Annotated in this window: 414 protein-coding genes, 6 tRNA genes, 2 pseudogenes and 1 riboswitch (2 of these 423 only partly in view); of the genes and pseudogenes, 267 read left to right on the top strand and 155 right to left on the bottom strand. The window is 69.6% G+C overall.

What is annotated here, in order from left to right:
• From BR31_RS0101130 to BR31_RS0101150, 5 genes are all read left to right on the top strand, one after another.
• Positions 1-1,070 carry the 3' portion of a M50 family metallopeptidase gene (locus BR31_RS0101130; protein ID WP_027499322.1) on the top strand. The gene continues 160 nt to the left of window position 1, outside the view, so only the last 1,070 of its 1,230 coding nucleotides appear in the window; its start codon lies off the left edge, out of view; it ends in the stop codon at positions 1,068-1,070.
• A 43-nt stretch (positions 1,071-1,113) separates the two neighbouring features.
• Complete coding sequence (gene ispG / locus BR31_RS0101135; RefSeq protein WP_027499323.1) at positions 1,114-2,274, top strand: flavodoxin-dependent (E)-4-hydroxy-3-methylbut-2-enyl-diphosphate synthase; 1,161 nt, start codon at positions 1,114-1,116, stop codon at positions 2,272-2,274.
• A 66-nt stretch (positions 2,275-2,340) separates the two neighbouring features.
• Positions 2,341-3,177, top strand: coding sequence for a GNAT family N-acetyltransferase (locus BR31_RS0101140; RefSeq protein ID WP_027499324.1), 837 nt, complete (start codon positions 2,341-2,343; stop codon positions 3,175-3,177).
• A gap of 106 nt (positions 3,178-3,283) precedes the next feature.
• Entirely contained in the window at positions 3,284-5,086 is a 1,803-nt protein-coding gene (locus BR31_RS0101145; protein WP_027499325.1) for a penicillin-binding transpeptidase domain-containing protein, read from the top strand.
• A gap of 150 nt (positions 5,087-5,236) precedes the next feature.
• A complete protein-coding gene (locus BR31_RS0101150; RefSeq protein ID WP_027499326.1) occupies positions 5,237-5,947 on the top strand; it encodes a hypothetical protein in 711 nt (236 codons plus the stop codon).
• Here BR31_RS0101150 and BR31_RS0101155 read toward each other — a convergent pair.
• The 3 genes from BR31_RS0101155 to BR31_RS0101165 form a co-directional block, all read right to left on the bottom strand.
• Positions 5,925-6,695, bottom strand: coding sequence for a nuclear transport factor 2 family protein (locus BR31_RS0101155; RefSeq protein WP_027499327.1), 771 nt, complete (start codon positions 6,693-6,695; stop codon positions 5,925-5,927). The two genes, BR31_RS0101150 and BR31_RS0101155, sit on opposite strands and share 23 nt — an antisense overlap.
• A gap of 85 nt (positions 6,696-6,780) precedes the next feature.
• A complete protein-coding gene (locus BR31_RS0101160) occupies positions 6,781-8,202 on the bottom strand; it encodes an APC family permease (protein ID WP_027499328.1) in 1,422 nt (473 codons plus the stop codon).
• A gap of 42 nt (positions 8,203-8,244) precedes the next feature.
• On the bottom strand, positions 8,245-9,111 hold the full coding sequence (locus BR31_RS0101165; protein WP_027499329.1) for a helix-turn-helix transcriptional regulator: 867 nt from the start codon (positions 9,109-9,111) through the stop codon (positions 8,245-8,247).
• A gap of 101 nt (positions 9,112-9,212) precedes the next feature.
• On the opposite strand from BR31_RS0101165, the gene BR31_RS0101170 reads away from it, so the two are divergent.
• On the top strand, positions 9,213-10,841 hold the full coding sequence (locus tag BR31_RS0101170) for an AMP-binding protein (RefSeq protein ID WP_027499330.1): 1,629 nt from the start codon (positions 9,213-9,215) through the stop codon (positions 10,839-10,841).
• A 62-nt stretch (positions 10,842-10,903) separates the two neighbouring features.
• On the opposite strand, the gene BR31_RS0101175 is transcribed toward BR31_RS0101170, so the two are convergent.
• From BR31_RS0101175 to BR31_RS0101200, 6 genes are read right to left on the bottom strand one after another with little or no spacing between them, the layout of a single operon-like run.
• Positions 10,904-11,689: an ABC transporter permease subunit gene (locus BR31_RS0101175; protein ID WP_027499331.1), complete on the bottom strand. Its 786-nt coding sequence runs from the start codon at positions 11,687-11,689 to the stop codon at positions 10,904-10,906.
• Complete coding sequence (locus BR31_RS0101180) at positions 11,664-12,569, bottom strand: 2-aminoethylphosphonate ABC transporter permease subunit (protein WP_027499332.1); 906 nt, start codon at positions 12,567-12,569, stop codon at positions 11,664-11,666. Before BR31_RS0101180 ends, BR31_RS0101175 begins: the two co-directional genes overlap by 26 nt.
• The gene (locus tag BR31_RS0101185; RefSeq protein ID WP_081830259.1) at positions 12,566-13,771 is read right to left on the bottom strand and encodes an ABC transporter ATP-binding protein; all 1,206 of its coding nucleotides are present in this window, start codon (positions 13,769-13,771) and stop codon (positions 12,566-12,568) included. The genes BR31_RS0101180 and BR31_RS0101185 overlap by 4 nt, the downstream gene beginning before the upstream one ends.
• A 1-nt stretch (position 13,772) precedes the next feature.
• Positions 13,773-14,825: a 2-aminoethylphosphonate ABC transporter substrate-binding protein gene (locus BR31_RS0101190; protein ID WP_027499334.1), complete on the bottom strand. Its 1,053-nt coding sequence runs from the start codon at positions 14,823-14,825 to the stop codon at positions 13,773-13,775.
• Positions 14,826-14,864: 39 nt separating this feature from the next.
• A complete protein-coding gene (locus BR31_RS0101195) occupies positions 14,865-15,548 on the bottom strand; it encodes a phosphonatase-like hydrolase (RefSeq protein WP_027499335.1) in 684 nt (227 codons plus the stop codon).
• Between the two features lie 33 nt (positions 15,549-15,581).
• The gene (locus tag BR31_RS0101200) at positions 15,582-16,709 is read right to left on the bottom strand and encodes a TIGR03364 family FAD-dependent oxidoreductase (RefSeq protein WP_027499336.1); all 1,128 of its coding nucleotides are present in this window, start codon (positions 16,707-16,709) and stop codon (positions 15,582-15,584) included.
• A gap of 98 nt (positions 16,710-16,807) precedes the next feature.
• On the opposite strand from BR31_RS0101200, the gene BR31_RS0101205 reads away from it, so the two are divergent.
• From BR31_RS0101205 to BR31_RS0101215, 3 genes are all read left to right on the top strand, one after another.
• The gene (locus tag BR31_RS0101205; RefSeq protein ID WP_027499337.1) at positions 16,808-17,230 is read left to right on the top strand and encodes an HD domain-containing protein; all 423 of its coding nucleotides are present in this window, start codon (positions 16,808-16,810) and stop codon (positions 17,228-17,230) included.
• On the top strand, positions 17,227-17,955 hold the full coding sequence (locus tag BR31_RS0101210) for a GntR family transcriptional regulator (RefSeq protein ID WP_051636858.1): 729 nt from the start codon (positions 17,227-17,229) through the stop codon (positions 17,953-17,955). The genes BR31_RS0101205 and BR31_RS0101210 overlap by 4 nt, the downstream gene beginning before the upstream one ends.
• Positions 17,956-18,093: 138 nt before the next feature.
• The gene (locus tag BR31_RS0101215) at positions 18,094-21,297 is read left to right on the top strand and encodes an arabinosyltransferase domain-containing protein (protein WP_231496357.1); all 3,204 of its coding nucleotides are present in this window, start codon (positions 18,094-18,096) and stop codon (positions 21,295-21,297) included.
• Positions 21,298-21,314: 17 nt separating this feature from the next.
• On the opposite strand, the gene BR31_RS27110 is transcribed toward BR31_RS0101215, so the two are convergent.
• From BR31_RS27110 to BR31_RS0101230, 3 genes are all read right to left on the bottom strand, one after another.
• Positions 21,315-22,433 (bottom strand): carboxylate-amine ligase, encoded by a 1,119-nt coding sequence (locus tag BR31_RS27110; RefSeq protein ID WP_037175182.1) that lies wholly within the window; start codon positions 22,431-22,433, stop codon positions 21,315-21,317.
• 107 nt (positions 22,434-22,540) lie between these two features.
• A complete protein-coding gene (locus BR31_RS0101225) occupies positions 22,541-23,017 on the bottom strand; it encodes a DUF6328 family protein (protein WP_027499340.1) in 477 nt (158 codons plus the stop codon).
• A 12-nt stretch (positions 23,018-23,029) separates the two neighbouring features.
• Entirely contained in the window at positions 23,030-23,230 is a 201-nt protein-coding gene (locus BR31_RS0101230) for a hypothetical protein (RefSeq protein WP_027499341.1), read from the bottom strand.
• A gap of 191 nt (positions 23,231-23,421) precedes the next feature.
• Between BR31_RS0101230 and BR31_RS0101235 the strand changes: the two genes are divergently transcribed.
• From BR31_RS0101235 to BR31_RS0101245, 3 genes are all read left to right on the top strand, one after another.
• The gene (locus BR31_RS0101235; protein ID WP_027499342.1) at positions 23,422-23,610 is read left to right on the top strand and encodes a ChaB family protein; all 189 of its coding nucleotides are present in this window, start codon (positions 23,422-23,424) and stop codon (positions 23,608-23,610) included.
• An 88-nt stretch (positions 23,611-23,698) separates the two neighbouring features.
• Positions 23,699-24,556 (top strand): type I methionyl aminopeptidase, encoded by an 858-nt coding sequence (gene map / locus BR31_RS0101240; RefSeq protein WP_027499343.1) that lies wholly within the window; start codon positions 23,699-23,701, stop codon positions 24,554-24,556.
• On the top strand, positions 24,553-26,088 hold the full coding sequence (locus BR31_RS0101245; protein ID WP_027499344.1) for a cobyric acid synthase: 1,536 nt from the start codon (positions 24,553-24,555) through the stop codon (positions 26,086-26,088). Before map ends, BR31_RS0101245 begins: the two co-directional genes overlap by 4 nt.
• Positions 26,089-26,104: 16 nt before the next feature.
• On the opposite strand, the gene BR31_RS0101250 is transcribed toward BR31_RS0101245, so the two are convergent.
• The 3 genes from BR31_RS0101250 to BR31_RS0101260 are packed head-to-tail and all read right to left on the bottom strand — an operon-like array spanning position 26,105 to position 28,112.
• Complete coding sequence (locus BR31_RS0101250) at positions 26,105-26,851, bottom strand: ABC transporter permease (RefSeq protein ID WP_027499345.1); 747 nt, start codon at positions 26,849-26,851, stop codon at positions 26,105-26,107.
• Positions 26,848-27,753, bottom strand: coding sequence for an ABC transporter ATP-binding protein (locus BR31_RS0101255; RefSeq protein WP_027499346.1), 906 nt, complete (start codon positions 27,751-27,753; stop codon positions 26,848-26,850). The genes BR31_RS0101250 and BR31_RS0101255 overlap by 4 nt, the downstream gene beginning before the upstream one ends.
• The gene (locus tag BR31_RS0101260) at positions 27,750-28,112 is read right to left on the bottom strand and encodes a GntR family transcriptional regulator (protein ID WP_027499347.1); all 363 of its coding nucleotides are present in this window, start codon (positions 28,110-28,112) and stop codon (positions 27,750-27,752) included. Before BR31_RS0101260 ends, BR31_RS0101255 begins: the two co-directional genes overlap by 4 nt.
• A 117-nt stretch (positions 28,113-28,229) precedes the next feature.
• Between BR31_RS0101260 and BR31_RS0101265 the strand changes: the two genes are divergently transcribed.
• Positions 28,230-28,796, top strand: a complete 567-nt coding sequence (locus BR31_RS0101265) for a hypothetical protein (RefSeq protein WP_027499348.1) — start codon at positions 28,230-28,232, stop codon at positions 28,794-28,796.
• A 68-nt stretch (positions 28,797-28,864) separates the two neighbouring features.
• Here the strand turns inward: BR31_RS0101265 and mtr are convergent, their stop codons facing one another.
• Together mtr and BR31_RS0101275 are read right to left on the bottom strand one after the other, a co-directional pair.
• A complete protein-coding gene (gene mtr / locus BR31_RS0101270) occupies positions 28,865-30,238 on the bottom strand; it encodes a mycothione reductase (protein WP_027499349.1) in 1,374 nt (457 codons plus the stop codon).
• A complete protein-coding gene (locus BR31_RS0101275; protein ID WP_027499350.1) occupies positions 30,235-31,233 on the bottom strand; it encodes an alpha/beta hydrolase in 999 nt (332 codons plus the stop codon). Before BR31_RS0101275 ends, mtr begins: the two co-directional genes overlap by 4 nt.
• 118 nt (positions 31,234-31,351) lie before the next feature.
• Between BR31_RS0101275 and mqo the strand changes: the two genes are divergently transcribed.
• From mqo to BR31_RS0101315, 8 genes are all read left to right on the top strand, one after another.
• Positions 31,352-32,896: a malate dehydrogenase (quinone) gene (gene mqo, locus BR31_RS0101280; protein WP_051636859.1), complete on the top strand. Its 1,545-nt coding sequence runs from the start codon at positions 31,352-31,354 to the stop codon at positions 32,894-32,896.
• Between the two features lie 12 nt (positions 32,897-32,908).
• Positions 32,909-33,379 carry a GNAT family N-acetyltransferase gene (locus BR31_RS0101285; RefSeq protein WP_027499352.1) on the top strand — a complete coding sequence of 157 codons (471 nt, stop codon included), beginning with the start codon at positions 32,909-32,911 and terminating at the stop codon, positions 33,377-33,379.
• Position 33,380: 1 nt separating this feature from the next.
• Positions 33,381-33,535: riboswitch (adenosylcobalamin (AdoCbl) riboswitch) on the top strand.
• 11 nt (positions 33,536-33,546) lie between these two features.
• The gene (locus BR31_RS0101290) at positions 33,547-35,484 is read left to right on the top strand and encodes a magnesium chelatase subunit D family protein (protein ID WP_027499353.1); all 1,938 of its coding nucleotides are present in this window, start codon (positions 33,547-33,549) and stop codon (positions 35,482-35,484) included.
• 23 nt (positions 35,485-35,507) lie between these two features.
• Positions 35,508-36,128, top strand: a complete 621-nt coding sequence (gene cobO, locus BR31_RS0101295) for a cob(I)yrinic acid a,c-diamide adenosyltransferase (RefSeq protein ID WP_027499354.1) — start codon at positions 35,508-35,510, stop codon at positions 36,126-36,128.
• Positions 36,122-37,513, top strand: a complete 1,392-nt coding sequence (locus tag BR31_RS0101300) for a cobyrinic acid a,c-diamide synthase CobB (RefSeq protein WP_027499355.1) — start codon at positions 36,122-36,124, stop codon at positions 37,511-37,513. Before cobO ends, BR31_RS0101300 begins: the two co-directional genes overlap by 7 nt.
• On the top strand, positions 37,506-37,871 hold the full coding sequence (locus BR31_RS0101305) for a cobalamin biosynthesis protein (RefSeq protein ID WP_027499356.1): 366 nt from the start codon (positions 37,506-37,508) through the stop codon (positions 37,869-37,871). Before BR31_RS0101300 ends, BR31_RS0101305 begins: the two co-directional genes overlap by 8 nt.
• A gap of 36 nt (positions 37,872-37,907) precedes the next feature.
• On the top strand, positions 37,908-39,134 hold the full coding sequence (gene cobA, locus BR31_RS0101310) for a uroporphyrinogen-III C-methyltransferase (RefSeq protein ID WP_027499357.1): 1,227 nt from the start codon (positions 37,908-37,910) through the stop codon (positions 39,132-39,134).
• Between the two features lie 86 nt (positions 39,135-39,220).
• Entirely contained in the window at positions 39,221-40,624 is a 1,404-nt protein-coding gene (locus BR31_RS0101315) for an MFS transporter (RefSeq protein ID WP_081830291.1), read from the top strand.
• Positions 40,625-40,684: 60 nt separating this feature from the next.
• Here the strand turns inward: BR31_RS0101315 and BR31_RS0101320 are convergent, their stop codons facing one another.
• Positions 40,685-41,821 carry an epoxide hydrolase family protein gene (locus BR31_RS0101320; protein ID WP_027499359.1) on the bottom strand — a complete coding sequence of 379 codons (1,137 nt, stop codon included), beginning with the start codon at positions 41,819-41,821 and terminating at the stop codon, positions 40,685-40,687.
• 84 nt (positions 41,822-41,905) lie between these two features.
• Between BR31_RS0101320 and BR31_RS0101325 the strand changes: the two genes are divergently transcribed.
• From BR31_RS0101325 to BR31_RS27120, 3 genes are read left to right on the top strand one after another with little or no spacing between them, the layout of a single operon-like run.
• Positions 41,906-42,571 carry a TetR/AcrR family transcriptional regulator gene (locus BR31_RS0101325; RefSeq protein WP_027499360.1) on the top strand — a complete coding sequence of 222 codons (666 nt, stop codon included), beginning with the start codon at positions 41,906-41,908 and terminating at the stop codon, positions 42,569-42,571.
• Between the two features lie 52 nt (positions 42,572-42,623).
• Positions 42,624-43,955: an alpha/beta fold hydrolase gene (locus BR31_RS30410; protein ID WP_156042325.1), complete on the top strand. Its 1,332-nt coding sequence runs from the start codon at positions 42,624-42,626 to the stop codon at positions 43,953-43,955.
• A 32-nt stretch (positions 43,956-43,987) separates the two neighbouring features.
• Complete coding sequence (locus BR31_RS27120; protein WP_051636861.1) at positions 43,988-45,169, top strand: sensor histidine kinase; 1,182 nt, start codon at positions 43,988-43,990, stop codon at positions 45,167-45,169.
• On the opposite strand, the gene BR31_RS0101340 is transcribed toward BR31_RS27120, so the two are convergent.
• Positions 45,145-45,804, bottom strand: a complete 660-nt coding sequence (locus tag BR31_RS0101340; RefSeq protein WP_027499362.1) for a response regulator — start codon at positions 45,802-45,804, stop codon at positions 45,145-45,147. The genes BR31_RS27120 and BR31_RS0101340 overlap by 25 nt on opposite strands.
• A gap of 136 nt (positions 45,805-45,940) precedes the next feature.
• On the opposite strand from BR31_RS0101340, the gene BR31_RS27125 reads away from it, so the two are divergent.
• Complete coding sequence (locus BR31_RS27125) at positions 45,941-46,669, top strand: class I SAM-dependent methyltransferase (RefSeq protein WP_051636862.1); 729 nt, start codon at positions 45,941-45,943, stop codon at positions 46,667-46,669.
• A gap of 386 nt (positions 46,670-47,055) precedes the next feature.
• On the opposite strand, the gene yaaA is transcribed toward BR31_RS27125, so the two are convergent.
• Positions 47,056-47,796, bottom strand: a complete 741-nt coding sequence (gene yaaA, locus BR31_RS0101355; RefSeq protein ID WP_027499364.1) for a peroxide stress protein YaaA — start codon at positions 47,794-47,796, stop codon at positions 47,056-47,058.
• A gap of 59 nt (positions 47,797-47,855) precedes the next feature.
• Between yaaA and BR31_RS0101360 the strand changes: the two genes are divergently transcribed.
• Entirely contained in the window at positions 47,856-49,601 is a 1,746-nt protein-coding gene (locus tag BR31_RS0101360; protein ID WP_027499365.1) for a proline--tRNA ligase, read from the top strand.
• 30 nt (positions 49,602-49,631) lie between these two features.
• Here BR31_RS0101360 and BR31_RS0101365 read toward each other — a convergent pair whose 3' ends face one another.
• Genes BR31_RS0101365 through BR31_RS0101395 form a run of 7 tightly spaced genes read right to left on the bottom strand, consistent with a single transcriptional unit; the run spans position 49,632 to position 57,126 of the window.
• Positions 49,632-50,228, bottom strand: a complete 597-nt coding sequence (locus tag BR31_RS0101365) for a hypothetical protein (protein ID WP_156042327.1) — start codon at positions 50,226-50,228, stop codon at positions 49,632-49,634.
• 33 nt (positions 50,229-50,261) lie between these two features.
• On the bottom strand, positions 50,262-51,086 hold the full coding sequence (locus BR31_RS0101370; protein WP_027499367.1) for an SDR family NAD(P)-dependent oxidoreductase: 825 nt from the start codon (positions 51,084-51,086) through the stop codon (positions 50,262-50,264).
• Complete coding sequence (locus BR31_RS0101375) at positions 51,083-52,690, bottom strand: AMP-binding protein (RefSeq protein WP_231496331.1); 1,608 nt, start codon at positions 52,688-52,690, stop codon at positions 51,083-51,085. The genes BR31_RS0101370 and BR31_RS0101375 overlap by 4 nt, the downstream gene beginning before the upstream one ends.
• An 8-nt stretch (positions 52,691-52,698) precedes the next feature.
• Positions 52,699-54,225, bottom strand: a complete 1,527-nt coding sequence (locus tag BR31_RS27130; RefSeq protein WP_051636863.1) for a succinic semialdehyde dehydrogenase — start codon at positions 54,223-54,225, stop codon at positions 52,699-52,701.
• Between the two features lie 4 nt (positions 54,226-54,229).
• Complete coding sequence (locus BR31_RS0101385; RefSeq protein WP_027499369.1) at positions 54,230-54,820, bottom strand: TetR/AcrR family transcriptional regulator; 591 nt, start codon at positions 54,818-54,820, stop codon at positions 54,230-54,232.
• Positions 54,821-54,841: 21 nt separating this feature from the next.
• A complete protein-coding gene (locus BR31_RS0101390) occupies positions 54,842-56,185 on the bottom strand; it encodes a cytochrome P450 (protein ID WP_027499370.1) in 1,344 nt (447 codons plus the stop codon).
• Between the two features lie 8 nt (positions 56,186-56,193).
• Positions 56,194-57,126 (bottom strand): oxygenase MpaB family protein, encoded by a 933-nt coding sequence (locus BR31_RS0101395; RefSeq protein WP_027499371.1) that lies wholly within the window; start codon positions 57,124-57,126, stop codon positions 56,194-56,196.
• 153 nt (positions 57,127-57,279) lie between these two features.
• Here BR31_RS0101395 and BR31_RS0101400 point away from each other — a divergent pair, with 153 nt between their 5' ends.
• From BR31_RS0101400 to BR31_RS0101410, 3 genes are all read left to right on the top strand, one after another.
• Entirely contained in the window at positions 57,280-59,013 is a 1,734-nt protein-coding gene (locus tag BR31_RS0101400) for an acyl-CoA dehydrogenase family protein (protein WP_027499372.1), read from the top strand.
• A 22-nt stretch (positions 59,014-59,035) separates the two neighbouring features.
• Positions 59,036-59,512: a hypothetical protein gene (locus BR31_RS0101405; protein WP_156042328.1), complete on the top strand. Its 477-nt coding sequence runs from the start codon at positions 59,036-59,038 to the stop codon at positions 59,510-59,512.
• Between the two features lie 337 nt (positions 59,513-59,849).
• Positions 59,850-60,710: an LLM class F420-dependent oxidoreductase gene (locus tag BR31_RS0101410; protein ID WP_027499374.1), complete on the top strand. Its 861-nt coding sequence runs from the start codon at positions 59,850-59,852 to the stop codon at positions 60,708-60,710.
• A 16-nt stretch (positions 60,711-60,726) separates the two neighbouring features.
• On the opposite strand, the gene BR31_RS0101415 is transcribed toward BR31_RS0101410, so the two are convergent.
• The 6 genes from BR31_RS0101415 to BR31_RS0101440 all read right to left on the bottom strand — a co-directional run bounded on the left by BR31_RS0101415 (position 60,727) and on the right by BR31_RS0101440 (position 66,869).
• Positions 60,727-61,671 carry a hypothetical protein gene (locus BR31_RS0101415; protein ID WP_027499375.1) on the bottom strand — a complete coding sequence of 315 codons (945 nt, stop codon included), beginning with the start codon at positions 61,669-61,671 and terminating at the stop codon, positions 60,727-60,729.
• 77 nt (positions 61,672-61,748) lie between these two features.
• Entirely contained in the window at positions 61,749-63,218 is a 1,470-nt protein-coding gene (locus BR31_RS0101420) for an FAD-dependent oxidoreductase (protein WP_027499376.1), read from the bottom strand.
• 57 nt (positions 63,219-63,275) lie between these two features.
• A complete protein-coding gene (locus BR31_RS0101425; protein WP_027499377.1) occupies positions 63,276-63,713 on the bottom strand; it encodes a carboxymuconolactone decarboxylase family protein in 438 nt (145 codons plus the stop codon).
• A complete protein-coding gene (locus BR31_RS0101430) occupies positions 63,710-64,609 on the bottom strand; it encodes an NAD(P)-dependent oxidoreductase (protein ID WP_027499378.1) in 900 nt (299 codons plus the stop codon). The genes BR31_RS0101425 and BR31_RS0101430 overlap by 4 nt, the downstream gene beginning before the upstream one ends.
• Positions 64,606-65,355 carry an SDR family oxidoreductase gene (locus BR31_RS0101435; RefSeq protein WP_027499379.1) on the bottom strand — a complete coding sequence of 250 codons (750 nt, stop codon included), beginning with the start codon at positions 65,353-65,355 and terminating at the stop codon, positions 64,606-64,608. Before BR31_RS0101435 ends, BR31_RS0101430 begins: the two co-directional genes overlap by 4 nt.
• A gap of 41 nt (positions 65,356-65,396) precedes the next feature.
• The gene (locus BR31_RS0101440; protein WP_027499380.1) at positions 65,397-66,869 is read right to left on the bottom strand and encodes an aldehyde dehydrogenase; all 1,473 of its coding nucleotides are present in this window, start codon (positions 66,867-66,869) and stop codon (positions 65,397-65,399) included.
• Positions 66,870-66,984: 115 nt separating this feature from the next.
• Between BR31_RS0101440 and BR31_RS0101445 the strand changes: the two genes are divergently transcribed.
• The 23 genes from BR31_RS0101445 (at position 66,985) to BR31_RS32085 (ending at position 88,297) form a co-directional block, all read left to right on the top strand.
• A complete protein-coding gene (locus BR31_RS0101445) occupies positions 66,985-67,842 on the top strand; it encodes a mycofactocin-coupled SDR family oxidoreductase (RefSeq protein WP_027499381.1) in 858 nt (285 codons plus the stop codon).
• A 76-nt stretch (positions 67,843-67,918) separates the two neighbouring features.
• Positions 67,919-68,506, top strand: a complete 588-nt coding sequence (locus tag BR31_RS0101450; protein ID WP_027499382.1) for a TetR/AcrR family transcriptional regulator — start codon at positions 67,919-67,921, stop codon at positions 68,504-68,506.
• The gene (locus BR31_RS0101455; RefSeq protein ID WP_027499383.1) at positions 68,503-69,708 is read left to right on the top strand and encodes a cytochrome P450; all 1,206 of its coding nucleotides are present in this window, start codon (positions 68,503-68,505) and stop codon (positions 69,706-69,708) included. The genes BR31_RS0101450 and BR31_RS0101455 overlap by 4 nt, the downstream gene beginning before the upstream one ends.
• Complete coding sequence (locus BR31_RS0101460) at positions 69,708-70,523, top strand: SDR family oxidoreductase (RefSeq protein ID WP_027499384.1); 816 nt, start codon at positions 69,708-69,710, stop codon at positions 70,521-70,523. Before BR31_RS0101455 ends, BR31_RS0101460 begins: the two co-directional genes overlap by 1 nt.
• Positions 70,523-71,878 (top strand): cytochrome P450, encoded by a 1,356-nt coding sequence (locus BR31_RS0101465; protein WP_027499385.1) that lies wholly within the window; start codon positions 70,523-70,525, stop codon positions 71,876-71,878. Before BR31_RS0101460 ends, BR31_RS0101465 begins: the two co-directional genes overlap by 1 nt.
• The gene (locus BR31_RS0101470) at positions 71,875-72,081 is read left to right on the top strand and encodes a ferredoxin (RefSeq protein WP_027499386.1); all 207 of its coding nucleotides are present in this window, start codon (positions 71,875-71,877) and stop codon (positions 72,079-72,081) included. Before BR31_RS0101465 ends, BR31_RS0101470 begins: the two co-directional genes overlap by 4 nt.
• Entirely contained in the window at positions 72,081-72,632 is a 552-nt protein-coding gene (locus BR31_RS0101475; RefSeq protein WP_027499387.1) for a Cif family virulence factor, read from the top strand. The genes BR31_RS0101470 and BR31_RS0101475 overlap by 1 nt, the downstream gene beginning before the upstream one ends.
• Entirely contained in the window at positions 72,626-73,885 is a 1,260-nt protein-coding gene (locus BR31_RS0101480; protein ID WP_027499388.1) for a hypothetical protein, read from the top strand. Before BR31_RS0101475 ends, BR31_RS0101480 begins: the two co-directional genes overlap by 7 nt.
• Before the next feature lie 24 nt (positions 73,886-73,909).
• Entirely contained in the window at positions 73,910-75,538 is a 1,629-nt protein-coding gene (locus tag BR31_RS0101485; RefSeq protein ID WP_027499389.1) for an acyl-CoA synthetase, read from the top strand.
• Positions 75,539-75,559: 21 nt separating this feature from the next.
• Entirely contained in the window at positions 75,560-76,831 is a 1,272-nt protein-coding gene (locus tag BR31_RS0101490; RefSeq protein WP_027499390.1) for a cytochrome P450, read from the top strand.
• Between the two features lie 57 nt (positions 76,832-76,888).
• Positions 76,889-77,629, top strand: coding sequence for an MlaE family ABC transporter permease (locus tag BR31_RS0101495; protein ID WP_037175188.1), 741 nt, complete (start codon positions 76,889-76,891; stop codon positions 77,627-77,629).
• Positions 77,630-77,633: 4 nt separating this feature from the next.
• Positions 77,634-78,485, top strand: coding sequence for an MlaE family ABC transporter permease (locus tag BR31_RS0101500; RefSeq protein ID WP_027499392.1), 852 nt, complete (start codon positions 77,634-77,636; stop codon positions 78,483-78,485).
• A gap of 8 nt (positions 78,486-78,493) precedes the next feature.
• Positions 78,494-79,663, top strand: coding sequence for an MCE family protein (locus BR31_RS0101505; protein ID WP_027499393.1), 1,170 nt, complete (start codon positions 78,494-78,496; stop codon positions 79,661-79,663).
• Complete coding sequence (locus BR31_RS0101510; RefSeq protein ID WP_081830263.1) at positions 79,660-80,697, top strand: MCE family protein; 1,038 nt, start codon at positions 79,660-79,662, stop codon at positions 80,695-80,697. The genes BR31_RS0101505 and BR31_RS0101510 overlap by 4 nt, the downstream gene beginning before the upstream one ends.
• Complete coding sequence (locus tag BR31_RS0101515) at positions 80,694-81,716, top strand: MCE family protein (RefSeq protein ID WP_037175348.1); 1,023 nt, start codon at positions 80,694-80,696, stop codon at positions 81,714-81,716. The genes BR31_RS0101510 and BR31_RS0101515 overlap by 4 nt, the downstream gene beginning before the upstream one ends.
• Positions 81,716-82,975, top strand: coding sequence for an MCE family protein (locus tag BR31_RS0101520; RefSeq protein WP_037175191.1), 1,260 nt, complete (start codon positions 81,716-81,718; stop codon positions 82,973-82,975). Before BR31_RS0101515 ends, BR31_RS0101520 begins: the two co-directional genes overlap by 1 nt.
• Positions 82,972-84,078 (top strand): MCE family protein, encoded by a 1,107-nt coding sequence (locus tag BR31_RS0101525; RefSeq protein ID WP_027499397.1) that lies wholly within the window; start codon positions 82,972-82,974, stop codon positions 84,076-84,078. Before BR31_RS0101520 ends, BR31_RS0101525 begins: the two co-directional genes overlap by 4 nt.
• The gene (locus BR31_RS0101530) at positions 84,075-85,385 is read left to right on the top strand and encodes an MCE family protein (RefSeq protein ID WP_027499398.1); all 1,311 of its coding nucleotides are present in this window, start codon (positions 84,075-84,077) and stop codon (positions 85,383-85,385) included. Before BR31_RS0101525 ends, BR31_RS0101530 begins: the two co-directional genes overlap by 4 nt.
• A complete protein-coding gene (locus BR31_RS0101535) occupies positions 85,352-85,930 on the top strand; it encodes a hypothetical protein (RefSeq protein WP_156042329.1) in 579 nt (192 codons plus the stop codon). The genes BR31_RS0101530 and BR31_RS0101535 overlap by 34 nt, the downstream gene beginning before the upstream one ends.
• A complete protein-coding gene (locus BR31_RS0101540; RefSeq protein ID WP_231496332.1) occupies positions 85,927-86,415 on the top strand; it encodes a hypothetical protein in 489 nt (162 codons plus the stop codon). The genes BR31_RS0101535 and BR31_RS0101540 overlap by 4 nt, the downstream gene beginning before the upstream one ends.
• Positions 86,416-86,462: 47 nt before the next feature.
• Positions 86,463-87,320: a hypothetical protein gene (locus BR31_RS0101545; RefSeq protein ID WP_027499401.1), complete on the top strand. Its 858-nt coding sequence runs from the start codon at positions 86,463-86,465 to the stop codon at positions 87,318-87,320.
• 145 nt (positions 87,321-87,465) lie between these two features.
• Positions 87,466-87,927, top strand: a complete 462-nt coding sequence (locus tag BR31_RS32080) for an alkylmercury lyase (RefSeq protein WP_231496333.1) — start codon at positions 87,466-87,468, stop codon at positions 87,925-87,927.
• Positions 87,928-87,961: 34 nt separating this feature from the next.
• Positions 87,962-88,297, top strand: coding sequence for an alkylmercury lyase family protein (locus BR31_RS32085; protein ID WP_027499402.1), 336 nt, complete (start codon positions 87,962-87,964; stop codon positions 88,295-88,297).
• Positions 88,298-88,308: 11 nt separating this feature from the next.
• Here BR31_RS32085 and BR31_RS0101560 read toward each other — a convergent pair whose 3' ends face one another.
• From BR31_RS0101560 to BR31_RS0101570, 3 genes are all read right to left on the bottom strand, one after another.
• Positions 88,309-89,172, bottom strand: coding sequence for an RNA polymerase sigma-70 factor (locus BR31_RS0101560; RefSeq protein WP_027499403.1), 864 nt, complete (start codon positions 89,170-89,172; stop codon positions 88,309-88,311).
• Entirely contained in the window at positions 89,169-89,741 is a 573-nt protein-coding gene (locus tag BR31_RS0101565; protein ID WP_027499404.1) for a carboxymuconolactone decarboxylase family protein, read from the bottom strand. Before BR31_RS0101565 ends, BR31_RS0101560 begins: the two co-directional genes overlap by 4 nt.
• Positions 89,742-89,829: 88 nt before the next feature.
• On the bottom strand, positions 89,830-90,765 hold the full coding sequence (locus BR31_RS0101570; RefSeq protein ID WP_027499405.1) for an aldo/keto reductase: 936 nt from the start codon (positions 90,763-90,765) through the stop codon (positions 89,830-89,832).
• Positions 90,766-90,841: 76 nt separating this feature from the next.
• Here BR31_RS0101570 and BR31_RS0101575 point away from each other — a divergent pair, with 76 nt between their 5' ends.
• The 3 genes from BR31_RS0101575 (at position 90,842) to BR31_RS0101585 (ending at position 95,008) form a co-directional block, all read left to right on the top strand.
• Positions 90,842-91,441, top strand: a complete 600-nt coding sequence (locus tag BR31_RS0101575; protein ID WP_231496334.1) for a TetR family transcriptional regulator — start codon at positions 90,842-90,844, stop codon at positions 91,439-91,441.
• A 271-nt stretch (positions 91,442-91,712) separates the two neighbouring features.
• Entirely contained in the window at positions 91,713-93,806 is a 2,094-nt protein-coding gene (locus BR31_RS30415; RefSeq protein ID WP_051636865.1) for an HNH endonuclease, read from the top strand.
• Positions 93,807-94,039: 233 nt separating this feature from the next.
• Entirely contained in the window at positions 94,040-95,008 is a 969-nt protein-coding gene (locus BR31_RS0101585; protein WP_027499407.1) for an alpha/beta fold hydrolase, read from the top strand.
• Here the strand turns inward: BR31_RS0101585 and BR31_RS0101590 are convergent, their stop codons facing one another.
• Positions 95,009-95,653 (bottom strand): FHA domain-containing protein, encoded by a 645-nt coding sequence (locus BR31_RS0101590; RefSeq protein WP_051636866.1) that lies wholly within the window; start codon positions 95,651-95,653, stop codon positions 95,009-95,011.
• A gap of 190 nt (positions 95,654-95,843) precedes the next feature.
• Between BR31_RS0101590 and BR31_RS31350 the strand changes: the two genes are divergently transcribed.
• From BR31_RS31350 to BR31_RS27150, 5 genes are all read left to right on the top strand, one after another.
• Positions 95,844-96,005, top strand: coding sequence for a hypothetical protein (locus tag BR31_RS31350; protein ID WP_156042330.1), 162 nt, complete (start codon positions 95,844-95,846; stop codon positions 96,003-96,005).
• Between the two features lie 214 nt (positions 96,006-96,219).
• The gene (locus BR31_RS31780) at positions 96,220-96,360 is read left to right on the top strand and encodes a hypothetical protein (protein ID WP_027499409.1); all 141 of its coding nucleotides are present in this window, start codon (positions 96,220-96,222) and stop codon (positions 96,358-96,360) included.
• A 26-nt stretch (positions 96,361-96,386) separates the two neighbouring features.
• A complete protein-coding gene (locus BR31_RS0101600; RefSeq protein WP_051636867.1) occupies positions 96,387-96,815 on the top strand; it encodes a hypothetical protein in 429 nt (142 codons plus the stop codon).
• Between the two features lie 12 nt (positions 96,816-96,827).
• Positions 96,828-123,602, top strand: coding sequence for a non-ribosomal peptide synthase/polyketide synthase (locus BR31_RS27145; RefSeq protein ID WP_051636868.1), 26,775 nt, complete (start codon positions 96,828-96,830; stop codon positions 123,600-123,602).
• A 147-nt stretch (positions 123,603-123,749) separates the two neighbouring features.
• Positions 123,750-123,944, top strand: a complete 195-nt coding sequence (locus tag BR31_RS27150; protein WP_037175197.1) for a hypothetical protein — start codon at positions 123,750-123,752, stop codon at positions 123,942-123,944.
• A gap of 89 nt (positions 123,945-124,033) precedes the next feature.
• Here the strand turns inward: BR31_RS27150 and BR31_RS0101615 are convergent, their stop codons facing one another.
• The 4 genes from BR31_RS0101615 to BR31_RS0101630 form a co-directional block, all read right to left on the bottom strand.
• On the bottom strand, positions 124,034-125,344 hold the full coding sequence (locus tag BR31_RS0101615; RefSeq protein WP_156042331.1) for a condensation domain-containing protein: 1,311 nt from the start codon (positions 125,342-125,344) through the stop codon (positions 124,034-124,036).
• A gap of 149 nt (positions 125,345-125,493) precedes the next feature.
• Positions 125,494-126,342 (bottom strand): SDR family NAD(P)-dependent oxidoreductase, encoded by an 849-nt coding sequence (locus BR31_RS0101620; protein ID WP_442970169.1) that lies wholly within the window; start codon positions 126,340-126,342, stop codon positions 125,494-125,496.
• Positions 126,339-126,839 carry a nuclear transport factor 2 family protein gene (locus tag BR31_RS0101625; protein ID WP_027499413.1) on the bottom strand — a complete coding sequence of 167 codons (501 nt, stop codon included), beginning with the start codon at positions 126,837-126,839 and terminating at the stop codon, positions 126,339-126,341. The genes BR31_RS0101620 and BR31_RS0101625 overlap by 4 nt, the downstream gene beginning before the upstream one ends.
• A 98-nt stretch (positions 126,840-126,937) precedes the next feature.
• The gene (locus BR31_RS0101630; protein ID WP_051636869.1) at positions 126,938-127,618 is read right to left on the bottom strand and encodes a TetR/AcrR family transcriptional regulator; all 681 of its coding nucleotides are present in this window, start codon (positions 127,616-127,618) and stop codon (positions 126,938-126,940) included.
• A gap of 88 nt (positions 127,619-127,706) precedes the next feature.
• Here BR31_RS0101630 and BR31_RS0101635 point away from each other — a divergent pair, with 88 nt between their 5' ends.
• Positions 127,707-129,140: a DHA2 family efflux MFS transporter permease subunit gene (locus tag BR31_RS0101635; RefSeq protein ID WP_027499415.1), complete on the top strand. Its 1,434-nt coding sequence runs from the start codon at positions 127,707-127,709 to the stop codon at positions 129,138-129,140.
• Here BR31_RS0101635 and BR31_RS0101640 read toward each other — a convergent pair.
• Positions 129,137-129,601: a ferritin-like domain-containing protein gene (locus BR31_RS0101640; protein WP_027499416.1), complete on the bottom strand. Its 465-nt coding sequence runs from the start codon at positions 129,599-129,601 to the stop codon at positions 129,137-129,139. The two genes, BR31_RS0101635 and BR31_RS0101640, sit on opposite strands and share 4 nt — an antisense overlap.
• Positions 129,598-130,113, bottom strand: a complete 516-nt coding sequence (locus tag BR31_RS0101645; protein WP_027499417.1) for a hypothetical protein — start codon at positions 130,111-130,113, stop codon at positions 129,598-129,600. Before BR31_RS0101645 ends, BR31_RS0101640 begins: the two co-directional genes overlap by 4 nt.
• A 163-nt stretch (positions 130,114-130,276) precedes the next feature.
• Between BR31_RS0101645 and rimP the strand changes: the two genes are divergently transcribed.
• From rimP to truB, 11 genes are all read left to right on the top strand, one after another.
• Positions 130,277-130,846, top strand: coding sequence for a ribosome maturation factor RimP (rimP, locus tag BR31_RS0101650; RefSeq protein ID WP_027499418.1), 570 nt, complete (start codon positions 130,277-130,279; stop codon positions 130,844-130,846).
• A gap of 4 nt (positions 130,847-130,850) precedes the next feature.
• A complete protein-coding gene (gene nusA, locus BR31_RS0101655) occupies positions 130,851-131,882 on the top strand; it encodes a transcription termination factor NusA (RefSeq protein WP_027499419.1) in 1,032 nt (343 codons plus the stop codon).
• A 44-nt stretch (positions 131,883-131,926) separates the two neighbouring features.
• Positions 131,927-132,301 (top strand): YlxR family protein, encoded by a 375-nt coding sequence (locus tag BR31_RS30875; protein WP_081830265.1) that lies wholly within the window; start codon positions 131,927-131,929, stop codon positions 132,299-132,301.
• A 69-nt stretch (positions 132,302-132,370) separates the two neighbouring features.
• Entirely contained in the window at positions 132,371-135,229 is a 2,859-nt protein-coding gene (gene infB / locus BR31_RS30880) for a translation initiation factor IF-2 (protein ID WP_081830266.1), read from the top strand.
• Between the two features lie 78 nt (positions 135,230-135,307).
• The gene (locus BR31_RS0101670; protein WP_027499422.1) at positions 135,308-135,598 is read left to right on the top strand and encodes a DUF503 domain-containing protein; all 291 of its coding nucleotides are present in this window, start codon (positions 135,308-135,310) and stop codon (positions 135,596-135,598) included.
• Positions 135,599-135,714: 116 nt separating this feature from the next.
• Positions 135,715-136,188, top strand: coding sequence for a 30S ribosome-binding factor RbfA (rbfA, locus tag BR31_RS0101675; protein WP_027499423.1), 474 nt, complete (start codon positions 135,715-135,717; stop codon positions 136,186-136,188).
• An 8-nt stretch (positions 136,189-136,196) separates the two neighbouring features.
• Complete coding sequence (locus BR31_RS0101680) at positions 136,197-137,177, top strand: DHH family phosphoesterase (RefSeq protein WP_027499424.1); 981 nt, start codon at positions 136,197-136,199, stop codon at positions 137,175-137,177.
• A 15-nt stretch (positions 137,178-137,192) separates the two neighbouring features.
• The gene (locus BR31_RS0101685; protein ID WP_037175199.1) at positions 137,193-138,551 is read left to right on the top strand and encodes an MATE family efflux transporter; all 1,359 of its coding nucleotides are present in this window, start codon (positions 137,193-137,195) and stop codon (positions 138,549-138,551) included.
• 5 nt (positions 138,552-138,556) lie between these two features.
• A complete protein-coding gene (locus tag BR31_RS0101690) occupies positions 138,557-139,483 on the top strand; it encodes a metallophosphoesterase family protein (RefSeq protein ID WP_027499426.1) in 927 nt (308 codons plus the stop codon).
• Entirely contained in the window at positions 139,480-140,148 is a 669-nt protein-coding gene (npt, locus tag BR31_RS0101695; protein ID WP_027499427.1) for a 4'-phosphopantetheinyl transferase Npt, read from the top strand. The genes BR31_RS0101690 and npt overlap by 4 nt, the downstream gene beginning before the upstream one ends.
• 11 nt (positions 140,149-140,159) lie before the next feature.
• Entirely contained in the window at positions 140,160-141,080 is a 921-nt protein-coding gene (truB, locus tag BR31_RS0101700) for a tRNA pseudouridine(55) synthase TruB (protein WP_027499428.1), read from the top strand.
• On the opposite strand, the gene BR31_RS27155 is transcribed toward truB, so the two are convergent.
• From BR31_RS27155 to BR31_RS0101720, 4 genes are all read right to left on the bottom strand, one after another.
• Entirely contained in the window at positions 141,034-141,948 is a 915-nt protein-coding gene (locus BR31_RS27155) for a cytochrome c biogenesis CcdA family protein (protein WP_081830267.1), read from the bottom strand. The two genes, truB and BR31_RS27155, sit on opposite strands and share 47 nt — an antisense overlap.
• Entirely contained in the window at positions 141,948-142,694 is a 747-nt protein-coding gene (locus BR31_RS27160) for a DsbA family protein (protein ID WP_051636870.1), read from the bottom strand. Before BR31_RS27160 ends, BR31_RS27155 begins: the two co-directional genes overlap by 1 nt.
• Positions 142,695-142,813: 119 nt before the next feature.
• A complete protein-coding gene (locus BR31_RS0101715; RefSeq protein WP_156042332.1) occupies positions 142,814-143,161 on the bottom strand; it encodes a hypothetical protein in 348 nt (115 codons plus the stop codon).
• 80 nt (positions 143,162-143,241) lie between these two features.
• A complete protein-coding gene (locus tag BR31_RS0101720; RefSeq protein WP_051636871.1) occupies positions 143,242-143,967 on the bottom strand; it encodes a metal-dependent transcriptional regulator in 726 nt (241 codons plus the stop codon).
• A 177-nt stretch (positions 143,968-144,144) separates the two neighbouring features.
• Between BR31_RS0101720 and BR31_RS0101725 the strand changes: the two genes are divergently transcribed.
• From BR31_RS0101725 to BR31_RS0101780, 12 genes are all read left to right on the top strand, one after another.
• Positions 144,145-144,873 carry a TetR/AcrR family transcriptional regulator gene (locus tag BR31_RS0101725; RefSeq protein WP_231496336.1) on the top strand — a complete coding sequence of 243 codons (729 nt, stop codon included), beginning with the start codon at positions 144,145-144,147 and terminating at the stop codon, positions 144,871-144,873.
• A gap of 43 nt (positions 144,874-144,916) precedes the next feature.
• Positions 144,917-145,897, top strand: coding sequence for a bifunctional riboflavin kinase/FAD synthetase (locus BR31_RS0101730; RefSeq protein WP_027499432.1), 981 nt, complete (start codon positions 144,917-144,919; stop codon positions 145,895-145,897).
• Positions 145,898-146,031: 134 nt separating this feature from the next.
• Positions 146,032-146,301 carry a 30S ribosomal protein S15 gene (rpsO, locus tag BR31_RS0101735; RefSeq protein ID WP_027499433.1) on the top strand — a complete coding sequence of 90 codons (270 nt, stop codon included), beginning with the start codon at positions 146,032-146,034 and terminating at the stop codon, positions 146,299-146,301.
• A 379-nt stretch (positions 146,302-146,680) separates the two neighbouring features.
• A complete protein-coding gene (locus BR31_RS0101740; protein ID WP_027499434.1) occupies positions 146,681-148,963 on the top strand; it encodes a polyribonucleotide nucleotidyltransferase in 2,283 nt (760 codons plus the stop codon).
• Between the two features lie 160 nt (positions 148,964-149,123).
• Positions 149,124-150,323, top strand: a complete 1,200-nt coding sequence (locus BR31_RS0101745) for an MFS transporter (RefSeq protein ID WP_269321271.1) — start codon at positions 149,124-149,126, stop codon at positions 150,321-150,323.
• 28 nt (positions 150,324-150,351) lie between these two features.
• Positions 150,352-154,044, top strand: a complete 3,693-nt coding sequence (locus tag BR31_RS0101750; RefSeq protein WP_027499436.1) for a nitrate reductase subunit alpha — start codon at positions 150,352-150,354, stop codon at positions 154,042-154,044.
• Positions 154,045-154,069: 25 nt separating this feature from the next.
• Positions 154,070-155,758, top strand: a complete 1,689-nt coding sequence (gene narH, locus BR31_RS0101755) for a nitrate reductase subunit beta (protein ID WP_027499437.1) — start codon at positions 154,070-154,072, stop codon at positions 155,756-155,758.
• Positions 155,755-156,435, top strand: coding sequence for a nitrate reductase molybdenum cofactor assembly chaperone (gene narJ, locus BR31_RS0101760; RefSeq protein ID WP_027499438.1), 681 nt, complete (start codon positions 155,755-155,757; stop codon positions 156,433-156,435). Before narH ends, narJ begins: the two co-directional genes overlap by 4 nt.
• Positions 156,436-156,437: 2 nt before the next feature.
• Positions 156,438-157,169: a respiratory nitrate reductase subunit gamma gene (narI, locus tag BR31_RS0101765; protein WP_027499439.1), complete on the top strand. Its 732-nt coding sequence runs from the start codon at positions 156,438-156,440 to the stop codon at positions 157,167-157,169.
• 67 nt (positions 157,170-157,236) lie between these two features.
• Positions 157,237-158,568 (top strand): M16 family metallopeptidase, encoded by a 1,332-nt coding sequence (locus tag BR31_RS0101770; RefSeq protein WP_027499440.1) that lies wholly within the window; start codon positions 157,237-157,239, stop codon positions 158,566-158,568.
• A 3-nt stretch (positions 158,569-158,571) separates the two neighbouring features.
• Positions 158,572-158,949, top strand: coding sequence for a VanZ family protein (locus BR31_RS27165; RefSeq protein WP_051636873.1), 378 nt, complete (start codon positions 158,572-158,574; stop codon positions 158,947-158,949).
• A 4-nt stretch (positions 158,950-158,953) separates the two neighbouring features.
• Complete coding sequence (locus BR31_RS0101780; protein WP_027499441.1) at positions 158,954-160,060, top strand: alcohol dehydrogenase catalytic domain-containing protein; 1,107 nt, start codon at positions 158,954-158,956, stop codon at positions 160,058-160,060.
• Positions 160,061-160,067: 7 nt separating this feature from the next.
• Here the strand turns inward: BR31_RS0101780 and BR31_RS0101785 are convergent, their stop codons facing one another.
• On the bottom strand, positions 160,068-160,679 hold the full coding sequence (locus tag BR31_RS0101785; RefSeq protein WP_027499442.1) for a hypothetical protein: 612 nt from the start codon (positions 160,677-160,679) through the stop codon (positions 160,068-160,070).
• A gap of 183 nt (positions 160,680-160,862) precedes the next feature.
• On the opposite strand from BR31_RS0101785, the gene BR31_RS27170 reads away from it, so the two are divergent.
• The 5 genes from BR31_RS27170 to BR31_RS31785 all read left to right on the top strand — a co-directional run bounded on the left by BR31_RS27170 (position 160,863) and on the right by BR31_RS31785 (position 163,592).
• Positions 160,863-161,534, top strand: coding sequence for a hypothetical protein (locus BR31_RS27170; protein WP_081830268.1), 672 nt, complete (start codon positions 160,863-160,865; stop codon positions 161,532-161,534).
• A 55-nt stretch (positions 161,535-161,589) separates the two neighbouring features.
• Positions 161,590-162,345 (top strand): 4-hydroxy-tetrahydrodipicolinate reductase, encoded by a 756-nt coding sequence (dapB, locus tag BR31_RS0101795; protein ID WP_027499443.1) that lies wholly within the window; start codon positions 161,590-161,592, stop codon positions 162,343-162,345.
• On the top strand, positions 162,342-162,812 hold the full coding sequence (locus BR31_RS0101800; RefSeq protein ID WP_027499444.1) for a hypothetical protein: 471 nt from the start codon (positions 162,342-162,344) through the stop codon (positions 162,810-162,812). The genes dapB and BR31_RS0101800 overlap by 4 nt, the downstream gene beginning before the upstream one ends.
• 121 nt (positions 162,813-162,933) lie before the next feature.
• On the top strand, positions 162,934-163,389 hold the full coding sequence (locus BR31_RS0101805; RefSeq protein WP_027499445.1) for a flavodoxin family protein: 456 nt from the start codon (positions 162,934-162,936) through the stop codon (positions 163,387-163,389).
• An 83-nt stretch (positions 163,390-163,472) separates the two neighbouring features.
• On the top strand, positions 163,473-163,592 hold the full coding sequence (locus tag BR31_RS31785; RefSeq protein WP_197023514.1) for an integrase core domain-containing protein: 120 nt from the start codon (positions 163,473-163,475) through the stop codon (positions 163,590-163,592).
• On the opposite strand, the gene BR31_RS0101810 is transcribed toward BR31_RS31785, so the two are convergent.
• Entirely contained in the window at positions 163,589-164,245 is a 657-nt protein-coding gene (locus BR31_RS0101810; RefSeq protein WP_027499446.1) for a response regulator, read from the bottom strand. The two genes, BR31_RS31785 and BR31_RS0101810, sit on opposite strands and share 4 nt — an antisense overlap.
• On the bottom strand, positions 164,242-165,381 hold the full coding sequence (locus BR31_RS0101815; RefSeq protein WP_027499447.1) for a sensor histidine kinase: 1,140 nt from the start codon (positions 165,379-165,381) through the stop codon (positions 164,242-164,244). The genes BR31_RS0101810 and BR31_RS0101815 overlap by 4 nt, the downstream gene beginning before the upstream one ends.
• A 159-nt stretch (positions 165,382-165,540) precedes the next feature.
• Between BR31_RS0101815 and BR31_RS0101820 the strand changes: the two genes are divergently transcribed.
• Both BR31_RS0101820 and BR31_RS0101825 read left to right on the top strand, forming a co-directional pair.
• Complete coding sequence (locus BR31_RS0101820) at positions 165,541-166,032, top strand: DUF6326 family protein (protein WP_231496337.1); 492 nt, start codon at positions 165,541-165,543, stop codon at positions 166,030-166,032.
• 206 nt (positions 166,033-166,238) lie between these two features.
• Complete coding sequence (locus BR31_RS0101825) at positions 166,239-167,450, top strand: winged helix-turn-helix domain-containing protein (protein WP_027499449.1); 1,212 nt, start codon at positions 166,239-166,241, stop codon at positions 167,448-167,450.
• 26 nt (positions 167,451-167,476) lie between these two features.
• On the opposite strand, the gene BR31_RS0101830 is transcribed toward BR31_RS0101825, so the two are convergent.
• Both BR31_RS0101830 and BR31_RS0101835 read right to left on the bottom strand, forming a co-directional pair.
• The gene (locus BR31_RS0101830; RefSeq protein WP_027499450.1) at positions 167,477-167,911 is read right to left on the bottom strand and encodes an SRPBCC family protein; all 435 of its coding nucleotides are present in this window, start codon (positions 167,909-167,911) and stop codon (positions 167,477-167,479) included.
• Between the two features lie 89 nt (positions 167,912-168,000).
• Positions 168,001-168,477 (bottom strand): toxin-antitoxin system HicB family antitoxin, encoded by a 477-nt coding sequence (locus BR31_RS0101835; protein ID WP_027499451.1) that lies wholly within the window; start codon positions 168,475-168,477, stop codon positions 168,001-168,003.
• 135 nt (positions 168,478-168,612) lie between these two features.
• Here BR31_RS0101835 and thyX point away from each other — a divergent pair, with 135 nt between their 5' ends.
• From thyX to BR31_RS0101850, 3 genes are all read left to right on the top strand, one after another.
• Positions 168,613-169,365, top strand: a complete 753-nt coding sequence (gene thyX, locus BR31_RS0101840) for an FAD-dependent thymidylate synthase (RefSeq protein WP_027499452.1) — start codon at positions 168,613-168,615, stop codon at positions 169,363-169,365.
• A 67-nt stretch (positions 169,366-169,432) separates the two neighbouring features.
• The gene (dapA, locus tag BR31_RS0101845) at positions 169,433-170,338 is read left to right on the top strand and encodes a 4-hydroxy-tetrahydrodipicolinate synthase (protein WP_027499453.1); all 906 of its coding nucleotides are present in this window, start codon (positions 169,433-169,435) and stop codon (positions 170,336-170,338) included.
• Positions 170,335-172,338, top strand: coding sequence for a ribonuclease J (locus BR31_RS0101850; protein ID WP_027499454.1), 2,004 nt, complete (start codon positions 170,335-170,337; stop codon positions 172,336-172,338). The genes dapA and BR31_RS0101850 overlap by 4 nt, the downstream gene beginning before the upstream one ends.
• Before the next feature lie 70 nt (positions 172,339-172,408).
• Here the strand turns inward: BR31_RS0101850 and BR31_RS0101855 are convergent, their stop codons facing one another.
• A complete protein-coding gene (locus tag BR31_RS0101855) occupies positions 172,409-173,173 on the bottom strand; it encodes a sulfite exporter TauE/SafE family protein (RefSeq protein ID WP_081830294.1) in 765 nt (254 codons plus the stop codon).
• An 80-nt stretch (positions 173,174-173,253) separates the two neighbouring features.
• Here BR31_RS0101855 and BR31_RS0101860 point away from each other — a divergent pair, with 80 nt between their 5' ends.
• The gene (locus BR31_RS0101860) at positions 173,254-173,877 is read left to right on the top strand and encodes a TIGR03085 family metal-binding protein (protein WP_027499456.1); all 624 of its coding nucleotides are present in this window, start codon (positions 173,254-173,256) and stop codon (positions 173,875-173,877) included.
• Here the strand turns inward: BR31_RS0101860 and BR31_RS0101865 are convergent.
• Positions 173,874-175,112 (bottom strand): MFS transporter, encoded by a 1,239-nt coding sequence (locus tag BR31_RS0101865; RefSeq protein WP_027499457.1) that lies wholly within the window; start codon positions 175,110-175,112, stop codon positions 173,874-173,876. The genes BR31_RS0101860 and BR31_RS0101865 overlap by 4 nt on opposite strands.
• Positions 175,113-175,235: 123 nt before the next feature.
• Between BR31_RS0101865 and BR31_RS0101870 the strand changes: the two genes are divergently transcribed.
• The 3 genes from BR31_RS0101870 to BR31_RS0101880 all read left to right on the top strand — a co-directional run bounded on the left by BR31_RS0101870 (position 175,236) and on the right by BR31_RS0101880 (position 180,073).
• Entirely contained in the window at positions 175,236-176,168 is a 933-nt protein-coding gene (locus BR31_RS0101870) for a LysR family transcriptional regulator (RefSeq protein WP_027499458.1), read from the top strand.
• A 61-nt stretch (positions 176,169-176,229) separates the two neighbouring features.
• The gene (locus BR31_RS0101875) at positions 176,230-178,887 is read left to right on the top strand and encodes a DNA translocase FtsK (RefSeq protein ID WP_027499459.1); all 2,658 of its coding nucleotides are present in this window, start codon (positions 176,230-176,232) and stop codon (positions 178,885-178,887) included.
• A gap of 202 nt (positions 178,888-179,089) precedes the next feature.
• Positions 179,090-180,073: a TerC family protein gene (locus BR31_RS0101880; protein WP_027499460.1), complete on the top strand. Its 984-nt coding sequence runs from the start codon at positions 179,090-179,092 to the stop codon at positions 180,071-180,073.
• A gap of 75 nt (positions 180,074-180,148) precedes the next feature.
• On the opposite strand, the gene BR31_RS0101885 is transcribed toward BR31_RS0101880, so the two are convergent.
• On the bottom strand, positions 180,149-180,436 hold the full coding sequence (locus BR31_RS0101885; RefSeq protein WP_027499461.1) for a YciI family protein: 288 nt from the start codon (positions 180,434-180,436) through the stop codon (positions 180,149-180,151).
• 32 nt (positions 180,437-180,468) lie between these two features.
• Entirely contained in the window at positions 180,469-180,993 is a 525-nt protein-coding gene (locus tag BR31_RS0101890; protein ID WP_051636875.1) for an amino-acid N-acetyltransferase, read from the bottom strand.
• Between the two features lie 147 nt (positions 180,994-181,140).
• Between BR31_RS0101890 and pgsA (BR31_RS0101895) the strand changes: the two genes are divergently transcribed.
• The 5 genes from pgsA (BR31_RS0101895) to pspM all read left to right on the top strand — a co-directional run bounded on the left by pgsA (BR31_RS0101895) (position 181,141) and on the right by pspM (position 184,642).
• Complete coding sequence (gene pgsA / locus BR31_RS0101895; protein ID WP_081830295.1) at positions 181,141-181,782, top strand: CDP-diacylglycerol--glycerol-3-phosphate 3-phosphatidyltransferase; 642 nt, start codon at positions 181,141-181,143, stop codon at positions 181,780-181,782.
• A complete protein-coding gene (locus BR31_RS0101900; protein WP_027499464.1) occupies positions 181,779-182,279 on the top strand; it encodes a CinA family protein in 501 nt (166 codons plus the stop codon). The genes pgsA (BR31_RS0101895) and BR31_RS0101900 overlap by 4 nt, the downstream gene beginning before the upstream one ends.
• A 91-nt stretch (positions 182,280-182,370) precedes the next feature.
• On the top strand, positions 182,371-182,748 hold the full coding sequence (locus BR31_RS0101905) for a helix-turn-helix domain-containing protein (RefSeq protein ID WP_027499465.1): 378 nt from the start codon (positions 182,371-182,373) through the stop codon (positions 182,746-182,748).
• A 188-nt stretch (positions 182,749-182,936) separates the two neighbouring features.
• Positions 182,937-183,770: a PspA/IM30 family protein gene (locus BR31_RS0101910; RefSeq protein ID WP_027499466.1), complete on the top strand. Its 834-nt coding sequence runs from the start codon at positions 182,937-182,939 to the stop codon at positions 183,768-183,770.
• A gap of 23 nt (positions 183,771-183,793) precedes the next feature.
• Positions 183,794-184,642 (top strand): phage shock envelope stress response protein PspM, encoded by an 849-nt coding sequence (pspM, locus tag BR31_RS0101915; RefSeq protein WP_231496339.1) that lies wholly within the window; start codon positions 183,794-183,796, stop codon positions 184,640-184,642.
• Here the strand turns inward: pspM and BR31_RS0101920 are convergent.
• The 3 genes from BR31_RS0101920 to BR31_RS27175 are packed head-to-tail and all read right to left on the bottom strand — an operon-like array spanning position 184,639 to position 186,535.
• Positions 184,639-185,244, bottom strand: coding sequence for an energy-coupling factor transporter transmembrane component T family protein (locus BR31_RS0101920; RefSeq protein ID WP_027499468.1), 606 nt, complete (start codon positions 185,242-185,244; stop codon positions 184,639-184,641). The two genes, pspM and BR31_RS0101920, sit on opposite strands and share 4 nt — an antisense overlap.
• Positions 185,241-185,921 carry an energy-coupling factor ABC transporter ATP-binding protein gene (locus BR31_RS0101925; protein ID WP_027499469.1) on the bottom strand — a complete coding sequence of 227 codons (681 nt, stop codon included), beginning with the start codon at positions 185,919-185,921 and terminating at the stop codon, positions 185,241-185,243. Before BR31_RS0101925 ends, BR31_RS0101920 begins: the two co-directional genes overlap by 4 nt.
• A gap of 8 nt (positions 185,922-185,929) precedes the next feature.
• Positions 185,930-186,535 carry a biotin transporter BioY gene (locus BR31_RS27175; RefSeq protein WP_051636876.1) on the bottom strand — a complete coding sequence of 202 codons (606 nt, stop codon included), beginning with the start codon at positions 186,533-186,535 and terminating at the stop codon, positions 185,930-185,932.
• 226 nt (positions 186,536-186,761) lie between these two features.
• Here BR31_RS27175 and BR31_RS31790 point away from each other — a divergent pair, with 226 nt between their 5' ends.
• Together BR31_RS31790 and BR31_RS0101940 are read left to right on the top strand one after the other, a co-directional pair.
• On the top strand, positions 186,762-186,935 hold the full coding sequence (locus tag BR31_RS31790; protein ID WP_027499470.1) for a hypothetical protein: 174 nt from the start codon (positions 186,762-186,764) through the stop codon (positions 186,933-186,935).
• Between the two features lie 45 nt (positions 186,936-186,980).
• Positions 186,981-187,688: a PIG-L deacetylase family protein gene (locus BR31_RS0101940; RefSeq protein ID WP_027499471.1), complete on the top strand. Its 708-nt coding sequence runs from the start codon at positions 186,981-186,983 to the stop codon at positions 187,686-187,688.
• A gap of 64 nt (positions 187,689-187,752) precedes the next feature.
• On the opposite strand, the gene BR31_RS0101945 is transcribed toward BR31_RS0101940, so the two are convergent.
• Together BR31_RS0101945 and BR31_RS0101950 are read right to left on the bottom strand one after the other, a co-directional pair.
• A complete protein-coding gene (locus BR31_RS0101945; protein WP_027499472.1) occupies positions 187,753-188,637 on the bottom strand; it encodes a diacylglycerol kinase in 885 nt (294 codons plus the stop codon).
• Positions 188,634-190,214: an FAD-binding oxidoreductase gene (locus tag BR31_RS0101950; RefSeq protein ID WP_027499473.1), complete on the bottom strand. Its 1,581-nt coding sequence runs from the start codon at positions 190,212-190,214 to the stop codon at positions 188,634-188,636. Before BR31_RS0101950 ends, BR31_RS0101945 begins: the two co-directional genes overlap by 4 nt.
• A gap of 86 nt (positions 190,215-190,300) precedes the next feature.
• Here BR31_RS0101950 and BR31_RS0101955 point away from each other — a divergent pair, with 86 nt between their 5' ends.
• The 3 genes from BR31_RS0101955 (at position 190,301) to BR31_RS0101965 (ending at position 193,088) form a co-directional block, all read left to right on the top strand.
• Complete coding sequence (locus BR31_RS0101955; protein WP_027499474.1) at positions 190,301-190,912, top strand: TetR/AcrR family transcriptional regulator; 612 nt, start codon at positions 190,301-190,303, stop codon at positions 190,910-190,912.
• A gap of 8 nt (positions 190,913-190,920) precedes the next feature.
• Positions 190,921-192,426, top strand: a complete 1,506-nt coding sequence (locus tag BR31_RS0101960; protein ID WP_027499475.1) for a glycerol-3-phosphate dehydrogenase/oxidase — start codon at positions 190,921-190,923, stop codon at positions 192,424-192,426.
• A gap of 107 nt (positions 192,427-192,533) precedes the next feature.
• Positions 192,534-193,088 (top strand): DinB family protein, encoded by a 555-nt coding sequence (locus BR31_RS0101965; RefSeq protein WP_027499476.1) that lies wholly within the window; start codon positions 192,534-192,536, stop codon positions 193,086-193,088.
• Here the strand turns inward: BR31_RS0101965 and BR31_RS0101970 are convergent.
• Entirely contained in the window at positions 193,085-193,705 is a 621-nt protein-coding gene (locus BR31_RS0101970) for a pyridoxamine 5'-phosphate oxidase family protein (protein WP_027499477.1), read from the bottom strand. The two genes, BR31_RS0101965 and BR31_RS0101970, sit on opposite strands and share 4 nt — an antisense overlap.
• Before the next feature lie 185 nt (positions 193,706-193,890).
• Between BR31_RS0101970 and BR31_RS0101975 the strand changes: the two genes are divergently transcribed.
• From BR31_RS0101975 to recX, 6 genes are all read left to right on the top strand, one after another.
• Positions 193,891-194,874 carry an LLM class F420-dependent oxidoreductase gene (locus tag BR31_RS0101975; RefSeq protein WP_027499478.1) on the top strand — a complete coding sequence of 328 codons (984 nt, stop codon included), beginning with the start codon at positions 193,891-193,893 and terminating at the stop codon, positions 194,872-194,874.
• Positions 194,875-194,889: 15 nt separating this feature from the next.
• Positions 194,890-195,288 (top strand): low affinity iron permease family protein, encoded by a 399-nt coding sequence (locus BR31_RS0101980; protein WP_027499479.1) that lies wholly within the window; start codon positions 194,890-194,892, stop codon positions 195,286-195,288.
• Between the two features lie 37 nt (positions 195,289-195,325).
• The gene (locus tag BR31_RS0101985) at positions 195,326-196,474 is read left to right on the top strand and encodes a glycosyltransferase (RefSeq protein ID WP_027499480.1); all 1,149 of its coding nucleotides are present in this window, start codon (positions 195,326-195,328) and stop codon (positions 196,472-196,474) included.
• A gap of 22 nt (positions 196,475-196,496) precedes the next feature.
• Complete coding sequence (locus tag BR31_RS0101990) at positions 196,497-196,691, top strand: DUF3046 domain-containing protein (protein ID WP_027499481.1); 195 nt, start codon at positions 196,497-196,499, stop codon at positions 196,689-196,691.
• Between the two features lie 234 nt (positions 196,692-196,925).
• The gene (gene recA / locus BR31_RS0101995) at positions 196,926-197,969 is read left to right on the top strand and encodes a recombinase RecA (protein ID WP_027499482.1); all 1,044 of its coding nucleotides are present in this window, start codon (positions 196,926-196,928) and stop codon (positions 197,967-197,969) included.
• A 7-nt stretch (positions 197,970-197,976) separates the two neighbouring features.
• Positions 197,977-198,537 (top strand): recombination regulator RecX, encoded by a 561-nt coding sequence (gene recX, locus BR31_RS27180; RefSeq protein ID WP_051636878.1) that lies wholly within the window; start codon positions 197,977-197,979, stop codon positions 198,535-198,537.
• Here the strand turns inward: recX and BR31_RS0102005 are convergent.
• Positions 198,534-198,974, bottom strand: a complete 441-nt coding sequence (locus tag BR31_RS0102005) for a hypothetical protein (RefSeq protein WP_027499483.1) — start codon at positions 198,972-198,974, stop codon at positions 198,534-198,536. The two genes, recX and BR31_RS0102005, sit on opposite strands and share 4 nt — an antisense overlap.
• A gap of 942 nt (positions 198,975-199,916) precedes the next feature.
• Here BR31_RS0102005 and BR31_RS0102015 point away from each other — a divergent pair.
• Entirely contained in the window at positions 199,917-200,807 is an 891-nt protein-coding gene (locus BR31_RS0102015) for an alpha/beta fold hydrolase (RefSeq protein ID WP_027499485.1), read from the top strand.
• Positions 200,808-200,815: 8 nt separating this feature from the next.
• Here BR31_RS0102015 and BR31_RS0102020 read toward each other — a convergent pair whose 3' ends face one another.
• The 4 genes from BR31_RS0102020 to BR31_RS0102035 form a co-directional block, all read right to left on the bottom strand.
• Entirely contained in the window at positions 200,816-201,706 is an 891-nt protein-coding gene (locus tag BR31_RS0102020) for an amino acid ABC transporter permease (RefSeq protein WP_027499486.1), read from the bottom strand.
• Positions 201,703-202,383 carry an amino acid ABC transporter permease gene (locus BR31_RS0102025; protein ID WP_027499487.1) on the bottom strand — a complete coding sequence of 227 codons (681 nt, stop codon included), beginning with the start codon at positions 202,381-202,383 and terminating at the stop codon, positions 201,703-201,705. The genes BR31_RS0102020 and BR31_RS0102025 overlap by 4 nt, the downstream gene beginning before the upstream one ends.
• Positions 202,384-202,465: 82 nt before the next feature.
• Entirely contained in the window at positions 202,466-203,299 is an 834-nt protein-coding gene (locus BR31_RS0102030) for a glutamate ABC transporter substrate-binding protein (RefSeq protein WP_027499488.1), read from the bottom strand.
• Between the two features lie 74 nt (positions 203,300-203,373).
• A complete protein-coding gene (locus tag BR31_RS0102035) occupies positions 203,374-204,102 on the bottom strand; it encodes an amino acid ABC transporter ATP-binding protein (RefSeq protein WP_156042346.1) in 729 nt (242 codons plus the stop codon).
• 166 nt (positions 204,103-204,268) lie between these two features.
• Here BR31_RS0102035 and BR31_RS0102040 point away from each other — a divergent pair, with 166 nt between their 5' ends.
• From BR31_RS0102040 to BR31_RS27185, 4 genes are read left to right on the top strand one after another with little or no spacing between them, the layout of a single operon-like run.
• Entirely contained in the window at positions 204,269-204,700 is a 432-nt protein-coding gene (locus BR31_RS0102040) for a group III truncated hemoglobin (RefSeq protein WP_027499490.1), read from the top strand.
• A 57-nt stretch (positions 204,701-204,757) separates the two neighbouring features.
• Entirely contained in the window at positions 204,758-206,314 is a 1,557-nt protein-coding gene (gene miaB / locus BR31_RS0102045) for a tRNA (N6-isopentenyl adenosine(37)-C2)-methylthiotransferase MiaB (protein ID WP_081830270.1), read from the top strand.
• Positions 206,311-206,886 (top strand): Rv2732c family membrane protein, encoded by a 576-nt coding sequence (locus tag BR31_RS0102050; protein ID WP_231496340.1) that lies wholly within the window; start codon positions 206,311-206,313, stop codon positions 206,884-206,886. The genes miaB and BR31_RS0102050 overlap by 4 nt, the downstream gene beginning before the upstream one ends.
• Before the next feature lie 54 nt (positions 206,887-206,940).
• Positions 206,941-207,924 (top strand): tellurite resistance/C4-dicarboxylate transporter family protein, encoded by a 984-nt coding sequence (locus tag BR31_RS27185; RefSeq protein WP_051636879.1) that lies wholly within the window; start codon positions 206,941-206,943, stop codon positions 207,922-207,924.
• On the opposite strand, the gene BR31_RS0102060 is transcribed toward BR31_RS27185, so the two are convergent.
• Positions 207,921-209,276: a DUF349 domain-containing protein gene (locus tag BR31_RS0102060; RefSeq protein ID WP_027499493.1), complete on the bottom strand. Its 1,356-nt coding sequence runs from the start codon at positions 209,274-209,276 to the stop codon at positions 207,921-207,923. The genes BR31_RS27185 and BR31_RS0102060 overlap by 4 nt on opposite strands.
• Before the next feature lie 161 nt (positions 209,277-209,437).
• Between BR31_RS0102060 and BR31_RS0102065 the strand changes: the two genes are divergently transcribed.
• The 10 genes from BR31_RS0102065 to BR31_RS0102110 all read left to right on the top strand — a co-directional run bounded on the left by BR31_RS0102065 (position 209,438) and on the right by BR31_RS0102110 (position 220,127).
• The gene (locus tag BR31_RS0102065; RefSeq protein WP_027499494.1) at positions 209,438-210,151 is read left to right on the top strand and encodes a class III extradiol ring-cleavage dioxygenase family protein; all 714 of its coding nucleotides are present in this window, start codon (positions 209,438-209,440) and stop codon (positions 210,149-210,151) included.
• 2 nt (positions 210,152-210,153) lie between these two features.
• On the top strand, positions 210,154-211,065 hold the full coding sequence (gene miaA / locus BR31_RS27190) for a tRNA (adenosine(37)-N6)-dimethylallyltransferase MiaA (protein ID WP_037175383.1): 912 nt from the start codon (positions 210,154-210,156) through the stop codon (positions 211,063-211,065).
• Positions 211,062-211,907, top strand: coding sequence for a TrmH family RNA methyltransferase (locus tag BR31_RS0102075; protein WP_051636880.1), 846 nt, complete (start codon positions 211,062-211,064; stop codon positions 211,905-211,907). The genes miaA and BR31_RS0102075 overlap by 4 nt, the downstream gene beginning before the upstream one ends.
• A 134-nt stretch (positions 211,908-212,041) precedes the next feature.
• Entirely contained in the window at positions 212,042-212,911 is an 870-nt protein-coding gene (gene dapF / locus BR31_RS0102080) for a diaminopimelate epimerase (protein WP_027499496.1), read from the top strand.
• A 45-nt stretch (positions 212,912-212,956) separates the two neighbouring features.
• The gene (hflX, locus tag BR31_RS0102085; protein WP_027499497.1) at positions 212,957-214,456 is read left to right on the top strand and encodes a GTPase HflX; all 1,500 of its coding nucleotides are present in this window, start codon (positions 212,957-212,959) and stop codon (positions 214,454-214,456) included.
• Between the two features lie 86 nt (positions 214,457-214,542).
• Positions 214,543-215,490 carry a hypothetical protein gene (locus BR31_RS27195; RefSeq protein ID WP_037175384.1) on the top strand — a complete coding sequence of 316 codons (948 nt, stop codon included), beginning with the start codon at positions 214,543-214,545 and terminating at the stop codon, positions 215,488-215,490.
• Positions 215,483-216,538, top strand: coding sequence for a hypothetical protein (locus tag BR31_RS0102095; protein WP_027499498.1), 1,056 nt, complete (start codon positions 215,483-215,485; stop codon positions 216,536-216,538). The genes BR31_RS27195 and BR31_RS0102095 overlap by 8 nt, the downstream gene beginning before the upstream one ends.
• A 118-nt stretch (positions 216,539-216,656) precedes the next feature.
• Positions 216,657-217,715, top strand: coding sequence for a beta-ketoacyl-ACP synthase 3 (locus tag BR31_RS0102100; RefSeq protein WP_027499499.1), 1,059 nt, complete (start codon positions 216,657-216,659; stop codon positions 217,713-217,715).
• Between the two features lie 13 nt (positions 217,716-217,728).
• Positions 217,729-219,057: an alpha/beta hydrolase gene (locus BR31_RS0102105; RefSeq protein WP_027499500.1), complete on the top strand. Its 1,329-nt coding sequence runs from the start codon at positions 217,729-217,731 to the stop codon at positions 219,055-219,057.
• Positions 219,058-219,116: 59 nt separating this feature from the next.
• On the top strand, positions 219,117-220,127 hold the full coding sequence (locus BR31_RS0102110; protein WP_027499501.1) for a PHP domain-containing protein: 1,011 nt from the start codon (positions 219,117-219,119) through the stop codon (positions 220,125-220,127).
• 315 nt (positions 220,128-220,442) lie between these two features.
• Here the strand turns inward: BR31_RS0102110 and BR31_RS27205 are convergent.
• Positions 220,443-221,042, bottom strand: a pseudogene (locus BR31_RS27205) (pyridoxamine 5'-phosphate oxidase family protein); the annotation flags it as partial.
• A 188-nt stretch (positions 221,043-221,230) separates the two neighbouring features.
• Between BR31_RS27205 and BR31_RS0102125 the strand changes: the two are divergent.
• Both BR31_RS0102125 and BR31_RS0102130 read left to right on the top strand, forming a co-directional pair.
• Positions 221,231-222,469, top strand: coding sequence for a uracil-xanthine permease family protein (locus tag BR31_RS0102125; RefSeq protein WP_037175212.1), 1,239 nt, complete (start codon positions 221,231-221,233; stop codon positions 222,467-222,469).
• A 121-nt stretch (positions 222,470-222,590) separates the two neighbouring features.
• Positions 222,591-223,736, top strand: coding sequence for an acyl-CoA dehydrogenase family protein (locus tag BR31_RS0102130; RefSeq protein ID WP_027499503.1), 1,146 nt, complete (start codon positions 222,591-222,593; stop codon positions 223,734-223,736).
• Positions 223,737-223,814: 78 nt separating this feature from the next.
• On the opposite strand, the gene lexA is transcribed toward BR31_RS0102130, so the two are convergent.
• Positions 223,815-224,546 (bottom strand): transcriptional repressor LexA, encoded by a 732-nt coding sequence (gene lexA, locus BR31_RS0102135; protein WP_027499504.1) that lies wholly within the window; start codon positions 224,544-224,546, stop codon positions 223,815-223,817.
• A gap of 187 nt (positions 224,547-224,733) precedes the next feature.
• Between lexA and BR31_RS27210 the strand changes: the two genes are divergently transcribed.
• Together BR31_RS27210 and nrdR are read left to right on the top strand one after the other, a co-directional pair.
• Positions 224,734-225,183, top strand: a complete 450-nt coding sequence (locus BR31_RS27210; protein WP_156042333.1) for a LysM peptidoglycan-binding domain-containing protein — start codon at positions 224,734-224,736, stop codon at positions 225,181-225,183.
• Between the two features lie 108 nt (positions 225,184-225,291).
• Positions 225,292-225,756 carry a transcriptional regulator NrdR gene (gene nrdR / locus BR31_RS0102145; RefSeq protein ID WP_027499505.1) on the top strand — a complete coding sequence of 155 codons (465 nt, stop codon included), beginning with the start codon at positions 225,292-225,294 and terminating at the stop codon, positions 225,754-225,756.
• A 2-nt stretch (positions 225,757-225,758) separates the two neighbouring features.
• Here nrdR and hrpA read toward each other — a convergent pair whose 3' ends face one another.
• The gene (gene hrpA / locus BR31_RS0102150) at positions 225,759-229,667 is read right to left on the bottom strand and encodes an ATP-dependent RNA helicase HrpA (RefSeq protein ID WP_027499506.1); all 3,909 of its coding nucleotides are present in this window, start codon (positions 229,665-229,667) and stop codon (positions 225,759-225,761) included.
• A gap of 73 nt (positions 229,668-229,740) precedes the next feature.
• Between hrpA and BR31_RS27215 the strand changes: the two genes are divergently transcribed.
• Together BR31_RS27215 and BR31_RS0102160 are read left to right on the top strand one after the other, a co-directional pair.
• Positions 229,741-230,442, top strand: a complete 702-nt coding sequence (locus tag BR31_RS27215; RefSeq protein WP_051636883.1) for a Pr6Pr family membrane protein — start codon at positions 229,741-229,743, stop codon at positions 230,440-230,442.
• A 35-nt stretch (positions 230,443-230,477) separates the two neighbouring features.
• Positions 230,478-231,671 carry an aminotransferase family protein gene (locus tag BR31_RS0102160; RefSeq protein WP_081830296.1) on the top strand — a complete coding sequence of 398 codons (1,194 nt, stop codon included), beginning with the start codon at positions 230,478-230,480 and terminating at the stop codon, positions 231,669-231,671.
• 18 nt (positions 231,672-231,689) lie between these two features.
• Here the strand turns inward: BR31_RS0102160 and BR31_RS0102165 are convergent, their stop codons facing one another.
• The 3 genes from BR31_RS0102165 to BR31_RS0102175 form a co-directional block, all read right to left on the bottom strand.
• The gene (locus BR31_RS0102165) at positions 231,690-232,667 is read right to left on the bottom strand and encodes an Acg family FMN-binding oxidoreductase (RefSeq protein ID WP_027499508.1); all 978 of its coding nucleotides are present in this window, start codon (positions 232,665-232,667) and stop codon (positions 231,690-231,692) included.
• Between the two features lie 138 nt (positions 232,668-232,805).
• On the bottom strand, positions 232,806-233,768 hold the full coding sequence (locus tag BR31_RS0102170; protein ID WP_051636884.1) for a TauD/TfdA family dioxygenase: 963 nt from the start codon (positions 233,766-233,768) through the stop codon (positions 232,806-232,808).
• Position 233,769: 1 nt separating this feature from the next.
• On the bottom strand, positions 233,770-234,036 hold the full coding sequence (locus BR31_RS0102175) for a hypothetical protein (RefSeq protein WP_027499510.1): 267 nt from the start codon (positions 234,034-234,036) through the stop codon (positions 233,770-233,772).
• Between the two features lie 17 nt (positions 234,037-234,053).
• Between BR31_RS0102175 and BR31_RS0102180 the strand changes: the two genes are divergently transcribed.
• Positions 234,054-234,752, top strand: coding sequence for a hypothetical protein (locus BR31_RS0102180; protein ID WP_027499511.1), 699 nt, complete (start codon positions 234,054-234,056; stop codon positions 234,750-234,752).
• A 22-nt stretch (positions 234,753-234,774) separates the two neighbouring features.
• Here the strand turns inward: BR31_RS0102180 and BR31_RS0102185 are convergent, their stop codons facing one another.
• Positions 234,775-235,356 carry a dihydrofolate reductase family protein gene (locus BR31_RS0102185; protein WP_027499512.1) on the bottom strand — a complete coding sequence of 194 codons (582 nt, stop codon included), beginning with the start codon at positions 235,354-235,356 and terminating at the stop codon, positions 234,775-234,777.
• A 69-nt stretch (positions 235,357-235,425) separates the two neighbouring features.
• Between BR31_RS0102185 and BR31_RS0102190 the strand changes: the two genes are divergently transcribed.
• On the top strand, positions 235,426-235,998 hold the full coding sequence (locus tag BR31_RS0102190) for a TetR/AcrR family transcriptional regulator (RefSeq protein WP_027499513.1): 573 nt from the start codon (positions 235,426-235,428) through the stop codon (positions 235,996-235,998).
• A gap of 9 nt (positions 235,999-236,007) precedes the next feature.
• Here BR31_RS0102190 and BR31_RS0102195 read toward each other — a convergent pair whose 3' ends face one another.
• Positions 236,008-236,682: a PhzF family phenazine biosynthesis protein gene (locus tag BR31_RS0102195; protein ID WP_027499514.1), complete on the bottom strand. Its 675-nt coding sequence runs from the start codon at positions 236,680-236,682 to the stop codon at positions 236,008-236,010.
• 124 nt (positions 236,683-236,806) lie between these two features.
• On the opposite strand from BR31_RS0102195, the gene BR31_RS0102200 reads away from it, so the two are divergent.
• A complete protein-coding gene (locus BR31_RS0102200; protein WP_027499515.1) occupies positions 236,807-237,748 on the top strand; it encodes a LysR substrate-binding domain-containing protein in 942 nt (313 codons plus the stop codon).
• Here the strand turns inward: BR31_RS0102200 and BR31_RS27220 are convergent.
• The 3 genes from BR31_RS27220 to BR31_RS30895 form a co-directional block, all read right to left on the bottom strand.
• Entirely contained in the window at positions 237,723-238,961 is a 1,239-nt protein-coding gene (locus tag BR31_RS27220) for a fatty acid desaturase family protein (protein ID WP_051636885.1), read from the bottom strand. The two genes, BR31_RS0102200 and BR31_RS27220, sit on opposite strands and share 26 nt — an antisense overlap.
• 65 nt (positions 238,962-239,026) lie before the next feature.
• Positions 239,027-239,182 carry a DUF6131 family protein gene (locus BR31_RS31355; RefSeq protein ID WP_156042334.1) on the bottom strand — a complete coding sequence of 52 codons (156 nt, stop codon included), beginning with the start codon at positions 239,180-239,182 and terminating at the stop codon, positions 239,027-239,029.
• 119 nt (positions 239,183-239,301) lie between these two features.
• Positions 239,302-239,475 carry a CsbD family protein gene (locus BR31_RS30895; RefSeq protein WP_027499516.1) on the bottom strand — a complete coding sequence of 58 codons (174 nt, stop codon included), beginning with the start codon at positions 239,473-239,475 and terminating at the stop codon, positions 239,302-239,304.
• Positions 239,476-239,829: 354 nt separating this feature from the next.
• Here BR31_RS30895 and BR31_RS0102220 point away from each other — a divergent pair, with 354 nt between their 5' ends.
• From BR31_RS0102220 to BR31_RS0102230, 3 genes are all read left to right on the top strand, one after another.
• Positions 239,830-240,114 (top strand): DUF1490 family protein, encoded by a 285-nt coding sequence (locus BR31_RS0102220; RefSeq protein ID WP_027499517.1) that lies wholly within the window; start codon positions 239,830-239,832, stop codon positions 240,112-240,114.
• Between the two features lie 6 nt (positions 240,115-240,120).
• Positions 240,121-242,304 carry a heavy metal translocating P-type ATPase gene (locus BR31_RS0102225; RefSeq protein WP_051636886.1) on the top strand — a complete coding sequence of 728 codons (2,184 nt, stop codon included), beginning with the start codon at positions 240,121-240,123 and terminating at the stop codon, positions 242,302-242,304.
• Between the two features lie 111 nt (positions 242,305-242,415).
• On the top strand, positions 242,416-243,594 hold the full coding sequence (locus BR31_RS0102230) for an acetyl-CoA C-acyltransferase (protein WP_027499519.1): 1,179 nt from the start codon (positions 242,416-242,418) through the stop codon (positions 243,592-243,594).
• A 62-nt stretch (positions 243,595-243,656) separates the two neighbouring features.
• On the opposite strand, the gene BR31_RS0102235 is transcribed toward BR31_RS0102230, so the two are convergent.
• Entirely contained in the window at positions 243,657-244,394 is a 738-nt protein-coding gene (locus tag BR31_RS0102235; protein ID WP_027499520.1) for a LysR substrate-binding domain-containing protein, read from the bottom strand.
• A 54-nt stretch (positions 244,395-244,448) separates the two neighbouring features.
• Here BR31_RS0102235 and BR31_RS0102240 point away from each other — a divergent pair, with 54 nt between their 5' ends.
• On the top strand, positions 244,449-244,886 hold the full coding sequence (locus BR31_RS0102240; RefSeq protein ID WP_027499521.1) for a DUF5997 family protein: 438 nt from the start codon (positions 244,449-244,451) through the stop codon (positions 244,884-244,886).
• Here BR31_RS0102240 and BR31_RS0102245 read toward each other — a convergent pair.
• The 4 genes from BR31_RS0102245 to BR31_RS0102260 all read right to left on the bottom strand — a co-directional run bounded on the left by BR31_RS0102245 (position 244,883) and on the right by BR31_RS0102260 (position 250,935).
• Positions 244,883-246,322: an amidohydrolase gene (locus tag BR31_RS0102245; protein WP_027499522.1), complete on the bottom strand. Its 1,440-nt coding sequence runs from the start codon at positions 246,320-246,322 to the stop codon at positions 244,883-244,885. The genes BR31_RS0102240 and BR31_RS0102245 overlap by 4 nt on opposite strands.
• Positions 246,319-248,823 (bottom strand): DEAD/DEAH box helicase, encoded by a 2,505-nt coding sequence (locus BR31_RS0102250; RefSeq protein ID WP_027499523.1) that lies wholly within the window; start codon positions 248,821-248,823, stop codon positions 246,319-246,321. The genes BR31_RS0102245 and BR31_RS0102250 overlap by 4 nt, the downstream gene beginning before the upstream one ends.
• Positions 248,824-248,849: 26 nt before the next feature.
• Positions 248,850-249,887 (bottom strand): alpha/beta fold hydrolase, encoded by a 1,038-nt coding sequence (locus tag BR31_RS0102255; RefSeq protein WP_027499524.1) that lies wholly within the window; start codon positions 249,885-249,887, stop codon positions 248,850-248,852.
• Positions 249,888-249,984: 97 nt separating this feature from the next.
• A complete protein-coding gene (locus BR31_RS0102260) occupies positions 249,985-250,935 on the bottom strand; it encodes a proteasome assembly chaperone family protein (RefSeq protein WP_027499525.1) in 951 nt (316 codons plus the stop codon).
• 264 nt (positions 250,936-251,199) lie between these two features.
• On the opposite strand from BR31_RS0102260, the gene BR31_RS0102265 reads away from it, so the two are divergent.
• Positions 251,200-251,898 carry a DUF5642 family protein gene (locus BR31_RS0102265; RefSeq protein ID WP_037175395.1) on the top strand — a complete coding sequence of 233 codons (699 nt, stop codon included), beginning with the start codon at positions 251,200-251,202 and terminating at the stop codon, positions 251,896-251,898.
• Positions 251,899-251,997: 99 nt separating this feature from the next.
• Complete coding sequence (locus tag BR31_RS0102270) at positions 251,998-253,077, top strand: DUF4192 domain-containing protein (RefSeq protein WP_027499527.1); 1,080 nt, start codon at positions 251,998-252,000, stop codon at positions 253,075-253,077.
• A gap of 13 nt (positions 253,078-253,090) precedes the next feature.
• Here BR31_RS0102270 and BR31_RS0102275 read toward each other — a convergent pair whose 3' ends face one another.
• The 3 genes from BR31_RS0102275 to BR31_RS0102285 all read right to left on the bottom strand — a co-directional run bounded on the left by BR31_RS0102275 (position 253,091) and on the right by BR31_RS0102285 (position 255,860).
• Positions 253,091-254,101: a phosphatidylinositol-specific phospholipase C gene (locus BR31_RS0102275; protein WP_027499528.1), complete on the bottom strand. Its 1,011-nt coding sequence runs from the start codon at positions 254,099-254,101 to the stop codon at positions 253,091-253,093.
• 69 nt (positions 254,102-254,170) lie between these two features.
• On the bottom strand, positions 254,171-255,169 hold the full coding sequence (gene galE / locus BR31_RS0102280; protein ID WP_027499529.1) for a UDP-glucose 4-epimerase GalE: 999 nt from the start codon (positions 255,167-255,169) through the stop codon (positions 254,171-254,173).
• 4 nt (positions 255,170-255,173) lie between these two features.
• Complete coding sequence (locus BR31_RS0102285; protein WP_027499530.1) at positions 255,174-255,860, bottom strand: iron-dependent transcriptional repressor DtxR; 687 nt, start codon at positions 255,858-255,860, stop codon at positions 255,174-255,176.
• A gap of 125 nt (positions 255,861-255,985) precedes the next feature.
• Here BR31_RS0102285 and BR31_RS0102290 point away from each other — a divergent pair, with 125 nt between their 5' ends.
• Entirely contained in the window at positions 255,986-257,272 is a 1,287-nt protein-coding gene (locus BR31_RS0102290; protein WP_027499531.1) for an acetoin utilization protein AcuC, read from the top strand.
• Positions 257,265-259,946, top strand: coding sequence for a bifunctional acetate--CoA ligase family protein/GNAT family N-acetyltransferase (locus BR31_RS0102295; RefSeq protein ID WP_027499532.1), 2,682 nt, complete (start codon positions 257,265-257,267; stop codon positions 259,944-259,946). Before BR31_RS0102290 ends, BR31_RS0102295 begins: the two co-directional genes overlap by 8 nt.
• A gap of 137 nt (positions 259,947-260,083) precedes the next feature.
• On the opposite strand, the gene BR31_RS0102300 is transcribed toward BR31_RS0102295, so the two are convergent.
• The 3 genes from BR31_RS0102300 to BR31_RS0102310 form a co-directional block, all read right to left on the bottom strand.
• Positions 260,084-261,055, bottom strand: a complete 972-nt coding sequence (locus BR31_RS0102300; RefSeq protein ID WP_027499533.1) for a sigma-70 family RNA polymerase sigma factor — start codon at positions 261,053-261,055, stop codon at positions 260,084-260,086.
• 157 nt (positions 261,056-261,212) lie between these two features.
• On the bottom strand, positions 261,213-262,700 hold the full coding sequence (locus BR31_RS0102305; RefSeq protein ID WP_027499534.1) for a DUF7782 domain-containing protein: 1,488 nt from the start codon (positions 262,698-262,700) through the stop codon (positions 261,213-261,215).
• Between the two features lie 51 nt (positions 262,701-262,751).
• The gene (locus BR31_RS0102310; RefSeq protein WP_027499535.1) at positions 262,752-263,114 is read right to left on the bottom strand and encodes a DUF3099 domain-containing protein; all 363 of its coding nucleotides are present in this window, start codon (positions 263,112-263,114) and stop codon (positions 262,752-262,754) included.
• 80 nt (positions 263,115-263,194) lie between these two features.
• On the opposite strand from BR31_RS0102310, the gene BR31_RS0102315 reads away from it, so the two are divergent.
• Complete coding sequence (locus tag BR31_RS0102315) at positions 263,195-263,431, top strand: DUF3039 domain-containing protein (protein WP_027499536.1); 237 nt, start codon at positions 263,195-263,197, stop codon at positions 263,429-263,431.
• Here BR31_RS0102315 and BR31_RS27225 read toward each other — a convergent pair.
• Positions 263,404-264,582: a YihY/virulence factor BrkB family protein gene (locus BR31_RS27225; protein ID WP_081830271.1), complete on the bottom strand. Its 1,179-nt coding sequence runs from the start codon at positions 264,580-264,582 to the stop codon at positions 263,404-263,406. The genes BR31_RS0102315 and BR31_RS27225 overlap by 28 nt on opposite strands.
• 224 nt (positions 264,583-264,806) lie before the next feature.
• On the opposite strand from BR31_RS27225, the gene BR31_RS0102325 reads away from it, so the two are divergent.
• A complete protein-coding gene (locus BR31_RS0102325; protein WP_027499537.1) occupies positions 264,807-266,534 on the top strand; it encodes a DEAD/DEAH box helicase in 1,728 nt (575 codons plus the stop codon).
• Positions 266,535-266,631: 97 nt separating this feature from the next.
• Here BR31_RS0102325 and BR31_RS0102330 read toward each other — a convergent pair whose 3' ends face one another.
• On the bottom strand, positions 266,632-266,835 hold the full coding sequence (locus BR31_RS0102330) for a DUF7455 domain-containing protein (protein WP_027499538.1): 204 nt from the start codon (positions 266,833-266,835) through the stop codon (positions 266,632-266,634).
• Positions 266,836-267,040: 205 nt separating this feature from the next.
• Here BR31_RS0102330 and BR31_RS0102335 point away from each other — a divergent pair, with 205 nt between their 5' ends.
• On the top strand, positions 267,041-267,400 hold the full coding sequence (locus BR31_RS0102335) for a DUF952 domain-containing protein (protein WP_027499539.1): 360 nt from the start codon (positions 267,041-267,043) through the stop codon (positions 267,398-267,400).
• Here the strand turns inward: BR31_RS0102335 and BR31_RS0102340 are convergent.
• Together BR31_RS0102340 and BR31_RS0102345 are read right to left on the bottom strand one after the other, a co-directional pair.
• Positions 267,397-268,038, bottom strand: a complete 642-nt coding sequence (locus BR31_RS0102340; protein ID WP_027499540.1) for a response regulator — start codon at positions 268,036-268,038, stop codon at positions 267,397-267,399. The genes BR31_RS0102335 and BR31_RS0102340 overlap by 4 nt on opposite strands.
• Positions 268,035-269,222 carry a sensor histidine kinase gene (locus BR31_RS0102345; protein ID WP_027499541.1) on the bottom strand — a complete coding sequence of 396 codons (1,188 nt, stop codon included), beginning with the start codon at positions 269,220-269,222 and terminating at the stop codon, positions 268,035-268,037. Before BR31_RS0102345 ends, BR31_RS0102340 begins: the two co-directional genes overlap by 4 nt.
• Before the next feature lie 110 nt (positions 269,223-269,332).
• On the opposite strand from BR31_RS0102345, the gene BR31_RS0102355 reads away from it, so the two are divergent.
• Genes BR31_RS0102355 through BR31_RS0102365 form a run of 3 tightly spaced genes read left to right on the top strand, consistent with a single transcriptional unit; the run spans position 269,333 to position 271,830 of the window.
• Entirely contained in the window at positions 269,333-270,031 is a 699-nt protein-coding gene (locus BR31_RS0102355) for a GAP family protein (protein WP_027499542.1), read from the top strand.
• A gap of 59 nt (positions 270,032-270,090) precedes the next feature.
• Complete coding sequence (locus tag BR31_RS0102360) at positions 270,091-270,573, top strand: cation:proton antiporter regulatory subunit (protein WP_027499543.1); 483 nt, start codon at positions 270,091-270,093, stop codon at positions 270,571-270,573.
• Positions 270,574-270,627: 54 nt separating this feature from the next.
• A complete protein-coding gene (locus BR31_RS0102365) occupies positions 270,628-271,830 on the top strand; it encodes a cation:proton antiporter (RefSeq protein WP_027499544.1) in 1,203 nt (400 codons plus the stop codon).
• 15 nt (positions 271,831-271,845) lie between these two features.
• On the opposite strand, the gene BR31_RS0102370 is transcribed toward BR31_RS0102365, so the two are convergent.
• From BR31_RS0102370 to ppgK, 4 genes are all read right to left on the bottom strand, one after another.
• Positions 271,846-272,193: a hypothetical protein gene (locus BR31_RS0102370; RefSeq protein WP_027499545.1), complete on the bottom strand. Its 348-nt coding sequence runs from the start codon at positions 272,191-272,193 to the stop codon at positions 271,846-271,848.
• Between the two features lie 162 nt (positions 272,194-272,355).
• Positions 272,356-274,335: an alkaline phosphatase D family protein gene (locus tag BR31_RS27230; protein WP_051636887.1), complete on the bottom strand. Its 1,980-nt coding sequence runs from the start codon at positions 274,333-274,335 to the stop codon at positions 272,356-272,358.
• Positions 274,336-274,489: 154 nt separating this feature from the next.
• Entirely contained in the window at positions 274,490-275,860 is a 1,371-nt protein-coding gene (locus tag BR31_RS0102380; protein ID WP_027499546.1) for an RNA polymerase sigma factor, read from the bottom strand.
• A 120-nt stretch (positions 275,861-275,980) separates the two neighbouring features.
• Positions 275,981-276,778 (bottom strand): polyphosphate--glucose phosphotransferase, encoded by a 798-nt coding sequence (gene ppgK / locus BR31_RS0102385; protein ID WP_051636888.1) that lies wholly within the window; start codon positions 276,776-276,778, stop codon positions 275,981-275,983.
• A gap of 92 nt (positions 276,779-276,870) precedes the next feature.
• On the opposite strand from ppgK, the gene BR31_RS0102390 reads away from it, so the two are divergent.
• A complete protein-coding gene (locus tag BR31_RS0102390) occupies positions 276,871-277,761 on the top strand; it encodes an inositol monophosphatase family protein (RefSeq protein WP_081830297.1) in 891 nt (296 codons plus the stop codon).
• 4 nt (positions 277,762-277,765) lie between these two features.
• On the opposite strand, the gene cei is transcribed toward BR31_RS0102390, so the two are convergent.
• Complete coding sequence (gene cei, locus BR31_RS0102395; protein WP_027499549.1) at positions 277,766-278,455, bottom strand: envelope integrity protein Cei; 690 nt, start codon at positions 278,453-278,455, stop codon at positions 277,766-277,768.
• Between the two features lie 418 nt (positions 278,456-278,873).
• Between cei and BR31_RS0102400 the strand changes: the two genes are divergently transcribed.
• Positions 278,874-279,176 (top strand): DUF4193 domain-containing protein, encoded by a 303-nt coding sequence (locus BR31_RS0102400; RefSeq protein ID WP_027499550.1) that lies wholly within the window; start codon positions 278,874-278,876, stop codon positions 279,174-279,176.
• 108 nt (positions 279,177-279,284) lie between these two features.
• Here BR31_RS0102400 and BR31_RS0102405 read toward each other — a convergent pair whose 3' ends face one another.
• Positions 279,285-279,794, bottom strand: coding sequence for a DUF3093 domain-containing protein (locus BR31_RS0102405; RefSeq protein ID WP_027499551.1), 510 nt, complete (start codon positions 279,792-279,794; stop codon positions 279,285-279,287).
• A 24-nt stretch (positions 279,795-279,818) separates the two neighbouring features.
• Between BR31_RS0102405 and dut the strand changes: the two genes are divergently transcribed.
• Together dut and BR31_RS0102415 are read left to right on the top strand one after the other, a co-directional pair.
• Positions 279,819-280,310, top strand: a complete 492-nt coding sequence (dut, locus tag BR31_RS0102410; RefSeq protein WP_027499552.1) for a dUTP diphosphatase — start codon at positions 279,819-279,821, stop codon at positions 280,308-280,310.
• Complete coding sequence (locus BR31_RS0102415) at positions 280,310-281,152, top strand: DUF3710 domain-containing protein (protein ID WP_027499553.1); 843 nt, start codon at positions 280,310-280,312, stop codon at positions 281,150-281,152. Before dut ends, BR31_RS0102415 begins: the two co-directional genes overlap by 1 nt.
• Positions 281,153-281,168: 16 nt before the next feature.
• On the opposite strand, the gene BR31_RS0102420 is transcribed toward BR31_RS0102415, so the two are convergent.
• Entirely contained in the window at positions 281,169-281,870 is a 702-nt protein-coding gene (locus BR31_RS0102420; RefSeq protein ID WP_027499554.1) for an alpha/beta fold hydrolase, read from the bottom strand.
• Positions 281,871-282,063: 193 nt separating this feature from the next.
• On the opposite strand from BR31_RS0102420, the gene BR31_RS0102425 reads away from it, so the two are divergent.
• Positions 282,064-282,441 carry an OB-fold nucleic acid binding domain-containing protein gene (locus BR31_RS0102425; protein ID WP_027499555.1) on the top strand — a complete coding sequence of 126 codons (378 nt, stop codon included), beginning with the start codon at positions 282,064-282,066 and terminating at the stop codon, positions 282,439-282,441.
• A gap of 31 nt (positions 282,442-282,472) precedes the next feature.
• Positions 282,473-283,177 carry a DUF3159 domain-containing protein gene (locus BR31_RS27235; protein WP_051636889.1) on the top strand — a complete coding sequence of 235 codons (705 nt, stop codon included), beginning with the start codon at positions 282,473-282,475 and terminating at the stop codon, positions 283,175-283,177.
• Positions 283,178-283,366: 189 nt separating this feature from the next.
• Here BR31_RS27235 and BR31_RS0102435 read toward each other — a convergent pair whose 3' ends face one another.
• Together BR31_RS0102435 and BR31_RS0102440 are read right to left on the bottom strand one after the other, a co-directional pair.
• Entirely contained in the window at positions 283,367-284,029 is a 663-nt protein-coding gene (locus BR31_RS0102435; protein WP_027499556.1) for a potassium channel family protein, read from the bottom strand.
• Between the two features lie 70 nt (positions 284,030-284,099).
• A complete protein-coding gene (locus BR31_RS0102440) occupies positions 284,100-284,765 on the bottom strand; it encodes a potassium channel family protein (RefSeq protein WP_027499557.1) in 666 nt (221 codons plus the stop codon).
• A gap of 171 nt (positions 284,766-284,936) precedes the next feature.
• Between BR31_RS0102440 and BR31_RS0102445 the strand changes: the two genes are divergently transcribed.
• From BR31_RS0102445 to BR31_RS0102465, 4 genes are all read left to right on the top strand, one after another.
• Complete coding sequence (locus BR31_RS0102445; protein ID WP_027499558.1) at positions 284,937-286,940, top strand: APC family permease; 2,004 nt, start codon at positions 284,937-284,939, stop codon at positions 286,938-286,940.
• Complete coding sequence (locus BR31_RS0102450; protein WP_027499559.1) at positions 286,937-288,205, top strand: class I SAM-dependent RNA methyltransferase; 1,269 nt, start codon at positions 286,937-286,939, stop codon at positions 288,203-288,205. Before BR31_RS0102445 ends, BR31_RS0102450 begins: the two co-directional genes overlap by 4 nt.
• Before the next feature lie 310 nt (positions 288,206-288,515).
• Positions 288,516-289,007: a MarR family winged helix-turn-helix transcriptional regulator gene (locus BR31_RS27240; RefSeq protein WP_081830273.1), complete on the top strand. Its 492-nt coding sequence runs from the start codon at positions 288,516-288,518 to the stop codon at positions 289,005-289,007.
• Positions 289,008-289,060: 53 nt separating this feature from the next.
• Positions 289,061-290,593, top strand: coding sequence for an MDR family MFS transporter (locus tag BR31_RS0102465; RefSeq protein ID WP_037175412.1), 1,533 nt, complete (start codon positions 289,061-289,063; stop codon positions 290,591-290,593).
• A 92-nt stretch (positions 290,594-290,685) separates the two neighbouring features.
• Here BR31_RS0102465 and BR31_RS0102470 read toward each other — a convergent pair whose 3' ends face one another.
• The 5 genes from BR31_RS0102470 to glsA form a co-directional block, all read right to left on the bottom strand.
• Complete coding sequence (locus tag BR31_RS0102470) at positions 290,686-290,901, bottom strand: hypothetical protein (RefSeq protein WP_027499561.1); 216 nt, start codon at positions 290,899-290,901, stop codon at positions 290,686-290,688.
• Between the two features lie 91 nt (positions 290,902-290,992).
• Positions 290,993-291,631 (bottom strand): SIMPL domain-containing protein, encoded by a 639-nt coding sequence (locus BR31_RS0102475; protein WP_231496341.1) that lies wholly within the window; start codon positions 291,629-291,631, stop codon positions 290,993-290,995.
• Positions 291,628-292,467, bottom strand: a complete 840-nt coding sequence (locus BR31_RS0102480; protein WP_027499563.1) for an ABC transporter permease — start codon at positions 292,465-292,467, stop codon at positions 291,628-291,630. Before BR31_RS0102480 ends, BR31_RS0102475 begins: the two co-directional genes overlap by 4 nt.
• Positions 292,464-293,453 (bottom strand): daunorubicin resistance protein DrrA family ABC transporter ATP-binding protein, encoded by a 990-nt coding sequence (locus tag BR31_RS0102485; protein WP_027499564.1) that lies wholly within the window; start codon positions 293,451-293,453, stop codon positions 292,464-292,466. The genes BR31_RS0102480 and BR31_RS0102485 overlap by 4 nt, the downstream gene beginning before the upstream one ends.
• Positions 293,454-293,552: 99 nt before the next feature.
• Entirely contained in the window at positions 293,553-295,376 is a 1,824-nt protein-coding gene (gene glsA / locus BR31_RS0102490; protein WP_027499565.1) for a glutaminase A, read from the bottom strand.
• 197 nt (positions 295,377-295,573) lie between these two features.
• Here glsA and dxs point away from each other — a divergent pair, with 197 nt between their 5' ends.
• A complete protein-coding gene (gene dxs / locus BR31_RS0102495) occupies positions 295,574-297,505 on the top strand; it encodes a 1-deoxy-D-xylulose-5-phosphate synthase (RefSeq protein WP_081830298.1) in 1,932 nt (643 codons plus the stop codon).
• A 19-nt stretch (positions 297,506-297,524) separates the two neighbouring features.
• Here the strand turns inward: dxs and BR31_RS0102500 are convergent, their stop codons facing one another.
• The 7 genes from BR31_RS0102500 to BR31_RS0102530 all read right to left on the bottom strand — a co-directional run bounded on the left by BR31_RS0102500 (position 297,525) and on the right by BR31_RS0102530 (position 307,587).
• The gene (locus BR31_RS0102500) at positions 297,525-298,970 is read right to left on the bottom strand and encodes a sugar porter family MFS transporter (protein WP_027499567.1); all 1,446 of its coding nucleotides are present in this window, start codon (positions 298,968-298,970) and stop codon (positions 297,525-297,527) included.
• Positions 298,971-299,100: 130 nt separating this feature from the next.
• Positions 299,101-300,105 (bottom strand): iron-siderophore ABC transporter substrate-binding protein, encoded by a 1,005-nt coding sequence (locus BR31_RS0102505; RefSeq protein WP_027499568.1) that lies wholly within the window; start codon positions 300,103-300,105, stop codon positions 299,101-299,103.
• Between the two features lie 97 nt (positions 300,106-300,202).
• Positions 300,203-301,213 carry an alpha/beta hydrolase gene (locus BR31_RS0102510; protein ID WP_081830274.1) on the bottom strand — a complete coding sequence of 337 codons (1,011 nt, stop codon included), beginning with the start codon at positions 301,211-301,213 and terminating at the stop codon, positions 300,203-300,205.
• A gap of 239 nt (positions 301,214-301,452) precedes the next feature.
• Positions 301,453-303,558 (bottom strand): 3-hydroxyacyl-CoA dehydrogenase NAD-binding domain-containing protein, encoded by a 2,106-nt coding sequence (locus tag BR31_RS0102515; RefSeq protein WP_027499570.1) that lies wholly within the window; start codon positions 303,556-303,558, stop codon positions 301,453-301,455.
• A 2-nt stretch (positions 303,559-303,560) separates the two neighbouring features.
• Positions 303,561-304,766 carry a thiolase family protein gene (locus BR31_RS0102520; RefSeq protein WP_027499571.1) on the bottom strand — a complete coding sequence of 402 codons (1,206 nt, stop codon included), beginning with the start codon at positions 304,764-304,766 and terminating at the stop codon, positions 303,561-303,563.
• Positions 304,767-304,836: 70 nt separating this feature from the next.
• The gene (locus BR31_RS0102525; RefSeq protein WP_027499572.1) at positions 304,837-306,108 is read right to left on the bottom strand and encodes a ribonuclease D; all 1,272 of its coding nucleotides are present in this window, start codon (positions 306,106-306,108) and stop codon (positions 304,837-304,839) included.
• 54 nt (positions 306,109-306,162) lie between these two features.
• Positions 306,163-307,587, bottom strand: a complete 1,425-nt coding sequence (locus BR31_RS0102530) for a WS/DGAT/MGAT family O-acyltransferase (RefSeq protein WP_027499573.1) — start codon at positions 307,585-307,587, stop codon at positions 306,163-306,165.
• An 80-nt stretch (positions 307,588-307,667) separates the two neighbouring features.
• Between BR31_RS0102530 and BR31_RS27245 the strand changes: the two genes are divergently transcribed.
• The gene (locus BR31_RS27245) at positions 307,668-308,933 is read left to right on the top strand and encodes an alpha/beta hydrolase (protein WP_051636890.1); all 1,266 of its coding nucleotides are present in this window, start codon (positions 307,668-307,670) and stop codon (positions 308,931-308,933) included.
• Here the strand turns inward: BR31_RS27245 and BR31_RS0102540 are convergent.
• Positions 308,902-309,495, bottom strand: coding sequence for a DUF3000 domain-containing protein (locus BR31_RS0102540; protein ID WP_027499574.1), 594 nt, complete (start codon positions 309,493-309,495; stop codon positions 308,902-308,904). The genes BR31_RS27245 and BR31_RS0102540 overlap by 32 nt on opposite strands.
• A 116-nt stretch (positions 309,496-309,611) precedes the next feature.
• Here BR31_RS0102540 and BR31_RS0102545 point away from each other — a divergent pair, with 116 nt between their 5' ends.
• The 4 genes from BR31_RS0102545 (at position 309,612) to hemQ (ending at position 313,557) form a co-directional block, all read left to right on the top strand.
• Positions 309,612-310,304 carry a hypothetical protein gene (locus tag BR31_RS0102545; protein ID WP_027499575.1) on the top strand — a complete coding sequence of 231 codons (693 nt, stop codon included), beginning with the start codon at positions 309,612-309,614 and terminating at the stop codon, positions 310,302-310,304.
• Between the two features lie 94 nt (positions 310,305-310,398).
• Positions 310,399-311,496 (top strand): uroporphyrinogen decarboxylase, encoded by a 1,098-nt coding sequence (hemE, locus tag BR31_RS0102550; protein ID WP_037175236.1) that lies wholly within the window; start codon positions 310,399-310,401, stop codon positions 311,494-311,496.
• Positions 311,493-312,857: a protoporphyrinogen oxidase gene (locus tag BR31_RS0102555; protein ID WP_027499577.1), complete on the top strand. Its 1,365-nt coding sequence runs from the start codon at positions 311,493-311,495 to the stop codon at positions 312,855-312,857. Before hemE ends, BR31_RS0102555 begins: the two co-directional genes overlap by 4 nt.
• A gap of 4 nt (positions 312,858-312,861) precedes the next feature.
• On the top strand, positions 312,862-313,557 hold the full coding sequence (gene hemQ / locus BR31_RS0102560; RefSeq protein WP_027499578.1) for a hydrogen peroxide-dependent heme synthase: 696 nt from the start codon (positions 312,862-312,864) through the stop codon (positions 313,555-313,557).
• Between the two features lie 7 nt (positions 313,558-313,564).
• Here hemQ and BR31_RS0102565 read toward each other — a convergent pair whose 3' ends face one another.
• On the bottom strand, positions 313,565-316,000 hold the full coding sequence (locus BR31_RS0102565; protein WP_156042336.1) for a hypothetical protein: 2,436 nt from the start codon (positions 315,998-316,000) through the stop codon (positions 313,565-313,567).
• A 130-nt stretch (positions 316,001-316,130) separates the two neighbouring features.
• Here BR31_RS0102565 and BR31_RS0102570 point away from each other — a divergent pair, with 130 nt between their 5' ends.
• Entirely contained in the window at positions 316,131-318,437 is a 2,307-nt protein-coding gene (locus BR31_RS0102570) for a molybdopterin-dependent oxidoreductase (RefSeq protein ID WP_027499580.1), read from the top strand.
• Between the two features lie 4 nt (positions 318,438-318,441).
• On the opposite strand, the gene BR31_RS0102575 is transcribed toward BR31_RS0102570, so the two are convergent.
• Positions 318,442-318,978 (bottom strand): DUF1707 SHOCT-like domain-containing protein, encoded by a 537-nt coding sequence (locus tag BR31_RS0102575; RefSeq protein WP_051636932.1) that lies wholly within the window; start codon positions 318,976-318,978, stop codon positions 318,442-318,444.
• Between the two features lie 203 nt (positions 318,979-319,181).
• Between BR31_RS0102575 and BR31_RS0102585 the strand changes: the two genes are divergently transcribed.
• Positions 319,182-320,432 (top strand): serine hydrolase domain-containing protein, encoded by a 1,251-nt coding sequence (locus BR31_RS0102585; protein WP_081830275.1) that lies wholly within the window; start codon positions 319,182-319,184, stop codon positions 320,430-320,432.
• A 2-nt stretch (positions 320,433-320,434) separates the two neighbouring features.
• Here the strand turns inward: BR31_RS0102585 and BR31_RS27250 are convergent, their stop codons facing one another.
• Entirely contained in the window at positions 320,435-321,175 is a 741-nt protein-coding gene (locus tag BR31_RS27250; protein ID WP_331281114.1) for a sigma factor-like helix-turn-helix DNA-binding protein, read from the bottom strand.
• 9 nt (positions 321,176-321,184) lie between these two features.
• Positions 321,185-321,388 carry a sigma factor gene (locus BR31_RS32530; protein WP_331281115.1) on the bottom strand — a complete coding sequence of 68 codons (204 nt, stop codon included), beginning with the start codon at positions 321,386-321,388 and terminating at the stop codon, positions 321,185-321,187.
• Between the two features lie 125 nt (positions 321,389-321,513).
• On the opposite strand from BR31_RS32530, the gene BR31_RS0102595 reads away from it, so the two are divergent.
• Positions 321,514-321,933 carry a hypothetical protein gene (locus BR31_RS0102595; RefSeq protein WP_027499583.1) on the top strand — a complete coding sequence of 140 codons (420 nt, stop codon included), beginning with the start codon at positions 321,514-321,516 and terminating at the stop codon, positions 321,931-321,933.
• Here BR31_RS0102595 and msrB read toward each other — a convergent pair.
• From msrB to BR31_RS0102615, 4 genes are read right to left on the bottom strand one after another with little or no spacing between them, the layout of a single operon-like run.
• Positions 321,882-322,301: a peptide-methionine (R)-S-oxide reductase MsrB gene (gene msrB, locus BR31_RS0102600; RefSeq protein WP_037175237.1), complete on the bottom strand. Its 420-nt coding sequence runs from the start codon at positions 322,299-322,301 to the stop codon at positions 321,882-321,884. The genes BR31_RS0102595 and msrB overlap by 52 nt on opposite strands.
• A gap of 36 nt (positions 322,302-322,337) precedes the next feature.
• Positions 322,338-323,600 (bottom strand): glycosyltransferase family 87 protein, encoded by a 1,263-nt coding sequence (locus BR31_RS0102605; protein WP_231496342.1) that lies wholly within the window; start codon positions 323,598-323,600, stop codon positions 322,338-322,340.
• A gap of 59 nt (positions 323,601-323,659) precedes the next feature.
• Positions 323,660-325,231, bottom strand: coding sequence for an alpha/beta hydrolase (locus BR31_RS0102610; protein WP_231496343.1), 1,572 nt, complete (start codon positions 325,229-325,231; stop codon positions 323,660-323,662).
• A 22-nt stretch (positions 325,232-325,253) separates the two neighbouring features.
• Positions 325,254-326,009, bottom strand: coding sequence for a pyrimidine reductase family protein (locus BR31_RS0102615; protein WP_027499587.1), 756 nt, complete (start codon positions 326,007-326,009; stop codon positions 325,254-325,256).
• 34 nt (positions 326,010-326,043) lie between these two features.
• On the opposite strand from BR31_RS0102615, the gene zapE reads away from it, so the two are divergent.
• Positions 326,044-327,057, top strand: a complete 1,014-nt coding sequence (gene zapE, locus BR31_RS0102620) for a cell division protein ZapE (protein WP_027499588.1) — start codon at positions 326,044-326,046, stop codon at positions 327,055-327,057.
• Here the strand turns inward: zapE and BR31_RS0102625 are convergent.
• Positions 327,054-327,590, bottom strand: a complete 537-nt coding sequence (locus BR31_RS0102625; RefSeq protein ID WP_037175238.1) for a GNAT family N-acetyltransferase — start codon at positions 327,588-327,590, stop codon at positions 327,054-327,056. The genes zapE and BR31_RS0102625 overlap by 4 nt on opposite strands.
• A gap of 4 nt (positions 327,591-327,594) precedes the next feature.
• Entirely contained in the window at positions 327,595-328,797 is a 1,203-nt protein-coding gene (locus BR31_RS0102630) for an MFS transporter (protein WP_027499590.1), read from the bottom strand.
• A 97-nt stretch (positions 328,798-328,894) separates the two neighbouring features.
• Between BR31_RS0102630 and BR31_RS0102635 the strand changes: the two genes are divergently transcribed.
• Both BR31_RS0102635 and BR31_RS0102640 read left to right on the top strand, forming a co-directional pair.
• Positions 328,895-330,283 (top strand): GH1 family beta-glucosidase, encoded by a 1,389-nt coding sequence (locus BR31_RS0102635; RefSeq protein WP_027499591.1) that lies wholly within the window; start codon positions 328,895-328,897, stop codon positions 330,281-330,283.
• Complete coding sequence (locus tag BR31_RS0102640) at positions 330,283-331,206, top strand: alpha/beta hydrolase fold domain-containing protein (RefSeq protein ID WP_027499592.1); 924 nt, start codon at positions 330,283-330,285, stop codon at positions 331,204-331,206. Before BR31_RS0102635 ends, BR31_RS0102640 begins: the two co-directional genes overlap by 1 nt.
• On the opposite strand, the gene BR31_RS0102645 is transcribed toward BR31_RS0102640, so the two are convergent.
• From BR31_RS0102645 to BR31_RS0102675, 7 genes are all read right to left on the bottom strand, one after another.
• Positions 331,190-331,570 (bottom strand): DUF2784 domain-containing protein, encoded by a 381-nt coding sequence (locus BR31_RS0102645; protein WP_027499593.1) that lies wholly within the window; start codon positions 331,568-331,570, stop codon positions 331,190-331,192. The genes BR31_RS0102640 and BR31_RS0102645 overlap by 17 nt on opposite strands.
• 47 nt (positions 331,571-331,617) lie before the next feature.
• Positions 331,618-332,700 (bottom strand): metallophosphoesterase, encoded by a 1,083-nt coding sequence (locus tag BR31_RS0102650; protein WP_027499594.1) that lies wholly within the window; start codon positions 332,698-332,700, stop codon positions 331,618-331,620.
• Between the two features lie 171 nt (positions 332,701-332,871).
• Positions 332,872-332,946: transfer RNA gene (locus BR31_RS0102655), tRNA-Val, on the bottom strand.
• 30 nt (positions 332,947-332,976) lie between these two features.
• Positions 332,977-333,048: transfer RNA gene (locus BR31_RS0102660), tRNA-Gly, on the bottom strand.
• A gap of 78 nt (positions 333,049-333,126) precedes the next feature.
• Positions 333,127-333,198 (bottom strand) — tRNA-Val (locus tag BR31_RS0102665).
• A 1-nt stretch (position 333,199) separates the two neighbouring features.
• A tRNA-Cys gene (locus BR31_RS0102670) sits at positions 333,200-333,270 on the bottom strand.
• A 24-nt stretch (positions 333,271-333,294) separates the two neighbouring features.
• Positions 333,295-333,366, bottom strand: a tRNA-Gly gene (locus tag BR31_RS0102675).
• A 331-nt stretch (positions 333,367-333,697) separates the two neighbouring features.
• Here BR31_RS0102675 and BR31_RS0102680 point away from each other — a divergent pair.
• The 13 genes from BR31_RS0102680 (at position 333,698) to BR31_RS0102740 (ending at position 354,708) form a co-directional block, all read left to right on the top strand.
• Positions 333,698-333,769, top strand: a tRNA-Val gene (locus BR31_RS0102680).
• Positions 333,770-333,928: 159 nt separating this feature from the next.
• A complete protein-coding gene (locus tag BR31_RS0102685; protein ID WP_027499595.1) occupies positions 333,929-344,533 on the top strand; it encodes a type I polyketide synthase in 10,605 nt (3,534 codons plus the stop codon).
• Between the two features lie 29 nt (positions 344,534-344,562).
• Complete coding sequence (locus BR31_RS0102690) at positions 344,563-345,063, top strand: DNA-deoxyinosine glycosylase (RefSeq protein ID WP_027499596.1); 501 nt, start codon at positions 344,563-344,565, stop codon at positions 345,061-345,063.
• A 70-nt stretch (positions 345,064-345,133) separates the two neighbouring features.
• Positions 345,134-345,511, top strand: a complete 378-nt coding sequence (locus BR31_RS0102695) for a TIGR02611 family protein (RefSeq protein ID WP_051636934.1) — start codon at positions 345,134-345,136, stop codon at positions 345,509-345,511.
• A gap of 2 nt (positions 345,512-345,513) precedes the next feature.
• Positions 345,514-346,302, top strand: a complete 789-nt coding sequence (locus BR31_RS27255; RefSeq protein ID WP_156042337.1) for a (2Fe-2S)-binding protein — start codon at positions 345,514-345,516, stop codon at positions 346,300-346,302.
• 89 nt (positions 346,303-346,391) lie between these two features.
• Complete coding sequence (thrS, locus tag BR31_RS0102705; protein ID WP_027499598.1) at positions 346,392-348,443, top strand: threonine--tRNA ligase; 2,052 nt, start codon at positions 346,392-346,394, stop codon at positions 348,441-348,443.
• Positions 348,440-348,979, top strand: a complete 540-nt coding sequence (locus BR31_RS0102710; protein WP_027499599.1) for an ATP adenylyltransferase — start codon at positions 348,440-348,442, stop codon at positions 348,977-348,979. The genes thrS and BR31_RS0102710 overlap by 4 nt, the downstream gene beginning before the upstream one ends.
• Before the next feature lie 85 nt (positions 348,980-349,064).
• Positions 349,065-349,745, top strand: a complete 681-nt coding sequence (pgsA, locus tag BR31_RS0102715; protein WP_027499600.1) for a phosphatidylinositol phosphate synthase — start codon at positions 349,065-349,067, stop codon at positions 349,743-349,745.
• Complete coding sequence (locus tag BR31_RS0102720) at positions 349,742-350,647, top strand: phosphatidylinositol mannoside acyltransferase (RefSeq protein WP_027499601.1); 906 nt, start codon at positions 349,742-349,744, stop codon at positions 350,645-350,647. The genes pgsA (BR31_RS0102715) and BR31_RS0102720 overlap by 4 nt, the downstream gene beginning before the upstream one ends.
• Entirely contained in the window at positions 350,644-351,774 is a 1,131-nt protein-coding gene (locus tag BR31_RS0102725; protein ID WP_027499602.1) for a glycosyltransferase family 4 protein, read from the top strand. The genes BR31_RS0102720 and BR31_RS0102725 overlap by 4 nt, the downstream gene beginning before the upstream one ends.
• A complete protein-coding gene (locus BR31_RS0102730; protein WP_027499603.1) occupies positions 351,771-352,808 on the top strand; it encodes an NUDIX hydrolase in 1,038 nt (345 codons plus the stop codon). Before BR31_RS0102725 ends, BR31_RS0102730 begins: the two co-directional genes overlap by 4 nt.
• A gap of 78 nt (positions 352,809-352,886) precedes the next feature.
• Positions 352,887-353,789, top strand: a complete 903-nt coding sequence (gene pdxS / locus BR31_RS0102735) for a pyridoxal 5'-phosphate synthase lyase subunit PdxS (RefSeq protein WP_027499604.1) — start codon at positions 352,887-352,889, stop codon at positions 353,787-353,789.
• A gap of 100 nt (positions 353,790-353,889) precedes the next feature.
• The gene (locus tag BR31_RS0102740; protein WP_027499605.1) at positions 353,890-354,708 is read left to right on the top strand and encodes an acyl-CoA thioesterase; all 819 of its coding nucleotides are present in this window, start codon (positions 353,890-353,892) and stop codon (positions 354,706-354,708) included.
• Here the strand turns inward: BR31_RS0102740 and BR31_RS27260 are convergent.
• Positions 354,595-356,400: an APC family permease gene (locus BR31_RS27260; protein WP_081830299.1), complete on the bottom strand. Its 1,806-nt coding sequence runs from the start codon at positions 356,398-356,400 to the stop codon at positions 354,595-354,597. The genes BR31_RS0102740 and BR31_RS27260 overlap by 114 nt on opposite strands.
• A 208-nt stretch (positions 356,401-356,608) precedes the next feature.
• Positions 356,609-357,736 carry a sodium:proton exchanger gene (locus BR31_RS0102750; protein ID WP_081830300.1) on the bottom strand — a complete coding sequence of 376 codons (1,128 nt, stop codon included), beginning with the start codon at positions 357,734-357,736 and terminating at the stop codon, positions 356,609-356,611.
• A gap of 544 nt (positions 357,737-358,280) precedes the next feature.
• Here BR31_RS0102750 and BR31_RS0102755 point away from each other — a divergent pair.
• The 17 genes from BR31_RS0102755 to BR31_RS0102835 all read left to right on the top strand — a co-directional run bounded on the left by BR31_RS0102755 (position 358,281) and on the right by BR31_RS0102835 (position 376,078).
• Positions 358,281-358,688, top strand: a complete 408-nt coding sequence (locus BR31_RS0102755) for a YciI family protein (protein ID WP_027499607.1) — start codon at positions 358,281-358,283, stop codon at positions 358,686-358,688.
• 8 nt (positions 358,689-358,696) lie between these two features.
• Positions 358,697-359,839 carry an RNA polymerase sigma factor gene (locus BR31_RS0102760; RefSeq protein WP_027499608.1) on the top strand — a complete coding sequence of 381 codons (1,143 nt, stop codon included), beginning with the start codon at positions 358,697-358,699 and terminating at the stop codon, positions 359,837-359,839.
• A gap of 62 nt (positions 359,840-359,901) precedes the next feature.
• Positions 359,902-361,143, top strand: coding sequence for a hypothetical protein (locus tag BR31_RS0102765; RefSeq protein ID WP_027499609.1), 1,242 nt, complete (start codon positions 359,902-359,904; stop codon positions 361,141-361,143).
• 108 nt (positions 361,144-361,251) lie between these two features.
• Positions 361,252-363,333, top strand: coding sequence for an HNH endonuclease signature motif containing protein (locus tag BR31_RS30420; RefSeq protein ID WP_051636894.1), 2,082 nt, complete (start codon positions 361,252-361,254; stop codon positions 363,331-363,333).
• Positions 363,334-363,352: 19 nt separating this feature from the next.
• Positions 363,353-363,805, top strand: a complete 453-nt coding sequence (locus BR31_RS0102775; protein WP_051636895.1) for a YbaY family lipoprotein — start codon at positions 363,353-363,355, stop codon at positions 363,803-363,805.
• Positions 363,806-363,813: 8 nt separating this feature from the next.
• Positions 363,814-364,452, top strand: a complete 639-nt coding sequence (pdxT, locus tag BR31_RS0102780) for a pyridoxal 5'-phosphate synthase glutaminase subunit PdxT (protein ID WP_442970175.1) — start codon at positions 363,814-363,816, stop codon at positions 364,450-364,452.
• An 80-nt stretch (positions 364,453-364,532) separates the two neighbouring features.
• A complete protein-coding gene (locus BR31_RS0102785; protein WP_027499612.1) occupies positions 364,533-365,285 on the top strand; it encodes a YebC/PmpR family DNA-binding transcriptional regulator in 753 nt (250 codons plus the stop codon).
• Positions 365,286-365,311: 26 nt separating this feature from the next.
• Entirely contained in the window at positions 365,312-365,698 is a 387-nt protein-coding gene (locus tag BR31_RS27270; protein WP_197023520.1) for a hypothetical protein, read from the top strand.
• Positions 365,699-365,791: 93 nt separating this feature from the next.
• Positions 365,792-366,376, top strand: coding sequence for a crossover junction endodeoxyribonuclease RuvC (gene ruvC / locus BR31_RS0102795; protein WP_027499613.1), 585 nt, complete (start codon positions 365,792-365,794; stop codon positions 366,374-366,376).
• On the top strand, positions 366,373-366,981 hold the full coding sequence (ruvA, locus tag BR31_RS0102800; RefSeq protein ID WP_027499614.1) for a Holliday junction branch migration protein RuvA: 609 nt from the start codon (positions 366,373-366,375) through the stop codon (positions 366,979-366,981). The genes ruvC and ruvA overlap by 4 nt, the downstream gene beginning before the upstream one ends.
• Positions 366,982-366,989: 8 nt before the next feature.
• Positions 366,990-368,063 (top strand): Holliday junction branch migration DNA helicase RuvB, encoded by a 1,074-nt coding sequence (gene ruvB, locus BR31_RS0102805; protein ID WP_037175246.1) that lies wholly within the window; start codon positions 366,990-366,992, stop codon positions 368,061-368,063.
• A 73-nt stretch (positions 368,064-368,136) separates the two neighbouring features.
• The gene (gene yajC / locus BR31_RS0102810; RefSeq protein WP_027499616.1) at positions 368,137-368,505 is read left to right on the top strand and encodes a preprotein translocase subunit YajC; all 369 of its coding nucleotides are present in this window, start codon (positions 368,137-368,139) and stop codon (positions 368,503-368,505) included.
• Between the two features lie 105 nt (positions 368,506-368,610).
• Entirely contained in the window at positions 368,611-370,275 is a 1,665-nt protein-coding gene (gene secD / locus BR31_RS0102815) for a protein translocase subunit SecD (protein ID WP_027499617.1), read from the top strand.
• Between the two features lie 2 nt (positions 370,276-370,277).
• The gene (gene secF, locus BR31_RS0102820) at positions 370,278-371,453 is read left to right on the top strand and encodes a protein translocase subunit SecF (protein WP_231496344.1); all 1,176 of its coding nucleotides are present in this window, start codon (positions 370,278-370,280) and stop codon (positions 371,451-371,453) included.
• Position 371,454: 1 nt separating this feature from the next.
• Positions 371,455-373,170: an ABC transporter substrate-binding protein gene (locus BR31_RS0102825; RefSeq protein WP_051636896.1), complete on the top strand. Its 1,716-nt coding sequence runs from the start codon at positions 371,455-371,457 to the stop codon at positions 373,168-373,170.
• Positions 373,167-373,700: an adenine phosphoribosyltransferase gene (locus tag BR31_RS0102830; RefSeq protein ID WP_231496345.1), complete on the top strand. Its 534-nt coding sequence runs from the start codon at positions 373,167-373,169 to the stop codon at positions 373,698-373,700. The genes BR31_RS0102825 and BR31_RS0102830 overlap by 4 nt, the downstream gene beginning before the upstream one ends.
• A 47-nt stretch (positions 373,701-373,747) precedes the next feature.
• Complete coding sequence (locus tag BR31_RS0102835) at positions 373,748-376,078, top strand: RelA/SpoT family protein (RefSeq protein WP_027499621.1); 2,331 nt, start codon at positions 373,748-373,750, stop codon at positions 376,076-376,078.
• 68 nt (positions 376,079-376,146) lie between these two features.
• Here BR31_RS0102835 and BR31_RS0102840 read toward each other — a convergent pair whose 3' ends face one another.
• Entirely contained in the window at positions 376,147-376,947 is an 801-nt protein-coding gene (locus tag BR31_RS0102840; RefSeq protein ID WP_037175249.1) for a peptidylprolyl isomerase, read from the bottom strand.
• Positions 376,944-377,816 carry a peptidylprolyl isomerase gene (locus BR31_RS0102845; protein WP_027499623.1) on the bottom strand — a complete coding sequence of 291 codons (873 nt, stop codon included), beginning with the start codon at positions 377,814-377,816 and terminating at the stop codon, positions 376,944-376,946. The genes BR31_RS0102840 and BR31_RS0102845 overlap by 4 nt, the downstream gene beginning before the upstream one ends.
• 188 nt (positions 377,817-378,004) lie before the next feature.
• Between BR31_RS0102845 and BR31_RS0102850 the strand changes: the two genes are divergently transcribed.
• Genes BR31_RS0102850 through BR31_RS0102865 form a run of 4 tightly spaced genes read left to right on the top strand, consistent with a single transcriptional unit; the run spans position 378,005 to position 381,209 of the window.
• Positions 378,005-378,685: an MBL fold metallo-hydrolase gene (locus tag BR31_RS0102850; protein WP_027499624.1), complete on the top strand. Its 681-nt coding sequence runs from the start codon at positions 378,005-378,007 to the stop codon at positions 378,683-378,685.
• Between the two features lie 14 nt (positions 378,686-378,699).
• Positions 378,700-379,980, top strand: coding sequence for a histidine--tRNA ligase (gene hisS / locus BR31_RS0102855; protein ID WP_027499625.1), 1,281 nt, complete (start codon positions 378,700-378,702; stop codon positions 379,978-379,980).
• A 13-nt stretch (positions 379,981-379,993) separates the two neighbouring features.
• Complete coding sequence (locus BR31_RS0102860; RefSeq protein ID WP_197023522.1) at positions 379,994-380,602, top strand: hypothetical protein; 609 nt, start codon at positions 379,994-379,996, stop codon at positions 380,600-380,602.
• 7 nt (positions 380,603-380,609) lie between these two features.
• Positions 380,610-381,209 carry a CHAP domain-containing protein gene (locus BR31_RS0102865; protein ID WP_027499627.1) on the top strand — a complete coding sequence of 200 codons (600 nt, stop codon included), beginning with the start codon at positions 380,610-380,612 and terminating at the stop codon, positions 381,207-381,209.
• A gap of 146 nt (positions 381,210-381,355) precedes the next feature.
• On the opposite strand, the gene BR31_RS0102870 is transcribed toward BR31_RS0102865, so the two are convergent.
• From BR31_RS0102870 to BR31_RS0102880, 3 genes are read right to left on the bottom strand one after another with little or no spacing between them, the layout of a single operon-like run.
• Positions 381,356-382,048 (bottom strand): TetR/AcrR family transcriptional regulator, encoded by a 693-nt coding sequence (locus BR31_RS0102870; RefSeq protein ID WP_027499628.1) that lies wholly within the window; start codon positions 382,046-382,048, stop codon positions 381,356-381,358.
• On the bottom strand, positions 382,045-382,899 hold the full coding sequence (locus BR31_RS0102875) for a Fic/DOC family protein (protein WP_051636897.1): 855 nt from the start codon (positions 382,897-382,899) through the stop codon (positions 382,045-382,047). Before BR31_RS0102875 ends, BR31_RS0102870 begins: the two co-directional genes overlap by 4 nt.
• Positions 382,896-384,356: a putative nucleotidyltransferase substrate binding domain-containing protein gene (locus BR31_RS0102880; RefSeq protein WP_231496346.1), complete on the bottom strand. Its 1,461-nt coding sequence runs from the start codon at positions 384,354-384,356 to the stop codon at positions 382,896-382,898. Before BR31_RS0102880 ends, BR31_RS0102875 begins: the two co-directional genes overlap by 4 nt.
• Positions 384,357-384,553: 197 nt before the next feature.
• On the opposite strand from BR31_RS0102880, the gene BR31_RS0102885 reads away from it, so the two are divergent.
• The 7 genes from BR31_RS0102885 (at position 384,554) to BR31_RS0102915 (ending at position 391,936) form a co-directional block, all read left to right on the top strand.
• Entirely contained in the window at positions 384,554-386,071 is a 1,518-nt protein-coding gene (locus BR31_RS0102885) for an amino acid permease (RefSeq protein ID WP_027499631.1), read from the top strand.
• Positions 386,068-386,913: an urea amidolyase associated protein UAAP1 gene (locus tag BR31_RS0102890; RefSeq protein WP_231496360.1), complete on the top strand. Its 846-nt coding sequence runs from the start codon at positions 386,068-386,070 to the stop codon at positions 386,911-386,913. Before BR31_RS0102885 ends, BR31_RS0102890 begins: the two co-directional genes overlap by 4 nt.
• The gene (locus BR31_RS0102895) at positions 386,910-387,566 is read left to right on the top strand and encodes an urea amidolyase associated protein UAAP2 (protein WP_027499633.1); all 657 of its coding nucleotides are present in this window, start codon (positions 386,910-386,912) and stop codon (positions 387,564-387,566) included. Before BR31_RS0102890 ends, BR31_RS0102895 begins: the two co-directional genes overlap by 4 nt.
• Before the next feature lie 26 nt (positions 387,567-387,592).
• Positions 387,593-389,569, top strand: a complete 1,977-nt coding sequence (locus BR31_RS32090; protein WP_051636936.1) for a 5-oxoprolinase/urea amidolyase family protein — start codon at positions 387,593-387,595, stop codon at positions 389,567-389,569.
• Between the two features lie 5 nt (positions 389,570-389,574).
• Positions 389,575-391,242 carry an allophanate hydrolase gene (gene atzF / locus BR31_RS0102905; protein WP_231496361.1) on the top strand — a complete coding sequence of 556 codons (1,668 nt, stop codon included), beginning with the start codon at positions 389,575-389,577 and terminating at the stop codon, positions 391,240-391,242.
• 77 nt (positions 391,243-391,319) lie between these two features.
• Positions 391,320-391,586: a DUF1876 domain-containing protein gene (locus tag BR31_RS0102910; protein WP_027499636.1), complete on the top strand. Its 267-nt coding sequence runs from the start codon at positions 391,320-391,322 to the stop codon at positions 391,584-391,586.
• 2 nt (positions 391,587-391,588) lie between these two features.
• On the top strand, positions 391,589-391,936 hold the full coding sequence (locus BR31_RS0102915; RefSeq protein ID WP_027499637.1) for a YidH family protein: 348 nt from the start codon (positions 391,589-391,591) through the stop codon (positions 391,934-391,936).
• Here the strand turns inward: BR31_RS0102915 and BR31_RS0102920 are convergent.
• The 6 genes from BR31_RS0102920 to BR31_RS0102945 all read right to left on the bottom strand — a co-directional run bounded on the left by BR31_RS0102920 (position 391,931) and on the right by BR31_RS0102945 (position 398,763).
• Entirely contained in the window at positions 391,931-392,812 is an 882-nt protein-coding gene (locus BR31_RS0102920; RefSeq protein WP_051636937.1) for a formylglycine-generating enzyme family protein, read from the bottom strand. The two genes, BR31_RS0102915 and BR31_RS0102920, sit on opposite strands and share 6 nt — an antisense overlap.
• 76 nt (positions 392,813-392,888) lie before the next feature.
• On the bottom strand, positions 392,889-393,830 hold the full coding sequence (locus BR31_RS0102925) for an HAD family hydrolase (protein ID WP_027499639.1): 942 nt from the start codon (positions 393,828-393,830) through the stop codon (positions 392,889-392,891).
• Between the two features lie 6 nt (positions 393,831-393,836).
• Positions 393,837-395,375 carry an arylsulfatase gene (locus BR31_RS0102930; RefSeq protein ID WP_027499640.1) on the bottom strand — a complete coding sequence of 513 codons (1,539 nt, stop codon included), beginning with the start codon at positions 395,373-395,375 and terminating at the stop codon, positions 393,837-393,839.
• 84 nt (positions 395,376-395,459) lie between these two features.
• A complete protein-coding gene (locus tag BR31_RS0102935) occupies positions 395,460-396,143 on the bottom strand; it encodes a hypothetical protein (protein WP_027499641.1) in 684 nt (227 codons plus the stop codon).
• A 52-nt stretch (positions 396,144-396,195) separates the two neighbouring features.
• Positions 396,196-397,836 (bottom strand): FAD-dependent monooxygenase, encoded by a 1,641-nt coding sequence (locus BR31_RS0102940; RefSeq protein WP_051636898.1) that lies wholly within the window; start codon positions 397,834-397,836, stop codon positions 396,196-396,198.
• 12 nt (positions 397,837-397,848) lie between these two features.
• Positions 397,849-398,763: a DUF5995 family protein gene (locus tag BR31_RS0102945; RefSeq protein ID WP_051636899.1), complete on the bottom strand. Its 915-nt coding sequence runs from the start codon at positions 398,761-398,763 to the stop codon at positions 397,849-397,851.
• A gap of 87 nt (positions 398,764-398,850) precedes the next feature.
• On the opposite strand from BR31_RS0102945, the gene BR31_RS0102950 reads away from it, so the two are divergent.
• The 3 genes from BR31_RS0102950 (at position 398,851) to BR31_RS0102960 (ending at position 402,089) form a co-directional block, all read left to right on the top strand.
• Complete coding sequence (locus BR31_RS0102950; protein WP_027499644.1) at positions 398,851-399,879, top strand: Rv2578c family radical SAM protein; 1,029 nt, start codon at positions 398,851-398,853, stop codon at positions 399,877-399,879.
• A gap of 106 nt (positions 399,880-399,985) precedes the next feature.
• Complete coding sequence (locus tag BR31_RS27275) at positions 399,986-400,876, top strand: hypothetical protein (protein ID WP_156042339.1); 891 nt, start codon at positions 399,986-399,988, stop codon at positions 400,874-400,876.
• Between the two features lie 142 nt (positions 400,877-401,018).
• Positions 401,019-402,089: an AI-2E family transporter gene (locus BR31_RS0102960; RefSeq protein ID WP_051636938.1), complete on the top strand. Its 1,071-nt coding sequence runs from the start codon at positions 401,019-401,021 to the stop codon at positions 402,087-402,089.
• 24 nt (positions 402,090-402,113) lie between these two features.
• Here the strand turns inward: BR31_RS0102960 and ypfJ are convergent, their stop codons facing one another.
• Positions 402,114-403,055, bottom strand: coding sequence for a KPN_02809 family neutral zinc metallopeptidase (gene ypfJ, locus BR31_RS0102965; protein WP_027499646.1), 942 nt, complete (start codon positions 403,053-403,055; stop codon positions 402,114-402,116).
• A gap of 152 nt (positions 403,056-403,207) precedes the next feature.
• Between ypfJ and aspS the strand changes: the two genes are divergently transcribed.
• Both aspS and BR31_RS0102975 read left to right on the top strand, forming a co-directional pair.
• On the top strand, positions 403,208-405,013 hold the full coding sequence (aspS, locus tag BR31_RS0102970) for an aspartate--tRNA ligase (RefSeq protein ID WP_027499647.1): 1,806 nt from the start codon (positions 403,208-403,210) through the stop codon (positions 405,011-405,013).
• A 214-nt stretch (positions 405,014-405,227) separates the two neighbouring features.
• Positions 405,228-406,415, top strand: coding sequence for a phosphotransferase family protein (locus tag BR31_RS0102975; protein ID WP_027499648.1), 1,188 nt, complete (start codon positions 405,228-405,230; stop codon positions 406,413-406,415).
• A 52-nt stretch (positions 406,416-406,467) separates the two neighbouring features.
• Here BR31_RS0102975 and BR31_RS0102980 read toward each other — a convergent pair whose 3' ends face one another.
• Positions 406,468-408,210: an alkaline phosphatase D family protein gene (locus tag BR31_RS0102980; protein WP_051636901.1), complete on the bottom strand. Its 1,743-nt coding sequence runs from the start codon at positions 408,208-408,210 to the stop codon at positions 406,468-406,470.
• A gap of 89 nt (positions 408,211-408,299) precedes the next feature.
• Positions 408,300-410,009: an alkaline phosphatase D family protein gene (locus BR31_RS0102985; protein ID WP_231496347.1), complete on the bottom strand. Its 1,710-nt coding sequence runs from the start codon at positions 410,007-410,009 to the stop codon at positions 408,300-408,302.
• A 138-nt stretch (positions 410,010-410,147) separates the two neighbouring features.
• On the opposite strand from BR31_RS0102985, the gene BR31_RS0102990 reads away from it, so the two are divergent.
• The 10 genes and pseudogenes from BR31_RS0102990 to aroQ all read left to right on the top strand — a co-directional run bounded on the left by BR31_RS0102990 (position 410,148) and on the right by aroQ (position 420,882).
• Entirely contained in the window at positions 410,148-411,548 is a 1,401-nt protein-coding gene (locus BR31_RS0102990; RefSeq protein WP_027499651.1) for a replication-associated recombination protein A, read from the top strand.
• Between the two features lie 88 nt (positions 411,549-411,636).
• A complete protein-coding gene (gene alaS / locus BR31_RS0102995; RefSeq protein WP_027499652.1) occupies positions 411,637-414,303 on the top strand; it encodes an alanine--tRNA ligase in 2,667 nt (888 codons plus the stop codon).
• On the top strand, positions 414,300-414,809 hold the full coding sequence (ruvX, locus tag BR31_RS0103000) for a Holliday junction resolvase RuvX (protein WP_027499653.1): 510 nt from the start codon (positions 414,300-414,302) through the stop codon (positions 414,807-414,809). Before alaS ends, ruvX begins: the two co-directional genes overlap by 4 nt.
• Before the next feature lie 23 nt (positions 414,810-414,832).
• Positions 414,833-416,041 (top strand): annotated as a pseudogene (locus BR31_RS0103005) (endolytic transglycosylase MltG); the annotation flags it as partial.
• Positions 416,031-416,855: a shikimate dehydrogenase gene (locus tag BR31_RS0103010; RefSeq protein WP_027499655.1), complete on the top strand. Its 825-nt coding sequence runs from the start codon at positions 416,031-416,033 to the stop codon at positions 416,853-416,855. The pseudogene BR31_RS0103005 and the gene BR31_RS0103010, both read left to right, overlap by 11 nt.
• 100 nt (positions 416,856-416,955) lie before the next feature.
• The gene (locus tag BR31_RS0103015) at positions 416,956-417,537 is read left to right on the top strand and encodes a prepilin peptidase (protein WP_081830282.1); all 582 of its coding nucleotides are present in this window, start codon (positions 416,956-416,958) and stop codon (positions 417,535-417,537) included.
• 46 nt (positions 417,538-417,583) lie between these two features.
• Complete coding sequence (gene aroC / locus BR31_RS0103020; protein ID WP_197023541.1) at positions 417,584-418,783, top strand: chorismate synthase; 1,200 nt, start codon at positions 417,584-417,586, stop codon at positions 418,781-418,783.
• The gene (locus tag BR31_RS0103025; protein WP_027499658.1) at positions 418,780-419,283 is read left to right on the top strand and encodes a shikimate kinase; all 504 of its coding nucleotides are present in this window, start codon (positions 418,780-418,782) and stop codon (positions 419,281-419,283) included. Before aroC ends, BR31_RS0103025 begins: the two co-directional genes overlap by 4 nt.
• 64 nt (positions 419,284-419,347) lie before the next feature.
• The gene (gene aroB / locus BR31_RS0103030; protein ID WP_027499659.1) at positions 419,348-420,460 is read left to right on the top strand and encodes a 3-dehydroquinate synthase; all 1,113 of its coding nucleotides are present in this window, start codon (positions 419,348-419,350) and stop codon (positions 420,458-420,460) included.
• The gene (aroQ, locus tag BR31_RS0103035; protein WP_027499660.1) at positions 420,457-420,882 is read left to right on the top strand and encodes a type II 3-dehydroquinate dehydratase; all 426 of its coding nucleotides are present in this window, start codon (positions 420,457-420,459) and stop codon (positions 420,880-420,882) included. Before aroB ends, aroQ begins: the two co-directional genes overlap by 4 nt.
• A gap of 63 nt (positions 420,883-420,945) precedes the next feature.
• Here aroQ and BR31_RS31795 read toward each other — a convergent pair whose 3' ends face one another.
• Entirely contained in the window at positions 420,946-421,668 is a 723-nt protein-coding gene (locus BR31_RS31795; RefSeq protein WP_197023524.1) for a B-4DMT family transporter, read from the bottom strand.
• Positions 421,669-421,768: 100 nt separating this feature from the next.
• On the opposite strand from BR31_RS31795, the gene BR31_RS0103045 reads away from it, so the two are divergent.
• The 21 genes from BR31_RS0103045 (at position 421,769) to BR31_RS0103145 (ending at position 442,815) form a co-directional block, all read left to right on the top strand.
• Positions 421,769-422,875, top strand: coding sequence for a M24 family metallopeptidase (locus BR31_RS0103045; RefSeq protein WP_027499661.1), 1,107 nt, complete (start codon positions 421,769-421,771; stop codon positions 422,873-422,875).
• Positions 422,876-422,891: 16 nt separating this feature from the next.
• Complete coding sequence (gene efp, locus BR31_RS0103050; RefSeq protein ID WP_027499662.1) at positions 422,892-423,455, top strand: elongation factor P; 564 nt, start codon at positions 422,892-422,894, stop codon at positions 423,453-423,455.
• A gap of 1 nt (position 423,456) precedes the next feature.
• Positions 423,457-423,960 (top strand): transcription antitermination factor NusB, encoded by a 504-nt coding sequence (nusB, locus tag BR31_RS0103055; protein ID WP_027499663.1) that lies wholly within the window; start codon positions 423,457-423,459, stop codon positions 423,958-423,960.
• Between the two features lie 207 nt (positions 423,961-424,167).
• Complete coding sequence (pyrR, locus tag BR31_RS27285) at positions 424,168-424,818, top strand: bifunctional pyr operon transcriptional regulator/uracil phosphoribosyltransferase PyrR (protein ID WP_051636903.1); 651 nt, start codon at positions 424,168-424,170, stop codon at positions 424,816-424,818.
• Complete coding sequence (locus BR31_RS0103065; RefSeq protein WP_027499664.1) at positions 424,815-425,759, top strand: aspartate carbamoyltransferase catalytic subunit; 945 nt, start codon at positions 424,815-424,817, stop codon at positions 425,757-425,759. The genes pyrR and BR31_RS0103065 overlap by 4 nt, the downstream gene beginning before the upstream one ends.
• Positions 425,756-427,051 (top strand): dihydroorotase, encoded by a 1,296-nt coding sequence (locus tag BR31_RS0103070; RefSeq protein ID WP_027499665.1) that lies wholly within the window; start codon positions 425,756-425,758, stop codon positions 427,049-427,051. The genes BR31_RS0103065 and BR31_RS0103070 overlap by 4 nt, the downstream gene beginning before the upstream one ends.
• Entirely contained in the window at positions 427,048-427,539 is a 492-nt protein-coding gene (locus BR31_RS0103075; RefSeq protein WP_027499666.1) for a PH-like domain-containing protein, read from the top strand. The genes BR31_RS0103070 and BR31_RS0103075 overlap by 4 nt, the downstream gene beginning before the upstream one ends.
• On the top strand, positions 427,536-428,717 hold the full coding sequence (gene carA / locus BR31_RS0103080; RefSeq protein WP_231496348.1) for a glutamine-hydrolyzing carbamoyl-phosphate synthase small subunit: 1,182 nt from the start codon (positions 427,536-427,538) through the stop codon (positions 428,715-428,717). Before BR31_RS0103075 ends, carA begins: the two co-directional genes overlap by 4 nt.
• Complete coding sequence (carB, locus tag BR31_RS0103085; RefSeq protein ID WP_027499668.1) at positions 428,717-432,067, top strand: carbamoyl-phosphate synthase large subunit; 3,351 nt, start codon at positions 428,717-428,719, stop codon at positions 432,065-432,067. The genes carA and carB overlap by 1 nt, the downstream gene beginning before the upstream one ends.
• On the top strand, positions 432,064-432,936 hold the full coding sequence (pyrF, locus tag BR31_RS0103090; protein WP_027499669.1) for an orotidine-5'-phosphate decarboxylase: 873 nt from the start codon (positions 432,064-432,066) through the stop codon (positions 432,934-432,936). The genes carB and pyrF overlap by 4 nt, the downstream gene beginning before the upstream one ends.
• Before the next feature lie 126 nt (positions 432,937-433,062).
• The gene (gene mihF / locus BR31_RS0103095) at positions 433,063-433,386 is read left to right on the top strand and encodes an integration host factor, actinobacterial type (RefSeq protein WP_027499670.1); all 324 of its coding nucleotides are present in this window, start codon (positions 433,063-433,065) and stop codon (positions 433,384-433,386) included.
• 91 nt (positions 433,387-433,477) lie between these two features.
• Positions 433,478-434,029, top strand: coding sequence for a guanylate kinase (gmk, locus tag BR31_RS0103100; protein ID WP_051636939.1), 552 nt, complete (start codon positions 433,478-433,480; stop codon positions 434,027-434,029).
• Between the two features lie 129 nt (positions 434,030-434,158).
• On the top strand, positions 434,159-434,461 hold the full coding sequence (gene rpoZ, locus BR31_RS0103105; RefSeq protein WP_027499672.1) for a DNA-directed RNA polymerase subunit omega: 303 nt from the start codon (positions 434,159-434,161) through the stop codon (positions 434,459-434,461).
• Positions 434,462-434,471: 10 nt separating this feature from the next.
• Complete coding sequence (coaBC, locus tag BR31_RS27290) at positions 434,472-435,767, top strand: bifunctional phosphopantothenoylcysteine decarboxylase/phosphopantothenate--cysteine ligase CoaBC (RefSeq protein ID WP_051636905.1); 1,296 nt, start codon at positions 434,472-434,474, stop codon at positions 435,765-435,767.
• A 152-nt stretch (positions 435,768-435,919) separates the two neighbouring features.
• Complete coding sequence (gene metK, locus BR31_RS0103115; protein ID WP_027499673.1) at positions 435,920-437,134, top strand: methionine adenosyltransferase; 1,215 nt, start codon at positions 435,920-435,922, stop codon at positions 437,132-437,134.
• 71 nt (positions 437,135-437,205) lie between these two features.
• The gene (locus tag BR31_RS0103120) at positions 437,206-439,227 is read left to right on the top strand and encodes a primosomal protein N' (RefSeq protein WP_197023526.1); all 2,022 of its coding nucleotides are present in this window, start codon (positions 437,206-437,208) and stop codon (positions 439,225-439,227) included.
• Between the two features lie 100 nt (positions 439,228-439,327).
• On the top strand, positions 439,328-439,726 hold the full coding sequence (locus tag BR31_RS0103125; protein WP_027499675.1) for a VOC family protein: 399 nt from the start codon (positions 439,328-439,330) through the stop codon (positions 439,724-439,726).
• A 118-nt stretch (positions 439,727-439,844) separates the two neighbouring features.
• Entirely contained in the window at positions 439,845-440,075 is a 231-nt protein-coding gene (locus BR31_RS31800; protein WP_197023528.1) for a DUF2188 domain-containing protein, read from the top strand.
• A gap of 46 nt (positions 440,076-440,121) precedes the next feature.
• The gene (locus BR31_RS0103135) at positions 440,122-440,919 is read left to right on the top strand and encodes a class I SAM-dependent methyltransferase (RefSeq protein ID WP_027499677.1); all 798 of its coding nucleotides are present in this window, start codon (positions 440,122-440,124) and stop codon (positions 440,917-440,919) included.
• A gap of 100 nt (positions 440,920-441,019) precedes the next feature.
• Positions 441,020-441,688 carry a PadR family transcriptional regulator gene (locus tag BR31_RS27295; protein ID WP_051636906.1) on the top strand — a complete coding sequence of 223 codons (669 nt, stop codon included), beginning with the start codon at positions 441,020-441,022 and terminating at the stop codon, positions 441,686-441,688.
• An 86-nt stretch (positions 441,689-441,774) separates the two neighbouring features.
• Positions 441,775-442,815 carry an esterase/lipase family protein gene (locus BR31_RS0103145; RefSeq protein WP_442970178.1) on the top strand — a complete coding sequence of 347 codons (1,041 nt, stop codon included), beginning with the start codon at positions 441,775-441,777 and terminating at the stop codon, positions 442,813-442,815.
• A gap of 24 nt (positions 442,816-442,839) precedes the next feature.
• On the opposite strand, the gene BR31_RS0103150 is transcribed toward BR31_RS0103145, so the two are convergent.
• Both BR31_RS0103150 and BR31_RS0103155 read right to left on the bottom strand, forming a co-directional pair.
• On the bottom strand, positions 442,840-444,030 hold the full coding sequence (locus tag BR31_RS0103150; RefSeq protein ID WP_027499679.1) for a dipeptidase: 1,191 nt from the start codon (positions 444,028-444,030) through the stop codon (positions 442,840-442,842).
• Positions 444,031-444,129: 99 nt separating this feature from the next.
• Positions 444,130-444,336, bottom strand: coding sequence for a hypothetical protein (locus BR31_RS0103155; RefSeq protein ID WP_027499680.1), 207 nt, complete (start codon positions 444,334-444,336; stop codon positions 444,130-444,132).
• 223 nt (positions 444,337-444,559) lie between these two features.
• On the opposite strand from BR31_RS0103155, the gene def reads away from it, so the two are divergent.
• From def to BR31_RS0103170, 3 genes are read left to right on the top strand one after another with little or no spacing between them, the layout of a single operon-like run.
• Positions 444,560-445,102: a peptide deformylase gene (def, locus tag BR31_RS0103160; protein WP_027499681.1), complete on the top strand. Its 543-nt coding sequence runs from the start codon at positions 444,560-444,562 to the stop codon at positions 445,100-445,102.
• A 1-nt stretch (position 445,103) separates the two neighbouring features.
• A complete protein-coding gene (gene fmt, locus BR31_RS0103165; protein ID WP_027499682.1) occupies positions 445,104-446,027 on the top strand; it encodes a methionyl-tRNA formyltransferase in 924 nt (307 codons plus the stop codon).
• Positions 446,024-447,490: an RsmB/NOP family class I SAM-dependent RNA methyltransferase gene (locus BR31_RS0103170; RefSeq protein WP_027499683.1), complete on the top strand. Its 1,467-nt coding sequence runs from the start codon at positions 446,024-446,026 to the stop codon at positions 447,488-447,490. The genes fmt and BR31_RS0103170 overlap by 4 nt, the downstream gene beginning before the upstream one ends.
• 9 nt (positions 447,491-447,499) lie before the next feature.
• Here the strand turns inward: BR31_RS0103170 and BR31_RS0103175 are convergent, their stop codons facing one another.
• Positions 447,500-447,856: an Rv2640c family ArsR-like transcriptional regulator gene (locus tag BR31_RS0103175; RefSeq protein WP_027499684.1), complete on the bottom strand. Its 357-nt coding sequence runs from the start codon at positions 447,854-447,856 to the stop codon at positions 447,500-447,502.
• Positions 447,857-447,950: 94 nt separating this feature from the next.
• On the opposite strand from BR31_RS0103175, the gene BR31_RS0103180 reads away from it, so the two are divergent.
• Positions 447,951-448,436 carry an ArsI/CadI family heavy metal resistance metalloenzyme gene (locus tag BR31_RS0103180; RefSeq protein WP_027499685.1) on the top strand — a complete coding sequence of 162 codons (486 nt, stop codon included), beginning with the start codon at positions 447,951-447,953 and terminating at the stop codon, positions 448,434-448,436.
• Positions 448,437-448,451: 15 nt separating this feature from the next.
• Here the strand turns inward: BR31_RS0103180 and BR31_RS27300 are convergent, their stop codons facing one another.
• Complete coding sequence (locus BR31_RS27300; RefSeq protein WP_037175263.1) at positions 448,452-449,102, bottom strand: YrhK family protein; 651 nt, start codon at positions 449,100-449,102, stop codon at positions 448,452-448,454.
• A gap of 63 nt (positions 449,103-449,165) precedes the next feature.
• Between BR31_RS27300 and BR31_RS0103195 the strand changes: the two genes are divergently transcribed.
• From BR31_RS0103195 to BR31_RS0103230, 8 genes are all read left to right on the top strand, one after another.
• Positions 449,166-449,522, top strand: a complete 357-nt coding sequence (locus BR31_RS0103195) for an MmcQ/YjbR family DNA-binding protein (protein WP_027499687.1) — start codon at positions 449,166-449,168, stop codon at positions 449,520-449,522.
• A gap of 11 nt (positions 449,523-449,533) precedes the next feature.
• A complete protein-coding gene (rpe, locus tag BR31_RS0103200; RefSeq protein WP_027499688.1) occupies positions 449,534-450,217 on the top strand; it encodes a ribulose-phosphate 3-epimerase in 684 nt (227 codons plus the stop codon).
• 1 nt (position 450,218) lies between these two features.
• The gene (gene ribD, locus BR31_RS27305) at positions 450,219-451,304 is read left to right on the top strand and encodes a bifunctional diaminohydroxyphosphoribosylaminopyrimidine deaminase/5-amino-6-(5-phosphoribosylamino)uracil reductase RibD (RefSeq protein ID WP_051636907.1); all 1,086 of its coding nucleotides are present in this window, start codon (positions 450,219-450,221) and stop codon (positions 451,302-451,304) included.
• 13 nt (positions 451,305-451,317) lie between these two features.
• Positions 451,318-451,929, top strand: a complete 612-nt coding sequence (locus BR31_RS0103210) for a riboflavin synthase (protein WP_027499689.1) — start codon at positions 451,318-451,320, stop codon at positions 451,927-451,929.
• Positions 451,930-452,022: 93 nt separating this feature from the next.
• Entirely contained in the window at positions 452,023-453,276 is a 1,254-nt protein-coding gene (locus tag BR31_RS0103215; protein WP_027499690.1) for a bifunctional 3,4-dihydroxy-2-butanone-4-phosphate synthase/GTP cyclohydrolase II, read from the top strand.
• Positions 453,273-453,770 (top strand): 6,7-dimethyl-8-ribityllumazine synthase, encoded by a 498-nt coding sequence (ribH, locus tag BR31_RS0103220; RefSeq protein ID WP_027499691.1) that lies wholly within the window; start codon positions 453,273-453,275, stop codon positions 453,768-453,770. Before BR31_RS0103215 ends, ribH begins: the two co-directional genes overlap by 4 nt.
• The gene (locus BR31_RS0103225) at positions 453,767-454,216 is read left to right on the top strand and encodes a PH domain-containing protein (RefSeq protein ID WP_027499692.1); all 450 of its coding nucleotides are present in this window, start codon (positions 453,767-453,769) and stop codon (positions 454,214-454,216) included. Before ribH ends, BR31_RS0103225 begins: the two co-directional genes overlap by 4 nt.
• 198 nt (positions 454,217-454,414) lie before the next feature.
• Complete coding sequence (locus BR31_RS0103230) at positions 454,415-454,675, top strand: hypothetical protein (protein ID WP_027499693.1); 261 nt, start codon at positions 454,415-454,417, stop codon at positions 454,673-454,675.
• A 4-nt stretch (positions 454,676-454,679) separates the two neighbouring features.
• Here BR31_RS0103230 and ggt read toward each other — a convergent pair whose 3' ends face one another.
• Positions 454,680-456,623, bottom strand: a complete 1,944-nt coding sequence (gene ggt / locus BR31_RS0103235; RefSeq protein WP_037175478.1) for a gamma-glutamyltransferase — start codon at positions 456,621-456,623, stop codon at positions 454,680-454,682.
• Positions 456,624-456,737: 114 nt separating this feature from the next.
• Between ggt and uvrC the strand changes: the two genes are divergently transcribed.
• The 4 genes in view from uvrC to whiA are tightly spaced (at most 29 nt apart) and all read left to right on the top strand, a layout consistent with a single transcriptional unit that may run on beyond the window.
• Positions 456,738-458,888: an excinuclease ABC subunit UvrC gene (uvrC, locus tag BR31_RS0103240; protein WP_027499695.1), complete on the top strand. Its 2,151-nt coding sequence runs from the start codon at positions 456,738-456,740 to the stop codon at positions 458,886-458,888.
• A gap of 29 nt (positions 458,889-458,917) precedes the next feature.
• The gene (gene rapZ, locus BR31_RS0103245; protein ID WP_051636941.1) at positions 458,918-459,784 is read left to right on the top strand and encodes an RNase adapter RapZ; all 867 of its coding nucleotides are present in this window, start codon (positions 458,918-458,920) and stop codon (positions 459,782-459,784) included.
• Positions 459,781-460,797, top strand: a complete 1,017-nt coding sequence (locus BR31_RS27310) for a gluconeogenesis factor YvcK family protein (protein ID WP_037175266.1) — start codon at positions 459,781-459,783, stop codon at positions 460,795-460,797. The genes rapZ and BR31_RS27310 overlap by 4 nt, the downstream gene beginning before the upstream one ends.
• Positions 460,788-461,373, top strand: partial view of a DNA-binding protein WhiA gene (gene whiA / locus BR31_RS0103255; protein ID WP_027499697.1) — the 5' portion only. The gene runs 398 nt beyond the window's last position; the window shows 586 of its 984 coding nt (coding positions 1-586); its start codon is at positions 460,788-460,790; its stop codon lies off the right edge, out of view. Before BR31_RS27310 ends, whiA begins: the two co-directional genes overlap by 10 nt.

Consider the following 461,373-nt stretch of genomic DNA (forward strand, 5'->3'; position numbering starts at 1 on the left):
AGACCGAGTACGGACTCAAGGCGATCCCCGCTGGCGGCTTCTGCGACATCGCAGGCATGACCCAGCACGACGAGCTCGCGCCCGACGAGGTCGACCGCGCGATGTACAAGCAGAAGACGTGGAAGCGCCTGGTCGTCATGTCCGGCGGCATCGCGATGAACTTCATCCTCGGCTTCGTGCTGGTCTACATCCAGGCCGTCGGCTGGGGCCTGCCGAACACCGAGACCAGGGCCGTCGTGGAGGGTGTCACCTGCGTGGCGCCGACGCAGGCCGGCAAGGACGGCGACTACAAGCTGGCGGACTGCACCGGCGAGGGGCCCGCGCAGCAGGCGGGCATCCTGCCGGGCGACGTGGTCGTCGCGGTCAACGGGACGCCGACCTCCACCTTCGGTGACGTCGTCAAGGCGACGCAGCCACTGTCGGGCACCGCGGAGTTCACCGTCGACAGGGACGGCGAGACCCAGGTGATCGACGTGCAGGTGCAGCAGGCGCAGCGCTGGGTCAACAATCCGGACTCCACCAACAGCGACCCGCTGCCGCCCGTCTCCAGGGACGTCGGCGCGATCGGCATCAAGGCGCCGCCGACCTTCCTCGAGTACTCGGCCCTGTCCGCGATCCCGGGCAGCGTGGTCTACACCGGCGACGTCTTCGTCCGCAGCGTCGACGCCCTGGTCCAGATGCCGTCGAAGGTCGCCGACCTGTGGACCGCCGTCACCGGCGGTGAACGCGACGTCGAGACCCCGATCAGCGTGGTCGGCGCCTCGGTCATCGGCGGTCAGATGGCCGAACGCGGCTACGTCGACCTGTTCATCGGCCTGCTCGCGACGCTGAACTTCTTCCTCGGCATCTTCAACCTGCTGCCGCTGCTCCCGCTCGACGGCGGGCACATGGCGGTGACCATCTACGAGAAGATCCGCGACTCGATCCGCGCGCGCCGCGGACTGCCAGCGGGTGGACCGGTCAACTACATGAAGCTGATGCCGATCACCTACGTGGTCATCGCGTTGGGTGGCGCGTACATGCTGCTCACGCTGACCGCGGACATCGTGAACCCGATCAAGATCTTCTAGTGCTCGCTAAACTTGTCCTGACGCTACGAAAGAAGGCATCCACGTGACCAGCCCCGTCGGATTGGGCATGCCAGAAGGCCCGGCCGCCGTCCTCGCGCCGCGCCGCAAGACCCGACAGCTCCAGGTCGGATCCGTCGGGGTCGGCAGCGACTTCCCGGTGTCGGTGCAGTCGATGTGCACCACCAAGACGCACGACGTCAACGCCACCCTCCAGCAGATCGCCGAGCTGACCGCGTCCGGCTGCGACATCGTGCGCGTGGCCTGCCCCCGGCAGGAGGACGCCGACGCGCTGGCGACGATCGCGAAGAAGAGCCAGATCCCGGTCATCGCGGACATCCACTTCCAGCCGCGGTACATCTTCGCCGCCATCGACGCCGGCTGCGCGGCGGTGCGGGTGAATCCAGGCAACATCAAGGAGTTCGACGGCCGGGTCGCCGAGGTGGCCAAGGCCGCGGGCGACGCGGGCATCCCGATCCGGATCGGCGTCAACGCCGGTTCGCTCGATCCGCGCCTGATGCAGAAGTACGGCAAGGCCACCCCGGAGGCGCTCGTCGAGTCGGCGCTGTGGGAGGCGGGCCTGTTCGAGGAGCACGGCTTCGGCGACATCAAGATCTCGGTGAAGCACAACGACCCGGTGATCATGGTCGAGGCGTACCGCCAGCTGGCCGCGCAGTGCGACTACCCGCTGCACCTCGGCGTGACCGAGGCGGGCCCGGCGTTCCAGGGCACCATCAAGTCCGCGGTCGCCTTCGGTGCGCTGCTCTCGGAGGGCATCGGCGACACCATCCGGGTCTCGCTGTCCGCGCCGCCCGCCGAGGAGATCAAGGTCGGCACGCAGATCCTGCAGTCGCTGAACCTGCGTCCGCGCAAGCTGGAGATCGTGTCCTGCCCGTCCTGTGGGCGCGCCCAGGTGGACGTGTACACCCTCGCCGAGCAGGTGACCGCCGGTCTCGAGGGCATGGAGATCCCGCTGCGCGTGGCCGTGATGGGGTGCGTCGTCAACGGTCCCGGCGAGGCCCGCGAGGCCGACCTCGGGGTCGCGTCCGGCAACGGCAAGGGTCAGATCTTCGTCAAGGGCAAGGTCATCAAGACGGTGCCGGAGGCGATGATCGTGGAGACACTGATCGAGGAGGCGATGCGGATCGCGGAGGAGTTCGGCGAGGATCAATCCGCATCGGGATCCCCGGTCGTTACCGTCAGCTGACGCTCGCACGTATCGTGGGATCACCAGACAATTCGAATCCCGACGACCCGACCCGGGGGTGACTCGGTGCTCAAACTGCTCGGCGCCAGGCAGCTCGGTGCGCGCGACAGGGTGCACGTGTTGCGTGTGCTGGACGCCGATCCGATCGCCTCGTGCATGGTCGCGGCTCGGATCCAGGACCTCGGGATCGATCCGCGGGCGATCAACGGCGAGCTCTGGAGCCGGGGCGGGCCGGCCGAGTCGCTGTGCTTCTCGGGCGCGAACATGGTTCCCCTGCGCGGTGACCTCGACGACCTGCGGGCCTTCGCGGACCGGGCGTGCCGGGGACCGAGGATGTGCTCGTCGGTGGTCGGCCGCAGCGAGCTGGCACTGCCGCTGTGGGAGATGCTCGAGACCGACTGGGGTCCGGCGCGCGAGGTGCGCGCCGAGCAACCCCTGCTCGCCCTCTCGGCGCCGCCCGTCGTCGCGCCGGATCCGTACGTGCGTCCGGTGCGGATGGATCAGCTCGAGCCGTACCTCACGGCCGCGATCGCGATGTTCATCGAGGAGGTCGGGGTCGACCCGCGCTCGAACGACGGTGGCCGCGGCTACCGTCGCCGGGTCGCGGGCCTGATCGCCGCTGGCCGGGCCTGGGCCAGGTTCGACGGCGAGGAGGTGACCTTCAAGGCGGAGGTCGGCTCGATGTCCGCGCAGGTCGGCCAGATCCAGGGTGTGTGGGTGCATCCTCGGTACCGGGGCCACGGTCTCGGCGCGGCAGGCACCGCCGCGGTGGCGGCGGCGGTCGTGGCGTCCGGCCGCACCGCGAGCCTCTACGTGAACAGCTTCAACCACCAGGCGCGGCGGACCTACCAGCGCATCGGGTTCACCCAGGTCGGCATGTTCTCCACGGTCCTGCTGGACTAGCGGCTCCGCCGCCCGTGCGCCATTCGTACCCCGATCGGGGTGAAAAGCGCTCACGGTGCGGGTGCCTTCCCGGGCTGGGTGGTGAGCCGACCTACGATGGCAGGCGATGATCTCCACCGCCGCACCCCGCATCCTCTCCTCGCTCGTCGTCACGGGCGCCCTCGTGCTCGGCGCGGTCGCGTGCACCCCGAAACCGGCCGGCCCCGAACCGGCAGCCCAGGAGTTCCTCGACGCCGTGGCCGACCGGGAGTCCGAGCGGGCCGCCGCGCTGTCCGACCGGCCCGCGGACGCCCAGCCCGCGATCGATGCCGCCTGGGAGGGCCTGCAGGCCGAATCCCTCACCGCGACGACGGGATCGGTCCGGGTGGACGGCGACACCGCGACCGTCGGCTACACCTACGAATGGCATCTGCCGAAGGACCGGGTGTGGACCTACAGCGGCGATCTGCAGATGGGGCGGAAGAACGGGGAGTGGGCGGTCCGGTGGAGCGCCACCGACCTGCACCCGAAGCTCGGCGACACCCAGACGATGACGCTGCGGGCCACCCCGGCGCCGCGGGCCCGGGTGAACGAGCGGGCCGGCTCGGACGTGCTCGTGCCGGGGACCATCGAGCGGATCAAGTTCAACGCCAAGGACTCCGGCAACCCCACCGCCGTCGCGACCGCGCTGGCCACCGCGCTGGAGCCCTTCGACCCGACCCTCACCCCGCAGTCGATCGTGGAGTCGGCGACCTCGGTCAGCGGCGCCTACCTGGTGGCGAGCCTGCGGCAGGAGGACTACGAGACGGTCGCCGCCGCGCTGAGCGGCCTGTCCGGGGTGACGGTCTCGGAGGAGGCGGACCTGGTCTCCACCGACCGCGGCTTCGCCCCCGACCTGATCGGCCAGGTCAAGAAGCGGGTCATCGACGAGGTGGACGGCAAGGCCGGCTGGAGCGTGGTCACCGTCAACAAGAACGGTGTGGACATCGATGTGCTCACCGAGACCAAACCCCAACCGGCACCGTCCTTCTCCGTGAGCCTGGACCGGCCCATCCAGGTGGCCGCGCAGAACGCGGTCAACGCGCGGGCCGAGCAGGCGATGATGGTGGTGCTGCAGCCGTCGACCGGCGCGATCCTCGCGGTCGCGCAGAACAAGGCCGCCGACAAGGACGGCCCGGTCGCGACGACGGGCCTGTACCCGCCCGGCTCCACCTTCAAGATCATCACCGCGGGCGCGGCCATCGACAACGGCCTCGCCGAGCCTGGTACCCCCGTCGGCTGCCCGGGTCGGATCGTGATCGGGGAACGGTCGGTGCCCAACTACAACGAGTTCGCGCTGGGCACGGTGCCGATGAGCACCGCGTTCGCGCGCTCGTGCAACACCACCTTCGCCAAGCTGGCCAGCGAGATGGCGCCCGACGCCCTGACGGTGGCGGCCGCGCGCTACGGCATCGGGCCCGACTACGACGTGCCCGGCCTGCCGACAGATTCCGGATCCGTCCCGCCCGCATCGGAACTGGTGCAGCGCACCGAGGACGGCTTCGGGCAGGGCAAGGTGGTGGTGAGCACCTTCGGCATGGCGCTGGCGGCCGCGACGATCGCGAACGGGTCGACGCCGGTGCCGACGCTGATCTCGGGAGAGGAAACCAAGATCGCGGGCGCCCACCCGCCCATCAGCAAGGAGATGGTCGACGGCCTGCGCGGGATGATGCGCGACGTGGTCACCAGCGGTACCGCCACCCGGATCGCCGACCAGGGCGAGATCTACGGCAAGACCGGTGAGGCCGAGGTCGACGGCGGCTCGCACGCCTGGTTCGTCGGGTACCGCGGCGACATCGCGTTCGCGACGCTCGTGGTCAGGGGCGGCAGCTCCGACAACGCCGTCGCCGTGACTCGGGACATGTTCACGGCGCTGCCGGAAGGGTACTGACGGCTCGGCCGTCGGTGGGTACTGACGGCTCGGCCGTCGGTGGGTACTGACGGCTCGGCCGTCGGTGGGTACTGACGGCTCGGCCGTCGGTGGGTACCGAGCGCCGGAAAATCGATGGCCCCGTCGCTGGGGAGGCGCCAGACTCGGGGTGTGAACACCGATCTGGCCCCCACCGTCGAGCGATTCCGCGCACTCGCGCGATCGTCCCCATGGCGTTGGTCGACGCTCGAGTTCGACCTGGACCGTGACGATCTCGAGCACGCCTGGATCCGGCGGCCGGACCACCTGCGGGTCGAGGACGGCGACGGTCGGGTTCACGTCACGACGGGCCGCGACCGCCCGGTGGCGGTCGCGTACAGCGTTAGCGGCGGCGTGCCGCTCGCTCGGGTCTGGCCGGCCGACGTCGAGCCGGGTTACGACGCGGACGGGCTCGTGGCGGCGCGCCCGGACGACTTTGCGATCGACTATGACCCGCCCTTCCACGACGACTACTTCTGGGTGGCGCTACTCGACCCCGCCGAACTCACCGAGGGTGTCGACGTGCTGGCCGTGGAGGCGGTGTCGCACCACGGCCGGCCGGCGTGGCAGGCGCACGTGCGCCCGACGCCGCAGTACGACCCGCGCTGCACGTGCTGCGCACTGCTCTCCGGCAACGGCGAGCTCGATCCCGACCCGTGGGTGCCGACCGCGGACTCGGTGGTGCGGCTCGACCTGCAGACCGGCGTGTGCGTGTCGGTGCGGCACCTCGGGTCCGGGTGGTGTGGGCAGGAGGCCGAGATGCGCATCCGCGCCGTGGACGAGCCGATGGCGGACGAGTTGTTCCGTCGGCCCCGTTGGTTCAGCGGTAGACGTCGGCGCTGACCACCTGCATCGTCCGGCGGTCGAGGTAGGCGAACAGCACGGCGTGCGCGCCGTCAACGGTCCCGGTCGCGGTGACCGCGTCGCCCGCGGCGATCACCTTGGTCAGGTCGGTGATCACGTTGCCGCCGAGCATCTTCAGCGCATCGGCATCGCCGCGCTGCGCCGAATCGAGCAGTCGCCGGACCGCGTCCTTGCCCTTCTTGCCCACGCTCAGCGCGGCCTTGCCGAAGGCGAGCGTGCCGCCGAGACCCTGCAGACGCAGCATCCGTGCGCTCATCGAGGCGGCGACCGTCAACCGCTCGGGGCTGACGCCTGCCACCTGTGCGAACATCGGCGTCACCTCCCAGTGCGCGGCGATCCGGCGGATCCGCGGTTCGCCGTCGTCGAGGGTGGCCTCGTAGAGCAGGTGCATCGGCGCCCTGGCCACGACCCCGGCCGAGAGCCGGGTCTCGATGGTGACGTCGCGGACCACGTGCAGGCCGTCGACGATGTCCTCGTTCTCGATGTCGAAGCTGATGTCGTTGGGCGCGATGAAGGTGTCCCAGAACCGGCCGAGCGCGTCGCCGCCGCGTCGGCCCGACTTCCGGTCGTAGAGGCCGCCGAGCACGGGGCGACCGCCGACCGGGTCCTCGATGATGTGCTCGCGCGCGAACAGGCCGAGCCACGCGGCCCTGTCGTGCACGGCGACGGCCGTCGGGGAGGAGCGCGCAAGGGCCAGCAGGTCGTCGGTGGACGGATTCGCGGACATGGCACCCCTGGGATCGGCGTCGGACGGTCGATCGGAGTATGCCAGGAAAGGTAGAACTTGTTCTAGATTCTTTCGCCGTGACCGCTCAGTTCATCGGACCGGGCGGCACGCCCTCCTCGCCGAGGAACTCAGGGTGCAGCTCGGCCTTCACGCCCAGCTTCTTGTTGGCCAGGTTGTTGACGAACCACAGCACCACACCGATAGCGAGCAGCACGCCCGCGATCTTGTACTGCGCGGGATCGCGGTCGGTGAGCGGTGTCGCCAGGAAGGCGCAGCTGATCGCGCCGATGATCGGCAGCACGGTCGGCGCGCGGAAGTGCTTGTGGTCCACCGTGTCCTTGCGCAGCACCAGGACGGCGACGTTGACGACGGTGAACACGCACAGCAGCAGCAGCGCGGTGGTGCCGCCGAGTTGGGGCACCTCGCCGACGATCGTGATCAGTCCCAGCGCCAGTAGCGTGGTGAACCCGATCGCGATGTACGGGGTCCGCCTGGTGCGGTGCACCCTGCCGAGCTGCGGCGGCAGCACGTGCTGACGGCTCATGCCGTACAGCAGCCGGCTGGCCATCAGCATGTTGATCAGCGCCGAGTTGGCGACCGCGAACATGGTGATGAAGGCGAAGATCCCGATCGGGAAGCCCGGTGCGCCCGCCTGGACGACCTTGAGCAGCGGGGTGTCTCCCTCGCCGAGCTCGTCCGCCGGCACGAGGGCGATCGCCGTGACCGACACCAGCATGTAGATGACGCCGGTAGAGACGAGGCCGATGAGCAGGACCTTCGGGAAGATCCGGCTCGGCTCCTTGCACTCCTCGGCCATGTTCACCGAGTCCTCGAAGCCGACCATCGCGTAGAAGGCGAGGGTGGTGGCCGCGATGACGCCACCGAGCGCGGACCGGTCGCCGGTGTCGAAGGTCGCCGCCCGCGAGAAATCGCCCTCGCCGATGCCGAGCGCCCACATGCCGATGAAGACGATGATCAGCAGGCCGGACAGCTCGATGCAGGTCAGCAGCACGTTCAGCTTGACCGACTCGCCGACGCCCCGGAAGTTGACCGCCGCCACCGCGATCATGAAGACGATGCCGATCAGCGTGATCCCGACCCCTGTCCGCACGTCCAGGTCGAAGGCCTCGGCGAAGTTGGCGGCGAACGCGCGCGAGGCGGTCGCGGCGGAGGTGATCCCCGAGCACATGACCGCGAACGTCACCATGAAGGTGAAGAACTGGATGCCGAAGGCCTTGTGGGTGTACAGCGCGGCACCGGCGGCCTGGGGGTACTTGGTGACCAGTTCGAGGTAGCTGAACGCGGTGATCAGCGCGACAACGAAGGCGACGAGGAAGGGCAGCCACACCACGCCGCCGACGTCGTTGGCGACCTGCCCGGTCAGGGCGTAGATCCCGGTGCCGAGGATGTCGCCGACGATGAACAGCAGCAGCAGCCACGGGCCCATCACCCGCTTGAGGGTCGGTTCGTCCTGCGATTCGCTCACGGCGGCTGGTGGTTTCGTCATTGCGCATCCCCTCGGTGCGGGCGGCCGGACCGGCCGCGGTGCTTACGGAAGCAGACCCAACCTCCTGGCAGCGACCACCGCTTCGTGCCGTGAGTGGGCGTCGAGCTTGCCCATCGCGGCACGCAGATAGCTCTTCACCGTCTCCGGCTGGAGCGAGAGCCGGTGGGCCACTTCGTTGTTTGTGCAGCCGAGGGCGATGTGGGCGAGCACATCCAGCTCGCGGGGAGACAGCGTGACCGAGGTGTCGCCGCCCTCCACCTCGTCGTTGACCAGCGCCGCCAGCTTCTCGGACACCGCGCGCAGCCGTCCACGGAGCGGGCCGTCGGGCACCGACTGGGCGAGCCCGCGCAGCTCGGCGTGGGCATCCCGGATGCCCTCGGCCACTGCCGCGCTCGCGTTGCCCTTGTTGCTGTCGAGCACCCCGAGCATCTGCAGGCGGCGGTCCACCTCGTCGCGGATGGCGATCTCGGTGCCGAGTCGGCGTCCGGCCTGCACCAGGATCTCGGCGGTGCGGTCGCCGATCGGCATGGATTCCCGGACCGCGGCGTAGAGGACCGCCCTCGAGGCGCCGTCGACCAGGACGGGGACCGCGAGCACCGAGCGGATGCCCTCGCCGAGGACGGGCCGGTCGTAGTGGTGGGTGATCGACATCGCGCTGCCGTAGTCGGGCACCGAGGCCGGCTGACGCTGCAGCACCACCCGTCCGCCCAGGCCCGAGCTCGGGGGGATGACCAGCCCCTTGAGCCCGTTGGTCCTGGTCCCGAAGAACTCGGTCAGGTGCAGCGTGCCCGCGGAGACCTCGCCGCCGAACAGCACGGGCACGTTCGCCCGTCCCGCGACCGCGCGCAGTTCAGCGCGCAGGGCGTCGCCGTCGCGGGGCCGCAGCAGGGGTGGGGTGCGGGAGAGCATGGACTACCCCTTTCCGGGGGTGGTGCGTGTTGTTTGTGAGCTAGATCATAGGGCCATGGAGAAGTCCGGTGTCTGCCGGACCGCTGTTGAAGGAGCAAACCATGGGCACCGATGCCACCTCGCGGGTGCGCGAGCTGCTGGAGCAGTACGACACGCCGCAGGCCTGCGCCGCGGACCTGCTGTGTGACCGGCACCCCGACACCGACGTCGCGTTCACGGTGATCGAGGGCGATCTGACCTCGCGTGACCTCAGCTACGGCGAGCTGCGGGCGGAATCGACCAAGTTCGCGGCCGCGCTGGCGGAGCTCGGTGTCGAGCCCGGCGATTGCGTGGCGACGCTGATGGGCAAGTCCGCGGAGCTGGTCATCGCGCTGCTCGGCATCTGGCGTCGCGGCGCGGTGCACGTGCCGCTGTTCACCGCGTTCGCGTCCCCTGCTATCGCGTTCCGGCTCGACTCCAGCGGCGCCAAGTTCGTGGTGTCCGATCAGAACCAGCTCGCCAAGCTCGCGCCGGGCGAGGACATCCCGGCCGACGCGCCCTGGCGGGTCATCGTCGCGGCGGGCGAGCCCGAGTCCGAGGACCAGCTGCGGTTCGCCGATCTGCTCGGGGCGCACACCGCCGACGACGCGGCGGGCGCCGCGGTCGCGGTCGGCGGCAACGGCCCGCTCGTGCAGCTGTTCACCAGCGGCACCACCGGGACCCCGAAGGGCGTGCCGGTGCCGGTGCGTGCGCTGGCCTCGTTCCACGCCTACCAGGAGTTCGGCCTCGACGTCCGCCCCGACGACGTGTTCTGGAACGCCGCGGACCCCGGCTGGGCCTACGGGCTGTACTACGCGCTGCTGGGTCCGCTGGCGGCCGGCACCCGCAGCCTGCTGCTGCACTCGGGCTTCTCCGCGCCGCTCACCTGGCAGATCATCGAGAAGTTCGGCGTCACCAACTTCGCCGCCGCGCCGACCGTCTACCGCAGCCTGCGCGCCGACACCAGTCCGGTACCCGAGGGGCTGTCGCTGCGCCGCGCGTCCTCGGCGGGCGAGCCGCTCACCCCCGACGTGGTGGCCTGGTCGCAGAGCGCACTCGGTGTCGAGGTGCGCGATCACTACGGGCAGACCGAGCACGGCATGTTCATCGTCAACGCGTGGGCGGACGGCCTGCGTGAGGACGTGCGGCCCGGCTCGATGGGCCGGCCGCTGCCGGGCTGGAGCTGCGCCGTGCTGCTCGACGACGCGGACGAGGTCGCGCCCGCGGGCACCCCCGGCCGCGTCGCCATCGACACGCAGGCCAGCCCGCTGATGTGGTTCACCGGCTACGTCGACGCCCCGGAGAAGACCGCGCAGCGGTTCAGCGCGGACGGCCGCTGGTACATCACCGGCGACGCGGGCAAGACCGACGAGGACGGCCACTTCTTCTTCTCCTCGCGCGACGACGACGTGATCATCATGGCCGGCTACCGCATCGGGCCCTTCGATGTGGAGAGCGTCCTGGTCATGCACGAGCAGGTGATCGAGGCGGCCGTCGTCGGCATGCCCGACGAACTGCGCGGCGAGGTGCTCGAGGCCTTCGTGGTGCTCCGGGAGGGCACCGAGGGCACCGGCGAGCTCGAGGCCGAGCTGCAGACCCTGGTCAAGAAGAAGTTCGCCGCGCACGCCTACCCGCGGACCGTGCACTTCGTGCCGTCGCTGCCGAAGACCCCCAGCGGCAAGGTGCAGCGCTACCTCCTCCGCCAGGGATAGGCGGCTCCGCCGCCCGTGAGTCCTTCTGGCCCCCTTACGGACCAGAAGGACTCACGGGCGCGTCAGCGCCTGCGGATGCGTCCGACCGCAAGCAGGGCGACCAGGGTGACGGCCAGCAGCAGGGTGGTGTCGGCGGCGGCGAGGAACACCTGGCCGCGGTCGGTGAGCCCGAAGATGGTCACCGGCAGCGTCTTCCAGGTCGCCGGGTACACCATGATGGTCGCGCCGAGCTCGCCCATCGACAGCGCGATCGCCAGGCCCGCGGCCGCACCGAGCGCGGGCAGCAGCAGCGGCAGGGTGATCCGCAGCAGCACCCGCGTCGGTCCGGCGCCGAGCGACTCGGCGGCCTGCCGGTAGGCCGGGTCGAGCCGGTCCAGCGCCGCGGACACCGCGCTGAAGGCGAACGCCAGCACCAGCACGGTGTGCGCGAGGATCACGATCCACTTGGTGCCCCCGAGCAGCAGCGGCTCGGCGTTGAACGCGATCAGCAGACCCAGCCCGATCGCCACCGACGGCACCGCGATCGGCAGGTGGAACACCGCGTCGGTGGTCTTGCGCAGCCAGCCGGGCGCCTCGCGGGCCGCCAGTGCCGCCCACGTTCCGACGAACAACGCCAGCGCGCCCGCGATGAACGCGGTCTGCAGGCTGACGGTGAGGCTGGCCAGGTTCTCGTCGGAGAGCGCGGCGGCGAGGTTCTTCGGGCCGAGGTTCGACGGCAGCGGCCCGGTCCAGGCCCCGGCGAGCGCCGCGGCGACGACGGTGGCGATGGGGGCCACGAACACCACGACCACCACGACGCCGAAGAGGGCGAGGGCCAACGCCCTAGCGCGCGTGGTCCACAGCAGCACGGCGGCCTCCAAGCAGTCGGTTGAACAGGAATCGGTAGCCGCAGTACAGCGACAGCGACAGCACCACCTGGACGCTCGCGATCACCGCGGCGCCCGGCAGGTCGAAGGTCACGATGCCGTGGGTGTAGATCAGCACCGGCAGCGTCACGACGTCCTTGGCCCCGGTGAACAGCACGATGCCGAACTCGTTGAGCGTCAACAGCAGGACCAGCGAGCCGCCCGCCATCAGCGCGGGCCAGGCCTCCGGCATCACAACGGTCCGCAGCACCCGCAGCGGGGAGGCGCCGAGGCTTGCCGCGACATCGAGCTGTTCGCGGGGCATCTGAGTGAACGCGGCCAGCAGCGGCCGCACCACGAACGGGGTGAAGAAGGTGATCTCGGCGGCGATCACGCCGAGCGGGGTGTTCACGAAGTTCAGCGGTCCGGCGTCGGCGCCGGTGAGCCGGGCGAGGAGAGCATTGACCGCGCCAGCGGTTCCGTACAGAAACGTGAACGCCAGCGTGATGAGGAACGAGGGCAGCGACAGGATGGTGTCGATCAGCCGGCCGACCACCCTCGACCCGGGGAAGGGCACGAAGGCGAGCACCAGCGCGAGGAAGGTGCCCAGCACCAGGCAGCCCAGCGTGGAGGCGACCGCGATTTCGATCGTGCGCCACAACGCGTTCCGGAACTGCGCGGACGCGAGCACCTCCGTCCAGGTGGACAGCCCCCTGCCCTCGTCGGTGACCGTGGACTCGGCCAGTACGCGGGCCATCGGGTAGACCGCGAAGCCCAGCACCAGCAGCAGCGGCGGCAGCGCAAAGGCCACCGACCGCCACCGGCTCGGCTCGGGCCGGACCGGCGGGGGATCGACGCGAACCGGATCGAGGACCGCGGTCATGACGCCTGCCCCGGTGCGGGGACGAGCACCGCACCCTGGTCCGGGATACGAACGCCGACAGCGGTTCCCGCCGGTCGTTCGTCGTGCCCGGTCACGTCCACCTCGAGCAGGGCGTCGGGCAGGGCGGCGAGCACGACGGTGTGCCTGGTTGTCGAGCCGCGCCAGACGCTGGCGGTGACCCGTCCCGGGAGCGCGCCGCGCTCGGTGGGCGAGGTGAGGGTGATCGCGTGCGGGCGCACGCAGAGCAGGGCCCCGGCGTCGGACTCCCACTCGGTCGGGCTGATGGCAGGCCGCGGGGCGTGCGCGGTGACCGGTGTGCCGCCGACCGACACCAGGGCCGAGGTGCCGATCACCCGGGTCACGGTGCAGGGCAGCAGGTTCGCGCCGCCGAGGAAGGCCGCGGTGAAACTGCTCGGCGGCCGCTTCCACAGGTTCTCCGCGGTGTCGATGTCGACGAGCCGGGCGTCGCGCATCACGGCGATCCGGTCGGCGAGCGCCAGGGCCTCGCTCTGGTCGTGCGTCACGTAGAGCATCGCGGTGTCCGGCAGGGCCGCCCGGAGCTGTTGCAGCTCGGCCAGCATGCTCTGCCGGAGTTGGGCGTCGAGCGCGGCCAGCGGCTCGTCGAGCAGCAGTACCTTCGGACGGATGGCAAGGGCACGCGCGATGGCGACCCGCTGCTGCTGCCCGCCGGACAGCTCGCGGGGCAGTCGTTTGCCGTAGGCGGACATCCCCACCATCTCCAGTGCCTCGGCGACCCGCGTGCCGATTTCCGCGCGGGGCACGCGATGCGAGCGCAGGCCGAACGCGACGTTCTCCGAGACCCTCATGTGTGGGAACAGCGCGTACGACTGCACGACCACGCCGATGCCACGCTTGGCGGGCGGCAGATCTGTGACGTCCCTGCCCGCCAGCCGGACCGAGCCCGAGACCGGCCGGGTGAAGCCGGCCAGCGCCTTGAGGGCGGTGGACTTGCCGGACCCGCTGGGCCCCAGGAGAGCGACGGTCTCTCCCGGGGACACCCGCAGGTTGAAATCGATCAACGCCCGGGTGGCGTTCCTGCCCCGCCCGTAGGCCACGTTGACGCGGTCGAAGGTGATGGCGGGAGCGGAGTAGTCGGTGGCCCCGAGGATGCCGGATTCGGCCGTTCTCGTCGGAGCCGATCCGATTCTCGGCCAGGCCTGCCCGGTGTTGATCTTCCTCATGTCAGTTCCCGGTGGCCTTCTGGTAGGCGGCGACGTCGGCGTCGAGCTCGGTGATGACGGTGTTCCAGTTCGGGGTCCAGACGGTGACGCCGTTCAGCAGGCCCGCCGGGGTGGACTTGTCGTTGACATCGACGGTCGCGCCCTCGCGCACGTCCTTGCGGACCGAGACACCGAGCGCGTCGGATCCGACCGTCTTCTGCGCCTGCTCCGAGAGCAGGTACTCCATCAGCTTCTTGGCCTGCTCGGACTGCGGTGCGCCCTTGGCCAGTCCCATCACGTAGGGCAGCGCAACCGTGGTGCGGGCCCCACCCGCCTCGGCAGGGAAGAAGATGTTGAACTTCGAGCCGTCGTCCGCGATGGACGCGAGGTTCATCTGCACGTCGCCGTTCGCGACGAGCAGCTCACCGTTGCTGACCTTCGGCTGCAGCTTGCCGGTGGAGGAGGACGGCCCGACGTTGTTGGCCTGCAACTTGTTCAGGTACTCCAGCGCGCCCTCCTTGCCCTTGAGGTGCTGGAGCAGCAGGAGCACCGCGGTGCCGTCGCCCGCCTGGCCGGGGGTCGAGTACTGCAGCTTGCCCTTGAACTGCTCGCCGAGGAGGTCGTCCCAGGTCGCAGGGGCCGGGTTCGCGCCGGGGTTGGCGATGAAGTCGAGGTAGTTGTTGACGACGGGGACGTACTTGCCCGCCGGGTCCTTCTCCTCGGCCGGGACCGCGGAGGTGTCGATCCCGCTGGGCTGGAGCAGGCCCTGCGCGTCGGCCTTCTGGATGAACGGCGGCAGCGTGACGACGATGTCGGCCTGCGGGTTGGACTGTTCCTTCTCGACGCGCGAGACCACCTCGCCGGAGCCCGCCTCGACCAGGTTGACGGCGACGCCGGTCTCCTTGGTGAACTCGTCGAACCTGGCTTTGTACCAGTTGCTCAGGCCGTCGGCGCTGTAGACGGTGACGGTCTCGGTGTCGGAGCTCGCGGCGGTGCCGGTGCCACCGCAGGCGGTGGTCAGCGTAAGAAGGGTCGCGGCGAGGGCGGCTGCGGCCAGGCTGGGGCGGATGCGCATGACGAATTCCTAACTGTGGGTGTGGGTGTGGGGGAACGGCTAGGGCTTTAGCAGGAGCTGGGCGAACTCGCGCACCGATGGCACGACGTGGGTGGCGCCCGCCGCGCGGAGCTGGGCCTCGCCGTGGGCGCCGGTGAGGGTGCCCGCGACGATCGACGCGCCCGAGCGCAGCCCGCTGGTGACGTCGTTGGAGGTGTCGCCCAGCACGGCAACGCTTTTCACGTCATCGACCTGCAGGCGCAGCAGTGCGGTGAGGATCAGGTCCGGATAGGGCCGACCGCGCCCGGCCTCGGCGGGGGACAGGGTGAGGTCGGCGATGGTCTGCCAGCCGAGGGCGGCGAGCAGCTTGTCCTGGGTGCCGCGACTGAACCCGGTGGTCAGTGCGACCTTGATCCCGGCCTCGCGCAGCGCGGTGATCGACTCCGCCGCACCGGGAATCGGCTCGGCGTTGCCCTCCTCGATCAGCCGGTCGTAGGCGGCCTCGAAGGCGGCGTTGGCGGCCTGGGCACGATCCTCGTCGCGCAGCAGTGCGCGGAAGACGACGATCTTGGACTGGCCCATGGTGTCGAGCACGTACCGGCGCGCGTTGTCCGCCTCGGCGCCCTCGGGGGGCAGGCCTGCGGCGTCGGCCGCCGCGGCGAAGGCCCGCAACACCAGCCCGTCGTCGGAGACGGTGGTGCCTGCCATGTCGAGCACGGCGAGGGCGATGGGGGTGGCGGTCACGATTTCTCCTGGGGCGATGGATGTGTCGGTGATTCAGAGGCCGAGCTGGTCGGCGGTCTGTTCGGCGAGGGCGGGGCCGAGGGTCATGCCGCGGCCGCCTGGGCCTGCGACCACCCAGACGTTGTCCGCAGGGCTGCCGCGGTGCACGAGCTCGCCGGGGTCCAGACACTGGCTGTAGACGCCTGCCCAGCGCTTGACGATCGGGGGGAGTCTGCGGCCGAGCAGTTCCTCGACCACTCCGGTCAGGTGTGCGTACGGCGCCTCGTCGACGTCGAAGTCGAACGGCTCGTCGTACTCGTGGGTGTCGCCGATGGTCAGCCCGCCGTGCAGGCGCTGCACGCAGAGCAACTGCATGCGGTGCGCCTCCGCGGTCGGGGCCTGCGGCTGGACGGTCCTGAGGTTCTCGAGGGCGGCGCCTGCGAAGCCCGGGTAGTAGCGCAGGCTGTCGCCGTCGGCGATGGCCGTGGTCAGCTCCTCGCCGAGCGGGGCCGTCTGCATCATCTGCAGCCGGACCCGCCGCAGGGGCAGCTCACCGGCCAGGTCCCTGGCCAGGCCGCCGAGGGTCGCGCCGGGGCAGACGATGGCCAGGTCGGCGTCGAACACGCGGCCGTGGTCGTCGCGGATGTGCACGCCCGCCCCGTCGGAGGTCACCTCGCGGGCCTCGGTGCCTGCGTGGAAGGTGTAGCGGCCGCTCGCCTCGAGGTGGCGGCGGATCGCGGGCAGGGCAACGCGGGATTCGACGGCGCCGTCGCGGTCGCAGTGCAGGCCGGCGAGGAATTTGCCGCGCAGGGCCGGGTTGACGGCGAGCACCCGCTCCGGTTCGAGCAGGGCGAAGCCTCGGGCCTCGGCGTCCGGGCGGGCCATCGCCTCCTCGGCAACCGTGACCTCCTCGGGGGTGCGCAGCAGCGTCATCGAGCCGGCTGCGCGGAAGCCGATCGCCGGGACACGGACGGCGAGGTCCTCCCACAGTTCACGCGAGCGCAGGGCCGCGTCGAGCTCGTGTTCGGCGCGGCCGGAGACCCACACCAGGCCGAAGTTGCGCACGGTCGCCCCGCGGGCCTCGGTCTCGCGCTCGAGTTGGATGACGTCGTGTGCGCGGCGGATCGCCTCGTCGGCGTGGGTCGTGCCGATGATGCCTCCGCCCACGATCAGAATTCGCATGACGAGGAGCATGCAGTTTGGTCTAGACCAACCGGTGATGGCCAGGGGAACGCCGGGTGAACAATTGGTATAGACCAATTTGAGGTACGCTGACCTGCATGAACGACGAGGGGATCGGATCGGGCGAGGCCGTACTGGAGGAAACGACCATCGTGCTGCGCTCGCTGCGCGGACTGCCCGACGACGCGGCGCACGACGTCGCGGCGAGGCGGTCGCTCACCCCGCGATTCGGCGAGCGGGTCGGATGGCTGGCGGGCGCACACGTCGCCGCGAAGCGGTACCTGGTCGCCACGGAGCCCGGGTATGCCGCGACCCTTTCGGCGGAGTCGGTCCACACACTGCACGCGCAGGGTGGGCCGGGCGTCGACCCTGTGCTCAGCGCCGATCCACGGTGGCCCGATCCGGTGCGGCTGCGACGTTACGATGACGGCGCGAAAGTCGCAGGCGCGCAAGCTCCGTCGATCGACGAGGTGCTCGCGGTGGCCAGACGGGTACGCGCCGGGATGGGGACGTCACGATGACCGAGATCAACGCCCGCATCGATGCGGGGGAGTCCGCGCCCAAGTACTACCGGGTGCGCACCGAACTCGCGGCCATCATCGACGATCTCGACGAGGGCGATCCCGTGCCCGCGGAGCGCGACCTCGCGGTGCGCTTCGAGGTGTCGAGGGAGACGGTGCGCCAGGCGGTGCACGAACTACTGGTGGAGGGCAGGATCGCGCGTCGCGGCAGGGGCACCGTGGTGGCGAGCCCGAAACTCACCCAGCCGCTCTCGCTCCGTTCGTACACGGAGGGCGCGGTCAGCCAGGGCCGGGTGCCCGGCCGGGAGTTGGTCACCTTCGAGGACGTGCCCGCCGACGCCGAGGTAGCCGCGGACCTCGGACTGTCCGTTGGATCCGCCGTGATCCACCTCGAACGAGTGCTGCTGGCGGACGGCCAGAAGATCGGGCTCGAGAGTACGTACCTGCCCGCCCGCCGGTTCGCCTCGATGGCCCGGTCGTTCGATCCGGGCACCTCGTTGTACGCCGCCATCCGCGCCACCGGCGTGACCTTCGACTCGGCCACCGAGCGGATCGAGACTGTATTGGCGTCGCCGCGCGAGGCCGCCCTGCTCGACTCGACGACCGCGATGCCGATGCTGTTGCTGAACCGGATTTCCCTGGATACGGACGCCGTACCGATCGAGCGGGTCCGCTCGATCTACCGCGGAGATCGGGTCGCATTCCTCGCCACGCTGCGGGAGTGAGCGCGGGAGTCGTTCGTTTCGTCGACGAGTTGATTCCGGTTAGCATCCGAACCCGTGGTTGACAGCATCGTGGCGACGAGACCCGCATCGGCAAACGGTCCAGAGCACGATCCCCACCGGGCACACGCGAAGTCAGCGCTGCGTGGCGTCCGCTGGACCGCGATCATCACGGGCCTGATCGGCATGCTCCTCACCCTGTCGGTGCCGCTGCTGCCCGTCGAGACGGACGAGACGGTGCTGTCGTGGCCGCAGCAGGACCTGGCACGCAGCGTGTCGGCGCCGCTCGTCTCGTACTCGCCGCTGAGCCTCGACGTCGAGATCCCCTGTGCGGCGATCGGCCCGTTGTCCGAACGGGGCGGCACCCTTGTCGCCACGGCCCCGAACGGCGCCCCCGACGCCGAGCGCCACGGCTTCGTGGCCAAGGTCACGCCCGCGGGCGCGGATGATCCCGGTCGCGTCGAGGTGGTCCTCCGCAACACGGTGCTGCTGTCCTCGCCACTCGACCGCTTCGCGGGTGGCGACTGCGCGATCGCCGTGTCCTCCGACGCGACGCGGACCACCGCCGAGATCACCGGGTCCGGGATCGCGCCGACCGTGCGCGAGGGTGACCTCCGTCCCCAGATGGTCGGGGTGTTCACCGATCTGGACGGTGCGGCGCCTGCCGGCCTGCAGGTCACCGCGGAACTCGACTCGCGCTTCACCTCGACGCCCTCGACGCTCAAGCTGCTCGCCATGGTGGTCGGCGTGCTGGCGGTGATCGCCTCCCTCGTCGCCCTGCACCGCCTCGACCGCGTCGACGGCAGGCGCTCGCGCCGGTTCCTGCCCGCGCGCTGGTGGAGGTTCGGCGTGGCGGACGCCGTGATCATCGGCACCCTGGTGCTCTGGCACTTCATCGGCGCCACCACCTCGGACGACGGCTACCAGTTCACCATGGCCCGCGCCGCCGAGCAGGCCGGCTACATGGCGAACTACTTCCGGTACTACGGGGTGCCCGAAACGCCCTTCGGCACGCCCTACTACCAGCTGTTCGGGCTGCTGGCCCACATCACGCCCGCGAGCCCGTTCGTCCGGCTGCCCGCGCTGATTGCGGGCATCGTGACCTGGCTGGTGCTCAGCCGTGAGGTGGTGCCCCGCCTCGGCGCGGCGGCGCGTGCCAACCGGTTGGCCCTGTGGACGGGCGGGCTGGTCTTTCTCGCCGTCTGGCTCCCGTACAACAACGGGCTGCGCCCCGAACCGGTCGTCGCGGCAGGCGTGCTGCTGACCTGGTGCTCGGTCGAGCGCGCCATCGCCACTCGGCGGCTGCTCCCCGCCGCGGTCGCGATCCTGGTCGCCGCCATGACCCTCTCGGTCGGACCGTCCGGGATCATCTGCTTCGCCGCATTGATCGCGGGCCTGCGCCCCATCGCCCAGATCGTCGTCGCCCGTGCGAAGACGGTCGGCTATCTCGCGTTGTTGCTGCCCCTCGTCGCGTCGGGCACCGCGATCCTGGCGGTGATCTTCGCGGGCCAGACACTGGCGGCGGTCTTCGAGATGCAGCGCGTGCACGAGGTCGCGGGGCCGAACATGAAGTGGTTCGACGAGTACCTGCGTTACCAGTGGTTGCTGAACATCTCGCCGGACGGATCGCTGGCCCGGCGGTTCGGCATCTTCATCATGATCCTCGGGGTGGCAGTGAGCATCCTGGCGATGCTCCGCAAGGGCGGCCGCATCCCCGGGATCGCCGCCGGACCGGCGCGCCGGATCCTCGGGATCACCCTCGGCGCCATGGTGTTGATGATGTTCACGCCGACGAAGTGGACGCATCACCTCGGGATCTACGCGGGACTGGCCGGGGCGGTGGCCGTGCTGACCACGGTCGCCGTGAGCGTCCACGTACTGCGGTCGCCCCGCAACCGCGCGTTGTTCGCCGCGGCGGTCCTGTTCGTGCTCACCATGTCGTTCACCGGCAGCAACGGCTGGTGGTACGTCTCGAGCTACAGCGTGCCGTGGTGGGACAAGCCGGTCTCGATCGGCGGACTCGGCGCAGGCACCGTCCTGCTCGGCGCCACGATGGCGATGCTGCTCGTCGCGGTCTGGTATCACGTGCGAGAGCCGCACTCCGGCAACGGTTCGCGGCAGGGCGGTCGACTCTGGGCCATCCCGCCGCTCACCGTCGCCGCCGCCGCGATGGTGCTCTTCGAGGTCCTCTCGCTCGCCAAGGGCGCCGTCGCGCAGTACCCGGCGTACTCCGTCGGCCGTGCGAACTTCGACGCCCTCGGCGGCCAGGTCTGTGGTCTCGCCAACGACGTGCTGGTCGAGACCGACCCGAATGCCTCGATGCTGCAACCGCTCTCGGGTAGCCCGGCGACCGCGCTGGCCGGGCCGGGCACTGTCGGCTTCGAGCCGAACGGTGTCGCCGCCGACCTGAGTGCCGACAAGGAATCGTCGGCCTCGGTCACGGCGAACTCGGTCGACTCGAACACCGACCAGGCGAAGACGGGCAACGCGGCGGGAACGGCGGGCGGGGCCGGGCGGGTCGGCATCAACGGCAGCGCCGTGGCCCTCCCGTACGGCCTCGACCCGGCGACCACCCCGGTGCTCGGCAGCCACCAGGCCGGCGACACCCCCGCCCTGACGACCGGCTGGTACCGGCTCCCGCCCGCGGATTCCGACGGTTCGAGGGGCGACCTCATCTCCATCGCCGCGGCAGGCCGGATCCGATCCGTCGATGCCGATGGAATCGTCACGGAGGGGCAGAACCTCGTGGTCGAGTACGGAACCGGGCAGGGTGACGGCACGGCGGTCGCCCTCGGCGCGGTGGCCCCGCTCGACCCGGGCCCCGCGCCGTCCTGGCGGAACCTCCGGGTCCCGCTCGACGCGCTGCCTGCCGAGGCCGACGTGGTCCGGATCGTCGCGTCCGACAACGACCGGGATCCGGAGCAGTGGCTCGCGGTGACCCCGCCGCGGGTGCCCCTGACCCAGACGCTCAACTCGGTGGTGGGGTCGCAGACGCCCGTCCTGGTCGACTGGTCCGTCGGACTGGCGTTCCCGTGTCAGCGTCCGTTCGACCATCACGACGGTGTGGCCGAGATCCCCGAGTACCGCATCCTCCCGGACCGGATCGGCGCCATGACGACGAACCTGTGGCAGGACCACTTCGGCGGCGGGCCGCTCGGCTGGACGCAGATGCTGCTGACGGCCAGGACCATCCCGTCCTACCTGGATCAGGACTGGGGCCGGGACTGGGGTGAGATCGAGCAGTTCACGCCGCTGGACCCGACGGCCGATCCCGCCACGCTCGACGTCACGACCACGCCGCGGTCCGGGCTGTGGACCCCGGGGCCGATCAACACCACCTTCTGACGCCGGCCCCGCCCGGGCTACGCAGGTAGGGGCTGGCAGTCCTCGAGGGTGCGTTCGGCCGCCGACCGCACGACCGCGCCGACGCTGCGGCTGTTCGCCAACGCGTTGCGCTGCCAGATCGCGCCGTTGCCCTGTGCGAGCTCGCGCCGCAGCGCCGCCTCGACTCGACCGAACTCCCTGAGTTCGTCGAGCGCGTCGCGTACATGGTCGAGCAGGAGCTCGACGCGGCGCGCACACGGGACGGGCCGTGCCGTTAGCGGGTCGAGCCCCAGGCCCGACAGGCCGTCGCGGGCGGCCATCCAGTTGGCGATCCGGAGCGTCGCGAGCTCGACGTCGGGCGGGTCCTGGCCCCGCTCGACGGCCGAGTTCGCCGTCATGACCAGAGCGCGCACCAACGTCGCGATCAACACGGTCTGGTCGACCGTCGGCATCACATCGCTGACCCGGACCTCGACGGTCGGCAGGTGGGAGGAGGGGCGGATGTCCCAATAGACCATGCGCTCGTCCAGGAGGCAGTCGCAGTCGACCAGCATCGCGACGAGGTCGTCGTAGGCATCGGCCGAGTCGAAGTACGGCGGCGGTCCGGAGATCGGCCACCGCGACCACAGGATCGTCCGCCAGCTCGCGAAGCCGCTGTCGATGCCCCGGTGCAGTGGCGAGTTGGCGCTCAGCGCCAGCAGCGTCGGGAGCCAGGGCCGAACGTGGTTGCAGACCTGCACCCGGGTCTCCCGGTCGGGGACGGCGACGTGCACGTGGCAGCCGCAGATGCCCTGTTCGAGGGCGAGCGTGCCGAACCGCCTCGCCATGGCGCGGTAGCGCTCGGTGTCGCTCACCGGCATCCGGGCGGGACCAGCGGGCAGCGTTCCGGTTGCGAGCAGCCTGCTGCCGTTGCGGGCCGCCGCGGTGGCCGCGAGCGTGCGGGACTCGAGCAGGTGGTTGCGCAGCCCGCGGCTGTCCCAGCACACCGGGGAATTGGTCTCGATCTGGCATTGCGAGAGCTCGAGTTGGAGCGACACCCCGAGCTCGGTGGCGGTGGAGATGACTGCGGCGTTCCGCATCTGTGGGAGTCCCGTGTCCGGGTCGACCAACAGGAATTCCTCTTCCACGCCAACGGATGGGCACGCTGGGTGGTTCATACGGGGGGTCGCCCTACCTGGGGCATCATTACCAACTCGGATCTGTGGAATCGGGAAGGTCCTGACTTCAGCTCAATTCAAGCACTCGCCGAACACCGCCGAAAGGGTCAGGCGCGTCGGTAGGTGAGCGGGAGGATGAACCAGAAGTACGCGAACGCCACGGCGGTGCAGCCGCCGGCGACCGCCCCGACGGCCGAGTTGATGACGGTTCCGGCGATCAGCATCACCACGCCGGTGAGGGCGAAGCCCAGCAGCACCAGACCGCTGAGTTCGAGGCGGTGCGCCGTCGAGACGATGGTGCTCAGCTTCCGCCTGCGGAACAGGATCCGGTGGAACCCCACCGGGGCGATCAGCAGCACGGTGGCACCGATCGAGAAGAACACGGTCGCGAGGTAGACGCCCCGTTCGTACGTCGACAGCTCCGCGAACCGATCCTGGAACGGCAGGATGAGCAGGAAGCCGGTCAGCAGCTGGACACCGGTCTGCGTCACCCGCAGTTCCTGCAGGATGCTCGCCCAGTTGCGGTCCAGGCGCTCCGCCTCGGTCTCGTGCCTGCCGTCGGCGGCGTCGTCGTCCATGGCCATCGGGTCGGCCGCCTAGGACGCGCGCGAGGACCGCGCGGCCGAATCCGCGCAGCGGCAGCCGAGCGGGACGTCGGCGCAGTCCAGGGCCAACGGATGCCGCATCACGGCCAGGTCGGCGCACCGCTCCTCGGTGCACTCGGCCGGGTCGGTGCGGTGCACGATCAGGGTTCCGTGGCAGTGGTCGAGCGAGTCGGCACACGCGGCGCAGGCCATGGGTGGTACCTCCGGGTCGGGGCGATCGGAATCCTGCCTCTGTTGGTACCACCTGTCGCCGACAGCGCGGGGATTCCCCTGGCGTGTCAGTCGACCGGAGAAATCGGGCCCGCCGCTTTCGCGGAGACGCCGATGGGGCGGACAATCGAGGGGCAAGAAATGAGGCCTCGACCACCGAAGGAGGGGCAGCGGTGAACCGGACCGAGCTCCCACAGACAGTGCGGCGATCGTCCAAGGAGGCGCAGGCGGCCTTCGCGGCGGCACGCGACACGGCGATCAAACGGTACGGGGAGGGCGAAGACGCCCTGCGTGCGGCGTACGGCGAGCTCAAACACCATTTCGAGTTGGAGGTCGATCACTGGGTGCCCAAACAGGGTTGACCTCGGCGCGACCCGGTCCGCGTCGCGGTGAGACCGCGACGCGGTGCGTCTGACCCTGTGCCGACGCGGTGCGTCTACCCTTGTCCGTATGCCAGTTCGCACCCAGCTCAGCCCCGGAACCGTCTCTGCGACGCTCGCCGTCCCCGCCAACATCGAGCGGCCGGAGTACGCGTGGAAGCCGACCGTCAACGAGGGCAACGAGCCGTGGGTGCAGACGCAGGAGACCATCGAGGCCATGCGGGTGGCGAGCAAGATCGCCGCGCAGGCCCTGCAGGAGGCGGGCAAGGCGGTCGCGCCAGGCGTGACGACCGACGAGCTCGACCGCATCGCGCACGAGTACATGATCGACCACGGTGCCTATCCGTCGACGCTGGGCTACAAGGACTTTCCCAAGTCCTGCTGCACCTCGCTGAACGAGGTCATCTGCCACGGCATCCCCGACTCGACGGTCATCCAGGACGGCGACATCGTCAACATCGACGTCACCGCCTACATCGGCGGGGTGCACGGCGACACCAACGCCACCTTCCTGGCCGGTGACGTCTCCGAGGAGAACCGCCTGCTCGTCGAGCGCACCCGCGAGGCGACGATGCGCGCCATCAAGGCGGTCAAGCCCGGCCGCGAGCTCAACGTCATCGGCCGGGTCATCGAGGCCTACGCCAACCGCTTCGGCTACGGCGTGGTGCGCGACTTCACCGGCCACGGCATCGGCGAGACCTTCCACAACGGGTTGGTCATCCTGCACTACGACCAGCCGAACGTGGACACGATCATCGAACCGGGCATGGTGTTCACCATCGAGCCGATGATCAACCTCGGCACCGTCGACTATGACATCTGGGATGACGGCTGGACCGTCGTGACCAAGGACCGCAAGTGGACGGCCCAGTTCGAGCACACCATCGTCGTCACCGACACGGGCGCGGAAATCCTCACGCTGCCGTGAAGGGTGCGCTGCTCGTCGCCGGAACGACCTCCGACGCGGGCAAGAGCGTGCTGGTGGCCGGGCTGTGCCGGATGCTGGCCCGGCGCGGGGTGTCGGTTGCGCCGTTCAAGGCGCAGAACATGTCCAACAACTCGGTGGTCACCCTCGACGGCGGCGAGATCGGGCGGGCGCAGGCGCTGCAGGCGCGGGCCTGCGGGCTCGAGCCGAGCGTGCGCTTCAACCCGGTGCTCCTCAAGCCGGGCAGCGACCGCACCTCCCAGCTGGTTGTCCGCGGCCGGGCGGTGACGAACGTGGGGGCCCGCGACTACATCGAGCACCGGGAGTGGCTCAGGGGCGTCGTCGCCGACGAGTTGTCCTCGCTGCGAGCGGAATTCGACGTGGTGATCTGCGAGGGCGCGGGCTCGCCCGCCGAGATCAACCTGCGCGCGACAGACCTGGCGAACATGGGGCTGGCACGGGCGGCGTCGCTTCCGGTGATCGTGGTCGGGGACATCGACCGCGGGGGCGTGCTGGCACACCTGTTCGGCACCCTCGCCGTCCTCTCACCCGAGGACCAGGCGCTGATCGCCGGGTTCGTGGTCAACAAGTTCCGCGGCGACGTGGGGCTGCTGGAGCCGGGCCTCGTCCAGCTGCGGGAGATGACCGGACGGCCAACCCTCGGGGTGGTGCCGTTCGCCGACGGACTGTGGATCGACGCCGAGGACTCGCTGGCCACGGTCGTGGACGCCCCGGTAGGCAGGCCTGCCGCGCCCGCGGGTCAGGGATGGCTGCGGGTGGCCGCGGTGCGACTGCCGCGGGTGTCCAACGCGACCGACGTAGAGGCGCTGGCCTGCGAACCGGGTGTCTCGGTGCACTGGGTCGGCGAGCCGTCGCGGCTGCAGGATGCCGACCTGGTGGTGATCCCCGGCAGCAAGTCCACCGTCTCGGACCTGGCCTGGCTGCGGTCGAGCGGGATCGCGGACGCGCTGCACGCGCGCGCCGAGGCCGGGCTGCCGATCCTCGGCATCTGCGGTGGGTACCAGATGCTCGGCCGCACCATCGTCGACGACGTCGAATCGGGTGCGGGGACGGTGCCCGGGTTGGGGCTGCTGGACATGGAGATCGAGTTCGCGCCCGAGAAGGTGCTGCGGCAGGTCACCGGGACCGCCGACTCGGTTGCGGTGTCCGGCTACGAGATCCACCACGGCCGCGTCGTCCGCAACGCGGACCCGCCGCTGCTGCGCGGCGTGGACGGCGATCCTGAGGGCAGCGTCCGGGGGCAGGTGTTCGGCACCCACTGGCACGGTCTGCTCGAGTCGGACGAGTTCCGCCGCGGGTTCCTGACCCGGGTCGCGGCCGTCACCGGGCGGCCGTTCACGGTCGCGCCCGACACCTCGGTGGCGGCGGAGCGGACCGCGCAGCTGGACCTGCTGGCCGACCTGGTGGAGCGGCACCTCGACGTGGACGCGATCGGGGAGCTCATCGACGACGGTGCGCCGCGGGATCTTCCGGTGATCACCCACGGCCGCGCGGCGGTCGACCCGGCCCGCTGACCGCCTGCCCGGTCCGTCACGGGGTCGCCCGGCGCAGCGCCAGCCAGGCGACGGCCGTCGCGAGCGCGGTCGCGGTCAGGGGCAGCGCCACCAGGGGGAGTACCCGCGGTGAGTCGACGAACCAGTCGCCCACCGCGGGCCACCACCCCGCCCAGGTGACCAGGATCGCGGCGAGACCACCGAGGCCGAAGACACCGACGCCTGCGGCCAGCAGCCCGGAGGCCCGCCAGCGCTGATAGATCGCGCCCGCGGCCATGGCGATCGCCGTCGTCAGCAGCAGGGTCGAGAAAATGGTCAGGAACTGCAGGAGTGGGTTGTCGGTGAGGTACCGGGCCAGCCCGAACATCCGCATCCACACGCCCCAGCCGTCGGTGGCGGCCTCCACGACCGAGAGCAGGTAGAGCGTCGCGGCGAACACGGTGGACTGGGCGAGTGCCAACGACCCTGTGGCGGTGAAGAACTCGCGGCGGGTCACGCTCATGCCGAGCGTGAAGGGGAACGTCTGGGCCATCGCCTGCAGGTAGAACGCCAGCACGAACCCGTAGACGGAGAACACGCTGCCGGTGAAACCCTCGTTCTGATCGTTCTGGACCAGGAAGTAGATCGTGTAGCTGATCAGGAAGGAGGTGGCGAGGATGCCGACCGGCCAGGCGATCAGCAGCGGCCATGCCACGGTGTGCACCCGGAGCACGGCGCCGATTCGGGAGCCGGACTCCGTCCCGGTCCTCGGCGATGTCGTCAGGTCGACGGTCTGCGTGGTCATGCGGTGATCTCCCTGGCTCCTGTGGTGGTCGCGATGACGAGTTCCTGCATCGATACCGGTTCGAGCTCGACGCCCGCCGCGCGCAGCCCGGTGCGTTCCGGCTCGGTCGCCGTGCGCTGGACCGTGGCGCGGACCTGCGAACCGAGCGATTCGCGATGCAGCACCCTTGCCCCTGCCGCGAAGGCGTCGACGGCCTCGGCCGGCCCGGTGGCGACCACGGCCCTGCTGCGCAGCTCGTCGGCATCGTCGTCGACGATGATCCGTCCGCGGTCGACGACGATGACGTGCTCGAGCAGGTTGCTGACCTCGTCGATGAGGTGTGTGGACAGCACGATCGTGCGCGGGTGCTCGGCGTAGTCGGCGAGAAGTCGGTCGTAGAACAGATGTCGTGCCACGGCGTCGAGGCCGAGGTACGGCTCGTCGAACAGGGTCAGCGGGGCCCGCGCGGCGAGCCCGATGATCACGCCGAGCGTGGACTTCATGCCCCTGGACAGCTTCTTGACCTTGCGGCAGAGCGGGAGTTGGAAGTCGTCGAGCAGCCGGTCGGCGAAGTCGCGGTCCCAGCCGGGCATCAGGTGCCCGGCGGCGGTGAGCACGTGCTTGACCCGGAGGTCGTCCACGTACGTCTGGCTTTCCTTGATGAAGCAGATGTTCCTCAGGACGCGGGCGTTCTCGAAGGGTGTTTCCCCGAGAACCGTGACGTCGCCGGATGTCTGGGTGTCCTGCCCGGTCAGGATCTGCATCAGGGTGGTCTTGCCCGCGCCGTTTCGGCCGAGCAGGCCGTAGATCTTGTCGGGTTCGATGGTGAGGGAGATGTCGTCGAGCGCGGTGACGTCGCCGAAGCGTTTGCTCATGCCGTGAACCGACACGATCGGTTCCGGATCGAGGGCGGTCACGGTCATCTGCTTTCCTCCCGGTTGTCGAGCATGGACTTGAGTTCGGTGATCGACATGCCGAGCTTGTCGGCCTCCGCGATGAGCGGGTCGATGTACTGGCGCACGAAGTGCTCGCGGCGCCGGAATCGGAGCGCGTCCCGCGCGCCGACCGTGACGAACATCCCGATCCCTCGCTTCTTGTAGAGAATCCCCTCGGCCACGAGCTGTCCGAGCCCCTTCGCCGCGGTGGCGGGGTTGATCCGGTGGAATGCGGCGAGCTCGTTGGTGGAGGGAACCTGGCCGTCCTCCGGCAGGGATCCGTCGATGATGGAGTTCTCCACGAGCTCGGCGATCTGCTGGAACAGCGGCCTACCGTCGTCGTTCACCGGAACCGCCGCCCGTGAGGCTCACTGGTTCATTACTCATGTAATGAACCATAGAGCCGAGGGGGCGCGGTGTGCAACTGATGGTCGGAGGAGCCGCATGGCGTACCGTCCGTAGCCATGGAATTGACGCAAGTTCCCGTCGGGGAGGGCACCTACACCGTTCGCGTCGACGGCCCCGAGAGCAGGCACACCGTGCTGCTGCTCCCGGGTGCGGGGGAGTCCGCATCCGTGTTCGACGCGGTGTGCGAGAGACTGCACAACTCCGACCTGCGCACGGTCGTGCCCGAGACGATCGAAGGGCTCGACGAGACCGGTGCGATCGCGTTGCTCGACGAGCTGAAGCTGCCGTGGGTGAACCTCGCGGGCAACCGCGAGGGTGCCGCGCTGGCCTGGCTGCTCGCCGCCAAGACCTTCGGCCGGTTCGCCAGTCTGGTCGTGGCGGACTGCCCGCACCCCGCGGTGCCGGATCTCGACGGCGTCGTACGTGAGTCCGGTTGTGCACCAGTGGAAATGCCGACGACGCTGCTCATCCGGAACTCGCTGGGCCGGCCGATGGCCGACACCAGCGGTCGGCACGTCTACTCCGATTTCCGGGTCGTCCAGCTCGACGGTGTCGACTCGGTGCCGGAGGGCGCGGCCGCCGAGATGGCCACCGAGATCGTGCTCCGCACCAGCAGCTGGTAGGCGCTCCGCGCCCGTGAGTCCTTTTGGTCCCCAGGCGGGCCAGAAGGACTCACGGGCGGCGCAGCCGCCTACTCCAGTCCGAGCAGGGCGTTCTCGACGACCTCGGGCAGGCCAGGGTGAATCCAGTACTGGCCCCTTGCCATCTCCTGCGCGCTCAGCCCGAAGCTCATCGCCTGGATCAGCGGCTGGATCACCGTCGGTGCCTGCGCGCCGATGACGTGGGCGCCCAGCAGCCGGCCCGTGCCGCGCTCGGCGATCACCTTGCACAGGCCCTCGGTGTCCTCCATCGCCCAGCCGTAGGCGACGTCCGAGTAGGTCTGCACCTTCACCGTGATGTCGAGGCCCTGATCGCGGGCCTGCTCCTCGGTGAGCCCGACCTCCGCGATCTGCGGGTCGGTGAACACCGCCGCGGGCACGAACCGGTGATCGGTGCGGACCAGGTCGGCGCCCTCCGCCCACGCGTTGCGCAGCAGGTTCTCCTGCACGACCCGGGCCTCGTGGTTCGCCACGTGCTTGAGCTGATAGGGCGAGGACACGTCGCCGAGCGCGAACACGCCCTCCGCGGTGGTGCGCTGGAACCGGTCCACCAGCACCCGTCCCTCGTCGTCGACGTCGACCCCCGCTGTCTCGGCGCCGAGCCGGTCGCCGTTCGGCGCCCGCCCCACCGCGACCAGCAGGGTGTCGCCGGTGACGACGCTGCCATCCGCGAGTTCCACCTCGACGTGGCCGTCGTCGCCCCGCACGGACGTCACCGGATTGCCCAGTCGCACATCCCATTTCTCGCGGGCGAGGGCGGTGAAGTGTGCCGAGATGTCGCCGTCGAGGTGTCGCAGCAGGCGGTTGCCGCGACCGATGATGGTGACCTTGCTCCCGAACGCGGAGAAGACGTGCGCGAACTCGGAGGCGATGAACCCGCTGCCGATGATCACCAGGTGCTCGGGAAGCTCCGGCAGCCGCATGATGTCGTCGTTGGTGTAGTAGCGGACGCCGCTGCGGGTCACCTCCTCCGGGATGATCGGCCGCGATCCGGCCGCGATCACCACCTGGTCCGCGGTGATCACCTCGCCGGTCCCGGTCTCCAGGCGCCGCGGTCCGATGAACCTGGCGTGGCCGGAAAACAGTGTGGTGCCAGGACTCTCGTCGCGCCGATAGCGCTCGCCGCCCGCCGAGATGGGGTCGATCCGGTCGAACACCCGGCTCACGATGTCGGGCCAGCGCACCTTGTCGATGCGCGAGTCGATGCCGTACCTGCTCGAGTGCTCGATGGTGCGGGCGACCTCGGCGGCGTAGACGAACATCTTGGTCGGGATGCAGCCGACGTTCAGGCAGGTGCCGCCGAAGACGCCGTCCTCGAGCAGCGCGACCCGCATGTCGGCATACCGGTCGTCGAGAATGGTGTTGCCGGAACCGGATCCGATGATCGCGAGGTCGAAATGGCTCATGCGCCGTGTCCGTGCAGCCAGGTCAGCCACAGGTCCACCTCGTCGAAGGCCTGCTTGCGCGGGATCTCGGTGGACAGGAAGACGTCGTGCCGGGCGCCCTCGATCGGCACGATCGTGGTGCGGTCGCCGAGGCAGCCTGCCCAGCGGGCGATCTGCTTCACGTCGAGCACCAGGTCGGCCTCGTCGGACTTGGCGGTGTACCGGGAGGAGTAGTGCGTCTTCTGGGACCGCAGGATCAGCGAGGGGACGCCGACGTCGAGCCCGCGGTGCAGTTTCGCGTGTCCCTGCCGGATGGCTCGCAGCCAGCCGAAGGTCACCGGGAACCCGGTCAGCGGCTTCCATTCGAGGTCGTAGTCCCACTCGCCGCTCGCGCCGACGTGCAGGCTGCGCCCGTAGACGTCGATCGGCGGCTGCTTGACCGCGAGCCGGTCCTTGACCCGCCCGACTGCCTTGACGGCCACGGTGCCGACGGTGCGGAGGTAAGACGGGCCCTGCAGGTCGAACCACGGGCTGTTGAGGATCAGTCCGGCGATGCCCGCGCCCGCGCTGCCGCCCGGCAGCTTGTTCAGCCGGTCGAGCCACAGCGGCAGGATCAGCCCGCCGGTGGAGTGCGCCACCAGCAGGACGGTGCCCCCGCCGATCTGTTCGCGCACCAACGCGAGCGCGCGGCCCAGTTCCTCGTCGTAGAGCGCGAGGTCGGTGACGAAATGCGGGGTCTGGCCCTTCTTCAGCGAGCGGCCGCATTTGCGCAGGTCGAGGGCGAAGAACGAGTAGCCCTGGTCGTGGAAGTGCTCGGCCATGTGGTGCTGGAAGAAGTAGTCGGTGAAGCCGTGCACATAGAGCACGGCCCGCGCGGGCGTGCGGTCGATCCCGCCCTCGGGCTGATACCGGACAAGTGTGGCGTCGATCTCACCTTCACCGTCGGGATCGATTCCGAGTGGGATGGTCAACTGCTGATATCCGTCGCCGAGGACGTCGGGAGCCCAAGTAGTCACAGATCACAATGTAATGCGCAGGAATGCCCCCCGCAGTGGCGCACAATTGGGTGAGGTGAACGTCGCGTATACGCGCGGGTAACCTATCCGCTGCAGTCGGCGCGACTGCCCACTGCCAATGGACAAGGAAGTCGATTTTCCAGTGTCAGACAACAACGCGGTAGAGACCAAGACCGATGTAGTGCTCGTGGGTGCGGGCATCATGAGTGCGACCCTCGGAGCCATCCTGCGGCAGCTGCAGCCGGACTGGTCGATCAGCGTGTTCGAGCGGCTCGACGCCGCCGCCGCGGAGAGCAGCGACCCGTGGAACAACGCGGGTACCGGACACTCTGCTCTGTGTGAGCTCAACTACACCCCCGAGAACAAGGACGGCTCCGTCGACATCGCCAAGGCGATCACGGTCAACGAGCAGTTCCAGGTCTCCCGGCAGTTCTGGGCGCACGCGCTCGAACAGGGCATCCTCACCGCCCCCAAGGAGTTCATCAACCCCATCCCGCACGTGAGCTTCGTGCACGGGGCGGACAACGTGAAGTACCTGAAGGCGCGCTACGACGCCCTTGCCGGACACACGTTGTTCAACGGCATGGAGTACACCGACAGCGCGGACGAGTTCGCCCGCCGCCTGCCGCTGATGGCCAAGGGTCGCGACTTCTCCGACCCCATCGCCCTCAACTGGACCGAGGGCGGCACCGACGTCGACTTCGGCGCGCTGACCAAGCAGCTGCTCAACCACGTCGCCTCCTCCGGCGGCACCGTGCACTTCGGTCACGAGGTCACGGGCATCAAGAAGCAGTCCGACGGCAGCTGGACGCTCAAGGTGCACAACCGTCGCACCGGCGGCCGCAAGACCGTCAAGGCCAAGTTCGTCTTCGTCGGAGCCGGTGGCGGTGCCCTGCACCTGCTGCAGCAGTCCGGCATCAAGGAGGCCAAGGGCTTCGGAGGCTTTCCCGTCAGCGGCGCCTTCCTGCGCTGCACCAACCCGGAGCTGATCGATCAGCACCGCGCGAAGGTGTACGGCAAGGCCGCCGTCGGTGCCCCGCCGATGTCGGTGCCGCACCTCGACACCCGCGTCATCGGCGGCAAGCCGGGCCTGCTGTTCGGCCCGTACGCCGGTTGGTCGCCGAAGTTCCTCAAGGAGGGTCGGGTCACCGACCTGCCCGGGTCGGTCAAGCCGAACAACCTGCTGTCGATGCTCGGGGTCGGCGTTTCCGAGCTCGGCCTGGTCAAGTACCTGGTCAGCGAGCTCGCGAAGAACGCGGAGGGTCGCATCGAGACCATGCGCGAGTTCGTCCCCGAGGCGCTCGGCGCCGACTGGGAGCTGATCACGGCGGGCCAGCGCGTTCAGGTGATCCGCCGCGACAAGCGCAAGGGCGGCGTGCTCGAGTTCGGCACCGCGGTCATCAGCGCCGCGGACGGCTCGATCGCCGGTCTGCTCGGCGCCTCGCCCGGCGCCTCGACCGCGGTCCCGGCGATGCTCGACGTGCTCAAGCGTTGCTTCGCGGACCGGTTCGCCTCGTGGGAGCCGCAGCTCAAGCAGATGGTGCCCTCGCTCGGCGTGAAGCTCTCCGACGACAAGTCGCTGTTCACCGAGGTCTGGGACTGGTCCAGCCGCGTGCTCGAGCTCGACACCGAGGTTCAGGAGACCGCCTCCGCCGCGGTGTGATAGTCACACCGTATGACGGCAACAGCGGCTCTGCACCGCGCCTGGGCGCTCGATCTGGACCTCCGCACGCTCTATGACCTGCTGAGACTGCGGGTCGACGTGTTCGTCGTGGAGCAGGCCTGCCCGTACCCGGAACTCGACGGGCGGGACCTGCTCCCCGGCACCAGGCACCTGTGGATCGAGCAGGACGGTCAGGTCGTGTGCACGCTCCGCCTGATGGAGGAGCACGACGGCAGCACCTCGTACCGCATCGGACGGCTCTGCACCCGTGCGGACGCGCGGGGGCACGGACACACCACCAGGCTGCTGCGCACGGCGCTCGCGGAGGTCGGGTCGGCGCCGTGCAGGCTCAGCGCACAGAGCCACCTGGTGGACATGTACGCCAAGCACGGGTTCACGCCCGACGGCGAAGAGTTCATCGAGGACGGGATCCCGCACGTGCCGATGCGGCGCGGTGGCGGCGAGCCATGGCGCGAGGTCTAGAGTCAGCATCCGTAGTTCCCTGCCGCGGGGAAGTCCTGTGTGAACCAGGCACGGTCCCGCCACTGTGATGGATCCGGCCACGACCGGATCCGGAGTCAGATCGCCGCGGCAGCGGGTCAAGGTCCGAACCCTCGGCGTGGACACCGGGGAGTGAAGGGAAATTCGCTGTGGCACAAGCTGGTACCGGGTCCGAACCGGGCTTTCCGTTCAGTGCGATCGTCGGTCAGGACACGCTCCGGCTCGCCCTGACCCTCTGCGCCGTTCACCCCGGCATCGGGGGCGTGCTGGTGCGCGGCGAGAAAGGTACCGCGAAGTCGACGGTGGTGCGCGCCCTCGCCGCGCTGCTGCCACCCGTCGACGACGGCAACGGCGGCAGGCCCGCCCGGCTGGTGGAGCTGCCGGTCGGCGCCACCGAGGACCGGGTGGTCGGCTCGCTGGACCTGGAGAAGGTGCTGCGGGACGGGGAGCGGGCCTTCCAGCCCGGACTGCTGGCCGCGGCCCACGACGGCGTGCTCTACGTCGACGAGGTCAACCTGCTGCACGATCACCTCGTGGACGTGCTGCTGGACGCCGCCGCGATGGGGCGCGTGCACATCGAGCGCGATGGGGTCTCCCACTCCCATCCCGCGCGGTTCGTCCTGGTGGGGACCATGAACCCGGAAGAGGGCGAACTCCGCCCGCAGCTGCTCGACCGCTTCGGCCTCGCCGTCGACGTGGCGGCCTCGCGCGAGGTGGACGTCCGCATGCAGGTGGTGCGCAGGCGCCTCGACTTCGAGGCCGACCCCGCCGGATTCGCGGCCAGGTACGCCGACGAGGACTCGGCGCTGGCCCGCCGCATCGCCGCGGCGAGGGCCGCCTTGCCCGCCATCGAGCTCAGCGACACCGAACTGCGCCGCATCGCCGCGTTGTGCGCGTCGTTCGATGTCGACGGCATGCGCGCGGACCTGGTGCTGGCCCGCACCGCCACCGCGCACGCCGCCTGGCGCGGCGCGGACGCCGTCGCCGAGGAGGACGTGCGGGTCGCCGCGGAGCTGACGCTGCCGCATCGCCGCCGCCGCGACCCGTTCGACGAGCCGGGCCTCGACCCGCAGCAGCTCGAGGACGCGATGCGGGACGCCGCCGAGCAGGCGAACCAGCCGGAGCCCGAACCCGAGCCCGATCCCGACGGACCCGGCGGCGGCGCGCCCGAGCCCGAGTCCGACGGGGCGTCCCCCGACGGTGCCCAGCAATCCGCGGAGCCGAGCGAGAGTGAACAGCCCGGCCCTGTCCGTGCCCCCGAACGCGCGGCCGCGGCGCCCTCGGCGCAGTTCAAGACCCGGCTGCTGACGATCCCCGGTGTCGGCGAGGGCGCGCCGGGCAGGCGTTCGCGTTCGCGCTCCGCGCAGGGCCGGACCGTGCGGCCGACCACCGAAGCGGGCCGGGGGCTGCACCTGGTCGGCACCCTGTTCGCGGCCGCCGAGCACCAGGTCGCCCGTGGACGGCGGGACGGCCGGATGGTGTTGGCGCCCAGCGACATCCGAGGGGCGCACCGCGAGGGTCGCGAGGGCAACCTGGTGGTCTTCGTGGTCGACGCGTCCGGTTCGATGGCCGCGAGGGACCGGCTCTCCGCGGTCACCGGCGCCGTCGTCTCGCTGCTGCGCGATGCCTACCAGCGCCGCGACAAGGTCGCGGTGATCACCGTGCGGGGCGCCGCCGCCGAGCTGGTGCTGCCGCCCACCTCGTCCGTCGACGTCGCGGTCCGGCGACTGCGCTCATTGCGCACCGGCGGCAAAACCCCACTGGCGCAAGGATTCCTGAAGGCCCGCGAGGTGGTGCTGCGGGAGAAGGTGCGCGACCCCCAGCGTCGGGCGATGGTGGTCGCGTTGACCGACGGCCGCGCGACCGGCGGAGCCGACCCGGTCCATCGCGCCCGGGTGGCCGCGACCCTGCTCGCGGGCGAGTCGGTGGCCTCGGTTGTGGTGGATTGCGAGTCCGGCATGGTGCGCCTCGGCCTGGCCCGTGACCTGGCGACCGCGCTGCGGGGTGCCTACATCCGGCTCGGCGAGCTCTCGGCGGAGCAGGTGGCCGGCGTCGTCCGCGCCGGCACCGCGAAGCTCGCGGCCTAGAACGGAAAGAGGAGTATCAGACGATGCCCAAGGGTGTACCGCTTCCCGAGAACGTCCCCGACGACGGCCTGACCACCCGGCAGCGCCGCAACGCGCCCGTGCTGGCCGTGCACACGGGCCCGGGCAAGGGGAAGTCGACCGCCGCGTTCGGGATGGCGTTGCGAGCCTGGAACCAGGGCTTCGACATCGGGGTGTTCCAGTTCGTCAAGAGCGCGAAGTGGAAGGTCGGCGAGGAGTCGGCGTTCCGGGCGCTCGGCGAGCTGCACGAGTCCACCGGCGTCGGCGGACCGGTGCAGTGGCACAAGATGGGCGAGGGCTGGTCCTGGACCCGCAAGAAGGGCGAGGACGAGGACCACGCCCGCGTCGCGCTGGACGGCTGGCGTGAGGTGGCCCGCCGGATCGCGAACGAGGAGCACAAGTTCTACGTCCTGGACGAGTTCACCTACCCGCTCAAATGGGGCTGGGTTGACGTCGACGAGGTGGTCGAGGTGCTGAGTTCGCGGCCCGGGAACCAGCACGTGGTGATCACCGGCAGGGATGCGCCGCAGGCCCTGATCGACGCGGCCGACCTCGTCACCGAGATGACCAAGATCAAGCACCCGATGGACGCCGGACGCAAGGGCCAGCGGGGCATCGAGTGGTGAACGCCGTTCCGGCGGTGGTCATCGCCGCACCCGCCTCAGGCAGCGGAAAGACCACCGTCGCAACGGGTCTGATCGGTGCCCTGCGCGCGGCGGGAGATCGGGTGGCGCCGTTCAAGGTGGGGCCCGACTACATCGACCCGGGCTATCACGGCCTCGCCGCCGGGCGGGTCGGACGCAACCTGGACCCGGTGCTGGTTGGTGCCGACCGGATCGGCCCGCTGTACCGGCACGGCAGCGCGGGCTGCGACATCGCCGTCGTCGAGGGCGTGATGGGCCTGTTCGACGGCAAGATCGCGGACCCGGCGCCCGAGGGCGCCGCGGAGGGTTCGACCGCTCAGGTCGCCGGGTTGCTCGGCGCCCCGGTGGTTCTCGTCGTCGACGCCCGCGGCCACAGCCAGTCGCTGGCCGCGGTGCTGCACGGGTTCGCGACCTTCGACAGCGGCGTCCGGATCGGCGGGGTGATCCTCAACCGGGTCGGCAGCGAGCGGCACGAGCAGGTGTTGCGCCAGGCCTGTGACCGGGTTGGGGTGCCGGTGCTCGGGGTGGTGCCCCGGCTCGCGGAGCTGGCGGTGCCCTCGCGGCACCTCGGCCTGATCACCGCGGTCGAGCACGGCCGCGCCGCCACCGACGCGGTCGACGCGATGACCGAGCTGATCGCCCGGCACGTCGACCTCTCCGCGGTGCGGGCGCTGGCCCGCTCCAGCGTCGCGGCACCGGCATGGGATGCCGTGGACGAGGCCGGTACGGACGAACCGGGACCCGCGCCGGTGGTGGCGCTGGCGGGCGGCTCGGCGTTCACGTTCGGATATGCCGAGCACCGAGAGCTGCTCGAGGCGGCGGGCGCCCGGGTGTGCACCTTCGATCCCGCCGTCGATCAGCTTCCCGACGGCGCGGCCGCTCTGGTGCTGCCCGGTGGGTTCCCGGAGGAGCACGCGCCCGAGTTGGCGGCGAACATCCCGCTGCTCACCACCGTCCGCGAGCTGGCTCGCCGGGGGATGCCGATCCATGCCGAGTGCGCGGGCCTGCTGTACCTGGCGCGTCGCCTCGACGGGCACCCAATGGCGGGGGTGATCGGCGTGGATGCGGAGTTCGGCAAGACGCTGACGTTGGGCTACCGGGAGGCCGTCGCGTTGGGGGAGTCGGTGCTGTTCGAGCCGGGGACGCGGGTGGTCGGTCACGAGTTCCACCGGACCCGGCTGGAGTCGGCGTCGGTGGACGGTTGGGCCCCGGCCTGGGGCTGGCGGGCGGCGGGGACGTCGGCGCGGGAGGGTTTCGCGGGCGGCGGCGTGCACGCCTCCTACCTGCACACCCACCCCGCGGGGAACCCGGAAGCCGTACGCCGGTTCGTCACCGCGGCAAGAGCTTTCGAGGCAGCCAATGGGTGATCTGGTGGTGGGCATCGGTGCCCGCGACGGGGTGGACCCCGACACCGTGCTGGCCGCGATCAGCGCCGTCGTCGACGACCCGACCGAGCTGCACGCGCTGGCCACCCTCGAGCGCAAGGCCACCGAGTCCTCGATCGCCACGGCGGCGGCCGAGCTGGGTGTGCCCGTGCTCGGGTTCACGGCCGACGAACTCTCGGCGGTGGACGTGCCGACACCGTCCGGACGGGTCGCGGCCGAGGTGGGGACGCCGAGCGTCGCCGAGGCCGCGGCGGTCCTCGGTGCGGGCGGCGGCGACCTGCTGGTGCGCAAACGCGCCCGCAATGGCGTCACCGTGGCGGTCGCCCGTAATGTTTGGTAGCCCGAAGACCCCGACATCCCAGTCAAGGAGCGCGAAGTGCCAGCAGCGGCCGGAGACGAGCCCAACTACCTCGTAGGGCTCAACCTGACCGATCGACGGGTGGTCGTCGTCGGCGGCGGCACCGTCGCGCAGCGGCGCCTCGGCCTGCTCGTCGCCTGTGGGGCGCGGGTGCACGTGGTCAGCCGCGCCGTCACCCCCGCCGTCGAGGCGATGGCGACCGGTGGCCAGATCACCATCGACCTGCGCGCGTACGTCGACGGCGACCTCGACGGCGCCTGGTACGCGATCGCCTGCACCGACGAGCCGGACACCAACGCCGCCGTCGTCGCCGAGGCGGAGCGGAGCCGCATCTTCTGCGTCCGCGCCGACAGCGCCCGCAACGGCACCGCCGTCACCCCGGCGAGCGCCTCCTTCGACGGACTCGAGCTCGGCGTGCTGGCGGGCGGCGACCACCGCCGCTCGGCCGCGGTGCGCACCGCGCTCGTCGAGGCCCTGCAGTCCGGTGGCGTGGTGGACGTCGCCGAGCCGCACGCGCCCGGCGTCGCGCTGGTCGGCGGCGGACCCGGCGACCCGGACCTGATCACCGTCCGCGGCCGCAGGTTGCTGGCCCGCGCCGACGTCGTGGTCGCGGACCGGCTGGCCCCGCCGGAGCTGCTGGCCGAACTCGGCCCGCAGGTCGAGGTCATCGACGCCGCGAAGATCCCGTACGGCCGCGCCATGGCGCAGGAGGCGATCAACGCCGCGCTGATCGACGGCTACAAGGCGGGCAAGTTCGTGGTCCGGCTCAAGGGCGGCGACCCGTACGTGTTCGGCAGGGGCTTCGAGGAGCTGCAGGCCTGCGCGGCGGCCGGGGTGCCGGTCACCGTGGTACCTGGCATCACCAGCGCGATCGCCGTGCCGTCCGCGGCCGGGATCCCGGTGACCCACCGCGGCGTCACCCACGAGTTCGTCGTCGTCAGCGGGCACATCGCCCCCGACCACCCCGATTCGCTGGTGGACTGGTCGGCCCTGGCGAAACTGCGCGGCACCCTGGTGCTGCTGATGGCGGTGGAGCGGATCGAGAAGTTCGCCGCCGTGCTCACCGAGGGTGGCAGGCCCGCCGAGACACCGGTGACCGTGATCCAGGAGGGCACGACGCGCGCTCAGCGGGTGTTGCGTGCCGATCTGGCGACCGTCGCGGCCCGGGTCCGCGAGGAGAACATCCGCCCGCCCGCGATCGTCGTGATCGGGCCGGTCGCGGGCCTGACCGCCGACGCGCAGTAACCTGGGCGACCGTGCCTGACTCCACTGTCGTGAAGTACCCCGTGACCACGCGAGCCTTCGGTCTCGCCATCATCGTCCTCGGCGGTATGCAGCTGATGATGGTGCTCGACGGGACCGTCGCGTCGCTGGCACTGGCCCGGATCCAGCAGGACCTCGACCTCAGCGACGCGGGCCGGAACTGGGTGATCACGTCCTACGCGCTGACCTACGGCGGCCTGATGCTCCTCGGCGGACGGCTCGGCGACGCGTTCGGACGCAAACGGGTCTTCATCGGCGGCGTGGTGCTGTTCACGGTGGCCTCGCTCGTCTGCGGGCTGGCCACCGGCGAGATCTCGCTGATCGCGGCGCGTGCGCTGCAGGGCGTCGGTGCGGCGATCGCGTCGCCGACGGCGCTGGCCCTGGTGGCGACGACGTTCGCGCCCGGCCCGGTCCGCAATCAGGCGATCGCGATCTTCGCGGCGATGACCGGCGTCGGCTCCGTGACCGGACTGATCGTCGGCGGCGCGCTGACCGAGGTGTCCTGGCGCTGGATCTTCCTGATCAACGTGCCGATCGGCCTGTTGATCATCGCGCTCGCCTTCCGTTCGCTGGTGGAGACCGGCGCCGAGCGGCTCAAGCTGGACGTGCCCGGCGCGGTGCTCGCGACCCTGGGCTGCACCGGCGTGGTCTTCGGGTTCACCGAGGGCGCGGAGATGGGCTGGACGAGCGCGCCGGTGGTCGCGGCGCTGGTCGTGGGGCTTGGCATGCTGGCGGCGTTCCTGATGGTCGAGCGCAAGGCGGAGAATCCGCTGCTGCCGTTCTCGCTGTTCCGGAACCGGAACCGGGTGGCCACCTTCATCGCGATCGCACTGGTCGGTGCGGTGATGTTCAGCCTGGCGCCGTTCGTGGCGCTGTTCGTGCAGGACATCCTCGGGTACAGCCCGCTCGCCGCGGGCATGGCGTTCGTGCCGTTCGCCTTCGGCCTCGGCGCCGCCGCATTCGTGGCGTCCAAGCTCGCCGTCCGCGTCCAGCCCCGGTGGCTGATCGTCGCGGGCACGGTCCTGACCACACTCGGCTTGCTGTACGGCTCCACGTTGGACACCTCCGCGACCTACATGGGCAACCTGTTCATGCTGGTGGTCGGCGTCGGGTTCGGTGTCGGCCTCGCGGTGGTGCCGCTGCCGCTGTGTGCGATCGCGGGGGTCGGGCAGCACGAGATCGGCCCGCTGTCCGCGATCGCCCAGGTGGCTCAGGTGCTCTTCGGCCCGATCGGGCTGGCGATCGTCGGCGCGATGGCCACGTCCAAGACGCTCTCGCTCGGCGGCACCTCCGGCGTGGCGTCGACGATGAACGCGAATCAGCTGTTCGCGCTCAGCGAGGGCTACACGACCGCCCTCCTCGGCTGCGCGATCTTCGCCGCCCTCGCCGCCGTCGTGGCCCTGTTCATCCGGTTCACCCCGCAGCAGGTCGCCCAGGCGCAGGCTGCGGAGAAGGCGGCCCAGGAGTCGTAGGCGACGCGCCTCGGAGGTGTTCCCGTGGGGACACCTCCGAGTGCGTGACCGGACGTTCGGTCAGGCCAGCTGGGCGAAGAACTGGCGGATGTCGCCGACCAGGATCTCGGGTGCCTCGTGCGCGGCGTAGTGCCCGGCGGCATCGTTCGCGCCGCCGCTCGGCCCGGCGGTGTCGTAGGAATTCCAGCTGATGATGTTGCTGTGGTCGCGCTCGGCGAACCGGCGGATCGACTGGAAGTCACCGGCGAACATCGCCAGACCCGTTGGTGTGGTGGTCGGCGTGGTCGGGTGCTCGGTGGCGTGGGCATCCTCGTAGTAGAACCTGGTCGAGGAGCCGGCGGTCCCGGTCAGCCAGTAGATCGCGACGTTCGCGAGGACGAAGTCCGCATCGAGGCCCTCGCCGAAAAGCTGTGCGTTCCATGCGAGTAGCCCGACGGGGGAGTCGGCGAGGGCGAACGCGAGGGTCTGCGGCTGCTGGCTGTGCAGCGTGTTGAACGCCATCTTGTTCGTGTGGAACCACTGCAGGTGCTCGAGGGCGGCCTGGTCGGCCTCGGAGAGTCCCTCGAATTCGGACGGATCGCCGGAGGGGAACGAGAACAGCTGGGTGACGTGCACGCCGACAACGCTCGACGGGTCTCGGCGGCCGATCTCGGGCGCGATCATCGACCCGCCGTCGTTGCCGACCGCGCCGTAGGACTGGTAGCCCAACCGGTGCATCAGCTCGATCCAAGCCTGCGCGGTGCGGTACCGGTTCCAGCCGGTGCTGCGGGTGGGCCCGGAGAAGCCGAAGCCCGGGATCGACGGGATCACCAGGTGGAACGCGGGTGCGTCGGGGGACTCCGGTTCGGTGAGCGGGGCGATGACATCGAGGTACTCGACGATCGACCCGGGCCATCCGTGCGTCAGCACCAGCGCGGTGGCATCCGGCCGTGACGACCGGATGTGCAGGAAGTGGATGTCCTCACCGTCGATCTCGGTGACGAACTGCGGGTACGAGTTGATCCTCGCCTCGAGGGCCCGCCAGTCGAATCCGTCGAGCCATCGGGCGGCGAGCGCGCGGACCCGGTCGTTCGGCACGCCGTACGAGTCGGCGACGCCCGGCAGTTCGTTCGGCCACAAGGTGCGGCGCAGCCGGTCGTGCAGGTCGTCGAGCTGGGCCTGCGGGACGTCGACGGTGAAGGGGCGGATGTCGTTCACGGCTGCTCCTAATTAGAACGGAATATTCGGTTCCGTTAGAACGTAACAGATCGGATCATTCCGTTCCAGTGTTATCGTCGGTTCATGCCGAAATCGACTGAAAGCGCAGTTCGCGAGGGCAGGCCCGGTCTGCCGGGACGCAAACAGGAGGCGGCCCGCAACGACGGAGTCATCCTCGAGGCGGCGCGGGAGGTGTTCCTGTCTGATCCGAAGGCGCCCATCACCGCGGTGGCGCAGCGGGCCGGTGTCGGGATCGGCGCGCTCTACCGCCGGTATCCGGGTAAGGAGGACCTCCTGCGCACGCTGTGTCACGACGGCCTGCGTCGCTACATCGCCGAGGCGGAGAAGGCGCTCGAGGATGCCGACGCGTGGCACGGACTGACCGGATTTCTGGAGAGGGTGGTCGACGCCGATGTGCACTCGCTGACGGTGCACCTGGCGGGGGCGTTCACCCCGACCGAGGAGATGGGCCACGACGCCATGCGTTCCCACGAGCTGACCGCCGCCCTTGTCGAACGGGCGCACGCGACGGGGAGATTGCGTGCCGACATCGTCACCCTGGATCTGGGGCTGCTCCTCGAGGGTTGTGCCGCCATCCGGATTCCGGACCAGGACCGGACCCGGCAATTGCGCCGCCGTCACCTCGCCCTGCTCGTCGACGGTCTCGCCGCGAGCGGGGATCTGCCTGGCCCGCCACCACAGGCGGGGGAGTTCGGGTCGCGGTGGAACCGGGAGGCCGGCGGCGTGTAACAACCGTCCAGTACGGCGCGACTAACAGGCCATGAAGGGGACAGGACCTGCGATGACGGTCGAGCCACGAGAATCGGCACCGCCGACGAAGGTCCGCAGTCGGTGGCGTATCGCCCTTGGAGTGGTGATCATCGCCGTCGGAGTCGTGGTGGCCGTCGTCGGCGGAGTGCTGGCGGTGGGCCTGGTGGCGCTCGTGGTTGACACGCCCGCGCTGTTCCTCGGCGCGGGGCTGGTGGTCGCCGTTGCCCTCTGCTTCCTGATGAGCTGGTGGGGATTTCGGTTGACGGGGGCGCGCCGCACGAAGGTGGGCGCGGCCGTACTGAGCGCGGTGGTCGGCGTCGCGATCGCCACGGTGGCAGCGTCGACGATTCTCAGTCCGTTCCCCGCGCAGCCGGAAGCCGACGCGCCCTCGGCCGTCCGGTACTGGGACCTGCCGACGGGGTCGCGAATCGCCTACGTCCACGCCCCGGCCGCCGAACTCCCGACCCCGAAACCGCCGGTGATCTTCGTGCACGGCGGACCGGGAACCCCGGGTGAGGGTATACCGGTCGGCGGCGCCGAGCTCGCCGCCGAGGGATTCGACGTCTATGCATACGACCAGGTGGGGGCGGGCCGCTCGACCCGACTCGACGATGTCACCGAGTACACCGTGCAGCGCCAGGTGGCCGACCTCGAAGCGATCAGGCAAGAACTCGGTGCCGAGCAGCTCATCCTCGTCGGACGTTCCTGGGGCGGATCGCTGACGGCGCAGTACATCTCAGCGCACCCCGATCGTGTCGCGAAGGCCGTCTTCGTCGCGCCGGGGGCGATCTGGCCGACCGCATTTCCCGATGGTGTGGGGGAGCCCTGGCACGAGATGGATCCCGCCCAGCAGGCCCGGTACGACGAACTGATGGGCAACCCGCGCATTCTCACCCAGTCATTGCTGATGGGCGTGAATCCCAATGCGGCGCATGCGTTCGTCCCCGACGCGGAAGCCGACTCGTGGATGCACGAGGTCGCCCTCACCGGACGCGACGGGGCCTCGTGCTCGCGCGAGGTCACCACGCCACCCCACAGCAACCCGCAGGGTTTCTACGTCAACCAGATGACGACCGCCGATTTCGATTCCATCCCGGATCCCAGGCCCGCCCTGACGCAGGCGCAGGTTCCCGTCCTGGTCATGGCGGCCCAATGCGACTTCCTGCGCTGGCCGGTCTCGCGCGAGTACCGCGACACCTTCCCGAACTCCACGCTGGTGGACGTCCAGGGTGCAGGCCACGGCGTCTCGACGGACCAGCCCGAGGTCTATACGGGTCTCCTCGAGACCTTCCTGAGCGATCAGCCCCTTCCGCTCCCGGCCTACACCTCCATGGATCCGCCGCCCGGACGCTGGACCAGCTGATTTCGGGACCGGATACGCGACATACTCGGCGGGTGATCGTCCTCGAGGAGTATCGCCGCAAGCTCGGGCCGCGCCTTCCGCGGATTCGTGACATCGCGCTGGCGGCCGCGACGGTCGTGGTCCTGGTCGGGCGGTTCGTGCAGTCGGACGACCACTCGGCACAGGCGATCTGGTTGCTGGCCATATCGGTCACCGGCGCCACGACGCTGTGGTGGCGCCGCCGGTATCCGATCGCGATCACGTGCGTCGGCATCCTCGTCTGTGCGCTGTCCGGGTCGAATCTCATGATGCTCATCGCCATCTGCACCCTCGCGGTTCGCCGCCGTGATCGATGGCTGTGGATCCTGGCCGTTGTCGGCGCGCTGACCGACGCCACCTCGGTGGTTCTCCGGCGCGCTGGGGAGGACTATCCGACCGCGCTCGGCTCGACGTTGTTCGCAGTCGCGGCCTTCGCCGTTCTCGGCGCCTACATCGGCCTGCGCCGCGCCTACCTGGACGGACTTCACGATCGCGTGCGTCAGGCGGAAGCCGAACGCGAGGCACGAGCGGCCCAGGCACGGCTGGCCGAACGCAGCCGCATCGCCCGCGAGATGCACGACGTGGTGGCGCACAAGGTCACGCTGATCGCGCTGCACGCCGGCGCCCTGCAGCTGGCCCGCGAGCCGGACGCCGACCGCGTGCACCGCAGCGCGGTCTTGATCGCCGACACCGCCCGAGGTGCACTCCAGGATCTGCGCGGCGTGCTCGGCGTGCTCCGGGACACGTCCGACGACCCCGAGCCGGAACCGCCGCAGCCGCTGCTGCGGGACATCCCTGCGCTCATCGCCGCCTCTCGCGCCGCGGGGATCCCGATCGTGGAGGACATCCGCGCGGACCTGGACCATCCGGCGCCGTCCGTGCTGGCGCACGCGGCCTATCGCGTGACCCAGGAGGCGCTGACGAACATCCACAAGCACGCGGCAGGCGCCGCCACCAGGATCACGATCCACGGAGCCCCCTGTCACCGTCTCACCGTCGAGATCGTCAACGCCGCCCCGCCGCAGTCATCGGCGACCCGGTCAATGGGCGGGTCAGGAACGGGGCTCGAGGGACTGAGCGAGCGCGTCGAGGTCGCGGAGGGCACCTTTGAGCACGGACCGACTTCCGACGGCGGATTCCGGGTGTTCGCCAGCTCGCCCTGGCCAGGCGGTCAGCCGGACTCGCCGAGCAGCTGAGCGTCCCGCGCCACCAGCGCCGCCTGCACCCGGTTCGAGACCTCCAACGCCGCGAGAATCCGACTGACGTGCGCCTTGACGGTGCTCTCGCGCATCGACAGCGTGTCCGCGATGTCGGCGTTGGAATCCCCACGTGCGACCCGGCCGAGCACCTGCGTCTCGCGCGGGGTGAGCCGCGCGATGCGCTCGGCCGCGGCCTGCGCGGACTCCGCTGTCTGCTGGTGGAACCGGTCGATGAGGGCCCGCGCCGCGCCGGGATGCAACATCGAACCGCCCGCGGCAACGACGTGGACGGCTCGGAGGATTTCCGCGGGAGGTGTCTCCTTGAGCAGGAATCCGTCGGCGCCTGCCGCGAGGGCCGAGTACACGTGCTGGTCCAGATCGAACGTGGTGAGCACCAGGATTCGCGGGCGGGACGGCAGTGCCGCGATCCGGCGGGTCGCCTCGATGCCGTCCATCGTCGGCATCCGGATGTCCATCAGTACGACGTCGACGTCACGGGACCGAACGACTCGCACCGCCTCGGCGCCGTCCGACGCGTGCGCGACGACGGACAGCTGGTCGTCGGTGGCGATCATGTCGGCCAATCCCTGGCGCACGAACGGATCGTCGTCGACGACGAGGATGGAGATCACGATGCGAATGTACCTGCGGAATCGGCTCGGGGATCGGATGTTTCGACCGATGGCCGGGCCCCACCGACTTTCGTCGGGGGTGGCGGTGCCCGGATTGCCGATGCGGCACACCGGGCGGCGCCCGCACTGTGGGTACATGACGAACCTTGCCGCCAGAGTCTCGCCGACACGATGGGGCGGTCACGCACTGTTTGCCGCAGAGGCAGGCCGGGACCTGCGCACGACGGGCGCGATCGCGCCGAGCAGTCCACGGCTGGCACGCGCGCTGACCGCGTCGATCGCGCGGTCCACCGATGCCGCGCTGTCGATCCTCGAGGTCGGTGCGGGGACCGGGGCCCTGAGCCGGGAGATCGCGGCACGCATCGGCCCGGACGACACCCTGACCTGCATCGAGCGGAACCCGCGCCTCGCCGAGTACCTCCGAGGGGCGATCGGCGTCGATCCCGCGCTCCGCGCCCGTGCGGGGCGGATCGTGATCCACCAGGCCGATATCGTCGACCTCCCGGCCACCGACCGGTACGACGCCATCGTGGTCGGAGTCCCGTTCGCGAACTTCACCGAGAACGAGACGCGGGCGATCTGCGACGCCCTCGACGGGGTACTCGAGCCCGGAGGCCGCATCACCTACTTCTCGTACCTCGGAGGTGCGGCGGTCGACCGGTTCGCCGGGGACCGGCACCGGCGACACCGCCTCGGCAGCGCGCGGGCGCTCGCCGAGTTCCGCGCGCGCTTCCGCCAGGATCGCGTGACGGTCTGGACCAACCTCCCGCCCGCATACGCCTGGACGCTGACGAAACCGGTAGCGGCCCAACCCGATCCACGTGTCGACGGCGAGAACCCCTGCGCCGAACCGATCACCGCCTGAGGGATGTCGGAGTGTGGCCTGTGGTAGCCCTCACCGATCGGCCCGAGGCCCCGGCGGTCTGGTGGTTTCTCGCGGCGATGGTGGTGACGGTGATCGGGACGTGGGGATTCAGCTCGGTGGTCTGGCGTCGGCTCTCTACACGGACATCGCACTCGAGCACGGCGCCGGGACCGCGGTGGGTGGCCGGCTTCGTCGTGTGGGCCGGGGGAGTGTGGTTGCTCTTCCACCAGGCGGCGAGCATGGGGTCCGGCAGCGCGGTCATCGTCGCAGTCGCAGCGGGCCTGTGGAGCTGCGCATACATCAGGCCTCGCTGTGAGGCGGCTACGCCGCGGTGAGCGATTTGTACCCCCATCGGGGTGAAACTCGCGCACGGGCGGCGGAGCCGCTCACGTCAGGATGATCAGCTCCCGCTCGGAGGCGATCTCGACCCGCAGCCCGGCCTTGGCCGCGACCCTGGCGACGCCCTTCACGTCGGACGGCTCCGCCCGCGAGACGACCAGCGCACGGGCGAGCAGGCCCTTGTGATGCTTGTTGAAGTGGCTGACCACCGAGCGACTGCCGTCCGGCTTCTCGGTGAGCACGGTGGCGATCACCGCAGCGGGCACCGGGCCCAGCTGCTGGTAGGTGCCCGAGCGCAGGTCCACCACCAGGCCGTCGGCCTCCGCCTCGAGCGCCGAGGTCAGCTCCGGCTTCCACACCGACTGCAGGGTGCCCATCCCGGGCAGCTTCGAGCCGCCGGACAGCCGGTAGGCCGGGATCGGGTCGCCCGCGCGGACCACCCCGAACAGCGCGGAGCCGACCGCGAGGCGGGTCAACGCCTTCGCCTTCTGCGCCCGGGTGAACGACTTCGCGTCGAGGGCGTCGAACAGCACCCCCGTGTAGCGCTCCAACGCCGGACGCGTCGCCGAGGTCCACAGCGCCGCGTTGCGGGCGATCTCGTCGGACTGCCCGGCGCTCAGCCCCAGCGCGAGGCTCGACGCCTCGACGTCGGCGGCCAGCTCGACGAGCGCGTTCACCAGCACCTCGCGGGTCGCGGTGAGCTTGGGCAGCGACAGCTCGCCCAGGTCGAGGGGGGCGCCCTTGCCGCCGTCGGACTTGGTCTCGGAGGGGGGAAGCAGCACCAGCACGAGCGGTAACGGTACCGGGCGGGGGGTCACGCACCGTGGGCCGACTATCCTGATACCCCGTGATCACCCGCCTGTCTCAGCTGTTCCTCCGCACGCTCCGCGACGACCCGGCCGACGCCGAGGTCGCCAGCCACAAGCTGCTCGTCCGCGCCGGCTACGTGCGGCGCATCGCGCCGGGCGTGTACTCCTGGCTGCCGCTGGGCCTCCGGGTTCTGCGCGAGGTCGAGCGGGTCGTCCGCGAGGAGATGGATGCCATTGGCGCGCAGGAGATCCTGCTGCCCGCGCTGCTCCCGCGCGAGCCCTACGAGACGTCGAACCGCTGGACCGAGTACGGCGCGGGCCTGTTCCGCCTCAAGGACCGCAAGGGCAACGACTACATGCTCGGCCCCACCCACGAGGAGCTGTTCGCGCTCACCGTGAAGGGCGAGTACAACTCGTACAAGGACTTCCCGGTCACCCTGTACCAGGTGCAGACCAAGTACCGCGACGAGGAGCGTCCGCGTGCGGGCATCCTGCGCGGCCGCGAGTTCGTGATGAAGGACTCCTACTCCTTCGACCTCACCGACGAGGGCCTGTCGGCGTCCTACCAGGCGCACCGCGACGCCTACGAGCGCATCCTGCAGCGGCTCGGCGTCAAGTACGTGATCGTCTCCGCGACCTCGGGTGCGATGGGTGGCAGCGCCTCGGAGGAGTTCCTGGCGGAGAGCCCGATCGGTGAGGACACCTACGTCCGGTGCGTCGAGTCCGGCTACGCCGCGAACGTCGAGGCCGTCAAGACCCTCGCGCCCGCCGCGATCCCGTTCGACGGGCAGCCCGAGGCGAAGGTGTACGACACCCCGGACACCCCGACCATCGAGTCGCTGGTCGACTGGGCCAACGGCGCGGACCTCGGCAAGACGGTCACCGCTGCGGACACGCTGAAGAACATCATGGTCAAGACCCGCGTGCCCGGCGGCGAATGGGAGCTGCTCGGCATCGGCATCCCCGGTGACCGCGAGGTCGACGAGAAGCGCCTCGAGGCGGCGCTCACGCCCGCCGAGTACGTGCTGATCACCGAGACCGACTTCAAGAACAACCCGTTCCTGGTCAAGGGCTACATCGGGCCGAAGGCACTGCAGGCCAACGGCATCCGCTACCTCGTCGATCCCCGAGTCGTCGACGGCACCAGCTGGATCACCGGCGCCGACGAGGAGGGCAAGCACGTCGTCGGCCTCGTCGCCGGCCGCGACTTCACCCCGGACGGCACCATCGAGGCCGCCGAGGTGCGCGATGGCGACCCCTCGCCCGACGGTGCCGGGCCGCTGGTCGCCGCCCGCGGCATCGAGGTGGGCCACGTCTTCCAGCTCGGCCGCAAGTACACCGACGCGTTCGGTGTCGACGTGCTGGGCGAGAACGGCAAGCCGGTCCGTCCGACGATGGGCTCGTACGGCATCGGCGTCTCGCGGCTGGTCGCGGTGATGGCCGAGCAGCAGCACGACGACAAGGGCCTGCGCTGGCCTGCCGAGGTGTCGCCCGCGAACGTGCACCTGGTGATCGCGAACAAGGACGATGCTGCACGCGAGGGCGCCGAGGCGCTCGCCGCGGAGCTGGACCGGGCCGGACTGTCGGTGATCCTGGACGACCGCAAGGCCTCGCCCGGCGTGAAGTTCAAGGACTCCGAGCTGCTCGGCGTGCCGCTGGTGGTCGTCGTCGGCCGCGGGTTCGCCGAGGGCAACGTGGAGCTGCGGGACCGCTTCACCGGCGAGTCCAGGGAGGTCCCTGCCGGGACCGCGCTCGCCGAGGTGCTCGCCGCCGTCCGCGGCTGACACACAAGACAGCAGTACCGGACCGGGCCGTCAGCCGACGGCCTGGTCCAGTGCGTCGAGGCGGGCGTCCTCCGCTGCCAGCCGGCGCCGTTGCACGTTGACGTGGGCGACCCCGGCCGCCGCGGTCGCCGCGACGACCGCGGACAGCACCCAGCCGGAGCCGGGAACGTGCTGTGAGAGGACCGCGGTGAGCGCGACGAAGCCGCGGAAACCCCCGATACAGAAGTACGCGAGTGCCCCCGCGGCCACCCAACGCGCCTGCAGCACGGCGACGTTGACCAGTGGCCTGCGCGGTTCGAGGCCCAGCTGGGAGCGCCGCGTGCGCTCGCGCACCTCGGCCCTGTCCTGCGCGGTGGCTCGCGCGGCGAGGGGGAGGACGAGCACGGCCGCGGATGCGAGGACCAGTGCGGTCTCGCCCGCCGGACCCCGCCACACCGCCACGGCGGCCAGCGTCAACAGTCCGGCCGCCAGCGCGTGCGTCCGGACCCGGGCCCACAGGTCGGCGCGCAGCGCGGGATCGCGGCGCAGCCGCCGGTAGCCGAGGTAGCCGCCCGCGGCAACGGCCAGCAGTGCGACGGCGGTGAACATCCGGAAGCGGTCCCTCGGCTCGAGTGGTGGTTCTGACACCGGATGCTCTCACACGCGTCGCCGCGCCAGGATCTACGTGGACCCGCCGCGGATCCGTGCGTCGTACGCGGCGCGACCGGAATCGATGTCAAGGAACACCCGGTCGAGCCCGGTCGCCCGCCGCAGCAGGCGCGCTAGCGGCCGCGGGAACAGCGGCCACAGCAGCGAACCGGACAGCCGGCGCGGGACGACCGCCCGGCGCCGACCGGACCGCAACGTCGCGACGACGGCGTCGGCGACCGTCTCCGGCGGGATCGGGGTGAGCAGTCGGCCGGGGTGGGTGCCGTCCAGCAGCGCGGTGTTCGTGAACGACGGCAGCACCGTCGACACGCGCACCCCGGCCGCGGACAGCTCGGCATCGGCGGCGTCGCCGAAGCAGAGCACCGCGGCCTTGGTCGCGTTGTACACGGCCATGCCGGGGGCCGGGATGGCGCCGGCGATCGAGGCGATGTTGACGATCCGTCCGCCGCCTGCCGAGGTCATCGCTCGTCCTGCGGCGCGGGTGCCGTGCAGGACGCCGCGCAGGTTGACGTCCACCGCCGCGTCGACGATGGCGTCGTCCTGCTCGAGCAGCGCGCCGAGCGGCATGATGCCCGCGTTGTTCACCCATCCCCATGGCCTGCCCAGTGCCGATTCGACCCGGGCGAGAAACGACGACACCGATTTCGGATCGGTGACGTCCAGAACGGAGCCCAGTACGCCGAGCTGCGTGGCCGTGCGGGCCACCTCGGTCTCGTCGATGTCGCCGATCGCGACCAGGGCCCCCGCGTCGCGCAGCGCGGTCGCGGTGGCGCGGCCGATGCCTCGTGCCCCGCCGGTGACGACCACCACCCGGCCCGTCAGATCCATGTGCCTCATCGGTGTTCCTCCTGCAGTTCGTCGAGTGTGCGGCGGGTGAGCTTGCCCGTCGAGCCCCGCGAGAGGTCGTCGACGAACACGATCTCGCGCGGCATCCGCGATCGGGGCAGTTCCGCGGCGAGGTACCGGCGGACCGCCTGCTCGTCGAGCGCGTCCCGACCGGCGGGGGCGTCGGCACGGACGAGATAGGCGCGCAGTCGATGTCCGAAGTCGGCATCGGGCACCGGCGTGACGGCGGCGTCCGCCACCTCCGGATGCGCGAGCAGCGTCAACTCGAGCTCCTCCGGGAAGACGTTCTCGCCGCCGGAGACGATCATGGCGTCGGAGCGGCCCGCCACGAACAGGCGACCGGCGGCGTCCAGGTGGCCGCGGTCACCGGTGTCGAGGAACCCGTCGGAATCGCTTCCCGTGGTGCCGTCGGTGTACGCGTCGATCTGGCCGGGCGTGCGGACGAGGATGCGGCCTTCGGCGCCGGCCGGTGCGCCCGCGCCGCCGTCGTCGGCGATGCGGACGACGGTGCCGCGCGCCGGGATTCCCGCGCAGTGAGGGGCCACGGCCAGGTCCTCTGGCGTCGCGATGCTGATGTACGAGGCCTCGGTGGAGCCGTAGAGGTTGTGCAGCACCGGGCCGAGCGACTCGGTGACCTGGGCGACCAGGGCGCCGTCGAGCCGCGCGCCGCCGCTCGCGACGATCCGCAGCGCGGACAGGTCGGCCGAGGCAATCGCGTCACCGAGCGCGACCAGCCGCCGCAGCATGGTCGGCACCGCGACCAGGGTGGAGCAGCGCTGCCGCTGCAGGTCCGCCAGCACCCGCCCGGCGTCGAACCGGCGGTGCAGCACCAGCGTTGACCCCAGGGTGAGGGTGAGCGTCGCGACGATCAGGCCCCAGCCGTGAAAAACCGGCGCGGACAGCAGCACCCGCTCGCCGCCACGAAGCGGGATCTTGCTGAGCAGGCCTGCGGGGACCAGCAGGGACGGGGCCTGCGACCTCGGGGCGCCCTTGGGCAGCCCGCTGGTCCCGCTGGTGAGCACCACCAGCGCCGGGGGCCGAGGCGGCCGGGCAGGCAGCGCGGCGGACTCGCCGGTCAGCAGGGCGGCCAGCGAGCTCTCCGCCTGGGCGTCCTCGGTCCAGGCGCACCACCGCGGGCCGTCGAAACCCGATGCCGCGGTGGTGAACTCCTCGTCGTAGACCAGCGCGTCCAGTCGCTCGCGGGCGGCCACCTGGGCCACCTGGCGCGGGCCGAAATCCGAGTTGAGCAGCACCACTCGGGCGCCGGCCGCCGACGCCGCGCAGAGCGCGACGACGGCATCGGCGTGATTGCGGCACAGGATGCCGATCCCCGGTTGGGGCGCGGGCAGTCGCGACCGCAGCGCGTGTGCCAGTCGGTGGGTGCGCCGCGCGAACTCGGCGAACGTGAGCTGAACCCGGTCGTCCACGAGGGCGACTCGGTCCGGGTGGGCCGCCGCCCCGAAGGCGGGAAGACCGCCGAACGGCCCGAGCCGGACGACCGCGCGGGAGCCGGCGGCCAGGGCCCGTGGGTCACGCGGCACCGCGCCCGCTCGCCAGAGCGTGCCCGCGGCGAGCGCCTCGTCGAGGAATCGCATCGTTCTCCTCATGATCGGTGTCGAATCGCCAGCAGCGCACGGGTTCCCGCGTTCATCGCGCGGAGCAAGGGCCCGCGGAATCGATCGGGATAGGCGGTGCCGATGCGCTGGGTGGTGACCGTCTGCGGCTCGGTGTAGCGGACGATGCCCTCGCGGCCGTGCCTGCGCCCGGTGCCGCTGGTGCGCATCCCGCCCATCGGCGCGCCGAGCGAGGCGATCGCGGACAGGTAGCCGTCGTTGACATTCACCGCGCCCGCGACCACCTGGGCCGCGATCCGGCGCCCCCGCCGCAGGTCCCGGGTCCAGACGCTGGCGCTGAGGCCGTAGTCGCCCTCGTTCGCGAGGCGGATCGCCTCCGCCTCCGAGGTCACCGGGTAGAGGGAGACCACCGGCCCGAAGGTCTCCTCGGCGTACACCGTCATCTCGGCGGTGACGCCGGTCAGCACGGTGGGCTCGTGGAAGAACGGGCCGAGGTCGGGCCGGGCCCGGCCGCCGGTCGCGACGGTCGCGCCCTTGGCGAGGGCGTCGGCCACGTGGCTCCGCGTGACGTCCAGCTGCCTGCGCGAGGTGAGCGAGCCCATGTCCACGTCGTAGCCGTATCCGGCGCCGAGTCGCAGCCGCGCGGTGCGGCGGACGAGCTCGTCGCGGAACCTCTCGAACACCTTCTCGTGGACGTAGATTCGCTCGATACCGATGCACATCTGCCCGGCGTTGGAGAAGGCGGCCTGCACGGCGCCGCGGGCGGCGGCCCGCAGGTCGGCGTCCGCGCAGACGATCATCGGGTTCTTGCCCCCGAGCTCGAGCGAGGCCCCGATCAGGCGGTCGGCGCAGCGACGCGCGATATCGCGCCCCGTCGATGTCGAGCCGGTGAAGCTCATGTGGTCCACCGCGTCGATCAGGGCGGGCCCGAGCCGGCTCCCCGGTCCGGCGACCACCTGCCACACGGCCTCGGGCACCCCCGCCCGCACCGCCAGGTGCCGCGCGTGCAGCAGGGTGAGCGGGGCCTGGGAATCGGCCTTGCTGAGGACCGAGTTCCCGGCGAGCAGTGCCGGGACCACGTCGCCGACGGCCAGGAACAGGGGGTAGTTCCACGGGGCGATCACCCCGACGAGTCCCTTCGGGCGGTACCCGACGCGGGCCGAGACGAGGCCGGGCACCGCGCCGAGTGCGCGCCGTTCGCCCAGGTATGCGCCGCCGCGGGCCGCGTAGTGCCGGGCCACGGAGACGACGCCCTGCACTTCGATGGCGGCGTGCACGCGGGCTTTGCCGGTCTCCCACTGCATGAGGTCGCAGAGCCGGTCGTGCTCGTCGACCAGTAGCCGCGCGAACCGCGCCAGCACCCGCCGGCGATCGCGCACGGGCCGGGCAGCCCACTCGGGCTGCGCGGCGCGGCAGGCGAGCGCAGCGGCGGCCACCGCCTCGGTGCCGGTCTGTGGCACGTCGGGGAGCGGTTCGCCGGTGAAAGGGGCCGTGGCCGAGGCGAACTCGGTGGACGGCGGCAACTGGCGCAGCAGCGCCTCGATCGACGCCGTCACGGTGTCACCACACCAGTCGGGCGAGGTACCTCTCGGCGTAGCGGCGCACCGCGACGGGGTCGGTGGTGTCGAGGCGACCGTGCGGGTGCAGGATCAGTGACATCGAGATGCGGATGAGGATCTCCGAGACAGCGAGCAGGTCGTCCTCGGGCATGGTCGCCCCGCTGTGTCGCAGCGCGGCTGCCACCCGGGCGGCCGCAACCGCGATCGGCGCTCCCTCGGTCCGCGTGGTCACCTCGACCAGCATCTCCGGTTCGCTCTCGAGGATCCGGCCGAGTAGTGGAATCTCCCGCGTGAGCGCAATGCCCCGCGCAAAGCACTCGATGAGCGCCTGCGGCGGTTCCAGGTCCCTGGCCAGGGCGTCGAGTTGATCGAAGAACAGTCCCGCCTCGCGCAGCACCAGCACCTCGACCAGCGCATCCTTGTTCGGGAACTTCCGGTAGAGGGTGCTGCGGCTGATCCCGGCACGCTTGGCCACATCGTCCATGTTGGTTCGACGGATCCCGTAGCGCTCGAACTCGTCCCTGGCGGCGTCGAGCATCGCCTGCTCCGCCGGGGGAGCGGGCGGCGCGACGGGGGCGGGGCGCGTGGTCATCGCGTGCCAGCATATCCGCGGTCACCGCGCCCGCAGCGTGACGGGCAGGTGGTCCTTCGGGACCGGCAGCGTGGAATTGTCGAGTTTCCAGGTGTAGTCCGCCGGTACCGACCACTCGTACTCGAGGAGCAGGTTGTGCATGATCGTCTTGATCTCCATCTGGGCGAAGTAGAGGCCGATGCACTTGTGCACGCCACCACCGAAGGGCATCCACGCGTAGCGATGTGACTTGTCCTCGGCGCGCTCGGGGGAGAAGCGGTCCGGGTCGAAGCGCTCGGGATGCGTCCACAGGTCAGGGTTGTGGTGGTTGACCATGCCCACCGCGCTGACATAGGTGCCCTTCGGGACGAAATGCCCGTTGATCTCGGTGTCCTCCAACGCCCGTCGAGCCAGCCCCGGCACCGGGGAGTTCAGTCGGAGCGCCTCCTTCATGACGGCGTCGAGCACCGTGAACTCGCCGAGGTTGTCGTAGGTGATCTCGCGGGGCAGCGACAGCGACTGGGCACGCGCCCGGTCCTGCCATTCGGGATGCTTGGCCAGGTAGTAGGCCATGGTGGTGAGGGTGATCGTCGAGGTGTCGTGCGCGGCCATCAGCACGAAGATCATGTGGTTGACGACGTCCTCGTCGGTGAAGGTGTGTCCCTCCTCGGACCGCGCGTGGCAGAGCACCGAGAACAGGTCGGCGGTCTCGGATGCGCGTTTGGCGGGCAGGTGCCGATGGAAGAACTCCTCGAGCACGCGTCGTCCGGCCAGCCCCCTTGACCACTTGGTCCCCGGAATGTCCTTGCGGATGATGGACATTCCCGCGTTCACGCAGTCGATGAAGGCCTTGTTGATCCGATCGGCCTCCGCGCGCGGCAGGTCCATCCCGAGGAAGATCTCCAGGGCCAGGTCAAGGGTGAGCGACTTGAGCTCGTCCAGGACGAGCACATTGTCGCCGGTGGGAAGTCGCTCGACCCCCTTGCGCAGCATCGGCTGCATCTCGTTCAGGTAGCCGCGCAGGCGCTTGTTGTTGAAGGCCTGCTGCAGGATCAGCCGATGGTGGCGGTGCTCCTCGAAATCCATCAGCAGGATGCCGCGGCGGAAGAACGGACCGATGAGGAAGCCCCACGCGGGTTCGGCGGCCAGCGCCTTCTGCTTGTTCATGGCCACCGACTCGGTGCCGTCGGCGGTGAGCGGGATGGCGAATTCGAGGCCGAACGCCTTGATGTAGGTGATGTCCCCGAAGGCCGCGCGGCGTTGGGCCACCAGCTCGATCGGGTTGCGGAAGAAGCGGAGGAGCTCGATCACGCCGGGGTCGCCGGTGCCGTAGATCGGTCGGAGGCCGCTGCCGGCCGGGGGTGCTGCCAATGCCTTGGTGCGCATGCGAACTCCTAGCGGGCGAGGCCGGTGGTGGGGGCATTCATCAGGGGGCGGGGGTCGACGCCGACCCTGCGCCAGGCCTCGTGGGCCCACGGCACGTACAGCGCGCGCAGCGGCAGCCGGTTGACGACCGGATTGATCCGGCGAGAGAAGGCCGCGAAGCGCTGGAATCGCTTCTCCTTCTTGGCATCCCAGTCGAGGTTGCACACCTCGCGCATCTGCGGGGGCAACGTTCCTACGACGACGGTCCGGAGGAAGGCGTTCAGCGGTGCCGACAGCATTCGCCACACCGGGGCCGGGATCCGCCGGGGGCCGGGTATGCCCTTCCTGATGTACCCGGTGGCGTACCCGATGGTGCGGGTCGGGACGAACCGGTCGAGCATCTGCTCCCAGTACTCGAGGAACTCCTCGTAGGTCTGCGGCTGACTGCGATCGCTGACCCCGTAGAGGCGATACCAGGTCTTGCCCTCCTCGAAGATCTGGACCTTCTCCTCGTAAGACAGGCGCCGGATGAAGGTGTCGGTGACGTACAGGACCTGGTCGACGAACGTGGCGTGTGCCCAGTAGAAGAGTTCCGGGTTGAGCGCGTGGTAGCGCGACCCGTCGGCCACGGTGCCCTTGATCGGCTTGTGGAAGTCGCGGACGGTGCGACCCCAGTGGTGCGGATCCTCGCTGTAGACGGTCTTCATGATCGGGGGCCCGCTGCGCCGGGCCCGGCCGAGGGTGTCCGAGAAGATCACCGAGTGGTCCTCGACCGCCTTGCCGAGTTGTTCGATGCAGTTCTCGGTCCCGGCGAGTCGCTGGAAGCCCAGCAGTCCGCGCACATCGCCGTAGTACTTCCAGATCAGGGAATCGGGGCCCAGTCGCGGTGAGATCGCGGTGATCTCGTCGTCGACCGGCATGGGGACGGCCTCGCGGATGGCGGAATCGAAGTCGAGCGGCATCGTGGGTTCCTGTCGGATTGGACGATGAAACAAAGTTGTCGCGCTGTGTCAGAACGTAGCATCGGAGTGACCCGCGCCACAAGGAAGGGGATTTGCTACTCGCTGGTAGGTTCATGTCAGATGCGAGCTGATCTGCGAGAGAGGGGCACGCCCATGTCCGCGAACGGACACCTTTTCAACCCGACCACCTGCGACTTCGCCGAGTTCGACGAGGAAACCCGCCGGTTGCTGCGCGCGACCGTCGCCTGGTTCGAGAACCGCGGCAAGAAGCAGCTGCTCCAGGACGACCTCGACGCGACCTGGGTGTCGGACTTCCTGGAGTTCGTGAAGAGTGAGAAGCTCTTCGCCACCTTCCAGACGCCCGCCGAGTTCGGCGGCGGCGACCCGAACCGTCGCTGGGACGCGGCCCGCAACGCCGTCCTCAGCGAGATCTTCGGGTTCTACGGCCTGGCGTACTGGTACGCCTGGCAGGTCACCATCCTCGGTCTCGGGCCGATCTGGATGAGCGAGAACACCGCCGCCAAGCAGCGGGCCGCCCGCGAACTGGCGGACGGCGGCGTGATGGCCTTCGGTCTCTCGGAGCGCGAGCACGGCGCCGACGTGTACTCCACCGACATGCTGCTCGCTCCGCAGTCGGGCGATGACGGCGTCGCCTTCCGGGCCACGGGCGAGAAGTACTACATCGGCAACGGCAACGTCGCGGGCATGGTGTCGGTGTTCGGTCGCCGGACCGACGTCGAGGGCTCCGACGGGTACGTCTTCTTCGTCGCGGACAGCCAGCACCCGAACTACAAGCTCATCGACAACGTCATCCACGGCCAGATGTACGTGAGCACCTTCCGGCTCGAGGACTACCCGGTGCGCGAGGAGGACATCCTGCACACCGGCGTCCAGGCGTTCGAGGCGGCGCTCAACACCGTCAACGTCGGCAAGTTCAACCTGTGCACCGGCTCGATCGGCATCACCGAGCACGCCTTCTACGAGGCGATCACCCACGCGCAGAACCGGATCCTGTACGGCAACCCGGTCACCGACTTCACCCACGTGCGGGCGGCGTTCGTCGACGCCTACTCCCGGATGGTCGCGATGAAGCAGTTCAGCGCCAGGGCCGTCGACTACTTCCGCAGTGCGAGCCTCGAGGATCGCCGCTACCTGCTGTTCAACCCGATGACGAAGGCGAAGGTCACCTCCGAGGGCGAGCGCGTGATCGCGCTGCTGCACGACGTGGTCGCGGCCAAGGGATACGAGAAGAACACCTACTTCCGTGAGGCCGTCGAGGTCATCGGCTGCCTGCCCAAGCTGGAGGGCACGGTCCACGTCAACGTCGGGCTGATCCTCAAGTTCATGCCGAACTACATGTTCAACCCGGCGAGCTTCCCCGAGATCGGAACCCGCCTCGACGCGGCCGACGACGAGTTCTTCTGGAACCAGGGCCCCACCCGCGGCGCGGCCAAGGTGCAGTTCCACGATTGGACGAAGGTCTACGAGCGGTTCGCGGACATCCCGAACGTGGTGCGGTTCTACGAGCAGGCACTGGAGCTCAAGAAGCTGCTCACCACCGCGGCTCCCGATGCCGCGCAGCAGAAGGACCTGGACTTCCTGCTCAACGTCGGGCACCTGTTCTCGCTGGTCGTGTACGGGCAGCTGATCCTCGAGCAGGCCGAGATCACCGGGCTCGACCGGGATCTGGTCGACCAGATCTTCGACTTCCAGATCCGCGACTTCTCCGGGTATGCCATTGCCCTGCACGGGAAGCCGTCGTCGACGCTCGCTCAGCAGGAGTGGGCGCTCGGTGCGGTCCGCAAGCCGGTGGTGGACGAGGACCGGTTCGGCCGGGTGTGGGAACAGGTGCGGGCCTACGATGGTGCCTACGAGATGACGCCGTAGCGTCGGCTGGGGGGCAGGGACGATGAAAATTACTCGGGCAGTTGTGGTGTCGGTTGCGGTGGCGGCGTCGCTGACAGGGGGGACCGCAGCGGCGTCGACCGGATCGTCGTCGGACCCGGTGGGGATCTCACCGACCTACACCCTCGGTGGCGGGGCCCTCGGGTGCGTCGGGACCGTGGACGCGCACTACGACCCGAATGCCCTCTTCTACGGGCAGAACCCGACGATCTGGGTGCGGCCGGAGTTCACCTTCGTGCCGGACCCCTTCCAGGGGGTGTACTGCGGCGTCGAAGCCACCCTGCGTTGGAAGAACCTGGACACCGGAGCGAGCGGAGTCTTCCCGGGGCCGCCGGTGCCGCTCGGCGACGACACACCGCTGTCGCCGACGGACGGCCCGTGGGTGCCGATGACCGCGGACACCGGGGTCGGGCGGATCGAAGTCCAGATCGACACGAACTTCCCGCACGTCCAGGGGCGCGGCACGATCGTCGTCCAGTAGGCGCTGTCTGTCCCGGCGGGCGGTGGGTGGATCTCTTGCCCAGTCGATGCCGTGGATCAAGGTTGAGGGCGTGACGCCCGGTGGTGATGCCGCCGGCCGTCACGCCCTTTTCTGTGCGACGCGAGACGCCGGCACGGGTGCCATTCGGCATGGTGAACGTGTGTCATGATCCCGACGGTTGGCGGGAGAACATGGCAGGTCCCGGCCTGGCGTCGGGCCATGAACCAGTTCTAGATTCGGATGGTACCGATCGGTCTGGACACCTTGCCAAACAACTGTCCGGCAAATAGTGTCGATCTGATTCGAGTGCTCGCTCACGGTGGCAAGGGAGACCCTGGTGAAGTTTGGCATCACGCTGTTCACGAGTGATCGTGGGATCACACCGGCTTCGGCCGCCGCGGCCTCGGAACGCTGCGGCTTCGATTCCTTCTACGTCCCGGAGCACACGCACATCCCGGCCCGGCGGGACGCCGCGCACCCGCAGACCGGTGACGAGACACTGCCCGACGACCGCTACATGCGCACGCTCGACCCATGGGTGGCGCTGGCCACCGCGGCCTCGGTGACCGAACGCATCGCGCTCGGTACCGCGGTCGCGCTCCCGGTCGAACACGATCCGATCACCCTGGCGAAGACCATCGCCTCGCTCGACCACCTGTCCGGGGGGCGGGTGGTGCTCGGGGTCGGGTACGGCTGGAACCTCGACGAGCTCACCGACCATGGTGTGCCGCCGGGACGGCGCCGGACCATGCTGCGCGAGTACCTCGAGGCCATGCAGGCGCTGTGGTCGCAGCAGGAGGCCGAGTACGACGGCGAGTTCGTCAAGTTCGGCCCGAGCTGGGCGTGGCCGAAAACTATTCAGCAGCCCCGTGTTCCGGTGATCGTGGGTGCGGCGGGCAACGAGAAGAACTTCAAGTGGATCGCCCGGTCCGCAGACGGCTGGATGACCACCCCGATCGAGCAGGACATCGACGACAACGTGCTGTTGCTGCGCCGCATCTGGCAGGAGGCCGGCCGCGAGGGCGCGCCCCAGATCGTGGTGCTGGCGGGCAAGCCCGACCAGGAGAAGCTCGCCCGCTGGGAGGCCCTCGGCGTGACGGAGGTCGTGTTCGGGGTGCCCGACAAGTCGGAGGCCGAGGTCGAGGCCTACCTGGAACGGCTCGCGGGCAAGCTGAACCGGGAGCCGGTCGCGCGCTGACCAGGGGCGGGCGGATTCAGCCCAGCGCCGCAACCCGCCCCTGTTTGCGGGCCTTCGCCAGCCCGCGCCGCGCCAGGAAACCGTTGGCCAGCAACAGGATCGTCTTGTTCGCGGGCGCACGGAACCCGGTCTCGGTGTGCGGTGCATACCGCGCCTCGTCGCCGGTGACCTCGAGCCAACCGGTGTTCTGGCGGGACTCGAGGCCGACGAGCTGGGCGCGGTAGGAGTGCGCGAGCAGGCCGGCGCGGCGGCCGCCCGGCGGCACCCACGTGGGCACCCGCAGGCGGACGCCCTCGGCGTCGGCGTCGATCACCCCGACCGGGGCGATCACCGGATATCGGTCCGCGTCGCGGTAGGCGAGCAGCAGGTGCGGGAGCGTCGAGGCGCGCTCGCCTGTCCTCGCCGGGTTCACCCGTGGGCCGGTGCCCTTCTTCGGTGGCGACTGCGGCGCGGCGGCGGCCTCGGGTCGCGGCGCGCCGAACACCTCGGCCCCGCCGTCCGCGTTCGGCGCGGGCCAGGCCACGACCCGGGTCACGGTCACCGTCACCAGCACCCGGTCCTCGTAGTACGCGTGCAGCCACCGGCCCCAGAACCGTCCCCTTTTGGGCGCGCCCATGAACGGCTCCGAGTGCGTGCCGATCTCATCGAGCGTCGCGCGGTCGGGATGTGGGTCGAATCGGGCCTCGCCCTGCACCAGGACGTACCCAGCGGCGCGGTCGCCGACACCGTGTTCGCGGGCGTGGTACGCCAGCGCGACCCTGGGATCGACCTTGATGCGCTCGAGTTTGCGGCCGAAGCCGAGTGAGGTGGTGAAGCCGACCGTGCCGAGCTCGCGGTCGCGCAGCCCGATCGGCGCCACCGTCGTCACGACCGCCCCGCCCGCAGGGGTGAGGCAGGCGAGCCCGCAGGTGAGGTCGCCGCCGAGGATGGCGTCGACCTCGTCCGACCAGGTGACCGGCATGGCTTCAGGCTAGCGCTTGTGCGCGGTTGACGAGTGCAGGAACTCGTCAACCGCGCACAGGCGGCGCAGCCGGCTGCCTATCCCTTGGCGGCGCTGATGCCTGCGCGCCTGCCGTAGAAGCTGCCGTCGCCCAGCGAGGTCCCGCTCGCGTAGCCGCCCGCACAGACGCCGGAGGTGCAGCGGCCCGCCGCGAACAGGCCGGGGATCGGCTCGCCGCTCACGTGCAGCACCTCCGAGTTGATCGTGGTGCGCAGTCCGCCGAGGGTGAACCCGGCGGTGAAGTTGCGCAGGTCGAGGGCGGCGATGGGGGAGCCGATCGGCTTGCACCATTCGGGCTTCTTGCCCAGCACCGGGTCCTCGCCGTTCTCGGCGTGCCGGTTGTACACCTCGACGGTCGAAACCAGCGCGCCGGCGGGCAGGCCCATCTCGGACTCGAGCTCCTCGACCGTCTCCGCCACCCACTTCGGCTGGAACCGGAAGAACGGTGTCGAGCTGTCGGCGGCGATGCCCTCCTCGTAGGCGGCCTCGTCGATGATCAGGTAGGCCTGGTTCTCGTTGCGCAGCAACGTCTCCTGGCCGATCCGGCCCGGGTAGGTGTCCTCGTTGACATAGCGCTGGCCGCGGCCGTTGACGAGGATGCCCCTGACCATCAGCTGCGGATCGCCGAAGAACGCGACCTCGGTGGCGTCCATGTGTGCCAGGTCCGCGCCCAGGGCCTGCGCCATCCGGATCGCCCTGCCGTCGTGCTCCTCGATCGAGGCGCCCGGCTTGCCGATCAGCCGCGGCGCGTAGTTCTGCACCATCTCCTTGTTGTAGGCGAAGCTGCCGGTGGCCAGCACCACGCCGGTGCGGGCGCGGATCGCGATCTCCTTGCCGTACTGCTTGGCGAAGATCCCGACGACCCGGCCATCGGCATCGACGATCAGGCGCTGCACCCGCATGTCGTATTCGGCACGGACGCCGAGCTTCTCGGCGGTCTCCACCAGCGGCTTCATCAGCATGTAGCCGCCGCCCTTCTCGCCCGTCCGCTTGTCCGCCATCTGCGGGACGTGTCCGCGCGGAGCCGGGGTGGCGACGGCGTTGAACGGCGCCGCGTTCTCGCCGCCGGAGTACATCAGTCCGTCGTCGAACGGGGTCTCCCAACCGGGCTGGCCGTAGAAGGACTCCTTGAACGGCACCCCGTTGTCCACGAGCCAGTTGTAGTGCTCGACGCTGCCCTCGCAGTAGTCGGTGATCTTCTCCTCGTCGGCACCAGGGCCGAGGGCGGCCATCATGAAGGCCTTCATGTTCTCCGGCGAGTCCTCGAAGCCGAGCGCCCGCTGGAGCGGCGTGCCGCCGCCGAGGTAGATGAACCCGCCGGCCAGCGCCGCGGCGCCGCCCCAGCCGCTGGTCCGTTCGAGCACCAGGACGTCCGCGCCTGCCCGCGCGGCCTCGATCGCGGCGCTGACGCCCGCGATGCCGTAGCCGGCGACGACCACATCGGCTTCGTACTGCCACGTCTCAATGGTGTCGGCGGGCTGTGGACGGATGGGAGTGGCCTCGGCCATGAATCGGGTCCTTCTCTCGAGAGTTGTTGCCTTGAGTGCAGTATTTCCGGTCCGGCCTCAGCCGGTGGCGGTTTCCGAGGAGTTCGTCTCGGCGGCCTTCGCCGCGGCGCGGGCGGCCTTGCGCCGGTCCGCCTTGACGGCGATCAGGGCGTTGTTGAGTCCGGTGCCCAACGGCCACCCGACATAGTGGCAGAGGAAGATCGCCGCCTCCTCGACCTGCTCCTCGGTCAGTTCCTCGTTGTGCAGCGCCGCGTTGATCTGGATCTTCGCCACGTCGCCCTGGCCCTGCGCGGTGATCGCGCCGAGCAGCAGCAGCCGACGGTCGCGCAGGCTGAGTCCTGGCCTGGTCCAGATGTCGGCGAACAGATGGTCGGCGGTGACCGCGAAGAAGTCGCCGGGGATGTCGGCGGGCATCTCCCAGCCGTACACCTGGTTCATCATCGCGACCCCGCGAGCCCGCGCCTCGCTCGGACCTGTGCCGTTCTCGTCGGTCATGCGTGCTCCTTGGTTGCAGATTCGGACAATGCGCCGGTCCCGACCCCGAGTCCGGGGCCGAGATCGGAGAGGGCGCGCCTGGCGAGCGGAAGGTCGACGTCGAGCCGCTCACCGAGGTCGAGCGCGAGGGACAGGTCCTTCTCGCCGAGGTTGCGGACGTGCCCGAGGATCGGGTGCCAGAAGTCGTCCTCGGCGACCGGGGCGGTGGTCTCGCGCAACATGATCGCGCCCGCGCCCCCGGTGATGGCGTCGGTGTGCCGGACGATCTTGCCGAGTTCCCGGATGTCCAGTCCCGCGGCCTCGGCGAGGCGTTGTGCCTCGCTCGCGGCGGTGAACGAGACGAAGTGGAGCAGGTTGCGCGCCAGCTTCATCCGGGTGCCCGCGCCGACCGGCCCGGCGTGGACGACCAGCTCGGCCCAGCACCCGAACGGCCCGCGGACCGCGGCGAACGCCTCCTCGGATCCGCCGACCATGACCGCGAGCCGTCCCTGCTTGGCCCCGGGCGCGCCGCCGCTGACCGGCGCATCGACCAGGTCGACTCCCCGTTCACGGCAACGCTGGGCGAGGTCGGTTGCGGTCAGGTCGCTGATCGTCGAGTGAACCGCGATCACCGTGCCGGGCGCGGCGGCGGAGAGGATCCCGTCGGGACCGTTGACCACCTCCCGTACCTGCGCGTCGTCGAGGACGGTCACCGAGATCACCTGGGCCTGCGCGGCGACCGCCGCGGGCGTGTCCGCCGCGGCGGCACCCGCATCGGTGAACGGTGTCAGCGTCTCGGGCCGCGCGTCGCACACCACCAGGCCGCCGGGCCAGTCGAGCAACCGGGTGGCCATCGGCGCGCCCATGTTGCCGAGGCCGATGTATCCGACCGTGATGTCGGTGTCGTTCGCGGTCACGACCGGTACACCTGTCCGCCGTCGACGTTGAATATCTGCCCGGTGACCCAGCCGGCATCGTCGGAGAGCAGGAACAGGCACATGCCGACCAGGTCCTCGGTGGTTCCCATGCGCTGCAGGGGAATCCGCCTGACGATGTCCTTGACGATGTTGCCGGGCGTGACGGTGCGGGTGGCCTCGGTGTCGATCGGGCCCGGCGCGATCGCGTTGATGCGAATGTTCGACCAGCCGAGCTCGGTGGCGAGCTGCTGGGTGAGGCTGTTGATGCCTGCCTTCGCCAGTCCGTAGTAGTTCGAGTACAGCCAGGCGGCGGTGGAGGACTGGTTGACGATCGAGCCGCCATTGGCTCGCATGTGCGGGACGACCGCCCGGCACACCTGCAGGGCGCCGTCCATGTTCACGCTCATGAACCGCCGGTAGTAGTCCCAGTCCACCGTGAGCAGCGAGTCGATCTTCATACCGCCGTAGATCGCGGCATTGTTGACCAGGTGCTCGATGCTGCCGTACCGCTCGATCGCGAAGTCGGCGAGGGCGACGGCCGAATCCGCCTCGGCCACATCGACTTCCTTGAACGCCGCGGAGCCCCCGTCCGCGGTGATCTGTTTGGCCACGGTCTCGCCGAGCTCGCGGTTGAGGTCGGCGACCACCACGTTGGCGCCCTCCGCCGCGAGTGCCCGTGCGTATCCCTCGCCGATGCCCTGCGCCGCGCCGGTGACGATGGCGGTGCGTCCGTCGAAACGTCCCATGTGTCTGTTCTCCTCGCTAGGTGTACTCGGCCGGCTGTGGATCAGGTCGTCGCGGGGGAGGCGACGAGTTTGGTCTCCAGGTACTCCTCGAAGCCGGCCACGCCCATCTCGCGGCCGATCCCGGACTGCTTGTAGCCGCCGAACGGGGCGTCCGCGGAATACCAGACCCCGCCGTTGACGCTGAGCGTTCCGGTGCGCACGCCCGCGACCACGCGGTTCACCCGCTCGGGGTCGGTGCCCCACACCGAGCCGGACAGACCGTACGGCGAGTCGTTGGCGATCCGGACGGCGTCCTCGTCGCCGTCGTGCGGGAGGATGACCAGGACCGGACCGAAGATCTCCTCCTGGGCGACCCGTGCGGAGTTGTCCACCCCGGCGATCAGGGTCGGCTCGACGAAGAACCCGCGGTCCCGGTCGGCCGGTCGGCCACCGCCGGTGACGATGGTGCCGCCCTCCTCGACGGCGAGCTTCAGGTAGCCCTCGACGCGGTCCCGCTGGCGAGCGGAAATGAGTGGGCCGCACACTGTTCCAGGGTTCGTGGGATCACCGGGTCGGATGCTCGACATCGTCTTGGTGGTCGCTGCCACGGCCTCGTCGTAATGCGCCCGCGGGACCAGCAAGCGGGTGGTCAGCGCGCACCCTTGGCCCGCATGCACGCACACGGAGAAGGCCGCGTAGGAACTGGCGGCCTTGACGTCGGCGTCGTCGAGGACGATGAATGCGGACTTGCCGCCGAGTTCGAGGAACACCTTCTTCAGCGAGTCCGCCGCTGCGCGCATCACGGCCTTCCCAGTCGCGGTGGATCCGGTGAACGAGACCAGGTCGACGCGCGGGTCCTCGGCGAGCTGGGCGCCGATCCGATGGTCGGTGGAGGTCACGATGTTGACCACGCCCGCGGGGATCTCGGTCTCCTCGGCGATCACCCTGCCGACCAGCGCCGCGCACCACGGGGTGTCGGGCGCGGGCTTGAGCACCACGGTGTTGCCCGCGGCCAGGGCAGGCCCGAGCTTGGCGAAGTTGATCTGGTGCGGGAAGTTCCATGGGGTGATCGCGCCGACGACACCGACGGCCTCCTTGAACACCCGGCGAGCGGTGGGGATCCCCATCGGCGCCGCGGTCCCGAGATCCTGTTCCCACGAATAGTTCTCGGCCAGGTCGGCCCAGTAGCGCAGGTCTTCGATGGGGCCCTCGAGCTGCGGTCCGCTGGTCAGCATCGCGGGCGCACCGACCTCGGCGATGGTCACCTCGCGCAACTCCTCGATGTGCGACTGCAGGGCGTCGCACAGCTGGCGCAGGCAGCGGGCGCGGAACGCGTGATCGCGGGACCAGGTGCCCTCGTCGAACGCCGCGCGAGCGGCCGCGATGGCGGCGTCCATGTCGGCGGCGGTGGCCTCGGCCGCCGATCCGAGCACCTCCTCGGTGGCGGGGTTGAGCACCTCGAAGGCGCCGCCGGAGCCGGGGACGAGCTTTCCGTCGATCAGCAGGGCCGAACTGTCGGTCGGACGAAGCGTCATGCTCAATTCCTCCACATCTGGACAGGTGTCTGGACTATAGTTCGCACAGAGATACCTCGCAACGCTTTCAGGTAGAAGCACGTCGAACGTTCCATCGATTGCAGGGAGTGATCCGATGAATCGAGTCGCAGGCAAGGTCGCGTTCGTGACCGGCGCAGCACGGGGGCAGGGCCGCAGTCACGCGGTCCATCTCGCCGAGGAGGGCGCGGACATCATCGCGTTCGACCTGTGTGCGGACATCGCCAGCAACGAGTACCCGCTCGCCACCGAGGCCGACCTGGAGGAGACGGCACGGCTGGTCGAGAAAGCCGGCCGCAGGGCCGTCACGGCCCGCGTCGACGTCCGCGACCGGGCGGCCGTCGAGTCCGCGCTCGCGGAGGCGGTGGGTGAGCTCCGGGGCCTCGATGTCGTGGTGGCCAACGCGGGAATCTGTCCCCTCGGCAAGCATGTTCCCAACGCGGGCTTCGTCGACGCCTTCGACGTGAACTTCATCGGCGTGGTGAACACCGTGCACGCGGCGATGGAGTACCTGGGCGAGGGCGGCTCGATCATCGCGATCGGTTCGGTCGCAGGCCTGGTGCCGCAGACCGGGTTCAACGGCCAGCAGGCGCTGCAGGGCCCCGGCGGCGACGGGTACGGGCTGGCCAAGAAGCTGATCCAGGCCTACACGAACTCGCTGGCGCTGACCCTTGGGCCGAGTTCGATCAGGGTCAACGCGATCCATCCGACGAACGTGAACACCGACATGCTGCAGAGTCCGCCGATGTACAAGACGTTCCGGCCCGACCTCGAGAATCCGACCGCCGAGGACGCGGCGCTGACCTTTCCGTTCATGCAGGCCATGCCGATCCCGTGGGTCGAGCCCGAGGACATCTCGCACGCGGTGGTGTACCTGGCCTCGGACGAATCGCGATACGTGACCGGCCAGCAACTGCGGGTCGACGGCGGTGCCGGAATGAAGATCGGGCTCTAGTCGATCGGCTGCCGGCCGGCCGCGAACGGCCGAATCGAACGCGAAAACGGGTATCGCCGGACGGGAGACCGTAGTAATGTCCAGACACGTGTCCAGTCGCAGTTTCGAGTCGACCCGCAGACGGTTGACCGAGAAGCAGGCCGACACCGTCGAGCGACTGACCGGTGCCGCGGTCGAGGTGTTGCGCGAGCAGGAGTTCGGCGGCCTGACCGTGCGCGCGGTGGCCGCGCGGGCCGGTGTCGGCCCGGCGACCGCGTACACCTACTTCTCCTCGAAGGAGCACCTCGTCGCCGAGGTCTTCTGGCGACGGCTCGAGGCCTCCGAGATCCCGGACGACACCGGGCTTGGTCGCACGGAACGGGTGCTGTCGGTGTTGCGCGGGATCGCCCTGCTGCTGGCCGACGAGCCGGAGGTGTCCGCCGCGGTGACCGGCGCCCTGCTCGGCGCCGATCCGGACGTCGAGCACCTACGCGGCCGGATCGGGTTCGAGATCCACAATCGGCTCGGGCAGGCACTCGGCCCGGGATACGACCCCGAACTGCTCGAAACCCTCGAACTCCTCTACGCGGGAGCCCTCCTGCGCGCGGGCATGGGATACGGGTCCTACCCGGAACTCGCGCAACGACTCGAGGCCTCCGCCAAACTGATCCTGGAGCCACGATGACCGAAGCCCTGATCACCCCTGTGGTCTTCAATCCGTACGACTACGACTTCCACGACGATCCGTACCCCACGTACAAGCGGCTGCGGGAGGAGTCGCCGATCTATCACAATCCGGACATCGGGTTCTGGGCGCTCTCGCGGCACGGCGACGTCGCGGATGCCTTCAAGGACAGTCGCAGGCTCTCGAGCGCCAACGGCGTCTCGCTCGACCCGGCTGCCTACGGACCGCACGCGCATCTGGTGATGTCCTTCCTCGCGATGGACGATCCGCGGCACATGCGGTTGCGGCAGTTGGTCTCTCGTGGGTTCACGCCCCGCCGGGTGGCCGAGCTCGAGGGTCGCATCCTGGAGCTGACAGATCAGCACCTGGAGCCGGCGCTGGCGGCGGGCGAGTTCGATTGGATCGCCGAGGTCGCGGGCAAGCTGCCGATGGATGTGATCTCCGAGCTGATGGGGGTGCCGGAGCCGGACCGCGCGGAGCTGCGACGGATGGCGGACCTGGTGGTGCACAGGGAGGACGGCGTCCAGGACGTCCCGCAGGCCGCGGTGGAGTCCTCGATCAGCCTGATGGGCTACTACCGGGACATGATCGCCGAGCGCAGGCGGTCGGCGACCGAGGACCTGACCTCCGCGCTCCTCGAGGCCGAGATCGACGGGGACCGGCTCACCGACGCGGAGATCCTCGGGTTCATGTTCCTGATGGTGGTGGCGGGCAACGAGACCACCACGAAGCTGCTGGGGAACGCGCTGTACTGGGGTTCGCGCCATCCCGGACAGGTCGCGCCGGTGCTCGCCGACCCGGACCGGGCGCCGGACTGGGTGGAGGAGACGCTGCGCTACGACACGTCGAGCCAGATCGTCGCGCGCACCACCGCGGTGGACCTCGAGTACTACGGCCAGACCGTGCCTGCGGGGGAGAAGATGCTGCTGCTGATCGGCTCCGCCAACCGGGACTCCGAGGTGTTCGAGGAGGCCGACGAGTTCCAGATCGGCAGGAACTCGACCAACAAGCTGACGAGTTTCGGTGGCGGCGTGCACTTTTGTCTCGGTGCTCACCTGGCAAGGCTCGAGGCGAACATCGCGCTCGCCGAATTCGCCAGGAAGGTGTCCGGCTTCGAGGTCGACGAGTCCGGGATCGAGCGCGTCCATTCGACGAACGTCAGGGGCTTCGCGGCCCTGCCGCTGAAGGTGCAGGTGCGCTGATGCCACGATTCGAACCGAACCCGGAGCGTAGGCCGGCGGTGATCTCCGGGGCGTCCTCGGGGATCGGCACCGCCACCGCCTATGCCCTCGCCGAACTCGGCCACCCGGTCGCGCTGGGCGCCAGGCGCGTCGCGGAGTGCGAGGCGATCGCGGAGAAGATCCGGGCTGGCGGGGGCGAGGCGTACGCGCACTTCCTCGACGTCACCGACGGCGCCTCGGTCGACGAGTTCGTCTCGGCCGCGGAGGATGCCTTGGGGCCGACGGAGATCGTGCTCTCCGGCGCGGGCGACCTCGAGTTCGGTGCCGCCGACCAGATGGAACCCGAGCGATTCCTCAAGCAGGTCGAGGTGCACCTGGTCGGTGCGCAACGGCTGGCGCACCGAATCCTGCCCGGCATGCGCGAGCGGCGCCGCGGCGACTTCGTGCTGATCGGATCCGACTGCGCCGACCGTCCACGACCACTGATGGGCGCCTACGACGCGGCCAAGGCCGGGCTCGAGGCGATGGGACGGCAGATGCGAATGGAGCTCGAGGGCACCGGTATCCGCGCCTCCATCGTCAGGCCGGGGCCGACCCTCACCGGGATGGGGATGGATTCCACCCCGGAGGTCATCGGCCCGCTCGCCGAATCATGGAAGACCTGGGGCTTCGCCAGGCACGGCTACTTCCTGCGCGCGTCCGACATCGCCAACGCCGTCGTCGCGGTGGTGTCGGCTCCGCGTGGCGCTCACCTGGTGCTGATCGAGGTCCAACCGGAGGCCCCGCTGAGTGCCCGCACGCCCGAGAACCACACCGACCCGAAGGAGGCGAAGTGATGAGTCCGCAAGACCCCCAGCGCGTATCCGGCGGCGAGCACGAGCACGGTCACCTCGAGGAACTGCGCACCGATCCGATCGCGTTGATGCGCCGTGTGCGCGAGGAATGCGGCGATGTCGGGACCTTTCGGCTCGCCGACCGCGAGGTGGTGCTGCTCTCCGGGGCCGAGGCCAACGAGTTCTTCTTCCGCTCGTCGGATGAGGACCTCGACCAGCAGGCCGCGTACCCGTTCATGAAGCCGATATTCGGGGCGGGCGTGGTGTTCGACGCCAGCCCGGAGCGGCGCAAGGAGATGCTGCACAACCAGGCACTGCGTGGTGAGCAGATGAAGGGCCACGCCGCGACGATCGGTGCCGAGGTGGAGGCGATGGTCGCAGGCTGGGACGACGAGGGGGAGATCGACCTCCTCGACTTCTTCGCCGAGTTGACCATCTACACCTCCTCGGCGTGCCTCATCGGCAAGAAGTTCCGCGATCAGCTCGACGATCGGTTCGCCAAGCTCTACCACGAGCTCGAACAGGGCACGGACGCACTCGCCTTCGTCGATCCGTACGCACCCATCGAGAGTTTCCGGCGCCGCGACGAGGCGCGCCTCGCGCTGGTCGCGCTGGTGCAGGAGATCATGACCGGACGGATCGCGAACCCGCCGCAGGGCAAGGACGACCGGGACATGCTCGACGTACTGGTCTCGATCAAGGACGAGTCGGGGGCGGAGCGGTTCAGCGCCGACGAGATCACCGGCATCTTCATCTCGATGATGTTCGCGGGTCACCACACCACCTCCGGCACCGCGGCATGGAGCCTCATCGAACTGCTCCGGCACCCGGACGCGATGAAACAGGTGGTCGGCGAGCTCGACGAGCTGTACTCGGACGGCGCGGACATCAGCTTCCATGCGCTGCGTCAGATCCCGGTGTTGGAGGCGGTGGTCAAGGAGACGTTGCGATTGCACCCGCCGCTGATCATCCTGCTACGGCTGGCGCGCGACGACTTCGAGGTCGGTGGCTACCGGATCGAGAAGGGCAACCTGGTCGCGGCGACCCCGGCGATCTCCAATCGGATCCCGGAGGACTTTCCGCGCCCGGACGACTTCGACCCGGGTCGCTATATCGATCCGAACCAGGAGGACATCGTCAACCGGTGGACCTGGATCCCGTTCGGTGCGGGAAGGCACCGCTGTGTCGGGGCCGCGTTCGCCCAGATGCAGCTCAAGGCGATCTTCTCGATCCTGTTGCGGGACTTCGAGTTCGAGATGGCGCAGCCGTCGGAATCGTATCGGAACGACCACAGCAAGATGGTGGTTCAGCTCGAGCAACCGTGCCGGGTCCGCTATCGCAGGCGGCGAGTCCGATGAGGATCGAGGTCGACGCGGACCTGTGCCAGGGGCATGCGGCCTGCGAGATGGAGGCCCCCGAGGTCTTCTCCGTGCCCAAGCACGGAACCGTACAGATCCTCGACACCGACCCGCCCCGGTCCCTACGCCCGAGTGTGGAGAACGCGGTGAAGTTCTGCCCGACCCGTGCGTTGAGAATTTCCGAATCCGAAGGAGACCAGTGATGTCCCAGTTCGATCGCGCGGAGCTCGACGAGATGGTGCAGCGATGGGTCGAGGAGAACAAGCGTTGCGAGGCCGCAGGCGACTGGAAGCCGTTGGCGCAGATGTACACCGAGGACGCGACCTACGGCTGGAACTATGGCCCGCAGCAGGATTTCATGGCCGTCGGCCGCGACGAGATCCGTGACATCGCGCTCGGTCAGGAGATGTTCGGCCTCGAGGGCTGGCAATACCCCTACCAGGAGTTCGTCGTCGACGAGCGCAGCGGCAACGTGATCGGCCTGTGGAAGCAGGTCGCCGACGCCACCCGCGCCGACGGCAGCCACTACTCGGTCCACGGCATCGGAGGCAGCTGGTTCCGATACGGCGGGGACTTCCAGTGGTCCTGGCAGCGTGACTTCTTCGACTTCGGCAACGTCTCGGCGCTGTTCATGGAGATGATCACGGACGGCGCGCTCTCGGACGGCATGAACGCGCGCATCCAGCGGTCGGTCTCCGGGGAGAAGCTCCGCGGCTGGTACCCGGCCGGCGGCGCCCCGGTTCCACTGTGGTGAGCGCGGTGACCGTCGGCGATTCGTTCGCGGCGCGCTCGCGGGCCGATCTCGCGGCACTGGTGCCCGAGCTCCTGCTCTGCGGCCAGCTGATCGATCGTTCGGGGATGGCGCACCTGATCGTGGAGTTCGGGCGCGAGGGCATGGCGGCCGTCGCGATCGAGGAGTGGCAGGCGTCGAGTCCCTGGTACACGCGCAGGATGCAGAGGGCGCTCGGGTATGAGGGCGACGACGTGGTCACGATCTTCAAGGGACTGCAGCTCGACATCGGGGCACCGCCCCAGTTCATGGACTTTCGGTACCGGGTAGACGATCCAGCGCACGGCGAGTTCTGGCTCGACCACTGCGGTGCCCTGATGGACGTCGAGCCGCTCGGTAACGAGTACGTGACGACGATGTGCCACGACATCGAGGACCCGACCTTCGACGCGACCGCGCTGGCCACCAACCCGCACGCCCAGGTGCGACCCATCCATCGCCCGCCGCGCCGGCCGGCGGACCGGAAGCCGCACTGCGCGTGGACGGTGGTCATCGACCCCTCGCACGTGCCGCCCCAGATGGCCGCGCACACCGAGGAGATCGGCCGCACCGCGGCCAACGCGGTGGAGCTGAGCCCCATCGACCGCACGGGCGAGGGCGCGCACGACTACTCGGGTCCGCTGCTCTCCGACATCCGGTTCGCGGACTTCTCGCACTCGGCCCTGGTGCGGATCGCGGAGGAGGTCTGCCTGCAGCACCACCTGCTCGCGCTCGGCTTCCTCCTCGCGGTCCGCAAGCGGGCGGCGGAGGACAAGGCGCTCGAGATCACCCGCAAGCAACTCACCGGGATCGCCGGGGTGGCCGCGCAGCGGATCCGCGAGGCGCTCGGGCTGCCCCGTGACCTGGCAGGCCTGGCCGCGGTGCTGTCGGTGCACCCGCTGCTGAACCCGAAGCAGTACGTGGACAGCGACATCCGGCTCGGGGACGGCAGGCTGGAGCTGCTGCTCGGTCGCGGCGGAGCGGCGGACGCCGACGGCGGTTGGCCCGCGCTGGTCGACGGCGACCACCTCGAGCCCCTGCAGGCGCTGGTGCGCGGCGTCGATCCCCGGTTCACCGTCCGGCTGCTCTCGGAGGATGTCGACTCCCTCCTCGTCGAGGTGGTCACCGAGGACGAGCCCGCGCCCGAGTGCGTCGAGGTCGCCATCACCCGGATCAGTACCGGAGCCGGGTTTGCGTTCACAGATCGTGGAATCCCCTTGCCGCTCACGGTGATCTGAGCGCCCAACGCCGGAAGGACTCGCATGGCATACACGTTCGCGGACCTGTTCGAGCACGCCGTCGACGCCATGGGCGACCGTGTCGCCCTGATCGCGGGAGAGGGGCAGGTGACCTACCGGGAACTGGACGAGCACGCGAACCGGCTCGCCCACCATCTCGAGTCCGTCGGGCTCGGTGCGGGAGTACATGTCGGTATCCAGATGCACAACTCGATCGAGACCATGGCGGCGGTGCTGGCCGCCTTCAAGATCCGGGCGGTGCCGCTGACCGTCAACTATCGCTACACGGCCGACGAATTGGCGTACCTGTACGACGACGCCGATCTGGATGCGGTGGTCTATCACCGCGGGTTCGGCGAGCGGGTCGCGGAGGTCGCGCCCGCCATGCCCCGGATCCGGCACCTCATCGAGGTGTCGGACGAGCTGGCGCCTGCCGCCCTCGACGCCCCGGTGCTCGTTCCCGGCGCGGTCCGGTACGGGGACGCGCTGGCCGCCGCGTCGCCCGCGCGCGGTTTCGGCGAACGCAGCGGCGACGACGTCTACATCCTGTACACCGGCGGCACCACCGGTAGGCCGAAGGGTGTGGTGTGGCGGCAGGAGGACATGTGGCGGGTCCTCGGCGGCGGCCTCGACTTCTTCACCGGGGAACCGGTTGCCGACGAGTACCAGCAGTCCCGTGCCGGTGCGGCGGGCGAGCAGATCCGGATGCTTATCCTGCCGCCGCTGATCCACGCCTCAGCGCTGATGCCGACGTTCACCGCGCTGCTGGCGGGCAACGCGGTGATCTACGACGCGAAGTTCGACGCCGAACGCACCTGGGACCTGGTCGCCCGGCACCGGCCGACGGCGATGGTCATCACCGGCGACGCGATGGGGCGGCCGCTGGTCGAGGCGTACCGGAACAGCAAGGCGGACACGTCGAGCCTGGCCGTGGTGGCCTCGGGCGCGGCGCTGTTCTCCGCGTCGGTCAAGGATGCATTCTTCGAGGCCATCCCGAACCTGATGATCTCGGACTCGGTTGGCTCGTCCGAAACCGGTTTCGGTGGTATCGGATTCGCCACGAAGGGTTTCGAGCAGCACGGCGGGCCGAAGGTGGGCTCGCACCGGCACACCGTGGTGGTCGACGACGAGAACCGGGTGCTCGCACCGGGATCCGGCGGGGAGGGTTGGCTGGCGAAGCTCGGCTACGTCCCGCTCGGCTACTACAACGACCCGGTCAAGTCGGCCGAGATCTTCCGCGAGATCGAGGGGGCGCGTTCCGTGGTGACCGGCGACCGGGCCCGGATCGAGGACGACGGGTCGATCACGCTGCTCGGTCGCGGGAACATGGTGATCAACACCGGTGGCGAGAAGGTGTTCGCGGAGGAGGTCGAGGCGATCGTCAAGGCCCATCCGGACGTGTACGACGCGATCGTGATCGGGGTGCCCGACGAGCGCTGGGGAAACCGGGTGGCCACGGTGCTGTGCCCCCGCGCAGGCGAACCCGACTTCGAGAGCCTCGAGAAGCACGCCCGCAGCCACCTCGCCGGATACAAGATCCCGCGATCGTTCTGGATCGCCGCGGAGGTCGCGCGGACGCCGAGCGGCAAGCCGGACTACCGCTGGGCCAAGGACCACGCGGCCGGCCGCGCGCCCGATCACCGAATCGACTGACCCCGCCCCGAAAGGCCTGCCATGACCGATCTGCACGCCAAGGCGCTCGACCTGCCGAAGGGTTTCGACGTCACCGACCCCAAGCTGTACGGCGAACGCGTGCCGCTCGCCGAGTTCGCCCAACTGCGCCGCTGCGCCCCTGTGTGGTGGAACGAGCAGGAACCCGGCACCGGCGGCTTCCACGACGGCGGTTGCTGGGTGGTCTCGCGGCACGCCGACGTCCGCGACATCTCGCGCCGCCCCGAGCACTTCTCGAACCACGTGAACGGGTCGATCCCGCGGCACCAGGACGACATCTCCGCCGAGGAACTGGAGGTGACCAAGCACGTCCTTATCAACAAGGACGCGCCCGAGCACACCCAGCTGCGCAAACTGGTCTCGCGGCTGTTCACCCCGCGCGCGGTCGAGTCGATGCGAGCCGCGCTCGACGAGCGTGCGGACCTCATCGCCCGCACCGCGGCGGCGAACCCGAAAGGGGATTTCGTCTCCGAGGTCGCCAGCGAACTTCCGATGCAGGCGATCTCGGAACTGCTCGGGGTGCCGCAGGATGCCAGGAAGCAGCTCTTCGAGTGGTCCAACCAGATGACCGGATACGACGACGAGACGCTAGAGGGCGCGTCGCGGATGGCGTCCGCGCAGATCCTCGGGTACGCCTACCATCTCGCGGAGGCGCGCCGCACGGAGCCGCTCGAGGACATCATCTCCACGCTGGTGCACGCCGATGTCGACGGGGAGGCACTGACCCCCGAGCAGTTCGGCTTCTTCGTGATCATGCTCGCGGTTGCGGGCAACGAAACGACCCGAAACGCGACGACGCTCGGCATGATGGCGTTCATGGAGCACCCCGAGCAGTGGGAGCTGTACAAGCGTGAGCGTCCCCGCACCGCGGCGGACGAGATCATCCGCTGGGCGTCGCCGCTGACCTCGCTTCAGCGAACGGCACTGGTGGACACGGAAATCGGTGGAACCGCCATCAAGGCGGGACAGCGAGTGGTACTGCTGTACGGGTCCGCGAATTTCGACGAGGACGTATTCGACAACCCACGCACCTTCGACATCACCAGGGATCCGAACCCGCACCTCGCCTTCGGCGGGACCGGGCCGCACTACTGCATCGGGGCCAATCTGGCCCGCATGGAACTGGATTTGATCTTCAACAAGATCGCAGACCACATGCCCGACATCTCGAAGCTCGGCGACCCCCGCCGTCTGCAGTCCGGATGGATCAACGGGGTCACCAGCTTCGAGGTCGACTACAGCACCCGCGCGTCTGGGTGTCCCGTAGCGCACTAGCAGGGCGTGCACACGACGAGGGGAGGGCTCGTGGCGAGTACGACGCTGAAGGGGCCGATGCGCGAGCTCGGCCACTTCTACCGGATGGGGGCCGACGTCGCGGTCGGGTTGGTACGCACCCGATTCCAGCTCCAGGAGTTCCTGGAGCAGAGCTGGATGATCGCGCGCGTGTCGATCGTGCCGACGGTGCTGGTCGCGGTGCCGTTCACCGTGCTGGTCAGCTTCACACTCAACATCCTGCTCCGTGAGATCGGCGCGGCCGACCTCAGCGGGGCGGGGGCCGCCCTCGGGGCGGTGACCCAGGTGGGCCCGGTGGTGACCGTGCTGATCGTCGCGGGTGCCGGGGCCACCGCGATCTGCGCCGACCTCGGCTCGCGCACCATCCGCGAGGAGATCGATGCGATGGAGGTGCTCGGCATCGATCCGGTCACCCGGCTGGTGATCCCGCGGGTGGTGGCGTCGACGGTGGTCGCGTTGCTGCTCAACGGGCTGGTGTGCGTGATCGGCATCGCAGGCGGGTTCGTGTTCTCGGTGTTCCTGCAGGGGGTCAACCCCGGCGCGTTCGCGGACGGCATCACGCTGCTGACCGGCCTGCCGGAGGTGGCGATCTCGATGGTGAAGGCGGCGCTGTTCGGCCTGCTCGCCGGCCTGGTCGCCTGTTACCGCGGACTGACGGTGCGCGGTGGGCCCAAGGGCGTGGGTGAGGCGGTCAACGAGACCGTGGTCTACGCCTTCATGGCGCTGTTCGTGGTCAACACCATCGTGACCGCGGTCGGCATCCGGCTGACGGCGGGCTGACGCGATGGCACTGGCGACGACCGGCAAGTTCGGCCGTACCCGCAACCGGGCCGCTGGCCTGTCCCGAGCCGTTGACGACATCGGCCGCCAGGCGGTGTTCTTCGTCCGCGCGCTCGCGCACGTGCCGTGGGCGTTGCGCAAGCATCCCAAGGAGGTGCTCCGGCTGATCGCGGAGATCAGTATGGGCACAGGGGCATTGGCCCTGATCGGCGGGACCGTGGCGGTGGTCGGGTTCCTCACCCTTGCGTCCGGCGGCACGATCGCGATCCAGGGCTTCAGCTCGCTGGGCAACATCGGGGTCGAGGCACTGACCGGCTTCTTCTCCGCCTTCATCAACGTGCGGATCGCGGCGCCGGTGATCGCGGGCATCGGCCTCTCGGCCACCATCGGCGCCGGTTCGACCGCTCAGCTCGGTGCGATGCGGATCAGCGAGGAGATCGACGCGCTCGAATCGATGGCGATCAGTTCCGTTCCGTACGTGGTCAGTACCAGGGTGGTCGCGGGCATGATCTCGATCCTGCCGCTCTACTCCCTGGCATTGGTCGCGTCGTTCCTGGCGGGCCGGTTCACCACCGTGGTGCTGTTCGGCCAGTCGTCCGGGCTCTACGACCACTACTTCTCGACCTTCCTGGACCCGATCGATGTGATGTGGTCGTTCGTGCAGGTCCTCGCGATGGCGATGCTGGTCATGCTGATCCACACCTACTACGGCTACTACGCGACGGGTGGACCCTCCGGGGTCGGCACCGCGGTCGGTCGTGCGGTCCGGCTGTCACTGATCTGTGTGGTCGCGGTGACCCTGCTCGTCTCGCTCGCCATCTACGGCGGCTCCGGCAACTTCAACCTGTCCGGTTAGGGAGGCAGATGCGCACGAACGGGTACAAGCTCGCCGCACTCGCGCTGGTCGCCGCGATCGGGGGAGTCGTGGCACTGGCCGTGGCGATGTTCGGTCAGTCCTTCTCCGACCGGGTTCCGGTGACCGTGGTCGCCCAGCGCGCGGGCCTGGTGATGGATCCGGGCGCCAGGGTGAAGATGGCGGGGGTCACCATCGGCGCCGTCGAGTCGATCACGCAGTCCGGCGAGTCCACCGCGCTGCTGTCGCTGCTGATCGATCCGGATGCACTCGACGCGATCCCGGCGAACGTCGACGTGCAGGTCACCTCCAACACCGCGTTCGGGGCCAAGTACGTGAGCATGTCCGCCCCCGAGCATCCCAGCTCGGAACGGCTCGCCGCGGGTTCGACCAACGATGCCTCGCACGTGACGGTGGAGATGAACACGGTCTTCGAGAACCTGACCGACGTCTTGCGCACGGTGCAGCCCGAGAAGTTGGACGCCACGCTGGCCGCCCTCTCGAGCGCGCTGCAGGGTCGTGGCGACCGGCTCGGTGTCGCTCTCGGGCAGGCGGATTCGTCGCTGGTGGAGTTCGCGACGGCCCGCGGCGCGCTGGATCAGGTGCTGACCGAGCTGCCTCCGGTCACCGACACCTACGCCACGATTGCCCCGGATCTGATGCGTTCGCTCGGTGCGCTGACCACCACCGGGAACACCGTGGTGGACCGGCAGGCGGACCTGGACCTGTTGCTGCTCGAGGTGACCGGCCTCGCGAACACCGGCGGCGAGGTGTTGGCGCAGAACCGGGACGCAGCCGTCGATGTGGTCTCGCTGCTGCGCCCGACCGCGGTGCTCCTCGAGGAGTACTCGCCGGTGATCCCCTGCATGTTCACCGGATTGCAGGAGAGCAAGAAGATCGGTGACGGCGCGTACAACGGCCAGCCGGGGATCAAGATGTCGATCGGCCTGATCGCGGGGACCGAGCCCTACCACTATCCCGATGACCTGCCCAAGGTCGCTGCCACCGGCGGTCCGCACTGCATGGGATTGCCACTGCGTGACCCGAACGTCAACGCCCCGTTCCTGGTCACCGATATCGGGGTGAATCCCTTCGATCCGCAGCGTCAGCCGAATGGGGGCAGGCCGAGCGGAACGACCGCGAACCTGATGAGCTACCTGTTCGGGGCGGAGGTCCGATGAAGGTGCTGGGACACAGGGTGCGTGGGTACACCGTCAAGTTCGGGATCTTCGTGCTGGTGATGCTGCTGGTGAACGCGGGACTGATCCTCGTGTTCGGGCAGCTGCGCGGCGGCGGCGCGAGCGCGTACGCCGCCGAGTTCACCAGCGTGTCCGGGCTCAAGTCCGGCGACAAGGTGCGGATCGCGGGGGTGCCGGTTGGCGCGGTCAGCTCGGTCGAGCTCGGCGAGAACCGCCGGGCACAGGTGGAGTTCACGGTCGACGCCGGGAACACGGTCACCGTCGCGACCAGGGCCGCGGTGCGATACCAGGACCTGGTCGGCAACCGGTACCTCGAGCTGCTCGACAGCCCGGGCACCGCAGAGCCGCTGGTCGAGGGTGCGACCATCCCGGTCGAACGCACCGCGCCCGCATTGGATCTCGACGCCCTGCTCGGCGGTTTCAAACCGCTCTTCCAGGCCCTGGACCCGGAGCAGGTGAATGCGCTGTCGATGTCGCTGCTGGAGGTGTTCCAGGGGCAGTCCGGGACCGTCACGTCGGTGCTCGCGCACACGGGCACGTTCACCAACACCCTTGCTGACCGCGACGAGCTGATCGGTCGGGTGATCGACAACCTCGACGGGGTGCTGAACGAACTGCGCACTCGCGGTGGGCAGTTCAGCGGAACCCTGGACCACCTGCAGCAGCTGGTCAGCGGTCTGGACACGGACCGTCAGCTGATCGGCGATGCGGTCACGAGCGTGAACACCGCCACCGGCACCTTCGCCGACTTGCTCACCGACACTCGGCCGAACATCGCGGGCACCCTGACCGAGCTGAACACGAGCCTGGATCCGCTGATCGAGCAGCAGGGCGAGCTCAACCGGATCGTGGAATCGATGCCTGCGAACTACCGGCAGCTCATCCGGGTCGGCGCGTACGGCTCGTTCTTCAACTTCTACCTGTGCGGGATCGCGATGAAGGTCGACGGTGCCGACGGCAGGCCGATCACGGTCGACCTGGTCGACCAGAAGACCGGAAGGTGCGCGCCGCGATGAGGAACATGGTGGAGAGCCACGCGGTGCGGGCCGGGGTGATCGGCCTCGCTGTCACCGCGGCGGTGGTACTGACCGCGCTGCAGTATCAGGACCTTCAGTTCCTGAAGTCCGGGGTGGGGTACAGCGCGGTGTTCGACGACGCCAGTGGGCTGGCCGTCGGAGACGAGGTCAACGCCGCGGGGGTGAAGATCGGCACCGTCGAGGAGATCGGTGTCGAGGGCGGGCGCGCCATGGTGAGCTTCACCCTCGACGGATCGATCGGGATGGGGGAGAGCACAGCCGCCGCCATCACCACCATGTCACTGCTCGGCAAGCGGGCGGTCACCCTCGACCTGACGGATGACGGCCGGATGCCGGTCGGCGGACAGATCCCGCTCGACCGCACCCGATCGGCGTACTCGTTGCCGGATGTCCTCGGCGACCTGACGACCACCGTGGAGGACATCGACCTGGACCAGTTGTCGGCCTCGCTGGACGAGGTGGGGAAGGTCATGGCGGACAGCGCCCCGAATCTGCGGCCGGCCCTCGACGGCGTCAGCCGGATCTCCACCAGCCTCAGCAGCCGTGACGAGACCCTGCGAGCGCTGCTCGCCGATGCGAACAACGTGGCAGGCCTGCTCGCCGAGCGTGGCCCGCAGGTCAATTCACTGCTCGTGGACGGCAATGCGCTGCTCGGTGAGCTCGTCCGGCGCCAGGGCGCCCTGTCCGAGGTGATCACGAACGTCTCCGCGGTCTCGACCCAGCTGAGTGGGCTGGTGCACGACAACGAGGCACAGCTGAGCCCCGTCCTCGACGAGCTCAACACCGTGGTGGGGATCCTGCAGAAGAACCGGGACAACCTGGCGCAGGGCATAGACGGGTTGGGGATCTATGTCGGCACCCTCGGCGACACCGTGGCCAGCGGGCCGTTCTACTACGCGTACATCCAGAACCTGATGCCCGCCCAGTACACCCAGCCGCTGATCAATGCGATGTTCGGGCTGCCGCCCGCTCCGCTGCCGATTCCGGAGGTCCGCTGATGATCACCTGGCGCAGGATGGCCGTCGGAGGGGTGGGGCTCGTGCTGGCGGCCGCGGTCGCGGTGTCCGGTTACCTTGCGGTGGAACACTTCCGGTACTACCGGGTGACTGCCTACTTCACCTCCGTCACCGGCCTGTACGTCGGCGACGACGTGCGCGTGGTCGGGGTCGACGTCGGCAAGGTGACCGGCATCGACCCGGAGGGCGACCGGATGCGTGTGCGCCTCGAACTGGATCGCTCGGTGCCCGTGGCGGCGGACGCGAAGGCGGTGATCGTGGCGCAATCCCTCGTCTCCGCGCGGTTCGTCCAGCTGACCCCGGCGGTGACGGAGGACTCGACACCGGCGCTGACCGACGGTGCCGAGATCGGACTCGATCGCACCGCCGTGCCCGTCGAATGGGATCGGGTCAAGCAGGAACTGGGCCGGGCGGCGGAGGCGTTGGGGCCGAACGGGGATGATCGCGGTCCCGCGGCGAACCTGCTCGAGGGCGCGGGAACGGCGTTGCAGGGCAACGGCGCCGCGTTGGGGGAGTCCGTGGTGGAGCTGTCGCGGGCGATGAGCACCCTCTCCGGGAGCGGCGGTGACCTGTTCGGCACGATCCGCGGTCTGCAGGCTTTCACCACCGCCTTGGCCGCCAGCAACGAGCAGATCGTGGAGTTCCAGGGCCGCCTCGCCACGGTGACGGGGGTACTGGCCGAGAGTCGAACGCAGTTGGCGCCCGCGCTGGCACAGTTGGACACCGCGATCGCCGATGTGCAGCGTTTCGTCGCGCAGAACCGGGCCGGGCTCACCGAACAGGTTCGCACCCTCGCGGACGTGTCGCAGGTGCTGGTCGACAAACGGGACGGACTCGAAAAGGTGCTACACCTGGGGCCGACCGCATTGTCGAACTACTACAACGTCTATCGGCCTGCGCAGGGCGCGATGGTCGGGGTGCCCGCGTTCCAGAACATCGGCAACCCGATCGACCTGATCTGCGGTGGCATCGCCGGGCTGGCGAACGAGACCTCCGCGAAGGGTGCGGAACTGTGCGCGCAGTACCTCGGTCCGCTGTTGAACACCGTCCGGGCGAACTATCCGGACCTGAGCATCAACCCGACGCGTGCGCTCGGTGCCACCCCGGACCAGTTGGTGTACAGCGAGCCGCAGTTGAAGCCGGCGGCGGCCGCGACGTCGATGCCGGCGCTGACCATGCCGACGGTTCCGGTGCCGCCGAATCTGGCCGATCTGATGACACCGGGGAGGTCGATCCGATGACGATGCGTGCGTGGGGAATCGGAGGCGCGATGGTGGCGGCCGCGACCCTGCTCTCAGGCTGTCAGTGGAGCGGGTTGAACTCACTGGCCCTGCCAGGTGCGGCCGGTCGGGACGAGGGGAGCTACACCGTGATGATCGAGATGCCCGATGTCACCACGATCAGCCCGAACTCGCCCGTGCTCGTCGACGACGTCACGGTCGGCAGTATCAGCTCCATCGAGACGGAGAACTGGCATGCGAGAGTGACCGTGTCGCTGGAGGATTCGGTGCAGCTACCGGCGAACGCGACCGCGAAGATCGGCCAGACCAGCCTGCTCGGCTCCAAGCACATCGCGCTGGCGGCGCCGACCGATGTCCCAGCGGAGGGCAGGCTCGAAGAGGGGTCCGTGATCCCGCTGGCCTCGGCGGGTGTGTACCCGACCACCGAGGAGGCGCTCACCGCACTGTCCGTCGTCCTCAACGGAGGTGGGCTCGCCCAGGTGCAGACGATCACCACCGAACTGAACAAGGCGCTCGACGGCAGGCAGGACGCGGTGCGGGACCTGTTGCCGCAGCTGGACTCGCTCACCGAGATCCTGGACCGGCAGCGGGAGGCGATGGTGACCACCATGGCGAACCTGGACCAGTTCGCGGGCGAGATCAGCTCACAGCGAGACGTTCTCGGTCAGGCCCTCGAGACCCTCGACCCGGCGATGGCGGTGCTGGCGGCGCAGCGCGCCGACCTGACGGCCGCCCTCGACGCGGTCGGGAGATTCGGCAACGTGGGGACGGACCTGGTGAACCGGAGTCGCGAGGATCTCAAGGCCGACCTCGCGGCGCTGGAGCCGACCCTGGCCAAGGTCGTCGAGGCGGGGCCGGACCTGATCAACAACCTGGGCAACCTCAGCACCTTCCCGTTCCCGCAGACGGCGATCGACCAGGGCATGCGCGGCGACTACACGAACCTGTGGGCGCTGATGGACCTGACCTCGGATCGATTGCGGACCGGGCTCGGCTTCGGCACGCCGTTCGGTCCGCCGCCGTCCGTGTCCGGCGGCATGCCGACCAACCCGATGACCGCGCCGCTCACGGCCGCGGCAGGCCAGCAGGGGAGCGGTCGATGATCCTGACCCGAATGGTCCGCACGCAGTTGACGATCTTCGCGGTCATCGCGGTGATCGGCATGACCGCGGCCGCGGTCTCCTACCTGAGGGTTCCGACGGCGCTCGGCATCGGCCGGTACACGGTGACAGTGGAACTGCCGAATGCCGGTGGCCTGTATCGCAACGCGAACGTGACCTACCGGGGTGACACCGTCGGCCGGGTGCGGGAGGTGCGACTCGACCCGGACAGCGTGCGCGCCGAGCTGACGTTGGAGAGCGCGGTGCCGGTGCCGAGCAGCGACCTCGAGGTCGCGGTGCGCAGCGTGTCGGCGATCGGCGAGCAGTACCTGGACCTGCAGCCGACCGGGACCGAGGGGCCCTTCCTCGCCGACGGCGACGTCATCGCCGCCACACAGGTGACCGTGCCACAGGAGATCGGCCCGGTCCTCGACCAGGCGAAGGCGATGCTGGAATCGGTTCCGCGGGACAAATTGCGCTCGGTGATCGACGAATCCGCGGCCGCCTTCGCAGGCCGGGCACCGGATCTCGCGCGGCTGTTGGACTCGACCACCTCGTTCGTCGATCAGGCGTCGCAGGCGACCACTCCCGCGACCACGCTGGTGCAGCAGCTCGCCCCGCTGCTCGAGACCCAGGTGGTGACCGGCGATCAGATCCGGCAGTGGGCCACGAATGTGGCGCACCTGAGCGGCCAGCTGGCCACCGCCGACGGGTCGGTGCGTGGCGTCCTCGACAAGGGCCCCGGGTTCGCCGACGAGGCCGACGCGCTGTTCCAGGACCTGCGTCCGACCCTGCCGCTGCTGCTGGCGAATCTGACCAGCACCGAGCAGGTCGCGGTCACGTACAACGCGTCCCTCGAGCAGGTCCTGGTGATCCTGCCCCCGCTCGTGGCGGCCCAGGAGACGGTGGTGCAGCGCGGCCAGGCCGACGGCGCCGCCAACGTCAACTTCCACCTGGAGGCACAGGATCCGGCGGCCTGCTCGACCGGGTACCTGCCCGCCTCGGAGCGTCGCGATCCCAACCAGACGAGCGTTCCCGAGACACCCCCGGACCTGTACTGCAAGGTGCCGCAGGACTCGATCTTCGCGGTGCGCGGATCCAGGAACATCCCGTGCACCGAGGTGCCGGGCAAGCGGGCGCCGAATCCCCAGATCTGCCGCAGCCCCGAGCCGTTCGTCCCGAGCGGGACCAACGCGCCGGACGAGTACACGGGCCCAGCGGGCACCCGCCACAGCGATCTCGCCCCCGCCTCGGCGCCGGCGGATGGGGTACAGGGATGGCAGCAGCTGCTGACGGGGCCGCGGCCATGACCGAGGTCGACACGGCGGTCCCGGACTCGTCCGTGGCGGACGACGGCACCCGATCGTCGTGGGGACGAAACCGAATCCTGTTGTCCGCGTTGGCCGGCGCGGCGGCGATTGCCGTGGTGGCCTGCGCCGTCGTGGCGACCATCACCTACCTCGGCGATCGCTCGCGCGAGTCGCACCGACAGGCACTGGTGGAGGCCGCCTGCGACGGGGTGCTGGCTCTGATCGACCTGCACACCGGCACCGCGGATGACGACATGGCGCAGCTGCGTGAGCGGAGCACCGGTGCGTTCGCGCAGGAGCTCGGCGACGGCTCCGCCGGCCTCGCGGCGTCGATCAGGGACTCGGCGGTGAACTCGGACGGGCGGATCGACTCGGCCGCGCTGGCGAGCGAGTCGGGGGAATCGGGCGTGGTGATCGTGGCGGCATCGGCACAGGTCGGCAACTCCGGCAGCCCGACCGCGACGCCGCGCAGCTACCGGCTGCGGGTGACGATCGACGAGGTCGAGGGCAGACTGCTGATGTCGGGCGTGGAGTTAGTGCCGTGAGCGGGCGGACGCGTCGGGTCGCGGCCACCGCGGCGGTCCTGGTGCTTCTCGTGACGCTGCTCGTGACGTCGGCGCTGGTGTGGGCCAACCGGACCACGGCGAACCGGGAGTCGGCCCGCGGGGAGGCGCTGGCCGCGGCACCGGAGCGGATCGAGGCGCTGCTGAGCTATGACGCCGGAACGGTGGATGCCGACCTCGACGACGCGGTGCGCGGCGCCACCGGGACATTCGCGGAGGGGTTCCGCGACTTCGCGGCGAACACCGTCGCCCCGAAATCGAAGAGCGAGGGCATCAGTACACGGGCGCGGGTCGCGGAGACCGGCTACGTCAGCGGGACCGCGGATCAGGCGCGACTGCTCGCCTTCGTCGACCAGATCACCACCAGCACGCGCTCACCCGCGCCGACCTCGACGTCGAGTCGGGTGATCGTGACGATGGAGCGCGTCGGCGACGAGTGGCTGATCGCCGAGATGACCCCCATCTGATCGGTGGGTCGACCGCGGAGCGGCGGCAACGGTGACAGGATCGGGAGGTGGATCTTGACGACGTCGCCGACGAGCTCTACGCCCTCGACCCCGCCGAGTTCGTCGCGCACCGGACGGCGCGCGCCGCCGAGGCCCGCGAGGGCGGGGACCGGGCACTCGCGACCGCGATCACGGCGCTGAGGAGGCCGACGACGGTCGGATGGTTGGTGAATCTCCTCGCCCGCCAGTCGCCGGACGAGGTAGCGGCGCTGCTCCGATTGGGTGAGGAGCTGCGCGACGCCCAGCGTCAGTTGTCCGGCGAGGACCTGCGGCAGCTGTCCTCGCAGCGTCAGCAGGTCGTCCACGCCCTCGCCCGGCGGGCCGGACGCCTTGCGGCGCAGCGCGGGCGGAAGGTCGGCGAGGGCTCGCTACGTGAGGTCGGGCAGACCCTGCATGCGGCGCTCGCGGATCCCGAGGTCGCGGACCGGGTCCGCGCGGGCCGCGTGGTTGCCGCGGCCAGCTACAGCGGATTCGGGCCGGCCGGGCTGAGCGTCGTCGCCGACCAGCCTGCGGCGACGGCGGCAGCGGAGCCGCCGGCGGAGACAGCCGCGTCGGCCGAGGTGGCGGCCGACGTGCTGGCCGGCGCCCGAACCGAGCTCGCCGAGGCGACCGCGGAACTGGAGCAGGCGACCGGGACCGCCGAGCGTGTGCGGGCGGACCTCGAACAGGCATCGGAGGGGACGGCCGCGATCGAGGCCCGGATCGCAGCGCTCCGCGGCGAACTCGAACGCGCCGAACAGGAACGGCAGTTCGCGCGGAGCGCGGAGTCGGCGGCGGCAGAGGCCGCGAAGCAGAGCGAGAGCGACCTCCTCGGTGCCCGTCGGCGGGTCGAGGAAGCCGAGCGGCGACTCCGCGAGCTCGGGTGAAAGGGATCCTCCGTGTTCGCGAAAACCGAGGGCAAGGCGACCCTTGACTCGATAGTCGGGTACAGGGTTGACCACCTGCGAGCTGCCGCGTACCGACCGGTGCTGCCCCCCTGATCCAGACATTGCACGACAAAGGAGAGTCTCGATGAAGCTCGAGATCCTGCAGGTCCCCGATTGCCCCAACGTGGAGTTGCTCGAGCGTCGGATCGCGGAGGCCGTGGCAGGCGAACGGGTCGATGTCACGATCACCCACCGTGTGCTCGATGACCAGGTTGGGGCCGCTGAGGCAGGCATGACGGGGTCGCCGACCCTGCTCCTCGACGGCCTGGACCCGTTCGCCGAGCCCGGATTGGTGCCGAGTGTGTCGTGCCGTCTCTACCGGGCGGATGGCGGCGGCATCGATGGTGCGCCGTCAGTCGCTGCGCTTCGCGCCGCGATTCACCTGGCCCCGGGAGAGAACGAGATCGAGGTGCCCGCGGGCCCCGCGGACTGCTGTGCCCCCGCGACGGGAGTCGATTCCCCAGTCGCGGCGCTGGGTGCGTGGCGTTGCGCCGCCCAGCCCGCCGGCCCCGCCCAAGTGGCCATCCACCACACCGACCGCCCGTAGCGTTCAGATCGCCGATGGTGCACGGGTTCACGCGATGTGCGCCGTCGACGCGCTCGGCATGTCCGCGATGCTCGGTGGTGTCGAGGTCGTGATCGACTCCGCCGATGCGTCCACGGGCGAGCACATCACCGTGACAGTCCGCGGCGAGGATGCCGCCGCGGATCCCGTCACCACCGTCGTGTTCATCGGGGCGCAGTCGGCGCAGGGACCGTCGGCAGATACCTGCTGCAACCACCTCAACTTCTTCACCGATCGCCGCGCCGCGGAGGCATGGGCCACGGCGCACCCGCACGTCGACGGGATCGTGGTCGATCTTGCCGAGGCGGCCCGGTGCGGAGCCATGATCTTCGGCCCCCTCCTCGACTCCTGACCGGGGGGAGGTCAGCGTCGCAGCTCTGCCTCCTCGTCCAGCCGTTCCAGCTTGTGCGGGTTGCGGATCGCGTACACGCGGGTGATCAGGCCGTCCTCGACCACCACGCTCACCGCGGTGGCCTCGCCACCGACGTCGATCCGAATGCCCGGCATGCCGTTGAAGGACGTCGGCGTGGTCATGAAGTCCGGGAACTTTGCCGCGCGGGCCAGGAACGCCACCACCTTTTTGGCTCCGATGATCGGCTTCCGAGCGGCCGCGGCCAAACCGCCGCCGTCGGCGATCACCACCACGTCCGGGGCGATCACCTCCATCAGTCCCTGCACATCGCCGGTGGAGAGGGCGGCCATGAGTTTCTCGACGGCCGCCTGCTGTTGAGCTCGGTCCACCTGCATCCGTGGCCGCCGCGCTGCGACGTGCTCGCGGGCACGGTGCGCGATCTGCCGGACCGCGGCAGGCGTCTTGTTCACCACCTCGGCGATCTCCTGGTACGGCGTCTCGAACACCTCGTGCAGCACGAACACCGCCCGCTCGACCGGACCGAGGGTCTCCAGCACGGTGAGCATCGCGATCGAGACGTTCTCGGCGAGCTCGACGTCCTCGGCCACATCGGGACTGGTGAGCAGCGGCTCGGGCAGCCATTCCCCGATGTACTCCTCACGGCGACGCGACACCGACCGGAGCCGGTTCAGTGCCTGCCGGGTGACAATCCGGACCAGATAGGCACGTGGGTCGTGCACCTCGGCCTTGTCGACCTCGGCCCACCGCAGCCAGGTCTCCTGGACCACGTCCTCGGCATCGGCGGCGGAGCCGAGCATCTCGTAGGCGACCGTGAAGAGCAGGCTGCGGTGGGTGACGAACGGGTCGTCGGTCATGTCGTCGAGCGTACGGCGAGCGGCTTCAGGCCACAGGCCGCCGCGAAGCCCTGAGATTCGATGCCGAACGCGGTGTTGGTGCGGGTCATGAGGTTTGCCACTGCGATGAACGCGGTCAGTTCCACCAGCGCGGGCGCACCGAGCTGCTCGATCAGTCGCGCGGACATTTCGTCGGTCACCGTCGGCGGGGTCTGGGTCATCGCCTCGGCGTACTCCATGACGTCGCGCTCGAGCGGCGTGAACACATCGGACTCGCGCCAGCGCGGCACCTCGCGGGCCTTGGCCAGATCGAGACCCTCGTTGCGGGCCTGGAAATAGCCGAAGTCCAGGCAGAAGCTGCAGCCGACAAGGCTGGCCACCGCCATGTGGGCGAACGACTTCAGGTTCTCGTCGCACTGGTCCCACTTCTGCACCTTGCGGCCGACGGTGAAGCTGAAGTTCAGCACCTTCCGGTTGTGCCACGCCACCTCGACCGGCTCGGCCACGTCGCCGAGCATCTTGCGGGACATCCGCTTGACGATCGCGCCGTAGATGCCGGTGAGCTCGGCCTTCGGGATCCTGGTAGCCATCATTCCTCCTCCTGGTATTTGCTCTCGGCATGAAGACACCGGCCAGGAATCGAATGTGACATCCGGGCTGAGCCGCCCAGTGTGGTTCCTACATTCGGCCGCCGACGCCTCCTGCGGGGGCGATCTGCTCGATGGTGGCGAGATCGTCGGGAGTCAGGTCCAGTTCGGCCGCGGTGACGTTCTGGTCGACGCGCTCCGGGTTGCGGGATCCCGGGATCGGGACGATGTAGTCCTTACGGGTCAGCAGCCACGCCAGCGACAGCTGCGCGAGCGTGGCGTCCTTGCTTCCGGCGAGTGCGGTCAACTCGTCGACGATCGCGATGTTGGCGTGAAAGTTCTCCGGCGCCCACCAGGGGATGTGTCGGCGAAAGTCGTTGGCGTCGTAGCGCTCGCAGGAGGCTACCGCGCCGCTGAGAAAGCCCCGAGCCAGCGGTGAGTAGGCGACGAATCCGATACCGAGCTCCTCGAGGACGGGGAACAGGGTTTCGACGTCACGCGTGAAGATCGAGTACTCGCTCTGCAGCACCGAGATCGGGTGTACCGCGTGCGCGGCGCGGATGGTGGCCCCGTCCGCCTCCGACAGCCCCAGATATTTGACCTTCCCTGCCGCGACGAACTCCTTCATGGTGCCGACCACGTCTTCGATCGGGACGTTCGGGTCGGGACGATGCTGGTAGAGCACGTCGATCGTGTCGACGCGGAGATTGCGCAGGCTGGCCTCGACCACCTCGCGGATGTGCTCGGGGCGCGAGTCGGATCCGAAGGAGCGAGTGAGGCCGAATTTCGTGGCGATGACGACGTCGTCGCGGATCGGAGCCAGCGCCTGACCGAGCAACTTCTCGCCTTCGCCCCAGCCGTACATCTCGGCGGTGTCGAACATCGTCACGCCGAGCTCATGGGCCTTTCGGATCGCGGCGATCGACTCGGCGTCGTCGGTGGGGCCATAACCGGTGGCGGTACCCATTGCCCCGTAGCCGAGAGCGGCAGCGGCCAGGCCCTGCCCGCCGAGAGCGCGAGTGTCCATGATGAGTCCTTCGTAATGTGTCAGAATGCGTCAATTGTGTCAGTCTATGACACTTTCGGCACTGTACGCTTCCATCGTGGGAAGCTCATCGAATCCGGGCCTGCGCGACATCACGCGCGAGGCCGTGCGTACACGGATCGCCGAGGTCGCGATCGACCTGTTCGCCCAGCAGGGTTTCGACGCGGTCACCGTCGAGCAGATCGCCGCCGAGGTGGGCATTTCGGCCCGTAGCTTCCACCGTTATTTCCCGGCCAAGGAAGACGCCGTCATCGGCGATCTCGTTCCATGGGGTGAGTTCGTCCGCGACGCCTTCGTCGCGCGGCCGGCCGATGAACCGGTCTGGGACTCTCTGCGTGCGTCATTCGAGGCCCTACTGGCTCAACCGAATAGGGACGAACGACGAAGCAAAAGGACCATGCGTGTCCTGACGAGCGCAGCGTCCCTACGCGCTCGCAACCTCGAAAAGCATCTGCTGTGGGCGAGTCTGCTCACCCCGCTCGTACAGAAGCGACTCGCCGGAGATCTCGCGGTGCTGCGAGCGCAGACCCTGGTGCAGGCGTCGCTGGTCTGCTTCGACGTTGCCTTGACCACCTGGGCCGAGCCTGACGAGACCACGGACGCGGTGGAACTCCTCCGTCAGTCTTTCGCCACGCTCGCGCCCGGGAATCCGGCATAGGTCCGACTGCAGCGGTCTACGTCCCGTGAAGCTGGGCTGTCGAGGGGGCCGCCGACGATCAGGCGGGTGCGGGCACAATTGCAGGTGGTTGCTCGATGAGGTCGTCCCCGATTGTGCGCGATAGCCATTCGGCGACTTGTTGTTTGGGGCAGCGCAGGGCCGCGGGTCCCGTTTCTTGTCGGTGGCCGCGGGTAGACTCGTACACATGTTCGATACCGGGGGGTTTCGGAGTGGCGCCGCATGTGAGAGTGCCTGCGACGACGATCCCGTCGTGGAATTCGAGGACGGTACGGCGGCGTTGGCTGCGTTGCGGGAGTACGGGCGGGCGGAGAACATCGCGGCGGCGCGCAAGGTGTTGACGTCGGCGGCGTTTGCGCGGCGGCAGTTCGCGTCTGAGGTGGATTTGTTCGGGGAGGAGTTCGCCTACAGGGCGGGGCGGTCGGCGGAGATGGAGACCGCGCTGGCGTTGGGGGTGAGCGCGGTTACGGCGGAACGGTATGTGGCGGTGGGCAATGCGTTGGATCTGCGGATGCCGCTGATCCGTGCGGTGTTCGTGTCGGGTCGGGTGGATTTTCCGCGGGTGTTCGCGATCGTTGACGCTGTCGCGGAGATCTCCGATGCGACCCTGGCCCTGATGGAGCCGCATCTCGCGGATGCTGCTTTGTATTTGACGCCGCGGAAGTTGGTGGCGGAGGTGATGCGTGAGTTGATCCGCATCAGCCCGGCGGAGGCGGAAGAACTCCGCAAGCGACGCGAACGCCATAGTCGGCGGGTGTCAGTGACCGCGGACCTCCACGGCATGGCCCAGGTGTACGCCGCCCTCACGGCGGAGGAGGGCCGCACCCTCGATTCCCTGATCCAGGAGATGGCGGGCACTGTCTGCCGGGAGGACCCGCGCACCGTCGACAATCTGCGGACCGATGCGTTCATGGCGTTGGTGCACGGCGAAAGCCATCTGCACTGCCAGTGCGGACGTGAGGCTTGCCCCACCGCGCATCTGCCCCGACCGGAGCGGCCGAAGCCCGAGGTGCACATCCATATCGACCTCGACACGCTGTTGCGACTGGCCGACAACCCCAGCCATCTCGAGGGCCACGGGCCCATCGATCCGGAGCTCGCGCGGTTACTCGCCACGGATGCGACGTGGCAGGCGGTGATCGCCGATGCCCGGCGTATCGACGCGGAACGAAGCACCGCTGCTCACGATGAAGGCAATACCAATACCAATACCAATACCGATATCGGCGGCGACGGCGATTCTGACGGCGATGCCGCTGCTGATGGCGACTCCGAGATCGCTGGCGACGGCGGTGACAACGGGTCCGATAGGTACTTCGGCACTGGCCCCGGCAACGGCGTCGACCCCGAGGGGCTCATCGAGACGGGCCGCGGCTGCGAGGGCGGAGGGGTCGTGGGGGAGGGCTCCGAGCCGCCACGCAACCTGCAGGGTGCCCAGTACGGGCGTGGTCACCCCGCATTTGCGGACCCGCCGGATCATGCGAACTGCGATCAGTCAGGAGAACCGAAGAGCGACAATGGTTTAGGGGATAGCTCTGTCCCGGCCCCGACGGCTGGAGTGCCCGCCCGTTATCGACTGCGGCGGAGGCAGGCAGGACAACTGCTCCCATGGCGGAACTCGTCGGAATCGGCTTCACGCCCGTCGGATGTCGGTGCCCGTGAACCCCGGATCGTCGACATCCTCGACGCGATCGCCGCCAACCCCGCCCTACTCGACGGTCAGTACCCGGACGGGCACGGCGGGTATGACCATCCGCCCCGCGGAGCCCTGACCTACCGACCCAGCAACGCCGTCCGCGCCGCCGTCTTCGACAAGTACGACACCTGCGCCTTCCCCGGCTGCACCGTCAAAGCCCGCGACTGCCAGTTCGACCACATCGTCGAATTCGACCCCGACAACCCCCACACAGGAGGCTGGAGCGTGGAAAGCAACGGCGAACCCGCGTGCACCCGCCACCACCAGGCCAAGACCGACCGACTCTTCCGCGTCGTCCGCCTCGACGGCGACGTCATCGTCTGGATCGGCGCACACGGCACCATCGGCGTCACCCTGCCGCTCCCGGCCGAACGGCGCCCGAGCGCCCGCGCCGAGAAACCCGCGGCCCGACCAACCCCGCAACCACGGAGCCCGGCACCGCCACCGACCGAACCACCCGACCTCGGAATCTACGAACCGACCTGGTGGGAAACCCACATGCAACCCGACGACCTACCCCCGACGCTCGCCGACCTCGCCACCATCACCGACCCCGGCCACCTCGCCCTGTGCGCACAGCTGCGCACCCACCACGCCGAACACCAGGCGATCCTGAAGGAACGATTCCGCCACCAACCCCCACCGTTCTGAGGGGTGAGGTTGTTCCGCCCCTGTGGGATGGTTCAGCGCCCCCCGCGCGGGCCATCCTTGACTGGTTCCAGTGAGGAAAAATCCCGGCGGTGCCACCCCAGGTGTAAGAAACTGCACCCTCAGGTCGATATAGCGAGTACTTGGGTAGCTGGCTCGATATCACCGCAAATAGCAGATTGGTATGTACCCGCAGAAGAGAGCGGACCAGGTCGAATCCAGGTACGGAGGACGCAATGTTGAGCACGCCGAGCGCACGAGATCATGCAGGTCGTCGCATCACGGTGCTCGCTGACGACGGTGTCCCCCTGGCCGTCCAGGAGTTCGGCCGGGTAGACGCCCCGATCACCGCCGTCTTCGTGCACGGTCACTGCCTGCGCACGGAATCGTGGTCCTTCATCCGCGAATACCTGTCCTACTCCTGGGGTGCCGACGTCCGCATGGTCTTCTACGACCACCGAGGGCACGGCGACTCCGGTCACGGCCCCGTCGACACCTACACGATCGACCAGCTCGGACACGACCTGGATGCCGTCATCCGCACGGTGGTACCGGAGGGTCCGGTGGTGCTGATCGGTCACTCGATGGGCGGGATGACGGCCCTGGCCTACGCGCGGCAGTACCCGGACTCGATCGGCTCGAGGATCGTCGGGATGGCGTTCATCGCGTCGGCTGCCAATGGGCTCACCGAGGCCGGTCTCGGCCGGCTCCTGCACTCCCCGATGGTGTCCGCCTTCCGAAAGGCGGTCCGCCGGGCCCCGCGGGTGATGCAGGGCTCCAAGCAGCTCAGCCGAATGCTCTGCGCAGGCCTCGTCCGGGTGATCGGGTGCGGCAGCCGCCGGGTGGATTCGCGGGTCGTCGCGCTCGCGGCCGCGATGGTCAACGACACCTCGGTGGTGACGATGTCCAGCTTCCTGGAATCACTGATCGGATTCGACGAGTCGGAGTCGCTGTCCTCTCTGGTCGGGATCCCCTCGTTGGTCCTGTGCGGCGACGCCGACGTGATGACCCCGTTCGAGCACTCCGCAGCCATCGCGTCCCGGCTGCCTGCCTCCGAGCTCGTTCGCATCAGCGGGGCCGGCCACTCGGTGATCCTGGAGCGGGCGGCCGAGGTCGCGCACGCGGTGGCGGCGCTCGTCGCCCGCGCAGGTCACGGCGGGTCGGCTGGCTCCGCGGACAAGGGGATCCTCGCCAACGCCGGCTGATCACAGGTCGCGTTCGTTGATGATGCCGCTCTGCATGGCCAGCTCGGCCAGCCGTACCCGCTTCTGGTTCTGAGGGAGGTCCTCGACATCGAACTTGGCGAACAATGCACGCAGGTGTGTCTTGATCGCATCGACACTGAGGAACAGCTCCGCGGCGATCTGCTGGTTCGACGCCGGGTTGGCGAACGTCGCACCGTGCTTGTACGGCCTGCACAGCCCGGTCAGCACCGCGCGTTGGGTCTCCGTCAATGACCGCACGTTCGGCATGTTCGCGGCGACCATGGTCGCGTCATCGCTCGCTCCGCCGAACTCGTTGTAGGTCAGCAGAGTTCCGCCGATTCTGATGCTGTCGCCCTGGCGTAGTCGTCGACGTCCGGTGATCCGCTCACCGTTGACGAAGGTGCCGTTGCGGGACATCCCGTCGTCGACGACGGTCCAGTGGCTGCCAACCCGCTCGACGACCGCGTGCAGCCGCGACACCTCCTCGTCGGAGGTCAACGGCAGCCCGGAGTCGGGTGAGCGCCCGACGGTCAGGCGTGGGTTATCGGGGGAGAGGTCCAGCTTGTGCTGGTGACCTTCCCTGTCCGAGTAGATCAGGCGAGACTCAGTTGCTCGGTCCACGACAACCCCAGGGCACGTTTCCATGGTGCCCTTCGGAGGTGCGCGCAGCAAGATCGAATTCTCGATAGGTGTATCAAGAAACAATCTTGATCGCCTTGACGTCCACCGCGGCCGAGTCGAATACTTTTTCGTGAGGATCGAATCGGGAACTCGCCGCTGACCACTGGTCGGAGCTTCGGCGTATCCTGATAGACCTGCGTCAGAGGTGGTTGTGATGAACGCGTACGTGCAGGGCCGGCAGACCCGCCGGCGCGGCGCCCGCCTATTCGAGCGGCGGGCAGCACGCGCGCATCAGACGCAGGCAACGGGTGGTTTCTCCGGCTCGCGGGTGTTCGCCGCGGCACGCTCACACTCAGGATTTCTGGTGATGACCTGATGACGCCCTGACCAAGATAGAGGCATCAACTCTCTTGTGGCACAGCCGTTTCAGTCGTTCGGTTCCACCGCACGGGTTTCGGGAAGGGTGGGAGTCCCCACCCCTTGGGTTGGTTTCGGCACCAGCGTCGATGAATCAGGGTTGTAGGTGTTCACAGACAGGGAGTTCGGCACATCGGCGGACTTCCGACACCAGACGACAATCAGGAGGAATCATGCTCGGACTTGTTATCGGACTCGGCGGCGCTGCGCTCAGTATCGGGCTCGGACTCGGGCTCGGAGCGATCGGGCTCGGGCTCGGGCTCTTGCTCAGTGACGCGACGGTCAAGCACGACGTCACCGAACTCACGGACTGAACCGAGGCGATTCGGTGACCGAAGCCATGAAAGCGAGCACCGAGCGCGCGCAGGACGCCCCTGGCCAGTGGGTGGACACCGGCCAGGGGCGAGCGCGTGCGCGCCTGTCTGCCCGAACCCGTCACCCGCTGGCCTGGCTGAACTCGGCCCTGAGCCGCCGGCGCGGGGTCGACACCGAGCGGCCGGTGCCCACCGGCGCCGACGAGGTGCTGCAACGCCTCGCCGAGATGCCTCTCAGCGTGTGGACCTACGGGTTCGATCACCCGTCGGTCCGCCACATGGGTCCGATGGCACAGGACTTCGCCGCAGCATTCGGGCTGGGCGCCACGGACCGGCGGATCGCCGTCGCCGACGCGAACGGGGTGTGCATGGCCGCCATCCAGGCCCTCTACCGGCGCGTCGTCGAACTCGAGGCCGAGGTGGCTCAGCTGCGCTCGGCCCGTGAGGAACTCTGAAAGGGGCCCGCGGTGGCTACCAACATCCCGGACGGAGCGTTTCCCCTCTCTGCGGCGCAGCGCGCGATGTGGTTCGCCCAGCAACTCACCCCGACGGTTCCGATCACGGTTGCCCAGTACATCGAGCTGCACGGGGACATCGATTTCGAGGTGCTGCACCAGGCGGCAAAGACTGCGGCACACGAGTTCCAATCGCCCTACCTCCGGGTGATCGAGGTCGACGGTGAACCGTTCCAGCTCGTCGACGAATCCATCGGTCTACCGCTCGGCTTCGTGGACTTCCGGGACGAGGAGGATCCGGCCGCGGCGGCCGAGGAGTGGATGCATCGGGACTACGCGACCCCTGTGGACCTCGCGACCGATCGCCTCTTCGACATCACGGTCCTTCAGATCGGTGACCGGGACTACCTCTGGTACAGCCGGATTCACCACGTCGCGCTCGACGGCTACGGCGGGGCGACCGTGATGAACCGGATCGCCTCGCTGTACACCGCCGCGGTGGAGGGCCGGGAGGCCGGCCCGGCCAAGTGCTCTCCGTTGACGGATCTGTACGAGCTCGACGTGAAGTACCGGGGATCGAGCAGGTTCGAGTCGGACCGCAAGTACTGGGCCGATCGGATCCGCGGCATCGAGGAGGGCTCGAGCCTGGTCGCGGACGTGGCGCCAGCCGTCGCACGCAGCAGGCTCGCGAGCGCGCCCCTGTCCGACGACGCCGTCCGGCTGCTCGAGGACTCCGACCTCCGGCGTGGCGCCACGGCGGCGGCCGTGGTGATCGCGGGATTCGCCTGCTATCTGTCCCAGATGACCGGCTCCGAGGAGGTCCTGGTCAACATCCCGGTCTCGGCACGGACGACCTCGGTCCTGCACCGATCCGGCGGGATGCTGGTCAATGTCGCGCCGCTGCGGCTCAGCGTGCGACCGGGCGACACGGTCGCCGAGTTGGTCCAGCGGGTCAATCTCGAGTTGATGGGCGCGCTGCGGCATCAGCGTTGCAGCCTCGAGGACATCCGCAGGGACGCCGGGCGCAGCGGCGACAGATCGCTGCACGCCCCGATGGTCAACGTGATGCTGTTCAGTCAACAGGTCACGCTCGGCTCGGTCGTCGGCGAGAACCGGATCATGACCTCGGGTCCGGTCGACGACCTGCTGGTCAACATCTACCAGAGCGGCAACCCACCGAGCACCGTCATCGACTTCCGGGGCAACCCGAACCTGTACGACGACGACGATCTGCGATCGCGGCACCACGCCTTCGTCGAGATGCTGGAGGGGTTCGTCGCGGCCGATCCCGACACCAGGCTGATGGAGATCCAGGCGCGGAGCTTCCGGATGGGTGGACGAAAGCACAAGGCGTCCTCGCTGCTGGCGCACTGGTCACGAGTCCTCTCAGGGATGCCAGAGGTGCTGTCGCTGCCTGCGGATCGACCGCGCCCGATCGTGCTGTCCGATCGGCGCCATTGCGTGGAGTTCGACATCGGCCCCGACATCCAGGAGCGATTGATCTCGCTGTCCAGGGACCGGAGCTCGAGCGTGTTCGCCGCGGTGCACGGGGCGCTGGGGGTGCTGTTGAGCAGGCTCGGCGACACCGACGATGTGGCGATCGGCACCCCGGTCGCGGTTCACGCCGCGGCAGTGGACGGCACCGTCGAGTCCTTCGACAACACGGTGGTCCTGCGGACCCGGGTCGATGGCGGCGACTCGTTCGGCAAACTCCTGCACGAGGCGTCCCTCGGCGAGCTCAGCGCCTTCAACCATGCCGAGCAGTCGTTCGAGCGCCTCGTCGAGACGGTCTGTCCGGTCCGCTCGACGGCCTATGCGCCCCTGGTCCAGGTGCTGCTCGAGGTGCGCAACTCGCGGCGGCCACACCTCGAACTGCCTGGTCTCACAGTCGAATCGGTCGAGGCCGACGGTATCGCCCCCGAGGTGGACCTGTGCCTGACCATCGCCGAGCGGCACGACGCGGACGGCGCCCTTGCCGGCATGTCGGCGGCTTTCACCTATGCCACCGACCTGTTCGATCCGGACACCGTCGAGGGTTTCGCGACCCGGTTCGTCCGGATACTCGATGCCGCGACCGCGGATCCGTCGATCGCGGTGGGGGACATCGAACTCCTCGACGCCGACGAACGCGACGCCCTGGCGCCGGTGCTCGGGGGCCCGGAGGTGCCGCCGCGCACGTTGCCGGAGCTGTTCGCCGACGCCGCGCACATCGACCCCGACTCCGCCGCACTCGTGTTCCAGGACGTGAGCCTCACGTACCGCGAACTCGACCAGCGCTCGAACCGGCTGGCACGGTTGCTGATCGATCGGGGCGTGGGCCCGGAATCCATAGTGGCGCTGGGGATGGCCCGGTCCGTCGAGTCCGTGCTGTCGGTGTGGGCGGTGGCCAAGGCCGGCGCCGCGTTCGTCCCCGTCGACCCGAACTATCCGGCCGAGCGCATCGAGCACATGCTCACCGATTCCGGCGCCGCCCTCGGTCTGACCGTCGGCGAGCGCGCGAGCCGACTTCCCGGCGCGGTGCCGTGGCTGGTCCTCGACGCACCCGACCTGGCGGCGGACCTCGAGCGCTATTCTCCGGCGCAGGTCACGGACGAGGATCGTCGCGCTCCGCTGCTGCTGACGCATCCGGCCTACCTGATCTACACCTCCGGCTCGACCGGCGTACCCAAGGGCGTGGTGCTCACCCATCGCGGCCTGGCCAGCCTCGCGGCCGAGGAGCGCGACCGTTTCGCCGTCACCCCGGCGTCGCGGACCCTGCACTTCTCGTCGCCGAGTTTCGACGCGTCGGTCCTCGAACTGCTGATGGCGTTCGGTACGGGTGCCACGATGGTGGTCGCCCCGCCGACCGTCTACGGCGGCGCGGAACTCGCCGAACTGCTCGGCCGACGTCGGGTCACCCATGCCTTCGTCACCCCGGCCGCGCTGGCCTCCGTCGACCCCGCAGGCCTCGACGACATCGAGTGCCTCGTCACCGGCGGCGACACCTGCCCGCCGGAACTCGTGCAGCAGTGGGCGCCCGGCCATCGGATGTTCAATGCGTACGGGCCGACCGAGACGACGATCGTCTCGTCCATCAGCCCCCGGATGACCCCCGGTGAACAGGTCACCATCGGCAGACCACCACTCGGGTGCGGTGAGATGGTCCTCGACGGCCGGTTGCACCCGGTACCCGCGGGGGTGCCCGGTGAGCTCTACGTCACCGGCCCCGGCCTCGCCCGCGGCTATCACCGGCGGCCTGTCCCCACCGCGGACCGCTTCGTGGCCAGCCCGTTCGGTGAGCCCGGCACCCGGATGTACCGAACCGGAGACCTCGCGCGGTGGACGACGACCGAGGACGGGCACGGCTACACCCTCGAGTACCTCGGACGCAGCGACTTCCAGGTGAAGATCAGGGGTTTCCGGATCGAGCTCGGCGAGATCGACGCGGCCCTGACCACACACCCCGACGTCAGCTTCGCAGCCACCGTCGGTCACCCCGGCCCGTTCGGGGACACGGTGCTGGTGTCGTATGTGCACCCGACGAGCGACGCCGCGATCGCCGCCGCCGAGCTGACCGCGCACCTGGCCGCCCGCCTGCCGGGGCACATGGTGCCGTCGAGCATCGTCCTGCTCGACGAGATCCCGCTGACTCCAGCGGGGAAGTTCGACAGGAAGGCGCTGCCCGCACCGGACTTCGTCACCTCGACCGCCGAGTTCCTGGCCCCGGAAACCCACAGCGAGGAGGCGGTCGCCGGGGTCTTCGCGACGGTTCTCAGCGTCGAGCGGATCAGTACAAGGGACAGCTTCTTCGACCTCGGAGGCAACTCGCTGATCGCGACCCGGGTGGTCGCGCGCATCAATGCCGTCCTCGACAGCGACATCGGGGTGCTGGATCTGTTCGAGGCGCCGACGGTCCAGCAGCTCGCCGCGCGCATCGACCGGATGGGCCGCCGGGACCCGGACCGGCCCGTGTTGGCGGCGGGGGAGCGGCCCGACCGAGTTCCGGTCTCCCTTGCGCAGCAACGGATGTGGTTCATCAACCGGTTCGACCCGTCCTCGCCTGCGTACAACATCCCGATCGCCGTGCGCCTCGCGGGCGAACTGGACCCCGACGCGTTGGCCAGGGCACTGGCCGATGTCGTCGAACGGCACGAGTCGCTGCGGACCGTGTTCCCGGATTCTCCCGACGGTCCGTTCCAGTCGATCCGGCCCGCCTCCGAGGTGGTGCCGGACCTGGCGCCGGTGCCGGTGTCCGAGAGCGGCCTGCGCGAGATGGTCACCCGGCTGGCGTCGACCGGCTTCGATGTCACCACCGAGTTCCCGGTGCGGACCGAGCTGCTCCGCCTCGGACCGACCGAGCACGTGCTGGTCCTGGTCGTCCACCACATCGCCGCCGACGGCTACTCCATGGCACCGCTCGCGCGCGACGTGATGACCGCGTACAACGCCCGCAGGCTGGGCGGTGCCCCTGACTGGGCTCCGCTCGAGGTGCAGTACGCGGACTACTCGCTGTGGCAGCGGGAACTGCTCGGTGACGAGCACGACCCCGACAGCCTGATCTCCGGCCAGCTCGACTACTGGACGGCCGCGCTGGCGGGCGCCCCCGACGTGCTCGAGTTGCCAACGGACCGCCCCCGCCCGCCGGAGCAGTCCTTCCGGGGCGCGGTCGAGGAGTTCACGATCTCCGCCGAGCTGCACAACAAGCTGATCTCGCGTGCGGGGCAGTTGGATTCGAGCCTGTTCATGGTTCTGCACGCCGCGCTGGCGGTGCTGCTGGCTCGGCTGAGCGGGTCGTCCGACATCTCCGTCGGAACCCCGATCGCGGGTAGGGGCGAGGCCGCGCTCGACGACCTGGTCGGCATGTTCGTCAACACGCTCGTGCTTCGCACCCCCGTCGATCCAGGAGTGACGTTCTCGGAGTTGGTCAAGCAGACGCGCACGGTGGACCTCAACGCGTTCGGCCACACCGACGTCCCGTTCGAGCGGGTCGTGGAGGTGCTCAACCCGACACGGTCCACCGCCTACTCCCCGCTGTTCCAGGTGCTGCTGGTGCTCCAGAACACCGGCCACACGCGACTCGAACTACCCGACCTGATCGTGGACGTGGAGGCGCTGGACAACGGAACCGCCAAGTTCGACCTGCAGCTCACCCTGACGGAGACCTACGACGACCAGGGCGCGCCGGGCCGGATCGCGGCGGCGTTCTCCTATGCCACCGACCTTTTCGACGCGCCGAGCGTCCGCCGGTTCGCGCAGCGATTCGTCCGGTTACTCGAATCGGTCACCGGGGATGTCGCGGTGACGATCGGCGACGTCGACCTGCTCGACGGGAGCGAGCGTTCGCAGGTGCTGACCGACTGGAACGCCACCGAACGGGAGCTGCCCGCGACCACCCTCGGCGACCGCTTCGATGAGCAGGTCGCGCGCACCCCCGACGCGGTCGCCGTCGTGTTCGGCCAGGACCAGTTGACCTACGCCGAGCTCGACGCGGCGGCCAATCGACTGGCCCGCCACCTGATCTCACTCGGGGTCGGACCGGAGACGACCGTCGGCCTGGCCACGCGACGTTCCATGGAGCTCGTGGTCGGCATGTACGCGGTGGTCAAGGCGGGCGGCGCCTACGTGCCGATCGATCCGGATCACCCCGCGGACCGGACAGCATATGTGCTCGGCAGTGCCAGGCCGGTGTGCGTACTCACCACTCACACCGACCGCGCCGCGCTTCCTGACTCGGTGGAGGCGTTGGAGATCGACCGGCTCGACCTCAGCGCGCAGGACCCGTCACCGATCGTCGATGCCGACCGGCTCGGCCGTCTTCGCCCGGACGACGTCGCGTACGTGATCTACACCTCCGGCTCGACCGGGAGGCCGAAGGGCGTCGCGGTCACCCACGCCGGGATCGCCAACAGGTTGTCGTGGATGCAGCACCGGTACCCCCTGACGCCCGAGGACGTGGTGCTGCAGAAGACCCCCGCCACCTTCGACGTCTCGGTGTGGGAGTTCTTCTGGCCGCTGCAGACCGGCGCACGGCTGGTGGTCGCCGCCCCCGACGGGCATCGGGACCCGGACTACCTGTCGCGGCTGATCGAGACCGAACGCGTCACCACGATGCACTTCGTGCCCTCGATGCTGGCGACCTTCACCGCGGGTGCGCATCCGGCCCGATGCCGGTCGTTGCGCCGGGTGTTCTGCAGCGGTGAGGCGCTCGCGCCGTCGGCGGCCGAGGCGTTCCGTCAGTTCAGCGTCGCGGAACTGCACAATCTGTACGGACCGACCGAGGCCTCGGTCGACGTGACGTACTGGGCGTGCACCGCCGCGGACGAGGTGGTCGTGCCCATCGGCGCCCCGGTGTGGAACACCCGGGTGTACGTGCTCGACGGCCGGTTGAACCCGGTCCCGGTCGGCGTCGCGGGCGAGCTGTATCTGGGCGGTGTCCAGCTGGCACGCGGCTACGTCGGTCGCGCGGACCTCACCGCGGACCGATTCGTGGCCAACCCCTTCGCGCCGGGCGAGCGGATGTATCGCACCGGCGACCTGGTGCGGTGGAACGAGACCGGGAACATCGAGTACCTCGGCCGCACCGACTTCCAGGTCAAGATGCGGGGCCTGCGCATCGAGCTGTCCGAGATCGAGCTGGCCCTGCTCGAACACCCCGCGGTGGCTCAAGCGGCGGTGACGATGCACAGCGACCCTCTCACGGGCGATTCGCTGATCGGGTACCTGGTCGCCGAGCGCGGCCAGGAGATCGACACCGACGGCGTGATCGAAGGGGCCGCCTCGAGGTTGCCCGGCTACATGGTGCCCGCACAGCTGATGGTGCTGGAGGAATTCCCCCTCGGCTCGACCGGCAAGCTCAATCGTTCCGCTCTCCCCGAACCGATCTTCGCGGCCAAGACGTCCGAGTTCGTGGCACCGCGGAACCCGATCGAGGAGATCATCGCGTCGATCTTCGCGGACCTGCTCGGGCTCGGCCGGATCGGTGTGTACGACAACTTCTTCGACCTCGGCGGGAACTCACTGGTGGCGACCAGGATGGTGGCAAGGGTCAACGCGGCCGTCGACACCCGGATCGGGGTCCGCGAGCTCTTCGACTCGCCGACGGTGGCCGCGCTCGCCGTGTGCGCCGAGACCCAGAGTTCGCGGGCGGTTGCGCGTCCCGCCTTGCTCGCATCCGCCCGGTCACCGCGGGTGCCCGTCTCGCTAGCGCAGCGCCGGATGTGGTTCATGAACCAGTTCGACACGTCGTCCTCCGCGTACAACGTGGCACTGCCCGTCCGACTCTCCGGCGCACTCGACGCCGACGCCATGCGTACGGCCATCCTCGACGTGGTCGACAGGCACGAGGCCCTGCGCACGATGTTCCCGCTCGTCGACGGGGAGCCGATGCAGGTGGTCGTCGACGCCGACGAGGTGGTGGGTGACCTGCGGCCGGTCGCGGTTCCGCAGGATGCGATGCCCGAGGAGCTCGCCCGGTTCGTCGCCGCCGGCTTCGACGTGACGGCGCGGGTTCCGTTGCGGGCGGCGCTGTTCGAACTGAGCGAGACCGAGCACGTCCTCGTCGTCGTCGTGCACCACATCTCGGCCGACGGCTTCTCACTGGTCCCGCTGGCCCGGGATGTCATGGCGGCCTACAGCTCCCGGATAGCAGGCGAGCTCCCGCAGTGGACACCGCTGCCGGTGCAGTATGCCGACTACGCGCTCTGGCAGCGCGAGATGCTCGGCTCCGAGGAGGACCCCGAGTCCCTGATCGCGCGGCAGCTGGACTACTGGACGCGGACGCTGTCCGGCCTTCCCGAGGTGCTGGCACTGCCGGTCGACCGGCAACGGCCCGCCGAGCGATCGCTGCGCGGCGACCGGGTGGAGTTCTCGATCGACGCGGACACCCATCGCAGGCTCGTCGCGACCGCGAGGGAGCGCAGTTCGAGCGTGTTCATGGCGATGCACGCCGTCCTGGCGGTACTGCTGAGCCGGCTGTCGGACACCGACGATGTCGCGGTCGGGACGCCGATCGCCGGCCGCGGCGAGGCCGCACTGGACGACCTCGTCGGCATGTTCGTCAACACCCTCGTCCTGCGTACCCGGGTCGATCGCTCGGCCACCTTCGCCGAGTTGCTCGACTCGGTGCGCGAGACGGATCTCGGCGCGTTCGGTCACGCAGACCTTCCGTTCGAGCGACTGGTGGACGTCCTCGCCCCGCAACGGTCGACCGCGCATTCCCCGTTGTTCCAGGTGATGCTCGAGTTCAAGAACACCGAACGGGCGCGGCTGGAGCTGCCGGGGCTCGTCATCGAGCCCGTTGAACTCGATACCGTCACAGCGAACTTCGATCTGCAGCTGACCCTCGACGAGCGCTATGACGGGGACGGCGGCCCTGCGGGGGTTGCGGCCGCGTTCACCTTCGCCACGGATCTCTTCGACCCGGCGACGGTGGACGGCCTCGCCGCGCGGTTCGTCCGGGTCCTCGAGGCCGCGACCGCCGATCCGTCGATCGCGGTGGGGGACATCGAGTTGCTCGATCCGAGCGAGCGCCGGTCGCTGACGCCGGTCACCGGTCCCGCCGAGGTGCCGCCACGCACCCTGCCCCAGCTGCTCTCGGACGCCGCCGCGATCGATCCCGATGCCGTTGCGGTGATCTGCGAGGACACGACTCTGACCTACCGCGCACTGGACGAACGCTCGAACAGGCTGGCGCGGGTGCTCATCGGCCGGGGCATCGGCCCGGAATCGATCGTCGCCCTCGGGATGGCCCGGTCGATCGAGTCGGTGCTCTCGGTGTGGGCGGTGGCCAAGGCGGGAGCCGCCTACGTGCCGGTGGACCCGAGCTATCCGGCCGAGCGCATCGAGCACATGCTGACCGATTCCGGGGCCGCGCTCGGTCTCACGGTGTCGCGGTCGCGTGCGCAGCTGCCGGACACGGCGGACTGGCTGGTCCTCGACGACCCGGGATTCGGTGCCGAGGTCGACGGACAGCCCGGTACCGCGGTCACCGACACCGACCGGCGCGCCCCGCTGCTGCTCGGGCACCCCGCCTACCTGATCTACACCTCCGGCTCGACCGGTGTCCCGAAGGGCGTGGTGCTCACCCACCGCGGCCTGGCGAACTTCGCCGCCGACGAACGCACCCGGTTCGCCGTCGGCCCGGCGTCGCGGACCCTGCACTTCTCCTCGCCGAGCTTCGACGCGTCCGTGCTGGAGCTGCTGCTGGCCTTCGGCGCGGGTGCCACGATGGTGATCGCGCCGCCGACCTTCTACGGGGGCGCGGAACTGGCCGAACTGCTCGCTCGCGAGCGGGTCACCCACGCCTTCGTCACCCCGGCCGCGCTGGCCTCCGTCGACCCCGCCGGACTCGATGCCCTCGAGTGCGTGGTGACCGGCGGCGACACCTGCCCGCCGGAACTGGTGCGCCAGTGGGCGGGGACGGCCACGATGTTCAACGCCTATGGGCCCACCGAGGCGACCGTCGTCGCCAGTGTCAGCGATCCGATGGTCCCCGGCGCTGCGGTCGCGATCGGACGCCCGCCGGTCGGGTGCGGCGTGCTGGTCCTCGACGAGCGCCTGCACCCGGTTCCGGTCGGTGTCGCGGGTGAGCTCTATGTCATGGGGCCCGGACTGGCCCGCGGGTACCACCGGAGGTCGAGGGCGACCGCGGACCGGTTCCTGGCGAACCCCTTCGGAGACCCCGGATCCCGGATGTACCGCACCGGCGACGTGGTGCGCTGGCGTCCCGACGGTCAACTGGCCTACCTGGGCCGCAGCGACTTCCAGGTCAAGGTCCGCGGATTCCGGATCGAGCTCGGCGAGGTCGAATCGGCGTTGCGGGACTGCGCCGGGGTGTCCGATGCGGTGGCAACCGTCCGCGATGACGGTCGCGGCGTCGGGCGGCTCTTCGGCTACGTGGTGCCCGACGAGGGCGCCGAACTCGGTGCCGCGGAGGTCCTGGCCTCGGTCGGTGAGGTGCTGGCGCCGCACATGGTGCCTGCCGCGCTGGTGGTGCTGGACGAGCTGCCGCTGACGCCCGCGGGCAAGATCGATCGAAAGGCGTTGCCCGCGCCCGACTTCGGTGCGCGTACGACCGAGGGGAGGGCGCCGGTCACCGAGACCGAGCGAGTGCTGGCCGGGTTGTTCGCCGAGGTGCTCGGGGTGGAGGCGATCGGTGCCGATGATTCGTTCTTCGCCCTCGGCGGCGACAGCATCATGTCGATCCAGTTGGTGTCGCGGGCCAAGACGGCGGGTGTGTTCCTCTCGCCGCGGGATGTCTTCGAGCACAAGACCGTCGCCGCGCTCGCCCAGGTCGCTGTCGTCGGCGAGACGGCCGAGGTGCCCACGCTCGACGAGCTCCCGGGGGGTGGGGTCGGCGAGGTACCGCTGACGCCGATCGTGCGCTGGCTGCTCGAGCGCGGCGGCGACTTCGACCGCTATTCCCAGTCCGTGCTGCTCACGCTCCCGCCGGGGATGGACCGCGACGTGCTCGAACGCGCGCTGCAGGCGGTGCTGGACCGACACGACATGCTCCGTTCCCGACTGCACGGGGGGCCGGGACACTGGGGACTCGAGGTGCGACCGACAGGAGCCGTGTCGTCGGCGACAGTGCTCCGCCGGATCCCGGTCGACGAGGTCGCCGGTCCGGAGTTCACCGCCGCGGTGGCCGACACGCTGGCACAGGCGCAGGGCAGACTCGATCCGTCCGCAGGGACCATGGTGCAGGCGGTGTGGTTCGAGACCCCAGCCGGCGTCGGACGGCTGCTCGTGGTCGCGCATCACCTCGTGGTGGACGGGGTGTCCTGGCGGGTGCTGATCCCCGACCTCGCGACCGCATGGGCGCAGCTGGAGGCGGGCGGGCGGCCGGACCTCGCCGCCGTCGGTACCTCGATGCGCCGCTGGGCCCACGCCCTGGCCGATGCCGCGCGAGACAGGTCCGGGGAGCTGGACACCTGGACCCGGATGCTGGCCGAACCGGACCCGCTGCTCGGTTCGAGGCCGCTCGATCCGGCTGTCGACGTCAATGCCACGGTGGCCAGGGTCGAGATCGATCTGCCGCCCTCGGTGACCGAGGCGGTGCTCACCACGCTGCCCTCGGCGTTCCACGGCAGCGTGAACGACGGCCTGCTCACGGCCCTGGCGTTGGCGTTGGCCCGCTGGCGCGAGAACAGGGGCGTGCGCACGAACGGCGCTCTCGTCAACCTCGAGGGTCACGGTCGCGAGGCACAGGTCGTGCCGGGAGCGGATCTGACGCGCACGGTCGGCTGGTTCACCGCGGTGTTCCCGGTGCGCCTCGACCTGTCCGGCATCGACCTCGATGACGCCTTCGCGGGCGGACCGGCGGCAGGCGCCGCGATCAAGTCCGTGAAGGAGCAATTGCTGGCCATCCCGGATCACGGCATCGGGTACGGGATGCTGCGCCACCTCGACCACGCGGCCGCCTCGGTCCTCGGCGAGCTCGCCGCACCGCAGATCAGCTTCAACTACCTGGGCCGCTTCACCACCGCCGCGTCCGATCACGGTGACACCGGCTGGCTTCCGGTCGAGGACGCGGGGGACCTCGCGGGCGTCACGGATCCCCGGCTGCCCGTCGCGGCGGCCGTCGACGTCAACGCGATCACCGCGACGACCCCCGACGGCCCCCAGCTGCGGGCCACCTGGGCGTTCCCCACCGGGGTCCTCGCCGAGGACGAGGCCAGGGAGCTCGCCGAGCTGTGGGCGGCGGCGCTCACGGCGCTCGCCGGGCACGCCGAATCCCCTGGCGCGGGCGGCCTGACCCCCTCGGACCTCGGATTGGTGTCCCTGGACCAGGCCGCGATCGACCGGCTCGAGAGCCGGTACCCCGACCTGTCCGACGTCTGGACGATGGCCCCGCTGCAGAAGGGTCTGCTGTTCCACGCGTTGCTGTCGGATTGCTCGGTCGACGCCTACCTCGTCCAGCTCGGGCTGGAGCTGGACGGCGTCGTCGACGCGGAGCGGATGCGGCGAGCCGCACAGGCACTACTGGAGCGGCACCCCAATCTGCGTGCCGCCTTCCACCAGGACGGCGACGCCGAGCCGGTTCAGCTGATCGCCGAGCGGGTCGAGGTGCCATGGGTCGAGCTGGACCTGTCCGAGGAGGATCCGGCCGTGCTCGAGGCGCGGCTCGCGACGATCCTCGCCGCGGATCGCGCCACCCGTTTCGACATGGCCACGCCGCCGTTGATGCGGTTCATGCTGATCAAGACGGGCCCGAACCGCCACCGGATCTACATGACCAACCATCACATCCTGCTCGACGGGTGGTCGACGCCGTTGCTGCTCAAGGAGCTGCTCGTCCTCTACGCCACCGAAGGTGACACCGGTGTGCTCCCGCGGGTGGCGCCCTACCGGAACTATCTGGAATGGCTCGCGCGCCGGGACATCTCGGATTCGACGAACGCGTGGGTGCGAGCGTTCGCCGACGTCGAGGAACCGACGCTGCTCGTCCCCGCGGAGCCGGGACGCGAACTGAGCACCGTGCCGGGGGAGGTGTACGCCTCGGTCAGCGAGGAGCAGACCGACGCGCTGCGCGAGGTGGCCCGGACGCACGGCGTCACGCTGAACACCATGGTGCAGGCCGCATGGGGGATCGTGCTCGGGCTGCTGACCGCACGGGACGACGTGGTGTTCGGGGCCACCGTCTCCGGCAGGCCACCGCAGGTCGCGGGCGTCGAGACGATGATCGGATTGTTCATCAACACGCTCCCGGTTCGAATCACCCTGGACCCCAACGAGACTCTCGGTGAGTTGTTGAGCCGGGTCCAGAGCGACCAGGCCGCCCTGCTCGACCACCACCATCTGGGACTGCCGGAGATCGCTCAGGCGGTCGGACCCGGGCTCGGCTTCGACACCCTCACCGTGTTCGAGTCGTATCCCGTCGACAGGGCCGGGCTGTCCCAGGTCACCGACATCGCCGGGATGCGGATCGCCGATGTGATCGAGGGCGGCGACGCGACACACTATCCGCTGACCGTGATCGCCTCCGCCGACGCGGAACTGCGGCTTCGGCTCACGTACCTACCCGACCTGCTGGATCGAGCCAGTGTGGAATCCATTGCGGGCCGGGTGGTCCGGGTGCTGGCGGCCGTCGCAGCCGATCCCGGCACGGCGCTGGCAGGCCTCGACCTGCTCAGCGCCGCCGAGCGCGATCGGCTCGCGCCCGTGCAGGGGCCGAGGGGACTGTCCTTCCGGTTGCTTCCGCAGTTGCTCGCCGACGCGGCTGCCCGCCGGGCGGACGCCGTCGCCGTGATCTGCGGCGACGACTCGGTGACCTATCGCGAACTCGACGAACGCTCGAACCGGTTGGCCCGGGTCCTGATCGAACGCGGAGCGTGTGCCGAGAGCTTCGTGGCGGTGGCGGTATCTCGCTCGATCGAGTCCGTGCTCGCGGTGTGGGCGGTGGCCAAGAGCGGTGCGGCCTTCGTGCCGGTGGACCCGAACTACCCATCCGAGCGCATCGTGCACATGCTCACCGACGCGGGCGTGACCGAGGGGCTGACGGTCACGACCGAGCGCGATTCACTGCCGGGCGGGGTCGATTGGATGGCGATCGACGATCCCGACTTCGTTCGGGACTGTGCGCGCATGTCCGCGGCCCCCGTCACCGATGCCGACCGGCGCGCCGCGCTGGGTTTCGACAACCCGGCCTACCTGATCTACACCTCGGGGTCGACGGGCATGCCGAAGGGTGTCGTCGTCACTCATCGGGGGCTGGACAACTTCGCCGCCGAGGAGCGGGCCCGCTGCGGGACGGAGGCCACGTCGCGGGTCCTGCACTTCTCCTCGCCCAGCTTCGACGCCTCGGTCCTCGAGTACCTGCTTGTGTTCGGGCCGGGTGCGACGATGGTGATCGCGCCACCGACCGTCTACGGCGGCGCGGAACTCGCGGAACTGCTACGCGCCCAGCGCGTCACGCACGGCTTCCTCACCCCGTCCGCGCTTGCCTCGATCGAACCCGACGGACTGGACGAGTTCGCCTCCGTGGTCGTCGGTGGCGAGGCCGTCCCGCGCGAGCTGGTCGGACAGTGGGCGACACCGCCACGGCGGCTGTTCAACGCGTACGGACCCACCGAGGCCACCGTCGCGACGAACATGAGCGACGCGATGTCGGCGGGCGAGTCCGTCACCATCGGTGGCCCGATCCGTGGCATCGCCGAGGTCGTCCTCGACTCCCGGCTGCAGCCGGTGCCGGTGGGTGTGCCGGGCGAGTTGTACGTCGCCGGAGCCGGTCTGGCCAGGGGCTATCATCGCCGCGGGCCGCTGACCGCCGGGCGGTTCGTCGCGAGCCCGCACGGTGAGCCGGGTTCGCGGATGTACCGCACCGGCGACCTCGCCCGGTGGACGGACGACGGCAGGCTCGAGTACCTGGGGCGCGCCGACTCCCAGGTGAAGGTACGCGGATTCCGGATCGAGCTCGGCGAGATCGACGCCGTGCTCACCGATCACCCGGATGTCGACTTCGCGACCACGATCGGTCACACCGGCCCGTCCGGGGACACCAGGCTGGTCGCCTACGTGTTGCCGGTCGCGGCCGCGGCCGCCTCGAACGGATCCGAGTCGGGCCTTGCCGCCCGCCTCACCGCGCACGCCGCCACCCGGCTGCCGGGACACATGGTGCCGTCCTCGATCGTGATGATCGAGGAGATCCCGCTCACCCCTGTCGGCAAGCTCGACCGAAAGGCGCTGCCCGCGCCGGAGTACGTGCTGTCCACCACGGAGTTCCGTGCGCCCTCGACACCGGCAGAGGAGGCCATCGCGGACGTGTTCGTCGCGGTCCTCGGTGCCGATCGGATCGGTGTCGACGACGACTTCTTCGAGCTGGGCGGCAATTCGCTGACCGCGACCCGCGTCATCGCCCGGGTCAACGACGCGCTCGGCACGCAGATCGGCGTGCGAGCGTTGTTCGAGGCGCCCACCGTGCATCGCCTGGCGGCCGCCATCGAGCACCACACGGCGGACCGGACCGATCGCCCCGCGCTGCGTCCGGTCTCCCGCCCCGACCGCATCCCGCTCTCGCTGGCGCAGCAGCGGATGTGGTTCATCAACCAATTCGACACCGCCTCGTCGGCGTACAACATTCCCCTCGCCATCCGCCTCACCGGTCGGCTGGACGTGATCGCCCTGCGCGCCGCGATCCGCGACGTGCTGACCAGGCACGAGTCGCTGCGCACCGAGTTCCCGACCATCGACGGGCAGCCGGTCCAGCGGATCGTGGACGCCGCACAGGCCGGGCCGGATCTGGTACCGGTCGAGGTCGTCGAGGTGGACCTGGCGGACCGGATCGCGTCCTTCGTCTCGGCGGGTTTCGATGTCACGCGTGAGGTCCCGCTGCGCGCGGGCCTTTTCGAACTCGGCGAGACCGAGCACGTCCTGACCGTCGTGGTGCACCACATCGCCGCGGACGGCTTCTCGATGGCACCGTTGGCCCGCGACGTCATGACCGCGTACAGCTCGCGGGTCGAGGGGCGGGACCCCGAATGGGCCCCGCTGGCCGTGCAGTATGCCGACTTCACGCTCTGGCAGCACGAGCTGCTCGGTTCGGAGGACGACCCCGACTCGGTGATCTCCCGGCAGCTGGCGTACTGGACGTCGAACCTCGCCGGGCTGCCCGACCTGCTGCAGCTACCGGCGGACCGGCCGCGCCCGCTTGCCCGCTCCTTCCGTGGGGAGGTGGTCGATTTCGAGATCGGCCCGCGTATCCACCGGAAGCTGGCGACGATTGCCCGGCAGAACAATTCGACGATGTTCATGGTGGCGCACGCCACCCTCGCGGTGCTGCTCGCCCGTCTGTCCGGCACCGCCGACATCGCCATCGGCACCCCGGTCGCCGGGCGCGGCGAGGCGGAGCTCGACGACATGGTCGGGATGTTCGTCAACACTCTCGTCCTGCGCAGCGACGCCCCGGCGGCGGCGACCTTCACCGACCTGCTGACCCAGGTCCGGGAAACCGACCTGGCGGCGTTCGGGAACGCGGACCTGCCGTTCGAGCGACTGGTCGACGTGCTGGCACCGGAACGCTCCACCTCGCACTCGCCGCTGTTCCAGGTGTTGATCGAGTACCAGAACAATCTGTCGGCCCACCTCGAGCTGCCGGGACTCGCCGTCGACGCGGTCGACCACGACCTGGGTGTGTCCAAGTTCGACCTGCAGCTGACCATCGGCGAACATCACGACGAGCACGGTGAGCCCGCGGGCATGAGCGCCGGGTTCACCTTCGCCACCGACCTTTTCGATCGGGACACCGCCGCGTCCTTCGCCGAGCGGTACCTGCGCATCCTCGATGCGGTCACCGCCGACCCGGACCGCACGATCGGCGACATCGACATCGTGGACCCCGCAGAGCGGGATCGGTTGCTCGTCGGGGAGGAGGGCGTCGCGGTCGGGCCCGCGACCCTCGCGGACCTGTTCGCGCGCATCGCCGCGGAGCACCGAGGAGCCGTCGCGGTCACCTTCGAGAACACCTCCCTGACCTACGCGGAACTCGACGACAGGGCCAACCGCCTTGCCCGCCACCTGATCTCCCTCGGGGTGGGGCCGGAGGACCTGGTGGCCGTGGCGATGCCGCGTTCCGCCGACCTGGTCGTCGCGCTGCTCGCGGTGATCAAGGCAGGCGGCGGCTACCTGCCGGTGGACGTGACCTATCCCGCCGAACGGCTGGCCTTCATGCTCGAGGACTCGCGGCCGGTGTGCGTTCTGACCACGGTGGCGGACGCCGAGTCGGTGCCCGGATCGGCGATCCCGACCGTCCGCCTCGACGCGCCGGAGGTCGTTGCCGAGCTCGACGCCCTGTCCTCCGCACCGATCACCGACGCGGATCGCCGCGGCGTGCTGGAACCGGCGTCGTTGGCGTACGTGATCTACACCTCCGGGTCGACCGGGCGACCGAAGGGCGTTCTGGTCTCGCATCGGAACGTGGCGACACTGATGGCCAACACCGAGGGCAGGTTCGGATTCGACCACACGGATGTGTGGACGATGTTCCACTCCTACGCCTTCGACTTCTCGGTGTGGGAGCTGTGGGGCCCGCTGCTGTACGGCGGCACTCTCGTGGTCGTCGACCACTACACCGCCCGCGAACCGGAGATGTTCCTGGAGCTGTTGCGGCGCGAGCGGGTGACGGTGCTCAACCAGACGCCGACCGCGTTCTACCAGTTGGCCGAGGCAGACCGGGTGGCGTCGGAGCGCGGCGACCCGGCCGGGCTCAGCCTGCGGTACGTGATCTTCGGCGGCGAGGCGCTCGACCTCGGTCAGCTGGGCCGCTGGTACAGCAGGCACGGCGACACTTCGCCCGCCCTGGTCAACATGTACGGCATCACCGAGACCACGGTGCACGTCAGCCACATCCCCCTGGACCGGGAGTTCGCGGCCGAGGCCTCCGCGTCCGTCATCGGCCGAGGTCTGCCCGGGCTGCGGGTGTACGTCCTCGACGAGCGACTGCACCCGGTCCCGCCCGGTGTCTCGGGCGAAATGTATGTCTCGGGTGCCCAGGCCGCTCGCGGCTACCTCGGCAGGGCCGCCCTCACGTCCGGCCGTTTCGTGGCCGACCCGTTCCGTGCCGACGGTGCACGGATGTACCGGTCCGGCGACGTGGCCAGATGGAACACCGACGGTGAGCTGGAATACCTGGGCCGCAGTGACTTCCAGGTGAAGGTCCGCGGGTTCCGGATCGAGCTCGGTGAGATCGAGTCCGCGCTGCTGCGCAGCCCCGGCGTCGCGCAGACCGTGGTGCTGGCCCGCGACGACGGCAGCGGTGGTGTCCGCCTCGTCGGGTACCTGGTGCCGGAGGCGGGCACGGTCCTCGACGTCGGCGCCGTCTCCGATTTCGCGGCGGAGTCGCTCGCCGCGCACATGGTGCCGGCCGCGCTGGTGGTCCTCGACGAGCTGCCGCTGACCGCGAACGGCAAGCTGGACAGGAAGGCGCTGCCCGCCCCGGACTTCGGGGCGCGGGTGACGGCGAGCCGGGCTCCGGTCAGCGAGGCGGAACGGGTGCTGGCCGAGCTGTTCGCGGAGGCGCTCGGACTCGAGTCGGTCGGCGTCGAGGACTCGTTCTTCGCGCTCGGTGGCGACAGCATCATGTCGATCCAGCTGGTCGCGAGGGCGAAGTCCGCCGGAGTCGTCATCACGCCCCGAGATGTCTTCGAGCGTAAGACGGTTGCCGCACTCGCCGAGGTCGCCCGCGTCGCCGAGGCGGCGGGCGCCGAGGTGCTGGAGGAGCTTCCCGACGGCGGCGTCGGAACGGTTCCGCTCACGCCGATCGTGCGGTGGATGCTCGAACGCGGCGGTGAGTTCCACCGCTACGGACAGGCGGCGGTGCTGGCACTGCCCGCCGAGGTCGACGAGGACTCGTTGCGGCGTGCTGTGCAGGCCGTCGTCGATCACCACGACGCGCTGCGCGCGCGGTTGCGCTCGGATCGGGGCGACTGGTTCCTGGAGGTGCAACCCGTTGGCTCGGAGCACGGGGACCTGATGCTCCGGCGGGTCGCCGTACCGACGGTGGTGGGCGAGGAGTTCACCGCGATCGCCGCGGCCGAGCTGGACGCGGCCGCCGATCGGTTGGATCCCGCGGCCGGGATCATGCTGCAGGTCGTCTGGTTCGATCCGCCCGAGGGACAGGGCCGGCTGCTGGTGCTCGCCCACCACGTCGCGATCGACGGGGTGTCCTGGCGCATCCTGGTCCCGGACCTGGCCACGGCTTGGGCGCAGATCGACTCCGGTGCCGAGCCCGCGCTCGCGCCCGTCGGGACATCCCTGCGTCGGTGGTCGCACGGACTGACCGAGGCCGTGCACCGCGAGGAGCGCATCGCCGAGCTGGACCTGTGGCGGGAGATGCTTGCGGCCGAGGACCCGGTGCTCGGCAGCAGGCCGCGGGACCGCGCCCTCGATCTCAACTCGACCGTGCAGAAGGTCCAGGTCTCGGTGCCGACCAATGTGACCGAGGCCGTCCTGACCTCGTTGCCGCAGGCGTTCCACGGCAGCGTCAACGATGCCCTGCTCGCCGCGCTGGCGATGGCGATCACCCGGTGGCGGCGCGAGCGGGGCGTGTGGGCCGACGGTGCGCTGGTCAACCTCGAGGGCCACGGCCGCGAGGAACAGGTCGTTCCCGGCGCCGACCTCGGCCGCACCCTGGGCTGGTTCACGACCATATTCCCTGTGCGCCTCGATCTCTCGGGCGTCGACCTCGACGAGGCGTTCGCGGGCGGGCCCGCCGCCGGCGCAGCGGTGAAGGCGGTCAAGGAGCAGCTGCTGGCGATCCCGGACCACGGCATCGGTTTCGGCATGCTGCGGTACCTCGACGACGCTTCGGCGGCCGTCCTGCGTGACCTGCCGGTGCCACAGATCAGCTTCAACTACCTGGGCCGGTTCGCGACGGCCGCGGCAGGCGGTCCCGGTGAGGCGGCATGGCTGCCGGTCGACTACGCGGGGCTGGGCGACCCGCACAACCCGGGGATGCCGGTCGCGGCGGTGCTGGACATCAACGCGATGACCAGGGCCACCGAGAACGGCCCGCAGTTGCGGGCGACGTGGTCGTTCCCCGGCGGGGTGCTCACCGCGGCCGAGGTGGAGGAGGTCGCGGAGCTGTGGATCCGCGCGCTGCGGGCCCTGGCGATCCACGCCGCGGGCCCCCGCGCGGGCGGGCTGACCCCGTCGGACCTGGATCTCGTGGACCTCGACCAGTCCGCGATCGACGAGCTCGAGAGCCGGTACCCCGACCTGACGGACATCTGGTCGATGTCGCCGCTCCAATCCGGAATGCTGTTCCACGCCTTGCTGTCCGACGAATCCGTCGACTCCTATCTGGTCCAGCTCGGACTGGAACTACGCGGGGTCGTCGACCCACAGCGGATGCGCCGGGCCGGCCAGGCGCTGCTGGACCGGCACGCGAACCTACGGGCGGCCTTCGTCCAGGACGAGGAGGGCCGGTCGGTACAGGTCATCCAGAACCGGGTGACGCTGCCGTGGAGCGAGGTCGACCTCTCGGCTCTGGATCCGGTGGTGCGCGAGGCGGAGCTGACGGCGCGACTCGCCGCGGACCGGGTCACCCGCTTCGACATGGCACGGGCGCCACTGCTGCGGTTCACGATGATCAGGACGGCACCGGAGCACTACCGCCTGGTGATGACCAACCATCACATCCTGCTCGACGGCTGGTCCACCCCGCTGATGCTGCGCGAGCTGCTGGTTCTGTACGCGACGGACGGCGACCAGGAGGTCCTGCCCCGTGTCCGCTCGTACCGTGACTACCTCGAATGGCTGTCGGAGCGCGATGCCGCCGAGTCCACCGCGGCATGGACCACCGCCCTCGCAGGGGTCACCGATCCGACCCTGCTCGTCCCGGCCGATCCCGGCCGGGAGGTGTCCACGGTCTCGAACGAGGTGGAGCACTCGCTCACCGAGCAACAGACCGACCGCCTCCGGGCGCTGGCCCGCGAGCGTGGATTGACCCTCAACACCGTCGTGCAGGCCGTGTGGGCCATCGTGCTCGGCGTGCTGACCGGCCGCGACGACGTCGTCTTCGGCGCGACGGTGTCCGGGCGCCCGCCGCAGATCTCCGGTATCGAATCGATGATCGGGCTGTTCATCAACACGATCCCGGTCCGGGTCCGGCTGCTGCCGGGGGAGACCGTCGGCGAACTGCTCGACCGGGTCCAGACCGAACAGGCCGCCGTACTCGATCACCACTACATGGGCCTGCCCGAGATCAAGCGTGCGGCAGGGGAGGGGCTCGGCTTCGACACGCTGGCCGTGTTCGAGTCCTATCCCGTTGACCGTTCCGGGCTGTCCGAGGAGACGGACATCGCGGGCATGCGGGTGGTCGACGTGGAGGGATCCGACTCCGCGCACTACCCGCTGTGCCTCGTCGCGTCCGTGGACGCCCGTGTGCACCTCAAGCTCGAGTACCTCCCCGATCTGTTCGACCGCGACAGCGTCGAGTCGATCCTGCTGCGGGTGCAGCGCGTGCTCGACCACCTGGACCTCGACCTCCCGGTGGCCCGGGTACAGGTGCTCGACGAGCGGGAGCAGCGGGAGTTGGCGCCGGTGCGTGGGCATCCAGGAGGGTCGATCCGCACACTGCCGCAGATCTTCTCGGACGCCGCGGCGATGGACCCAGAGGCGATCGCGCTCAGCTTCCAGGGCAGGGAGGTCACCTACCGCGAACTCGACGAGCGCTCGAACCGGATCGCGCGGCGGCTGATCGCACAGGGCGCCGGACCGGAGACCTTTGTCGCACTAGGCATCCCACGCTCGGTGGAATCGGTTCTCGGGGTCTGGGCGGTGGCCAAGACCGGGGCCGCGTTCGTTCCGGTCGACCCGAACTATCCGGCCGAGCGGATCGAGCACATGCTCACCGATGCAGGCGCCACCCTTGGCCTGACGACGGCGGCCGAACGGCATCGGCTCCCCGCCGCGGCGCACTGGATCGCGCTCGACGACCCAGCGTTCGAGTCGGACTGTGCAGAAACGTCCTGCGCGGACCTGACCGACGCCGACCGGATCTCGCCGATCACGCTCGACTGCGCCGCGTACATCGTCTACACCTCGGGATCGACGGGCGTGCCGAAGGGGGTCGTCGTCACCCACCGCGGGCTCGACAACTTCGCGGCCATGCAGACCGAGCGGTTCCACGCGACTCCCGCGTCGCGGACCCTGCACTTCTCGTCGCCGAGTTTCGACGGGTCGATCTACGAATACCTGCAGGCCTGCGGGGCCGGCGCGACGATGGTGGTGGTTCCCCCGACCGTCTACGGCGGCGTCGAGCTGACCCGGCTGCTGGCGGCGGAACGGGTCACCCACGCATTCATCACGACCGCGGCGTTCTCCACGATGGATCCCGCCGGTCTCGACGACTTCCAGTTCGTCGTGTTCGGCGGCGAGGCCTGCCCGCCGGACCTGGTGGCCAGGTGGGCGCCGGGGCGCCGCCTGTTCAATGCGTACGGCCCGACCGAGACCACCGTCATGTCGAACATCAGCGCGGCGATGACCCCGGGTGAGCGGATCACCATCGGCGGGCCGCTGCGCGGCGTCGCGGAGCTGGTGCTGGACTCGAGGCTGCAACCGGTGCCCGTCGGCGTCGCGGGCGAGCTGTATCTCGCGGGCGTCGGGCTGGCACGCGGCTACCACCGGCGGGCGGCACTGACCGCCGGCCGCTTCGTGGCCAACCCGTTCGAGCCGGGCGCCCGGATGTACCGGACCGGGGACGTCGTCCGGTGGACCAGGGACGCGAGCGGTGACCTGGCGATCGAGTACGTGGGCCGCAGCGACTTCCAGGTCAAGGTCCGCGGGTTCCGTGTCGAGCTCGGCGAGATCGACACCGCGCTCACCGATCATCCCGACGTCGCCTTCGCCGCGACCATCGGACACACCGGACGGTCGGGCGACACCGTGCTGGTCTCGTACGTGTTGCCGGTCGGCGGCGCGATGGTGGCGACCCGCGAACTCACCGATCACCTCGCGAGCCGGTTGCCCGCGCACATGGTGCCCTCGGCGGTCACCCTCCTCGACGAGATCCCGTTGAACCCGGTCGGCAAGCTCGACCGAAAGGCGTTGCCGGAACCGGATTTCGTCTTCGCCACCACCGAGTTCCGTGCCCCGACGACGCCGATCGAGGAGACCGTCGCGGACATCTTCACCGCGGTCATCGGATGCGATCGCACGGGCCTCGACGACAACTTCTTCGATCTGGGCGGCAACTCGCTGACCGCAACCCGCGTGATGGCCCGACTGAACGCGGCCCTGCACACCGAGATCGGCGTGCGCGCGCTGTTCGAGGCCCCCACCGTGCGCGAGCTCGCCATCCGCGTCGAGAGGCACGCGGCGGTCGGCACCGCCCGGCCCGCGCTGACCGCGGGCCCGCGGCCTGCGGACATCCCGCTCTCCCTTGCCCAGCAGCGGATGTGGTTCATCAACCAGTTCGACCCGTCGTCGCCCGCGTACAACATCCCGCTCGCGGTCCGGCTGTCCGGCAACCTCGACCTGCGGGCGATGCAGGCCGCGCTCGCCGATGTCGTGGCCCGGCACGAGTCGTTGCGCACCACCTTCCCCGAGTCGACCGAGGGACCACGCCAGGTGATCCACCCGGTGACCGGGGTCGTACCGGATCTCACCCCCATCGATCTCGGTGACGAGACCGATCTGCCGGATCGCCTCGGCCGCTTCATGGCGACCGGGTTCGATGTGACCACCGCCGTCCCACACCGCATCGCCCTGTTCCGGCTGGCGCCGGACGAGCACGTGCTGGCGATCGTGGTCCATCACATCTGCGCCGACGGATTCTCGATGGCCCCGTTGGCACGCGACGTCATGACCGCGTACACCAGTCGAATCGACGGCCGCGCGCCGGACTGGGCGCCGCTGGAGATCCAGTACGCCGACTACGCGCTCTGGCAGCACGATCTGCTCGGCTCCGCGGACGATCCGGGCAGCCTGGCGTCGCGCCAGCTCGACTTCTGGACCGAGACGCTGGCCGGACTTCCCGATGTCCTGCAGTTGCCCGCCGATCGGCCCCGACCCGTTCAGCAGTCCTTCCACGGCGATCGTGTCGACTTCACCGTCGAGCCCGACCTGCACGGCCGGGTGGTCGCACTGGCGCGGGAGAACAACACGAGCGTGTTCATGGTCGTCCACGCGGCGCTCGCGCTGTTGCTCAGCAGGCTCGGCGGCACCGAGGACGTCGCGATAGGCACACCCGTCGCGGGCAGGGGCGAGGCGGAACTCGACGATCTCGTCGGGATGTTCGTCAACACCCTGGTGCTCCGCAGTCGCGTCGACGGGGCCGCGTCGTTCACCGAACTGCTCGCAGGGGCGCGCGAGATCGACCTGGCGGCGTTCGGCAACGCCGATGTCCCGTTCGAGCGGGTTGTCGAGGCGCTCAACCCGATCCGATCCACCTCGTACTCGCCGATCTTCCAGGTGTCCCTGGAGTTCCAGAACAACCTCCGCCCCCGCCTGGAACTGCCAGGACTGACCGTGTCGGGCGTCGACCTCGAGGTGAACGTGGCGAAGGAGGACCTGGAACTGCTGTTGTCCGAGGAGTTCGGCACCGATGGCACACCGGCGGGGATGACGGCAGGCTTCGACTTCGCGACGGACCTGTTCGACCCCGGCACGGTGCGGGGATTCGCGGAGCGGTTCCTGCGCATCCTCGAGTCCGTCACCGCGGACCCGGCCAGGCCGGTCGGTGACATCGAGATCCTCGACGCCGGGGAACGGGCCGACCTGGCGCCCGCGTGGGGCCTGCCTGGTGAGCCGCCGCGGACCTGGCCGGAGTTGCTCGCCGACGCGGTCGCGGTCAGGCCCGACTCGGTCGCGCTGTCCTTCATGGGATCCTCGATGACCTACCGCGAGCTGGACGAGCGCTCGAACCGGTTGGCACGCGCCCTCGTCGACCGGGGCGTCGGGCCCGAGTCGGTGGTGGCGCTCGGACTGCCGAGGTCCATCGAATCGGTTCTCTCGGTGTGGGCCGTGACCAAGGCGGGCGCCGCGTTCGTACCGGTTGACCCCAACCATCCCGCGATGCGAATAGGCCACATGCTGGCCGATTCCGGGGCGGTGCTCGGTCTGACGGCGAGCGGCAGTAGGGGGAACCTGCCGGACATCGTGCCGTGGTTGTCGCTCGATGCGGCCGAGGTGCAGGCCTGGGTTCACGGGTACCCGTCGGCGCCGCTGACCGACCGCGACCGGATCTCCGCACTGCGGCACGAGCATCCCGCCTACCTGATCTACACCTCGGGTTCGACCGGCGTGCCCAAGGGGGTCGTGGTCACCCACGGCGGGCTGGCCAACCTCGCGAGGCAGGAGCGTGAGCTCTTCGAGGTGACGCACGAGTCGCGGGTGTCGCACCTGGCGTCGCCCAGTTTCGATGCGTCGGTGTACGAGCTGCTGATGGCGTTCGGGGCGGCCGCGCGCCTGGTGATCGTCCCGCCCACCGTCTTCGGCGGCGTCGAGCTCGCGGACCTGCTGCGCGAGGAGGGCGTCACCCATGCACTGGTCACCCCGACGGCGCTCTCGTCGATCGACCACCGCGGCCTCGAGGGCGTGGAGGTCCTCGTCGTCGCGGGGGAGGCATGCCCGCCGGAACTCGTCGCGCGCTGGGCACCCGGACGCCGGATGTACAACGGGTACGGCCCCACCGAGACGACGGTGCAGGCAGCCGTCGGCGGTCCGATGCTCGCCGGGAAGGCGGTCGACATCGGCGGGCCCGCAATCGGTTTCGGTGTGGCGGTGCTCGATTCCCGGCTGCGTCCGGTGCCGATGGGGGTGTCCGGCGAGCTGTACGTGTTCGGTCCCGCCCTCGCGCGCGGCTATCACGGCAAGGGTGGGTTGACCGCCCAGCGCTTCGTGGCCAACCCGTTCGAACAGAACGGGTCGAGGATGTACCGGACCGGCGATCTCGTGCGATGGCTGCCCGACCACACCCTCGACTACCTCGGCCGCAGCGACTTCCAGGTCAAGGTGCGGGGGTTCCGGATCGAGCTGGGCGAGATCGACGCCGTGCTGATGGGTCTGCAGGGGGTCAGCTTCGCCACGACGATCGGGCACGCCGGGCCAACCGGCGACACCGTCCTGGTGTCGTACGTGCTCCCACACGACGGCGTCACCCTCGAACCGGGGGAGGTCAAGGCGCATGCCGCGGCTTTCCTCCCGGCGTACATGGTGCCCTCGTCCATCCGGGTGCTGAGCGAGGTCCCGTTGACGCCCGTCGGAAAGCTCGACCGAAATGCCCTGCCCGCACCCGAATTCGGTGCGCGGACGGAGGAGTTCCGGGCGCCGGGCAGTCCGCTCGAGGAGGCCGTCGTCGGAGCGTTCGAGGCGATCCTCGGCCTCGACCGGGTCGGTGTCGACGACAGCTTCTTCGACCTCGGCGGGAACTCGCTGGTCGCCACGCGCGTGATGGCGGATCTGCACGAGCGGCTCGGTCGTCCGATCCCGCTGCAACTGATGTTCTTCGATCCGACGCCCGCCGGTCTGGCCCGGCGCATCGCGGACCTGGACGGCGAGGTCACCGGGGTCGGTGCCTCGGGCCTCGAGGAGGCGCTGTCTGTGGTGATCTCCCTGCGCTCGACCGGCAGCAAGGCACCGTTGTTCTGTGTGCACCCCGGAATCGGTCTGTCCTGGGGGTATGCCGGCCTGGTCGCGCAGCTCGCCGCCGACCGGCCCGTCTATGGGCTGCAACTCCCGACGATCAGCGAAGGCGTGCACTTCGACTCGGTGGAGCAGCTCGCGCACCGCTATGTCGAGGAGCTGCGGTCGATCCAACCGCAGGGCCCGTACCACCTGCTCGGCTGGTCGTTGGGCGGGTGTGTGGCGCACGCGATGGCGGTCGAACTCCGCGGCGCGGGCAACGAGGTGGCGACCCTCGCACTGATGGACAGCTACGCGGTGACCGGGGAGCCGGTCCAGCCACGGCTGAGCGCCGAGGAACTGCTCGCAGGCCTCGGCCTCGAGGTCGAGGCCGCCGGTGATGGCGACCTGACCTACGAGCGGGCGGCGGAGCTGCTCAACGACTCGCTCGGCCAGGACATGGGACTGACCGCTGCGCATCTCGAGCGGATCGCTGACGGCTTCGCCGATTCCGCGGAGAACATGTCCCGGTTCAGCCCCGCGCTCTTCGACGGTGACCTGCTGTTCTTCACCGCTTCGAGATCGGCGAGCGGGCACACCGCTCAGGAATGGCGGCAGGCGATCACCGGCGAGCTCCTGGAGATCGAGGTGGACTGCGATCACAATCAGATGATCGAGCCCGAGGCGGTTTCGGTGATCGGGTCGGTGCTGGCGGAGCACCTCGATGCGCCGGTTGAGGGCGTATTCTGAGGACGTTCGCATCCGAGGTGATATCGATGGAGTTCGCACGTCTGAGCCCTCGGGTGGACCGCGCGTGTTCGCGCGTTTCTGGAATTCCGTGATGCCCCTCCCGTACACACGGGTCCGGAGACCAGCCATTCATTGAGGAGATTCATCATGCTCGGACTCATCATTGGCCTCGGCGGAGCCGCTCTCGGCCTCGGGCTGGGACTCGGTGGAGCCGCGCTCGGCGTCGGACTCGCCCTTGGCGGGGTCGCGCTCGGCCTCGCAGGCGCCGCACTCGGACTCGGATTCGCTCTGCTCATCAGCGACCGGAACATCAAGTACGACATCGAAGAGCTCGCAGCCTGATCCGCCGATCACGGCATGCACCCGGCACACGGTACCCGGCACCCAGTGCCGTGGCTGAGGTCGCGCTGACCACCCCTCGGTGAACGAGGTCAGGCGACCGCCGACAGCGGGTTGTCCGCGTCCGCGGCGAGGAAGCCCTCGACGAAGACCAGGAACCGCTGGTGCAGCTGCCGGAGTTCGGTCACGGAGTACAGGTCCCGGTTCGCGAGGAAGTCGATACGGGTGGCGCCCTCGATCGCGCCCGGGCGGACCCGGACGGTCAGGTCGTCGACCCGGCCCGTGGTCAGGACGTGCAGCGCGCCGTCCAGCGGTCCGAGGGGGATCTCACTGTCGGCGAGCATCAGTTCGATGGTGGGGCCGAAGGAGGCGGCGCGGTCGCCGATCACGCCGACCTCGCGTGCGATGTCCTCCTGGCGGTGGCGCTGACGGCTCAGTGCTCCCGCGAGTTCCCGGCCTGCCGCCGTGCTCGCCTCACCGACCGTCATCCCGGCGCCCGCGGACAGGCGCAGCGGGACCACGTTGGCGAGCGATCCGCCCGAGCGGCGAAGGGCCGCATTGCCCCTGGCGGGGGTCGGGAGCGTGACGGTGACCTCGTCCCGCCCTGTGTGCTGTGCCAGGAAGGCGCCGAACGCGGCGACCACCGTCGGCGCCGACAGAGCGGCTCCCGGGGTCGCGGGCGCCAGCTCGCCGCCGATCACGACGGGCTCGGACTGCGACGGCGCCGCAGCGCCCGCGAAGGTGACCGGGTCCGCGACGCCCGCCAGATGCTCGGCCCAGGAGTCGCGGTCGCGCTCGAAACGCTCGGAAGTCCGGTAGCTCGCATCGGATGCGACCACTGCCTCGAGGTCGAGGGCACCGGACGGGCTGGCGGCGGCGCCGACGAACGCATGGGTGTAGAGCTCGGCGGAGCGTTCGATCAGCGTGCGCAGGCCGTGCGCGTCGAGGGCGACCTGGTGTGCGCGCACGTACCAGAAGGTGTGCTCTTCGCTGATCCGCAGCACGGCCGCGACGATGAGCTGGTCGGCCGACAGGTCGACCGGCCGGGAGTGTTCCTCGCGCATCCATTCCCGTGCGGCGGCAACGGGGTTCACCCGGCCGCGGAAGTCGACCTGCACGACGAAGTCGTCGTCGGCGGCGGCGAGCGTCTGGTACGGGTGTCCGTCGACCTCGAACACGTGCAGGCGTCCTGCCCCGAATTCCCGTCCCGCCCACCGGGCCGAGTCCATGAGCAGGTCGATGTCGATGGCGCCGCGGATGTCGACGTACTGCGCGACGGAGATCGGTGCGTCACCGGAGACGCGCTGGGAGAACCAGACCGAGTGCGCTGCGGCGGAGAGCGGGAGTACCCGCGCCCTGGCGCCGCTACCTGACATGCTGGTGGGCTGCACTGGCTGGTTCACGAAACTCTCCCTCGACTCGGACTTCGGTGACCGGGAACTGCTCTGGTCTCAAAGTCTCGTCGGAGGGCGGGGGTGCGGACAGTCCCCCAAGCGGTGGGGCGGGCGACACCCAGGGTGATGGATTCACCACCCTGGGTGGGCGTCCGACGTCAGAACAGGGGGCCGCCGCCGAAGGCGGTGCGATGCGAGGCAGGCTGGGCGCCGTCCACGTCGGTGATCCCGTACTCGAGGGCGGTCTCCGCGGTGATCTGGGTGCTCCCGCTGAGCTTGCCGACCTCCGGATCGTTGGCGAGGGCGACGATCACCCGGCCGATGAACTCGGGGGTCTCGGCTTCGGAAAGGGGGAACCCGGCGAAGCTCTCCATCCCGCTCGCCAGCATCGCCTCGTTGCGCACAAGGCCGGGCCAGAAGGACAGCGCGGTGACGCCGGTGCCCTTGAGCTCGACCGCCATGTCGGCTGCCATCTTGTCGAGGCCGGCCTTGGACATCCCGTACAGCACCGAGTGCAGGTAGCCGCGGGTGCCGAACGAGGAGATGTTGCCGATGAGGCCGGAACCCCGCGGGACCATGAGCTTGGCGGCCTCGACGCTGGCGACATAGTGTGCCCGTAGCCCGATGCCGATCAGCGAGTCCCAGTCGCTGATCGGACGCTTCCAGAACGGGTCGGAGAAGCCCGCGAAACCCTTTGGATGGGCCCAGACGTTGTTGACCAGCAGGTCCAGTCGTCCGGACTGCTCGTCGGCGATGCGAGCGAACAGCGCCTCGATCTGAGCGTCGTCGCTGTGGTCGCACTGCACGGCGATCCCGGTGCCGCCGCGAGCGGTGACCTCGGCGGCCGTCGCGTCGAGTGGGCCGTCGGTCCCGACCTCGCCGCGGGCCGTGACGTAGACCGTCCAGCCGTCGGAGCCGAGGGCCAGCGCGATGCCCTTGCCGACGCTACGGCTCGCCCCGGTGACGAGGGCCACCCGCCGCTCACTCGTTGCTTCACGAATAGTCACTGCGCCACCCCCGCGAACTGGCCCTCGGACACCACGGCGTCGGGGGAGAGCGGGCGGGTCAGGGACCAGGTCTCGGTGAAGTGGCACTTCGACATGCGCCACTCGCCGTCCTCGAGCACGTACTCGTCGTCGTACTCGCCGGTCGAGACGGTCTCGGTGTTCTCGAGCAGGTTCAGCTGGCGAAAGCGGAGCGTCCACCGCCCCGTCGCGGTGCCTGCACCGGTGATGGTGATGTCGGGGTGCAGGCCGTGGTGCATGTCGAGGATGACGTGCTTGCCGCCGACCTGGTGCAGCGCGATCTTCTCGAAGATCGCGGCCATCGGCTCGATGTCGTCGAACGAGCCGAGGCGGCCGTAGTCGATGTTCGCACCCGAGCGGATGAAGCAGGCGCGGAAGGACTTCGGGTCCTTGCCGTCGCACGCACGCCAGTACCGGTGCTTGAGGTTCTTGATCGCTTCGATCTCTTCGAGGGCGGCGATCCGTTGCTCGAGGTCCAAGGTGAGTCCCGTTCTGTGGTCACTGATCTTCTGTGTCCTGGACCATAGGTGGCCCGGGTCACACCGCGCAGCAATCCTTCCCACAGTGCGGGCAGGACCTAAGTCCGAGCGGCCGCGGCGGCGTTCAGGATGGCCGCCGACCCCGAGATCGCGGCGTCGAGGGTCTGGCCGAAGGCGCACTCGGAGAGTTCGGCGAGCGCCGGGTCCTCGTCGAAATGCTCGGGCGCCTGCATGGCGAGCAGGACGTTGAGGAGCATCCCCTTCGCGATGAACTCCCGCGCCTTCTCCGGGGTGCACCCGGTGCGGGTGCGGATCTGGGTGTAGATCTCCGACATCGCGGCCCTCGCCTGCGCGCCGATCTCGGGTGTTCCGCCGGCGGAGAAGCCGTGCATCATCACCAGCAGCAGGTCGCCGTCGGAGATGAGCTCGCCGTAAGACGCGCCGAGCACGGTCCAGAAGTCCTCGCTCTCGGGGTCGATACCGCCGGGCTCGGCCGCGATCCGGTCCAGTTCCCGGTCGAAGGCCGCCACGATGCTCGCCAGCGCCCGTGCGAAGACCTCGCGGAAGAGCTCGGCCTTGGAACCGAACATCCGCACCACGTAGGGCTGCGAGACCCCGGCCTCCTTGGCGACCGCGTCCGTGCTGGTGCCCGCGTAGCCGCCGCGCGCGAAGGCCCGCGAGGCCGCGGCCAGCACGAGCTCGCGACGCTCCGGTGCGCTCATCCGGGTCGCGGGACGGGGGGACTTCGTCGACTCAGCGGAGTCGCCTTGAACTGCCATGTTGACAGGTTATCACTCGATGCCTTAGCGTTTCGATTTAAGTAATCATTTGATGCTTACAAGCTGATCTCCGCTGCGAGGAGTGGTGATGACCGCAACAACCGATGAACTCGATGTCCTGATCGAAAGCCCGCCGCGAACGCAGGCCGGGCGCAGGGTGCCGATCTGGCTGGCGATGCTCGCGGCCTCGCTGCCGATGTTCATGGCAACCCTGGACAACCTGGTGATGACCAGTGCGCTGCCCGTGATCCAGGCGGATCTCGGTGCCTCGGTTGGGCAGCTGCAGTGGTTCATGAACGCGTACACGCTGTGCTTTGCGACGTTGATGCTCTCGGCGGCGACGCTGGGGGATCGGTGGGGCAGGCGGCGCATGTTCCTGTACGGCATCGGGCTGTTCACCGTCGCCTCGATCGCCTCCGCGCTGTCCACGACGCCGGAGTTGCTCATCGCGTCGCGGGCCCTGCAGGGGGCCGGTGCGGCGGCCATCATGCCGCTGTCGCTGACCCTGCTCGCCGGTGCCGTGCCCGCGTCCAAGCGGGCGCTCGCCATCGGTGTCTGGGGCGGGGTGTCCGGCCTCGGCGTCGCGCTCGGCCCCGTGGTCGGCGGGGCCGTGGTCGACGGCGTCTCCTGGCAGGCGATCTTCTGGCTCAACGTCCCGGTCGCGGTGATCGCGGTGCCACTCGCGCTCTACGCGCTCGGTGAATCCCGTGGCAGGCGTGAGCGACTCGACGTGCTCGGGGTCCTGCTGGCGGGCGCTGGTGTCTTCCTCGGTGTCTGGGGAATCGTGCACGGCAACGACGACGGTTGGACGTCCGCGAGCGTGCTCGGCGCGCTCGCCGGTTCCGTGGCCATGCTCGGCGCGTTCGTGTTCCGGGAGGCGCGCACCTCGAACCCCGTTATGCCGCTGCGGCTGTTCCGTTCGCGCAGCTTCTCGATGGCCAACATCATCGGCCTCGCGTTCACGCTCGGCATGTTCGGGGCGGTGTTCCTGCTGGCCCAGTATCTCCAGATCGTGATGGGGTACAGCCCATTCGAGGCGGGCCTGCGCACCCTGCCGTGGACGGCCGCACCGATGGTGGTGGCGCCCATCGCGGGCATCCTGGCGCCGCGGGTCGGCCTGCGGCCGCTGCTGATCGTCGGTCTCGTCCTGCAGGCGGCATCGCTGGTGTGGATGTCCCAGGTGCTCGAGCCGGGCGCAGCCTACGGCGAGATGGTGCCCGCGTTGGTGATGGCGGGCATCGGCATGGGGCTGACCTTCGCCCCCAGCGCGACCGCGGTGCTCGCGGACATGGCGGAGGTGGACCACGCGACGGCAAGCTCCGCGAACTCCACCATCAGGGAGATCGGCGTGGCGCTCGGCATCGCGATCCTCACCGCGGTGTTCCTCGGCAACGGCGGCAGCCTGACCCCGGCCGGCTACGCGGAGGGGCTCGAGCCGGCGCTGCTCGTCGGAGCGGGCGCCGTCGGGGTCGCGATCATCGCGGCACTGTTCATGCCGAGCCGACAGACGCAGCAGGTCTAGTCGGAGGGCTCACCTGGGAACGGCACCGTCGGCGGTGCCGTTCCCAGGATCGCGCGCCAATTCGCAGCGCGCAGAGCCGTTTCCGTCAGCGCGTCGACCGCGGCCTGCCGGGTGGGCTCGGACTCGGCCCGCTCGATCACCGATCGCCACGCGACCGCGGTATCGGCCTCGACCGCTGCCGCCAACTGGATCGCGGAGATCGGATCGACCACAGGGAAGGGCATGGTGTAGCCCGAGTCGGCCCCCGGCGCACGGACCCCGGCAGCGGTGAGCGCATCGATGGTGGCGTCACGCCTGGCCCGGTGGGCCGCCGCGCTTGCCGAGACGTCGCCGATCCGGGCGGGGTTCGAGAAGGCGGCGATCAGGCCGTATGCGTAGACCGCGGCGTGCTCGGCGCGCAGGGCGTCGGACAGGGCCTGCTGCTCAGGCCCGAGTGACGAGGTGGGGCTGGGCGAGCTCACAGCAGCAACACCGCCTGCTCCGCAGCGACGGCGGCGCTGATCGAACCGAGCAGGCCTGCCCGGTAGCCGGACAGGCGACGGGCCAGGCCCGCGGCGTCGCGCTGGGACGTGGCCAGTTGGGCGCGCAACTCGTCGATGGTCGGTGGGGGCGGCGCGGGCTCGGTGGGGGAGCCGGTCTGGCTCGGCGATGCCATCGCGGACGGATCGACGCCTGCCGCGCGCGCGACCTCGGCCGAGAGTGCGTCGGCGTGGGCGCCGCGCTCGCTCGCGATGACGCTCAGTGCTCCGGCCCGCTCGGGGGCGAGGGCGGTCGCTGCGGTCGCGGCGGCCACGTCCCGGCGCGCCGATTCCGTCGCGGAGATCAACGGATCGGGTTCGGCGGAGTCCCGGTCGGAGGAGTCGGACGTGCACCCGGCGGACATCGCGAGCGTGGTCAGTCCGACCGTCGCGGCGCCCGCGATCCGGAAGGCCGAACGCCGGGAGATCGGTGACGGGTTGACGGCTACAGGCACCCGACCATCTTGACAGGTGCCCCGTCGATCGCGGCCACCGAGGCTGGTCACGAAGCCGTCAAATGCGCGATATCCTTGATCATCGCGCCGGAACCCATTTCGGGCGCGCACGACTTGTGCACACGTGACCTGCCGACCACAACTGAACGAGGGAGCTCCACTGATGCCGGTTCCGCCGAAGGAGAGGGTGATCGAGCTTCTCTCCGATCTGGTTCATCGCCAGGGATACGACCTGGAGGATGTGGCGGTCACCCTCGCGGGCAAGCACAGTGTGGTCCGGGTGATGGTCGACAGCGACACCGGACTCGACCTCGACGACGTCGCGGAGCTCAGTCGGGAGATCTCCGAGATCTTCGACGCGGCATCCGAATTCGGGGAGGCTCCCTACACGCTCGAGGTCACCTCGCCTGGGATCGACCGGCCTCTGACGGAGGAACGGCACTGGCGCCGGGCACGGGGCCGCAAGGTCAGGATCGACCTCGCCGACGAGAGCCTGACCGGTCGTATCGGCATGCTCGGGGACGGCGTCATCTCGATCGTGCTGCCTGGCAAGGGTGGTCCGTCGGTGCGGGAGATCGCGCTCGCCGACATCGGCAAGGCGGTCGTGCAGGTGGAGTTCTCGCCTGCGAACGAGCGAGAACTCGAACTGGCTGGTGGCGTCGCCGAGGGTCGCGTGGACTCGGCACAGATCGATGAGACAGATTTTCAGGTTGATGAAGAGGTAGAGGGGTAGACAAGTGAATATCGACATTGCCGCGCTGCGCGCGATCGAGGTGGAGAAGGGTATCTCCGCCGGCACCATCATCGCGGCGATCCAGACCGCGCTGCTGACCGCGTACCGCCACACCGAGGGCCACCACGCGCACGCGCGGATCGACGTGGACACCAAGACCGGTGTCGTCCGGGTCATGACCCACGAGGTCGACGCCGACGGGAACATGATCGGTGAAGAGGTCGACGACACCCCGGAGGGCTTCGGGCGGATCGCCGCGACCACCGCTCGACAGGTGATCCTGCAGCGTCTGCGCGACGCCGAGCACGAGCGCAGCTTCGGCGAATTCTCCACGCACGAAGGCGAAATCGTCGGCGGCGTCATCCAGCGCGACACCAGGGCCAACGCCCGCGGCATGGTGGTCGTGCACATCGGCAGCGAGGCCAGCGGCGCCGAGGGCATCATCCCGGCGGCCGAGCAGGTGCCGGGGGAGAGCTACGAGCACGGCGAGCGGATCAAGTGCTACGTGGTCGGGGTCACCCGCGGCCAGCGTGGCCCGCAGATCACCCTGTCCCGGACGCACCCGAATCTGGTCCGCAAGCTGTTCGCGCTCGAGGTCCCGGAGATCGCGGACGGTTCGGTCGAGATCATCGCCGTCGCCAGGGAGGCAGGCCACCGGTCGAAGATCGCGGTTCAGTCGCGGGTCCAGGGCCTCAACGCCAAGGGCGCGTGCATCGGTCCGATGGGCCAGCGGGTGCGCAATGTGATGAGCGAACTCGCGGGCGAGAAGATCGACATCATCGACTACGACCCGGATCCGGCCCGGTTCGTCGGGAACGCCCTCTCCCCGTCGAAAGTGGTGTCGGTCACAGTCGTGGACGCGGATGCGCGTGCCGCCCGGGTTGTCGTCCCCGATTTCCAGTTGTCCCTCGCCATCGGCAAGGAAGGGCAAAATGCCCGCCTGGCAGCGCGGTTGACCGGGTGGCGAATCGACATCCGCAGCGACGCCGAGCCCGCCCAGGATCGGCCTGCCGGACCCGCTTCCTCGCGTGTCTAGGGGCGGCATGCGGGAAACTGGCCCGATCAGCGGTAGAGTGGTCAATGGCTCGGCGTGAGCTTTCGGTACAGGCGCGTGCGAAACCCGGGAAACCGGTCCGTACGTGCATCGGATGCCGTAAACAAGCGCTGGCCGCTGATCTGCTGAGGATCGTTGCGCGAGAGGTGCAGCCGCAGGGCTGGACGCTGGTGCCCGACCCGCGACGCAGACTTCCGGGGCGAGGTGCCTGGTTGCACCCCGACCCGCAATGTCTGAGTCAGGCCGAGAAGCGCCGAGCATTCGGCAGAGCACTGCGAGTGTCCGGAAGCCTGGACACGGCGGCCCTCGATCAGCTGATCGAATCGCTCCCACAACAGAGCAGTACCTCTCGAGAAGTCAGGCAAACAAATCATGAGCACACCGTGAAGCACCAGCGATGATCGTCCATCGGAGATAACCCGAGGTCGTGCGGGCACCCAGCCGCGCTCGACCTCTCAGTGAGGAGAGCAGTGGCAGGCAAGGCCCGCGTGCACGAGTTGGCAAAAGAACTCGGTGTCACAAGCAAGGAACTACTCGCGAGGCTCAAGGAGCAGGGCGAGTTCGTGAAGTCGGCGTCCTCCACCGTGGAGGCCCCGGTTGCACGGCGCATCAGGGAGTCTTTCCCCGGCGCACAGTCGGCAGATGCCGAGGCAGCAAAGCCCAAGACCCCGTCGCCCAGCGCGGCGAAGCCCGGTGCCCCGCGCCCCGGCCCGAAGCCGGCGGCCCCCGCGCCTGCGGCTCCGGCTCAGCCGGTCGCCCCCGCGGCGCCCGCGGCACCGACCCCGGCCCCCGCCGCCCAGCAGCCGGCACCGCGTCCGGCCGCGCCCGCGGCGCCGGTCCCGTCCGCTCCGCCGGTCCCCGCACCCGCGGCTCCGGCCGCACCCGTGGCACCCGCCGCGAGCGCGACACCGGCCGCACCGGCGGCCCCCGCGGGTCCGAAGCCCGGCCCGAAGCCGCCGCGCGTCGGTAACAACCCGTACTCCTCGGCCCCGGCGGAGCGCCCCGCGCCCCGCCCGGCGCCCGGTGCACCCCGGCCCGGCGCCCCGCGCCCCGCACCCGGCCAGGGCGGTCCCCGTCCCGCGCCCGGCGCACCGCGTCCGGCCGCAGGTCAGGGCGGTCCCCGCCCGGCTCCCGGCCAGGGTGGCCCGCGTCCGAGCCCCGGCTCGATGCCTCCTCGCCCGAACCCGGGTGCCATGCCGTCTCGTTCGGCTCGGCCTGCTCCCGGCGCCGGCCGTCCCGGTGGCGGTCGTCCCGGTGGACCGGGCGGTCGTCCGCCCGGTGGCGGCGGATACCGCGGTGGCGGAGCTCCCGGCGCAGGTGCAGGCACGGGCGCTCCCGCCGGTGGCGCTCCCGCTGGTGGTTTCCGCGGTCGCCCCGGTGGCGGCGGTGGCCGTCCCGGCCAGCGCGGTGCCGCGGCAGGCGCGTTCGGTCGTCCCGGTGGCGCCCCGCGTCGTGGACGCAAGTCGAAGCGTCAGAAGCGGCAGGAATACGACTCCATGCAGGCGCCCGCCGTCGGCGGCGTCAGGCTGCCCCGCGGCAACGGCGAGACCATCCGTCTCGCCCGCGGCGCATCGCTCTCGGACTTCGCGGAGAAGATCGACGCGAACCCGGCAGCACTCGTGCAGGCGCTGTTCAACCTCGGCGAGATGGTCACGGCCACTCAGTCGGTGAACGACGAGACCCTCGAGCTGCTCGGCGGCGAGATGAACTACGTCGTGCAGGTCGTCAGCCCGGAGGACGAGGACCGCGAGCTGCTCGACTCGTTCGACCTGACCTACGGCGAGGATGCCGGTGGCGAGGAGGACCTCGAGTCCCGTCCGCCGGTGGTCACCGTCATGGGCCACGTCGATCACGGTAAGACCCGACTGCTCGACACGATCCGTAAGGCCAACGTCCGTGAGGGCGAGGCAGGCGGCATCACCCAGCACATCGGCGCCTACCAGGTGCTGACCGAGCTGGACGGCAACGAGCGTCTGGTCACCTTCATCGACACCCCCGGTCACGAGGCCTTCACGGCCATGCGTGCCCGTGGTGCGAAGGCCACCGACATCGCGATCCTCGTGGTCGCGGCCGACGACGGCGTCATGCCGCAGACGGTGGAGGCGATCAACCACGCCCAGGCGGCCGACGTGCCGATCGTGGTCGCGGTGAACAAGATCGACAAGGAGGGGGCGAACCCCGACAAGATCCGCCAGCAGCTCACCGAGTACGGCCTCGTCACCGAGGAGTACGGCGGCGACACGATGTTCGTCAACATCTCGGCCAAGCAGGGCACCAACATCGATGCCCTCCTGGAAGCGGTGCTGCTGACCGCGGATGCCTCCCTGGATCTGCGCGCCAACCCGGATATGGACGCCCAGGGTGTCGCCATCGAGGCGCACCTCGACCGTGGCCGTGGCCCCGTCGCGACCGTGCTCATCCAGCGCGGAACGCTGCGGGTCGGCGACTCGATCGTGGCGGGCGACGCCTACGGACGCGTTCGCAGGATGGTCGACGAGCACGGCGACGACGTGCTCGAGGCGCTGCCCTCGCGTCCCGTCCAGGTGGTCGGCTTCACGTCGGTCCCCGGCGCAGGCGACAACCTGCTCGTGGTCGACGAGGACCGGATCGCCCGGCAGATCGCGGACCGTCGCAATGCGCGCAAGCGCAACGCTCTGGCCGCGCGCAGCCGCAAGCGGATCAGCCTCGACGATCTCGATGCAGCGCTGAAGGAGACCTCGCAGCTCAACCTGATCCTCAAGGGCGACAACTCGGGCACCGTCGAGGCGCTCGAGGAGGCACTGCTCGGCATCCAGATCGACGACGAGGTGCAGTTGCGCGTCATCGACCGCGGTGTCGGTGGCGTCACCGAGACGAACGTGAACCTGGCCTCGGCCTCGAACGCGATCATCATCGGCTTCAACGTCCGCGCCGAGGGCAAGGCCACCGAGCTGGCGAACCGCGAGGGCGTCGACATCCGGTACTACTCGGTGATCTACCAGGCCATCGACGAGATCGAGAAGGCCCTCAAGGGCATGCTCAAGCCGATCTACGAAGAGGTCGAGCTGGGCAAGGCCGAGATCCGCGCCATGTTCCGGTCCTCGAAGGTCGGCAACATCGCCGGCTGCCTGGTCACCTCCGGGTCGATCAAGCGCAACGCCAAGGCACGCCTCATCCGCGACAGCGTCGTGGTGGCGGAGACGGTCACCATCTCCTCGCTCAAGCGGGAGAAGGACGACGTCACCGAGGTCCGCGAGGGCTACGAGTGCGGTCTGACGGTCACCTACAACGACATCAAGGTCGGTGACGTGATCGAGGCGTACGAGCTGCGCGAGAAGCCGCGCGACTGAGCAGAGTGACACCCCGTGCGCGCCCCGTCGACCGCTGGTCGGCGGGGCGCGCACTGGGCAGACCGACGGGAGGGCTCGTTGTACCTCGGTGCTCTTGAGCTGGACATCCTGCTGGGCGACGTGCACTCCCTCAAGGAGAAGCGATCGGTGGTCAAGCCCGTGATCGCTGCGCTGGCCCGATTCGGGGTGTCCGTCGCCGAGACGGGCGAGCACGACCGGTACCGGCGATCACTGCTCGGGGTCGCGGTCGCGAGTGCCGACATCGGCCATCTCACCGAGGTCCTCGACACCTGCGAGCGTCACGTGGCCGGCCGACCGGAGTTGCAGTTGCTCGCGGTGCGGCGAAGGATCTTCGGACCCGAGGATTGACTCGGTGTCCGTATGGAATTGAATGGCTTCACGACGGCGGTGCCGTCAGAACACAACGACGGCGGTGCCGTCAGAACACGCTGACGGCAGCGCCGTCGGACAGAAGGGACCCCGTCATGGCAGATCCGGCGAGAGCGCGCAAGCTGGCCAAGCGCATCGCGACGATCGTCGCGTCGGCGATCGGGGGCGAGATCAAGGATCCGCGCCTCGACTTCGTCACGATCACCGACGCCAAGGTCACCGCGGACCTGCACGACGCGACCGTCTACTACACGGTTCGCGGCGTCGACCTGGAGACCGAACCCGACTACGAGGGTGCCGCGGCAGGCCTGGCGAAGGCCACCGGGTCGCTGCGCTCCAAGGTGGGCGCGGGCACCGGCGTCCGGTTCACCCCGACGCTGACCTTCGTCGCCGACACCGTGCCCGACGCGGCCCGGCACATGGAGGAGCTCCTTGCCAAGGCCCGCGCGGCCGATGACGAGGTGGCCCGTGCCAGGGAGAACGCCACGCATGCCGGCGAGGCCGATCCGTACAAGGAGCCGCGCTCGGTGGACGACGAGGACGACGACCGGGTCGGCGAGGACGACTAGGGCCCGGGATGACCGTGACCGAGCAGAACTCCGACGTCGACCTGGCCGCTGCGGTCGGGCTGTTGTCCGCCGCCGCATCGGTGACGGTGTTGTGTCACATCCATCCGGATGCGGACACCATCGGCAGCGGGCTCGCCCTTGCCATCGTCCTCGAGCGCAAGGGCGTCCCCGTTCAGGTGGCGTTCGCCCGACCGGACGAACTGCCCGAGTCGATGAGCGGCCTGCCGGGCACGCACCTGCTGGCCGCGGCCGCGGACGTCAACCCCGAGGTGGACCTGCTGGTGACGGTGGACTGCGGTAGCCGCGGCCGGCTCGGTCACCTGGCCGACCGCTTCGACGGCGCCCGTACCAGCCTGGTCATCGACCACCACCGCTCGAACACCCGGTACGCCGAGCACAACCTGGTCGACGAGTCCGCCGAGTCGACGACCGCGATCATCACCCGGCTCCTCGACGAGTGGGGCGTGGAGATCGATCGGGACATCGCGCACTGCCTGTACGCGGGTCTGGTGACCGACACCGGATCGTTCCGCTGGGTCCAGCCCGGTACCCACCTGCTGGCCGAGCGGCTCATCGACACCGGCATCGATTCGGCGGAGATCGCGCGCGGGCTGCTCGACACCCATCCGTTCGGCTGGCTGCCGATGCTCGCCGCGGTGCTCGGGTCGGCGCAGTTGGTCCCCGACTCCGCCGGGGGGCTCGGTCTCGTGTACGCGCTGCTCAGGCACGAGGACACCATCGGCATGCGCTCCGAGGAGATCGAGAGCGTCATCGACATCGTGCGCACCACGTCGGAGGCGGAGGTCGCCGCGGTGCTCAAGGAGACCGCGCCCGGTCACTGGTCGGTGTCGTTGCGGTCGAAGGCCGCCGTCGACGTGTCCACCGTTGCCGCGCGGCTCGGCGGGGGCGGACACCGGTTCGCGTCCGGATACACCGCCGAGGGCGACAGCGAGTACGTGGTCGCCGCGCTGCTCGGCGCCCTCTCATGAGCGACATTGCCTGAGGTGTCGGCCCGCAGGAGTCGGGCCGAACCGTCCCCCTCGCGGATTCTGGCGCTCGCGCTGCCCGCGCTCGGCGTGCTGGCCGCCGAACCGCTGTACCTGCTCTTCGACATCGCGGTGGTCGGCAGGCTCGGCGCGCTGCCGCTCGCCGGTCTGGCCGTCGGCGGGCTGATCCTGGCGCAGGTCAGCACCCAGCTGACCTTCCTGTCCTACGGCACCACCGCTCGCGCCGCCCGGATGCACGGTTCCGGTGACGATGCGGGCGCGGTCCGCGAGGGCGTGCAGGCCACCTACCTGGCCGTCGGCATCGGACTGGCGATCATCGCCGCGATCCAGGTCCTGGCCGTGCCGGTCACCTCGCTGATCGCAGGCGGCGGAGACATCGCCGCGGAGGCGCTGTCCTGGCTGCGGATCGCGGTGTTCGGCGCGCCCCTGATCCTGGTGGCGATGGCGGGCAACGGCTGGATGCGAGGGGTGCAGAACACCGTGCGCCCGCTGCGATTCGTGCTGGTGGGACTCGGGCTGTCCGCGGTGCTGTGCCCGGTCCTGGTGCACGGCCTGCCCGGGGCGCCGCGCTGGGAATTGGCCGGTTCCGCGATCGCCAACGTCGTCGGGCAGGCGGTCACCGCGGTGTGCTTCGTGGTGGCGCTGCTGCGGCAGGCTCGCTCGGCGGGACCGCGGGTTTCCCTGCGGCCCGACTCGGCGGTGATGCGGGCCCAGGTGGTGCTGGGCAGGGACCTGATCCTGCGGAGCCTCGCGTTCCAGGCCTGCTTCCTGTCGGCGGCCGCCGTCGCGGCCCGGTTCGGAGCGGCAGCGGTCGCCGCCCATCAGGTGGTCCTGCAGCTGTGGAACCTGGTCGCGCTGACCCTGGACTCGCTCGCGATCGCCGCGCAGACGCTGGTCGGGGCGGCGCTCGGCGCGGGCAGGGCGACGCAGGCCAAGGGGCTGGCGCGGCGGCTCACCGAGTGGTCGACGGTGTTCGCGGTGGCGCTGGCCGCGGCGTTCGCGCTCGGGCACACGGTGATCCCTGCGCTGTTCACCGACGACGCCGCCGTCATCGACCAGATCGACGTCATCTGGTGGTTCTTCGTCGCGATCATGCCGGTCGCCGGGGTGGTCTTTGCGCTGGACGGGGTGTTGCTCGGCGCGGGCGACGCGCCGTTCCTGCGCAACGCGACGCTCGGTTGTGCGATCGTCGGTTTCCTGCCGCTGATCTGGCTCTCGCTCGTCCAGGACTGGGGTCTGGCGGGAATCTGGTCGGGGCTTACGGTGTTCATGGTGCTGCGGATGCTGGCCGTCGTGTGGCGGGTTGCTTCCGGGCGATGGGCTGTGACCGGCGCCGACATACAGGCGGGAAGGTAGTGCACGTGACACGCAAGCTGTGGGCGGTGAGCGACACCCATGTCGGGCATCGCGGAAATCGTCCGATCACCGAGGAGCTGTACCCGGATTCGCCGGAGGACTGGCTGATCCTGGCGGGAGACGTCTCGGAGAAGACCGATGACATCGCCTGGGCACTGAAACTGCTCCGCGGCCGGTTCGAGAAGGTGATCTGGGTGCCGGGCAACCACGAACTGTGGACCACGGCGAAAGATCCCGTCCAGATCCACGGCGCGGCCCGGTACGACTACCTGGTCGCCATGTGCCGCGAGCTCGACGTGACCACCCCCGAGGATCCCTACCTCGTCTGGGAGGGCGAGGGCGGCCCGGCCACGCTGGTGCCGATGTTCCTGCTCTACGACTACACGTTCCGGCCGCCGGGATCGATCTCCAAGGCGCACGCCCTGCAGATCGCAAGGGACAAGAACGTGGTCGCCACCGACGAGTTCCTGCTCTCGTGCGAGCCGTACAGCACAAGGGAGGCGTGGTGTCACGCCAGGGTGGAGGCGACCAGGGCCCGCCTCGACGCGCTGGACCCGACCGTTCCGACGGTGCTGATCAATCACTTCCCGCTGGTCCGCGAGCCCACCTCGGTGCTGTTCTATCCGGAGTTCTCGTTGTGGTGCGGCACCGAGCTGACGGCCGACTGGCACACCCGCTACAACGCCATCTGCAGCGTGTACGGCCACCTGCACATCCCGCGCACCACCTACTACGACGGCGTCCGCTTCGAGGAGGTCTCGCTCGGCTACCCGCGTGAGTGGCAGCGGCGCGGGATGCCCGAGCGGCTGCTGCGCCAGATCCTGCCGGTGCCGGAGTACCCGCCGGGCACGCTGAACAAGTGGGGCGGCCATTTCAAGGTCACCCCGGAACAGGAAGCCGAGTTCGATGCGATGAGGGCGGGGCGCGCGTGATCGAGAAGATTCTGCCGACCGGCGTCGTGTTCGCCGAGCTGTTCGAGGATCCGCCGGGTCTCGCGGCGCACCCGCAGGAGGAATCGCTGATCGCAAGGGCGGTCGAGAAGCGCCGCCGCGAGTTCACCAGCGCGCGGCACTGCGCGCGGGTCGCGCTCGGCAAGCTCGGTATGGACCCGGCGCCGATCCTCAGGGGCGAGCGGGGCGTCCCGCTGTTCCCGCGCGGGGTTGTCGGCAGCCTGACGCACTGCGACGGCTACCGCGGCGCGGTCCTGGGCTACTCGATGCAGGTGCGGTCCGTCGGCATCGACGCCGAGCCGCACGGTCCGTTGCCGGACGGTGTCCTCGACGCGGTCAGCCTGCCGGAGGAGCGCACCGCGATCGCGGCGTCCGCGGCGGGCGCCGTGCACTGGGACCGGATCCTGTTCTGTGCCAAGGAGGCCACCTACAAGGCCTGGTTCCCGCTGACGAACCGCTGGCTCGGGTTCGAGGAGGCGCACATCACCTTCACCCTGTCCGAGGCCGCGGCGGGCACGGCGGAAGGCACCTTCCACTCGAAGCTGCTGGTGCCGGGGGAGGCGCTGTCGGGCCCGCCGCTGTCCTCGTTCGACGGCCGCTGGATGGTCGCCGACGGCCTGGTGATCACCGCGATCACCGTCCAGTAGTCTCGAAACCCGTGTCTTCTCACCGCAAACCGTCCTCCGGCCTCGTTGGCGCCGGGCTGCTGATCGTCGACAAGGACGCGGGGATGACCAGTCACGACGTCGTGGCCCGGTGTCGCAAGATCTTGAACACGCGCAAGGTCGGACACGCGGGCACCCTCGACCCGATGGCGACCGGCGTGCTGGTGCTCGGTGTCGAGCGGGCCACCAAGATGCTCGGGCTGCTGGCCCTGACCACCAAGGCGTACACGGCGACGATCCGGCTGGGTCAGGCGATGACCACCGACGACGCCGAGGGCGAGCTGGTCTCGGAGGCCGATGCGTCCGCCGTCACCGACGCCGAGATCGCGGCGGTGATGGCCACGCTGACGGGCGACATCTCCCAGGTCCCCGCCAGCGTCAGCGCGATCAAGGTGGACGGGCAGCGGGCCCACAAGCTGATTCGCGCGGGTGAGGAGTTCGAGCTCAAGGCGAGGCCCGTCACGGTGGACCGGTTCGAGCTGACCGAGACCAGGCGCGAGGGCCCATTCGTCGACCTCGACGTCGAGGTCGAGTGCTCGTCCGGGACCTACGTCCGGGCGCTGGCCCGCGATCTGGGCGCCGCACTCGGTGTCGGGGGACACCTGACCGTCCTGCGGCGCACCAGGGTGGGCCCGTTCACCCTGGAGCACGCGCGCACCCTCGAGACGCTCGCCGAGGATCCGGCGGTCAGCCTCGACATCGATCAGGCGGCCCAGACCGCGTTCGCACACCGGCAGATCGACGCCGACCAGGCCGAGTCGATCAGTCAGGGACGGTGGCTGGAGCCGGTCGGGATCCCCGGCACCTACGCGGCGATCGACCCCAGCGGGCACACGATCGCGCTGCTGCAGGAACGCGGCAGGCGGGCTAGCTCGGTGATGGTGGTCCGCCCGGCGACGCTGCGGGAGCACTGACGGCGCTGCCTGACCGCCGGCCCGAGTCGGGCGAATCCTCGACGGGCACCCCCGGCCGGAGTAGCCGCCAGGCCAGGAACAGCAGCAGTGCCACTCCCAGCAGGAGCAGCACGACGGTCGTGGGAACGGCATCGCCCCACCGCATGACCTGGGACTCGAGCGCGAAACCGGTATCGGCTCCGATGGTTCCCGCCAGGGCGGAGGTGCCGTCCGAGAATAGGAACAGGACGCCGACGGCAATGAAGAAGAGGCCGGAGATCAGCGTTGTCGTGTGGATGTGGAACCGGCCGACCGTCATGGCGCGACCGCGCAGCCAGCGGCGGTGACCCAAATCGAAACGGTCCCAGAGGATCGCCATCAGGAACAGCGGCATGGCCATGCCGAGGGCGTAGACGGCGAGCAGCGAACCGCCGTGAAGGGGAGAGGAACTCAGCGCTGCCACGGTGAGGATCGATCCCAGGATGGGTCCGACACAGAATCCGGACAGGCCGTAGACCATGCCGAGCAGGTAGACGGCGCCGCCCCTGTCGGAACGGCCGTGCTGCGCCATCTTGCGCTGGGCGAACTCGGATGAGAAGCCGCGGCCGAGGATCTGCATGATGCCGAGCACGATGATGGTCAGGCCGCCGATGGTGATCACCGTCTCGCGGTGCCGGGTCAGTACCCCTCCCATGAGGGAACCGGCCGCGCCCAGCGGCACGAGCGTCGTGCACAGGCCCAGGTAGAACGTGCCGGTGCGGGTCAGCAATTTGCCGGTGGAGGTGAAGGAGTAGGCGAAGAAGCTGGGCAGCAGCAGCGCGCTGCACGGGCTGAGGAGGGCGAGTAGTCCGCCGAAGAACGCTGCGCCGTAACCGATTCCGAAGCTCACTACCGACCCGCCTCGGTGCCGTCCTGCAGACCGGCCTCGATGACGGCGATCATCTGTTCGATCGGCCGCGCGCCGAGGACCGGCCTGCCGTTGATCAGGAAAGCCGGGGTGGAATTGATCCCGATGCCGATCGCCTCGTCGACATCGGCTTTCACGGCGGCGTGCGCGGCGTCGGAATCCATGTCGGCGCGGAATCTGGTGAGGTCGGCGACTCCGGCCTGCGCGGCCCATTCGGTCAGCCGATCGGCGGTGTAGACGCCGGTGTTCTTCTTGGCGGGCGAGTGCTCGAACATGATCGAGTGCAGCTCCGGGAACTTACCCTGCTGTCCGGCGGCCCAGCCGGCGCGCGCCGCGAGTTCGGATTCATCGCCGAAGAGGGCGAGGTTGCGCCACTCGATCCGCAGTTGGCCACTGTCGACGTACTTCTCGACCAGTGTCGGTTCGGTGTTCTGCGCGAACTGGCGGCAGAACGGGCACTGGAAATCGGAGTACTCGATCATGACCACCGGCGCGGTCGCCGAACCCCGCGCCAGCGGGTCTGCGGCATCGCGGCGCGCGAGTGCGGCCAGCTGTCGGTACATCGCGTTGTCGCCGGACTGCGTGGCAGCGGCCTTGGCCTGCTCGGACCCGGCGCTCGTATCGCTGTCGAACTGGGAGATCGCCAGGACGAGCAGTGCGACCGCTGCGAGGACGGCTAGCCCCGCCGCGATCTTGCGGGCGGGGGAACTGGTGGGACGCGACTTCATGGGACGACTCCTGACTGCGCGCGCCGACTCACCGGGCGCGCGAACTACGAATTGAGGACATGACGAAGCCCGGCTCGAGCACCACCCGTCGGGGTGATGTCGAGGCCGGGATCGGTCGTCTAAATTCGCAGAACTGTGGTCAGAACCAGGGCCGGTGATGGGGGACCGGTCGTGTCGACCGGCTTGAAGTCGGCGTGATTCGAGCGCCCGAGCGCCACCGCGGTCGGCACCTCGTAGCAGGGGAGCGGCACCCGCAGGTCCTCGCGATGCGGAACCCCGGCCTGCATCGGCGCGGCCGGTGCGGCCGGATCCTTACGGCAGGATGGCGACTCGCCTGCGATTTCCTGATGAGCTGCGGTGGCAGGCACGGCATGGGCGAGCGCGGGACCTTCGGCAACCACGGTCGGCTCCGCGAGCGGCCAGGCGGCGACGATACCGATGATCAGCCCGATGATCGCGGTCAGCACGCCTCCGAGCAGCACGGTCCGGCGTTGCGGAGACGGGCGCCGATGCGACCCGGATCGGGAAATCACCTGCCGCATCCGGGTCAGCCCTCGACGAGCCAGATCGCCTCGGCGGCCGGGTTGCCCAGGTCGACGGTGTCGTCGACGTCATCCCCGAGCCGGACCGACACGGTGCCGGCGAAGTCGCGGCGTTCGACCACCGTGATGGTCAGGTCGAGGGCGATCCCCACCGTGTCGAAGTACCGCAGCATCGCCGGGTCGGAGTCGGAGATCCGCGCCACCCGGCCGCTCTCGCCGTCCGCGAAATCGCTGAGCTGGCGGGCGGGCGGGGTCGGGATCGCGCCGTCGGCGGTCGGGATCGGGTCGCCGTGCGGGTCCCGCTCAGGATGGCCCAGCTTGGCGTCGATCCGGGCGATCATCAGCTCCGAGACCGCGTGCTCGAGGACCTCGGCCTCGTCGTGCACCTCGTCCCAGCCGTAGCCGAGCTCGTTGACCAGGAAGGTCTCGATCAGCCGATGCCTGCGCACCATGCCGATCGCGGCGGCCCGGCCCCGGTCGGTCAGCGCGATCGAGCCGTAGCGGGCGTGGTCGACAAGCCCCTGGCCCGCGAGCTTGCGGATCGCCTCGGACACGGTGGAGGCCGACACGCCGATCCTCTCGGAGAGCATCTTCGTCGAGACGTGCTCGCCGGACCATTCGCCGGCCGTCCAGATCACCTTGAGGTAGTCCTGCGCGACGGTGGTCAGGGATTCCGGCGCCGCCGCACTCCCGGTCTCGCTCGGTCCACTCTTGCTCTCGGCCACGATCATGAGCTTAGGCAATGCACGCGTGTGGGCGTAACCGACACTCTCGGTGCCGGGGGCCGGGGGACCGGACAGGGGGGATTCGCGGGGGATAGGGGGTGGGGACACGGGCCGACCCCTATTCGACCCCTAACGTGTCTTCGTCATCTCGGCAGTGAGCGTCTGCGCTGGTATCAATATGCGATGACCTCCTCGATGATGACCGACACGATGACGACCGACGCGGTGACGGTTCAGTCGGCTCCCTCGGGTGGCCCCGCGGCCCCGGTCTCGACCACTCGGCTGACCGCCGACCAGCGCAGGCGCCAACTCATCGAGTGCGCGCTGGACATCGCCGAGCGCGGCGGGATCGGCGCGGTCACGGTGCGGGCGATCGCGCGGGAGGCAGGAATCTCCCTCGGCATGGTGCACTACTGCTTCGCGAGCAAGGAAGCACTCCTGACGGAGATGGCCGAGCGATTGGTGCTCGAGCTGAGTACGGCCTCCCAGATGATGCTCGCTGCGGTGGGCGACGCACCGCAGGCGCCGGGACGGGCGGGCCTGCACGAGTTGGTCCGAATCGGCCTGAATGCCATGTGGTCGATCGTCGAGGCCAATCCGAACCGCAGGTTGCTGACCTACGAGATCGCCACGCACGCCCTGCGCCTGCGGGAGGCCGGGTCGCCGGATGCGGGGGACGTGGTCGGCGAGCAGTACCGGATCATGGACCGGGAGGTCACGGCGTTCCTCGACGAGAGTGCGGTCCGCACCGGGATGGTGTGGACGGAGCCGGTCGAGGCGATCGCGCACCGCAACCTGTCCATCGTCGACGGTCTGGTGCTGCGCTGGTTGGTGGACCGGGACACCGACGCGATCGCCGTCGGACTCGCCGAGGTCGCGAACGCGATCGCCGCGAAGGCCGTCGAGTCCTGAGCCGGAGATGACGCACTCGGGCGGGGGCCGTAGGCTGCCTCTCGTGCAGAGATGGCGTGGTCTCGACGAAGTGCCTGCCGACTGGGGTCGTTGCGTGCTCACGATCGGCGTTTTCGATGGCGTGCACCGTGGGCACGCGCAACTGATCAGCAGGGCGGTCAAGGCGGCCAGTGAGCGTGGAATCGCAAGTGTGCTCATGACTTTCGATCCGCATCCGGCCGAGGTGGTGCGTGCGGGCAGTCACCCCGCGCAGCTGACGACCCTTGCTCGCAGGGCGGAACTGGCCGAGGAACTCGGCATCGACGTCTTCTGCGTGATGCCGTTCACCCCGGAGTTCATGAAGCTGACCCCCGAGCGCTACGTCCACGAGATCCTCGTGGAGCGACTGCACGTCGCGGAGGTGGTGGTCGGCGAGAACTTCACCTTCGGGCGCAAGGCGGCGGGCAACGTGGACCTGCTGCGCAAGACCGGCGAACGGTTCGGCTTCGCGGTCGACGGGGTCAGTCTGCTGGCCGAGCATGCGGTGACCTTCTCGTCGACGTATATCCGGTCCTGTGTGGACGCGGGCGACGTCGCGGCGGCTTCCGAGGCGTTGGGTCGACCGCACCGGGTCGAGGGCGTGGTGGTGCACGGTGACGGGCGCGGCCGCAAGCTCGGCTTTCCGACGGCGAACATCGCGCCGCCGATGTATTCGGCCATTCCCGCGGACGGCGTGTACGCGGCGTGGTTCACCGTCCTCGGCGCAGGCCCGCTGACCGGAACGGTCGTCCCGGGCGAGCGGCACCAGGCGGCGGTGTCGGTGGGCACCAACCCGACGTTCTCCGGCCGCACCCGCACGGTCGAGGCGTTCGTGCTCGACGGTGAGGCCGATCTCTACGGCCAGCACGTCGCGGTCGATTTCGTTGAGCGACTGCGCGGTATGGAGAAGTTCGAGTCGGTCGACGATCTCGTCGAGCAGATGGGCCGGGACGCACAGCGCTCGCGCGAGATCCTCATGGAGGCGGACCTGCGTCACGGCGAGTAGATCGCCACGAATGCCCTGGTAGTATCTCCTGTCGGTGTGTGCTGCGGTCCGCGGTGGCCGCACCAACGGGGACGACATCTTCGGGTGGGAGTCCTCGTTCCAATCACGTGGACGTCAGTTACAGGAGATTCACAGTGGCATTGACCACCGAAGAGAAGAAGGCCGTGCTCGGCGAGTACGGACTGCACGAGACCGACACCGGTTCGCCGGAGGCGCAGGTTGCGATGCTCACCAAGCGCATCGTCGACCTCACCGAGCACCTGAAGAAGCACAAGCACGACCACCACTCCCGCCGCGGCCTGCTGCTGCTGGTCGGACGTCGTCGTCGTCTGCTCAAGTACGTTCAGAAGGTGGACATCGAGCGTTACCGCTCGCTGATCGAGCGTCTGGGCCTGCGTCGATAATTCGACGCACACGGTGACCCGCGACACGTTGCGGAGCATCTGGACGTGAACTTCCCGGTAGCCGGCGAGACGAGTGCATAGACTTGGCCTCGCCGGCTACCGGTGTTTTTCGCACCACAGCATTTGCAGCACCACCGGATCCACGGGATCCAGCCGTACGTACCTGAAGCCGTGGCGTCGGTCCTCGGTAGTGGTCACTCGGACGCGTCGATCTCATGACGACGCCCATCCGGAGGGCTTCGATCGATGACCGCCTCCGCGCAGCGATGTACCCGCCCGCCTCGGGCGCTGGACGTCGTGATGGTGCGCGTCGCAGCCAGGAGGGCTGCGCCGCCCACACACGGATACGGCAAAAGACGAGAGGACGAGAAGAGAAAAGATGACAGAGAATTCCGCAGTAGAGGTCGACGAGGGCGTGTTCGAATCCACCGCCGTGATCGACAACGGGAGCTACGGCACCCGCACCATCCGTTTCGAGACCGGTCGTCTCGCGCAGCAGGCCGCAGGCTCCGTCGTCGCCTACCTGGACGACGAGACGATGCTCCTGTCGGCCACCACGGCCAGCAAGCACCCCAAGGAGCACTTCGACTTCTTCCCCCTCACGGTGGACGTCGAGGAGCGCATGTACGCCGCGGGCCGTATCCCCGGCTCCTTCTTCCGTCGTGAGGGCCGTCCCTCCACCGACGCGATCCTGACCTGCCGCCTGATCGACCGGCCGCTGCGCCCGTCCTTCGTCGACGGCCTGCGCAACGAGATCCAGGTCGTCGTCACGGTCCTCAGCCTGGACCCGAAGGACCTGTACGACGTGGTCGCGATCAACGCCGCCTCGGCGTCGACGCAGATCGCGGGCCTGCCGTTCTCCGGCCCGGTCGGTGGCGTGCGCGTCGCGCTGCTCACCTCGGACGAGAACAAGAAGGGCCAGTGGGTCGCCTTCCCGACCGTCGAACAGCTCGAGAACGCGGTCTTCGACATGGTCGTCGCCGGCCGCATCGTCTCCGGTTCCGGTGACGACGCCGACGTCGCGATCATGATGGTCGAGGCCGAGGCACCCGCGCACGTGATCGACCTGATCGAGGGCGGCGCGCAGGCGCCGACCGAGGCGATCGTGGCCGAGGGCCTCGAGGCCGCCAAGCCGTTCATCGCGCGTCTGTGCACCGCCCAGCAGGCGCTGGCAGCCAAGGCAGCCAAGCCGACCGGCGACTACCCGGTGTTCCCGGCCTACCAGGACGACGTCTTCGCCGCCGTGGAGAAGGCCGCAGCCGACAAGCTCAGCGCCGCACTGACCATCGCGGGCAAGCAGGAGCGCGACGACAAGACCGACGAGATCAAGGTCGAGGTCCTCGAGCAGGTCGCCCCGAACTTCGAGGGTCGCGAGAAGGAGATCGGCGCGGCGTTCCGCTCGCTGACCAAGAAGCTCGTGCGCCAGCGGATCCTCAAGGATCACTTCCGCATCGACGGCCGCGGCATCACGGACATCCGTTCGCTGTCGGCCGAGGTCGCGGTCATCCCGCGGGCCCACGGCTCGGCGCTGTTCGAGCGTGGCGAGACCCAGATCATGGGCGTCACCACCCTCGACATGGTCAAGATGGCGCAGCAGATCGACTCGCTGGGCCCCGAGACCAGCAAGCGCTACATGCACCACTACAACTTCCCGCCGTACTCCACCGGTGAGACCGGTCGCGTCGGCTCGCCGAAGCGTCGCGAGATCGGCCACGGGGCCCTCGCCGAGCGCGCCCTGATGCCGGTGCTGCCGAGCCAGGACGAGTTCCCGTACGCGATCCGTCAGGTGTCGGAGGCGTTGAGCTCCAACGGTTCCACCTCGATGGGCTCCGTCTGTGCCTCGACCCTGTCGCTGCTCAACGCCGGTGTGCCGCTGAAGGCTCCGGTCGCGGGCATCGCCATGGGCCTGGTCTCCGACCAGGTCGACGGTGAGACCCGGTACGTGGCGCTGACCGACATCCTCGGTGCCGAGGATGCGTTCGGCGACATGGACTTCAAGGTCGCGGGCACGAAGGACTTCGTCACGGCGCTGCAGCTGGACACGAAGCTCGATGGCATCCCGTCCAAGGTGCTGGCAGGCGCGCTGTCGCAGGCGCACGACGCCCGTACCACGATCCTCGAGGTCATGGCCGAGGCCATCGACACCCCGGACGAGATGAGCCCGTTCGCCCCGCGCGTCACGGCCATCAAGGTGCCGGTGGACAAGATCGGCGAGGTCATCGGGCCCAAGGGCAAGATGATCAACTCGATCACCGAGCAGACCGGTGCGAACATCTCCATCGAGGACGACGGCACCGTGTTCGTCGGCGCCACCGATGGTCCGTCTGCGCAGGCCGCGATCGACATGATCAACGCCATCGCCAACCCGCAGCTGCCCAAGGTGGGCGAGCGCTTCCTCGGCACGGTCGTCAAGACCACCGCCTTCGGCGCGTTCGTCTCGCTGCTCCCGGGCCGCGACGGGCTGGTGCACATCTCGAAGCTGGGCAACGGCAAGCGGATCGCCAAGGTCGAGGACGTGGTCAACGTGGGCTCCAAGCTCCGCGTCGAGATCGCCGACATCGACAACCGCGGCAAGATCTCGCTGATCCCCGTCGAGGATGACGCCGCTGCGTCGGACGCGCCTGCTGACGCGGCCGCCGACGAGGCGACCGACTCGGAGTAGATCCGGCCCCATCGGCTGGTCGAACACCGGTGCTCCCGCGCACACGCGCGGGAGCACCGGTGTTTTTCGTGTCCTGATTGTTGTTTCACAGATCTGACTTCGTCCTGCCATTGGGCGGTTTGCGTGTTTTGCTGGGCGGGTGAACTCAGGATCTCCTGTGGTGAGCAACGGCACGCGGACACTGAACCTGGCCCTGGCCACGTGGGTGTCCGCGATCAACTTCTGGGCCTGGAACATGATCGGCCCCCTCTCCACGACCTACGCCGAAGCGCTGCCGCTCAGCGCGAGCCAGGCTTCGATGCTGGTCGCGACCCCGATCCTGGTGGGATCGCTGGGGCGCGTCGTCGTCGGCGCGCTGACCGACAGGTACGGCGGCCGCGTGATGTTCATCGCCATCTCGCTGGCCTCGATCCTGCCGGTGCTCGCGGTCGGCTTCGCCGCCGAGATGGACTCCTACGCACTGCTGTTGCTGTTCGGCTTCTTCCTCGGCATCGCGGGCACCATCTTCGCCGTCGGCATCCCGTTCGCGAACTCCTGGTACGAGGCGTCCCGTCGCGGCTTCGCCACCGGTGTCTTTGGCATGGGCATGGTCGGAACGGCGTTGTCGGCGTTCTTCACGCCCCGGTTCGTCCGCTGGTTCGGCCTGATCCCCACCCACGTGATCATCGCGGTGGCGCTGGCGGTCACTGCGGTCGCGTGCATCCTGGTGATGCGGAACTCGCCGAGTTTCGTGCCGAACACGGACCCGGTGCTGCCGAAGCTCAAGGCGGCCGCGAAACTCCGTGTCACCTGGGAGATGTCGTTCCTGTACGCGGTGGTGTTCGGCGGCTTCGTCGCGTTCAGCAACTACCTGCCCACCTACATCAAGAACATCTACGGCTTCTCGGCGGTTGATGCGGGCGCGAGGACCGCAGCGTTCGCTCTCGCGGCCGTGCTGGCCCGCCCCGTCGGAGGCGCACTGTCCGACCGGATCCCGCCCAAGACGGTGGTGCTGACCTCGCTTGCCGGCACCGCGGCGATGGCCGTCGTCGCGACCTTCCAGCCGCCGGCCGACGTCTGGTCCGCCGCCACGTTCATCCTGCTCGCGCTGTTCCTCGGCATCGGTACCGGGGGCGTGTTCGCCTGGGTCGCCCGTCGGTCGCCTGCCGCGAGTGTGGGCAGCGTGACCGGGATCGTCGCTGCCGCAGGTGGTCTCGGCGGCTATTTCCCGCCGTTGATCATGGGCGCGACGTACGACGAGGCGGCCAACAACTACACGGTCGGCCTGCTCCTGCTGGCGCTGACGGCGCTCGCGGCGCTGGCGTACACCGCGCTCAAGCTGTCCGCCCGTGAACCCGAAAGGGTCTACGACAAAACATGAGACGCGCGGTCAAGGTGAAGGAGGCGACGTGGCATCCAGCAATCGCACCGGTGGCGCGGTCGAGGATCTGCTGCTCGAGGGTGGGCGGTTCTTCGTTCCCGGCACGGTGTCGGGAGACCGGCGCACGGTCAGCCGACAGGGCGGACGCGAGGGCGACATCTTCTATCGCGACCGCTGGAGCCATGACAAGGTGGTGCGCTCGACGCACGGTGTGAACTGCACGGGCTCGTGCTCGTGGAAGATCTATGTCAAGGACGGGATCATCACCTGGGAGACCCAGGAGACCGACTATCCGTCCGTCGGTCCGGACCGGCCCGAGTACGAACCACGCGGCTGCCCCCGAGGTGCGGCGTTCTCCTGGTACACCTACTCGCCGACCCGGGTTCGGTATCCGTACGCGCGCGGCGTGCTCGTCGAGATGTACCGGGAGGCGCTGGCGCGCACCGGTGATCCGGTGGAGGCCTGGGCCGACATCCAGTCCGATCCGGAGCGCCGCGGCCGCTATCAGCGGGCGAGGGGGAAGGGTGGACTCGTCCGGGTGACTTGGGACGAGGCCACGGAGATGATCGCCGCCGCACACGTGCACACAATCAAGACCTATGGCCCCGACCGGGTGGCCGGGTTCTCGCCGATCCCCGCGATGTCGATGGTCTCGTTCGCGGCCGGTTCGAGGTTCGTGGAATTGCTCGGCGGCGTCATGACCTCCTTTTACGACTGGTACGCGGACCTGCCGGTGGCCTCGCCGCAGGTGTTCGGCGACCAGACCGACGTGCCGGAGTCCGGTGACTGGTGGGATGCGTCCTACCTGATGATGTGGGGGTCGAACGTGCCCGTCACCCGGACCCCTGACGCGCATTGGATGGCGGAGGTGCGCTACCGCGGGACGAAGGTGGTCGCCGTCAGCCCCGACTATGCGGACAACACCAAATTCGCCGACGAGTGGATGCCGTGCGCGGCGGGCACCGACGGCGCCATGGCGATGGCCATGGGACACGTCATCCTCTCGGAGTTCTTCGTCAAGTCGCGGGTGCCGTTCTTCGTCGACTACGTGCGGCAGTTCACCGACCTGCCGTTCCTCATCACGCTGGAGGAGCGGGACGGCCGACTGGTGCCAGGAAAGAACCTGACGGCAGCGGATCTCGGCGACACCGGCGAGAACGCGTCATTCAAGCCGGTGCTGCTCGACGGGGCCACCGGGGAGGCGGCCGTCCCGCACGGCTCGCTCGGCTTCCGGTTCGGTGAGGAGGGCGTCGGCAAGTGGAATCTCGACCTCGGCGGCATCGCCCCCGCGCTGACCGTGGCGCCCACTGACGGTGCGGGCGGCGAGACCGCGCTGGTCATGCTGCCCCGGTTCGACGCCCCGGACGGGCACGGCGAGACCCTCGAACGCGGTGTCCCCGTTCGGCTGGTGGGCAGACACCGCGTCTGCACGGTGTTCGACCTGATGCTCGCGCAGTACGGGGTGGTCAGGCCGGGACTGCCGGGGGATTGGCCCGCCGGCTACGACGACCCGCGATCGCCCTATACCCCCGCGTGGCAGGAGCCGATCACAGGAGTCAGTGCGGCGCAGGTCATCCGGATCGCCACCGAGTTGGCGAACAATTCCGTCGAGTCCGGTGGCCGATCGATGATCATCATGGGCGCGGGCATCTGTCAGTGGTTCCACGGCGATGCCACTTACCGCGCGGTGCTCAGCCTGTTGCTGCTGACCGGGTCGATGGGCCGAAACGGCGGTGGCTGGGCACATTACGTCGGGCAGGAGAAGTGTCGGCCGGTCACCGGATGGGCCGCGGTGGCGATGGGTACCGACTGGTCGAGGCCACCACGCCAGATGGCAGGGACGTCGTACTGGTATGTCCACGCGGACCAGTGGCGCTACGACGGCTACCGCGCCGACGCGCTGGCCAGTCCGATCGGTAGGCACCGTTTCGCAGGCAAACACACGATCGACGTGCTGGCCTCGGCCGTGTCCATGGGCTGGACCCCGTTCTACCCCCAGTTCGACCGCTCCAGTCTGGACGTGGTCGACGAGGCGCAGGCGGCAGGGAAGGACCCGATCGGGCACGTGACCGAGCAGTTGGCGAGCGGTCAGCTGAGGCTCGCGGTGACCGACCCGGACAACCCGAAGAACTGGCCACGCGTACTCAGCGTCTGGCGGGCGAATTTGCTCGGGTCCTCGAGCAAGGGCAACGAGTACTTCCTCAAGCACCTCCTCGGCACCACATCGAATCTGCAGGCCGAGCCGACCCGGGAGCACCTGCGCTCGAGTGAGGTGACGTGGACCGAGGACATCCCGGAGGGAAAGCTCGACCTGTTGATGTCGATCGACTTCCGGATGACCTCGACCACCCTGCTCTCCGACGTGGTCCTGCCCGCCGCCACCTGGTACGAGAAGGCCGACCTGTCGAGCACCGACATGCATCCGTTCATCCACGCGTTCACCGCCGCGATCGACCCGCCCTGGGAGACCCGCTCGGACTTCGATGCGTTCGGCGCCATCGCGCGGGCGTTCTCCACCCTTGCGGCCGAGCACCTGGGTGTCCGGCGCGACATCGTGATGGGCACCCTGCAGCACGACACGCCGGGAGCAATGGCGTATCCCGGTGGCACCGAATCGGATTGGCGTGCGATGGGCTCGACGCCGGTACCGGGCAAGACGATGGGACCGCTGGTGGTTGTCGAACGCGATTACCCGGCGATCGCCGAGAAGTGGGCCGCGCTCGGTCCGCTGGTCGAGACCGCGGGGCTGACCACCAAGGGCGTCACCGTGCATCCGGATCAGGAGGTCGCGGAGCTCGGGGGCAAGCACGGCGTCATGAGTTCCGGTGCAGCCGCAGGCAGGCCTGCTCTCGACACCCCCGAGAAGATGGCGGAGACCATCCTCGCGCTGTCCGGCACCTCCAACGGCAGGCTCGCGGTCGAGGGTTTCCGTGAGCTCGAGAAGCGCACCGGCCGGCCCCTGGTGCACCTGGCCGAGGGCAGCGAGGAACGTCGGATCAGCTTCGCCGACACCCAGGCTCGGCCGGTTCCGGTGATCACCAGCCCAGAATGGTCGGGCAGCGAGACCGGTGGGCGTCGGTATGCGCCGTTCACGGTGAACATCGAGGAGCTCAAGCCGTTCCACACCCTGACCGGTCGCATGCACTTCTACCTCGACCACGACTGGATCGAGGAACTCGGTGAGCAACTGCCGACCTACCGTCCACCGCTCGATATGGCCCGGCTGTTCGGCGAACCGGAGGTCGGCAGCTCGCGCGACGGCGTCGGGCTTGCGGTGCGGTACTTGACACCGCACTCCAAGTGGTCGATCCACTCGGAGTACCAGGACAACCTCCTCATGCTCTCGCTGTCGAGGGGCGGTCCGACCATGTGGATCAGTCCCGACGATGCCGCGAAGATCGCAGTGAGCGACAACGACTGGGTCGAGGCGGTCAATCGCAACGGCGTGCTGGTGTGCCGGGCCATCGTCTCGCACCGAATGCCCGTTGGCGTGGTCTATGTGCACCACGCGCAGGAGCGAACCATCGACGTCCCGCTCACCGAGACCACCGGAAACCGCGGCGGCATCCACAATTCGCTGACCAGGCTGCTCATCAAACCGACGCATCTGGCGGGCGGGTACGCCCAGTTGTCCTTCGCGTTCAACTATCTCGGGCCGACCGGCAACCAGCGCGACGAGGTGACGGTGGTCCGTCGCCGGTCGCAGGAGGTGACCTACTGATGCACCCGAGCGAAGCGAGGAGATCATGAAGGTGATGGCACAGCTCGCGATGGTGATGAACCTGGACAAGTGCATCGGCTGCCACACCTGCTCGGTGACCTGCAAGCAGGCGTGGACCAATCGGTCCGGCACGGAGTACGTCTGGTTCAACAACGTCGAGACGAGGCCGGGTCAGGGCTACCCCCGTACCTACGAGGACCAGGAACGCTGGCGCGGCGGGTGGGTCCGGGATCGCAAGGGCAGGTTGCGGCTACGCGACGGCGGCCGGATGAAGAAGCTGTCGCGGATTTTCTCGAACCCGAAGATGCCGTCCATCAACGACTACTACGAGCCCTGGACCTACGACTACGAGAATCTGACCAACGCACCACTCGGCGACCAGATGCCGGTGGCGGCGCCCCGCAGCCTGATCACCGGCAAGCCGATGAAGGTCGAATGGTCGGCGAACTGGGACGACGATCTGGGGGGCTCGCCGGAGATCCTCGCGGCCGATCCGGTGCTGCAGAAGGTGAGCGAGAAGGTCAAGCTGGAGCTGGAGCAGACCTTCATGTTCTACCTGCCGCGGATCTGCGAGCACTGCCTGAACCCGTCCTGCGTGGCCTCGTGTCCCTCCGGCGCGATGTACAAGCGATCCGAGGACGGGATCGTTCTGGTCGACCAGGACAAGTGCCGCGGCTGGCGGATGTGCGTGTCCGGATGTCCCTACAAGAAGGTCTATTTCAACCACAAGACCGGCAAGGCCGAGAAGTGCACGTTCTGCTATCCGCGGGTGGAGGTGGGTCTCCCGACGGTGTGCGCCGAGACGTGCGTCGGCCGTCTCCGGTACATCGGGCTGATCTTCTACGACGTCGACAAGGTCCTCGATGCGGCCTGCGTGGAGAACGACACCGATCTCTACGAGGCGCAGCTCGATGTGCTCCTGGACCCCAAGGACCCCGAGGTGATCGCGGGCGCACGTGCCGCGGGCATCTCGGACGGATGGATCGAATCCGCCCAGCGCTCTCCGATCCACGCGTTGATCAAGGAGTACCGGGTGGCGCTGCCGCTGCATCCGGAGTTCCGGACCATGCCGATGGTCTGGTACGTCCCGCCGCTCTCGCCCGTCGTCGACGCGGTCAGCCGGGATGGCCACGACGGCGAGGACGTCGGGAACCTGTTCGGAGCGCTGGACTCGCTGCGGATCCCGGTCGAGTACCTCGCGCAACTGTTCACCGCGGGCGACACCGCACCCGTGGACGCGGTGCTGCGCAAACTGGCCGCGATGCGTTCCTATATGCGTGACATCAGTCTCGGGCGTGAGCCGCAGGAGCACATACCAGCGGCCGTCGGGATGTCCGAGGAGCAGATGTACGCGATGTACCGGCTGCTCGCGCTGGCGAAATACGATGAGCGATACGTCATCCCGTCCGCCTATGCCGCGGAGGGACACAAACTCGAGGAGACCGCGACCGAGTGCGCACTCGACTTCGACGGCGGGCCGGGCATGTTCGAGGGAGGGTCGGGCCCGTTCGGTGAGTCGAGCGGTGGGCCGGTGCCGGTGGCGGTGGAGACCTTCCATGCTCTCCGGCAGCGTCAGACAACCGAGTCGATGGGGGTCAACGACAGCAATCCCTCTCGGGTGAACCTGCTCAACTGGGACGGGAAGGGCAAGCCGGACGGGATGTTCCCATCGGGCAACGGCGACCCCGGGAAGCATCGGCGGGGGACGCGATGAGGCTGCTCGGGCGTCGCTCCGGCGAAGCCACCGCGCGTCGCCTCGTCTGGCAGGCATCGTCGCTGCTGCTGGCGTACCCGGACTCAGGGCAGCCGGGCCGGCTCGACACCGTGGACAGGATCCTGGGTCACCTGTCGCCCGAGCACCGCGACCCGCTCGCCGCCACGACGTCGTACCTACGCGAGACCGAACCGTTCGAGGCCGCCGCGCGGTACGTCGAGACCTTCGATCTGCGCCGCAAGACCACGCTGTTCCTCACCTACTGGACCGACGGCGACACCCGCAACCGGGGGGAGGCGATCCTGAGCTTTGCCCGGGCCTACCGGTCCGTTGGGGTGGAGCCGCCCGAGGGGGAGTCCCCGGACCACCTCGCGGTCGTCCTGGAGTTCGCGGCCACGGTGGACGCGGACGTCGGGTACCGGCTGTTGAGGGCGAACCGCGTTCCGATCGGCATGCTCGGCGCTGCGTTGGCCGAGGGCGGGTCGCCGTACGCGTCGGTGCTCGCCGCGATCGGGCTGACCCTGCCCGCCGCGACCGAGCGGGAGCAGGCCCGCGCACAGGAGCTGGCAATCGCCGGACCACCCGCGGAGGCAGTCGGTCTGCAGCCGTTCACCCTGACGGTGCCGCCGCGTCGGACCGACGTGACCGGCATCCCACGTGGAGAAGGAGCGCGGTGACCATGTCGGCGGGAGAGATCTTCTGGGACGTCATCCCCTACGTGACGCTTGCGATTCTGGTGGTCGGGGTGTGGTGGCGGTACCGGTACGACAAGTTCGGCTGGACCACCCGATCCTCGCAGCTCTACGAGAACCGGCTGCTGCGTATCGCGAGCCCGTTGTTCCACTTCGGCATCCTGGTGGTGATTCTCGGGCACGTCATCGGGCTCGTCATCCCGGAATCGTGGACCGAGGCGATCGGCGTCAGCGAACACATGTATCACTGGGGTGCGACCGTGCCCGGCATCATCGCCGGTGTTGCGACGCTCGTCGGCGTGGGTTTGCTCATCTACCGGCGCCGGACCACCGGCCCGGTGTTCACCGCCACCACGGTCAACGACAAGCTGATGTACGTGGTGCTCGTGGCCGCGTTGGCCGCCGGGTTGGCGACCACGGTGATCGGTGCCGCGGCGGGGAACTCGGCGGCCAACTATCGGGAGACGGTCTCCCCGTGGTTCCGGTCCATCTGGATCCTGCAGCCGCGTGGCGACCTGATGGTGCAGGCACCGCTGCAGTTCCACATCCATGTGGTGATCGCGCTCGTGCTCTTCTCGATCTGGCCGTTCACCCGGCTGGTGCACGCGTTCAGCGCGCCGATCGCCTACCTGTTCCGGCCGTACATCGTCTACCGCAGCCGCGACGCGGCGGGCAGGCAGGAGCTGGTCGGATCGCAGCCGCATCGTCGCGGCTGGTGACCCCGGCGCAGTGTGTACTGTTTGAGCCTCACACCCGCACAGCTGACGAGGACCGTAGACCCACTTCATGGCCGCACACAATCGCAGTCGAACCTCCGCACTGACGACCAGATCCCAGGACTTCGGAGTACGGCGCACCGTGCTCCCCGGCGGTCTTCGGGTCGTCACCGAGCACATGCCGGGCGTCCGCTCCGCTTCGGTCGGTGTGTGGGTGGGAGTGGGATCTCGCGACGAGCAGCCGTCGGTGGCGGGAGCCGCGCACTTCCTCGAGCACCTGCTGTTCAAGTCGACGCCCACCCGCAGTGCCCTGGAGATCGCCCAGGTGGTCGACGGCATCGGCGGCGAGCTCAACGCGTTCACCTCCCGCGAGCACACCTGCTTCTATGCGCACGTGCTCGACGACGACCTGCCGCTGGCCATCGACCTGGTCAGCGATGTCGTGCTGCGTGGACGCTGCCGATCCGATGACGTCGACATCGAGCGGCAGGTGGTGCTCGAGGAGATCTCGATGCGCGACGACGACCCCGAGGACCTGCTCGGCGACGATTTCCTGACCGCGCTGTTCGGTGACCACCCGGTTGGCCGCCCGGTGATCGGCAGCGTCGAATCGATCGAGTCGATGTCGCGGACCCAGCTGCACTCGTTCCACGTCCGCCGGTACACGCCGCCGCGGATGATCGTCGCGGTGGCGGGCAACGTCGACCACGACGAGACCGTCGCGCTGGTGCGGCGCAGTTTCAAGGGGCACCTGGCCAGGGGACCGAAGCCCGCGCCGCGGCGGGAGGGCCGACTGCGGCTGCGCACCCTCCCCGAACTCACCTTGCGTGGGCGCGACAGCGAGCAGGCGCACCTGTGCATGGGAGTGCGCGCATTCGGGCGGCACGAGGGGCACCGCTGGGCCCTGTCCGTGCTCAACACCGCGGTCGGCGGTGGACTCAGTTCCCGTCTGTTCCAGGAGATCCGGGAGTCGCGGGGCCTCGCGTACTCGGTGTACTCGAGCATCGACACGTTCGCGGACAGCGGGGCGTTCTCGGTGTACGCCGGTTGCCAGCCGGAGAACCTCGGCGAGGTGACGACGGTGATCCGCGAGGTGCTCGCGAACGTGGCCACCAACGGCATCACCGACGACGAATGCGCGCGGGCCAAGGGTTCGATCCGCGGCGGACTGGTTCTCGGACTGGAGGACTCCGGCTCCCGGATGCACCGGATCGGCCGCAGCGAACTCAACTACGGGAACCATCGCAGCATCTCGGAGACGCTGGCACGGATCGACGAGGTGACCACCGAGGAGGTACGCGAGGTCGCCGCGATGATGCTGAGCCGGCCGTTCGGCGCCTCGGTCGTCGGCCCCTACAAGCGCAAGAGGGACCTGCCGGCCGCCGTCCGCGGAATCGTCTGACCGGTGTCGCTGCTCCGGTCGCGGCGGGCGGTGCCACTGGCCGTCGTCACGCTCATCACCCTGGTGATGCTGTTCTCGCCCGGCTCCACGGTGCCGAGCGGGCCGCCGAACATCGACAAGGTGACCCACCTGCTGATGTTCGCGGCGCTGGCCTACACGGCGCGGTTCGCGGGGTTCGGCGTCACCGCGGTGATCGTCTGGGCCGGCCTCTACGCGGCGGTGTCTGAGGTCCTGCAGGGCCTGCTGCCGATCCACCGCAGCGCGTCGGTCTGGGACTGGGTCGCTGACCTCGTCGGCGTGGCAGTCGGGCTGGGGATCTTCCAGGCGTGGCAGGCTGGGCGCGGGAGACCGGCGCCGGGCGGTCGCGACGAGGAGAGGTAGCGGCATGCGGATTCGTGGTGCGGTGCTGGAGGAGATCGGCCGGGAGCGTCCGTTCGCCCAGTCGCGGCCCATCTCGATCTCGGAGCTCGAGCTGGACGGACCGGGCCCAGGCGAGCTGCTGGTCCGCATCGAGGCGGCCGGGCTGTGCCACTCGGACCTGTCCGTCGTGGACGGGAACCGGGTGCGTCCGGTGCCGATGCTGCTCGGTCACGAGGCCGCGGGGCGCGTCGAGCGGGTCGGCGAGGGCGTCACCGATGTCCGGGTCGGTGAGCGCGTGGTGATGACCTTTCTGCCGCGCTGCGGCGAGTGCGCGGGCTGCGCGACCGACGGCCGGATGCCCTGCAGCGCCGGCGGCGCCGCGAACAACGCGGGCACCTTGCTCGGCGGCGGGGAGCGCCTGCACCGCGACGACGAGCCGGTGCACCACCATCTCGGTGTGTCGGGGTTCGCGACGCATGCGGTGGTCGACCGTCGGTCGGTGGTCCCGGTGGGTGACGACGTGCCGCCCGCGGTCGCGGCGGTGCTCGGGTGCGCGGTCCTGACCGGTGGCGGCGCGGTGCTGAACGCGGCCAGGACGGCCCCGGGGGATTCGATCATGGTGGTGGGTCTGGGTGGGGTCGGGATGGCCGCCATCCTGACTGCGGTGTCACTCGGCCTCGGCGAGGTGATCGGCGTCGATGCGATGCCCGAGAAGCTATCGGTGGCAACCGAACTCGGCGCCACGCAGGTGTACACCCCGGACCAGCTGGCCGAGCGCGGAGTGCGGGCGTCGCTGGTGGTGGAGGCGGCGGGGAACGCGCGCGCCTTCGAGGCCGCGGTGGCGGCGACGGCCCCCGGCGGCACCACCGTCACGGTCGGCCTGCCCAGTCCAGAGGCCAGGTCCGCGATCTCGCCGCTGTTGCTGGTCGCCGAGGCCAGGACCATCGTCGGCAGCTACCTGGGGTCGGCGGTGCCCTCGAGGGACATCCCGAGGTACGCGCAGATGTGGCGGGAGGGCCGGCTGCCGGTAGAGCGGTTGATCTCCTCGCAGATCGCGCTCGAGGACATCAATCGCGGCATGGACGAGCTGGCCGAGGGCCGGGCGATCCGTCAGGTGATCGTCTTCGAGTGAACCCGGATCAGGAGCCGAACAGTTCCTCGAGCGATCCGCCGCCCGGGGTCGTCGGGTTGCACCCGGTGACCGTGACCGTGTGCCACTGGCGGTCACCGATCCACTCGGGTGTCTCGGTCGGGGTCTGACCGTTGTTCCCCGGCGGGCCGAGCACCATGCGGTACTGGATCGTGTGGGTGTCGGCGTCCGGGCTGGGCAGTCCCGGGTTCCAGCCGTTGAGGTTCTTCAGGTCCTGCACGTAGGTGGCGGTCACCGGGGCCCGGTCTGACACCATCGTGCGGTTCTCCGGAGTGTTCGGCGGCACCTCGTCGGGCCAGGTCGGCGAGTCCGCCTTCGACGCCATGTTCGGGTCGCCGGTCCGCCAGATCGGGAATCCGACGCCGATGTCGCGGCCGTCGGGCACCTCGTCGTCGATGCGCCAGTCGATGGTGTACGTGGTGACGTTCGTGCGGTTCTCGATCGTGAACTCGGCCTTGCAGCCGCCGAGATCCTTCGCCCAGAACTGCACCGGTCCGGTGCGCTGGCCTTCGTCCGGCGCTGCGGACGCCGGAGCCGACAGCACCAGGATCGATCCTGCTGCCACGGCGAGGGCCGCGGTCATTCTCACGGAGGCAACCATGTGGATTCCTTTCGTTCCGTGCGGCGGGACTGTAGTCGTCGGCGACCGCCTCCACCGCCGGAATCCGCATGGTCGCGATGTGGCCGACCCGCGGTTCCATTCGAGGTCGATGGAATGCGTTGGCCGCGTATCATCCGCTGGGTTGCCGAGGGGGCAACGAATTCGACGGGGAGGAAAGCACGAATGATCGATCGTCCTGAGCAGCTCGGTGGCCGACGGGCCGGGCGTTCGGTTCCCACGCTTCTCGTAAGCTGCGTGCTGGCGACCGGGATCGTGCTGGGCGGTACGGGAGTTGCAGGGGCCGAATCCAGTTCGAGTTCCTCATCCGCAGTGGACGTGGAGTGGGAAGCGTCGTGGGCGGCCTACGAGTTCGAGAAGAGCGTGGCAGGCCCGGCACTGTCGACCGTGAACGTCACCCTGCCGATCACCATCAACGCGCCCATCGATCGGGTGTTCCCGGCGTACTCGAACCTCTACAACAGTCTCGGACGGCACCCGTTCCTCAGCGGCGTGCTCGACCGCCGCACGTACGTCGAGGGTGACGCCGACGTCTGGGAGTTCATCGCCCTCGAGGACATCCCGGCCGGCTCGGCATCGATCCCGGGACGCACCGTCGGACAGCAGCGGGTGTACGCCGCCGATCACTGGTACAGCACGGACACCTGGGACGCGCCGGGCGTGATCACCCACCAGAAGGTCACCTTCGCCGAGAGCGGCGGCGCGACCACCGTCACCGAGCACCTGACCTTCTCCGCGCCGGCGTTGCTGATCGACTACACCGTGAAGAACGGCGTGTCCTCGCACATCGAGAACCAGAAGGCCATGCAACGCGACATCGAGAACGGCACGCTCTAGCGGGTTGCGTAGGCTCTCACTCAGCAACTGTGCGAGCGGACGGAGAGTGAAGCAAGTGACCTCAGCGCCAATCCGGGTCGGAGTCCTCGGTGCCAAGGGCAAGGTTGGCCGGGCGATCTGCGAGGCGGTCGAGGCCGCCGCGGACCTCGAACTGGTCGCGCAGGTCGACACCGGCGACCGCATCGAGACGTTCGTCGACACCCGGACCCAGGTCGTCGTCGACTTCACCCACCCCGATGTGGTGATGGCCAACCTGGAGTTCCTGGTCGCCAACCGCATCCACGCGGTCGTCGGGACCACCGGCTTCGACGACGCCCGGCTGGCCACCGTGCAGTCGTGGCTGGCGGAGAACCCCGAGGTAGGCGTGCTGATCGCGCCGAACTTCGCCATCGGTGCGGTGCTGTCGATGCGGTTCGCCGAGCAGGCCGCGCGCTTCTTCGACTCGGTCGAGGTCATCGAGCTGCACCACCCGAACAAGGCCGACGCTCCGTCGGGTACCGCGTACCGCACCGCCGCGCTGATCGCGGCGGCACGCGAGAAGGCGGGACGCGGGCCGAGCCCGGACGCGACCAGCACCGAGCTCGAGGGTGCGCGTGGTGCGGACGTGAACGGGGTAAGGGTGCACTCGGTCCGCCTCGCGGGACTCGTTGCGCACCAGGAGGTTCTGCTCGGAACCCAGGGTGAGACGCTGACCATCCGGCACGATTCGATCGACAGGAACTCCTTCGCGCCCGGCGTTCTGCTCGGTGTCAGGGAGATCGCAGGCCGTCCCGGGCTCACGGTCGGTATCGACCCCCTGCTGGACCTGTGAAGAACGACGTCACCAAGGTCGTCGTCACCATCGCGGCGATCGTCCTCGCGCTCGGCTTCTACTTCGTGCTGCTCGGCCAGCGCGGCCTCGACCTGATCCGGGAGGGGGGAGTGGCGCCGATCGGACTCGGTATCGGTGTGCTGCTGCTGCCGGTACTGGGTGTCTGGATCGTCGTCGTGACGTTGCGTGCCGGATTCCAGCACCAGCACCTCGCGCGGCGGATCGCGGACGAGGGGCTCGAGCTCGATGTGTCGGAGCTGCCGAGGCGCCCCTCCGGCCGGATCGACAGGGATGCCGCGGATCAGCTCTTCGCACAGGTGAAGTCGGAGTGGGAGGCCGATCCGGACAACTGGCGCAACTCGTACCGGCTCGCGCGTGCGTACGACTACGCGGGCGATCGTGGCCGGGCCCGCGACACCATGCGCCGGGCCGTCGCGCTGGAGCAGGCCGAGCGGGAGCGGGGCTGACCCGCTCCGCCGGTCCGGTCTCGGCCGTACTCTGAACCACGTGACGGACGACATGTCGGGGGCGCTCGAGCATGTGAGTACCGATTACCCCCTCTATCAAGTGTTCTTCGAGGTCAGCGACATGAAGCGACTCCTGATCGTTCACCACACACCCTCGCCGCACTGCCAGGCGATGTTCGAGGCGGTCGTCAGCGGTGCCACTGACCCCGAGATCGAGGGCGTCGAGGTGGTCCGGCGGGCGGCGCTGGCGGTGTCGGTGAGCGACTTCCTCGACGCCGACGGCTACGTGCTCGGGAGCCCGGCGAACCTCGGGTCGATTTCGGGCGCTCTCAAGCACGCGTTCGATTGTTCGTACTACCAGATCCTCGACTCGACGCGGGGTCGCCCGTTCGGTCTCTACCTCCATGGGAACGAGGGCACCGAGGGTGCAGAGAGCGCGGTCGATCGGATCACTGCCGGTCTCGGTTGGGAGAAAGCCGCCGAGTACATCATCGCGTCGAACAAGCCAGACAAGGCCACGCTGGAGGCGTGCTGGGAGCTGGGCGCGACAATCGCCGCGCAGCTCATGGAGGGCTGATCGTCGAAATCGGATTCGGTTGGGTAGCGGGTCGGGTCCTCCACGGTGCCGCCGGTGCCGTTCGCGACCGGCCCGAACATGGTGTGGGCCATCGACTTCCAGTTCGACTCAGCGACTGGAAGGAGGAGTACAACCACGACCGGCCGCACTCATCGCTGGGCTACCGAACCCCACGGGCCTACGCTGCAATCTGTACCCACTAATCGACTCTCACGCGTCTGGTGTCGTATGCCCACATCGCGATCTCGACGCGGTTGCGGGCGCCGAGCTTGGTCATCAACGATGCGACGTGGGACTTGACCGTGCTCAGGCCGACGAAGAGCTCGGTGGCGATCTCGGCGTTGGTCCGGCCCCGTGCCACCAGCGCGAGCACCTCCTTCTCCCGCTCGGTGAGCGGGTCGATGGGCTGGACCGGTACCACCGGGGCCTGGTCGGCGAAGGTCGCCAGCAGCCGGCGGGTGACGTTGGGGGCGATCAGCGCGTCCCCGTTGGCCGCCGCGTGGATAGCCTGCACGAGGAGCTCCGGCCCGGCGTCTTTGAGCAGGAAGCCGCGGGCGCCGGCGCGTAGGGCGCCGAGGACGTACTCATCGAGGTCGAAGGTGGTGATCACGACGACCGCCATCGGGTCCGTCACGTCTGGCCCGGCCAGGCGCCGCGTCACCTCGACGCCGTCGAGCCCGGGCATCCGGATGTCGACGAGGAGGACATCGGGACGCAGCCGGGTCGCCAGGTCGAGCGCTGCGAGCCCGTCTGCTGCCTCCCCCACGACCTCGAGGTCGGGTTGCGCGCCGAGAATCATCACCAGCCCGGTCCGGACCAAGTCCTGGTCGTCGGCTACGACAACACGGATGCTCATGCCAGCGCCTCCACCGGCAGCACGGCCTCGACCACCCAGCCACCCTCGGGCCCCGGTCCCGCGGAGAGCGATCCGCCGAGGAGCTGGGCGCGTTCGGCCATGCCCAGCAGGCCGAACCCGGGCTCCGGGGCCGGCCCCGGCTCGGTCTGTCCATCGTCGCTGACACGCAGTCTGACGGCGTCGCCCTCCCGGTGTACGTCGATCCCGACGCGGGTCGCGCTCCGGGCGTGCCGTACGGCGTTGGTCAGCGACTCCTGCGCGAGCCGGTAGAGCGCAGCATCCACGGGTCGTGCCAGCCGGGTCAACGAACCGTCCAGCGAGACCTCGACGGTGGGTGTCGCGTCGGCGCGCGCCAGAGCAGGCAGGTCCGCGACACCCAGCTGCGGTGAGTAGGCGACGGCTTCCTCCTCACGCAGCACCCGCACCATGGATCTCATCTCCGCCAGGGTTCGCGACGCTTCAGACTCGATCGCGGCCAGGATCTCGGCAGCCTTCTCAGGCTCGATGCCGGCAACCACGCCACCGGCCTGCGCCTGCACCGCGATGGCCGAGACGTGGTGGGCCACGGTGTCGTGCAGCTCGCGAGCCAGCCCCACCCGCTCCTGATTGCGGATCTCGCGCTGTTGGCGATGCCAGAGGTCCGCGCGGTAGCGGAACACCGCCGCGAGGGCGACGAACAACAGCAAGAGGACGCTCCCGCCGAAAACGTCGGCCCAGCCCGTGGAGGAGACGTACATCCCCAGCGCGACGACGGCCGTCACGAACGCCGTCCCGAAGACCATCTCCCGGCCCGAGCCCCACCGCACCAGGGAGTAGAGCAGGATCAGGACGGCCATCATGGAGTAGAGGCCGAGGTCCTCGGCGTGCGCAGTCAGCTGGAGGACCGAGAGCAGCCCCGCGACGCCCCACCCGACCAGGGCGGCCATCAGGGGGCGACCCCGCCGCCAGAGCAGGGCAGGCATCAGCGCCAGGGCGAGCACCGTCACAAGGGGTTGCCAGGCCAAGCCCGGCCGAGCGATGCCCTCGACCAAGGCGGCGGCCGCGAACACGCCCACCAGCAGCCAGTCGAGCCGACCGATGGGTGGGGCGTCAGCAGGCCGCGGCTCATGCCAGATGGAGCGCGGGACAGTGACCACGGCTCCAGCCTAGGGGTCGGCGTGCCTCGGCGTACCCGCCGAAAGTACGAGAGAGAAACCATGCCATCGGCCAGGCGAACCCCAGCCTCCGGGCCGAGGCGGCCGCCGCCGGGCTCAGCGATCGTAGACCTACCGATCCTCACCACAACAAGGGAGCCCATGATGAGAACAGGTCAACCCACCGTCACACTGGAAGACCAGCGGATCCCGGTGAGAGCCAAGCTCGCCGCAACGTGGACAAGCTTCATGTTCCTATACGCCTACGTGGACATTCTCAACTTCTTCACGCCCGGCGTCGTCGAAGACATCCTCGACGGCAAGGTCTTCGAGTTCGACCTCTCCCAGACCTTTTCGACCACGGCGCTGACCCTCATGGCCATCCCGATCTTCATGGTCGTGCTGTCGATGACGCTGCCCGCCCGGGCGAACCGCATCACGAATCTCATCGTGGCTTCGCTCTACGTCCCCGTCACGGCATTCAACGTGGTGGGCGCGTCCTGGCTGTACTTCTACGGCCTCGGCATCGTGCTGGAATTGATCCTTCTCGCCCTTATCGTGCGGTACGCCTGGACCTGGCCCCGCACCGCACCGTCGGCGACCATGGCGACCAGCTCGGACCGTGAATCCGTTCGCGCCCAACGGCAAGCGTGAACCAAGAGCAGTCCCCGTCCTGGCGTGCGAGATCTTCATGCTCGACGACATCATCGAGCCCTTGGCCACAGGTAGCGCCACACGTCCAGGGCCGGAGGATGATTCGACTGACTCGGGCTGTGGGTGCACGGCGACAACGACACCGCGGGGGTGAACCGGACGGCACCTGTGCGCAGGATGTCGGACCCCGGTGGCAGGGTGGGGACATGCTGGAGATGACGGCTGCCGCCGCCAGACGAACCGCGCTGGCCGCGCAGGGGTTCGCCGATGCCCGCCCGTCCGCCGCGCCCACCCGCAGACATCTGCTCAAAGCCGTCGGTAGGACCTCGCTGCTGCAGATCGATTCGGTCTCCGTGGCCGTGCGGGCGCACTACATGCCGGTGTTCAGCCGGATAGGCGCCTACGACCGTGGCCTGCTGGACGATGCCGCGTGGCGGCACACCGCCGCGAAGCCCCGTGCGCTTGTCGAGTACTGGGCACACGAGGCGGCACTGATCCCGGTGGGGGACTGGCCGCTGCTGCGGTGGCGGATGCGTGCCTACGCGGGCGGCCGCTGGGCCGGGGAACGCAAGGTGCTCGAGCGGAACCCGGCCCTGATCCGCGACGTCCTCGACGTGATCTCGGCGGTCGGGTCGGCCAGCGCGGGCGACATCGAACGGCACCTCGAGATCGACCGGGGTCGCAGGCCCGGTCCGTGGTGGGATCGCAGCGATACCAAGGTGATCTGCGAGCAACTCTTCGCGGCGGGTGCGCTGTCGGTGGACAGGCGGGTCGGCTTCGTCCGGCACTACGACCTCGCCGACCGGGTGCTCCCCGCAGGCGTCGTGTCCAGCCGGATCGACGACGAGGACGCGGTGCGCGAGCTGATCCGTCGCGCCGCGCGGTCGCTCGGTGTCGGAACGGAGCCGGACCTGCGCGACTACTACCGGCTCTCGCGTGCCCAGGCCGCCGCCGCGATCGCGGACCTGGTGGAGGAGGGGGCCCTGGTCCCGGTGGCCGTGCGCGGCTGGGGAGCGCCCGCCTATCGCCACGTCGAGGCGCGGACACCGCGCCGGATCACCGGGGCGGCGCGGTGTCCGTTCGACCCGCTGGTGTTCTTCCGTCCGCGGACCGAACGGATCTTCGACTTCCACTACCGGCTCGAGATCTACACGCCCCAGCACAAGCGGGTGCACGGGTACTACGTGTTCCCGTTCCTGCTCGACGGTGAGCTGGTCGCCCGGGTGGACCTCAAGGCCGACCGCGGGGCGGACGCCCTCCACGTGCTCGGCGCCTTCGCGGAGGGCGAGCACGGGCACGGGCATGTGGCGGAGTCGCTGGCCTCGTCGCTGCGCGAGATGGCGGACTGGCTGGGACTCTCGGACGTCAGGGTCGGCGAGCGCGGCGATCTCGCCGCCGCGCTCGCCGACCGGGTCTGATCACCCGGATCGGAACCGGTTGTCGGTCAGAAGGTTTCGAGGAACTTCGTGAGGCCCTTGGAGGCCGTTTCGAGGGCGATCTTCTGTCCGCGCTTGACGATGAACCCGGGCATCGGGATCTTGAGGTCGACGGTCAGGTCGAAGGTCACGTTCGTGCCGTCGCCGTCCGCGACGAGCGTGTACGAGCCGTCCTGCGTCTTCTGCTGGTCGCTCTGAACGAGGGTCCAGCTCACCTTCTCGTCGCCGACCCACTGGTAGTCCACGACCTGCTCGTCGTTGACGCCCAGCACCGAGACCTTCATGCGCACGCGCAGCGGCCTGCCGTCGGGGTGGGTGCTCTCGACGACCACCGACTTGTGCGAGGACGACCACTCCGGCACCCGTTCGACCGCGACGATCGCCGCCATGACCTTGGCCGGGTCGGCCTTGATGTGGAATTCCTTGTTGCCTGACACGGCCATCGAGCCCACCCCTTAGTGCGGTTGCGTCCAAACTCAGTGCGTCATTACATCATTCCGAGACGGTCCTGGGTTGCGGACGCGCGTCCAGGTCAGTCCTCCGTGCGCCTGCCCTTGCGGACCTGGTCCCGAAGCGCGCCCTGGACGGCCTGCGACACCCAGGAGTTCAGCGACATCCCGTTCTGGGATGCGGCCTCCTCCGCGCGGGACTTCATCTGATCCACCAGGCGCAGGGTGACCCGGGAGATGTCGCCGGTGACGTCGTCGATGGCGTCATTGACGTAGTCGCTCGTCGTGCTCTCGCCGCGCGGTCCCGATCCGGGCCTCGCCGCGCGAGCCACCTCGACGTGCGCTCGATCGCCGTCGAGTCGCACGTGCACCGTGCGGTCGCCGAGCGCGGTCGACACGTCGGCCGCCAGGTCGGAGAGCGCGGACAGCAGCATCAGTCGCGCCGATTTCTCGGCCGCGACGGCCAGTGCCTCGGCGATTCGCTTGGTGTTCTCGTCGCCGAGGGCGGCCGCCGCGACGAGATCCTCGCGCAGGGTGGTGGTGTACTCCGACAGTTCCATGACGTCAGTGTGGCGTCATATATGACATCAGTCAAGGCGTCATGACGTCAGGAGGGTGGCTTCGCCTTCGGGTATAGGGTGCGGTGATTCCCGAGCAGGACGCAGTAGGACCGAGCAGGCCCAGGAAGGAACGCAGTGCGGCAAGCGGTGTCTCTGAAAGTGCAACTCATCGCGAAGACGGAGTTCGCCCCGCCGGCGGATGTGCCGTGGGAAACCGATGCCGACGGCGGCGAGGCGCTGGTCGAGTTCGCCGGTCGAGCCTGCTATCAGAGCTGGTCGAAGCCGAACCCGCGGACCGCGACGAACGCCGGCTACCTGCGTCACCTGCTCGAGGTCGGGCACCTGTCGGTCCTCGAGCACGGCAGCGTGAGCTTCTACATCACGGGGATCTCGCGCTCCTGCACGCACGAGCTGATCCGGCACCGGCACCTGTCGTACTCGCAGCTCTCGCAGCGGTCGGTCACCGAGCGGGACGCCAATGTCGTGGTGCCGCCCGCCGTGGTCGGTGATCCCGAGCTCGAAGCGCTGTTCGTCGCGGCGACCGATGCCAGTCGTGCGGCCTATGTCGAGCTGCTCGAGGCGCTCGAGGCCAAGCTCGCACACGTCCCGAACGGGTCGCTGCGGGCGCGCCAGGCACGGCAGGCGGCGAGGTCCGTGCTGCCCAACGCGACCGAGACCAGGGTGGTCGTCACCGGCAACTATCGGGCGTGGCGGCATTTCATCGCGATGCGTGCCTCCGAGCACGCCGACGTGGAGATTCGCAGCCTGGCAATCGAATGCTTGCGTCAACTCACCGCGGCGGCACCGAATGTGTTCGGCGACTTCGAGATCGCGACGCTCGCGGACGGCACCGAGATCGCGGTCAGCGAGTTCGACAACCAGGACTGAGCGGGGCGATTCGGCACGGGCACTGCGGTGTTCAATCTTCACCTGGGCACCGGGTAACCTTCTGACCATGACCAACGGTGAATCCGCCCCCGTCGAGCATCCGTTCGGCACCATCCTGACCGCGATGGTGACCCCGTTTACCGGCGACGGGAAGCTGGACGTCGATGCGGGCGTTCGGCTGGCGACGCACCTCGTCGACGGCGGCTGCGACGGGTTGGTGCTCGCGGGCACCACCGGTGAATCTCCCACCACCACGGAGAACGAGAAGCTCGAGCTGATGCGCGCGGTCATCGACGCCGTCGGCAGCAGGGCCAAGATCATCGCGGGCGCCGGCAGCAACGACACCGCACACAGCGTCGAGCTGGCGCGCGACGCCGCTCGGGCGGGCGCGCACGGACTGCTCGTCGTCACCCCGTACTACTCCAAGCCGCCGCAGTCGGGCCTGCTCGCGCACTTCACCGCGGTCGCCGACGCGACGGACCTGCCCGTGATGCTCTACGACATCCCGCCGCGCTCGGTGGTGCCGATCGAGACCGAGACGATCTACCGGCTCGCGGAGCACCCGAGGATCCTGGCGGTCAAGGACGCGAAGGGCGATCTGAACGCGGGTGCCGAGCTGATCGCGAACACCGACCTGCAGTTCTTCTCCGGCGACGACCCGCTGAACCTGCCGTGGCTCTCCGTTGGTGCCACCGGTTTCGTCAGCGTGATCGGTCACCTCGCCCCTGGCCGCCTGCGCGAGCTGCGCGATGCGTTCCTGGCGGGCGACAACGACCGGGCCCGCGAGATCAACGTGAGCCTGCTCCCGCTGATCCGTTCGCTCGGCCGTCTCGGCGGCGTCTCGGCCTCGAAGGCCGGACTGCGACTGCAGGGCATCGACGTCGGTGACCCGCGACTGCCACAGGTGCCACCGGGTCCGGAGCAGGTCGAGGTCCTCGCGGCCGATCTGCGCGCGGCAGGGGTGCTGTCATGACCCGTCCGCCGCGCCGTCGCAGCGCCAGCCGCCAGGCCGGACCCCCGTCTCCCGCCGCGGCACCCGAGGCCGCCCCGCAGCAGGCGCCCGCCCCTGCCCCCGAGCAGGCGCAGCAGCCGCAGGCCGAGTCGGCACCGGCGGCCCAGGAGCAGGCACCCAAGCGTCGCCGCGGCGGCGCCAAGGCGCAGGGCGGCGCCGCCGCCAAGTCGCAGGGTGGCAGCGCCCCCAAGTCCCGGTCGCAGGGTGGATCGGGACGTCCGCAGCGTCAGCCGAAGAACGCGGGCGGCGCGCAGCGCCCGGACGGCCGCCTCGGCGTCGACCCGACCGAACGGCTCGGCCTGCCGCCGAAGGCGCCGCGGGGTGGCCTGCGTGTCGTCGCGCTCGGCGGCATCGGCGAGATCGGCCGCAACATGACCACCTTCGAGCATCAGGGCAAGATCCTGATCGTCGACTGTGGTGTGCTCTTCCCCGAGGACCAGCAGCCGGGCGTCGACCTGATCCTGCCGGACTTCAACTACATCGAGGACCGGATGGCGGACGTCGAGGCCGTTGTGCTCACGCACGGCCACGAGGACCACATCGGCGCGATCCCGTTCCTGCTGCGCCTGCGCCCCGACCTGCCGGTGATCGGCTCGAAGTTCACCCTGGCCCTGGTCGCGGCCAAGTGCCGCGAGCACCGCCAGCGGCCGAACCTGATCGAGGTCATCGAGGGTCAGCGCACCCAGCACGGGCCGTTCGAGTGCGAGTACTTCGCCGTCAACCACTCGATCCCCGATGCGATCGCCGTCGCGATCCGCACCTCCGCCGGCATCGTGCTGCACACCGGCGACATCAAGCTGGACCAGTTGCCGCTCGACGGCAGGCTCACCGACCTCGCCGGATTCTCGCGGCTCGGCGACGAGGGCGTCGACCTGTTCCTGGTGGACTCGACCAACGCCGAGGTGCCGGGCTTCGTGACGCCCGAGCGTGAGATCGGCGGCGTGCTCGACAACGTCATCGGCAAGGCGAAGCAGCGCGTCATCGTCGCGTCGTTCGCCAGCCACGTGCACCGCATCCAGCAGGTGGTGGACGTCGCGGTGCGCTACAACCGCCGGATCGCGTTCGTCGGGCGGTCGATGGTCCGGAACATGCAGATCGCGCAGGACCTCGGCTACCTGTCCGTTCCCGACGGCGTCGTGGTGGACATCGACACCGCGGCGAACCTGCCCGACGACCGGCTGGTGCTGATCTCGACGGGGTCGCAGGGCGAGCCGCTCTCGGCGCTGTCGCGGATGGCGCGCGGCGAGCACCGGCAGATCAACGTCCGGGCCAACGACCTCGTGGTCCTGGCGTCGTCGCTGATCCCGGGCAACGAGAACTCGGTGTTCGCGGTGGTCAACGGTCTCGCCAAGCGAGGCGCCACGGTCGTCACGCAGCAGAGCGCGAAGGTGCACGTCTCCGGTCACGCCTCGGCGGGGGAGCTCCTGTACCTGTACAACGCGGTCCGGCCGACCAACGCGATGCCGGTGCACGGCGAGTGGCGCCACCTGCGGGCCAACGCCGCGCTGGCCAAGGCGACCGGCGTGCCCGAGGACCGTGTGGTGCTGGCCGAGGACGGCGTCGTGGTCGACATGGTCGACGGCCTCGCGGAGATCGTCGGTCGCGTCCCGGTCGGACACGTCTACGTGGACGGACTCTCGGTCGGCGATGTCGGCGACTCGACCCTCTCGGACCGCCTCGTGCTCGGCGAGGGCGGTTTCATCTCGATCTCGCTCGCCGTCGACACACACACCGGCAAGGCCGTGAGCACCCCCGTGGTGCACGGGCGCGGCTTCTCCGACGACCCGGCGGCACTCAAGGAGGCCGCCGTGCTCGTCGAGGCGGAACTCGCCCGGCTCGCGGCCGAGGGCATCACCGACACCCATCGGATCGCGCAGGCGGTTCGGCGCGTGGTCGGTCGCTGGGTGGCGGACAAGTACCGGCGTCGGCCGATGATCGTGCCGACCGTCATCGGCGTCTAGCCACCGCGCCGAGAACCTCTCGCGACGGCCGGCCCGGTTCGATCACCGGGCCGGCCCGCGCGTAGTGGTGTCAGAACAGGAGTCGCCACAGTCCGATCAGGCCGACGGCGACGATGACCCCCCGGAGCGCGTTGGGGGAGAGCCGCCTGCCGTACCGGGCGCCGACGGTTCCGCCGACCAGCGATCCGACGGCGATGAGTCCCGCTGCCGCCCAACTGATCCGGTCGAACGCGACCAGGGTGTACGCCGTGGCGGCGACGAGGTTGACGAGAAGCGAGAGCAGGTTCTTCGCGGCGTTCATCCGCTGCATCGACTCCGGCAGCAGGGCGCCCATCACGCCCACCAGCAGGATTCCCTGCGCAGCCGTGAAGTAGCCGCCGTACACACCGACGGCGAAGGTGCCCGCGGTCAGCGCCGCCATCCGCCCCGGCCCGACGTGCCCGGCGGTCCGGCCCTGCGCCTCCGCGCGCTCCCTGGCCCAGGCCTGGATCCGCGGACCGGCGACCACCAGGATCAGCGCGAGCACCAACAACACCGGCACGATCGTGACGAATGCCTTTTCGGGCAGATGGAGCAGCAGCCAGGCGCCGAGGCTTGCTCCCGCGAGCGACGCCGGGATCTGCCAGCGCAGCCGGTCCCATTGGCCGCGGAGTTCGCGGCGGTATCCCCAGGTGCCCGAGACGCCGCCCGCAACGAGGCCGACCGCATTCGACATCGTCGCGACAACCGGCGGATAACCGAACGCGACAAGGGTGGGAAAGGTGATCAGCGTTCCCGAGCCGACGAGGGCGTTGATCGCTCCCGCTCCGAAACCGGCGAGGGCGATGACGATCATCTCGGTGATGGGCACCGAAGGGACGGTACTGGGTGCGTGTCAGCGCGCGGTCTGGCCCGCTCGGCAGTAGCGTGACGGCCATGAAACTGGCCCATGACGAGCGTCTGGCGCTCGTGGTCACGATGGCCGAGTTCGGGCCCGACGCACCAACGCTGTGCGGCCAGTGGACCGTCCGGGATCTGGCCGCGCACCTGGTGCTGCGCGAACGACGGCCCGATGCGGCCGCGGGCATCATGGTCTCCGCCCTGTCGGGGTATACCGAGCGGGTACAGGCGTCGATCGCCAGCGGGTCCTTCGAGGACCTGCTCGAACAGATCAGGACGGGTCCGCCCGTGTGGTCGCTGATGCGGCCGTTCGACGAGCAGCTGAACCTGGCCGAGATGTTCGTCCACCACGAAGACGTGCGACGCGGCGGCGAGGACTGGGCGCCCAGGTCCCTCGATCCGGCCTGGGCCGGTCCCCTCTGGACGCTGGCCCGACGGATGGGCAGGCGCGCATATCGAAAGGCGACCTGCTCGGTCGTGCTGGAGCGTCCGGACGGGAAACGGGCCACGGTGCGCAGCGCGGACGGCGAGACCGTGGTGCTGCGCGGCGACCCCGCGGAGCTCGCCCTGCACGCCTTCGGACGTGACGCGGTCCTGATCGAGGCCGAGGGCCCCGATCAGGCGGTCCAGGGTGTGATGTCGCTCGATCGCGGTATCTAGATGTAGGTGGCCGCCGCCGCGACCGCCGGTTCGGGCATGTGTGCCTGCTTCGGCAGCAGGAGCGGGGTGGCGAGCAGGAGAACACCGGACACGGCGATCGCGACCAGCGGGCTGGTGAGTGTCGCGAGGACGCCCCAGGTCACCACGAGGGTGGCTTGGGCGAGCTTGCTGCTCACACTCCATGCGGTGAGGACTCGTGCGGCGTGATCGGCTGGAGTGCGCTGCAGGCGTTCTGTCGCGTTGATGGGGTTGAAGATGCCCATGCAGGTGATCAGCAGGCCCTCGACGACGATCACCGTGAGGAGCCCGGCGATGCCGGGTTGGGCGAAGGCGAGACCGAGCGGGAAGATCGAGCGCAGCCAGCCGGAGACGACCATCACCCGGTGCCTGCCGTAGCGGGTCACGAGGCGTGGTGAGAGGCGGGCACCCGCGAGGCCGCCGAGCGCCGGGATGCCGAAGGCGAGACCGTATTGCCAGGCGGGGAAACGGTATTCGCCGAGCAGGAGGACCGCCAGGAGCGGAACGGTGGCCATGATCAGGCCGCTCACCAGGATCGAGTTCAGGAACAGGCGCCGTAGCGCGGGGTCGTGGAGGATGAATCGCCAGCCGCCGAGAAGTTCGGTGGCGCGCGGCCCGGTGGCCGGGTCGCGGGGCGCTGCGACGTCGTCGCCCCGGATGCGGAGGACCCCGATCGCGGACAGCAGAAAGCTGAGGGCATCGGCGGCGACGGTGATGACCGGGCCGAGAAGCCCGATGAGCGCTCCGCCGAGGGGCGGGCCCGCCGCGGTCGCCACCCAGCTCGTGCCCTCGAATCTTCCGTTCGCGACGAGGAGGTGATCGCTGCGGACGAGGTGTTTCAGGTACGCGCCGGAGGCGGCGGCGAAGACGATGCTCGAGGTTCCCGAGACGACCGAGACGGCCAGCAGTTGGCCGTAGGTCAGCAAACCGAGGAAGTACGCGATCGGAACGCTCGCCATCGCGAGGAACCGGGCCAGGTCCGTCGCGATCATCACCGGCCGTTTGGCCCGGTGTTCGACCCACGTCCCGAGCGGGATCGCAACGATCGCCGCCACGGTCAGCCCGGCCGCCTCGAGCAGCGAGACGGCGAAGGCCGGTGAGTGCAGCACCTCGACCGCGATGAGTGGGAAGGCTCCGAAGGCGATCCATGTGCCGTAGGTGCTGACGGCGTAGGCCGACCACAGCCGGCCGAAGTCGCGTCCCAGTTGCGCGCGCATGCGACTCCTCCCCGACAACCGATGGTTTGCTCGCGGAATCACAGCAGCCGTGTCGGCACGGGATCAAACAACCGGCTCACCGGCGAGCCACAACGATCGGTTGTGCGCCCCTAGGGTGGTCGAATGGATACCGAGGCAGTGCGATCGTTCGTCCGCGCGGCCGAGCTCGGACAGCTGCAACACGCGGCCAACGAGCTGGGCGTGACGCAACAGGCCGTCTCCAAGCGGATCGCGGCCCTGGAACGGGAGCTCGAGGTCCGCCTGTTCACCCGAACCGCCCGCGGGGTCGAGTTGACCATCGACGGCCAGGCGTTTCTTCCGCACGCACGAAGCATCGTCACGGGCGTCGAGCGCGCCGTCACCGCGATCAGGCCCGGCTCGCGGGCTCTTCGGATCGACGTCCTCGGCCTGCGATCCGCGCAGGCCGTCGTCCTGCACGACTACTGGCGCTCGCATCCCGAGACCGACCTCGACGTGGTGACCCTCAAGGTCAACGACCCGCGCGTGGCGGTCGCCGCCGTCGAGGCAGGCGAGATCGACGCCTCGTTCCGCACGGTGACCGATCCGGCCACGTTGCCGCGCGACGTGCACATGATCCACGCCTTCGACTCCCCGCTGGAACTCCTCGTCGGCCCGAGACATCCCCTCGCCTCCGCGCGAACGCTGACGCCACCGCAGCTGCGCCGGCATCGGATCTGGGTGCCGGGCATCGCGGCCGGCAGCGAATGGTCGGAGTTCTACGATCAGCTCGCGACTGAATTCGACTTGCGCATCGACGCCGCAGGGCCGCACTTCGGCGATGAGGTGCTCTTGGACACCCTCGCGGACTCCGCGGACGTCGCCACCCTGGTCGGGGCGCGCGACCGGTACCTCTGGCCGACGAACCACGACCTGCGCCGCATCCCGATCGTGAATCCGACGATCGCGTACCCGCTCTCGCTCATCCTCCCCAGAACGCCTCACCCCGGGCTACGGGCGATCATCGACCACTTCGGAAACCTGACGCCGCTTCCGGAGACGACCTGGCGTCCATCCTGGGCAACGAACCGACGCTAAAAGCCCTGTTGCGGGTGTTGCGGATGGTCCTGATGGGGCCGCAGCGACTAACCTGACGTGCATGGCAGGTAAGACCGGGACCCGAACTACCAAGAGCGCGTCATCCTCGCCGCGGTCCTCCGCGAGCGCGGGATCGTCGGCGTCGGGCGGTTCGAAGGGGCGGTCGGGCGGCCGGACGACCAAGACGGTGACCACCCCGCGCAAGCCGACGGCGCCGCGCAGCAACGCGCAGGCGGCCAGGCGCAAGCCGGCGGCCAAGCCGCCGGTGAGCCCGCTCAAGGCCGCCGGGCGCGGGCTGGGCCGGGGCTGGGCTCTGATGGCGCGCGGTGTCGGCGCGACGACCAGGACGGTCAGCAAGGCCGCCGACATCGAGCCCGGTCATCGCCGGGACGGGATCGCGCTCGGACTCGTCGCGGGCAGCGTGATCGTCGCGGCCGCCATGTGGTTCGCCGCCGGTGGCCCGGTCGGTGACTGGCTCGAGACCGGCGTGCGGGCGCTGTTCGGCGGTGCTGGCGCGGTGCTGCCGATCCTCGCGGGCGCTATCGCGGTGGTGCTGATGCGTTCGGAACCGCACCCGGAGGTGCGGCCGAGGTTGATCCTCGGTTCGCTGCTGATCGGGTTGCCCGCGCTCGGCGTGTGGCACGTCATCAGCGGGGCGCCCGTCGATGCCGAGGGCCGGGCAGGCGCGGCGGGATTCCTCGGGTATGTCGTCGGTGGGCCGCTGACCGACGGCCTCACCATGTGGCTCTCCATCCCGCTGCTGATCCTGGCGATGGGGTTCGGGGTCCTGCTGGTCACCGGCACCACCGTGCGTGAGGTGCCGGAGCGGCTGCGGGCGCTCTTCGGCGTGCACGGTCACGACGACGAGTACGAGCCGTACGACCCCGAGGACGGCTACGACCACGGATACGGGGACCAGGGGCACGACGACCTCGAGGACCTGCGAAACCTGCGACCGGCGCGCCGATCCCGTCGGGCGAGCCAGGACCCGACGGACTTCGACCCGGCGCTGTTCGATGCCGACGGGTACCCCGTGGACGACCGCGGACCGGCCACGAACTATCCGATCGAGGAGACCGCGAACGAGGCGGTCACCGAGGTCATCGCGGCGCCGCCCGCCGCTCCTGTGCCCCCGGCCCGTCCGCGACCGAAGCCCAAGCCGACCCCGGCCCCCGCCGAGGCCGAGGACACGACGCCCGCGATGCTGATCCCGGACCGTGTCATCGAGGGCGACTACACGTTGCCGCCGACGTCGCTGCTCATCGAGGGCGACCCGCCGAAGACCCGCAGCTCGGCCAACGACACCATGATCGAGGCCATCACCGAGGTGCTCGAACAGTTCAAGATCGACGCCGCGGTCACCGGCTTCACCCGCGGCCCGACGGTCACCCGCTACGAGGTCGAACTCGGCCCTGGCGTCAAGGTCGAGAAGATCACCGCCCTGGCCCGCAACATCGCGTACGCCGTTGCGACCGACAACGTCCGGTTGCTCGCGCCGATCCCCGGCAAGTCCGCGGTGGGTATCGAGGTGCCGAACTCGGACCGGGAGATGGTGCGGCTGGCGGACGTGCTGTCTGCGCCGTCGACCAGGAAGGATCACCACCCACTGGTGATCGGCCTCGGTAAGGACATCGAGGGTAACTTCGTCAGCGCCAACCTGGCGAAGATGCCGCACCTGCTGGTCGCGGGTTCGACGGGCTCCGGTAAGTCCAGCTTCGTCAACTCCATGCTGGTCTCGTTGCTCGCCAGGGCCACCCCGGACGAGGTCCGGATGATCCTGATCGATCCGAAGATGGTGGAACTGACCCCGTACGAGGGCATCCCGCACCTGATCACGCCGATCATCACCCAGCCGAAGAAGGCGGCGGCCGCGCTGGCGTGGTTGGTCGAGGAGATGGAGCAGCGCTACCAGGACATGCAGGCCAACAAGGTCCGGCACGTCGACGACTTCAACAAGAAGGTCAGGTCCGGGGAGATCACGGCGCCGCTCGGCAGTGAACGCGTCTACCGGCCGTACCCGTACATCCTCGCGATCGTCGACGAGCTGGCGGACCTGATGATGACCGCGCCGAGGGACGTGGAGGAGGCGATCGTCCGGATCACGCAGAAGGCCCGCGCGGCAGGCATCCACCTCGTGCTCGCCACCCAGCGCCCGTCGGTGGACGTGGTGACCGGCCTGATCAAGACCAACGTGCCCTCGCGCCTCGCCTTCGCGACCTCCTCGCTCACGGACTCGCGGGTCATCCTCGACCAGCCGGGTGCGGAGAAGCTGATCGGCATGGGCGACGCGCTGTTCCTGCCGATGGGGGCGGGCAAGCCGACCCGTCTGCAGGGCGCCTTCATCACCGATGAAGAGATCACCGCGATCGTCGACTTCTCCAAGAACCAGGCCGAGCCCGAGTACACCGAGGGTGTCACCGCCTCGAAGGCGGCGGACAAGAAGGATGTCGACCCCGACATCGGCGACGACATGGACGTGCTGCTGCAGGCCGTGGAGCTGGTGGTCACGAGCCAGTTCGGCTCCACCTCCATGCTGCAGCGCAAGCTCCGGGTCGGCTTCGCCAAGGCGGGTCGCCTGATGGACCTGATGGAGACCAGGGGAGTGGTCGGTCCCAGCGAGGGCTCCAAGGCCCGCGACGTGCTGATCAAGCCCGACGAGCTGGACGGGCTGCTCTGGTCGATCCGCGGCGGTGACCCGGAGTCCGAGCCCGAGGAATGAGTCGGCCGGGCCCGCGCAGGACCGGCGGGCCCGCCGGTTTGTGGTTGAATGAACAAGCCTTGGAGGGGAGTATCCCCCATTTCTGTGGCAACCTCGTCAACACGAGCGGCACCATTGCCGCTCCGGGGTTGCCGGTCGGCGGCACCGTCGGCGGGAGAGACCTCCGGTGCCCTACCTATCGGCAACCGGAGGTCGTTGACTGATGCACGTCACACCGCTCATCTGGATCGTCACCATCTTGGTGATCCTCGGGCTCTTCGTATTCGATTTCTTCGCGCACGTGCGCACCCCCCACGAGCCCACCTTCCGCGAATCCGCCTTCTGGTCGGCGGTCTACATCGGCATCGCGATCCTGTTCGGCTTCGTGATCATCTGGGGCTGGGGCGGCACCTACGGCGGTGAGTATTTCGCCGGATACGTCACGGAGAAGGCCCTCTCGGTCGACAACCTGTTCGTGTTCGTCATCATCATGTCGACGTTCGCGATCCCCCGTCAGTACCAACAGAAGGTGCTGTTGATCGGCATCGTGATGGCGCTGGTGATGCGCGGCGCCTTCATCGCCGTCGGCGCGGCGGCCATCAACGCCTACAGCTGGGTGTTCTACCTGTTCGGCCTGTTCCTGGTGTACACGGCGTACAAGCTGATCAAGGAGGCCGGCCACGAGGCCGAGGTGGAGGAGGAACGCGAGAGCAAGATCATCGCGATCGCCAAGCGGTTCCTGCCCACCACCGAGGAGTTCGACGGTGACAGGCTGACCACGAAGATCGACGGCAAGCGCCTGGTGACGCCGCTGTTCCTCGCGCTCGTCGCGATCGGCTTCACCGACATCCTGTTCGCGCTGGACTCGATCCCCGCGATCTACGGCCTCACCAAGGAGCCGTACATCGTGTTCACCGCGAACGCCTTCGCGCTGATGGGCCTGCGGCAGCTGTACTTCCTGATCGGCGGTCTGCTCGAGCGCCTGGTCTACCTGTCCTACGGCCTGTCGATCATCCTCGCGTTCATCGGCGTGAAGCTGGTGCTGCACGCGCTGCACGAGAACACCCTGCCGTTCATCAACGGCGGCGAGCCCCTGAGCGTCCCCGAGATCTCCACGGGAGTCTCGCTGCTCGTGATCCTCGGTGTGCTCGTGGTGACCGCGGTGGCGAGCCTGCTCAAGACCCGCAACACCGCGGCCAAGTCCTGACGGTCGACACCCGCTGAACCCGGCGCGGCCCCGGCACCGAGAACAGGTGCGGGGGCCGCGTCGTCGTGTGCGCCGCTACCGGTCGCTGAACTGACCCATCACCGGCAGCCATTCGGTGAACCGGGCGGCCTCGACGAGGCCGGCCCTCGCGAAGGGGTCGTTCGTGAAGAGCGAGCGCGCGGCCGCGACGTCGTCGGCCGCCACCAGGATCAGCGCGCCGCTGCCGTCCGCGAACGGCCCCGTGGTCAGCACGACGCCGCTGTCGACGAGTCCGGACAACCACGCGCGGTGGTCGGGCCTGACCTCGTCCCTTGCGGCGGCGGTGGCCTCGCTGTAGGTGTACTCGACGGCGACGATGGGCATGAGGGCTCGCTTTCGGGAGGGGTGGGCGGGAACTAGAGGGTGAGGAGCATCCGGGTGTTGCCGAGCGTGTTCGGCTTCACGTAGCTCAGGTCGAGGAACTCCGCCACGCCGGTGTCGTAGGAACGGCACATCTCGCCGTACACCTCCGCGGTCACCGGGGTTCCCTCGATCTCGACGAAACCGTGCTTTCCGAAGAAGTCGACCTCGAAGGTGAGCACGAACACGCGGCCGAGCTCGAGTTCGCGGGCGACCTGGATGAGCTGCGCGACCACGAGGTGGCCGATGCCACGGCCCTTGACCTTGGGATCGACCGCGACCGTGCGCACCTCGCCGAGGTCGGCCCACAGGACATGCAGTGCGCCGCAACCGATCACCTCGCCGTCGAGCTCGACGATCCAGAACTCCTGAACGGCCTCGTAGAGGGTCACCAGGTTCTTCTCGAGCAGGATCCGGCCCGCGTAGATGTCGATCAGGCGCTTGATCTGTGGCACGTCGGAGGTTCGCGCGCGGCGGACGGTCGGAGCGTCCGGATCGGAGGTCATGGGCCCAGAGGTCATGTGGTGCAGAGTAGTCATGGGTCCAACCGATATTCTTAGCCATGTGCCCGCCCCACTCGACAGCCTCCGCGACGAAACCCCCTTCGACGGGGTGGCGTCGCGCGCCGCGTGGGTGATGGCCCGGTGACCGCGCAGTCGCACGACGAGATGGCGTCCGGCGGGCATCCGGACGCGGGGACCGAGGTGTCTCCGGTCCAGGGCGGGGTGCCACACGAGAAGCCCGTGCCCGTGGTCAACATCGCCAACATCCTCACCGTGCTCCGCATCGTCCTGGTCCCGGTATTCCTGGTCACGCTGTTCATGGACGGTGGACACTCGACCTTCTGGCGGATCATCGCCACGATCGTCTTCGCGGTCGCCGCGATCACCGACCGGATCGACGGCCAACTCGCGCGCAAGTACGGACTGGTCACCGACTTCGGCAAGCTCGCCGATCCCATCGCCGACAAGGCCCTGATCGGTGCTGCGCTGGTGGGACTGTCGGTGCTCGGCGACCTCAGCTGGTGGGTCACGGCGATCATCGCGGCCCGCGAACTCGGGATCACCCTGATGCGGTTCGCCGTCCTGCGGCACGGCGTGATCCCCGCGGGACGAGGGGGCAAGCTCAAGACCCTGGTGCAATCCCTTGCCATCGGCATGTACCTGCTGCCGCTGCCCGCAGGTTGGGCGACGGTGAGCGCCATCGCGATGGGCCTGGCGGTCTTCCTCACCGTCGCGACCGGCCTGGACTACGTGATCCAGGCGGTTCGGCTCAGGGCGGGCGTGCACCCACACGAACCCGGGTCATGACCGACCCTCTGGTCGCCGGGACCGAGGCGGCCGATCTGGTGTCCGCACTCACCTCGCGGGGCCAGACGGTCGCAACCGCGGAGTCGCTGACCGCGGGGCTGCTCGCGGCCACGATCGCCGGGATTCCCGGCGCGAGCCTGGTGTTGCGCGGCGGGCTGGTGGTGTACGCGACAGATCTCAAGGCCGGCCTCGCGGGCGTCGATCCCGGGGTGCTGGCATCGGACGGTCCGGTGGCCGCGAGTACGGCTCGGGCGCTGGCGGTCGGCGCGGTGGCTCGGTGCGGGGCCGACTGGGGAGTGGGACTGACCGGCGTCGCGGGACCCGACCCGCAGGACGGGCAGCCGGTCGGCACGGTGTATCTCGGCATAGCCGGTCCCGACGGTGTCTCGGCGGAGCGGCTCGAACTCGCCGGTGACCGGTGGGCGATTCGCAGCGGCGCGGTCCGATCCGCCGTGTCGGCCCTCCTAGTCCACATGCGCGCGGCCCCGGCGGGATAGGCTCGGTTTGCTCAAGTCGCGGCCGCCGGGAACCATTTCGGATCCTTCGGGCGTTGAACAAGCTGTTGGGCGGAGATGAAGGAGGAGCCACATGGCGGTGCTGTTGCGTGAAGCAATCGGTGACAGTCTGCGGCGTGCGAGGGTCTCGCAGAGCCGAACGCTGCGTGAGGTCTCGGGCACGGCGCGCGTGAGCCTCGGCTACCTCTCCGAGGTGGAACGCGGGCGCAAGGAGGCCTCCAGCGAGCTGCTGGCGGCCATTTGCGATGCCCTCGAAGTGCCCCTGTCCGAGGTTTTGTACGACGTCAGTGAGTCGCTGTCGGACTCCGCCGTCGACCGGAGCGCCCCGATGGACCCGAAGGTGGCCCCCGCGAGCGCGAGCCCCGCTGTGACGGGCGGTTCACCCCGGATCGCCGAGGACACCCGCATGGTCATCCCGGCGCCGAACGCCACCGCGCTCGCCGCTGCGTAAGTTTTCGACACATCGGACCGTGGCTGAGATGTCAGCGGCCGTCCGAACCGATAGATTTGTGTGTGACCACCAGTGCTGGACTGGTGGGGTCCGACCAGCAGGTAGGGCAGTGCCCGTGTTCCGGTGCGTGACGGTCGCGCATCGGGTCGCGCATCGCGCGGCGCATCAAATGGAGGCAGGATCAACCCATGGCTAATCCGTTCGTCAAGGCATGGAAGTACCTGATGGCGCTCTTCAATGCGAAGATCGACGAGAAGGCCGACCCGAAGGTTCAGATTCAGCAGGCGATCGAGGACGCACAGCGTCAGCACCAGGCACTTTCCCAGCAGGCCGCGTCGGTGATCGGCAACCAGCGCCAGCTGGAGATGAAGCTCAGCCGTCAGCTCGACGAGGTCGAGAAGCTCAACGCCAATGCCCGTCAGGCGGTCACGCTGGCGGATCAGGCCGCCACGGCCGGTGACGTCGAGAAGGCCACCCAGTACACCAACGCCGCCGAGGCGTTCGCCGCGCAGCTCGTCACCGCGGAGCAGGGCGTCGAGGACCTCAAGGTGCTGCACGACCAGTCGCTGCAGGCCGCCACCCAGGCCAAGAAGGCCGTCGAGCAGAACGCGATGGCCCTGCAGGCCAAGGTCGCGGAGCGGACCAAGCTGCTCAGCCAGCTCGAGCAGGCCAAGATGCAGGAGAAGGTCAGCGACTCGCTCCGCTCGATGGACAGCACGCTCGCAGCGCCCGGTAACACCCCGAACCTGGACGAGGTCCGCGACAAGATCGAGCGTCGGTACGCGGATGCGCTCGGCTCGGCCGAGCTCGCGCAGAACTCGGTGCAGGGTCGCATGATGGAGGTCCAGCAGGCCAGCGTCCAGATGGCCGGGCACAGCCGGCTCGAGCAGATCCGGGCCTCGATGAAGGGCGACGCGCTGCCCGCAGGCGGAACGGCTGCCCCCGCGGCTGCCCCCGCAACCCCTGCTGCTCCGGCCACCCCTGCGGCCAAGCCGGATGCCGCGGGACCTGCCGCGCAGTAGTCGCGTGGTCCGACGAGGGTGAGATGACTAGTTCGAGGGGCGGCCGATCGGGAAGTGATTCCCGTTCGGCCGCTTCCTTTTTCGCAGCCGCGGCGAACGGCGCCGGAGTGGTCGCGGCCGGCGAGGTCGCCCGCACCGTGAGCGGGTCGGTGGCGTCGGCCGTGCGGAAATGGTCAGATCCCCGCGAGAAGTTGCTCCGCAAGCGGCGCCGTGCCAACCGGCGTCGGGTGCGGTACGGGGCCGTCTCGGGCGCCTCGGCGGTGGGGACCGTCGGCCTTGTCGCGGCGTCGGCGCCGGAGTGGTCGCTGATCGTGGGCGGCGGCGCCACCGCACTGTTCGCGGTACCTGCGGTCGCGGCATGGCGAACCTATCGGCGGCTCAACGGGATTCCGCTGCCCGCGCGCACCCCGGTGCGACGGGCACTGCCGCCCGTCGGGTCGGCGGCACGCGAGCCGGTGGGCCGGCTGCTCGGTGCGCAGACAGGCCTGCAGGAGCTGTTGGGGGTGCTCACCAGGTCCGCCGTCGTCGCGGAGGAGGACATCGAGCAGATCGGCGACACCGCGGCGTCGGCCGCCGAGGCACTGTTCGCCGTGGCCGACGACGTCATCGCGATGGAGCGGGCGGGTTCGACCACGGCCGGGCTGCAGCTCGGGGACACGATCGACGCCACGGCCGCCCGACTGTCGGCGGGCGTGCAGCAGTACGAGGAGCTCCTCGCCTCCGTGGCGAAGATGACGGTGCCAGCCACGGCCGATTCGCTCGGAGCCCTCGAAAGGCAGCGGTCCGAGATGCTCTCGGCATCGGATCGCCTGGAGGGATGGGCCGGCGCGCTCGAGGAGATCGAGGCGATCAGGCGCAGGCACCGCGTCTAGTCGTCGACTCCACGTGCCGCCAGTGCCTCGCCCATCGCGTCGGCGGTTCGTAGCGCGCCCACTACGACGGGAACCGCGAGTGCGCGCAGCGAGAACCCAAGGCCCCTGGCCTTTCTCGCCTCGGTCACGTCGGACACGAGGCCGCTGAGCAGGGGAATGCAGCGGAGGGTCATGGCGAGGACCAGTCCGACCCGATCCGGGTTGACACCGAACCGCCGCAGCGGCGCCAGCATTCGCGCCACCGCGTCCAGCATGTCCATCACCTTGGTGGTCAGTGTGACCAAGGCGGCGAGGGCCACGGACAGCAGCAGCACCCCGCACACCACAAGGGCTCGGCGCCAGCCGGTGAAGATCACCTGGAACGCCCCGACGAACGCCAGCATCCACAGCACCGTGCGCAGTTGTGCGAGCGCGAGGCGGACCGGGATCCGCGCCACCGCGAAGCCTGCCACGACCAGCGTCGTGGCCGGGATCAGCTGCCAGGGCGACCGCACCGCCGCCGCGAGTGCTATCAGTGCCACGACCAGACCCGCGAGCTTGGCCCCGGCGGGCGCTCGGTGCAGCAGCGAGGCGCCCGGGTGGTAGATGCCGAGCGTGGTCATCCGATGAGTCGCCGGTAGAAGTCGATCGCCTCGTTCGGGGCGCCGTCCGCGACCACCCGGCCCGAATCGATCACCAGCACCCGGTCGAAATCGCCGAGCAGGTCGAGTTGGTGGGTCACCGCGATGACCTGCTGGCGCAGCGCCGCGAAGGTCTCGGCCACCAGTCGGGTGTTGCGCAGGTCGAGCAGTGTGGTCGGCTCGTCGGCGACGATCAGCTCGGGCTCGGTCACCATGATCGCGGCGAGGGCCAGCAGCTGCTTCTGGCCACCGGAGAGCAGATGCGTCGGGTGCTCGGCGTGCCCGGCCAGCCCGAACGTCTCGAGCACCGTCGTGACTCGGGTGGCGCGATCGGCGGCGGGAATCGAGCTGCGGCGCAAGGAGAACGCAATGTCCTCCGCGACCGTCGGCATGATGATCTGATGGTCCGGGTCGGTGAACACGAAGCCGACCTTGCGCCGCACCTTGCGGCCCTCACGCGCGGTGTCGAGACCGTCCACCGTGACCCGACCGCTGCTCGGCGTCACCAGGCCGTTGATCATCCGGGCCAGGGTGGACTTGCCGCTGCCGTTCGCGCCGATGACCCCGATCCGCGACTCGGTCAGGACCAGATCGACATCCGCGAGGACGGCGCGCTCACCGTAATGGTGCGCGACGGACTCGAACCGGATCTCGGGCATCGGCGCGACTAGGCCGCGTCGGCGGGCGTTCGGACCGGCGTCGCCGAGGTCAGCAGCGCGGGGTAGGCGCGGTGGACCTGGGCGGCGACGACCGCCGCGATGACGGCCTTGAGGAGGTCGCCGGGGACGAAAGTGCCGTTGGCGCTCAGTGCCTGCCAGAAGGTGAGGTCGCTGCGGAGCATCATGCCCGCGATGCCGAAGGCGTAGATCACCACGATCCCGCCGAGCGCGTTGATGACGATGCCGACGAAGACGTTGTAGCGGGGCAGCATCTTGACGGTGAGCCAGCCGATCAGCGCGACAGCCGGAATCCAGCCGATGAGGAACCCGCCGGTGACGCTGGACAGGGACGTGAGCGAGGTCCGGCCGCCCGCGAGCACGGGCAGGGCGAGGCCGAGCACGATGACGGTCAGCACGGTCAGGACGCCCTTGCGGGGTCCGAGCAGCGCGCCTGCGACCATCACACCGAGCGTCTGCAGCGTGATGGGGACGCCGGAGGAGCCGATGGTGATCGTGCCGGGCAGCCCGAGGGCGATGATCAGGGCGGCGAACACCGCGACCTGGGCGAGGTCACGAGCGGTGTTGCGGGGTGCGCCTGCGGTGCGTGTAGACACGAGCGGTCGAGCTCCTTGCGAGTACGGGGACAACCCGGTGAGCCTATGCCAGCGGCGCGCGCCCGCGGTGGTTCACCCGGACCGCCGCGGCGTCGGCGCTCTAAGGGATCACCCTGATCTTTCCCTGATCTTGCCTCTGAGCTGGTGCTTTTGTGGTCGAGTGCTGCCAGGCTGGACGCATCGGGCCGTCAAGTGTGGCGGTCGGAGCGAGTGAACGGAGAACCCGGTGTTCTGGAAGATCGTAGGTATTGTCGCCCTGGTCTGGATCGCGCTTGCCGTGGTCGGCGCGCTGGTCAAGGGGCTGTTCTGGGTTCTGGTCGTCGGTGCGGTGGTGTTCGGCCTTTACCTGCTCTTCAAGGCGATGTCCGACAGCGACTCGAAGGACGTCACCCGGCTCTAGCGCGGCGCCGCGCGGTACCGGCGGGGGCCGGGCATGCTGAGGCGCATGGAGCAGATTCCCGAGGACTGGAAGCGGGGCGTCGTCATCGTCGCCCACCCCGACGACATCGAGTACGGGGCCGCCGCCGCGGTGGCCCGCTGGACCGGTCAGGGCAAGGACATCCGGTATGTCCTCGCGACCAGCGGCGAGGCGGGGATCGCTGACCTGCCGCCCGCCGAGTGCGGGCCGCTTCGCGAGGAGGAGGAACGCCGCTCGGCGGCCGTCGTCGGTGTCAGTGAGGTCGAGTTCCTCGGCCACCACGATGGCAGGCTCCAGGAGGGGCTGGAGCTGCGACGGGATCTGGCGGCCGCGATCCGGCGGCACCGGCCCGAGTTCGTGCTCACCATGAATCATCGTGAGACCTGGGGGCCTGGCTTCCTCAACAGCGCCGACCATCGGGCGCTCGGACAGAGCGTCCTCGACGCGGTGTCCGACGCGGCCAACGAGTGGATCTTTCCCGAGCTCACCGAGCCGCGGTGGGCTGGCGTGCGGTGGGTCGCGGTCAATGTCATGATCGGGGCCACCCACGCCGTCGACGTCAGTGCCACGGTCGACACCGCGGTGACCTCGCTCGCCGAACACAGCCGGTACCTGCAGGCACTGAGCGACGTCCCGGTGCTGGACCAGGCGCGGGCGCAGATCGAGATGGCGACCGGTCCGAGGGACGGGTTCGCGGCCGATCGTGCCGTCGGCTTCGAGCTGTACCAGTTCTGACCTCCAAGCGCCGAACGGGAGTGCATGGCGGGATGCGCCACGGCACTCCCGTTCGGCGTGCGGCTCAGCGCACGGGGGCGCCGACGATGGCCATTCCCGCGCCGGGCACCGCCTCGATGTCGATCGGTAGCGGGTCGAACCGCTCGCCGTCGGCGTACGCGGTGATGCCTGCCGCCTCGAGTCGGACCCGGCGGGACCGGAAGGTCTGCACCTCGTCCAGGTCGACGTGGGTGCCCTTGTAGACCGTCGGGAACAGGCGCACCAGCCGCAACCGGCTGCCCGCGGCCACCACGGTGACGTCCAGCAGCCCGTCGGTGACCTCCGCGTTCGGGGTGATCAGCATCCCGCCGCCGTAGGAGGTGCCGTTGCCGACCGTGACCATCGCCGCGTCCAGTTCGATCGTCTGGTCGTCGAGCACGATCCGGTAGGGGATCGGACGCAGCTGCGCCAGCTCGACGAGCATCGCGACGTTGTAGCGCATCGGCCCGCGGGGCCACCGCAGCCGGTTCGCCCGGTCGGTGACCAGCGAGTCGAAGCCGCTGGACAGCACGGTGCCGAACCAGCGGTCGCCGACCTTGCCGAGATCGATCGTCTCGGTGGTGCCGCGGGCGATGACATCGGCTGCGGCGACCGGGTCGTCGACCGGGATGTGGAACAGCCGGGCGTGGTCGTTGCCGGTGCCGCCGGGGATGATGCCGAGCGGGATGCCGCTCTGGGCGAGGGCCTGCCAGGCGATGCTGATCAGCCCGTCGCCGCCCGCCGCGATCAGCGCGTCGGTGCCATCGGCCACCGCCTTGCGGGCCAGCTCGAGCGCCTCGGCCGCGGAATCCCCCTCGATCTCGGAGACCTCGACGCCGAGCTCACGGAGCCGGGCGATCGCGGCTGCTGCCGCCTCCGGGGCGTGGCCGTTGCCCGCGGCGGGGTTCGTCAGAACCGTGACTGATCTCATGGAATCAGCTTGCCAGGGTTGAGGATTCCGGTGGGGTCAACGGCGTCCTTGACCGCCTGCAGCACCCGTCCGCCCAGCTCGCCGACCTCGTCCGACATCCACGGCCGGTGATCGCGCCCGACGGCGTGGTGGTGGGTGATGGTGGCGCCGACGGAGACGATCGCGTCGCCCGCGGCCTTCTTCGCCGCGGCCCACTGGGGCAGCGGGTCGGCGGTCTGCGCGCAGACCACGGTGAAGTAGAGGGAGGCGCCGGTCGGGTAGGTGTGCGAGATGTGGCACATCACCAGCGCCGGGGTGCCCTGTGCGGTCAGCGACTCGGTGAGCGCGGTGGTGACGGCGGTGCGCAGGTTCGACAGGTTCGACCACGTGGTGGCCGTCTCCAGGGTCTCCACGATGGCGCCCGCGTTGAGCAGCGCATCGCGCAGGTACGGCGCGTCGTAGCGGCCGTGCTCCCATGACCTGGCGGGCTGCTCGCCCAGGTCGGTGCCGCCCGCGGCGGCGATCAGCGCGCACGCCTCGGCGTGCCGGGACTCCACGTGCGCCGCGGTGCCCTCGAAGGTGGTGATCGCCAGGCAGCCGGCCGCGGGGCTCTCGCCGCCGACGTCGCCGGCCAGTGCCAGGTTCAGGCCGGTCTCGGCCTCGTCGGACAGCCGCATCACGGTCGGGGTCGCGCCGGTCTGGATCACCGTGCGCAGGGCGGCCGCGCCGGTCTCGAAATCGGGGAACGACCAGGCCCGGTAGGCGGTGGTCTCGGGGATCGGGTGCACCCGAACGGCCACCTCGGTGATGATCCCGAATGCGCCCTCCGACCCGACGAACAGCTCGCGCAGGTCCGGTCCCGCGGCGGACGCGGGCGCCCTGCCCAGGTCGAGGTCGCCGGTGGGGGTCGCGACCCGGATCCGCTGGACCATGTCGTCGAAGCGGCCGTAGCCGGCGGAGGCCTGGCCGGAGGACCTGGTCGCGGCGAACCCGCCGATCGTGGCGAACTGGAAGCTCTGCGGGAAGTGGCCGAGCGAGAAGCCGTGCGTGCCGAGGAGCTGCTCGGCCTGCGGACCGGTGACGCCTGCCTGCAGGATCGCGATGCCGGAGACGGTGTCGAGGTCGAGCAGGGCGTCCAGACGGCGCAGGTCGAGAGCGATCACCTCGTGGAAATCGCCGCGCGCGGGGTCGACGCCGCCGACCACGCTGGTGCCGCCGCCGAAGGGAACCACCGCGATTGCCTCGGCCGCGCAGTACCGCAGCAGGGCGAGCACCTCGTCGTGTGAGCCGGGCAGGACCACCGCGTCGGGGGCATCCTGCGGCTCGGTGTCTTTGCGGCGCAACAGGTCCGGCGTGCTCTTGCCGCCGGCATGGCGGAGCCGGGTCGCGTCGTCGGTGCGCACGTGCTCGGCGCCGATCAGGTCGTCGAGGTCGCTGCGGTGACCCTCGGTCAGGCCGGTCGGACGCAACACCGCGGCCGACTCCTCGGGCGGCGGCGACTGCTCGGCGCTGACGCCGAGTGCGGAACGGAGCAGGTTGAGCACCTGCGGCGAGAGTTGCTTGCGGAACTCGGCGACTCCCCAGGCGTCCCACTCCATGGTGGGTGCCGCGGTGTCGGGGAACTGCGGAGTGGAGGCTGATTGCGGAGCTGCGGTGTCGGACATGCGTTACAGTGTTACATACGATGTCTATCCGTAACGCAGATCCGCAGACTGCAGCCGCAGCGCCCACCGTCGACGACCTCATTCTCGACGCAACCCGAGCCTGCGTGCTCGAATTCGGCCTGAGACGGACCACCCTTGCCGAGATCGCCCGCCGCGCGGGGGTGAGCCGACCCACCGTGTACCGCCGCTGGCCCGACACCAAGGCCGTCGTCGCGGACCTGCTGACCAGGGAGATCGAGCACGCGCTGCCGGTGATGTCCGGTTCGGGGGCCGCGCGTGAGCAGCTGGTGCGCGGCGTGGCGGAGACCGCCGAGACGGTGCGGGCCCACCCGCTGTTCGTCAAGATCCTGCGTTCGGACCCCGAACTGCTCATCACGTACATCGTCGACCGGCTCGGGGCGAGCCAGCGCGCGATCGTCGACACGCTCACCCCTGTCGTCCTGGTCGGGCAGCGCGACGGCTCGATTCGCGCGGGCGATGCCACCGGTATGGCCACCATGATCCTGCTGATGGCGCAGTCGGCTGTGCAGTCCGCGGGCATGGTCGCGGAGATCCTGCCCCCGAAGGCGCTGATCGCGGAGCTCGCGCTCGCCGTCGACGCCTACCTCAGTCCACGAGCATCCCTTACCTAGGAGCAACGGTGAACCAGCAATCGAACTCGGCGCTGAACGCGGACCGGCGCAGCCGGGAACTGTCCGCCCTCGGTGACGGGACCGCGGTGGACGTGCTCGTGATCGGCGGCGGCATCACCGGCGTCGGTACCGCCCTCGACGCCGCCTCGCGCGGCCTGCGGGTGGTGCTCGTCGACAAGCACGACCTGGCGTTCGGGACCAGCCGATGGAGCTCCAAGCTCGCCCACGGCGGGTTGCGCTACCTGGCCTCGGGAAATGTCGGCATCGCGCGGGAGAGCGCGGTCGAGCGCGGGATCCTGATGACGAGCACCGCGCCGCACCTGGTCCGAGCGATGCCGCAGCTCGTGCCGCTGCTGCCCTCGGTCGGGGCCTTCGAGAAGACCCTGGTGCGAACCGGATTCCTGGCGGGCGACGTGCTGCGGGCCACCGCCAGGACGTCGACGAAGGTGTTGCCGCGCTCGCGCCGGGTGTCCGCCGACCGCGCCGCGGAGCTCGCGCCCGCGGTCCGGCGGGACGGCCTGCGCGGCGGACTGCTCGCCTACGACGGCCAGCTGATCGACGACGCCAGGCTGGTGGTGGCCATCGCGCGCACCGCGGCGCAGCACGGCGCGACCGTTCTGACCCGCGTCGGCGCCTACGACGTGACCGGTTCCTCCGCGCGGCTGCGCGATGAGCAGACCGGCGAGGAACTGACGATCCGGGCGCGCGCGGTGGTGAACGCGGCGGGAGTCTGGGCCGGACAGGTCGATCCCGACATCCGCCTGAAGCCGAGCCGGGGCACCCACCTGGTGTTGCCAGCGCAGGCGCTGGGGAATCCCACCGCCGCGCTGACGGTGCCGATCCCGGGGGAGACCAACCGATTCGTGTTCGCGCTGCCCGCGCAGCTCGGACGGGTCTACCTCGGCCTGACCGACGAGGCGATCGAGGGCGAGATCCCCGACGTGCCGCAGGCCGCGGACTTCGAGATCGACTTCCTGCTCGACACGGTGAACACCGCGCTCGGTACGCCGCTGACCCGGGCGGACGTGCTCGCCACCTATTCGGGTCTGCGGCCGCTGCTCGACACCGGAGAGGGTGAGACCGCCGATCTCTCGCGCAACCACGCGGTGCTCCGCTCGTCGAACGGTGTCATCAGCGTCGTCGGCGGCAAGCTCACCACCTATCGCAAGATGGCCCAGGATGCGGTCGATGCGGCCGTCCGCGCCGGCGGTCTGGTGGCGGGACCGTGCGTGACCACGAAGCTCCCGGTGGTCGGCGCGGGACCGGTCACCGGCGACTTGCCCGCGTCCCTCGTCGCCCGGTACGGCGGCGAGTCGGCCCGGGTGGCGGCGGCGGGCGAGCTCGCCCCGATCGCGGAGGGCATCGACGTCACGCACGCCGAGCTGGCCTTCGCGGTCAGCCACGAGGGCGCCCTCGACGTCGACGACCTGCTGGACCGCAGGACCAGGATCGGGCTGGTGCCCGCGGATCGCGAACGGGCGACGGCGGCGGCCGAGGCGGCACTGAACGGCTGACGGCGAGGATTTTCGGGTCTTCTCCGCGACACCGGCAATTGAGGACCGTTTCTGACCGCAATAGCTCGTAGCGTCATCCCTACCAACAGCCAAGGGAAGGCCATCACATGAGCACCGTTCAGAACGCCGCCGCACAGTCCACCGTCTCCGGAGAGCACGCCGACATCCTGGCGATGCTGGCCGACCAGCGCCAGACGTTCCTCATCACGGTCCGCGGGCTCGACGACGCGCAGGCGCGAACGCGCTCCACGGCAAGCGAACTCACCCTGATGGCCCTCATCAAGCACGTCGCCGCCACGGAGCGACACTGGATCGAGACGATGATCGAGCCCGACGAGAACGCCGAGTTCGACATGGAGACCGCCACCGAGGCGTGGACCGTCGGCGAGGACGCGACCCTGGCCGCGCTGCTCGAGGACTACGCGGCCGTCGCACGGGCGACCGAGGCGGCGGTGGCGGGACTGCCGGACCTGGGCGTGCTCATCCCGATGCCGACCGCGCCCTGGGCACCCGAGCGCGAGTGGTGGACGGCCCGAAAGATCCTGCTGCACATCCTCCGGGAGACCGCGCAGCACTCGGGCCACGCGGACATCATCCGTGAGTCGCTCGACGGCGGGAACACCACCATGCAGATGGGGGCCGACGCCGGTATGGAGTTCTAACGGGGGAGGGTGCGCTCGGCGGCGACTCCGAAGTAGTCGCCGCCCTTGTGCTCCGGGTTGTGGGTGCCCCACCAGCGGACCCGGTCGACGGGCACCAACCGGGGGATGTGCTTGCGGCAGTGGATGTATGCCTCCTCGACGTGGACGAGGACCCAACGCTCCGCGCGGCGGCCGCGTACCCGCTCGATCGGAAGGTCCGGGTACGCGTGCCGCACCTCGTCATCGGTGACGATCTGTGCCGCGCCGTTGACGTGCAGGCCGATCAGATCGGTGACGAAATCCACCATGAACAGGCCGATGTGCGGATTCTCGATGATGTTGCCGAGGCTGGCCATCACCCCGTTGCCCTGGTACTCGGGATATCCGACGAGGTCGGGGGCGAAGACCTGGACGAATCCCGCTGGGCCCGCCCGCAGCGACACGTCGCACGATCCATCCGACGCGGACGTGCCGATGAACAGCAGGTCCATTCTCGCGATGAACTCGATCATCGACGGGTTGAGGCGGGTGCACAGCTGGCGGGCGTAGAAGCGGTCGGCGCGGAACGAGGTCCCCAGCTCGTCCTGCATCACCCGCTCGCCGTCGGTGCCGTTCGTCGGGGGTTCGGCGCTGGACATCGTGGTTCTCCTGGAGCCGAGGCATGTGGTGCGAAGCCATCACCCTCATGCTCCGTCCGGCCCTTGCCCGCCACCAGCGACCCTCGGGTGAGAATCCGTCACCCTTGGTGTTGCCGGCCTCGGTCCCACCGAGGAGGCGTTCGATGCCGCGCGCGTCCGGCCCGCCGGGAGTAGCGTCGGGATTCGTGAGCATTCGACTCGGATATCAGATGCCCAACTTCAGCTACTCGCGGTCGGTTCGGGAGCTGTTCCCCACCGTGATCGCGCAGGCCCGCGAGGCCGAGGCGGCCGGATTCGACACCGCCTTCGTGATGGACCACTTCTATCAGCTGCCCGGTATCGGGGAGCCCGACGAACCGATGCTCGAGGCCTATACGGCGCTGGCCGGTCTGGCGGCGTCGACCGAGAGCATTCAGCTCTCGGCGCTCGTCACCGGGAACACCTACCGGAACCCGGCCATGCTCGCCAAGACCGTGACCACCCTGGACGTGGTCAGCGGCGGTCGGGCCGTGCTCGGCATCGGCGCCGGCTGGTTCGAGCTCGAACACCAACAGTTCGGTTATGAATTCGGTACTTTCACCGATCGCTTCGAGCGGCTCGGTGAGGCGCTGGAGATCATCGTGCCGATGCTGCGTGGGCAGCGGCCGACCTTCGAGGGCAAGTGGTACCGGACCGAGGGCGCGATCAACGAGCCCCGCATCCGCGACGACCTGCCGGTGCTGCTCGGCGGCGGCGGTGAGAAGAAGACCTTCGGCTACGCGGCCCGCTATGCCGACCACCTGAACATCATCTGCAACGCAACCGAGTTGCCCCGCAAGCTGGATGCGCTCGCCGCGCGCTGCGCCGAGATCGGCCGCGACCGCGGCACGTTGGAGACGAGCTTCCTGGCGTTCGTGATCATCGACGAGGACGGCGATCGCGCCCGCAGGCTGCAACGCGACCTCCTGCTCAGCCGCGGGCTCGACCTGGACGCGCTCGACGAGGCGGAACGCGCCGCCGCCACGGACCGGCAATTCGTCGGCGACCCCGACGACGTGGCCGAGCAGATCGCCTCGCGGGTCCTCGATCGCGGGATCGACGGCGTCGTCATCAATCTGGTCGCGAACGGCCACGAGCCGGGCATCGTCGAGCTGGCGGGCCGGACGCTCGGCGGGTTGGTGCGCAGCTAGGAGGAGGCGAGCGGGATGGAGCGAAGGAGTGACGCGGCGCAGACCAGGCGGCGCGGGGACCAGCGTTCCGTGTTCGAGCGGTTTGTCGAGCAGGCCCAGCTCCGGGCCAGCCAGGCGCCCTTCTTCTTCGTGTGCGCCGGGGTGGTCGTGCTCTGGTTGGTCAGCATTCCGGTGTGGACCGATCTCAAGACGTGGCAGGTCGCCATCCATACCGTCGCAAGCGTCTTCACCCTGTTGCTGGTGGTGCTGTTGGAGAACGCGAGCCGCCGGGCCGACGAGGCCGCGCAGGAGAAGCTCAATGTCATCGCCGAGGCGTTGGCCGCGCTGATGGATTCGTCGGCGGCGCACGATCCGGCGCTGGGCGAGGCCGCGTCTCGGCTCCGCGACGCCGTCGGCCTCGAAGCGCGTCACTGACGTCGGGACGCTCCTGCCGCTGTGGCACGCTGATCGGATGCGAGTCGCCGTCGTCGCCGGACCGGATCCGGGTCATGCCATTCCAGCCATCGCGCTCTGCCTGAGATTCATTGCGGCCGGTGACGATCCGGTTCTCTTCACCGGGGTCCGCTGGTTGGAGGCGGCGCGGGAGGCCGGTATCACGGCGCGCAAGCTCAAGGGCCTGGCGCCGCGGCCCGAGGACGATGACATGGACGCGGGCCAGCGCATCCACTCGCGGGCGGCGCACATCTCGACCGAGGTGCTGCCGGACCTGAGCGCCATGCTCCCTGACCTGGTGGTCTCCGACATCCTCACCGCGGGCGGCGGGATGGCAGCCGAACGCCTCGACGTGCCATGGGTGGAGTTGTCGCCGCACCCGCTGTACTCGGCCTCGAAGGGGTTGCCGCCCATCGGCAGCGGCCTCGCGCCGGGGGAGGGCCTGCGTGGGAAGACCCGCGACGCGCTGATGCGGGCGGCGACCGGCCGGTCGATCAAGCAGGGCCTGCGGCAGCGCTCCGAGGCAAGGGTCACCGTCGGGCTGCCCGCGACGGACCCCGGCCCGGTGGCCCGGCTGATCGCGACGCTGCCCGCGCTTGAGGTGTCGCGGCCGGACTGGCCGGAGAACGCGCACGTGGTCGGCCCGCTGCTGTGGGAGCCGACCGCGGACCTGCTGACGCCGCCGCCGGGCGACGAGCCGCTGGTGATGATCGCGCCCTCGACCGCGTTCACCGGCGCGGAGGGCATGCTGGAGACGGCGCTGCAGGCCCTCGACGGCGCGGGCGTGCGGGTGGTCGCCTCGATGCTCGACGAGCCGCCGACCGGGCTGCCGGACTGGGCTCGCGCGGGGCTGGGCAGGCAGGACGCGTTGCTCGCGCAGTCCGCGGCGGTCGTGTGCGGCGGCGGGCACGGGATGCTCGCCAAGACCCTGCTGGCCGGGGTCCCCGCGGTCACGGTGCCCGGCGGAGGGGACCAGTGGGAACTGGCGAACCGCGCGGCCAGGCAGGGCAGCGCGGTGGTGGTGCGCCCGCTCGGGGTGGACGCCCTGCGCGCTGCCGTCCTGCGAGTGCTCTCCGAACCCGGGTTCGGTGCGGCCGCGGCGAGCGCGGCGGCGGGCCTGACGGAGGTGGCGGACCCGGTGGCGGTGTGCAGGGCGGCGGCCCGGTGACGATGCGCGCTACCGTTGCCGTGTGCGACTGACCGAGTTCAACGAGATGGTCCACGGCGAGTTCGGCCGGCTGTACGGCGACTCGCTGTTGGTGGACCACGTCCTGATCAGCCTCGGCGGCAAGACCGCGGCCGAGGCCATCGAGGCTGGTCGCGATCCCCGCGAGGTCTGGCGTGCGCTGTGTGCCGAGTTCGAGGTCCCGCGCGCCCGCTGGTGAACCGGGTCCATCGATCGGTACGGCGCCACGCCGCCGCGGAGATTGACTCGAACAGGTGTTCCCCTATGCTGGGGATGTGTTCGGTGATCGAACGGATCGGCGACGTTGTTCCTGGACAAGTCGACTGATCACGAACTTGTCGGTACCCCGCTCTAACGTGACGGCATCGCTTGAAACAGATCGCTGATGAACCCCAGATCGCTGGACGAGTCGTTGACTTAAGGAGAACCGAAGATGGCACCACAGGCACACGATCGCGACAAGGCGCTCGAGCTCGCACTGGCGCAGATCGACAAGAACTTCGGCAAGGGTTCGGTGATGCGCCTCGGTGACGAGTCCCGTCAGCCCATCGCGGTGATTCCGACCGGGTCGATCGCGCTGGATGTCGCCCTCGGCATCGGCGGTCTGCCGCGTGGTCGCGTGATCGAGATCTACGGTCCGGAATCCTCGGGTAAGACCACGGTTGCCCTGCACGCGGTCGCCAACGCGCAGGCCAACGGCGGAATCGCGGCCTTCATCGACGCCGAGCACGCGCTGGATCCGGACTACGCCAAGAAGCTCGGCGTCGACACCGACGCGCTGCTGGTCTCCCAGCCGGACACCGGTGAGCAGGCGCTGGAGATCACGGACATGCTGATCCGTTCGGGCGCGCTCGACATCCTGGTCGTCGACTCGGTGGCGGCGCTGGTGCCCCGCGCCGAGATCGAGGGCGAGATGGGCGACAGCCACGTCGGTCTGCAGGCTCGCCTGATGAGCCAGGCGCTGCGCAAGATCACGGGCGCGATGAGCAATTCCGGCACCACCGTCATCTTCATCAACCAGCTGCGCGAGAAGATCGGTGTCATGTTCGGCTCGCCGGAGACCACCACCGGTGGTAAGGCGCTGAAGTTCTACGCGTCCGTCCGGATGGACATCCGGCGAATCGAGACGTTGAAGGACGGCTCCGATGCGGTCGGTAACCGCACCCGCATCAAGGTCGTCAAGAACAAGATGGCGCCGCCGTTCAAGCAGGCCGAGTTCGACATCCTCTACGGTCACGGAATCAGCAAGGAAGGCTCGCTGATCGACATGGGCGTCGAGCACGGCTTCATCCGGAAGTCGGGCTCCTGGTTCACCTATGAGGGTGACCAGTTGGGTCAGGGCAAGGAGAACGCCCGGAAGTTCCTGCTGGAGAACACCGACATCCGCGACGAGATCGAGAAGAAGATCAAGGAGAAGCTGGGCATCGGCGCCGACGTGACGGCGGACGAGGCGCCTGCTGCCCCCGTCGACTTCTAGGTCCACTGTGCGCTCCGGTGACGATGACACCCGGACCCCGGCCGCTCAGGAGGCGCAGGCAAAGGATCTGTGCCTGCGCCTCCTGACGGATCGGGCGCGTAGCCGGGCAGAACTGGCGAAGAAGCTCGCGGACAAGGGCTTCGACGAGGATGTCGCTGTGCGGGTGCTCGATCGACTCACCGTGGTCGGACTGATCGACGACGCGTCCTTCGCGGCTCAGTGGGTGCATTCGCGGCACACCTTCTCCGGCAAGGGCAAGCGCGCGCTGGCGATGGAGTTGCGCACCAAGGGGGTCGCACCGGAGATTGCGGCGCAGGCGCTGGACCAGATCGACGGTGACGACGAGCGTGCCCGCGCCATCGAATTGGTGCAGCGGAAGCTGCGCACCATGTCGCTGGATTTCGAGGTGGACGGACCGGGCGGGCGCAGCAGCGAACGGGACCGGGCCGTGCGCCGGCTGGTGTCCATGCTGGCCCGCCGCGGCTACCCGCAGTCGATGGCCTTTGATGTGGTGAAGAGTGAACTCGCGCAGGCCGGTTCGGATCTCGACGGCATGGTGGACGGCTAGCGCGCCTCTCCCGTGGCGGGCAGAACCCCCACCCTTCTGAGTTCGTCGAGCATCGACGTGCGGGTCAGGTACGCGGCAATTCGCAGTTCGTCGCCGCGCCGGCGCAACAGGAAATCCGAGACCATCGTGAGGGTGACGGGGTCCGAGGAGCGCGGCCGTAGCGGGATGGACCAGGTGGTGCTGGCGAGACAGTAGTGCTCGCCCAGCCAGGTGGCGGAGTGCGAGTCGAGGGTGGTGCCGCTGTAGCCGATCGCCGCGAACAGCTCGGATCGCGCGTCGATGCCGGCGAGCAACTGTTCGCGGCTGATGTGCTGGTTGCTGTCAGGATCTCCGACCAGCACCTGGGGTTCGTAGAGTGGCGCGAATTGTTCGGCGCTGTCGGCGTCGGCATAGCGCGCGAGGAAGGCTTCGACCTGGGCAGAATCGCATGATTGCATGCACTCTAATTATACCGTGGCGGAAGACGATTCGGTGGTAGGCGCGCCGTAGTCGGTCATGGAGTGGTGTCGATTGCCCGGCCCGCATTCTGATGAGGCACGGACCACGGTCATCACGTTCAACGCGACGTGGGTTCCTTGCTCATCCGCTTCGTACCAACACTTCTCACAATCCGGGAATGCGGGGCAAATGCCCACCGAACGCGGAGCACGTAACGATGCTCAGGGCATGTCAATTTCATACAGAACTACCTCGGCCACAGTTACCGCGCTCATCGGCGCCGCGATGTTCGTTGCGGCGCCGGGCGTAGCCGGTGCCACCGACGTGGCCGACCCCTGCCAGCTCGGGTGGTCGAACGTCGGACCACGAACGTGCGCCCAGGCACCCGTCAACATGGCGCCGGTGTGGACGCTGGGAGATGGCATCTGTGCCGGCATGCTGACTGCCTCCGGGACCGCGTTCGACGGACCCCTGGGGCAGTACTCCGAGGTGCCGGGGGCGGTCCATTCGGTCGAACTGCGAATCACACAGGGCTTCTCGCCGCTGGGCGAATGGGGGTCGACCACCCTGGCCTGCAACGTAACTGCAGTCATCGATTGGCGGAACCTCGACACCGGTCAGAGTGGCACCGCGAGTCGGTACATACCCGCCTCCAAGACGAGTTCCTTCCCGACGGTCATGCAAGTCGGCACGGGTCCGGGACGGGTTCGGCTCACCATGCGGACCGATGGCCCGAGCATTCCCGTCTCGACTGACGTAGTCGTCCCCTGACGCACGTCGCCGTCGATCCACGAACCGATTGGCGAATCGAGGGCGGCGATATCCCTTTCAGTCGAGACAAGGGGTGGGTCATGCTTAGCATGGAGGCGATCGGAGTACCTGCAGTTTCGACGCCGGACCTACCCAGTTGTGGTGTCCGGCCCACACTGTGAGGAGTCCACGTGACACGCGAGGGAAGTATCCAGGTCGGTGACCGGACTCTCACCTACCTCGAAGCCGGTGACCCGGGCGGTCCACTCGTGCTGCACAACCACGGGGGACCCTCGAGTCGGCTGGAGGCCGAGCTGTTCGATCGTGGTGCGACGGCCAACGGGTTGAGGTTCGTGTGCGCGGATCGGCCGGGCATGGGCGGGTCAGATCCTCAGCCGGGCCGCACCTTCGAGGGCTGGACCGATGATCTCCTGCTGCTGGCCGACTCCATGGGCGCAGACCGATTCGCGGTGACCGGCTGGTCAGAGGGTGGGCCGTGGGCCCTCGCCGCCGCCGCATACCTGGACCCCGCGCGCCTCGCCCACGTCACGTGCATCGCCGGCGGCAACTACGGCACGTTCGGAGCGAACTGGGCAGCGAAGTATCTGAGCAGTGTGGACGCGCTCGGCGGTCGCCTTGCGCTTCACTTCCATCCCGGATTCACGCTCATGTACGAGCTGCTCGGGATGAGCGCCACGCACTTCGAGGATCGCTACGCGAAGGCGATCACCAAGTCGGTCGGCGCCGCGGATCGGGAGGTGCTGGCCGACGGGGAGGTCATGAAGTGGTTTCTGGCGGCAGGGCGTGAGTGTTTCCGGCAAGGCGCAGACGGACTCGTCGTCGACGCCACCCTGCTCTACGAGGCCTGGCCGTTCGATATGGCCGGCGTGACGCGGCCGGTGCACTTCTGGCAGGGCAACGATGACTCCCTGGTCCCAGAGGTCATCAACAAGACGGTGGCCGAGAAGACCCCGGGGGCCGTCTGGCACCCGATCAGTGGTGGCGGTCATTTCATTGCCGTCAGTCACGCGAACGAGATTCTCGCGCTGGCCGCGAACGATCTTGCGTCTGCGCCGCGCTGAAACCCTGATCAGTCGCCGGTGATGTCGATGCCAGGCGCGGCGGCGGCCGCGCCGCCCGCGGGCACCGGGGTCACCTTGCCGCGCTTGCCCGTTCGCAGTCGCCTCTCGACCCGGGTGGCCAGCATCGTCAGCGCCGAGTTCAGCACGATCATGATCGCGGCCACCACCAACAACGCCGGGAGGTAGTTGCCGTAGAACGAACCGAGTTGTTGCCCGGAACGGACCACCTCGATGTAGCCGATGAGGTAACCGAGCGCGGAGTCCTTCAGTGCGACCACCATCTGGGAGATGAGCGCGGGCAGCATCGCGGTGACCGCCTGCGGCAAAAGGATGGTCCGCATGATCATGCTCTTGCGCATGCCGAGCGCCTTCGCGGCCTCGGTCTGGCCCTTGGGGAGCGACCTGATGCCCGCGCGGACGATCTCGGCGATGACCGAGCCGTTGTAGAGCGTCAGTCCGGTGACAACCGCCGCGAGTGCCAGGTACTTCGCCTTGAAGACCTGGTAGTCGGCGAACAGCTGGTAGGCGAAGATCATCAGGATCAGCACCGGGATGGCGCGGAACAGTTCGACGATGAAGCCGGCCGAGCCACGGATCACCCGATGATCGGACAGTCGGGCGATGCCGAGCACCGCGCCGAGGATCAGCGCGAGCACGATCGAGATGGCCGCGGCGATGAGGGTGCCTCGGATGCCGGGGAGCAGGTATGTCGTCCACGAGGTGGAGTCGGTGAAGGGGCTCCATTTCTCGGCGGTGAGCTGGCCCTTCGAGTCCAGCGCGCGGTAGACGAGGTATCCGACGACGCCGAGCGCCACCGCCACCGCCACCGACAGCAGTCGGTACAGATTGCGAGCTCTCGGGCCGGGGGCGTCGTAGAGGAGGGTCGGTTCGGCGGTCATCGGGCCACCTCCAGCCGCTTGCCCAGATAGCCGAACAGCAGGCCCATCGGCAGGGTCAGGATCACGAACCCGAGGGCGAAGATGCCGCCGACAACGAAGATCGCGGCTTCGCTCTCGATCATCGTCTTCATCAGCAGCGACGCCTCGGCGACTCCGATCACCGAGGCGATCGTCGAGTTCTTGGTCAGCGCGATCAGGACGCTGCCCAGGGGCGCGATCACGGACCGGAACGCCTGCGGCAGCACGATCAGTCGGAGGTTCTGCGCGAAGGTGAGGCCGAGGGAGCGACCGGCCTCCGCCTGGCCGACGTGCACGGTGTTGATCCCGGCGCGCAGTGACTCGCAGACGAACGCGGCGGTGTACACGCTCAGGCCCAGGATCGCGAGCCGAATGTTGTTGTCCACCAGGAAGGTCGGTGAGTTCTCCGGCGCCAGGCTGACGCCCAACGTCTGGTACAGGCCAAACGAGCAGAAGATGATGATCAGCGTCAGGGGGGTGTTGCGGAAGATGGTCACGTAGGCGGTGCCGATCCACCGGGCCACCGGGATGGGGGAGACGCGCATGGCGGCCAGAATCGTGCCGAGGACGAGCGCGCCCACCGCGGACAGCGCGGTCAGCTTGATCGTCATCCAGAATGCGGAGATCAGTTGATCCCAATACTCACTGAGTATGTCCACGTGGCCTCTCCCCGGGGCAGATGGTGCGGTGACGGCCGCCGACGGGACCGGTCGGACCGATCCCGTCGGCGGTAGTCGGCGACTAGTAGCGGTCGACGGTGGGCGGAGCCGGGATCGGGTAGCCGGACGGGCCGACGTTCTTCTCCAGCGAGGCCTTCCAGGAGCCGTCCGCGATCATCTCCTCGATCGCGTCGTTGATCTTGTTGCGGGTCTCGGTGTCGCCCTTGGCGAGACCGATGCCGTAGTTCTCGGTGGTGAACGGCTGCCCGACCACCTTGAGCTGGCCGGGGTACTGGGCGGCGTAGCCGGCCAGGATGACCGCGTCGGTCGTCACCGCGTCCACAGCACCGTTGCGCAGCGCCTCGACGCAGGCCGAGTAGGTGTCGAACTCCTGCAGCTGGACTTCCTTGGCGTAGTTGTCCTTGACCTTCTGCGCGGGCGTCGACCCGGTCACCGAGCAGAGCTTCTTGCCGCCGTTGAGGGACTCGGGGCCGGTGATGTCCGTGTTGTCCGAGCGCACCAGCAGCGACTGGCCGGTGGTCAGGTAGGGGCCTGCGAAGTCGACCTTCTCCTTGCGGGCGTCGGTGATCGAGTACGTCGCGACGATGTAGTCGACCTCGCCGTTCTGGATCAGCGTCTCGCGCTGGGCGGAGGGGGATTCCTTGAACGTGATGCCGGAGGCGGGTACGCCCAGCTTGTCGGCCACATAGGTGGCGACGTCGACGTCGAAGCCGCTGAACGTGCCGTCCGGATTGCGCAGGCCGAGGCCGGGCTGGTCATACTTGATGCCGACGGTGAGCTTGCCGCTCTCGGCGCTCTCCGAGGCGCTCTTCTGCTCGTCGCCGCCGCACGCGGTGGCGACGACGGCGATCGCGACCATGCCGACGCCGAGTCGTAGTGCGCGATTGATCCTCATGGTGTTCCTCTCTGTGGTCAGAACAGTGGTGACGGGTGGTAGGTCAGGCCGTGAACCCGATGAGGGACCCGGGCTCAGTGGCCCAGGATCTTGCCGAGGAAGTCCTTGGCGCGGTCGGTCGCCGGTGCGGTGAAGAACGTCTCGGGATCGGTGTCCTCGACGATCAGACCGTCGGCCATGAACAGGACGCGGTTGCCCGCGCGGCGCGCGAACCCCATCTCGTGGGTGACCACGAGCATCGTCATGCCCTCCTTGGCCAACGAGATCATCACCTCGAGGACCTCGCTGACCATCTCGGGATCCAGCGCGGAGGTGGGCTCGTCGAACAGCATCACCTTGGGGTTCATCGCGAGCGCTCGCGCGATGGCGACCCGCTGCTGCTGCCCGCCCGAGAGCTGCGCCGGATACTTGTCCGCCTGGTTGGCGATGCCGACCCGCTCGAGCAGTTCCGTTGCCCGCGCCTTGGCCTCGCTCTTGCTCTTCTTGCGCACCTTCATCGGCCCGAGCATCACGTTCTCGAGAATCGTCTTGTGCGCGAACAGGTTGAAGGACTGGAACACCATCCCGACGTCGGCCCGGAGCGCGGCGAGCGCCCGGCCCTCGGCTGGCAACTCCTTGCCGTCGATCGCGATCGTTCCGGAGTCGATCGGCTCGAGCCGGTTGATCGTCCGGCACAGCGTGGACTTGCCGGACCCAGAGGGGCCGAGCACGATCACGACCTGGCCGGTGGGGACCTCGAGGTCGATGTCGCGAAGCACGTGCAGGTCACCGAAGTGTTTCTGGACCGACTTCATCGAGATCATGGTGGGGGAGTCGGCCACCGAGATCGCAGCCCCCGATTCACCCGCGTTCGTCATAGCCCAAGACCCTAGGGGGTCGGGACGGCGCACCGCGACCTTTGCGCGCCGCGCCGCGCCGTGGCCCCGGTAGGTTGGCTGGGCCGAAGGCGAGGAAAAGCAAGGAGAGCGCATGACCGGGGACCTGACCTGCCGGGCCGACGTGGAAGCCCTGCTCCGGCGCTTCTACGGCCGGGCCCTGGTCGACGACCTGCTCGCGGAGCCGTTCACCGAGGTGCGCGAGCAGGGCCTCGAGTCCCACCTGCCGGTGATGTGCGACTTCTGGGAGACGGTGTTGTTCGGCGCGGGCAGCTACCGCGGCAGCGCGTTCCGGGTGCACCAGAGGGTTCGCTCGCAGCACCCGTTCGGAGCCGCGCACTTCGACCGCTGGCTCGAGCTGTGGCACCGGACCGTCGACGAGATGTATGCGGGTCCGCACGCGGACCGGGCGAAGGTCCAGGGCGCGGGGATCGCGACGTCGATGAACCGGCGGTTGTCGGGGCTGCCGAGCGTGGCGGCGGAGGCACTGCGGCTGGGCGTACCGGGGCCCGCGCCGTCGGCATGAGCCGGTCGGCAACGTGGGCGTGCGAGCGGCCCCGGACGGGGCCGTACCCTGGTTGACGTGGACACGATCGACCGAGAGACCTCCCCTGCGCACAGCGACATCGACAACGAGGCGGCGCGTAGCTACGAGGTACGCACCTTCGGCTGCCAGATGAACGTGCACGACTCCGAGCGCCTGTCCGGCCTGCTCGAGGATGCCGGCTACACGAAGGCGGCGCCGGGGGCCGAGCCCGACCTGCTGGTGTTCAACACCTGCGCCGTCCGCGAGAACGCCGACAACAAGCTGTACGGCACCCTCGGCATGCTCCGGCCGACCAAGGCCTCGCACCCGGGCATGCAGATCGCGGTGGGCGGATGCCTGGCGCAGAAGGACCGCGAGACCGTGGTCAAGAAGGCGCCATGGGTGGACGTGGTCTTCGGAACCCACAACATCGGCTCGCTGCCCACCCTGCTCGACCGGGCCCGCCACAACCAGCGGGCCGAGGTGGAGATCCTCGAGTCCCTCGAGGCCTTCCCGTCCACGTTGCCCGCCAAGCGTGAGTCCGCCTACGCGGGCTGGGTGTCCATCTCGGTCGGCTGCAACAACACCTGCACGTTCTGCATCGTGCCCGCCCTGCGCGGCAAGGAGGTGGACCGCCGCCCCGGCGACATCCTCGCCGAGGTGCAGGCCCTTGTCGACGAGGGTGTCCTCGAGGTCACCCTGCTCGGGCAGAACGTCAACTCCTACGGCGTCTCCTTCGCCGACCCCGAGGTCCCCCGCGACCGGGGCGCCTTCGCCGCCCTGCTCAGCGCCTGCGGGAACATCGAGGGACTCGAGCGCGTCCGCTTCACCTCCCCGCATCCCGCCGAGTTCACCGACGACGTGATCGAGGCGATGGCCACCACGCCCAACGTGTGTCCGCAGCTGCACATGCCGCTGCAGTCGGGCTCCGACCGCGTGCTCAAGGCGATGCGCCGCTCGTACCGCAAGACCAAGTTCCTCGGCATCATCGAGAAGGTCCGCGCGGCCATGCCGCACGCCGCGATCACCACCGACATCATCGTCGGCTTCCCCGGGGAGACCGAGGAGGACTTCCAGGAGACCCTCGACGTGGTCCGGCAGGCCCGCTTCACCAGCGCCTTCACCTTCCAGTACTCCAAGCGGCCCGGTACCCCGGCCGCCGAGATGGAGGGCCAGCTGTCGAAGGCGGTCGTCCAGGAACGCTATGACCGGCTGATCGCGCTGCAGGAGCAGATCACCCTCGAGGAGAACCAGAAGCTACTGGGCGCCGAGGTCGAGCTGCTCGTCGCCGCGGGCGAGGGTCGCAAGGACGCGGCCACGCACCGGATGAGTGGCCGGGCCCGCGACGGCCGGTTGGTGCACTTCCGCCCGGAGGGCGCCGGGTCCGCCGCAGGCGACATCCGGCCCGGCGACGTCGTCACCACCGTGGTCACAGGCGCGGCCCCGCACCACCTGATCGCGGACGGCCCGGTGCTCAGCCACCGGCGCACCCGCGCAGGCGACTCGCACGAACGTGGCATCACACCGAAGACCCCACCCATCGGGGTGGGACTGGGACTACCGCAGATCGGCGCGCCCGCGCCGCTGCCGACCGCAACGGGATGTGGAGCATGATCAAGGACAAGCACGAGGACCCGATCGAACACATCCGCAAGGACATCGAGGCTGCCGAGCGGAAGGTGGCCGGGGAGATCGACCCCGGGATGCGCGCGGTCGTCGTCGCGGTGGCCGTGCTGGCGCTGCTGCTCTCGTTCATGTTGCCCCACGCCGGGTCCGCGAACGGGTGGGACGTGCTGGCGGGCGACGACACCGCCATCGCGGAGTCGATCGCCCTGCCTTCCCGCGTGTTCGTGTGGCTGGCCATGGTGTTCGGTGTCGGAGTGAGCGTGTTGGCGCTGGTCACCCGGCGCTGGGCGCTGGCCTGGATCGCGTCGGCGGGCTGCGCGGTGGCCTTCGTGTTCGGCATGCTGGCCATCTGGTCCCGGCAGACGCTGCCCGCGACCGACCCGGGCGGCGGACCGGGGATCGGCCTGATCCTCGGCTGGATCGCGGTGCTGGTCCTGACCTTCCACTGGCTGAAGGTGGTCTGGAGTCGCACCTCCCTGCAACTCGCCGCGGAGCAGGAACGCAGGCAGCGCACTGCGGAGGCCGAGCAGCGGACGATCTGGGGCGACCAGAACGACTGAGTGTCGCGACCGGATCGTCCGGCGCGGCGCCGTCGTTGCCGTCATGCTGAGTCCGTGCCAAGTCGCCATCAGGAGCTAGTCGCCGCGGACCGCGCTCTGAGTGCGGTGCCGCCGGGCGCCGGTGCCGCCGCCATGGCCACCGGGATCGTCTCGGTCGCGCTCCATCTGGCGGGTATCGAGTGGTTCTCCAGGATCTGGCTGCTCATCGGGATCGGCATCTGGGCGATGCTCGTCGGCATCTTCCTCTGGCGGCTCGTCGGCGATCGGGCCCGCTGGGAATCGGAGGCCGACACCCCGGCCGCCCTCACCGCGGTCGCGGCGACCACGGTCCTCGGCACCCGGGTCGCCCTGCTCGGCTGGGACGCGATCGCGGTGCTCGCGCTGTGCCTGGCAGCCCTGGTGTGGGTGTCGCTGATGCCCGCGGTGATCGGTCACTGGACCGGACCGACTGTCGGGGCGCACTTCCTGCTGTGCGTGGCGACGCAGGGACTGGTGGTCCTCGGCGCAACCCTCGCGGTCGCGCTGCACGAGCCTTCCCTGACCGCGGTCGCGGGGGCGCTGTTCGTTCTCGGCCTCGTCGCCTACGCGGTGGTCTTCGCCCGCTTCTCGTTCGTGCAGTTCAGGGTCGGGGCGGGTGACCACTGGGTGTGCGCGGGCGGGCTGGCCATCAGCGCTCTCGCTGCGGGCAAGCTCGTCGTCGCGATGGACGCGGCAGGCTGGAACGGCTGGCCGCACACCGTCATCCGGGTCGGCGCCGCGGTGATCCTGGCCCTTGATCTCGCCGGGTACGCGGCGCTGGTGATCTGCGAGATGCGGTGGCCCCGCCTCGGATTCGACGTCCGGCGCTGGTCGACCGCGTTCCCGATGGGGATGACCGCCGCGGCAACGATCACGGTCGCCGCCGCGATCGGAGCGCCCTGGCTCAGATGGGTCGGGCTGGTGCTGATCTGGCCCGCGGTGGTGGTGTGCGTGATCCTGCTGGTGGCCTCGGCCCGGCACCTGGTGTCCGCGGGAGCCGCGGACACCAGGGCAGGCTAGCGTCCGTTGACCGCGCCCTCGGCGGCCTCGGCCCACTCGCGCCACTGCTGAGCCTGGGCCAGTGCCTTCTCCGCGTCCTTGGTCTTGCCTGCGGCGGTCGCCTTCGCGGCCTGGTCCTCGAACTGGGCGACCCGCTCGCGGAACTGGGCGGCCCTGGCCATTGCCTCGGGATCGGTCCGGCGCCACTGGGAATCGACGGCGTCGCGAACCTGCTTCTCGATCGCGCGCAGCTTGCCCTCGAGATCGTGCATGCGCTCGCGCGGCACCTTCCCGATCGCGTCCCACTTGTCCTGCAGCTCGCGCAGGGCGGTGCGGGCGGACTCGAGGTCCTTCTCGGGATCGATGTTCCCGTACTCGCGCAGCAACGCCTCCTTCGCGGTGGCGTTCTCGTCGAACTCGGCATCGCGCTCCGACGCGGCGGCGTTGCGGGCCGCGAAGAACACGTCCTGGGCGCCCTTGAACCGCTTCCACAGGGCGTCGTCGGCATCGCGTGGCGCCCGCCCGGCGGCCTTCCATTCGGTCAGCAGGTCGCGGAAGGCGGCCGCGGTCGGGCCCCAATCGGTGGAGTCCGACAAGGCCTCCGCACGGACGACGAGCTCCTCCTTGACGACCTTCGCCGAGGCGCGGTCGCGGTCGAGCTCCGCGAAGTGCGCGCCACGACGCCTATTGAACGCCTCCCTGGCCTTCGAGTACCGCTTCCAGAGCGCGTCGTCGACCTTGCGGTCCACCCCGCGGATCGTCTTCCACTCCTCGAGGATCTCGCGCAGCCGATCGCCCGCGGCCTTCCACTGGGTGGACTCGGCGCCGATCTGCTCCGCCTCGGCGGCGAGCTCCTCCTTGCGGTGGGTGTGCTCCTCCCGCTCGTGCTCGCGTTCGACCTTCGCGGCCGCCGCGGCCTGGTCGGACTCCGCGACGATCACGTCCAGCCTGCGTGCGAGTGCGTCGATGTCGCCGATGACCGCGGCCGTCGGCAGCGACTCCGCGAGCGCGACGGCGGCGGCCTTGGTCTTCTTCGCATCTCCGGCACCCGAGGCGAGCCGGGCCTCCAGCAAGGCGACCTCGGTGGCCAGGTCGTCGTAACGGCGACCGAAGTGGGCCAGGCCCTCGGCCGCGTCGCCTGCCTGCCAGGAACCGATCTGGCGCTCGCCCTCGGCGGTCTTGACCCAGGCGGTGCCGTCCTCGTCCACCCGGCCGAAGAGGCTGGGGTCGCTCGGCGGTGCCAGGGTCGGCGGGTGCGTCACGGCGGGGGCGGGTCCGGCGGCCGACGGCTTGATCGCGCCGGGCTTGGGGGCTCCGGGCTTGGGTGCTCCGGGCTTGGGGGCGCCTGGCTTGGGTGCGCTGCTGTCGGTCATGACTCCTCATCTCTGCCGCGCGTCACGGCTGCCGGTGCGTCGTAGGTCTCGGTGCCACTCGTACGTGTGGGTTCCATTCAACCCGCTGCAAGTGGCCAGGACTATTGAAACAGGTCAGACCCCGAAGTCGGGGATTCCGCCGTCGACTACCGTGGCCCAGTGTGTTCACCGCCGCGGCTCTCGTCCCCTCGCCACCCCTGCTGATACCCGAGTTGGCGGGCGGCGCGGCGGCGGAGACCGACGAGCTGCGGGTGGCCTCGAGGGGCGTGGCCGCCCGGCTCGGCGCGCTCGCGACGCGCTGGACCGCGATCGGCGTCGGACGCACGGAATGCGAGATCCCGGCGACCGCGGCGGGGACCTTCCGCGGCTACGGGGCGGACGTGCGGGTCGCGCTGTCGCCTGCCGCCTCGGGTCTGGACCCGGAGCTGCCGCTGGCCGCCCTGATCGCCGGCTGGCTGCGCGCCGCGGCCCCGACCGAGACCGTGGTGGACGCGATCATCGTGGCCGAGGACACCTCGCCGGTGTACTGCGCCGAGCTCGGCGCCCGGCTGCGTGATCGCCTCGAGGCCGACCCGCAGCCCCACGGCGTGCTGGTGATCGCCGACGGTGCCAGGACGCTGACGGCCAAGGCGCCCGGCTCGTTCGACGAGCGGGCACCCGAGGCGCAGGCCGAACTGGACCGGGCGCTGGACTCGGGAGACGCCGAGTACCTGGCGGAACTCGATCCGGTGGCCTGCCTCGACATCGGGATCGAGGGGCGTGCGGCCTGGCAGGTGCTCGCGGGGCTGTTCGGTGGCGAACCGAGCGAGTGCCGGACCTACTACCGTGGCGCGCCCTACGGCGTCGGCTACCACGTCGGCATGTGGTTGCCGTGACCGTGCGTACACCGGTACCGATCGCGGTGGTCGGCCCGACCGCGACCGGCAAGTCGGACCTCGGGCTCGACCTCGCGGAGCGGCTCGGCGGCGAGATCGTCAACATCGACGCCATGCAGCAGTACCGCGGCATGGACATCGGCACCGCCAAGCTGCCACCGGACCAGCGCCGCGGCATCCCGCACCACCAGCTCGACGTGCTCGATGTCACCGAGACGGCCACCGTCGCCAACTATCAGAGTTCGGCCAGGGCTGACGTCGAGGCGATCGCAGGCCGTGGCGCGGTGCCGATCATCGTCGGCGGTTCGATGATGTACGTGCAGTCGTTGCTCGACGACTGGTCGTTCCCCGCAACCGATGCAACGGTTCGGGCGCGCTGGGAGGCGGTGCTCGCGGAGCGCGGTGTCGCGGGGGTGCACGCGGAACTCCTCAAGGCGGACCCCGAGGCCGCCGCGACGATCCTGCCGACCGACGGCAGACGGATGGTGCGGGCCCTCGAGGTCGTCGAGCTGACCGGCAGGCCGTTCGCCGCTTCCGCCCCCGCGATCGGCGAACCGCGTTGGGGGACCGTTATTCTCGGCGTGGATCGCGACACAGCGGAACTCGATGAACGAATCGGGCTGCGCACCCGGTTGATGTTCGAGGGCGGGCTCGTCGAGGAGGTGCTCGGCCTGATCGAGGTGGGGCTGCGCGAGGGTGTGACGGCCCCGCGGGCCATCGGCTACGCCCAGGTGCTGGCCGCGCTCGACGGTGAGTACGACATGGAGCAGGCAAGGGAACGGACGCTGATCGGGACCAGGCGGTACGTGCGCAGGCAGCGTTCCTGGTTTCGTCGCGACCAGCGGGTGCACTGGCTAGACGGCGGTGACCGCGATGTGATCTCTAGAGCAATGACGATTGTGGGGAGCCAGTGAGCAAGAAGCCGGTGAGCAGACTCGCGGCCCGTGACGCGCGGGTCACGGTGCGCAACGCGCGCTTTCAGCAGTGGGAGTCGTACCTGAACACCCGCGCCAAGCGGACGAAGTCGGCGCGGTTCCTGATCCAGGGTGTGCGACCGCTGACGCTCGCGATCGAGCACGACTGGCCGTTGGAGGCGCTGCTGTACCGCATCGACGGACCGCCGCTCTCGTCATGGGCCCGCGGGGTGCTCGCCGGTTGGCAGCACGAGAAGGTCGGCGTCAGTGGCGAACTCATGGCGGAGTTGGGGGAGAAGGACGCCTCGCCCGAGCTGATCGCGGTCGCGAAGCAGCGGCACCGCGGGCTGGGCTCGCTCGCCCTCGGCGGTGGGTCGCCCCTGCTGGTGGTGTTCGACCGGCCGTCCTCGCCCGGCAACCTGGGCACCCTCATCCGGTCGGCCAACGCCTTCGGTGCTGACGCGGTGATCGTCGCAGGCCACGCGGCCGATCCCTACGACCCGCAGTGCGTGCGCGCCTCGACGGGTTCGCTGTTCGCGGTGCCCGTGCTGACGGTCGCCGATGCGGACGAGGTACTGGCCTACCGGGCTCGGGTCCGCGACGGCGGAACCGAGCTGCGGATCGTCGGCACCGACGAGGCAGGCGACGTGGCGATCTTCGAGCACGACTTCACCGGAGGCACGATCTTGGTCATCGGGAACGAGACCCGTGGGATGAGCGCATCCTGGCGCGCGGCATGCGATGTCACCGTGAACATTCCGATCGGCGGCGCGGCCAGCTCACTCGGTGCACCGAGCGCGGGCGCGGTCTGCCTCTACGAGATTGCGAGGCAGCGTCGATGAGCGACGAATGGGATTCGGACTGGACCTCGCGTCCCGATGGGTCGGCGGCAGCCCTCGCCGGCAGGCTCGCCGCGCGGATGGCGCTGTTCGCCGGGGTCGGCGAACCGTACCCGCCGCTCGGTAGCATGATCGGCATGGAATTCAGCAAGGGCCACGGCACCGAGAACGACTTCGTGGTGCTGCCGGACCTCGACGCGCGGCTTGATCTGCGCGCCGATCGGGTGGCCGCGCTGTGCGACCGTCGTCGTGGACTCGGCGCCGACGGCGTCCTGCGGGTCGCCAGGGCGGGCGCCCTGCGCGCGGCAGGCGTCCTCGACGCGCTGCCCGAGGGCGTCGGCGACGACGACTGGTTCATGGACTACCGCAACGGCGACGGTTCGATCGCCGAGATGTGCGGCAACGGGGTCCGGGTTTTCGCGCACTATCTCCGGGCCACCGGCCTCGAGGGAGCGGCCGAGTTCGTGGTCGGTAGCCGCGCCGGCGCAAGGCCCGTCGTCGTGCACAGCTGCGACGGGTGGACCGCCGACGTGAGCGTCGGGATGGGCACGGTCACCGAGCTCGGGATCTCCAGCGCCACCGTTGGCGGTCAGACGTTCACCGGGCTGGGCATCGACGTTGGCAATCCGCACCTGGCCTGCGTCGAGGACTCGCTCACCGCGGACAAGCTCGCCGCGCTCGACCTGACCGCGGCGCCCGAGTTCGCGGCGGACTTCTTCCCGCACGGGGTGAACATCGAGATCCTCACCCCGTTGGTCGACGGAGTGGTCGACATGCGCGTCTATGAGCGTGGGGTCGGCGAGACACGATCCTGCGGCACCGGCACCGTCGCGGCCGCCGCCGCGGCGCTGCGGGCCGACGGGCGCGAGGAGGGCGAGGTCCGGGTGCGGGTGCCGGGTGGCGAGGTCCTGGTCGCGGTGCGCGATGGCGCGGCCGAACTGCGGGGGCCGTCGGTACTGGTCGGTTCCGGGCGCATCGACGACGACTGGTGGAACGCGCTCGCCTAAATGCACGTGCACCGGGAGGGTCGGTCGTGGGACCATGGGTCCTGTATGACGAAATCACCGCGTATCACCAAGACACCGATCCTCGATCATCTCGACGCCGATCATCACGGCGCCGATGACCGCGACGCAGGCGACCACGACACCGGCTGGACGGGCCACGACCCGTCGGTCGGCGAGATGCAGTTGGACGAGCGCGCAGCGCTGCGCAGGGTCGCCGGACTGTCCACCGAGCTCACCGACATCACCGAGGTCGAGTACCGACAGCTCCGCCTCGAAAGGGTGGTGTTGGTCGGCGTCTGGACCCAGGGCACCGTTGCTCAGGCCGAGGCCAGCATGGCCGAGCTGGCCGCGCTCGCCGAGACCGCGGGTTCGGAGGTGCTGGAGGGGCTCGTGCAGCGGCGCGACAAGCCCGATGCGGCCACCTACATCGGCTCGGGCAAGGCCAACGAGCTGCGCGAGGTGGTGCTCGCAACCGGAGCCGACACGGTCATCGCGGACGGCGAGCTGACCCCGGCCCAGCTCAACGCGCTGGAGAAGGTGGTCAAGGTCAAGGTCATCGACCGGACCGCGCTGATCCTCGACATCTTCGCCCAGCACGCCACCTCCAGCGAGGGCAAGGCGCAGGTCGCGCTCGCGCAGATGCAGTACATGCTGCCGCGGCTGCGCGGCTGGGGTGAGTCGATGTCCCGGCAGGCAGGCGGCCGCGCGGGCAAGGACGGCGGCGTGGGAACGCGAGGACCCGGCGAGACCAAGATCGAGACCGACCGCCGCCGGATCCGCGAGCGGATGGCGAAGCTGCGTCGCGAGATCAAGGAGATGAAGGGCGCCCGCGACACCAAGCGCACCAGGCGGCTGCGCAACGAGGTGCCCTCGGTCGCGATCATCGGATACACCAACGCGGGCAAGTCCAGCCTGCTCAACTCCCTCACCGGCGCCGGCGTGCTGGTGCAGAACGCACTCTTCGCCACCCTCGATCCGACCACCCGCAAGGCCGAGTTCGAGGACGGTCGCCAGTACGTGCTGACCGACACCGTCGGGTTCGTGCGGCACCTGCCGACGCAGCTGGTCGAGGCCTTCCGGTCGACGCTGGAGGAGGTCGCCGATGCCGACCTGCTGTTGCACGTCGTCGACGGATCCGATCCGTTGCCGACCGACCAGATCAAGGCGGTGCGCGAGGTGGTCACCGAGGTGCTCCGCGAGACCGACTCGCCCGCGCCGCCGGAATTGTTGGTGGTCAACAAGATCGATGCCGCTGACCCGGTGACGCTCACCCAGTTGCGGGGGCTCCTGCCCGGGGCGGTGTTCGTCTCCGCCCGGACCGGCGAGGGGATCGCCGAGCTGCGGGAGCGGCTCGCGGAGATCGTGAAGGCGCCGGAGGTGGAGGTCACCGTGCTGGTGCCGTACACCCGCGGCGACCTGGTGGCGCGCATCCACGCGGATGGACGAATTCTCGGGTCCTCGCACGAGGCGGAAGGCACACTGGTGCGCGCGAAGGTGCCGGAGGCGCTGGCCTCCGCACTCCGGGAGTACCGACACAGCGCCTGACCGGACGGGAATGGACATGATGGAACCGGGCGCTGCTGCCTGTCTCGATGCCGCGGGCACCGCGGCCGGATCTGCCGGGCGCGCCCGTGCGTAGCCGGCTGACGGTCCTCGCGCTGGCGGTGGTCGGGTCGGCCGTTGTCGCCGCGGCCCCGGCGGGGGCCGCGCCGGGATCGAGCGGGCCCACCGGCTCCGCAGGGTCCTCGTCGGGTTCCGCGGCGTCGGACGCGCGCTTCGAGACGCTCTGCACCCCAACCGATCCCGGGCTCGCGGAGATCTCCGGACTGGTCTCCACCGGCGACAAGATCTACGCGATCGGGGACAGCGGCACCGACGACGAGGTGTGGGTGCTCGACGACGACTGCCGGGTCACCGGCACGGTGGCCGTGCCGCCGACCCCGGTCGACGTCGAGGACATGGCGATGGCGGGCGGCCGGCTCTGGCTCTCGGACACCGGCGACAACAACAGGGTTCGCCAGCAGGTGTCGCTGACCGACCTGGATCCCGTCACCGGAGCCGGCTCGATGCACCGGCTCACCTACCCGGACGGCCCGCACGATGCGGAGACGCTGCTGGTCGGCAGCGATGGGCGGCCGGTGATCGTCACCAAGGAGATCCTCGCGGCCAGCGGCATCTACCGCCCGGCAGGCGGCGCGACCCTTGACCAGCTCGGCCCGGGCCCGGCGCCGATGGAGCGCATCGGGCAGATCGCCTACGCGCCCACCGACACCCCCGGCAGCCCGATGCCGGTCGCGGGGTCGATCCTGGTGACCGGCGGCGCGGTCAGTGCCGACGGCCGGGTCGTCGCGGTGCGTACCTACACGGACGTCTACCTCTACCCGGCGCCCGACGGCGACATCGCCGCTGCGCTGACCCGCACGCCGGTGCGGGTCCCGATGCCGAACCAGCCGCAGGGCGAGGCCATCGCCTTCACCCCGGACGGCGACCTGCTCAGCGCGTCCGAGGCGAACGGCGGCCCCCTGGCGCCGATCCAGGTGCTGCGCGGCGCCACCGCACTGGTCGACCTCGGTGCGTAGCCGCCTCGCGGCGGTGGCCGTCACCGTCCTGGCTTCGGCCGCCCTCACCGCGGCGCCCGCGTCGGCCCAGCCGAGCGCGGCCCCCGGTTCGATCGAGGCGGCCCCGGTCGAGTTCGAGAACCTCTGCACTCCAACGGATTCTGCGCTGGAGGAGTTGTCCGGTCTGGCGGCGACCGATGACGGGATCTACGCGGCGGCCGACAGCGGGACGGACGATTCGGTCCGGGTTCTCGACGATCAGTGCCGGGTGATCGGCACGTTGCCCCTGCCCGTCGACCCGTTCGACGTGGAGGACCTCGCGCAGGCGGACGGGCGGCTGTGGCTCTCGGACACCGGCGACAACGCCGGTGCGCGGGCCACCGTCGCGCTGACCGACATGGATACCGCCACCGGCGCGGGCACGTTGCGCCGGCTCACCTACCCGGACGGCGCCCACGACGCGGAGGCGATCCTCCTGGGCCGGGACGGGGTCCCGGTGCTGGTGACGAAGGAGCTGTTCGGAGCGAGCGGCATCTATCGGCCCGCGGGCGCGCTGCGCGCCGAGCAGCTGCCGAGCCCGGGACCGACCGCGTTGGAGCGGCTGGGGCAGATCGCCTTCGAGCCAACCGAGACGCCCGGCGGCCCGGTCCCGTTCGCGGGCTCGACCATGATCACCGGCGGCGCGGTCAGCGAGGACGGCACGGTGGTGGCGCTGCGCACCTACACCGACGTGTACCTGTACCCGGTGCCGGACGGCGACATCGTGGCGGCGCTGACCGGCGCCGAGCCGATCCGGGTGCCGATGCCGGACCAGCCGCAGGGCGAGGCCATCGCCTTCACCCCGGCTGGGGACCTGCTCAGTGCGTCCGAGGCGAACGGCGGACCGCTGCCGCCGATACGGGTCCTGTACGGGGCGACGGGTCTGGTCACCCCCACGGACGGGGAGGTCGGGATCGCCCTACAGGTGGACCGAGGGGCGCTGATCGCCGCGGGCGTCGGCGCGGGGCTCGTGGTCGGCGTCGGCGGCGCGCTGTGGTGGTGGGCCCGCTCGCGGCGTCGGCGGAACTGAACAGTTGTCGGGTACTGATCGGTAGGCTCCATCCGGTTCACGTGGCCGCCGGAGGGCGGGCAGTTCTCACGCCCGCCGAAGGTGGGCACATGTCACAGCGTCGAAGGGCAAGCACCAGATGGTCAACATTGCGGTCAAGAAGGGGCACGAGAACGTGTCACTGCTCGGGATCGGCGCCTACCGGCCCGAGCGGATCGTCAGCAACGCCGAGGTGTGCGAGGTCCTCGATTCGTCGGACGAGTGGATCTACGAGCGCAGCGGCATCCGCAACCGCCGTTGGATCAGCGGGGACGAGACCGCGAAGTCGATGGCCGTGGCCGCGGCGGAGCGCGCGATCCGCAACAGCGGCATCGACAAGGAGCAGATCGGCGCGCTGATCCTCGCCACCGGGAGCTGGAAGACGAAGATCCCGCACGGCGCCCCGCAGGTGGCACACGAGCTGGGGATCAACGGCATCGCGGCGTTCGACCTGGCCTCCGGCTGCGGCGGCTTCGGCTACGGACTCGGCGTGGCCACCGACATGATCCGGTCCGGGTCCGCCGAGTACGTCCTGGTCATCGGTGTCGAGACCATGTCCGTGGTGATGGAACCGACCGACCGCAACACCGCCTTCATCTTCGGTGACGGCGCGGGCGCGGTGGTGGTCGGCCCCAGCGAGCGGAACGGCATCTCGCCGACGGTGTGGGGCAGCGACGGCGAGAACTCCGCCGCGATCAGCCAGAACTACGACATCCCCGCCTACATGGACCGGGCGCAGGCTCTGCAGGCAGAGGGCCCGGACGGGGAGCAGGTCGGCCGCATGGTGGTGTCGATGGAGGGCCCCCGCGTGTTCCGGTGGGCGGCGATCACCCTGCCCAAGGCCCTCGGCAGCATCCTGTCGGAGTCCGGCGTCGCGATCGAGGACATCGAGGTCTTCGTCCCGCACCAGGCCAATGCCCGGATCAACGACCTGATGAAGAAGAACCTGGGCCTCGGGGACGACGTGCCGGTCGCCAACGACATCGAGAACACCGGCAACACCTCCGCCGCGTCGATTCCGCTCGCGATGGAGGAGATGCTGGTGACGGGCAAGGCGAAGGGCGGCCAGCTCGCCCTGCTGCTCGGCTTCGGCGCCGGCCTGAGCTACGCGGGCCAGGTCGTCACGCTGCCGCCGGTGCCTGCCGAAACGAGCTTCTGACCCGCCTAACCGGATGTCCGCCCATGCCGTGCTGAGTGCGCTGTCCCAGCTGTCGACGACCGGCGCCGTCGCCGTGACCGCTGTGGTCGTTCTCGGGGTCGGCGGGCTCGTCGGCGCGTGCACGGCGCTGCGAGGGTTCTCGATTCGGGTGTGGGGGGCGGTCGCCGGAATCGCCGCCGCGACCTCCGCCGGCATCGCGGCCGCAGTGTGGTCCGCACTGCGGCCGCTGCCCCCGCAGCTGTCGGTGCAGGGCTGTCTGGGGATCGCGGTGGGCGTCTTCGGTGTGGCCGCGGCCGCGGTCTGCCTGCTTCGTTCCCGGGGGCAGGGGAGGGTGATGCTCGCGTTCGCGACGGCAGCGGCGCTGCTCGCCTCCGGCGCCGCCGTGGTGAACGAGGATCTCGGCACCTTTCCCACGCTGGGTGCCGTGATCGGGCACCGTGCTCCTCCCGGCATGGTGGAGACGGACTTCGCCGCGGTGCCGGGGCCACAGCGCGAGGTCCAGGCGGGCGATCCCGTGGCCGGCGTCTGGCGCCCGCCGTTGCGTGCGGCCAGGGACGGGGTGCTCACGCACGTCGAGATCCCGGGCGCGGTGTCCGGCTTCGCGGCCCGTCCTGCGCTGCTCTACCTGCCGCCCGCCTATCTGGATTCCCCGCGGGCGGTACTCCCCGTGCTGGTACTCGTCGCGGGCAATCCCGGGAAGCCGGACGACTGGCTCGCCCTCGGCGCCCTGGCCGAGACGGTCACCTCGTTCGCCGCCGAACACGACGGGCTCGCCCCGGTGGTCGTCGTCCCGGACGCGCTCGGCGCCACCGATGCGCTGCCGCTGTGCCTGGATTCGCAGCTCGGAAACGTGGACACCTACCTGGCGCGGGACGTGCCCGACTGGATCGCGGGCCATCTCCAGGTGGACAGCGATCCCGAGCACTGGGCGATCGGGGGCTTCTCCTATGGGGGGACCTGCTCCGTCCAGCTGGCCGTCCGCCACCCGGACGTCTATCCGACCTTCGTGGACATCTCGGGTCAGGACGAGCCGTCCCTCGGTGACCACGCGAGCACGGTCGCCGCGACGTTCGGTGGCGACGAGTCCGCTTTCGCCGCGGTGAATGCTCGCGATGTGCTGGCTGCGAGCACCCTGCCGCAACTGGCCGGGGTGTTCGTCGCGGGCACCGACGACGAGGAGTACCGACCCCAGCAACAGCGCATGTTCGCGGCCGCGAGGGCGGCGGGGATGAACGTCCGCTACTACGAGCTGCCAGGGGGTCACAGCCCGCAGGTGTGGGGGCCGGCGCTGGCCCGGGAACTCGACTGGGTCGCCGAGCGCACCGGGTTGCTCGGGTCATAGGGCGGCGGCGTTGCCCGTAACCGGTGGCCAGGTCGGCACCGAAGGCCCAGGATGTACCCATGGAACCGGTCGAGGCGCTGCGTGAGATCGCATACTGGCTCGAGCGTTCGCGGGCCGAGACGCACCGCGTCAAGGCCTTCCGCAGGGCGGCCGACATCGTGGAGGCGTTGGCCCCGGAGCAGCGGGACCGGCTCGGTCGCACGGGCACCTGGGCCGCGCTGAGCGGGATCGGCCCGAAGACGGCCGCGGTGATCTCGGAGGCGTACGCAGGTGGAGTGCCCGCCTACCTGATCGAGGTGAGGTCGAAGGCCGTCCAGATCGGGGAGGGTGGGCGGGCGCTGCTCGCGGCGCTGCGCGGCGACCTGCACACGCACTCGGACTGGTCCGACGGCGGCAGTCCCATCGGGGAGATGATGCGCCGCGCCGCCATGGTCGGTCACGAGTACTGCGCACTGACCGACCACTCGCCGCGGCTGACGGTGGCGAACGGACTCTCCGCGGACCGGTTACGCCGCCAGCTCGAGGTGATCGCCGAGCTGAACTCGGAACTCGCGCCGTTCCGCATCCTGACCGGGATCGAGGTGGACATCCTCGAGGACGGTTCCCTTGACCAGGAGGAGGAACTGCTCGCCGAGCTCGACATCGTGGTCGCCAGCGTGCACTCGAAGCTCGCGATGGAGTCCGACGCGATGACCAGGCGGATGGTGCGGGCCGTCGCGAGCCCGCACGTGGACGTGCTCGGGCACTGCACGGGCAGGCTGGTCGAGGGCGCTCGAGGGACCAGGCCGGAGTCGAAGTTCAACGCGGAGGTCGTGTTCGAGGCCTGCCGCCAGTTCGGCACCGCGGTCGAGATCAACAGCAGGCCCGAGCGTCGTGATCCGCCCGCGCGACTGATCGAGCTGGCGCTCGAACGGGACTGCCTGTTCGCGATCGACACCGACGCGCACGCGCCCGGCCAGCTCGATTTCCAGGGTTATGGCTGCGAGCGCGCTCAGGCGGCCGGGGTCGAGGCAGATCGGGTGATCAACACCTGGACCGCCGACGACCTGATCGCCTGGACCCGGCAGTAGTTCCTTCGGTCACTCCTCGACGGTCGGCTCCGAAGCGGCCGCCCGTTTCGCCGGAGTGCGTGCGGCAGTGGTCTTCTGGGCGACGCTCTTCTTCACCGGGGTCCGTGAGGCCGCCGATGTCGCGGCGACCGCCTTGCGCGGAGCGGCCTTGCGGGCCGGGGCCTTTTTGGCGGCGACCTTTTTGGCTGGTGTCTTCGCCGCAGGAGTCTTTGTGGCCGAAGCACTTCCGGTGGCTGCCTTTCTCGCGGTCCGCTTTCGTGCGGGCGGCTCGATCGGCTCTTGCGCGGCTGGTGCGACCGGCTCCGGTAGTTCGTGCGGGGTGTCCTTCGCGTCGAAGTAGTCGCCGCCCTTGCGGCGAACGTCGTCGGTGCCCCAGGCACGATTCCGGTCGACCAGCTCCATCCGTGGGATGTGCTTGCGGCAGTGGATGTATGCCTCTTCGACGTCCACGACCACCCACCGCTCGGGGGTGCGGCCCTTGGCCTGCGCATCGGGCAGGTCGGCCAGCTGGGCGCGCAAGTCGACATCCTCGACGATGCGAGCCGATCCGTTGACGTGGAGACCGATCAGATCGCGGACGAAATCCATCATCAGGATCCCGACATGTGGGTTCTCCCTGATGTTGCCGAGGCTGGCCATCACCCCATTTCCGCGATACTCCGGATACGCGATGGTCCGCGGGTCGATGACATGGATGAAACCCGGTTCACCCGCCCTGAATGTGGAGTCGCATTCCCCGTGTGAATCGGCGGTCGCGACGAACGCCATTTCCTGCCGGGCCACGAACTCGATCATCGTCGGGTTCAGGTGATTGAGCATCTGATCGGAATAGAACCGCTCGGCACGTTCTGTGGTGCCGAATTCGTTCTGCAGTTCATGTTCGCCAACACTCCCCAAAGTGGGACGAATAGACATGGAACTCCTCGGGAACGGAAGTCACGGACCAGCTGGCCCGTTCATGCGCGGTAACGCTAGCCGAGGGGCCGATCGATCGCACCGTTTCGTCCCCGTGGGCGCGAATGCGGTGTCGCGAACTAGAATTGGCCCCCGTGGCTGAACAGGAGATAACGACGGGCGCCGGTGGATCTCGATTCGGCTGGCAAATGCACGGCGACGGCAAGAGGATCGCGGACGGTGCCGTCGTTGCACCCGACGAGCGGCTGTCGTGGCCCCGCACGGTCGGGATCGGCATGCAGCACGTGATCGCGATGTTCGGCGCGACGTTGCTGGTGCCGACGATCACCGGATTCCCGGTGACGACCACGCTCCTGTTCTCGGGCATCGGCACGGTGTTGTTCCTCGTCATCACCAGGGGCCGGATCCCGAGCTACCTCGGTTCGTCGTTCGCCTTCATCGCACCGCTCACCGCCTCCGCCGCGGACGGACCTGCGGCGCAGCTCGGCGCGGTGCTGGCCGTCGGCGTCGTGCTGATGTTGGTGGGCATCGTGGTCAAGCTCGCGGGCGCCCGGGTGCTCGACGCCGTGATGCCGCCGGTGGTGACCGGTGCCGTGGTGATGCTCATCGGATTGAACCTCGCGCCTGCCGCAGTCGGCTCGTTCCAGGCCCAGCCGCTGATCGCGGCCGTCACCCTCGTCGCGATCCTGGTCGTCACCGCGGCCGGACCCGGACTGCTCGGCCGGCTGGGAATCCTCGTCGGCGTCGTGATCGGGTGGGTTTTCGCCGCGGTGACCGGTGGCCTGTCGACCGAGCGGGTGGACGCGCTGCGTGAGGCGGCCTGGGTTGGCTTGCCGCACCTGCGCGGGCCGAGCTTCCAATGGTCGGCGATCGCGCTGGCGCTCCCGGTGGTGATCGTGCTGATCGCGGAGAACGTCGGTCACGTCAAGGCGGTCGCGGCGATGACCGGTCGGTCGCTCGACGACGTCGCGGGCGACGCGCTCTTCGCGGACGGGCTGGCCACCACCCTCGCAGGCGCCGGCGGCGGCTCGGGCACCACGACGTATGCGGAGAACATCGGCGTGATGGCGGCGACCAGGGTGTACTCCACTGCCGCCTACTGGGTGGCGGCGGCGACAGCGATCGTGCTCGCGTTCTCGCCGAAGTTCGGTGCCCTCGTGTTCACGGTGCCCGACGGTGTGATCGGCGGTGCCACCCTGGTGCTCTACGGGCTCATCGGGATCCTCGGCGTGCGGATCTGGATGGAGGCCAAGGTCGACTTCACGGATCCGGTGAATCTCACGGTGGTCGCCGCGGCGCTGGTGGCGGGCATCGGAAACCTCACCCTCATGGTCGGCTCGGTCGAGCTCGGCGGCATCGCGTGGGGCTCGGTCGGAATCCTCGTCGGATACCCCCTGATGCGGGCATTGGCACGGCTGCGGCGGTGACCTGCTCGCGCCGCCGCCCGGGTTCGCTGTTGGTCACAGAATGCGCTCGCTAGGGTCATCGACCGCCGAGTCGGCCGACGCCTAGCCTGGCAGGCAGCTACGTCGACACACAGGAGCCTTGATGGAACGCACGCTTTTCGAGCCCGAGCATCTTCTCTTCCGGGAGTCCTACCAGAAGTTTCTCGAGCAGGAGGTCGCTCCCAACCACGACAAGTGGGAAGAGCAGAACATCGTCGACCGCGAGGTCTGGAAGAAGGCGGGCGAGCAGGGCTTCCTCGGCATGGACGTGCCCGAGGAGTACGGCGGCGGTGGCGTCGAGGACTTCCGTTACAACGCCATCATCACCGAGGAGACCACCCGCGGTGGTTTCAGCGGCGTCGGCTTCATGCTGCACAACGACGTGGTGGCGCCGTACCTGCTCAAGCTGGCCAACGAGGAGCAGAAGAAGCGCTGGCTGCCCGGCTTCTGTTCCGGTGAGATCATCACCGCGATCGCGATGACCGAGCCCGGCACCGGCAGCGACCTGCAGAACATCAAGACCCGCGCCGTCCGTGACGGCGACCACTGGGTCCTCAACGGCTCGAAGACCTTCATCACCAACGGGATCAACGCCGACCTGGTGGTCGTTGTCGCGTGCACGGACCCGGACAAGGGCGCCCAGGGTTTCTCGCTCCTCGTCGTCGAGCGCGGCATGGAGGGCTTCGAGCGCGGTCGCAACCTGGACAAGATCGGCCTCAAGGCGCAGGACACCGCCGAGCTCAGCTTCACCGACGTGCGGGTCCCCGCGGCCAACCTCCTCGGCGAGGAGGGCATGGGCTTCATCTACCTGATGCAGAACCTCCCGCAGGAGCGCATGTCGATCGCCGTCGTCGCCGCCGCCGCGATGGAATCCTGCCTCGAGATGACGATGCAGTACGTCCGTGACCGCAAGGCATTCGGCAAGCCGATCGGCAGCTTCCAGAACACCCGCTTCGTGCTGGCCGAGCTCGCCACCGAGACCACCGCCGTGCGGATCCTCGTGGACAAGTTCATCGAGCAGCTCAACGAGGGCAAGCTCACCGTCCAGGAGGCCGCGATGGCCAAGTGGTGGACCACCGAGGCGCAGGTCAAGCTGATCGATCGCTGCCTGCAGCTGCACGGCGGTTACGGCTACATGCGCGAGTACCCGATCGCCAAGGCGTACATGGACTCTCGCGTGCAGACCATCTACGGCGGCACCACCGAGATCATGAAGGAGATCATCGGCAGGGGGCTGAACCTGTCCTGATCGGACGGAGACGACAAAGGCCGCGGCACTTCGGTGCCGCGGCCTTTCTCGTGCGTGCTCGGGTTCAGCCGCGTCAGATCAGATCTTGCGCATCACGGTGACGACCTTGCCGAGAATGGCCGCGTCGTTGCCGGGGATCGGTTCGAACAGCGGGTTGTGCGGCATCAGCCACACCTCGCCCTTGGTCCGCTTGAACGTCTTGACCGTGGCCTCGCCGTCGATCATCGCGGCCACGATGTCGCCGTTGTCGGCCACGCTCTGCTGCCGGACGACCACCCAGTCGCCGTCGCAGATCGCCGCCTCGATCATCGACTCGCCGACCACCTTGAGCAGGAACAACGATCCCTGGCCGACGAGCTCGCGGGGGAGGGGGAACACGTCCTCGACGGCCTCCTCGGCGAGGATCGGGCCACCGGCGGCGATCCGGCCGAGCACGGGGACGAAAGTCGGCTTCGGCAGCTGGGTCTCGGTGCCCTCGCCTGTCGGCTGCGCCGCGTTCTCGAAGCCGGCCTCGGTGTCGGAGGCCGCCACACCGTCGTCCAGCCCACGGACGTCGACGGCACGCGGGCGGTTGGGATCGCGGCGCAGGAAGCCCTTGCGTTCGAGGGTGCGCAGTTGGTGCGCGACCGAGGAGGTCGAGGTGAGGCCGACCGCATCGCCGATCTCGCGAATGCTCGGCGGGTAGCCGCGTTCGCTGACCGAGGCGCGGATCACCTCCAGGACCCGGCGCTGTCGATCCGTGAGCCCCGCCGCGAGGTCGGATCCGCCTGGGGTGGCGGCCGAGCCGTCGTTGGAGCTGTCGTCCTTCATGGAGGGCCTCCCGTGTCGATGTGGCTTCTGACACGAATCTAGACCGGATTCCAGCATGTTTCAAACATCTGTTCGAGATGTGTCGCGTCAAATCGGGACTTTGTCGGACCGCCGTGGTAGAAATCGAACATGCGTTCACTCGAACGTGTGAACGAATGCTTCGATCCGATCACTGGCGGAGGTTCCGATGAGCATGGCAGTCCCCATGAACAAGGCGGTCCCGAAGAACACGGTCCCGAATGGCGCGAGGTCGCGACAGGTCGTCGGGCGCCGCCCCCGGGTGGACGGCTTCGTCGAGTACCGCCGGGCGCCGATGGCGGTGTCCACGGCGGTCCACGGCAAGCGTGGGCAGGAGGGCGGGATCGGCGCGCTGCTCGTCGGGATGCTGCTGTCGGCGGTCGCCGTTGCCGGTCTGCTCGGGATCGCCCAGGCCCGGTCGAACCCGCAGTTCGCCCTCGGTGAGACCGCGGTGGTGCAGGTGCAGGGCGGGGAGACGCTCAGCGACGTCGCGACCCGCGTCGCGCCGGGGAGTCGTGTCGAGCAGGTCGTGGCGCGGATTCTCGACCTGAACGCCATGTCAGGAGCCTCGGTGCAGGCCGGTCAATCGCTGGTGGTGCCCGTCGGACCGGCGGACTGAACCCCGATGCGCGCCCTCGGGCGCCCCGCGGCGGTATCCTCGAACCCTGTCAGCCCCACCACATCCAGTGGTAGTACAGGGCTCCTCGGTTCCGACGAAGGATTCGCCATGCATTGCCCGTTCTGTAGGCATCCCGACTCGCGCGTGGTCGACTCTCGTGAAGCCGACGAGGGCAACGCCATTCGCAGGCGGCGGTCGTGCCCGGAATGCGGTCGGCGGTTCACCACTGTCGAGACCGCGGTGCTCTCGGTGGTCAAGCGCAGCGGCGTCACCGAGCCGTTCAGCCGCGAGAAGGTGGTCCGCGGCGTTCGGCGGGCCTGCCAGGGCCGGGCGGTCGACGAGGACGCGCTCTACAAGCTCGCCCAGAAGGTCGAGGAGGCCGTGCGCGCGGCCGGATCGGCCGAGATCCCCAGCAACGAGGTCGGGTTGGCGATCCTCGGGCCGCTACGGGACCTCGACGAGGTGGCGTACCTGAGATTCGCCTCGGTGTACCGCTCGTTCAGCTCCGCCGAGGACTTCGAACGCGAGATCAAGGACCTGCGCGTGCATCGCGAGGAATCCGCGAGCGACTGACCTCAGCGGGTGATCGCGGCGATCGCCTTTCGGATCCGCTTCTCGGACACGGGGTACGGGGTCCCGAGCGACTGCGCGAACAGGCCGACCCTCAGTTCCTCGATCATCCAGCGGACCGCATCCACGTCGGGGTCGTGATGTCGGCGCTCGTCCAGGCGCGCGAGCAGGCGGCCGTAGTCCTCGTATACCGCGTCCAGCACCACCAAACCCTGACTGTCGCGCCCCGCGCTCGCCGGGAGCGCCTCGAGGCGCCGAACGGCGCCCTCCAGGTACCGGGGCAGCTCGCGCAGCCGCTCGGTGCCGGTATCGGCGACGAATCCCGGGTACATCAGCGTTTCGAGCTGCTCGCGCACATCGTCGGCGGCCTCTCCCGTGGCGCGATCGAGGATCACGCGCAGCTCCTGGGCGCGGGTCAGTACGGGGACCACCAGCCGGACCAGTATCGCCACCCGGTTGGCGAGCTGGGCGCGCACGGCGGCCTGCAGCTTCTCGAAGGCCTCCGGGGTGCGGGTCGGTCCGCCGTTCGCGTCCATCAGCTCGTTCACAGCGCAGGCCCGGCAATCCTCGACCAGCGCCTCCACGCTGCCGTGCGGGTTCTGACTCAGCGCCAGTCGATCCCTGGTGCCGAGGCCGGAGATCGCGGTCTTGGTCGGGGTGACGATGGCGCTGAGCAGCAGGGCTCTCGTGCCCTCCCGCATAGCTTGGCGTTGCGCGAGCGGGGTGCTGAGGACCCGGACCGCGACACCCTCCTTCTCGGGGACGAGCGCCGGGTAGCCGACGACCTTCTGGCCCGCGATGGTGCGGGTCACGCTGTCGGGCAGCGTGCCGAGCGTCTCCGACGTCCAGACCGCGGCGGCCGGACGCTCGGTGCTCGAGGCGGCCTTGGCCACCTCGACGTCGACGCGGGGTGAGAGCGATGCGGAGAGCCCGGTCAGGCTCTTGCTCCTGCCGAGCACCTTCCCGGAACCGTCGACCGCCGCGAAGGTCATCCGCAGGTGGTCCGGGACCGCGCTCGGGTCGAAGTCGCGGGGCGAGATCGGGGCGCCCGCCATCCGGGACAGTTCGCGGGCGATCGCCACGGTCAACGTCTCGGACCGCGGTTTGACGGCCGACAGCGCCGCCTTGGCGTAGTCGGGGGCTGGGACCACGGTGCGGCGCAACGCTTTCGGCAGTGTCTTGATGAGTGCGGTGACCAGGTCCTCGCGCATGCCGGGGACCAGCCAGTCGAAGCCGACAGGACGGACCTGGGCGAGCAGCGCGACGGGGATGCGCGCGGTGACGCCGTCGTCCTCGGTGCCGGGTTCGAACTGGTAGGTCAGCGGGAACGAGATCTCGCCCTGGCGCCAGGTGTTCGGATAGTCCCCGCCGAGCACCCCGGCCGCATCGGCGTTGACCACGGTCGACGTCGTGAAGTTCAGCAGGTCCGGCTTCGTGCGTCGGGCGCGCTTCCACCAGGTGTCGAAATGCCTGGCGGACACGGCTTCCTGGCCGACGCGCTGATCGTAGAACTCGTAGAGGGCCTCGTCGTCGACCAGGATGTCGCGCCTGCGTGCCTTGGTCTCCATCTCCTCGACGTCCTCGAGCAGGGCCCGGTTCTGATGGAAGAACTTGTGCTGGGTCTGCCATTCGCCCTGCACCAGCGCGTGCCGGATGAACAGCTCCCGCGAGGTCTCGGGGTCGATCGAGCTGTAGGTGACCGCCCGCTTGGCGACCAGCGGGATGCCGTAGAGCGTCACCCGTTCGTACGCCATCGCGCAGGCGCGCTTGGTCGACCAGTGCGGCTCGGAGTAGGTGCGTTTGATCAGGTGCGGCGCCAGCTTCTCCGCCCACTCGGGCTCTATGCCTGCCGCCATCCTGCCCCAGAGCCTGGAGGTCTCGACCAGTTCGGCCGCCATCACCCAGCGCGGTGGCTTCTTGAACAGCGAGGAACCGGGGAACACCGCGAAACGGGCGCCACGGGCGCCGAGGAAGTCGCGCTTGTCGCCCTCGCGCAGCCCGATGTGGGAGAGCAACCCGGACAGCAGCGCCTGGTGCACCGAGGCCTCGCTCGCCGGCTGGTCGTTGCCGGTCCAGCCCAGCCCGCGGGTGATCTGCGCAAGCTGGCCGTGCAGGTCCTGCCACTCCCTGATCCGCAGCCAGTGCAGGAACTCGTTCTTACACATCTTGCGGAACTGGTTGGAGGACAGTTCCTTCCGCTGCTCGCCCAGGTATTCCCACAACTTGAGGTAGGCGAGGAAGTCGGAGCCGCCCACGGTGAACCTGGCGTGCTTCTCGTCGGCCGCCTGCTGGTGTTCGGCCGGCCGTTCGCGCACATCCTGGATCGACAGCGCCGCGACGATGATCAGCGTCTCGCGCAGGCACCCGGTGTTGTGGGCATGAGCGAGCATCCGCGCCATCCGGGGGTCCACCGGCAACTGGGCGAGCTCGCGCCCGACCGGGGTCAGCTCGGTGACGCCGCCCTTGGCACCCGGCTTGATCGCCCCGAGTTCCTCGAGCAGCGCGACGCCGTCACGGATGGCGCGCGGATCCGGCGCCTCCACGAACGGGAACGCGGCGATGTCGCCGAGGCCGAGGGCGGTCATCTGCAGCACCACCGACGCCAGGTTGGTGCGCAGGATCTCGGGTTCGGTGAAGGCCGGACGAGTCTCGAAGTCGTCCTCGGAGTAGAGCCGGATGCAGATGCCGTCGGCGACACGCCCGCAGCGCCCCGCGCGCTGGCGGGCCGAGGCCTGCGAGATCTCCTCGATCGGCAGCCGCTGCACCTTGGTGCGCACGGAGTACCGGGAGATGCGGGCGGTGCCGGGATCGACCACGTACCGGATGCCGGGGACCGTCAGCGAGGTCTCCGCGACGTTGGTCGAGAGCACCACCCGGCGGCCGGTGTGCCGCTCGAAGACCCGGTGCTGCTCGGCCGCGGACAGCCGGGCGTACAGGGGCAGGATCTCCGTGCCGCGCAGCTTGCGATCCCGCAGCGCGTCGGCGGTGTCGCGGATCTCGCGCTCACCGGAGAGGAACACCAGGATGTCGCCATCGCCCTCCCCGAGCAGTTCCTCGACGGCCTCGCCGACGGCGTCGACGGGGTCGCGATCGATGGTCTGCTCGCCGATGTCGACGCTCAGCGGCCGGTACCGGATCTCGACAGGGAAGGTGCGGCCCGAGACCTCCACGATCGGCGCGGGCACCCCGTTCACGGCGAAGTGCTGGGCGAAGCGCTCCGGGTCGATCGTCGCCGAGGTGATGATCACCTTCAGGTCGGGCCGCCTCGGCAACAGTTCCCGCAGGTACCCGAGGATGAAGTCGATGTTGAGGCTGCGCTCGTGCGCCTCGTCGATGATGAGCGTGTCGTACCGGCGCAGCATCCGGTCGCGCTGGATCTCGGCGAGCAGGATGCCGTCGGTCATCAGCTTGATCAGCGTGCCGTCCGAGACCTGGTCCGTGAAGCGGACCGTGTAGCCAACCGCCTCCCCGAGTGGGCTGTCCAGCTCCTCGGCGATGCGCTCGGCGACGGTGCGCGCCGCGATCCGGCGCGGCTGGGTGTGCCCGATCAGGCCGCGCACGCCTCGCCCGAGGTCCAGGCAGATCTTCGGGATCTGGGTGGTCTTGCCGGACCCGGTCTCGCCAGCGACGATGACGACCTGGTTCGCCGCGATCGCGGCGGCGATGTCGTCGCGGCGCAGGCTGACCGGAAGGTTGTCCGGGTAGCTGGTCTTCGGGGCGTTCGCGCGGCGCGAGGCGATCCTGGCCTCCGCCTGCGACACCTCGCGGAGGACGCCGGTGAGGGCCTCGGCGTTCGCGGTGCGGTCGAGGCGCCGTCGGAGCCGGTGCTCGTCTCGGAGGGTGAGGTTGGCCAGGCGGCGCTTGAGCTCGCGGCGGTCGAGGTCGGGCAGCTCGGGCGAAGGTGTGGTCGACATGCTCGGACCAGCCTATCGAAAGGCCGCCAGTCAAATACCGCTGCCCGCTGTTGCCCTGTGCGAACATCTGCGAGTGACTGCTGCCACGGAGACCTCGGTCCACCCCCACACGAACCCGATCTGGCGGGCGCTTCGGCTGGTGTTCGCCGGTCTCGGGATCCTCGCGCTGGTCTGGATCCCGCTGCGCAACATCGACAGCGAGACGTTCTCGACCACCAACTACTTCAGCTACTTCACCATCCTCAGCAACGTGCTGGCGGTGATCGTGCTCCTCGTCGGGGCGTTCGCCGACCCGCAGTCGCGGAACTGGCAGCTCTTCCGCGGTGCGGCGACCGTGTACATGGTCATCACCGGCATCATCTACGCGGTCCTGCTCGCCAATGTCGACGTGATGCTGCAGGACAAGTGGATCAACGTCCTGCTGCACGAGATCCTGCCGCTCGTGATCTTCCTGGATTGGCTGATCAACCCGCCGCGGATGCGGATCACCGACCGGCAGTCGATGACCTGGCTGTGGTTCCCGGTGGTGTACGGCGTCTACACGCTCATCCGCGGCCCGATCGTCGACTGGTACCCGTACCCGTTCATCGACCCCCGCACGCAGGGCTACCTGCAGATGTCCATCGGACTCGTGGTGCTGCTGTTGGCCATGGTGCTGATGTCGTTCGCGGTCAACGCCGCGGGCAGGCTCGCCCAGCGGTGGCGATACGGTGGAGCCGAGCGCCGGCTGACGGCGGACGAGATCGCCACCGGCGAGAGCGAGGAGATGGCGTGACGAACACCCAGGCACTGTGGCACGGATTCGCGGACATGGGCGCGGTGAGCGACGGCGGTCCGTTCGTCGTCAGCCGCGGCGAGGGCGCGTACATCTGGGACGACAAGGGCAACCGCTACCTCGACGCGACGGCGGGCCTGTGGTTCACCAACGTCGGGCACGGCCGTGCCGAGATCGCGGACGCGGTCGCCGAGCAGCTCAAGTCGATCGCGCACTTCTCCAACTTCGGCGACTTCGCTCCCGAGACCACCTTCGCGCTCGCCGAGCGCCTGTCCGCGATCGCGCCGGTGCCTGGTAGCAAGATTTTCTTCACCTCGGGTGGTTCGGACTCCGTCGACACCGCGGCCAAGCTGGCCCGGCGCTACTGGCACGAGATGGGCAAGCCGAACAAGCGCATCGTGGTCGGGCGGCAGAAGGCCTACCACGGCATGCACGTGGCGGGCACCGCGCTGGCGGGCATCCCGGTGAACCGGGAAGGCTACGGCGAGCTGATGCCGGATGCCAGGACGGTGGAGTGGGACAACGGCAAGAGCCTGCTCGAGCTCATCGAGCGGGAGGGCGCGGACACGATCGCGGCCTTCTTCGTCGAGCCGATCATCGGCGCGGGCGGGATCTACCTGCCGCCGCAGGGCTACCTCGCCGAGGTCAGGCAGATCTGCCGCGAGCACGACATCCTGTTCGTGGTCGACGAGGTGGTGACCGGTTTCGGCCGGATCGGCGGGTCGTGGTTCGCCTCGACGCGTTTCGATCTGCAGCCGGACATGGTGACCACCGCGAAGGGGCTCACCTCCGGATACGTCCCGATGGGTGCGGTGTTCATCGCGCCCCGGGTCGCCGAGCCCTTCTTCGCGGGCGGCGTGTGGTGGCGGCACGGATACACCTACGGCGGGCACGCGGGCGCGGCGGCCGCGGCGCTGGCGAACCTCGACATCCTCGAGCGGGAGAACCTGCTCGAGGAGTCCGCTCGGCTCGAGCGGTCGCTGCACGAGCACCTGTCGCCGCTGGCCGAGCACCCGCGGGTCGCGGAGGTACGGAGCGGACTGGGCGCGGTCGCGGCCGTGCAGCTCGCGGATCCGGCGGAGGCCTTGCCGTTCGTCAAGACCCTTCGGGAGTACGGCATCTCGGGTCGCGCGGCCGGCGTCGGCGCCATGCAGTTCTCGCCGTCGTTCGTGATGACCGACGACGAGGTGGCCGAGATGGCGGCGGGGGTTCTCAAGGCGCTCGGCTGAGCGTTCGCGCTCCGGAGCTCAGTGCAGGGTGAGCACATCCGCGGTCGACCGGCGGGGCGTGTGGCCCGCAGGCGGCGGGGAGGTGACCGAGCCGACTCGCAGCAGGACCTGAGGGAATCCGCCGTGTGGAGCCAGCCCCGCGATCATGTCCCGGCTCCGTTCGACGTCGGTGAGGTGCGTGAGCGGGCAGGTCGCCATCCCTCTCGACGTCGCCTCGAGCAGGACCGCGGACAGCGCCTGCCCGCATCGCGTCCAGGCCGCCGCCGTGTCGGAATCGGTGCTCAGCATCAGCACGGTGGACTGGTCGACGCCCGGCCGTGGCGTGGACTCCTGCCTGCCGGGATGCGGGAACGCTCGTCCGATCGAGACGCGCGCACTCTCGTCGGAGGTCGCCAGCGAATCGGGCGGTATCCCCTCGGTGGGGAGCGAGTGCCCCGCCCACCAGTGCAGCTCGGCCTGATAGTCGGAGTCATAGCGCCTGGCCGCGGCGCTCGCGTCGGTCGCCGCGGCCAGCGTCGTCCTCGCCTCGGGAGCGAGGACCGTCAGTGCGACACCGAACCTGCCCACGGGGTCAGCGAGGCCCTCGACCGGCCCAGCCGCAGCCGAGACCGGGTCGAAGGGCCTGCGGTCGGTGCGGCGATGGCGTATGGCGGAGACCAGGTCGAAGTCGTGTGAGCGCGGGGTCGCGTCCCGGTGGCATCGGATGGAGGCGACGAGCCGAGGAAGGCTGGGCTCCGGTAAGAGATCGATGTCCGATCGCCAGCGCAGTGAGGTGAGGGCGACTTCCACGTGGTGGAGCGCCGCGCCGCAGCTGATGTGCAGCTGGCGCCCGGAGGGATCGGTGGAGGGCAGGAGCCGGGTGCGGTCGCTGAACAGGTCGAGCCGACCTGAAGAGTATCGCCAGTGCCAGGGCTGGCTGTTGTGCACCGATGGTGCGCGGCACGCCAGATCGACCGCGCTCTGGATGACGCCGGTGTCCGGCCCCGCGGTGTCCATGACCGCCTCCTCGCCGTCGACCGGTGCCCGGGGAATCCCGTCTGGGAGCCTGCTCGGTACCGGACAGTCAATTATCTGCCAGGAGGATCCGCTTCGGCTAGGGCCTTACGACCCCATCCCGTGCTCGGCTCCGACGGTTCAGCGCTGCGGGATTCCCGATCGCAGCGGTTCCGCGACGCTGGGTGCGCTCGCGGCCGTCAGCCACAAGCGCAGCAGGTGCCTGCGCTTGTCGAGGTCGGGGTCGTCCCGGTAGGCGTTGCGTGCGTGCAGGATGCGGCCGTTGTTCAGGATCTGGACGTCGCCGGGTTCGAAGACCATCTCGACGTGGAAGTCGGCCTCGTTGGCGATGGCCTCGACGAGCTCGAGGGCCTCGTGTTGCTCCGCCGTCAGGCGGGGGGCCTGCGGGTGCCGTTGCGAGTCGCGGATGTACCAGCTGATGAAGAACAGGCGGGGCACCCCGCCGATGTCGTTCAGTGGAGCGAGTTCGAAGTACGGGGGGTCGCCCGCGGCCTCTTCACCGTTGCGGTCCCACGGCATGGGGGAGTAAAGGACCTCGAGGAGGTCCGGTCGCCGCCGCAGCACCTCGTTGTAGATCGCCGCCGAGCTGGCGATCCAACTCTCGCCTCCGGTGGCCGCCTTCTGCAGGCACAGCAGCGCGACCAGGTCGGAGCCGTCGGTGTGGAAATCCTGGCGTTCCCGTGTCCGGTAGAGCCGGACGGTGGGATCGGTCCTCGCGATCCGTTCGTCCCGGATGTGGGTGAGCACCGCGCCGTCGCGGTCCTGGCTCACCGGCTCCCCGAGCATGGATCCCAGCGCGAGATAGGCCCGCTCGATCTCGGCGGAGCTGAGCTCGTCCACGGGGAACCCGCGCAGCAGAACGAAACCGCATCCCGAGTTCAGCGTCTGCGCCCACTGGCCGCAGCGGGAGCGGAGGGTCGGGAACAGGCGTGACGCGTCGGCGGCGTCGGCTCTGGCCGCTTCGACGATCTCCGCACGCTCGGCCCCGGTGAGGACCACTGTCCACGTCGAACTGTCGGGGAAGTCCGATCGGTCCCAGACCGCGTCCGAAACCTGAGGTGATCGGAGCACATGATCGGTCATGTCATTTCCCTCCTCGTCGGGGACCTCGCCGGAAGAGGCTCGACACACGCTCGCGCAGAGTCGGTTTCACCTCGATCAGATCCACTCGCGGGAGGTCGGCCACGGCGGTGGCCTGCGCGAAGCGGGCGTGCAGCTGGGATCGGACCTCGTCGGGGGTGTAGGCGCGGCGCTTGCGTTCGGCGCGCGCGGCGAGCGCCCCCGTGGCGGCGACACCGACGACGCCCGCGAGTCCGACGAGCTTCCACACGTGTCTGCCGTCCATGCGCATCGCTCTAGGCTAGGTGCATGAGTCGCCGGATGCACGAATCGCAGGTGAGCCTCGACGAGGCCGTGGATGCCACCCGAACCGGGGACATCTGGATCTTCCGCGGCCACTCGGGCGCCGATCGGGCGATCCAGACGCTGACCAACAGTCCGGTCAACCACGTCGGGATGTCGGTGGTCCTCGACGACATGCCGCCGCTGATGTGGCACGCGGAACTCGGACATTCCTTGCAGGACATGTGGACCGGGCGGTTCCAGCGCGGGGTGCAACTGCACGATCTGCGGCAGGCCGTCCAGGTGTGGGGTGCGAAGTACGGGCAGCGCGGCTGGTTGCGGCAGATCGAGGAGCCGGTCACCCGCGAGCAGGAGGATGCGCTGATGCGCACGATCGCGCGGCTCGACGGCACGCCGTTCCCGTCCACGGCGAAACTGGTCACGCGCTGGTTCGGTGGCCGGCTACCGTCGCTACGGCGCCGTTCGACCCAGGATTCCGCGGAGGCATCGGCCGGCCTCGAGAGCGCGTACTGCGCCGAGGTGGTCGCGCAGACCTACGAGTCGATGGGGCTGCTCACCGAGCGCCGCAAGACGAATTGGTATGACCCGGGCCGATTCTGGAGTGGCGACCGGCTGCCGCTCTCGCCAGGGGTGACGCTGGGCGGCGAGATCGAGGTGCTGCTCAGCGCGGCCGATCTGGCGGCGGGCCGGTCGCCGCAGGGCTGATGGCGGCCGGCCCCGCGTCAGGTCAGGCCGCCGGGGTCCGGGACAACCAGGTGACCGAGGCGCCGTTGTCGAAGGACTCGGTGCGTGTCGGGGTGAACTGTGTCGGCAGGAACGGCCCGTCGAACGCCGGGATACCGGTCCCCGCGACCACGGGATAGCGCTTGATGATCAGCTCGTCGATCTCGGGTAGGAGCGTGCCCGCCAGCTTTCCGCCGCCCGTGAGCCAGATGTCCATTCCCTCCTGGGCTTTGAGTTCGCGGACCAGGTCGAGCGGGTCGCCGGCGACCAGGTCGACCGCCGGGTCGGCGATCTCGCCGAGGGTGGTGGAGACGACGTACTGCCGCAGGTGGGCGTAGGGGCTGGTGATACCGACGGCGAGGGCAGGCTCGTAGGTGCCGCGGCCCATCACCGCCGTGTCGAACGCCAGGTTGGCGGCGCCCTCCAGTCCCACGTGCGGGCGGACGTGCGTCGGGATGGTGTCCGGGTACCGCTCGTTCATCCAGGTCGCCATCGCGTCCGAGATCGGATAGAAGTCCCACTCGCCGCCCGGGCCTGCGATGTAACCGTCGAGCGAGATACCCACGTAGTAGACAAGCTTTCGCATGTACTGCTCCGTCCGTAGTACTCTAATTGAAGTGGTTTGAACGTAGTACTACGGATGGAGTGGTGTCAAGTGCGGAGCAATCCGGAGAGGCGGGCGGCGTTGGTCGACGCCGCGATCGAGGTCCTGGCCGAACTGGGTGCGCGCGGGCTCACCTTCCGGGCCGTCGATTCGCGGGCGGGGGTGCCGCCGGGCACGGCGTCGAACTACTTCGCCAACCGCGACGACCTGCTGGCGCAGGCGGGTGGCCGGTTCTACGAGCGGCTGACCCCCGATGGCGAGTCGTTGGCGCAGAGCCTCGGTGGTCCGCGGGACCGTGATCGGCTGGTCGAGCTGATGCGCGAGGTCGTCGGCCGGATCACCGAGTTCCGCACGGGCTTCCTCGCCCTGCTCGAGCTCAGGCTCGAGGCGACCCGGCGGCCGGAGTTGCGTGCGGTGCTGACCGAACGGATAAGGGCCGACCTGGACTTCAATGTCACCAATCACCTGCAGGCGGGCATGCCCGGCGATGCCACCACGGTCCGTCTGCTCTACCTCGCGCTGAACTGGCTGATCGTCGATCAGCTGACGCTGCCGGACCTGTTCTCCGAGAGTGAGATCGACGAACTCATCGAGGCGGCGGTCGATCGCGCGCTGTCCGGCTAGCGAGTCCGTCTACACCCGCAGCGTCCGGTCGGGACGCACGCGACCGCCGACGTCCACCCAGCCGTCGTGCGAGTAGACGGTGTAGATGTGCGAGCCGCGGCCCTGGGTGATGTGCAGGCTGCGGCGCAGGTGCTCGGTGATCCGGACCGCGGCCGCGCCGGTGGCCTCGTCCTCCGGTATCCCCATGAGCGGTGCGAACATTCGGGATCTGATCGCGCCCTCGCCTGCCCAGGCCCAGACGTAGTGGTGCCCGGAGTCGAAGGAGTCGGCCCTTGTGGAGACCACCGCCGCGGAGTCGGGCTTCGGGTGCAGGGTGAACTCGGGCGCCCAGTCTGGTTTGGCTCGCACCCAGGTCATCCCGCGGTCGACGTACGTCGTGACCGGTCCCGCCGGGACCTCGAGGGCGTCGACGGCCGACCCCCGTTCGCGCAGCCACCAGGACAGGCCGACCGTCGGGTGCCCGGCGAAGGGCAGTTCGGTGGCCGGGGTGAAGATCTGCGCCCGTGCGATCGTGGCGCCCGGGCGGGGGAGCTCGACGAAAACCGTCTCGCTGAACCCGAGTTCGGCGGCCAGTCCCTGCCTGCGTTCCGCCGGCACCAGCGATGCGTCCACGACACCCAATGCGTTGCCGTGGGTGCCGTCCGCATCGGTGAATACCCTGATGACGTCCACCTCGATACTCATCGTTAAACGATACCGCCGGTAACGACCGAAGGTGCCTTTTGCGCGGGTCGATCGCGCAAAGACGCCTTCGGATGCCGGAAACTATTCGAAGGCAAAGACGATATATGTCGCTACACTGATAGGCATGGCTGATCAGACCTACCAACCCACATTGTCTCAGCTGCGCGCCTTCGTCGCGGTGGCCGAGTACCGCCACTTCGGCACCGCGGCAGCGCGATTGAATGTGAGCCAGCCCACGTTGTCGCAGGCCCTGGCGGCGCTGGAGAACGGCCTCGGGGTTCAGCTGATCGAGCGCAGCACCAGGCGGGTGCTGGTGACAGATGCGGGCACCCAGCTGCTGGCGCAGGCGAAGATGATCCTCGAGGCCGCGGACGGGTTCGTCGCCACCGCGGCGGGGGTGGGGGACCGGCTCGGCGGCCCGCTCCGCATGGGTCTGATCCCGACCGTCGCGCCGTACGTGCTGCCCGCACTGCTGCCTGCGATGCGCGCGGAGCTGCCCGCCGTCGTGCCCCAGGTGATCGAGGACCAGACCGCGCGATTGTTGGACTCGCTGCGCGCGGGCGTGCTGGACGTCGCGGTGCTGGCGCTCCCGTCGGATGCGACCGGGTTGGTGGAGATCCCTCTCTACACAGAGGATTTCGTGTTGATTTTACCCGGTGACCACGAGCTGGCCGGACGGGCCGACCTGTCGCTGCAGGTGCTCGACGACCTGCCGTTGCTGCTGCTCGACGAGGGGCACTGCCTGCGCGACCAGACGCTGGACCTGTGCCGCTCGGTGGACGCGCACCCGTCCTCAGGGGACACGAGGGCGACCTCGCTCGCGACCGTGGTGCAGTGCGTCGCCGGCGGCCTCGGGGTGACCCTGGTGCCGGATTCGGCGGTCCCGGTGGAGACCCGCCGCGGCGACCTCGCCACCGCCCGGTTCGCGAGCCCGGCGCCGGGCCGCACGATCGGCCTCGTGTTCCGCTCCTCCAGTGGGCGTGCCGACGGTTATCGCAGGCTCGCCGATGTGGTGCGGTCGGTCGCGCCGGGAGTCGCGGTCAGCCAGGGCGATCGCCCCGTGTGAACGGGTGGATCCCGCGAGGGGTGACCTGCCGGGTCCGCAGTGCGGTCCGGAGGCCGATTCCGGCGTCCCCGATCGGCTGGTCACCGGCTGGACGGAACTTGAGCTCGGAGGCGGTTTCCGGTGCGTCGTCCGAGGTTGCGATGAGAAACCGATCGGGTAACGCCAGCTTGTGAACGGTGCGGAGCACCAAAAAGTACTGTTTCGCAAGGGAGCCGGTGGTGTAGGGCAGGTCGTACTTCTCGCATACGGCGCGAACCTTCGTCGCGATCTCCGCGTAGCGGTTGCTGGGGAGGTCGGGGAACAGGTGGTGCTCGATCTGGTAGCAGAGGTTGCCGCTCATGAAGGCCAGCACTTTGCCTGCGCGGAAGTTGGCTGAGCCGAGCATCTGGCGCAGGTACCATTCCGCCCGGTTCTCGTGCTCGAGTTCCGCCTGGGTGAACTTCTCCGCGCCGTCGGGGAAATGACCGCAGAAGATGACAACGTACGCCCAGCCGTTTCGTAGCGCGTTCGCGACGATGTTCGCCTTGAGGGTTTGTCGCCAGCGGGGGCCGCTCATTGCGGGAAACAGCAGGTAATCCTTGCCCGTCTGTCGTGCGATCTTCCCGATCAGGGATCGCCTGTGGGCGATTCTCTCGGCGTCACTGTTGGCACGGGCCGTTTCGGAGTGCAGCCCGTGTAACGCGATGCCCCATTCGAATGTGGCTGCCAGCAGCAGGTTTCGCAGCGGTTGGAGCAGATGATTCGGTCGCCACGGCTGATCGCGGGTGATGCGGATGACGCCGAATCCGAGATCGTCGTCCATGCCGACGACATTGTTGAACACGTGGTGGCGATAGTTGTGGGAGTACCGCCACTGTGACGAGAGGCCGACCATGTCCCATTCCCAGTTGGCTGAGTGGATCTCGGGGTCGTTCATCCAATCCCACTGGCCGTGGGAGACGTTGTGCCCGATCTCCATGTTCTCGATGCTCTTCGCCGCGGCGAGTGCGGCCGCGCCGAGCAGCCAGCCCGCTCGTGTCCGGCTGCCGAAGATCAGTAGCCGGGCGGCGGTATCGAGGACGCGTTGGAACGCGATCGTGCGGCGGATGTACGCAGCATCCGCCGCACCGAGTGAAGCGGTGATCTCGCGGCGGATGCTGTCGAGTTCGTCGCGCAGTGCCTCGATTTCGGAGCTACCGAGGTGCGCATACTCTTTGATCTCGGAGATCGCCATGAGTGTTCTCCAGGGCCTACACCGAACCTGTTGGCTAGCCCCGCCCGTTGCGTGCCGGGACTGGATCAATAATAGTGGCGTCGCCCGCCGACCGCATGGCCCGTCGAGCCCACAACCATGAGCACGATACCGACGACGAGCAGGATGACCCCGAGATACAGCAGCACTGGGATCGAGAGTAGCCATCCGGCGATGGCGAGGATGATTCCGAGGATGATCATGGCGGTGCTTCTTCTTCCTCCGGTGTTCGGCCGACGGGGCCGATGCCACCAGAAAATCGGTGGGGATGGACGCTGACTGGTGAGGTGAACGCCCGCCAGGCGTCATCGAATGGGGCAGGTCAGTCCTTGAAGGCGTCTTTGACCTTCTCGCCGGCCTGCTTCAGGTTGCCTTTGGCCTGGTCCTTGTGACCCTCGGCCTCGGTGTGCTTGTCTCCGGTCGCTTCTCCGACCTTCTCCTTGGCCTTGCCGGCCAACTCCTCGGCCTTGTTCTTCGCCTTGTCCACTGCGCCCATGATGTCTCCTTAGAGTTGGTTGCCCGACCGCTGGTTCGCGGGCGGTCGACGATCATTTCCATTCACTGATTGCGCATACCCGCTCGGACGCAAGCGCAAACGTGGGCGACGGTGGATGCTCCTGGCCTCGGGCCCGCGCGTTCAGGCGCTCCCCTCCGGATCCGGTGGTCGGTCGGGGGTGCCGTCGCCAGTTGTCCTTCCCGACCTGCGGGGATTCCGGCGTGGCCGGGCGGTGGCCGTCGCGTGCGCCGAGGCAATGCGGAGACGCCGTCCGCGGGTTCCCGATAGGGCTCCACGATCGCGTGTCGGTGCGTCACAATGGACACACGTGCCGCACCAGCGGGAGGAACGACGATGCCTCTGCACGGACTGATCATCAAGGCCGCCTCGACGGTGGTCACCGGGGCCGTTGGTGTCGCCGCCTACAACGGGGCGCGGCGGATCGTCGCGAGGGCGCCGCTGCGGGAGGCCGCCGTGACGGCCACGGAGTGGGGCCTGCGCGGTGCCCGCAAGGCAGAGGAGGGCGCCGAGTCCGCCCGCCTCAAAATGGCCGACGTGATGGCCGAGGCGCGCGAGCGGCTCGGCGAAGAGGTGTCGCCGCCGGGGGTTGCCGACGCGGGCCACGGACACGCGCACTAGGCCGAGATGTCCGCGGAACCGGCGGTGCTGCATCAGGTTCCGGCCGCGGTCGGAGACCTGACCGTCCTCTCCGACGCGGGCGGGCGGGTGCGGATGCACGCGCCGTGGCTGCGGGGTAGCCGACCAAGGGCGGTCGCCGTCGAGGACGCCGTCGGCGCTCTGACCGGGGTGCGGGCGGTGCACGCCTATCCGCGCACCGCCTCGATCGTCATCTGGTACTCGCCGCGCACCGCCGACCGGGACGGATTCGCGACGGCCATCCGCGACAGCAGGCTCATACCCGAGGCCCTGGTGCCGGATCGGGCACCCACCTCAGCGGACATCGGCAACGCGGACGTCCTGCGGATGGCGGTGGGCGGGGTGGCGCTCGTGCTGCTCGGTTTCCGCCGGTACGCACTCGGACGACCCGCGCTCCTCGGACCCACCGGACGTGCAGTGGCCACAGGGGCGACGGTGTTCACGGGATACCCGTTCCTGCGCGGAGCGGTGCGGGCGCTGCGCGGCAGCCGGGCGCCAGGCACCGACGCGCTGGTCTCGGCGGCCACCGTCGCCAGCCTCGTGCTCCGCGAGAACGTCGTCGCCCTCACCGTGCTCTGGCTTCTGAACATCGGTGAGTACCTTCAGGATCTGACCCTGCGCCGTACCCGACGAGCCATCTCGGACCTGCTCAAGGGCACCCAGGACACCGCATGGGTCCGGTCCGCCGACGGGTGCGAGATCCAGGTCGGGATCGACGCATTGGAGGTCGGCGACGAGGTGATCGTGCACGAGCACATCGCCCTCGCGGTCGACGGGATCGTGATCGAGGGCGAGGCCATCGTCGACCGATCCGCGATCACCGGCGAGACACTGCCCGCGAGCATCGTCGCAGGGGCGAGGGTGCACGCCGGGTCGGTGGTGATGCGCGGCAGGCTGGTCGTGCGCGCGGACGCGGTCGGTGACGACACCACCATCGGTCGGATCATCACGCGCGTGGAGGAGGCGCAGGAGGACCGGGCCGCGATCCAGACGGTGGGGGAGACCTTCTCGCGGCGGTTCGTCCCCGCCTCCTTTGTGCTCTCCGCGCTGACACTTGCGGCGACGCGTGATGTCCGCCGGGCGATGACCATGCTGCTGGTCGCCTGCCCGTGCGCGGTCGGGCTCGCGACGCCGACGGCGATCAGCGCGGCCATCGGCAATGGCGCCAGGCGGGGGATCCTCATCAAGGGCGGCTCGCACCTCGAGGACGCCGGCCGGGTCGACGCGTTCGTGTTCGACAAGACGGGAACGCTGACCGTCGGCAGGCCGGTGGTGACCAACATCGTCGCGTTGGCGAAGGACTGGCGACCCGAGCAGGTGCTGGCCTATGCCGCGAGTTCCGAGATCCACGCGCGGCATCCGCTGGCCGAGGCCGTGTTGCGATCGACGGCCGAACGGCACATCGAGATCCCACCGCACCAGGAGTGCGAGGTGCTCGTCGGACTGGGCATGCGCACCTGGGCGGACGGCCGGACCCTGCTGCTCGGCAGCGTGTCGCTGTTGGAATCGGAGAACGTGCGGGTCTCGAAACGGGCGGCCGACTGGGTCGGCAGGTTGCGTCGCCGGGCGGAGACCCCACTGCTGCTGGCCGTCGACGGCCGCCTGGTCGGCCTGATCAGCCTTCGCGACGAGCTGCGACCCGAAGCGCGGCCGGTACTGGACCGATTGCGGGTCACCGGGGCGCGGCGGGTGATCATGCTCACCGGCGACCATCCGGAGACGGCCGCCGCCGTCGCCACGGAGCTGGGGATCGAGGAGTGGCGGGCCGAGGTGCTTCCCGATGACAAGCTCGAGGTCGTCGAACGGCTGCGGGCGGAGGGGCACGTGGTCGCCATGGTCGGCGACGGCACCAACGACGCGCCTGCGCTCGCCGCGGCCGACATCGGGATAGCGATGGGCCTTGCCGGTACGGACGTCGCCGTCGAGACCGCCGACGTCGCGCTCGCGAGTGACGATCTGACCCGCCTGCTCGAGGTCCGCGACCTCGGGGGTCACGCGGTCCGCCTGATCCGGCAGAACTACTCGATGTCGATCGCCGTCAACGCTCTCGGGCTGCTGGTCGGGGCCGGGGGCGCGCTCTCTCCTGTGCTCGCGGCGATCTTGCACAACGCGTCGTCGGTCGCCGTGGTGGCCAACAGTTCACGCCTGATCCGCTACCGGGTCGATGGGTAGCGCGCCGGGCCCGCGCCCTCGATGAGGTGGCGGAGGCCATAGGTGGGAGGATCCTTAGGCGCGGTCAGTAGTACGCCGCGACGACAGGACTGCGGAGAAGGAGAGTTCAGCGTGAGCACCAGTGTCATCGTGGCGGGGGCCAGGACCCCGATCGGCAAGCTCTCCGGCGCCCTCGCGTCGCTGACGGCGGCGGAGCTGGGTGGGCGCGCGATCGCGGCCGCCCTCGAACGCAGCGGCCTCGGTGTCGACGGTGTCGACGCCGTGGTGATGGGCACCGTCGTGCAGGCCGGGGTCGGGCCCAACCCGGCGCGGCAGGCGGCGGTCGCGGCGGGCCTGCCGATGACGGTGCCTGCCACCACCGTGAACAACCTCTGCCTGTCCGGCCTCGAGGCGATCATGCAGGCCGATCGGCTGATCGCGACCGGCGCCGCCGACGTCGTGGTCGCGGGTGGCATGGAGTCGATGACGAACGCGCCGTACCTGGTGCGCGGTGCCAGGACCGGACTGAAGTACGGCACCACCGGCTTCGAGGACGCCCTGGACAGGGACGCGCTGGTGTGCGCGTTCGACGGCGTGTCGATGGGCGCGTCCACCGAGAGCTACCAGGCGTCGGAGAACATCAGCCGCGCCGAGCAGGACGAGTTCGCGGCCCGCTCGCACCGTCTCGCCGCCGCCGCGACCGAGTCGGGCGCGTTCGCGGCCGAGATCGCACCGGTGGAGATCGCGTCCCGCAAGGGCGCCGTCACCGTCGCCGACGACGAGGGCATCCGCGCGGGGACCACCGTGGACTCCCTCGGGAAGCTGCGTCCGGCGTTCGCGAAGGACGGCACCATCACCGCGGGTGCGTCCTCCCAGTTGTCGGACGGCGCGGCCGCAGTCATCGTCATGCGCAAGGACGTCGCCGAGGCCCGTGGCATCGAGTGGCTCGCCGAGATCAAGGCGCACGCCCTCGTCGCGGGTCCGGACACCTCCCTGCTGCACCAGCCCGCGAACGCCATCGAGGCGGCGCTGAAGCGAGACGGTGAGACCACCGTCGCCGACCTCGACCTGCTCGAGATCAACGAGGCGTTCGCCGGTGTCGCGATCGCGTCGATGCGTCAGCTCGGAGTCGACGCGGACAAGGTCAACATCCACGGCGGTGCCATCGCGGTCGGGCACCCGGTCGGCATGTCCGGCACGAGGATCGCCCTCTCCCTGGCACATTCGCTCAAGGTGCGCGGCGGCGGCAAGGGCGCGGCTGCCCTCTGTGGCGGCGGCGGCCAGGGCATCGCGATGATCCTCGAGGTGTAGGCGGCTACGCCGCCCGTGCGCGGTTGACGAGTCTGCGGACTCGGCAACCGCGCACGGGCGCGTCAGCGCTTGCCGCGCTTGCCGCCCTTGGCGTTCCGGGGAGTCGGGGTCTTGCCCGCCTTGGCGCGCGCCGCTTGTTTCGCGGCGGCCTTCTGGGAGGCGGTGCGCTTGGGGGCCGGCTCCTGGGCGTCGCGGCCGCGGGAGCTGTTGACGCTGCGACCGCGCACGATCCCGACGAACTCCTCCACCAGATCCGTCGTCGAATCCTGCGGCCAGGCCAGCGCGACCGGCGACTCCGGCGCATCGGTGACGGTGCGGTAGGTGAGGTCCTTGCGGTGGTGCAGTCGGGCCAGCGACTGCGGCAGCACCAGCACCCCGATCCCGGCCGCGACCAGCTCGATCGCGTCCGCGGTCGTGGCGGGCCGCTGGGCGGCGGGCGTCCCCGGCAGCGCCTCCCAGGCCAGCGCGTCGTCGAGCGGGTGCAGCACGATCTCGCCCTCCAGGTCCGCCGTCGACACCTCGTCGGCCGCGGTGACCACGTGGTCCTTCGGCACCACCACGACCGGGGTCTCCTCGTACAACGCGATCACGCTCAGGCCGCCCCTGTCGATCGGCAGCCGCACCAGCCCGGCATCCGCGAGGCCGTCGCGCAGCAGGGTCGGCGCGTCTGCCGCGGTGGTGACGACCAGCTCGAGCCGGATGTCGGGGTGGCGTTCGCCCCAGATGCGCACCCACTTGGACGGGGTGACGCCGGGCACATAGGCGAGCCGGAACGGGGTGGGTACAGCGGGCTCGGTCATTCCGCCAGGCTACCGGGGCGGTGACCCCGGACGGCACCTCGATAGGCTGAACCCATGAGTGCGCAGAAGACACCCCAGACGATGAAGCCGGCGACCGCCGCGAAGAAGCTGGACGTCTACCTCGAGGCCACCCCCGCCGAGTTCCGCGACGGTGTGGTGACTCGTGACGAGCTCGCCGAGCTGCGCACGAACCCGCCGCAGTGGCTGGTCGACCTGCGTGCCGAGGGCCCGCACCCGAAGTCCGTCGTCGCCGCCAGGCTCGGTGTCTCCATCGCCGGGCTGGCCCGCGGCGGCGTCGAGGAGGCGCTCACCACCGCCCAGATCGAGGCGCTGCTCGCCGATCAGCCGGACTGGCTGCAGGCCGAGCGCAAGTCACTGGTGGAGGTCCGCAAGGAGGAGAAGCGGATCAAGGAGCAGCAGGCGACCAGGCGCGAGCAGTCGAACCGCAAGGAGCGGTTCGCGAAGCCGATCCACCACCCGAACGAGGACTAGGCCGGCGGTCCGTACGTCCACCGACCGCCGACCATCGTGCCCCACACGGGCATCGAGGCGAGAGCGGCGCCGGTGGTCGGCACCTCGTCGGTGTCCAGCACCACCAGGTCCGCGAGGTCGCCGGTCCTGACTCGCGTGCGGCCGCCGGTGGACGCGGCGAGGGCCACCTCCCACGGGATCTCGTGCTCGCGGTGCCACACCCGGCCGTCCGGCAGGGTGCGGTCCACCGCCGCGGCGAGGGTCAGCCACGGGTCCAGCGGCGCCACCGGCGCATCGGATCCCAACGCCAGCCGCACACCCGCGGCGAGCAGCGTGCCGTATGGGAACGCCCGGCCGGTGCGGCCGGGCCAGTAACGCTCGGCCAGGTCCGCATCGTCGTGCACGTGTGCGGGCTGGACACTCGCGATCACACCCAGCTCGGCAAACCGCCGAAAGTCCTTCTCCGCCACCAGCTGCGCGTGCTCGACGGATCCGCGTGCGCCCGTGTCGGCGAACGCGTCGAGCACGTGCTCACAGGCCTGGTCGCCGATCGCGTGGATCGCGCACTCGAGCCCGTGACCGGTGGCGCGCGACATCAGCCCGACCAGCTCCTGTGGCGGCACCGACAGCACCCCGTGCCCGCCGCCCGGGTACGGCTGGTGGCAGTAGGCGGTCCTGGTGCCGAGCGATCCGTCCACGATCACCTTCATCGGCCCAACGGTCGCCAGCCCCCCGGTGTCCGGCACCGGGTCCCCGGTGCCGACACCGTCGGCGATCGCCTGCTCGAGCCACCGCGGCCAGATGCCGCACCGCACCCGCAGCAGGTCGGTGCCTGCGGCGATCCGCCGTGCCCACACCGTGCGGTTGTCGGCGATCTCGAAGTCCGTCACTCCGACCACCCCGCGTGCCGCCGCGGCCCGTACCGCCTCCTCGACCCGGCGATCCAGCACCGCCGCGTCCACCCGCTGCACGTCGTTCATGATCGGCATGAACTCGGTCTCGGTGAGCAGCCCGCTCGGGTGCGGCGCGAGCGAGAAGCGCCGCAGCGCAGCGGTGTTGAACCAGCCGCTGTGCAGGTCGCCGCTCAACGCGACGACCGGGCGGTCCGCGGTGGCCGTGTCCAGCAGCGCTGCGGTGGGGGAGTCCGGCCACAGGCCGTCCCGGAACCCGTGCGCGACGACGACGTCGGTGTCTGCCAACGGCAGATACTCCGCGATCAGCCGAACTGCGTGTGCGGCAGAGGTCGCGGCGGCCAGGTCGAGCGCGGCACGGGAGAGCGCCCACTGGTCGAGGTGCACGTGCGCGTCCCACAGGCCAGGAAGCATCAGCCGCCCACCGATGTCAACGGCGACCGACGCGGCGGACCCGTCGCCGCCGATCCGGTCGCCGGTGACCTCCAGAACCGTCGGTGCCTCGCCGGGCGCCACCCGGGCCCCCCGCAGCAGCGTCGTGCTCACCCCTCGACGACCTCGAACTCGTCGAAGACCACCTCGCCCGCGGCGTCGGACTCCGCCAGGTTCACCTCGCCGACCAGCGCCCAGCCGTGATCGCCCTGCGGATCGGCGATGGTCTGGCGCACCCGCCACAGCTCCGGCTCCACCTGGACCGAGAACAGTTGCGGCCCCCTGGCATCGGGGCCGGTGCCGATCTCGTCGTACTCCTCGAAGTACAGCTCCATCAGGTCGGACCAGTCCTCCGACTCCAGCCCGTCGCCGAGTTCGGCGAGTGCGTCCCAACGCTTGCGCGAGGCCAGCTCGATCCGCTTGAACATCGCGTTGCGGATCATCACCTTGAAGGCCCTGGTGTTCGCGGAAACCGGGCGCGGGATGTCGGCGCCGAACGCGATCTGCTGGTCGTCGGCCTCCACGCCAGGGTTGGTGAGCTGCTCCCACTCGTCCAGCAGCGACGAGTCGACCTGGCGGATCAGCTCGCCCAGCCACTCGGTGATGTCCTCGAGTTCCTCGGTGCGGGCGGCGTCGGGCACAGTCTGACGCAGCGCCCGGTAGGCGTCGGCGAGATAGCGCAGCACCAACCCCTCGGAACGGGCCAGCCCGTAGTGGCTGACCAACTCGGCGAACGTCATCACGTTCTCCACCATGTCCCGCACCACCGACTTGGGGGAGAGGGCGAACTCGGAGACCCAGGGGTGCCCGCCGCGGTACATCTCGAACGCGGGAAAGAGGAGTTCCTCCAGCGGTTTCGGCCAGGTGATCTCCTCGAGCAGCTCCATCCGCTCGTCGTACTCGATGCCGTCGGCCTTCATCTGCGCGACCGCCTCGCCGCGGGCATGGTGCTGCTGTCCCATCAGGATCTGGCGGGGGTCGTCCAGTGTCGACTCGATCACTGACACCACGTCGAGGGCGTAGGTCACCGACTCCTGGTCGAGCAGTTCGATCGCGGCGAGCGCGAACGGCGACAGCGGCTGGTTGAGCGCGAAATCGCGCTGCAGGTCGACCGTCAGCCGGGCCCACGACCCGTCCGGGTCCGGGGCGTCGAGTTGCTCGACGATGCCCGCCTGGAGCAGCCCACGGTACAGCGCGATCGCCCTGAGGATGTGCTTGCGCTGCTGCGGGCGGGTCTCGTGGCTGTCCTCGAGGAGGTGACGCATCGCGTCGAAGCAGTTGCCGGGGCGGGCGATCACGTTGAGCAGCATCGAGTTCGAGACCCGGAACCGCGACGTGAGCTGCTCGGGGGAGGCGGAGACGAGGCGATCGAACGTCGGCTCCCCCCACGACACGAAGCCCTCCGGCGGCTTCTTGCGCTGGATCTTCTTGAGCTTCTTCGGGTCGTCGCCCGCCCTCGCGACGAGCCGGTGGTTCTCGATCTCGTATTCCGGGGCCTGTACCACCACGGTCCCCATGGTGTCGTAGCCGGCCCGGCCCGCCCGGCCCGCGATCTGATGGAACTCGCGGGCCCGCAGGTGCCTGGTCCTGGTGCCGTCGTACTTGGTGAGGCCGGTCAGCAACACGGTCCGGATCGGCACGTTGATGCCGACGCCGAGGGTGTCGGTTCCGCAGATGACCTTGAGCAGCCCGTCCTGCGCGAGCTTCTCGATGAGCCGGCGGTACTTGGGCAGCATGCCCGCGTGGTGCACGCCGATGCCGTGCCGAACCAAGCGGGACAACGTCTTTCCGAAGCCGGTGCTGAACCGGAAGCTCCCGATCGCCTCCGCGATGGCGTCCTTCTCCTCCCGGCTGCTCATGTTGACGCTGGTCAACGCCTGCGCTCGTTCGAGCGCCGCGGCCTGGGTGAAGTGGACCACGTAGACCGGCGCCTGGTTGGTGGTTGCCAGTTCCTCGATGGTCTCGCCGATGGGGGTGCGGGCGTAGGAGAAGGACAGCGGCACCGGCCGCTGCGTGCCGCCGACCAGCGTTGTGGGGCGCCCGGTCCGGCGGGTCAGGTCCTCCTGGAAGAACGAGACGTCACCGAGCGTCGCGGACATCAGCAGGAACTGGGCGTTGGGGAGTTCGATCAGCGGGACCTGCCAGGCCCATCCGCGGTCCGGCTCGGAGTAGTAATGGAACTCGTCCATCACCACCTGGCCGATGTCGGAGTCGGCGCCCTGCCGCAGCGCCAGGTTCGCCACGATCTCCGCGGTGGCGCAGATGATCGGTGCGGCGGCGTTGACCGAGGCGTCGCCGGTCATCATGCCCACGTTCTCGGCGCCGAACACCTCGCAGAGGGCGAAGAACTTCTCGCTCACCAGCGCCTTGATCGGTGCGGTGTAGTAGGTGCGCCTGCCCTCGGCGAGCGCCGCGAAGTGGGCGCCGATCGCCACCATCGACTTGCCGGACCCTGTCGGGGTCGACAGGATGACGTTCGCGCCGGAGACGACCTCGATCAGCGACTCCTCCTGTGCCGGGTACAGGGTCAGGCCCTGTTCGGCCGTCCACCGTGAGAAGGCGTCGAAGAGCGAGTCGGCATCGGGACTCGCGGGGACCAGGTCGGAGAGCAGCACCGACCCAGGTTACGGCCTGGCCGGAGTCAGGTCGCGCTGCGCTCGTCCGAGCCCATCGCCTCCAGCACGGCCTCGCGGGTCGAATCGGTGCCGGTGATCTGCGATTCGCCGACGCCTTCGATGAGCAGTTGCCGCCACTTCGCCGGGTCGAACTCCATGGGTGCGGTGCTCGCGATGAAGTCCTCGACCACCTGCAGGAAGCGGATCGGGTCGTCGTGGAACGGGAAATGGCCGCTGCCGCGGAAGATCTCCAGCCGTGAGCCCGGCATCGCGGAGTGTGCGAGGTGGGCATGGCTGACCGGGATCACCGAGTCGACGTCGCCCCAGATGATCTGGACCGGAAGATCGGCCGTCAGGTAACACCGGTCGAGCATGGTGATCGCCTGGCCACGCCAGTCCACGGCCGCGCGAAGGGTGCGCAGGAAGGCCTCCCGCGCGGTGGGATCGGGCAGGTCGCTGAGCACCCGCACCAGGTCCGGCGCGTCGTGGAAGACCCGAACCGCCTTGAAGGGTCCTCGGTAGAGCTGGTCGGCGATCTTGCCGAGCACCCCGAGGGCGGAGATGGTGCCGGGGATCTGCAGCAGGCGCAGGGACTGGTTCGCGATCGGCAGCGAGGCGAAGCGCAGCGCGGGGTTGACGTCTTTGGTCACGCCTCCGGTGGAGACCACCACGAGGCGCTCGACCATCTGCGGGAACTGGTACGCGAACTGCAACGCGACCCCGCCGCCGAGCGAGTGCCCGATGACCGTGACGCGGTCGTGGCCGAGCACCGTGAGCAGGTCCCGCATCCCGTTCGCGTAGGCCGCGATGGAGTAGTCGGCACGCGGCTTGTCCGAACGGCCGTGGCCGAGCAGGTCGGGCGCGATGACCGTGAAGTGCTTGGCGAGATGCGGGATGATGTCGTTCCAGGTCGACGAGTTGTCGCCGATGCCGTGGATCAGCAGGAGCGGCGGACCCTCGCCTGCCATCCGGAAGGCCCGCCGGTACCCGTGAACAGTCCGGAAGACGAGGCGCGGTTCGGTGTCCGGAACCGGCCGCAATGCGCGGCCTTTGCGTGCACTCATGTCGCCTCCTGTCGCCGGCTGTGCCGACCCCTACGTCGCTGACTTGGGCGATCGTATAGTTCGGGGGGGCGGTCCGCCGGGTAACTGTGGAACCGAGTTACAGATCAGGCTCGTCCCGGTCGGTCTTCTCGTCAAGTCCTGCCTGCTCAGCGAGGAATTTCTCGAACTCCGCGCCCAGTTCGTCGCCGCTGGGCAGGTCGGCCTCCCCGGCGAGCAGGGTGGACTGGCGCTCCTGCGCCGCGACGAACGAGTCGTACTGACGTTCCAGGGCGGCGACGACGGACTGCACCTCGTCGTTGCCGGTGATCTGCGCATCGACCTGCTCGCGGACGCGGGCGGCGGCCTCGCCGAGGGCGGCCAGCGGCAGCTCCAGATCGGCGATCTCGCCCAGGTTCTCCAGCAGCGTCTCCGCGGCCGCCGGATAGTCCGTCTGTGCCAGGTAGTGCGGCACGTGCACCGAGTAGCCCATCGACTCGTGGCCGTGCTGGGCCATCCGCAGCTCCAGCAGCGCGGAGGCGCTGCCCGGGATCTGCAGCTCCCCTGACCAGCTCTGGTTCTCGCCGATCAGGTCCTTGTTGGTCGAATGAGCCGTCACCCCGAGCGGGCGGGTGTGCGGGATCGCCATCGGGATCGCGCCGAGGGAGATCGTGCGGCGCACCCCGAGCTGCTCGGCCAGCAGCCGGACCGCTGTCGTGAAGCGCTCCCACTTCAGGTCGGGCTCCAGGCCCGCGAGCAGCAGGAACGGTGTTCCGGCGGTGTCGCGGAGCGCGTACAGGTTGAGCTCGGGCTCGTCGTAGTCCGAGAAGTGATCGGCCTTGAAGGTCATCGTGGGTCGACGCGATCGGTAGTCGATCAGCTCGTCGACGGAGAACGACGCGACGAGTTCTGTCTCCAGGCTCTCGCGCAGGTGGGTGGTGGCGATCTTCACCGCGTGTCCCGCGTCGGAGAATCCCTCGAGACCATGCACCAGCACCGGCCCTCGGCCGTCGCCCGCGGACACCTGGGGTGCCGGGAATTCCAGCTCGTACATCCTCGACTGATCGTCCATCAGTGATCCCTTCGCGTTTCGTTCACTCTCAGTGTCCCCCACCCGGCTGCGAGCACCCACACCCGATATCGGAAAAACGTGCCGCGGCGTCACATTCATTCCCGGAACCGCCGGTTTTGTGCTGAGAGCGAACTCCCGTTCGACGACACCGCAGCCGGCCTGCGGCGGCCGGTGTCGCGGAGGTGGCACAGTGGTGGGGGTAGTTTCCCGCGAGTACTGGAGGACTTTCCATTGAAGCGCCGCATCCTGTTCGCGGGTCTCGCCATGGGCGCATGCCTTGGCGTCGCCGGGTGTTCGTCCACGGTGGACGGGATGGCGAGCCCGGTCGCCGCCGCAGGCCCCTCGTCCGCGTCCGGCCCCTCGTCGGGGTCGTCGACAGGCGAGGACGGCCGGGTGGACGCGACGTTGGAGTCGATGTTGTTGGCCCCCACGGATTTCCCGGCCCCCTATCAGGCCATCGTGCTGCCGCCGCAGGCCGTGTCGCAGGCGGCCGCGGACCTGGACGGGATCCCGTCGGGCGCGAAGGTCGACCCGCCCGGGTGCAAGCCGCCCGCCCAGGACTACGGCCCGGACGGCACCGCGATGATCGTCGGCACCGACAACGCGAACAGGTCCACCATCTCGGTGGAGCTGATGCGGTCGGATCTGTCCCTCGACAAGCGCATCGGCGAGATCGAGCGGTGCCTGGAGGTGATCACCACCAAGGACGGCGCCGAGGCGGTCGTGCGGACCGAGATGCTGCCGCCGCCGCCGCTGAACGCGGACCGCACCGTGGCCATGCGGCAGACCGTGACCTCCGGCAAGGGAGCGGGGAAGGTGACGCAGTCGATGCTCACCCTGGTCGCGCAGATCGATGACGTGCGGGTTTCGGCGACGTACATGTCGTTCGGTGACGGAAAGCCGGACACGGCGGTGCTGGACCAGGTGTTCACGGAGGCAGTGCAGCGGGTCAACGCGGCCTGACCCCCGAGCCTGTGGATGGTCCGGTTTCTCTCCACAGGCCCGGCGAAGCCGCTGGTCGCGGCCGCGGCCCGGTCGGTGCACGGCGGCATGGTCCTGGCCATGACAACCATGCATCCCGAACAGCCGGAGCGACCCGGCAATCCGACACTGATGCCCGGCGCCGGTCCGGTCCGGATCGGCGACCCCGGTGATCTCATCGCGGCGATCCCCGCGATGCTGGGGTTCCGGCCCGCACATTCGCTGGTCCTCATCTGTCTCGACGAGGGCGACGGCCCCGCCCGGGTACGGGCGGTGATGCGGCACGACCTGCCGGACGGCGCGGTCGGCCCGATCGACCGGGAGGCCATCGAACGGATGTCCCTCGTCTGCGCGCGGGAGGACATCGACGCGGTCATAGCGGTGATCGTCGACGCGGGGCGGGCGCCCGGCATGCATCGTGCGGTGGTCGGCGAACTCGAACTGCACCTGAGCGGTCGCGGCGTCGACCTGGTGGGAGCGCTCGTGGTCCCCGAGATCGCGGAGGGACGGCCGTGGCGAGGGCTGTGCGGCGATCCCCGTCGCGGACTGCTCCCTGACCCGGTGTCGTCCAGCGTCGCCGTCGCCCAGGTGCTCGGCGGTCGCGCGATCCGGTCCTCCCGGGAGGAACTGGAGGCGATCGTGGCCCCGCATCCGGATCGGGAGCGCGCCGGGCTCGCGGAGCTGCTGCGCGAGCGACCCGCATGCCGTGCCCGCCCGCGCGACGAGTTGCGGCTGGTGCTCGCCCGGATCGCCGAGCTGGCCTCCGGACACGGGCCACACCGCCACGACCTCGTCGACCTGGCCAGGGCGCTGTCGAACCCGCGGGTGCGCGACGCGCTGCTGTCGCTCGCGGTGACCGCCGAGGCCGACGCGGCCGAGCAGCTGTGGATCCTGCTGGCCCGGGCGCTGCCCGATCCGGAGCGGGCCGAGCCCGCGGCACTGCTCGGCTACAGCGCCTATGCGCGCGGGGACGGGCCGATGGCGGGGGTTGCCCTCGTCGCGGCGCTGGAGGCGAACCCGCGGCACCGGCTGGCAGGCATGCTCGACGCCGCGTTGCAGTCCGGCATGCGTCCGGAGACCATCTCGGGGCTCGCCGTCACCGGGTTCGACGAGGCCGCGAGGCTCGGGGTGCGGATGCCGCCGCCGATCTACGGCGGTTGAGCGTGGTCACGGGTCAGGGGAAGTTGTGCGCGATGATCTCGGACACGAGCTCCGCGGTCGGGAAGTCGGCCATCACCGCGCCCAGCCGCCCGGGACCACCGGCCTCCAGGTACTCCTGGGTACGGGGGAGGATCCCGACGACGCCGGGGGCGCCGCGCGCGACGGTGACCGGGACCGTGCCGGTCACCATTGCTGCGGGGTTACCGGTGGCGCTGAGGTGGTTGATGAACAGGATGTCGGAGGACCCGGTGCGGGATCGCTCGAACTGTGCGCGGATCAGGTCCCACTTTCGCCCGATTTCGGCCAGGCCGGTCAGCTCGTAGGTGTCCTGGATCGCCATGCTCGCGTCGCCGAACCGCGGCCCCGGCCACGCCACCGCGTCGAAATTCCTGAGGACGACGAGTTTCCCGCGGGCCTCGCCGAGGCGCGGCAGGCCGCCGTCGTATCCGGCGGGCGGGTGCCACAGGTGTTCCCGGAGCCGGCTGCTGGTCTCGGGGTTCTGGTCGATGTACCAGTTCAGCGTGTCCTCGTAGCTGCGGGTGTTCTCGGCGGCCGTGTACTCCTCTTTGAGTCGCATGACGATCGCCTCGGAGGGGTTGGCGCGCAGGAAGTCGGTGAGCGCGACCACGACGTCGGTGAAGTCTGCGTTCAGGTACTCGATCCCGTGATGGATGGGGAACGTGTTCCGGAAATGCCGGGTGCGGATGTCGACGGCGCGGACCCCGGCCCTCAGCTGGGTCGTCAGGTCGGCATCCTGGGTGAGGGCGAAGACGGATGCCCCCGAGGCCATCGTGTCGTGGGTGCCGGGCAGCGACAGCTCCGCGAGCCCGGCCCCGTCGGGCAGTCCGGCCATCCAATCCGGGTGGACGGCGTCGGCCAGCCCGCTCGACTGCAGCGACCCGGAGGTCGACCCGGCATCGGACCCGGTCGTCGCGGACGCGAGCGGGGCGGGCAGCACCACGGTCGCGATCGCCAGGCCCACCAGGGCGCGCGCGAACCCGCGCCTGTTGACGGAGAAATTCATCGTGGCAGCGTGCCACGCCGATACCGCCCGCGGGGCGATATCGGCGTGATCGGAGGTCTACTCGGCGGGTCAGCCGCGGTGCGCGGCGTGCGACCGGTCGCCCAACTGCTGCAAGAACTCCCACGCGTCCGCGACGATCTCGTCGAGGTCGGTGTGCTGCGGCCGCCAGCCGAGTTCGGCGATGGCCCTTTCGCTGGAGGCGATGAGGACCGCGGGATCGCCCGCACGGCGCGGGGCGTCAACCACGGCGATCGGCAGCCCGGTGACCCGCTGGCAGGCCGAGATCACCTCGCGGACACTGAAACCGGCCCCACTGCCGAGGTTGTAGATGCTGTGCGTGCCCGCGGTCGCGGCCTCGAGCGCCAGCAGGTGCGCCTCGGCGAGGTCGAGGACGTGGATGTAATCGCGGACCGCGGTGCCGTCCTCGGTGGGCCAGTCGGTGCCGAAGACCGAGATCTTGTCCCGCTGTCCGAGCGCCACCTGCAACACGAGCGGGATGAGATGTGTTTCCACGACCCGGTTCTCGCCTGCACCGCGGTACGCGCCCGCGACATTGAAGTAACGCAGGCTGGTGGCGGCCAGCCCGTACGCGTTGGCATACGAGGTGATCGCGTGGTCGATCGCCAGCTTCGTTGCCCCGTAGGGATTGGTCGGCCTCGTCGGATCCGTCTCGGTGATCGGGGACCGCTCCGGCTCGCCGTACGTTGCGGCCGTCGAGGAGAAGACCAGCCGCGGGGTGCGGGAGACCCGGATCGCCTCGAGGAGCTCGATCGTGGTGACCACGTTTCCGCGCCAGTACTTTTCGGGCGCGACGACCGATTCGCCGACGAGCGACTGCGCAGCGAAGTGCAGCACGCCGTCGAACCGGGGCTCGGTGGACCCGTCGCCGAGAACGGACGCGGCGACGTCGGCGACGTCGCCCTCGACGAACTCGGCTCCGGTCGGTACCGCATCCGCGTTCCCGGTGGACAGATCGTCGACGACCACCACCTCGTGGCCGCGTTCGAGCAGGACGGTTGCACACACGCTGCCGACATAACCGGCACCGCCGGTGACCAGGAGTCGCACGCCGCTAGACCTGCTTGACCTGGACTGCGTGCGCCATCTCCTCGGACAGATCGAAGCCCTCGTGACCCGGCACGGTGATCGTCACCGAACCCGGCTTGGTCACCACCGTGACCCGTGCGTCGGGGACGACGCCTGCCTCGCGGAGGCGACCGATGACCTCAGGGTCGGACTGCACGTGCTCGGCGAGCCTGCGCACCACCACGGCGGTGGGCTGCCCGGACGGCACATCGGTCAGCCGGATCAGGGTTTCGCCGTTGTCCGCTGGCCGGTTCAGGCCGAGCTCGGCCAGGCCGGGGATCGGGTTGCCGTAGGGCGAGGTGGTGGGGTTGTTGAGCACCTCGACCAGACGGCGCTCGACCTCCTCGCTCATCACGTGCTCCCAGCGGCAGGCCTCGGCATGCACCTGGTCCCAGTCGAGTCCGATCACATCGACGAGCAGCCGCTCGGCCAGCCGGTGCTTGCGCATCACCGCGATCGCGAGTCCGCGACCCTTGTCGGTGAGCTCGAGATGGCGGTCACCGGCCACCAGTAGGAGCCCGTCGCGTTCCATCCTGGCGACCGTCTGGCTCACCGTCGGACCGCTCTGCTCGAGCCGCTCGGCAATCCGCGCCCGCAGCGGCACCACGCCTTCCTCTTCAAGGTCGTAGATGGTACGGAGGTACATCTCCGTCGTGTCGACAAGATCCTTCACCTGCACGCCCCTTCGTCTACGGCCGATTCTACCGGCACGCATGCGGGAATCGGTGTTGCACTCACCCTGAGGCAACGCCACCCGCCCCTCGCCTCTTCCCCAGGCGCGCAAGTAGCGTGGATCGCATGGCCGCGACCTCCAGCCCCCAGGTGGGGCATGCGCACCCGAATTCGGACCGGGCCGTCGTCTGGAGCCCGGACTATCTCAGCTACCGGTGGAGCGCCGACCACCCGATGAACCCCACCCGGCTCGAGCTGACGATGAACCTCGCGCGGAGCATCGGTCTCATCGAGGGTGCCGAACTGGTCCGCCCCGAGGCGGCCACCGACGCCGATCTGCTGCGGATCCACACCCCCGCCTACGTCGCCGCGGTGAAGGCGGCTGGAGCCGGGCCGCTGCAGGGACTGGCGGACGCCCGCGCGGATGGCGATGTGGCCCCGCACGGGCTGGGCACCGAGGACAACCCGATCTTTCCCAGGATGCACGAGGCCAGCGCGATTCTCGCAGGTGGAACGCTCACCGCGGCGAAGGAGATCGCGTCGGGCCGGGCCCGACGGGCCGTGAGCATCGGGGGCGGGATGCACCACGCGATGTCCGACTGGGCCTCCGGCTTCTGCGTCTACAACGACGCCGCGATCGCGATCTCCTGGTTGCTCGACAACGGCTTCGACCGCATCGCCTATATCGACGTGGACGCCCATCACGGGGACGGAGTCCAGCACGCCTTCCTCGGTGACCCCAGGGTCCTGACCGTGTCCATCCATCAGCACCCGGCGACGCTGTGGCCGAACACCGGCTGGTCCAGTGAGGTCGGCTCGGGCGCGGCCGAGGGTGCGACGATCAACCTGCCGGTGCTGCCGGGAACCGTGGACTCGGTGTGGCTGAGGGGTTTTCACGCGGTGGTTCCCGCGGCGATGGCGGCCTTCAAGCCGCAGATCGTGATCAGCCAGTGCGGCGTGGACAGCCACAGGGAGGACCCGCTCGCGGACCTCTCGCTGACGGTCGACGGGCAACGGGCCGCGTTCCTGGCGATGCGTCAGCTCGCGGATCGGTACGCGGAGGGTCGCTGGCTGGCCGTCGGCGGCGGCGGCTACGGGCTGGTGCGGGTGGTCCCGCGCGCGTGGACGCACCTGATCGCAGCGGCGCTCGACCGCGACATCGACCCCACCTTCGAGGTGCCGCAGTCCTGGCGTGACCGGGTGGCGGCGATGGCGCCGAGCGTCGAGCTGCCCGCGACGATGGGCGACGGCGGCGAGGCGTCCTACCTGTCGTGGGACGGGCCGGGCGGTACCCCGGAGACCGGCGTCGAATCGATGGATCGCGCTCTGGTCCGGGTGGATTCGGCGATCGCAGCCACCCGTCGCGCGGCCTTCCCGCTGCTCGGACTCGACCCGGAGGATCCCCGTGACTGACCCCGCGACCGGGGGCGCCGACGCCGAGCCGCTGGCGCCGTTCCCCAAGCACTGGCTGGCTGACGTGCTGCTCACCGACGGCGGCGTCGCGGCCCTGCGGCCGATCTCACCGGACGACGCGGACCGGCTGATCGCCTTCCACGCCAAGCTGTCCGAGCGCACCCGTTACCTGCGCTACTTCGGGCCGTATCCGACGATGTCGCAGCGCGACCTCAAGCGGTTCACCACCGTCGACCACAAGGACCGGGTCGCGTTCGTGGCGGTGCTCGGCGACGAGATCATCGCGGTCGGCCGGTACGAGCGGTTGATCGACGTCGGTGACGGCAGGTCTGCCGAGGTCGCGTTCGTGGTCGCCGACGCGCACCAGGGCCGCGGGCTCGGGCCGATCCTGCTCGAGCACCTGGCCGCGGCCGCCGCCGAGAACGGCCTGACCATGTTCGTGGCCGAGGTGCTCGCCGAGAACCGGAACATGGTCACCGTGTTCCGGGAGGCCGGGTATCAGGTCAGCCGGACCTACGAGGGGGGAGTGCTTCGGCTCGAGTTCGCCATCGACCCGACCGAAACCCTTGTCGCGGTTCGTAACTCTCGTGAGCGGGCCACGGAGGCCAGGAGCGTCCGCAACCTGCTCAGCCCGCAGTCGGTCGCCCTGATCGGCGCGTCGACCGACGCCGCGAAGGTGGGCAACGCGGTACTGCGCAACCTGCTCGGCGCCGGGTTCACCGGGCCGGTCTACCCCGTCAACGCCGAGAACCGCTCAGTGCGGGGGGTCCGGGCGTACCCGACGGTGCACGACATTCCCGACGACGTGGACCTCGCGGTGGTTGCGGTTCCGGCGGAGGCCATCGACTCGGTCCTCGACGACTGCCTCGCGAAGGGCGTCAAGGCACTGGTCGTGGTGTCCGGTGGGTTCAGCGATGCAGGCCCGGACGGACGCCAGTCCGAGCGACGGCTGGTACACGCCGCGCGGGCGCACGGGATGCGACTGGTCGGTCCCAACGCGCTCGGCGTCGCGAACACCAGCGCGGCGGTTCGGCTCAACGCCACCCTCGCGCCTGAGTTGCCGCCGCCGGGTCGGGTCGGGTTCTTCTGCCAGTCCGGCGCGCTTGGCATCGCGATCCTCGACGAGGCGGCGCGCCGTCAGCTCGGTCTGTCCACCTTCGTCTCGGCGGGCAACCGCGCCGACGTCTCCGGAAACGATCTGCTGCAGTACTGGGACTCGGACCCCGAGACCGAGGTGGTGTTGCTGTATCTGGAGAGCTTCGGCAACCCGCGCAAGTTCTCCCGGATCGCGCGCCGGGTCGGCAGGAACAAGCCGATCGTCGCGGTGAAGTCCGGCAGGCATGCCGTGCCGGAGGCCCTTGCCGCGAACGGGGTCGAGATCGACGACTCCGTGGTCTCGGCACTGTTCGAGCAGGCGGGTGTCGTGCAGGTCGGGTCGATCGCCCAGCTCTTCGACTGCGCCGTGCTGCTCGGCTACCAGCCACTGCCCGCCGGTCCGAGGGTCGCGGTGGTCGGCAACTCCTCGGCGCTCGGTGTGCTGGCCGCCGGGGCGGCCAGGAGCGAGGGTCTCGAGCCGTCGAAACCCGTCGACCTGCCTGCGCAGTCCACCCCCGCGCAGTTCGCCGGTGCGGTGAGTGCCGCGCTCGAGTCGGCCGAGGTGGACGCAGTCTTCGCGGTGTTCGTGCCGCCGGTCAGCGTGGACGTCGAGCCGTACGCGAAGGCACTGCGCGATGCGGCCCGGGACACCAGCAAGCCGATCGTGACGACATTTCTTGCCGCGGAAGGTATTCCGGACGTGCTGGCGGTCCGGGGGGAGGACGGCCATCCCATCAGGGGTTCGGTCCCGTCGTACCCGGGACCGGAGCGTGCCGCCCTGGCGCTCTCGCGTGCCTGGCGCTACGCCCAGTGGCGGTCGCGGCCGGCCTCGAAGGTGGTCCGCCCCAGCGGCATCGACTCCGATCGCGCGGAGGCGCTGGTGCAGTCCTGGCTTGGCGCGGGCGAGGGGCGCTGGCTGACGGATTTCGAGGCGTCGGAGCTGCTGGCCTGTTATGGCCTGCGGGTGGTGGATTTCACCCTCGCGCGGTCGGAGGACGAGGCGGTCGATGCGGCCGAGGCGCTGGGCTACCCCGTCGCGGTCAAGGCGACCCGGGAGGGATGGCGACACCGCCCGGACCTGAGCGGGGTGCGGTTGGATGTCAGCACCCCGGACGCGGTGCGCGACGCCTATCGCGCGCTCGCCATGGCGTCGGCGGAACCGCTCCTGCACGTGCAGAAGATGGCGAACAAGGGGATCGGCTGCGTCGTCGGGGTGCAGGACGACCCGTCCTTCGGTTCGCTGATCTCGTTCGGGCTCGCGGGAGTGATCTCGGATCTGCTCGGCGACCGCGCCTACCGGGTGCTGCCGCTCACGGAGGACGAGGCGACCGAGCTGATCGACGCCCCGAAGGCCGCCCCGCTGCTGTCCGGCTACCGGAACGCGGAGCCGGTCGACAAGGGCGCCCTCGTCGACCTGGTGCAGCGGGTCTCCGCGCTCGCCGATGACCTGCCCGAGGTGCGGGAGCTCGTCTGCGAGCCGGTCCTGGCCAGCGCCATGGGAGCCGAGATCACCGATACCCGGGTGCGGATCGGCCCCGAGCCGAGCCGGGCCGACCTGGGCCCCCGCCGACTGCGCTAGCCGCCCGCGAACGTAGTCGCGCCGGCCGATCCTTGCGCTCCGAGGGGGAGGAGCGGGTCGGATCGACCGGCGCGAGGGTGCGCTGACATTCAGGGGGGATGGTCAGCGCACCAGATTGTGGCGAGCCCGGGTGCGGATCAGCTCGCGTAGGAGCGCAGCCGCTCGGCGCGGTCGCCCTCGCGGAGCTTGCCCATCACCTCACGCTCGATCTGTCGGACGCGCTCACGGGAGAGCCCGAAGATCTTGCCGATCTGATCGAGGGTGCGGGGCTGGCCGTCGTCGAGGCCGTACCGCAGCCGGATCACCTGCTGCTCGCGCTCGTCGAGGGTGCCGAGGACGGACCGGATGTCGCTGTGCAGCAGCCCCGCGATCACCGCGTTCTCGGCCGAGGTGGCCTCGGCGTCCTCGATGAAGTCGCCCAGCGGCGCCTCCTCGTCGCTGCCGACCGGCATGTCGAGGCTGACCGGGTCGCGGCTGTGGTCGAGCAGGTCCGCGATCTTCGCGACCGCGATGCCCGATTCGGCCGACAGTTCCTCGTCGGTGGCCTCGCGGCCGAGCTGCTGATGCAGCTCACGCTTGATCCTGGCCAGCTTGTTGACCTGCTCCACCAGGTGCACTGGCAGCCGGATCGTGCGGCTCTGATCGGCCATGCCGCGGGTGATGGCCTGGCGGATCCACCACGTGGCATAGGTGGAGAACTTGAAGCCCTTGGCGTAGTCGAACTTCTCCATCGCGCGGATCAGGCCCAGGTTGCCCTCCTGGATCAGGTCCAGCAGCGGCATGCCGCGCCCGGTGTACCGCTTGGCGAGTGACACCACGAGCCGCAGGTTCGCCTCGAGCAGGTGACTGCGCGCCGACTGGCCCTCGCGGACGATGGTGGCGAGGTCACGCTTCTTGGCGGCGGTCAGCCTCTTGCCGGTCTCGAGCACGTGTGCGGCGTACAGACCCGCCTCGATCCGCTTGGCCAGCTCGACCTCATCCGCGGCGGTCAGCAGCGCGGTGCGGCCGATCCCGTTCAGATAGACGCGAACCAGGTCCGCAGCGGGGCTCTGGGCGTCCAGATCCTCGGCGCTGGGGCGCAGCCTGCGGGTGGTGGTGGGGCTTGTCATGACCTGCCTCCTCATCGGTGGTGTCTCATATGGCTCAACGCCGCGCCACCGTGCAAAGTTCCCGTGTGTGATCCACGGAATTACTTCTGACCTGCATTTTTACGTCGGCGGTCCTGAGAAGTTGCTGAGAAGACGGGCCCGGGGAACCGGCCGGGAACTACCGCGGGAACTCCGCGGGCAGCACCAGCCCGTGCCGCACCAGCGAGTGCACCAGCGGGACGGCGGCGACGGCGAGCTCGTCGGGATCCTCGCCGTTCGCGGCCGCCAGCAGCTCGAGCAGCTCGTTCAACGCCAGCGAGTCCGGCCGCATTCCACCGAGCAGGGCGGCGGTCAGATCGTCCACCTCGTGCTGCCAGTTCGGCCCGCTGCCGCGATGCACCCTGGCCACGACCTGCTGCCAGCCCTCCTCGCCCGGCAGTGACACCCGCTCGAGGGCGGTCGTCGGCTCGAGCCTGAAGCGCTGTTCCAGCACGTCGCGCTCGCGCAGCCAGGCCAACCTGTCGAAATAGCCGAGGGCCTCGCCGCCGAGTGGATCGGTGAAGCCGTGCCGCAGGTCCTCGGCGAGCACGTCGCTCGGCTCGTCCGTGCGCCGCAGGTAGACGAAGCCGAAGCCGACGCCCTCGACGTCGGCGGCCTCGAAATGGGCCAACCAGGCCTCGGCCTGCGCCGCGGTCGCCGGGTCACGAGGATCGAGGCCGCCGTCGCGCATCCAGGTGCCCACGTACAGCGCTGGGTCGGCGACATCGCGCTGCACGATCCAGGCGTCGACGCCGTGCGCGGGCAGCCAGGACGCGATCCGCGACCGCCAGTCCTCGCCGCGTACGTGCACCCAGGACGCGAGCATGGAGGCGGTGCCGCCCGGCTCGAGGTGGTCGAGCACATTCGAGACCATCAGCTCGCTGGCGCCGTCGAGGTCGAGCCCGGAGTCGCGGTAGGTGTGTTCCACCCGGCCGCGGCCGACCACGAACGGCGGGTTGGCGACCACCCGGTCGAAGCGGCGGCCGTCGACCGGCTCGAACCACGGGCCGCCGAGCAGTTCGACGTCGATCTCGTTGAGCGCGAACGTCGCCGCCGACAGATCGAGCGCGCGCAGGTTGATGTCGGTGGCCGTGACCGACCGCGCGTAGCCGGCGGCGTGCACGGCCTGGATGCCACAGCCGGTGCCCAGGTCGAGCACCGAACCGGTCGGGGTGGTCGGGGTGGCACGGAGCAGGGACAGCGACGCGTGTCCGACGCCGAGCACGTGGTCGGGCGCCGTGGTCCGCGGACCCATGCTGCCGTCCAGGTCGGAGAGCACCCACCGGTTGCCGGAGCCGAGGTCGAGCGGCCTCAGGTCGAGCGTCGCCCTGACCTCGTCGCCCGAGCGCTCGAGGAGTCCGACGGCCACGGCGCGGTCGAGGTCGAGCGGCCGCAGCGCGTGCGCGACCTCCGCCGCGGGGCAGGGATCGGCCAACAGGAACAGTCTCGTCAGCACCCCGAGATCACCCGCGGTGCGGCTGGCCAGCCGCACCGGGACGGGCTCGCTGCGACCGAGCGCATCGTGGGCATCGGCGCCGAGCATCTCCAGCAGGGCGTCGGCGGTGTACTCGGTGCGGTGCAGGGCCTCGCGCAGCGGAGCGCAGGCGGAGAGCAGTTCTCGGTTCACCGCCACAGTTTGTCAGCTCGTGGCGGCGGGGTCGGCGGTCGATGCCGAATGTCAGCCCTCGATCGTCGGGTGCTGCTTGGATTCGATCGCGGGCGCGGTCGGGGCCTTGTGGTCGTAGCGGCGCGGCTCATCGGCCTTGCGCGGCGGGCGGTCGTTCGCGACCAGCACAGCGATCCACGGCAACGGGACAGAGACGCCGATGATGGCCAGGCTGATCCAGGGGTTGGCCCATTCGCTGTAGGCCAGCGCGGCCAGCACCAGCGCCGGGATCCGGATCGCCATCAGGATCGTGTACTTGCGGACGCGGGCGTGCTGTTCGTCGTAGAACGACTGGGCCGCGTCGGTGATGAGAACCGGGTTTCCCGCCGCGTCGTCCTTGTTCTTCGCGCGGTCGAAATCCGAACTCGATGCCATCTGTCCACCTTCCCACTCTCCGCAGTCGAATGCACTACCGGGGGCTCGCCCGCCGCGCAGGAGTGCGTCATCATGGACGGGTGAGCACTCAGACCAAGGAACGTCCCGACACCACCACCGACGAGTCCACCGATGACGACACCCCCAAGTTCTTCCACTACGTGAAGAAGAACAAGATCGCCGAGAGCGCGGTGATGGGTACGCACGTCGTCGCGTTGTGCGGGGAGGTCTTCCCGGTGACCAAGTCGGCCAAGCCCGGCTCGCCGGTGTGCCCGGAATGCAAGAAGATCTACGACGGGTTGCGCGCGGGCGACTGAGCCGCGACCGGACACCGGCCGCCCGTGGTGTCGCCTGCCGCGTCGGCGGCAGGCGCATCCTCGGCGGCCTCGTGTCTGCCCCGGTCCGGCCCGGTGATCCGCATCGGGCCTGCGGCCAGCCGCCTGGTGAGGGTGGTGACGGGTCCGACGGACTCGCCGTCGGGCGCCCGGGCGGCGGCCGCGGCCTGCGCGGCCAGCCAGTCCCGCATCTGCTCCATCCGGGTCGCCCGTGCGGGCCAGAACTCCTGGATGGTGGCGTTGAACTCGGCGCCGAGGACGACCGCGAAGCCGAGGAAGAACGTGAACAGCAGGAAGGCGATCGGCGCCGCCAGCGCGCCGTAGGTGTAGCCGGTCTGGGTGATCCAGGAGAGGTACCAGCGCAGGACGGTGCTCGCGCCCATGAAGAAGACCCCCGCGAGCAGTGATCCGCCGAGCAGTCGGTGCCAGGGCAGGGACTTGGCCAGCGCCACCTTGTACAGGGTGGTCAGGCCGACGATCAGGAGCAGGCCGACGGCCGGGTAGTAGAAGGCATCGACCGCCTCTGTCCCGAACGAGTACCAGGACCGCGGTAGCACCTGCCCGATCAGGGTCGGTCCCAGCGCGACGAGCGGCAGCACGAAGACCGCGACGATGAGAAACATCACATAGAGCAGCAGCGCGAAGATCCGTTGCCAGACCGGATGTCTCACGTCCTTCTGGCCGTGCGCCTCGACGATGGAGTCGACGAAGGTGGAGATCGCCGACGATCCCGCCCACAGCGACAGCAGGAAGCCGGCCGAGACGATCTCGGGTCGGCCCCGGCCGAGGACGTCGTTCACCGTCGGACTGATGAGCTGGTCGACGACGCTCTCGCTGAAGGCCGTGCGGCTGAAGGTGATGATCTTCGACTCGATGATCTGGACCGTGTCGGGGCCGAACCAGCCGCCCACGTAGCCGATGCTGCCGAGCAGCCCGAGCAGCAGGGGAGGCAGCGACAGGGTCTGCCAGAAGGCGGCCGTGGCGGCCTTGCCGAAGATCGAGTCGCCCCATGCCTTCGTCGCGGTTCTCGCGATGACCTGCCAGGCGCGGTGCAGTGGATGGAATCCCGAGCGCGCACCGGCCGGCCCGGCAGGCTGGTCGCCGCCCGGCTCTCCGTTGCTCGGCTCGTCCATGATGGTTCCAGCATTCCCGACGCGGCCGCCTCGCCGCGCATTGAGGCCCCCCGTGTCGGGAGAAATCTGCCGCTACCAGAGATCGCGGCCGGTCCGCGAACACGCCGCGACGCGCGGTCGTCGGTGATGTGGGGAACGTCGGTGGTCGGGGTTAGGCTCCTCCAGGATCGAATCACCGCGAACGATCGCATCATGTACGCAGCACAGAAGGAGCGGCAGCGACAGTGCTCACGGGTAGTACCGAATCGACACCACCCGCACCCGTCGCCACCCTCCGAGCGTGGCAGCGTCGCGCGCTCACCAAGTACCTGGCCACCGGGCCCCGCGACTTCCTCGCGGTCGCGACGCCAGGCGCGGGTAAGACGACCTTCGCGCTCCGGGTCGCCTCGGAGCTGCTGCGCGACCGCACGGTTGACCAGGTGACCGTGGTCGCGCCCACCGAACACCTCAAGCACCAGTGGTCAGGGGCCGCGGCCCGGATGGGCATCGCGCTGGACTCGAACTTCACCAACTCGACCGGGCAGACGTCCGCCGAGTACCACGGTGTGGTCGTCACCTACGCCCAGGTGGCGGCGCATCCGACCAAGCACAGGGTGCGCACCGAGAACCGGCGGACCCTGGTGATCCTCGACGAGATCCACCACGGTGGCGACGCCAAGAGCTGGGGCGACGCGATCCGGGAGGCATACGATCCCGCCACCCGGCGGCTGGCGCTGACCGGCACGCCGTTCCGCAGCGACGACAGCGCGATCCCGTTCGTGCAGTACGAGCCGGACCGCGAGGGCCTGATGCGGTCGAAGGCCGACCATTCCTACGGGTACTCGGACGCCCTCGCCGACGGCGTGGTGCGCCCGGTGGTCTTCCTCGCGTACTCGGGGGAGGCGCGCTGGCGCAACAACGCGGGCGAGGAGTTCGCGGCCCGGCTCGGCGAACCGCTGTCCGCCGAGCAGACCGCGCGCGCGTGGCGGACCGCCCTCGACCCGAACGGCGACTGGATCCCGTCGGTGCTCACCGCAGCGAACACGCGGCTACAGCAGCTGCGCGCGGGCGGCATGCCCGATGCGGGCGGGCTGGTCATCGCCACGGACCAGACGGTCGCGCGGGCATACGCGAAGATCCTCGAGGCAGGCACCGGGCGGGCGCCGACAGTCGTGCTGTCCGACGACCCGACCGCCTCGAAGAAGATCGCCGAGTTCAGCGACAGCACCGAACCGTGGATGGTGGCGGTGCGGATGGTGTCCGAGGGCGTCGACGTGCCGCGCCTGGCCGTCGGCGTCTACGCCACCAGTTCCTCGACACCCCTGTTCTTCGCCCAGGCCATCGGCCGGTTCGTGCGTTCGCGGGCCAAGGGTGAGACGGCCAGCGTCTTCGTGCCCTCCGTGCCGGTGCTGCTCGACCTCGCCAGCCAGCTCGAGCTGCAGCGCGACCACGTGCTCGGCAAGCCGCATCGGGAGAAGGACGGACTCGACGACGATCTGCTCGTCGACGCCAACAAGCAGAAGGACGAACCGGGCGAGGAGGAGAAGGCGTTCACCTCGCTCGGCGCCGACGCGGAGCTCGACCAGGTGATCTACGACGGATCCTCGTTCGGGACGGCGACCTTCGCAGGCAGCGACGAGGAGGCGGACTACCTGGGTCTGCCGGGGCTGCTCGACGCCGACCAGATGCGGGCCCTGCTGCGTGAGCGCCAGGCCGGTCAGCTGGACAAGGGGGCACGGGAGCCCGCGCCGGTCCAGGCGCCCGCCGCGGTGGCCGACCGGGTGTCGTCCGCGAACAAGCTGGCGGAACTGCGCAAGGAGCTCAACGGTCTCGTCGCGATGCAGCACCACCGAACCGGCAAACCGCATGGGTGGATCCACGGTGAGTTGCGCCGCGTGTGCGGCGGTCCGCCGACCGCGATCGCCACGGTCGAACAGCTCACCGAACGGATCGCGATGCTCCGGCAGTGGTGAGACGGCAGTGCTGAAAACCAGGCAGAGCCCGCACCGGGAGGTGCGGGCTCTGTGCTGACTGGGGTGCCCCGAACGGGCGCCCGGTTTGGCTGACGGCCTAGATCGTCGCCTCGTCGAGTACGGCATCGGAGACGATGGTGGCGTTCATCGCGCGGAGACGACCCTCGTGCTCATTGGCGTGGTGCTGGCAGAAGAGAAGCTCTCCACCAGTCGAGAGGACCGCGCGCACGCGGGCTCCCGCACCACACCGGTCGCACCGGTCGGCAGCGGTCAATGGGGGGCTGGTCAGTGTTCCGGGCATGACTCCTCCGTACTGGCGTTCGGCCGAAACCGAGTGCCTGGGGCCTGGTCCGCCGCACCGGAGTGGCGCGGTGAATCCACTCTGTCAGACGTTTGGGCTTCAGGAGTTGTTCCCGTCGGCGTTTCTTTGTGGTTTCACTAACAGGGAACACGGGTCTCGAGCGTGACGGAGATCACTTCCGGGGCGACCCGGATAGCCTGCGGGGGTGAATCATCCGGACAGCACCCTCGTACACATCTGCACCACCGAGCAGTGGCGGCAGGCGCAACGGGCGGGGGAGCGGCTGCCCGAGACCTATGACGCCGACGGGTTCGTCCACCTCTCGAGCACCGAGCAGGTGCACCTGCCTGCGAACCGGCTGTTCGCCGGCCGCACCGACCTCGTGCTGCTGTACCTCGACCGCGAGCGACTCGGGGCCGAGGTCCGCTGGGAGCCCGGCGTGCCGACCGACCCGGAGTCGATGAGGTTCCCGCACCTGTACGGGCCGCTCCCCGTGGTGGCGGTCACCGGGGTGCGCGCGTACCGACCCGGCCCCGACGGGCTGTTCGGGACCCCCGAGGACTAGGACGCGGGGAGTTCCCTTGCGATGATCGCGGCCTGAACGCGTGAGCTGACGCCGAGCTTGGTGAGCACCCGGGACACGTGGGTCTTGACGGTGGTCTCGCCGATGAACAGGCGTCCGGCGATCTGCTGGTTCGTCAGACCGTCGCCGAGACAATCGAGCACCTCCCGCTCACGGTCGGTGAGGTCGCTGATGCCTGTGGGCTGCCGAGCCTGGACAGGGCGAGTCGCGGCGAAGGCGTCGATCAAGGTGCGGGTGACCTGTGGTGCCAGCACGCCGTCCCCCGCGGCGACCGCGCGCACGGCCGCCGTCAGCTCCGCGGCCGTCGCCGATTTCAGCAGGAACCCGGAGGCGCCTGCCTGCAGCGCCCCGAAGACGTATTCGTCGATGTCGAAGGTGGTCAGCACCAGCACGTGGGCCAGGCCCGCCGCCGTGATCTCCCTGGTCGCCGCGATGCCGTCGGTGCCCGGCATCCGGATGTCCATCAGCACCACGTCGGGCCGCAGTGCACGGGCCTGGCCGAGCGCCACCTCGCCGTCGGCGGCCTCGCCGACCACCTCGATGTCGTCGGCGGTCGCGAGGATCATCGACAGCCCGGATCGGATCGCGGCGTGGTCGTCGGCGACCACGACCCGGATCATGCGCCCGCCGCCGGTCCGTCGAAGGGGATGGACACCGCGACCCGCCAGCCATCGGTGTCCGGGCCCGCGCTGAACCGGCCACCGAGCAGTTCGGTGCGCTCGCGCATGTTCGTGAGTCCGGTGCGTAGGCGTGGCGGATCCGACGGGAACCCTCGCGGCGGAAGCGGATTGCACACCGTCATCAGCAGCTGCCCGGACTGCGACCGAAGGGTGAGCTCGACCGGGCGCCCCGGTGCGTGCTTGATGGCATTGGTGAGGGCCTCCTGGGCGATCCGATAGGCGGTGTGGTCCACGGCGGTGGGGAGCTGGCCGGGCGCGAGGTCGTCGTGCACCGCGACCTCGGTGCCCGCGGCGTGTGCGGAGTCGACCAGTTTGGTGAGCTGGCGGAGACGGCCGGGCGCCGCCGCCTCGTCGACGATGTCCGTGCGGAGCAGACCGATCATCGAGCGCATCTCCTCGAGCGCGTCGATGCTGTTGCCGCGCACGGATTTCAGGATGCGGCGCAGGCGCTCGTCGGACTCCGCGCCGGTGATGCCGAGCGCGGCCTCGGACTGGATGGCGATCGCGGACAGGTGGCCGGCGACCACATCGTGCAGATCCCGGGCCATCCGGTTCCGCTCGTCCGCGATCGCCGCCTGGCGGTCCAGGGCCGCGATGGTGGTCAGCGCCTCGGCCCGCGCACGCTCGGAGTCGGCGACGTCCTTGTGCAGCCGCACCGCGCGCCCCCACCACAGCGGGGTGCCGACGAAGGCGAACGCCGCGATCGTGCCGATCACCAGCGGCTGCCAGCTCCTGGTGAGGGCCAGCACCAGGACCAGGCATCCCATGGTGCCCGCCGCCGCGACGCCGACCACGGCGCGGGACTGCCTCGCGGTGCCGTAGAGCGCGACCGCATACACGAGGTCGGAGAAGACCAGCCAGATCGGCAGCGTCGGCCCGAGCGCGAAATCGATGCCGAGGGGGATGGTGGCGAGCCAGATCGCCAGCACCGGGCGGTCCCGGCGGAACACGGCCGCGCCGCAGATCGCCGCGAGCAGAGCCAGTCTGATCGTGACGGGGGCCTCGGTGGAAACCGGGGCGAGCGCGTACAGGGTGGTCGCGTAGAGCGCGGTGCCTGCGGCGAACCCGAAGAGCGCGATCAGCGCACTCTGGGCGAGTGAGGGCAGGGCGGACCAGCGTGACACGCCATCATCACAGCACACCGACCCCCGCGGGCACGTCGTCCCAAAGGAGGACGGCCGATCCGGCGGTCGGGCGATGCCCCGGCCGCGTCGCGGCGGTGAGGATCATCGGCATGGACATCGCACTCGTGCTGGGGCTGGTCGCGCTCGCCCTCGTGGACAGCACCAGCCTGGGGACGCTGGTGATACCGCTGTGGCTGTTGATGTCACCGGAGCGGCCGCCGGTGCGGCGGATGGTCGCGTACCTGGGCGTGATCGCGGGCTTCTACCTCGCGGTCGGGGTGCTGATCCTGCTGGCGGCGTCGACGGGAATCGCGGCGGCCGGGTCGGCGCTGCGCGGACCCGTCGCGCTCGGTGTGCAGCTGGCGCTCGGCCTCGGCTTGTTCGCGATCAGCTGGCGATTCGACTCCAGGTCGAAGGACGGTGGCGCGGGCGGTCGGGTGACCCGGTGGCGGGCAAAGGCTTTGGATGCCCAGTCCTCCGGTTCCGGGCTCGCGGTCCTGGCGATGAGCGCGGGTGCCCTCGAACTGGTCACGATGCTGCCGTACCTCGCCGCGATCGGGCTGATGGTCTCGACCGGGCTGTCTCTGGCGGTCTCGATCCCGCTGCTGGCCGGTTACTGCGCCATGATGGTGCTCCCCGCCTGCCTGCTGATCCTCGCCAGGACGGTGGCGCACACGCGGGCCGAGCCCTGGCTGACGCGCGCGGACGGCTTCCTGTCCAGACATGCGGACAGCGCGCTGGGCTGGGTGCTGGGAATCGCGGGATTCCTGCTCGCCCGCGACGCCGCCGCCGGGCTCTTCTTCCACTGAGAACCTGCGGATATCGCGCGTCGCGGGACCGATCCCGCGCGCGGCGCTACCGTTGAGTCATGAACGTGGAAGTGACTCCCCTTCCCGGGATCGGCGTCCGGAAGGATTTCGAGCTCTCGACCGGCAGGCGCATCGGCGTGGTCACCCATCGGGACGGCGGGACGGACCTGATCGTTTCGAAGAAGGACGATCCCGACGCCTGTGCCGCGTCGGTGCCGCTGACCGACGAGGAGGCCGCGGTGCTGGGCAATCTGCTCGGTGCCCCGCAGCTGGTCTCGCAGTTGCGCGAGGAGCACCGTGACCTGCCGGGGATCAACACCCGGCAACTGCCGATCACCGAGGACTCGCCCTTCGACGGCCGGACGCTGGGGGAGACCGCGATGCGCACCAGGACCGGGGTCTCGGTGGTGGCGGTGATGCGGGCCGGGCAGGTGTATCCGTCACCGAATCCGGACTTCAACCTCACAGAGGGAGACCTCTTGGTCGCCGTGGGTACCTCGGACGGGCTCGACGGTGCGGCCAAGATCCTGCACCACGGATGAGCTCCGGCGAAGACCCAGCTCCACGGATGAGTTCCGGGAGAAACCCGGGGCGCCATGACTAGCACCGCGCTTTCGCTGATCCAGCTCGGCGCGGTGTTCTTCGCGCTCGGTGTCCTCGGGCGGCTGGCCGGCCGGGTCGGCATGTCGCCGATTCCTCTCTACCTGGTCGGTGGCCTCTGCTTCGGCGAGGGCGGGTTCTTCACACTCGACGGTATCGGCGACTTCGGACACCTGGCAGGCGAGATCGGCGTGGTCCTGCTGCTCCTGCTGCTCGGCCTCGAGTACACCGCGAGTGAGCTGGTCACCGGCCTGCGCAAGTCGTGGATGGCGGGCGCGGTGGACATCGTGCTCAACGCGGCGCCCGGCGTGATCGTCGCCTTCATGCTCGGGTGGGGACCGGTCGGTGCCCTCGTGATGGGCGGCGTCACCTACATCTCGTCCTCGGGCATCATCGCGAAGGTCCTCAGCGACCTGGGACGGCTCGGTAACCGCGAAACCCCCGTCGTGCTGGCGATCCTCGTGTTCGAGGACCTGACCATGGCCATCTACCTGCCGATCCTGACGGCGATCCTGGCCGGGGTCGGCTTCTTCGGCGGACTGCAGGCGCTGGCGATCTCGTTGTGCGTGGTCACCCTGGTGCTGGTGATCGCGCTTCGCTACGGCCACTACGTGTCGGCGATCGTCGACAGCAAGGACAAGGAGGTCTTCCTCCTCAAGCTGCTGGGCGCGGCGCTCCTGGTCGCGGGGATCGCCTCGGCGATGCAGGTGTCGGCGGCGGTCGGGGCGTTCCTGCTCGGTATCGCGATCTCCGGGTCGACCGCCCGCAACGCGGCGAAGGTACTCGAGCCCCTGCGGGACCTGTTCGCGGCCATGTTCTTCGTCGTGTTCGGGCTGAACACCGATCCGGCCACCATTCCTCCCGTCCTCGGCTGGGCGGTCCTGCTGGCGGTGGCGACGACCGCGACCAAGATCGCGACGGGATGGTGGGCGGCCCGTAGGCAGGGTGTCGCGCTGATGGGCCGGGCCAGGGCGGGCGCCGCGCTCGTCGCCCGCGGCGAGTTCTCGATCGTCATCGCGGGGCTCGCGGTCGCGGCAGGCGCGGTCGAGGGTGAGCTCGCGGCTCTGGCGACGGCGTACGTGCTGCTGATGGCGATCCTCGGCCCGGTGGCGGCGCGGGTGGTCGAGCCACTGGTCGGCGTCATGCGGCGCCCGCAGAAGCCGTCTGGGGAGTCGAGCGACCCCTACCTCACGACCTGACGGTGTCCGCCGCGGTCATCGCTTGTGTCGCGCGTTGTGGAACCTCTCGACGACGTCGCTGACCTTCGCGACCTCGTCCGCGCAGCACGGGCAGCGCAGCGCCACGGTGCCGTCGAGCGTCTCGACCCAGTACGGCTCGGTGCCGTCGCCGGGGACGAACAGGTACCGGCCGATGCCGAGCTCCGGGTTGTAGAGGTTGTGGAAGATCTGCAGTCGCAGTGTGCCGTCCGCGCAGCGGTCCTTGGCGACCGTGAGCGCACGCACCACGCGATCGGGTAACGCCATGATGCGATCGGCGATCTCGCGCGTGTTGCCGAACACCACCGTGTCCGGGTGGTCCTGCCGCCGGTCTTCGGTCGTCATCTCGGGTCACCTCGCGATAAGGCGAGGACCCCCGTGGCCGTACGCCGGCGAAGGGGTCATCGCTGCTGTCACGTCGGAGCTTCCAGTCTAGGTCCCGACGGCGAGCGTCGAGCAGATCCGGGACCCCACCGTCACGCTGCGCAGCCGGTAGCGCCCGTCGGGCTAGGACTCCGGCGGGAACCACGGCGCCTGCGGGCCGTGCGGCGCCCCGGAGGTCGGCCGGTATGGCAGCCCGTGCAGCTCGACGGCATCGATCTGATCCCGGAACCGCGGCGGCACCGCCGATCGGTCCTCCTCGGCAAACGCCACCATCTGGTGGCCGAGGAGGTCCGGCGAGCGCGGCACGTGCTTGTCCTGCCACCAGAACTCGAACACGGCCCGGTCGCGGTCGAGGTCGATGATCCCGTAGCCGTGGTCGACCCACTCGACGAACTGGGCGTTGCGGTTGAGCGTGAGGATCGCAGCCTCGGCGGTGCGCGCGATCTCGGTGGACTCCGCAGGCCCGAGGCCGGTGGCGCCGCGGATCATGTCGTCGGCGCCGCCGCGCCCCATCGAGGTGGGGGCGAACTCGACACCGACGGACAGGCCTCGGACGTCGGCGGGGTCGTCGACGACCGTGAGCACCGGGCCGCCGTTGCCGGTGCTCACCCGCACCGCCCCGGCCCCGTGGTTCTGCGGTTCGGCACCGTTGCGGGTGTTGCGGCCTGTGGCCCCCGAGACATACCCGTCGCCGAGGTACGCCGTGGAGATGACGTCGGACGCGAAATTCCCGTGCGCGTCGCCGGTCACCATGACGTTCCGCCAGATCCGCTCCCCGCGTGCGCCCCGGAGGTGGTCGACGATCGCGTCCCGCTCGGCGGCGTACCGGCCCCAGCGGCCGATGCCGAGCTTCGGCATCTTCACCCCCTGCACGGCCTCCGGGATGTCGGTCGGCGCGAACCACGCCTGGTTGCCGATGACCCGCCACCGGGTTCCCCGGTGCGACGAGTCGGTGAGCGTGGCCGTGAGCCACTCGTACTGCCGCCGACCGAGGAGGCTCGGCTGCCCGGGCGGCAGATGCGAGGAGTCGGCGGGGAGCCCGTGCACGCCGTGCGACTCGGCGTCGATCCCGACGACGTCGACGAGGTCGCCGTAGCGCAGCGCCCGGTAGACGAGCAACGGGTCCTCCGGCGCGGGGTAGGAGCCGTCGTCGACGAGCACGAACTCGCCGCTGCCGTCGGCACGCACGGGCCGGGTCGGAGTCCATTCGTGGAACGCGCGCACCGTGTCGGGCAGGGTCGTGGTCGCCGATGCGGGGTCGATCCCGGGCGCGTCCACCTCGTTGCCGTAGGCGACGTCGATGTCGTGGTTGTCCCACACGATCATCCACGGATGCTGCTGGTGGGCCCGGACGAACTGGGGGTCCGAGCGCCACAGCGCGTACCGCCTGCGCACCTCGGCGAGGTCGAGCCAGTCCCGGTTGTCCGGGTGGTCCATGTCGGTGAAGCCGACGCGCGAGCGCACCAGCTCGTCCTTGTCGGGGAAGTCGTAGATGTAGTCGCCCACGTGCAGCACGAGATCGAGATCGTCCCGGGCGGCGATGTGCTCGAACCCGCTCCAGAACGAGGACCAGTAGGAGCTGCAGGACATCGTGGCGATGCGCACCCGGTCGACGGCGGCACCCGGGGCAGGCGCGGTGCGCGTTCGCCCCGTGATCGAGTGCGCGCCGGAGTGCGTGAAACGGTAGAAGTACGTCGAGGCCGGGGACAGGCCGGTGACGTCGACCTTCACCGTGAAGTCGTGCTCCGCCACCGGGGTCTGCTCACCGGAGCGGACGAGTGCCGTCATGCCGGGGTCGGTGGCCACCTCCCACCGCACGGGGCCAGGGGCTCCGGCCACGCGCTCGGGCATGAGACGGGTCCAGAGGATGACGCGGTTGGGCAACGGGTCGCCGCTGGCGACGCCGTTGGCGAACGGTCCGGGGCAGCAGGTGGGGTAGTCGACGGCGCGGGCTGGCTCGGCGGACGGCGCCGCGGCGGTCGCGGCTGGGGCGTGTCGGACACCGGCGACCGCGAGGCCGCCTGCGAGGGCGGAGCCGCGCAGGAACGTGCGGCGGGAGGGGCCGCGCGGGGAGGTCGGGGCGAGAGGGGACTGCTCACTCATCCGGCAAGTCTCGACCACCGCGGGGGGTGCGCGCTCGGGATCCGATGACGGCCCGACGTGCGCCGGGTGAAATGTCGGTGCAGGTGACCATCGGACACACGAATGCCCCGCCACCTTCGCGGTGGCGGGGCATTCGTCGTCTGGTCGGGACGGGTCAGTCCAGGTAGTCCCGGAGCACCTGGGACCGCGACGGGTGCCGCAGCTTCGACATCGTCTTGGATTCGATCTGACGGATCCGCTCACGCGTGACCCCGTAGACCTGGCCGATCTCGTCGAGGGTGCGGGGCTGGCCGTCGGTCAGGCCGAAGCGCAGCCGGACCACGCCGGCCTCGCGCTCGGACAGCGTCTCGAGCACCGACTGCAGCTGATCCTGCAGCAGGGTGAACGACACCGCGTCGACGGCCACCACTGCCTCGGAGTCCTCGATGAAGTCGCCGAGCTGGCTGTCGCCCTCGTCGCCGATCGTCTGGTCGAGGGAGATGGGCTCACGCGCGTACTGCTGGATCTCCAGCACCTTCTCCGGCGTGATGTCCATTTCCTTGGCGAGCTCCTCGGGCGTGGGCTCGCGGCCCAGGTCCTGGAGCAGCTCGCGCTGGATGCGGCCGAGCTTGTTGATGACCTCGACCATGTGCACCGGGATGCGGATGGTGCGGGCCTGGTCGGCCATCGCGCGGGTGATGGCCTGGCGGATCCACCAGGTGGCGTACGTGGAGAACTTGTAGCCCTTGGTGTAGTCGAACTTCTCGACCGCGCGGATCAGGCCCAGGTTGCCCTCCTGGATCAGGTCAAGGAACGCCATGCCGCGGCCGGTGTAGCGCTTGGCCAGCGAGACGACCAGTCGCAGGTTGGCCTCGAGCAGGTGGTTCTTCGCCCGGTTGCCGTCGCGGCAGATCCAGTTCATGTCGCGGCGCTGCGCGACGGGGAGCTTCTCGCCCTTCTCGGCGTGCTCGGCCATCAGCTGGGTGGCGTACAGGCCGGCCTCGATGCGCTTGGCGAGTTCGACCTCCTCCTCGGCGTTGAGGAGGGCGACCTTGCCGATCTGCTTGAGGTAGGCGCGGACCGAGTCGGCGGACGCGGTGAGCTCGGCGTCCTTGCGGGCCTGCCGGAGCGCCTCGGACTCTTCCTCGTCCCAGACGAAGTCCCCGGAAGCCTTGTCCTTGTCGGACGGCTCTGCGGTCTCCTCGTCGTCCTCGCCGACGGCGACGACCTCGACCACCTCGTCGACCGCGAGGTCACCCTCGGGCACCTCGAGATCGGCCATGTCGGCTTCGTCGGGTGCCTCGTCGAGATCGACGCCCGGGTCGGCCTTGCTGGTCGCCTTCTTGGCGGGGGACTTCTTCGCTGCGGCCTTCTTGGCAGGAGCCTTGGCTGCGGCCTTCTTGGCAGGGGCCTTCTTAGCAGCGGCCTTCTTGGCTGGAGCCTTCTTCGCCGCGGCCTTCTTCGCGGGGGCGGTGCCGTTGGTCGCCGCGGCGGACGCCGATTCGGTGCTCGGTTCGGCGGTCTGACTTGTATCGGAGGCGGCCACGTACGCCCTTTCGTGACGGTGTCGTGCGGCGTCACGCCAGAGTGATTTTCCGGCGGAGAGGTCAGTTGAGTTCGGCCGGCTTCGAGCCGGACGTAACCATTGTAACTATCGCCACGGGTGTTACGACGCGATGCTGGTCTGCGCGGCGAGTGCGGCGCCAACGATGCCCGCCGTGTTCAGCAGCGCGGCGGGCACGACGGGGGTGCGATTGGTGAGCAACGGGATCCATTTCTCGCTCTTGCGGCTGATGCCGCCGCCCGCGATGAACAGGTCGGGCCACAGCAGGTTCTCGAACGTGGTGAGCACCCGGGAGACCTCAGCCGACCACTGCTTGTAGGACAAACCCTTGGTCTCCTTCACCGAGGAGGCGGCGCGATGCTCGGCCTCCTTGCCGTGGACCTCCATGTGCCCGAACTCGGTGTTGGGGAGCAGGACACCCCTGTGCAGGATCGCGGATCCGATCCCGGTGCCGAACGTCAGCAGGACGACCACGCCGTCGACATCCTTGCCCGCGCCGTAGGTGTCCTCCGCGACTCCAGCCGCGTCGGCATCGTTGAGCACGGTCACAGGGCGGCCGCCGAGCGCCTGCCCGAACAGGGCCGCCGCGTCGGTTCCGATCCAGGACTTGTCGATGTTGGCCGCGGTCCGCGCGACCCCACCGGTGACCACGGCGGGCAGCGTGATCCCGACCGCGCCGTCCCAGCCTGCCCGCGCGACGATCTCCGCGACCGTGCCGGCGATGGCCTCGGGGGTGGCCGGGTGCGGGGTCTCGATCTTGATCCGATCGCCGATCAGCTCACCGGACTGCAGATCGACCAGTCCACCCTTCACTCCGCTGCCGCCGACGTCGATGCCGAACCCGCGTCGGCTGCTGCCGTTGCCGTCCTCGGACCGCAGGGCTTGGGTCGATTCAGTCATGGCGCAAACCCTAATCGTCTGGAAGAAGACCGGCGCGGAAGTCGGGTGATGAGGCACCATGGGGCGTGCCTTCTTTGCGGTCCCATGCTGCCATCCCGACAACCCCCGAACGTGACGCCACCGGCGGTCCCGACGATCCGCGCACGCTACGTGAAGTGGCGGTCCGGGTGGCCGTCACCGCCGCACGGCACGTGCGTGCCCGCCGCCCCGAGGTCTTCGCCGCCACGGGCGTCCTCACGGAGGACAGTTCGGTCGCCACCAAGAGCCACCCGACCGATCCGGTCACCGTCGTGGACACGGAGACCGAGGAACTGATCCGAGGACTGCTCGCGGGCCTGCGGCCGGACGACGCCATCCTCGGCGAGGAGGGCGGGGGACAGGCCGAGCAGATCCAGGGCGTGCGCTGGGTGGTCGACCCCATCGACGGGACGGTGAACTTCCTCTACGGCATCCCCGCCTTCGCGGTGTCGGTCGCCGCGCAGATCGACGGTGTCTCGGTGGCGGGTGCGGTAGTGGACGTCCCGGCTGACGCTGTCTATTCGGCGGCGCTCGGGCACGGTGCGACGCGGCTCGAGGCGGACGGCACCGAGCACGCGTTGCGGTGCAACCCGGTCTCCGACGTGTCGGTGGCACTGCTCGCGACGGGGTTCGGCTACGGGCGGTCCCGCAGGCAGGCGCAGGGCGCGCTGATCGGTCGGGTGCTGCCGCAGGTGCGCGATATCCGCCGCGTCGGCTCGGCCGCCCTCGACCTGTGCATGGTGGCCTCGGGGCGCGTAGACGCGCACTTCGAGCACGGGCTCAGCCCGTGGGACTGGGCGGCGGGCTCGCTGATCGCGAGCGAGGCGGGCGCGCGGGTCCGCACGCCCGCGCCGGACTCGACGAGCGCCGCCGGTGAGGTGGTTGTCGCCGCGGCCCCCGGGATCGCGGCCGAGTTGGACGAGGTCTTCGCCGAGGCGGGCGTGTTCGACCCGATCCCGGACTGACCCGTCAGCAGCGAGCGGTGCGGGCGGCCTTGAGGAGGCTGATGTCCACGGGCGCGGCGGCCATGCCGCCGGGCGCGGGCTCCTTCAGCACGGCCAGCACCTCTTCTGCGTCGGTGTTCGGGCGGAGTTCGCTGAAGTAGGTGCCCAGCGCGAGGTCGACGGTGTCGTCCTGGCGCTGGTCCTCGATCAGTTCCGCGCAGGGTGAGACCAGCCACAGGGCGCTGGCGGCGGCGAGACCGTTTGCGCCGAAGCGGATCTGGCCGTGGCACTGCATGTTCTGGTCGACGTAGACGGGGTCGTTGCCGACCTGGACGTCGGGGGCGCTCGCGTAGCCGTATTCGCTCAGCTGCGCGGCCACCTGCGCGGCCTGGCCGCGTTCGCCGTTGGCGTTGAAGACTCGGACCCTGGTCGCCGCCAGGGTGGTGGGTTCGGTGTCCATCAGCGTGGTCGGGTCCACCTTCTTGCCGAGCGGCTGTGGGGTCGGCGCGTTCGGGTCGGACTGCGAGGACTGCCCCGGGAGGTTGCACGTCACCGCGGCGGAGACCTCCTCGTCCTTGGTGAGGATGCGAACCCACAGCACGGAGCCGAGCAGGGCGAGGATGCCGATCAGCACGATGACGGGCATGGCGCGCCGCCTGCGGAACGGACGGCCCTGCTCATCGGTGGAGTGACCCTGTGTGATCAGTGAAACCACGATTCGTCCCGACCTCTCCGCCGCGCCGCCGATAGGCGCCACTGTGGCGCCGGTGCGCACTCACTCTAGAGTGCGGGGCCGGGATCGTCGTCGACGCGGTCACGGCTCGGAATGTCGCGGAAATGTCACGGTGGGCCCGCCGTTTGTGTCGATTTTCAGACAGTTTCCGGCGTGTGGTGAATGGCCCGCGACTTTTCTCCTGAGTTCGGCTATTGTCTGGCGGCCGCAGTCGTACACGACAGGCGTTTGGAGGACCGGACGGAAGGGCCAAATGTGGTGCAGATCATATTACCTGCGCTAACTTTTGGGCACTATTCGGCGCCCCCGAGCGTTATGCAGCCACACGGGAGATTCGTGTATTCGGCTGTGGTGTGTGGCCGGGGGAATCGATGACGAGAGAAGACGAGGGGAAGACGAGATGGCAACCGACTACGACGCACCGAGGCGTTCGGAATCCGACGAGGTTTCGGAGGACTCGCTCGAAGAGTTGAAGGCCCGGCGCAATGAGGCGCAGTCCGCGGTCGTCGACGTCGACGAGTCGGACACCGCGGAGTCGTTCGAGCTGCCCGGAGCAGATCTGTCCGGCGAGGAACTGTCGGTCCGGGTCGTTCCGAAGCAGGCCGATGAGTTCACGTGTTCGAGCTGCTTCCTGGTGCATCACAGGAGCAGGCTCGCCAGCGACGCCGGCGGCGTGCTCATCTGCATGGATTGCGCAGCCTGACGACGCTGCTCAGGTAGTGGATCCGACCGGGACACAGGGTGCCCCGGCCCGGGATCAAAAGTCGTGCCCGGCCTGTTCGCAGGCCGGGCACAGTGGTGTCCGGGGCCGCTACGGCGTCAGCAGGGCCGCCAGCTCGGCGGGCTTACGGGTGCTGACGAGCCAGTACGGCGTCGGATCCTCCGGATCGTCGAGGACGATCAGGACCATCGTCTTGATCCAGGTCCGGTGCTGCACGTAGGCGGCGGGGTCCAGCTGCCTGCCGAGCGCAGCGGACTTCGCGGTGGCGGGGACCACCGCGACCCGGGAGATCACGTCAAGGGGCAGGTTCGCCCTGCCGACGCGCAGTTCGCCGCGTCCGGGGCCTGCGCCGACCTCGATCCGCAGCCGGCTCAGCCAGAGCAGGACCCACACCGGGAAGGGCAACAGCAGCACGTACGGCAACCAGGCCAGGAGGCCGGGATTCCCCATGTGTACCTCCGCGGCGAGCAGGCCGGCGACGGCGAGGCCGGCGGCCCACCACCACAGCGGTACCCACAGTCGCTCCGAGTAGATCGGCGCGGTGGGGTCGGTCTTGCCGCCGGTGGCGGCGGTCGAGGCAGGTTGAGGGTTCTCGGGCACGTATCCAGAGTAGTCTCGGTGCGCGTGAGCGATCTTCCAGCCATCGAGCTGCTGCGCCTTGATCCCGACATGCCGATCCCGCAGCGCGCCCACGCGGGCGACGCGGGTGTCGACCTCTGTTCCACTGTCGACGTGACCATCGAGCCGGGGGAGCGGACCCTGGTGGGGACCGGAATCGCCGTTGCGCTCCCGGTCGGCACCGTCGGGCTGATCCATCCCAGGTCGGGACTGGCAGCCAAGTCCGGTCTGTCGGTGGTGAACACACCGGGGACCGTCGACGCGGGTTACCGCGGTGAGATCAAGGTGTGTCTGATCAATCACGATCCGCGCACGCCGATCGCGATCAGTCGCGGTGACCGGATCGCCCAGCTGTTGGTGCAGCGGGTGGAGTTGGTCTCGTTCGTGGAGGTCGCATCGCTCGACGAGACGACGCGCGGCGCGGGCGGATACGGATCCAGCGGTGGACATGCCAGCCTGCACGCGGTGTCGGCACTGCCCGAGGAAGGGGCACGATGATTTTCGGACGTAAGAAGAAGGCCGCCGACGAGGACCTCGATCAGTTCGAGGAGTTCCACGACGACGTCGACGCACAGGCCGAGGTCGACGAGTTCGAGGTCGAGGTCCGGCCCGAGGGCGGGCCGTACGACCGGGACGAGCTCGACGACCCCGAGGGGGCAGCGCAATCCCGGCTGGACCTCGGATCGGTGCAGGTCCCGCTTCCCGAGGGCGGTCAGATCCAGGTGGAGATGGCCCCGGACGGCACGCCGCAGGCGGTGCACCTGGTCACCGAGCACGGCCGGGTCACGATCGCGGCCTATGCCGCGCCGAAGTCCCCGGGGCAGTGGCGCGAGGTCGCGGGTGACCTCGCGGAGTCGCTGCGGGCGGACCAGGCCGAGATCAGCGTGCAGAGCGGCCCGTGGGGTCGCGAGCTGCACGCGGTCACCCCGAACGCCGACCTGCGTTTCATCGGCGTCGACGGCCCGCGCTGGATGATCCGGTGCGTGGTGGCAGGCCCCGTCGGGTCCGCGGGCCTCGAGACGCCGCTCACCGCGATCGCCAGGGAGATCCTCGCAGGCACGGTGGTCAACCGCGGAACCGAGCCGTACCCGGTGCGGACCCCCCTCCCGGTGGTGCTGCCGCAGATGCTGGCCGAGCAGCTGGTCGCGGCCCAGCAGCAGCAGATGCAGGCGCAACAGCAGGCCGCGCAGGCCCAGCAGACGGCGGAGGTCCAGGAGGCCGCCGTCGCCGAGGCCGCTGCCGCCGCCCAGGCTGCCGCTGCCGCCGCCCAGGATCACACCCTGCCGCCGGAGGAGCGTCCAGGCGGATCCGGCTCGGCCATGCAGCAGTTGCGTCGCTGATCGGCTCCGCGGCCGATCAGGAGGAGGACAGGGCGGTCAGACAGGACCGGCCGAGGATTCCGGGGTCGGCGCCGATCTCGTCGAGGGTGACCGTGGCCAGCGAGGCCGACGGGAGCACGGTCACCCATCGCCGGGCCACCGCGATGGGGTGCACCGGGTCATCGCTGGCCGCGCAGATGCCCACCGGCACGGTGATCCGTGCGAGGTGCTCCTCGACGAGGCCGTGGTAGGCCGCGGCCTCCTCGAGGGCACTGGGCAGATGTGGCCACTGCGATCGCCAGGACCGCTCCAGCTCGCCGCCAAGCCACGCCGGGCTGGTCTCGATCATCGCGCTGGTCACGGCGTCGAGGCCGTCCGCGCGGAGCATGCGTGCGGTCACGGTGGCGCTCATGGCCGCAGGGGCGTCGGCCGGGTCGCCGATCCAGGCAGGCAGCGCCGCGAGCACCCCGGCCGCGCGGGACTGGTTGCGGGCGGCCCACTGCGCCGCCACCGCGGCTCCGATCGACACGCCGCCGACGAGGATCCGTCCGTGCCGGTCCGCGGCCGCGTCCATCGCGTCGAGGTAGCTCTCGACCACTCGCCGCGGGTCGGGTTCGACGGCGATGACCTCCACCCCGACCTGCGTCAACGCGCCCGAGAACGCCTTCTCCGCGAAGTGTGCGTCCGACCCGGTTCCCGGCAGCACCACCGCCGCCTGCGGCCATGTCATCTCCTGCATCAGTCGATGGTCGCACCGACGGCGCAGGCGGGTGCCACACGGGTGCGGTCACGGCCGTGATCGGGTATTCGCCCGGTGGCCGGGACACTCCTCACAGTGGTGTGGTTCCCGGTTCGGGATGGGTCTACAGTGGCGATCACACAGACCTACAAGCGGGGCGACAGTCGCACCGCACCTGCTCCAGGAGCGCGCTATGGCACTCGCGGCCACAGGCTATTTTCGTCGGCTGACCCGCCGGCTCACCGAGGACCTCGATCAACTCGATGCCGAGGCAATGGTGGAATCGTCGCAGGCGTCGGGCGCACAGCGCGCCTGCGACTGTAGTCGCGGTGAGGAGGTCACCATGCTCGGGCGGCTACGCAGCGTCGAGACGTGTGCCAAGGCCTCGACCGCGAACATGGAGGCCGAGTTCTTCGACGGAACCGAGGCCGTGACGCTGGTGTGGATCGGCAGGCGCCGGATCGCGGGGATCGAGCCGGGCAAGACCCTGCTCGTCCGCGGGCGCGTCGGTGAGCGCAACGGCCAGAAGGTCATCTACAACCCGTACTACGAGCTACGAGGCGATTCGTAGCCATCGCCGGTACATGTGGCAGTCTCGTCGGGTGACCGACAGGCAAGAGCAGTCCATTCTCGAACAGCTCGGCGGAGTCAGTGGGCTGGTCTACTCGACCCTGCCGATCCTGGTCTTCGTCCCGATCAACAGCATCTGGGGCCTCACGGCGGCCATCTGGGGGGCCCTGGGTGTCGCGGCCGCGGTCCTGGTGTGGCGGGTGATCGCCAAGGGCGCGATCCAACCCGCGATCTCGGGCTTCCTCGGCGTCGGTGTCTGCGCCTTCATCGCGTACCGGACCGGGGATGCCAAGGGGTACTTCCTGTTCGGGATCTACACGAGCCTCGCGTATGCCGGGGTCTTCCTGCTCTCGATCCTGCTCCGCTGGCCGCTGGTCGGCGTGCTGTGGGGATTCCTCAACGGCCACGGCAATTCGTGGCGGGGCAGCCGCGCCGCGATTCGGGCCTATGACCTCGCCACGGCCGCGTGGGCACTCGTGTTCGGTGCCCGCTACCTGGTGCAGTCGCAGCTCTACGACACCGATCACACCGGTTGGCTCGCGGTCTCGCGGATCGCGATGGGCTGGCCGCTGACCGCGCTGGTCCTGGTGGCCACGGTCTGGTTGGTGCGGCGCGCCGACCGCGCCGCCGAGGCCGTGGTCGAGGCGGGGGCCGACGCGGAGACCGAGTCCGAGGCCGGCGTCGAATCGGACGATCGCGGCGCCCAGTCGAATGGTGCGGGTGACGAGCGTTCCTAGGGAACGACACCGGCGAGCATGGGCAATGGGCGCCGGGTAATTGTGTGTGCGGTGCATCGGCTGTGACGTACCGCACGTTCCGTGAATTGCGTCCGCCGAATTCCGGGGCGTCTCAATTTGTGACCGCATTGCCCGATATCGGACAATGCGGTCGCAAATTCAATTACGTGACTATTCGGAACCTTTGGATCAGCGCTTGACGCCGACCGCGGCGCGCAGCTCGTCCTCGACCTCGACGGAGGCGACGAAGAGCAGCTCGTCGCCGCCCTCGATCGGGTCGTCCTGCTGCGGGACGATCACCCGACCGCCCCGCAGGATGGTCACCAGTGCGGCGTCGCGGGGCAGCTGGATCTTGCGGACGGGCTTGCCTGCCAGCTCGGTGTCCGCGGGCAGGGTGATCTCCACCAGGTTCGCCTGACCCTGCCGGAAGGTCATCAGGCGGACCAGATCGCCGACCGAGACCGCCTCCTCGACCAGCGAGGCGAGCATGCGCGGGGTGGACACGGCGACGTCGACGCCCCACGAGTCGTCGAAGAGCCATTCGTTGCGGGGGTCGTTCACCCGGGCGACGACGCGCCGCACGGCGAACTCGGTCTTGGCCAGAAGGCTGACCACGATGTTGACCTTGTCGTCGCCGGTCGCAGCGATCACGACGTCGTAGGACTCGAGCTCGGCGGACTCCAGCAGGGCCAGCTCGCAGGCGTCGGCGTGCACCCACACCGCGTCCGGGATCGCCTCGGGGTCGACGTGCTCGAGATTGCGCTCGAGCAGCATCACGTGGTGGTCGCCTCGGATCAGCTCGCGGGCGATCGATCGGCCGACCGCGCCTGCTCCGGCGATTGCGACTCTCATCGGGTCCATCCGTTCGGGTCTGTGGTCGATTCGTGCGCCGCGGTCGGCGACGCCTGCGGGAAGGTGCTCATCAGGAGTCCGATGGCGGCGGGGTGGCGGCCAGCGCGACCGCTTCGGCGACCGTCCCGGAGACGGCGGCGACGTACACCTGGTCGTCGGCCTGGATCACCGTGCGGCGGTCGGGGAGGACCCCGGTGCCGAATCGGATGAGGAAGGCGACCCTTGACCCGGTGTGCTCCTCGAGTTCGGTCACCTGGTGGCCGACCCAGTCCTCGTGCAGATCGAGTTCCGCGACCGCGACGGTGCCGGAGGGGTCGCGCCACTTGGTGGTGTGGCTCTCACGGGTGAGGTGGTGCAGGAACCGGTCGGTTGTCCACGGCACCGTGGCCACGGTGGGGATGCCGAGGCGTTCGTACACGGCCGCGCGCTTGGCGTCGTAGATCCGGGCCACGACCCGGCTGACGCCGAAGTTCTCCCTTGCCACCCGGGCGGAGATGATGTTCGAGTTGTCGCCGGAGGAGACCGCGGCGAAGGCCTCGGCCCGTTCGATGCCGGCCTTGAGCAGCACATCGCGGTCGAATCCCATTCCGACGACACGGTGGCCGGTGAATCCGGGGTCAAGACGCCGGAAGGCGTCGGGATCGCGGTCGATGATCGCGACCTCGTGGCCGATCCGGTTCAGGCCGGCCGCGAGGGCCGATCCGACCCGGCCGCACCCCATCACGACTACGTACACCGTTCGCCTCCGCTCGTCGGCTTTCCGACGCTGTGCCGCGGTCGCCGCGGTGGCGACGACCATCGATTCGAACGGTACCGTCCCCGGTTCGGCGGTGTCCGCGCACGTCGCGATTCGGCGAAGTCGACGGCGGATGGCACTGGATCGGTTCGGACGGATTACGCTTTGGCGGTGTCAAAGCTCTCGACCGCTGCCAAGCGGCTGCTGGTAGGTAGACCGTTCCGCAGCGACAAGCTGGGGCACACGCTGCTCCCCAAGCGAATCGCGCTGCCGGTCTTCGCCTCCGATGCGATGTCCTCGGTCGCCTATGCGCCGGAGGAGATCTTCCTCGTCCTGTCCGTTGCGGGCATCTCCGCGTACATGTACACGCCCTGGATCGGGCTCGCCGTCTGCGCGGTGATGGCGGTCGTCGTCGCCAGCTACCGGCAGAACGTGCACGCGTACCCCTCGGGCGGCGGCGACTACGAGGTGGCCACCACGAATCTCGGTCCGACGGCAGGCCTGACGGTCGGCAGCGCGCTGATGGTCGACTACGTGCTCACCGTGGCCGTCTCGATCTCCTCGGCCGCATCGAACATCGGTTCCGCGGTTCCGTTCGTCGCCACCCACAAGGTGCTGTTCGCGGTCGCGGCCATCGCGATCCTCACCGCGATCAATCTGCGCGGTATCCGAGAGTCGGGGACCGCGTTCGCCATTCCCACGTACGCGTTCATCATCGGCATGTTCCTGATGCTCGGGTGGGGACTGTTCCGGATCTTCGTGCTCGGCGACGACGTGAAGGCCGAGTCGGCAGGATTCGATCTACACGCGGAGAACACTCAGCTCTACGGTGTCGCGTTCGCCTTCCTGATCGCCCGCGCATTCTCGTCCGGTTGCGCGGCGCTGACCGGTGTCGAGGCGATCAGCAACGGGGTGCCCGCCTTCCAGAAGCCCAAGTCCCGCAACGCGGCCACCACCCTGTTCCTGCTCGGCGCGATCGCGATCGTCCTGCTGATGGGCATCATCACCCTGGCCCAGAAGATCGGGATCGTGTACGCACACGACCCGGCCGAGCAGCTGACCAATGCGCCGGAGGGCTATCAGCAGAAGACGCTGATCGCGCAGATCGCGGAGGCGGTGTTCTCGGGGTTCCCGATCGGTTTCTACTTCATCGCGACCGTCACGGCGCTGATCCTGGTGCTCGCGGCGAACACCGCCTTCAACGGGTTCCCGGTGCTCGGCTCGATCCTCGCGCAGGACCGCTACCTGCCCAGGCAGCTGCACACTCGCGGAGACCGATTGGCCTTCAGCAACGGCATCCTGTTCCTGTCCGGCGCCGCGATCGCCTTCGTCGTCTTCTTCGGGGCCGAGGTCACCAAGCTGATCCAGCTCTATATCGTCGGGGTGTTCGTCTCGTTCGTGCTGAGCCAGACGGGCATGATCAGGCACTGGACCCGGCACCTCAAGAGCGAGACCGACCCGGCGGCGCGGCGGCGCATGAAGCGCTCGCGCGTCATCAACTCCATCGGCCTCGCCATGACGGGCGCCGTTCTGATCATCGTGCTGATCACCAAGTTCGCGGCGGGCGCCTGGATCGCGATCGTGGCCATGGTCGCGATCTTCGTGGTGATGAAGTCGATCCGCAGGCATTACGACAGCGTCGCGGCGGAGCTGGAGGAGCAGGAGTGGGACGGCGTGCTGCCGAGTAGGACCCATTCGATCGTGTTGGTGTCGAAGCTGCACATGCCGACGATGCGCGCGATCGCCTACGCCCGCGCCACCCGGCCCGACACCCTGGAGGCGGTCACGGTGAACGTCGACGAGGCGGACACCCGGGCGCTGGTCCGTGAGTGGCAGAACAGCGATATCACCGTGCCGCTCAAGGTGATCGAGTCGCCCTACCGCGAGATCACCAAGCCGGTCCTCGACTACGTCAGGCGGGTGCGGCGCGATTCGCCCCGTGAGGTCGTGACGGTGTTCATCCCGGAGTACGTGGTCGGGCACTGGTGGGAGCAGATCCTGCACAACCAGAGTGCGTTGCGGCTCAAGAGCCGCCTGCTGTTCCAGCCGGGCGTGATGGTCACGAGCGTGCCGTGGCAGCTCAGTTCCTCGGAACGGGCCAAGCGGGAACGGATCCAGGCGGTGCCGGGCGGCACCAGGCGTGGATTCGACGCCGCGGAGGACAACGGTCGGTGAGCGAGAGCTGGTACGGCCGCAGCATCGAGGTCCGGCTCGGGAATCCGGGCCACGGCGGCTTCTGCGTCGCCAGGCACGAGGGCCGGGTGGTGTTCGTCCGGCACGGGTTGCCGGGTGAGCTGGTCCTTGCCGAGATCACCGAGGATCGCGGCGGGTCGTTCTGCCGCGCGGACGCGGTGGAGATCGTGGAGGCCTCACCGGCGCGAGTGTCGGCGCGATGCCCGATCTCCGGGCCAGGCGGGGCCGGCTGCTGCGACTTCTCGCACGCCACCCTGGACGCGCAGCGCGCGATGAAGTCCTCGGTGGTCGCCGAGCAGCTCCGCAGGATCGCCGGCATCGAGCGGGAGGTCGAGGTCGAGGAGCTGCCCGGCACCGACGACGGCACCGGTTGGCGAACCAGGCTCCGGCTGGCGGTCGACCGCGAGGGCCGGGCGGGTTTCCACGGCTACCGAAGCTCGCAGGTGATCACCGACCTGCTGTGTCCGCAACCGGTCCTGGGCACGTATCAGGGCCTGGCCGAGCGGGATTGGCGGCCGGGCGGGGAGATCCAGGTGACGGTGGACGGTGACGGCGCCAGGCACGTGGTGGAGATCGAGCCCGCGAAGGTCTCGAGCACCGGCCGCCGCAGTCCGGGCCGCCGCGGCGCCACCGCCAGGCGTGCCGCGCAGGCAGGTCCGCGCCGCGAGCACGTGGTGGAGGGCAGCGGCCGCGCCGTCGAGCGGGTCGGCGGACGCGAGTGGGAACTGTCGGCGACCGGTTTCTGGCAGGCGCATCGTGGTGCGGCACAGGCCTATTCGTCGGTGGTCGCGGAGTGGGCGGAGGCCGCTCCCGGCTCGATCGCATGGGATCTCTACGGCGGGGTCGGCGTGTTCGCCGCCGAACTGGCCGATCAGGTGGGTCCGGACGGCGAGGTGGTGTCGGTCGAGTCCGGCCGCGGCGCGGTCGACGACGGCAGGCGTGCGCTGGCCGACCTCGGGCAGGTGCAGTTGCGTGCGGCCCGGGTGGAGAAGGTGGTGGGAGAGTTGCCGGTTCCTGTTGGCGCGGTGGTACTCGACCCGCCCCGGTCCGGTGCGGGTCGGGAGGTCATCGAGGCGCTCGCACACGCAGGCCCCGGCCGGGTGATCCACATCGGCTGCGATCCGGCTGCGTTCGGACGCGACGTCGGGCTGTACCTCGCGCAGGGGTACCGGCTCGAGCAGGTGCGCGCCTTCGACGCCTTCCCGATGACCCATCACGTGGAGTGCCTCGCGCTGCTGACGCGATAGCGGGCATTGCGCTGTTCATCCCGGCGGGCCCGTGGCTGGGGGAGACGTCACATCATGGGCATCATCGGCATCATGGGCATCTGCCAGCCCATCTGATGCATCCAGGCCATGAACATGTTCATCATGTCCTGCCACATTGTGTGTTCTCACCTCCGCCCGAGGTGATGGTGATCGCTCGCACACGACCGTGTGCACCCCCGATTCTACTGGGATCGCCGCCGCAGGAGCCGGTAGTAATAACTTGCATGGGTAATGCAACCAATATATAGTTGCGTACCGCAACCATCAATCACTCTGTTCAGGGGAGCCCATGGCCGTGCAGACCGCTACCGCGGAGGACCTCGTAGAGGAGGTCTTTCTCTTCGGTAGGGCGTTGCGCCACATCCTCGGCGGCGCCGATACGAGCGGACTTCCGCCCGCACTTCTCGGGGTGCTGCACGTGCTCGCCACCGTCGGCCAGTGCAGACAGATGGAGCTCGCCTCCAATCTGTGCGTCAGTCAGTCGTCGTTGAGTCGGCAGATCGCGGATCTGGTGGATGCCGGGTTCGTCGAGCGGCACGCCGATCCGGAGGACGGGAGGGTCTCGCTCGTGCGGCTGTCGGAGTCCGGGACGGAGCTCCTGAAAGCGAACAGAGAACGCCGGGCCGATCGCCTACGCACCCTGCTGGGCGAATGGAGCGAGGAAGAGGCCCACGAGGCCATGACCTCGCTCCGTCGGCTCAAGCACACCTTCATGACCCCGCCGGTACGGAGAACCGTGTCCGACGCAGATTCTCAGAACCAGGGGAGAACACACACATGACCGAAACGGAATCCCAGACGCGCCACGCCGCCCCGCCGGGCGAGGAGGTGCTGATGACGCACCGCGAGATCCTCGAGGTTCTCGCGGGGTTGCTCGCGGCGCTGTTCACCGCGCTGCTCAGCTCGACCATCGTCTCCACCGCCCTGCCGACGATCATCGGCGACCTCAACGGCAGCCAGACACAGTTCGCCTGGGTCATCACCACCGCCCTGCTGGCCACCGCCGCGTCGACGCCGATCTGGGGCAAACTGGCCGATCTCTACAACAAGAAGGTCCTGGTCCAGTCAGCGATCGTGATCTTCGTGATCGGCTCGGTCATCGCCGGGTTCGCTTCCAACGTTCCGATCTTGTTGGGCGCCCGCGTGATCCAGGGCATCGGAATGGGCGGCCTGACCGCGCTCGTCGTCGCCATCATCGGAAGCATCATCCCGCCGCGCGATCGCGGCAGATACTCCGGATACATGGGTGGGGTCATGGCGGTGTCCATGGCCGGTGGCCCTGTCCTCGGCGGCGTCATCGCCGACGGGCTCGGCTGGCGCTGGTGCTTCTTCGTGTGCGTCCCCCTCGCCGTGATCGCGCTCGTCCTGCTGCAGAAGACGCTGCACATCGAGACCGACCGCAAGGACGGAGTCAAGATCGACTGGCTCGGCGCGACCCTGCTGACGGCGGGCGTCTCCGTGCTGCTGATCTGGGTGTCCTTCGCGGGCAAGGCCACCTACTACGACTGGGTCTCGACCGAGTCCGCGGTGCTGGTGGGCATCGGTCTGCTGCTGCTGATCGCCACCGTCTTCGTCGAGAGCAAGGCCACCTCGCCGATCATCCCGCTCAAGATCGTCACCGAGCGGACGACGGCGCTCGCCATCATCTCCTCGGTTGCGGTGGGCGTCGGACTGTTCGGTGCCACCACGTTCCTCGGCCAGTACTTCCAGACCGCGCGCGGGCACACCCCGACGGAGGCCGGGTTGCTGACGATCCCGATGGTGTTCGGCATGCTGGTCGGCACCGTGGGCTCGGGCCAGCTGATCACCAAGTTCGGCAAGTGGAAGGGATTCGTCGTCGCGGGCTCCATCCTGCAGCTCATCGGCTTCCTGCTGCTGAGCACCATCGACCACGAGACCCACATGTGGCTGATCGGGCTGATGATCGCGCTGCTCGGCCTCGGCACCGGCATGCTGATGCAGAACGTCGTCCTGGCGGTGCAGAACACGGTGAGCGTCCACAACATCGGTGCCGCCAGCAGTGTGGTCGCCTTCTTCCGGACCTTCGGCGGCGCGATCGGCGTCTCGGTGCTCGGCTCGGTGCTGGCCACCCGCGTCACCGACCTCACCGCGGAGGGATTCGCGAAGCTCGGCATCGACACCCACACGCCCGGTGGCGGCGGCAACCTGAACCTGAAGGTGCTGCCGGAGCCCGTGCAGGACGTGATCCGGGTGGCCTACGGTGACGCGACCGGTCGGATCTTCCTGATCGCGGCGGCCGTCGCGGTGGTCACCGTCATCGCGGTGATCTTCCTGCCGAACAAGCCGCTGCGGACCACCATCGACCTCAAGCCCTCCGCGGCGGACGTGGAGTACGAGAAGGTCTAGTAGGCGGGCTCGTCCCGAACACAACAGTGCGGCCCACCCTCAGCGGGGGTGGGCCGCACTGTTGTGTTCGGGACGAGGAGGACGTGCCGGGCTCAGACCGCCCGGTACACGTCGGCGTTTATGTACGCCGCCACCAGATCGTGGTACTCGCGGCGAGGGCGGTGGTCCGCGGGCAGGACGCCTGCCAACGGTGCCTGCGAGCGGAACTGCTCGAGATTGAAGGCCTGCCCGCCGTTGGTCCGGCGGCCGATGGCGACCACGCCCACGAGCGCGATCAGTACCGAGGAGAGAACGAGGTAGGGGATCACGACACCAGTGTCGCCGACCGGTCCGCACCTTCCCAAACTCTGGGAACGAGATCTTCGGCACAGGTGATGCAGGTCACGGGTGTTTTTCGGGTCAGATCAGGGTCCAGCGCACCCGCACCGTCGCCGACAGCTCGGTCTCGCCGCGTTCGATCGGCATGGCATCGGCGGACGCCTTCATCGCCCGCATCATCGGCCGGGGCATCGGCGGCGAGTCGACCTCCTCGGACACCTCGACGACCTTGCCGAGTTCGCGCCCCGAGAGCCCCGCGTACTGCCTCGCCTTCGCGAGGGCATCGGCGAAGGCTGCGTCCCTGGCCCGACTCAGCAGCCCGGCCTGATCCGAGATCCCGAGCTCGAGGCCGCCGAGCCGGACGTCGTCCCCGCCCGCGCCGACGCAGTCGGCGATGATCTGACCGGGGGCAGACAGATCGCGCAGCGTCACCGACAGCGCGGTGCCGGCGATGTAGCCGACCACCTGCTGACCCTGGTTCTCCTGCCACACGGTGTCCGCGTGCACGGACAGTCCCGTGGTGGCGACGTCGGCGGGGGAGACGCCGGCCGCCCGCAGCGCCTCGGACACCGCCAGGGCCGCCTGCCCTGCCCGTTCGAACGCACCGGTGACCTCGGGCCTGCGAACCTCGATGGACACCGTGATCCGCATGATGTCGGGGGTGGCGGCCGCCGAGCCGTGGCCGAGGACGGTGACGGACGATTTCATCTGCGCTGTCACGACTTCCGGTTGTACAGGCGCATCGTGATGGGCCCGAAGATCAGGATGAAACCGGCGCACCAGCCGAGCACGATGGCCAGGTCACCGAGCTCGAGGGTGCCCGCCATCAACCCGCGAATCGCGGTCACCAGCTTGCTGATCGGATTGACGTTCACGAAGGCCTGGAGCCAGCTGGGCATGGTGGACGGGTCGACGAAGATGTTGCTCGCGAAGGTGAGCGGGAACAGGATGAACATCGACACGCCCATCACCGCTTGCTCGGTGCGCATCAGCATTGCGAACATCGTCCAGATCCAGGACATGCTGAACGAGAACAGCAGCAGCAGCGCGATGGAGGCCACCACGCCGACGACCCCGCCCTGCGGCCGGAAACCGAGGATCAGTCCGAGGACCATCACGATCACCGAGGCGATCGTGTAGCGGACCACGTCGCCGAAGAGGGCCCCGACCAGCGGTGCGGGCCGCCAGATCGGCAGGGACCGGAACCGGTCGAAGACGCCCTTCTCGATGTCCTTGTTCAGCGTCAACCCGGTGTACATGGTGATCATGACGACCGTCTGCACCAGGATGCCCGGGATCAGGAACTGCACGTACGCCTCGGTGGAGCCGGCGAGGGCGCCGCCGAACAGGTACGTGAACATCAGGGTGAACATGATCGGGAACATGGTCACGTCGAACAGCTGCTCGGGCACGTGCTTGATCTTGAGCAGCGCCCGCCACCCGAAGGAGAGCGACGTCGACAGCGCGTTCGGCCGTGCCGGTCGCGGACCCGAGAGCTGCAGCACGTCGCCGACGGCGGGCGCAACCGACGGTGATTGCACGGAGGTCGATGTCATGATGCCGTCTCCTTCGCGAATGCCTTGTCGTCTTCCGATTCGGCCGGACGGCCGGTGAGCGCGAGGAACACCTCGTCGAGGCTCGGCTGTCCGAGCGCGAAGGTGGTGACCGAGATGCCCGCGTCGTCGAGCGCGGGCAGCGCGCGGGCGACCCGCTGCGGGTCGTCGATCCGCGCCGTCAGGGCCGCCGGATCGGATTCCCTGCTGATCTCGACGCCGAGGACGTCGCCGAGTAGGACTGCCGCGTCGTCCCGCCTCGACTGATCCGCGACGCGCACGTGCAGGGCGCCCGACCCGACCGAGGCCTTGAGCTCGCCCGTTGTGCCCTCCGCGATGACCTTGCCGTGGTCGATCACCGCGACCCGGTCGGCGAGCTGGTCGGCCTCGTCGAGGTACTGGGTGGTGAGCAGCACGGTGGTGCCGCCCGCAACCAGGGCCCGGACGATCTCCCAGACCTGGTTGCGACTGCGCGGATCGAGTCCGGTGGTCGGTTCGTCGAGGAAGATCAGCTCCGGCGTGACGATGATGCTGGCCGCGATGTCCAGGCGCCTGCGCATGCCGCCGGAGAACGTCTTCACCTGGCGCGGGCCCGCTTCGACGAGGTCGAAGGCCGTCAGCAGCTGTTCGCACCTGGCCTTGGCTGCGGCCCTCGAGAAGCCGAACAACCGGGCGAGCAGCACCAGGTTCTCGGTTCCGGACAGGTCCTCGTCCAGCGAGGCGAACTGACCGGTCAAGGCGACCTTGCTGCGGACTGTGTCCGCTTCCTTGGCGACATCGTGCCCGAGCACCCTTGCGCTGCCGCCGTCGATCTCGAGCAGCGTCGCGAGCATCCGGATCGTGGTGGTCTTGCCGGCCCCGTTGGGGCCGAGGACGCCGTACACCCCGCCGGAGGGAACCGAGAGGTCGACACCGTCGACCGCGACGTTGGATCCGAACCGCTTGACCAGTCCCTTGGTTTCGATCGCGAGTCCTGAGTTCGAGGGCATGTGGGTACCTTCTCCGATCCTGCGGTCGACGGCAACGTAGTTTTCGAGCGTAGGCGCGGGGTACGACAGTGCGGGTGGGATCGGCGGGGTACCGGCGGTTCAGCCGAGGCGGCCGCGCGGCGCCAACGACCGGATAGCTACCTCCATCTGGGCATATGCGCCCGCTGCCAACCGTTCGAGAAGCGCAACCTTGAGGCCGGGTGCCTCGGCGCCGAGGCGGGCGAAACGGTCCGGCGGCAGCACAGCCAAGCGAACATCGGTGTCGGCGCGCACGTCGCCGAGGAAGCGTTCCCCGATCAGCGTCGGCATCTCGCCGAACGTCATGCCGGGCGCGAGTGTGGTGATCCGGTGGGGGAGTCCGTCCGCGCCCTGCAGGGTGTTGCTCACCCGTCCGGCGAGGATCAGGAAGATGCCTGCGGCCGGATCGCCGCGATGCACGATCACCTCGCCCTGGGCAACGGTCCGGATCTCCAGTTCGCCGGTGAATCTGTCGAACTGCTCGGCGCTGAGCGTCGACACGAGGGGGTGCTGGGCGAGCGTGATCGACTCCGGCAGCCTGGCGCCCGCACAGTGCCGGTCCAGGAGAGTGTCCTCGCACCACTCGAGTGCGGAATCGAGATCGACGAAGACCCGGCCGCCTGCGGCGGGAACCAGCCCGGAGGTGGTGTGCCCCAGTAGGCCCTCGGGGTCGACCAGCGCGAGCTGGCAGCCTTTGGCGCCGAGATCGTCGTACAGGTCCGACAGCATCCTGCTCGCGACCCCGCTGACGTCGTCCACACGCCGGATGTCCACGGCGACCGCCTCGAGTTCGTGGCTCTGCGCGGTGATCTCGCGCACCGCCGTCTCGGTGCCCGCGAACAGCAGGTCGCCGTGCAGTTCGTAGATCCGCGCGCGGCGCCCGAACTTCTCGAGCGAGTCGCGTTCGGCTGGTCCGCGCCGCTGCCTCGACGGTGCCTCCGCGACCGAGTAGCTCGACCTGACCGCTGACTTGGCCGCCCGCGTCACGTGCAGGAAGTGCAGCTCGAGTTCCTTCGAGAGCTCCCGGCAGGCCTGGACCCCGCGGACGCTGTTGCCGTGGGCGTCCAGGCGCGGCGAGTACACCGCGATCCCGATCTGACCGGGCAGCACCGCGAGCACGCCGCCGCCGACACCGCTCTTGGCGGGCAGGCCCACCTGCGTCACCCAGTCGCCCGCGGCGTCGTACATCCCGCAGGTGGTCATCACGCTGAGCACCCGTTCGACGAGTTCGGGCGCCAGGGCCCGCTCGTGGGTGACCGGATTGACCCCGTTGTTCGCCAGTGTCGCGCCCATCACCGCGAGGTCGCGGCAGGTGACGTCGATCGAGCACTGCCGGAAGTACAGGTCGACGGCCGCGTCGGGGTCGTCCGCGATGATGCCGAACGAGCGCAGCATGTGGCCGATGGCACGGTTGCGGTGACCGGTCCGCGCTTCCGACTTGTAGACCGCCTCGTTGAGCGAGAGCTCGCGGCCCGCGTAGCGCGAGTAACACCGGCGCAGCCGCTCGAATCGATGCCCGGGATCGTCCCCGTCGATCAGCGAGGCTGCCGCGATCGCGCCCGCGTTGATCATCGGGTTGCGGGGCCGCTCCGTGACGGGGTCGAGGCTGATCTCGTTGAACGGCTCCCCGGACGGTTCGACGTCGATCTTCTCGGCGACGGCGCTCAGGCCGCGGTCGGCCAGTGCGAGACCGTAGGTGAGCGGTTTCGAGATGGATTGGATGGTGAACTCGGTGTGCGCGTCGCCCGACTCGTAGACGTAGCCGTCGGAGGTGGCGATACACAGGGAGAACGAGTCGGGCGGGACGGCGGCGAGTTCCGGGATGTAGTCGGCGAGCTCTCCGGTGCGGTTCTCCCGGCACAGTGCGAACACTTCCCCGATGAGGCCGTCCACGACGTTGCGCATGGGGCTCAGCCTAGGTCCACGGCGGTGACCTCGGTCACCGAACTTCGGCATAATGAGCAGGCAACGCCGTCGCGCCGCGCGGGTGGACGGGACGTCGGGCAGTTGTCGGATCCGGACTCCGTAGACTGGGTCGGTCGGCACGGTGTCGACGCCGTGTTCACGCAGTTCTTGCTGTGTCTCTGGAGGGAGCGATCTCGTTGGGTGTCCTTTCTCGAATCCAGGCGCCCACCGATCTGCGCGCGCTGAGCCCCGCCGAGATGCGGGAGCTCGCCACGGAGATCCGTGAATTCCTCGTGCACAAGGTCTCCGCCACCGGCGGCCACCTCGGGCCGAACCTGGGCGTCGTCGAGCTCACCTTGGCGCTGCACCGGGTCTTCGACTCGCCCTCCGATCCGATCATCTTCGACACCGGCCATCAGGCCTACGTGCACAAGATGGTCACCGGCCGGATGGACCGGTTCGACTCACTGCGCAAGCAGGGCGGGCTGTCCGGTTACCCGTGCCGCGCCGAGAGCGAGCACGACTGGGTCGAGTCCTCCCACGCCTCCGCCGCGTTGTCCTATGCGGACGGTCTCGCGAAGGCCTTCGAGCTGACCGGGCAGCACCGGCACGTGGTCGCCGTGGTCGGCGACGGCGCGTTGACCGGCGGAATGTGTTGGGAGGCACTCAACAACATCGCGGCCGGCCGCAACCGCTCGGTCGTCATCGTCGTCAACGACAACGGTCGCTCCTATGCCCCGACCATCGGTGGGCTCGCCGATCACCTCGCGGCGCTGCGGTTGCAGCCCGGCTACGAGAAGGTGCTCGACAACAGCAGGCGGATGGTCAAGAAGATGCCGTGGGTCGGGCGCGCCGCGTACCAGCTCCTGCACGGCATGAAGGCCGGGATCAAGGACATGGTGAGCCCGCAGGTCATGTTCACCGACCTCGGCATCAAGTACCTGGGTCCGGTCGACGGCCACGACGAGGCCGCGCTCGAGTCGGCGATGCGACGCGCGAAGTCCTTCGGTGGCCCCGTGATCGTGCACGCGGTGACGCGCAAGGGCATGGGTTACGCCCATGCGGAGAACCACGTTGCCGATCAGATGCACGCAACCGGCGTCATCGATCCGCTCACCGGGCGGTCGACCTCCGAGCCCGCGGCGGACTGGACCTCGGTGTTCTCCGAGGAGCTCGTCGCCCAGGCCGAGCGCCGCAAGGACATCGTGGCGATCACCGCGGCGATGCCGGGGCCGACCGGCCTCGCCGCCTTCGGCGAGCGCTTCCCGGACCGGATGTTCGACGTCGGCATCGCCGAGCAGCACGCGCTCACCTCCGCGGCAGGCCTCGCGCTCGGCGGGCTGCACCCGGTTGTCGCGGTGTACTCGACCTTCCTCAACCGCGCCTTCGATCAGCTGCTGATGGATGTGGCGCTGCTCGATCAGCCCGTGACGATCGTGCTCGACCGGGCGGGGATCACGGGTCCGGACGGGGCCAGCCACAACGGCATGTGGGATTTCTCCTTGCTCGGGATCGTGCCGGGCATCCGCGTCGCCGCGCCGAGGGATGCGGCCTCGCTGCGCGAGGAACTCGCCGAGGCGCTCGCGGTCAACGACGGTCCGACCGCGCTGCGGTTCCCGAAGGGCGCTGTCGCCGAGGACATTCCGGCGATCGAGCGACTCGAGGGCACGGTGGATGTGCTGCGCATGCCGGAGGCGCGCACGGGCGACGTGCTGATCGTCGCCGTCGGCCCCTTCGCCGAGGTGGCGCTCGAGACGGCCGTCCGGCTCGAGCAGCAGGGGATCAGCGCCGCGGTCGTCGACCCGCGCTGGGTGCTGCCGGTGCCCGAGTCGGTGGTCGCGCTGGCCGAGGACTTCCGCATGGTCGTCACGGTCGAGGACAGTGGACTGCACGGTGGCATCGGCTCCAGCGTGTCCGCGGCCCTGCGCGCCGCAGGCGTTGACACGCCCTCGAGGGATGTCGGTGTGCCGCAACGATTCCTGGACCACGCGTCGCGAGATCAGATCCTCAAGGAGCTCGGTCTCACCGCCCAGGATCTGGCCCGCCAGATCACCGGCTGGGTCGTGGGTATCCGATCCGAGGTGGAAGAGTCCTCGGATCTGGGAACCGCTGGTCCCGGCGTCGGCTAATCCGGGCGGCCGCCGGTGATCAGCCGGCCGCCTCCAGGGTGCGTCCGCGGGTCTCCTTGACGAACCGCAGGACGACGAAGAAAGAGATCGCCGACATCGCGGCGTACCCGCCGTAGGTGAGCGAGAGGTTCCAGTCCGCGAGCGTCGGGAAGGTCGAGGACACCAGGAAGTTCGCGACCCAGTTGGCGGCGGTGGCCACGCCGACCGCGGCCGCGCGGACCCGGTTCGGGAAGAGCTCGCTGATCAGGACCCAGACCACCGGGCCCCAGGAGAAGGCGAAGAAGAACACGAATGCGTTGGCCGCCACGAGAGCGATCGTGCCGTTCGTGTCGCTGAGCGTCGCGACCGAGTCGCCGTCGGCGTCGGTGGTGATGGTGGCTGTGTGGAAGCACGCAGCCGTGATGGCCAGCGAGATGGCCATGCCAACCGAGCCGATCAGCAGCAGAGGCTTTCGTCCGATCTTGTCGATGACCGCGATCGCGATGAAGGTGCCGAGTATGTTGACCAGCGCGCTGACGACGCTGATGAACAGGGAGCTGTCCTCGCCGTACCCGACGGCCTGCCAGAGCGTGCTGGAGTAGTAGAAGATCACGTTGATCCCGACGAACTGCTGTAGCGCGGCGAGCGCGATACCGATCCAGACCAGTGGTGCCACCCCGAGCGGTTTCGAGAACAGTTCGCGGACCGTGGTCTTGGTGCGGTGTTCGCTCAACGAGTCGCGGATCTCGTTCATCCGCTGGGTTACTGCGTCGTGGTCACCGCCCTCCAATCTGGAGATGATCTTCCTGGCGTCCTCGTCGCGCGAGCGGGCCACCAGGAACCGCGGCGACTCGGGGATGGTGAACGTCATGATCAGGTAGAGCGCTGCGGGGACCGCCTCGAGTGCCAGCATCCACTGCCAGGCCTCGATGCCTGCCAGCTCACCCCTCGCTCCGTCTGCCGCCGCGGACAGCGCGTAGTTGACGAGTTGGGAAACGGCGATGCCGAGGACGATGGCGAGCTGGTACATGGACCCGAGTCGGCCCCGGATGGCGGCGGGGGAGATCTCCGCGATGTAGGCGGGCGCGATCACCGAGGCGACGCCGACCGCCACACCGCCGACCACCCGCCACGCCGTCAGGTCGTAAATGGTGAACGGGAAAGCAGACCCGATGGCGCCGACGATGAACAGCAGCGCGGCGATCCGCATCACCCGGATGCGGCCGAGGCGGTCCGCGACCTCTCCCGCGATCCAGGCGCCGAGGGCCGCCCCGAGCAGGGTGAGAGAGACGGACAATCCCGTTCCGGCGGCACCGATGTCGTACCGGTCGCGGATGGCGCCAACGGCGCCGTTGATGACTGCGGTGTCGTAACCGAAGAGGAAGCCGCCGAGAGCTGCTGCCCCTGCGAACATCACGGCGTGGGCGACGTCCGCCTTCGCCGCGCCCGATCCGGTACCGCCGAAGGCGGTGTCGCTCTGTGCCATCTCTGACCCCTAGCGCGCCCCGCGGTCGACGCCCCATTGCGTCGTGCAACACCCGGGACAGTGTGGACGCTACGCCGATGACGGCGCGGTGGGGTCGATAAACACGGTCCGGGAGGCGGTGCTGAGCCGGTCAGCCGGCGCGCTTCGCGGTCTCCGCCAGTTGCGGGACGATCTTGTCGAGCACCCAGGGAATGCTGAGCACATTGACGTTGCTGAGTCCGGCGATGACCTGCTGGTCGCGCAGGAGCACGGCCGAGCCGCGCTGGACAGCCCCGAGCGAGGCGATGGCGGGGTTGCCGAGCGGATCGGTAGCGCCGTCGGTGAAGGCCACGATGACGTCCGCATCGATGTCGCGGACGTTCTCCAGCGAGATGTCCTGGTAGAACTTGCCGCTCTTGTTGTCCGCGGCGAGCTTTTCCACGCCGGGGGCGTTGACGAAGCCGAGTTCGGTGAGGACCTGGACCCGCGGATCTGTCGGCAGGTAGACGTTGGCCTCACCCGCGCCGGTGTCGAAGTTCACCACCGCGAGGGTCTTCCCGGCGAACTCGGGGTGCTGGGATGCGGTGTCGGCCAGGGTCTTCCCCAGTCCGTCGATCAGGCCTTCGGCCTCGTCCGGCTTGCCGACGGCCTCGCCGATGATGCTGGTCTGGTCCTGCCAGGTGGTCTGCCAGGCCTTGCCCGGGTAGGCGACGGTGGGAGCGAGCCGGCTCAGCTTGTCGTAGTAGGCCTGGTCGAATCCCTCATAGGGCGCCAGGATCGCGTCCGGGGCGAGCGCGGCCAGCGCCTCGATGGACGGCTCGCCTGCCTGCGGATCGTCGAACAGCGTGGTCTTGTCCGCGTCGAAGTACTTCTCGGCCCATGGCATCACGCCGTTCGGGTTGGCCCCGTACACGTACTTCGGCTGGCCGACGGGGGTGAGGCCGAGCGCGTAGAGCACGTCCTGGGCGTTCCAGCCCATGGTGACGAGCCGGTCCGGCCTCGCCTCGAGGGTGGTGGTGCTGAAGGTGTTGTCGATGCTGACCGGGTAGGCGCCGCCGCCGTCCGCGGCGCTGTCGGAGCTCGCGGTGTCGGAGGCGCAGCCGACCAGGGTGGTGGCGGCGAGGGCGGCGATGCCGAGACGAAAGAGTGAACGCATGCAGGGGAGCCTAACCTAACTGCTGCGTGGGCGAAAACGAGTCCGCGCCCCTGGCGAGGTGCCGGGGGCGCGGATCTCGGAAATACCTAGGGACGACTCAACCGATGTTCGCCGACAGGTCGGGAATCATGCGGTTGACCTGGTCCTCCCAGTTCTTCCAGTTGTGGACTCCCGTTGCGGGGTAGTCATAGTGGGCGTTGCCTGCGCCGATGGTGGCCATCCGGACCTCGAACGCGCGGGTGTTGGCCAGTGCCAACGCCTCCAACGGAACGGCCTGCACGACGCCGAGGGCATCGCTGACGTCGCCGGGGCCGGGGAGCCCGCTGCCGGAAGCAATCCACAACCGGGTGTTGTTCGCCTTCAGCATCGGCGCGAAGACGAACGGATCCATCCGCAGCCACTGCGGCCCCCATGGCGGCGCCATCGCGTCGATGTTGAAGCCGCCGGCCGAGACCATCGCGACGCGAAGTGCCTCGCGCATGCCGGGCGCCGAGTTGTTGAGGAAGCCGGAGTACGACCCGGCGAAGCTGAACTGCCGCGGGTAGTAGGCGGCGAGCGTCAGGGCGGCGCTGCCACCCATCGACAGGCCGAATACACCGTTGCGGGTGGATCTGAACCCTTCCCGCTCGGCAAGCGCGCGCGGCAGCTGTTGGGTCAGGAAGGTCTCCCACCGGTAGGTGTTGGCCTTGCCGTCGACGTCGGCCGCGGCATCCGAGCTGCCCAGCCCCGACGACCCGTTGGAGCTGCCGGTGGATGACCCGAGATCGCCAGGACCCCAGGTGCTCGGCGCGTTCCAGTCCGCATAGAAGCTGGACTCCCCGCCGACCGGCATCACGACGTTGATGTTGGCGGCGGTCAGCGCGCGCGCGACGTTTGTCTCGATCTCCCAGCCGTTGAGATCGTTGCGGGCGCGCATCCCGTCGAGCGCGTACACCACACGGTTCCTGTTGCCGTCCGCGGCACGGAAGATGCGCGACTTGATCCCGCCCATGTCGGACTCGACCCAGAAGTCGTACCCGAAGTTCGGGTCGAACGCCGCGTTGGCTGTACCAACGGGACCTGCTACCGACACCCCGAGCGGTAGCAGCATCGCCAATGACACCAGCATCGAGCGTTTGAGCCTCGAGACGGCCCTCCCACCCCTGAGACGTCTGACTCGCATTCTGTTATTGCCTTTCGTCGGTGCGGCCGAGCATGGCCGCCGTTCACGGGCATCTGACACCATAACGCTGTATCGGTGCAGGAGGCGCCCAAAACGTCGCCGGGGGAGGCACGTGTCAACGCGAAAAGGGCGCGGCACGGGGGATTCCCGTGCCGCGCCCGCCTCGTGACGTGGTGTTTCTCTGGCTAGACGCTCGCGACGCCCGGCGCAAGGAAGCGCTTGCCGTTGACGGCCTCCGAGGTGCCGGTCCGGTCCAGGTACGGCGTGATGCCGCCGTTCCAGAAGCCGAAGCCGCCACCGAGGATCAGGCAGAGGTCGATGTCCTCGGCCGCCGCGACGACTCCCTCGTCGAGCATGATCGCGATCTCCTCGGCGAACGCGCGACGCGTGCGCTCGAGGACCTCCTCGGCGGTGGACGCCTTGTCGCCCTGGGGCCACAGCGCGGCGACCTCGGGGTCGACGACCTGGCCCTCGGGGCCGTAGGTCCACACGCCGGGCTTGCGGGCCTCGACGAGCGCCTCGAGCCCGGGCGAGCTCTTGAAGCGCGCCGGGTACGCGGCCTGCAGGGTCTCGCCGGTGTGCAGCGCGACGGCGGGGCCGACGAGCGCCAGCAGCGTGAACGGGCTCATCGGCATGCCCAGCTCGCCGACCGCGTTGTCCGCGACGTCGAACGGGGTGCCCTCGTCCACCGCGGTCATGACCTCACCGAGGGTGCGGGTGACCAGGCGGTTGAAGACGAACCCGGCCTTGTCGCCGCACAGCACTGCCGACTTCTTCAGCGACTTGGCGGTCGCGAAAGCCGTTGCCAGCGTTGCATCGTCGGTCTTGTCGCCCTTGATGATCTCGAGCAGCGGCAGCACCGCGACGGGGTTGAAGAAGTGGAATCCGACGACCCGCTCGGGGTGCTTGAGCTCGGACGCCATGTCGGTGATCGACAGCGACGAGGTGTTGGTCGCGAGGATCGTCTCGGGGGCGATGAACTCCTCGAGCTCGGCGAAGATCTTCTTCTTCAGGTCGAGGTTCTCGAAGACGGCCTCGATGACGAAGTCGGTCTTGGCGAACGCGGACTTGTCCAGCGAGCCGGAGACGAGCGCCTTGAGGCGGTTGGCCGCGTCGGCGGACAGCCGGCCCTTGCCCTGCAGCTTGTCGATCTCGGTGTGGACGTAGCCGACACCCTTGTCGATGCGCTCCTGGTCGATGTCGGTGAGGATCACCGGGACCTTGAGCTGACGCACGAACAGCAGCGCGAGCTGGCTGGCCATCAGGCCGGCGCCGATGATGCCGACGCCGGTCACCTTGCGCGCCAACGACTTGTCCGGCGCGCCCGCGGGACGCTTGGCCCGCTTGTTCACCAGGTCGAAGGCGTACAGGCCCGCGCGCAGCTCGTCGGCCATCAGCAGGTCGGCGAGCGCCTCGTCCTCGGCGGCGAAGCCGGCGTCGAGCGAGGCAGGATCGGTGAGGTCGGTGGTGCGGGCCAGTTCGAGCAGCTCGATGGCCCGGACCGCGCCAGGCGCGTTGTTCTTCGTCTTGCCCGCGACGAGGGCCTTCGCCCTTGCGATGGCGTCGTCCCAGCCCTGGCCGCGGTCGATCTCGGGGCGGGCCGGGGTGACCTCGCCCGCGAGGACCTGCGCCGCCCAGGCGAGGGACTGCTCGATGAAGTCGGCGGAACCGAACACCGCGTCGACGACGCCGAGCTCGAGGGCCTTCTTTGGGTTGATGACGCGGCCGTTGTTGAGCGGGTTCTCGAGGACGAGGGTGACCGCCTTGTCGGCGCCGATCAGGTTCGGCAGCAGCTGCGTGCCGCCCCAGCCGGGGACCAGGCCGAGCATGGTCTCGGGCAGGCCGAGCGCGCCCGCGCTCTCGGATGCGGTGCGGTAGTGGCTGTGCAGCGCGACCTCGAGGCCGCCGCCGAGCGCGACGCCGTTGACGAAGGCGAAGGTCGGGACGGTGGACTCACGCAGGCGACGGAACACCTTGTGGCCCAGGCGGCCCAGCTCGATGCCCTGCTCGCGGCTGGTGATGGACGGCACGCCCTTGAGGTCCGCGCCCGCGGCGAAGATGAACGGCTTGCCGGTGATGGCGATCGCCGCGGGGTTCGCGGCGAAGGCCTCGTCGAGCGCGGCGTCGAGAGCGGTGAGTCCGCCGGGGCCGAAGGACGACGGCTTGGTGTGGTCGAAGCCGTTGTCGAGGGTGATCAGGGCGACCTGACCGTCGATCCCGGGAACGGACACGAGCTTGGTGTACGCGTTCGTCACGACCTCGTCGGCGAATGCGGTTGCGATTTCAGACATGGTTACTTGGCTCCGTCGAAGTTCGGGTTCTCCCAGATCACGGTTCCGCCCATGCCGAGACCGATGCACATGCTGGTCAGGCCGTAGCGGACGTCGGGACGCTGGGCGAACTGGCGGGAGAGCTGCGTCATCAGACGCACTCCCGAGGAGGCGAGGGGGTGGCCGCAGGCGATGGCGCCGCCCCACGGGTTGACGCGCGGGTCGTCGTCGGCGATGCCGTAATGCTCGAGGAAGGCGATGACCTGGACCGCGAATGCCTCGTTGAGCTCGAAGAGGCCGATGTCCTCGATCTTCAATCCGGTACGGGCCAGCAGCTTCTCGGTGGCCGGGACCGGTCCGTAGCCCATCACAGCCGGGTCGACGCCCTGGTAGGCGAAGCCGACCATGCGCATGCCGATCGGCAGGCCGAGCTCGATGGCGGTGTCTTCGCCCGCGAGGATCGCGGCGGTGGCGCCGTCGTTCAGGCCGGCCGCGTTGCCCGCGGTGATCCGGCCCGCGGGACGGAACGGGGTCTTGAGGCCGGCGAGGTCCGAGGTGGTGGTGCCGGGGCGCGGCGGCTCGTCCTCGGTGGCGAGGCCCCAGCCGGCGGCCGAGCGGGTGGCGACGGGCACCAGGGTGTCGGCGATGTAGCCGGCCTCCTTGGCCGCCTGGTACTTGGCCTGCGACGCGACGGCGTAGGCGTCGGTGCGCTCCTTGGTGATGGTCGGGAACCGGTCGTGCAGGTTCTCGGCGGTGTTGCCCATCACCAGCGCGCTCTGATCGACCAGGCGGTCGGCCAGGAAGCGCGGGTTGGGGTCGGCACCCTCGCCCATCGGGTGACGGCCCATGTGCTCGACGCCGCCTGCGATGACGACGTCGTACTGGCCGAAGCCGATGCCGGACGCGGTGGTGGTCACGGCGGTCATCGCGCCCGCGCACATGCGGTCGATGGCGAAGCCGGGGACGGTCTCCGGCAGGCCGGCGAGGATTCCGGCGGTGCGGCCGATGGTCAGGCCCTGATCGCCGGTCTGCGTGGTCGCGGCGATGGCGACCTCGTCGATACGGGCGGGGTCGAGCTGCGGGTTGCGGCGGAGCAGTTCGCGGATGGCCTTGACGACGAGGTCGTCGGCACGGGTCTCCGCGTACATGCCCTTCGGTCCGGCCTTGCCGAACGGGGTACGGATGCCGTCGACGAAGACGACGCTGCGCTGTGATGCGGGAGCAGCCACGCTGGATTCCTCCTGGCTGGAGTGGACGAACGGCCGGACACGACGTCCGGCCCGTCCACTCTAGCGCGTATTACTCACCAGTAACATGGGTGGGTGCCGTGCGCAGCGCCTCCGCGAGCAGCGGGGCCGTCAGCTCGCGCTGCCACCGCCTTGCGCCGCCTGCCGCCAGGGTCTGGTCGATCTCGGCGGTCACCTGCGCGGGGTCGCCGGGGTGATCGGCGGGATCGAAGTCCCAGCACAGGCGCCGGACGAGCTCGGGGGTGAGCAAGTTCTCCACCGGGACCTTCACTCGCTCCGAGAGTCCGGTGATGGCCGTGCGGGCCGCCGCCAGCCGCTCGGCGGCCTCGGGGTTGCGGCGGGACCAGCGGTTGATCGGCGGCGGACCGGTGAACGGCTGCGTCACAGGGGGTAGTTCCTCGGGCGGGAGTGCCCTCGCCCGTTGGAGTGCCTGCATCCACAGCGCCGAAGATCGGCGTTGACGCGGTCCGCCGAACACCGGCAACGATCGCAACGCGTCGACGGACTTGGGGTCGGCGGATGCCGCGGCGATGATCGCCGAGTCGGGCAGGACCCGCCCTGGCGCGACGTCACGCTTGCGGGCCAACTCGTCCCGCGCGGTCCACAGTTCGCGGACCGCGGCCAGCTGGCGCGGGGACTTGAGGGAGTGGATCTGCGACGTGCGCCGCCAGCGGTCGGGCTTGGGCTTCGGCGGGCCTGCGAGCCGCACGTGCTCGAATTCCTGCGCGGCCCAATCGGTCTTGCCCTGCGACTCGAGGTCCTCGGCGACGGCGTCGCGCAACTCCAGGAGCACCTCGACGTCGAGGGCCGCGTAGTTCAGCCAGGTCTCGGGCAGCGGGCGGTTGGACCAGTCGTCGGCGCCGTGCCCTTTCTTCAGCTCGAAGCCGAGCTTGCGCTCGACGATCGCGGCAAGGCCGACCCGCTCGTAGCCGGCCAGCCGGCCCGCGAGCTCGGTGTCGTAGAGGGCGGCGGGTCGCATGCCGAGCTCGTCGAGGCCGGGCAGATCCTGATCGGCCGAGTGCAGCACCCACTCGAGTGGGTTGATCACCTCGGCGAGCGGGGCCAGTTCGCCCGCGATCGGGATGGGGTCGACCAGCACGGTGCCCGCCCCCGCCCGCCGGAACTGCAGCAGGTAGGCGCGGTTCGAGTACCGGAAGCCGGAGGCGCGCTCGGCGTCGACCGCGAGCGGGCCGGTGCCCCCGGCGAGCCGGTCAACGGCCGCGGCCAGCAACCGGGTCGAGTCGACGAGCTCGGGGAGCCCGCCTGCGGGGGTCAGGAGCGGCACGGCGGTGCGCTCGGGGGCCTGGTCGCTGACATCGGACATGAACAATGACCTTACGGCGCTTACCCGGCCGCTTCCGCAGATGCCGGGTGCGCGTCACGTCCTGGCAGGCGTGGCCTTGCGCTTGCGGGTCTTGGCGCGGGCGGCCTTGACCATCTCCTCGAGGGCGGGCGCGAAGGCGTCGGCAAGGTCCCACAGCTCGGGGGCGAGCTCCGGGCAGGACACCAGGCCGACGTTCAACTTGCCGTCGAGTGACATCACCGTGGCGTTGAGTCCGGCGCCGTGGAAGATCGGGCCGAGCGGGAACATCGCCGCGATGCGCGCGCCGAGGAAGTACAGGGTGACCGGGGGACCGGGGACGTTGGAGCACACCAGGTTGTGCACCACCGGATGGCGTTCGGCCAGCTTGAGCGAGGAGTAGACCCGCATCGCCGGGCCGAAGGCCGCCGGCGCCGCGAACTGGGACCAGTCCTGCAGCAGGCTGGCGCCGAGCGAGGCGTTGTGCGACTTCACCATCGTGTTGTGCGCGTTGGCCTCGGTGAGCCGGGCGACCGGGTCGCCGATCTGGGTGCCCAGCTGGGTGAACATTCCCGAGATCTGGTTGGTCCCCGGTCGATCGGAGGTCTCGTGCACCGACACCGGGACCATCGCGACCAGCGAGGTCTCGGGCAGCTCGTCGCGGTCGGAGAGGTAGCGGCGCAGCGCGCCGCCGACCATTGCGAGCACCACGTCGTTGACCTTGACGCCGAAGGCGTCCTTGACCAGTTTGACCTTCGCGAGGTCGAGCTGCGCGTAGGCGATATTGCGATGGCCCGTCAGCGACCCGTTGAGGGAGGTCCTCGGCGCGGTGAAGGGGGCCGGCATCGCCTCGCCCCGCCGGGCACGGGTGATCCACTTCGGCAGCAGCGCGATCCCGCTCGGCAGGGCCTTGGCCAGCTGGAGCGGACGGCTGACGAAACCGAGCAGGCCGCTGACCGCGAGATCGAGGGTGTCCGCGTCGCCCGCCGAGCGCTGGTCGGGGTCGACCTCCGGTCGCGGCGCGTCGGGGGTCAGCCCGCACAGTTGCGCCATCATGCTCGCCCCTGTCACCCCGTCCACGTTCGCGTGATGCATCTTCGACATGATCGCGACGGTGCCGTCCGCCGAGCCCTCGATGACCCACATCTCCCACAGCGGGATGGTGCGGTCCATCTGCTGACCCGCGAGGTGGCCGCACAGCTCGGCGATCTCCTCGCGACCGCCGGGGCCGGGTACCGCGATCCGGTGCACGTGCCGGTCGATGTCGAATCCGGGGTCGTCGACCCAGACCGGGTGGTCGAGGTTCAGCACGGAGTCGTGCAGCTTTCTGCGGAAGGCGGGTATGCCCGCGACGCGCGCAGCCAGCTCCGTCTTGAAGGTTCCGAAGTCGTATCCGCCCGGGACCGTCGAGACGTCGAGGACGATCAGTCCGCAGACGTGCAGGAGTTGGGTGGGGGTTTCGAGATAGAGGAACGTTGAATCCAGACCGCTCAGTCTCTCCATGTCCCAACTTTAGAGCGCTTCTACTATTGAATCGGGTGAACGGAGAAGCCCGCTCCGTGCACAGGGGTGAAAGAGGTCACATGACACGAGGTTTCCTGATCCGGCAGGCGGTCAATGCGGCGCTGACGGCCAACGCGCTGCGTCCCGTCCCCGGCATGTGGGCCTCCGTACCCGCCTTCGTCGCCGGCTGGCTGACATCGGAACTGGCACCGCAGCAACTCGGGGCGACGGTCCTCGACGCGGGTGTCCACCTGGCACGCCACGGCGCGTCCACGCGCAGCGATCGGCTGGGTCTCGCGCTCGCGGCGGTGTCCGCGGCGGGCCTGACGGCTGCGATGGTCTCGTCGCGCCGCGCGGGGCAGGAGATGGCCGATGCCCTGCGCGAGATCGGCGTGGACGATCCCGGCGCGGGCAGTCCCATCGACTGGCGCTCGAGCAGCAGGCCGTTCCGGATGCGCCGCGACGATGTCGCCAGGGTCAGCAACATCGAGTACGCGCCGGGCGGCGCCCGGTTCCGCGTCGACGTCTACCACCATCGCGACCTGCCGCCGAACGCGCCGATGCTGCTGCAGATCCACGGCGGCGGCTGGGTGATCGGTAGCAAGGACCATCAGGGCCTGCCGCTGATGGTGGAGCTGGCCTCGCGTGGGTGGGTGTGCGCGGCCGTGAACTATCCGCTCTCGCCGCGCGCCAGTTGGCCCGCCCACCTCATCGCGCTCAAGCAGGCCGTCGCGTGGTTGCGGACGAACGGTGAACAGTACGGCGGCGATCCCGATTTCCTCGCCGTCACCGGCGGCTCGGCGGGTGGGCACCTGGCCGCGATGGTCGCGCTGACCGCCAACGACCCCGAGCTCCAGCCCGGTTTCGAGGACGTCGACACCTCGGTGTCGGCATGTGTGCCGATGTACGGGGCGTACGACTTCGCCGCGGAGACGGGGATCAAGCAGGTGCGCGCCCGGGTCGAGTCCAGGATCAGCGAGATGGTGCTCGGCAAGGGTGCGCGGTTCCCCGAGGACTATCTGGCCGCGTCGCCGCTGGCGAAGCTGCGCGCCGACGCGCCGCCGTTCCTCGTCGTACACGGCACGCACGACTCTCTCCTGCCGGTGACCGAGGCGAGGGAGTTCGTGGCGAGGCTGCGGGCGATCTCGACGAGCCCGGTCGCCTACGCGGAACTGCGCGGCGCGCAGCACGCCTTCGACATCTTCCACTCGATTCGGAGCGATCAGGTGATCCGCGCGATCGCGGCGTTCCTCGAGTCGGTCCGGGCGGGTAAGGCGTCCGGCGTGGAGCCAGCGGAGCGCCCGAACACCGAGCTCAACCCGGCTTCGGACTCCCGAGCTGGGTGATGCCGACCGGCGGCAGGCCTGCCGCATAGGCCAGGACCTCGCAGAAGGCCTCCACGTGCGCCCCGAGTTCGAGGGACGTCGGAGTCCAGGAGGCGCGCAGCTCGAGCTGGTGGGCGTGCGGGGGGCCGGCGATGTCGCCGTAGCGCACCGAGCTGGTCGCGGTCACGGTGCCGCCGAGCGCGGTCATCGGTTCGCCGCGGGACTCGAGCGCGTCGACCAGCCAGCTCCAGGCGACCTCAGGAAGCAGCGGGTCCGCGGCGAGGTCGGCGTCGAGGTCGGCCTGGATGTAGGCCACCAGTCGCATGGTGCCATTCCAGGCCTCGTCGCCCTCGGGGTCGTACAGCAGGATCAGCCGTCCGAAGGCGTCGCCCTCGGACTGTTCGGCCACGATGTCGCTTTCGGGATGCCGGACCTCGGCGCCGAGCGCGTAGCTGTACGGCGCCAACCGCTGAGGCGGCCGGATCGGACCGACCTCGATCTGCGGGTGAACCGAGGCCTTCTGCATCGCGGCTATCGCGCTGCGAAACGGAGCAGGCTCGGCAGGGGATCCCGACGTGGTCACACCGCGGACGTTAGACCTGCCCCGATCGTCGCCGGTGGAGGCGCGCCGGTTCTAGCGGCATCGGCTCCCGGCGCCCCGCTTCGTGCGTCGGTCTCGCTGCAGGCATCATGAAGAGTGTGGATCAGGTCCTCGGGTTTCTGTCGCACTCCTGGTGGCTGCTCTTCGTCTTCGGCGGGAGTATCGGCGGGGCGGTGAAAGCGGTCGGCGCGGCCAATCAGCGACGCGCCGAGCGGCGGCAGGAGCGCTACCGCCTGAAGCAGCAGACCAAGATCGAGATCGCTCGGGTCAAGGCGCAGAACCAGGCCGACGAGCAGACCCAGCGGCGCGAGATCGCCAAGATCGTCGACGAGCACGACCAGACCGATGCTCGCTGGTTCGGGTACGAGATGAGTCTCGTGACGCTGCTCGACTTCCCGATGATGACCGACATGCGCGAACCCCTGACGGTCGAGTTCCACAAGGCGAAGCGGCAGGCGGACCTGCTGCGGCCGGAGGACCAGGAGTCGATGGTGGGCAACCACGAGGCGCAGGTCGAGTACCGCGCCGCCGTGCATGCCTACGCGATCGCCTTCGATGTCTGCGAAGCGGAGGCGAAGCGACGGCGCCGCACCGGATTCACCGCCCGCGAGCAAGAACGCCTGGTGCGCGCCCAGCGGCTCCTGCGGCTGGCCATGGACGAGGCGGCCACGCCGGAGGAGCGGCAGAGCGCGTACGTGAAGGCGCGTAAGGACCTCGAGGGGCTGATCGTTCTCCCGGCCGGTGCCCGAGCACAGCTCGAGCATCGGATCGCAGGCCAGATCGGCGCGTGAGTCGCCGGAGGCCGCATCGGGAGTCGGGTTCCCGGTCGCGGATCTGGCAGCATGATCGGGAAAGGAACTTGGCGGGCGACGAGCGTTGGGACATATGAGCGACCTGGAAGACACGAATGCGGCCATGACGACCGGCGCGCAGTACCCGTACCGGCGGCTGCTGCCCCAGGCACCGCTGCTGGCGGCCGCGACCGGACGCACGCCGGCACACCGGCCAGTGTGGTTCATGCGGCAGGCAGGCCGGTCGCTGCCCGAGTACCGCGAGATCCGGGCCGGGATCGGGATGCTCGAATCCTGCTTCAACCCCGAACTGGTCTGCGAGATCACCATGCAGCCGGTGCGCAGGCACGGGGTGGACGCGGCGATCCTGTTCTCCGACATCGTCGTCCCGCTCAAGGCCGCGGGCATCGACCTCGACATCGTGGCAGGCACCGGACCCGTCGTCGCCTCGCCCGTCCGCTCGGCGGCCGACGTCACGGCGCTGCCGCGGCTGCGCACCGAGGAGGTCGGCGCGGTGACCGCGGCGATCTCGCTGCTCACCAGGGAACTGGGCGACACCCCGCTGATCGGTTTCGCGGGGGCGCCGTTCACGCTGGCCTCCTACCTGGTCGAGGGCGGCCCCAGCCGCAACCACGAGCGCACCAAGGCGCTGATGCACTCGGATCCGCAGACCTGGCACGCGCTGCTCGGGTCGCTCGCGGACACCACCATCACCTTCCTCAAGGCGCAGCTGCACGCAGGCGTCGACGCCGTGCAGCTGTTCGATTCCTGGGCCGGCGCGCTCTCGCTCGCCGAGTACCGAAAGTTCGTGCTGCCGCATTCGGAGCGGGTGTTCGCTGAGGTGGCCGAGGCCGGTGTGCCGCGGATCCACTTCGGTGTCGGCACCGGCGAACTGCTCGGCGCCATGGGCGAGGCGGGCGCCGACGTGGTCGGCGTCGATTGGCGGATCCCGCTCGACGAGGCCGCCCGCCGCGTCGGCCCCGGCAAGGCGCTGCAGGGCAACCTCGACCCGGCGGTGCTGTTCGCCGGCTGGGACGCCGTCGAACGCGAGGTCCGCCGGGTGGCGAGCGAGGCGGATCGGGCCGTCGCTGCGGGTGCGATCGGCCACATCTTCAACCTCGGACACGGGGTGCTCCCCGACACCGATCCGGGCGTGCTGACCGCGGCGGTGGAGCTGGTGCACTCGCTGTGACATCGGTCGCCGTCATCGGTGGGGGCATCTCCGGTCTCGTCGCCGCGTATCGACTGCGGCAACGCCTCGGGCCCGACGCCGTCATCACGATGGTCGAACCGTCCGGGCGCCTCGGCGGCAAGCTGCGCACCACGGAGCTGGCGGGCGACGGCGTCGACGTCGGCGCGGAGGCCTTCATCGCCCGACGCCCCGAGGTGCCCGCGCTGCTCGCCGAACTCGGCCTTTCGGATCAGATCGTCGCCCCCGCCGCGGTGCGTCCGCTGATCTGGTCCGAGGGCGCGCTGCACCCGCTGCCAGGGGGCGCGCTGATGGGCATCCCCGCGGACTCGGCCTCGGTCGCAGGCCTCGTCGACGACGCGACGCTGGCCCGGATCGACGCGGAGCCGGGCGTCCCGCTGGAGTGGCGGCCCGGCTCGGACACCGATGTCGCGACCCTGGTCGGATCCCGCTTCGGCGAACAGGTGGTGCGCCGCTCGGTGGACCCACTGCTCGGCGGCGTGTACTCGGGACTGTCGGATTCGATCGGCGTGCGCGCCGCACTCCCGACCCTGGCGGCGGCGCTGGACCGCGGCGCGGCCAGCCTGTCCGCTGCGGTCGCCGAGGCCCTGCCCGAGCCGAGCCCCGGTCCGGTGTTCGGCGGACTTCGCGATGGCTACGGCGTGCTGCTCGACGCGCTGACGGAGCGGGCGGCGGCGACCGTGGTGCGTGCGGACGCGTCGGGTCTCTCACGTGCGCCCGACGGGCAGGGCTGGTGGATCGATCCGGTCGGCCGGGTCGACGGTGTGGTCCTGGCCGTGCCGGCGCCGTCGCTGGCCGCGCTGCTGTCCGGCGTCGCGCCCGTTGCGAGTTCGGCCGCAGCCCAGATCCCGCTGGCCTCCTCGGTCGTCGTCGCGCTCGCACTGGACGAGGGGACGCCGCTGCCGCAGAACTCGGGCATCCTGGTGGCCACAGGGGAAGCCGTGCGCGCCAAGGCCTTCACGCTGTCCAGCCGCAAATGGCCGCACCTGGCCGAGCGCGGCGGGGCCCTGGTACGGGCCTCGTTCGGGCGGTTCGGGGACGCGGCCATCGTCGACGCCCCCGACGGCGAACTCGTCGCGGCCGCCCGCGCGGACCTCGAGACGGTCACCGGCCTGCGGGTCGATCCGGTCGATCCGGTCGACGCGGTCGTGCAGCGTTGGCACGGTGGGCTGCCGCAGTACGGGCCCGGCCACCTCGAGCGGGTGCAGGTCATCGAGGACGCGACCGGCGCGCTGCCGGGGCTCGCCGTCGCGGGGGCGCTGCTGCACGGCGTCGGTGTGCCGGCGTGCGTGGCGGCGGCGACCACGGCGGCGACCACGGTCGCGGAGCAGATGGCACGATAGAGCCATGGCACGCCTCGATTACGACAAGCTCAACTCCACGCTCCGCTACGCGATGTTCTCGGTGTTCCAGGTGCAGCCGGGTGTCCTCGAAGAGGACCGCACCAAGGCGATCGACGACGCGAAGGCGTTCTTCGGGTCCTTCGAGGACACCGACGCGACCGTCCGCGGCGTCTACGACATCGCCGGGATGCGCGCCGACGCGGACTTCCTGATCTGGACGCATGCGGAGCGGCTGGAGGATCTGCAGAAGCTCTACGCCGATTTCCGGCGCACCACGATCCTCGGTCGCGCGAGCGACCCGGTGTGGAGCAACGTCGCGTTGCACCGTCCCGCGGAGTTCAACAAGAGCCACCTGCCCGCCTTCGTCGCGGGTGAGGAGCCGGGCGCCTACATCTGCGTCTACCCGTTCGTGCGGTCCTACGAGTGGTACCTGCTGCCGGACGACGAGCGTCGCAAGATGCTCGCCGATCACGGCAAGGCCGGTCGCGGGTACCCGGATGTCCGCGCGAACACCATCCCCGCCTTCGCGCTCGGTGACTACGAGTGGATCCTGGCGTTCGAGGCACCCGAGCTCGACCGCATCGTCGACCTCATGCGCGACCTGCGTGCCACCGAGGCGCGGATGCACGTGCGCGAAGAGGTCCCGTTCTTCACCGGACCCCGGGTGGACGTCGACAAGCTCATCGCGTCACTGCCCTGACGCGGGCTCACGCCCCGAGTAACCGCCGCAGCTCCGCGAGCGCGGTCCGGTACTGAGGGGTGCGGACGTAGTCGCTGTGACCGGCGACGGTCGGCAGGTACCCGGACCTGTCGACCTCGTCGGCCCGCACGTCGATCCGGTTCGTCAGTCGTGAGTACGCCGGGAAACCCAGGTGATCGGTCTCGCGCCACAGGTTGATCCACCGTGGCGGCCCGGCCGCACCGCCGAGTAGGCCGGTCACCGTTCCCGGGCGCGGCTGTGGCGCAGGGCCACAGTCGTCGCGCAGGAACTCGTCGGGCGCAAACGGGCGCGCGCCCGACGCCGGCGCGTTCGCGATGGCATCGGGGCCGAACAGTTCCGGGAAGATGCGGCCGAAATAGGCACGCAGTTGGGACCCGTAGGTGAGCAGTGCGCCGCGCGCGGCAAGTTCCTCGGACCGCGGGTCGAGGAGCACCGCGACGGCCAGCACGGATCCCAACGAGTGGGCCGAGAGCACCACCCGGTTCTGGCTGTCCTCGTCGAGCCAGGCATCGCACCGCGCAACGAGTTCCGGAACCGCCCGCTCCGAGTAGCTCGGCGGACCGAACGGGTGCGCGGCGCGCGGGACCATACACAGCAGATCCCACACGATGCCGAGCGGCCTGCCGCTGTGCGGTCGCAGGACCAGAGCGCCAACCAGCGCCGCCGCGAGCGCCGCGGCGAACAGCGTGCCCAACGCTGTGACGACGTGCAGATGCGTGGTTGCCTCGGTGTCCTGTCGGGGCCGCAGCGGCAGGATCACGCAGGGGAGCAGGGCGAGGAAGGCGAGCGTGGCGAGGACGCCGATCGCCGGTTCGGCGCGGTGGGCGGCGTTGGCGAGCCGCTCGGCTGGGACGGTGTCCGGCTCCGCGAGCACGATCGCCTTCGCGGAGGTCGAGGCATCTCGGCTGCGGGTCCGGACGAAGGCCGTCCACCGAATTGCGCAGCACCCCGCCACCACGACCACGACCACCAGTGCGGCGGCGGCCGCGACCAGTCCGACGCCGAACCAGGCGAAGATCGCCGGGATACGGATCGCGGTCTGGCAGCCGACGGGTTCGTCCGATACCAGCTCGGCGGCCCCCTTCGAGCGGTTGAGCCAGTTGCCGACGCCGACCACAACGAGGTTCGACAGCAGCATGGCGCCGCCGAGCGCCAACAGCAGGAAAACACCGACCGCTCGTCCCGACCAGGCCTGAAAATCGCTCCGCGGCAGCGCGAGAGCGAGCAACACGAGGTAGACGGACGCACCCGCGATGACCGCAGGACCCCGTTGCCCGCACAGGTACGCCACCGCCGCCGCGCCCAGTGCCGTCGCCAGTACGACCGCCCACCACGGCGACATCCGCCGAAGCGACAGTCCGGCCAGCGCCAGCGCCAGCAACACGAGGACGAGGACGCCGGGAACCGCGATCAGGCCGTCCAGCCGCGTCACCACCCCCTCGGCGGGACGATCCGTGGCTCCTGGGCCGAAGGCGAGCAGCAGGGACTGCGACACGAAGGTGGCCGCGCTGACCGCGACGACCGCCCACGTCGACGCGGGCACCGTCCCGTCCTTGCGCCAAACCGGCACGTCCACGCCGCGCTCGCTCGTGAGAACCAGCCGGACCGCGCCCGCGACCAACGTGAGCACCGCGACGATCGCGACACACGAGAAGAGCCAGCCGAACGGCTCGTCGTGGGGTGGGGCGAACAGCGCGGTCATGGCCACGGTGCCCGCCACGCCCGCGGCGAGGTGGATCGCCGTCGTCTCGGCGGCATGGCCGCTGTTGTTCCAGAACCCCTGCCGCCGCAGAATCGGTGTGGCGCCCGCGGAGTCCCTGGTCTGCTCCGCGTTGTCCACGTCGTAGCGGGTGCGCGACCTCGACGAGATGAACCACAGCACCGCCAGCGTGGCCACGGGCACGAGCAGGGACACCGCCAGTCGCCGTTGCGGGGGCAGATCGGCCACGGCCTGGAACTGCGCGGGCAGGTCCCCGTGTCCGAACTCCAGGTACTGCAGCGCGATCAGGTCCGACGAGACCGACACCACGGTACTGACGAAGAGCAGGGTGAGGCCGAGCCCGAACAACCGGACCAGGGTCGCGGTCCGGCGCACCTGCGGTTCGATTGTGCAGAGATTCCGCGCCCAGTAGGCCAGGTTCGTCAGCCCGTACGGCAGCACCAGGCACCAGGCCGCCCTGATGACCGCGGCGAGCACCGTCTGCCCGATGGGCGGTGTACCACTCGGTGTCGTGCGTGCCAGCGCGCCCCACGAGTAGGCCTCCCGCCGCACACCCGGCGGGATGTGGCCGCGCTGCCCGGGCGTGAGAGCGGCCGCGGCGTCAGAGTCGACCGTCCAGAAGCCGGCGAGCTCGTCGCCGATCACCCGATGCACCTGGTCCGCCTGCACGTCGAGCATGGCGTGCGGCGGAGTGTTGCTCACGCCGTGGATACGAAGCTCCAGGACATGTGATGCCGGTCCGTCGCCGGGACTCATGAATCAGGCATACACCCAATTCCGGGCGCCCGAGGGCGTTCCGGGCGGTGCTTGCCCTGGTGGCAGACTGGCCGCCATGAGTTCGGGAACCACGCGCCGCCAGCACATGGCGCATTGGGGCATGTTCGAGGCCGAATCCGACGGCGCCGAGGTGACCGCCGTGCACCCGTACCCCGGCGACGGCGACCCCTCTCCGATCCTGGCCAACGCGGTCGGTTCGGTCCGGCACCGCTCCCGCATCGCCGGACCGGCGGTCCGGCGCGGCTGGCTCGAGGACGGTCCCGGGCCAACGGATCGGCGCGGCAGCGACGAGTTCGTCGCGGTGTCCTGGGACGAACTGGCCGACCTGCTCGCCGGTGAGCTGCGTCGCGTGGTGGATACGCACGGCAATCGCGCGATCTTCGGCGGCTCCTACGGTTGGTCCTCGCCGGGCCGCTTCCACCACGCGCAGAGCCAGGTCCACCGATTCCTCAAGATGCTCGGCGGCTACACCCGCTCCGAGCACAGCTACTCCCTCGGCGCGACCGGCGTGATCATGCCGCGCGTGGTCGGGACGCACTGGAAGATGTTCGCCCGCTCCACGAACTGGGAGGTCATCGCCCGCGAGACCGACCTGATGGTGTGCTTCGGGGGAGTGCCGCTCAAGAACACCGCCGTCAACGACGGTGGCACCAGCCACCATCCGACCCGCGGCGCACTCGATGCCATGCGGGCGCGGGGCGGCCGGATCGTGTCCCTCAGCCCGTTGCGCGACGACCTGCACGGCGAGGCGGAGTGGCTCGCGCCGCGCCCGGGCACCGACGTGGCGATCATGCTCGCCTGCGCCTATGTGCTCGCCGACGAGGGGCTCGCGGACCTGGCCTTCCTGGATCGCTACTGCATCGGCTACGAGGTGTTCGAGCAGTACCTGCTGGGCAAGGCCGACGGCGTCGCGAAGACCCCCGAGTGGGCGGCCGCTCTGTCGGGCCTGCCCGCGGACACCATCGCGGACTTGGCCCGCCGAATGGCGAAGGGCCGCACCATGATCTCGGTCACCTGGTCGCTGCAACGGGTGCGGCACGGCGAGCAGGCGCCGTGGGCGGGCATCACCCTGGCCGCGATGCTCGGCCAGATCGGTGTGCCGGGCGGCGGTTTCGGGCACGGATACGGCTCGATGAACGAGCCGGGGCTGGCGCCGGTGCCGTACCCGTTGCCGACCCTGTTCCAGGGACAGAACCCGGTGTCGGACTCCATCCCGGTCGCGGCGATCTCGGACCTGCTCCTGAACCCGGGGCAGGAGTACGACTTCGACGGTCAGCGCCGCACCTTTCCCGACATCCGGCTGGTGTACTGGGCCGGGGGCAACCCCTTCCACCACCACCAGGACCTCGGCCGGTTGCGCCGCGCGCTGGGCCGGCCGGACACGATCGTCGTGCACGACCCGTACTGGACGCAGATGGCCAAGCACGCCGACATCGTCGTCCCGTCCACGACCTCCCTCGAACGGGAGGACCTGTCCTGCACGCGCAACGATCCGCTGATGGTCGCGATGCACGCGGCCACACCGCGTTTCGCCGACGCCCGCGACGACTACGACACCTTCGCCGCGCTCGCGCACCGGCTCGGGTTCGGGGAGCGGTTCACCGAGGGCCGCACCGCGGGGCAGTGGATCGAGCACCTGTACGGACAGTGGCGCGGGTACGTCCTCGCGGACGGCGGGGAGGCGCCGGAGTTCGACGAGTTCTGGCGGCGCGGGCACGTCCGGATGCGCACCGAGGACGAGTTGACGCTCTTCGAGGAGTTCCGCGCCGATCCCGAGGCGAATGCGTTGCGCACCCCGAGCGGCAAGATCGAGATCTTCTCCGCCGACATCGACGGCTTCGGCTACGACGACTGCGCCGGGCACCCGAGGTGGTACGAGCCGGAGGAATGGCTCGGTGGGCGCAGGGCCGAGGCCTTCCCGCTGCATCTGATCGCGAATCAGCCGAAGACCCGGCTGCACAGCCAGCTCGACCACGGAGCGACGAGTCAGGGATCGAAGGTGCAGGGGCGCGAACCGATCCGGCTGCACCCCGACGACGCGGCCGCCCGCGGTATCGCGGACGGGGACGTGGTCCGGGTGTTCAACGACCGAGGCGCCTGCCTGGCCGGGGCGGTGCTCGACGAGGGCGTGCGCGATCGCGTCGTCCAGCTCGCGACGGGCGCCTGGTTCGACCCGTTGGACCCGGCCGACCCGAGTTCGATGTGCGTGCACGGCAATCCGAACGTCCTCACCGCCGACGTCGGCACGTCGAGCCTGGCGCGCGGGTGCACCGGCCAACATGTCCTCGTGCAGGTCGAGCGGTTCGACGGCGAGCTGCCGCCGATCCGCGCCTACGACCCGCCCACGATCCGGCCGCGATGAACGGTCAGATCTTGTCGGGGTCGTTCTTGGATTCCAGCTCGAGGATCCGTTCGGTGGCCTCCTGGAGACGCTTCTTGCGTGACTTGGCTTCCGCGTCTTTCAGCTCCCCGTAGATCTCCTCGTCGGTGTCGCTGAACCTGAGGATCATCCGGGGGAGGCTGAGAGTGATCAGCAGTGACGGCCAGACGACCCAGGCGTAGTCCCAGTCGACGACCACCTGCAGCACAAGGAAGGTCACGAGGGTGACGCCGAAGATCACCCCGTCGAGCGAATCGACCAATCCGCCGCGTCGGCGGAGGGACGACAGCTCCGCATCGGCTCCGGTGGAAGCGACGGCGGCGGGGTTGTTCTCGCCGACCGGGATCTTCCGAAGGCGCCCGTCGACCTGCTCGAGCGGCACTCCGCCGGGAAGCCCTCGGAAAGCGCCGCGCATCACGTCGAGTGTGCGTGCCGAGGCGATCACCTCCGAGCGGTCATAGAACTCGGCGGTGTCCAACCGTCCTGCGGCGTAGTGCTCGCTGACGGCGTTCAGGGCGTGCATGCGCTCGTCGTCGCTGAGCAGTAGATCCTCGCGGCCGGGTTCCTCTGTCACGTAACGACTCTCTCCGTGTGTGGTTGTCGGACCTCAACGGACGATCTTATGAGCTACCGCCCGGCGCTCGGAGGCGCGGGAACGCGACTGCGGCAGGACACGCCGCCGCATTCGCCGGTGTGTGGCACCGCGGCGGCGTACGGTCGTCAGGCATGGACCGTCGTGCGGTGACCTGTCGACCACGCCATCTCCGAGCGGCCGGCGCCGCATTTGCCCTGACCCTGCTGCTCGGCGCCTGTTCGTCGGACACCGGGTCGGACTCGGGAGCCGCCTCCGAAACCACAACGGTCGGCGCGCCTGCCCCCTCCATCGACGACGCGACCCTGCAGTCGACCGTGCAGGAGGCAGCCAAGGAGTTCCTGCTGCCCGGCGCCGTGGTGTTGCTGCGCACCCCGGAGGGTGAGCAGACCGTCACCTACGGCACGACCGAACGCGGCGGCGGTGCGCCGGTGACTCTCGACGACCACGTCCGGGTCGGCTCGAACACCAAGACCTGGACGGGAACGGTGATCCTGCAGCTGGTGCAGGAGGGCAAGATCGCCCTCGAGGACCCGGTGTCGCGGTATCGGCCCGAGGTCCCAGGCGGCGATGGCATCACGATCGAGCAGTTGCTGAACATGCGCAGCGGGCTGTTCAACTACAGCGAGACGCTCGAGCTGAACGAGGCGCTCGATCGGGATCCGCAGAAGGTGTGGACCCCGGAGGAGCTGCTCGCGTTGGGCTTCGCGCATCCGCCCTACTTCCCGCCAGGGGAGGGCTATCACTACTCGAACACCAACTTCGTCCTGCTCGGTCTGATCGCCGAGCAGCTCGACGGCAAGCCGCTCCAGGAGATCTTCCGGGACAGGCTGTTCACCCCGGTCGGCCTGGCGCACACCGAGTTCCCCGCGCTGACCTCGAATGCGATCCCCGCCCCGTACTCGCGCGGCTACATGTTCGGGGACAACGTCATGACCATGACCGACCCCGCGATCCCGCCGGACATGCAGGCCGCGGCGACCGCGGGCACCCTCGCGCCGAACGACGTCACCGGCGGCAACCCGTCATGGGCGTGGTCCGCCGGGTCGGGCATCTCCACCGCCCATGACCTCGCGACGTGGGCGGAGGCCCTGGCCGACGGCAAGTCCCTCGACACCGACATGCAGGCCCGCCGCCTCGCGAGCGTGCAGCCGGTCGACCCGAGCAAGCCCGACGGGCCCGGGTACGGCTGGGCGATCGCCAAGCTGGGTCCGCTCTACGGCCACACCGGCGAGCTGCCCGGCTACAACTCGTTCATGGGCGCCGATGCCGAGAGCGGTGTGACGCTGGTCGTCTGGGCCAACCTCGCTCCCGGCGCCAACGGTCAGGACCCGGCCAGCACCATCGCCAAGACGATCATCGAGAAGATGTTCGCCCCCAAGTGAGATCAGCTCTGTCCGTTCTCATTCCACGGACGGAGTTTCTCCGGGTTGCGGACCGCCCATATGTGAGTGATGCGGCCGCCTGCGAGGTCGAACGCTGCCACGGTCACGGTGACGCCTGCGTGCTGGGCGACCAGGCCGGGCCTGCCGTTGACAGTGCGCTCCATGAGCGCCAGCCCAGGGGCCTTGTCGGCGATGTGGACCAGGTACCGGGCGATGTGCTTGCCGCCCTCGACCGGGCGAAGGACCGTGCCGACCAGGCCGCCGCCGTCGGCGACCATGGTGGCGTCGGGGTCGAGGAGGTCGACGAGGGCCTCGATGTCCCCGGCTTCCCACGCCTGCTTGAAATGCCGCACCAGACCAGCCTGTCCGGCTGTCGGACCCGCAGGAACCCGCGCGGCGCGAATCCTCCGACGGGCCGAGGACGCCAGCTGCCTGCAGGCCGCGGGCGTCCGGCCGACGATCTCGGCGATCTCGGCGAAGGGGTACCGGAAGACGTCGTGCAGGATGAACGCCACGCATTCGGCAGGTGTCATCGACTCCAGCACGACGAGGAAGGCCATGTTCACCGACTCGTCCAGGGTGACCCGGTCGGCGGGGTCGGTCGGTTCCGCCCTGCCGCCGCCCGATCTCCCGCTGAACCACTCCGTACGGTCGGGGAGCGGCTCCGGTATCCATGCGCCGACGTAGCGCTCACGCCGGACCCGCGCCGAGCCGAGCACGTCCAGGCAGATGCGGCCGGCCACGGTCGTCAGTCAGGCGCCGGGCGACTCGACAGCCTCCTGCCGTTGCCGCGACATCGCATACCAGCGGGCGTAGGTTTCCTGCACCGCGTCCTCGGCTTCGGAAAGCGATCCGAGTAGCCGGTAGGCGAGATTGGTCAGATGGCGCCGCTCGGCGACGATCGCGGTCGGGCCCGGTTCGGGCCGGTCATGCCCTGGTTCGGATGGGGTGCTCAATGGTCGCGACCGCTCCCTGATTCTTCTCGTCCGCTTTGCGTCGCCTCACATTTCGCGGGCCCGTGTCGTCGGAGTATCGAGACACTACCGATCCACGGCCGCGAGGCAGAAGAGGGGACCGCACGATGGCGACACAGACGACGGCAGTATGGGGCAGACCCACGTTCCTGCGGGTAGCGACAGCCCTGCAGACCTTGACCATCTTCTTGCAGGCGGTCACCGCCGGAATGCTGCTGTCCTCGTCGCCCGGCGAGGTACTGCACGGCGTCGGAGCGCGCGTGATGTACGGCGCGTCGATGCTGTACGTGCTCGCCGCGATCCTGGCGTGGCGACCGGGCGGTGGCTCGCCCCGCCCGATCCTGTACGCGTCCGGCTTCCTCGTGCTCGCTTCGGTGCAGGTGGTGCTCGGCATCGCGCGGATGCCCTCGCTCCATGTTCCCCTCGGCGTCCTGATGTTCGGCCTGAGCGTGCTGGCGCTGGGCCAGAGCGGGTCTCAGTCCTGCGGCACCAGGCGGAGCGAGATCGAGTTGATGCAGTACCGCTGATCGGTGGGGGTTGGGTAGCCCTCGCCCTCGAAGACGTGGCCGAGGTGGCTGTGGCAGTTCGCGCACAGCACCTCGACCCGGCGCATGCCGAGCGTGGTGTCCTCGCGCAGGATCACCGCGTCGGAGTCGGCCGGATCGAAGAACGACGGCCACCCGCAATGCGATTCGAACTTCTCCGTGCTGGTGAACAGCAGCGCGTCGCAGGCCCGGCAGTGGTACTCGCCGACGGTCTTCGTGTCGGTGTACTCGCCGACGAACGGGCGCTCGGTGCCCGCCTCGCGGAGCACCGCGTACTCCTCGGGGCTCAGGCGCTCGCGCCACTGCGCTTCGGTGAACTGGACGGGTGCCGGATCTGCCGCGGAACTCATGGCACCACGGTACTCAGCCGGTTCACATTTGTCGGCTCAGCCGACGGTCACATCTGTCGGCTCAGCCGAGGCCGCCTTCGGGCGCTCCTTGAGCAGGAATGCCGGGTCGATGCCGCCGTCCAGCCTGTTCTCGCGCTTCGCGACGAGATACCGGCCGAGCAGGACCGCGAAGATCACGATGAGGAGCAGGCTCCAGCCGAGGGTGGTCTTCATGTACTCGGCGGCTCGGCCCGCGGCAGGGAACCGTACCGACAGCCAGCTGTCGTAGCTCATGAACCCGTAGACGGCCAGCCAGGCGGGCCAGTTCCGCATCACCGAGTTCCGCAGCACCACGCTCATCAGCAGCGGGAACAGCATCATCGAGTAGTACATCTGGCCGAGCGAGCCCAGCAGGAACGACGCGGTCAGCAGCACGCCGGAGGCAGTGGTGACGAAGAAGAGCTGATCGTCGCGGTAGTAGCGGTACAGCAGCCACAGCGACACCAGGACCATCACGCCGAACAGCGCCCGCAGCGCCAGGATCAGCAGGTCGGGCAGCCCGTAGTAGGCGCCGTTGCCGACGATCGCGCTGTTGAAGTAGTCGCGGGACTCCATCAGATACGGCGCGGTGCGGCGCACGAAGTCCATCGGGTCGGCCGACAGCGGCCAGGCGATCGCGGTGAGGATCAGCGGGATGCCGACCGCGGTCACGAAGACCTTCCACTGCTTGCTCACCAGCGGCAGCAGCAGCAGCGGTGCCAGGATGGGTTTGACCGCGAACGTCAATCCGAGGGCGACGCCCGACCACGCGTCCTTCTTGCGCAGCAGCAGGTACATGAACGCCACCTCGCCCAGCAGGACGAGGCCGTTGATGTTGGTGAAGACCAGGGTGTTGGTGACCGTCTCGGACGCGAACATCGCGAACAGCAGGATCGGCGCCGCGATGGAGTCGAGCGCCAGGTTGAACATCTTCAGCATCAGATAGCCGGCGATGATGACAGCCGCCGCGTTCACCAGGATGAACAGCCAGCGCGAGCGCTCCGGGTCGATCAGCGCGATCGGGGCGATCATCAGGGTTCCGCTGGGCGGGTACAGGTAGTGCGGGTCCACCCAGTTGAAGTTCGCGGTGTAGACGGGCTTGTGGTTGAGGAAGGCCAGTGCCGCCCGGTAGACCGGAGCGAAGTCGTCCGTCCGGAACCCGTTCACCGCCTTGACGAGCACTCGATGCAGCACCGTCATGATGGCGAGCGGCCACAGCGCGAACTTGACCACCTCTGCGGTCGTCCGGCCGGTGCGTGGTTCGAGATGTCGAAGGAACACCGTGGCACGGTACACCGAGCGGGCACCCGGGCGTTCGGGTGACACTCCACGCGGCCGCCTCAGCCCGGGCAGGCGCCGCCGTCCGGGGGCAGCGAACCGGTGCGGGCGTACTCGGCGATCGCGAGCTGTCCGCAGCCGGAATGCGTCGACACCGGATGCCCGCTGCCGAGCCAGGCGACGGTCGCGTTGGCGGCGCCCGCGGCCGCGACCGCGCCGGTGACCGACCCTGCCCCCGCGCTGCCGACGATCGGGTCGGCGGCCCCGCTGAGGGTGAGCACCGGGACGTCGAGCCGGGAGGGCAGCTCCGGCGGCGGCGTGGTGGGCCACGCCGTGCACAGCAGTAGCGACAGCGCGGCGTCGGGCCCGAACACCGGGTACTGCTCGGCCCATGCGGTGCGCAGCTCGCGGGCACGGCCGGGCGTCGGCCACTGATTCCCGTCGGAGCAGCGCGCGATGAACTGTCCGTCCGAGTCGGTGGCGGCGGCGGTGTGCCCGATGAGGGAGTCGAGCGGGCCGATGTCGCCGCGGCCTGCCGCGGCCAGTACATCGGAGAACTCGCGGACGCGCGCCTGCTGATCGCCGCGGGGCGCGCCGAGGAATCCGGTGAGGGCCGTCAGCAATCCGTTCGAGGAGACCGGGGCCAGCTCGCCGGCCGAGGCGCGGCGGACCAGGTCGGCAACGGCCGAGCGGGGATCGGGGCCGAGCGAGCAGGCGAGCGCGGCGCACTGGCGGGCGAAGGCGGCCAGTGCCGCCTCCTGACCCGCGACGCGGGACTCGGCGGCCGTCACGGCGTCGGCGCGGACCGAGCCGGGGGCGTCGAGGACGAGCCGGGAGAGCCGATCGGGATGCTGCGCCGCGTACGAGAGCCCGACCGCCGCGCCGTTTCCTGTGGTGAGCAGGCCCAACCGGTCGACGCCCCATGCCAGCCGCAGCTGCTCGAGGTCGTCGGCGGCGTGCGCGGCGTCGAAGGCCAGCTCCTGCGGCTGCAGGAAGTCGGTGCAGCCGACCGTGGCGTCGCGGCTGAGTGTCATCACCTTGTCCGCGGCGTCGCCGCCGTCGGGGTCGGGAGGGGAGAACTGTCCGAGGTCGAGCATGGCTCGGCGCAGGCCAGGGGTATCGATGCACTCGATGGTGGTCGAGGTACCGATGCCGCGACGGTCAACTGCCACCACCGGGCGGGCCGCCAGCAGGTCGGTGATGGGACCCGCGGCCAGCGCCGCGAGGGTTGCGGTCGATGCCCGGTCCGCGCCGGAGGTGAGCACGAGTGGGCCTGCGTCGGCCGGGGTCTGTGGGAGCCTGGCCCGGGAGACCCCGAGGCTGAAGGTGCCGGGGATCGAGGAGGACGGGTCGATCGGCGCCGCGAGTTGTGCGCACTCGATGATCAGCCCGGCCGGTCCCGGTCCGAGACCGAGCGTGTCGAGGGTGGTGCGGGTGCAGTCGCTCCAGTCGAGGTCCGTGCGCGGCACCTCGAGTGGGTGCGGCTCCTGCTCGGCGTCGGCGGCCGGGCTCGTCGTCTCTCCCGGTCGCTGCGCGACGGCGACGTCGGGGCGCACGCTCGGCCCGGCGCTGCAGGCGCAGCAGAAGGCGAGCACCACGGCGAGCGGCCACGTCCTGCGCAGTGGGGATGTCACGCTGCACAGCCTGCCAGGTCGCTCAGCCGTTCCGCTCGCGTACCCAGCGTGCGAGCAGCGTGCCGTCCTCGTCCCCGAGCAGGTGCGCCCGACGCATCGCCGTCGGGGCGGCGTCGGGGGAGGACGCGATCCGCGGTGCTCGACCGGCCACCAGCAGCGGGGCCGTGGTCAGGCACAGCTCGTCGACCGCGTCCGCGGCTAGCAGCTGTCCGAACAGTGCGGGGCCGCCCTCGCAGAGCACCCGCGTGAGGCCGAGCCCGTGGAGGGTGTCGAGGATCGCCGACGGCGGCACGGTGGACTCGCCGAGTTCGAGGACCCGCGCGCCCGCCGCCTCGAGCCCGGCCTTCCTGTCGTCGGGTGCGGCGGCGGTGGTGAGGATCAGGGGTGCCACGGTGGTGTCGGTGAGCAACCGGGACGCCGGGTCGATGTCGGCGCTCGCGGTGACCACTGCGATGGGCGGCGCGTCCGCCTGGCCGCGCTCGCGCCTGCGTGCGCTGCGCTCCGCCGTCACCCGGGCGCCGCCGTAGTTCTCCGCCCGCACGGTTCCTGCGCCGACCAGGATCACGTCGGCCAGTTCGCGCAGGACACCGAACAGACGTTTGTCGGCGGGGGTGCCCAGTCCTGCCGAGGTCCCGTCCGCGCTCACCGCGCCGTCGATGCTGGAGACGAAGTTGACCCGGACCCACGGCGCGGACGTCGTGTCCGGATAGAGGTGCAGGTCGCGCAGCTCATCGTCGTCGAGCGGTGTGAGGTGGGTCGCAATATCGAGGCGGTGCATATGTGAGATAACAGCACGTAGATAACCTCCTTGCATGCACGAGCGTCTTGTTGATCGCAGTCCGGTGGTTCAGGCGGACCAGCTGATCGCGCAAATGGTCCCGCCGGCGATGTTCGACGAGGTCAGTTTCGCCTCGTACATCCCCGACCCGAACGAGCCGAGCCAGGCCGCTGCCGTGCGCAAGGCCGAGGAGTTCGCCGTCAAGGTGACGAAGATCCGCTCCGGTGGACGGCGCGGGTTGTTCGGCAAGAAGGCCCAGGCCAGCGGTGCGGGCCTGTACCTCGACGGCGGCTTCGGCGTCGGCAAGACCCACCTGCTGGCGTCGATCTTCCACAGCGTGCCCTCGCCGAAGGCGTTCGGGACGTTCGTCGAGCTGACCCACGTGGTCGGCGCGCTCGGCTTCAACAACGCGGTCGAGCAGCTCTCCGGCCACAGCGTGCTCTGCATCGACGAGTTCGAGCTCGACGATCCGGGCGACACCATGCTCGTCTCGCGTCTGCTCACCGAGCTGTCCGCCCGTGGCGTCTCGATCGTGGCCACCTCGAACACCCTGCCCGGTCAGCTGGGCGAGGGCCGGTTCGCCGCCCAGGACTTCCTGCGCGAGATCAAGAAGCTCGGGTCGATCTTCGAGACGATCCGGGTCGACGGCCCCGACTACCGTCACCGTGACCTGCCGCCCGCGCCTGAGCCGATCTCGGACGCCGAGCTCGCCGACCGCGCCGACGGTATCCCCGGCGCCACGCTCGACGACTTCGACGCCCTGTGCGCGCACCTGAGCACCCTGCACCCCTCGCGCTACAACAAGCTGATCGCGGATGTGCCCGCGGTGTTCCTGCGGGGCGTGCACCCGGCCCAGGACCAGTCCGTGGCGCTGCGACTGGTCGTGCTCGCCGACCGCCTGTACGACGCGAGCATCCCGGTCACCGTGTCCGGCGCCAAGCTGGACGAGATCTTCACCCCGGAGATGCTCGCGGGCGGCTACCGGAAGAAGTACCTGCGCGCGACCTCGCGGTTGCTTGCGCTGTCCCGCTTCGAGGTCGCTGCCTAGACCGCTCGCTGCATCACGAAATCGTGGTGCAGCTGAGCGCCGACCAGGAAGGTCTTCGTGCCGACCCGCTCGAAGCCGTGCTTGGCATAGAAGCGCTGTGCCCGCGTGTTCTCCTGGTTGACCCCGAGCCAGACGCCCGCGGCGTCGAGAGCACGAGCGTGATCGAGCGCCGCGGTCATCAGCGCCACCGACACCCCGTCCCCGTGCCGGTCCGGCAGCACGTACAGCTTGCTGATCTCCAGGGTCGGCAACAGCGTGACCGCCGCCCGGACATCGGGATCGTCGGGGGTGCCGTCGACGAGAATCGCGTAGCCGATGATCCCGTCCGCGCCGACGGCCTTGAGTACCGTTCGGTCCGGCGCGGCCAGGTACTCGGTGAAGCGGGCCTCGGACAACACCGTGGTGATGAAGTCCGCGATGTCGGCCTCGGTCGCGGACGGCGGGCAGGCGAGCGGGAAGGTCTCGGCGGCAACGGCGGCGAGCTCGGCCGCGTCGGATGAGATGGCGCGGACGACGGCGAACTGAGAGGGCATGCCTCTAGTCGACCACACGCGTCAGGTCGGCGGAATCGGCCCCCGCGGTGACCCGTTTGGGTCGGAACGAGGGGGCCAGCAGGAACAGGGCCACGGCGAACAGCAGCGGCAGGACGAAGCCGATCCGCAGGTCGGAAACGGCCGCGACCGCACCTACGATGGCGCCGCCGACCAGTGTGCCCGCGTAGTTGAACAGGTTGAGTCGGGCGATCACGGCGTCCGTCTGGTCCGGCGGGGCGAGCCGACCGGCGGCGCTGAAGCACAGCGGGGCGATGACGGGCGCGCCGAGTCCGACGATGAGGAACCCGATGATCGCGACGGTCGGGCTCTGCGCGACGATCACGACGACCAGCCCGAGCGCGGCGATCGCCGCGCCGACCCGGACGACCGCGACCTCGCCGTGGCGTCGCACCCAGAAGTCGCCGGTCAGGCGGGAGACGAGGCCCGCGGTCTGATAGGCGGCGACCGCGAGGGCCGCCGTGCTGGCGCTGGCGAGCAGCAGGTCCTTGAGGTACAGCGCCGACCAGTTGCCGACGCTGAAGTCGATGGCGAAGAACAGTGCCATCGCGGCACCGAGGGCGAGGAACGGGCGCATCGGGATCGTCAGCGGCGCGGCGGACGTGTTCGCCTCGGCCTCGGGTCCGACCTCGAGCAGTCGCGGTCCGATCAGCAGCGTTCCGGCGGCGACCCCGAGCGCGGCGCCGAAGATCGACACCGGCAGGCTCACCTCGAGCGCCGAGCACGCCGACACGTACAGCGCACCGACGATGGCGCCGACGCTCCATGCGCCGTGGAACGAGGCCAGGATCGATCGGCCGTAGCGGTGTTGGATCGCCACGGCCTGCATGTTGGTGGCCGCGTCGACCATGCCGAGGCCGATGCCGTACACGGCGAATCCGGTGAAGAACGCGGCGGGGGACGGCGCGAAGGCGATCCCGGTGCCTGCGCAGGCGATGACGAACAGTCCCGCTCGCAGGGTGGTCTTGCTCGAGGTCCTGGTTGCCAGGTACTCGGCGATCACGCTGCCGACGGCCGCGACCAGCGAGACCAGCACCACGGCGACGACGATGGTGGAGTCGTCGAAGCCGTACCGGTCCTTGAACTGGGGGAGCTGCGTCAGGAGTGCGGCGAGGAACATGCCCTGCAGGCCGAAGCCAACGGCGGTCGACACGCGAGCGGCCCGCAATGCGGGGGTGGGGAGCGTCATGAGGCCAGTGTGCTTTCGCCGGGCCCGTTCGGGCGTTGTGTTGATGAATTCAAGCATCGCACTGGACGCGCGTCCAACATTTCGGCAAACTCGGCTCATGACTGCGACTGAAACCAATCCTATGTTCCCTCAGGGCTTTTTGTGGGGCGTGGCCACGGCCGCGTACCAGATCGAGGGCGCGGTGGATGAGGGTGGGCGGGGCCGCTCGATCTGGGACGAGTACTGCGAGCGGCCCGGGGTGATCGTCGGCGGCGAGACGGGCGTGGTCGCCATCGACCACTACCACCGTTACCGCGAGGACGTCGGGCTGATGCGCGACCTCGGCGTCGACGCCTACCGGCTGTCCGTGTCCTGGTCCCGGGTGCAGCCCACCGGCAGTGGTCCGGTCAACGAGGAGGGTCTGGACTTCTACGACCGCCTCGTCGACGAGCTCGTCGCGGCCGGGATCGATCCAGCCGTCACCCTGTTCCACTGGGACCTGCCGGTCGAGCTGCAGGAGGCGGGCGGTTGGCTCAACCGCGAGACCTCCTATCGCCTGGCCGAGTACGCCGACATCGTCGGTCGCAGGCTGGGTGATCGGGTGCGCATGTGGATGCCGTTGAACGAGCCGGTCGTGCACACGCTGTACGGGCACGCGCTCGGCGTGCATGCCCCCGGCCAGGAACTGGGCTTCGGCGCACTGCAGGCCGCCCACCACCAGCTGCTCGGCCATGGGCTGTCGGTGCAGGCGTTGCGCGCGGCCGGGTGCGACAACATCGGCATCGCCTCCAACCATGCGCCCGTACACGCGGCGAGCGAATCGGAGGCCGACGTCGCCGCCGCCGAGATCTACGACCACATCGTGAACTGGACGTTCGCCGACCCGGTCCTGCGGGGCAGTTACCCGGCGGAGGAGCTGGCCGCGGCGCTGCAGGGGCCGGTCGCCGAGGATCTGAAGGTGATCTCGCAGCCGCTCGACTGGTTCGGCATCAACTACTACGAGCCGACGCTGATCGCCGCGCCCACCTCCGACGAGGGCAGCAGCGGGGTCCTCGAGGTCGACCTGCCGCCGGGGATGCCGTTCCAGCCGGTGGCGCTGGAGGGCTACGAGCGGACGGACTTCGGCTGGCCGATCGTCCCCGCGGGACTGCGTGAGATTCTCGGGATCTTCGCGGATCGGTTCGGTGACGCGCTGCCGCCGATCTACATCACCGAGAGCGGGGCGTCGTTCCACGACGACGACCCCGATGAGAACGGCCGGGTCGACGACCGTCGGCGGATCGACTACCACCGCGAACACCTGCACGCGGTGCGGGAGGCGATCGAGGACGGGGTCGACGTGCGGGGCTACTTCGCCTGGTCGATCTTCGACAACTTCGAGTGGGCCGCGGGGTACAAGGAGCGGTTCGGCCTCGTCCACATCGACTACGAGACCCTGGCCCGCACGCCGAAGGACTCGTACTTCTGGTACCGGGACCTGATCGCCGGACACGCGAGCGCGAACTGATGACCAGCCTGGCGAACCGATTGATGCCCGCGGCGCTCGCGCTGCGGGGCAGCAGGCGGGTGGGCGCCGTGGCCACCCGCCGGGAGATCGCGGGCCGGGCGTTGCGACCCCGTTCGTTCAGCCCGCCGCGCGGGCTCGATCGGCGGGTCGACATCCGGTTGGAGCGCACCGCCGCCGGCTGGCCGGTGTACTCGGTGGCCGCGCACGGCGCGTCGCGGCGGGATCTGGACAGCGCGCTGTACCTGCACGGCGGCTCGTACTTCCGCGAGATCACCCGGCAGCACTGGCGGCTCGTTGCGGGCCTGGCCCGGGCGTTGCCGGTGGAGGTGGTGGTCCCGATCTACCCGCTGGCGCCGGTGGCGACCGCGGACGTCGTGGTGCCCGCCGCCGCGGACCTCGCCGAATGCCTGATGGGGGAGCGCGGCGCCGAGCGGTTCACCCTGCTCGGCGACTCCTCGGGTGGTGGGATGGCACTGGCCGTCGCGGTGGCGTTGCGGGAACGCACCCTCACGCCGCCGCGGCGGACGGTGCTGATCTCGCCGTGGCTCGACATCACCGCCGACGACCCGGCCATCGCGGACCTCGCGGCGCACGACCCGTGGCTGAGTCCGGACGGGCTGCGGGTGGCGGGCGAGGCCTACCGCGGCGCCCTCGAACCGGAGGACGTCCGGGTGAGCCCCATCAATGCCGACCTGGACGACCTGGGGCACCTCACGGTGTTCACCGGCACCCGCGACATCCTCAATGCGGATGCGCGGCGGCTGCGGGAGCGAATCTCGCTGAGCAACACCGAGTTCGAGTACCACGAGGAGCCGGGCCTGCTGCACGTCTACCCGCTGCTGCCGACGCCGGAGGGCCGGGTGGCGCGCAGGACGCTGCGCGGCGTCCTCGACCCGCGGGGAGCGATCAGTTCGGCGCGCTGACCCCGGCCCGTGCCGGACGCCCGCGCCGGACGAGGAAGCCCGCCCAGGACACGAGCACCACGAGCCCGGCGAGCATCTGCAGCAGCGTGGTGTACCGCTCCGGATAGACGACACCGGTCAGATAGGTGTCGATGAAGCCGGTACGCAGGCCCTGCTCGCCAGCCTCGTGCCTGGCCCAGTTCTCGAGGTGGGTCAGCGGACAGTCGAGTCCGAACACGATGGTCGAGAAACCCCAGCCGGCGAGCACGAGATGCGGCCAGATCGCCCACGGCCACCGCCAGGCCAGGAACCCGCCGGCGACGACGTACACCAGGAACGCGAAGTGCACGGTCATCGTCGCCTCGGCGAGCACCCGAAAGACCATGTGGCCATTGTCCCTCCGGGTCGATCCGGAGGGGTACACATCGGTTGTTACAGGCGGCGGTTGAACACTTCCTTCGCCTTCGAGGTGGTGATGTCGACCGTGTACACGCGCAGCGTGGCGGCGGTCGGCGAAAGGTCCATCACCATGAATCCGACGTCGGAGAAGTTCTGGAAGAGGTTCTTGTTCACCCCGCCGGAGCCGGCCTTGCCGCTGCTGGTCTTGCCCGCGGCACCGGAGACGATCTGACGGGTGCCCTTGGACTCGACCGTCGGCTCGAGGACCTGCAGCGAGTGGTCGTGTCCCGCAAGGAGGAACTGGCATCGCCCGAGGACGTGCTCCTCGTAGAACCTCTTCGCGTCGGCGCCGTTCATGGGCGGGACCGGCATCCCGTCGTACACGCCCGCGTTGCCGTGGGATCCGTTGCTCAGGTAGGGATGGTGGGCGCACGCGATCTTCCACTTCGCCGGTGACGCGGCGATCGCCGCGTCCAGCCATGCGCGCTGCTCGTTCATGAACTGCCCGTCCGCGGCCCAGTAGGGCGCCAGGATCGGGGGCAGCATGGCGGCGACCGGGTTCATGTCGAGTACGAAGAACTCGACGACCGGGTTCTTCTCGGGCACCCGGACCGAGTAGTAGCGGCTGGGCATCCACCACCGCCGGGAGAGCCGGTGGTAGTCGACCTCCTCGTCGCCGCGCAGCAGCCAGCCGCCATCGCCCGGGAAGATCGCGCTGTTGTCGTGGTTGCCGAGGGCCATCACCCAGGGGAAGTCGAGCCCGTGGTTGGGGTCCTCGAACTTCGCCGCGAACTGGGTGTCGTTCTCGTTGGTCGGGCCCATTTCGTAGATGTTGTCGCCGAGACCGAGTGCCATCGACATGGGCTCGCGGCTGTGCAGGTCGCGAATCGCGTCGGCCACCGCCCACTGGGCCTTGGTGCCGGTGCCCGCGTCCCCGGTGATCAGCACCCGGAGGTTGGTGCCGGTGGGAAACGGGAACTTGCCGGTGCCTGCGGAGGGCTTGGTGTCGGCCGCGGCCGCGGTCCCGGGCGCCATGGCGGCCAGCGGCAGGGCCGCGCCCGCCGCGGCGGCGCCCGCCAGGAATCGGCGGCGGTCGATCTGGTTGAACTCCATCACAGTCCTCGGGTCGCATCGGTTCGGTATCCGGACGAGCAAACCTTAATGTGAACGACCGTTCAACTCGACAGGCTTGGCCGACATCGGTGTTCACCCGCCGTTCAGTCGGCGTGCACCTGTGGTTGCCCGGAGACGACGAAAGCCCCGGCCACTGGCCGGGGCTTTCGATGATGGTGCGCGATACTGGGATTGAACCAGTGACCTCTTCCGTGTCAGGGAAGCGCTCTCCCGCTGAGCTAATCGCGCGGAACGCCGGAACTTGGTCCGGCCCAAACGAGCGGATGACGGGATTCGAACCCGCGACCCTCACCTTGGCAAGGTGATGCGCTACCACTGCGCTACATCCGCATTGTGCACTACCGGACCCATTGTGTAGGTCCGAAAGTGCGAATAGAAAAGGCACCCGACCGGGTGCCTATTCCTTCGTGCGCGATACTGGGATTGAACCAGTGACCTCTTCCGTGTCAGGGAAGCGCTCTCCCGCTGAGCTAATCGCGCGAGGTGGAGACGGGAATCGAACCCGTGTGCACGGCTTTGCAGGCCGTTGCCTCACCACTCGGCCACTCCACCGTCAAGGTCGAGTCCAACCTCGAGAGCGGATGACGGGATTCGAACCCGCGACCCTCACCTTGGCAAGGTGATGCGCTACCACTGCGCTACATCCGCATTGCACTTCCGGGGGCGGCGTTGCTGCCTCCGTGGTGCGAGATGAAACATTAGCCCACGGGGTGTGTAGTCACAAATCGCCAGTTCAGTGGCCGAAACGGGGATCGGGTGGAGTGCAATGGCCGCGCAATGACGACGCATTGACGGCACATAGGCGGGGATTGGGGCTCCTGTCCCCGGCCGCCGCCGGGTCGGAGGGAGCCGGCGGCGGGAGTGGGGTTCGATGGGATGCGGGCGGGATTCCGAGAGGGCCGTACTGCGGTTTTTCACTTCCGCGGAAGTCGTGTTAATGTTCCATCCCGTCCGGCCGCGAGAGTTCAACGCGCGGCTCGGTCCCGTGGCTCAGTGGGAGAGCGTCCGCTTCACACGCGGAAGGTCGCTGGTTCGATCCCAGCCGGGACCACAACAAAAAGCCCCCCTCGTACGAGGGGGGCTTTTTTGTGCTCTCGAGGTGCCGGGGGACGTTCGTGACCGGCAGACCGCTGCCTCGGGGAGGTGGTGGCGGATACAATCGATGTTCCGCGCTGGAGGTCGGGGGCTCTCAGATTGGAGCTGATCTCTGATGGCCGATCAGGCGACGCTCCTCGACTATCTGAAGCGAGTGACCGCGGAGCTCTATCAGACGCGGGAGAAGCTTCGCGAGGCCGAGGGAGTCAGCCGCGAGCCCATCGCCGTGATCGGGATGGGCTGCAGGTATCCGGGCGGCGTGCGGTCGCCCGAGGACCTGTGGCGCCTGGTGGCATCGGGTTCGGAAACCGTCACCGGGTTCCCCGAGGACCGGGGCTGGCTGCTCGCGGACCTCTACGACCCGAAGGCCGAGCAGTCCGGCAAGACCTACACCGTGCAGGGCAGCTTCCTCGACGACCCGGCGGGGTTCGATCCGGGGGTATTCGGTATCTCGCCACGCGAGGCGCTGGCCATGGACCCGCAGCAGCGCCTGCTCCTCGAAACGAGCTGGGAGACCCTCGAGCACGCAGGCATCGATCCGCGTTCGGTGCACGGTGGCCAGGTCGGCGTGTTCACCGGCCTCTCCGGAATCGATTACGCGGCGCGGGCGGGCGGGGCGCCGCCCGAGGACCTCGAGGGCTACTTCATCACCGGCAACGCCATGAGCGTCGCCTCAGGACGCGTGGCGTACAGCTTCGGACTGTGTGGACCCGCGATCACCGTGGACACTGCGTGCTCCTCGTCCCTGGTGTCCATCCATCTCGCCATGCAGGCGCTGCGAAGCGGGGAGTGCGAGCTGGCACTCGCGGGCGGGGCGACCGTCATGGCCACCCCCGCGGTGTTCGTGGAGTTCAGTCGCCAGCGCGGACTGGCGCGAGACGGCCGGTGCAAGGCCTTCTCCGCCGCCGCGGACGGTACGGCGTGGGGCGAGGGCTCGGGAATGGTCGCGCTGGAACGACTGTCCGACGCGGAGCGCAACGGCCGCCGGATCCTGGCCGTCATCCGGGGCAGCGCGGTGAACCAGGACGGCGCGAGCAACGGCCTGACCGCTCCGAACAAGCAAGCCCAGGAACGGGTGATCCGCCAGGCGCTGGCCAGCGCCGGGCTCGGACCCGCTGACGTCGACGCCGTCGAGGCGCACGGCACAGGGACAACACTGGGCGATCCGATCGAGGCGTCCGCCCTGCTGGCCGGATACGGTCGCGATCGCCCCGCCGACCGCCCGCTGTGGCTCGGCTCGGTGAAGTCGAATCTCGGGCACACCCAGGCGGCCGCGGGCGTGGCGGGCGTGATCAAGATGATCATGGCGATGCGGCACGGGGTCCTGCCCAAGACGCTGCACATCGACCGGCCGACACCACACGTGGACTGGTCCGCAGGCTCGGTGTCGCTGCTCACCGAGAATCGCGACTGGCCGGTGGCCGATCGGCCCCGCCGGGCGGCGGTGTCCTCGTTCGGCATCAGCGGCACCAACGCGCATGTCGTGCTGGAGGAGCCCCCGCCCGTCACACCGTCGACCGACGAACCGACGGCCCCCGAGGGCGAGGTCGTGGCCTGGTTCGTCTCGGGGCACACCGAGCCGGCCCTGCGCGCCCAGGCCGAGCGGTTGCGCGGGTACGTCGCGGACCATCCCGACCTGACGCCAGCCGAGGTGGCCGGGGCGCTGCTGGGATCACGCGCCGCGTTCGACCACCGCGCCGCCGTGATCGGCTCGGAGCCCTCGGGCCTGCTGGCTGGCCTCGACGCCCTCGGCCGCGGCGCACCCGGCCCCGATGTGGTCACCGGCCTTGCCCTCGAAGCAGGCGACCGGCCGGTGTTCGTCTTTCCCGGCCAGGGCGCGCAGTGGGTCGGCATGGCCGCTGAGCTGCTCGAGTCGTCGCCGCTGTTCGCCGACAGCGTGCGCGAGTGTGCCGAGGCGCTGGCCCCGTACACGAAGTTCTCCCTGCTCGACGTGCTGCGCGACCGCGATCCGTCCTCCCTTGACCGGGTCGACGTCGTGCAACCTGCCCTGTTCGCGGTGATGGTCGGGCTCACCCAACTGTGGCGGGCGCACGGCGTGGAACCGGCGGCCGTGGTCGGACATTCGCAGGGGGAGATCGCCGCCGCGTGCGTCGCAGGCGCGCTGAGCCTTCCCGACGCCGCGCTGGTCGTCGCGGCACGGAGCAGCGTGATCGCCGCGTCGGCGCGCCGCGGGGGTGGGATGGCCTCGGTGGCGCTGCCTGCGGACGCGGTGCGGGCGAGGATCCAACCGTGGGCGGGCGCCGTCGAGGTGGCGGCGATGAACGGTCCGTCCGCGACCGTGGTGTCCGGACCCGTCGAAGCGCTCGACCTCCTGGTGGGGCAGTTGCAGGGCGAGGGCGTCCAGGCCAGGCGGATCGCGGTGGAGTACGCCTCGCACTGCTCGGATGTGTCGGTCCTGCGGGAACCGATCCTCGATGCCCTCGCCTCGATCACGCCCCGCCGGTCGCGGATTCCGTTCTATTCGACGGTGACCGGTGGCGCGCTGGACGGCACCGCGCTCGACGCGGACTACTGGTACCGGAACCTGCGCCGCCCCGTCCGGTTCGAGCAGGCGACGAGATCGCTGGCCGCGGACGGTTATCGATTGTTCGTCGAGTCGTGCAGCCATCCCGTCCTGACCGTGCCACTGCAGGAGACCCTCGACGCGGCTGGTGTCGCGGGCCGGGCCATCGGCACCCTGCGGCGCGAACGCGCGGGTATGCGCCAGTTCACCACGGCGCTCGCCGAGGCGCAGGTGTCCGGGGTGCACATCGACTGGGACCGGGTCGGCTGGGCTCGACGCGACGATCGGCAGCGGTGGGTTGAGCTGCCCACGTATGCCTTCCAGCACCGCCGCTACTGGCTCGACAGTCCCGCGCCGCACGGTGACGTCGCGTCGGCGGGCATGGACTCCGGTGGACACCCGATGCTCGCCGCATCGGTCGAGCTCGGTGACGACCGGGGCGTGGTGTTCACGGGACTGCTCTCCCCGCAACGCCTTCCGTGGCTGCGCGACCACGCGGTCAACGGAACCGTCATCCTGCCGGGTACGGCATTCGTGGAGCTCGCCCTCCACGCCGGCAACCGCGTCGCACGCGGCGGGCTCGAGGATCTCGCCATCGAAGCGCCCCTGCTGATCCCGGCCGAGGGCGAGGTCGCGGTGCAGGTGAGCGTTCTCGCCGACGCCGACGGCGACGGCGGCCGCGCCGCGGTGTCGGTGCACTCCCGGCCCGCGGACGCCGCGACGGAGGCGCCGTGGACCAGACACGCCACCGGCACGCTCACGGCGGCCGTGGACGCCGCCGACTCCGGCGAACAGCAGTGGCCGCCTGCCGATGTCACGCCGATCGACGTCAGGGGTCTGTACGGGGTGCTGGACGAGGCCGGCTACGGGTACGGCCCGAGCTTCCGTGGCCTGCGGGCGGCGTGGCGCCGCGGCGACGAGCTGTTCGGCGAGGTGAGTCTCGGCGGCGAGGACCCGGCCGAGGCGGTGGCGGGGTACGGGATCCACCCGGCGGTGCTCGACGCGGCGCTGCACGTGATCGCGCTCGGTAGCGCGGCGTCGGGCGCGAGCGGCGTCCGTCTGCCCTTCGCATGGGGCGCAGTGCAGTTGCACGCCGTCGGTGCAACCGCTCTGCGTGTGCACGTCACGACGATCGGTCCCGAGCGCTACCGGGTGTCCGCGTACGACGTGACGGGCAAACCGGTCTTGACCGTGGATTCGTTGGCGCTGCGGCCGCTCGGGGACACCCAGCTTCCCGCCGCCGGTGTCGGCGAGAGCCTCTACCGCGTGGAGTGGATGCCGGTCGGCGCCGCGGCGGCGGAGGCCGCGGCGGAGCCGATGCCGCTCGCGGAGGCATTGGCGGGAGGCGACCACTCCGGTCGCGTGCTGTGGCTGGACTGCGAGCCCGGCGGGGAGCCGGACCTGCCGACGCGGGCGCACGCCGCCGCGGAGGCAGCGTTGGATGCGGTCCAGGCCTGGCTCCGCGAGGATCGCCTGGCCGAGACCCGCCTGCTCGTCACGACCCGGCTCGGGGTGGTCGTGCGCGACGGCGAACCGATCGACGACGTGTCCGCCGCACCCGCGTGGGGGCTGATCGGCGCGGTGCAGCACGAGTATCCGGACCGCATCTGCCTGGTGGATCTCGACGTGGCCGCGGGTGCACCCGCCGACCCCGCGCTGCTGGCAATGGCGTTGGCCTGCAACGAACCCCAGCTGGCGATCCGGGACGGCGTACTGCTGGCGCCCATGCTCGCCGCTCAGACGCCCGTCGCGGCCGCAGCCGAGGCGGATCCGGCCCCCTTCGGCCCGGACGGCACGGTCCTGATCACGGGTGGCACCGGAACCATCGGCAGGCTGATCGCCCGTCACCTCGTGACGCGGTACGGGGTGCGCAGGCTGGTGTTGACCGGCAGGCACCCGCTCGGCGCAGACAGTGCGGCCGAACTGCGGGCCGATGTCGCCGAGTCGGGCGCCGAGGTCCGCGTGGTGGCCTGCGACGTGGCCGACCGCGCTGCGGTGGCCGCCCTGCTCGCCGATATCCCAGACCTGTCCGGGGTGATCCACGCGGCCGGGGTGCTCGAGGACGCCACCGCCGTCACCGTGACGCGGGACCAGCTGCACGACGTCCTGCGTCCGAAGGTGGACGGTGCCTGGCATCTGCACGAACTCACCCGCGACAGGGACCTGTCGGCGTTCGTGCTGTTCTCCTCCGCGGCTGGTGTGCTCGGCGGCGCAGGCCAGGCGAACTATGCGGCCGCGAACGTCTTCCTCGACGCACTCGCGCAGCACCGCCGCGCCCGCGGGCTGCAGGCGATCTCCATGGCCTGGGGATTGTGGGACCGGCCGAGCGGGATGACCTCCCACCTGAACGCGGCCGACCTCGACCGGTTGCAGCGCTCCGGCATCGACACCATCAGCCCGGAGTCGGGGCTGGCCCTGTTCGATGCGGCGCTGGCGGTGAACCGTGCGCTGATCGTGCCGATACGTCTGTCGACGCGTCCCTCCCGCTCCGATGCCGAGTCGCTGCCGCCGATCCTGCGCCGGGTGCTGGGGATCCGTCGCCGGGTCGCCGCCGCCGAGTCACCGACCGGCCTGGCCGACGAGCTGCGCGTGCTCGACCCCGGCGAGCGGCACAGCCGGGTCCTCGACCTCGTGACCACCCATGTCGCGGCCGTCCTCGGCCACGACAGCAAGGAAGCGATCGACCCGGAACGTGCCTTCAAACAGCTCGGCTTCGACTCGTTGACCGCCGTGCAACTGCGCAACCAGCTGGCCACCGCCACCGGTGTCGCACTCGCCGCGACGGTGGTGTTCGACCATCCCACCGCCGACGCGCTCGCCAAGGAGCTCGTGGCTCGCCTGCTCGGCGGCGAGGCGGCACCGCAGTCGACCCGCCCGGCCCGCACCCGCAGGGGCGAGGACCCGATCGCGATCGTCGGGATGGCCTGTCGGTATCCGGGCCGGGTGTACTGCCCGGAGGACCTGTGGCGACTCGTGCGCGAGGGCCACGACACCGTGGGCGCGTATCCCGACAACCGGGGCTGGAATCTCGCCGAGGTCTACCACCCCGACCCGGAGCGAGCAGGCACCACCTACATGAGCCAAGGTGGATTCCTCTACGACGCAGACGAGTTCGACGCCGCCTTCTTCGGCATCAGCCCGCGCGAGGCGATCGCGATGGATCCGCAGCACCGACTGCTCCTCGAGAGCGCATGGGAGGCGCTGGAACGGGCGGGGATCCAACCGAACGGGCCCGGCCTCACCGACACCGGCGTGTACGTGGGGCTGATGGGGGGCGACTACGGCTTCCACCTGATGAGCAGGCGGAACGTCGATGCCGAGGGCTACCTGATGACCGGCACCAGCAACAGTGTTGCCTCCGGCCGGATCTCGTACTCTCTTGGCTTCACCGGGCCTGCGGTCACCGTGGACACCGCCTGCTCGTCGTCGCTGGTGGCCATGCATCTCGCGGCACGGGCCCTGCGCGACGGTGAATGCGCGCTCGCGTTGGCGGGCGGGGCGACGGTGATGTCCACCCCAGGTGTGCTGATCGAGTTCAGCCGCCAGCGCGGGCTCGCCGCGGACGGTCGGTGCAAGCCGTTCTCCGACCGGGCGGACGGCACCGGGCTCAGCGAGGGCGCGGGCATGGTGGTGCTGGAGCGGCTGAGCGACGCGGAGCGCAACGGCCACCGGGTGCTGGCGATCATCCGCGGATCGGCGGTCAACCAGGACGGGGCCTCCAACGGACTGACCGCACCGAACGGGCCCTCCCAGGAGCGGGTGATCCGCCAGGCGCTGGCCGACGCCGCGCTCGCGCCGACCGACATCGACGCCGTGGAGGCACACGGCACCGGCACGACGCTCGGCGACCCGATCGAGGCGCAGGCGCTGTTGGCCGCCTACGGGCAGGACCGCGAGGGCAGGCCGCTGTGGCTGGGTTCGGTCAAGTCGAACATCGGTCACGCCCAGGCCGCGGCGGGGGTCGCGGGGGTGATCAAGATGGTGATGGCGATGCGGCACGGGGTGCTGCCGCCGAGCCTGCACGGCGACGCGCCGACCCGGCACGTCGACTGGACGGCGGGAGAGGTCTCGCTGCTCGCCGAACCCGTCGCCTGGCCGGAGACCGGGCGGCCGAGGCGCGCGGCCGTCTCGTCGTTCGGCATCAGCGGTACCAACGCGCACCTGATCCTCGAACAGCCACCGGGCGAACCGACGCCCGTCCCATCGCCCCCACAGGCCTCGCCGCTGGTCTGGGTGATCTCCGGAAAGACCGGCGATGCGCTGCGCGCGCAGGCGACTCGGTTGGCGGAGTTCCTCGAAGGGGCGGACGAGCTCCCCGATCCGGCCGACATCGCGTACTCCCTTGCCACCACCAGATCCGGTTTCGCCCATCGTGCCGCGGTGATCGGCGAGACATTCGAGGACCTGCGTGACGGCCTGGTCCGCATCGCCGAGGGGCGACCGGGCGGCAATGTCATCACCGGCACCAGCGTCCGGGGCAAGACGGCCTTCATGTTCACCGGCCAGGGCGCCCAGCGGATAGGGATGGGCCGTGGCCTGTACGAGGCCAACCCGGTGTTCGCGGAGGCACTGGACGAGGTCTGTGCCGCGCTCGACGAGCATGTGGAAATCCCGGTGCGCGAGGTGATCTGGGACGACGCCGAGGGTGGCGCCGCGAAGCTCGACAGCACCGAGTACACCCAGCCGGCTCTGTTCGCGGTCGAGGTCGCGCTCTATCGCCTACTGCAGCACTGGGGCATCACCCCGGACTACCTGATAGGCCATTCGATCGGGGAGATCACCGCCGCGCACGTCGCGGGTGTGTTCAGCCTGCCCGATGCCGCGGCCCTGGTCGGCGAGCGCGGACGGTTGATGCAGTCGACGAAGCCGGGCGCGATGATCGCCGTCCGGGCGCGGGCGGAGGACGTGCTGGCACGGATCGACGACCGGGTAGATCTGGCGGCGGTCAACGGTGCCGAATCGGTGGTGCTCGCGGGCGGCGAACGCGATCTGGACGCCATCGCCTCCGAGCTGTCCGCCGCAGGCATGAAGACCACGAGCCTGCGGGTCGAGCGGGCCTTCCATTCGACCCTGATGGACCCGATCCTCGACGAGTTCACCGCCGTGGTGTCCAGGCTGGCGGCGCAGCCACCGAGTGTCCCGGTCGTCTCCAACGTCACCGGGCGCGTCGCCACCGCCGAGGAACTCACGTCGCCGGACTATTGGACGCGGCACATCCGGCAATCGGTGCGCTTTCACGACGGCATCCGCGCCCTCGACGAGCTCGGTGTCACCCGCCTCGTCGAGGTCGGCCCCGGCGCGGCCCTGACCGCGCTCGCCGCGGAGGTCGTCCCGAATGCGATCGCGACGCTGCCCGGACGCGGGGACGAGGCGCACGGGATCATCGCGGCGGTCGCGGCGGCCTACGTGCAGGGCGTCCCGATCGACTGGGATCGGGTGCTGCCCGGGCGTCGCCGGGTCGACCTGCCCACCTACGCCTTCCAGCGTCGTTCCTTCTGGCCGTCGACATCGACGCGGAGCACCGGAGATCCGGCGGAGCTGGGGCTCGGCCCGGCGGATCACCCGCTGCTCGGCGCGGTGGTCACCCTCGAGGACGACGCGCTGATGTTCACCGGGCAGCTCTCGTTGCAGCGGGATTCGTGGCTCGTACCGCCGGTAGACGACGGTGAGCAGGCGCAGGACGATCCACGGGCGGTCTCGCCCGCTGTGCTGGTCGAACTCACGTTGCACGCGGCCCATCACGTCGGTCTCGACCACATCGACGAACTCACCCTGCACCAACCGTTGACCCTTTCGTCGTCGGGGCAGGCCTCGATCCGGGTGCTCGTGTCGCCGACCGACCCAACGGGCGGTCGTACCGTCACCATCTCGTCGAACGCGGCGGAGTCCGATGTCGCCGACTCCTGGGTCAGGAACGCCTCCGCGACGATCGACGACGTCGTCGGCCCCGCCGTCGCTGTGCCGCACCAGGTCCCGGGCGACGCCGAGGGGGAGGTGAGCCTCGAAGAAGGCACCGACGCGACCGGCTACGGCATCCACCCGGAGCTCTTGGAGGCGGCCCTCGAGCCGATCCTCGGGTGGGACGGCTGGCCGGTGACCTGGTCGGGGATCCGTCTGCACACCGTCGGAGCGGAGGCGGTCTCGGTGCGGTCCGAGGCGACCGAGGACGGGTGCCATCGAGTTGTCCTCGCCGACCCCCGAGGCGAGCCGGTCCTGACCGTCGACGCGCTGCGGGTCGTGCCGAGGGCGCTCGACGGGGCAGGTGCGGGCGGCGGGGCGGCCCCGCCGCTGTACCGGCTGACCTGGGTTCCGATCGAGGGCCCCTCGTCGGAGCCGACACCGGGACCGATGGTCGTCCTCGGCCCCGAGTGGCCGGGCGAGCGGGGTGACGGGTCGACCTTCCCGATGCATCCCGACCTGGCGGTGCTGCGAACCGCGATGGAGTCCGCGCCCGAGGAGGACGACCCGATCCCGTGGACGGTGCTGGTCGGATGCGGCACCGGTGGCGAGCACGGTCCGGAGGTGACCCACGACCTGTGTGCCCGGGTGCTGCGACTGCTGCAGGACTGGCTGGACGACGACATCGTCGCCGACAGCCGGCTGGTGATCGTGACCCGCAACGCGATGGCCACCGACGACGGTCAGGACCCGGATGCGGGTGCCGACCTCGCGGCCGCGGCGGTGTGGGGGCTGGTCGGTTCCGCACAGAACGAGAACCCGGACCGGTTCGTCCTGGTCGACCTCGACGACGCCTCCGATGCCGACTCGGCGCTCATGGCGGCATCGGCGAGCGGCGAACCACAGGTGGCCGTCAGGAACGGCACCCTGCTCGCCCCCCGGCTGCGGCGGGCCCGTGCCGCCGAGCCCGAGGGCCAGCCCTTCGATCCCGGCGGCACGGTTCTCGTCACCGGCGGCACCGGCACCGTCGGGTCCTTGGTGGCCCGCCACCTGATCGCCGCGCACGGGGCGCGGCACCTGGTGCTGACCAGCAGGCGCGGACCCGACGCCGAGGGCTGCGACCAGCTGCGCCGCGAGCTGACCGAGCTGGGGGCCGAGGTGAGCATCGTCGCCTGCGACGCCTCCGACGAGCCGGCCCTCGCGGCGCTGCTGGCCGGGATACCGCAGGATCACCCGCTGACGGCGGTGATCCACGCGGCGGGCGTCATCGACGACGCCACCCTCGGCTCGCTGACCCCCGAGCGGCTCGACACGGTGCTGCGGCCGAAGGTCGATGCGGCCTGGCACCTGCACCGGCTGACCGCGACATCGGAGGTGCGAGCCTTCGTGCTGTTCTCCTCGCTCGCCGGTGTCCTCGGCGCGCCTGGGCAGGCGAACTACGCGGCCGCGAACATGTTCCTCGATGCCCTCGCCCGGCACCGCCACGCCCTCGGTCTTCCCGCGGTGTCGATCGCGTGGGGCATGTGGGCGCCGCCGAGCACCATGACCGACAACCTCGGCGCGATCGATCTCGCCAGGGCGCGCCGCAGCGGAATGGTGCCGATGGCCGCTTCCGACGGCCTTGCCCTCTTCGACGGCGCGTTGGCCGCCGGGGTCCCGGCCGTGGCGGCCGCCCGGTTCGACCTGTCCGGGTCGGCCGCGCCGTACGTCGCGGCCCCGCTGCGCGGACTCATCAGGGAGCCGCGCAGGCGTGCCGCGGGGTCGGGCTCGGCCGGGGCCGGATCGAGCGGGTCCGGGCCGTCGGATTGGGCGCAGCGCCTGGCCGATCTGTCGATTCCCGAGCAGCGGCACCTGATGCTCGACCTGGTCCGGGCCGGGGCCGCCGCGGTGCTCGGCCACGACGCCGCGGACTCCGTCGACCCGGACCAGGCCTTCAAGGAACTCGGCTTCGACTCGCTCGCCGCTGTCGCCCTCCGCAACCAGCTCGGTGCGGCCACCGGGCTGCGGTTGCCGCCCACCATGGTGTTCGATCACCCCAGCTCGCGCGCCGTCGCCGAGTTCCTGCGCGCGGAACTCGTGCCGGATCCGGTGTCGGTGGCCTTCGCCGACGTCGACCGTCTTCGCGCGACCATCGCCGAACTCGGCGCGGACAGCGAGGCCAGGTCGGCCCTCGCGCAGCGCCTGGCACACCTGTTGGCCGAGGTCGGCGCGGGCGACGATGCACGCGCCGATGCTGTCGACAAGATTCACGCGGCGACCAGCGAGGAGATCCTGGACCTGATCGATCGCGGCCTGTGAACCGAGATGTTCGGGTGTAATGGACGCCCATGACCGTCGTCCACAGCTTTCCCGCCGTACTCGACGACCGCGCCGACACCCTGATCCTCGGGTCGATGCCGGGTATCCCGTCGCTGGCCGCGGGCATGTACTACGCGAATCCGCGCAACAGCTTCTGGCCGATCATGGGTGAGCTGTTCGACGCGGGCCCCAGGCAGACCTATGCGCAGCGGCTGCGGCGGCTCCAGGACGAGGGCATCGCGCTGTGGGACGTGCTGAAGCTGTGCAGGCGGGAGGGAAGCCTCGACTCGAGCATCGACCCCGACTCCGAGGTGGCCAACGACTTCGCTGACCTGTTCGAGCGTCACCCCCGGATCGGCCGCGTCTTCTTCAACGGGGCCAAGGCCGAACAGGCGTATCGGCGCGCCGTCGTCGCGCGCGGACTGCACCCGGAGTCGGTCGCCATGGCCCGGTTGCCGTCGACGAGTCCGGCGAACGCGGGCACCCCGGTCGCGGACAAGCTGGCGGCGTGGCGGGCGGTCGCCAGGTAGCTCGGCCGGCTCCCGCCGCTGCCGCCCCGTCGGTACTGTTGTCCGGGTGGTGACGACCGAGAACCGATGGATGCGCCTGCGGCGAGATATCGCAGGCAACACCGCAGTGAACCTGGCCTACCGCATCTGCGTCGGTGTGGTCGGCGGACTCGTCCTCGTCGCAGGCATCATCGCCATTCCGTACCCAGGTCCCGGCTGGTTGATCGTGTTCGCCGGGCTCGGCATCCTCGCCTCGGAGTTCGCGTGGGCGCACCGCCTGCTCCGGTTCGCGAGGGAGTGCTACGACCGGTTCATGGCATGGTTCGGCCGACAGTCGGTCGTGGTGAAGGCGCTGTCGGCGTTGCTGACGTGTGCCATTGTGATCGGAACGCTGTGGGTGCTGGGAACTCTCGGGCTCATCGCCGGTTGGGTTGGCGTAGAGCACCCGATCTTGGAGAGCCCGCTCTAGTCGTGGTGATCGATCAGGAACTCGGCGAGGCCTACGAGCGAGCGATCGCGGCGATCCCGTCGCTGCGGGACGCGACCGTACCCACGCCGACCGCGGCCGAATACCCGGGCAGCGTCCTGGTGGACCGCGACTGGCTGTCGGCACGGATCGTCGACACCGCGCGGCGATGGGCCTGCGAGGACGCCCGCGTCTCGGCCACGCTGTGGTGGTATTCGGCGAGTTCGACGCTGCTGTCGGTGCCCGCCTCGATGCTGCTGGCGACGGGCCTCGCGCCCGACCCGGCCCTGGCCGGGCTGACCTGTACGTTGCGGACCGATGGGTACCTGGGGACCGTTCGCTCCGTTGCCGGTATCCGCGACGACGAGGTGCTGGCCGAGCGGCTCAGGTCCGCGCTCGACCCGATCATCGCGGCACTGAGCGATCTCAGCGGTGCGGGCGTGCGCTCACTGTGGGCGATCGCGACCGACTCGCTCGGCAACCGCGCGCTGGACGCGGGCACCGCGCTCGGCAGTCCGGCGCTCGGCAGTGCGCTGGCGGTCCGGCTGGCCGACCTGATCGGGCCGGATCTGCCGCGGCCCCGGTTCGTCGACGTCGGCCGCGGGGGACCGGCGGGCGCGGACCCGCGTGCCGCGCCCGCATCGGGTTCCCGGCGGGTGGTCCGCAGGTCGTCCTGCTGCCTGATCTACGAAACGGAGCCCGATCCCGTGGCCGCCGAGGGGGTCAAGTGCACCAGCTGTCCCCGTCAGCAGCCGTCGGTTCGTGCGGCGCGGCTCGGCGCGCTGCTCGGGTGACAGGCCCGTCCGATCCGCGTGCCGATAGCATGAGGACTCACCGAGCTGCCGTCTTCGAGTCGGCGCCGAACACCGAGGAGCACATAGCCGTGACCACGCCCGCATCCGCAGTCTCAGCCGCCCACGTCCGGGTGCCAGCGGGGACTACCGCCGGTACGGCGGTTCGGGAGGCGGGGCTCACCGGCAAGGGCGCGGACGCCATCGTCGTGGTCCGCGACGCCGAGGGCCAGCTCAAGGACCTGTCCTGGATTCCCGAGCAGGATGCACTGGTCGAGCCCGTCGCGGCCGACTCGGAGGACGGACGCACCGTGATCCGGCATTCCGCCGCGCACGTGCTCGCCCAGGCCGTGCAGTCGGAGTTCCCGAACGCCAAGCTCGGCATCGGCCCGCCGATCAAGGACGGCTTCTACTACGACTTCCGGGTCGACGAGCCGTTCACCCCTGAGGACCTGGCCCGCCTCGAGAAGAAGATGAAGCAGATCATCAAGGGCTCGCAACGCTTTTCGCGCCGCGTGGTCGAGAACATCGAGGACGCCCGCGTCGAGCTGGCGAACGAGCCGTTCAAGCTCGAACTGATCGACGACAAGTCGGGCATCGACGACCCCGAGGTGATGGAGGTCGGCGGCAACGAGTTGACCATCTACGACAACCTCGACCCGAGGACCGGCGAGAAGGTGTGGGGCGACCTGTGCCGGGGCCCGCACATTCCCACCACCAAGCACATCCCCGCCTTCAAGCTGACCCGCAGCTCCGCCGCGTACTGGCGCGGCGACCAGAACCGCGAGGACCTCCAGCGCATCTACGGCACCGCGTGGGAGTCGACCGAGGCGCTCGACAAGCACATGGAGCTGATCGCGGAGGCCGAGCGTCGCGACCACCGCAAGGTCGGCGCGGAGCTGGACCTGTTCAGTTTCCCCGACGAGCTGGGTTCCGGCCTGCCCGTCTTCCACCCCAAGGGTGGCATCATCCGCCAGGAGATGGAGAACTACTCGCGTGCCAGGCACGTCGAGGAGGGCTACGAATTCGTCTACTCGCCGCACATCACCAAGGGCGACCTGTACCAGGTCTCCGGCCACCTGGACTGGTACAAGGACGGCATGTTCCCGGCGATGCACATCGATGCGGAACTGAACGAGGACGGCACGGTCCGCAAGCCGGGCCAGGACTACTACCTCAAGCCGATGAACTGCCCGATGCACAACCTGGTGTTCCGTTCCCGCGGCCGGTCCTACCGCGAACTCCCGTTGCGGCTGTTCGAATTCGGCTCCGTCTACCGCTACGAGAAGTCCGGCGTCGTGCACGGCCTGACCCGCGTGCGCGGCATGACGCAGGACGACGCGCACATCTACTGCACCCGCGAGCAGATGCGCGACGAGCTCACCACCACGCTGAACTTCGTGCTCGGCCTGCTCAAGGACTACGGACTCGACGACTTCTACCTCGAACTGTCGACCAAGAACCCGGACAAGTTCGTCGGTGACGACGACGTCTGGGAGGAGGCGACCCGGACCCTGGCGGAGGTCGGGGAGGCCTCCGGGCTGACCCTCGTGCCGGATCCGGGCGGCGCCGCGTTCTACGGCCCGAAGATCTCCGTTCAGGTTCAGGACGCGCTCGGACGCACCTGGCAGATGTCGACCATCCAGCTCGACTTCAACCTGCCGCAGCGATTCGACCTCGAGTACACCGGATCCGACGGTGCCAAGCATCAGCCGGTGATGATCCACCGCGCCCTGTTCGGGTCGATCGAGCGGTTCTTCGGCGTGCTCACCGAGCACTACGCGGGCGCGTTCCCGGCGTGGCTGGCTCCGGTGCAGGTCGTCGGCATCCCCGTCGCCGAGGCCTTCGAGGATCACCTGTTCGACGTGGTGGCCAAGCTCAAGGCCGCCGGTGTCCGGGCCGAGGTGGACGTCAGCGACGACCGGATGCAGAAGAAGATCCGCAACCACACCACGCAGAAGGTGCCGTTCATGCTGCTCGCAGGCGAGCGGGACGTGGAGGCGGGCGCCGTCAGCTTCCGCTTCCGTGACGGCACCCAGATCAACGGCATCGCGGTCGAGGACGCCGTCGAGGCGATCAGCGGATGGATCGCGAGGCGCGAGAACGCCTCGCCCACAGCCGAACTGCTCGGAGGCCTCGGATGAGCGACGAGGGCTCGGTCGTCGACACCGGACCCGGTGACCCGGACCGGCTGCAGCGACTGTGGTCGCCGCACCGGATGTCGTACATCGCCGAGGCGCCGAAGGTCACGACCCCTGGCGAGGGACCGTTCACCGACATCCCGAAGATGAGCGACGAGGAGGGGTTGATCGTCGCCCGCGGCGAGCACGTCTACGCGGTGCTCAACCTGTACCCCTACAACCCCGGCCACATGATGGTGGTTCCGTACCGCCGGGTCGCCGCGCTCGAGGACCTCACCCCCGAGGAGTCGGCCGAGCTGATGGCGTTCACGCAGCAGGCGATCCGCGTGATCAAGCGGGTCTCGCGGCCGGACGGCTTCAATGTGGGGCTGAACCTGGGCGCCGCTGCGGGCGGTTCGCTGGCCGAGCACCTGCACCAGCACATCGTTCCGCGCTGGGGCGGCGACGCGAACTTCATCACCGTCGTCGGCGGTGCGAAGGTGATGCCCCAGCTCCTGCGCGAGACCAGGGCGCTGCTCTCGGCAGCCTGGAACGCGTGAGCCGTATCGCCTGCGTCATGGCAGGATCGTTGACGAGATCAACTCGAAATCGGGTCACTTCCAGGACAGGAACGGGGGTCGACAGGTGCTGAGCGTTCTCGGGCGCGCCGCGGTGTCGAAGGTGATCGCGCCGGTGGGAAGGGCCTTGGTCGCGGCCGGGCTGTCCCCGGACGTCGTGACCGTCTTCGGCACGACGGCCAGTGTGGCGGCGGCGGTCACCCTGTTCCCCTCGGGGCACCTGTTCTGGGGCGCGATCGTGATCGCCGCGTTCGTCCTGTTCGACCTGGTCGACGGTGCGATGGCGCGGGTCCGTGGTGGCGGAACCCGATACGGGGCGGTGCTGGACGCGACCTGCGACCGGATCGCCGACGGTGCCATCTTCGCGGGTCTGGCCTGGTGGGCGGTGTATCACGAGAACAGCCGGTCGCTGCTGGTGGCCACCCTGATCTGCCTGGTCACCTCGCAGGTCATCTCCTACGCCAAGGCTCGCGCCGAGGCGAGCGGGCTGTCCGCGGAGGGTGGCCTCATCGAGCGATCGGATCGCCTGGTGATCGTCCTCCTCGGTTCCGGCCTGACCGGCCTCGCGGGGCACTTCGGCATCGACTGGCTCGAATGGGCCGTCTACGTGGCGATGTGGCTCCTGGCGGTGGCGAGTGTCATCACCGTGTTCCAGCGGCTGCTGCAGGTGCGCAACGCCACTGGGGCCCGGGATCCGCTGCCGACGAAGAGCGGCATCGCGGAGAGTGGAGAGGCGCCGACGACGTGAGCTGGACCGAACGTGCGACCGATCTCGGCTACGCCGCCGGGTGGCGGCTGGTCCGCGCGCTGCCGGAAGGGGTGGCGCAGTCGCTGTTCAACCGGGGCGCGGATCGGGCGGCCCGTCGCGGCGGCGGCCCGGATCAACTGCGCCGCAACCTGGCACGGGTGCTCGGTGTACCCGCCGCAGAGGTGCCGGACGAGCTGATCCGGGACTCGATGCGCTCCTATGCCCGCTACTGGCGGGAGGCCTTCCGGCTGCCGTCGATGGATCATGCCGAGCTCGCCGAGCGGCTCAACGCGAACGTGTACGGCCAGGAGCACCTGGACAAGGCCCTCGCGGACGGCCGCGGAGTAATGCTCGCGTTGCCGCACAGCGGGAATTGGGACATGGCGGGCGTGTGGGCCGTGCACCGCTTCGGCTCGGTGACGACCGTCGCCGAGCGGCTCAAGCCGGAGTCGCTGTACCAGCGTTTCCTCGCCTACCGGGAGGGACTGGGGTTCGAGATCTTCCCGCTCAGCGGTGGGGAGCGTCCGCCCTTCGAGCAGCTGGCCGAGCGGCTCCGTCAGAACCGGGTGGTGTGCCTGCTGGGGGAGCGCGACCTCGCCAAACACGGTGTGCCGGTGACCTTCTTCGGCGAACCCACCAGGATGCCCGCAGGCCCTGCCAAGCTCGCGATCGACACCGGTGCCGCGCTGCTCTCGGTGCACTGTTACTTCGAGGGCGACGGCTGGGGCTTCCAGGTCGATCCGCCGGTGGACACCTCCGGTGGGGTGGCCGCGGCCACCCAGGCCCTCGCCGACCGGTTCGCCGCCAACATCGCGGCCCACCCGGCCGACTGGCACATGCTCCAGCCGCTCTGGCTCGCCGACCTCTCCGAGGGCCGGCTGTCGCGGATGGAAGCGCCATGAGGATCGGGATGGTCTGTCCCTATTCGTTCGACGTGCCGGGTGGGGTGCAGGCCCACGTCGTCGAGTTGGCGTCGGTGCTCATCGAACGGGGACACAAGGTCAGCGTGCTCGCGCCCGCCTCGGACGGCACCGAGCTCCCTGACTTCGTGGTCTCGGCCGGCCGGGCCGTCGCGATCCCGTACAACGGCTCAGTGGCCCGGTTGAGATTCGGTCCCGTCTCCTATGCGCGGGTTCGGCGGTGGATCGTCGACAACGACTTCGACGTGTTGCATATCCACGAGCCGAACGCGCCGAGCCTGTCGATGCTGGCGATGAAGATCGCCGAGGGCCCGATCGTCGCGACCTTCCACACCTCGACCACGAAGTCGTTGGTGCTGAGCACCTTCCAGGGCGTGCTCGCGCCCTACCTCGAGAAGATCAGCGGCCGCATCGCCGTCTCCGAACTGGCGAGACGGTGGCAGATGGAGTCGCTCGGCTCGGATGCCGTCGAGATCCCCAACGGTGTCGACGTGCCCGCGTTCGCGACCGCCGACCCGCTGCCCGGGTACCCACGCGAGGGGGGAACCGTGCTGTTCCTCGGTCGCTACGACGAGCCGCGCAAGGGGATGGCGGTGCTGCTCGAGGCGCTACCGGAGCTCGTCGCGAAGCATCCCGACCTGGAGATCCTGGTCGTCGGCCGCGGAGACGAGGACCGGCTGCGCAAGGACGCGGGCCGTTACGCCGGACACCTGCGCCTGCTGGGCCAGGTCACCGACGCGGAGAAGGCCTCGGCCCTGCGCAGCGCCGACGTCTACTGCGCGCCGAACCTCGGCGGCGAGAGCTTCGGCATCGTGCTCGTGGAGGCGATGGCGGCGGGCACGGCGGTGGTGGCCAGCGAGCTGGACGCTTTCCGTCGGGTGCTGCGGGACGGCACCGCAGGGATGCTGGTGCCGGTCGGCGACTCCGGCGCGCTGGCAACGGCGATCGACTCGGTGCTCAGCGACCCTGACCGCCGTCGGGCGCTGGTCGGCACGGCCACCGAGGTGGTGGCCGAGTACGACTGGCCGGTGGTCGCGGAACAGATCCTGCGCGTCTACGAGACGGTGACGGTCGGCGGCAGCGGCGTCGGTGTCGAGGTTCGCTCGTGACCTTCTCCGCGTCCTCGATCCTCCTCCTCGCACTGATCGCTGCGGTCATCATCGCGATCGGCGTGTGGGCGTACGGCACCGCGAACCGGCTCGATCGACTGCACGTGCGCTCGGACCTGTCCTGGCAGGCCCTCGACGCCTCGCTCGCGCGCAGGTCGGTGGTGGCCCGAGCGGTGGCCGCGGCCCTCGCGCCTGGCGGGGCAGCTCCCGTCCCGGACGGAAAAGCGCTGGCGGCCTTGGCGATCAAGGCCGAGCGGGCGGATCGCGGACACCGGGAGACCGAGGAGAACGCGCTGTCGGTCGCGCTGGCGTCGGTGCCTGCGGAGGCCCTGCCGCCCCAGCTCGTGGCGGAGTTGGCCGATGCCGAGGCCCGGGTGCTGATCGCCCGTCGCTTCCACAACGACGCGGTGCGCGACACCCTCGCGCTGCGGACCCGGCGACCGGTGCGCTGGCTGCACCTCGGCGGTACCGCCCCGTTGCCCACCTACTTCGAGATCGCGGAGCGCACCGCCCCGGTGGTGGGCGCCGGCCTGAACGTCGACGAGACGCGGACATCCTCCCGCGTGGTGCTGCTCGACGAGAAGGGCCGGGTGCTGTTGCTGCGAGGGCACGATCCGCAGGTGCCCGACGTCTACTTCTGGTTCACGATCGGCGGCGCCGTCGAGATGGGGGAGACCCTGCGGGCGGCCGCCATCCGGGAGGTCAGAGAGGAGACCGGGCTGTCGGTCGGCGAGTCGGCACTGCGCGGGCCGATGTGGCGCCGGGTCGCGGTGTTCCCCTACGACGGCGAGCTGATCCGGTCCGAGGAGCTGTTCTTCGCGTTGCAGACCACCGAGTTCACCCCGACGCGCAGCGGCTTCACCGACCTCGAACGGCGCGCGATCACCGGTCATCGCTGGTGCAGCCCGAGCGACATCAGGGAGATCGCCGCGACCGGCGAGGTGGTGTACCCGGAGGAGCTGCCGGACCTCCTGGAGGAGGCGAAGGTCGTGGTCGCAAGGCTGGTCGAACCCGAGGTTCGATCGATTCGCTGACCGGGCGATCGGCGGAATGCCGCATCGTCCTAGAATTGAACGAGTTCCCCTGACAGGTCACTACCGATGGAGTATGCCGTGAGCACCCCTGATACCGCCCCGACCACCGGCACGGCCCGCGTCAAGCGCGGCATGGCCGAGATGCTCAAGGGCGGGGTCATCATGGACGTCGTCACCCCCGACCAGGCCAAGATCGCCGAGGACGCGGGTGCCGTGGCGGTCATGGCCCTCGAGCGTGTGCCCGCGGACATCCGCGCACAGGGCGGCGTGTCCCGGATGAGCGACCCGGACATGATCGACGGCATCATCTCCGCCGTGTCCATCCCGGTGATGGCCAAGGCCCGGATCGGCCACTTCGTGGAGGCCCAAATCCTGCAGTCCCTCGGCGTCGACTACATCGACGAGTCCGAGGTGCTGACCCCCGCCGACTACGCCAACCACATCGACAAGTGGAAGTTCACCGTGCCGTTCGTGTGCGGTGCCACCAACCTGGGTGAGGCGCTGCGCCGGATCACCGAGGGCGCGGCCATGATCCGCTCGAAGGGCGAGGCAGGCACGGGCGATGTCTCCAACGCCACCACGCACATGCGGACCATCCTCGGTGAGATCCGTCGTCTCGGTTCGTTGAGCGAGGACGAGCTCTACGTGGCGGCCAAGGAGCTGCAGGCGCCGTACGACCTGGTGGTCGAGGTGGCCAAGGAGGGCAAGCTCCCCGTCACCATGTTCACCGCGGGCGGCATCGCCACCCCGGCCGATGCGGCGATGATGATGCAGCTCGGCGCGGAGGGTGTGTTCGTCGGTTCGGGCATCTTCAAGTCCGGCAACCCGGCCGAGCGTGCGGCGGCGATCGTGAAGGCCACCACCTTCTTCGACGACCCGGACGTGCTGGCGAAGGTCTCCCGCGGTCTCGGTGAGGCGATGGTCGGCATCAACGTCGACGACCTGCCGGTCTCGCACCGCCTCGCCGAGCGCGGCTGGTGACCTCCGGCACCCCGAACTGCTGAATCTCTCGACGCGGCCCCGCATCCCGGATGCGGGGCCGCGTCGTTGCTAGCGTGAGCACCGGTCGAAAGGGGTACGCATGTCGTCCATCGAAGAGATCCTGGAACTCGAACGGCTGGAGAAGGACATCTTCCGCGGCATCGTCGCGGACACGATGCTGACCCGGACGTTCGGTGGGCAGGTGGCGGGTCAGGCCCTGGTCTCCGCGGTCCGCACCGTCGAGGAGCGGTACCGGGTGCACTCGCTGCATGGCTACTTCCTGCGGCCGGGAAACCCGACCATCCCCACCGTCTTCCTCGTCGACCGGATCCGGGACGGGCGTTCGTTCTGCACCCGCAGGGTGACCGGGGTCCAGGACGGTCAGGCGATCTTCACCATGTCCGCCTCGTTCCACGTCGGCGACGTCGGGATCGAGCACGAGGACGAGATGCCCCCGGTGCCGAACCCGGAGGACCTGCCCGACACCTCGGAGATGATGAGCGAGGAACTGTCGTGGGAGTTCCGCGAGTGGGCGGACTGGGATCTGCGATTCGTGCCCGAGGACAAGGTGACCCGGCGCAGGGGCGTTCCTGCGCAGCAGCAGGTCTGGTTCCGGTACCGCCGCACGCTCCCCGAGGACCCCGTCTTCCACGTCTGCACCCTCGCCTACATGAGCGACATGACGTTGCTCGGCTCGGCGAAGGTGCCGCATCCGGACGAAGACATCCAGCAGGCCTCGCTCGACCACGCGCTGTGGTTCATGCGGCCCTTCCGTGCCGACGAGTGGCTGCTCTACGACCAGTCGTCACCGTCCGCGGGGTTCGGCAGGGCGCTGACCCAGGGCCGGATCTTCGACCGCGGTGGGAACCTGGTCGCGGCGGTCGTCCAGGAGGGGCTGACCCGGTTGCTGCGGGACTGATCGGCCCACCCGCAGCCACACTCTGCACACCACCGCGTCGGTCTCGCGGCGCAGCGCGCGATCCAGCTCGTCGCCCCTGTGGTTCGGCAGGATCCGCTGCCACGCGGAGTCCGGCTCCACCTCGCCGATCACCACGACCACCCGTCGGTCGGCGAGTTTGTCGTTGATGTAGCGGACCAAGGTCGGCGCGAGCCCGTCGTCGGCCCCGTCGAGCAGGACCAGGCGGACCCCCGGGTGCCACGCCTCCCACGCCTTGGTGAAGGCTCGCGGCGACTCTCCGGTCGGGCACACCCGGACCGCGACGATGTCGCTGCCCATCGACAGTCCGGCGCAGATCGCCTCGCGGCTCAGCTCGGAGACCTCGGCGACCGGAACGACGACCACGCTGCCCTGCACGGTGGGCGCGGCGGGCACCTCGCCGAGGTGCAATCGGTCGCCGATGGCCGCGTAGGCCGCCCGCACCCGCTCCATCAGGAACACGATGAGGGGCAGGGCCACCACGATGAGCCACGCACCCTCGGTGAACTTCATCGCGGTGGTGATGAGTGCCGCGACGGCGGTCAGCGTGGCACCGAATCCGTTCAGGCAGGCGCGCCACCGCCAGCCGGGGGCCCGGGTCAGCATCCAGTGCCGGACCAAACCGACCTGGGCGAGGGTGAACCCGACGAAGACGCCGATGGCGAACAGCGGGACAAGGGCGTTCATGCTGCCCCGTGAACCGATCAGCAGCACGGCGGCGAACAGTCCGAGGGTGAGCACGCCGTACCGGTAGACCTCGCGGGCTGAGCGCAGCGCGAAACGATGCGGCAGACAGTTGTCGTCGGCGAGCAGGCGCATCAGCGTCGGCAGGCCGCCGTAGGAGGTGTTCGCGGCGAGGGCGAGCAGAACCACGGTCGCGAATTGCACCACGTAGTAGCCGATCCCGTGTCCGAGGGACGCCTCGGTGAGCTGAGAGAGCACCGTGGTCCCCTCGACCGGGTGCAGGGCGAACTTGCCGATGAGGACCGCGAGTCCGATCAGCATGGTGCCGAGAAGGATGCCGAGTGCGACCTCGGCGCGCTGCGCATTCTTGACGCGGGGTTCACGGAAACTGGGCACCGCATTCGCGATGGCCTCCACGCCGGTGAGGGCGGCGCATCCGCTGGAGAATGCCTTGAGCAGCAACAGGACCCCGACGGTCTGGACGTTGGCGGCGACGGCGGTGCCCTCGGTGACGCTCAGTGGTTCCGTGCGGAGGAGACCGGCCACGATCACGGTGAAGATGCTGACGACGAAGATCGCGGTGGGGATCATGAAGGCTCTTGCGCTGTCCGCGATCCCGCGCAGGTTCAGCGCCGTGATCCCGGCCAGGACGGCCAGGCAGATCCAGGCGGTGTGGGGGAGCAGGGCGGGAAAAGCAGAGGTCAGGGCCGCGACGCCCGCGGCGATGGAGACCGCGACGTTGAGGATGTAGTCGATCACCAGGGAGGCCGCCGCGACGAGTCCGGTGCGGTGGCCCAGTCGGGCCCGGGCCACGGCGTACGCGCCGCCACCGTTCGGGAAGGCGGCGATGAGCTGACGGTAGGACGCGACGAGCACCGCGAGCAGTGCAGCGATGGCGAGGGTGACGGGAACCGTGAAGCCGAGCCCGGCGCCGCCCGCGACCGCGAGGACGAGCACGATCGCCTCCGGTCCGTAGGACACCGACGCCATGGCGTCCAGGGAGAGCCCGGCCAGGCCGGTGGAGACCGAGAGCTTGTGTCGATCGGTCTTTCGCTTGGGGCGTCCGGTGCGGGGTGCCCGGATGAGCAGTGCGGTGGTCACCGAGCGAGTGTGGTCCCGGATCGGATGTGTACCAGCGGTCTTGATGCTTCCCTTATGCCCTCGGCCGGGCTCTTGATGCGGCGTGGACACCGAGGCGTCAGCGGTGACCGTCGCCGTCACGGGTGAACGGCGCGGTCACGGTGGGAACGAGCTGCCTGCGGTTGAGCGTCAACGCGACCGCCGCGACGACCGCATAGACACCGCACAGGATCATTCGGCCCTGGGTCGAGGTGATCGCGAACTGGATGATGAACAGCGCCAACAGTGCCGCGGCGGACCGGCGGTGGAACCGCAGGGCAAGGATCAGGGCGACCCCCATCATCGTCTGCGTGGCGGTCAGCAACATCTCTTCGACCTGCCGCCCGTCGAGCATCAGGGCGGGTCCGCCGCCGCCCGCGAGATAGGCCAGCGGCAGTGATCCCACCAGCAGGGTCCATTGGTTGACCTTCGACGAGATCAGCATCGCGATCGCGGCCGTTCCCTTGCCGCGTGCCGCGAAGATGATCGCGATGGTGAACTCGGGCGCCTCGGTGGCGAGTGGGGCGACCCACTGTACGAGCAGGAACTGATCGACGCCGAGCTCGGTACCGGCGTGGACGAGGCTGTTCGCGAAGGGTTCCGCGCAGGCGACGATGACCGCGGCGGCGACGGCGACCATCGCGATCACCGTCGTACGGCGCGCGCGGTCCGGCAACGTGCCGATCGCGGCCGCGGTCCCGATCAGGTCGGGTTGCTCGACGTCCCCGCGGGTCAGTCTGTAGAGGTAGAAGCCGAACCAGGCCAGGAGCGCGGCACCGAACACCAGGTGGATCTGACCGGTCGCAGGGATGACGAACGCCGCGACGCCCGCGACGAGGAGGAACCCGAGCTCCACACGATTGCCGGACTCGAGGGCCAGGGCCGTGACCGGTTTGCCGGTGACTCTCTTTGCTGCTGCGATCGAGATCAGTACGACCAGGGGCCAGCCGATGCCCATCAGTAGTCGGTTCGAGCCGGTCATGTTGGCCGCCGCGTAGTGCAGGTAGGCCGGGTCGTGTCCGGCGGTATAGGCGAAGTAGAGATCGACCGCGTACTCGGGGAGCACCACGACCAGGGCGAGGACGGCGATCGCCAGTCCGCCGGAGACGTCGATCTGGGCGGCCTCGGCTGCCCAGGCGAGCAGGAAGCTCGCCGCGACAACGGCGGCCCCGTAGATCAGCAGGGCCGCTATCGGATTCGGGTGCATGCCCGAGAGTCGGAGTGCGAGTGCGGGAAGAATGAACACCGCGGTGATTCCCAGTGATCGCGGCAACACGGCGCGGTGGGTCGGAATATCGAGTGTCTCGGTTTCTGCCGAATTCGGTGAAATGGGTCTCAGGCCTTCGGGTCAACGGCCGCGGACTCGCCCGATCGTGAAAGAGAGTCTTCGGCCGACGGTGGAGTCGGTCCGAAGGTCTCGCTCGCCGAACAGCTTTCGCGTGTGCTGCCGGTGGATGACCGGGCGCGCTGTGGCGCCAGCATGTCGACCATCCGCCTCTGCCCGACCCTTGTCGGGATATTCAGAGTGAACTACTCCCCTTCGTTTTCGAATGCTAGCGGGGTTCTTTCGGGAGGCAAATTCGTGGCATCGGCTGAATTCGGAATTCGGTCGTGCATTCAGTTTGTTTCGGTCGCCCGCAAATGTCCGTCCGGCCGGTGTCCCGCGCCGTGATGTCGAGAACCCGTGACCGGCTCCGTCCCAGTGGTGAGTGCGACCACAATGGGTCACACCAGCACCGAGGAGAAACACGATGGCCAAGTACCTGTTGCTCAAGCACTACCGCGGCGCCCCGGCTTCGGTCAACGACGTGCCGATGGACCGGTGGACGCCGGAGGAGATCTCGGCCCACGTGCAGTACATGCGGGATTTCGCGGACCGGCTCGTGGGGACCGGGGAGTTCGTCGACGAGAACGCGCTCGCGCCCGAGGGGATGTGGGTCAGGTACGACGGCGAGGGTCGCGCCCCGGTCACCGACGGCCCGTTCGCCGAGACCAAGGACCTCATCGCCGGCTGGATGGTGATCGACGTCGACAGTCGCGAGCGCGCCATCGAACTGGCCGGGGAACTGTCGGCCGCACCAGGGGCGGGCGGCAAGCCGATCCACGAGTGGCTCGAGGTGCGCCCCTTCCTGACCGTGCCGCCCATCATCACGGAGTGACCTCTCCTGTGGACGAGGTGCTGCTCCGGAGCCTCACGCCACACGTCCTCGGGATCCTCGTCCGCCGCGGAGCCGACTTCGCGGCGGCCGAGGATGCCGTGCAGGACGCGTTGCTCGAGGCGGTCCGTGTCTGGCCGGCCGACCCGCCGCGGGACCCGAAGGGCTGGCTGGTCACGGTGGCCTGGCGCAAGTTCCTCGACGCGACCAGGGCGGACGCCGCCCGCCGCCGACGCGAGGACGTCGTGGAGGTGGAACCGGCGCCCGGGTCCGCGCCCGCGGTGGACGACACGCTCCAGCTCTACTTCCTGTGTGCCCACCCGTCGTTGACGCCGTCGTCGTCCGTGGCGCTGACGCTGCGTGCCGTCGGCGGGCTGACCACGCGGCAGATCGCCCAGGCCTACCTGGTGCCCGAGGCGACCATGGCGCAGCGCATCAGCCGGGCCAAGCGAACCGTCTCCGGCGTGCGGTTCGACCAGCCCGGCGACGTCGCCACCGTCCTGCGTGTCCTCTACCTGGTCTTCAACGAGGGCTACTCCGGCGATGTCGACCTCGCCGCCGAGGCCATCCGGCTTACCCGGCAGCTCGCGGCCGCGATCGATCACCCCGAGGTGGCCGGGCTGCTCGCGCTCATGCTGCTCCACCACGCCAGGCGCGGCGCCAGGACCGCGCCCGACGGCAGTCTGGTGCCGCTGGCCGAGCAGGACCGCGGCCGGTGGGACACCGCGTCGATCGCCGAAGGCATCGGCATCCTGCAGGCGGCCCTCGCCCGCGACCGGCTGGGGGAGTACCAGGCCCAGGCCGCCATCGCGGCACTGCACGCCGACGCGCCCACCGCCGAGGAGACCGACTGGGTGCAGATCGTCGAGTGGTACGACGAGCTCGTGCGCCTGACCGGCAGTCCGGTCGTCCGGCTCAATCGCGCGGTGGCAGTCGGCGAGGCCGACGGGCCGCGTGCCGGCCTGGCGGCGCTCGCGGTGCTGGACGACACTCTGCCCCGGCATACCGCGGTGGCCGCGTACTTCCACGAGCGCGACGGCGACCTGGCGACGGCGGCGCGGCTCTACGTCGAGGCGGCCGAGAAGGCAACCAATCTCGCCGAGCGTGACCATCTGACGCGCCAGGCCGCCCGGCTCAATGCCCGCCCTGGGTAACGTCGGCGGCGATTGCGACGAAATGGACATCGCGAGACGTACTCGCGGTGGGGGGAGTGTCCGTGGGCAGGCGGGGTGGGGGAGTCGGCGTCGACGTCGTGGTGATCGGGGCGGTGGTCGCCGTCGGGGTGGTGGTGGCCGGGCTGCTGAACGACATTGGCCGCGAGGAGTACTCGGCGCAGATCCCGGGATGCGACGTGGTGGAACCGGCCGTCGAGCCTCGGCGGATCAACATCGGGTGGGCCGGGTATCCGAGCTACGATAGCCCGCGCTACCCGTGGTTCTCCGGCTCGAAGGCCACCGTCATGACGGCAGCACTCGCGGGCGCTCTGCCTGAGGGCGCCGAGCTCGAGTTCGCGCCGCCGTCGCAGTCACTGGTCTTCCAGCCGATCCTGGACCTGAGTGACGCTGTCGTCGAGCCCGAGGGGGTCGATGCGGAGGACTTCGGCGGTTCGACGTCCGCGCAGGGGAAACTCACGCGTGGTTCGTCTTCCGGTTCGCTGACTGTCGACGTGCGCCGCGCGCGGTCGAAGGAGCCCCGGCCTTGCGTTGCGGGCGAACTCGACCGACGTTCGACACTCCGGGACGGGACCGTCATCGACATCCAGGAACAAGCGGGAGGTCAGACCCGTTCCGTCATGGCGTATCTGCCCGACGGGACCGGTATGTGGGTTCGCGCGGAGGGTGAGGAGTCGAGTCCAGCGCCGCTCACGATCGAGGAGCTGACCGCCATCGTGACCACACCCGGCCTGCGGGTGACCACGCCGGTATCGGCCGGAATTCCGCCGCCCCCGGAGCAGTGCTCCGCGAAGGAGGACGAGCCTGCCACCTACGAGTTCGACAGGGCGACGGTGGATCGGCTGAACAGGGTGCTGGATGCCCACTGGCAACTCCGGCCGGCTGGTCCCATGACCCTCGACCGTCCGCTCGGCTCGTTGCAGCTCTCCGATCTGGATGCCGGCCGCAGTGGTGTTTGTGAGGAATTGACGGTGACGACACCGGACTCGGAAAGCCTTTTGCGCGTGGCGATCACCGGCGAGGCGCCGCCTCGAATCCAGGAGCCCGAGCGCCCGGACGGTCCGCGACGGTCCACCTCGACGCTGCCGGACGGGACGGTGGTGGAGCGGGTCGAGCCCGCACCGTCGGCCGCCGGCGGGCCAAGCACGGAGACGATCCGATCGGTCACTGTGACCAGGCCGTCGGGCGCTCGGGTTCGGGTGAGCTCGTCGGCGCGGGCTCCCGCCGATCCGCTGGGTATCGACGAACTCGAAGCCATCGCGACCGCGCCCGGGCTGGAGCTGTAGCTTCGCCGGCTCGTGTCGGTGGTGCTGCGTAGAATCGTACGCATGTTCGATACCGGGGGGTTTCGGAGTGGCACCGCAGGTGAGAGTGCCTGCAACGACGACCCCGCCGTGGACTTCGAGAACGGGACCGACGCACTGGCTGCGTTGCAGGGGTATGCGCGGGCGGAGAACATCGCGGCGGCGCGCAAGGTGTTGACGTCGGCGGCGTTTGCGCGGCGGCAGTTCGCGTCTGAGGTGGATTTGTTCGGGGAGGAGTTCGCCTACAGGGCGGGGCGGTCGGCGGAGATGGAGACCGCGCTGGCGTTGGGGGTGAGCGCGGTTACGGCGGAACGGTATGTGGCGGTGGGCAATGCGTTGGATCTGCGGATGCCGCTGATCCGTGCGGTGTTCGTGTCGGGTCGGGCGGATTTTCCGCGGGTGTTCGCGATCGTTGATGCTGTCGCGGAGATTTCCGATGCGACGCTTGCCCTGATGGAGCCGCATCTTGCGGATGTGGCTTTGTATTTGACGCCGCGGAAGTTGGTGGCGGAGGTGATGCGGGAGTTGATCCGCATCAACCCGGCCGAGGCGGAAGAACTCCGCAAGCGACGCGAACGCCATAGTCGGCGGGTGTCGGTGACCGCGGACCTGCACGGCATGGCCCAGGTGTACGCCACCCTCACGGCGGCGGAGGGCCGCACCCTCGATTCCCTCATTCGGGAGATGGCGGGCACAGTGTGCCGGGAGGACCCCCGCACGGTCGACAATCTGCGGACCGATGCGTTCATGGCGCTCGTGCACGGCGAAACCTATCTGCACTGCCAGTGCGGACGCGATGCTTGCCCCACAGTGCACCTTCCGCGTCCGGAACGGCCGAAACCCGAGGTGCACATCCACATCGACCTCGACACGCTGTTGCGACTGGCCGACAACCCCAGTCACCTCGAAGGTCACGGGCCCATCGATCCGGAGCTGGCGAGGTTACTGGCCGGTGATGCGACGTGGCAGGCGGTGATCGCCGACGCTAGGCGCCTCGATGCCCAACGAAGCGCCGCTGTCGGCGATGAGCCCGACGGGGAAGGCCGTACGGACATCGTCGTGGACTGCGAAGGTGACTCTGCGTGTGATGCCAAGGTCGACTGCGACATCCGCGGTGACAACGGGTCCGACGGTTACTTCGGCACTGGCCCCGGCAACGGCGTCGACCCCGAGGGGCTCATCGAGACTGGCCGCGACGGCGCGGGCGGAGGGGTTGTAGGGGAGGGCGGCGCCGAGCCCCCACGCGACCGGCGGGATGTCCAGGCTTTGCGCGATGGCCTGGCAGGTGCCGATCCGGCGGACTGCGTGAACTGCGATCCGACCCGAGAATTGAAGGGTGACATTGGCTTAGGGAACAGCTCTGCCCCGACCTCACCACCCGGCGTTCCCGCCCGCTATCGACTCCGATGCCGACAGGCGGGGCACCTGCCGCCACGACACGACCCGCCAGCACAGCGTTCGCAACCGCCTGACGACCACACTCGTGGTCCCCGGGTCACCGACATCCTCGACGCGATCGCCGCCAACCCCGCCCTGCTCAACGGCCAGTACCCCGACGGGCACGGCGGCTACGACCATCCGCCCCGCGGAGCCCTGACCTACCGACCCAGCAACACAGTCCGCGGCGCCGTCTTCGACAAGTACGACACCTGCACCTTCCCCGGCTGCACCGTCAAAGCCCGCGACTGCCAGTTCGACCACATCGTCGAGTTCGACCCCGACAACCCCGACGCGGGCGGCTGGAGCGTGGAAAGCAACGGCGAACCCGCGTGCACCCGCCACCACCAGGCCAAGACCGACCGACTCTTCCGCGTCGTGCGCCTCGAGGGCGACGTGATCGTCTGGATCGGCGCACACGGCACCATCGGCGTCACCCTGCCGCTCCCGGCCGAGCAACGAACCAGCGTCCAGGCAAAGAAGCCTGCATCCCGACCGACCCCGCAACCACGGAGCCCGGCACCGCCACCGACCGAACCACCCGACCTCGGAATCTACGAACCGACCTGGTGGGAAACCCACATGCACCCCGGCGACCTACCCCCGACGCTCGCCGACCTCGCCACCATCACCGACCCCGGCCACCTCGCCCTGTGCGCGCAGCTGCGCATCCACCACGCCGAACACCAGGCGATCCTGGGCGAACGCCACCGCCACCAGCCCCCACCGTTCTGACCATCCGTATCCTCGACCTGTGCAGACGAGACGAATTCTGGAACTGACCCTCGGTGCTGCGGCACTGATCGCGGTCGTCGCGGCCGTGGTGGTGTCGATCGGGTCGACACCGGAGACCGCGCAGGCCGACAGCGTGGACGACACGCTCACCGTCTCCGGGAACGTCTCGTACCGCGAGCGGATCGCTTTCCCCGAGAACGCCGTCGTGACCGTGCGCCTCGAGGACATCTCCCTGGCAGACGCTCCGTCGACCCTGCTCGCCGAGCAGCGCATCGAGGACGCCACCGGCGTGCCGGTGCCGTTCGAGCTCGCCGCTTACCGCGGCGCCATCGACCCGAGGGCGCGCCTGGCCGTCCGCGCGCAGATCGAGGTCGACGGCGCGCTGCGCTGGACCACCGACACGGTCCACTCGATCCCGGTCGAGGGTGCCGTCCCGGCGCAGGAGCTCATCCTCGTGGCGGTCCCGCAGTGAGCGTCGACATGATCGAACGGACCTCGGCCACCATGACACCCACCATCGGCGTGCTGGCGCTACAGGGAGATGTGCGCGAACACCTTGCCGCGCTGGAGGCGTCGGGTGCCCGCGGCATCGGTGTGCGCCGGGTCTCGGAGCTCGAAGCGGTGGACGGACTCGTCATCCCGGGCGGTGAGTCCACCACCATGAGCCGTCTGCTCACGGTGTTCGAGTTGCTCGAACCGCTGCGCGCCCGGCTGCGCGACGGCATGCCCGCATACGGATCCTGCGCGGGCATGATCCTGTTGGCGGGCGAGGTGCTCGACACCCGGCCGGATGCCCAGTGCCTGAGCGGGATCGACATCACGGTGCGACGCAACGCCTTCGGTCGTCAGGTCGACTCCTTCGAGGAGGACCTCGACTTCGCAGGCATCGAGGGCGCCCCGATGCGGGCGGTGTTCATCCGTGCGCCCTGGGTGGAACGGGTCGGCCCCGGCGTCGAGGTGCTGGCCACGGTGCCTGACGGCCCGGCCGCGGGACGGGTCGTCGCGGTCCGCGAGGGCAACGTTCTCGCGACCTCATTTCACCCCGAGGTGACCGGCGACAGGCGCGTCCATCAGCTTTTTGTCGACATGGTGCGGGAAGTCGCGGTGGCCCGCGCGTAAACTGGCGCTACTGTGTGCTCCCCGCTGCAGCGTGCTCCGCTGTCGCGTGCGCATCTACGAACGGGAAGAGGGAACTACGCATGAGCGGCCACTCCAAATGGGCCACCACCAAGCACAAGAAGGCTGCGATCGACGCCAAGCGCGGCAAATCCTTCGCGAAGCTGATCAAGAACATCGAGGTGGCGGCGCGGACCGGTGGTGGTGACCCCGCGGGTAACCCGACCCTGTACGACGCCATCCAGAAGGCGAAGAAGACCTCCGTCCCCAACGACAACATCGAGCGTGCCCGCAAGCGCGGCGCGGGCGAAGAGGCCGGCGGCGCGGACTGGCAGACCATCATGTACGAGGGCTACGGGCCCAACGGTGTGGCGCTGCTCGTCGAGTGTCTGACCGACAACCGGAACCGCGCGGCGGGCGAGGTTCGTACCGCGATGACGCGCAACGGCGGCAACCTCGCCGACCCGGGTTCGGTGGCGTACCTGTTCACCCGCAAGGGCGTCGTGGTGCTCGAGAAGAACGGCCGCACCGAGGACGAGATCCTCGAGGTGGTCCTCGAGGCCGGAGCCGAGGAGATCAACGACCTCGGCGACTCCTTCGAGATCGTCTCCGAGGCCGCCGATCTGATCGCGGTCCGTACCGCTCTCGTCGACGCGGGCATCGACTACGAGTCGGCCGACCCGGACTTCCGTGCCTCGGTCGAGGTGGAGGTCGACGCCGACGGCGCCCGCAAGGTGTTCAAGCTCGTCGATGCCCTCGAGGACTCCGACGACGTGCAGAACGTCTACACCAACGTCGACGTCTCCGACGAGGTACTCGCCGAGCTCGACGCCTGATCGTGCGGTTTCGCGACGACCGCGACGTGAAGTGGCGGGTCGGCAGGCGTTGGCTGCCGTGGCGTCGGCGGACGAAGGTCCCCGAATGGGGAAGCAGCCTCGACAGCAACGGGCTGGGCGACGATCCGATCAGCGCGGTCATCGCCATCGTCCTCGCGGTGCTGATGCTGCCGGTCCTGTTGCTGGCGTTGCTCGTCGGCCTCGAGTTCCTGCTGCTGCTCCTGCTGCTGCCGCTGTGGGTGGGGGTCCGGGTGCTGTTCGGCCTGCCGTGGACCGTCGTGGTCCGTCGCGACGGCAAGGTCGTGCACGAGGAGCAGATCCGCGGTTGGCGGGCGTCGGAGGCCCGAATCGAGGCCATCGGCGCCCAACTGCGGGAAGGTCGCGGTATCGCCGCGATCCGCGCGAACAGGTGACCGCCGGCCGGCCGTGTCGCCACCCGGCCGGCCGGCCCACAGCGGCTAGAATCTCGAACAGCTGTTCGTAGTGCTGGGACGAGAGGTGATCACGTGCGCGTGTTCGGGGTGGATCCAGGCCTGACCCGATGCGGGTTCGGGGTGGTCGACTCGGGCCGCGGCCGGACCGTCGCCCCGGTGGCCGTCGACGTCATCCGCACGCCGCCGGAGATGGAACTGTCGCAGCGGCTGCTGCGGATCTCGAACGCGGCCGAGGAATGGATGGACCTGTACAAGCCGACCGTCGTCGCCGTCGAGCGGGTCTTCTCGCAGAACAACGTACGCACCGCGATGGGCACGGCCCAGGCCGGTGGCGTCGTCGCGCTCGCCGCGGCGCGTCGCGGGATCGACGTCTGCTTCCACACCCCCAGTCAGGTGAAATCGGCGGTCGCGGGCAACGGTGCCGCGGACAAGAAGCAGGTCACCGCGATGGTGACGAAGATCCTCGGGCTGGCGGTCGCGCCGAAGCCCGCCGACGCCGCCGACGCGCTCGCGCTGGCGATCTGTCACTGCTGGCGGGCCCCGATGCTGTCGCGGATGGCGCAGGCGGAGCAGGCCGCCGCCGAGCAGAAGCGGCGCTACGAGGCCAGACTCGCGGAACTGAACAAGACCCGGCTCAAGAAGGCAGGTACCCCATGATCGCCTCCATTCGCGGCGAGGTGCTCGAGATCGCGCTCGATCACGTGGTGCTCGAGGCGGCGGGGGTCGGCTACCGGCTCAACGCCACCCCGGCCACGATCGGCACCCTCCAGCGCGGAACCGAGGTCCGGCTCGTCACCGCGATGATCGTCCGCGAGGACTCGATGACCCTGTACGGGTTCCACGACGTCGAATCGCGGGATCTGTTCGGCCTGTTGCAGACGGTGTCCGGGGTCGGGCCGCGGCTGGCGATGGCGACGCTGGCCGTCCTCGAGCCGGAGGCGCTGCGCAAGGCGCTCGCCGAGGGCAACGTCACCGCGCTGACCCGGGTGCCGGGCATCGGCAAGCGTGGTGCCGAGCGGATGGTCGTGGAGCTCCGGGACAAGGTGGAGGCCGTCGCCGTCTCGTCCGATCCCGGTGCGGACGGTGCGCCCGCGGTGGTGCTGGGCCTGGTCCGTGAGCAGATCGTCGAGGCCCTGGTCGGTCTCGGCTTCCCGGCGAAGTCCGCCGAACAGGCCACCGACACCGTGCTGGCCGCGGATCCGGAGGCCGGCACCTCGGCGGCGCTGCGCTCGGCGCTGTCCCTGCTGGGTAAGACCCGGTGACCGAGGAGATGGGGGACTCGGCCGGGCCGGAATCGTCCGTCACCGCGAACTTCGTCGCGGCCGACAGCGACATCGAGGCCAGTCTCCGGCCCACCAGCCTGACCGACTTCATCGGCCAGCCCCGGGTGCGTGAGCAGCTCCAGCTCGTGCTCACGGGCGCCAAGCTGCGCGGCGGGACCCCCGACCACATCCTGATGTCCGGGCCTCCAGGTCTCGGCAAGACCAGCATGGCGATGATCATCGCCTCGGAACTGGGTACCTCGCTTCGGCTCACCTCCGGTCCTGCGCTCGAGCGAGCGGGCGACCTCGCCGCCATGCTGAGCAACCTCGTCGAGGGCGACGTGCTGTTCATCGACGAGATCCACCGGATCGCGCGGCCTGCCGAGGAGATGCTCTACCTGGCGATGGAGGACTTCCGGGTGGACGTCGTCGTGGGCAAGGGGCCGGGCGCGACCTCGATCCCGCTGGAGGTCGCGCCGTTCACCCTGGTCGGCGCGACCACACGGTCCGGAGCGCTGACCGGGCCGCTGCGGGACCGGTTCGGATTCACCGCCCACATGGATTTCTACGATCCGCCGGAGTTGCAGCGGATCCTGCTGCGGTCGGCGGGGATCCTCGGCGTCGACCTGGGGGAGGAGGCCAGCGCCGAGATCGCAGGCCGATCCCGTGGCACGCCGCGAATCGCGAACCGGCTGCTGCGCCGGGTGCGGGACTATGCGGACGTGCGGGCCGACGGCGTCATCACCCGCGATGTCGCCAGGGCGGCGCTGGCGGTGTACGACGTCGACCAACTCGGCCTCGACCGCCTCGACCGGTCGGTGCTCAGCGCGCTGGTCCGCAGCTTCGGCGGTGGACCCGTCGGCGTGTCGACGCTCGCCGTCGCGGTCGGCGAGGAGCCGGGCACCGTGGAGGAGGTCTGCGAGCCGTTTCTCGTGCGTGCGGGGATGATCGCCAGGACGCCGCGTGGCCGGGTGGCGACCGCGGCGGCGTGGGAACAGCTCGGCCTGACGCCGCCGCCGGAGGCCGCGGCGGGTGGCATCGACGTGCGTGTCAACGAACCGCCGCAAGGTCTGTTTGACTAGTGGCACACTGGAGTACTGCGCCGGTCTGTTCCGGATCGCGCGCGTCGACGACCCTCGAGGACTGAACTCAACGATGGAACTGCTCTTTCCGCTCCTGATTCTCGCCCTGCTCGTGCCCATGTTCCTGGGCATCCGCCGCCAGAAGAAGGAGATGGCGAAGACTGCCGAGCTGCAGGACTCGCTCACCGTCGGCGACCGCGTGCTCACCACGTCCGGGCTGCATGCGACCGTGGTCGCCCTCGGTGACGGCACCGTCGACCTCGAGGTTGCGCCAGGAATCATCACCACCTGGTCGCGGATGGTGATCCGTGAACTCCTGGTCGAGGACGACGAGGAGTTCGAGGAGGACGACGTCGACGAGATCGTCGACGAAATCCCTGACATCAAGGCCCCCGTCGAGGAGACTCCCGAGGAGACCAAGCGTCGCTTGGACAACGAATGAGTTGACTTCCGGACCGCTGCCGAGTGATCCATGCTCGGCAGCGGTCTCGTGTAGGGCCTCGAACCCGACCATCGCACGACACACGTACTAGGAGAACTACGGATCGTGGCACCTTCGACTGGAGCCGTACGACCAGCACGCTCGCTCGTGATCTTCGGGCTGATCGTCGCTGCGCTGTACGCGCTCGTCTTCTTCACCGGGGACAAGTCCCCGACGCCGAAGCTCGGCATCGACCTGCAGGGCGGCACCCGTGTCACCCTGACCGCGCGCACCCCCGACGGCAGCAAGCCCAGCCAGGACAGCCTCCGTCGCGCGCAGGAGATCATCGAGACCCGAGTGAACGGACTCGGTGTCTCCGGCTCCGAGGTCGTCATCGACGGCGACAACCTGGTGATCACGGTCCCCGGCGACGACAGCTCGCAGGCCCGCACGCTCGGCCAGACGGCTCGGCTGTACATCCGCCCCGTGCAGAGCTCCGCCGTGTCCTCGAACGCGAAGGCACAGGCCCCGCAGGCCGGGACCCCGGCCCCGGCGCCCGCGCCGCAGAACCGGCCCTTCCCGGCCCAGGAACCGGGAACCCCGGCTCCGCCGAGCGAGCCCCCCGCGCCCCCCGCGGATCAGGGCGCCGCGTCGACCGAGGATCAGGCGGCCGCCGAGATCGCCGAGGCGAAGAAGACCCGGCAGAGCACGGACCCGGCGGTGCAGCAGCAGGCGATGACGACGCTCGACTGCAATGCCAGCGACCCGCTGCAGGGCAACGACGATCCGGCGCTGCCGCTGGTGGCCTGCTCGACGGACGGCACCACGGTCTATCTCCTCGGACCGAGCATCATCGACGGTCAGGAGATCGCCGACGCGACGTCGGCCTTCAACTCGCAGCAGTCCCGCAACGAGGTGTCGCTGACCTTCAAGTCGAGCGGCAGCACCACCTGGGCGCAGTTCACCTCCGCCAACATCGGCAAGCAGGCCGCGTTCACGCTCGACTCCAAGGTCGTCAGCGCGCCGGTCGTCCAGGGCGCCACCCCTGCCGGCAGCGCCACCTCGATCACCGGTGACTTCACGTCGGCGTCGGCGAAGGAACTCGCGAACACCCTGAAGTACGGCTCGCTGCCGCTCTCCTTCCAGGCATCCGAGGCCGAGACCGTCTCCGCGACCCTTGGTCTCGCATCCCTCGAGGCGGGCCTGATCGCGGGCGCGATCGGCCTCGTGCTGGTGCTGCTCTACTGCCTGATCTACTACCGGATGCTCGGCGTGCTCACCGCGCTCTCGCTGGTGCTGTCCGGCGTGATGGTGTACGCGATCATGGTGCTGCTCGGCCGGTACATCGGCTTCACCCTCGATCTCGCCGGTATCGCCGGTCTGATCATCGGTATCGGCATGACCGCCGACTCGTTTGTCGTGTACTTCGAACGCATCAAGGACGAGATCAGGGAGGGCCGCAGCTTCCGCTCGGCGGTGCCGCGCGGTTGGGCCCGCGCCAAGCGGACCATCCTGTCCGGCAACGCGGTGAGCTTCATCGCGGCCGCCGTGCTGTACCTCCTCGCGGTCGGCCAGGTGCGTGGTTTCGCGTTCACCCTCGGCCTGACGACCATCCTCGACGTCATCGTGGTGTTCCTGGTGACGCATCCGCTGGTCCACCTGGCATCGAAGTCCGACTTCTGGTCGAAGCCGAGCATCAACGGTCTCGGAGCGGTGCAGCAGGTCGCCCGTGAACGCAAGACCGCCGCGTCCGCGCGCACCAGCGTCGGCGCGCAGGCGAAGGAGGCCTGACTGTGACCACATCTGAAGATCTGTCGTTGTCCGATTCCTCGGCCGACCAGGCGAAGCTGCCCAGGCACAGCCTGCTCTCGCGGCTCTACACCGGCACCGGAGCCTTCGAGGTCGTCGGAAGGCGCAAGTTCTACTACGGCCTTGTCGGTGTCATCCTGCTGATCTCGATCGCCAGCATCCTGATTCGTGGGTTCACCCTCGGCATCGACTTCGAGGGCGGCACCCGGATCCAGTTCCCGGCCGCCGACAACGTCACGACCGAACAGGTCGAGCAGGTCTACACGGAGAGCTTGGGCGAGGCTCCGGTCTCCGTGCAGACCGTCGGATCCGGCGCCAGCGCCACCATCCAGATCCGCTCGGAGGCGCTCGACGCGCGCGAGGTCGTGATCGTGCAGGACGCGCTGTACGACGCCTTCCAGCCGGAGGACAAGAACGGCACTCCCAGCAAGAACGCGATCAGCGTCGCCGACGTGAGCGAGACCTGGGGCAGTCAGATCACCCAGAAGGCGCTCATCGCGCTGGTGGTGTTCCTGGTCATCGTCAGCGTCTACATCGGCATCCGGTTCGAGCGCGACATGGCGATCGCCGCCATCGTGGCGCTCTTCTTCGACATGATCGTGACGGCGGGCGTCTACGCGCTGGTCGGCCTCGAGGTCACGCCTGCCACGGTGATCGGCTTGCTCACGATTCTGGGCTTCTCGCTGTACGACACCGTTGTGGTGTTCGACAAGGTGGAGGAGAACACCCGCGGGGTGCTGCACCTGACCAGGCGGACCTATGCCGAACAGGCGAACCTGGCCGTCAACCAGACGCTGATGCGCTCGATCAACACCACCGTGATCAGCGTGTTGCCCGTGATCGGACTGCTCGTCGTCGCGGTCGGGCTGCTCGGTGTCGGCACCCTCAAGGACCTCGCCGTCGTCCAGCTTGTCGGCATCATCGTCGGCGCGTTCTCCTCGATCTTCTTCGCGACGCCGCTGCTGGTCTCGATCAAGGAGCGTTGGGGACCCGTGGCTGCGCACACCAAGAAGGTGCTCGCCCGTCGGGAGGCACGGCCCGAGAGCGCGTCCGCGCCCGCCGCGGGCGCGGAGGCCTCCGGCGTCGCGTCCCGTGTCACCGCGGCGGGCCCGCGGCCCGGCGCCCGACCGACGGGGAAGCGCGACAAGAAGAGGCGCTGACATGGGTACCGGCGTACGACGGGCAGGCGCGGCCCGCGGTGTGAGGGTCGGCGCCGCCGGCGTGATCGCGATGATCGCGGCGGCGGCCGTCGGCTGTGGGGCCGCGGAGGATCAGGTCCAGTCCATCGGGTACGCCGTCGACAACGTGTTGACCACCTACAACGCGAATACGGTCGACGGCGCGGCATCGGGTGCGCGGCAAGCGTTCTCGCGGGTGCTCACCGGCCTGAGCTACATCGGGCCGGAGGGCAGCGCCCTGTCCGACGGCGACGTCGGCACCGCGGCCCCGGCACCGGGCGACGCACTCACCCTCGCGGTCACGCTGAACCCGCAGGCCGTGTACTCGGACGGCGTGCCGACGTCCTGCGACGATCTGGTGCTGGCCTGGGCGGCAGGCAGCGGTCGCTTCCCGATGTTCCGGGCTGCGGACAACGCCGGCTACGCGGACATCGACCGGGTCGACTGCCAATCCGGGTCCAAGGATGCAACCGTCGTGTTCCGGCCCGGCCGGGCGTTCGCCGATTGGCGGGCGCTGTTCGGGGCCACCGCGTTGATGCCTGCGCACGTGGCGGCAAGGGCCGCGGGGGTGCCGGACCTGGTGGGTGCCGTCCACTCGAACGACGTGCCCGCGCTCGAGCGGGTCGCCGAGTTCTGGAACAACGGCTGGAAGCTCGTCCCGGACCAGCTCGATCTCACGCTCTTTCCCTCCTCGGGGCCGTACCGGGTCGAGTCCTTCACGACGGACGGCGGACTCGTGCTGGTCGCGAACGAGCGGTGGTGGGGCAACAAGCCGGCCACCCCGCAGATCGTGGTGTGGCCGAAGGGAACCGACCTCGAATCCAAGACCGCGTCCGGTGAGGTCGACGTGATCGACGCGGGCGCGGGGTCGATGCCGGGGCTGTCTCCCGGCGACGGCTTCTCCTCGGTGACGGCGCCGTCCCGGAGCAGTGAGCAGCTGGTGCTCGCGACGTCCGGGGTCTTCGAATCCGTCGATGCGCGCCGGGCGTTCGCCCTGTGCGTGCCCCGCCAGCAGCTCTTCGACCGGCTCGGGCATCCGGACTTCGACAAGCAGTCGGGCCTCGGATCGGGCGTGCTGAGTTCGCGGATCGTGCAGCCGGACATGCTGATCTACCCCTCGGTCGCAGCGACGGAGGGCGGTCGGTATCTGCACCCCGACGTGCCTGCCGCCGTCGCCGCGCGAAACGCGTCGGGGCAGGGCCCGATCACGGTCAGGATCGGATATCTGGGTCCGGACACCCGCCGTGCCGACACCGTCAAGGCGATCGCCGAGGCGTGCGCACCCGCCGACATCACCGTGGTGGACGCCGGTTCGCCCGAGTTCACCCCGACGGCGCTCGGTGCGGGCGGCCTCGACGCCATCCTCGGCGGGACCGCATCCGCGCAGGGCGCCGCGGGAACGGACTCGGAGGTGCCGCCGGTGTACTCGCTGGTCGGGGGCAACGGCACGAACTTCGGTGGCTACCGCAACGGCCGCATCACCGCGATCGCGGAGCAGTTGGCCGTCGACACGGCGGAGGGCAGCAGGCTGAACCTGTCGACGGAGGCCGAGGGCATCCTGTGGAACGACCTGCCGTCGATCCCGTTGTTCAACGAGCCGAGGACCACGGTCTTCGCGGACGGCCTGCACGCCGCGGTGCCGAACCCGACGGTCTCCGGTGTGGGTTGGAACATGGACAGGTGGATACTGCTCCGGTGACTGCATTGACGACGGCGTCCGAGGACGTGGCACGACTGACCCGCTGGGCCGACGACTTCCCGGAACAGGGCGTGACGTTCGCCGATCTGACCCCGGTGTTCGCCGACGCCAAGGCGTTTCGTGACGTCATCGATGCGCTGGTCGAGGTCGGCGACGGTGCCGACCTGGTCGCAGGCATCGATGCAAGGGGATTCCTCCTCGGTGCCGGTGTGGCCCTCGCGCTGGACGCGGGTGTGCTCGCGGTCCGCAAGGCGGGGAAGCTGCCGCCGCCGGTGCTCACCCGGGAGTACCAGCTCGAGTACGGCACCGCGTCCCTGGAGATCCCGGCCGACGGGATCGAGCTCGCCGGTCGCCGGGTGCTGGTGATCGACGACGTCCTGGCCACCGGCGGCACCCTGGCCGCGGCGGCGGACCTGCTCACCACCGCGGGCGCCGAGGTGGTCGGGATCGCGGTGGTGCTCGAGATCGAGTCCCTCGGCGGTCGGTCGCGGCTCGCGGGCCACCCGGTCACGTCGCTGCTGCGGGTCTGAGGACTAAAGTTTCCGGTGAGGCGACCGACAGTGCGGGAGGTGACGCTATGACCCAGAACCTCGACCGGTCGCAGTCCGGGACCGGGGCCCCTGCGGTCCCGCAGGAGGGTGCCGCGCCCGCGGTGCCCACCTCGGCCTCCAGGCGGGTGCGGGCCCGGCTGGCACGCCGCATGACCGGGCAGCGCAACGCCACGATCAAACCGGTGCTCGAGCCGCTGGTCAGCGTGCACAAGGAGCTGTACCCGAAGGCGAACCTGGCGCCGCTGCAGCGCGCCTATGACGTCGCGGAGGAGCGCCACGCCAGTCAGAAGCGCAAGTCCGGCGATCCCTACATCACGCACCCGCTGGCGGTGGCGAACATCCTCGCCGAGCTCGGCATGGACACCACGACGCTCGTCGCGGCGTTGCTGCACGACACGGTCGAGGACACCGGGTACTCGCTCGATCAGCTCACCGAGGAGTTCGGTGAAGAGGTCGCTCACCTCGTCGACGGCGTCACCAAGCTCGACAAGGTGGTGCTCGGCAGCGCCGCGGAGGGCGAGACCATCCGCAAGATGATCATCGCGATGGCCCGCGACCCGCGGGTGCTGGTGATCAAGGTCGCCGACCGGCTGCACAACATGCGCACCATGCGCTTCCTGCCTCCCGAGAAGCAGGCACGCAAGGCCAAGGAGACCCTGGAAGTCATTGCGCCGCTTGCGCATCGGCTCGGTATGGCCACGGTCAAGTGGGAACTCGAGGACCTCTCATTCGCGATCCTGCACCCGAAGAAGTACGAGGAGATCGTGCGCCTCGTCGCGGACCGGGCGCCGTCTCGCGACACCTACCTGGCAAAGGTACGGGCGGAGATCAACGCCACCCTTGCCGCGTCACGGATCAACGCCGTCGTCGAGGGCAGGCCCAAGCATTACTGGTCGATCTATCAGAAGATGATCGTCAAGGGCCGCGACTTCGACGACATCCACGACCTGGTCGGGGTGCGGATCCTGTGCGACGAGATCCGGGACTGCTATGCCGCGGTCGGCGTCGTGCACTCGCTCTGGCAGCCGATGGCGGGTCGGTTCAAGGACTACATCGCGCAACCCCGGTACGGCGTGTACCAGTCGCTGCACACGACCGTGGTCGGCCCGGAGGGCAAGCCGCTGGAGGTGCAGATCCGCACCAGGGACATGCACCGCACCGCGGAGTTCGGCATCGCCGCGCACTGGCGCTACAAGGAGACCAAGGGCAGGCACTCCGGCGACGCCGCCGAGGTCGACGACATGGCGTGGATGCGGCAGCTGCTCGACTGGCAGCGTGAGGCGGCCGATCCGGGGGAGTTCCTCGAATCGCTGCGCTACGACCTGGCGGTCAAGGAGATCTTTGTCTTCACCCCGAAGGGCGACGTCGTGACGCTGCCCGCCGGCTCGACGCCGGTGGACTTCGCGTACGCGGTGCACACCGAGGTCGGGCACCGGTGCATCGGTGCCAGGGTGAACGGTCGGCTCGTCGCGCTCGAGCGCACGCTCGAGAACGGCGAGGTCGTGGAGGTGTTCACCTCCAAGGCCGCGAACGCAGGCCCGAGCCGCGACTGGCAGAGCTTCGTCGTCTCGCCGAGGGCGAAGACGAAGATCCGCCAGTGGTTCGCCAAGGAGCGCCGTGAGGAGGCCCTCGAGGCGGGCAAGGACGCGATCGCCAAGGAGGTCCGCCGCGGCGGGCTGCCGTTGCAGCGCCTGCTCAGCGCCGAGTCGATGTCGGCGATCGCGCACGAGCTGCGCTATCTCGACGTGTCCGCGCTGTACACGGCGGTCGGCGAGCACAACGTGTCGGCGCAGCACGTGGTGCAGCGGTTGGTCGCGAATCTCGGCGGCGTCGAATCCGCCGAGGAGGAGCTGGCCGAGCGGTCGACGCCGTCGACCATCCCGATGCGGCAGCGCCGCACGACGGACGCCGGTGTGCTGGTGCCTGGTGCCGAAGGCACGGTGGCCAAGCTCGCGAAGTGTTGCACCCCGGTGCCGGGCGACGAGATCATGGGCTTCGTGACCCGCGGGGGCGCGGTGAGCGTGCACCGCACCGACTGCACCAACGCCGGGTCGCTGCGCGAGCAGTCCGAGCGGATCATCGAGGTGCAGTGGGCGCCGTCGCCGTCCTCGGTGTTCCTGGTCGCGATCCAGATCGAGGCCCTCGACCGGCACCGGCTGCTCTCCGATGTGACCAAGGCGCTGGCGGACGAGAAGGTGAACATCCTCTCGGCGTCGGTGACGACCTCGGGTGACCGCGTCGCGATCAGCCGTTTCACCTTCGAGATGGGCGACCCCAAGCACCTCGGGCACGTGCTCAACGTGGTGCGCAATGTCGAGGGCGTCTACGACGTCTACCGGGTGACCTCAGCGGCCTAGGCGGCTGCGCCGCCCGTGAGTCCTTCTGGTCCCTCTGCGGGCCACAAGGACTCACGGGCGCGGAGCGCCTAGCTGACCTTGACGGTCTCGATCTGCACCGGGGTGTTCGGCTTGCCGCCGCCCGCGGACATGGAGCCGTCGTCGCCTTCTGCGGCGATCTTCTCGATGGTGGCCAGGCCCTCGTCCGAGATGGTGCCGAACAGGGTGTACTGCGGGGGCAGCACCGAGTCCTCGTACACCAGGAAGAACTGGCTACCGTTGGTGCCGCCGGGGCCCGAGTTGGCCATCGCGATCGTTCCGCGCGGGTAGAGCATGCCCTGCTGGGCGGCCGGGTCACCCTCGGCGAAGGCGGTGGTCGGGTACTCGTTCGCGAAGCGGTAGCCGGGGCCGCCGTTTCCGGCGCCCGAGGGATCGCCGCACTGCAGCACCTGTAGGCCCGGGCTGGTCACCAGCCGGTGGCACGGGGTGTCGTCGAAGTAGCCCTGCTGAGCCAGGCTGACGAAGCTGTTGACCGTGCACGGCGCCTCGGGGCGGTCCAGGGTGAGCCCGATCGGGCCCTGCGAGGTCGCCATCGCGACACCGACGGTGCCCGCGGTGGAGACGCCGTCGGTGCTCGGCGCCTCGACCGACTTGGACGACTTGTTCGACGGCGGGTACGCGCAGGACACGGTCGCCGAGGCAGGCGCGGCGGGGGCAGGCAGCGGCGGGTACGCGGACAGATCCGGCGCCTGGCTCGGCTGGCTGGCCAGCGTCCGCGTGGTCGGTGGGGTGGAGGAGCTGTCGTCGCTCGAGCAGGCGCTCGACGCCAGCAGCAGGCCGATGCCTGCCGCGGCCAGCACGCCCCTTCGGACGCTCACCGGGGCCCTCATGCCGCCACGCTCGCGGTCGTGATCTTGATCGGGAGGTTCGGCTTGCCGCCACCGGCGGACATCGAGCCGTCGTCGCCTGCCGCCGCGACCTTCTCGATCGTCGCCAGGCCCTCGTCGGAGATGGTGCCGAACACCGTGTACATCGGGGGCAGCGGCGAGTCGTCGTAGACCAAGAAGAACTGGCTGCCGTTGCTGCCGGGCTGGCCGGTGTTGGCCATCGCGATGGTGCCGCGCGGGTAGGTGACGGGCTCCCCGAGGTTCGGGTCGTCGGGGTTGTACTGATCGGTCGGGAACTCGTTCTCGTAGCCGTAGCCCGGGCCGCCGGTACCCATCCCGGTGGGGTCGCCGCACTGCAGGATCTTCAGCCCGGAGGTGCTCAGGCGGTGGCACGGGGTGTCGTTGAGGTAGCCCTGCTGCACGAGGCTGACCATGCTGTTGACGGTGCAGGGCGACTTCGCGCGGTCGAGCGTGAGCCCGATCGGGCCCTGGTCGCTGTCGAGGTTCACCGTGACGGTGCCCTCGGCGGACACGCCGGTTCCTGCGGGCAGGTTCGCGGGCTTGGCTGGCGGCGTGCCGTCCGGCGTGTAGGCGCAGTCGACCGTCGCGGGCAGCGCCTGGGACCGGCCGGCGGGCATGACGCCTGGAGTCTGCTTCTCCGCAGCGGCGGTCGAGGTGTCCGAGCCCTCGGATGCATCGTCGCCATTGGTCAGGGAGTAGATGAAGGCGCCTGCGGCGACCACGAGTACGACCCCGAGCGCGGAGGCTCCGATGGTCATCTGCTTGCGCTTGCGGGCCCGCTCGGCTCGGTGCTCGAGTTGCCGCTCCAGCTTCCGCTTGGCGGCCTGGCGGCGCTGCTCATTGGTCGGCACTGCTGCATACCTCTTCTCCTCGGGCGAAGCCTCGGGCATTGTCGCGGTCTCGGGCGAGGCCTCGGGCTCGCAGTATGGCTGCGTCTGGTCGCTGAGTGAGTCTGCCATCTGATCCTGAGAAGGAGCCGCATAGGCTGTATCCGGTCCAACACCCAGGACCGACACCCACGTCATTAGGAGCGATCGCCGTGCTCGTCACCGGATTCCCGGCCGGAGCCTTTCAGACGAACTGCTACATCCTCGCCAAGGACGGCGCGAGCGAGTGCATCGTCGTCGACCCCGGTCAGAACGCGGCCGAGCCGCTCTTCGAGTTCCTCGCGCAGTCGTCGCTGACGCCGACGGCCGTCCTGCTCACCCACGGCCACCTCGACCACACTTGGTCCGTGGAACCGGTCTGCGAGAAGTTCGGCATTCCCGCCTACATCCACCCGGAGGACCGCTACATGCTCAGCGACCCGCTGCGGGGGACCGGGCCCGCGCTGGCCGCGATGCTGGGCGACGCGGAGTTCCACGAGCCGCGGGAGGTGATCGAGCTGGCCGACGGCGACGTCCTGGACCTCGCCGGGATGTCCGTGACCGTCGATCACACCCCCGGCCACACCCAGGGTTCGGTGGTGCTCCGGACGGTGGCCGACACCGATGGCGGGCCGGTGCAGATCGCGCTGACCGGCGACACCCTGTTCAGCGGGTCCATCGGCCGCAGCGACCTGCCGGGTGGCGATCACGAGCAGCTGCTCCGGTCGATCGCGGCGAAGCTGCTGGTCCTCGCCGACGAGACCGCAGTGCTGCCGGGTCACGGCGGGTCGACCTCGATCGGACAGGAACGGGCGTCCAACCCGTTCCTGGTTGGACTGGCAGGATCGAAGTAGGGGAAAGTAGAACCGTGAGCAAGCCCAGCAACAGCGCATTCTCCGCCCCCAAGGGCGTTCCCGACTACGTGCCGCCTGCGTCAGCGGAGTTCGTCGCCGTCCGCGACGGTCTGACCCGCGCCGCGCGGCTCGCGGGTTACGGACACATCGAGCTGCCCATCTTCGAGGACACCGGGCTGTTCGCTCGCGGCGTCGGTGAGTCGACCGATGTGGTCAGCAAGGAGATGTACACCTTCGCCGATCGTGGCGACCGCTCGGTGACGCTGCGGCCGGAGGGCACCGCGGGCGTGATGCGCGCGGTGATCGAGCACGCTCTCGACCGCGGACAGCTCCCGGTCAAGCTCAGCTACTCGGGGCCGTTCTTCCGGTACGAGCGACCGCAGGCGGGCCGCTACCGGCAGCTGCAGCAGGTGGGCGTCGAGGCGATCGGTGTCGACGATCCGGCGCTGGACGCCGAGGTGATCGCCATCGCGGACGCAGGCTTCCGCAGCCTCGGACTCGAAGGCTTCCGGTTGGAGATCACCTCGCTCGGCGACGACACCTGCCGCCCCCAGTATCGGGAGCTGTTGCAGGAGTTCCTGTTCGGCCTCGACCTCGACGAGGACACCCGCAGGCGTGCCGAGATCAACCCGCTGCGCGTGCTCGACGACAAGCGGCCGCACATCAAGGAGATGACCGCGAACGCGCCGCTGATGCTCGACCACCTCTCGCAGGAGGCCAAGGCGCACTTCGAGGAGGTGCTCGCACACCTGGACGCGCTCGGTGTCCCGTATGTCGTGAACCCGCGGATGGTGCGCGGCCTGGACTACTACACGAAGACCACCTTCGAGTTCGTGCACGACGGACTCGGCGCCCAGTCGGGCATCGGCGGTGGCGGTCGGTACGACGGCCTGATGGAGCAGCTCGGTGGGCAGCCGTTGTCGGGCATCGGTTTCGGGCTCGGCGTCGACCGCACCGTGCTGGCGCTGGCGGCCGAGGGCAAGACCGCCGGTAGCCCGGCTCGCTGCGAGGTGTTCGGGGTTCCCCTCGGCGACGAGGCGAAGGCACAGATGGTCGTGATCGCGGCGCGACTGCGCGCGGCCGGGATCCGGGTCGACATGGCCTACGGCGGCCGCGGCGTCAAGGGTGCGATGAAGGCAGCCGATCGCTCGGGGGCCAGGCTCGCCCTTGTGCTCGGCGAGCGGGACATCGCGGACGGTGTGATCGGCGTCAAGGACCTCGCGACGGGTGAACAGCGGCAGGTGCAGCTCGGCGAGGTGGTCACCGAGGTCGGGGCGATCCTTGCCGACGGGTGATCCCGCCGGGGCGGTGCCCCTCGATCTCATCCCGTCGTCGCTGATCGCGCCCCGGCTGCGCAAGCTCGCGCTGTTCGCCGTCCTGCTCGGCGTCCTGGTGGCGGTGGTCGTCGGCTTCTTCGCCTCGGTCGGGGTGGCCGTGCTGGTCGGTGCGATCATCGCGGTGCCGACGGCGCTGTCGGCCCTGCTGACCATGCGTCGGCGAATCTGGCTGACGGGCACCACGATCCACGCCCGGCACGGCCTGCGCACCAGGTCGGTGGATGCGAGCCGGGCGGTGAGCGCCGAGGTGGTGGTGCGTACCGCACGGGTCAGTCAGGTCGGTGTCCGGATCGGCGACGGCAACGCTCTCGTCTCGATTCCGTTGGCGCTGTACACCGACGACGGTGGGCGCGAACTCGACCTGCTCGGGCTGCGGTCGCTTGCCGATGCGCTGAACGCGGGCGAGCTGGCCCCGGCGGTGGCCGTCGCCTCCGTCCTGATCGGGCAGCTGCGCGCCGAGGCGCGCGGGGCCGGGTTGGAGGAGCGGCCGCTCTACCTGGCGGTGCAGACCGCGCGCGACGCGGGCCGGGTGCCGCAGACCGTTCTCACCGACCACGAGGTCGCCGGGCTGGCGGACTGATCCGGCCATGACCGTGCCCGAGTCCTCCCGCCGCCGTCGTCGTCTCATCGTCTGGATCGTTGCCGGCCTCGCCGCGCTCGCCGTCGTCGTGGTCGGGGTGCTGTCGGCGGCGCCGACCCGCTATCTGCCCTGGGACACCACCGATTTCCCGGCTGTCGACCTGGCGGCGTTGACGCCGGCCCAGGCGCGGGTCGTCACCCTCCTCGAGGACGAGCACCGGAGCCAGCGCCCTGGAACGTTCTACGCCGAGGGGGTCGAGGAGCCCTGGTGTGCGGACTTCGTGAGCTGGATCATGCGGGAGGCGCAGCAGCCGCTGTCGAATCCGAACTCCGGTCACTGGCGGATTCCAGGGGTGTACACGCTGCAGGCGTACTACGAATCGCAGGGCCGGTTCGAGCCGGTCGACGGCGGCTACCGCCCGACGGTCGGCGACGTGGTGCTCTACAACAACCGCAGCTGGGTCGGCCAGCACACCAACATCATCGTGGCGGTCGACGGCGACACCGCAACGACGGTCGGAGGCAACGAGTTCGGCCGGATCCGGGTGCACACACTCGACTGGTCGAGCGACTCCGCCGTGGTCGGGTTCGGCAGGCTCGCTTCCTGACCGGTCACATCGCGGCGGCTTGTCTAGGGTGTGGCGCCGCCAGGGTCGGGGGTCTCGACGGCGCCACAGGTCATTGGTACTGCAGCGCCGCGCCGATCGAAAGTGTTTCCCTTCGAAATGGGGGAACAACTAGGGGAACGCCGCGATTAGGGGATCTGCCCCGGCGCAGTCGACTTGACCGTGTTCAGTAGCCGCTGCGCTTGGGCCCGAAGGGATTCGGCGTCGTGCCAGCCCAGCACCCGCAGACCGGCCTCGGCAAGCTGAACAGGGGACTGCTCGACGGTGCCGGTGCCGCCGCCCTCGGCGTCGCTGCGCTCGTTGATCACCGTTTCCACGATCCGGAACGGCAGGCCCGCCCGGGACTCGTCGTCGGCGCCGAGTTCGGTCAGCACCCCGGCCGCGAGCTCGCGGTAGCGGTGGCGCAGCTGCTGGCGTTCCGCCCGGAACCGGGAGAAGCGCTCGGTGCGCAGCTCGGGCAGCAGGTAGAGGGCGCCGAGGTTCCACCGGCCGGCCATCAGCTGGCCGCTGTCGAAAAGGAGCAACGCGTACAACCGCACCGCCGCGGGCTCCGTTGTCGCCGCGAGCCGGTTGGCCAGCTCCAGCGGGGCGGTCACGGTCTGCTCGAGCAGGGCCGCCAGGATGTCGTCCTTGGTGGCGAAGTGGTGGTACAGCGACGCCTGCCGCATCCCGACCGTCTCGGCGATCTGCCGGGTCGAAGTCGACGAGAATCCCTTGGTGGTGAACAACTCCGCGGCGGCGTCGAGGATCTCGGCCTGGGCGGTGGGGCCCGGCCTGCGCTGTTTCGTCAGGCGGGGTCGTCCCGGGCCGGCGTTGGTCACGCTTCCATCCTGTCAGTACGCGGGGCGAGCGCGCGGTGGAAGATCGGGATCAGCGGTCGCGGTGAGGGTTCGCCGGAGCGACGGAACGGCGCCGAGTCCCTCGATGCTTCAGTCCAGTCGCGAGCGCTCACCGCGGACAGATCGAGACGGAACGGGGTCAGCGCCGCCAACTGGTGCAGGAACAGCGTCGCGGTCCTGCCGTTGCCCTCGCGGAACGGGTGGGCGTGATTGAGGGTGGCGTAGATCCGCGAGAGCGTGAAGGCGAGCACGCCCCGGTCGGGTGTCGTCCAGTCGGCGTCGGCGATGTAGCCGGCGACGAGGCCGAGGTAGTCGTCGATGGCGGGGACCGGGGCGAACTCGTTGCCGCGCTTGGTGATGTCGACGATCCGGGTCTGTCCGGCCCACGCGAACACATCGCCGAATACGTGCTGGTGTAGCTCGCGCAGGTGGGTACCGCCGAAGCCGGAACCGACCTCCGGCCGTCCGTCGTGCACCTGGAGGATGCGAACGGCGGTCGCGGTGAACTCGATCGAACGCAGTGCGGCGCCGTCTCGGTAGTCGAAGTTGTTCCGCAACACCCGGGTTCCCGGGACCAGGTACGGGTGACGCCGCAGGATCAGGCGCCGACGTGGCGGCACGGAGACGCGGAAGGTGTCGGCCTCGGCGCGGCAGTTCACCAGGTAATTGCCGACTGTGAGCGCGTTGAGCAACACGGCGACGAGATCAGCGATCTGGTCCGGGCGCGGTTCCCAACCCTCGAGGCACTCGGCCGCGACGGTCTGGTCCACCGCGCGCGTCTGTCGTTCGTCGAGCCGGGTGAACAGGGCAGGCCAGCGCTCCGAGGTCTTCATGCGCCGGGGCCTGCGTAGGCGAGCTTGCGCTGCACTCCCGCGATCTCGCGGACGGCGTTCGCGAGCAGGCTGCGGTAGAGCGGGGTGAGCGAGGCGATGGTGAGCTCGTCGGTGATCGGTAGCCCCTGTTCGAGCTGCTCGCACTGGTGGCGCAGCCGGATCTGTTGCAGGACGTCGAAGGATTCCGCCAGGATCCGGGCGTCGTCGTCCGGCAGGAGTCCGGTGCCGGCCGCGGCCTGCAGGCGCGCGGGGGTCGAACCGCCGCCGAGCCCGGCGGCCAGGCCCGCCCAGCGCGCGATGTTGACGATCGGCATCACGCCCTGTGATTTCAGGTTCACCGAATCGGTCCGCCGGGTGAGGATCTGGCGCAGCGAGTGGATGCGGACCTTGTCCTCGACCGCCTCGCGGAGCAGGAGCTTCATCGCCGCGGGGGTGGCCCGGGTTCGCACCGAGACCGGAGCGGACAGGTCGAGGTCGTCGTCTCCCCAGGTGACCCGGCTGTCGGCGAGCAGGGAGATCATCAGGACTCCCTTGTCCTCGTACGGATCCGCGATCCACCGCTCCGTGGCCTGCATCCACGCCCCTGCGGACCGCGCGAAACGCGGTCGGGCGGCGGTGGCCCCCTTCTCGTCGGACGGGAAGCCGCACCGGTCGAGCAAGCGGTGTACCCGCGCGGCCGTGGCCATCAGCTCCGTGTCGGTGTCCGGCCGCTGGTCGTCGTCCGCCCACACCAGGGCACTGTCGACGTCGGAGCCGGGCATCGCCTCGCGACGGGCGACGCTGCCGAGCGAGAGCCAGGTGAACGGTGTCCGGCCGGACCTCGCGGAGCCTGTCTCCAGGTGCAGGGCCCGCGCGGCGGCGGCGTCCACGATCACAGAGAGGATCGCGGAGACATCCAGTGGTGCGACCCGCGCCCGCCAGAGACCGAGCACCAGTTCGGGCACCTGGGCGGTCGCCGCGACCAGTGCATCCGGGGTGGCGGCCCTGGTCACGGCCGCACGGAGCAGGAATCCGCTGCGGGTCGCGGTGGCCAGCAGGTCGCCGTCCTCGAGCACGCCGAGCAGCGCACCCGTCTCGGACAGCACCGGCATGTGCCGCACCCCCCGCTCGAGCATGTCCATCAGGACGTCCGCGCCGAGCCGGTCCGCGGGCACGGTGCGGGCGGGCGCCGTCATCACGGCCGACACCGGTGTGTGGGTGCCGAGCCCGGCGGCCACCACCCGCCTGCGCAGGTCGCCGTCGGTGAAGATCCCGTGTGAGCCGCCGCCGAGCGGGACGAGGACGTAGCGGCGACCCTCGCGGGTCATCAGCTCGGCCGCCTCGCGCGCGGTGCTGTCGGGGGAACAGATCAGCGCGGGTCCGCGCAGCAGCTCGCCTGCCCGGCGCATGGCCGGGTCGCGGACGACCAGTGGGGCGGCGGATGCGCCGCCATCGTCCTTCCCCTGCACGGCTCTCATGGGCACATCCTCTCAGGACTCGGTGCTCCGGTGCCGCAGGCGGCGACGGTGAGCAGTCCGCAATACCGGCGTAACGAATGACATTGAGACGCAACGGAAAGCCCGAACCTCGAAACGTGCGGGACACCCATGCGCACTGGTGGAACGGAAAACTATCAACTGACAGATACTCCGCCGCCCGCCTCGCAGGAGAGCCCATGACGACCGTCGCATCTCAGTCCCAGGACCACGACGACCTGGCGGAATTCGGGTACGAACAACAGCTGCACCGGTCGCTGGGCAAATTCGCCTCCTTCGCGGCCGGCTTCTCCTTCGTCTCGATCCTGACCACGATCTTTCAGCTGTTCGGTCTCGGTTTCAGCTTCGCAGGACCCGCGTTCTTCTGGACCTGGCCGTGCGTGTTCATCGGCCAGTTCATGGTGGCCCTCTGCTTCGCCGAACTCGCCGCCCGCTACCCGATCTCCGGCGCGATCTACCAGTGGTCGCGGCGAATGGGCGGCGAGCTCGTCGGGTGGTTCGCCGGCTGGTTCATGATCCTGGCCCAGATCGTCACGGCCTCCGCCGCGGCCATCGCGCTGCAGGTCGTGCTGCCGACGGTGTGGAGCGGATTCCAGATCGTCGGCGAGGACAGCGCCCTGACCTCGCCGAGCGGCGCCGCGAACGCGGTCCTGCTCGGCTCCGTGCTGCTGGTGCTGACGACCACCATCAACTGCATCGGCGTCAACTGGATGTCGCGGATCAACAACATCGGCGTCACCTGCGAGATCATCGGCGTCATCGCGGTTGTCGGGATGTTCTTCACCCACGCCCAGCGCGGGCCCGACGTCGTGTTCGACACGGGCGAGGCGGGCACCCAGCCGGGATACATCTGGGCCTGGATCGTCTCCGGGCTGATGGCCGCCTACGTGATGGTCGGGTTCGGCTCGGCGGGAGAACTCGCGGAGGAGACCCGCAACCCCCGCCGGGTCGCTCCCCGCACCATCCGGCTCGCGCTCTCGGTCTCCGCCATCGGCGGCGGCCTGATGATCGTCGGCGCGTTGATGGCGGCGCCGAGCCTGACCGACGGGCGCCTCGCGACCGAGGGCCTGCCGTACGTGCTGACCTCGATCCTGTCCTCGCCGTGGGGAACGTTGCTGCTGATCGACGTCGCCATCGCGGTGTTCGTGTGCACCCTCGCCATCCAGACCGCGGCCTCGCGGCTGATGTTCTCGATGGCCCGCGACGGCCGACTGCCCGCCTCGTCGGTGCTGGCCCGGGTCAATCCCCGCACGGGGACCCCGATCGCACCCTCCGTGCTGATCGGCGTGCTGTGCGTCGCGGTGCTGGCCGTCAACGTCGGCAACTCCGCGATCTTCACCACCCTCTCGAGCGTGTGCATCGTGCTGATCTACCTGGCCTACCTCATGGTGACCGTGCCGTTGCTGGTGCGCAGGCTCGGTGGCTGGCCGAGCGGTGGGCCGCAGGTGGACGCGGAGGGCCGTCCGCTGTTCTCGCTCGGGAAGTTCGGGATCCCCGTCAACATCGCGGCGGTCCTCTACGGCGCGCTCATGGTCGTCAACCTGTCCTGGCCACGCGCTGAGATCTTCAACCCGACAGGCGAATTCCCCCTTCTCCAATGGGCCGCGCCACTCACCGTCGCGGCGGTGGTGCTCGTCGGCACCCTCTGCTACCCGCGCGGCAAGACCGTACCGAACCCCGTCACGATCGGAGCCTGACAGTGACCGCAACCAACACCACGACCGCTGCCCGTGCGCACGCCCGCGCACAGGTGGGCGAGATCACCGATTCGATGCCGGTGCTGCCGGCGTCCCGGTGGCCCAGCCCACCCGATGGTGTGCCCGCCGAGAGCCTGACCTGGGCGGAGACCGTACCTGGCGGCCGCTACACCTCGAAGGTGCTGGCCCGGGGCACCAGGCTGCGGCTGCGCGACCTCGGCGGGTCCGCCTGCGCGAACCTGCTGCTCTACCGTGCCGACGCGCCTTGGGAACGGCTCAACGCGGCCGACACGGTGAAGGTGCCATGGCAGGCCTACCTCGGTACCGGGCATCCACTGCTCTCCGATCAGGGGCGGGTCCTTGCCACGATCGTCGCCGACACCTCGGGCCGCCACGACGCCTTCTGCGGCACCAGCAGCCTGGCCGACAACCTCGCACGGTACGGAGCGGGTGCCGCGCACTCTTGCTCGCCTGCGGGCCGAGAGCTGCTGACGCTCGCCGCCGCGAAGCACGGCCTGACCCCCCGCGACCTACCACCCGCGCTGAGCTTCTTCCACGGCGTCCGGGTCGAGGCGGACGGCGCCCTGACCAGCATCGGGAATGCCGGGGCCGGAGCGGAACTCGAGCTGCTGATCCACCTGCCGGTGATCGTGCTCATCGCGAACACCGCGCACCCGCTCGACCCGGCGCCGACGTACTCCACCACCTCCCTCGAGGTGCTCGGATGGGAGGCGGCCGCCGATCTCGGCGCCCTGACCAACGAGGACCCCGAGTACCGGCGGGCTGTCCTCAACAGCGAGGACGCCTGGGCCGCAGCACAGTTCGGAAAGGACGCGAAATGACCTCCACCCTCGACATCCCCGCCCTCGTCCCCGGCGCCGTCGTCCTCGACGAGACCGTCGGCGCACGCGGACCGTGGTCGGCGATCGTTCGCGCCGGCGACGTGCTGACCATCGTGGACCTGCACGGAAACCAGGCCGTCGACACCCTCTTCTATGCCGCCGACGACCACGCCGTGCGGTACTCGGCTGCGGCGACCGTCGCCGCCCAGCGCAATCTCTTCCTGTCCACGGGAAGCGTGTTGCGGGCCGACGATTCGAGTGTGCTCATGACGATCGTCGCGGACGAGGTCGGCAACCACGACACCGTCGGCGGCGCCTGCTCACAGGAATCGAACACGCTGCGCTACGGCCACCACACCAAGCACCAGCATGCCTGCGTGGAGAACTTTTTGGCCGAGGGCGCGAAATGGGGCCTGGGGAAACGTGATCTGGTCTCCAACATCAACTTCTTCATGAACGTCCCGGTCGACGCCGACGGCACCCTCGGGATCGTCGACGGGCTGTCCGCGCCCGGCAAGCGGCTGGCCCTGCGGGCCGAGGTGGACACCCTGGTCCTGGTCTCGAACTGTCCGCAGATCAACAACCCGTGCAACGGTTTCGATCCGACCGAGGTCCGCATGATCGTCACCCGGCCGACCGAGGCGAACCGGTGAACGCGGTCACCGTGCAGCGGCCGGGAATGCTGACGACCGTGCAGGACTGGCCCGGCCGGGTGGGGTACTGGCAGGTCGGTGTGCCGCCGTCCGGACCGATGGACGATCTGTCCTTCCGGCTCGGAAACGTCGCGCTCGGCAACGACGAGGGCGCACCGGGGCTCGAGTGCACGATGGCGGGCCCGGCCCTGCGGTTCGCCGAATCGACCACCGTCTGTGTCACAGGGGCGCCCACCGCCGTCACGGTCGACGGCCGACCCGTCCCGTCCTGGCAGGCGGTAGCCGTGCCTGCGGGCGGAGTCCTCGACGTGGGCGCGGTCAGCGGTCCCGGCCTGCGGATCTACGTCCTGGTCCGCGGCGGACTGAGCGTGCCGGACTACCTCGGCAGCGCCGCGACCTTCACCCTTGGGCGGTTCGGCGGTCACGAGGGCCGGACCCTGCGCGAGGGCGACGTGCTCGTCGCGGGCGGCGGAGCGTCGAACCCGGCTGCCGCCCAGCCCGTTCCGATGGAGCACCGGCCGGTGATCGGGGGTCACTGGGAGATCGCGGTCACCGAGGGGCCGCACGGGGCGCCGGAGTTCTTCACCCGGGAGGACATCGACACCCTGCTGGCCACCGACTACGAGGTGCACTTCAACTCGGACCGCACCGGCGTCCGGTTGATCGGGCCGAAGCCGGACTGGGCGCGCGCCGACGGCGGCGAGGCGGGACTGCATCCGTCCAACATCCACGACAACGCCTACTCGGTCGGGGCGCTCGATTTCACCGGCGACACCCCTATCCTGCTCGGGCCCGACGGCCCCAGCCTCGGCGGTTTCGTCTGCCCGGTCACCGTGGTGGCAGCGGAACGATGGAAGCTCGGGCAGCTCAGCCCGGGGGACACCATTCGATTCGTCCCCATCCGCACGGCGCACGCTGCGTCGAGAAGCGAACTGGGACTGGGGCGCCGGGCCAGCCTGTCGACGGTCTTCGGTCGGGGCGGCGACGGCGACGACGGAGTGATCGCAAGGCGGGACGGATCGACCCAGGTCACCTACCGGCGCTCCGGCGACGACAACGTGCTCGTCGAGTACGGCGACATGAGCCTGGACCTGGCGTTGCGGGCGCGGGCGCACGCCCTGCACCAGCGGCTCGAGGCGGAGAAGCCGGCCGGTCTGCTCGACCTGACCCCCGGCATCCGGTCGCTGCAGGTCCGCGTCGACCCCGACGTGCTGCCGGTCCGGAAGCTGATGGGCCTGCTCGCCGAGGCCGAGGAGCAGCTCCCCGAGGCCTCGGAACTGGTGGTGCCGAGCCGAGAGGTCCGGATGCCGTTGTCCTGGGACGACCCTTCCACCCGCGAGGCGATCAAGCGGTACATGCACGGCGTCAGGGCCGACGCGCCCTGGTGCCCATGGAACATCGAGTTCATCCGGCGGATGAACGGTCTGGAATCGGTCGACGACGTCTTCGAGACCGTGTTCGGCGCACAGTATCTGGTCCTCGGGCTCGGCGACGTCTACCTCGGAGCGCCGGTGGCGACCCCGCTCGACCCGAGGCACCGTCTGGTCACCACCAAGTACAACCCGGCCAGGACGTGGACGCCGGAGAACGCGGTCGGGATCGGCGGCGCCTACCTCTGCATCTACGGGATGGAGGGCCCCGGCGGTTACCAGTTCGTCGGCCGCACCACCCAGGTGTGGAATCACCGGCACCCGCAGCGGTCGGGACCGTTCGAGGACGGCACCCCGTGGCTGCTGCGTTTCTTCGACCGGATCAGTTGGTACCCCGTCGAACCCGACGAGCTGCTGGAGCTGCGGGCCGAGACGGCCGCGGGCGGAGCGGGCGGGGTCCAGATCGTCGACGGCAGCTTCTCGCTCGCCGAGCACGACCGGTTCCTTGCGGAGAACGCCGAGTCGATCGACGCGTTCCGGGCCACGCAGGCCCTGGCGTTCGGGGCCGAACGCGAGGCGTGGTCCGCAGCGGGGGAGTTCGCCAAGACCGAGGCAAAGGAGGTGGCCGCGTGACGGCGGTGGAACGGGTCAGGGCGGCGTATAGCGCGATCGAGGCGGCCGACCGACCGGAGATCTGGATCCACCTGCGCCCGGAGTCGGAGGCACTGGCGGAGGCGGAGGCGGTGGACCGGCGCGCCGACGCACCGCCGTTGCGCGGCACGGTGCTGGCGGTCAAGGACAACGTCGACGTGGCGGGGATGCCGACCACCGCCGCCTGCCCGGAATTCGCCTTCGTGCCGGAGTCGGACGCCGAGTCGGTTTCCGCCCTTCGGCAGGCGGGCGCGGTGGTGATCGGGAAGACGAATCTCGACCAGTTCGCGACCGGTCTCGTCGGCACCAGGAGTCCATACGGCGCGGTGCGCGATTCGCGTCGCCCCGAGTACATCTCGGGCGGCTCCAGCTCGGGCTCCGCCGTGGCGGTCGCGCTCGGGCTGGTCGACCTCGCGGTCGGCACCGACACCGCCGGATCGGGCCGGGTGCCCGCCGCCCTGCAGGGGATCGTCGGGATCAAACCGACCTATGGGGTCGTCTCCGCCGAGGGCGTGGTGCCCGCGTGCGCGTCCTACGACTGCGTGACGATCTTCGCGCCCGACCTGCACTCGGCGACGCGGGCGATGGCCGTGCTCGCCGCTGGCGCACCGGGCCGGGCCTGGCCCGCGGACGTCCGGCTGGCCGCGCCGCCGCGTCCGCGGGTGGCCGTGCCGCGCGAGTTGCCCGGCCTGGATGCCGACTGGTCGGCGGCGTTCGGTGCGGCGGTCGACGCGCTGGCCGGATCCGGCGCCGAGATCGTGGAGATCGATCTCGGCCCGTTCCTCGAGGCCGCCAGGCTCCTCTACGACGGGGCATTGGTGACCGAGAGATACGCGGCCGTAGGGGAGTTCGTGCGTTCGCGGCCCGACGCCGTCGACCCCACCGTGCGGGCGATCGTCGCGCCTGCGGGCGAGATCGAGGCGCACCGGCTGATCGCCGACCGGAATCGCCTGCACCAGTTGCGGGCCGAGGCGATGGCGCGGTTGGCGGGCATCGACGCCCTGATGATCCCCACCGTGCCGGAGCATCCGACCATCGCCGAGGTCGCGGCCGACCCGATCGGGGTGAACTCACAGATGGGGACCTACACCAATTTCTGCAACCTCTTCGACCTCTGCGCGGTGGCGGTGCCCGCCGGGACCGCGGGACCCGCGCAGTTCGGGGTGACCGTGCTCGCCCGCGCCTTCGAGGATGCGGTCGCGGCGGACATCGCGGGGATGGTGAGCGGTTCGGTGGCCATGGGGTGGTCCGCCGTGGCGGCACCGTCGGTCGAACTGGCGGTGTTCGGCGCCCACCTGCTCGGCCAGCCGCTCGAGCATCAGCTCACCGCGCTCGGCGCCCGCTGGCTCGGGCCGGTGTGGACCGCGCCGAACTACCGGCTCACGGCCCTGGACACCGTGCCCCGCAAACCCGGACTCATCCGGGTGGCGGACGATGGGGTGTCGATCGCGGGGGAGAAGTGGCGGCTCTCCCCAGCGGCCCTCGGGTGTTTCCTCGCCGAGCTGCCGACACCGATGCAGCTCGGCGCCGTCGAGTTCGACGACGGCAGCTGGGGGACCGGATTCGGGTGCGATCACGCCGCGGCGGCGGGTGGTCGCGACATCAGCGAGTACGGCGGTTGGAAGGCGGCGCTGGCGGCGGGGGCACTGGGCTGAAGGCTGATGCTCTCGCACCCTCGACGGGTGGCCGCGCGCCTGCAATTGTTGAGGTGTGACTCGAGGAGGCGAGCAAGATGGACGTGAAGCAGTGGTCGGTGAGCGTCGTCATCGACGAGCACGACGGCCGAACACGGGCCAAGGCCCGGCTGAGCGCAGGCGACAAACCTGAGATGGTCGGCGTCGGGTTGGCCAGGCTGAACCCGGAGGACGCCGACGTACCGGCGATCGGTGACGAGCTGGCATCCGCGCGTGCACTGGCGGACCTGTCCCACCAACTGATCGAGGCCACCGCGGCCGATATCGAGGAGGTCACAAAGCAGCCGTCGAATCTCTTCAGCTAGTCATGAGCCGGAACCTGTTCGGTCCCACCCAGCCGAACACCGGCAGCACAGCTCGTGACCACCTCGCGAACGAGCGGACCTATCTCGCGTGGCATCGCACCGGTATCAGCGTCGCCGCGCTGGGTGTCGCGGTCGCGAAGTTCGCCCCGAACCGGGGCGGCCATGCGGTCGCCGCCGGGTTCATCCTGATGGGCGCCGGACTGCTGGTGTCCGCCTACGGGACCCTGCGCTACCGGGCCATCAGCAGGCAGATCGAGTCGGGGGAATTCGCGCCTGCGACCTTTGCCGCGATCGCCACCTCGAGTGTCGTGACGGTGCTCGCGCTGCTCGCCGTGGCGGTCCTGCTATGAGTCGGAAACGGCCGCGACGCATCGGAACCCGATGTGACTCATCCCGGTGTCGATCATCTGTGGCCGCCTGGCCGCAGGCCGATACCGTCGGCAGTAGCTGTCCGCGCACAGGAACGAACCGCCCTTGATCACCTTGCGGGGAACCCGGAACTGGGGCTGGCGGGGATCGAAACTCTCCGAGCGGCCGGGCCCGCGCGGGTTCCGGGGCGCGCAGCACGACTCCGCCGTGTCAGGGTGCCGGTCCGAATACCAGTCCGCGGTCCATTCCCACACATTGCCCGCCATGTCACAGAGGCCGTAGTCGTTCGGCGGGTAGCAGCCGACGGCGGTGGTGGTGCCGTAGCCGGTCTCGGCGCGCCAGGGGAAGTCCCCGTGCCAGTAGTTCGCCAGCCGACGGGATTCGGTTTCGGGGTCGTCGCCCCAGGTGAAGTCGGTGCCGTCGAGGCCGCCCCGCGCCGCCACCTCCCACTGCGCCTCGGTGGGCAGCGACCGGCCCGCCCACCGTGCGTACGCCTCCGCGTCCTCGAGCGCGACATGGACGACGGGGTGCTGCTCCAGTCCGGCTGTCGACGACCCGGGGCCGGTCGGGTGCTGCCACGACGCCCCGACGGTCCAGGTCCACCACTGGCTCAGGTGACGGAGGTCGACGGGGCCGGGCGTCGGCGTGAACACCATCGAGCCCGGTTGGAGGTTCTCGGAGGGAGCCCCGGGGAACTCGGCGGGATCGAGCGGGCGTTCGGCGACCGTGACATAGCCGGTGTCCCGCATGAATCGCGCGAACTGCGCGTTGGTGACCTGGTGGGTCTCGATGGCGAAGGCGTCGACCGCGACGCGATGCGCCGGGCCTTCTTCCCGGTAGTGCCGATCCGAGCCCATCGTGAAGGTCTGGGCGGGGATGCGCCGGACCTCGGAGAGGATCTGGGTTTCCAACGAAGCCTTTCCTACTGCCTGATCAGGTGACGGCCGACGAGAAGACGTTCGTCCAGTCGTTCTTCATGCTCACCACGGTCCAGTTCTTCTCTCGTGCGTGATCGAGGGCCTGCTCGGCTCCCGCGACATAGTCGAACTCGCGGTCGGCGTCGTCGTGCAGGATCAGCATCCGCAGGGCCGGGCGGTCGGGTTGCCCGGAGAAGGCCAGCATCGGCAGGTCGCCGTTGGAGTTGCCGACCGACAGGATCGGCCGTCGCCCGATCCGGCTCCAGATCCGGATCGGTTTCTCCGGTCCGTCGTCGAAGAAGTCCATCGCGGCCTTGTAGAGCAGGTCCGTCGCGTCCTCACCCTCGCGGTACGAGAGGCCGAGGGCACTGCCGATGATGCGTTCCGGCGGCACCCCATACAGGTGCCCGGCGACCGGCCGCATGAAGTCCCGATCGCCACCGGACGCGATATAGGTGGTGAACCCGTTCGCCTCCAGATAGCGCAGCAACTCGACCATCGGCGCGTATCCGCAGCCGTAGTACGGCCGACCCAGCGTCGGGTGGTCGGCGGCGTCGAAGAATGCGCGCACCCGCGCGTCGTAGTCCTCGACGGTGACCGAGTCGAATGCCTCGGTCACCGCGCCCATCAGCAGCTTCAGGTCGTCGTCGTCGCCGTGGTAGTGCTTGACCATCGCGGCGCCGAGCCAGTGGAGGTCGTTCTCGTGGGCCGCCTTCCACGGTTGCTTCTGCCGCAGATCGGGATCGCCCGCGGCCATCTCGGCGAACCGCCGGACGGTGAAGTCGAGCTGGATGGGCATCGGCTTCTCGCACCAGAGCGTGCCGTCGTTGTCGAAGACCGCCACCCGGTCCGCGGGTTCGACGAAGTCGGGGCCGCCCGTGGTGGTGACCCGCTCGACGAACTCGACGATCGCGGACCGCGCGGGGCCGTCCGCCCAGGATCCGAGATCGGTCCCCATGGGCGGTCAGTCCTTCGCCAGGAAGGCGTGCAGTTTGGCCACCGCGTGGTCGATGGTGAAGCTGGCCGGCTCCTGCCGCGGCGGGAACTCCTTGAAGGTCTCGAGGAACTGACTCGTGATGAAAGTTCCGTAGATGGCTATGTAGTCGTGGTCGAGGAACCAGTCCCAGTAGGTGTTCGAGGTGATGTCGGCGCGCTCGAACGGGTCGGTGCGCAGGTTGAACACCTTCGGTACCCGAAGTGCCGTGAACGGCTCGGCCCACAGCCCGAGGGTGCCCTTGGCACGCTGTTCCATGAACACGATCTTCCAGTTGTCGAAGCGTATGCCCAGCACGTCGCAGTCGTCGGAGAAGTAGATCAGCCCCCGACGTGGGGACGTCTCGACCTCGCCGGTGAGGTAGGGGAGCAGGTTGTAGCCGTCGATGTGCACCGTGAACGTCTTGTCACCGACCGCGTACCCGGTCTTCAGCTGATCGACCACCTCCGGTGCGCCAGCTGCGGCGAGGAAGGTCGGCAGCCAGTCGTGGTGCTGGACGATCTCGTTGGACACGCTGCCCGCGGGGATCTTGCCCGGCCAGCGGATCACCTCGGGGACACGGAAAGCGCCCTCCCAGTTGGTGTCCTTCTCGCTGCGGAACGGCGTGGTGGCGCCGTCCGGCCAGGTGTTGGCGTGGGGACCGTTGTCGGTGCTGTAGATGACGATGGTGTCCTCGGCGAGGCCCAGTTCGTCGACCGCGTCGAGCAGCCTGCCGACGTGCTTGTCGTGATCGACCATGGTGTCGTGGTACGGCGATTGCCAATGCCCGGCCTGGCCGAGGCTCTCCGGTTTCGTGTGGGTCCGCAGGTGCATGTGCGTGGTGTTCATCCACACGAAGAACGGTGTCTCGGATTCCTTCTGCCGCGTGATGAAGTCGATTGCCGCGGACACCGTCTCGTCGTCGATGGTCTCCATCCGCTTCTTGCTCAGCGGTCCGGTGTCCTCGATGCGTTGCTTTCCGACAGGCCCGTAACGCTGATCGACCTCGCCTGCATCCTCCTCTGTGGCCCAGCAGTGCAGGACACCGCGCGGCATCATCACCTCGTGGAGTCTGGGGTAGTCCTGTGCGCTCGGGTAGTCGGGCAGCTCGGGTTCCTCCTCGGCGTTGAGGTGGTAGAGATTGCCGAAGAACTCGTCGAACCCGTGCACGGTCGGTAGGTACTTGTTGAGGTCGCCGAGATGGTTCTTCCCGAACTGCCCGGTGGCATATCCGAGCGGCTTGAGCAGTTCGGCGATGGTGGGGTCCTCGGCCGACAATCCGATGTCCACTCCTGGGATACCGACCTTGCTCATGCCGGTGCGATACACGCTCTGGCCGGTGATGAACGAGGCGCGGCCCGCCGTGCAACTCTGCTCGCCGTACGAGTCGGTGAACTTCATGCCCTCGTCGGCGAGGCGGTCGATGTTCGGTGTCCGGTATCCCATCAGCCCGTCGCTGTAGCAGCTGAGATTGGTGATGCCGATGTCGTCGCCCCAGATCACCAGGATGTTGGGTTTGGTGTCCGCCATCGTTCGCTCCTCGCCGTGCGGTCGGATGCGTTCGCCCGGTGCCCATGGCGTCCGAGCCTTAGGAGTTTTGCGCTATCGACGCTGCTAGGGGTGCCCGTGATGCGCATCACCCGTCTCGGGTGAGAGTTGCCGTCGCGCTCGGTCCGTGGTGAGGATGTACGCGCTGATCAGGATGACCCACGCCGGGAACGCCAACGTCACCCACAGGCTGAAACTGACGACCACCAGCATGCTGAGCGCGAGCACGTAGGTGATGACCGCCAGGGTTCGCGGCATCAGGCCGGTGCGCAGCCAGATGGTTCCCAGCGAGATCATGAACACGGCCGCCATCCGGACCTCGTAGACGTTGTTGATGTGCAGCATCACCTCGCGGCCGAAGTACATCAGCTCGCCCTCCGGAGCTTTCGATTGCCGGGAGACCGCGAGGAGGCCGCCGGCGAGCGCCATCGAGACGCACATCATCGCGAGGAGCAGCAGCCCGCTGCCCAGGAAGACCGTCGAGAAGAATCGGTCCTCCAGCTCTCCGAACCGGTCGCGGACGACGCCCATGAACCAGAGGAAGGCGATGCCGGCGAAGGGGGCGAGCACCAGGGCGATGGTGATCTTGGTCTGGCCGCGCAGCCAGGGTGACCCGGTGGCGGCAGGCAGCGAGGTGCGCAACAGCACGATGCTGGCTGCGAACAGGACGCCGAAGACGATCCCGGCGACCGCCGCGGCGCGCGGCGTGCGCAGCTTTCGGAACTCGGCCTCTCCCAGCGTGCCGGCCATGGGGTCAATCTTCGCCGAAGACCGGCTGCAGGACCAGCAGTCCCCCGAACGGTCAGCTCAGGGTGCGGGCCAGATTGCCGGCGAGACCGGCGAAGGTGATCGCGTCCGATCGGTACCCGATGTAGCCGTCCGGGCGCACGAGGAACCCGGTTCGGTCGCCTGCGCCGTAGCCGGCGGCGAACCCGCCGTCGGCGTCGCGCAGGGTGATCCCCGAGACGCCGGGCAGGTCGGCGTCGCTTGCGACGATGAGGTGGCTGCGCACGGCAGGCCCGAAACGGTCGGTCACCTCGGCGGCGAGCGTGAGCTGCGTCGCGACGCCTGTTGAGTCGGAGGCCCAGAGCAGCAGCGTGTGGCCGGGGTGACGGAACAGTTCGTGCAGGCGGATCGGGAACGCCACGCTGTCCTGCCGCAGGCCCGCGGCATCGGGCGCGCGATCGCCTGGGCGGGGGACCGCGTCGGCAGGCCCGGACCCGATGCCGACCAACGGGCTCGAGGGATATCCGACGAGCAGCTGTGCCTCCCGCACGATCGCCTCGGCCGGGTCGGCCATGTCCGCGCCGATGCCCTCCCGCGCGCTCTTGACGGTGCGCCCGACCACCTCCTCGCCGACGGGGTGCCGTTCCTCGTGATAGCTGTCGAGGAGTGCAGGCGCCGCCGATCCGGTGACCGCCAGCGCCAGCTTCCAGCCGAGGTTGTATGCGTCCTGGACGCCGGTGTTCATGCCCTGCGCGCCGGTGGGCGGGTGGATGTGCGCGGCGTCGCCTGCCAGGAACACCCGACCGACGCCGTACCGGCCCGCCAGCCGGTGGCTGATCCGGAAGACTGAGGACCACCGCAGGTTGCTCGCGGTCGTCGGCTGGGGTGAGAGCCGGTCGAGCACGGCCTGCACGTGTCGCAGCTCGGGCCGTCGCCCGCCCTCGAGGCCGTGCGCGATCTCACCGGAACCCGCCGGGGCACTGGCGAGTTCGTCGGGAACGAGCATCGAGACCCGGTAGCGCCCCCGGCCGGGCAGCGGGATGCAGACCAGCAGGTCGTCGGTGACGCCGTCGGTCTGATGCATGGCACGGACGCCGTACCCGGTTGGCATGGTCCAGTCCACCTCGACGTCCGCGAGCATGTACTCCTCGGCGAAGGCGCCGCCCTCGAACGAGATGCCCAGCCCCTTGCGAACCAGGCTGTGCGCGCCGTCGCAGCCGACGAGATACTGCGACTCGACGGTGAACTCCCCGAACCCGTCCCTGACCGTGGCGCGAACCCCGGACGGATCCTGTTCGAACCCGGTGAGTTCGGTGCCCCTGGTGACCTGGCCGCCGAGGCCATCGAGTGCCTCGCCGAGGACCCGTTCGGTCTCGTACTGCGGGAGCGCGAGGAATCCGTACGGGACCTCGGGGGGCAGGGTGAGGTCGAGCTGGGCGACCTTGGTGCCGTTGACGTACACGAGCTGACCGCGCATCGTGGTCGCCGCGTCGAGCGCGGGGCGGGCCACTCCCATCGCGTCCCAGACCTCGACGGTGCGGGGTTGGATGCCGACGGCCTTCGCGTAGGGAGCGCGCTCGGTGAGACGGTCGACGACGATGACATCGACGCCGCGCCTGCGCAGCTCCACCGCGAGGCTCAATCCGACCGGGCCTGCCCCGACGATCAGCACATCGGCCGTCACGGGTGCCACCTGCGGTTCGACTGCCGAGGTCATCCTCGGATTCTGTCAGAGCCCGCCGAGTCGGGTGAGCAATTCGATCGCGCCGTCGGCGGTGGACCAGAGCGCTTCCATCTCCGCGGTCGCGGCCGGCGCTGTCTGCGGATTCTGCAGGGCGAATCCGTTGGCGAGGGTGAGGGTGTTGTACCCGCTGTCGGCGGCGCGCAGCAGCAGCTCGGAGGCGACGCCCTCGCCCGCGAGCCGATCGAGACCCTCGCCGAGGAAGTAGAACCCCCACAGGGGGCCGAGGTCGGCGCCGTACACGGCCTTCGTCCTGGAGACGATCGCGTCACCGTCGGTGGCGATGGAGTCGACGATCTTGTAGTAGTCGGCCACGTTCCGCTCGGTGGTGCCGGTCGTGGCGACGGCCCGGGCGAGGTCGACCGTCAGGTGCGCGTTGTAGCCGATCATGGCGACCCGGGCGGGGGACATGGTGCAGTCCCGACTCAGCGCGAAATAGCGTCCCCAGGCGGGTTCGGTTGGGGCGCCGGTGAACTCGGCGTGCACGTTGTCGAGGTAGCGGCGCAGCAGATCGGTGCTGATCGCGTGGGCCCACTCGGGGGTGACGAAGGCGGCGCTGTCGCGTTGCAGTGGCATGACGGCCCGCTGTACGACGGCGTCGAGTCCGATGCCGAACAGTCCGCGCCGGTCGCCGTGCGATACGAGGATGTCGGAGATCCGTTGCTGGCGGACCACCACCTCCTCGAGGCGGTCCATCGCCGCGGTCCCGGTGATCGTGGACGTGTCGGACAGCGCGGCGACGGTGCCTGTCTCGGCCGCGGACAGCGGGGTGCCGCAGGCCGAGGCCGTCGAGGGATCGGCTACCGCGGGCTGGGCGAGGGTGATCGAGGCGAGGAGAACGATCGAGGAGAGGGTGGCGAGGCGGGAGACGGACGTGCGGGCGGTGGTCCGGCGCAGGCTCATCGCCGGAGTGTAACGACGGTGGTGTGGTGCTGCCGGTTGTCCGGGAGCACACTTGACAGCGCCTAGAACACGTGTTCGACTCTCTGTATGCGATGGCAGGGGCAGGCTCTCGACGCCGACGACGGCGCCCTTCCCGGACTCGCCCGGGCTGGGCTCGTCCGCACTGTACAGACGCCCGAGTTCGAGGGCATCACCTTCCACGAGGTGTTGTGCAAGTCCGCGCTGAACAAGATGCCCGACGAGTCCACGCTGCCATTTCGTTTCACGGTCAATGCGTTTCGCGGCTGCTCCCATGCGTGCCGCTACTGCTTCGCCAGGCCGACCCATGAGTACCTCGACCTGGACGCGGGCCGTGACTTCGACAGCCAGGTCGTGGTGAAGACCAATGTCGCCGCCGTGCTCAGGCGCGAGCTGGCCCGTCGGTCGTGGAAGCGCGAGCACGTCGCGCTGGGGACCAACACGGATCCCTACCAGCGGGCCGAGGGGCGCTACCGGCTGATGCCCGGGATCATCGGGGCGCTCGCGGAGTCGGGCACGCCGTTCTCGATCCTCACCAAGGGCACCCTCCTGCGCAGGGACCTGCCCCTGCTCACCCTGGCGGCGCGCCAGGTTCCGGTGGGGATCGGGGTCTCGCTCGCGATCGGGGACCCGGACCTGCAGAAGGCGATCGAACCGGGCACGCCGTCGCCGAAGGCCCGGCTGGAGCTGATCAGGGCGATCACCGATGCGGGATTCGACTGCAACGTGATGGTGGCACCGGTGATTCCGTATCTCACCGACACGACGCGACATCTCGATGCCCTGCTCGGCGCGATCGCCGAGGCGGGCGCGACGGGGGTGACGGTGTTCCCGATGCACCTTCGGGGCAGTACCAGGGGCTGGTTCCTGAACTGGCTGGCCGAGGAACACCCCGCGCTGATCCGCAGGTACCGGCAGCTCTACGGCCGAGGCGCGTACGTGACCTCGGAGTATCAGACGTGGCTGCGCGAGCGGGTGCGGCCCATCGTCGAGAAGTACGGGCTCGGCGGTCGCTCGGAACACCGCCAGGAGTCCGCCCCTGCGCGCGCTCGCGAGCTCGTCGGGGCAGGCGCCGCGCCCGCGCTGACGCTGTTCTGACGCAGCGCCGAAACCTATAGTGGTAGTAGGGAAATAGTCAGCTTCAAAGGTCGGAAAAATGTCCGGGTGCTCCCGCTCGGGGTTGGTTCGTGGGGCGGTGGGTGGTGTGCTCGCGGCAGCGATCTGCGCGGGCCTCACCCCCGGTGAGACGGCAGCTCCCGGCTGGTCGCCCGCGCCCGCGCACTCGGCGTCGAGGGCCGAGGACGACGGCCGCTGCGGGCCGTTCCCGGATGCGTTGGCGACCGCGGTCGAGCAGGCGGCGGTAGACGGTGACATCGTCGGGATCGCCTTCGTGGACCGAGAGGCGGACGTCTACCTCGGCGCGGGCGATACCGCCGTGAGCTTCCCGGCGGCGTCCTTGACGAAGCTGTTCATCGCCGACGACTATCTCCATCGCAGCGCGGCGCGGGGGACGGCGATCGACCGCGAGCTGCTGGCCGGTGTCGTGTCCATGCTGGCCACCTCCGATGACGGCGCGGCCGAACTGCTGTGGACGATGGGCGGCGGTCCGGCTGTGGTCGAGCGCGTCGCCGAGCGATACGCGCTGTCCGCGACCTCGGCGGCCGACGCATGGTGGGACACCACGGTCACGGCCGCCGACATCGCCCACTACTACGATGGCCTGCTCTCCGGGCGAGGCGGCCTCTCGGCGCCAGCGCGGCAGATCATGATCGCCGGGCTGCAGGCGACCACGCCGGTGGCCGCAGACGGATTCGACCAGGACTTCGGGGTCTGGGCGACGCTGGCGCGGTTGGGCGGACCGGGAATCAAGCAGGGCTGGATGACGACGGGGGACAGGACGATCCGGCACTCGACGGGGTTCGGGGGACGGGACCACCGATACGTCCTGGTGGAGCTCGCGGCCCTCGACCCCGGGTCGCCGTCCGTCGCCGACGACATCGCGAACGCGGGCGCGAGTGCCAGGGCCACCGCGATCGTCGAGGCCGCGTTGCCCGCGAGGATCGCCGAGACCACCGCCTGCGTCAGCACCCCGTGACGTCCGCTTTGGCGCCCGCGCCATCGGGGTCGGCGAGTACATTCCGCTGTAGCGGCACGACCATCCGACCACGGAGTGTGCGATGACCGACGACAGCGAACCGAACGCGGAGCGGGCGCCCGAGCCGGTGGCCGATGAGGGCATGTCCACCTATCGTCGATGGCTGCGGACCGCGATCATCTACGTCCTGCTCGCCGTCGCGGGCTACCAGGTGCTCGGCTGGCTGCTGCACAACCTGCGCGGGTTCCTCGGCATGCTGTTCCTGGCGTGGCTCTTCAGCGTCACCATCGAACCGGTGGTCGACTGGTTCGAACGTCGTGGATGGCGCCGCGGCGCGGGCACCGGGCTGGTGCTGGTCTCCCTGTTCCTGTTCACCATCGGGTTCCTGGCGGTGTTCGGCGCGCTGCTGGCCGAGCAGCTAGCGCAGCTGCTCACCGCGCTGCCGGGGGCGGTCACCCGGCTGACGGAGTGGGCCAACCGGACGTTCGACACCAACTTCTCGACCGGAGAGGACCTGCTCAAGCTCACCCCGGACACCATTCGCGAACTCGCGCAACGCTTCACGCCCGGTGTGCTCGGGGTGGTCTCGTCCCTGCTGGGGGTCGTGTTCCAGGCGATGACCCTGCTGCTGTTCGTGTTCTACATGTCGGCGCAGGGCCCGGCGCTGCGCCGGACGATCTCGAGCTGGTTCCCGGCCCGGCAGCAGCAGGTCATCTCCACCGTGTGGGAGATCTCCGTCGAGAAGGCCGGCGGCTATGTGGTGTCCCGATTGATCCTGGCGGCGGTGAGCGCCGTCGCCACCGGCATTTTCCTCATGGTGATCGGGGTGCCGTACTGGCTCCCGCTGGCCATCTGGACCGGTGTGGTCTCGCAGTTCATCCCGACTCTCGGCACCTACCTCGCGATCGCGCTGCCGGCGATCATCGCCGCCGCGGCGCAGCCGATCGACGGGGTGTGGGTGGTGGCCTTCGGGACGGCGTACCAGCAGGTCGAGAACTACCTGCTGCATCCGCGCATCACGTCCAAGACCGTGTCGATCCACCCCGCTGTTGCCTTCGGCTCGGTGATCGTCGGGGCTTCGCTGTTCGGGGCGATCGGCGCGCTGGTGTCCGTCCCCGTCGTCGCGGTCATCCAGGCGCTCGTCGAAACCTACGGTCGCCGTTACGAACTCGTCCACGATCGACAGCCCGAACCCGACGCGCCCGCCGAGTAGCCGGGCCGGGCGCGTCGGGGCCGGCTACCGGTTCAGCGCGGCGGGGTTGTTCAGGTCGCGGGCCGCGTAGGTGTTGCAGGCGCTGACCTGACCGGTCTGGTAGCCGGTGGCGAACCATTTCATTCGCTGATCGGAGGAGCCGTGGGTCCAGCCCTCCGGGTTCACCCGGCCGCTCGTGGCCTGCTGGATCCGGTCGTCGCCCACCGAGGAGGCGGCGGACAGGGCGTCCCTGATGTCGTTCTCGCTCAGCTTCTTGAGGAACGGTGCGCCGCCGTCGGGGGCAGGCTTGGTGTCCGCGTAGTGCGCCCAGATGCCCGCGTAGCAGTCGGCCTGCAGCTCGGTCCGCACCGCTCCCGACGCGGCGCCCTTCGGGTCCGCCTGCGCCCGGCCGATGTCGCCGAGCTGGTTCTGGATGTGGTGGCCGATCTCGTGTGCGACCACGTACTCCTGCGCGAGTGGCCCCGCGCTCGAACCGAACTGATCCACCAGCAGCTGGAAGAAGCTGGTGTCGAAGTAGGCGGTGGAATCCGCGGGGCAGTAGAACGGGCCCACGTCGCTGGTGGCGTTGCCGCAGCCGGTGTTCACCGCGCCCGAGAAGAGCATGACGCCTGGTTCGGCGTAGCGGACGCCGGTCTGCTTCTGGAGCTCCTCGCCCCACACCGAGTCCAGGCTCGCCGTGGTGAACGCGACCCGGCAGTTCACGTCGCGGTTGGCGTCCGCTCCGGTCTGGCAGTTCTCCAGTTCCGAGATCGAGCCGGTCCCCAGCTGGGCGGAATCGGAGGCGCCGGTCAGCCCGCCGAGCAGCGAGCCCGGGTTGCCGCCGAGCAGCAGGGCCAACACGAGCACGACCAGCCCGCCGAGGCCGCCACCGAGCGCGGCCTTGCCGCCCCTGCCGCCTCCGCCGCGGTGGCCGCCGCCGACCGTCACGCGCCCCGAGTCCATCCGCGCACCCTCGTTGAAGGTCATCGTCGTCGCTTTCGTTCGAAGTCGAGGAACTGCGGATACAGCTTTACACGCGATCGCGCGCAAAGTTTCGACTGCGCCGTTATGTCTTCTGAGTGTCTCTCCGTAGGATCGCACCAACTGAGAAGTCGCTGGATATCTGTGAAAGGAACCCCGTGCTGCGCACCCACCTCGCCGGCTCGCTGCGAGCCGAGCACGCCGATCAAACCGTCACCCTCACCGGATGGGTTGCCAGGCGTCGCGATCACGGCGGAGTGATCTTCATCGATCTGCGCGACGCCTCCGGGGTCTCCCAGGTGGTCTTCCGTGAGGGCGAGGTCGCCGAACAGGCCCATCGCCTGCGCGCCGAGTACTGCGTCAAGATCACCGGCAGCGTCGAGGTCCGGCCGCAGGGCAACCAGAACTTCGAGATCCCGACCGGTGCGATCGAGGTCAACGCGACCAAGCTCGAGGTGCTCAACGAGAGCGCCCCGCTGCCGTTCCAGCTCGACGACCAGGTCGGCGAGGAAGCGCGCCTCAAGCACCGCTACCTCGACCTGCGTCGCGAAGGTCCCGGCCACGCGATCCGGCTCCGCTCCAAGGTCAACGCGGCCGCCCGCGAGGTGCTGGCACACCACGAGTTCATCGAGGTCGAGACCCCCACCCTGACCCGTTCCACCCCTGAGGGCGCCCGCGACTTCCTGGTTCCCGCGCGCCTGCAGCCGGGTAGCTTCTACGCGCTGCCGCAGAGCCCGCAGCTGTTCAAGCAGCTGCTGATGGTCGGCGGCATCGAGCGCTACTACCAGATCGCGCGCTGCTACCGGGACGAGGACTTCCGCGCCGATCGGCAGCCGGAGTTCACCCAGCTCGACATCGAGATGAGCTTCGTCGAGCAGGACGACGTCATCCACCTCGCCGAGGAGATCCTCGCCAACGTGTGGAAGCTGATCGGTCACCAGATCAGCACCCCGATCAAGCGGATGACCTACGCGGAGGCGATGCGCCGCTTCGGTTCCGACAAGCCGGACCTGCGTTTCGGGCTCGAGCTCGTCGAGTGCATGGAGTTCTTCAAGGACACCACCTTCCGGGTCTTCCAAGCCGAGTACGTCGGCGCCGTCGTCATGCCGGGAGGGGCGAGCCAGCCCAGGCGGCAGCTCGACGGCTGGCAGGAATGGGCCAAGCAGCGCGGCGCCAAGGGACTGGCGTATGTCCTCATCGGTGAGGACGGGGAGCTGACCGGTCCGGTTGCCAAGAACCTGACCGATGCCGAGCGCGAGGGCCTCGCCGCACACGTCGGTGCCAAGCCGGGCGACTGCATCTTCTTCGCGGCGGGCCCGACGAAGCAGATGCGCGCTCTGCTGGGTGCCGCCCGCGGCGAGATCGCGCGCAAGCAGGACCTCATCGACCCGAACGCGTGGGCCTTCGTGTGGGTCGTCGACGCGCCGATGTTCGAGCCGGCCGCCGACGCCACCGCCAGCGGCGACGTCGCCCTCGGCTACAGCGCATGGACCGCCGTGCACCACGCCTTCACCTCGCCCAAGCCCGAGTCGATGGACACCTTCGACACCGATCCCGCCAACGCGCTGGCCTACGCATACGACATCGTCTGCAACGGCAACGAGATCGGTGGCGGCAGTATTCGTATCCACCGCAAGGACATCCAGGAACGCGTCTTCAAGGTGATGGGTATCGACCATGAGGAGGCGGAGGACAAGTTCGGCTTCCTCATCGACGCCTTCTCGTATGGCGCGCCCCCGCACGGCGGCATCGCGTTCGGCTGGGACCGCATCACCGCGCTGCTCGCCGGGATGGACTCGATCCGCGAGGTCATCGCGTTCCCCAAGTCGGGCGGCGGAGTCGACCCGCTCACCGACGCGCCCGCGCCGATCACCCCGCTGCAGCGCAAGGAATCGGGCATCGACGTCAAGCCCGAGCCGAAGGGCAAGCCGGAGGAGCCGCAGGCAGGCACTGCGGCCTCCTGAACGGGCTCGCCGAACCCGACCGGCCCGCACCTACGGGTGCCGGTCCGGTCGGGTCCCGTCCCGGCGGGGCCGGGCACCGCAGACGAAGTCCCGATGAATATTCCAAACAGATCGGTCTGTTTCTGCAGGTCCGCACCGCGGGCCCCTCGGTAGCGGACCGGACGGGCGACCGAGGGGGCCCGCGTCGGGTCCCGGGCGGGTAGGTTGGACGGCGATGACCGCACTATTGGCCGACCCCGTTTCAGAGGTAGTCGCAGCAGCCGAGCAGCTGTTGGAGCGACGTACCGGAGCTCCGGTCACCCTCGTTGACCCCATCGATCTCGGCGGCAGCGGCCGCACGGTGGTGTTGCGCGTCCGCTGCGCCGAGAATCCCTTCTCGCTGCCGCGCACGTTGGTGATCAAGCAGGTCCGTGAGCTCTCCCCGGAAGCCGAGGCCAGGCGCATCGCCGCCTACGCGGCGCAGCCGGCCGACGAGCCGCGAGTGGTGGACACCGCCTTCCTCCGCGAGGCCGTCTCGTACCAGTTCGCGACCGCGCTGGCGACCGACAGCAGGCCGGGCCCGGAACTGATCGCCTACGACCTCGATGCCCGACTGCTGGTGCTCACCGACCTCGGTGACGCCACCCCGATCGCCGAACTGCTCCAGCAGGCCGACGAGGCCGCGGTCACCAACTCGCTGATGGCGTTGGCTCAGGCGATCGGCCGGATGCACGCCGCCACCGTGGGACGCGAGGAGGACTTCACCGCGCTGCTGCGCCGCGCCGACGTGCCGCACTTCGGCAACAGCATCTCCGAGCAGGTGGTCGCCTCCGCGCCGAAGGTGCCCGCGTTGCTGCGCCGCGAGCTCGGCATCGAGGTCGGCCAGGACATCGTCGATCTCGTCGGGCGGGCAGCGCGACTGTTCGACGGCGGCCGCTACCGCGCCTTCAGCCCGTCGGACCTGTGCCCGGACAACATCATCGTCAACGATGCAGGGGTCCGCTTCCTGGACTACGAGTGGGGCGGGTTCCGCGACGCGACGCTCGACATCGCCTATGCCCTCGTGTCGTTTCCCGGCTGCCTGTGCGGGGTCGAGCTGTCGCCGGAACGCTCGGCGGCGATGGCCGAGGCCTGGCGCGCCGAGGTCGTCGGCATGTGGCCGCAGCTCGCGGACGACGAGGTGCTCTGCACCAGGATGCTCGAGGCCCAGCTGATCTGGGTCTGGCTCTCGACCTACTGGTTCCTGCCCGACGACCACGAGCGGATCGCCGCCGCGCGGGAGCATCACCTGTCGTTGCCGCGATCGAAGGCGCTGATCGCGCGGTGGAACACGCTCGCGGCCTGCGCCGACCACGCCGGGTCTCCCGAGGTGGCCGCGCACGCCCGCGAGGTCGCGGACCGGCTCGCGACGTACTGGACGTAAGTACGACGAGGCCCGGTCCGCCCCGCGTCATCTCGCGGGGCGGACCGGTGCGCTAGGCGCCGGGCCGGTAGGAGGCGGCGTCGAGCGGCGCGCCGACCGGGAGCGCCCGCTGGGCGCCGTCCGCGACCCGGAAGCTCGCCGCATGGCGCACGGTCGCGCGCGGGTCGATCGGGTCGCTGACGTAGTACCAATCCATTTGTGAACCCTCGGTCGCGATCTCGAACACCCCGTACCCGTGCGAGTCGAGTTCGACGTACCGGACGTGCCGGTTGACCGCCTTGAATCCCTCCTCCGCCGCGACGCTGACGGTCCTCGGCGGCACGCCGAGCGTTTCGTCGATGTTCGGGGAGGTCACCGACGGCACCACGAACTCGGTGCCCACCGTCGGGCCGCCTGGGTAGTTCGCGGCGTCGACCGGTAGGTCGCAGGCCCAGGAGGTGTGGATGTCACCGGTGAGGAAGACCGTGTTGTCGACACCCGCGGTCGTGATCGCGTCGAACAGCCGGCGGCGGTCGGCGGAGTAGCCGTCCCACTGGTCGGTGTTGTACGGAACACCGGCGTCGGGCAGCCCGACCATGTCGGTCAGCGCCGCGGTGGTCTTCGTGTCCAGCGGCGGGAACAGGCAGGGCGCGATCATCACGGGGTTGCCGACCACCTTCCACTGGGTCGGCGACGACACGATCCCCTTGGTGAGCCAGTCCATCTGGGCGCGGCCGGTGATGGTCCGGTCGGGGGAGTCCACCTTGCGCCAACCGGCCCCAGACGATGCCGGCTCGTCGCGGTAGGTGCGCAGGTCGAGCATCGAGATCTCCGCCAGGTTGCCGAACCGGAACCGCCGGTACAGCGTCACCTCGGTGCCGGACCCGGTGACCCGCACCGGCATCCACTCGAAGTAGGCCCGCGCGGAATTGGCCTTGCGGGTGGCCCAGTTGCCCTCGGTGGCGGGGTCGTGGTTCTCCGCGCCGCCGTCGAAGGAGTTGTCCGCGGACTCGTGGTCGTCCCAGGTTGCGATGAACGGCAGCCGGGCGTGCAGGGCCATCAGGTCCGGGTCGGTCTTGTACTGCGCGTGCCGGATCCGGTAGTCGGCGAGGGAGACGATCTCGTGTGCCGGCTCGTGCGGACGGACGGATCCGTTGCGTCCCCCGTACTCGCCCCGGCCGTACTCGTAGATGTAGTCGCCGAGATGCAGGATCGCGTCCAGGTCCTCGCGCTGCGCGAGGTGGCGGTACGCGCCGAAGTAGCCTGCCTCCCAGTTGGAACAGGACACCACGCCGAACCGCAGTCGCGCCAGGTCCGCGTCGGTTGCCGGTGCCGTGCGGGTGCGCCCGACGGGGGAGACCTGGCCTGCGACCGCGCCGCCGCGGGCGGTGAAGCGGTAGTGGTAGGCGGTCGCGGGCTTGAGTCCGGTGACGTCGACCTTGACGGTGTGGTCGGTGCCGGCGTCAGCGGACACCGTGCCGCTGCGCACCACGGCGGCGAAGCCGGGATCGGTCGCGACCTGCCAGTCCAACGAGATCGCCTCGCCCGCACCGGAGCCGGGCAGCGCGTCGGCGGACGGCGTGACGCGGGTCCAGATGATGACGCGGTCGGGGAGCGGGTCGCCGGAGGCAACGCCGTGCGCGAATCCGACGGCGGGTGCTGTGGGTGCCGCGGCGGCAGCGCCCGCGGCCGCGACGGTGATGCCCGCGCCGGCGAGCGCGGCGGAACTCTTCAGCAGGGTCCGCCTGGTCACGCTCGGCAGGGTGGTGTGGTCGGGAAGGCAGTTGTCAGACACCCGAGGATCACAGCCGATCATGGACGTGTGTTCAATCGATAACGGTCCCGATCGCTCAGTGTTCACCTGACGTTTGCTGTCACGTCGTCCGGGCGCGGTCGGACGGGAGTTCATGCGCCCGGCCGGTGGGCGGCGGGGTCGAGCGGTGTGCCGACCGGGAGCGTGCGCTGGGCGCCGTCCGCGACCCGGTAGCTCGCCCCGTGGCGCACGGTCGCGCGCGGGTCGATCGGGTCGCTGATGTAGTACCAGTCCATTTGTGAACCGGCGGTGGCTATCTCGAACACCCCGTACCCGTGCGAGTCGAAGTCGAGGTACCGGATGTGCCGGTTGACCGCCTTGTAGGCCTCCTCGGCCGCGAGGCTGGCGGTCCGCGGCGGCACGCCCAGTGAGTCGTCCATGTTCGGGGAGGTCACCGACGGCACCACCAGCTCGGTGCCGATCGTGGCGCCGCCTGGGTAGTTCGCGGCGTCGACCGGTAGGTCGCAGGCCCAGGAGGTATGGACATCGCCCGTCAGGAAGACCGTGTTGTCGACGCCCGCCGTGGCGATGGCGTCGTACAGCCGGCGGCGGTCGGCGGCGTAGCCGTCCCACGAGTCGGTGCCGTAGGGAATGCCCGACTGGGGCAGTCCGGTCAAATCGGTGAGTGCCTTGGTGGTCTTGGGGTCCAGTGGCGGGATCAGGGTGGGTGCGATCATCACCGGGTTGCCCACCACCTTCCACCGCGTCGGCGAGGACACGATTCCCTTGGTGAGCCAGTCCATCTGGGCGCGGCCGGTGATGGTCCGGTCGGGGGAGTCCACCGCGCGCCCTGCGGTTGCGGTGGTCTGCTCGTCCCGGTAGGTGCGCAGGTCGAGCATGGAGATCTCGGCGAGGTTGCCGAAGCGGAAACGCCGGTAGGTCGTCACCGCGGTGCCTGTACCGGTGGGCCGCACCGGCATCCACTCGAAGTAGGCCCGCGCGGAGTTGGCCTTGCGGGTGGCCCAGTCGCCCTCGGTCGCCGGGTTGTGGTTCTCGGCGCCACTCTTGTAGGCGTTGTCAGCGGACTCGTGGTCGTCCCAGGTCGCGATGAACGGGATCCGGGCGTGCAGGGCCATCAGGTCCGGGTCGGTCTTGTACTGCGCGTGCCGGATCCGGTAGTCGGCGAGGGAGACGATCTCGTGGGCAGGGTCGTGCGGCCGGACCGACCCGTTGCGCGCTCCGTACTCCCCGCGTCCGTACTCGTAGATGTAGTCGCCGAGGTGCAGGATCGCGTCGAGGTCCTCGCGCTGCGCCAGGTGGCGGTACGCGGAGAAGTAGCCGGCCTCCCAGTTGGAGCAGGACACCACGCCGAACCGCAGCCGCTGGATGTCCGCGTCGTTCGCGGGTGCGGTGAGGGTGCGCCCGACGGGGGAGACCTGACCGGCGACGGCGCCGCCGCGGGCGGTGAAGCGGTAGTGGTAGACCGTGGCGGGTTCGAGGCCCGTCACGTCGACCTTCGCGGTGTGGTCGGTGCCGGCATCCACGGTCACGGTGCCACTGCGGACGACGGTGGCGAAGGCGGGATCGCGGGCCACCTGCCAGTCCAACGAGATCGCCTCGCCCGCTCCCGAGCCGGGCAGCGCGTCGGCGGACGGCGTGACGCGGGTCCAGATGATGACGCGGTCGGGGAGCGGGTCGCCGGAGGCGACGCCGTGCGCGAAGCCGACGGCGGGTGCGGCGGCGGCAGTGCCCGCCGTCGCGACTGTGAGGCCCGCACCCGCGAGCGCGGCGGAGCTCTTCAGCAGGGTCCGCCTGCTCAGGCTCGGCAGGGTGGTGCGGTCGGGAAGCCAGTTGTCAGACACCCGAGGATCACAACCGAACTTGGACGTCCGTTCAATTCGTAGCGGGGTCCATCGCGCAGTGTTCATCTGACGTTCGCTGCCATGTCGTCCGGTGCGGTCGGAGGCGCCCGCGTCGGTGCGCTTTAGTAGCGTCGACGCGTGAGCGATTGGCTGGGAACTTCCGACGGCGGCGCGGACGCGGGGCTGTTCGCCGCCCCTGGGGAAGCCGCGGATCAGGCTGGGCCGCTGACCGCGGGCCTGCCACTGGTGCGCCCGGACGCGCCGCTCGCGGTTCGGATGCGCCCGGTGAACCTCGACGAGGTGGTCGGGCAGGGACATCTGCTGGGACCGGGCGCGCCGCTGCGCAGGCTCGTGGACGGTTCGGGCGCGGCGTCGGTGATGCTCTACGGTCCGCCCGGAACCGGAAAGACCACCCTCGCCTCGCTGATCTCTCGTGCGACCGGCCGCAGGTTCGAGGCGTTGTCCGCGCTGTCGGCGGGGGTGAAGGATGTCCGCGCGGTGATCGACCTGGCCCGCAGGCGGCTCACCGCGGGGGAGCAGACGGTGCTCTTCATCGACGAGGTGCACCGATTCTCCAAGACGCAGCAGGACGCGCTCCTCGCCGCGGTCGAGAACCGGATCGTGCTGTTGGTCGCGGCCACCACCGAGAACCCCTCGTTCTCGGTGGTGTCGCCGCTGCTGTCCCGGTCGCTGGTCCTGCAGTTGCACTCGCTCACCGAGGTCGACATCCGCGCGCTGCTCGAGCGGGCCGTCGCGGATCCGCGCGGGCTCGGCGGTTCGGTCAGCCTCACGGACGAGGCCCGCGATCATCTCGTGCGGCTGGCGGCGGGAGACGCCCGACGAGCCCTGACCGCGCTGGAGGCGGCCGCGGGCGCGGCGCTCGATTCGCCTGCCGAGGACGGCTCGGCCGTGGTCGACCTCGAGACCGTCGAGGCGAGCGTGGACAAGGCGGCCGTCCGCTACGACCGCGACGGCGACCAGCACTACGACGTGATCAGCGCGTTCATCAAGTCGATCCGCGGCTCGGACGTGGACGCCGCGCTGCACTACCTGGCCCGGATGATCACTGCGGGCGAGGACCCCCGCTTCATCGCCCGCCGGTTGGTGGTGCACGCGAGCGAGGACATCGGCATGGCCGATCCGACCGCGCTGCAGACCGCGACCGCGGCCGCGCAGGCCGTCCAGCTCATCGGTATGCCGGAGGCCCGGCTCGCGCTTGCGCAGGCCACGATCCACCTGGCGACCGCGCCGAAGTCGGGAGCGGTGATCGCCGCCATCGGCGCGGCCATGGCCGATGTGTCCGCGGGGAAGTCGGGGCTGGTGCCGCCGCACCTGCGGGACGGGCACTACGCGGGCGCCGAGAAGCTGGGCAACGCGGTCGGGTACCGCTACCCCCACAATGCGGCCGACGGCGTGTTGCCGCAGCAGTACCCGCCGGACGAGCTGATCGGCGTCGACTACTACCAGCCGACCGGGCACGGCGCCGAGCGCGAGATCGCCGCGCGGGTGGGCAAGTTGCGGCGGATCGTGCGGGGCTGACGCGGCCCCCGAGCGCTGCGCACCCCGGCATCCTCGGCACGTTAAGCTGGATATTCATCCGCGACGCCCATGAAGTAAGGACCGGTTAGTGCAGACCCACGAGATCCGCAGGCGATTCCTCGACCACTTCGTCAAGGCGGGTCACACCGAGGTGGCCAGCGCCTCGCTGATCTTCGACGACCCGAACCTGCTGTTCGTCAACGCGGGCATGGTGCAGTTCAAGCCGTACTTCCTCGGCCAGCAGACCCCGTCGTACGACACCGCGACCAGCGTGCAGAAGTGTGTGCGTACCGGTGACATCGAGAACGTCGGCGTCACCACCCGGCACAACACCTTCTTCCAGATGGCGGGCAACTTCAGCTTCGGCGACTACTTCAAGCGCGGCGCGATCAAGCACGCGTGGGCGCTGCTGACGAACAGTGTCGAGGACGGCGGCTACGGCTTCGATCCCGAGCGCCTGTGGGTCACCGTCTACTTCGACGACGACGAGGCCCGCGACATCTGGAAGGAAGAGGCCGGCATCCCGGACGAGCGCATCCAGCGCCGCGGCATGGCCGACAACTACTGGTCGATGGGTGTGCCCGGCCCGTGCGGCCCCTGCTCGGAGATCTACTACGACCGAGGCCCCGAGTACGGAGTCGAGGGCGGCCCCGAGGCCGACGAGGACCGCTACCTCGAGATCTGGAATCTCGTGTTCATGCAGAACGAGCGCGGCGACGGCACCGGCAAGGACAGCTTCGAGATCCTCGGCCCGCTGCCCAAGCAGAACATCGACACCGGCATGGGTGTCGAGCGCGTCGCGTTCCTGCTGCAGGACGTCGACAACGTGTACGAGACCGATCTGGTGCGCCCCGTGATCACCAAGGCCGAGGAGCTGACCGGCCGCGCCTACGGCACCGACCACGAGTCCGACGTCCGGTTCCGCGTCATCGCCGACCACGCCCGCACCGCCGTGATGCTCATCGCGGACGGCGTCAACCCCGGCAACGAGGGCCGCGGCTACGTGCTGCGCCGGCTGCTGCGCCGCATCGTGCGCTCCGCGAAGCTGCTCGGCGCCGACAAGCCCAGCATGAGCGAGTTCGTCACCGTCGTCCGCGACACCATGTCGCCGTCCTACCCGGTCCTCGCCACCGACTTCGACCGGATCCTCGGCGTCGCGGTCGGCGAGGAGACCGCGTTCCTGCGCACCCTCGCGTCCGGATCGAAGATGTTCGAGTCCGAGGCGGACGAGGTCAAGGCCGCGGGCAAGAAGGTCTTCGGCGGCAGCGAGGCGTTCGTCCTGCACGACACCTACGGCTTCCCGATCGACCTGACCCTCGAGATGGCCGCCGAGGCAGGCCTGTCCGTCGACGAGGACGGCTTCCGCTCGCTGATGGCCGAGCAGCGCAAGCGTGCCAAGGAGGACGCCCAGTCCCGCAAGCACGCGCACGCCGACCTGAGCATCTACAAGGAGTTCGTCGACCGCGGCGAGACCGAGTTCACCGGCTTCGCCGAACTGACCACCGAGGCAACGGTTCTCGCGCTGATCTCCGGCGGTGTCCGGGTGCCGACGGCGACCACGGGTCAGGAGGTCGAGGTGATCCTCGACCGCACCCCGCTGTACGCCGAGTCCGGCGGTCAGATCGCCGACATCGGCACCATCACCGGTCCCGGCCTCCGGGTGCGGGTGCGGGATGTGCAGAAGATCGCCAAGAAGCTGTGGGTCCACAAGGTCACCGTCGAGGAGGGGCAGCTCACCGAGGGCGACGCGATCCTCGCGCAGGTCGACCCGGCCTGGCGGTCCGGCGCCACCCAGGGCCACTCCGGCACTCACATGGTGCACGCGGCGCTGCGGCAGGTCCTCGGCCCGAACACCACCCAGAAGGGTTCGCTGAACAAGCCCGGCTACCTGCGGTTCGACTTCGCGTGGCAGAACCAGCTGTCGGCGCATCAGCTCGCCGACATCGAGGCCGTCGCCAACGAGGCCGTCGCCGCCAACCACACCGTCAACACGTTCGTCACCGACCTGACCAGGGCCAAGCAGATGGGCGCGATGGCGCTGTTCGGCGAGAACTACGGCGACGAGGTCCGGGTCGTCGAGATCGGCGGCCCGTTCTCGATGGAACTCTGCGGCGGCACCCACGTGCGGTCGTCGGCGCAGATCGGTCAGATCACCATTCTCGGCGAGTCGTCGGTCGGCTCCGGGGCGCGCCGCGTCGAGGCGTTCGTCGGCCTCGACTCCTACCGCTACCTCGCGAAGGAGCGCGCGCTGCTCGCCGGCGTCGCGACGGCGCTGAAGGTGCCGTCCGACGAGGTGCCCGGTCGCGTCGAGCAGCTCGTCGAGCGACTCAAGGTCGCGGAGAAGGAACTCGAGGCGACCAAGGCTGCGGCCGTGCTGGCGTCGGCCGGGACATTCGTCGACAAGGCCGAGCGGATCGGTGCTCTGCTGCTGGTGGCCGAAGCGGCCCCTGCCGGTGTCGCGGGCAACGACCTGCGCACCCTGGTCACCGACATCCGCGGACGGTTCGGCACCGAACCCGCCGTCGTCGTGCTCCTCGGTGATGCCGACGGCAAGGTGCCGTTCGTGGTCACCGCCAACAAGGCGGCCCAGGACCTCGGCGTGAAGGCGGGCGACCTCGTCGCCGCGTTCGGGCCGAGCATCGGTGGCCGCGGCGGCGGCAAGCCGGAGATGGCCCAGGGCTCGGGCACTGACGCGGCGGGCATCCCGGCCGCGCTCTCGGCGGTACGCGCCCGCGTCGCCGAGATCGCCGGGTGAGCGAGGCCGACCAGCCCGGCGACCTGGGGCGGGGTCGCCGGATCGGGGTCGATGTCGGCAGCGTCCGGATCGGCGTCGCCGCCAGCGATCCGGACGGGATCCTGGCCACCCCGGTGGAGACCGTGCCGAGGGCCAAGTCCCGAGCCGACAGGTCGGACATCGAGCGACTCGCCGCGATTGTCGCGGAATACGAGGCCGTCGAGGTTATCGTCGGATTGCCGCGGACGCTGCGAGGGGAGAGCGGATCCGCGGCAGGACTCGCCTCGAAGTTCGCCGCGCAGCTCCGGGATCGGTTGGCGCCCATCCCGGTTCGCATGACCGATGAACGCTTCACGACCGTGACCGCGTCCAGGGCCCTGCGTGAGAGCGGGGTCAAGGCGAAGGGACAGCGGTCGGTGATCGACCAGGCCGCGGCCGTGGCGATCTTGCAAGGATGGTTGGACCAGCGCAGCAGGGCACTGCACTCGGAGCAGTCCCTGCCCTCACAGATGGAGGACGGCCAGTGACCGATACCCGGTCGAGGGGGCCCGAGTTGAGGTCGACCCGCGCGGACGAGCGTCGCGCGCGGGAGGCCGCCGCGGGACGCAAGGGCAGGGGCAAGGCCGTGGTCGCGATCGCCGGGGTCGGCGCCCTCGCGCTGGTCGTTGGTGTCGGCTACGTCGGCGGCAAGAAGCTCCTCGGCGGCGTTGACGCGCCCGAGGACTACGCGGCCGGTCAGTCGGGGGCCGATGTCGTGGTGCAGGTGCACCCCGGTGACACCGCCGACCAGATCGCCACCGAGATGGCCGAGAAGGACGTCGTGAAGAGCGCGTCCGCGTTCTTCAACGCGGCGGTCCAGAACGACGCGATGTCGTCGGTGCAGCCCGGCTTCTACAACCTCAAGTCCCAGGTCCCGGCCTCGCAGGCCGTCGCGGGCCTGGTCGACCCGAATTCCCGCGTCGGAGCGCTGGTGATCTCCGAGGGTCGTCAGCTGCACGACACCAAGGATGTGAACACCGGCGCAACCAAGCGCGGCATCTACACCCTCATCTCCGAGGCGAGCTGCCTGCCGACCCCCTCGGGCCAGCAGAAGTGCGTGAGCGTCGAGGACCTCAAGGCGGCTGGTGCCAACCCGAACCTCGCCGCGCTCGGGGTGCCGGACTGGGCGGCCGCCCGGGTCAAGTCGGTCCCGGACCGCACTCGCCAGCTCGAGGGCCTGATCGCCGCGGGTAAGTGGGACTTCGACCCGAGGGAGTCGGCCGCGGAGATCCTGACGACCCTCGTCAGCGGGAGCGCGGCCAAGTACGAGGAGACCGGCATCGACCGTGCGGGGAACGCTGTCGGCCTGAGTCCCTACGACCTGCTCGTCGCGGCCTCGCTGGTGGAACGCGAGTCGCTGCCGAACGACTTCGGCAAGGTCGCGCGCGTGATCGTCAACCGGCTCGCCGTGCCGCAGCGGCTCGAGCTCGATTCGACGGTCAACTACGCCCTGGACACCACCGAGCTCGCGACCACCGACGGCGACCGCGCGAAGGTCACCCCGTGGAACACCTACGCGATGGACGGTCTGCCCGCCACCCCGATCTCGTCACCGAGCATCGGCGCGGTGGAGGCAGTCGAGAAGGCGCCCGCGGGTGACTGGCTGTACTTCGTCACGATCGACAGCAAGGGCACCACGCTGTTCACCAAGAGCTACACCGAGCACCTCGAGAACAGCAAGAAGGCGCTGGCGAGCGGGATTCTCGACAGTGGACGCTGATCTGCCACGCAAGGCGGCGGTCCTCGGCAAGCCGATCGGGCACTCCAAGTCGCCGCTGCTGCACCTGGCGGCGTACCGGGCGCTCGGCCTGACCGACTGGACCTACGACCGGATCGAATGCACCGGTGAGCAGTTGCCGGGGCTCGTCGACGGGCTGGGCCCGGAATGGGTCGGGCTCTCGGTGACGATGCCGGGCAAGGTCGCCGCGCTCGAGTTCGCGACCGAACGGACCGAGCGCGCCGTGCAGGTCGGCTCGGCCAACACCCTGGTCCGGGTGCCGGGCGGCTGGCGGGCCGACTGCACCGATGTCGACGGCGTGACCGGCGCCCTCGCCGAGGTCGGGGTCACCGATCTGGGCGGCGCGACCGCGGTCGTGATCGGCGCAGGCGGCACCTCGCGACCGGCGCTGCGGGCGCTTGCTGACCTCGGCGTCGATGCGGTGACGGTCGTCGCCCGCTCGGCCGACCGGGCGGCGGCCTCGCTGGCCTGCGCGGCGGAGATGGGCCTGCGTGCCCGCCACCTCGGCTTCGACGCCGACGCGCTGGCCGCCGTGTGTGCTGACGCTGCGACGGTGGTCAGCACGGTGCCTGCGGACGCGATCGCGCCGTTCGCGAGCGCGGTGGCGCGGGCGCCCGTCGTGTTCGACGCGATCTACGATCCGTGGCCGACTCCGCTCGCGGCCGCGGTCGAGGCGGCGGGCGGGACCGTCGTCGACGGCCTGCGGATGCTGCTGAACCAGGCGTTCGGACAGGTCGAGCAGTTCACCGGCCGTCCGGCCCCGCGCGCGGAGATGGCGGCCGCGGTCGCGCGCTGACGCGCCGCAATCCCTCCACAGCGTCGGATCCATCCCCAGGACGACCGGGATCGGGGCTTCCCGAGGCCGTGGCGGCGCGGGCCGATGAGAGCGTCGGGGCATGGCGATCGGATTTCTCGGCCTGGCCGGACTGCTCACCGGCGTCGCGACGCATCGGTTCCTGCGCCGCTTCACCCGGGCTGCGCCGCGCTGGTGGGTGGCTGTGCTCGCCGTCGGTTTCGTCGCGGCCGGGCTCGCGTGCCCACCGCTGACGGCCGCCGCGGCCTGCGCGCTGCTCTGGTGGTGCGTCTGCCTGTCCGCGGTCGACCTGGGGGAGCGCAGGCTGCCGAACGAGCTCACCCTGCCCGGCGCCTGTGCGGTGTTCCTGGCCTCGGTACTGCTCGGCCGGGGGATGGCGGCCCTGGTGGGGGCGGCGATGCTGGCCGGGATCTACCTCGTCGTGCACCTGGTGTCCCCGGCCGCGATGGGCGGCGGGGACGTGAAGCTGGCCCTCGGGCTCGGCGCCGTGACAGGGGCGGCGGGCGCCCAGGCGTGGCTGGCGGCGACGGTCGGTGCGGTGGCGCTGACGGCGGCGGCAGGCGGGTGCGCACTTGCCCTCGGGCGGGGCCGCCGCACACTCGCGCACGGGCCGTCGATGTGCCTGTCGACGCTGTTGGCGTTGAGCCTGGCAGGGGGCGGCTAGCCGGGGACCGGGCCGGTGTGCGTTGACGACCATGTTTCGTGAAAAGATGGGCGGCGTGCTGCGCTGGATAACTGCCGGAGAATCCCATGGTCCCGCCCTCGTCGCCCTCCTTGATGGGATGGTCGCCGGGGTCGAGGTGACCTCCGAGGACATTGCTTCCCAACTCGCCCGCCGTCGCCTCGGCTACGGCCGCGGTGCCCGCATGAGCTTCGAGAAGGATGTCGTGACGGTCGTCGGCGGCGTCCGGCACGGTCGCACGATGGGCGGCCCGGTCGCCATCGAGGTCGCGAACAGCGAGTGGCCCAAGTGGGAGACGGTCATGTCCTCCGACCCGGTGGACGAGGCGCTGCTCAAGGACCTCGCGCGCAACGCGCCGCTGACCCGCCCGCGCCCGGGCCACGCCGACTACTCCGGCATGCTCAAGTACGGATTCGACGACGCCCGTCCCGTCCTGGAGCGGGCCAGTGCCCGCGAGACCGCGGCCAGGGTCGCGGCAGGGACCGTGGCCCGCGCCTTCCTGCGCCAGGTCTTCGGCGTCGAGGTGATCTCCCACGTGATCTCCATCGGTGCCGCCTCGGGTCCCGCCGATTCCCCGGTCCCCGGTCCCGATGACCTCGAGGCCATCGACGCCAGCCCGGTGCGCGCATTCGGCGCCGAGGCCGAGGCCGCGATGATCGCGGAGATCGACGCGGCCAAGCGGGACGGCGACACCCTCGGCGGTGTCGTCGAGGTGGTCGTGCACGGCCTGCCCGTCGGGCTTGGCTCGTTCATCAGCGGTGAGAACCGGCTCGATTCGCGCCTCGCCGCCGCGCTGATGGGCATTCAGGCCATCAAGGGTGTCGAGGTGGGCGACGGCTTCGAGACCTCCCGGCGCCGCGGCAGCGCCGCGCACGACGAGATGCGGCCCGGCCCCGACGGCGTGCTGCGGTCGACGAACCGCGCAGGCGGCCTCGAGGGCGGCATGACCAACGGCGAGGCGCTGCGGGTCCGGGCGGCGATGAAGCCGATCTCCACCGTGCCGAGGGCCCTCGCGACCGTCGACATGTCCACCGGCGAGGAGGCCGTCGCCATCCATCAGCGCAGCGACGTGTGCGCGGTCCCCGCTGCGGGTGTCGTCGCGGAGTCGATGGTGGCACTGGTGGTCGCGCAGGCCGCTCTCGAGAAGTTCGGCGGCGACTCGGTCGAGGAGACGATGCGCAACATCGGCGGATACCTCGACTCCGTCCGGGAACGCCTGGCGAGGTGACTCCGAGGGCCGTCCTGATCGGACCGCCGGGCGCCGGTAAGTCCACCATCGGGCGTCGACTGGCGCGGGCGCTGGACGTCGAGATCTTCGACACCGACGCCGCCATCGAGCGCGAGACGGGCAAGACCATCCCGGAGATCTTCGCGCAGGACGGGGAACCGGAGTTCCGCGCTCTCGAGGAGGACATGGTCCGGCGCGCGCTGATCGAGCAGACGGGCATCGTCTCGCTCGGCGGGGGCGCGATCCTGTCCGATGCCACCCGCGCCCGGCTGGTCGGCCACACGGTCGTCTACCTGGAGATCAGCGTGGCAGAGGGCCTCAAGAGGACCGGCGCGAACACCTCCCGGCCCCTCCTCAACGGTGGCGACCCGCGCCAGAAGTACCGGGACCTGATGCGGCGGCGGCGACCGCTGTACCGGAAGGTGGCCACCATCCGGGTCCGCACCGACGGGCGCAGTCCCGCCCGCGTGGTGCAGCAGCTCGTCACCAAACTGGGGTAGAGCGGTGGCAGCGACCCAGGCAGAAGCGATACAGCAGCAGCGCACAGAAGCGGAGAAGCAGACAGTGACCGAACCCGTACGCGTCGAGGTCAAGACCGCCAGTCCCTACCCGGTGATCATCGGCCGCGGATTGCTCGGTGAACTGGTGGACGAACTGATCGGCACCAGGACCGTCGCGATCTTCCACCAGCCGCCCCTCGCGCAGACCGCGGAGGCGGTGCGCGCCGCGCTGGCGGCGAAGGGCATCGACGCCCATCGCGTCGAGATCCCCGACGCGGAGGACGGCAAGGACCTCGCCGTCGCGGGCTTCTGCTGGGAGGTCCTCGGCCGCATCGGTCTGACCCGCAGCGACGCCGTGGTGAGCCTCGGCGGCGGCGCGGCCACCGACCTGGCCGGCTTCGTCGCGGCCACCTGGATGCGTGGGGTGCGGATCGTGCACGTGCCGACCACCCTGCTCGCGATGGTGGACGCGGCCGTCGGCGGCAAGACCGGCATCAACACCGATGCGGGCAAGAACCTGGTCGGTTCGTTCCACGAGCCGTCCGCGGTGCTGATCGACCTGGCGACCCTGGAAACGGTGCCGCGCAACGAGATCGTCGCGGGCATGGCCGAGGTGATCAAGACCGGGTTCATCGCGGACCCGACGATCCTCGAGCTCATCGAGCGGGACCCCGAGGCGGCCCTCGACCCGACAGGGGAGGTGCTGCCCGAGCTGATCCGGCGGTCCGTTGAGGTCAAGGCGAAGGTCGTCGCTGCCGACCTCAAGGAGTCGGACCTGCGCGAGATCCTCAACTACGGGCACACCCTCGGCCACGCGATCGAGCGCCGCGAGAAGTACCGCTGGCGGCACGGCGCTGCGGTGTCGGTCGGCCTGGTGTTCGCCGCCGAGCTGGGCCGGCTCGCGGGCAGGCTCGACGACGCCACCGCGGAGCGGCACCGCACCATCCTCGAGAGCGTCGGCCTGCCCACCACCTACGACGCGTCCGCCTTCGCGGACCTGGTCAAGGGTATGCAGACGGACAAGAAGAACCGGGCGGGCATGCTGCGGTTCGTCGTCCTGGACGGGTTGGCGAAGCCCGGACGGCTCGAGGGCCCGGACCCCACGCTGCTCGCGGCCGCCTACTCCGCGGTTGCCCGCGACGACCAGCCGGGCACGAGCGGCACGGTGCTGCTGTGAGGGTCCAGGTCCTCAACGGACCGAACCTCGGCCGGCTCGGCAAGCGGCAGCCCGAGGTGTACGGCGCCACGACGTACGCCGACCTCGTCGCGCTCTGCGAGGCGGCCGCGGCGGAACTGGGCATCGAGGTGACGGTCCGCCAGTCCGACAGCGAGGCCGAGCTGCTCGGCTGGATCCACGACGCCGCCGACGCGGGCGAACCGGTCGTGCTCAACGCAGGCGCGCTCACCCACACCTCGATCGCGCTGCGGGACGCGTGCGCCGAGCTGCAGGCGGGGCTCGTCGAGGTGCACATCTCGAACGTGCACGCCCGCGAGGACTTCCGGCACCACTCGTACCTGAGCGCGATCGCGACCGGCGTCATCGTCGGGTGCGGCGTCGCGGGGTACCCGCTCGCGCTGAGGTTCCTCGCCGAGCGGTAGACGAACTGTGAGTGGGTTTCACCCCAGCTGGGGTGAAACCCACTCACATGCGCGCAGCGCCTATTACTTACCGTTCTCGGGCTTGATGGCCTCGAAGACCTCGGTGGGCGCGTCGTCGACGTAGTGCCGACCGCGGTCCGCGGTCTGGTCGTCGGCGGCCTGCTGCTGGGCGGTCTGATCGTTCTCGTAGTAGCCCTGACCGCTCTCGTCGTAGGCCTGGCCGGTGCCGTGCTCGTAGGACCACTCGGAGGCCTCGTAGTTCTCCTCCGCGGTCTCGACGACGTCGTAGTCCTGCTCGTTCGCGTACTCGCCTGCGGCGGCGGCGCCTGCCGCGCCCGGCGAGACGTGGGCAGGCGTCGCCGGGGCCTTGCGCCGAACGAGGAACCGTCCGACCGCAACCGCGAGCATCGCGGGCAGGAAGACGAGCAGGATGGTGAAGGCGGCCCCGGAGGTGAGCTCGAAGAACAGCGTGTTGTCGCCGACGGCGATGCCCGTGACGGTGCCGATCAGCCAGGTCACCGCGCCTGCCAGCACACCCGCGACGACGGCGGCCTTGAGCCACATCATGGTCAGATCGGCGCCGGACTCCTCGTCCACCGCGGTGCGCGCGTCCCTGATGCCGTCGAGCCCGCCCCACAGCAGTGCGATCAGCACCACGAACGCGAGCGAGACCATCCGCAATGACGATCCGTGCAGGGGCCACTGCGCGACCGCGAGTCCGAGCACCACCCTCGTCACGACATGCACCGACGCCATACCCAGACCACGAAGAAGCCACGAGTTCATGGCGACAGCGTAACGACCGCTCAACGGGACCTGTGGCCTAACCCACACGTGGCGCGGCGAGGGCCCTCGCGAGGGGCGGACGCTGCCGTAGGTTGAGCTCATGTCGACCGTCGATCACGGGTCCCGCCGGGCCGCACTGCGCACACTGCTCACCGACTGGGGCGTCGAGGCGCTCTTGGTGACCGATCTGCTCAACATCAGGTACCTCACCGGGTTCACGGGGTCCAATGCCGCGCTGCTCGTCGACGCGCGCGACGAACCGGGTGCCGAGTCGCGGACCCTCATCTGCACCGACGGTCGGTACCTGATCCAGGTCGGCGAGCAGGTGCCGGACCTGGAGGCGGTGATCGACAGGGCCAGCGCCGCCCACCTGATCGGCCGCTGCGCCGATGCCGGCCCGGTGCGGCTCGGTTTCGAGAGCCACGTGGTGACCGTCGACGAGCTCGCCGCCTGGCAGGAGCTGGCGCCATCGTTGGAGATGACCAGGGCGCCGCGACTGGTCGAGCGGCTCCGCATGGTCAAGGACGAGCACGAGGTGGGGTTGCTGCGGCGGGCGTGCGCGGCGGCCGACCTCGCCCTCGCCGTCCTCGTCGAACGCGGCGGACTGCGACCGGGCCGGACCGAGCGGGAGGTCGGACGGGAACTGGAGTTCCTGATGCTCGAGCACGGCGCGGACGGCATCTCGTTCGAGACGATCGTTGCGGCAGGCGCGAACTCGGCGATCCCGCACCACCGTCCGACCGACGCCACGCTCGCCGCGGGAGACTTCGTCAAGCTCGACTTCGGGGCGACGGTCGAGGGGTACCACTCGGACATGACCAGGACGTTCGTGCTCGGCGCGGCCGCGGACTGGCAGCGTGAGGTGTACGAGCTCGTGGCGACCGCACAGACCGCGGGCCGGGCCGCCCTCGCACCCGGCGTGGAGGTCGCCGCGGTGGACGCCGCGGCACGGTCGGTGATCGAGGCCGCGGGCTACGGGGAGCTGTTCCTGCACGGTCTCGGGCACGGCGTGGGGCTGGAGATCCACGAAGCACCGGGGATCGGCAAGCTCGGCACCGGTACACTGCTAGCCGGTGCTGCGGTGACGGTCGAGCCCGGTGTGTACTTCTCCGGTCGCGGAGGCGTCAGGATCGAGGACACGCTCGTCGTTCGCGAGCAGGAGCCCGAGCTCCTCACCCTCACCACCAAAGATCTCGTAATCGTCTGAAGGAGACGCGAAGTAAGTGGCTGATACCAGTGATTTCAAGAACGGGCTCGTGCTGAAGATCGAGGGCCAGCTCTGGCAGATCATCGAGTTCCAGCACGTGAAGCCGGGCAAGGGTCCCGCGTTCGTGCGGACCAAGCTCAAGAACGTGCTCTCCGGCAAGACCGTGGACAAGACCTTCAACGCGGGCGTCAAGGTGGAGACCGCGACTGTCGACCGTCGCGACATGACGTACCTCTACCACGACGGTAGCGACTACATCTTCATGGACGGCGACACCTACGACCAGATCTCGATCAACGAGGCCACCGTCGGCGACGGCGCGCGCTTCCTGCTCGAGAACATGCAGGTCCAGGTCGCGACCCACGACGACGCCCCGCTGTTCGTCGAGCTCCCGGTGACCGTCGAGCTCGTCGTCCAGCACACCGATCCCGGCCTGCAGGGCGACCGTTCGACCGGTGGCACCAAGCCCGCCACCCTCGAGACCGGCGCCGAGGTGCAGGTCCCGCTGTTCATCAACACCGGCGACAAGCTCAAGATCGACTCGCGGGACGGCAACTACCTGGGCCGTGTGAACTCGTAGCGTGTCCGGCAGTCAGAAGAAGCTCGGGGCCAGGCACAAGGCCCGTAAGCGCGCTGTCGATTTCCTCTTCGAGGCGGAAGCGCGCGACCTCGACCCGGTCGATCTCGCCACCGAGCGGGCCGAGCTCGCCGGAACGGACGACGCCGTCGCCCCGGTGAGCCCGTACACCGTCACCCTGGTGACCGGGGTCGCGGAGAACCTCGACCGGCTGGACCGGGTCATCGCCGACCACCTGCAGGACTGGACGCTCGAGCGCCTGCCCGCGGTGGACCGTGCGATCCTGCGAATCGCCGTGTGGGAGCTCTTCCACGCCACCGACGTGCCGCCCGTGGTGGCGGTCGACGAGGCCGTCGAGTTGGCCAAGCAGTTGTCCACCGACGACTCGCCGGGATTCATCAACGGGGTCCTCGGCCAGGTGGTGCTCGTCGCGCCACAGGTGCGGGCCGCAGCGGCCGCCACCTCGCAGCGCGCGGAGACTGCGCAAGAGCCGGGCACCGACGCCTGACCCTGCGTCGAAGTACACGCGAACGCCGCGGACCGATCACGGTCCGCGGCGTTCGTCGTCCGGCCACGGAAACGGTCGAACCGGGGGTTCGACTGTGGCTCAGCACACCCCGAACCGCTTCGGTTTCCTGGTCGGCGCGCTGATAGGCTGGCGGGCGTCAGACATCCTTTAACGATCCGTCCAGAGAGGCGGAGAAGGAGGTCCAGCTTGCTCACGCCCGAGCCATCCTCCGCCGATTCATCGGCCCAGGATCACCCTGTCACCAGGGAGCTGCTCTCTTCTGCCGACGTTGGTCGGACGATCGCGCGGATCGCGCACCAGATCATCGAGAAGACCGCGCTCGACGCCGAGACCGACCCGCCCCGCGTGGTGTTGATCGGGATCCCGACGCGCGGCACCACCCTCGCCAACCGGCTGGCGAACAAGATCGAGGAGTTCTCGGGTGTCCGTCCCCCGACCGGCTCGCTCGACATCACCCTCTACCGCGACGATCTGCGGACCAAGCCGCACCGGCCGCTCGAGCGCACCTCGGTGCCCGAGGGCGGGGTCGACCAGGCGCTCGTGGTCCTCGTCGACGACGTGCTGTTCTCCGGGCGGACCGTGCGCTCGGCGCTCGACGCGCTCCGCGACCTGGGCAGGCCCAAGGCCGTCCAGCTCGCGGTCCTGGTCGATCGCGGCCACCGCGAGCTCCCGCTGCGGGCCGACTTCGTCGGCAAGAACGTGCCGACCGCGCGCACCGAGGACGTCAAGGTGCAGCTGGTCGAGCACGACGGGGTCGACAGTGTGACGCTGAGCGGTGGTGCCAAGGCCGCCCCGCACGGCGACGCGAACAAGGCGAGCGGGGAGCCGAATCTGTGAAGCATCTGTTGTCGGTTTCGGATCTGACCCTCGAGAGCGCGACAGGCCTGCTCGACGAGGCCGAACGGTTCGAGCAGGCCCTGCTCGGGCGCGAGGTCCGCAAGCTCCCGACGCTGCGGGGACGCACCGTGATGACGGTGTTCTTCGAAAACTCGACAAGGACCAGGGTGTCCTTCGAGGTCGCGGGCAAGTGGATGAGCGCCGACGTGATCAACGTCAGCGCCAGCAGTTCCTCGGTGTCGAAGGGTGAGTCGCTGCGGGACACCGCGATGACCTTGCGTGCCGCGGGGGCCGACGCACTGATCGTGCGGCACCCGGCCTCCGGTGCGGCGCACCGGATCGCGGAGTGGACCGCGGACGGTGACGACGGCCCCGCCGTGATCAACGCCGGCGACGGCACCCACGAGCACCCCACCCAGGCGCTGCTGGACGCGCTGACCCTGCGGCAGCGGCTCGGCTCCATCGCGGGCAAGCGGGTCGCGATCGTCGGTGACATCCTGCACAGCCGGGTGGCCAGGTCCAACGCCTTCCTGCTGTCCACGCTCGGCGCGGAGGTGGTGCTGGTCGCGCCGCCAACCCTGCTGCCGGTCGGGGTGTCGAGCTGGCCGGTGACCGTGTCGCATTCGCTGGACGCGGAGCTGCCTGGCGTCGACGCGGTGCTGATGCTGCGGGTGCAGGCCGAGCGCATGAACGGCGGGTTCTTCCCGTCGCCGCGCGAGTACTCGATCACCTATGGGCTGTCCGAGAAGCGGCTCGGCATGCTCGCCGAGCATGCCGTTGTCCTGCACCCCGGCCCGATGCTGCGCGGCATGGAGATCGCATCGGCGGTCGCGGATTCACCGAAAGCTGCAGTGTTGCAGCAGGTTACGAACGGAGTTCACATTCGCATGGCTGTCCTGTTCGGGTTGTTGGTCGGTACCGAGGAAGGTGCAGCGCTGTGAGCGACGTGATCATCCGCGGGGCGCGGATCTACGGCGAGGGCGAGCCGCAGGACGTGCTGATCTCGGGCGGTGAGATCCGTGGGATCGGTGCAGGACTGGACGCACCCGAGGGTGCCGAGGTCATCGAGGCGGCAGGCCAGGTGCTGCTGCCCGGCTTCGTCGACCTGCACACGCATCTGCGCGAGCCGGGCCGCGAGGACACCGAGACCATCGAGTCCGGTTCGGCCGCTGCGGCGCTCGGCGGATACACCGCGGTGTTCGCGATGGCCAACACCAGCCCGGTCGCCGACTCCGTCGTGATCACCGACCACGTGTGGCGCAGGGGACAGGAGGTCGGCCTTGTCGACGTGCACCCGGTCGGCGCGGTCACCGTCGGGCTCGAGGGCAAGCAGCTCGCCGAGATGGCCACCATGGCGTCGGGCATCGGCAAGGTCAAGATGTTCTCGGACGACGGCCACTGCGTGTACGACCCGCTCATCATGCGCCGGGCGCTCGAGTACTCGAGCGCGCTCGGGGTCCTGATCGCCCAGCACGCGGAGGAGCCGCGGCTGACCGTCGGCGCCGTCGCGCACGAGGGCCCGACCGCGGCCCGGCTCGGCCTCGCCGGCTGGCCGAGGGCCGCCGAGGAGTCCATCGTCGCCCGCGACGCGCTGCTGGCCAGGGACGCCGGCGCCCGCGTGCACATCTGCCACGCCTCCACCGCCGGCACCGTCGAGCTGATGAAGTGGGCCCGCGGACAGGGCATCTCGATCACCGCCGAGGTCACCCCGCACCACCTGCTGCTCGACGACTCGCGGCTGGAGACCTACGACGCGGTGAACCGGGTGAACCCGCCGCTGCGCGAACCAAGCGACATCGCCGCGCTGCGGCAGGGCCTGGCCGACGGCGTCATCGACTGCGTCGCCACCGACCACGCCCCACACGCCGAGCAGGACAAGTGCTGCGAGTTCTCGGCCGCGAGGCCGGGCATGCTCGGGCTGGAGACGGCGCTGGCGATCGTCGCGCAGACGATGGTCGAGACCGGCCTGCTGGACTGGCGCGGGGTCGCCCGGGTGATGAGCGAGCGGCCCGCGGAGATCGTCGGACTGAGCGATCAGGGTCGGGCGATCGCGGTCGGCGAGCCGGCCAACCTCACGCTGGTCGACCCGGATCGCGAGTGGACGGTGCGGGCACCGGACCTGGCGTCGATCGCTCAGAACAGTCCGTTCGACGCGATGACGTTCGGCGCCAGGGTCACCACCACCCTGCTGCGCGGTCGGGTCACCGTCATGGACGGGAAGGTGCGGGCATGAGTACGGACCGGATCCTGCTGACGCTCGGCTTCCTGCTGTTCTGGGCGCTGATGGTGGCGCTGATGTACCGGGGCTGGAAGAAGCGGGCGGGCCGTCAGGCGGATGCGATCGGGGAGCTGCCAGCGGTGCCTGCCGACCTGGGCGCGCTGCTGATCCCGCCGAGCAGCGGTCTGTACGTGGGCAGCACGCTCGCGCCCAGCTGGCAGGACCGGATCGCTGTGGGGGACATCGGCTTCCGCGCGACCGGCGATCTCAGCAGGCACGAGAAGGGTGTGTTGCTCGAGCGAGACGGCGCCTCGGCGATCTGGATCCCGCAGGCCTCGATCCGGGCGATCCGGACCGAGCGCGGGCTCGCGGGCAAGGTCATTAGCAAGGACGGGGTCCTGGTGATCCGGTGGGAGCTGCCCACCGGAACGGAGATCGACACCGGATTCCGTGGAGACGACAAGAGTGTGTACCCGGCATGGGTGAACGGAGAGAACGCGTGAGTGACAGCTTTGAATCAGCGAGCGGCACAGGACCGGCGGCCCTGGTCCTCGAGGACGGGCGGATCTTCCGCGGCACCAGCTTCGGTGCGGTCGGCCAGACCCTCGGCGAGGCGGTCTTCAGCACCGGTATGACGGGCTACCAGGAGACGCTCACCGACCCGAGCTACCACCGTCAGATCGTGGTCTCCACCGCTCCGCAGATCGGCAACACCGGCTGGAACGGCGAGGACGGCGAGGCGCTGAGCGCGGGCCGCCAGGCCTCCGGCGACTCCAACAAGATCTGGGTCGCCGGCTACGTGGTCCGCGATCCCGCGCGCCGCACCTCGAGCTGGCGCGCCACCGGGTCGCTGCAGGACGAGCTCGTCCGCCAGGGCATCGTCGGCATCGCGGGCATCGACACCAGGGCCCTGGTCCGGCACCTGCGCACCCGCGGTTCCATGCGGGCCGGTGTCTTCTCCGGCGCGGCGCTGACCGACGACGCGACCATGCTGCAGGCCGTCAAGGACCAGCCGTCCATGCTCGGCGCCGACCTCGCGGGTGAGGTCAGCACCGACAGCGGCTACATCATCGAGCCGCTCGGCGGCGAGGCCCGGTTCACGGTCGCGGCCATCGACCTCGGCATCAAGACCAACACCCCGCGGATGTTCGCTCAGCGCGGTATCCGGGTGCACGTGCTGCCCTCGAACGCGAGCCTCGAGCAGATCCTCGACCTCGGCGCGGACGGGGTGTTCCTGTCCAACGGCCCCGGCGATCCGGCCACCGCCGACGGCGCGGTGCACCTGACGAAGGAGGTGCTCGGGCAGGGACTGCCGCTGTTCGGCATCTGCTTCGGCAACCAGATCCTCGGCCGCGCGCTCGGCCTGAGCACCTACAAGATGAAGTTCGGCCACCGGGGCATCAACATCCCGGTGATCGAGCACGGCACCGGGCGGATCGCGATCACCGCGCAGAACCACGGGTTCGCGCTCGAGGGCGAGGCGGGCCAGGAGTTCGACACCCCGTTCGGCCGCGCCGTGATCAGTCACACCTGCGCCAACGACGGCGCCGTCGAGGGCGTCCGCCTGCTCGACGACTCGGCCTTCTCGGTGCAGTACCACCCCGAGGCCGCGGCGGGCCCGCACGATGCCGCCTACCTGTTCGACCGCTTCACCAGCCTGCTCGAGGGAGTCAAGAAGTAATGCCACGTCGCACAGATCTCAAGCACATCCTGGTGATCGGTTCCGGACCGATCGTCATCGGCCAGGCCTGCGAGTTCGACTACTCGGGCACCCAGGCGTGTCGCGTGCTGCGCGAGGAGGGCCTGCGCGTGTCGCTGGTCAACTCCAACCCGGCCACGATCATGACCGACCCCGAGTTCGCCGACGCCACCTACGTCGAGCCGATCACCGCCGAGTTCGTCGAGAAGGTCATCGCCCGCGAGGCCGAGCAGGGCCACAAGATCGACGCCGTGCTCGCCACCCTCGGCGGCCAGACCGCGCTGAACACCGCGGTCGCGCTGCACGAGCAGGGCATCCTCGAGAAGTACGACGTCGAGCTGATCGGCGCCGACTTCGACGCCATCCAGCGCGGCGAGGACCGGCAGAAGTTCAAGGACATCGTCGCCAAGGTCGGCGGCGAGTCCGCGCGCTCGCGGGTCTGCTTCTCGATGGAGGAGGTGCACGACACCGTCGCCGAACTCGGCTACCCGGTCGTCGTGCGGCCCTCGTTCACCATGGGCGGCCTCGGCTCCGGCATGGCGTACGACGTGGACGACCTCAACCGGATCGCCGGTGGCGGTCTGGCCGCCTCGCCGACCGCGAACGTGCTCATCGAGGAGTCCATCCTCGGCTGGAAGGAGTACGAGCTCGAGCTGATGCGCGACGGCCGCGACAACGTGGTCATCATCTGCTCGATCGAGAACGTCGACCCGGTCGGCGTGCACACCGGCGACTCGGTGACCGTGGCCCCGGCCATGACGCTGACCGACCGCGAGTACCAGAAGATGCGCGACCTCTCCATCGACATCCTGCGCGAGGTCGGCGTCGACACCGGCGGCTGCAACATCCAGTTCGCGATGGACCCGACCGACGGCCGCCTGGTGGTCATCGAGATGAACCCGCGCGTCTCGCGCTCGTCGGCGCTGGCGTCGAAGGCGACCGGCTACCCGATCGCGAAGATGGCCGCGAAGCTGGCCATCGGCTACACGCTCGACGAGATCGTCAACGACATCACCGGCGAGACCCCTGCCTGCTTCGAGCCGACCCTCGACTACGTCGTGGTGAAGGCGCCCCGCTTCGCGTTCGAGAAGTTCCCGGGCGCCGACGGCACCCTGACCACCACCATGAAGTCGGTCGGCGAGGCGATGTCGATCGGCCGCAACTTCACCGAGGCCTTCGGCAAGGTGATGAGGTCGCTCGAGACCAAGCGCGCCGGCTACTGGACGGGCCCCGAGGTGGAGGCCGAGAACCTGGACGCCCTGCTCGCGGACCTGAGCGTGCCGCAGGACGGCCGGATGTACGGCATCGAGAAGGCGTTCGCGCTCGGCGCGACCGTCGAGCAGCTGTTCGAGGCCACCAAGATCGACCCGTGGTTCCTCGACCAGTTCCAGCAGATCCACGAGCTGGGGGAGCAGGTCCGCGCGGCCGAGGCGCTCGACGAGGCGACCCTGCGCCAGGCCAAGTACCACGGCCTGTCCGACCGCCAGATCGCCGCGCTGCGTCCCGAGTTCGGCGACGGCCCGGCCGGCGAGGACGCGGTCCGCGCGCTGCGCGACGAGCTGAAGGTGCGCCCTGTCTACAAGACCGTCGACACCTGCGCCGCCGAGTTCGAGGCCAAGACGCCGTACCACTACTCCACGTACGAGCTGGACCCGAACGCGGAGACCGAGGTCGCCGAGCAGCGCGATCGCCCGAAGGTGCTGATCCTCGGCTCGGGACCGAACCGCATCGGTCAGGGCATCGAGTTCGACTACTCCTGTGTGCACGCCGCGCTGACGCTGTCCGAGGCCGGCTACGAGACCGTCATGGTCAACTGCAACCCGGAGACCGTCTCCACCGACTACGACACCGCGGACCGGCTGTACTTCGAGCCGCTGACCTTCGAGGACGTGCTCGAGGTCTATCGCGCAGAGTCGGCGTCCGGCACGGTCGCGGGCGTCATCGTCCAGTTGGGCGGCCAGACCCCGCTCGGCCTGGCGAAGCGGCTCAAGGCCGCGGGGGTGCCGATCGTCGGCACCAGCCCCGAGGCCATCGACCTCGCGGAGGACCGCGGCGAGTTCGGCCGGGTGCTCACCGAGGCCGGCCTGCCCGCGCCGAAGTTCGGCACCGCGACCACCTTCGACGGTGCCCGCGAGATCGCGGGCGGCATCGGCTACCCGGTGCTGGTGCGGCCGTCCTACGTGCTCGGCGGGCGCGGCATGGAGATCGTGTACGACGAGAAGTCGCTGCAGGACTACATCTCCCGCGCCACCGAGATCTCCGACGACCGTCCGGTGCTGGTGGACCGGTTCCTGGAGGATGCGGTCGAGATCGACGTCGACGCACTGTGCGACGGCACCGAGGTGTACCTCGGCGGCGTGATGGAGCACATCGAGGAGGCCGGCATCCATTCCGGTGACTCGGCGTGCGCGCTGCCGCCGATCACGCTCGGCAAGGCGGATCTCGAGAACGTCCGGCGCTCGACCGAGGCCCTCGCGAAGGGCATCGGGGTCAAGGGCCTGCTGAACGTGCAGTACGCGCTCAAGGACGACATCCTGTACGTCCTCGAGGCGAACCCGCGCGCCAGCCGGACGGTGCCGTTCGTGTCCAAGGCCACGGCGGTGCAGCTGGCCAAGGCCTGCGCCCGGGTGATGCTCGGCGAGTCCATCGCCGACCTGCGCGCGAGCGGGGTCCTGCCCGCGACCGGGGACGGCGGCAACACCCCGGCGGGCGCGCCGATCGCGGTCAAGGAGGCGGTGCTCCCGTTCAACCGCTTCCGCAGGGCGGACGGCACCGGCGTCGACACGCTGCTGAGCCCGGAGATGAAGTCCACCGGCGAGGTGATGGGCATCGACGCGGACTTCGGTACCGCGTTCGCCAAGAGCCAGACCGCCGCGTACGGCTCGCTGCCGACCAGCGGCGCGGTGTTCGTCTCGGTCGCGAACAAGGACAAGCGGTCGCTGATCTTCCCGGTCAAGCGGCTCGCCGACCTCGGCTTCACGATCCTGGCCACCGAGGGCACCGCGGACGTGTTGCGGCGTAACGGCATCACCTGCGAGGAAGTGCACAAGCAGTCCGGCGAGGACCTGCCCGAGGGCGCACGCACGATCGTCGACCAGATCAAGGCGGGGGAGGTCGACATGGTGATCAACACCCCGTACGGCAACTCCGGTCCCCGCGTGGACGGCTACGAGATCCGCAGCGCGGCGGTGTCGGTGAACATCCCCTGCATCACCACCGTCCAGGGCGCCTCGGCGGCGGTCCAGGGCATCGAGGCGGGCATCAGGGGCGACATCGGCGTGCGCTCGCTGCAGGACCTGCACGCGGCGCTGCGCGAGCCGGGACAGAAGTGAGCCAGCTCAGCTGGGGCAGCCGGCTCCGGTCCGCCATCGCGGACCGGGGCCGGCTGTGCGTGGGCATCGACCCGCACCCGTCGCTGCTGCGGGCGTGGGGGCTCCCAGAGACCGCTGGGGGCGTCGAGACCTTCGCGGAGATATGCGTGGAGGCCTTCGTCGGCGATGTGGCGCTGGTGAAGCCACAGGTGGCCTTCTTCGAGGCATACGGGTCGGCCGGGTACGCCGTGCTGGAGCGGACCATCTCGGTGGTGCGCGCGGCCGGCACGCTGGTCATCGCCGATGCCAAACGGGGCGACATCGGGTCGACCATGGCGGCGTACTCGCAGGCCTGGCTCGGTGAGGACACGCCGCTGGCGTCGGATGCGGTGACGGTCTCGCCCTATCTCGGGTTCGGCGCGCTCGAGCCCGCCGTCGAGTTGGCGACCGAGCACGGCAGGGGGCTCTTCGTGCTCGCCCGTACCTCCAATCCCGAGGGTGGCCGGTTGCAGGGCGCTCGGTTGCTGGGCGATCAGCTCGACGCTGCCGACCTTTCGGGCGTTTCTGCTGGTGAGGGTGTGTCGGTGGCGCAATCGATCGTTGACGCGGCCGTCGCGCAGAACCGGGACGGACTGGACACGGTTGGCCTGGTGGTCGGCGCGACACGCGGACACGGATTGGATTTATCGGAATTTTCCGGGCCGATTCTCGCGCCCGGCCTCGGTGCGCAGGGCGCCACCGTCGCCGATCTGGCGGAGATTTTCCGCGATTCTCGAGAGTTGTTGCTGCCCAACACTTCTCGGGATGTTCTTCGGCACGGGCCGTCAGTTTCCGCGCTTCGCGAGGCCGCGGAGCGGGTCAGGGACGACGTCGAGAACGGGCTCGCATAACCCACCGGAATTACGCGCTGACCTGGGGGGTGGGTTCGCAATCGGCGCCCGGCGTGAGTACGGTCGCTATCGCTGCTGGTTAACCGGTGGCAGAAGACTATTTGCACACGACGAGACGGAGGAACCGTGGCCCTTCCCCAGTTGACTGATGAGCAGCGCGCCGCTGCTTTGGAGAAGGCGGCTGCAGCCCGTAAGGCCAGGGCTGAGCTCAAGGAGCGCCTCAAGCGCGGCGGCACCGACCTGAAGCAGGTCCTCAAGGATGCCGAAGAGAACGAGATCCTCGGCAAGATGAAGGTGTCCGCACTGCTCGAGGCCCTGCCCAAGGTGGGCAAGGTCAAGGCGCAGGAAATCATGACCGAGCTGGAGATCGCTCCGACCCGTCGCCTCCGTGGCCTCGGCGATCGGCAGCGCAAGGCTCTGCTCACCAGGTTCGATTTCGACGCTGAGTAGGAATCTGGTGGCTGACACAGACAACGTGTCAGACAACAGCAAGACCACCCCGGCTTCGAACAGCGGGGAAAGCACAGCGCAGAGGGGCCGGCTGGTTGTACTGGCCGGCCCCTCAGCCGTGGGTAAGTCGAGTGTGGTTCGCAAGCTGCACGAGCGACTTCCCGACCTGGTCTTCAGCGTGTCTGCCACGACGAGAGACCCGCGGCCCGGCGAGGTCGACGGCAAGGACTACACGTTCGTCACCGCTGCCGAGTTCGAGCGGATGATCGCCGCGGGCGAAATGCTCGAATGGGCGGAGATCCACGGTGGGCTGCAGCGGTCGGGCACCCCGGCCGCGCCGGTGATCGCGGCCCTCGAGGCGGGACATCCCGTGCTCGTGGAGGTCGACCTGGCAGGCGCCCGTGCCGTCCGGGCGGCGATGCCGGAGGCGATTCTGGCCTTCCTCGCGCCGCCGAGCTGGGAGGAACTGGTGTCCCGGCTGACCGGTCGTGGCACCGAGTCGGCGGACGTCGTCGCCCGCCGGCTGGAGACCGCGAAGGTCGAATTGGCGGCCAAGGACGAGTTCGACACGGTCATCGTCAACGAGGATGTCGACCGTGCGTGCGACGAGTTGGTATCCTTGTTGGTTGGAACGCCGCGATAGTCGGCGTTCGTTCAGGATTCTGTCTAGAAAACAGCACCGATCACGACTAGCAGCACCTTTGCTCGAACCTGCAGTTCTCAGAAGTAGTTGCAGTTGAAACAAGCGCCGACCACCACAGGAGATTCGCCAGTGAGCGCAACTCAAGCAGCCTTGTCCGACGCCGAGCGCCACGGCGTCCCGGCGTACGACACCCCGTTGGGCATCACCAACCCGCCGATCGACGAGCTGCTCGCCCGCACCTCCTCGAAGTACGCGCTGGTGATCTACTCGGCCAAGCGTGCCCGCCAGATCAACGACTACTACAACCAGCTCGGTGACGGCATCCTCGAGTACGTCGGCCCGCTGGTCGAGCCGGGCCTCCAGGAGAAGCCGCTCTCCATCGCGCTGCGCGAGATCCACTCCGATCTGCTCGAGCACACCGAGGGCGAGTGATACAGAGCCCGTGAGCGAGCTCCTATCGGATTCCGCTGACCGACCCCGCCGCATCGTCGTCGGGGTCGGCGGCGGAATTGCCGCATACAAGGCCTGTTCGATCATCCGCAGCTTCACCGAGAGCGGCCACCACGTGCGGGTGATCCCCACGGACTCGGCGCTGGAGTTCGTCGGACGCGCGACGTTCGAGGCGCTGTCCGGCAACCCGGTGCAGACGGGGGTCTTCGCCGATGTCCCGCAGGTGCCGCACGTGCGGCTCGGCCAGGAGGCCGACCTGGTGGTGATCGCGCCTGCGACGGCCGATCTGATGGCCAGGGCCGCGCACGGGCGCGCCGACGATCTGCTCACCGCGACCCTGCTCACGGCGCGGTGCCCGGTGGTGTTCGCGCCCGCGATGCACACCGAGATGTGGGAGCACCCCGCGACGGTCGCGAACGTGGCGACGCTGCGCGAACGCGGAGTCTGCGTGATCGAGCCCGCCTCGGGACGGCTCACCGGCAAGGACACCGGCGCGGGCAGGCTGCCCGACCCGGACGAGATCGTCGGGCTGGCGACCCTGCTGCTCGAACGGCCCGACGCCCTCCGCCGCGACCTCGTCGGTCGCAAGATCCTGGTGTCCGCCGGCGGCACCCGTGAACCCCTCGACCCGGTCCGGTTCCTCGGCAACCGCAGCTCGGGCAAGCAGGGCTACGCCATCGCCCGGCTCGCCGCGCAGCGCGGCGCCGAGGTGACCCTGATCGCCGGATACACCGCGGACCTGGCCGATCCGGCCGCGCTCGAGGTGATCCGGGTCCGCACCGCGGGCGAGTTGAAGGAGGCCGTGGACAAGGCGGCGGTCGCCGCGGAGGCGGTCGTGATGGCCGCGGCCGTCGCGGACTTCCGGCCGTCCACCATCGCCGACAGCAAGATCAAGAAGGGCGCAGACGAGCCCGACACGATCCCGCTGACCCGCAACGAGGACATCCTGGCCGGGCTCGTCCGGTCGCGACGCGACGGCGACCTGCCGAACACCTCCGTGATCGTCGGATTCGCGGCCGAGACCGGGGACGCGCACGGCGACGTGCTCACGCACGCGCGCTCGAAGCTCGCCAGGAAGGGCTGCGACCTGCTCGTGGTCAACGCGGTCGGGGAGGGCAAGGCGTTCGAGGTCGACCACAACGACGGCTGGCTGCTCGGCGCCGACGGCTCCGAGGTCGCGTTGGAGTACGGCTCCAAGGCCCTGATGGCCAGCCGGGTGCTCGACGCCCTGGTGTCGTTGCTGGAGCGTGGCGGGGCCGCGCACGCGCAGAACGGTCCGGCCTCGTAGTCTGGAAGTCGGACCCTTTGTCGTCGTCCTCGGCGCGGAGGGAATACATTTCCGCTGATTTCGTTTTTCTGCTGAATTCAATGGTTCATATCCGTCGTACCCCGCACTAGGGTCTGTGGGGCAATACCAACGCTGTGGCGAGAGGGAGATCTGTGAGCAAGTCCGGCAGTCGGCTATTCACCAGTGAGTCTGTGACCGAGGGACACCCGGACAAGATCTGTGATGCGATCAGCGACTCCATTCTCGACGCATTGCTCGAACAGGACCCGCGCAGCCGGGTCGCGGTCGAGACGCTGGTGACCACCGGCCAGGTGCACGTGGCGGGTGAGGTCACCACCTCCGCCTACGCGGACATCCCCAAGATCGTCCGCGACAAGGTCCTCGAGATCGGCTACGACTCCTCGGCCAAGGGCTTCGACGGCAACTCCTGTGGCGTGAACATCGCGATCGGCGCGCAGTCCCCTGAGATCGCGCAGGGCGTCGACCACTCGCACGAGGCGCGCGTCGACGGCATCACCGACGACGAGATCGACCGCCAGGGCGCGGGCGACCAGGGCCTGATGTTCGGGTACGCCTGCACCGACACGCCCGAGCTGATGCCGCTGCCGATCGCGCTCGCGCACCGGCTCTCGCGCAGGCTCACGGTGGTGCGCAAGACGGGTGTGCTGCCCTACCTGCGCCCGGACGGCAAGACCCAGGTCACCATCGAGTACGACGGGGACAAGGCGGTCCGGCTGGACACCGTGGTCATCTCCACCCAGCACGCGGCGGACATCGACCTCGACAACCTGCTCACCCCTGACATCAGGGAGAAGGTGCTCGATGTCGTCCTCTCCGAGATCGGCATCCCCACCCTGGACGCGACGGACGTGCGGCTGCTGGTGAACCCCACCGGCAAGTTCGTGCTCGGCGGCCCGATGGGTGACGCGGGCCTGACCGGCCGCAAGATCATCGTCGACACCTACGGCGGCATGGCCCGCCACGGCGGCGGCGCGTTCTCGGGCAAGGACCCGTCGAAGGTCGACCGCTCCGCCGCATACGCGATGCGGTGGGTCGCCAAGAACGCCATCGCGGCCGGGCTGGCCGAGCGCATCGAGGTGCAGGTCGCGTACGCGATCGGCAAGGCGGCTCCCGTCGGCCTGTTCGTGGAGACCTTCGGCACCGAGCGGACCGATCCGGCGCTGATCCAGAAGGCGATCACCGAGGTCTTCGACCTGCGCCCCGGCGCGATCATCCGCGATCTCGACCTGCTGCGCCCGATCTACGCGCCGACCGCGGCGTACGGGCACTTCGGTCGCACCGACATCGACCTCCCCTGGGAGCGCACGGACCGGGCCGAGAAGCTGCGCGCGGCCGCCGGGCTCTAAGTGCCTGCAGCGTCGAGCCGCTCACCGATTCCGGTGGGCGGCTCGTGCCGTCTGTACGGGGTGGTCGGTCCATGTCGGTGAGCGCGGAACGGGAACCGGCGGCGGATCTGCCGATCGCCAGGGTGATCCCGATGCTGCCGCTCGCTCACCTGGACCGCGAGTTCGACTACCGGGTACCGCGCGACCTCGACGAGCTGGCCCAGCCGGGGGTGCGGGTGCGCGTTCGGTTCGCGGGCCGGCTGGTGGACGGGTTCCTCGTCGCGCGCGTCGCGACCAGCGAACATCCCGGCAAGCTGGGCTGGCTGGACAAGGTGGTCGGCGCCGAGCGGGTGCTGACCGATGAGATCGCCGCGCTGGTGGATGCGGTCGCCCAGCGGTACGCGGGCACGAGGGCGGACGTGCTGCGGCTGGCGATTCCACCCCGGCACGCGCGTGTCGAGGCCGAGCAGGCGGGCGAGCGGGCTCCCGCTCCCGAGTCGCCCGGCTGCGAGGCCTGGTCGAGCTACGTGCACGGGGAGGCGTTCGTGTCCGCGGTGCGGGCAGGCCGAGGTCCGCGGGCGGTCTGGCAGGCGCTGCCGGGGGAGGACTGGCCCGCCAGGCTGGCCGATCTGGCGGCCGTGGTGGTGGCGCGCGGTCAGACCGCGGTGCTGGTGGTGCCCGACCAGAAGGACCTCGATCGGGTCGCGGCGGCATGTGTCGACCTGGTCGGCGACGATCTGGTGGTTCCGCTGGCGGCGGGGCTCGGTCCGGCGATGCGGTACCGCCGCTGGCTCGCGGCGCTGCGGGGCACCGCCCGGATCGTGGTCGGCACCCGCAGCTCGGTGTTCGCGCCGGTGTCGGACCTCGGCCTGATGGCGGTGTGGGACGACGGCGACGACAGCCATTCCGAGCCGCGCTCGCCGTACCCGCACGCCCGCGAGGTGGCGCTCCTGCGGGCCCACGCGAGCGGCTGCGCGCTTGTACTCGGTGGCCATGCCAGGACCGCCGAGGCGCAGGCGCTGGTGAACTCCGGCTGGGCGCACGATCTGGTGGCCGACCGCGCCGAGGTGCGGGCCAGGGCACCGCAGGTCACCGCCCTCGCCGACAGCGATCACGCGCTGGCGCGGGATCCGGGGGCCAGGGCGGCGCGACTGCCCGCGATCGCCTTCGCCGCGGCCAGGGAGGCGCTCGCGGCGGGGGCGGGTGTCCTGGTGCAGGTACCGCGGCGCGGCTACGTCCCGTCCCTGGCCTGTGGCAAGTGTCGCGCGCCCGCCCGGTGCCGTCGGTGCAACGGTCCGATGTCGCTGGCGTCGGCGGTGGGGCCGGACGGTGCGGGCACCCCGACGTGCCGGTGGTGCGGTGTCGCCGACGCCACCCATCGGTGCAATGCGTGCGGGTCGCGGTCGCTGCGGGCGGTGGTCGTCGGGGCGGGCCGCACCGCGGAGGAACTGGGACGGGCCTTTCCCGGGGTGCCCGTCCGCACTTCGGGCGGCAGCGAGGTGTTGGCGGCCGTGAAACCCGGTGCGGCACTGGTGGTGTCGACGGTCGGTGCCGAGCCCGTGATGCCGGGCGGCTACGGCGCGGTACTCCTGCTCGACGGCTGGGCGTTGCTGGGGCGGGCGGACCTGAGGGCCGAGGAGGAGACGCTGCGACGCTGGATGACGGCCGGCTCGCTGGCGCGTCCCGCGGGCGAGGGCGGCCGGGTCGTGGTGGTCGCGGACTCGAGCCTGCCGACGGTCCAGTCGCTGGTTCGCTGGGATCCGGTTGGCGCGGCCCAGGCTCAGCTCGACGAACGGGCAGAGGTCCGGTTCCCACCGACCGTGCACATCGCCGCGGTGGACGGTTCGCGCGAGGCCATCGAGGCATTGCTGGCGAACGCGCAGCTGCCCGACGTGGTGGAGCAGCTCGGTCCGGTGCCGTTGCCGCCGGGCGAACGGCTGCCGTTCGCGGGTGACGGTCCGGAGCCGGCCGAGGTGGAGCGGATGCTGCTGCGGGTGCCGCGGGGGAGCGGGGGCGCCCTCGCGAGGGCGTTGTCCGAGGCGCAGGCCGTGCGCGGCGCCAGGCGCGAGTCGGGGTCGGTCCGGGTGCAGATCGACCCCGTCCGTATCGGCTGAGGCATCCCGATGCACTCCGTCGGAGGACATTGCTCGATAGGTTGATCACCTGTGCCGGATCAACCAAGAAACGAGTTCTTCGAGGAAGCGAGCAGCACAAATGTCCAGTTTCCCGGGCCTTGCCCACATCGCCATCACGGTATCCGACCTATCCGCCAGCACCGCTTGGTACAGCGCATTGTTCGGGGCGGCGCCAGTGCTCGACGAGGACGAGGCGTCGGGAACCTTCCACCACATCGTGTTCGCACTCGACGACGGAACGCTCTTCGGGCTACACACCCACACCGGTGGTGGTGCCCCCACGACATTCGATGAACGGCAAGTCGGTCTCGACCATATTGCGTTCCGGTGTTCCTCCGATGAGCTGCCCGGATGGCGGGATCGGCTCGACGCCCTGGGGATAGAGCATGGCGGGATCAAGTCAGCGCACTATGGATCCGGTCTCTCCTTCCGGGATCCGGACAACATCGCCCTCGAGTTCTTCGCGCCGCCGGCGTAGGCATCTGCGGTTCGCTCCGCCATCGCCGGAGGCCACGGACCGGCGGTTGTGTCCGGCGCGGGCAGGGCGTTCACTGGAAGTGGATTCGTGGTTCACCACACGTCTGAGGAGGCTCGGCATGAAGCGGGCAACGCCATCGACAATGCGGAGGACCTACGACGTCTTGCCCCACGAGGGCGACCCGGCGCACAGCTGGGAGGTGCACCAGTACGGTTCGCGCGAGCACAGCTACTTCGGTACCGAGCGGGAGGCGATCGCCGCGGCGCGTGAACTGGCGCACGCGCACCACCCGGCGAGAGTGGTGCTACACGGGCGAGACGGCTTCGCCTACCGCGAATTCACCTGCTAGCGAAGGTGTTTCACCCCCTCGGCACGCGACGGGAGGAGGGTAGGCCATGGCGGCTCGGCCCGACGAGTGGGCGAGCGGCGAGGACTATCAGCGTTACATGGGGCGGTGGAGCCGCCTGGTCGCCGTCGAGTTCCTTCGCGGTCTGCCGCCACTGCCCGCGGCGGCCTGGTGCGACGTCGGGTGCGGGACGGGCTCGCTCACGCAGGCGATACTGGCCGGCGAACGGCCGGCTCGGGTCCTCGGGGTCGACCCCTCGGTCGGGTACCTGGCCGCCGCACGCGTACGGGCGGCGGATGAGCGGGTGGAGTTCGAGGTCGGCAGCGCGGCGGCGATCCCCGCAGCCGACCGCGAGTTCGACCGGGTGGTCTCGGCGCTGGTGCTCAACTTCGCGCCCGATCCGGGAGCGGCGCTGGCCGAGATGGCCCGGGTCGCCCGGCCAGCCGGGCTGATCGCCGCCTACGTGTGGGACTACGCGGGCGGCATGGACATGATCCGACTGTTCTGGGACGCCGCCATCGAGCTGGACCCGGCGGCCGCTCCGCTCGACGAGGGGCGCCGGTTTCCGCTGTGTCGCCCCGAGCCCCTGCGCGAGCTGTTCGCTTCGGCGGGATTGACCGAGGTCCGGGTCGGGCAGGTCTCCGTGGACACCGTGTTCGCGGACTTCGAGGACTTCTGGCGCCCGTTCCTCGGTGGTCAGGGGCCCGCCCCCGGGTACTGCACGGGCCTGACCGAGGACCATCGGGCGGCCCTACGGGAGACGCTTCGCGCCGTGATCCCGCGGACCGCCGCCGGTGCCGTCGCCCTCCGCGCGCGGGCCTGGACGGTTCGCGGTTGCCGGGCGTGACCACGCCCGATTCGAAGGTGACAGTCGACACCTTGCTATCGACTGTTTGTCGATATATCGTCGAACACGTAATTGATACGAACAGTCCGAGGAGGCTGACATGGAAGACATCCAACGAGAGCACGGGCGCGGCAGGCGCAGGCCGGGACGTGAGGGGCGCGATCGTCGTCGCGACGGGTTCGGCCCCGGGTTCGGTCCGGGAATGGGCTTCGGGCCCGGTCACGGTCCCGGCGGCCAGCGGCTCGGCCGCGGGCGCGGGCGCGGTGGCCGCGGGCGGCGCGGCGACGTGCGTGCCGCGGTGCTGCTGCTCCTCGCCGAGGGGCCGATGCATGGCTACGAACTGATCCAGCGAATCGTCGAGCGCAGCAACGGCGTCTGGCGCCCCAGTCCTGGCTCGATCTACCCCGCGCTCGCGCAGCTCGAGGACGAGGGTCTGGTGTTGATCGAGAAGGTGGCCGGCCGCAAAACCGCGCGCCTGACCGAGTCGGGCGTCACGTACGTGGAGGAGAACAAGGCCGACCTGGGGAACCCGTGGGACGAGGTCAGTGCGGGCGTCGGCCAGGAGGCGCAGGACCTGCGCGGACTGATCGGGCAGCTGATGGGTGCGGCTGGTCAGGTCGCCGCGGTCGGGACGCCGGACCAGATCCGCAAGGCGGGCGAGGTGCTCACCGAGTCCCGCCGCGCGCTGTACCGGATTCTCGCCGACGATCCGAACCCGACGGCGAACCCCGCGGCTGCTGAAGGCGCCGAGCCCGAGCCTCAGGCGTGATCGGCAACCGAATCAACCGGACCGTACTGAAATCGTGACCTTCATGTGGTCCCGCGACCGTAGCCACCGCGTGCATGATGTGCGTCGTGAACCGGATCGATTCGAGGCCGTCTGGGGTGGGGGCGGCTCGCAGGATCGTCGCGATCGTCTCGCTGACGTGTGCCGCCACCGTCCTGCCGCTGGCGTCTGCGCACGCCCAATCCAGCACCACCCAGGGGGCGGGGTCGATCTCCGAGACTCCCGAGAATCCCGGTCCTGCGCAGGCGACCCACGCCGACGCGGCCGCCTTCGCCCGCAGGCACCCCGGCAGCGCACCGCCCGGATCGAACGACTTCTCCTGTAAGCCCTCCGCCGCCCATCCGCGTCCGGTGGTCCTCGCGCACGGCACCGACGCCAATGCCTACTCGGACTGGTCCGCGATCGCTCCTGCGCTCAAGTCGGCCGGCTACTGCGTGTTCGCCCTGAACTACGGGGGGAAGCCCGGCGGGGACTCGTTCGGGACCGAGGACATGCGGGTCAGCGGGCAACAGACCGCCGACTTCGTGCAGAGGGTGCGCGCGGCAACCGGCGCCGAGAAGGTCGACCTGGTCGGTTTCTCGCAGGGTGCGACGGTGACGAGGTACTTCGTCAACCGGCTCGGCGGGGCCGCGGTGGTCGACAGGTGGGTCGGGGTGGCGTCGCCGTCCTACGGCGGGGTCTTCTACGGTCTGGCGCCGGTCCTCGACGGAATCCCCGGCGGGGCCGAGGCCATCGAGGCGATGCTCGGACAGGCAGTCGGCCAACAGATCCAGGGATCACCCTTCCTGGACGCGCTGAACGAGCCCGCCGACACCGTCCCCGGCGTGAGCTACACCACGATCGGTACCCAGTACGACGAGATGATCCAGCCGGCGTCGAACGTCGCCCTGCGCGGCCAGGGTGCGACGAACGTCAGCATCCAGGCGCTGTGCCCGCAAGACCGGACCGGGCACATGAACATGGTCTACGACCCGTTCACCATCGGCCTCGTGCTCCGGGCGCTCGATCCCGGCGCCCCGGAACCGATCTGCGCCCCGGTCGCGCTCGGCACCGGGATCCCGCAGATGATGTACGAGAGCAACTTCGGCGGCAGCAGCGACGGAAGCTGACCCGGTCAGTCGTCCCGCGGGTCCTCAGCCGGCGGGCAGCACCTCGGCCATCACGCGCAGCGTGTTGCCGCCCATGATCGCCCTGATGTCGTCGTCGCTGCGGCCGCGGTCGCGCAGTTCCTGGGTGATCACGGCGATCTCACTGGTGTCCCATGCGACTGTGGTCGCTCCGTCGTAGTCGCTGCCGAGCGCCGCTGTCGCCAGGCCGCCGACCTCGATCACGTGCTCGATCGCGTCGACCACCGCTGCCGGGGTCAACTCGCACACGGCCGCGTCCCAGTAGCCGATTCCGACCACGCCTCCGGTCGCCGCAACCCCGCGGATCTCGTCGTCGGTGAGGTTGCGGTTGACGTCGCAGGTGGCCTGCACTCCGCCGTGGCTCGCTACGACGGGCCGCGTCGCCCGTTCGAGCATCTCCTTGATGGCCGGGTGGCTGGCGTGGGCGATGTCGACGATGATGCCGCGCCGCTCCATCTCCGCGAACACCGTCCGGCCGAGATCGGTCAGGCCGCCCTTGGCCTCGCCGTGCATCGAGCCGGACGTCTCGTTGTCGAAGAAGTGGGTGAACCCCGCCATCCGCATGCCTGCGTGGTAGAGCGCGTCGAGGTTCTCGGCCTTGCCCTCGAGGTTCTGCAGGCCCTCGACCGAGAACAGGGCACCGGTCACGTCCTGTCCCGCGGTGCGGTCCGCGAGCAACGTCGCGAGGTCCTCCCGCGTCTTCACGAACCGGAGTCGGCCGTCCGAGTCCGCGGCCGCGTTCTCCAGCTTCTCCGCGTGATAGAGCGAGCGCTGCAGAAGAGAGCCCCAGGTTCGTGGCGGCTGCAGCTGGGCGATCGTGAGGAGTTCGATGTTGTCGGTCTCGTCCGAGTTGGCGTCGTAGTTCTGGCCCTTCGGCGACTTCGAGACGGACGAGAACACCTGCAACGCCACGTTGCCGTCCTGCAGGCGAGGCAGGTCCATGTGGCCGCGGCCGGACCGCTCGAGGAGATCGCGATCCCACATCAGGGTGTCCGAGTGCATGTCGGCGATCTGCAGGCTGTCGTGGAGGTCCTGCGTCTGCGCGGTCACCTCCGGCAGATCCCCTGGCACGACCTTGTTCATGCTTCGCTCGATGGCACCGGGCGCGATCGTGAAGAATCCGACGAGCGCCACGACGATCAGGACCAGGGAACCGATCAGGACACGACGGGGCCACTTGCGCTTCGGGGACGACATGCCGCGAATCCTAAGGCGTGCGAACCAGTTTTGATCGAGTGTTGGGCGATCTGGAACGGATACCGCCGCCCCGAGCTCGGGGCGGCGGCATCCTCGGTGCTATTCGGCCAGCTTGGCGACCGACTGTGCCCACAGGAAGAACTTGTTGGTGCCGAGATCGGCCACGGTGGTGATGTTGAATGCCGCCTTGAGATGTTCGGCATCGGAGTCGCTGACCCCCTGGAGGGCGGCTACCGGCGCCTTGGCCAAATCCTCGATGGACTTGGTTTCCCATTCCTTGTCGAACTTGTTCGCGATTCCCGCCACTGTGACCTCCATCTGAGTTGGAACTTCACTGTCGGCGCACCGGAGTTCGGTACCCGGATTGCGCCAGTGCTCAGTCAATACTCCTTCGGGTGCGGTGTACATCACCGCGGCCGGAGTGTTTCGCGTGGTTGTGGAGTACGCGGTTGTTCGGGAGGACCCTCGGGCTTCCCTAGACTGTTCGTGACGTCGGACCCGACATGACGAGAACCGTGGGAGCAGATTCGTGAGTATTCAACCCGTTCGCCTGTTCGGCGATCCCGTCCTGCGAACCCGCGCGGACGAGGTGGTCGACTTCGACCGGGAACTGCACAGGCTCGTCGCGGACCTCGAGGACACGATGGACGACGAGGGCGGGGCCGGGATCGCCGCACCGCAGATCGGCGTGAGCCTGCGGGTGTTCGCCTACAACTGCGGGGGCGCCGCGGGACACCTGATCAACCCGACCGTTCGAGTGATCGGTGACGAGGTCCAGACCGGTGTCGAGGGTTGCCTGTCGATTCCCGGCGTGCGGGCCGAGTGCACCAGGGCGATGAACGCCGTCGCCACCGGGTTCACGAAGTACGGCGAGCCCATCACGATCGAGGGCACCGGGATCCTGGCCAGGTGCTTCCAGCACGAGACCGATCATCTCGACGGGGTGCTCTTCCTGGACCGGCTCGACCCGGAGGCCAGGAAGGAAGCCATGCGCACGATCCGTCGGTCAGAATGGTTCGGCACGCAGGAGCCGGCGCAGGCCGGTCCGTTCGGCCGGACGGCGGTGCGCTGACATGCGGATCGTTTTCGCCGGTACCCCCGAGCCGGCCGTGCCCTCGCTGGCGCGGCTGCTGAAGTCGACCCGGCACGAGGTGGTCGCGGTCGTGACCAGGCCGGACGCCGTCGCCGGTCGGGGCAGGAAGGTCACCAGGTCGCCAATCGGTCAGCTCGCCGACGAGCACGGCATCGAGGTGCTCACCCCGGCGCGAGCGTCCGACCCGGAGTTCCTCGAGCGGTTGCGCGCCCTGGAGCCGGACTGCTGCCCGGTGGTCGCCTACGGCGCGTTGCTGCCGCGACCGGTGCTCGACGTCCCGCGGCACGGATGGGTGAACCTGCACTTCTCCCTGCTGCCCGCGTGGCGTGGCGCGGCACCGGTGCAGGCGGCGATCGCCGCGGGCGACGACATGACAGGCGCGAGCGCCTTCCTGCTGGAAGAGGGCCTCGACACCGGACCGGTGTTCGGGGTGATGACCGAGCGCATCCGCGGCGACGACACTGCTGGCGAGCTGCTCGGCCGGCTCGCGGACGGCGGCGCGGTGCTGCTGGAGTCCGTGCTCGACGGCATCGAGGACGGCGCCACGACGCCAGTGCCGCAGCCGACCGAGGGCGTGTCGCACGCGCCGAAGGTGACCGTGGAATCGGCCCGGATCCGCTGGGATCAGCCGGCCACCGCGGTCGATCGACTGGTCCGGTCGGTCACCCCCGCGCCCGGTGCGTGGACGCAGGTGGGTGAGCTCCGGCTCAAGGTCGGCCCGGTGCAGGTCACCGACGAGACCCTGGAGCCGGGACAGTTCCTGGTCCGTAAGGACGGCTGCTATATCGGAACCGCGACGACCGCGGTTCGGCTGAGTCAGGTTCAGCCACAAGGTAAGAAGGCCATGGCGGCCGCCGATTGGGCGCGGGGAGCGCGCCTCGACCCCGAGGTGCGTGCACTGTGACCGAATCCCGTAGGCCCGCACGAGGAAAGCGCGATCAGTCGCGCGGCGGCGACAAGCCGGGCGCGAAGGGCGGCCCGAACACCCGGCCGCGCCAGGCCGGCAGGCCCGACCCGTCCGCGAGCGGGGTGGATCGGCCCCGGGTCGCGGCCCGCGACGTGCTGCGCGCCGTGCGCGAGCGCGACGCCTACGCAAACCTGGTGCTGCCCGGTCTGCTTCGAGATCGGAAGATGGACGGCCGGGACGCGGCGCTGGCAACCGAGCTCGCCTACGGGGCGTGCCGGGCGCAGGGCCTGCTGGACGCCGTCATCTCGAAGGGAGCGGGCCGGCCGATCGACGAGATCGACGGGCCTCTCCTCGACGTGCTGCGGTTGGGCACCTACCAGCTGTTGCGCACCCGGGTCGCCCCGCACGCGGCGGTGGCCACCTCGGTGGATCTGGTCCGCAGCGAATTCGGCGGCGGCAAGGCCGGATTCGTCAACGCGGTGCTGCGCCGGGTGGCAGAGAAGAGCGAGGAGCAGTGGGTGTCCGAGCTCGCGCCCGATGCGGCCTCCGATCCGGTGGGGCACCTGGCCTTCGAGCATGCGCATCCCGTCTGGATCGCGCAGGCGTTCGCCGATGCGCTCGGCCCCGACGCCGGTGAGCTGGAGCGGGTGCTCGCCGCGGACGACGCGCGGCCGTCGGTGCACCTGGTGGCGCGACCGGGTGAGATTTCCGCGGAGGAGCTCGCGCTGGTGACCGGGGGCGAGATCGGTCCCTACTCGCCGTACGCGGTGCACCTCGACGGCGGCGATCCCGGCCAGCTCGACGCGGTCCGCGAGGGCCTCGCGGGTGTTCAGGACGAGGGCAGTCAGCTCGTGGCGCGCGCGCTGGCACTGGCGCCGCTCGTCGGCGCCGACGGCGGACGTTGGCTCGACCTGTGCGCGGGACCGGGCGGCAAGGCGGCCCTGCTCGGTGCCCTCGCCGACATCGAGGGTGCCCGCCTCGATGCCGTCGAACCCGCCGAGCACCGGGCCGATCTGGTCCGCAAGACGACAAGGGGACTGCCCGTCGACGTGCACGTCGCGGACGGCCGCGACCCGGGGCTGACGCCCGGATTCGACCGGGTGCTGGTGGACGCGCCGTGCACCGGCCTCGGCGCGCTGCGGCGTCGGCCGGAGGCACGCTGGCGCCGTCAGCCAACCGATGTGGCGGCGCTGGTCAAGCTGCAACGCGAGCTCCTCGCGTCGGCGATCGCGCTGGTCCGGCCCGGTGGCGTGGTCCTGTACTCGACATGCTCCCCGCACCTGTCGGAGACCGTGGCAGTGGTGTCCGACGCGGTCCGCAGGCACGGTGTCGTCGCGCTGGACACCAGGGAACTGGTGCCGGGCGTGCCCGAGCTGGGTGAGGGTCCCGGCGTGCAGCTGTGGCCGCACCGGCACGGCACCGACGCGATGTTCATGGCGGCGCTGCGCAAGCCGGAGTAACCGGACCGGTCAGCAGCAGTTCGGGTCGAGCACGAGGCGCAACGCCTCGAGTGAGTCGGCGCGGGCGCGGTAGTAGACGTTCATGCCGCGCCTCGTCGATTCGACCATGCCCGCCTTCTTCAGCTGGGCGAGGTGGTGGCTGGCGGTGGACTCGGTCAGCTCGATCGCCGCGGCGAGGTCGCAGGTGCAGGCCTCGCCGTCGGGGTTGGTGAGCAGCATCGACATCAGTTTGATCCGGGTGGGGTCGGCGAGTGCCTTCAGTCGCAGTGCGACGTGCAGCGCGGCCTCGTCCGTCATCGGGCCCGCGGCGACCGGGGCGCAGCAGATGGGTGCGGACACGTCCAGCATCGGCAGGGCCTTTGGCATGACATCCATCATGCCAGTCTCTTGACATATGTCAAAAAGGTGCCCACAGTTGTAGGCGAGTAATTTGATATATGTCTTACCACTGGAGGTTCTCATGTCCCGCGTACAGCTCGCACTCAACGTCGACGACCTGACCGAATCGGTCGCGTTCTACTCGAAACTGTTCAACACCGAACCGGCCAAGCTGCGGGAGGGCTACGCGAACTTCGCCATCGCCGAGCCGCCGCTGAAGCTGGTGCTGCTGCAGAACCCCGGCAAGGGCGGAAGCATCAATCACCTTGGCGTGGAGGTGGAATCGAGCGAGATCGTGCACGAGGAGATCGCCCGGCTCACCGGCGAGGGCCTGTTCACCGACGAGGAGATCGGCACCACCTGTTGCTTCGCGACCCAGGACAAGGTGTGGGTCACCGGTCCGGCGGGCGAGAAGTGGGAGGTGTACACGGTGCTCGCTGACAGCGAGACCTTCGGCACCGGACCGTCCTCGCTCGAGATGGCCGCGAGCGCCGCGCCCGCGGAGGGCGTGTGTTGCGCCTCGTCGCCGGCGGAGGAAGCCGCGCCCGCTCAGAGCTCCTGCTGCTGAATCGACCCGGCCGGTTCAGGCCACCGCGGCCGGCGCTCCGCCAGTGTGGATGGAGCGCCGGCTCAGCAGCGCCGCGGCGAGGAAGCACAGGGCGCCGAGGAAGGTGCCCAGGTTCGCCCAGAACAGGCTGAGGAGGTCACCGCTCGCGGGGAGCGTGTAGGCGCCGACCGCCGAAAGGGCGAAGAAGACCGAGCCGACCATGTTGAGCCAGGTGCCGTGCCACGTGCGAGCGTGCTTGTCCCACAGGGTGTGGCGATCGCGCGTGGCCACGACCGCCAGTCCGCTGGCGACCAGGAAGCAGACCGAGCCGAAAGCGTCGGGACGCCAGCCGTCCGACAGATGTGAGTCGGTGTCCATGACCGTGACGAGGGCCTCCGTCGTGCTCACGTTGAAGCAGAGCGTGCCGGCGAACTGGACGGCTGCGGCCCACCAGTCCGCCCTGTCCGCCGGGTTCGTGGACCGGCGGGGCGGTTGTCTACCGCTGAGGGCGAGCTGGATCAGGGCGGCGAGGGTGAAGAAGACGGCGCCGACGACGAAGGTGAGGTTGGTGGTCACGGGGCCGACCGCCTCGGCGTACTGCGGCACGGCACCGACGGCGAAGAAAACAGATCCGATGGCGAATCCCCACGCCTCGCGACGGAGGCGGATGATGCGGTCGCGCGTCACGGTTAGAGCGTAACTTCCCTTTCGTCCAAGCCACCCGGGTTCGGGCGGGCGCATGCTGACCCCATGCACACCTGGGAAGAAGTCGTCGACATCGCGCAGCGCCTGCCGGAGGTCGAGGTGTCCACCTCGTACAACACGCCCGCGCTCAAGGTCGGGGGAAAGGGGTTCGCGCGCCTGCGCAGTGAGGCCGAGGGCGGGCTGATGCTGCTGTGCGCCCTCGAGGAGAAGGAGGCGCTGCTGGCCTCGGGCGACCCGGCGTTCTACACGACCCCGCACTACGACGGCTACGGGGCGATCCTGGTCGACCTGGAGCGGGTGGATCGGCAGCAGCTGATCGAACTCGTGGGCGAGGCCTGGCGGATCCGGTCCCCTGCGAGGTTGCGCAAGCGCGTCGACGGGGCGGCTCCGCGCACCAACTAAGCTGGCCTCTTGTGGCTCACCCGATGATCGCTCCGTCCATTCTTTCCGCAGACTTCGCCCGACTCGCCGACGAGGCGGCCGCCGTGGCCGGCTCCGACTGGCTGCACGTCGACGTCATGGATGCGCACTTCGTGCCGAACCTGACGCTCGGGCTCCCGGTCGTGCAGAGCCTGCTCAAGGCGACCGACATCCCGCTCGACTGCCACCTGATGATCGACAACCCCGGCCGCTGGGCGCCGCCGTACGCGGAGGCGGGCGCGCACAACGTCACCTTCCACGCCGAGGCCACCGACGATCCGATCGCCGTCGCACGCGACATCAGGGCGGCGGGCGCGAAGGCGGGCCTCAGCGTCAAGCCCGGCACCCCGATCGAGCCCTACCTCGAGATCCTCAAGGAGTTCGACACCCTCCTCGTGATGAGCGTCGAGCCCGGCTTCGGCGGACAGTCGTTCATGGCCGAGGTGCTGAGCAAGGCGCGCGCGGTGCGCAAGCTGGTCGACTCCGGTGAGCTGACCCTGTTGGTCGAGATCGACGGCGGGATCAACACCGACACTGTCGAGGCGGCCGCGGAGGCCGGCGTCGACTGCTTCGTCGCCGGCTCCGCCGTTTACGGGGCCTCGGATCCGGCGGAGGCCGTTCGCGCGTTGCGCGCGCAGGCCGCGTCGGCCTCGCCCCACCTCACCCTGGCCCAGTAACGTGCCCGGTCCCCGTCCCGCGCCGGAGCCGACCGCGTCCGAGGCGGCGGCGTTGCGGCTCGCCGTCGACGCCGCCGAGCGGGTGCGCGGGACCACCAGCCCCAATCCGCCGGTGGGTGCGGTGATCCTCGACGAGAGCGGCGCGGTCGTCGGCGTCGGCGCGACCAGCCCGGTCGGCGGCCCCCACGCCGAGGTGATGGCGCTCCGGGCCGCGGGCGGCCGGGCCAGGGGCGGCACCGCGGTGGTCACGCTCGAGCCGTGCAACCACCAGGGCCGCACCGGCCCGTGCGCGCTCGCCCTGATCGAGGCCGGGGTGTCCCGGGTGCTCTTCGCCGTGGACGATCCCCATCCGCAGGCCGCAGGCGGTGCGCAGACGCTGCGCTCGGCGGGGGTGGACGTGCTGTCCGGTTTCGGCACCCGCGACGTCGAACTCGGGCCGCTGCGTGCCTGGCTGCACCACCAGCGCACCGGTCGATCCCACGTCACCTGGAAGTTCGCCGCGAGCCTCGACGGACGCAGCGCGGCGGCCGACGGCACCAGCCAGTGGATCACCGGTCCCGAGGCCAGGGCGCGGGTGCATCGGGAGCGCGCCAAGCTCGATGCCATCGTGGTCGGCACCGGCACCGTCCTCACCGACGACCCGTGGCTGACCGCACGCACCCCGGACGGCGGGCTCGCCGATCACCAACCGGTTCGGGTGGTGGTGGGGGAGCGCGAGATCCCGGCCTCGGCCCGGGTGCTCGACGACGCCGCGCCGACCCTGGTGCTGCGGACCCGCGACCCCCGCGAGGTGGTCGCGGCGCTGGCCGATATGCCCGACGTCCTGCTCGAGGGCGGCCCCCATCTGGCCGGGGCTTTCCTCGAAGCGGGATTGGTTGACCGGATCTTGGCGTTCCTCTCACCGGTACTGCTCGGCGCGGGGGCGGCCGCCGTAGAGGATGCTGGGGTCACGAACATCGCGCAGGCGCTCCGGTTCCACCGGGAGTCCGTCGAGACGCTCGGGCCGGACCTGCTGCTGAGCCTGACGCCCGGTGGCCGCGGCGTGGGGGCCGAGGACGAGAATGAAGAGAACAGCACCAACAACTGAGGAGCGGACTGAAGTGTTCACCGGGATCGTCGAAGAACTGGGTGAGATCGTCGCCAAGGAGGACCTGGCCGACGCCGCCCGCTTCACCGTGCGCGGCGCGCTGGTGACCTCCGATGCCGGGCACGGCGACTCGATCGCGGTCAACGGCGTCTGCCTGACCGTCGTCGAGGTGCTCGGCGGCGACTCCTTCACCGCCGACGTGATGGCGGAGACGCTCGACCGCTCCAGCCTCGGCGCGCTCGACGTCGGCAGCCGGGTGAACCTGGAACGGGCGGCGGCGCTGAACAGCCGCCTCGGTGGCCACCTGGTCCAGGGGCACGTCGACGCCACCGGGTCCGTCATCAGCCGGTCGCCCTCGGAGAACTGGGAGGTCGTCCGGATCTCGCTGCCCGACTCGATCGCCCGCTACGTGGTGGAGAAGGGCTCGATCACCGTCGACGGCGTCTCGCTGACCGTGTCCGCCCTCGGCCGGGACGGGGACGGCGGCGAGTTCTTCGAGATCTCGCTGATCCCCACCACCCTCGAGATGACCACCCTCGGCGGTGCCGCTCCCGGCACCCCGGTGAACCTGGAGGTGGACGTGATCGCGAAGTACGTCGAGCGTCTGCAGACCGCCGGCCGGTAGCCGAATTTCGGGCCCGAGGAGTCGGGGTCGTACTGTTGAGGTGCACTTACGGGTGCACGGAGAGCTATTCATGACTTTGATGGAGCGCACCACGTGACCAGGTTCGACAGTATCGAGCGCGCAGTCGCCGATATCGCCGCAGGCAAGGCCGTCGTCGTCGTCGATGACGAGGACCGCGAGAACGAGGGCGACCTCATCTTCGCCGCCGAGAAGGCGACCCCGGAGCTGGTGGCCTTCATGGTCCGCTACACCTCCGGTTACCTGTGCGTCCCGCTCGACGGCGACGACTGCGACCGGCTCGGCCTGCCGCCGATGTTCTCCAGCAACCAGGACAAGCACGGCACCGCGTACACGGTGACCGTCGACGCCAAGGAGGGCATCGGCACCGGCATCTCGGCCTCCGACCGCGCCGCCACGATGCGACTGCTCGCCGACCCGAACTCGGGCGCGAGCGACTTCACCCGCCCCGGCCACGTGGTGCCGTTGCGCGCCAAGGAGGGCGGCGTGCTGCGCAGGCCCGGCCATACCGAGGCGGCCGTCGACCTGGCCCGGATGGCCGACCTGCGTCCCGCGGGCGTCATCTGCGAGATCGTCAGCCAGAAGGACGAGGGCCACATGGCCCAGACCGACGAGCTCCGGGTCTTCGCCGACGATCACAACCTGGCCATGATCTCGATCGCGGACCTCATCGCCTGGCGCCGCAAGCACGAGAAGCACGTCGTGCGGATCGCCGAGGCGCGGATCCCCACCAACCACGGTGAGTTCAAGGCCGTCGGCTACCAGAGCATCTACGACGAGGTCGAGCACGTGGCCCTCGTGCGCGGCGACCTGGCCGGTCCGGACGGCGACGGCAGCGACGTGCTGGTCCGCGTGCACTCGGAGTGCCTGACCGGCGACGTGTTCGGCTCGCTGCGGTGCGATTGCGGCCCGCAGCTCGACGCGGCGCTCGACATGGTGGCCCAGGAGGGTCGCGGCGTCGTGCTGTACATGCGTGGTCACGAGGGCAGGGGCATCGGCCTGATGCACAAGCTGCAGGCGTACCAGCTCCAGGACGCGGGATCCGACACCGTCGACGCGAACCTGGAACTCGGGCTGCCCGCCGACGCCCGCGACTACGGCATCGGCGCGCAGATCCTCGTCGATCTCGGCATTTCCTCGATGCGGCTGCTGACGAACAACCCGGCCAAGCGGGTCGGGCTGGACGGCTACGGACTGCAGATCACCGAGCGGGTGCCGATGCCGTTGCGTGCCAACGCCGAGAACCTCACCTACCTGCGCACCAAGAGGGACCGCATGGGTCACGACCTGATCGGCCTCGACGACTTCGAGACCGGGGGCGCGGTATGAGCGGCGAGGGGCTGCCACAGCTCCAGCTCGACGAGGCGAAGGACCTCAAGCTCGCGATCGTGGCCGGGCAGTGGCACGCCGAGATCTCCGAGGCCCTCATCGCCGGCGCGCAGCGGGTGGCCGAGCAGGCCCAGCTCGAGGACGTCACGCTCGTCCGCGTCGCCGGTGCCATCGAGCTGCCGGTGGTGGCGCAGGCGCTGGCCCGCACCCACGACGCGGTGGTCGCGCTCGGTGTCGTGATCCGCGGCGGCACACCGCATTTCGAGTACGTCTGTGACGCCGTCACGGCCGGCCTCACCCGGGTCTCGCTCGACGAGAGCACCCCGGTGGGCAACGGGGTGCTCACCACGGACACCGAGCAGCAGGCCAGGGATCGCTCCGGCCTCCCCGGCTCCGTCGAGGACAAGGGCGGGCAGGCCTGTGCCGCAGCGCTCGACACCGCGGTGACGCTCCGGCATCTGCGTCAGCCCTGGACCGAGCAGTCGTTCCGATGAGCGCGTGGGAGATGGACGTGCGGTCCAAGCGGTCCGCGCGCTACGCGATGGCCGTGGCGGCGGTGTTCGTGCTGGTGTTCATCGTGCTCGCGGTGCTGCTGCGCAGCTCGGCGACCGGCGTCTACTTCCGGCTGATCGATCAGCTCGCGATGGTCGGCATCGGCGGGATCCTCGCGGGCGGTGCGCTGCTGCTGACCCGCCCGCGACTGCGCGCGAACGCAGAGGGCGTCTCGGTGCGCAATGCGTTCACGGAACGCTTCGTCGAGTGGGATCTGGTGCGCGGACTGACCTTTCCGGACGGGGCGGCCTGGGCCCGGATCGAGTTGCCCGACGACGAGTACATCCCGGTGATGGCGATCCAGGCGAACGACCGCGAGCACGCGGTGAACTCCGTCAGGAAGTTCCGCGAACTCGAATCGAAGTACGCGCAGGCGGACGCCGAATAGCTCCGCGGCGAAGCGATTTCCGGGCGGGGGCCGGCGACACACCCGAAAAGGTGTGTCGCATCCCACGTCCGGATCGGCCCGAGTTCACGCGGCTGTGACCTTCTGGCGCCCCCGGCCCCGCTAATCTGGATCGAGTCAAGCACCGCAATTCGAAACCGTTCGGATCGGGTGCCCGACTCGAATCGCATTGGAGGTCCTGTGGAAATCCTCCTCGTCCTCGCATGCGGCCCGATCATCATGGCCGCCATCTATCTCGCGATCAGCGTCGTCTACTTCGTCGAGCTCCGCAGGCTCGACCGCTCCCGCGCCGCCGTGACCGCCACGACCCAGCCGTCCGGGTGTCAGCCGTCCCAGCGGCTGGCCGACCTGCGTCGGGCGGACGGTCGCCGCGCCCCAGCGGGACGAGGCAACCGCCCGCGCACGTCGAGCCGGCGGAAGCCGGTCACGAGCTCCGCGTAGGTCGCTACCGGACAACGTCTCCGGTCACCGCGCCCTCGCGGCGCGGATCGGCGCCGCCGATCCAGCCGTCGTCGTGACGTCCGAGCACGCTCAGCCCGCTCGATTGGGGCTCCGTCGAAACCTGGTGTCCCATCTCGGTCAACGCCCGCACCAGTGGGTCCGTTGCGCCGTTGTCGGCCGCCTCGACGTTGGGGTGCTCGCCGCCGACGTTCGTCTTCGGTGAGTTCGCCGCACCGAAATCCACCATCGACACGGCCTGCTGCGGATCGAGTTCCCAGTCGAGCATGCCGACCAGCGTCTTGACCACGAACTGGATGATCACCGAGCCGCCGGGAGACCCGACGGCCAGCAGCACCTCGCCGCGGTGACCGTTGCCCCGTTCGAAGACCAGGGTCGGGGCCATCGAGCTGCGCGGCCGCTTGCCCGGCTCGACCCGGTTGGCGAGCGGCGACCCGTCCGGCGCGGTCGGCTGCGCCGAGAAGTCGGTCAGCTGGTTGTTGAGCAGGAAGCCGTCGACCATGTGGAAGGAGCCGAATGCCGACTCGATGGTGGTGGTCATGGCGGCGACGTTGCCGTATCGGTCGGCGACGGTGATCTGGCTGGTGCCGTGGTCGTTGCCCGGCTGGGTGCCCATGGGGACGGGGCCGAAGTCGCCGGGCTGGGCGGTGCCCATGCTCCGACGCGGGTCGATCAGCGCCGAACGACCTTGCAGGTAATCCGGATCGATCAGGGTGTCGGGTGAGTTGCCGGGCAACGGCACGAAATCCGAGTCGGCGACGTACTTGTCCCGGTCCGCGTAGGCCAGTCGCTCCGCCTCGGCGACCAGGTGCACGCCGGAGGCGTCGGGTTCGCCGCCGTCCGCGTCGAGCGCCGTCGGCGGATACGCCGACAGGTCGAAGTTGCTCAGGATGCCGAGGGTCGCGGCCACCGCGGTGCCCCCGGACGACGGGCTCGGCATCCCGCACACCTCGCGACCGCGGTAGTCCGTGCACAGCGGGGTGCGCTTCTTGGCCTGGTATCCGGCGAGGTCCGCGGTCGTCATCGCACCGGGGGTGCGACCGCCGCTCGGGTCGGCGGTCGCCGCGACGATCGCCTCGGCGATGGGCCCCGTGTAGAACGCGTCGGCGCCCTCCGCGGCGATCGCCCCCAACGTCTTCGCCATCGCCGGGTTCGTCAACACGGTGCCCGCCGGTTTCGGTGACCCGTCCGGGTTGAGGAAGTACGCACGCGCGTCCTCGTCGATCGCCAGGTCCCGAGCGGAGCCCGCGATCGAGTCCGCCATCCGCGGACTGATCTCGACCCCGTTGTCCGCGAGCGCGATCGCGGGTTCGAACAGGGTGTCCCATGGTTGCTTTCCGTGTTCGCGATGGCTCATCTCCAGCATGCGCAGCACCCCGGGAACGCCGATCGAGCGACCGCTCGCCCTGGCTGAGGGCGTCGGCTCGGTCCTGTTGGTGTCGTCGACGAAGCGCAGGTAGTTCTCGGTCGCGGCCATCGGTGCGGTCTCGCGTCCGTCGTAGGCCTCGACGGTCCCGGTGGCCGCGTCGTGGTACAGCAGGAAGGCCCCGCCGCCGATGCCCGACGACTGCGGCTCGACCAGCCCGAGCACGACCTGCGCCGCGATCAGCGCGTCCGCTGCGGTGCCGCCGTCGTCCAGGACCCGGCAGGCGGCCTCGGTGGCGACGGGGTTCGCGGTGGAGACCGCGAACGTGGCCGTCGTGACCGGCGTCATCCCGGCTCGGTATCCGGTGGCGATCTCCGGATGGGTGGACAGGTTCGCGCTGGTGGGCGGCTGGGTGAGGGGCGCGGCGGCGATGGGGGTGCCGTTCGGCGCGATGGTGCACGGGCCTGCCGCTCCGTCGTCGGTCGGGGAGCATCCGACCGCCAGGGTAAGGGTCAGGGCCGTCGCGATCGCCGCCGCGAGACGTACCGCGTCGCCTGCTCTCACACCGATCACCCCAGAACGAGTGGCCTACGTGCCCAGGCTTCCGACGCTAGCAGGCGAACGGGCCCCTCGGTGCGGCTGTCCTGGGCCGTCGGTGGGGACGACTAACCTGGTGTTGTGCCCGATCCAGCCACCTATCGCCCCGCCGCGGGAACCATTCCGGTGGCGCCCGGCGTCTACAAGTTTCGTGATCCCCACGGCCGGGTCATCTACGTCGGCAAGGCGAAGAGCCTGCGGAGCCGGCTGAGCTCCTATTTCGCGGACGTCGCATCACTGCATCCGCGCACCCGCCAGATGGTCACGACGGCGGCCAGCGTGGAATGGACCGTGGTCGGCACCGAGGTCGAGGCGCTGCAGCTCGAGTACAACTGGATCAAGGAGTTCGATCCACGCTTCAACGTCCGCTACCGGGACGACAAGACCTATCCGGTGCTGGCGGTGACACTGGGCGAGGAGTACCCGCGGCTGTTCGTGTACCGAGGTCCGCGGCGCAAGGGGGTGCGGTACTTCGGTCCGTACGCGCACGCATGGGCGATCCGCGAGACGCTCGATCTGCTGCTCCGGGTGTTCCCGGCCCGCACCTGCTCGGCCGGTGTGTTCAAGCGGCACAACCAGATCGGCAGGCCCTGCCTGCTCGGCTACATCGACAAGTGTTCGGCCCCGTGCATCGGCCGGGTCAGCGCCGACGAGCACCGACGCATCGTCGAGGACTTCTGCGACTTCCTGTCCGGGCGCACCGACAAGCTGGTGCGAGAGCTCGAGGCGAAGATGCTGCGCGCCTCCGACGACCTGGACTTCGAGAGCGCGGCCCGGCTGCGCGACGATCTCGGGGCGCTGCGCAAGGCGCTCGAGAAGCAGGCCGTGGTGCTCGGGGACGGGACCGACGCCGACGTGGTCGCCTTCGCGGCCGACGACCTCGAGGCGGCCGTCCAGGTGTTCCACGTCCGCGGCGGCCGGGTGCGGGGTCAGCGGGGCTGGGTGGTCGAGCGTTCCGGGGAGAGCGGCGACGGTGACGCCGGCGAAACGGGAGACCTCGTCGAGCAGTTCCTGACCCAGTTCTACGGCGAACAGGCCGCGATGACCGATCAGCCAGGGCTGACCGCGGACAAGAGCACGGTGGTGCCCCGCGAGGTGCTGGTGCCGGAGTTGCCGCCGAACGCCGAGGAACTGCAGGTCTGGCTGAGCGGCCTGCGGGGCTCGGCGGTGACCCTGCGGGTGCCGCAGCGCGGCGACAAGAAGGCCCTCGCCGAAACGGTGCAGCGCAACGCCCAGGAGTCGCTCGCGCAACACAAGCTCCGCAGGGCGGGCGATCTCACCTCGAGATCGGCAGCGCTGCAGGGGATTCAGGAAGCGCTCGACCTCGATCAGGCGCCGCTGCGGATCGAGTGCGTGGACATCAGTCACGTCCAGGGTACCGATGTGGTCGCCTCGTTGGTGGTCTTCGAGGACGGCCTACCCCGCAAGTCCGACTACCGGCACTACTCGATCAAAGAAGCTGCGGGGGACGGGCGTTCGGACGACGTGGCCAGCATCGCCGAGGTCACGCGGCGCCGCTTTCTGCGGCACGCGGCAGACGTGGCAGGTACGGACGTCGCGGACACGGGCAGCGGGGGAGACCAGGCGCCCGAGGCGGCGCTCGACCCGCAGACCGGCAGGCCGCGGCGGTTCGCCTATCCGCCGAACCTGTTCGTCGTCGACGGTGGTGCCCCGCAGGTCGCGGCGGCCGCGGCCGTGCTCGACGAGTTGGGGATCACCGATGTCGCGGTCGTCGGGCTCGCGAAGCGGCTCGAGGAGGTCTGGGTGCCCGGGGACGAGGACCCGGTGATCCTGCCGCGCACCAGCGAGTCGCTGTATCTGCTGCAGCGGGTGCGCGACGAGGCGCACCGATTCGCGATCACCTTCCATCGGAGCAAGCGTTCGCGCCGGATGACGGCCTCGGCGCTCGATTCCGTCCGCGGACTCGGCGAGGCCAGACGCACCGCGCTCGTGACCCATTTCGGGTCGGTGGCCAAGCTCAAACAGGCCACGGTGGAGGAGATCATCGAGGTGCCCGGTATCGGGGTCACCACCGCGAAGGCGGTGCTCGCCGCGCTCGGAGCCGAGCCGGATTCGACTGCCCTCGAGGCACCAATGGGCGTGGATGAACCGGTGGCGGACCCCGCGGTGGGGGATGATGGTGCAAGTGTGACCGCCGAGGCGGCGCACGAGGACGAGTTCGGGGGCTCCGACCAGCACGGAAACGGACTGAGGAGGGCGGGAGTCAAGTGAGCGACCAGACCGGGCAGGGGGAGTCGGACATGGAGGTGGCGCTGGTCACGGGCCTGTCCGGCGCCGGCATGAGCACCGCGGCGAACGTTCTCGAGGACCTCGGCTGGTACGTCGCGGACAACCTGCCGCCCGAACTGATCTCCCGAATGGTCGACCTGGGTCTCGAACCCGGCTCGCGGATCCCCAAGCTCGCCGTCGTCATCGATGTCCGGAGCCGCCGCTTCACCGGCGATCTCGTCTCCGTCATCAAGGAGGTGGAGTCGAAGGCGACGCGGACGCGGGTGCTGTTCCTCGAGGCGACCGACCAGGTGCTGGTGCGCCGATTCGAACAGGTCCGTCGCAGCCACCCGCTTCAGCAGGACGGTGTCGACGGCACCCTGATCGAGGGGATCGAGGCCGAACGGGTGCAGCTGGCACCGGTCAAAGCCGACGCGGATCTGGTCATCGACACCTCGTCGCTGTCGGTGCACGAACTGCGCCAGAAGATCGAGTCCGCGTTCGGTGGCGAGACGACCGGCGCGATTGCGATCACGGTCCAGTCCTTCGGCTTCAAGTACGGGCTGCCGATGGACGCGGACCTCGTGTGCGACGTGCGATTCCTGCCGAACCCGCACTGGATCCCGGAGCTGCGCGAGCACACCGGGCGGGACGCGGCGGTGAGCGACTACGTCCTCTCCCAGGAGGGGGCAAGGGACTACTTGGACACCTATCGGCATTTGTTGGAGTTGACGACCAACGGATACCGTCGGGAAGGCAAGCGTTACATGACAATTGCGGTGGGGTGCACCGGCGGGAAGCATCGGAGTGTGGCAATGACTGAGGCCCTTGCGGGCATGTTGGAGCGTGAACAGGGTGTGACCGTCAAGGTCGTGCACCGGGACCTGGGGCGCGAATGACGTCCGGCTCCCTCGCCGCTGTTCCCGCCGACCCCACGATCGTTGCCCTCGGCGGCGGTCACGGTCTCTACGCCACGCTCGGCGCCGCCAGGCGGGTGAGTTCCGACGTCACCGCGGTCGTGACGGTCGCCGATGACGGCGGCTCCTCGGGTCGGCTCCGGTCCGAACTCGGCGTGATCCCACCGGGCGACCTGCGCATGGCGCTGGCCGCGTTGGCGGCGGACACCCCCGAGGTGCGGACCTGGACGGCCACACTGCAACACCGCTTCGGCGGCACCGGCGCGCTCGCGGGTCACTCGGTCGGCAACCTGATCCTCGCCGGTCTCAGCGAGGTGATGGGCGGCACCGTCGCCGCCCTCGACGAGATGGGGCGGATGCTCGGCATCCAGGGTCGCGTGCTGCCGATGTCCCCAATCGCGCTCGACATCGAGGCCGACGTGGTCGGCCTGGAGAGCGACCCCCGGGTCAGTCGATGCATCCGCGGGCAGGTGGCCGTCGCCACCACGCCCGGGAAGGTGCGGCGCGTGCGGTTGTTGCCGCCGGATCCGCCCGCCTGCCCCGAATCGATCGCCGCCATCGAGCGGGCCGACCTGGTGCTGCTCGGTCCCGGTTCCTGGTTCTCCAGCGTCATTCCGCACGTGCTGGTGCCGGAGCTGGTGCACGCTCTGATGGAGACCGGCGCGCGGAAGACCCTGATCCTCAACCTGGTTGCCGAGCCGGGCGAGACGACGGGGTTCTCCGCGGAGCGGCATCTGCACGTACTGTCCCAGCATGCGCCGGAGCTGACGGTCGACGACATCGTGGTCGACTCGGCGTCGGTGCCGGAGGGCAGTGAACGCGACTATCTACATCGGGCCGCCCAGCTCCTCGGGGCAGAAGTGACCTACGCCGACGTTGCGGACAACGGCGGTGCGACACACCACGCGGGCAAGCTCGCCGCGGTCCTCGACCGCCTCGCGGTGCCGAAGGAACGCCAGACAACCCCCGGAAGGGAGACCACTTCGTGGCAATGACAGCGGAGGTCAAGGACGAGCTGAGCCGGCTTGCGGTGACCCAGGTCTCCGCCCGCAAGGCCGAGGTCTCGTCCCTGCTTCGATTCGCGGGCGGGCTGCACATCGTCGGTGGGCGCGTGGTGGTCGAGGCGGAGGTGGATCTCGGCAACACCGCGCGTCGGCTCCGCCGGGAGATCTTCGACCTGTACGGCTACGCCTCGGACGTGCACGTGCTCGGTGCCGGCGGGCTGCGCAAGAGCTCCCGCTACATCGTGCGGGTGGCCAAGGAGGGCGAGGCCCTCGCGCGCCAGACGGGTCTGCTCGACCTGCGTGGCCGTCCGGTGCGCGGGCTGCCTGCCCAGGTCGTCGGCGGCAGCGTCGTCGACTCGGAGGCGGCGTGGCGCGGTGCGTTCCTCGCGCACGGTTCGTTGACCGAGCCCGGGCGCTCCTCGGCGCTGGAGATCAGCTGCCCCGGCCCGGAGGCGGCCCTCGCCCTCGTCGGCGCGGCCCGCAGGCTCGGTGTCGCGGCCAAGGCCAGGGAGGTGCGCGGCACCGATCGCGTTGTGGTGCGCGACGGCGAGGCGATCGGTGCGCTGC

Origin of the sequence: Rhodococcus sp. UNC363MFTsu5.1, from assembly GCF_000686785.1 — a bacterium.
In the GTDB taxonomy this organism is placed as follows: domain Bacteria; phylum Actinomycetota; class Actinomycetes; order Mycobacteriales; family Mycobacteriaceae; genus Rhodococcus_G; species Rhodococcus_G maanshanensis.

What these genes read in the sequence shown, in the direction of transcription:
- zapE (WP_027499588.1), top strand. Translation starts at nt 326,044, where the DNA reads ATGCACGAGCGTCTTGTTGATCGCAGTCCGGTGGTTCAGGCGGACCAG.
- BR31_RS32085 (WP_027499402.1), top strand. Translation starts at nt 87,962, where the DNA reads ATGTGCGCCGTCGACGCGCTCGGCATGTCCGCGATGCTCGGTGGTGTC.
- BR31_RS31350 (WP_156042330.1), top strand. Translation starts at nt 95,844, where the DNA reads ATGAACGCGTACGTGCAGGGCCGGCAGACCCGCCGGCGCGGCGCCCGC.
- BR31_RS0102925 (WP_027499639.1), bottom strand. Translation starts at nt 393,830, where the DNA reads ATGGGGACCGATCTCGGATCCTGGGCGGACGGCCCCGCGCGGTCCGCG.
- BR31_RS0101770 (WP_027499440.1), top strand. Translation starts at nt 157,237, where the DNA reads ATGGCCGCACACAATCGCAGTCGAACCTCCGCACTGACGACCAGATCC.
- BR31_RS0102180 (WP_027499511.1), top strand. Translation starts at nt 234,054, where the DNA reads ATGAGTCGCCGGATGCACGAATCGCAGGTGAGCCTCGACGAGGCCGTG.
- BR31_RS0102175 (WP_027499510.1), bottom strand. Translation starts at nt 234,036, where the DNA reads ATGCGCATGGACGGCAGACACGTGTGGAAGCTCGTCGGACTCGCGGGC.
- BR31_RS0101910 (WP_027499466.1), top strand. Translation starts at nt 182,937, where the DNA reads ATGGCTAATCCGTTCGTCAAGGCATGGAAGTACCTGATGGCGCTCTTC.
- BR31_RS0101855 (WP_081830294.1), bottom strand. Translation starts at nt 173,173, where the DNA reads ATGATCGTCATCGCCCTCGCCGGTTTCGGAGCGGGAGCGATCAACGCC.
- BR31_RS27125 (WP_051636862.1), top strand. Translation starts at nt 45,941, where the DNA reads ATGACGAACCTTGCCGCCAGAGTCTCGCCGACACGATGGGGCGGTCAC.
- BR31_RS0101920 (WP_027499468.1), bottom strand. Translation starts at nt 185,244, where the DNA reads ATGACCACGCTCGGCATCTACCACCCGGGCGCCTCGCTGCTGCACCGA.
- BR31_RS27225 (WP_081830271.1), bottom strand. Translation starts at nt 264,582, where the DNA reads ATGGACGAGCCGAGCAACGGAGAGCCGGGCGGCGACCAGCCTGCCGGG.
- BR31_RS0103120 (WP_197023526.1), top strand. Translation starts at nt 437,206, where the DNA reads ATGTCGGTGAGCGCGGAACGGGAACCGGCGGCGGATCTGCCGATCGCC.
- pspM (WP_231496339.1), top strand. Translation starts at nt 183,794, where the DNA reads ATGACTAGTTCGAGGGGCGGCCGATCGGGAAGTGATTCCCGTTCGGCC.
- BR31_RS0102235 (WP_027499520.1), bottom strand. Translation starts at nt 244,394, where the DNA reads ATGACCGAGCCCGCTGTACCCACCCCGTTCCGGCTCGCCTATGTGCCC.
- BR31_RS0102935 (WP_027499641.1), bottom strand. Translation starts at nt 396,143, where the DNA reads ATGGCCGGCACGCTGGGAGAGGCCGAGTTCCGAAAGCTGCGCACGCCG.
- BR31_RS0102265 (WP_037175395.1), top strand. Translation starts at nt 251,200, where the DNA reads ATGGGCGCATGCCTTGGCGTCGCCGGGTGTTCGTCCACGGTGGACGGG.
- nrdR (WP_027499505.1), top strand. Translation starts at nt 225,292, where the DNA reads ATGCATTGCCCGTTCTGTAGGCATCCCGACTCGCGCGTGGTCGACTCT.
- ribH (WP_027499691.1), top strand. Translation starts at nt 453,273, where the DNA reads ATGAGCGGCGAGGGGCTGCCACAGCTCCAGCTCGACGAGGCGAAGGAC.
- BR31_RS0102420 (WP_027499554.1), bottom strand. Translation starts at nt 281,870, where the DNA reads ATGCAGGAGATGACATGGCCGCAGGCGGCGGTGGTGCTGCCGGGAACC.
- BR31_RS0102595 (WP_027499583.1), top strand. Translation starts at nt 321,514, where the DNA reads ATGGCGACACAGACGACGGCAGTATGGGGCAGACCCACGTTCCTGCGG.
- BR31_RS0101900 (WP_027499464.1), top strand. Translation starts at nt 181,779, where the DNA reads ATGACCGACCCTCTGGTCGCCGGGACCGAGGCGGCCGATCTGGTGTCC.
- BR31_RS0101180 (WP_027499332.1), bottom strand. Translation starts at nt 12,569, where the DNA reads ATGACCGCGGTCCTCGATCCGGTTCGCGTCGATCCCCCGCCGGTCCGG.
- BR31_RS0102945 (WP_051636899.1), bottom strand. Translation starts at nt 398,763, where the DNA reads ATGAGCCTGCGCCGGACCACCGCCCGCACGTCCGTCTCCCGCCTCGCC.
- BR31_RS0101510 (WP_081830263.1), top strand. Translation starts at nt 79,660, where the DNA reads ATGAAGGTGCTGGGACACAGGGTGCGTGGGTACACCGTCAAGTTCGGG.
- BR31_RS0101635 (WP_027499415.1), top strand. Translation starts at nt 127,707, where the DNA reads ATGACCGCAACAACCGATGAACTCGATGTCCTGATCGAAAGCCCGCCG.
- BR31_RS30875 (WP_081830265.1), top strand. Translation starts at nt 131,927, where the DNA reads ATGGCTCGGCGTGAGCTTTCGGTACAGGCGCGTGCGAAACCCGGGAAA.
- hemE (WP_037175236.1), top strand. Translation starts at nt 310,399, where the DNA reads ATGAGCGACCTGGAAGACACGAATGCGGCCATGACGACCGGCGCGCAG.
- ypfJ (WP_027499646.1), bottom strand. Translation starts at nt 403,055, where the DNA reads ATGACCTTCAACGAGGGTGCGCGGATGGACTCGGGGCGCGTGACGGTC.
- BR31_RS0102885 (WP_027499631.1), top strand. Translation starts at nt 384,554, where the DNA reads ATGACGACCGTCGCATCTCAGTCCCAGGACCACGACGACCTGGCGGAA.
- BR31_RS0102585 (WP_081830275.1), top strand. Translation starts at nt 319,182, where the DNA reads ATGGACCGTCGTGCGGTGACCTGTCGACCACGCCATCTCCGAGCGGCC.
- mtr (WP_027499349.1), bottom strand. Translation starts at nt 30,238, where the DNA reads ATGAGCCATTTCGACCTCGCGATCATCGGATCCGGTTCCGGCAACACC.
- BR31_RS0101465 (WP_027499385.1), top strand. Translation starts at nt 70,523, where the DNA reads ATGAGTCCGCAAGACCCCCAGCGCGTATCCGGCGGCGAGCACGAGCAC.
- BR31_RS0101955 (WP_027499474.1), top strand. Translation starts at nt 190,301, where the DNA reads ATGTCTATCCGTAACGCAGATCCGCAGACTGCAGCCGCAGCGCCCACC.
- hflX (WP_027499497.1), top strand. Translation starts at nt 212,957, where the DNA reads ATGACGAAATCACCGCGTATCACCAAGACACCGATCCTCGATCATCTC.
- BR31_RS0102950 (WP_027499644.1), top strand. Translation starts at nt 398,851, where the DNA reads ATGCGATGGCAGGGGCAGGCTCTCGACGCCGACGACGGCGCCCTTCCC.
- BR31_RS0102100 (WP_027499499.1), top strand. Translation starts at nt 216,657, where the DNA reads ATGGTCAACATTGCGGTCAAGAAGGGGCACGAGAACGTGTCACTGCTC.
- BR31_RS0102865 (WP_027499627.1), top strand. Translation starts at nt 380,610, where the DNA reads ATGACCGTGCCCGAGTCCTCCCGCCGCCGTCGTCGTCTCATCGTCTGG.
- BR31_RS0102695 (WP_051636934.1), top strand. Translation starts at nt 345,134, where the DNA reads ATGCGCCTGCGGCGAGATATCGCAGGCAACACCGCAGTGAACCTGGCC.
- BR31_RS0101530 (WP_027499398.1), top strand. Translation starts at nt 84,075, where the DNA reads ATGATCCTGACCCGAATGGTCCGCACGCAGTTGACGATCTTCGCGGTC.
- BR31_RS31355 (WP_156042334.1), bottom strand. Translation starts at nt 239,182, where the DNA reads ATGATCATCCTCGGAATCATCCTCGCCATCGCCGGATGGCTACTCTCG.
- BR31_RS0102685 (WP_027499595.1), top strand. Translation starts at nt 333,929, where the DNA reads ATGGCCGATCAGGCGACGCTCCTCGACTATCTGAAGCGAGTGACCGCG.
- BR31_RS30410 (WP_156042325.1), top strand. Translation starts at nt 42,624, where the DNA reads ATGACGGTCGAGCCACGAGAATCGGCACCGCCGACGAAGGTCCGCAGT.
- BR31_RS0101170 (WP_027499330.1), top strand. Translation starts at nt 9,213, where the DNA reads ATGGGCACCGATGCCACCTCGCGGGTGCGCGAGCTGCTGGAGCAGTAC.
- BR31_RS0103225 (WP_027499692.1), top strand. Translation starts at nt 453,767, where the DNA reads ATGAGCGCGTGGGAGATGGACGTGCGGTCCAAGCGGTCCGCGCGCTAC.
- BR31_RS0103045 (WP_027499661.1), top strand. Translation starts at nt 421,769, where the DNA reads ATGTCGACCGTCGATCACGGGTCCCGCCGGGCCGCACTGCGCACACTG.
- BR31_RS0102330 (WP_027499538.1), bottom strand. Translation starts at nt 266,835, where the DNA reads ATGCCCGGAACACTGACCAGCCCCCCATTGACCGCTGCCGACCGGTGC.
- BR31_RS27245 (WP_051636890.1), top strand. Translation starts at nt 307,668, where the DNA reads ATGACACGAGGTTTCCTGATCCGGCAGGCGGTCAATGCGGCGCTGACG.
- BR31_RS0101265 (WP_027499348.1), top strand. Translation starts at nt 28,230, where the DNA reads ATGGAATTGACGCAAGTTCCCGTCGGGGAGGGCACCTACACCGTTCGC.
- BR31_RS0101165 (WP_027499329.1), bottom strand. Translation starts at nt 9,111, where the DNA reads ATGCTCTCCCGCACCCCACCCCTGCTGCGGCCCCGCGACGGCGACGCC.
- BR31_RS0101400 (WP_027499372.1), top strand. Translation starts at nt 57,280, where the DNA reads ATGTCCGCGAACGGACACCTTTTCAACCCGACCACCTGCGACTTCGCC.
- BR31_RS0101805 (WP_027499445.1), top strand. Translation starts at nt 162,934, where the DNA reads ATGAAGCGACTCCTGATCGTTCACCACACACCCTCGCCGCACTGCCAG.
- BR31_RS30895 (WP_027499516.1), bottom strand. Translation starts at nt 239,475, where the DNA reads ATGGGCGCAGTGGACAAGGCGAAGAACAAGGCCGAGGAGTTGGCCGGC.
- rbfA (WP_027499423.1), top strand. Translation starts at nt 135,715, where the DNA reads ATGGCAGATCCGGCGAGAGCGCGCAAGCTGGCCAAGCGCATCGCGACG.
- BR31_RS0101785 (WP_027499442.1), bottom strand. Translation starts at nt 160,679, where the DNA reads ATGGTTGCCTCCGTGAGAATGACCGCGGCCCTCGCCGTGGCAGCAGGA.
- BR31_RS0101515 (WP_037175348.1), top strand. Translation starts at nt 80,694, where the DNA reads ATGAGGAACATGGTGGAGAGCCACGCGGTGCGGGCCGGGGTGATCGGC.
- BR31_RS0103125 (WP_027499675.1), top strand. Translation starts at nt 439,328, where the DNA reads ATGTCCAGTTTCCCGGGCCTTGCCCACATCGCCATCACGGTATCCGAC.
- BR31_RS27160 (WP_051636870.1), bottom strand. Translation starts at nt 142,694, where the DNA reads ATGAAGTCGCGTCCCACCAGTTCCCCCGCCCGCAAGATCGCGGCGGGG.
- BR31_RS0102515 (WP_027499570.1), bottom strand. Translation starts at nt 303,558, where the DNA reads ATGTCTGAAATCGCAACCGCATTCGCCGACGAGGTCGTGACGAACGCG.
- BR31_RS0102125 (WP_037175212.1), top strand. Translation starts at nt 221,231, where the DNA reads ATGCACGGCGACGGCAAGAGGATCGCGGACGGTGCCGTCGTTGCACCC.
- BR31_RS0102355 (WP_027499542.1), top strand. Translation starts at nt 269,333, where the DNA reads ATGGACATCGCACTCGTGCTGGGGCTGGTCGCGCTCGCCCTCGTGGAC.
- BR31_RS0101485 (WP_027499389.1), top strand. Translation starts at nt 73,910, where the DNA reads ATGGCATACACGTTCGCGGACCTGTTCGAGCACGCCGTCGACGCCATG.
- map (WP_027499343.1), top strand. Translation starts at nt 23,699, where the DNA reads ATGCCAGTTCGCACCCAGCTCAGCCCCGGAACCGTCTCTGCGACGCTC.
- BR31_RS0102275 (WP_027499528.1), bottom strand. Translation starts at nt 254,101, where the DNA reads ATGAATTTCTCCGTCAACAGGCGCGGGTTCGCGCGCGCCCTGGTGGGC.
- BR31_RS0101850 (WP_027499454.1), top strand. Translation starts at nt 170,335, where the DNA reads ATGACCCGTCCGCCGCGCCGTCGCAGCGCCAGCCGCCAGGCCGGACCC.
- ruvA (WP_027499614.1), top strand. Translation starts at nt 366,373, where the DNA reads ATGATCGCCTCCATTCGCGGCGAGGTGCTCGAGATCGCGCTCGATCAC.
- BR31_RS27220 (WP_051636885.1), bottom strand. Translation starts at nt 238,961, where the DNA reads ATGGCGATCTCCGAGATCAAAGAGTATGCGCACCTCGGTAGCTCCGAA.
- BR31_RS0102510 (WP_081830274.1), bottom strand. Translation starts at nt 301,213, where the DNA reads ATGCTGGTGTCATTGGCGATGCTGCTACCGCTCGGGGTGTCGGTAGCA.
- BR31_RS0101425 (WP_027499377.1), bottom strand. Translation starts at nt 63,713, where the DNA reads ATGACCGACGAGAACGGCACAGGTCCGAGCGAGGCGCGGGCTCGCGGG.
- BR31_RS0101965 (WP_027499476.1), top strand. Translation starts at nt 192,534, where the DNA reads ATGAGCACCGTTCAGAACGCCGCCGCACAGTCCACCGTCTCCGGAGAG.
- BR31_RS0102615 (WP_027499587.1), bottom strand. Translation starts at nt 326,009, where the DNA reads ATGCACCGCCTCGATATTGCGACCCACCTCACACCGCTCGACGACGAT.
- BR31_RS0101325 (WP_027499360.1), top strand. Translation starts at nt 41,906, where the DNA reads ATGCCGAAATCGACTGAAAGCGCAGTTCGCGAGGGCAGGCCCGGTCTG.
- BR31_RS0102300 (WP_027499533.1), bottom strand. Translation starts at nt 261,055, where the DNA reads ATGACAAGCCCCACCACCACCCGCAGGCTGCGCCCCAGCGCCGAGGAT.
- BR31_RS27240 (WP_081830273.1), top strand. Translation starts at nt 288,516, where the DNA reads ATGGCCGTGCAGACCGCTACCGCGGAGGACCTCGTAGAGGAGGTCTTT.
- BR31_RS0102400 (WP_027499550.1), top strand. Translation starts at nt 278,874, where the DNA reads ATGGCAACCGACTACGACGCACCGAGGCGTTCGGAATCCGACGAGGTT.
- BR31_RS0101375 (WP_231496331.1), bottom strand. Translation starts at nt 52,690, where the DNA reads ATGCGATTCCTCGACGAGGCGCTCGCCGCGGGCACGCTCTGGCGAGCG.
- dapF (WP_027499496.1), top strand. Translation starts at nt 212,042, where the DNA reads ATGGAATTCAGCAAGGGCCACGGCACCGAGAACGACTTCGTGGTGCTG.
- BR31_RS0102105 (WP_027499500.1), top strand. Translation starts at nt 217,729, where the DNA reads ATGTCCGCCCATGCCGTGCTGAGTGCGCTGTCCCAGCTGTCGACGACC.
- narI (WP_027499439.1), top strand. Translation starts at nt 156,438, where the DNA reads ATGTCGGCGGGAGAGATCTTCTGGGACGTCATCCCCTACGTGACGCTT.
- BR31_RS0101740 (WP_027499434.1), top strand. Translation starts at nt 146,681, where the DNA reads ATGACAGAGAATTCCGCAGTAGAGGTCGACGAGGGCGTGTTCGAATCC.
- pdxT (WP_442970175.1), top strand. Translation starts at nt 363,814, where the DNA reads ATGATCGAACGGACCTCGGCCACCATGACACCCACCATCGGCGTGCTG.
- BR31_RS31780 (WP_027499409.1), top strand. Translation starts at nt 96,220, where the DNA reads ATGCTCGGACTTGTTATCGGACTCGGCGGCGCTGCGCTCAGTATCGGG.
- BR31_RS0102290 (WP_027499531.1), top strand. Translation starts at nt 255,986, where the DNA reads ATGGCCGCGACCTCCAGCCCCCAGGTGGGGCATGCGCACCCGAATTCG.
- BR31_RS0101200 (WP_027499336.1), bottom strand. Translation starts at nt 16,709, where the DNA reads ATGCGAATTCTGATCGTGGGCGGAGGCATCATCGGCACGACCCACGCC.
- BR31_RS27170 (WP_081830268.1), top strand. Translation starts at nt 160,863, where the DNA reads ATGATCGATCGTCCTGAGCAGCTCGGTGGCCGACGGGCCGGGCGTTCG.
- BR31_RS0101970 (WP_027499477.1), bottom strand. Translation starts at nt 193,705, where the DNA reads ATGTCCAGCGCCGAACCCCCGACGAACGGCACCGACGGCGAGCGGGTG.
- BR31_RS0102425 (WP_027499555.1), top strand. Translation starts at nt 282,064, where the DNA reads ATGGCACTCGCGGCCACAGGCTATTTTCGTCGGCTGACCCGCCGGCTC.
- BR31_RS0102360 (WP_027499543.1), top strand. Translation starts at nt 270,091, where the DNA reads ATGAACGTGGAAGTGACTCCCCTTCCCGGGATCGGCGTCCGGAAGGAT.
- BR31_RS0102465 (WP_037175412.1), top strand. Translation starts at nt 289,061, where the DNA reads ATGACGCACCGCGAGATCCTCGAGGTTCTCGCGGGGTTGCTCGCGGCG.
- BR31_RS0101820 (WP_231496337.1), top strand. Translation starts at nt 165,541, where the DNA reads ATGATGAGAACAGGTCAACCCACCGTCACACTGGAAGACCAGCGGATC.
- BR31_RS0101210 (WP_051636858.1), top strand. Translation starts at nt 17,227, where the DNA reads ATGACCGAGATCAACGCCCGCATCGATGCGGGGGAGTCCGCGCCCAAG.
- BR31_RS0101870 (WP_027499458.1), top strand. Translation starts at nt 175,236, where the DNA reads ATGGATACCGAGGCAGTGCGATCGTTCGTCCGCGCGGCCGAGCTCGGA.
- BR31_RS0101830 (WP_027499450.1), bottom strand. Translation starts at nt 167,911, where the DNA reads ATGGCCGTGTCAGGCAACAAGGAATTCCACATCAAGGCCGACCCGGCC.
- BR31_RS0102195 (WP_027499514.1), bottom strand. Translation starts at nt 236,682, where the DNA reads ATGAGTATCGAGGTGGACGTCATCAGGGTATTCACCGATGCGGACGGC.
- BR31_RS0101255 (WP_027499346.1), bottom strand. Translation starts at nt 27,753, where the DNA reads ATGACCGTGACCGCCCTCGATCCGGAACCGATCGTGTCGGTTCACGGC.
- BR31_RS32090 (WP_051636936.1), top strand. Translation starts at nt 387,593, where the DNA reads ATGCTGACGACCGTGCAGGACTGGCCCGGCCGGGTGGGGTACTGGCAG.
- BR31_RS0101875 (WP_027499459.1), top strand. Translation starts at nt 176,230, where the DNA reads ATGGCAGGTAAGACCGGGACCCGAACTACCAAGAGCGCGTCATCCTCG.
- BR31_RS0102110 (WP_027499501.1), top strand. Translation starts at nt 219,117, where the DNA reads ATGGAACCGGTCGAGGCGCTGCGTGAGATCGCATACTGGCTCGAGCGT.
- BR31_RS0101435 (WP_027499379.1), bottom strand. Translation starts at nt 65,355, where the DNA reads ATGGGACGTTTCGACGGACGCACCGCCATCGTCACCGGCGCGGCGCAG.
- BR31_RS0101880 (WP_027499460.1), top strand. Translation starts at nt 179,090, where the DNA reads ATGCACGTCACACCGCTCATCTGGATCGTCACCATCTTGGTGATCCTC.
- BR31_RS0101600 (WP_051636867.1), top strand. Translation starts at nt 96,387, where the DNA reads ATGAAAGCGAGCACCGAGCGCGCGCAGGACGCCCCTGGCCAGTGGGTG.
- BR31_RS0102005 (WP_027499483.1), bottom strand. Translation starts at nt 198,974, where the DNA reads ATGCAATCATGCGATTCTGCCCAGGTCGAAGCCTTCCTCGCGCGCTAT.
- BR31_RS0102645 (WP_027499593.1), bottom strand. Translation starts at nt 331,570, where the DNA reads ATGGTCTTTCGGGTGCTCGCCGAGGCGACGATGACCGTGCACTTCGCG.
- BR31_RS0102940 (WP_051636898.1), bottom strand. Translation starts at nt 397,836, where the DNA reads ATGACCTCGGCAGTCGAACCGCAGGTGGCACCCGTGACGGCCGATGTG.
- BR31_RS0101205 (WP_027499337.1), top strand. Translation starts at nt 16,808, where the DNA reads ATGAACGACGAGGGGATCGGATCGGGCGAGGCCGTACTGGAGGAAACG.
- BR31_RS0101925 (WP_027499469.1), bottom strand. Translation starts at nt 185,921, where the DNA reads ATGCCCGAGATCCGGTTCGAGTCCGTCGCGCACCATTACGGTGAGCGC.
- BR31_RS0102625 (WP_037175238.1), bottom strand. Translation starts at nt 327,590, where the DNA reads ATGCCCTCTCAGTTCGCCGTCGTCCGCGCCATCTCATCCGACGCGGCC.
- BR31_RS0103180 (WP_027499685.1), top strand. Translation starts at nt 447,951, where the DNA reads ATGTCCCGCGTACAGCTCGCACTCAACGTCGACGACCTGACCGAATCG.
- hrpA (WP_027499506.1), bottom strand. Translation starts at nt 229,667, where the DNA reads ATGTCGACCACACCTTCGCCCGAGCTGCCCGACCTCGACCGCCGCGAG.
- BR31_RS0102310 (WP_027499535.1), bottom strand. Translation starts at nt 263,114, where the DNA reads ATGGCATCGAGTTCGGATTTCGACCGCGCGAAGAACAAGGACGACGCG.
- BR31_RS0102575 (WP_051636932.1), bottom strand. Translation starts at nt 318,978, where the DNA reads ATGCACGCCCTGAACGCCGTCAGCGAGCACTACGCCGCAGGACGGTTG.
- BR31_RS0101810 (WP_027499446.1), bottom strand. Translation starts at nt 164,245, where the DNA reads ATGAGCATCCGTGTTGTCGTAGCCGACGACCAGGACTTGGTCCGGACC.
- rapZ (WP_051636941.1), top strand. Translation starts at nt 458,918, where the DNA reads ATGGAGGTGGCGCTGGTCACGGGCCTGTCCGGCGCCGGCATGAGCACC.
- BR31_RS0102975 (WP_027499648.1), top strand. Translation starts at nt 405,228, where the DNA reads ATGACCGCACTATTGGCCGACCCCGTTTCAGAGGTAGTCGCAGCAGCC.
- BR31_RS0101250 (WP_027499345.1), bottom strand. Translation starts at nt 26,851, where the DNA reads ATGACCACGCAGACCGTCGACCTGACGACATCGCCGAGGACCGGGACG.
- BR31_RS0102200 (WP_027499515.1), top strand. Translation starts at nt 236,807, where the DNA reads ATGGCTGATCAGACCTACCAACCCACATTGTCTCAGCTGCGCGCCTTC.
- mqo (WP_051636859.1), top strand. Translation starts at nt 31,352, where the DNA reads ATGGACAAGGAAGTCGATTTTCCAGTGTCAGACAACAACGCGGTAGAG.
- BR31_RS0101190 (WP_027499334.1), bottom strand. Translation starts at nt 14,825, where the DNA reads ATGCGCATCCGCCCCAGCCTGGCCGCAGCCGCCCTCGCCGCGACCCTT.
- BR31_RS0101155 (WP_027499327.1), bottom strand. Translation starts at nt 6,695, where the DNA reads ATGTCCGCGAATCCGTCCACCGACGACCTGCTGGCCCTTGCGCGCTCC.
- BR31_RS0102530 (WP_027499573.1), bottom strand. Translation starts at nt 307,587, where the DNA reads ATGGAGAGACTGAGCGGTCTGGATTCAACGTTCCTCTATCTCGAAACC.
- dapA (WP_027499453.1), top strand. Translation starts at nt 169,433, where the DNA reads ATGACCAACGGTGAATCCGCCCCCGTCGAGCATCCGTTCGGCACCATC.
- BR31_RS0102690 (WP_027499596.1), top strand. Translation starts at nt 344,563, where the DNA reads ATGACCGTCGTCCACAGCTTTCCCGCCGTACTCGACGACCGCGCCGAC.
- BR31_RS0102485 (WP_027499564.1), bottom strand. Translation starts at nt 293,453, where the DNA reads ATGCCCTCGAACTCAGGACTCGCGATCGAAACCAAGGGACTGGTCAAG.
- BR31_RS0101420 (WP_027499376.1), bottom strand. Translation starts at nt 63,218, where the DNA reads ATGGCCGAGGCCACTCCCATCCGTCCACAGCCCGCCGACACCATTGAG.
- BR31_RS0102785 (WP_027499612.1), top strand. Translation starts at nt 364,533, where the DNA reads ATGAGCGGCCACTCCAAATGGGCCACCACCAAGCACAAGAAGGCTGCG.
- BR31_RS0102130 (WP_027499503.1), top strand. Translation starts at nt 222,591, where the DNA reads ATGGAACGCACGCTTTTCGAGCCCGAGCATCTTCTCTTCCGGGAGTCC.
- BR31_RS0103195 (WP_027499687.1), top strand. Translation starts at nt 449,166, where the DNA reads ATGCACACCTGGGAAGAAGTCGTCGACATCGCGCAGCGCCTGCCGGAG.
- BR31_RS0101185 (WP_081830259.1), bottom strand. Translation starts at nt 13,771, where the DNA reads ATGAGGAAGATCAACACCGGGCAGGCCTGGCCGAGAATCGGATCGGCT.
- BR31_RS0101570 (WP_027499405.1), bottom strand. Translation starts at nt 90,765, where the DNA reads ATGGACACTCGCGCTCTCGGCGGGCAGGGCCTGGCCGCTGCCGCTCTC.
- BR31_RS0103015 (WP_081830282.1), top strand. Translation starts at nt 416,956, where the DNA reads ATGGCGATCGGATTTCTCGGCCTGGCCGGACTGCTCACCGGCGTCGCG.
- BR31_RS0102570 (WP_027499580.1), top strand. Translation starts at nt 316,131, where the DNA reads ATGAGTTCGGGAACCACGCGCCGCCAGCACATGGCGCATTGGGGCATG.
- BR31_RS0102895 (WP_027499633.1), top strand. Translation starts at nt 386,910, where the DNA reads ATGACCTCCACCCTCGACATCCCCGCCCTCGTCCCCGGCGCCGTCGTC.
- aroC (WP_197023541.1), top strand. Translation starts at nt 417,584, where the DNA reads ATGGGCGGCGTGCTGCGCTGGATAACTGCCGGAGAATCCCATGGTCCC.
- BR31_RS0101370 (WP_027499367.1), bottom strand. Translation starts at nt 51,086, where the DNA reads ATGAGGCACATGGATCTGACGGGCCGGGTGGTGGTCGTCACCGGCGGG.
- BR31_RS0101950 (WP_027499473.1), bottom strand. Translation starts at nt 190,214, where the DNA reads ATGGAGTGGGACGCCTGGGGAGTCGCCGAGTTCCGCAAGCAACTCTCG.
- BR31_RS0101470 (WP_027499386.1), top strand. Translation starts at nt 71,875, where the DNA reads ATGAGGATCGAGGTCGACGCGGACCTGTGCCAGGGGCATGCGGCCTGC.
- ruvB (WP_037175246.1), top strand. Translation starts at nt 366,990, where the DNA reads ATGGGGGACTCGGCCGGGCCGGAATCGTCCGTCACCGCGAACTTCGTC.
- BR31_RS0101490 (WP_027499390.1), top strand. Translation starts at nt 75,560, where the DNA reads ATGACCGATCTGCACGCCAAGGCGCTCGACCTGCCGAAGGGTTTCGAC.
- BR31_RS0101890 (WP_051636875.1), bottom strand. Translation starts at nt 180,993, where the DNA reads ATGACCTCTGGGCCCATGACCTCCGATCCGGACGCTCCGACCGTCCGC.
- BR31_RS0101390 (WP_027499370.1), bottom strand. Translation starts at nt 56,185, where the DNA reads ATGCGCACCAAGGCATTGGCAGCACCCCCGGCCGGCAGCGGCCTCCGA.
- BR31_RS0102880 (WP_231496346.1), bottom strand. Translation starts at nt 384,356, where the DNA reads ATGAGAGCCGTGCAGGGGAAGGACGATGGCGGCGCATCCGCCGCCCCA.
- BR31_RS0102505 (WP_027499568.1), bottom strand. Translation starts at nt 300,105, where the DNA reads ATGCGTTCACTCTTTCGTCTCGGCATCGCCGCCCTCGCCGCCACCACC.
- BR31_RS27310 (WP_037175266.1), top strand. Translation starts at nt 459,781, where the DNA reads ATGACGTCCGGCTCCCTCGCCGCTGTTCCCGCCGACCCCACGATCGTT.
- BR31_RS0101230 (WP_027499341.1), bottom strand. Translation starts at nt 23,230, where the DNA reads ATGGCCTGCGCCGCGTGTGCCGACTCGCTCGACCACTGCCACGGAACC.
- BR31_RS0101680 (WP_027499424.1), top strand. Translation starts at nt 136,197, where the DNA reads ATGACCGTGACCGAGCAGAACTCCGACGTCGACCTGGCCGCTGCGGTC.
- BR31_RS0101945 (WP_027499472.1), bottom strand. Translation starts at nt 188,637, where the DNA reads ATGAGATCAGTCACGGTTCTGACGAACCCCGCCGCGGGCAACGGCCAC.
- BR31_RS0101285 (WP_027499352.1), top strand. Translation starts at nt 32,909, where the DNA reads ATGACGGCAACAGCGGCTCTGCACCGCGCCTGGGCGCTCGATCTGGAC.
- BR31_RS0102170 (WP_051636884.1), bottom strand. Translation starts at nt 233,768, where the DNA reads ATGACCGATCATGTGCTCCGATCACCTCAGGTTTCGGACGCGGTCTGG.
- BR31_RS27210 (WP_156042333.1), top strand. Translation starts at nt 224,734, where the DNA reads ATGAGCATGGCAGTCCCCATGAACAAGGCGGTCCCGAAGAACACGGTC.
- BR31_RS0102225 (WP_051636886.1), top strand. Translation starts at nt 240,121, where the DNA reads ATGTCCGCGGAACCGGCGGTGCTGCATCAGGTTCCGGCCGCGGTCGGA.
- BR31_RS0102710 (WP_027499599.1), top strand. Translation starts at nt 348,440, where the DNA reads ATGAGCGACGAGGGCTCGGTCGTCGACACCGGACCCGGTGACCCGGAC.
- BR31_RS0102960 (WP_051636938.1), top strand. Translation starts at nt 401,019, where the DNA reads ATGTCCACCTATCGTCGATGGCTGCGGACCGCGATCATCTACGTCCTG.
- BR31_RS0101885 (WP_027499461.1), bottom strand. Translation starts at nt 180,436, where the DNA reads ATGCCCATCGTCGCCGTCGAGTACACCTACAGCGAGGCCACCGCCGCC.
- BR31_RS0101630 (WP_051636869.1), bottom strand. Translation starts at nt 127,618, where the DNA reads ATGGCAGTTCAAGGCGACTCCGCTGAGTCGACGAAGTCCCCCCGTCCC.
- BR31_RS0101445 (WP_027499381.1), top strand. Translation starts at nt 66,985, where the DNA reads ATGAATCGAGTCGCAGGCAAGGTCGCGTTCGTGACCGGCGCAGCACGG.
- BR31_RS0101560 (WP_027499403.1), bottom strand. Translation starts at nt 89,172, where the DNA reads ATGACCGACGACCCGTTCGTCACCCACCGCAGCCTGCTCTTCACGGTC.
- BR31_RS0101940 (WP_027499471.1), top strand. Translation starts at nt 186,981, where the DNA reads ATGGAGCAGATTCCCGAGGACTGGAAGCGGGGCGTCGTCATCGTCGCC.
- BR31_RS0102020 (WP_027499486.1), bottom strand. Translation starts at nt 201,706, where the DNA reads ATGACCGCCGAACCGACCCTCCTCTACGACGCCCCCGGCCCGAGAGCT.
- BR31_RS0101505 (WP_027499393.1), top strand. Translation starts at nt 78,494, where the DNA reads ATGCGCACGAACGGGTACAAGCTCGCCGCACTCGCGCTGGTCGCCGCG.
- BR31_RS0103135 (WP_027499677.1), top strand. Translation starts at nt 440,122, where the DNA reads ATGGCGGCTCGGCCCGACGAGTGGGCGAGCGGCGAGGACTATCAGCGT.
- recA (WP_027499482.1), top strand. Translation starts at nt 196,926, where the DNA reads ATGGCACCACAGGCACACGATCGCGACAAGGCGCTCGAGCTCGCACTG.
- BR31_RS0101475 (WP_027499387.1), top strand. Translation starts at nt 72,081, where the DNA reads ATGTCCCAGTTCGATCGCGCGGAGCTCGACGAGATGGTGCAGCGATGG.
- BR31_RS27150 (WP_037175197.1), top strand. Translation starts at nt 123,750, where the DNA reads ATGCTCGGACTCATCATTGGCCTCGGCGGAGCCGCTCTCGGCCTCGGG.
- BR31_RS27260 (WP_081830299.1), bottom strand. Translation starts at nt 356,400, where the DNA reads ATGGCGTCGGTGTCCTACGGACCGGAGGCGATCGTGCTCGTCCTCGCG.
- BR31_RS0101535 (WP_156042329.1), top strand. Translation starts at nt 85,352, where the DNA reads ATGGCAGCAGCTGCTGACGGGGCCGCGGCCATGACCGAGGTCGACACG.
- ppgK (WP_051636888.1), bottom strand. Translation starts at nt 276,778, where the DNA reads ATGACTGAATCGACCCAAGCCCTGCGGTCCGAGGACGGCAACGGCAGC.
- BR31_RS0102980 (WP_051636901.1), bottom strand. Translation starts at nt 408,210, where the DNA reads ATGATCGGCTGTGATCCTCGGGTGTCTGACAACTGCCTTCCCGACCAC.
- BR31_RS0101460 (WP_027499384.1), top strand. Translation starts at nt 69,708, where the DNA reads ATGCCACGATTCGAACCGAACCCGGAGCGTAGGCCGGCGGTGATCTCC.
- BR31_RS0101450 (WP_027499382.1), top strand. Translation starts at nt 67,919, where the DNA reads ATGTCCAGACACGTGTCCAGTCGCAGTTTCGAGTCGACCCGCAGACGG.
- BR31_RS0101455 (WP_027499383.1), top strand. Translation starts at nt 68,503, where the DNA reads ATGACCGAAGCCCTGATCACCCCTGTGGTCTTCAATCCGTACGACTAC.
- BR31_RS0102920 (WP_051636937.1), bottom strand. Translation starts at nt 392,812, where the DNA reads ATGGGCTCGGATCGGCACTACCGGGAAGAAGGCCCGGCGCATCGCGTC.
- BR31_RS0101565 (WP_027499404.1), bottom strand. Translation starts at nt 89,741, where the DNA reads ATGGCTACCAGGATCCCGAAGGCCGAGCTCACCGGCATCTACGGCGCG.
- BR31_RS0102185 (WP_027499512.1), bottom strand. Translation starts at nt 235,356, where the DNA reads ATGCGAAAGCTTGTCTACTACGTGGGTATCTCGCTCGACGGTTACATC.
- BR31_RS32080 (WP_231496333.1), top strand. Translation starts at nt 87,466, where the DNA reads ATGAAGCTCGAGATCCTGCAGGTCCCCGATTGCCCCAACGTGGAGTTG.
- BR31_RS0102480 (WP_027499563.1), bottom strand. Translation starts at nt 292,467, where the DNA reads ATGACATCGACCTCCGTGCAATCACCGTCGGTTGCGCCCGCCGTCGGC.
- carB (WP_027499668.1), top strand. Translation starts at nt 428,717, where the DNA reads ATGCCACGTCGCACAGATCTCAAGCACATCCTGGTGATCGGTTCCGGA.
- BR31_RS0102370 (WP_027499545.1), bottom strand. Translation starts at nt 272,193, where the DNA reads ATGACGACCGAAGACCGGCGGCAGGACCACCCGGACACGGTGGTGTTC.
- BR31_RS27295 (WP_051636906.1), top strand. Translation starts at nt 441,020, where the DNA reads ATGGAAGACATCCAACGAGAGCACGGGCGCGGCAGGCGCAGGCCGGGA.
- BR31_RS0101860 (WP_027499456.1), top strand. Translation starts at nt 173,254, where the DNA reads ATGAAACTGGCCCATGACGAGCGTCTGGCGCTCGTGGTCACGATGGCC.
- glsA (WP_027499565.1), bottom strand. Translation starts at nt 295,376, where the DNA reads ATGCGCAACGTCGTGGACGGCCTCATCGGGGAAGTGTTCGCACTGTGC.
- BR31_RS0101440 (WP_027499380.1), bottom strand. Translation starts at nt 66,869, where the DNA reads ATGACGCTTCGTCCGACCGACAGTTCGGCCCTGCTGATCGACGGAAAG.
- BR31_RS0102635 (WP_027499591.1), top strand. Translation starts at nt 328,895, where the DNA reads ATGACTGCGACTGAAACCAATCCTATGTTCCCTCAGGGCTTTTTGTGG.
- BR31_RS0103075 (WP_027499666.1), top strand. Translation starts at nt 427,048, where the DNA reads ATGAGTACGGACCGGATCCTGCTGACGCTCGGCTTCCTGCTGTTCTGG.
- fmt (WP_027499682.1), top strand. Translation starts at nt 445,104, where the DNA reads ATGCGGATCGTTTTCGCCGGTACCCCCGAGCCGGCCGTGCCCTCGCTG.
- BR31_RS0102915 (WP_027499637.1), top strand. Translation starts at nt 391,589, where the DNA reads ATGAGCCGGAACCTGTTCGGTCCCACCCAGCCGAACACCGGCAGCACA.
- msrB (WP_037175237.1), bottom strand. Translation starts at nt 322,301, where the DNA reads ATGAGTTCCGCGGCAGATCCGGCACCCGTCCAGTTCACCGAAGCGCAG.
- BR31_RS0102910 (WP_027499636.1), top strand. Translation starts at nt 391,320, where the DNA reads ATGGACGTGAAGCAGTGGTCGGTGAGCGTCGTCATCGACGAGCACGAC.
- BR31_RS0101725 (WP_231496336.1), top strand. Translation starts at nt 144,145, where the DNA reads ATGACCTCCTCGATGATGACCGACACGATGACGACCGACGCGGTGACG.
- BR31_RS0102260 (WP_027499525.1), bottom strand. Translation starts at nt 250,935, where the DNA reads ATGGACGATCAGTCGAGGATGTACGAGCTGGAATTCCCGGCACCCCAG.
- BR31_RS0102725 (WP_027499602.1), top strand. Translation starts at nt 350,644, where the DNA reads ATGAGGATCGGGATGGTCTGTCCCTATTCGTTCGACGTGCCGGGTGGG.
- BR31_RS0102365 (WP_027499544.1), top strand. Translation starts at nt 270,628, where the DNA reads ATGACTAGCACCGCGCTTTCGCTGATCCAGCTCGGCGCGGTGTTCTTC.
- BR31_RS0102630 (WP_027499590.1), bottom strand. Translation starts at nt 328,797, where the DNA reads ATGACGCTCCCCACCCCCGCATTGCGGGCCGCTCGCGTGTCGACCGCC.
- BR31_RS0101405 (WP_156042328.1), top strand. Translation starts at nt 59,036, where the DNA reads ATGAAAATTACTCGGGCAGTTGTGGTGTCGGTTGCGGTGGCGGCGTCG.
- BR31_RS0102930 (WP_027499640.1), bottom strand. Translation starts at nt 395,375, where the DNA reads ATGGCGGACACCAAACCCAACATCCTGGTGATCTGGGGCGACGACATC.
- BR31_RS0102270 (WP_027499527.1), top strand. Translation starts at nt 251,998, where the DNA reads ATGACAACCATGCATCCCGAACAGCCGGAGCGACCCGGCAATCCGACA.
- BR31_RS0102640 (WP_027499592.1), top strand. Translation starts at nt 330,283, where the DNA reads ATGACCAGCCTGGCGAACCGATTGATGCCCGCGGCGCTCGCGCTGCGG.
- BR31_RS0103175 (WP_027499684.1), bottom strand. Translation starts at nt 447,856, where the DNA reads ATGCCAAAGGCCCTGCCGATGCTGGACGTGTCCGCACCCATCTGCTGC.
- BR31_RS0101865 (WP_027499457.1), bottom strand. Translation starts at nt 175,112, where the DNA reads ATGCGCGCGCAACTGGGACGCGACTTCGGCCGGCTGTGGTCGGCCTAC.
- BR31_RS0101985 (WP_027499480.1), top strand. Translation starts at nt 195,326, where the DNA reads ATGCGAGTCGCCGTCGTCGCCGGACCGGATCCGGGTCATGCCATTCCA.
- BR31_RS0101590 (WP_051636866.1), bottom strand. Translation starts at nt 95,653, where the DNA reads ATGGAAACGTGCCCTGGGGTTGTCGTGGACCGAGCAACTGAGTCTCGC.
- BR31_RS0101825 (WP_027499449.1), top strand. Translation starts at nt 166,239, where the DNA reads ATGCTGGAGATGACGGCTGCCGCCGCCAGACGAACCGCGCTGGCCGCG.
- BR31_RS0102755 (WP_027499607.1), top strand. Translation starts at nt 358,281, where the DNA reads ATGGCCAAGTACCTGTTGCTCAAGCACTACCGCGGCGCCCCGGCTTCG.
- BR31_RS0101520 (WP_037175191.1), top strand. Translation starts at nt 81,716, where the DNA reads ATGATCACCTGGCGCAGGATGGCCGTCGGAGGGGTGGGGCTCGTGCTG.
- pgsA (WP_081830295.1), top strand. Translation starts at nt 181,141, where the DNA reads ATGGCGTCCGGCGGGCATCCGGACGCGGGGACCGAGGTGTCTCCGGTC.
- BR31_RS0101315 (WP_081830291.1), top strand. Translation starts at nt 39,221, where the DNA reads ATGCAGCTGATGATGGTGCTCGACGGGACCGTCGCGTCGCTGGCACTG.
- lexA (WP_027499504.1), bottom strand. Translation starts at nt 224,546, where the DNA reads ATGAAGGACGACAGCTCCAACGACGGCTCGGCCGCCACCCCAGGCGGA.
- BR31_RS0102160 (WP_081830296.1), top strand. Translation starts at nt 230,478, where the DNA reads ATGGGCGCGGTGAGCGACGGCGGTCCGTTCGTCGTCAGCCGCGGCGAG.
- BR31_RS0102875 (WP_051636897.1), bottom strand. Translation starts at nt 382,899, where the DNA reads ATGAAGACCTCGGAGCGCTGGCCTGCCCTGTTCACCCGGCTCGACGAA.
- BR31_RS0102500 (WP_027499567.1), bottom strand. Translation starts at nt 298,970, where the DNA reads ATGGCACAGAGCGACACCGCCTTCGGCGGTACCGGATCGGGCGCGGCG.
- BR31_RS0102825 (WP_051636896.1), top strand. Translation starts at nt 371,455, where the DNA reads ATGGGTACCGGCGTACGACGGGCAGGCGCGGCCCGCGGTGTGAGGGTC.
- BR31_RS0102750 (WP_081830300.1), bottom strand. Translation starts at nt 357,736, where the DNA reads ATGCACCCGAATCCGATAGCGGCCCTGCTGATCTACGGGGCCGCCGTT.
- BR31_RS0101525 (WP_027499397.1), top strand. Translation starts at nt 82,972, where the DNA reads ATGACGATGCGTGCGTGGGGAATCGGAGGCGCGATGGTGGCGGCCGCG.
- BR31_RS27230 (WP_051636887.1), bottom strand. Translation starts at nt 274,335, where the DNA reads ATGAGTGAGCAGTCCCCTCTCGCCCCGACCTCCCCGCGCGGCCCCTCC.
- BR31_RS0102340 (WP_027499540.1), bottom strand. Translation starts at nt 268,038, where the DNA reads ATGATCCGGGTCGTGGTCGCCGACGACCACGCCGCGATCCGATCCGGG.
- BR31_RS0102035 (WP_156042346.1), bottom strand. Translation starts at nt 204,102, where the DNA reads ATGATCTCGATGAAGTCGGTCCAGAAACACTTCGGTGACCTGCACGTG.
- BR31_RS0101835 (WP_027499451.1), bottom strand. Translation starts at nt 168,477, where the DNA reads ATGGAACTGTCGGAGTACACCACCACCCTGCGCGAGGATCTCGTCGCG.
- BR31_RS0102220 (WP_027499517.1), top strand. Translation starts at nt 239,830, where the DNA reads ATGCCTCTGCACGGACTGATCATCAAGGCCGCCTCGACGGTGGTCACC.
- BR31_RS27110 (WP_037175182.1), bottom strand. Translation starts at nt 22,433, where the DNA reads ATGAACCACCCAGCGTGCCCATCCGTTGGCGTGGAAGAGGAATTCCTG.
- BR31_RS0101385 (WP_027499369.1), bottom strand. Translation starts at nt 54,820, where the DNA reads ATGACCACGCGCCCCGCCCCCGTCGCGCCGCCCGCTCCCCCGGCGGAG.
- BR31_RS31795 (WP_197023524.1), bottom strand. Translation starts at nt 421,668, where the DNA reads ATGAACTCGTGGCTTCTTCGTGGTCTGGGTATGGCGTCGGTGCATGTC.
- yajC (WP_027499616.1), top strand. Translation starts at nt 368,137, where the DNA reads ATGGAACTGCTCTTTCCGCTCCTGATTCTCGCCCTGCTCGTGCCCATG.
- BR31_RS0101415 (WP_027499375.1), bottom strand. Translation starts at nt 61,671, where the DNA reads ATGCCGGTCACCTGGTCGGACGAGGTCGACGCCATCCTCGGCGGCGAC.
- BR31_RS0103150 (WP_027499679.1), bottom strand. Translation starts at nt 444,030, where the DNA reads ATGTCGTCCCCGAAGCGCAAGTGGCCCCGTCGTGTCCTGATCGGTTCC.
- BR31_RS0102740 (WP_027499605.1), top strand. Translation starts at nt 353,890, where the DNA reads ATGTCGTCCATCGAAGAGATCCTGGAACTCGAACGGCTGGAGAAGGAC.
- BR31_RS0102165 (WP_027499508.1), bottom strand. Translation starts at nt 232,667, where the DNA reads ATGGACACCGCGGGGCCGGACACCGGCGTCATCCAGAGCGCGGTCGAT.
- BR31_RS0101905 (WP_027499465.1), top strand. Translation starts at nt 182,371, where the DNA reads ATGGCGGTGCTGTTGCGTGAAGCAATCGGTGACAGTCTGCGGCGTGCG.
- BR31_RS0101780 (WP_027499441.1), top strand. Translation starts at nt 158,954, where the DNA reads ATGCGGATTCGTGGTGCGGTGCTGGAGGAGATCGGCCGGGAGCGTCCG.
- BR31_RS0102050 (WP_231496340.1), top strand. Translation starts at nt 206,311, where the DNA reads ATGATCAAGGACAAGCACGAGGACCCGATCGAACACATCCGCAAGGAC.
- BR31_RS0102240 (WP_027499521.1), top strand. Translation starts at nt 244,449, where the DNA reads ATGAGTGCGCAGAAGACACCCCAGACGATGAAGCCGGCGACCGCCGCG.
- hemQ (WP_027499578.1), top strand. Translation starts at nt 312,862, where the DNA reads ATGGCACGCCTCGATTACGACAAGCTCAACTCCACGCTCCGCTACGCG.
- BR31_RS0101145 (WP_027499325.1), top strand. Translation starts at nt 3,284, where the DNA reads ATGATCTCCACCGCCGCACCCCGCATCCTCTCCTCGCTCGTCGTCACG.
- BR31_RS0101225 (WP_027499340.1), bottom strand. Translation starts at nt 23,017, where the DNA reads ATGGCCATGGACGACGACGCCGCCGACGGCAGGCACGAGACCGAGGCG.
- BR31_RS0102525 (WP_027499572.1), bottom strand. Translation starts at nt 306,108, where the DNA reads ATGTCCGATGTCAGCGACCAGGCCCCCGAGCGCACCGCCGTGCCGCTC.
- BR31_RS0101500 (WP_027499392.1), top strand. Translation starts at nt 77,634, where the DNA reads ATGGCACTGGCGACGACCGGCAAGTTCGGCCGTACCCGCAACCGGGCC.
- narJ (WP_027499438.1), top strand. Translation starts at nt 155,755, where the DNA reads ATGAGGCTGCTCGGGCGTCGCTCCGGCGAAGCCACCGCGCGTCGCCTC.
- BR31_RS0101395 (WP_027499371.1), bottom strand. Translation starts at nt 57,126, where the DNA reads ATGCCGCTCGACTTCGATTCCGCCATCCGCGAGGCCGTCCCCATGCCG.
- BR31_RS0101495 (WP_037175188.1), top strand. Translation starts at nt 76,889, where the DNA reads ATGCGCGAGCTCGGCCACTTCTACCGGATGGGGGCCGACGTCGCGGTC.
- BR31_RS0101980 (WP_027499479.1), top strand. Translation starts at nt 194,890, where the DNA reads ATGGAGCGAAGGAGTGACGCGGCGCAGACCAGGCGGCGCGGGGACCAG.
- narH (WP_027499437.1), top strand. Translation starts at nt 154,070, where the DNA reads ATGAAGGTGATGGCACAGCTCGCGATGGTGATGAACCTGGACAAGTGC.
- BR31_RS31800 (WP_197023528.1), top strand. Translation starts at nt 439,845, where the DNA reads ATGAAGCGGGCAACGCCATCGACAATGCGGAGGACCTACGACGTCTTG.
- BR31_RS0101585 (WP_027499407.1), top strand. Translation starts at nt 94,040, where the DNA reads ATGTTGAGCACGCCGAGCGCACGAGATCATGCAGGTCGTCGCATCACG.
- BR31_RS0102040 (WP_027499490.1), top strand. Translation starts at nt 204,269, where the DNA reads ATGACCGGGGACCTGACCTGCCGGGCCGACGTGGAAGCCCTGCTCCGG.
- BR31_RS0101305 (WP_027499356.1), top strand. Translation starts at nt 37,506, where the DNA reads ATGGGTGATCTGGTGGTGGGCATCGGTGCCCGCGACGGGGTGGACCCC.
- BR31_RS0102255 (WP_027499524.1), bottom strand. Translation starts at nt 249,887, where the DNA reads ATGAGTGCACGCAAAGGCCGCGCATTGCGGCCGGTTCCGGACACCGAA.
- BR31_RS0102435 (WP_027499556.1), bottom strand. Translation starts at nt 284,029, where the DNA reads ATGAGAGTCGCAATCGCCGGAGCAGGCGCGGTCGGCCGATCGATCGCC.
- BR31_RS0102840 (WP_037175249.1), bottom strand. Translation starts at nt 376,947, where the DNA reads ATGAGGGCCCCGGTGAGCGTCCGAAGGGGCGTGCTGGCCGCGGCAGGC.
- cobO (WP_027499354.1), top strand. Translation starts at nt 35,508, where the DNA reads ATGCCCAAGGGTGTACCGCTTCCCGAGAACGTCCCCGACGACGGCCTG.
- BR31_RS0101160 (WP_027499328.1), bottom strand. Translation starts at nt 8,202, where the DNA reads ATGACGAAACCACCAGCCGCCGTGAGCGAATCGCAGGACGAACCGACC.
- BR31_RS0102060 (WP_027499493.1), bottom strand. Translation starts at nt 209,276, where the DNA reads ATGACCGACAGCAGCGCACCCAAGCCAGGCGCCCCCAAGCCCGGAGCA.
- rimP (WP_027499418.1), top strand. Translation starts at nt 130,277, where the DNA reads ATGCCGGTTCCGCCGAAGGAGAGGGTGATCGAGCTTCTCTCCGATCTG.
- BR31_RS0101720 (WP_051636871.1), bottom strand. Translation starts at nt 143,967, where the DNA reads ATGATCGTGGCCGAGAGCAAGAGTGGACCGAGCGAGACCGGGAGTGCG.
- BR31_RS0102030 (WP_027499488.1), bottom strand. Translation starts at nt 203,299, where the DNA reads ATGAGGATCAATCGCGCACTACGACTCGGCGTCGGCATGGTCGCGATC.
- BR31_RS0102835 (WP_027499621.1), top strand. Translation starts at nt 373,748, where the DNA reads ATGACCCAGAACCTCGACCGGTCGCAGTCCGGGACCGGGGCCCCTGCG.